The 461373-nt window shown below is 69.4% G+C and carries 358 protein-coding genes, 1 tRNA gene, 2 other RNA genes and 6 pseudogenes (2 of these 367 cut by a window edge); 212 read left to right on the forward strand and 155 right to left on the reverse strand.

All coding sequences use genetic code 11. The annotated features are described in order from the left end of the window. Both QN245_RS02760 and QN245_RS02765 read right to left on the reverse strand, forming a co-directional pair. Positions 1-394: the 5' portion of a hypothetical protein gene (locus tag QN245_RS02760; RefSeq protein WP_317844493.1), read on the reverse strand. The gene continues 35 nt to the left of window position 1, outside the view; only the first 394 of its 429 coding nucleotides appear in the window; its start codon is at positions 392-394; its stop codon lies beyond the left edge, outside the window. A gap of 160 nt (positions 395-554) precedes the next feature. Next, a complete protein-coding gene (locus QN245_RS02765; RefSeq protein ID WP_317844494.1) occupies positions 555-761 on the reverse strand; it encodes a hypothetical protein in 207 nt (68 codons plus the stop codon). A 74-nt stretch (positions 762-835) separates the two neighbouring features. On the opposite strand from QN245_RS02765, the gene QN245_RS02770 reads away from it, so the two are divergent. Beyond that, positions 836-1972 (forward strand): exodeoxyribonuclease III, encoded by a 1137-nt coding sequence (locus QN245_RS02770; protein WP_317844495.1) that lies wholly within the window; start codon positions 836-838, stop codon positions 1970-1972. A gap of 72 nt (positions 1973-2044) precedes the next feature. Here QN245_RS02770 and QN245_RS02775 read toward each other — a convergent pair whose 3' ends face one another. Continuing rightward, on the reverse strand, positions 2045-2863 hold the full coding sequence (locus QN245_RS02775) for an HDOD domain-containing protein (protein WP_184646258.1): 819 nt from the start codon (positions 2861-2863) through the stop codon (positions 2045-2047). A gap of 192 nt (positions 2864-3055) precedes the next feature. After that, positions 3056-3529, reverse strand: a complete 474-nt coding sequence (locus tag QN245_RS02780; protein ID WP_160970189.1) for a YehS family protein — start codon at positions 3527-3529, stop codon at positions 3056-3058. Positions 3530-3671: 142 nt separating this feature from the next. Here QN245_RS02780 and QN245_RS02785 point away from each other — a divergent pair, with 142 nt between their 5' ends. The 4 genes from QN245_RS02785 to glpK all read left to right on the forward strand — a co-directional run bounded on the left by QN245_RS02785 (position 3672) and on the right by glpK (position 8921). Further along, positions 3672-4532: a DeoR/GlpR family DNA-binding transcription regulator gene (locus QN245_RS02785; protein ID WP_317844496.1), complete on the forward strand. Its 861-nt coding sequence runs from the start codon at positions 3672-3674 to the stop codon at positions 4530-4532. Positions 4533-4824: 292 nt separating this feature from the next. Beyond that, complete coding sequence (gene glpD, locus QN245_RS02790; protein WP_184447350.1) at positions 4825-6339, forward strand: glycerol-3-phosphate dehydrogenase; 1515 nt, start codon at positions 4825-4827, stop codon at positions 6337-6339. A gap of 160 nt (positions 6340-6499) precedes the next feature. Continuing rightward, on the forward strand, positions 6500-7321 hold the full coding sequence (locus QN245_RS02795; protein WP_160970195.1) for an MIP/aquaporin family protein: 822 nt from the start codon (positions 6500-6502) through the stop codon (positions 7319-7321). A gap of 100 nt (positions 7322-7421) precedes the next feature. Next, positions 7422-8921 (forward strand): glycerol kinase GlpK, encoded by a 1500-nt coding sequence (glpK, locus tag QN245_RS02800; RefSeq protein ID WP_317844497.1) that lies wholly within the window; start codon positions 7422-7424, stop codon positions 8919-8921. A 311-nt stretch (positions 8922-9232) separates the two neighbouring features. Here glpK and QN245_RS02805 read toward each other — a convergent pair whose 3' ends face one another. After that, the gene (locus tag QN245_RS02805; protein ID WP_160970199.1) at positions 9233-9451 is read right to left on the reverse strand and encodes a hypothetical protein; all 219 of its coding nucleotides are present in this window, start codon (positions 9449-9451) and stop codon (positions 9233-9235) included. 154 nt (positions 9452-9605) lie between these two features. On the opposite strand from QN245_RS02805, the gene QN245_RS02810 reads away from it, so the two are divergent. From QN245_RS02810 to QN245_RS02845, 8 genes are all read left to right on the forward strand, one after another. Then, positions 9606-10322: an HAD-IA family hydrolase gene (locus QN245_RS02810; protein WP_317844498.1), complete on the forward strand. Its 717-nt coding sequence runs from the start codon at positions 9606-9608 to the stop codon at positions 10320-10322. A 108-nt stretch (positions 10323-10430) separates the two neighbouring features. Then, positions 10431-10811 (forward strand): hypothetical protein, encoded by a 381-nt coding sequence (locus tag QN245_RS02815; protein ID WP_317844499.1) that lies wholly within the window; start codon positions 10431-10433, stop codon positions 10809-10811. Between the two features lie 491 nt (positions 10812-11302). Further along, positions 11303-12334 (forward strand): aldo/keto reductase, encoded by a 1032-nt coding sequence (locus QN245_RS02820; RefSeq protein WP_317844500.1) that lies wholly within the window; start codon positions 11303-11305, stop codon positions 12332-12334. Next, complete coding sequence (locus QN245_RS02825) at positions 12331-13212, forward strand: amidohydrolase family protein (protein ID WP_317844501.1); 882 nt, start codon at positions 12331-12333, stop codon at positions 13210-13212. Before QN245_RS02820 ends, QN245_RS02825 begins: the two co-directional genes overlap by 4 nt. A 31-nt stretch (positions 13213-13243) precedes the next feature. Next, positions 13244-13990 carry an SDR family oxidoreductase gene (locus QN245_RS02830; protein ID WP_317844502.1) on the forward strand — a complete coding sequence of 249 codons (747 nt, stop codon included), beginning with the start codon at positions 13244-13246 and terminating at the stop codon, positions 13988-13990. 34 nt (positions 13991-14024) lie between these two features. Continuing rightward, a complete protein-coding gene (locus QN245_RS02835; protein WP_160970205.1) occupies positions 14025-14882 on the forward strand; it encodes a fumarylacetoacetate hydrolase family protein in 858 nt (285 codons plus the stop codon). 270 nt (positions 14883-15152) lie between these two features. After that, positions 15153-16472 (forward strand): L-fuconate dehydratase, encoded by a 1320-nt coding sequence (locus tag QN245_RS02840; protein ID WP_317844503.1) that lies wholly within the window; start codon positions 15153-15155, stop codon positions 16470-16472. 320 nt (positions 16473-16792) lie between these two features. After that, the gene (locus QN245_RS02845) at positions 16793-17764 is read left to right on the forward strand and encodes an IS110 family RNA-guided transposase (RefSeq protein ID WP_317844504.1); all 972 of its coding nucleotides are present in this window, start codon (positions 16793-16795) and stop codon (positions 17762-17764) included. A gap of 137 nt (positions 17765-17901) precedes the next feature. Here QN245_RS02845 and QN245_RS02850 read toward each other — a convergent pair whose 3' ends face one another. Together QN245_RS02850 and fucP are read right to left on the reverse strand one after the other, a co-directional pair. Next, positions 17902-18276, reverse strand: coding sequence for an L-rhamnose mutarotase (locus tag QN245_RS02850; RefSeq protein WP_317844505.1), 375 nt, complete (start codon positions 18274-18276; stop codon positions 17902-17904). Between the two features lie 3 nt (positions 18277-18279). Continuing rightward, positions 18280-19587, reverse strand: coding sequence for an L-fucose:H+ symporter permease (fucP, locus tag QN245_RS02855; RefSeq protein WP_184447344.1), 1308 nt, complete (start codon positions 19585-19587; stop codon positions 18280-18282). A 208-nt stretch (positions 19588-19795) separates the two neighbouring features. Between fucP and QN245_RS02860 the strand changes: the two genes are divergently transcribed. From QN245_RS02860 to QN245_RS02885, 6 genes are all read left to right on the forward strand, one after another. Beyond that, the gene (locus QN245_RS02860) at positions 19796-20548 is read left to right on the forward strand and encodes an IclR family transcriptional regulator (RefSeq protein ID WP_317844506.1); all 753 of its coding nucleotides are present in this window, start codon (positions 19796-19798) and stop codon (positions 20546-20548) included. A 613-nt stretch (positions 20549-21161) separates the two neighbouring features. After that, complete coding sequence (locus QN245_RS02865; protein ID WP_317844507.1) at positions 21162-21452, forward strand: hypothetical protein; 291 nt, start codon at positions 21162-21164, stop codon at positions 21450-21452. 88 nt (positions 21453-21540) lie between these two features. Continuing rightward, positions 21541-21825 (forward strand): hypothetical protein, encoded by a 285-nt coding sequence (locus QN245_RS02870; RefSeq protein WP_317844508.1) that lies wholly within the window; start codon positions 21541-21543, stop codon positions 21823-21825. A gap of 392 nt (positions 21826-22217) precedes the next feature. Further along, complete coding sequence (locus QN245_RS02875) at positions 22218-22778, forward strand: peroxiredoxin family protein (RefSeq protein WP_317845293.1); 561 nt, start codon at positions 22218-22220, stop codon at positions 22776-22778. Between the two features lie 3 nt (positions 22779-22781). Further along, positions 22782-22997 carry a hypothetical protein gene (locus QN245_RS02880; RefSeq protein ID WP_026143700.1) on the forward strand — a complete coding sequence of 72 codons (216 nt, stop codon included), beginning with the start codon at positions 22782-22784 and terminating at the stop codon, positions 22995-22997. A 231-nt stretch (positions 22998-23228) separates the two neighbouring features. Beyond that, positions 23229-23831, forward strand: a complete 603-nt coding sequence (locus QN245_RS02885) for a hypothetical protein (RefSeq protein ID WP_208417146.1) — start codon at positions 23229-23231, stop codon at positions 23829-23831. 173 nt (positions 23832-24004) lie between these two features. Here QN245_RS02885 and QN245_RS02890 read toward each other — a convergent pair whose 3' ends face one another. After that, a complete protein-coding gene (locus tag QN245_RS02890) occupies positions 24005-25075 on the reverse strand; it encodes a pirin family protein (RefSeq protein WP_184447341.1) in 1071 nt (356 codons plus the stop codon). 352 nt (positions 25076-25427) lie between these two features. Between QN245_RS02890 and QN245_RS02895 the strand changes: the two genes are divergently transcribed. From QN245_RS02895 to QN245_RS02920, 6 genes are all read left to right on the forward strand, one after another. Further along, positions 25428-25943 carry an RNA polymerase sigma factor gene (locus QN245_RS02895; protein WP_317844509.1) on the forward strand — a complete coding sequence of 172 codons (516 nt, stop codon included), beginning with the start codon at positions 25428-25430 and terminating at the stop codon, positions 25941-25943. Then, a complete protein-coding gene (locus QN245_RS02900; protein ID WP_317844510.1) occupies positions 25936-27018 on the forward strand; it encodes a FecR family protein in 1083 nt (360 codons plus the stop codon). Before QN245_RS02895 ends, QN245_RS02900 begins: the two co-directional genes overlap by 8 nt. Positions 27019-27132: 114 nt before the next feature. After that, positions 27133-29637 carry a TonB-dependent receptor gene (locus QN245_RS02905; RefSeq protein WP_317844511.1) on the forward strand — a complete coding sequence of 835 codons (2505 nt, stop codon included), beginning with the start codon at positions 27133-27135 and terminating at the stop codon, positions 29635-29637. 8 nt (positions 29638-29645) lie between these two features. Then, positions 29646-30956: a histidine-type phosphatase gene (locus QN245_RS02910; protein WP_317844512.1), complete on the forward strand. Its 1311-nt coding sequence runs from the start codon at positions 29646-29648 to the stop codon at positions 30954-30956. A 206-nt stretch (positions 30957-31162) separates the two neighbouring features. Continuing rightward, complete coding sequence (locus tag QN245_RS02915; RefSeq protein WP_317844513.1) at positions 31163-32182, forward strand: NAD(P)H-quinone oxidoreductase; 1020 nt, start codon at positions 31163-31165, stop codon at positions 32180-32182. 285 nt (positions 32183-32467) lie between these two features. After that, positions 32468-34894 (forward strand): DUF3772 domain-containing protein, encoded by a 2427-nt coding sequence (locus QN245_RS02920; RefSeq protein ID WP_425612905.1) that lies wholly within the window; start codon positions 32468-32470, stop codon positions 34892-34894. 119 nt (positions 34895-35013) lie between these two features. Here QN245_RS02920 and QN245_RS02925 read toward each other — a convergent pair whose 3' ends face one another. Continuing rightward, positions 35014-36705 (reverse strand): ABC1 kinase family protein, encoded by a 1692-nt coding sequence (locus QN245_RS02925; protein ID WP_167087842.1) that lies wholly within the window; start codon positions 36703-36705, stop codon positions 35014-35016. Between the two features lie 423 nt (positions 36706-37128). On the opposite strand from QN245_RS02925, the gene QN245_RS02930 reads away from it, so the two are divergent. Both QN245_RS02930 and QN245_RS02935 read left to right on the forward strand, forming a co-directional pair. Then, complete coding sequence (locus QN245_RS02930; RefSeq protein WP_317844514.1) at positions 37129-37269, forward strand: hypothetical protein; 141 nt, start codon at positions 37129-37131, stop codon at positions 37267-37269. A gap of 85 nt (positions 37270-37354) precedes the next feature. After that, positions 37355-38503 (forward strand): XAC2610-related protein, encoded by a 1149-nt coding sequence (locus QN245_RS02935; protein ID WP_317844515.1) that lies wholly within the window; start codon positions 37355-37357, stop codon positions 38501-38503. A gap of 134 nt (positions 38504-38637) precedes the next feature. On the opposite strand, the gene QN245_RS02940 is transcribed toward QN245_RS02935, so the two are convergent. Next, positions 38638-39609, reverse strand: coding sequence for an IS110 family RNA-guided transposase (locus tag QN245_RS02940; RefSeq protein WP_317843406.1), 972 nt, complete (start codon positions 39607-39609; stop codon positions 38638-38640). A 492-nt stretch (positions 39610-40101) separates the two neighbouring features. Next, positions 40102-41727 (reverse strand): dihydroxyacetone kinase subunit DhaK, encoded by a 1626-nt coding sequence (locus QN245_RS02945; RefSeq protein WP_317844516.1) that lies wholly within the window; start codon positions 41725-41727, stop codon positions 40102-40104. A 122-nt stretch (positions 41728-41849) separates the two neighbouring features. On the opposite strand from QN245_RS02945, the gene QN245_RS02950 reads away from it, so the two are divergent. Then, on the forward strand, positions 41850-42596 hold the full coding sequence (locus QN245_RS02950; RefSeq protein WP_317844517.1) for a DUF808 family protein: 747 nt from the start codon (positions 41850-41852) through the stop codon (positions 42594-42596). A gap of 129 nt (positions 42597-42725) precedes the next feature. After that, the gene (locus QN245_RS02955) at positions 42726-43622 is read left to right on the forward strand and encodes a DUF808 domain-containing protein (RefSeq protein WP_317844518.1); all 897 of its coding nucleotides are present in this window, start codon (positions 42726-42728) and stop codon (positions 43620-43622) included. 95 nt (positions 43623-43717) lie between these two features. Here QN245_RS02955 and QN245_RS02960 read toward each other — a convergent pair whose 3' ends face one another. Then, the gene (locus QN245_RS02960) at positions 43718-45322 is read right to left on the reverse strand and encodes a GGDEF domain-containing protein (protein ID WP_184447470.1); all 1605 of its coding nucleotides are present in this window, start codon (positions 45320-45322) and stop codon (positions 43718-43720) included. A 477-nt stretch (positions 45323-45799) separates the two neighbouring features. On the opposite strand from QN245_RS02960, the gene QN245_RS02965 reads away from it, so the two are divergent. Beyond that, the gene (locus tag QN245_RS02965) at positions 45800-46426 is read left to right on the forward strand and encodes a ParB-like protein (protein WP_160969361.1); all 627 of its coding nucleotides are present in this window, start codon (positions 45800-45802) and stop codon (positions 46424-46426) included. Here the strand turns inward: QN245_RS02965 and QN245_RS02970 are convergent. Together QN245_RS02970 and QN245_RS02975 are read right to left on the reverse strand one after the other, a co-directional pair. Next, on the reverse strand, positions 46387-46887 hold the full coding sequence (locus tag QN245_RS02970; RefSeq protein ID WP_317844519.1) for an MgtC/SapB family protein: 501 nt from the start codon (positions 46885-46887) through the stop codon (positions 46387-46389). The two genes, QN245_RS02965 and QN245_RS02970, sit on opposite strands and share 40 nt — an antisense overlap. A 91-nt stretch (positions 46888-46978) precedes the next feature. Continuing rightward, positions 46979-47905, reverse strand: coding sequence for a carbohydrate kinase family protein (locus tag QN245_RS02975; protein ID WP_160969357.1), 927 nt, complete (start codon positions 47903-47905; stop codon positions 46979-46981). Between the two features lie 422 nt (positions 47906-48327). Between QN245_RS02975 and QN245_RS02980 the strand changes: the two genes are divergently transcribed. Continuing rightward, positions 48328-48960, forward strand: coding sequence for a Rossmann-fold NAD(P)-binding domain-containing protein (locus QN245_RS02980; protein ID WP_317844520.1), 633 nt, complete (start codon positions 48328-48330; stop codon positions 48958-48960). 206 nt (positions 48961-49166) lie between these two features. Here QN245_RS02980 and QN245_RS02985 read toward each other — a convergent pair whose 3' ends face one another. Next, positions 49167-49928 (reverse strand): SDR family NAD(P)-dependent oxidoreductase, encoded by a 762-nt coding sequence (locus QN245_RS02985; RefSeq protein ID WP_317844521.1) that lies wholly within the window; start codon positions 49926-49928, stop codon positions 49167-49169. A gap of 161 nt (positions 49929-50089) precedes the next feature. Between QN245_RS02985 and QN245_RS02990 the strand changes: the two genes are divergently transcribed. Further along, entirely contained in the window at positions 50090-50419 is a 330-nt protein-coding gene (locus tag QN245_RS02990) for a DUF6172 family protein (protein ID WP_317844522.1), read from the forward strand. A 45-nt stretch (positions 50420-50464) separates the two neighbouring features. Here QN245_RS02990 and QN245_RS02995 read toward each other — a convergent pair whose 3' ends face one another. From QN245_RS02995 to QN245_RS03035, 9 genes are all read right to left on the reverse strand, one after another. Further along, positions 50465-51751, reverse strand: a complete 1287-nt coding sequence (locus QN245_RS02995; RefSeq protein WP_317844523.1) for a DEAD/DEAH box helicase — start codon at positions 51749-51751, stop codon at positions 50465-50467. Positions 51752-51831: 80 nt separating this feature from the next. Next, positions 51832-53796 (reverse strand): DUF4034 domain-containing protein, encoded by a 1965-nt coding sequence (locus tag QN245_RS03000; RefSeq protein ID WP_317844524.1) that lies wholly within the window; start codon positions 53794-53796, stop codon positions 51832-51834. Positions 53797-54510: 714 nt separating this feature from the next. Next, positions 54511-56082 carry a M4 family metallopeptidase gene (locus tag QN245_RS03005; RefSeq protein ID WP_317844525.1) on the reverse strand — a complete coding sequence of 524 codons (1572 nt, stop codon included), beginning with the start codon at positions 56080-56082 and terminating at the stop codon, positions 54511-54513. Between the two features lie 925 nt (positions 56083-57007). Further along, entirely contained in the window at positions 57008-58447 is a 1440-nt protein-coding gene (locus tag QN245_RS03010) for a dihydrolipoamide acetyltransferase family protein (protein WP_317844526.1), read from the reverse strand. Further along, positions 58444-58794, reverse strand: a complete 351-nt coding sequence (locus QN245_RS03015) for an SH3 domain-containing protein (RefSeq protein ID WP_160969341.1) — start codon at positions 58792-58794, stop codon at positions 58444-58446. Before QN245_RS03015 ends, QN245_RS03010 begins: the two co-directional genes overlap by 4 nt. Before the next feature lies 1 nt (position 58795). Then, positions 58796-59875, reverse strand: coding sequence for an alpha-ketoacid dehydrogenase subunit beta (locus QN245_RS03020; protein ID WP_043094489.1), 1080 nt, complete (start codon positions 59873-59875; stop codon positions 58796-58798). Further along, positions 59868-60956 carry a pyruvate dehydrogenase (acetyl-transferring) E1 component subunit alpha gene (gene pdhA, locus QN245_RS03025; protein WP_317844527.1) on the reverse strand — a complete coding sequence of 363 codons (1089 nt, stop codon included), beginning with the start codon at positions 60954-60956 and terminating at the stop codon, positions 59868-59870. The genes QN245_RS03020 and pdhA overlap by 8 nt, the downstream gene beginning before the upstream one ends. 463 nt (positions 60957-61419) lie before the next feature. After that, positions 61420-65001: a lamin tail domain-containing protein gene (locus tag QN245_RS03030; RefSeq protein ID WP_317844528.1), complete on the reverse strand. Its 3582-nt coding sequence runs from the start codon at positions 64999-65001 to the stop codon at positions 61420-61422. Positions 65002-65043: 42 nt separating this feature from the next. Continuing rightward, positions 65044-65119: non-coding RNA, sX9 sRNA (locus tag QN245_RS03035), on the reverse strand. A gap of 190 nt (positions 65120-65309) precedes the next feature. Here QN245_RS03035 and QN245_RS03040 point away from each other — a divergent pair. From QN245_RS03040 to QN245_RS03050, 3 genes are all read left to right on the forward strand, one after another. Continuing rightward, positions 65310-66221, forward strand: a complete 912-nt coding sequence (locus QN245_RS03040; protein ID WP_317844529.1) for a tryptophan 2,3-dioxygenase — start codon at positions 65310-65312, stop codon at positions 66219-66221. Between the two features lie 291 nt (positions 66222-66512). Then, complete coding sequence (locus tag QN245_RS03045) at positions 66513-68036, forward strand: peptide MFS transporter (protein ID WP_160969333.1); 1524 nt, start codon at positions 66513-66515, stop codon at positions 68034-68036. 10 nt (positions 68037-68046) lie between these two features. Continuing rightward, a complete protein-coding gene (locus QN245_RS03050; protein ID WP_317844530.1) occupies positions 68047-68649 on the forward strand; it encodes a thioredoxin family protein in 603 nt (200 codons plus the stop codon). A gap of 127 nt (positions 68650-68776) precedes the next feature. On the opposite strand, the gene QN245_RS03055 is transcribed toward QN245_RS03050, so the two are convergent. Further along, entirely contained in the window at positions 68777-69259 is a 483-nt protein-coding gene (locus tag QN245_RS03055) for a MarR family winged helix-turn-helix transcriptional regulator (protein ID WP_160969329.1), read from the reverse strand. A gap of 136 nt (positions 69260-69395) precedes the next feature. Between QN245_RS03055 and hppD the strand changes: the two genes are divergently transcribed. The 3 genes from hppD (at position 69396) to hmgA (ending at position 72344) form a co-directional block, all read left to right on the forward strand. After that, the gene (gene hppD, locus QN245_RS03060; RefSeq protein WP_425612906.1) at positions 69396-70508 is read left to right on the forward strand and encodes a 4-hydroxyphenylpyruvate dioxygenase; all 1113 of its coding nucleotides are present in this window, start codon (positions 69396-69398) and stop codon (positions 70506-70508) included. 126 nt (positions 70509-70634) lie between these two features. Beyond that, positions 70635-71027 carry an endonuclease domain-containing protein gene (locus QN245_RS03065; RefSeq protein WP_317844531.1) on the forward strand — a complete coding sequence of 131 codons (393 nt, stop codon included), beginning with the start codon at positions 70635-70637 and terminating at the stop codon, positions 71025-71027. An 18-nt stretch (positions 71028-71045) separates the two neighbouring features. Next, positions 71046-72344, forward strand: coding sequence for a homogentisate 1,2-dioxygenase (gene hmgA, locus QN245_RS03070; RefSeq protein WP_317844532.1), 1299 nt, complete (start codon positions 71046-71048; stop codon positions 72342-72344). A 78-nt stretch (positions 72345-72422) separates the two neighbouring features. Here the strand turns inward: hmgA and QN245_RS03075 are convergent, their stop codons facing one another. Then, a complete protein-coding gene (locus tag QN245_RS03075; RefSeq protein ID WP_317844533.1) occupies positions 72423-72929 on the reverse strand; it encodes a hypothetical protein in 507 nt (168 codons plus the stop codon). A gap of 221 nt (positions 72930-73150) precedes the next feature. Between QN245_RS03075 and QN245_RS03080 the strand changes: the two genes are divergently transcribed. Next, positions 73151-73825 (forward strand): lectin, encoded by a 675-nt coding sequence (locus QN245_RS03080; protein WP_317844534.1) that lies wholly within the window; start codon positions 73151-73153, stop codon positions 73823-73825. Between the two features lie 124 nt (positions 73826-73949). Here QN245_RS03080 and QN245_RS03085 read toward each other — a convergent pair whose 3' ends face one another. The 3 genes from QN245_RS03085 to QN245_RS03095 form a co-directional block, all read right to left on the reverse strand. Then, positions 73950-77069 (reverse strand): efflux RND transporter permease subunit, encoded by a 3120-nt coding sequence (locus QN245_RS03085; RefSeq protein WP_317844535.1) that lies wholly within the window; start codon positions 77067-77069, stop codon positions 73950-73952. A 155-nt stretch (positions 77070-77224) separates the two neighbouring features. Next, positions 77225-80458, reverse strand: a complete 3234-nt coding sequence (locus tag QN245_RS03090; RefSeq protein ID WP_160969319.1) for an efflux RND transporter permease subunit — start codon at positions 80456-80458, stop codon at positions 77225-77227. Positions 80459-80649: 191 nt separating this feature from the next. Continuing rightward, positions 80650-81894 carry an efflux RND transporter periplasmic adaptor subunit gene (locus QN245_RS03095; protein WP_184447311.1) on the reverse strand — a complete coding sequence of 415 codons (1245 nt, stop codon included), beginning with the start codon at positions 81892-81894 and terminating at the stop codon, positions 80650-80652. Positions 81895-82180: 286 nt separating this feature from the next. Between QN245_RS03095 and QN245_RS03100 the strand changes: the two genes are divergently transcribed. The 5 genes from QN245_RS03100 (at position 82181) to QN245_RS03120 (ending at position 88610) form a co-directional block, all read left to right on the forward strand. Then, positions 82181-83485 carry a M20 family metallopeptidase gene (locus tag QN245_RS03100; RefSeq protein WP_184646175.1) on the forward strand — a complete coding sequence of 435 codons (1305 nt, stop codon included), beginning with the start codon at positions 82181-82183 and terminating at the stop codon, positions 83483-83485. A 451-nt stretch (positions 83486-83936) separates the two neighbouring features. Beyond that, entirely contained in the window at positions 83937-84755 is an 819-nt protein-coding gene (gene queF / locus QN245_RS03105; RefSeq protein ID WP_184447309.1) for an NADPH-dependent 7-cyano-7-deazaguanine reductase QueF, read from the forward strand. Positions 84756-85010: 255 nt separating this feature from the next. Further along, positions 85011-85304, forward strand: a complete 294-nt coding sequence (locus tag QN245_RS03110) for a LysM peptidoglycan-binding domain-containing protein (RefSeq protein ID WP_160965905.1) — start codon at positions 85011-85013, stop codon at positions 85302-85304. A gap of 48 nt (positions 85305-85352) precedes the next feature. Continuing rightward, entirely contained in the window at positions 85353-85877 is a 525-nt protein-coding gene (locus QN245_RS03115; RefSeq protein WP_160965907.1) for a hypothetical protein, read from the forward strand. Between the two features lie 501 nt (positions 85878-86378). Then, positions 86379-88610 carry an NADP-dependent isocitrate dehydrogenase gene (locus QN245_RS03120; protein ID WP_317844536.1) on the forward strand — a complete coding sequence of 744 codons (2232 nt, stop codon included), beginning with the start codon at positions 86379-86381 and terminating at the stop codon, positions 88608-88610. Positions 88611-88682: 72 nt separating this feature from the next. Here QN245_RS03120 and QN245_RS03125 read toward each other — a convergent pair whose 3' ends face one another. Then, positions 88683-90017 carry an aminotransferase class V-fold PLP-dependent enzyme gene (locus QN245_RS03125; RefSeq protein WP_317844537.1) on the reverse strand — a complete coding sequence of 445 codons (1335 nt, stop codon included), beginning with the start codon at positions 90015-90017 and terminating at the stop codon, positions 88683-88685. Beyond that, a complete protein-coding gene (locus QN245_RS03130; protein ID WP_167087850.1) occupies positions 89992-92379 on the reverse strand; it encodes a TonB-dependent receptor plug domain-containing protein in 2388 nt (795 codons plus the stop codon). The genes QN245_RS03125 and QN245_RS03130 overlap by 26 nt, the downstream gene beginning before the upstream one ends. 214 nt (positions 92380-92593) lie before the next feature. On the opposite strand from QN245_RS03130, the gene aceK reads away from it, so the two are divergent. After that, positions 92594-94342, forward strand: coding sequence for a bifunctional isocitrate dehydrogenase kinase/phosphatase (aceK, locus tag QN245_RS03135; protein WP_317844538.1), 1749 nt, complete (start codon positions 92594-92596; stop codon positions 94340-94342). A 60-nt stretch (positions 94343-94402) separates the two neighbouring features. After that, on the forward strand, positions 94403-95311 hold the full coding sequence (locus QN245_RS03140; RefSeq protein WP_317844539.1) for an energy transducer TonB: 909 nt from the start codon (positions 94403-94405) through the stop codon (positions 95309-95311). Between the two features lie 67 nt (positions 95312-95378). On the opposite strand, the gene QN245_RS03145 is transcribed toward QN245_RS03140, so the two are convergent. The 3 genes from QN245_RS03145 to trxA all read right to left on the reverse strand — a co-directional run bounded on the left by QN245_RS03145 (position 95379) and on the right by trxA (position 98674). After that, positions 95379-96179, reverse strand: coding sequence for a COG4705 family protein (locus QN245_RS03145; RefSeq protein ID WP_317844540.1), 801 nt, complete (start codon positions 96177-96179; stop codon positions 95379-95381). A gap of 128 nt (positions 96180-96307) precedes the next feature. Then, entirely contained in the window at positions 96308-98092 is a 1785-nt protein-coding gene (rho, locus tag QN245_RS03150) for a transcription termination factor Rho (protein WP_184447303.1), read from the reverse strand. Positions 98093-98332: 240 nt separating this feature from the next. Beyond that, positions 98333-98674 (reverse strand): thioredoxin TrxA, encoded by a 342-nt coding sequence (trxA, locus tag QN245_RS03155; RefSeq protein ID WP_010341563.1) that lies wholly within the window; start codon positions 98672-98674, stop codon positions 98333-98335. A gap of 201 nt (positions 98675-98875) precedes the next feature. On the opposite strand from trxA, the gene rhlB reads away from it, so the two are divergent. From rhlB to rpoH, 6 genes are all read left to right on the forward strand, one after another. Next, on the forward strand, positions 98876-100639 hold the full coding sequence (rhlB, locus tag QN245_RS03160) for an ATP-dependent RNA helicase RhlB (RefSeq protein WP_184447302.1): 1764 nt from the start codon (positions 98876-98878) through the stop codon (positions 100637-100639). Between the two features lie 73 nt (positions 100640-100712). Beyond that, the gene (ftsE, locus tag QN245_RS03165; RefSeq protein WP_160945586.1) at positions 100713-101399 is read left to right on the forward strand and encodes a cell division ATP-binding protein FtsE; all 687 of its coding nucleotides are present in this window, start codon (positions 100713-100715) and stop codon (positions 101397-101399) included. Next, positions 101396-102340 (forward strand): permease-like cell division protein FtsX, encoded by a 945-nt coding sequence (gene ftsX, locus QN245_RS03170; RefSeq protein ID WP_160965923.1) that lies wholly within the window; start codon positions 101396-101398, stop codon positions 102338-102340. The genes ftsE and ftsX overlap by 4 nt, the downstream gene beginning before the upstream one ends. A 7-nt stretch (positions 102341-102347) precedes the next feature. Beyond that, complete coding sequence (locus QN245_RS03175; RefSeq protein WP_160965925.1) at positions 102348-103190, forward strand: response regulator; 843 nt, start codon at positions 102348-102350, stop codon at positions 103188-103190. A gap of 28 nt (positions 103191-103218) precedes the next feature. Beyond that, positions 103219-103950: a uracil-DNA glycosylase gene (gene ung / locus QN245_RS03180; RefSeq protein WP_160965927.1), complete on the forward strand. Its 732-nt coding sequence runs from the start codon at positions 103219-103221 to the stop codon at positions 103948-103950. Positions 103951-104168: 218 nt separating this feature from the next. After that, positions 104169-105047 (forward strand): RNA polymerase sigma factor RpoH, encoded by an 879-nt coding sequence (gene rpoH, locus QN245_RS03185; protein WP_160965929.1) that lies wholly within the window; start codon positions 104169-104171, stop codon positions 105045-105047. A 131-nt stretch (positions 105048-105178) separates the two neighbouring features. On the opposite strand, the gene QN245_RS03190 is transcribed toward rpoH, so the two are convergent. Then, positions 105179-105796, reverse strand: a complete 618-nt coding sequence (locus QN245_RS03190) for a trimeric intracellular cation channel family protein (RefSeq protein ID WP_160957604.1) — start codon at positions 105794-105796, stop codon at positions 105179-105181. A gap of 58 nt (positions 105797-105854) precedes the next feature. Beyond that, complete coding sequence (locus QN245_RS03195; protein WP_317844541.1) at positions 105855-107159, reverse strand: NAD(P)/FAD-dependent oxidoreductase; 1305 nt, start codon at positions 107157-107159, stop codon at positions 105855-105857. A gap of 192 nt (positions 107160-107351) precedes the next feature. Between QN245_RS03195 and QN245_RS03200 the strand changes: the two genes are divergently transcribed. Next, a complete protein-coding gene (locus QN245_RS03200; protein WP_317844542.1) occupies positions 107352-109085 on the forward strand; it encodes a VanW family protein in 1734 nt (577 codons plus the stop codon). A gap of 119 nt (positions 109086-109204) precedes the next feature. Here the strand turns inward: QN245_RS03200 and QN245_RS03205 are convergent, their stop codons facing one another. Then, on the reverse strand, positions 109205-111394 hold the full coding sequence (locus QN245_RS03205; RefSeq protein WP_317844543.1) for a primosomal protein N': 2190 nt from the start codon (positions 111392-111394) through the stop codon (positions 109205-109207). A gap of 430 nt (positions 111395-111824) precedes the next feature. Between QN245_RS03205 and QN245_RS03210 the strand changes: the two are divergent. From QN245_RS03210 to sppA, 3 genes and pseudogenes are all read left to right on the forward strand, one after another. Beyond that, positions 111825-112787 (forward strand): annotated as a pseudogene (locus QN245_RS03210) (hypothetical protein); the annotation flags it as partial. 663 nt (positions 112788-113450) lie between these two features. Beyond that, positions 113451-114821 (forward strand): MATE family efflux transporter, encoded by a 1371-nt coding sequence (locus QN245_RS03215; RefSeq protein WP_317844545.1) that lies wholly within the window; start codon positions 113451-113453, stop codon positions 114819-114821. A gap of 76 nt (positions 114822-114897) precedes the next feature. After that, entirely contained in the window at positions 114898-116796 is a 1899-nt protein-coding gene (gene sppA / locus QN245_RS03220; protein ID WP_160965934.1) for a signal peptide peptidase SppA, read from the forward strand. Positions 116797-116878: 82 nt separating this feature from the next. Here sppA and QN245_RS03225 read toward each other — a convergent pair whose 3' ends face one another. After that, a complete protein-coding gene (locus QN245_RS03225; protein ID WP_237475266.1) occupies positions 116879-117106 on the reverse strand; it encodes a hypothetical protein in 228 nt (75 codons plus the stop codon). A gap of 66 nt (positions 117107-117172) precedes the next feature. Between QN245_RS03225 and QN245_RS03230 the strand changes: the two genes are divergently transcribed. From QN245_RS03230 to QN245_RS03240, 3 genes and pseudogenes are all read left to right on the forward strand, one after another. Beyond that, the gene (locus QN245_RS03230) at positions 117173-117946 is read left to right on the forward strand and encodes an SDR family oxidoreductase (RefSeq protein WP_160965935.1); all 774 of its coding nucleotides are present in this window, start codon (positions 117173-117175) and stop codon (positions 117944-117946) included. A 131-nt stretch (positions 117947-118077) separates the two neighbouring features. Then, positions 118078-118158 (forward strand): annotated as a pseudogene (locus QN245_RS03235) (SDR family oxidoreductase); the annotation flags it as partial. Positions 118159-118291: 133 nt separating this feature from the next. After that, positions 118292-118372: pseudogene (locus QN245_RS03240) on the forward strand (SDR family oxidoreductase); the annotation flags it as partial. 185 nt (positions 118373-118557) lie between these two features. Here QN245_RS03240 and QN245_RS03245 read toward each other — a convergent pair. The 9 genes from QN245_RS03245 to QN245_RS03285 all read right to left on the reverse strand — a co-directional run bounded on the left by QN245_RS03245 (position 118558) and on the right by QN245_RS03285 (position 128643). Next, positions 118558-119220 carry a DUF4124 domain-containing protein gene (locus QN245_RS03245; protein ID WP_317844546.1) on the reverse strand — a complete coding sequence of 221 codons (663 nt, stop codon included), beginning with the start codon at positions 119218-119220 and terminating at the stop codon, positions 118558-118560. Then, positions 119220-119975: a DUF4124 domain-containing protein gene (locus QN245_RS03250; RefSeq protein ID WP_317844547.1), complete on the reverse strand. Its 756-nt coding sequence runs from the start codon at positions 119973-119975 to the stop codon at positions 119220-119222. Before QN245_RS03250 ends, QN245_RS03245 begins: the two co-directional genes overlap by 1 nt. Before the next feature lie 481 nt (positions 119976-120456). Next, positions 120457-121017 (reverse strand): L-threonylcarbamoyladenylate synthase type 1 TsaC, encoded by a 561-nt coding sequence (gene tsaC / locus QN245_RS03255; protein WP_317844548.1) that lies wholly within the window; start codon positions 121015-121017, stop codon positions 120457-120459. Positions 121018-121303: 286 nt separating this feature from the next. Continuing rightward, positions 121304-123790 carry a DNA topoisomerase I gene (locus tag QN245_RS03260; RefSeq protein ID WP_317844549.1) on the reverse strand — a complete coding sequence of 829 codons (2487 nt, stop codon included), beginning with the start codon at positions 123788-123790 and terminating at the stop codon, positions 121304-121306. A 238-nt stretch (positions 123791-124028) separates the two neighbouring features. Further along, the gene (locus QN245_RS03265) at positions 124029-124970 is read right to left on the reverse strand and encodes an RDD family protein (protein ID WP_317844550.1); all 942 of its coding nucleotides are present in this window, start codon (positions 124968-124970) and stop codon (positions 124029-124031) included. A 39-nt stretch (positions 124971-125009) separates the two neighbouring features. Then, on the reverse strand, positions 125010-125732 hold the full coding sequence (locus tag QN245_RS03270; protein WP_184447295.1) for a pilin: 723 nt from the start codon (positions 125730-125732) through the stop codon (positions 125010-125012). Positions 125733-125753: 21 nt separating this feature from the next. Then, a complete protein-coding gene (locus tag QN245_RS03275) occupies positions 125754-126227 on the reverse strand; it encodes a DUF494 family protein (protein ID WP_010340686.1) in 474 nt (157 codons plus the stop codon). Positions 126228-126270: 43 nt separating this feature from the next. Next, complete coding sequence (gene dprA, locus QN245_RS03280; protein WP_317844551.1) at positions 126271-127425, reverse strand: DNA-processing protein DprA; 1155 nt, start codon at positions 127423-127425, stop codon at positions 126271-126273. A gap of 81 nt (positions 127426-127506) precedes the next feature. Next, positions 127507-128643: a LysM peptidoglycan-binding domain-containing protein gene (locus QN245_RS03285; RefSeq protein WP_184646137.1), complete on the reverse strand. Its 1137-nt coding sequence runs from the start codon at positions 128641-128643 to the stop codon at positions 127507-127509. 138 nt (positions 128644-128781) lie between these two features. Between QN245_RS03285 and def the strand changes: the two genes are divergently transcribed. The 8 genes from def (at position 128782) to QN245_RS03325 (ending at position 137949) form a co-directional block, all read left to right on the forward strand. Further along, positions 128782-129294 (forward strand): peptide deformylase, encoded by a 513-nt coding sequence (def, locus tag QN245_RS03290; RefSeq protein ID WP_010340689.1) that lies wholly within the window; start codon positions 128782-128784, stop codon positions 129292-129294. A gap of 112 nt (positions 129295-129406) precedes the next feature. Further along, complete coding sequence (fmt, locus tag QN245_RS03295) at positions 129407-130330, forward strand: methionyl-tRNA formyltransferase (protein WP_317844552.1); 924 nt, start codon at positions 129407-129409, stop codon at positions 130328-130330. Between the two features lie 168 nt (positions 130331-130498). After that, positions 130499-131818 carry a 16S rRNA (cytosine(967)-C(5))-methyltransferase RsmB gene (rsmB, locus tag QN245_RS03300; RefSeq protein WP_317844553.1) on the forward strand — a complete coding sequence of 440 codons (1320 nt, stop codon included), beginning with the start codon at positions 130499-130501 and terminating at the stop codon, positions 131816-131818. A gap of 25 nt (positions 131819-131843) precedes the next feature. Further along, positions 131844-133559: an ArnT family glycosyltransferase gene (locus tag QN245_RS03305; protein WP_184447289.1), complete on the forward strand. Its 1716-nt coding sequence runs from the start codon at positions 131844-131846 to the stop codon at positions 133557-133559. Between the two features lie 76 nt (positions 133560-133635). Further along, complete coding sequence (locus QN245_RS03310) at positions 133636-134670, forward strand: glycosyltransferase (protein ID WP_317844554.1); 1035 nt, start codon at positions 133636-133638, stop codon at positions 134668-134670. 54 nt (positions 134671-134724) lie between these two features. Then, entirely contained in the window at positions 134725-135999 is a 1275-nt protein-coding gene (locus QN245_RS03315) for an O-antigen ligase family protein (RefSeq protein WP_317844555.1), read from the forward strand. 82 nt (positions 136000-136081) lie between these two features. After that, on the forward strand, positions 136082-136915 hold the full coding sequence (locus QN245_RS03320; protein ID WP_160965962.1) for a glycosyltransferase family 2 protein: 834 nt from the start codon (positions 136082-136084) through the stop codon (positions 136913-136915). Further along, complete coding sequence (locus QN245_RS03325; protein WP_317844556.1) at positions 136915-137949, forward strand: CDP-glycerol glycerophosphotransferase family protein; 1035 nt, start codon at positions 136915-136917, stop codon at positions 137947-137949. Before QN245_RS03320 ends, QN245_RS03325 begins: the two co-directional genes overlap by 1 nt. A 22-nt stretch (positions 137950-137971) precedes the next feature. On the opposite strand, the gene QN245_RS03330 is transcribed toward QN245_RS03325, so the two are convergent. The 3 genes from QN245_RS03330 to ribA all read right to left on the reverse strand — a co-directional run bounded on the left by QN245_RS03330 (position 137972) and on the right by ribA (position 141325). Then, positions 137972-139504 (reverse strand): PH domain-containing protein, encoded by a 1533-nt coding sequence (locus tag QN245_RS03330; protein ID WP_317844557.1) that lies wholly within the window; start codon positions 139502-139504, stop codon positions 137972-137974. Continuing rightward, positions 139501-140040 carry a PH domain-containing protein gene (locus QN245_RS03335; protein ID WP_317844558.1) on the reverse strand — a complete coding sequence of 180 codons (540 nt, stop codon included), beginning with the start codon at positions 140038-140040 and terminating at the stop codon, positions 139501-139503. The genes QN245_RS03330 and QN245_RS03335 overlap by 4 nt, the downstream gene beginning before the upstream one ends. Positions 140041-140200: 160 nt before the next feature. Continuing rightward, positions 140201-141325 (reverse strand): GTP cyclohydrolase II RibA, encoded by a 1125-nt coding sequence (gene ribA / locus QN245_RS03340; RefSeq protein ID WP_317844559.1) that lies wholly within the window; start codon positions 141323-141325, stop codon positions 140201-140203. A gap of 283 nt (positions 141326-141608) precedes the next feature. On the opposite strand from ribA, the gene QN245_RS03345 reads away from it, so the two are divergent. Continuing rightward, on the forward strand, positions 141609-142130 hold the full coding sequence (locus QN245_RS03345) for a GNAT family N-acetyltransferase (protein WP_317844560.1): 522 nt from the start codon (positions 141609-141611) through the stop codon (positions 142128-142130). Positions 142131-142222: 92 nt separating this feature from the next. Here the strand turns inward: QN245_RS03345 and QN245_RS03350 are convergent, their stop codons facing one another. Then, positions 142223-143137, reverse strand: a complete 915-nt coding sequence (locus QN245_RS03350) for a lauroyl acyltransferase (RefSeq protein ID WP_317844561.1) — start codon at positions 143135-143137, stop codon at positions 142223-142225. 178 nt (positions 143138-143315) lie between these two features. Here QN245_RS03350 and dtd point away from each other — a divergent pair, with 178 nt between their 5' ends. Then, positions 143316-143756: a D-aminoacyl-tRNA deacylase gene (gene dtd / locus QN245_RS03355; RefSeq protein ID WP_160966102.1), complete on the forward strand. Its 441-nt coding sequence runs from the start codon at positions 143316-143318 to the stop codon at positions 143754-143756. A gap of 114 nt (positions 143757-143870) precedes the next feature. Beyond that, positions 143871-145733, forward strand: a complete 1863-nt coding sequence (gene rpoD, locus QN245_RS03360) for an RNA polymerase sigma factor RpoD (protein WP_317844562.1) — start codon at positions 143871-143873, stop codon at positions 145731-145733. A 173-nt stretch (positions 145734-145906) separates the two neighbouring features. On the opposite strand, the gene QN245_RS03365 is transcribed toward rpoD, so the two are convergent. From QN245_RS03365 to QN245_RS03375, 3 genes are all read right to left on the reverse strand, one after another. Beyond that, positions 145907-147193 carry an AGE family epimerase/isomerase gene (locus QN245_RS03365; RefSeq protein ID WP_317844563.1) on the reverse strand — a complete coding sequence of 429 codons (1287 nt, stop codon included), beginning with the start codon at positions 147191-147193 and terminating at the stop codon, positions 145907-145909. A 91-nt stretch (positions 147194-147284) separates the two neighbouring features. Next, a complete protein-coding gene (locus QN245_RS03370) occupies positions 147285-148589 on the reverse strand; it encodes a sugar MFS transporter (protein ID WP_317844564.1) in 1305 nt (434 codons plus the stop codon). Next, the gene (locus QN245_RS03375) at positions 148586-149635 is read right to left on the reverse strand and encodes a LacI family DNA-binding transcriptional regulator (protein WP_184646105.1); all 1050 of its coding nucleotides are present in this window, start codon (positions 149633-149635) and stop codon (positions 148586-148588) included. The genes QN245_RS03370 and QN245_RS03375 overlap by 4 nt, the downstream gene beginning before the upstream one ends. A gap of 131 nt (positions 149636-149766) precedes the next feature. Here QN245_RS03375 and QN245_RS03380 point away from each other — a divergent pair, with 131 nt between their 5' ends. The 5 genes from QN245_RS03380 (at position 149767) to QN245_RS03400 (ending at position 161810) form a co-directional block, all read left to right on the forward strand. Then, positions 149767-152118 (forward strand): GH92 family glycosyl hydrolase, encoded by a 2352-nt coding sequence (locus QN245_RS03380; RefSeq protein ID WP_317844565.1) that lies wholly within the window; start codon positions 149767-149769, stop codon positions 152116-152118. Between the two features lie 573 nt (positions 152119-152691). Then, entirely contained in the window at positions 152692-155853 is a 3162-nt protein-coding gene (locus QN245_RS03385) for a maltotransferase domain-containing protein (RefSeq protein ID WP_425612907.1), read from the forward strand. Then, on the forward strand, positions 155850-159203 hold the full coding sequence (treS, locus tag QN245_RS03390) for a maltose alpha-D-glucosyltransferase (protein WP_317844566.1): 3354 nt from the start codon (positions 155850-155852) through the stop codon (positions 159201-159203). The genes QN245_RS03385 and treS overlap by 4 nt, the downstream gene beginning before the upstream one ends. Further along, the gene (gene glgB, locus QN245_RS03395; protein WP_317844567.1) at positions 159200-161383 is read left to right on the forward strand and encodes a 1,4-alpha-glucan branching protein GlgB; all 2184 of its coding nucleotides are present in this window, start codon (positions 159200-159202) and stop codon (positions 161381-161383) included. The genes treS and glgB overlap by 4 nt, the downstream gene beginning before the upstream one ends. Positions 161384-161734: 351 nt before the next feature. Further along, positions 161735-161810: transfer RNA gene (locus QN245_RS03400), tRNA-Ile, on the forward strand. Between the two features lie 765 nt (positions 161811-162575). Here the strand turns inward: QN245_RS03400 and QN245_RS03405 are convergent. The 3 genes from QN245_RS03405 to QN245_RS03415 all read right to left on the reverse strand — a co-directional run bounded on the left by QN245_RS03405 (position 162576) and on the right by QN245_RS03415 (position 166264). After that, a complete protein-coding gene (locus QN245_RS03405) occupies positions 162576-164105 on the reverse strand; it encodes a hypothetical protein (RefSeq protein ID WP_317844568.1) in 1530 nt (509 codons plus the stop codon). Between the two features lie 639 nt (positions 164106-164744). Continuing rightward, positions 164745-165287 (reverse strand): TetR/AcrR family transcriptional regulator, encoded by a 543-nt coding sequence (locus QN245_RS03410; RefSeq protein ID WP_317844569.1) that lies wholly within the window; start codon positions 165285-165287, stop codon positions 164745-164747. Positions 165288-165376: 89 nt separating this feature from the next. Beyond that, positions 165377-166264, reverse strand: a complete 888-nt coding sequence (locus QN245_RS03415; RefSeq protein WP_317844570.1) for a LysR family transcriptional regulator — start codon at positions 166262-166264, stop codon at positions 165377-165379. A gap of 138 nt (positions 166265-166402) precedes the next feature. Between QN245_RS03415 and QN245_RS03420 the strand changes: the two genes are divergently transcribed. The 4 genes from QN245_RS03420 (at position 166403) to QN245_RS03435 (ending at position 170044) form a co-directional block, all read left to right on the forward strand. Further along, positions 166403-167149, forward strand: a complete 747-nt coding sequence (locus tag QN245_RS03420) for an SDR family oxidoreductase (protein ID WP_317844571.1) — start codon at positions 166403-166405, stop codon at positions 167147-167149. An 88-nt stretch (positions 167150-167237) separates the two neighbouring features. Further along, positions 167238-167921: a glutathione S-transferase family protein gene (locus QN245_RS03425; protein ID WP_317844572.1), complete on the forward strand. Its 684-nt coding sequence runs from the start codon at positions 167238-167240 to the stop codon at positions 167919-167921. Positions 167922-168681: 760 nt separating this feature from the next. After that, a complete protein-coding gene (locus QN245_RS03430; RefSeq protein ID WP_184447269.1) occupies positions 168682-169512 on the forward strand; it encodes a helix-turn-helix domain-containing protein in 831 nt (276 codons plus the stop codon). 82 nt (positions 169513-169594) lie between these two features. After that, positions 169595-170044 carry a VOC family protein gene (locus QN245_RS03435; RefSeq protein ID WP_184447268.1) on the forward strand — a complete coding sequence of 150 codons (450 nt, stop codon included), beginning with the start codon at positions 169595-169597 and terminating at the stop codon, positions 170042-170044. An 83-nt stretch (positions 170045-170127) separates the two neighbouring features. Here the strand turns inward: QN245_RS03435 and QN245_RS03440 are convergent, their stop codons facing one another. Then, positions 170128-170712 carry a TetR/AcrR family transcriptional regulator gene (locus QN245_RS03440; protein ID WP_317844573.1) on the reverse strand — a complete coding sequence of 195 codons (585 nt, stop codon included), beginning with the start codon at positions 170710-170712 and terminating at the stop codon, positions 170128-170130. 22 nt (positions 170713-170734) lie between these two features. Here QN245_RS03440 and QN245_RS03445 point away from each other — a divergent pair, with 22 nt between their 5' ends. The 7 genes from QN245_RS03445 (at position 170735) to QN245_RS03475 (ending at position 185296) form a co-directional block, all read left to right on the forward strand. Further along, complete coding sequence (locus QN245_RS03445; protein ID WP_317845427.1) at positions 170735-171811, forward strand: NADP-dependent oxidoreductase; 1077 nt, start codon at positions 170735-170737, stop codon at positions 171809-171811. Between the two features lie 988 nt (positions 171812-172799). Continuing rightward, positions 172800-176192 (forward strand): GH92 family glycosyl hydrolase, encoded by a 3393-nt coding sequence (locus QN245_RS03450; protein WP_317844575.1) that lies wholly within the window; start codon positions 172800-172802, stop codon positions 176190-176192. A gap of 295 nt (positions 176193-176487) precedes the next feature. Beyond that, on the forward strand, positions 176488-179589 hold the full coding sequence (locus QN245_RS03455) for a TonB-dependent receptor (RefSeq protein WP_425612908.1): 3102 nt from the start codon (positions 176488-176490) through the stop codon (positions 179587-179589). 139 nt (positions 179590-179728) lie between these two features. Further along, entirely contained in the window at positions 179729-182173 is a 2445-nt protein-coding gene (locus tag QN245_RS03460; RefSeq protein WP_317844576.1) for a GH92 family glycosyl hydrolase, read from the forward strand. Positions 182174-182248: 75 nt separating this feature from the next. Continuing rightward, on the forward strand, positions 182249-183424 hold the full coding sequence (locus QN245_RS03465) for a LacI family DNA-binding transcriptional regulator (RefSeq protein WP_202394601.1): 1176 nt from the start codon (positions 182249-182251) through the stop codon (positions 183422-183424). Between the two features lie 125 nt (positions 183425-183549). Then, on the forward strand, positions 183550-183999 hold the full coding sequence (locus QN245_RS03470) for a DUF2231 domain-containing protein (RefSeq protein WP_160966026.1): 450 nt from the start codon (positions 183550-183552) through the stop codon (positions 183997-183999). Continuing rightward, positions 183992-185296, forward strand: a complete 1305-nt coding sequence (locus QN245_RS03475) for a PQQ-dependent sugar dehydrogenase (protein ID WP_317844577.1) — start codon at positions 183992-183994, stop codon at positions 185294-185296. Before QN245_RS03470 ends, QN245_RS03475 begins: the two co-directional genes overlap by 8 nt. A gap of 206 nt (positions 185297-185502) precedes the next feature. Here QN245_RS03475 and QN245_RS03480 read toward each other — a convergent pair whose 3' ends face one another. Continuing rightward, positions 185503-186585, reverse strand: coding sequence for a macro domain-containing protein (locus QN245_RS03480; protein WP_237475269.1), 1083 nt, complete (start codon positions 186583-186585; stop codon positions 185503-185505). Between the two features lie 536 nt (positions 186586-187121). Here QN245_RS03480 and QN245_RS03485 point away from each other — a divergent pair. Then, complete coding sequence (locus QN245_RS03485; RefSeq protein ID WP_010340731.1) at positions 187122-187334, forward strand: ParD-like family protein; 213 nt, start codon at positions 187122-187124, stop codon at positions 187332-187334. Further along, on the forward strand, positions 187331-188107 hold the full coding sequence (map, locus tag QN245_RS03490; RefSeq protein WP_160966030.1) for a type I methionyl aminopeptidase: 777 nt from the start codon (positions 187331-187333) through the stop codon (positions 188105-188107). Before QN245_RS03485 ends, map begins: the two co-directional genes overlap by 4 nt. 236 nt (positions 188108-188343) lie before the next feature. Here the strand turns inward: map and QN245_RS03495 are convergent, their stop codons facing one another. After that, on the reverse strand, positions 188344-191475 hold the full coding sequence (locus QN245_RS03495; protein WP_317844578.1) for a multidrug efflux RND transporter permease subunit: 3132 nt from the start codon (positions 191473-191475) through the stop codon (positions 188344-188346). A gap of 15 nt (positions 191476-191490) precedes the next feature. Further along, positions 191491-192630, reverse strand: coding sequence for an efflux RND transporter periplasmic adaptor subunit (locus QN245_RS03500; protein ID WP_317844579.1), 1140 nt, complete (start codon positions 192628-192630; stop codon positions 191491-191493). Positions 192631-192784: 154 nt separating this feature from the next. Here QN245_RS03500 and QN245_RS03505 point away from each other — a divergent pair, with 154 nt between their 5' ends. Further along, positions 192785-193516, forward strand: a complete 732-nt coding sequence (locus QN245_RS03505) for a response regulator (protein ID WP_160966036.1) — start codon at positions 192785-192787, stop codon at positions 193514-193516. Then, on the forward strand, positions 193513-194616 hold the full coding sequence (locus tag QN245_RS03510; RefSeq protein WP_317844580.1) for an ATP-binding protein: 1104 nt from the start codon (positions 193513-193515) through the stop codon (positions 194614-194616). Before QN245_RS03505 ends, QN245_RS03510 begins: the two co-directional genes overlap by 4 nt. Here the strand turns inward: QN245_RS03510 and QN245_RS03515 are convergent. Together QN245_RS03515 and QN245_RS03520 are read right to left on the reverse strand one after the other, a co-directional pair. Beyond that, positions 194613-195239 (reverse strand): cytochrome b, encoded by a 627-nt coding sequence (locus tag QN245_RS03515; protein ID WP_317844581.1) that lies wholly within the window; start codon positions 195237-195239, stop codon positions 194613-194615. The two genes, QN245_RS03510 and QN245_RS03515, sit on opposite strands and share 4 nt — an antisense overlap. A gap of 43 nt (positions 195240-195282) precedes the next feature. Continuing rightward, on the reverse strand, positions 195283-195876 hold the full coding sequence (locus QN245_RS03520) for a TetR/AcrR family transcriptional regulator (protein WP_160966042.1): 594 nt from the start codon (positions 195874-195876) through the stop codon (positions 195283-195285). A gap of 424 nt (positions 195877-196300) precedes the next feature. Here QN245_RS03520 and QN245_RS03525 point away from each other — a divergent pair, with 424 nt between their 5' ends. After that, positions 196301-196456, forward strand: coding sequence for a hypothetical protein (locus QN245_RS03525; protein ID WP_019796750.1), 156 nt, complete (start codon positions 196301-196303; stop codon positions 196454-196456). Positions 196457-196486: 30 nt separating this feature from the next. On the opposite strand, the gene QN245_RS03530 is transcribed toward QN245_RS03525, so the two are convergent. From QN245_RS03530 to QN245_RS03565, 8 genes are all read right to left on the reverse strand, one after another. Then, entirely contained in the window at positions 196487-196726 is a 240-nt protein-coding gene (locus tag QN245_RS03530; protein ID WP_184447256.1) for a DUF1653 domain-containing protein, read from the reverse strand. Positions 196727-196845: 119 nt separating this feature from the next. Further along, positions 196846-197835, reverse strand: coding sequence for an MBL fold metallo-hydrolase (locus tag QN245_RS03535; protein ID WP_317844582.1), 990 nt, complete (start codon positions 197833-197835; stop codon positions 196846-196848). A gap of 296 nt (positions 197836-198131) precedes the next feature. Beyond that, a complete protein-coding gene (locus QN245_RS03540; RefSeq protein WP_317844583.1) occupies positions 198132-201305 on the reverse strand; it encodes a bifunctional cytochrome P450/NADPH--P450 reductase in 3174 nt (1057 codons plus the stop codon). Continuing rightward, entirely contained in the window at positions 201302-202216 is a 915-nt protein-coding gene (locus QN245_RS03545) for a TetR/AcrR family transcriptional regulator (RefSeq protein WP_317844584.1), read from the reverse strand. The genes QN245_RS03540 and QN245_RS03545 overlap by 4 nt, the downstream gene beginning before the upstream one ends. 21 nt (positions 202217-202237) lie before the next feature. After that, positions 202238-203536: a carbohydrate porin gene (locus QN245_RS03550; RefSeq protein ID WP_317844585.1), complete on the reverse strand. Its 1299-nt coding sequence runs from the start codon at positions 203534-203536 to the stop codon at positions 202238-202240. A gap of 283 nt (positions 203537-203819) precedes the next feature. Then, positions 203820-204749, reverse strand: coding sequence for a dihydrodipicolinate synthase family protein (locus QN245_RS03555; RefSeq protein ID WP_184646043.1), 930 nt, complete (start codon positions 204747-204749; stop codon positions 203820-203822). A gap of 109 nt (positions 204750-204858) precedes the next feature. Further along, positions 204859-206265 carry an MFS transporter gene (locus QN245_RS03560; RefSeq protein WP_184447250.1) on the reverse strand — a complete coding sequence of 469 codons (1407 nt, stop codon included), beginning with the start codon at positions 206263-206265 and terminating at the stop codon, positions 204859-204861. 104 nt (positions 206266-206369) lie between these two features. After that, on the reverse strand, positions 206370-207221 hold the full coding sequence (locus QN245_RS03565; RefSeq protein ID WP_317844586.1) for an IclR family transcriptional regulator: 852 nt from the start codon (positions 207219-207221) through the stop codon (positions 206370-206372). A gap of 398 nt (positions 207222-207619) precedes the next feature. Between QN245_RS03565 and QN245_RS03570 the strand changes: the two genes are divergently transcribed. The 5 genes from QN245_RS03570 (at position 207620) to QN245_RS03590 (ending at position 213520) form a co-directional block, all read left to right on the forward strand. Further along, positions 207620-208090, forward strand: a complete 471-nt coding sequence (locus tag QN245_RS03570; RefSeq protein ID WP_317844587.1) for a hypothetical protein — start codon at positions 207620-207622, stop codon at positions 208088-208090. A 105-nt stretch (positions 208091-208195) separates the two neighbouring features. Next, on the forward strand, positions 208196-208999 hold the full coding sequence (locus QN245_RS03575) for a YiiX/YebB-like N1pC/P60 family cysteine hydrolase (RefSeq protein ID WP_160966064.1): 804 nt from the start codon (positions 208196-208198) through the stop codon (positions 208997-208999). Positions 209000-209133: 134 nt separating this feature from the next. Then, positions 209134-211398 carry a methyl-accepting chemotaxis protein gene (locus QN245_RS03580; RefSeq protein WP_425612939.1) on the forward strand — a complete coding sequence of 755 codons (2265 nt, stop codon included), beginning with the start codon at positions 209134-209136 and terminating at the stop codon, positions 211396-211398. Positions 211399-211758: 360 nt separating this feature from the next. Then, positions 211759-212730: an IS110 family RNA-guided transposase gene (locus QN245_RS03585; RefSeq protein ID WP_317843406.1), complete on the forward strand. Its 972-nt coding sequence runs from the start codon at positions 211759-211761 to the stop codon at positions 212728-212730. Positions 212731-212878: 148 nt separating this feature from the next. After that, entirely contained in the window at positions 212879-213520 is a 642-nt protein-coding gene (locus tag QN245_RS03590) for a DUF6766 family protein (protein WP_317844588.1), read from the forward strand. Positions 213521-213630: 110 nt separating this feature from the next. Here the strand turns inward: QN245_RS03590 and QN245_RS03595 are convergent, their stop codons facing one another. From QN245_RS03595 to fabR, 5 genes are all read right to left on the reverse strand, one after another. After that, positions 213631-214533 carry a manganese catalase family protein gene (locus tag QN245_RS03595; RefSeq protein ID WP_160966070.1) on the reverse strand — a complete coding sequence of 301 codons (903 nt, stop codon included), beginning with the start codon at positions 214531-214533 and terminating at the stop codon, positions 213631-213633. Between the two features lie 122 nt (positions 214534-214655). Continuing rightward, positions 214656-215162 carry a YciE/YciF ferroxidase family protein gene (locus QN245_RS03600; protein WP_160966072.1) on the reverse strand — a complete coding sequence of 169 codons (507 nt, stop codon included), beginning with the start codon at positions 215160-215162 and terminating at the stop codon, positions 214656-214658. 73 nt (positions 215163-215235) lie between these two features. Next, positions 215236-215748, reverse strand: coding sequence for a ferritin-like domain-containing protein (locus QN245_RS03605; RefSeq protein ID WP_160966074.1), 513 nt, complete (start codon positions 215746-215748; stop codon positions 215236-215238). Positions 215749-216189: 441 nt separating this feature from the next. Beyond that, positions 216190-217056: an SDR family oxidoreductase gene (locus QN245_RS03610; protein WP_152182127.1), complete on the reverse strand. Its 867-nt coding sequence runs from the start codon at positions 217054-217056 to the stop codon at positions 216190-216192. Between the two features lie 147 nt (positions 217057-217203). Continuing rightward, positions 217204-217848 (reverse strand): HTH-type transcriptional repressor FabR, encoded by a 645-nt coding sequence (gene fabR / locus QN245_RS03615; RefSeq protein ID WP_160966078.1) that lies wholly within the window; start codon positions 217846-217848, stop codon positions 217204-217206. A gap of 93 nt (positions 217849-217941) precedes the next feature. Here fabR and QN245_RS03620 point away from each other — a divergent pair, with 93 nt between their 5' ends. The 3 genes from QN245_RS03620 to QN245_RS03630 all read left to right on the forward strand — a co-directional run bounded on the left by QN245_RS03620 (position 217942) and on the right by QN245_RS03630 (position 220750). Beyond that, the gene (locus QN245_RS03620; RefSeq protein ID WP_160966080.1) at positions 217942-219018 is read left to right on the forward strand and encodes a ferredoxin reductase; all 1077 of its coding nucleotides are present in this window, start codon (positions 217942-217944) and stop codon (positions 219016-219018) included. Positions 219019-219028: 10 nt separating this feature from the next. Next, entirely contained in the window at positions 219029-220153 is a 1125-nt protein-coding gene (locus QN245_RS03625) for a fatty acid desaturase family protein (protein WP_317844589.1), read from the forward strand. Between the two features lie 165 nt (positions 220154-220318). Beyond that, positions 220319-220750 (forward strand): low affinity iron permease family protein, encoded by a 432-nt coding sequence (locus QN245_RS03630; RefSeq protein WP_160966084.1) that lies wholly within the window; start codon positions 220319-220321, stop codon positions 220748-220750. Between the two features lie 83 nt (positions 220751-220833). On the opposite strand, the gene QN245_RS03635 is transcribed toward QN245_RS03630, so the two are convergent. Continuing rightward, positions 220834-221187, reverse strand: a complete 354-nt coding sequence (locus tag QN245_RS03635; protein ID WP_237475271.1) for a hypothetical protein — start codon at positions 221185-221187, stop codon at positions 220834-220836. A 71-nt stretch (positions 221188-221258) separates the two neighbouring features. Here QN245_RS03635 and QN245_RS03640 point away from each other — a divergent pair, with 71 nt between their 5' ends. From QN245_RS03640 to QN245_RS03675, 8 genes are all read left to right on the forward strand, one after another. Further along, complete coding sequence (locus QN245_RS03640; protein WP_160966086.1) at positions 221259-221600, forward strand: hypothetical protein; 342 nt, start codon at positions 221259-221261, stop codon at positions 221598-221600. 128 nt (positions 221601-221728) lie between these two features. Continuing rightward, a complete protein-coding gene (gene poxB / locus QN245_RS03645) occupies positions 221729-223438 on the forward strand; it encodes a ubiquinone-dependent pyruvate dehydrogenase (protein WP_317845297.1) in 1710 nt (569 codons plus the stop codon). Between the two features lie 43 nt (positions 223439-223481). Continuing rightward, a non-coding RNA gene (locus QN245_RS03650) (sX9 sRNA) lies at positions 223482-223556 on the forward strand. An 81-nt stretch (positions 223557-223637) separates the two neighbouring features. Further along, complete coding sequence (locus QN245_RS03655) at positions 223638-225074, forward strand: sensor histidine kinase (protein WP_160966090.1); 1437 nt, start codon at positions 223638-223640, stop codon at positions 225072-225074. Further along, positions 225059-226399: a sigma-54-dependent transcriptional regulator gene (locus QN245_RS03660; protein WP_317844590.1), complete on the forward strand. Its 1341-nt coding sequence runs from the start codon at positions 225059-225061 to the stop codon at positions 226397-226399. The genes QN245_RS03655 and QN245_RS03660 overlap by 16 nt, the downstream gene beginning before the upstream one ends. Positions 226400-226683: 284 nt before the next feature. Beyond that, the gene (locus QN245_RS03665; RefSeq protein WP_317844591.1) at positions 226684-227508 is read left to right on the forward strand and encodes a hypothetical protein; all 825 of its coding nucleotides are present in this window, start codon (positions 226684-226686) and stop codon (positions 227506-227508) included. A 96-nt stretch (positions 227509-227604) separates the two neighbouring features. After that, positions 227605-228282 carry a hypothetical protein gene (locus QN245_RS03670; RefSeq protein WP_184646011.1) on the forward strand — a complete coding sequence of 226 codons (678 nt, stop codon included), beginning with the start codon at positions 227605-227607 and terminating at the stop codon, positions 228280-228282. 152 nt (positions 228283-228434) lie between these two features. Next, positions 228435-229694: an MFS transporter gene (locus tag QN245_RS03675; RefSeq protein ID WP_317844592.1), complete on the forward strand. Its 1260-nt coding sequence runs from the start codon at positions 228435-228437 to the stop codon at positions 229692-229694. A gap of 3 nt (positions 229695-229697) precedes the next feature. Here QN245_RS03675 and QN245_RS03680 read toward each other — a convergent pair whose 3' ends face one another. Then, complete coding sequence (locus QN245_RS03680) at positions 229698-230681, reverse strand: NAD(P)-dependent oxidoreductase (RefSeq protein ID WP_317844593.1); 984 nt, start codon at positions 230679-230681, stop codon at positions 229698-229700. Between the two features lie 276 nt (positions 230682-230957). Between QN245_RS03680 and QN245_RS03685 the strand changes: the two genes are divergently transcribed. Further along, a complete protein-coding gene (locus QN245_RS03685; protein WP_317844594.1) occupies positions 230958-232940 on the forward strand; it encodes a PEP/pyruvate-binding domain-containing protein in 1983 nt (660 codons plus the stop codon). 221 nt (positions 232941-233161) lie between these two features. On the opposite strand, the gene glgX is transcribed toward QN245_RS03685, so the two are convergent. From glgX to glgA, 7 genes are all read right to left on the reverse strand, one after another. Continuing rightward, positions 233162-235327 carry a glycogen debranching protein GlgX gene (glgX, locus tag QN245_RS03690; RefSeq protein WP_184447234.1) on the reverse strand — a complete coding sequence of 722 codons (2166 nt, stop codon included), beginning with the start codon at positions 235325-235327 and terminating at the stop codon, positions 233162-233164. A gap of 9 nt (positions 235328-235336) precedes the next feature. Continuing rightward, positions 235337-235543: a DUF2934 domain-containing protein gene (locus tag QN245_RS03695; RefSeq protein ID WP_160969709.1), complete on the reverse strand. Its 207-nt coding sequence runs from the start codon at positions 235541-235543 to the stop codon at positions 235337-235339. A gap of 14 nt (positions 235544-235557) precedes the next feature. Continuing rightward, positions 235558-238173, reverse strand: coding sequence for a malto-oligosyltrehalose synthase (treY, locus tag QN245_RS03700; RefSeq protein WP_317845298.1), 2616 nt, complete (start codon positions 238171-238173; stop codon positions 235558-235560). Then, complete coding sequence (malQ, locus tag QN245_RS03705; protein ID WP_317844595.1) at positions 238170-240137, reverse strand: 4-alpha-glucanotransferase; 1968 nt, start codon at positions 240135-240137, stop codon at positions 238170-238172. The genes treY and malQ overlap by 4 nt, the downstream gene beginning before the upstream one ends. 151 nt (positions 240138-240288) lie before the next feature. Beyond that, a complete protein-coding gene (treZ, locus tag QN245_RS03710; protein ID WP_317844596.1) occupies positions 240289-242076 on the reverse strand; it encodes a malto-oligosyltrehalose trehalohydrolase in 1788 nt (595 codons plus the stop codon). A gap of 2 nt (positions 242077-242078) precedes the next feature. Next, positions 242079-244325, reverse strand: a complete 2247-nt coding sequence (locus QN245_RS03715; RefSeq protein ID WP_317844597.1) for a 1,4-alpha-glucan branching enzyme — start codon at positions 244323-244325, stop codon at positions 242079-242081. Beyond that, entirely contained in the window at positions 244322-245950 is a 1629-nt protein-coding gene (gene glgA / locus QN245_RS03720; protein ID WP_317844598.1) for a glycogen synthase GlgA, read from the reverse strand. The genes QN245_RS03715 and glgA overlap by 4 nt, the downstream gene beginning before the upstream one ends. A 404-nt stretch (positions 245951-246354) precedes the next feature. Between glgA and QN245_RS03725 the strand changes: the two genes are divergently transcribed. Continuing rightward, a complete protein-coding gene (locus QN245_RS03725) occupies positions 246355-246579 on the forward strand; it encodes a hypothetical protein (protein ID WP_184645986.1) in 225 nt (74 codons plus the stop codon). A 64-nt stretch (positions 246580-246643) separates the two neighbouring features. Here the strand turns inward: QN245_RS03725 and QN245_RS03730 are convergent, their stop codons facing one another. After that, entirely contained in the window at positions 246644-247018 is a 375-nt protein-coding gene (locus tag QN245_RS03730; protein ID WP_160969721.1) for a response regulator, read from the reverse strand. Positions 247019-247133: 115 nt separating this feature from the next. On the opposite strand from QN245_RS03730, the gene QN245_RS03735 reads away from it, so the two are divergent. Continuing rightward, positions 247134-248435, forward strand: coding sequence for a two-component system sensor histidine kinase NtrB (locus QN245_RS03735; protein ID WP_317844599.1), 1302 nt, complete (start codon positions 247134-247136; stop codon positions 248433-248435). 6 nt (positions 248436-248441) lie between these two features. Here the strand turns inward: QN245_RS03735 and QN245_RS03740 are convergent, their stop codons facing one another. Next, entirely contained in the window at positions 248442-249071 is a 630-nt protein-coding gene (locus tag QN245_RS03740) for a cysteine hydrolase family protein (RefSeq protein WP_317844600.1), read from the reverse strand. A 305-nt stretch (positions 249072-249376) separates the two neighbouring features. Between QN245_RS03740 and mdoH the strand changes: the two genes are divergently transcribed. From mdoH to hemC, 4 genes are all read left to right on the forward strand, one after another. Beyond that, positions 249377-251326, forward strand: coding sequence for a glucans biosynthesis glucosyltransferase MdoH (gene mdoH, locus QN245_RS03745; RefSeq protein WP_317845436.1), 1950 nt, complete (start codon positions 249377-249379; stop codon positions 251324-251326). Between the two features lie 39 nt (positions 251327-251365). After that, positions 251366-252031, forward strand: coding sequence for an alpha/beta hydrolase (locus tag QN245_RS03750; protein ID WP_317844601.1), 666 nt, complete (start codon positions 251366-251368; stop codon positions 252029-252031). A 103-nt stretch (positions 252032-252134) separates the two neighbouring features. Further along, a complete protein-coding gene (locus QN245_RS03755) occupies positions 252135-252866 on the forward strand; it encodes a LytR/AlgR family response regulator transcription factor (protein WP_184447224.1) in 732 nt (243 codons plus the stop codon). Positions 252867-252924: 58 nt separating this feature from the next. Beyond that, the gene (gene hemC / locus QN245_RS03760) at positions 252925-253848 is read left to right on the forward strand and encodes a hydroxymethylbilane synthase (RefSeq protein ID WP_160969731.1); all 924 of its coding nucleotides are present in this window, start codon (positions 252925-252927) and stop codon (positions 253846-253848) included. A 371-nt stretch (positions 253849-254219) separates the two neighbouring features. Here hemC and QN245_RS03765 read toward each other — a convergent pair whose 3' ends face one another. Beyond that, positions 254220-255014 (reverse strand): DUF481 domain-containing protein, encoded by a 795-nt coding sequence (locus tag QN245_RS03765; protein WP_160969733.1) that lies wholly within the window; start codon positions 255012-255014, stop codon positions 254220-254222. Positions 255015-255195: 181 nt separating this feature from the next. Here QN245_RS03765 and QN245_RS03770 point away from each other — a divergent pair, with 181 nt between their 5' ends. Beyond that, positions 255196-256167: a helix-turn-helix transcriptional regulator gene (locus QN245_RS03770; RefSeq protein WP_010341069.1), complete on the forward strand. Its 972-nt coding sequence runs from the start codon at positions 255196-255198 to the stop codon at positions 256165-256167. A 254-nt stretch (positions 256168-256421) separates the two neighbouring features. On the opposite strand, the gene QN245_RS03775 is transcribed toward QN245_RS03770, so the two are convergent. Together QN245_RS03775 and QN245_RS03780 are read right to left on the reverse strand one after the other, a co-directional pair. Then, positions 256422-256847 carry a winged helix-turn-helix transcriptional regulator gene (locus QN245_RS03775; protein ID WP_425612909.1) on the reverse strand — a complete coding sequence of 142 codons (426 nt, stop codon included), beginning with the start codon at positions 256845-256847 and terminating at the stop codon, positions 256422-256424. Positions 256848-257072: 225 nt separating this feature from the next. Further along, on the reverse strand, positions 257073-257660 hold the full coding sequence (locus tag QN245_RS03780) for a lipocalin family protein (protein ID WP_160969737.1): 588 nt from the start codon (positions 257658-257660) through the stop codon (positions 257073-257075). A gap of 125 nt (positions 257661-257785) precedes the next feature. Here QN245_RS03780 and QN245_RS03785 point away from each other — a divergent pair, with 125 nt between their 5' ends. Further along, positions 257786-258085, forward strand: coding sequence for a hypothetical protein (locus QN245_RS03785; RefSeq protein ID WP_184447223.1), 300 nt, complete (start codon positions 257786-257788; stop codon positions 258083-258085). A 67-nt stretch (positions 258086-258152) separates the two neighbouring features. Next, positions 258153-260258 carry a prolyl oligopeptidase family serine peptidase gene (locus QN245_RS03790; protein ID WP_317844602.1) on the forward strand — a complete coding sequence of 702 codons (2106 nt, stop codon included), beginning with the start codon at positions 258153-258155 and terminating at the stop codon, positions 260256-260258. Between the two features lie 133 nt (positions 260259-260391). Here QN245_RS03790 and QN245_RS03795 read toward each other — a convergent pair whose 3' ends face one another. Together QN245_RS03795 and QN245_RS03800 are read right to left on the reverse strand one after the other, a co-directional pair. Continuing rightward, complete coding sequence (locus QN245_RS03795; RefSeq protein WP_317844603.1) at positions 260392-260874, reverse strand: GNAT family N-acetyltransferase; 483 nt, start codon at positions 260872-260874, stop codon at positions 260392-260394. Between the two features lie 38 nt (positions 260875-260912). Continuing rightward, complete coding sequence (locus QN245_RS03800; protein WP_317844604.1) at positions 260913-262124, reverse strand: pyridoxal phosphate-dependent aminotransferase; 1212 nt, start codon at positions 262122-262124, stop codon at positions 260913-260915. A gap of 449 nt (positions 262125-262573) precedes the next feature. On the opposite strand from QN245_RS03800, the gene QN245_RS03805 reads away from it, so the two are divergent. From QN245_RS03805 to hslU, 9 genes are all read left to right on the forward strand, one after another. Further along, positions 262574-264664, forward strand: coding sequence for a S9 family peptidase (locus QN245_RS03805; RefSeq protein WP_317844605.1), 2091 nt, complete (start codon positions 262574-262576; stop codon positions 264662-264664). 300 nt (positions 264665-264964) lie between these two features. Then, positions 264965-265345, forward strand: a complete 381-nt coding sequence (locus QN245_RS03810) for a YbaN family protein (protein WP_317844606.1) — start codon at positions 264965-264967, stop codon at positions 265343-265345. A 57-nt stretch (positions 265346-265402) separates the two neighbouring features. Next, entirely contained in the window at positions 265403-265654 is a 252-nt protein-coding gene (lptM, locus tag QN245_RS03815; RefSeq protein ID WP_017914634.1) for an LPS translocon maturation chaperone LptM, read from the forward strand. Then, positions 265647-266501 (forward strand): diaminopimelate epimerase, encoded by an 855-nt coding sequence (gene dapF / locus QN245_RS03820; RefSeq protein ID WP_317844607.1) that lies wholly within the window; start codon positions 265647-265649, stop codon positions 266499-266501. Before lptM ends, dapF begins: the two co-directional genes overlap by 8 nt. Then, positions 266498-267163: a DUF484 family protein gene (locus tag QN245_RS03825; protein WP_184447217.1), complete on the forward strand. Its 666-nt coding sequence runs from the start codon at positions 266498-266500 to the stop codon at positions 267161-267163. The genes dapF and QN245_RS03825 overlap by 4 nt, the downstream gene beginning before the upstream one ends. 176 nt (positions 267164-267339) lie before the next feature. Beyond that, the gene (gene xerC / locus QN245_RS03830) at positions 267340-268170 is read left to right on the forward strand and encodes a tyrosine recombinase XerC (protein WP_317844608.1); all 831 of its coding nucleotides are present in this window, start codon (positions 267340-267342) and stop codon (positions 268168-268170) included. 109 nt (positions 268171-268279) lie between these two features. Beyond that, positions 268280-268510, forward strand: a complete 231-nt coding sequence (locus tag QN245_RS03835) for a DUF3079 domain-containing protein (RefSeq protein ID WP_317844609.1) — start codon at positions 268280-268282, stop codon at positions 268508-268510. 48 nt (positions 268511-268558) lie between these two features. After that, positions 268559-269110, forward strand: coding sequence for an ATP-dependent protease subunit HslV (gene hslV, locus QN245_RS03840; RefSeq protein ID WP_048491055.1), 552 nt, complete (start codon positions 268559-268561; stop codon positions 269108-269110). Positions 269111-269209: 99 nt separating this feature from the next. Beyond that, positions 269210-270577 carry an ATP-dependent protease ATPase subunit HslU gene (hslU, locus tag QN245_RS03845; protein ID WP_048491054.1) on the forward strand — a complete coding sequence of 456 codons (1368 nt, stop codon included), beginning with the start codon at positions 269210-269212 and terminating at the stop codon, positions 270575-270577. A 229-nt stretch (positions 270578-270806) separates the two neighbouring features. Here the strand turns inward: hslU and QN245_RS03850 are convergent, their stop codons facing one another. From QN245_RS03850 to QN245_RS03860, 3 genes are all read right to left on the reverse strand, one after another. Further along, positions 270807-272171, reverse strand: a complete 1365-nt coding sequence (locus QN245_RS03850; protein ID WP_184645968.1) for a DUF2252 domain-containing protein — start codon at positions 272169-272171, stop codon at positions 270807-270809. 75 nt (positions 272172-272246) lie between these two features. Then, complete coding sequence (locus QN245_RS03855; RefSeq protein ID WP_317844610.1) at positions 272247-273434, reverse strand: acetyltransferase domain-containing protein; 1188 nt, start codon at positions 273432-273434, stop codon at positions 272247-272249. Positions 273435-273679: 245 nt separating this feature from the next. Next, positions 273680-274135 carry a nucleoside deaminase gene (locus QN245_RS03860; protein WP_317844611.1) on the reverse strand — a complete coding sequence of 152 codons (456 nt, stop codon included), beginning with the start codon at positions 274133-274135 and terminating at the stop codon, positions 273680-273682. 110 nt (positions 274136-274245) lie between these two features. Between QN245_RS03860 and ubiE the strand changes: the two genes are divergently transcribed. From ubiE to QN245_RS03925, 13 genes are all read left to right on the forward strand, one after another. Then, a complete protein-coding gene (gene ubiE / locus QN245_RS03865) occupies positions 274246-275007 on the forward strand; it encodes a bifunctional demethylmenaquinone methyltransferase/2-methoxy-6-polyprenyl-1,4-benzoquinol methylase UbiE (protein WP_317844612.1) in 762 nt (253 codons plus the stop codon). A 162-nt stretch (positions 275008-275169) separates the two neighbouring features. Continuing rightward, positions 275170-275292, forward strand: coding sequence for a hypothetical protein (locus QN245_RS03870; protein ID WP_425612910.1), 123 nt, complete (start codon positions 275170-275172; stop codon positions 275290-275292). Positions 275293-275468: 176 nt separating this feature from the next. Continuing rightward, on the forward strand, positions 275469-277409 hold the full coding sequence (locus QN245_RS03875; RefSeq protein WP_317844613.1) for a M1 family metallopeptidase: 1941 nt from the start codon (positions 275469-275471) through the stop codon (positions 277407-277409). Between the two features lie 423 nt (positions 277410-277832). Beyond that, complete coding sequence (locus QN245_RS03880) at positions 277833-278183, forward strand: cupin domain-containing protein (protein WP_317844614.1); 351 nt, start codon at positions 277833-277835, stop codon at positions 278181-278183. A 33-nt stretch (positions 278184-278216) separates the two neighbouring features. Next, positions 278217-279200, forward strand: a complete 984-nt coding sequence (locus tag QN245_RS03885) for an alpha/beta fold hydrolase (RefSeq protein ID WP_317844615.1) — start codon at positions 278217-278219, stop codon at positions 279198-279200. Next, entirely contained in the window at positions 279197-279916 is a 720-nt protein-coding gene (locus QN245_RS03890; protein WP_017910020.1) for a hypothetical protein, read from the forward strand. Before QN245_RS03885 ends, QN245_RS03890 begins: the two co-directional genes overlap by 4 nt. A 5-nt stretch (positions 279917-279921) precedes the next feature. Further along, positions 279922-280560, forward strand: a complete 639-nt coding sequence (locus QN245_RS03895; protein ID WP_184646324.1) for an HAD family hydrolase — start codon at positions 279922-279924, stop codon at positions 280558-280560. A 406-nt stretch (positions 280561-280966) separates the two neighbouring features. Beyond that, positions 280967-282979 (forward strand): methanol/ethanol family PQQ-dependent dehydrogenase, encoded by a 2013-nt coding sequence (locus QN245_RS03900; protein WP_184447206.1) that lies wholly within the window; start codon positions 280967-280969, stop codon positions 282977-282979. Between the two features lie 38 nt (positions 282980-283017). After that, complete coding sequence (locus QN245_RS03905) at positions 283018-284742, forward strand: quinoprotein dehydrogenase-associated putative ABC transporter substrate-binding protein (protein ID WP_317844616.1); 1725 nt, start codon at positions 283018-283020, stop codon at positions 284740-284742. A 77-nt stretch (positions 284743-284819) separates the two neighbouring features. Continuing rightward, positions 284820-285383: a c-type cytochrome gene (locus QN245_RS03910; RefSeq protein ID WP_317844617.1), complete on the forward strand. Its 564-nt coding sequence runs from the start codon at positions 284820-284822 to the stop codon at positions 285381-285383. Beyond that, on the forward strand, positions 285380-286393 hold the full coding sequence (locus QN245_RS03915; protein ID WP_184645954.1) for a beta-propeller fold lactonase family protein: 1014 nt from the start codon (positions 285380-285382) through the stop codon (positions 286391-286393). The genes QN245_RS03910 and QN245_RS03915 overlap by 4 nt, the downstream gene beginning before the upstream one ends. A gap of 54 nt (positions 286394-286447) precedes the next feature. After that, positions 286448-287557, forward strand: coding sequence for an S-(hydroxymethyl)glutathione dehydrogenase/class III alcohol dehydrogenase (locus QN245_RS03920; protein WP_184447202.1), 1110 nt, complete (start codon positions 286448-286450; stop codon positions 287555-287557). 16 nt (positions 287558-287573) lie between these two features. Further along, complete coding sequence (locus QN245_RS03925; RefSeq protein WP_317844618.1) at positions 287574-289970, forward strand: TonB-dependent receptor; 2397 nt, start codon at positions 287574-287576, stop codon at positions 289968-289970. A 278-nt stretch (positions 289971-290248) separates the two neighbouring features. Here the strand turns inward: QN245_RS03925 and QN245_RS03930 are convergent, their stop codons facing one another. The 4 genes from QN245_RS03930 to QN245_RS03945 form a co-directional block, all read right to left on the reverse strand. Beyond that, positions 290249-291220 carry an IS110 family RNA-guided transposase gene (locus QN245_RS03930; protein WP_317844619.1) on the reverse strand — a complete coding sequence of 324 codons (972 nt, stop codon included), beginning with the start codon at positions 291218-291220 and terminating at the stop codon, positions 290249-290251. Positions 291221-291628: 408 nt separating this feature from the next. Further along, positions 291629-293608, reverse strand: a complete 1980-nt coding sequence (locus tag QN245_RS03935) for a sigma-54-dependent Fis family transcriptional regulator (protein ID WP_160970806.1) — start codon at positions 293606-293608, stop codon at positions 291629-291631. Between the two features lie 112 nt (positions 293609-293720). Beyond that, positions 293721-294233, reverse strand: coding sequence for a hypothetical protein (locus tag QN245_RS03940; RefSeq protein ID WP_317845300.1), 513 nt, complete (start codon positions 294231-294233; stop codon positions 293721-293723). A gap of 505 nt (positions 294234-294738) precedes the next feature. Next, positions 294739-295671: a carbohydrate kinase family protein gene (locus QN245_RS03945; RefSeq protein WP_184447199.1), complete on the reverse strand. Its 933-nt coding sequence runs from the start codon at positions 295669-295671 to the stop codon at positions 294739-294741. A gap of 257 nt (positions 295672-295928) precedes the next feature. Between QN245_RS03945 and QN245_RS03950 the strand changes: the two genes are divergently transcribed. The 10 genes from QN245_RS03950 to QN245_RS03995 all read left to right on the forward strand — a co-directional run bounded on the left by QN245_RS03950 (position 295929) and on the right by QN245_RS03995 (position 309317). After that, positions 295929-296975, forward strand: a complete 1047-nt coding sequence (locus tag QN245_RS03950; RefSeq protein WP_010343692.1) for a rod shape-determining protein — start codon at positions 295929-295931, stop codon at positions 296973-296975. 169 nt (positions 296976-297144) lie between these two features. Further along, positions 297145-298233 carry a rod shape-determining protein MreC gene (gene mreC, locus QN245_RS03955; RefSeq protein WP_184447198.1) on the forward strand — a complete coding sequence of 363 codons (1089 nt, stop codon included), beginning with the start codon at positions 297145-297147 and terminating at the stop codon, positions 298231-298233. Next, positions 298230-298715 carry a rod shape-determining protein MreD gene (mreD, locus tag QN245_RS03960; RefSeq protein ID WP_048491037.1) on the forward strand — a complete coding sequence of 162 codons (486 nt, stop codon included), beginning with the start codon at positions 298230-298232 and terminating at the stop codon, positions 298713-298715. The genes mreC and mreD overlap by 4 nt, the downstream gene beginning before the upstream one ends. A 1-nt stretch (position 298716) precedes the next feature. Next, positions 298717-300777 (forward strand): penicillin-binding protein 2, encoded by a 2061-nt coding sequence (mrdA, locus tag QN245_RS03965; protein ID WP_160966737.1) that lies wholly within the window; start codon positions 298717-298719, stop codon positions 300775-300777. Continuing rightward, positions 300774-301880, forward strand: a complete 1107-nt coding sequence (gene rodA / locus QN245_RS03970) for a rod shape-determining protein RodA (RefSeq protein ID WP_160966739.1) — start codon at positions 300774-300776, stop codon at positions 301878-301880. Before mrdA ends, rodA begins: the two co-directional genes overlap by 4 nt. 325 nt (positions 301881-302205) lie before the next feature. Beyond that, on the forward strand, positions 302206-303546 hold the full coding sequence (locus QN245_RS03975) for a virulence factor family protein (protein ID WP_160966741.1): 1341 nt from the start codon (positions 302206-302208) through the stop codon (positions 303544-303546). Further along, positions 303543-304973 (forward strand): glycoside hydrolase family 28 protein, encoded by a 1431-nt coding sequence (locus QN245_RS03980; RefSeq protein ID WP_425612911.1) that lies wholly within the window; start codon positions 303543-303545, stop codon positions 304971-304973. Before QN245_RS03975 ends, QN245_RS03980 begins: the two co-directional genes overlap by 4 nt. A 353-nt stretch (positions 304974-305326) precedes the next feature. Beyond that, positions 305327-306463: a lytic murein transglycosylase B gene (mltB, locus tag QN245_RS03985; protein WP_317844620.1), complete on the forward strand. Its 1137-nt coding sequence runs from the start codon at positions 305327-305329 to the stop codon at positions 306461-306463. Beyond that, positions 306460-307956: a septal ring lytic transglycosylase RlpA family protein gene (locus tag QN245_RS03990; protein ID WP_317844621.1), complete on the forward strand. Its 1497-nt coding sequence runs from the start codon at positions 306460-306462 to the stop codon at positions 307954-307956. Before mltB ends, QN245_RS03990 begins: the two co-directional genes overlap by 4 nt. Positions 307957-308105: 149 nt before the next feature. After that, positions 308106-309317: a D-alanyl-D-alanine carboxypeptidase family protein gene (locus QN245_RS03995; protein ID WP_160966747.1), complete on the forward strand. Its 1212-nt coding sequence runs from the start codon at positions 308106-308108 to the stop codon at positions 309315-309317. Between the two features lie 169 nt (positions 309318-309486). On the opposite strand, the gene QN245_RS04000 is transcribed toward QN245_RS03995, so the two are convergent. Next, positions 309487-310539 carry a lipid A deacylase LpxR family protein gene (locus QN245_RS04000; RefSeq protein WP_160966749.1) on the reverse strand — a complete coding sequence of 351 codons (1053 nt, stop codon included), beginning with the start codon at positions 310537-310539 and terminating at the stop codon, positions 309487-309489. Positions 310540-310892: 353 nt separating this feature from the next. Here QN245_RS04000 and QN245_RS04005 point away from each other — a divergent pair, with 353 nt between their 5' ends. From QN245_RS04005 to QN245_RS04020, 4 genes are all read left to right on the forward strand, one after another. Next, a complete protein-coding gene (locus QN245_RS04005; RefSeq protein ID WP_160966751.1) occupies positions 310893-311171 on the forward strand; it encodes a YbeD family protein in 279 nt (92 codons plus the stop codon). Beyond that, positions 311159-311866, forward strand: coding sequence for a lipoyl(octanoyl) transferase LipB (gene lipB, locus QN245_RS04010; RefSeq protein WP_184645933.1), 708 nt, complete (start codon positions 311159-311161; stop codon positions 311864-311866). The genes QN245_RS04005 and lipB overlap by 13 nt, the downstream gene beginning before the upstream one ends. A gap of 22 nt (positions 311867-311888) precedes the next feature. Continuing rightward, on the forward strand, positions 311889-312899 hold the full coding sequence (gene lipA / locus QN245_RS04015; protein WP_160966755.1) for a lipoyl synthase: 1011 nt from the start codon (positions 311889-311891) through the stop codon (positions 312897-312899). A gap of 233 nt (positions 312900-313132) precedes the next feature. Next, complete coding sequence (locus QN245_RS04020; RefSeq protein ID WP_317844622.1) at positions 313133-315310, forward strand: carboxy terminal-processing peptidase; 2178 nt, start codon at positions 313133-313135, stop codon at positions 315308-315310. 326 nt (positions 315311-315636) lie between these two features. Here QN245_RS04020 and QN245_RS04025 read toward each other — a convergent pair whose 3' ends face one another. Further along, entirely contained in the window at positions 315637-316380 is a 744-nt protein-coding gene (locus QN245_RS04025; protein WP_317845302.1) for a sulfite exporter TauE/SafE family protein, read from the reverse strand. A gap of 86 nt (positions 316381-316466) precedes the next feature. On the opposite strand from QN245_RS04025, the gene QN245_RS04030 reads away from it, so the two are divergent. After that, positions 316467-317366 (forward strand): LysR substrate-binding domain-containing protein, encoded by a 900-nt coding sequence (locus tag QN245_RS04030; protein ID WP_317844623.1) that lies wholly within the window; start codon positions 316467-316469, stop codon positions 317364-317366. A 354-nt stretch (positions 317367-317720) separates the two neighbouring features. Here the strand turns inward: QN245_RS04030 and QN245_RS04035 are convergent, their stop codons facing one another. Both QN245_RS04035 and QN245_RS04040 read right to left on the reverse strand, forming a co-directional pair. Further along, positions 317721-318602 (reverse strand): endonuclease/exonuclease/phosphatase family protein, encoded by an 882-nt coding sequence (locus QN245_RS04035; protein WP_425612912.1) that lies wholly within the window; start codon positions 318600-318602, stop codon positions 317721-317723. A gap of 86 nt (positions 318603-318688) precedes the next feature. Next, positions 318689-319684: an arabinogalactan endo-1,4-beta-galactosidase gene (locus QN245_RS04040; RefSeq protein WP_184647697.1), complete on the reverse strand. Its 996-nt coding sequence runs from the start codon at positions 319682-319684 to the stop codon at positions 318689-318691. A 288-nt stretch (positions 319685-319972) separates the two neighbouring features. Between QN245_RS04040 and QN245_RS04045 the strand changes: the two genes are divergently transcribed. The 6 genes from QN245_RS04045 to QN245_RS04070 all read left to right on the forward strand — a co-directional run bounded on the left by QN245_RS04045 (position 319973) and on the right by QN245_RS04070 (position 326040). After that, the gene (locus QN245_RS04045; RefSeq protein ID WP_017909091.1) at positions 319973-321028 is read left to right on the forward strand and encodes a bifunctional nicotinamide-nucleotide adenylyltransferase/Nudix hydroxylase; all 1056 of its coding nucleotides are present in this window, start codon (positions 319973-319975) and stop codon (positions 321026-321028) included. A 60-nt stretch (positions 321029-321088) separates the two neighbouring features. Continuing rightward, positions 321089-322513 (forward strand): nicotinate phosphoribosyltransferase, encoded by a 1425-nt coding sequence (locus QN245_RS04050; RefSeq protein WP_317844624.1) that lies wholly within the window; start codon positions 321089-321091, stop codon positions 322511-322513. A gap of 39 nt (positions 322514-322552) precedes the next feature. Then, positions 322553-323629 carry a hypothetical protein gene (locus tag QN245_RS04055; protein WP_425612940.1) on the forward strand — a complete coding sequence of 359 codons (1077 nt, stop codon included), beginning with the start codon at positions 322553-322555 and terminating at the stop codon, positions 323627-323629. Beyond that, entirely contained in the window at positions 323622-324668 is a 1047-nt protein-coding gene (locus tag QN245_RS04060; protein WP_184647704.1) for a DNA methyltransferase, read from the forward strand. The genes QN245_RS04055 and QN245_RS04060 overlap by 8 nt, the downstream gene beginning before the upstream one ends. Before the next feature lie 125 nt (positions 324669-324793). Beyond that, entirely contained in the window at positions 324794-325540 is a 747-nt protein-coding gene (locus QN245_RS04065) for a DUF2242 domain-containing protein (protein WP_317844625.1), read from the forward strand. A 131-nt stretch (positions 325541-325671) separates the two neighbouring features. Further along, the gene (locus QN245_RS04070; protein ID WP_160966777.1) at positions 325672-326040 is read left to right on the forward strand and encodes a glycine zipper 2TM domain-containing protein; all 369 of its coding nucleotides are present in this window, start codon (positions 325672-325674) and stop codon (positions 326038-326040) included. Between the two features lie 139 nt (positions 326041-326179). Here the strand turns inward: QN245_RS04070 and QN245_RS04075 are convergent, their stop codons facing one another. Then, complete coding sequence (locus QN245_RS04075) at positions 326180-327070, reverse strand: TIGR01777 family oxidoreductase (RefSeq protein ID WP_317844626.1); 891 nt, start codon at positions 327068-327070, stop codon at positions 326180-326182. A 239-nt stretch (positions 327071-327309) separates the two neighbouring features. Here QN245_RS04075 and QN245_RS04080 point away from each other — a divergent pair, with 239 nt between their 5' ends. Next, complete coding sequence (locus tag QN245_RS04080) at positions 327310-328563, forward strand: hypothetical protein (protein WP_317845304.1); 1254 nt, start codon at positions 327310-327312, stop codon at positions 328561-328563. Between the two features lie 69 nt (positions 328564-328632). Next, positions 328633-329577 (forward strand): phosphogluconate dehydrogenase (NAD(+)-dependent, decarboxylating), encoded by a 945-nt coding sequence (gene gnd, locus QN245_RS04085; protein ID WP_317844627.1) that lies wholly within the window; start codon positions 328633-328635, stop codon positions 329575-329577. A gap of 4 nt (positions 329578-329581) precedes the next feature. Here the strand turns inward: gnd and QN245_RS04090 are convergent, their stop codons facing one another. Continuing rightward, positions 329582-330622: an oxidoreductase gene (locus tag QN245_RS04090; protein ID WP_317844628.1), complete on the reverse strand. Its 1041-nt coding sequence runs from the start codon at positions 330620-330622 to the stop codon at positions 329582-329584. 147 nt (positions 330623-330769) lie between these two features. Here QN245_RS04090 and QN245_RS04095 point away from each other — a divergent pair, with 147 nt between their 5' ends. The 5 genes from QN245_RS04095 (at position 330770) to QN245_RS04115 (ending at position 335688) form a co-directional block, all read left to right on the forward strand. Then, positions 330770-331186, forward strand: a complete 417-nt coding sequence (locus QN245_RS04095) for a BON domain-containing protein (RefSeq protein ID WP_160966785.1) — start codon at positions 330770-330772, stop codon at positions 331184-331186. 196 nt (positions 331187-331382) lie between these two features. Beyond that, entirely contained in the window at positions 331383-331724 is a 342-nt protein-coding gene (locus QN245_RS04100; RefSeq protein WP_317844629.1) for a hypothetical protein, read from the forward strand. 194 nt (positions 331725-331918) lie between these two features. Beyond that, positions 331919-333730: a sensor histidine kinase gene (locus tag QN245_RS04105; protein ID WP_317844630.1), complete on the forward strand. Its 1812-nt coding sequence runs from the start codon at positions 331919-331921 to the stop codon at positions 333728-333730. Next, entirely contained in the window at positions 333727-334167 is a 441-nt protein-coding gene (locus QN245_RS04110; protein WP_010343137.1) for a response regulator, read from the forward strand. Before QN245_RS04105 ends, QN245_RS04110 begins: the two co-directional genes overlap by 4 nt. A 6-nt stretch (positions 334168-334173) precedes the next feature. After that, positions 334174-335688: an ATP-binding response regulator gene (locus QN245_RS04115; protein ID WP_184447177.1), complete on the forward strand. Its 1515-nt coding sequence runs from the start codon at positions 334174-334176 to the stop codon at positions 335686-335688. 336 nt (positions 335689-336024) lie between these two features. On the opposite strand, the gene QN245_RS04120 is transcribed toward QN245_RS04115, so the two are convergent. The 11 genes from QN245_RS04120 to QN245_RS04170 all read right to left on the reverse strand — a co-directional run bounded on the left by QN245_RS04120 (position 336025) and on the right by QN245_RS04170 (position 347820). Next, complete coding sequence (locus QN245_RS04120; RefSeq protein ID WP_317844631.1) at positions 336025-336864, reverse strand: proteasome-type protease; 840 nt, start codon at positions 336862-336864, stop codon at positions 336025-336027. 115 nt (positions 336865-336979) lie between these two features. After that, positions 336980-338125 carry a methyl-accepting chemotaxis protein gene (locus tag QN245_RS04125; RefSeq protein ID WP_317844632.1) on the reverse strand — a complete coding sequence of 382 codons (1146 nt, stop codon included), beginning with the start codon at positions 338123-338125 and terminating at the stop codon, positions 336980-336982. Positions 338126-338144: 19 nt separating this feature from the next. After that, positions 338145-338522, reverse strand: a complete 378-nt coding sequence (locus tag QN245_RS04130; protein ID WP_160966797.1) for a response regulator — start codon at positions 338520-338522, stop codon at positions 338145-338147. A gap of 19 nt (positions 338523-338541) precedes the next feature. Further along, positions 338542-338778 carry a hypothetical protein gene (locus QN245_RS04135; RefSeq protein WP_160966798.1) on the reverse strand — a complete coding sequence of 79 codons (237 nt, stop codon included), beginning with the start codon at positions 338776-338778 and terminating at the stop codon, positions 338542-338544. After that, a complete protein-coding gene (locus tag QN245_RS04140) occupies positions 338778-341453 on the reverse strand; it encodes a chemotaxis protein CheA (protein WP_317844633.1) in 2676 nt (891 codons plus the stop codon). Before QN245_RS04140 ends, QN245_RS04135 begins: the two co-directional genes overlap by 1 nt. Beyond that, complete coding sequence (locus QN245_RS04145; protein WP_160966800.1) at positions 341450-341821, reverse strand: response regulator; 372 nt, start codon at positions 341819-341821, stop codon at positions 341450-341452. The genes QN245_RS04140 and QN245_RS04145 overlap by 4 nt, the downstream gene beginning before the upstream one ends. Further along, on the reverse strand, positions 341818-342657 hold the full coding sequence (locus tag QN245_RS04150) for a CheR family methyltransferase (RefSeq protein WP_160966801.1): 840 nt from the start codon (positions 342655-342657) through the stop codon (positions 341818-341820). The genes QN245_RS04145 and QN245_RS04150 overlap by 4 nt, the downstream gene beginning before the upstream one ends. A 1-nt stretch (position 342658) precedes the next feature. Further along, positions 342659-343267, reverse strand: coding sequence for a HEAT repeat domain-containing protein (locus tag QN245_RS04155; RefSeq protein WP_317844634.1), 609 nt, complete (start codon positions 343265-343267; stop codon positions 342659-342661). Between the two features lie 13 nt (positions 343268-343280). Beyond that, positions 343281-344327, reverse strand: coding sequence for a chemotaxis-specific protein-glutamate methyltransferase CheB (gene cheB / locus QN245_RS04160; RefSeq protein ID WP_184647727.1), 1047 nt, complete (start codon positions 344325-344327; stop codon positions 343281-343283). Continuing rightward, positions 344324-345850, reverse strand: coding sequence for a chemotaxis protein CheW (locus QN245_RS04165; RefSeq protein ID WP_317844635.1), 1527 nt, complete (start codon positions 345848-345850; stop codon positions 344324-344326). Before QN245_RS04165 ends, cheB begins: the two co-directional genes overlap by 4 nt. Positions 345851-345909: 59 nt before the next feature. Further along, complete coding sequence (locus QN245_RS04170) at positions 345910-347820, reverse strand: methyl-accepting chemotaxis protein (protein WP_184647731.1); 1911 nt, start codon at positions 347818-347820, stop codon at positions 345910-345912. Positions 347821-348551: 731 nt separating this feature from the next. Between QN245_RS04170 and folK the strand changes: the two genes are divergently transcribed. Then, positions 348552-349040: a 2-amino-4-hydroxy-6-hydroxymethyldihydropteridine diphosphokinase gene (gene folK / locus QN245_RS04175; RefSeq protein ID WP_317844636.1), complete on the forward strand. Its 489-nt coding sequence runs from the start codon at positions 348552-348554 to the stop codon at positions 349038-349040. A 150-nt stretch (positions 349041-349190) separates the two neighbouring features. Here the strand turns inward: folK and QN245_RS04180 are convergent, their stop codons facing one another. After that, the gene (locus QN245_RS04180) at positions 349191-349925 is read right to left on the reverse strand and encodes a pteridine reductase (protein WP_317844637.1); all 735 of its coding nucleotides are present in this window, start codon (positions 349923-349925) and stop codon (positions 349191-349193) included. 54 nt (positions 349926-349979) lie between these two features. On the opposite strand from QN245_RS04180, the gene QN245_RS04185 reads away from it, so the two are divergent. The 3 genes from QN245_RS04185 to QN245_RS04195 all read left to right on the forward strand — a co-directional run bounded on the left by QN245_RS04185 (position 349980) and on the right by QN245_RS04195 (position 352433). After that, positions 349980-351164 (forward strand): class I SAM-dependent methyltransferase, encoded by a 1185-nt coding sequence (locus QN245_RS04185; RefSeq protein WP_160966809.1) that lies wholly within the window; start codon positions 349980-349982, stop codon positions 351162-351164. Continuing rightward, on the forward strand, positions 351164-351565 hold the full coding sequence (locus QN245_RS04190) for a VanZ family protein (protein ID WP_160966811.1): 402 nt from the start codon (positions 351164-351166) through the stop codon (positions 351563-351565). Before QN245_RS04185 ends, QN245_RS04190 begins: the two co-directional genes overlap by 1 nt. A 154-nt stretch (positions 351566-351719) precedes the next feature. Next, entirely contained in the window at positions 351720-352433 is a 714-nt protein-coding gene (locus tag QN245_RS04195; protein WP_160966813.1) for an expansin EXLX1 family cellulose-binding protein, read from the forward strand. Positions 352434-352512: 79 nt separating this feature from the next. On the opposite strand, the gene QN245_RS04200 is transcribed toward QN245_RS04195, so the two are convergent. Then, entirely contained in the window at positions 352513-355146 is a 2634-nt protein-coding gene (locus tag QN245_RS04200; protein WP_317844638.1) for a TonB-dependent receptor, read from the reverse strand. Between the two features lie 1159 nt (positions 355147-356305). On the opposite strand from QN245_RS04200, the gene QN245_RS04205 reads away from it, so the two are divergent. The 11 genes from QN245_RS04205 (at position 356306) to QN245_RS04255 (ending at position 374762) form a co-directional block, all read left to right on the forward strand. Further along, positions 356306-359005, forward strand: a complete 2700-nt coding sequence (locus QN245_RS04205; protein WP_317844639.1) for a TonB-dependent receptor — start codon at positions 356306-356308, stop codon at positions 359003-359005. Positions 359006-359090: 85 nt separating this feature from the next. Next, on the forward strand, positions 359091-361973 hold the full coding sequence (gene galA, locus QN245_RS04210) for a beta-galactosidase GalA (protein ID WP_317844640.1): 2883 nt from the start codon (positions 359091-359093) through the stop codon (positions 361971-361973). Positions 361974-362046: 73 nt separating this feature from the next. Next, positions 362047-364344 carry an alpha-N-acetylglucosaminidase gene (locus QN245_RS04215; RefSeq protein WP_425612941.1) on the forward strand — a complete coding sequence of 766 codons (2298 nt, stop codon included), beginning with the start codon at positions 362047-362049 and terminating at the stop codon, positions 364342-364344. After that, entirely contained in the window at positions 364341-365495 is a 1155-nt protein-coding gene (locus QN245_RS04220; RefSeq protein ID WP_317844642.1) for an acyltransferase family protein, read from the forward strand. Before QN245_RS04215 ends, QN245_RS04220 begins: the two co-directional genes overlap by 4 nt. Positions 365496-365566: 71 nt before the next feature. Beyond that, on the forward strand, positions 365567-366322 hold the full coding sequence (locus QN245_RS04225) for a GntR family transcriptional regulator (RefSeq protein WP_160966826.1): 756 nt from the start codon (positions 365567-365569) through the stop codon (positions 366320-366322). 37 nt (positions 366323-366359) lie between these two features. Continuing rightward, entirely contained in the window at positions 366360-367628 is a 1269-nt protein-coding gene (locus tag QN245_RS04230; protein ID WP_160966828.1) for a sugar MFS transporter, read from the forward strand. Between the two features lie 31 nt (positions 367629-367659). After that, positions 367660-368739 (forward strand): LacI family DNA-binding transcriptional regulator, encoded by a 1080-nt coding sequence (locus QN245_RS04235; RefSeq protein WP_160966830.1) that lies wholly within the window; start codon positions 367660-367662, stop codon positions 368737-368739. A gap of 8 nt (positions 368740-368747) precedes the next feature. Next, on the forward strand, positions 368748-369776 hold the full coding sequence (locus tag QN245_RS04240; RefSeq protein WP_160966910.1) for an SIS domain-containing protein: 1029 nt from the start codon (positions 368748-368750) through the stop codon (positions 369774-369776). Continuing rightward, a complete protein-coding gene (gene nagA / locus QN245_RS04245; protein WP_317844643.1) occupies positions 369776-370921 on the forward strand; it encodes an N-acetylglucosamine-6-phosphate deacetylase in 1146 nt (381 codons plus the stop codon). The genes QN245_RS04240 and nagA overlap by 1 nt, the downstream gene beginning before the upstream one ends. A gap of 175 nt (positions 370922-371096) precedes the next feature. Then, positions 371097-373184 (forward strand): hypothetical protein, encoded by a 2088-nt coding sequence (locus QN245_RS04250; RefSeq protein ID WP_317844644.1) that lies wholly within the window; start codon positions 371097-371099, stop codon positions 373182-373184. A gap of 312 nt (positions 373185-373496) precedes the next feature. Then, positions 373497-374762 carry a M23 family metallopeptidase gene (locus QN245_RS04255; RefSeq protein ID WP_317844645.1) on the forward strand — a complete coding sequence of 422 codons (1266 nt, stop codon included), beginning with the start codon at positions 373497-373499 and terminating at the stop codon, positions 374760-374762. 179 nt (positions 374763-374941) lie between these two features. Here QN245_RS04255 and QN245_RS04260 read toward each other — a convergent pair whose 3' ends face one another. Then, entirely contained in the window at positions 374942-376177 is a 1236-nt protein-coding gene (locus tag QN245_RS04260) for a multifunctional CCA addition/repair protein (RefSeq protein ID WP_317844646.1), read from the reverse strand. A gap of 136 nt (positions 376178-376313) precedes the next feature. Beyond that, on the reverse strand, positions 376314-378227 hold the full coding sequence (locus QN245_RS04265) for a transglycosylase SLT domain-containing protein (RefSeq protein ID WP_317845305.1): 1914 nt from the start codon (positions 378225-378227) through the stop codon (positions 376314-376316). A gap of 921 nt (positions 378228-379148) precedes the next feature. Between QN245_RS04265 and QN245_RS04270 the strand changes: the two genes are divergently transcribed. Then, positions 379149-382037 carry a TonB-dependent receptor gene (locus tag QN245_RS04270; protein WP_167087877.1) on the forward strand — a complete coding sequence of 963 codons (2889 nt, stop codon included), beginning with the start codon at positions 379149-379151 and terminating at the stop codon, positions 382035-382037. A 181-nt stretch (positions 382038-382218) separates the two neighbouring features. On the opposite strand, the gene QN245_RS04275 is transcribed toward QN245_RS04270, so the two are convergent. From QN245_RS04275 to QN245_RS04290, 4 genes are all read right to left on the reverse strand, one after another. Further along, positions 382219-382986 (reverse strand): endonuclease/exonuclease/phosphatase family protein, encoded by a 768-nt coding sequence (locus tag QN245_RS04275; protein ID WP_317844647.1) that lies wholly within the window; start codon positions 382984-382986, stop codon positions 382219-382221. A 25-nt stretch (positions 382987-383011) separates the two neighbouring features. Then, the gene (locus QN245_RS04280) at positions 383012-383863 is read right to left on the reverse strand and encodes a thiol:disulfide interchange protein DsbA/DsbL (RefSeq protein WP_160966844.1); all 852 of its coding nucleotides are present in this window, start codon (positions 383861-383863) and stop codon (positions 383012-383014) included. A gap of 105 nt (positions 383864-383968) precedes the next feature. Next, complete coding sequence (locus tag QN245_RS04285) at positions 383969-384610, reverse strand: thiol:disulfide interchange protein DsbA/DsbL (protein ID WP_160966846.1); 642 nt, start codon at positions 384608-384610, stop codon at positions 383969-383971. Between the two features lie 86 nt (positions 384611-384696). Next, positions 384697-385518 (reverse strand): c-type cytochrome, encoded by an 822-nt coding sequence (locus tag QN245_RS04290; protein ID WP_160966848.1) that lies wholly within the window; start codon positions 385516-385518, stop codon positions 384697-384699. 129 nt (positions 385519-385647) lie between these two features. Here QN245_RS04290 and yihA point away from each other — a divergent pair, with 129 nt between their 5' ends. Further along, positions 385648-386271, forward strand: a complete 624-nt coding sequence (gene yihA, locus QN245_RS04295; protein ID WP_317844648.1) for a ribosome biogenesis GTP-binding protein YihA/YsxC — start codon at positions 385648-385650, stop codon at positions 386269-386271. 907 nt (positions 386272-387178) lie between these two features. Here the strand turns inward: yihA and QN245_RS04300 are convergent. From QN245_RS04300 to QN245_RS04315, 4 genes are all read right to left on the reverse strand, one after another. Further along, positions 387179-388171: an MBL fold metallo-hydrolase gene (locus QN245_RS04300; protein ID WP_317844649.1), complete on the reverse strand. Its 993-nt coding sequence runs from the start codon at positions 388169-388171 to the stop codon at positions 387179-387181. A gap of 107 nt (positions 388172-388278) precedes the next feature. Continuing rightward, complete coding sequence (locus QN245_RS04305) at positions 388279-389109, reverse strand: helix-turn-helix transcriptional regulator (RefSeq protein WP_317844650.1); 831 nt, start codon at positions 389107-389109, stop codon at positions 388279-388281. Positions 389110-389408: 299 nt separating this feature from the next. Next, a complete protein-coding gene (locus QN245_RS04310; protein WP_184447150.1) occupies positions 389409-389867 on the reverse strand; it encodes a VOC family protein in 459 nt (152 codons plus the stop codon). 248 nt (positions 389868-390115) lie between these two features. Then, positions 390116-390811, reverse strand: coding sequence for a VIT1/CCC1 transporter family protein (locus QN245_RS04315; RefSeq protein WP_317844651.1), 696 nt, complete (start codon positions 390809-390811; stop codon positions 390116-390118). A 221-nt stretch (positions 390812-391032) separates the two neighbouring features. Between QN245_RS04315 and QN245_RS04320 the strand changes: the two genes are divergently transcribed. Further along, entirely contained in the window at positions 391033-392397 is a 1365-nt protein-coding gene (locus QN245_RS04320; protein WP_317844652.1) for a glutamate--cysteine ligase, read from the forward strand. A gap of 243 nt (positions 392398-392640) precedes the next feature. Here QN245_RS04320 and QN245_RS04325 read toward each other — a convergent pair whose 3' ends face one another. Next, on the reverse strand, positions 392641-393021 hold the full coding sequence (locus QN245_RS04325; RefSeq protein ID WP_317844653.1) for a hypothetical protein: 381 nt from the start codon (positions 393019-393021) through the stop codon (positions 392641-392643). Further along, positions 393018-393446, reverse strand: a complete 429-nt coding sequence (locus QN245_RS04330) for a hypothetical protein (protein WP_317844654.1) — start codon at positions 393444-393446, stop codon at positions 393018-393020. Before QN245_RS04330 ends, QN245_RS04325 begins: the two co-directional genes overlap by 4 nt. Positions 393447-394021: 575 nt before the next feature. Here QN245_RS04330 and QN245_RS04335 point away from each other — a divergent pair. The 4 genes from QN245_RS04335 (at position 394022) to QN245_RS04350 (ending at position 395920) form a co-directional block, all read left to right on the forward strand. Further along, positions 394022-394603: a hypothetical protein gene (locus tag QN245_RS04335; RefSeq protein WP_317844655.1), complete on the forward strand. Its 582-nt coding sequence runs from the start codon at positions 394022-394024 to the stop codon at positions 394601-394603. 57 nt (positions 394604-394660) lie between these two features. Then, positions 394661-394990 carry a hypothetical protein gene (locus QN245_RS04340; protein ID WP_317844656.1) on the forward strand — a complete coding sequence of 110 codons (330 nt, stop codon included), beginning with the start codon at positions 394661-394663 and terminating at the stop codon, positions 394988-394990. Positions 394991-395090: 100 nt separating this feature from the next. After that, the gene (locus QN245_RS04345) at positions 395091-395462 is read left to right on the forward strand and encodes a hypothetical protein (RefSeq protein WP_317844657.1); all 372 of its coding nucleotides are present in this window, start codon (positions 395091-395093) and stop codon (positions 395460-395462) included. Between the two features lie 74 nt (positions 395463-395536). Beyond that, the gene (locus QN245_RS04350) at positions 395537-395920 is read left to right on the forward strand and encodes a YbjQ family protein (RefSeq protein WP_184447146.1); all 384 of its coding nucleotides are present in this window, start codon (positions 395537-395539) and stop codon (positions 395918-395920) included. A 37-nt stretch (positions 395921-395957) separates the two neighbouring features. Here the strand turns inward: QN245_RS04350 and QN245_RS21490 are convergent. The 3 genes and pseudogenes from QN245_RS21490 to QN245_RS04360 form a co-directional block, all read right to left on the reverse strand. Then, positions 395958-396917, reverse strand: a pseudogene (locus QN245_RS21490) (ATP-binding protein); the annotation flags it as partial. Between the two features lie 230 nt (positions 396918-397147). Then, positions 397148-397475, reverse strand: a pseudogene (locus QN245_RS21495) (two-component sensor histidine kinase); the annotation flags it as partial. After that, complete coding sequence (locus QN245_RS04360; RefSeq protein WP_153750682.1) at positions 397472-398182, reverse strand: response regulator; 711 nt, start codon at positions 398180-398182, stop codon at positions 397472-397474. The pseudogene QN245_RS21495 and the gene QN245_RS04360, both read right to left, overlap by 4 nt. A gap of 325 nt (positions 398183-398507) precedes the next feature. Between QN245_RS04360 and QN245_RS04365 the strand changes: the two genes are divergently transcribed. From QN245_RS04365 to QN245_RS04385, 5 genes are all read left to right on the forward strand, one after another. Then, a complete protein-coding gene (locus QN245_RS04365; RefSeq protein ID WP_048490915.1) occupies positions 398508-398783 on the forward strand; it encodes a metal/formaldehyde-sensitive transcriptional repressor in 276 nt (91 codons plus the stop codon). A 40-nt stretch (positions 398784-398823) separates the two neighbouring features. Then, positions 398824-399933: an S-(hydroxymethyl)glutathione dehydrogenase/class III alcohol dehydrogenase gene (locus QN245_RS04370; protein WP_048490914.1), complete on the forward strand. Its 1110-nt coding sequence runs from the start codon at positions 398824-398826 to the stop codon at positions 399931-399933. Positions 399934-400004: 71 nt separating this feature from the next. Further along, positions 400005-400577 carry an S-(hydroxymethyl)glutathione synthase gene (gene gfa / locus QN245_RS04375; RefSeq protein WP_160966871.1) on the forward strand — a complete coding sequence of 191 codons (573 nt, stop codon included), beginning with the start codon at positions 400005-400007 and terminating at the stop codon, positions 400575-400577. A 93-nt stretch (positions 400578-400670) separates the two neighbouring features. After that, positions 400671-401501 carry an S-formylglutathione hydrolase gene (fghA, locus tag QN245_RS04380; RefSeq protein ID WP_184447144.1) on the forward strand — a complete coding sequence of 277 codons (831 nt, stop codon included), beginning with the start codon at positions 400671-400673 and terminating at the stop codon, positions 401499-401501. A gap of 336 nt (positions 401502-401837) precedes the next feature. Further along, positions 401838-401966 carry a hypothetical protein gene (locus tag QN245_RS04385; protein ID WP_260303487.1) on the forward strand — a complete coding sequence of 43 codons (129 nt, stop codon included), beginning with the start codon at positions 401838-401840 and terminating at the stop codon, positions 401964-401966. A 232-nt stretch (positions 401967-402198) separates the two neighbouring features. On the opposite strand, the gene QN245_RS04390 is transcribed toward QN245_RS04385, so the two are convergent. Beyond that, a complete protein-coding gene (locus QN245_RS04390; protein ID WP_317844658.1) occupies positions 402199-403608 on the reverse strand; it encodes an aminotransferase-like domain-containing protein in 1410 nt (469 codons plus the stop codon). Positions 403609-403714: 106 nt separating this feature from the next. On the opposite strand from QN245_RS04390, the gene QN245_RS04395 reads away from it, so the two are divergent. Further along, entirely contained in the window at positions 403715-404506 is a 792-nt protein-coding gene (locus QN245_RS04395) for a PhzF family phenazine biosynthesis protein (protein ID WP_317844659.1), read from the forward strand. Then, complete coding sequence (locus QN245_RS04400) at positions 404503-405414, forward strand: DMT family transporter (RefSeq protein ID WP_160966879.1); 912 nt, start codon at positions 404503-404505, stop codon at positions 405412-405414. Before QN245_RS04395 ends, QN245_RS04400 begins: the two co-directional genes overlap by 4 nt. A gap of 51 nt (positions 405415-405465) precedes the next feature. Here QN245_RS04400 and QN245_RS04405 read toward each other — a convergent pair whose 3' ends face one another. From QN245_RS04405 to QN245_RS04415, 3 genes are all read right to left on the reverse strand, one after another. Further along, entirely contained in the window at positions 405466-405804 is a 339-nt protein-coding gene (locus QN245_RS04405) for a hypothetical protein (RefSeq protein ID WP_160966881.1), read from the reverse strand. Positions 405805-405886: 82 nt separating this feature from the next. Continuing rightward, positions 405887-406828 carry a DegV family protein gene (locus QN245_RS04410; protein ID WP_317844660.1) on the reverse strand — a complete coding sequence of 314 codons (942 nt, stop codon included), beginning with the start codon at positions 406826-406828 and terminating at the stop codon, positions 405887-405889. Between the two features lie 47 nt (positions 406829-406875). Further along, positions 406876-407505, reverse strand: coding sequence for a 2-hydroxychromene-2-carboxylate isomerase (locus QN245_RS04415; protein ID WP_317844661.1), 630 nt, complete (start codon positions 407503-407505; stop codon positions 406876-406878). 314 nt (positions 407506-407819) lie between these two features. Here QN245_RS04415 and QN245_RS04420 point away from each other — a divergent pair, with 314 nt between their 5' ends. Next, positions 407820-408656, forward strand: coding sequence for a GH12 family glycosyl hydrolase domain-containing protein (locus tag QN245_RS04420; RefSeq protein WP_425612913.1), 837 nt, complete (start codon positions 407820-407822; stop codon positions 408654-408656). Positions 408657-408844: 188 nt separating this feature from the next. Here QN245_RS04420 and QN245_RS04425 read toward each other — a convergent pair whose 3' ends face one another. Next, positions 408845-410134: an amidohydrolase family protein gene (locus QN245_RS04425; RefSeq protein ID WP_267101864.1), complete on the reverse strand. Its 1290-nt coding sequence runs from the start codon at positions 410132-410134 to the stop codon at positions 408845-408847. After that, positions 410131-411531, reverse strand: a complete 1401-nt coding sequence (locus tag QN245_RS04430) for an amidohydrolase (protein WP_317844662.1) — start codon at positions 411529-411531, stop codon at positions 410131-410133. Before QN245_RS04430 ends, QN245_RS04425 begins: the two co-directional genes overlap by 4 nt. 163 nt (positions 411532-411694) lie before the next feature. Here QN245_RS04430 and QN245_RS04435 point away from each other — a divergent pair, with 163 nt between their 5' ends. Next, positions 411695-412240, forward strand: coding sequence for a DUF924 family protein (locus tag QN245_RS04435; protein WP_317844663.1), 546 nt, complete (start codon positions 411695-411697; stop codon positions 412238-412240). Positions 412241-412570: 330 nt separating this feature from the next. Here QN245_RS04435 and grxD read toward each other — a convergent pair whose 3' ends face one another. After that, positions 412571-413497 (reverse strand): Grx4 family monothiol glutaredoxin, encoded by a 927-nt coding sequence (gene grxD / locus QN245_RS04440; RefSeq protein ID WP_317844664.1) that lies wholly within the window; start codon positions 413495-413497, stop codon positions 412571-412573. A 43-nt stretch (positions 413498-413540) separates the two neighbouring features. On the opposite strand from grxD, the gene QN245_RS04445 reads away from it, so the two are divergent. Continuing rightward, positions 413541-414332 carry a polysaccharide deacetylase family protein gene (locus tag QN245_RS04445; protein WP_184447133.1) on the forward strand — a complete coding sequence of 264 codons (792 nt, stop codon included), beginning with the start codon at positions 413541-413543 and terminating at the stop codon, positions 414330-414332. A 92-nt stretch (positions 414333-414424) separates the two neighbouring features. Here the strand turns inward: QN245_RS04445 and QN245_RS04450 are convergent, their stop codons facing one another. The 4 genes from QN245_RS04450 to QN245_RS04465 form a co-directional block, all read right to left on the reverse strand. Further along, complete coding sequence (locus QN245_RS04450) at positions 414425-414766, reverse strand: hypothetical protein (protein ID WP_184447132.1); 342 nt, start codon at positions 414764-414766, stop codon at positions 414425-414427. A gap of 85 nt (positions 414767-414851) precedes the next feature. Further along, complete coding sequence (locus QN245_RS04455) at positions 414852-415523, reverse strand: methyltransferase domain-containing protein (protein WP_160966912.1); 672 nt, start codon at positions 415521-415523, stop codon at positions 414852-414854. A gap of 60 nt (positions 415524-415583) precedes the next feature. Beyond that, on the reverse strand, positions 415584-416225 hold the full coding sequence (locus QN245_RS04460) for an SGNH/GDSL hydrolase family protein (protein WP_184647799.1): 642 nt from the start codon (positions 416223-416225) through the stop codon (positions 415584-415586). Positions 416226-416313: 88 nt separating this feature from the next. Then, positions 416314-417591: a pyridoxal phosphate-dependent aminotransferase gene (locus QN245_RS04465; protein ID WP_317844665.1), complete on the reverse strand. Its 1278-nt coding sequence runs from the start codon at positions 417589-417591 to the stop codon at positions 416314-416316. 327 nt (positions 417592-417918) lie between these two features. Here QN245_RS04465 and rsgA point away from each other — a divergent pair, with 327 nt between their 5' ends. The 3 genes from rsgA (at position 417919) to QN245_RS04480 (ending at position 421084) form a co-directional block, all read left to right on the forward strand. Further along, on the forward strand, positions 417919-419046 hold the full coding sequence (gene rsgA / locus QN245_RS04470; RefSeq protein WP_317844666.1) for a ribosome small subunit-dependent GTPase A: 1128 nt from the start codon (positions 417919-417921) through the stop codon (positions 419044-419046). A gap of 8 nt (positions 419047-419054) precedes the next feature. Then, positions 419055-420299 (forward strand): flavohemoglobin expression-modulating QEGLA motif protein, encoded by a 1245-nt coding sequence (locus QN245_RS04475; RefSeq protein ID WP_317844667.1) that lies wholly within the window; start codon positions 419055-419057, stop codon positions 420297-420299. Between the two features lie 101 nt (positions 420300-420400). After that, positions 420401-421084, forward strand: a complete 684-nt coding sequence (locus QN245_RS04480) for a type 1 glutamine amidotransferase domain-containing protein (RefSeq protein ID WP_317844668.1) — start codon at positions 420401-420403, stop codon at positions 421082-421084. A 496-nt stretch (positions 421085-421580) separates the two neighbouring features. Here QN245_RS04480 and QN245_RS04485 read toward each other — a convergent pair whose 3' ends face one another. Then, complete coding sequence (locus QN245_RS04485) at positions 421581-423257, reverse strand: ShlB/FhaC/HecB family hemolysin secretion/activation protein (protein WP_317844669.1); 1677 nt, start codon at positions 423255-423257, stop codon at positions 421581-421583. A 44-nt stretch (positions 423258-423301) separates the two neighbouring features. After that, on the reverse strand, positions 423302-431131 hold the full coding sequence (locus QN245_RS04490) for a YDG domain-containing protein (RefSeq protein WP_317844670.1): 7830 nt from the start codon (positions 431129-431131) through the stop codon (positions 423302-423304). Positions 431132-431570: 439 nt separating this feature from the next. Here QN245_RS04490 and QN245_RS04495 point away from each other — a divergent pair, with 439 nt between their 5' ends. Next, positions 431571-432632, forward strand: a complete 1062-nt coding sequence (locus QN245_RS04495) for a helix-turn-helix domain-containing protein (RefSeq protein WP_184447123.1) — start codon at positions 431571-431573, stop codon at positions 432630-432632. Positions 432633-432785: 153 nt separating this feature from the next. Beyond that, a pseudogene (locus QN245_RS04500) lies at positions 432786-432911 on the forward strand (IS5/IS1182 family transposase); the annotation flags it as partial. 148 nt (positions 432912-433059) lie between these two features. On the opposite strand, the gene QN245_RS04505 reads toward QN245_RS04500, so the two are convergent. Both QN245_RS04505 and QN245_RS04510 read right to left on the reverse strand, forming a co-directional pair. Beyond that, positions 433060-434979: an alpha-amylase family glycosyl hydrolase gene (locus QN245_RS04505; RefSeq protein ID WP_317844671.1), complete on the reverse strand. Its 1920-nt coding sequence runs from the start codon at positions 434977-434979 to the stop codon at positions 433060-433062. A gap of 48 nt (positions 434980-435027) precedes the next feature. Beyond that, positions 435028-437484, reverse strand: a complete 2457-nt coding sequence (locus QN245_RS04510) for a TonB-dependent receptor domain-containing protein (RefSeq protein WP_160971055.1) — start codon at positions 437482-437484, stop codon at positions 435028-435030. A 299-nt stretch (positions 437485-437783) separates the two neighbouring features. Between QN245_RS04510 and QN245_RS04515 the strand changes: the two genes are divergently transcribed. Then, positions 437784-439109, forward strand: coding sequence for an MFS transporter (locus QN245_RS04515; protein WP_167088041.1), 1326 nt, complete (start codon positions 437784-437786; stop codon positions 439107-439109). 125 nt (positions 439110-439234) lie between these two features. On the opposite strand, the gene QN245_RS04520 is transcribed toward QN245_RS04515, so the two are convergent. The 4 genes from QN245_RS04520 to QN245_RS04535 all read right to left on the reverse strand — a co-directional run bounded on the left by QN245_RS04520 (position 439235) and on the right by QN245_RS04535 (position 444108). Further along, positions 439235-440266: a LacI family DNA-binding transcriptional regulator gene (locus tag QN245_RS04520; protein WP_317844672.1), complete on the reverse strand. Its 1032-nt coding sequence runs from the start codon at positions 440264-440266 to the stop codon at positions 439235-439237. Positions 440267-440604: 338 nt separating this feature from the next. Continuing rightward, positions 440605-441345 (reverse strand): acetoacetyl-CoA reductase, encoded by a 741-nt coding sequence (phbB, locus tag QN245_RS04525; protein ID WP_010344527.1) that lies wholly within the window; start codon positions 441343-441345, stop codon positions 440605-440607. Between the two features lie 111 nt (positions 441346-441456). Continuing rightward, complete coding sequence (locus QN245_RS04530; protein ID WP_160965242.1) at positions 441457-442782, reverse strand: CitMHS family transporter; 1326 nt, start codon at positions 442780-442782, stop codon at positions 441457-441459. Between the two features lie 135 nt (positions 442783-442917). Then, positions 442918-444108 (reverse strand): OprO/OprP family phosphate-selective porin, encoded by a 1191-nt coding sequence (locus QN245_RS04535; protein WP_317844673.1) that lies wholly within the window; start codon positions 444106-444108, stop codon positions 442918-442920. A 246-nt stretch (positions 444109-444354) separates the two neighbouring features. On the opposite strand from QN245_RS04535, the gene QN245_RS04540 reads away from it, so the two are divergent. The 3 genes from QN245_RS04540 to QN245_RS04550 are packed head-to-tail and all read left to right on the forward strand — an operon-like array spanning position 444355 to position 447516. After that, complete coding sequence (locus QN245_RS04540) at positions 444355-445059, forward strand: response regulator transcription factor (RefSeq protein ID WP_317844674.1); 705 nt, start codon at positions 444355-444357, stop codon at positions 445057-445059. Then, a complete protein-coding gene (locus QN245_RS04545) occupies positions 445052-446437 on the forward strand; it encodes a sensor histidine kinase N-terminal domain-containing protein (protein ID WP_317844675.1) in 1386 nt (461 codons plus the stop codon). Before QN245_RS04540 ends, QN245_RS04545 begins: the two co-directional genes overlap by 8 nt. Further along, the gene (locus tag QN245_RS04550; RefSeq protein WP_317844676.1) at positions 446434-447516 is read left to right on the forward strand and encodes an ABC transporter substrate-binding protein; all 1083 of its coding nucleotides are present in this window, start codon (positions 446434-446436) and stop codon (positions 447514-447516) included. The genes QN245_RS04545 and QN245_RS04550 overlap by 4 nt, the downstream gene beginning before the upstream one ends. A 283-nt stretch (positions 447517-447799) precedes the next feature. Here QN245_RS04550 and QN245_RS04555 read toward each other — a convergent pair whose 3' ends face one another. Next, complete coding sequence (locus QN245_RS04555; RefSeq protein WP_317844677.1) at positions 447800-450934, reverse strand: two-component regulator propeller domain-containing protein; 3135 nt, start codon at positions 450932-450934, stop codon at positions 447800-447802. Positions 450935-451237: 303 nt separating this feature from the next. On the opposite strand from QN245_RS04555, the gene QN245_RS04560 reads away from it, so the two are divergent. Both QN245_RS04560 and QN245_RS04565 read left to right on the forward strand, forming a co-directional pair. Then, positions 451238-451876 carry a LuxR C-terminal-related transcriptional regulator gene (locus tag QN245_RS04560; RefSeq protein WP_048490880.1) on the forward strand — a complete coding sequence of 213 codons (639 nt, stop codon included), beginning with the start codon at positions 451238-451240 and terminating at the stop codon, positions 451874-451876. Between the two features lie 95 nt (positions 451877-451971). Continuing rightward, a complete protein-coding gene (locus QN245_RS04565) occupies positions 451972-452322 on the forward strand; it encodes a DUF5713 family protein (RefSeq protein ID WP_184447116.1) in 351 nt (116 codons plus the stop codon). Between the two features lie 736 nt (positions 452323-453058). Here the strand turns inward: QN245_RS04565 and QN245_RS04570 are convergent. Together QN245_RS04570 and QN245_RS04575 are read right to left on the reverse strand one after the other, a co-directional pair. Beyond that, positions 453059-455704 carry a hybrid sensor histidine kinase/response regulator gene (locus tag QN245_RS04570; protein ID WP_317844678.1) on the reverse strand — a complete coding sequence of 882 codons (2646 nt, stop codon included), beginning with the start codon at positions 455702-455704 and terminating at the stop codon, positions 453059-453061. A gap of 310 nt (positions 455705-456014) precedes the next feature. After that, positions 456015-457187: an OprO/OprP family phosphate-selective porin gene (locus QN245_RS04575; RefSeq protein WP_317844679.1), complete on the reverse strand. Its 1173-nt coding sequence runs from the start codon at positions 457185-457187 to the stop codon at positions 456015-456017. Positions 457188-457632: 445 nt separating this feature from the next. On the opposite strand from QN245_RS04575, the gene QN245_RS04580 reads away from it, so the two are divergent. Then, positions 457633-458997 (forward strand): dicarboxylate/amino acid:cation symporter, encoded by a 1365-nt coding sequence (locus QN245_RS04580; RefSeq protein WP_317844680.1) that lies wholly within the window; start codon positions 457633-457635, stop codon positions 458995-458997. Between the two features lie 148 nt (positions 458998-459145). Continuing rightward, on the forward strand, positions 459146-461373 hold the 5' portion of the coding sequence (locus QN245_RS04585; protein WP_184647836.1) for an NADP-dependent malic enzyme. The gene runs 58 nt beyond the window's last position; the window shows 2228 of its 2286 coding nt (coding positions 1-2228); it begins with the start codon at positions 459146-459148; the stop codon falls past the right edge of the window.

Raw genomic sequence — 461373 nt, forward strand, 5'->3', positions numbered from 1 at the left:
TCTGCGACGTCGCGAAGGACGTGAGGACCCACACACCGGCGGGGCGTGTCTCGACGCTGTAGAGCCAGGATTGCCTCACGCCGCCGATGCAACTGGCGATGGCGATGCTGTCGTCTGGCGTGCCCTGGTCGGGTAGCGGCAGCGGTTCGGGCGCCCGGGTCTGAACGCCGTGCAGCGTCCTCGCGTAGGTCAGGACGATGGGGCCGAGACGGTCAAGATTCCCCATGCTCATCACGTCTTTGCGTGTCCTTTGCTTCGCCAGCCAGTCGTGCACCTGCCGCCACTCGGGCGTGCCCGGGGCGTAGGTGCTGGTACTGGACACGCGCAGGCTGTCCGGCACGTCCGGCGCGGCGTGCACCGCGAGCGGCAGCAGGGCGAGCAGCAGCGGTCCCATGACCCATCCGGCGCACCGGGCGTGTCTCCGACTGTTCCCGACAGCACCGCCGTTGCACCTGTGCATCCGCCCGCTCCCTGCTGGTTGCCGATGACGCGACGATAGCACCATCGGCGGCCCTGTCTGCGCGTTGCGCGGGGCGTGCCGGCTGCGCTTGCGCTCAGCGCTTGGCCGGTCGATCGGCCAATGACGCTTGCAGCGCCGTGGCCAAGGCGGCGTCGCCGCTGACCAGCGCGCTCCAGCGCAATTCCAGGCCTTTGCGCCGGCCCTTTTCGGTGAGCTTCAGGCCGTCCGGGTTCACGGTCAGGGTGTATTGAACGCCGTCGATGTCCAGTTCGCGGCGCAAGGGTTTGTCGAGCGGGGTCATGCGGCGGCTCCCGTTTTCACGATGCGGCGAGGGTAGCCGGGCGAAGGTGATGGCAGGTTCTGCAGGCGCGCCGGATGAAAACGCTCAAGATCGCCACCTACAACGTCAACGGCATCCGTAGCCGCTTGCCGCAGCTGCTGCAGTGGCTGCAGCGCGAGGCGCCGGACATCGTCGGGCTGCAGGAGCTCAAGAGCGTGGATGCGGGCTTTCCCCTCGCCGAGCTGCATGCCGCCGGCTACGGCGCGGTGTGGATGGGCCAGTCGAGCTGGAACGGCGTCGCGCTGCTGGCCAAGGGCTGCGACCCGGTGGAGAGCCGGCGCGGGCTGCCCGGCGATCCGCGCGATACCCAGAGCCGCTACATCGAGGCGATGGCGCACGGCGTGCTGGTCGGCTGCCTGTACCTGCCCAACGGCAATCCGCGCCCCGGCCCGAAGTTCGACTACAAGCTGGACTGGTTCGCGCGGCTGCAGCGGCATGCACAGCAGCTGGTGGCGCTGCCGCATCCGGTGGCCCTGATCGGCGACTTCAACGTGGTGCCCACCGATGCGGACATCTACAACCCGGCGTCCTGGCGACGCGATGCGCTGCTGCAACCGGAAAGCCGCCAGGCCTATGCCGAACTGCTGGCGCAGGGCTGGACCGACAGTCTGCGCGAGGTGCACGGCGAGCGCCGCGTGTACACGTTCTGGGATTATTTTCGCCAGCACTGGCAGCGCGATGCCGGGCTGCGCATCGATCACCTGCTGCTGAATCCGCCACTGGCCGCACGCCTGCGCGACGCCGGCGTGGACCGTTGGGTGCGCGACCTGCCGCACGCCAGCGACCATGCGCCGACCTGGGTCACGCTGGGCGCAGCATCGGCCCGCAGTGCAGCCGCGGCGTCGGCCAAGCCGAGGCGCGGTGACGCGGGCGCTGAAGGAAACACGAAGGGCGGCAAGGCGACGAAGACCACCCGCACCTCCGCATCTGGCACGACGTCGCTGCCGAAGAAGGCAGCAGCGAGAACCAAGGACAAGACGACGGCCAGGACCAAGGCGAAGTCGACGACGCCAGCGCAGGCAACAAAGAAGACACGCGCAACAAAGACGACAACCGCGAAGACGCCGAAAGCGCGCACGCCACGCGCTAGCACCCCGGTGCCGCCGACGTCCTCGCGCGGTGGCAAACGCCGCAAACCCTCCCTTCTCCCGCCGGGAGAAGGTGGCGCGTAGCGCCGGATGAGGGTGCGGCGAAGCGGGGAAGAGGCTGATCCCTTGCTGTCGCCGCGTCCCCGCTGGCTTGTCTTACTTCAACATCTCGGTAAACGCGCGATCGGCCTCGATCACGTCCGGCAGCGCGGCGAACAGCGCGTCCAGGTCCACGTCGTCCATCAGCGGGCCGGTCACCGCCTGCCGCGCCTGGTCGTTGGCGCCGCCATGGCGCTCCAGCGCGTCGGCGACCAGCGCCGCCTGGGCGACGAGCTTCGGCATCGCCTCGCCTTCCGGCGCCTGCAGCGGCCGCGCCTGGAAGGCGATGGCGGTCTGGATCACCTGTGGCAGCTGCCAGCGCCGCGCCAGCTCGGCGCCCACTTCCGGGTAGCCGAAGCCCAGTTGCACGGTCTCGTCGGCGGCGCGGCCGCTGGAGGAGGCGTCCGGATGCAGTTGCGCGGCGTAGTCGGGCGCGCCGGTCTGGATCAGCAGTTCGCCGATGTTGTGCATCATCCCGCAGGTGAAGGCGGTCTCCGCGTCCAGGCCCTTCTGCCGCGCCAGCAGCCGGCACACGCCGGCCACTTCGAAGCTGTGCAGCCAGAACGCGCGCAGGTCGAAATGCGCCGGCGCATGGAACGCGCCGGTCACCGAGGAGGCCAGCACCAGGGTGCGCAAGGTGTTGAAGCCCAGGCGCAGCGCCGCGTCTTCCACGGTGGTGGAATCGCGCGCGCCGCGGAAGCGCGCCGAATTGGCCAGCCGCAGTACCTTGGCCGCGATCACCGGGTCCCGTTCGATGTTGCGCGCCACCGCGTCCAGGCTGGTGCCCGGCGCATCGAACTGCAGGATCAGGTCCTGCGCCACCTGGGGAATGGTCGGCAGGGTGTGCAACTGGTCGAACAGCGCCTCTAGCTTCATGGGGGACCCTCGGAATGGAACGGGGGGCGGGCAGGGCCGGTAGCCGGTCGTGCCGCCACGGTGGCGGAATGCGCGCATCCTACCGATTCGCGATGCACGGCGTGTGGACTGCAGGCGCTGCGGCGGTGGCCGTGTCCATGCGCCACGGTGTGGTGCGCGGCACTCGGCGCCACGCCCGAGGCCGGCGCCGGCTCAGCCGCCGGCGCGCACGCGCAGGGTCAGGCCCTTGAGGAAGTTGCGCAGCAACTGGTCGCCGCACAGGCGGAAATTCTTGTGCTCCGGCTGCCGGAACAGCGCCGACAGTTCCGGCTTGGAGACCGGGAAACCCGCCGCGTCGAAGATCTGGTGCATGTCCACGTCCTTGAGCTGGAACGCCACGCGCAGCTTCTTCAGCACCACGTTGTTGGTGATGCGCGCTTCCACCGGGCGCGGCGGCAGGCTCTCGTCGCGGCCGCGGTAGTGGAACACCAGTCCGTCCAGCACATGCGCCAGCACCGCGTCGCTGCATTCGACGAAGCCCTCTTCGTCCTCCTTCTTCAGCCACGCCGGGATCTGCGCCTTGTCGATCGGGAACGCGGGATCGGCGAGGTGCGCCAGATCGACGATCTTCTGGTCGCTCAGGTCGAGCATGTAGCGGATGGAACGCAGGATGTCGTTGTTGAGCATGGCAGGTGCGGGAGTGCCGGGAGGCCCGGCGAGGGGCGCTAGTCTAGGCGCTGGCCCGCATCGGCGCGTAGACCGCGCAGCCCCAGGCCATGGCTGCGGTTCACCGAGGGTGTGCACGCGACGCGGTTGCATCCGCTCGCGCATGCGCCATCATCGGCGCATGGACCATTCGATTCCCAAGCCGAGCGCGGTGGCCGCGCTCAATCCGCGCCAGGAGCAGTTGGTGGCGCTGGTGCGCCAGCAGGGCTATGCCGAGGTGGAAGGGCTGGCGGCGCGTTTCGAGGTGACGCCGCAGACCATCCGCCGCGACCTGACCCTGCTGTGCGAGGCCGGCGTGCTGCGCCGCTACCACGGGGGGGTGAGCCTGCCGTCGAGCGTGGAGAACCTCGCCTATGCGGCGCGCAAGTCGCTGCAGGCGCAGGAGAAGCGGCGCATCGCCACGCTGCTGGCGCAGCACATTCCCGACGACGCCTCGCTGTTCATCAACATCGGCACCACCAACGAGGACGTGGCGCGCGCGCTGATGGGCCACAGCGGCCTGCGCGTGATCACCAACAACCTCAACGTCGCGGTGATGATGAGCGCCAATCCCAGCTTCGAGGTGATGGTGGCCGGCGGGCGCGTGCGCGGCCGCGACCAGGGCGTCACCGGCGAGGCGACCATCGAACTGATCCGCCAGTTCAAGGTGGACTTCGGCGTGATCGGCATTTCCGGCATCGACCCCGACGGCACCCTGCTGGATTTCGACTTCCACGAGGTACGGGTGGCGCAGGCGATCATCGAGCACTCGCGGCAGGTGTTCCTGGCCGCCGACCACAGCAAGCTGGGCCGCAACGCGATGGTGCGGCTGGGGCCGATCGGGCGGGTGCATGCCTGGTTCACCGACCGCGCGCCGCCGGCCGAACTGGCCGCGGTGCTGGACGCGGCCGGCACCCGCGTGTTCGTCGCCGACGGCGCTGCTGCCGATCCGGGTGCGCCGGCGCTGGACGCACCTGCGGATTGAATGGGGCCGGCCCTGGCTCCGACGTCAGGATGGCAGGTTGGAGTCGGTGTTCGAATTGTTTCGTTAATGTTGCGTGATGTGGCGGGTTCGGCACGCCACGGCGGTGCCGTATGCCTGGCTGGTTGTCTCAAGCCTGAGCCGCAGGGGCTTCTAGCCGGTTTCTAGAGCGCGGTCGACGTCACGCTGCACTGCAGCGTGATATGTTCGGAAATGTTCGTTTACGATCTTTTCGCCCTCAGTCCTGCGCTCGGCCCCTGTCGCCGAGCCGGACACGACACTTCCGGAGTCGGCTATGCGTGAGACCTACGATGTGCTGGTGGTCGGTGGCGGCATCAACGGCGTGGGCATCGCCCGCGACGCGGTGGGCCGCGGCCTGTCGGTGTGCCTGTGCGAGCGCGACGACCTGGCCGCGCATACCTCCAGCGCCAGCACCAAGCTGATCCACGGCGGCCTGCGCTACCTGGAGCAGTACGAGTTCGCCCTGGTCGGCAAGGCCCTGGCCGAGCGCGAGGTGCTGCTGCGGCTGGCCCCGCACATCATCTGGCCGCTGCGCTTCCTGCTGCCGCACCAGCCGCACCTGCGCCCGGCGTGGATGATCCGCACCGGCCTGTTCCTGTACGACCACCTCGGCCGCGGCCGCCGCACCCTGCCGGGTTCGCGGCGCCTGGCCCTGCGCACGCATCCGGTGGGCGCGCCGCTGCGCGAGGAGTTCCGTACCGGCTTCGTCTATTCCGATGCCTGGGTGCAGGACGCGCGGCTGGTGGTGCTCAATGCGATGGACGCCGCGCAGCGCGGCGCGCGCATTCTCACCCGCACCCGCTGCGTCGGCGCGCGCCGCGTCGACGGCCTTTGGCAGGTCCAGCTGCAGCACGCCGACGGTCGCCGCGAGGAACTGCGCGCGCGTTCGCTGGTCAATGCCGCCGGGCCGTGGGCGGTGCAGTTCCTGGACGAGGTGGCGCACGTCGGCCACGACCACGCGCTGCGCCTGGTCAAGGGCAGCCACATCGTGGTGCCGCGGCTGTTCGAGCACGACCACGCCTACATCTTCCAGCAGCCGGACCGGCGCATCGTCTTCGCCATTCCCTACGAGCAGGACTACACCCTGATCGGCACCACCGACGTCGACTACCGTGCCGACCCGGCAGCGCCGCGCATCGACGGCGAGGAGACGCGCTATCTGTGCGAGGCGGCCAACCGCTACTTCCGCAAGCAGATCGTTCCCGAGGACGTGGTGTGGAGCTACAGCGGCGTGCGCCCGCTGCTCGACGACGAGGAGGACAACGCCGCCGAGGTCACCCGCGACTACCTGCTGGAACTGGACACGCGCGACGGCGCGGCGCTGCTCAACGTGTTCGGCGGCAAGCTCACCACCTACCGCAAGCTGGCCGAGGAGGCGGTGGACCGGCTGACCGCGCATGCCGGGCGCAAGGCGCCGGCCTGGACCGCACATGGCGCGCCGCTGCCCGGCGGCGAGCGCAACGACATCGCCACGCTGGCACGCGAACTGCGCGCGGCGCGGCCGTGGTTGGCCGAGGCCACCGCACAGCGGTTGGCGCGCAATTACGGCACCCGCGCGGAAACGCTGCTGGGCGACGCCGCTTCGCTGCAGGACCTGGGCCAGCACTTCGGCGCCGACCTGTACCAGGCCGAGGTCGACTACCTGCGCCAGCACGAGTGGGTGGTGGACGCCGAGGACCTGCTGTGGCGGCGCAGCAAGCTCGGCCTGCGCGTGGACAACGCCGACCGCCAGCGCCTGGTCGCCTATCTGCAACAGGCCCCGGCCACGCTGGCCGCGGCACCGGCTTGACGAAAACGCTGCCGCCGGCCCGGTTCGGGTCGCGGCGGCGCGTGCACAATCGCGCTGCGCCCGGCCCCCGCCGCGGCGCACGAACCTGGACGCAACCGTGGAGGGTGGCAGGCATGGGTGGATCGACAGCGGCAACGACGGCAGGCCGGGAGGCACGGGCATGAACCGGCAACTGATAGGCGAACTGATTTCCGAGGCGATCGCGATGCTGATCATCATCGCCTTCGGCTGCTCGGTGGCGTGCATGTACGTGCTCTACGACCCCAGCCCCTACCAGCACGCCTATTGGGGCGTGTGCATCGCCTGGGGCCTGGCGGTGACCATCGCCATCTACGTCACCGGCTCGGTGTCCGGCACCCACGCCAATCCGGCGGTGACGCTTGCATTGGCGCTGTACCGCGGCTTTCCCTGGCCCAAGGTGCTGCCGTACTGGGTCGCGCAAGTGATCGGCGCATTCCTCGGCGCGTGGATCGTCTACCTGCTGTTCGCGCCGGTGATCGACCACTACAACCAGGCCCAGCATCTCACCCGCGCCGGTGGCGGCGCGGCCGGGGTGTTCTTCACCGCGCCGGGCCTGGCGATCACGCCGATGCACGCGCTGCGCGACCAGGTGATCCTGACCGCGTTCCTGATCTTCGGCATCTTCGCCATCACCGAGCGCTACAACGAGGCCGCGCCCACCGCCAACTCCGGTGCGCTGATCATCGGCCTGCTGGTGGCCACCATCGGCGCCTCGATGGGCTACCTGGAAGCCTGGGCGATCAATCCGGCCCGCGACTTCGGCCCGCGCCTGTTCGCCTACGTCGCCGGCTGGGGCTCCTCGGCGCTGCCGTCGGCCGACAACTACTGGTGGATCCCGATCGTCGGCCCGTTGATCGGCGGTGTGATCGGTGGCGCCGCCTACCAGCTGCTGATCTATCCGTTCCTGCCGGCACGGGTGAAGGCGCTGGAAGAAGAACAGGCCGCCGCGCGCCGCGGCTAGCGCCGGCTGCACGTTCGTTTCCGCGCGCGGCGTGCGCGCCTCCCTCTTCCCCGTTGGCGCCGCGCCCGTGCGCGCGGCGTGCATCCCGCAGGAGTCTCCGATGGAAAAGCAATTCATCCTGGCCATCGACCAGGGCACCACCAGTTCGCGCGCGATCCTGTTCGACCGCGCGGGCCGCAGCGTCGGCATGGCCCAGCGCGAGTTTTCGCAGATCTTCCCGCAGCCGGGCTGGGTCGAGCACAACCCGCGCGAGATCATGACCAGCGTCTACACCACGATCACCGAGCTGCTCAACAACCACCAGGTGGACGCCAGCGCGATCGCCGGCATCGGCATCACCAACCAGCGCGAGACCGCGGTGGTGTGGGACCGTGCCACCGGCCAGCCGATCTACAACGCGATCGTCTGGCAGTCGCGGCAGACCAAGGACATCTGCGACCAGCTCAAGGCCGATGGCCACGAGGACATGGTGCGGGCCAAGACCGGCCTGCTGATCGATGCGTATTTCTCCGGCACCAAGGTCAAGTGGATCCTCGGCCACGTCGAGGGCGCGCGCGAACGCGCGCAGCGCGGCGAACTGGCCTTCGGCACCATCGACAGCTGGCTGATCTGGAACCTCACCGGCGGCAAGGTGCACGTCACCGACTACACCAACGCCTCGCGCACGCTGCTGTACAACATCCACGAACTGCGTTGGGACGAAGAGCTGCTGCAGATGCTCGACATCCCCGCCTCGATGCTGCCGGAGGTGCGCTCGTCCAGCGAGATCTACGGCAACACCCAGGGCCAGTATTTCTACGGCCACGCGGTGCCGATCGCCGGTATCGCCGGCGACCAGCAGGCGGCGCTGTTCGGCCAGGCCTGCTTCGAACCGGGCATGGCCAAGAACACCTACGGTACCGGCTGTTTCATGCTGATGAACACGGGCGAGAAAGCGGTGGCCTCGAAGAGTGGCCTGCTCACCACCATCGCCTGGGGCGTGGACGGCAAGGTCGAGTACGCACTGGAAGGCGCGATCTTCGTCGCCGGCTCGGTGGTGCAGTGGCTGCGCGACGGCCTGCGCATGCTCGGCAAGGCCAGCGATTCGCAGGCCTACGCCGAACGTGCTGGCGACAACGACGGCGTGTACATCGTGCCGGCCTTCGTCGGCCTGGGGGCGCCGTACTGGCGCAGCGACATCCGCGGTGCGGTGTTCGGCCTGACCCGCGGCACCACCAAGGAACACTTCATCCGCGCCGCACTCGAATCGATGGCCTACCAGACCCGCGACGTACTGACCGCGATGCAGGTCGATTCCGGCATCGAACTGAAGGAGCTGCGCGCCGACGGCGGCGCCATCGCCAACGACTTCATGGCGCAGTTCCAGAGCGACATCCTGGATGTGCCGGTGCTGCGCCCGGAAGTGGCCGAGACCACGGCGTTGGGGGCGGCCTACCTGGCTGGCCTGGCCACCGGCTTCTGGAAGAACCGTGCCGAGATCGCCCAGCAGTGGGCGGTGGACCGCCGTTTCGAGCCGGACATGCCGGCCGAGCGCCGCGAAGCCCTGTACGCCGGCTGGCAGCAGGCGGTGGAGGCGACGATGGGGTTCCGGGTTCGCTGAGGCGGGCGCCTGGCGCGACACGTGCATTTGTAGGAGCGGCTTCAGCCGCGACCGGGCGTTCCTGAGGTGCATGGTCGCGGCTGAAGCCGCTCCTACACAAGAAATTTCGTTGACGTGCCTTGTCGCCGCGTCCGTCGAAAGCGGCGAATGCCGGCCGCGCACGAAACGCGTAGGAATTGTAGGAGCGGCTTCAGCCGCGACAGGGCTTTCCCATGAAAGCCCAGCCCGCACTGGTACAGCCGAAATTGCGCAACACCCACGCCAGTGGCGCTTGCCGCAATCCAGCGACGTCAATCGTGACTTGCAGGTGCCTAGACGTACTGCGTCGGCCCACGCGGGCCCGGCACCGGGGAATCCACGCCGCCGACCGGGTCCTGGATCGGCGGGATGGTCGGATCGGTCGGCTTGTCGGGGATCGGGTCGATCGGGCGGTCCGGGGTCGGATCCACGCCGGGGTTCGGTACCTGGCCCGGCACCTCGTTCGGTGGCTGCTGCGGATCCTGGCCGGGATTGGGACTCTGCATATGCATGGGCGTCTCCTTGCGATGAGTCGCCAGCGTGCGTGCTGCGCCGACGCGTGCGGGTGAAGCGCAGGGCAACGGCGGATGAAGGGCGGGCCAATCCGCGCGCCCGATGGTCGCGGTAGGCAACGCACGCCGCTGGCGGAGACTCCGGCGCTCCGGCATGCTGATGCCGATGCACCGCTACGACCTGGTCATCTTCGACTTCGACGGCACCCTGGCCGACTCCTTCCCCTGGTTCCTGGCGACCATCAACGGCGTTGCCGACGAATTCGGCTTCCGCCGCTTCGACGTCGAGCGGCTGGAGGAAATCCGCAGCCTGAGCGCGCGCGAACTGATGGCACGCAGCGGCCTGCGCTGGTGGCGGGTGCCGGCGGTGGCGCGGCGCATGCGCACCCTGATGAGCGAACAGATCGAGCGCATCGCGCTGTTCGATGGCGTGGCCGACCTGCTCGCGCAGTTGGCGCAGGCCGGCGTGCAGCTGGCGCTGGTCACGTCCAACAGCCGCGCCAACGTCGAGCGCGTGCTCGGTCCCACGCTGCTCGCGCAGTTCCGCGACGTGCGCTGCGGTGCGGCGGTGCTGGGCAAGCGGCGCAAACTGCGCGCCAGCCTGCGCGCCTGCGGCGTTCCCGCCGCGCGGGCGCTGTGCGTGGGCGACGAGATCCGCGACGCCGAGGCCGCGCGGCAGGCCGGCATCGCCTTCGCCGGCGTCGCCTGGGGCTACACCTTGCCGGCCGCCTTGCAACCGCAGACGCCGCTGCCCTTGCTGCAGCGGCCGGACGCGCTGTCGGCGCTGGTGCTTGGTCCTGGCGTCTGTGCGCTGCCCGCGGCGCAGGCGGAAGCGGACAGCGCCTGCGCGGCCGTGGGCGGCGACGCATGACGTGGCTGCCCTACGCGATCTGCGCGTTGATCGCGATCGTCTTCCTGGGCAGCGCCGCGATGCTGATCCGAGCCTTGTATCGCATGGGGCGCAGCCAGGTGACGGACCTTGTATCGCATGGGGCGCAGCCAGGTGACGGACCTGCTGGATGCCTCGTTCCGCGAGCAGGCGTTTCCGGGCGAGCATGGACCGCTGCACGGCGGCGACCTGACCGTGGTCAAGAAATCCAAGCAGAACATCGAAAGCAGCTACGGCCATGTGTATTCGATCGCGCCGGATGCCGCGCTGCACACGGCCGATGCGTTCTGGTACTGCGTCGGGCCGGGGCCGTGCTGGTTCCTGGCCATTCCGGTGGTGACGTCCGGCTTCGGCCAGGCGCAGGTGCGTTGGATCGTGCGGCCGATGACCGAGGGACGCATGCGCGCGGCACTGCAGTTCGATCGCAAGGCGACCCGGCTGGCATTCGGCGAGCGGCCGGTCGTGCGCTGAGTTCGCGGACCAGCGCAGTGGGCGAGGCGCCGCTGCGCGAAACGACCGGTCGGCATCGCTGTCGCCCCGTCCGACATCGGTCGGGCGCGCCGCGGCGGCATGCGCCGCTGGCGGGCTGCGGAGTCAGCGGTGCTCCCCTGGTGCGATCCGTGACGGCTGCGCAGCGCGATCGGCAGCCGCGGCATCGCGGCCCTCAGCGCGCCGGCGCTGGGTCAGTGAGGCGACGCCATTGTGCCTTCGCCGCTGCTCGCGGGCCGCCGGCCGGGCGCTGCGCAAGCGATTGCTGCGCTGCAGGTTGATTGTTCACTTGTGATTGCTATATTCATAGGCGAACAGTCGCGGCGCCCGTTGCCATCCTGGGCGTGCATGCTGCGGCCTTAACTCATCGCGCCCGATCCCGGGCAGAGGCGTGCCATGCGCAACCCCAGCAGCTACCGTCCCTCGCGCGTCCGTGGGCGATCCGCTGTGGCTGTCATGCCGGGAGTGCGCGCATGGCGCTGAACGCTGCCGCCGCCGACGCCTTGGCGCCGCGCCCGCTGGGCACCAGCGGCGTGCACCTGTCCACGCTGGGCTTCGGTGCCGCGCCGATCGGCAATCTGTACGCCGAGGTGGACGACACGGTGGCGCTGGCCGCGGTGGCCGACGCCTATGCCGCCGGCATCCGCCATTTCGATACCGCGCCGTACTACGGCTATGGGCTGAGCGAGCAGCGCCTGGGGCAGGGCCTGCGTGGGCTGCCGCGCGCCAGCTACACGCTCTCGACCAAGGTCGGGCGCTGCGTCTACGACGATGCCGCGGCGGCGCCGGGGCGCGAGGGCTTCGCCGTGGCCGGGCGCCGCGCCGAGTTCGACTACAGCCGCGACGGCGTGCTGCGTGCGTTCGAGAGCAGCCTGCAGCGGCTCGGCACCGATCACATCGACGTGCTGCTGCTGCACGACATCGGCCGCCTGACCCACGCCGAGCGCCATCCGGCGATGCTGCGGCAGGCGCTGGACGAGGCCTTGCCGACGATGGCCGCGCTCAAGGCGCAGGGCGCGTGCCGGGCGATCGGCATCGGTGTCAACGAGGAAGACGTAGCGGTGGAACTGATGCCGCTGTTCCCGCTCGATTGCGTGATGCTCGCCGGCCGCTACACCCTGCTCGAACAGCATGCCGCGCAGCGGATCATGGCGCAGGCGCTGCAGCGGCAGGTCGGCATCCTGGTCGCCGGGCCGTACAGCTCCGGCCTGCTGAGCGACGCGCGCGGGCCGGGCGATACCTACAACTACGCGCCGGTGGATCCGGCCACGCTGCAGCACGCGCAGCGCCTGTTCGCGGCCTGCGCGGCGCACGGTGTCGACGTGGGCGCGGCGGCGCTGCAGTTTCCGCTGGCCCATCCGGCGGTGAGCACGGTGGTCGCCGGCATGCGCACGCCGGCGGAAGTGGCCAGCGCCGCCACACGTCTGCGCGCGTCGATTCCCGCTGCGTTGTGGCAACAGCTGCGCGACGACGGCCTGCTGCGCGCGCCGGTGCCGACGCCGTGAACGCGATCGACGCCCATGTGCATTTCTGGCGCCTGGCGCGTGGCGACTACACCTGGCTGACGCCGGAGCTGGGCGTGCTGTACCGCGACTACCTGCCCGAGGACCTGGCCGCGACGCTGGACGCGCACGGCGTGACCGCGCTGGTGGCGGTGCAGGCGGCGCAAAGCGAGGCGGAAACGCGCTATTTGCTGCAGCTGGCGCGCGCCGAGCCGCGTATCGCTGGCGTGGTCGGCTGGGTGGATTTCGAGGCGGCCGACGTCGCCGCGCGCATCGCCGCGCTGTGCGCAGAAGGCGCAGGCCTGCTCAAGGGGCTGCGGCCGATGGTGCAGGATCTGGCCGATCCGCAGTGGCTGGCGCGGCCGCAGCTGGACGCGGCCTTCGATGCGCTGCTGCAGCACGACCTGGCTTTCGACGCGCTGGTGCGGCCGCTGCACCTGCCGGCGCTGCTGGCGCGGTTGCAGCGTCATCCGCAGTTGCGTGTGGTGCTGGATCACGCCGGCAAGCCGGCCATCGGCGCTGCCGGCTTCCAGGCCTGGGCCGACGGCCTCGCGCACCTGGCGCAGCACCCCAACGTGGTGTGCAAGCTGTCCGGCCTGCTCACCGAACTGCCGGCCGACGCCGCCATCGACGATCCCGCGCTTGCCCCCTATGTGGTGCACCTGTTCGCCTGTTTCGGCGCGCAGCGGCTGCTGTGGGGCAGCGACTGGCCGGTGCTCACCCAGCGTGCCGACTACGCCGCCTGGATGGCGCTGGCGCAGGCCTGGGTCGCGCAGCACGCCGCCGGCGCCGCCGAGGCGGTGTTCGCCGGCAATGCGCGGCGCGTCTATCGCCTGTCCGATCCGATTGCTTTCCCCCCGACCTGGAGTCCCGACCCATGACCACGTTCGCGTCCGTTTCCGGGAGCCGCGCATGAGCGGCCGTCTGCAAGGCAAGCGCTGCCTGATCACCGCCGCCGGCGCCGGCATCGGCCGCGAGAGCGCACTGGCCTGCGCGCGCGAAGGCGCGCAGGTGCTGGCCACCGACATCGACGCCGCCGCGCTGCAGGCCCTGGCCGCCGAGTCCGATGGCATCGCCACGCAAACCCTGGATGTCACCGATGCCGCCGCGATCCAGGCGCTGGTGGCGGCGCAGCCGACCTTCGACGTGCTGTTCAACTGCGCCGGCTACGTGCACCAGGGCAGCATCCTCGACTGCGACACGCCGGCCTGGAAGCGCTCGTTTGCGATCAACGTCGATGCGATGTACTACCTGTGCCAGGCGGTGCTGCCGGGCATGCTCGCGCAGGGCCGCGGCAGCATCGTCAACATGTCCTCGGTGGCGTCCAGCATCAAGGGCGTGCCCAACCGCTTCGCCTACGGCGTGACCAAGGCGGCGGTGATCGGCCTGAGCAAGGCCATCGCCGCCGACTACGTGGCCAAGGGCATCCGCTGCAACGCGATCTGCCCCGGCACGATCAAGACGCCGTCGCTAGGCGAGCGGGTCAAGGCGCTAGGCGGCGACGAGCAGGCGGTGTGGAAGAGCTTCACCGACCGCCAGCCGATGGGCCGCCTCGGCGACCCGCGCGAGATCGCGCAGCTGGTGGTGTACCTGGCCTCGGACGAATCCTCGTTCACCACCGGCCAGACCCACATCATCGACGGTGGCTGGTCGAACTGACCGCGCCATCCCCTTTTCGACAGAGGATTTCCCCATGAAACTGCTGCGTTACGGCGAACCCGGCCACGAACGCCCGGCCCTGCTCGATGCCGACGGCCACCTGCGCGATCTCTCGGCGGTGATCGACGACGTCGCCGGCGAGCACCTCACCGCCGCTGGCCTGGCCCGGCTGCGCGCGCTCGATCCGGCCACGCTGCCGCAGGTGGACGGCGAGGTGCGCTATGGCGCGGCCGTGGGCCGCGTCGGCAAGTTCATCTGTGTCGGGCTCAATTACGCCGACCACGCCGCCGAGTCGGGCATGGCGGTGCCGGAGATGCCGGTGCTGTTCATGAAGGCCACCAGCGCGATCAGCGGCCCCAACGACACGGTGACGATCCCGCGCGGTTCGCTCAAGACCGACTGGGAAGTGGAACTGGGCGTGGTGATCGGCGATACCGCGCGCGACGTGTCGGTGGAGGACGCGCTGTCGCACGTCGCCGGCTATGCGGTGATCAACGATCTGTCCGAGCGCGCGTTCCAGCTCGAGCACGGCGGGCAGTGGGTGAAGGGCAAGAGCTGCGACGGCTTCGGCCCGATCGGCCCATGGCTGGTCACCGCCGACGAGGTGCCGGATCCGCAGAACCTGTCGATGTGGCTGGAGGTCAATGGCCATCGCTACCAGAACGGCAGCACCCGCACGATGGTGTTCGGCGTGGCCGAGCTGGTCAGCCACATCAGCCGCTACATGACCCTGCTGCCGGGCGACGTGATCAGCACCGGCACGCCGCCGGGCGTGGGCCTGGGGCAGAAGCCGCAGGTGTACCTGAAGCCGGGCGACGTGATGCGGCTGGGCATCGAAGGCCTGGGCGAGCAACGCCAGGCCGTCGTCGCGCATCCGCGCGACGCGCAGTAGCTGCACGACGCGAGAGAAAAAGCCCCTCTCCCTCCGGGAGAGGGGTTGGGGTGAGGGTAGGGGCGAAGCCACCTCGCCATGCATCCCGGTGTGGCTTTCGCTCGCGCGTGAGCGGTCCCGCTGCTTGCTCCTAGCTTCGTTCTTGTTTTGCTGGGGCGGCTGCAGTCGTGCACCACCGCACCCTCACCCCAACCCCTCTCCCGGGGGGAGAGGGGCTGCTCCATCGTTGTTTTGCCTGTTCCTCTCACCGCTTCATCGACCAGGATCCCCATGAGCAAAATCGTCGCGCTCGAGACCTTCGACGTCCGTTTCCCCACCTCGCGCGAACTGGACGGTTCCGATGCGATGAATCCGGATCCGGATTATTCGGCCGCCTATCTGCGCCTGCGCACCGATGCCGACGATGGTCTCGCCGGCTACGGCCTGGCCTTCACCATCGGCCGCGGCAACGATGTGCAGAGCGCGGCGGTGGCGGCACTGGCGCACCACGTGGTCGGCCGCGACGTGGAGACGGTGATCGGCGATCTGGGCGGTTTCGCGCGCAGCCTCACCGACGACTCGCAACTGCGCTGGCTGGGCCCGGAAAAGGGTGTGATGCACATGGCCATCGGCGCCGTGGTCAACGCCGCCTGGGACATGGCCGCGCGCCGCGCCGGCAAGCCGCTGTGGCGCTTCATCGCCGAGCTGTCGCCGGAGCAACTGGTGGACGCGATCGACTTCCGCTACCTCAGCGACGCGCTGACCCCGGACGAGGCGCTGGCCATGTTGCGCGACTCCGAACCGCTGCGCGCCGAGCGCATCCAGACCCTGCTCGACCAGGGCTATCCGGCCTACACCACCTCGCCCGGCTGGCTCGGCTATTCCGACGAGAAGCTGGTGCGCCTGGCCAAGGAAGCGGTGGCCGACGGCTTTCGCACGATCAAGCTCAAGGTCGGCGCCAACGTGGAGGACGACATCCGCCGTTGCCGCCTGGCGCGCGCAGCGATCGGCCCGGACATCGCCATGGCGGTGGACGCCAACCAGCGCTGGGACGTGGGCCCGGCGATCGCCTGGATGCGCCGGCTGGCCGAGTTCGGCATCGCCTGGATCGAGGAGCCGACCAGCCCCGACGATGTGCTCGGCCATGCCGCGATCCGCCGCGGCATCGCGCCGGTGCCGGTCTCCACCGGCGAGCACACCCAGAACCGCGTGGTGTTCAAGCAGTTGCTGCAGGCCGGCGCGGTGGACCTGATCCAGATCGATGCCGCGCGCGTGGGCGGCGTCAACGAGAACCTGGCGATCCTGCTGCTGGCGGCCAAGTTCGGCGTGCGCGTGTTCCCGCATGCCGGCGGCGTGGGCCTGTGCGAACTGGTGCAGCACCTGGCGATGGCCGATTTCGTCGCCATCACCGGCAAGATGGAAGACCGCGCGATCGAGTTCGTCGACCACCTGCACCAGCACTTCGTCGACCCCGTGCGGATCGTGCACGGCCGCTACCTGGCGCCGACGGCGCCGGGCTTCTCGGCCGAGATGCATGCCACTTCGGTCAGCGAGTTCCTGTATCCGGATGGCCCGTTCTGGAGTGCGGATCTGGCGGCGCAGGGCGCCTGAGTTTTGCGGTGTAGGTGCGTTTCCGCTGACGGAAGCGCACCGGCTGCGTTGAAGCGGTCGCGGCTGAAGCCGCTCCTTGTATCTGGACCTGGCGCCCCTAAACAGGCGTCATGTCTTCCGACTGATCATCGGAGGAGGTGTGGGAAGTCCAGTCGCTCCTGAAGCTTCGAGCTTGCATCGTAGATCGGCTCCCCTCTCCACATGCTGGCCCTTGGGTGTCCGAACGGTATCCAGAGTCCGCCCCCGGCGTGAACTCGCATCGACAAGGCAGGACCGGGCACAGCGCCGATCATGACCCTGACACGATGGAGGAATCGCGTATGTCTCCCGTCATCGGCATCGACGTCGCCAAGCGCAGTTTCGATGTGGCCAGCGAGCTGACCAATGGCAAGCACCGTACCAAGGCCAAGTTGTCCAACGATGCCAAGGGCTTCCAGGCCCTGCAGGCATGGCTGCAGACGCATGCGCAGCCCGAGAGCTGGATCGCCATGGAGGCCACTGGCACCTACCACCAGGCACTGGCCGAGTTCCTCCACGCACGAGGCTATCGGGTGTGCGTGCTCAACCCGGCGCAGACGGCCGCGTATGCACGCAGCCAGCTCAGCCGGGTCAAGACCGATCGCAGCGATGCCAAGCTGATCGCTAGCTATGCCCTGCGTCACCGCGAGCAGTTACGCCGTTGGCACCCTGATCCGCCGGCGCTCAAGCAGCTCAAGGCACTGGTGCGCCGGCGCCAGGACTTGCAACAGATGCTGCAGATGGAGCGCAACCGGCTGGACGTCGCTCCGGCCCAGGTGAAGGACTCGATCCAGGTCCATCTGGCCGATCTGCAACATCACATCGCCCAGATCGAGCAGGCCATCGATGACCATATCGACCAGGATCCGACCTTGCGGGGGCAGCGCGAGTTACTGGTGAGCATCCAGGGCATCGCCGACACCAGTGCGGCCTTGATGCTGGCTGAGCTTGGCGATGTGAGGCGCTTTGCCGATGCCTCGGCGCTGACCGCCTTCGCCGGCCTGAATCCGTGCCTGCAGGAGTCGGGCGACCGCAAAGGCCATGTCTGCATCTCGCGCACCGGCTCGCCCCGCCTGCGCGCGGGCCTGTTCATGCCGGCCCTGGTGGCCATGACCCACAACCCGGTCATCCGGGCGCTGAAACAGCGGCTAAGCGAACGCGGCAAAGCCGGCAAGCAGATCGTGTGCGCCGCCATGCGCAAGCTCCTGCACCTCGCCTATGGCGTCCTCAAATCGGGCACCGCGTTCGACCCGAAAAGGAGCCTTGCCTGCTAGGGGGTAAGACGGTATCTACGTGTGCGATCCGCGCTGCGCCGGCGCTCTCGTAGGAGCGGCTTCAGCCGCGACGAGCGAAGCCGACCAACCCACCGGCCGCAGCAGCCGTCGGGACGGACGTCCCTCTCGCAAACGCCTCAGCCCGTGCTCTTGCGCTCCTGTTCCGCCAACGCCGCCTGCAACGAAAAGATCTGCAGCGCCTCGCGCCATTTCTCGCCGGGCGCCGACCCGGGCAAGGGTTTCTGGAAGCGCCACATCAGCGCTTCCCAGGCCCGCACGCGCGGGTTGGCCGCGTCGGCGGCGGCCTTGGCTGCGGGCGAATAGTCCTCGTCCACTTCCATCAGCATCACCAGGCGGTCGCCGCAGCGGTGGATGTCCAGCTCGCGGATACCGGCGGCACGCAGCGAGGCGACGATCTCCGGCCAGACGGTGTCGGGACGGTGCCAGCGTTCGTATTCGGCGATCAGCGCCGGGTCGTCGTGCAGGTCCAGCAGGTAGCAGTGGCGCGGCATGGCTCAGGCTCCGCGGGCAGAGGGGAGGGACGCCACGCGGTGTCGCGCCGCATGCAGCGCGAAACCGAGGATCACCGCGAAGCCGAGCGCCGGCACCGTGATCGCCCAGTGGATGCCGGCATGGTCGGACACCGCACCCATCACCGCGGTCAGCGCGGCGCCGCCGATGATCGCCATGACGATCAGCGAGGCGCCCAGCTTGCGCGCGTCGTCGTCCAGCCCGTCCAGGCCCAGGGCGAAGATGGTCGGGAACATCACCGACATGAACAGGCTGCTGGCGACCAGTGCATACAGGCCGATCCAGCCCGGTAGCGCCACCGCCACCGCGCACAGCAGCAGGTTGAGCAGGGCGAACACGCCGAGCAGCCGCGCTGGCGGCAGGAAGCGCAGCAGCGCGGTGCCGATGAAGCGGCCGGCCATGAACAGCACCAGCGAGACGGTGAGGAAATCGGCGGCGGTCTTCTCCGGAGTGCCGGGCACGCCGTCCTGCAGATAGCGGATCAGGTAGCTCCAGATGCCGACCTGGGCGCCGACGTAGAAGAACTGCGCGATCACCGCGAACACGAAGCGGCGGTTGCGCCGCAACTGGCCGAAGCCGCCGGCGTGGGCGCCGTCGCCCCCGGCGCGGGTGGCCGGGAAGCGGGTCAGCCCGATCAGCAGCGCCCACAGCAGCACCACCGCGCCGATGATCAGATACGGCGTCTGCACCGCCAGCGACTCGGCAGAGAAAAAGGCCTCGCGCGCGGCCGGCGCCATCGCGGCCAGTTCCTGCGGGGTGTGCTCCACGCCGGACAGGATGAAGTGCTGGCCGACCAGAATGCCGGTGATCGAGCCCAGCGGATTGAACGCCTGCGCCAGGTTCAGCCGCCGCGCCGCGCCCTCGGCAGGGCCGAGCACGGTGACCAGCGGGTTGGCGGTGGTTTCCAGGAACGCCAGGCCGCTGGCGATGACGAACAGCGCCAGCAGGAACAGCCAGTAGGTGTGCACCTGCGCGGCGGGGTAGAACAGGAACGCGCCGACCGCGTACAGCAGCAGGCCCAGCACCACCGCGGCCTTGTAGCTGTAGCGGCGCATGAACATCGCCGCCGGGATCGCAAACACGAAGTAGCCCAGGTAGAACGCGCTCTGCACCAGCCCGGCCTGCAGGTCGGTCAGTTCGAACGCTTTCTTGAACTGCTTGATCAGGATGTCGTTGAGGTTGTTCGCCATGCCCCACAGAAAGAACAGGCTGACGATCAGGACCAACGGCGCGAGCGCGGTCCGGGTGAGACTGGCGGGCGCCGGCGTGGCGCGTTCGCTGCTGTAGTGCATTGCCGCCTACCCCTCCCAAGGTGTGCCGCGTCGCGTTCGGATTGTCGGCGGAGCGTACTGCGCCGGCGAGTGCCATGCAAATATAAAATTTGAGTTCATATTTGCATGGTGCAGCCGCCGACCGAAGCAGCGCAGGCGCCAGCGGTGCGAGCCGGTGCGGCGTCCCTGTACCCTAGTCCTCTTCACCAGCTACCGGGTCCTCGACGGAATGACCACCCCTTTGCCCAAGTACCGTGCGCCCGCCCTGGACAAGGGACTGGACATCCTGGAGCTGCTGGCGCGCGATGCGCGGCCGATGAGCATGGGCGAGATCTCGCAGGGCATCGGCCGTTCGCGCGGCGAGATCTTCCGCATGCTGCAGGTGCTGGAAGAGCGCGGCTACCTGACCCGGGCCGCGGGCGAGGGCGGCTACACGCTGACCAATCGCCTGTTCATGCTCGGCATGCAGCAGCCGCGGGTGCAGAACGTCACCGAAGTGGCGCTGCCGGTGATGCGCGCGCTGGCCGACGCGATCCGCCAGCCCTGCCACCTGGTGGCGCCATCGGACGACCAGATCGTGGTCATCGCGCAGATGGACGTGCCCAGCGACCTGGGATTGGTGGTGCGTCCCGGCCACCGCCGTCCGTTCGCGCACTCCACCTCCGGCCTGGTGCTGTTCGCGTTCCAGCCGGCCGACGCGCAGGCGCAGTTGCTGCAACGCCTGGACGCCAGCGAGGTGGCGTACGACCGCGCCGCGTTCCTGGCCGCGGCGCAGGAGGTACACGCCCTGGGCTACAGCATCCATCCCAGCGAGGCGGTGGTCGGGGTGATCGACCTGACCGCACCGATCCTGCAGCACGGCATCGCCCGCTACACCCTGACCGTGCCCTTCATCGAACGCCGCCCGCAACCGATCGACGCGCAGGCGGCGATGCGCGCGGTCTGCGATGCCGCGGCGCAGATCAGTGCGGCGTTGGCGTAGTTACCGTGGCCCTGGCGAGTCCGGGGCTGGGATGCCATGGCGGCGTGCAAGAAGCAAGTGGAGCTCGTAAGCACCGCGATCGCGATCCGTGGCATGCTCAACGCTCGGTGGCGCTGCTGGGGAGCATGGTCCATGCGTTGACATATCCTTGCACTGCAGCCCAGGCATTCATTCAAGCCGACGCCACGACGCGGCGCGGCTTAACTCAGGCGTTATGCTGCGAAGAAACATTCTTGGGGAGAGGGATAAAAGAGCAAATCTTCAGCAGAGCCGTTGAGTCCGGTGGGAAGCTAATGGTACGCAGTGCGCTCAATCCAATACTTTGGCTATGCGCAATCATCACTGTGCCAACACTCGTCGCAGGAGCAATTCACCCAAATCTTCCCAAATGGGTGGTTGCTATAGGCTGTTCCCCCGTCGTAATCGCACTCATAGGATTTCTTTTTCTATTGTTTTTTGACAGAGATAAGCTTCAGTCTGAGGAGTTTCAAATTAAAAAGCGGACAATTGAGCTTGCTCAGCAGAAGGGCGACACAAGTCCCGTCCAAATCAGCCTGGACGCAGTCATAAGCAACCCAGAACTTCTGCCCCGTGGCTCAGATGGAGAACCACAATGAGCCGCGCTTATCTCTTCATTTATGACGCTACCGTAGGCACAAGAGATGAAGTTAAGAATGCTCTCAACAGCGTTCCGCTCATCACGCACTGGCGATACGACATCCCAAACTGCTTCTATGTGGTTTCAGATGGATCCGCACAAGAGCTTTACGATCAATTCGTGTCAGTCAATGGAACAAAGGGGCGCTTCATGTTCATTGAAGCAAGTCCTAATCGGCAAGGACAAATGCTTCCTGACACATGGCACTTACTAACCCACAAAACTTACAAGCCAAAGAGCAAGTAGTCGCAACATAACAATTCATTCAAGCCGATGCCGCTTCGCCGCGCGGCTTAATTCAGGCGTTAGGCAGCACGGAGACAACGAGGCTATCGTGGACCATAAGAAACAAATTCACGTTCACATCCAAGCGGCTGCCGATGAGCTCCTCGCCTTTGTGCGTAGCTGTGAGGCGGACTACGTCGAACGATGGGTTCCCACGGTTCACGTCAAAGACGCCCTCGAGCTCAACTTTGTCGCTACGCCGCAGCAAGGGCGGCAGTACGGTCCGAAGGGCTGGTTGTTCGCCATCCTCGCCAGGGTGCTCGAAGATCAAGGCGTTCTCGAGCACGAGAAGGTTGGTAACCGTTCCTACTGCAGATCAAGGGCTGCTGCCTAACAATCGATCCAAGCCGGCGCCACTGCGTGGCGCGGTTTGATGCAGTGATAGGCTGCCTGAGCCGTCTGCGACGTGCAGCGCTCGAGAGACGTTCCCCCTGACGTGCCGCCGCTCGTCCGTCGACCATGCGAAGCATCCCTTGTGCCGTTGTTCTCGCCGCGCGCGCCCAGCACGCGGCAAGGTCGCGCATGCCCGCGCCTGCGCTGCATGCCTAACTGTGCGCCACACCGCTGGAATGTGCGCCCATGGTGCGCGTGACTCGATCCCCAGCCTGATCACGCACTCGCCGCTTGCGGGCGCAAAGCGTTGACCATCGCGCCAGCGCTGCGCAGCCTGCAGGGAACACGGCGACACGGACACACGGCATGGCACGGCGGTTTCCCTGGAGTTGGTTGGCGCTGTTGGCGGCCTGCGCGTTGGTGCTGGTGCTGGCCTGGCAGAACCGCGGTCTGCGCGAGGAACGGCGCTGGTTCGTCACCCGCACCACCGAGCCGTATCTGGGCATGTACGTGCCGCGCATTGCCGTCACCACGTTGGACGGCGCGCCGCTGACGCTGGGTGAGCCGGCGGCCGAGCGCCAGGTGCTGTTCTTCTTCACCACCACCTGCCCGTACTGCAAGCGCTCCGCACCGCAGATGGTGCAGGCGGCGCAGCATCTGGCCGCGCAGCAGTCCGACGTGCAGGTGCTGGGGGTATGCCAGTGCAGCCCCGCACAGGCGCAGCGCTACGCCGCCGAGCACGGCTTCACGTTTCCGGTGACCACGCTGACCGACCGCCGCGCGCTGATGCTGTTCCGCGCGCGCAACGTGCCGACGCTGCTGGCGCTGGACCACGAGGGGCGCGTGCGCTACGCGCGCGTCGGCGTCTTCGAGACCACGGAGCGGATGCAGGACCTGATGGCCGCAGTGCGCCGCACGGATGCGCCGCCGGCCTTGGCAACCATCGAGGAGTAAGCCATGAAACAGCGTTGGACAGCGTTACGCAACGGGATGCTTGCGGCCGTGTTCCTGGCCAGCATGGGCTTCGGCGCGGTGCAGGCGACCGCCGGCGACGGCATCGAGAAGGAGGCGGCCTGCAGCGCTTGGGCCTGCCAGCAGGAGTGCGCGCCGTTCGGCGGCGAGCTGGGGCCGGGCGGGCCCGGAAAGCCGTTGGTCTGCTACTGCTGCGGCTGAGCAATGCCGGAGCCGGTCGCGTCAGGCCGGCTCCGGCATCGGGGATGCGATGGCGGCGCTCACGGAGCGCAGCGAGCATCCGCCGCGTTGCGCTCCGTCATCACCCGGCCAGCCTGCAAGGCGCTCCTGGTGCGCGCGATCGCGCACTGCGTCACGACCAGCCGCCGACGATTCACGCAGGTTTGCGCGGCGGCTGGGCATGGTGGAACGCAGACCAACCAGGAGCGTTCCATGACCTCACCTTTTCACCCCGTCCGCCTGTCACTGCTTGCAGCCCTCACCGCCATCGCGCTGAGCGGTTGCGGCAAGCCCGGCGACCAGGCCTCGCGTACTGCACCGGCCACCTCGCCGGAGCCCACCGCCGCGCCGGTCGGCGGCGAAAGCGGTCGCGCACCGATCGGCGGGGACGCTTCGGCCAAGGCGATGCTGCAGGTGCTGGAGGGCAACGTGGTGGCGCTGTCGAAGCAGGCGCTGGCGCGCAACGTCAGCAAGACCGTGGCCGACTTCGCCCGCGAGACCATCGCCGTGCATCACGACGCCGACCCGGCCACGGCCGGCAAGGGCGGCCCCGGCGATGCCGAGAAGATCGCCGCGCAGGTGGCCAAGGGCCGCGCGCAGTTGCAGGCGCTGGGCGACGAGAAGGACAACTCCGCCTACATGAATGCCTACGCGGCGGCCGTGGTGCGGCAGTACTCCGACGCGCTGTCGGTGATCGATGCCGAACTGGTGCCGGCGGCCAAGGAAGACGCCACACGCCAGGAACTGCAGCAGGCGCGCAAGCGCATCGCCGAGCAACTGGAGCGCGCGCAGGCGCTGGCCTCGGCCCGCTACTGAGCGCATCGCCCCTCTCCCGTTGGGGCGACAGGGTGCGGCCTGCGCGCCACTGGCGCGCGCACCCTGGAGCGCCCGCGCCGCAAGCGCGGGCCGGGGCGCGGGGCGGGGGTTGGGGTGAGGGTGCGGCGCGAAGCGACGCGCAGCGTTGGGGCCTCGGGAATCGGTGACACGCCCTAGCCGTTGGCGGCGACCGCGTGCGGCGCCGGCCGCTCCTCGCGCCCATCCGGATGTCGCGCGAAGCGGGTCGGGTCGCTGCCGTGCACCGGCGCCTCGTCCTGCCATGGCCAGCCGCCGAACTGGGTGCGGCGATAGTCGGCCATGGCCTGGGCGATCTCGGCCTGGGTATTCATCACGAACGGACCGTGTTGCGCCACCGGTTCGGCGATCGGTCGGCCTTGCAGCACCAGGAACTCGCTCGCCTCGCCGTCGCCACTGACCAACTCGACCGCCTGATCGGCGTGCAACTCAATCGCCGCGTGGCGGGTCACCGGGCGTCCGCCCACCGTCACCGCTGTGCCCTTGAAGAAATACAGACTGCGGCGCGTGCCGCGGCCTTGCGCGGCGGGCAGGATCCAGCGTGCGCCGGGTGCCATGCGGATCGTCCAGATGGCCACATCGGCATCGTCCTGCGCGGCCCACGAATCCGGTGGCGGCGCGAGCGGGCCGCCGGCGCTGCCGGGCGCGGCGTCGACCGGACCGATGCGACCGGCCACGCAGGCCACCTCGGTGGTGCGGCCGGCGTCGTCGGTGGCAGTGAAGCGCGGCAGGTCTTCCGACCAGAACATGGTGAAGTGCGGCGCGGCCAGCTTGTTGCGCGCCGGCAGGTTGAGCCAGATCTGGAACAGTTCCAGCGGGTTGGGCGCCGCCGTGTCCAGCAGCGGGAACATCTCCGAATGGACGATGCCCGCGCCGGCCGTCACCCATTGCACGTCGCCGGCGCCGAAGCGCGCCGCCGCACCGAGCGAGTCGGCATGGTCGATCAGGCCCTTGCGCACGATGGTCACGGTCTCGAAGCCGCGGTGCGGATGACCGGGAAAGCCGGGAATCTCCTCGCCGTGATACATGCTCCAGCCGTCCTTGCGGCTGAAGTCCTGGCCGATGGCGCGGCCGTGCAGGGACGCCGCCGGCCCCATCGCGCCGTTGCCGGCGGGGTAGGCATCGTCGTGGTAGACGCAGAACAGGAACGGGTCGATCGTGTCCCAAGGGAAGCCAAGCGGCTTGATCTGGACGATGGGGTCGGTCATGGAAAGATCCTTCGTGCGAACGCCGCCCGAGGATGGACGCGGCAATCTTCACGATATGGGGCGGTGCCGAGGGAACGGAAGGCCGGTCCGAAGGACATCCTGTCCCGCACGGGAAACGCTGGGATGCGCCGCCGCCGCGTCCATGGCGATGGCGCAGGCGCGGTGACCGGCCGCGTCGCATGCGCCGATCCAGCGAACCCGGCAGTCGGTGCGTGAACTGAATGCTTGCTGGGGCGCAACCGCTCCTCTGTGCCCGCACGACCCATGCGTCATCGGACTGTCATCGCCGGCGACCAGCATCGCGCCTTTCCGAATCGCCGGCTGCCGATGGCGCCGGCACTGCGAGTGGCTGGTGCGTTCCGAACCCCTGCCGGCGTTGTCGCGGCTGTTCCTGCAATGGCGGCCGTCGCTGAGCCGCTACTTCCGCAAGCGCCGCGCCGAGGCATGGGATGCCGACGACCTGTTGCAGGAAGTGTGGCTGCGCCTGCAGCGCAGCGAGGCGCACGCGCCGGAGATCGCCAATCCCGAAGCCTACCTGTTCACCATCGCCGCCAACCTGATGCGCGAGCACGCGCTGCTGCACCAGCGCAGCAGCCAGCGCGACACCTGCCTGGACGACGTGCTGGACCGGCTGGCGGTGCCGTGCGAGGCCGATGCGCAGGTGCATCGCGCGCAGCGCCGGCAGCGCCTGGCCGAGCTGATGGCGCGGCTGCCGCCCAAGTGCCGCGCGGCGATGACGCTGCGCTACCGCGACGAACTGGGCTACCAGGAGATCGCCGAGCAACTGCAGATCTCCAGCCACATGGTCAAGAAGTACATCATCAAGGGCCTGGCGGTATGCCGGCAGGGCATGGCGCGCTATGCGTGAGGAGTCGCAGCGCAGCGCCGAGGCGGCCGCGGACTGGTACCTGGCGCAGCGCGAGACCACGTTGTCGCCGGCGCGGCAGGCCGAGTTCCTGGCCTGGTTGCGGCAATCGCCGGCGCACGTGGCCGCCTATTTCGACATCGCGCGTCTGCATGGCGACCTGCCGTCCGCGGCGCAGGCGCAGCAGGCCAGCAGTGCGCAGCTACGCGCGCATGCCTTGCGCAGCGGGGCGGTGGTGGTGCCGTTGCGCCCGGATGTGGATGCAATGCCGATGGCGCGCAATCCGCGTCGTGTCGCGCCACGGCGCAGGCGCTGGCCATTAGCGGTGGCGGCCCTTCTGGCGCTGGCCGCTGCCGGCCTGGCGTTGCGCCTGAGCGCGCCAACGCCGGTACCGGCGACCGTATACGCCGCGCCGGCAGACGCGGCGCGCAGCGTCGCGCTGGACGATGGCAGCGTGGTGCACCTGGACCGCGGTGGCGCGATCGCGGTGCGCTACGGCACGCAGCGCCGCGACATCGCCCTGCTGCGCGGCAAGGCGGTGTTCGACCTGGGCCACGATCCCGGGCGGCCGTTGCGGGTCAGCGTCGGGACGCTGGTGCTGCGCGATGTCGGCACCGTGTTCGGGGTCGACCCGCAGGCCGGCGGTGCACGGGTCACCGTGTTGCAGGGACGGGTGCAGGTGTCGAGCGATACCCCGGCATGGTGGCGCCGCAGCGACCTGCCGTCGGAAGGACCGACGCTGGCGGACCTGGGCAGCGGCCAGCAGGCGCGGGTGGATGCGCAGGGCCGCGTGCTGGCGCGGCACGACCACGCCGACATCGCCGACGCCACCGCCTGGCTGCCGGCGCAGGTCGGCGTGCAGGATCGCAGCCTGGGCGACGTGGCGCGGCTGTTCAACGCCTACACCACCCAGCCGCTGCACATCGCCGATCCGGCGCTGGCGGCGCGGCGGGTCAGCGGCGTGTTCCACCTGCGCGATCCGGAGGCCTTCGTCGCGTATCTGGGCAGCCTGCCGGACGTGCAGGTACAGCGCGATGCGCACGCGGTGACCATCCGCCGCGCGCCGGCACCGCTGTAAGAAAAAATTCACGAAATCGACGGTAGCCGCACGGCGCACCGGGGCACTCCTAGGAAGCATGGCCGTCGCGCAGTACGCGCGGGCCCGCCCTTCCTCCCCTCCGGTGTGATCGTCATGCGCAAGCCTCTCGTCGTCTCCATCGCCCTGCTGCTCGGCAGTGCGTCCTCGCTGCCGGCCTGGTCGGCGCCCGCCGTCACCGCGTCGGCCATCGCGCCCATGCCGTTGGCGCAGGCGCTGGACCAGTTCGCGCGCAGCAGCGGCCTGCAATTGATGTACGACCCGGCGCTGGCCACGGGGCTGCGCAGCAGCGGCGCGCCGGCCGGCCTGGCGCCGCCGCAGCAACTGCATGCGCTGCTCGCCGGCACCGGCCTGGACTACCGCATGTTGACGCCCGGCTCGGTCGCCATCGTGCGCAGCAGCGTCGCCACCGCTGCGCCGGCCGCCGCGCCGCGGGCGCCACGCAGCGCTGCCCCGGCGCGCGCCGAGGCCGACGGCGAGCACGACGGCCCGCGTGAACTGGCGCCGATCAACGTCACCGCCAACAGTGTCGACACACTGGCGCCCAGCGCCGCGCCGCTGGAGGCGAGCCAGCCAACCTCGGTGATCGACGAGCGCTTCATCCGCGACGGCCTGCGCCTGAATTCGAACTACGACGACATCATCAAGTACGCGCCCAGCGTGGTCACCACCTCGCCGGAAGGCCCGGGCCTGGGCAAGAACGAAGGCATCAGCATTCGCGGCTTCCAGGATGGCCAGTTCAACATCACCTTCGACGGCATCCCGTTCGGCGATGCCAGCGATCTGCACCACACCACCTCGGCCTACTTCAACAACCACGTGCTCGGCCAGGCCGAGATCGACCGCGGCCCCGGCGGCGGCGCCACCATCGGCAACGCCACCTTCGGCGGCACCCTGGCGCTGCGCACGCGCAACCCCAGCGAGGTGGACGGCGTCACCGTGTACGGCACCGGCGGCAGCTGGAACACCTGGGCCGGCGGCGTCAGCGCCGACGAGCACATCGGCAACACGCGCCTGTTCGTCGACCTATCCAAGGAGGCCAGCGATACCTACCTCAAAGGCACCGACGATCGCCGCGAGCATGCCTTCCTCAAGACCGTCAGCGACCTCGGCGAGGCCACCACGCTGACCTTCGTCAGCAGCTACAACCAGGAGCACCAGAACACCGTGCAGGGCGCCACCCGCGCGCAGATCGCGCAGCACGGCTGGCGCTACGGCCTGGGCGACGATCCGACGCTGCAGAACTACACCGGCTACAACGCCGCCGCCTACTACTCCAGCTTCACCTACCTGGGCCTGAGCACGCGCCTGGGCGCCTGGGACCTGGACAACAAGGTCTACTACAACAGCTTCGACCATACCGCGGCCAAGACCAGCATCCCCACCAGCGAGAGCGCCGCCGACAACGGCGTGACCTTCTACGGCGCGACCGGCAAGAAGCTGTCCAAGGCCGCCAAGGACGTGCCGGGCAAGCTCTCGGACAACGACTTCCGCGCCTTCGGCGACGTGCTGCGGCTGGCGCGCGATCTCGGCCCGGGCCAACTGCAGACCGGCGTGTGGGTGGAGCGCAACCTCGACGAGCGCCAGCAGTTGCCGGTGGACATGAGCACCGGCGCGGCCAGCGGCACCAAGTACGGGCCGCTGTACAACTACAAGCTGCACGACCGCACCGACACCTTGCAGCCGTACCTGCAGTACGACTGGAAACTCAGCGACAGCCTCACCCTCAGTCCGGGCCTGCGCTACGCGCGCGTGCAACGTCAGCTCGATGCCGAGGTCAACAAGAGCACGCCGCCGGCGCCTGCGCACAGCGAGGCCAGCTACGACGCCACGCTGCCGTCGCTGAGCCTGCACCAGGCCTTCAACGAGCACTGGAGCGGCTACGTGCAGGCTGCGCGCGGCTTCCTGGCGCCGCCGATCGACGTGATCGAACTCAACGGCACCCGTGGCCTGCGTCCGGAACTGACCAGCAACTACCAGCTCGGCACCAGCTATGCCGCGCGCGGCCTGACCTTCGGCGCCGACGTCTACTACATCGACTTCAGCAACTACATCAGCCAGACCCTGGTCACGACCGACAACGGCACCGAGAGCGCCTTCGTCAACGGCGGCGGCGCGGTGTACCGCGGCGCCGAGGCAGAGGCCACCTACGCGCTCACGCCGGTCCTGAGCCTGTACGCCAACGCCAGCTACAACGAGGCCACCTACAAGCACAGCAGCACCCAGGTGGCCGGCACGCCGCGGGTGACCGCAGCGCTGGGCCTGCTGTACAACAGCGGCACCGGCTACTTCGGCTCGCTGATGGAAAAGGTGGTGGGCGCGCAGTACGGCGTGGACAACACCACCACGCCCAGCGGTGCCACGGTGTTCGGCAACGACCAGCGTCTGGGCGGCTACGCCAGCCTGGACGCGGCGCTGGGTTACCGCAGCACGCACGGGCCCTACGGTCTCAAGGGATACTCGATCAGCATGGACGTCAACAACCTGCTGAACCGGCATGCGCTGATCGGCTACGCCGGCACCCGCTCCTCCGACAACCAGCCGCTGTACTTCGGCCTGGCCGGGCGCGGCGTGTTCCTCGACCTGTCGCTGAAGTTCTGAGGCCCGCCATGTTCGCTTCCCGATTCGCACGCGTGCGCAGCGCATGGCGCCTGGCCGCGTTGCTATGCGTCGCCAGCGTCGCCTGGCCGGCGGCCGCATCGCCCAAGGCGGATGCGGCATCGACCGCCGCGGAGGTGCGCCTGACGATCGTGGTGATGCGCCACGGCGTGCGCGCACCGACGCAATCGCCACAGGACCTGGCCAAGTACGCCGCACAGCCCTGGCCGCAATGGCCGGTGGCACCGGGCCAACTCACGGCGCACGGCGCCGCCGGCATGCAGGCGCTGGGCGCGCGCTACCGGCAGCGCTGGCTGACCACGGCGGCGCTGGCGCCGGACTGCGCCGCGTCCGGCGCACTGGTGATCGCCGACAGCACGCCGCGCAACCACGACAGCGCGGCCGCCTTCACCGAAGGCCTGCTGCAGGGCTGTCGGGCGCACTACCTGGCGTTGCCGACGACGCAGAACAACCCGCTGTTCCATTTCGGCAAGGACGAGGACAAGGACGACGATGCGCCCGCGGCACCGCTGCACCTGGACGCGGCCACCCGCAGCCGCCTGCGCGCGTTGCAGCGGGTGCTGTCCGGCTGCGCCGCCCCGACCTGCGCCGCGCAGGAGACGCAGCGCCTGGACGATCCGCAGCGGCTGCAGGATCCAGCGCAGGCGGCCAAGGCGTTGAAGACCGCCGGCAGCCTGGCCGAGAACCTGATGCTGGAATACGCGCAGGGCCTACCGTTGCCGCAGGTGGCCTGGGGACGCGCCGATGCCGCGGCGCTGCAGCGGCTGATCGGTCTGCACAATGCCTCCTTCGGCTACAGCAAGCGTGCGCTGCCGGCGGCACGCGCCGGCGGCTCCAACCTGCTCGCGCACCTGCTGGCGACGCTGCAGGCGGCGGCCGGGCAAGCGCCGGCGGTGGCGGCGCTGGCGCCGGCGGACACGCGTGCGCTGGTGCTGCTGGGGCACGACACCAATTTGGCGCACCTGGCCGGCTTGTTCGGCATCGATCCGCTGGTGCACGGTCAGCCGGACGCGTATCCGCCCGGCGGCGCGCTGCTGCTGGAACTGGTGCGGCAGGACGGCCACGACTTCCTGCAACTGCGCAGCGTGGTGCCGACGTTGCAGGCGCTGCGTGCCAACCGCTTCGATGGCCGCGGCCTGCGCGAGCGGCGCTGGCCGTTGCCCGGCTGCGGCCAGCGCCTGCGCTGCCCGCTGGCGATTGCCTTGCCGGCGTTGCAGGCGCGGCTGGATCCGCAGCGGGTCGAGGCTGCGGTGCCGCCGATGACCGAGTGGCCGGCACAGGCGGCGCCGGTGGGCGATTAGCTTGGCGGCACCGTAGGAGCGGCTTCAGCCGCGACCGGGCGTTCCTACGTCGTGCCTGTCGCGGCTGAAGCCGCTCCTACGCGTGCCACCGGGTCCGGCGTGAACACCGCCCGCCGTCACGGACCACTCAGCGCGGAAGGTCGATCATCGCGGTTCCCCCACGCGCCTGCGCCTGCGTGCGCCGCGCTCCTTGCCAGGACCCCGCCATGTCCCCGACCCACGCCGCCGCGCTGCCCGACACCATGACCGCGATCGAGATCCGCCAGCCCGGTGCGCCCGAGGTCTTGGTGCCGGTGCGCGTGCCGCTGCCGCACCCCGGGCGCGGCGAACTGCTGGTGCGGGTGGCCGCGGCCGGCGTCAACCGCCCCGACGTGATGCAGCGCCAGGGCAGCTATCCGCCGCCGCCGGGTGCCTCGCCGTTGCCGGGGCTGGAGTTCGCCGGCGAGGTGGTTGGCCTGGGCGATGGGGTGGAACGCTACCGGCTGGGCGACCAGGTCTGCGCGCTGGTCGCCGGCGGCGGCTATGCCGAGTACGCGGTGGTGCACGAGCGCAATGCCCTGCCGGTGCCGGCGGCGCTGAGCCTGACCGAGGCCGCGGCGGTGCCGGAAACCTTCTTCACCGTGTGGACCAACGTGTTCCAGCGCGGCCGCCTGCAGTCCGGCGAGACCCTGCTGGTGCACGGCGGCACCTCCGGTATCGGCAGCGTCGCCACGCTGCTGGGGCGGGCCTTCGGCGCACGGGTGATCAGCACCGTCGGCTCGGCCGACAAGCGCGCGGCCAGCCTGGCGCTGGGCGCGGAGGCGGCGATCCTGTACCGCGAGGAGGACTTCGTCGCCGAGACGATGCGCCTGACCGAGGGCCGCGGCGCCGATGTGATCGTGGACCTGATCGGCGGCGACTACCTGGCGCGCAACTACCAGGCCGCGGCGCTGGACGGGCGCATCGTGCAGATCGGCATCCAGCAGGGCAAGGTGCGCGAGCTGGACCTGATGCCGCTGCTGGCCAAGCGGCTGACCCACACCGGCTCGACCCTGCGCCCGCGTTCGGTGATGGAAAAGGCGGCGATCGCGCGCGAGCTGGAGCAGCAGGTGTGGCCGCTGCTGGCGCAGGGCCGGATCAAGCCGCAGGTGGACCGCTGCTTCCCGCTGCAGGAGGCGGCGCAGGCGCATGCGCTGATGGAGTCCAGCGCGCATATCGGCAAGATCGTGCTGACGACGGCGCAGTGAACCCGGGCATCGGTCGCGGCGACCCGCCTGCCATCGTAGGAGCGGCTTCAGCCTCGACGGGCGTTACCGGGAACGTTCATCGCGGCTGAAGCCGCTCCTACGCCAGGCTTCCGTCGTGATGAGCGGCGCGCTTCGGTTGCGACAGGCGGCCGGCAGGCACCCTTGCGCCCAGGCGACACGCGTGCCCGCACCAGTCGCCGCGCCCACCCCTGGCCCGGTTCAACCACCGCGCCGTATAGTGCGCCGCACGCGCGGTGGTCCGCGCTTGCCCGTGCCGGTCCCTGCGTGCGCCTGCTGCCCCGTTCCGCGTCCTCGTCGTCCCTGTTGCGTTGGGTCCTGCTGCTGTTGTGGTTGTGCGCGGCGGTGGCTTCGGCCCAGCCGCAGGACACCGACGATGCGCCGCCGGATCCGCAGACCCTGCTGGACAACGCCGCCAAGTCGCTGAAGGATGCGCGCGGCAAGGAAGTGGATGCGGGCAACCAGACCGCCTTCCAGGACCTGGTCGCGCAGGTCTCCGATGCCGCCAGCGATGCGCAGACCGCGGTGGACGCCCTTGCGCCGCAGCTGGCGCAGGTGGAGGCACGCCTGCAACAACTCGGCCCGGCCGCCACCGGCGACTCGCCCGACATCACCGCGCAACGCAAGGCGCTGACCAAACAGCGCGACAGCCTGGACTCGGGGGTCAAGCGCGGCAAGCTGATGGTGGTGGAAGCACGGCAACTGGCCGACGAGATCGAACGCGTGCGCGCCGAGCATTTCAGCCAGGAGCTGTCGCTGCGCTCGCCCTCGCCGCTGTCGCCGGCGCTGTGGAAGCAGATCGCCGACGACTTTCCCGACGACCAGGCCAAGCTGCTGGCGCTGTACACCCTCGGCATGCAGTCGCTGCAGGACGCGATCGCCGAGCATGGCAGCGGCGCGCTCGGTTTCGGCATCGCCATCGCGGTGATCCTGCTATTCCCGCTGCGCTACCTGCTGCGCTGGCTGGGCAAGCGCTATGCAGTGTCGCGCGCGCCGGGCAGCCGCCTGCGCCGGTCGGGCCTGGCGATCTGGTTCCTGCTGCTGGGCACGTTGACCCCGGGCCTGGCCGCGCTGGCCCTGGCCGAAGCGCTGCGCAGCATCGATGCGGTGCCGGAGCGCCTGGACGCAGTGCTCAACGGCTTCGTGGTGGTCAGCTTCGCCGCGGCGTTCATGGGTTCGCTCGGCGCCAGCGTGCTGCTGCCGAACCAGCCGAGCTGGCGGCTGTTCCCGATCGACGATGCCACCGCGCGGCGCCTGCGCAAGTACACCTGGGCCACCGCGGCGCTGGCCTGGCTCAGCAGCATGCTGCTGGTGATCAACCAGGCCGCGCGCACCAGCGATTCGGCCACCGTCGCCGCCGATGGGGTGATCGCGCTGGTCTACGGCGTGCTGATCCTGGCCACCCTGACCAGTCTGTCGCGGCTGCGCCGGCGCCAGTACGCCGAAGCGGCGGAGCAGGCCCTGGCCAACGCGCAACCGCCGCCGCCCGGCCAGCACGGCGGCGCCCTGGCGCTGATCGGCGTGCTGGTCAAGGTCGCCGTGGTGGTGGCGCTGCTGGCGGCGCTGCTGGGCTATCTGCACCTGGGCCTGTTCATCACCCGGCAGATCATCTGGATCACCATGATCGTCGGTGCGGTGCGGCTGCTGATGACCTTCGCCGACGACTTCGCGCTGTGGCTGTTCGCCAGCGAAGGCCGCATCGGCCGCGCCGCCAATGGCGCCTTCGGAGTGCGCTCGAGCAGGCTGGAGCAGGCCGGGGTGCTGACCTCGGCGCTGCTGCGGGTGGTGCTGCTGCTGATCGGCATCGGCGCGCTGCTGATGCCGTTCGGCACCAACGTCTCGATCGTTTCGGACTGGTTCTCGCTGCTGTCCGACGGCATCCGCGTCAGCGACAAGGTGGTGCTGTACCCGGGCGCGATCGTCCGCTCGGTGCTGGTGTTGCTGCTCGGCCTGGGCGTCATGCAGTACCTGCATCGCTGGCTGACCCAGACCTATCTGCCCAAGACCGAACTGGACGACGGCTCGCGCAATTCGATCAGCACGGTGGCGCGCTATGTCGGCATCATCCTGGCGGCGTTGTGGGCGCTGGCCGCGCTGGGCATCGGCCTGGAGCGGATCGCGCTGGTGGTCAGCGCGCTGTCGGTCGGTATCGGCTTCGGCCTGCAGTCGATCACCCAGAACTTCGTGTCCGGCCTGATCCTGCTCGCCGAGCGCCCGGTCAAGATCGGCGACTGGATCAAGATCGGCGACCAGGAGGGCGACGTGCGCCGCATCAGCGTGCGCGCCACCGAGATCCAGGTCGGCGATCGCTCCACCCTGATCGTGCCGAACTCCGAGCTGATCACCAAGACCCTGCGCAACATGACCCTGGCCGGGCCGCTGGGCCGGGTGCAGATCCAGTTCGCGGTGTCGCTGGGCACCGACGTGACCAAGCTGCGCGCGCTGCTGCTGGAGCTGTACGCGGCGCATCCGGGCGTGCTGGACGACCCGGCGCCGTCGGTGTTCATCGACTCCATCGCCAACGGCCACGTCACCCTCAACAGCTTCGCCTACGTGGCCTCGCCGCGGCTCACCTACGGCACCCGCAGCGAACTGTTCTTCGCCCTGCTGGAGCGCCTGGCCGAGGAAGGCATCGCCCTGGAGTCGCCGCAGGAAGTGAAGCTGTTGCGTGAGCCGCGGGAGCGCCGGGATTAGGGATTGGGGATTCGGGATTGGTAAAGCGCCAAGCGGCTTTGGCCGCCAGCTGCCGGCGCTGCAGGTCGCGTCTGAGCCGCTCCTACGAATCCCCAATCCCGACTCCCCAATCCCGGCCTTTAGCGCCTACCGCGCTCCTCGCGGGCGCGGATGCGCCGGTCGAACAGCACCGCGCTGACCACGATGCCCAGGCCCAGCACCACGCCGAGCAGGAACAGCACCATCGCGATCGCCGGGTAGCCGAACAGCTTGGTGCCGGTGTCGATGCGCATCATCTGCGTGGAGGCCAGGATCAGCGCGGCGGTGACGATGCCTGCGGCGACGCGGTTGGCGATCTTCTGCAGGCTTTCCATCAGTCGCGATTCCTCCAGGCCGGCCACGCGCACCTGCAGGCGGTTCTCCGCGGCCAGGGTGAGGATGTCCGAGAGCCGGCGCGGGCCTTCGCGCAGCAGCGCCTGCAGTTCCATCGCCTCGCTGGCCAGGTTGGCCGCCGACAGCGATTTCTTCAACCGCGCGCGCATCACGTGCTGCAACTGGTCCTCGACCACCACGCGCGTGTCCAGATGCGGCGACAGCGCGCGGCATACCGCTTCCAGGTTCAGCAGGGTCTTGCCGAGCAGGCTCAGTTCGGGCGGCGTGCGCAGCCCGTAAGTGGTGGCGATGCGCACCAGGTCCAGCACCACCCGGCCTTCGGACATGGCGTCGTGCGCCGCGTAGCGGGCGATCATCTGCCCGGTCTCGCGCTGGTAGCGCTCCTCGTCGAAGTCCTCCAGGCGCGTGCTCAGCGCGATGGTCTCCTCGGCCACTTCCTCGCCGCGGCCGTCGACCGCCGCGAACAGCAACTTGAGCAGGCGCTCGCGCAGCTTCGGCGGCACGTGCGCGACCATGCCCAGGTCGAAGATCGCCAGGCGCCCGTCGGCGAGCACGCGCAGGTTGCCCGGATGCGGGTCGGCGTGGATCTCGCCGTGCACGAACATCTGGTCCAGGTAGCCGCGCACCAGTGCCGCGGCCAGGTCGTCCATCGGCTGCTCGGTGCGACGCAGCCCGGAGATCTTGTCCACGCGCACGCCTTCGGCCAGCTGCATGGTCAGCACGCGGCGGCTGCACAGGTCCCACACCGGCTGCGGCACCCACAGCTGCGGGAACGGCCGCAGGTGCTCGCCGAAGCGCGCCAGGTTCTCGGCTTCGGCCTCGTAGTTCAGTTCGGCCAGCAGCGCCTTGCCGAACTCGGCCAGCCAGTCGGCGAAGCGGATGCGCCGGCCCAGCCCGGTGAGCTTGTCGGCGGCGTTGGCGAAGCTGCGCAGCACCTCAAGGTCCGAGCGCACCTGCGCGGCGACCTCGGGCTTCTGCACCTTGATCGCCACCGGGGTGCCGTCGCGCAGCGCGGCGCGGTGCACCTGCGCCAGCGAGGCGCTGCCCAGGGGGGTGTCGTCGAAGGCGGAGAAGGCCTTGTTGATGCCGACGCCGAGTTCGGCCTCGACGATCTCGCGGATGCGCTCGCTCGGAATCGGCGCGGTGTTCTCCTGCATCCGCTCCAGGGCGGTGGCGAACTCCGGCGGCACCACGTCCGGGCGCGTGGACAGCATCTGCCCGAGCTTGACGAAGGTCGGGCCCAGCGCTTCCAGGTCGGTGACGAACTGTTCCGGCGTGCCTTCCGGCGGCAGCTCGTGCTCGCCCTGGGCGGTCTCCATGTCCATGCCGGAAAACACCCCGGAGCTGCGGTAGCGCAGCAGCAGGCGCAGGATCTGGGTACGGCGGCTGAGGCCGCCGATCACGTGCGGGGTGTCGGCCGCGTCGGGCGTCGCGCTCAAGGTGGGCTCCGGGCAAGGGTAGGCGCGGTCGAGTGTGGCGATGGCCGGGTCGTTGCGCGGTGAATCCCGCCGCGCGCGTCGGCTGGGCGCCGCTGCCGGGAGGTGCCTGCATTCGCTGCCGGGAAGGGGGCGATGGTCGCTGTCACACGACAGGCGCGATCCCGGCCTTGCGCATGGTCTGCCGCCGTCGGCGCTATCCCCGGCGCTTGCGATGGCGTCCTCGTCATGGTGATGCGTCGTATCCTGCCGCGTTGCGATAGCGAGGATCGGAAGCGGAATGCGGTGGAGTGAACAGGCGATATCGCGCGGAGCGCGTCGCTGCTTCCGCTTGCGGCGCGGCCAGCGGTGCGATGCGCCGGAGACCGCACCGCCCGACGGCGCGATGCGCGCACAGGCACGCGGTGTCGGCATGGCTGCCGCCCGATGAGCCGACGTCGGCTCGCGCTGCTGGTGGCGGTGGTGATCCTGGCGCTACTGGTCATGGTCTTGCTGGGCGACGACGGTGCCGGCGTCGCCACCGAGGTGCGCAACGCCCTGCGCGCCTTCGCGCGTGCCTTGTTCTGACGTCGCAGGCGGTCGGCCGCCTCTGTTCCAGTGCCACGGCCGGGCTTATTCTGGGAGCTCGCTGTCACCTGCCAGGAGCGCTGCCATGCCCGTCGTCGTTTTCCCTGCCGTCCGCCGTGCCGCGGTCCTCGTAGCGTGCGCGCTGCTGGCCGTGCTGCTGTCGGCGAACGCGACCGCCGCGGCCGCGCTCCAGCGCTATGCCGGCGAGGATTTCGATGCCAAGGCCTTTGCTGCCAGCAAGCGCCGCAGCTACGAGCTGCAGGACTTTTCCGACCGCTACCGCGCGACGCTGGAGGTCGAGGACAACGACGAGGTGTTCCGGCCCGGAATCGTGCGCGTGTTCGCCCGCGGCAACGCCACGCCGCTGCTCGAAGTGGCCTCGCCAGAGTTGGTGGTGGACACCGATGCCAAGGGCACCAAGGTCAAGGCCAACGTGCATGAGTTGCCGTACGGCGAGCAGAGCGTGCTGATCTACGACGATTTCAACTTCGACGGCATCAAGGACCTGGCGGTGATGGACGGCCAGAACAGCTGCTATCACGGCCCGTCCTACCAGGTGTATCTGGGGACCGCCGATGGCTTCGAGGCCAGTCCCGGCTTCACCGAGCTGGCGCAGAGCAACTGTGGCCTGTTCCAGGTGGATGCCGAGGCGCGTGAGATCCACACCATGACCAAGGACGGCTGCTGCTGGCACCAGTACGCGACGTACTCGATCCGCGATGGCGCGCCGCTGCTGGAGAGCGAAACGGTCTTTGACGCGCGCGGCGACGGGCCGGGACTGGAGCAGGAGACGGTGTATCGCGACCGTGGCGGCAAGCGCGTGCCCGACATGCACTACGTGTGGGACGAGGAAGGCGAGACTGCGGTGGGCCAGCGCAAGATCCTGCTCGAGTTCCGCCTGGCGCCGGCCGGAAAGCGCATCGTGGTGTTCGCCAACGTCGGCGATGGCGCCAGCAGCAAGCCGTTCTATGCCGCGATCGGCGCGCAGCAGCGGGTGGACCTTTTGTATCCGGATGCCGAACGCGAGGCGATGGACTACGACGCGGACCGGCACGTGCTCAGCTTCGAGCGTGGCGACACTACCTACCGCATCGTCGGCAATGCGCAGGGGGTGCCGCAGCGCATGGAGGTGGTGGTGCGCGGCAAGGTGCAGCCGCTGACGCTTCAGCCCGGCTCGGTGCGCGGCTCGCTGCAGGCGGTGGCGAAGGTGCTGGAGGCTGCGTCGGCGGAGTAGCGGGCCGCGGGTCGTGGTGCCGAAGGGCGCTGGCGATCCGGGCTACACGGGTCGGGACTGAAGTCCCTCCCACAGTGCACCCGGTCAGCCCATTGCAGCCCCGATGGCGCCATCTGTAGATACCGTCTTACCCCCTAGCAGGCAAGGCCCCTTTTCGGGTCGAACGCGGTGCCCGATTTGAGGACGCCATAGGCGAGGTGCAGGAGCTTGCGCATGGCGGCGCACACGATCTGCTTGCCGGCTTTGCCGCGTTCGCTTAGCCGCTGTTTCAGCGCCCGGATGACCGGATTGTGGGTCATGGCCACCAGGGCCGGCATGAACAGGCCAGCGCGCAGGCGGGGCGAGCCGGTGCGCGAGATGCAGACATGGCCTTTGCGGTCGCCCGACTCCTGCAGGCACGGATTCAGGCCGGCGAAGGCGGTCACCGCCGAGGCATCGGCAAAGCGCCTCACATCGCCAAGCTCAGCCAGCATCAAGGCCGCACTGGTGTCGGCGATGCCCTGGATGCTCACCAGTAACTCGCGCTGCCCCCGCAAGGTCGGATCCTGGTCGATATGGTCATCGATGGCCTGCTCGATCTGGGCGATGTGATGTTGCAGATCGGCCAGATGGACCTGGATCGAGTCCTTCACCTGGGCCGGAGCGACGTCCAGCCGGTTGCGCTCCATCTGCAGCATCTGTTGCAAGTCCTGGCGCCGGCGCACCAGTGCCTTGAGTTGCTTGAGCGCCGGCGGATCAGGGTGCCAACGGCGTAACTGCTCGCGGTGACGCAGGGCATAGCTGGCGATCAGCTTGGCATCGCTGCGATCGGTCTTGACCCGGCTGAGCTGGCTGCGTGCATACGCGGCCGTCTGCGCCGGGTTGAGCACGCACACCCGATAGCCTCGTGCGTGGAGGAACTCGGCCAGTGCCTGGTGGTAGGTGCCAGTGGCCTCCATGGCGATCCAGCTATCGGGCTGCGCATGGGTCTGCAGCCATGCCTGCAGGGCCTGGAAGCCCTTGGCATCGTTGGACAACTTGGCCTTGGTACGGTGCTTGCCATTGGTCAGCTCGCTGGCCACATCGAAACTGCGCTTGGCGACGTCGATGCCGATGACGGGAGACATACGCGATTCCTCCATCGTGTCAGGGTCATGATCGGCGCTGTGCCCGGTCCTGCCTTGTCGATGCGAGTTCACGCCGGGGGCGGACTCTGGATACCGTTCGGACACCCAAGGGCCAGCATGTGGAGAGGGGAGCCGATCTACGATGCAAGCTCTAAGCTTCAGGAGCGACTGGACTTCCCACACCTCCTCCGATGATCAGTCGGAAGACATGACGCCTGTTTAAGGGCGCCAGGTCCAGATACAAGGAGCGGCTTCAGCCGCGACAGGCTTCACCGGGAACGCACGTCGCGGCTGAAGCCGCTCCTACAAAGGCTGCAGCCGGCGATGGTCCTTGAACTGCATGCGAATCTGCGTGCGTGTGCGGTGATGACGCCACGCATGTGGGGTTCGTCGTAGGAGCGGCTTCAGCCGCGAAAGCCGTTCCCGACGATGCCTGCTGCCCTCGTTACCCATACCTGCCTTGCGCCGCGTTGGCCGACCCGACCGGTCGCTTCACCCCCACGCCGCGAACGCCCGCGCCACCGCTTCGGCGCCGGGGTCGATCACGCCACACAGTGCGTCCGCGGGCACCGCGGCAGCGCGGCCGGCGCCAGCGCGCGTGAGGTGTGCGGTGGCATCGGCGCCAGCACGTGCGGCGCGCGCGGCGGCGCCCACGCCGGCGCCCTGCGCCAGGGCGTCCAGCGCCGGCAGCAGCGCGTCTAGCAGGGTGCGGTCGCCGCGTTGCGCGCCGCCGTAGTGCTGCATTCGTGCCACGCCGGCCTGCAGGGCCTGCACCCAGTCGCGGCCGTCCGCCAGTGCGCCGGCGGCGGTGGTGAACAGGATCGACAGCAGCACGCCGCTGGAACCGCCCATGCTGTGTTCGATCGTCGCCGCCAGGCCGCGCGCCAGTGCGGCGTCATCGCCGGTCGCCAGCGCATCGGTGTCCAATGCCTGCTGCAGGGCGCGCGCGCCGGCGGCGAAGGTGCTGCCGGCGTCGCCATCGCCGCTGCGCGCGTCCAGCGCGTCCAGCTCCGCCTGCGCGGCGATCAGCGCCTGCGCCACGCGGGCCAGTGCTGCGGCGCACTGCGCGTCGCGCGCGCCATGGCGGTGGCTGTCGTCGCGCTTCAGCACCGGAGCAAAGGTCTGCGCCGCGTGCGGCACGCGCACGCCGGGCCAGCCCAGGGTCTGCACCGGCGCCTGCAGCGCGGCCAGCACGTCGGCATCGGCCGGCGCCAGAGTGATCGAGAAACCGTGCATGTCCATCGAGGTCATCAGCGCCGCCGGCAGCGGCATCAGCGCGATGCGGTCGACGCCGATGCGCTGCAGCGCCAGCCGCGTCAGCACGCCCAGTTCCTGCGTCGAGCAGCCGCCGAGGTCGTTGAGCATCAGCACCAGCGGCGCGTCGGCACCGAGGCGGGCATCGGCCTGTGCCAGCAGCGGGTCCAGGACCAGCGCCAGCGCCTCTTCCACCGCGCCCGGCTGTACCGGCCGCGCACCCGGCTCGTTGTGGATGCCCAGCCCCAGTTCCGGTGCGCGACGGCCCACGTGCTGGCCGGGCACGCTGCAACTGGACAACGCCATGCCCAGCGACAGCAGGCGGTCGGCGAAGGCCTGGCCGCGCTGCGCCAGTTCGGCCAGCGGCATGCCCCCGCGCGCCAGGTGGCCCACGTACTTGTGCACCAGCACCGTGCCGGCGATGCCGCGCGGCTGCGCGGCGTCGGGCAGGGCGATGTCGTCGGCGACCAGCACGCTGGCCACGTCGATGCCCTCGGCGCGGGCGCGCTCGGCGGCCAGGCCGAAATTGAGCCGGTCGCCGGTGTAGTTCTTGATCACCAGCAGCACGCCGAGCGCGTCGGCGCAGGCGCGGATCGCCGCCAGCACCGCCTCCACGCCGGGCGAGGCGAACAGGTCGCCGGCGATGGCGCCGCTGAGCATGCCCGGGCCGACGAAGCCGGCATGCGCCGGCTCGTGCCCGGCACCGCCGCCGGACAGCACCGCGACCTGGCGCGGATCGCGCGCGGCCTGCAGCACGATGCGGGTGCCGCTGTCGGCCTCAGACAGCAGCAGCGGTTGCAGCATGGCCGCGGCCGCGAGCACGTCGTCGACGATGGCGCGGGGCGCGGTGAGGAACTGGTCCATGGCGTCTCCTTGGCGGTGCGGGGCTGGGCCGCAGGGTAGCCGAGTGCGGGTGATGCCGTGGCGCGCGGCGCCGCCACGCGATCTCGGTGAGAATGGCGCCGACCTTCCCAACAGGAACGCGCATGGCTCGCACCAGCCTGTTCACCTTGCTTGGTGCGCTGGCGTCCGCGCTGGACGAGACTGCGCGCCGGGCCCCGGCACAGGCGCGGGCGGTGGCCGCGGCGCCGATCGGGCGCGCCTGGTGGCTACTGGGCAAGGCGTTCGGGCGCGCGCTGTTGGGCAAGCTGGCGCTGGTGCCGGCGTTGCTGGCGCTCTACGCCATGCTGCCGCCACTCTCGGTGTTCGGGACGCACGACAACGTCACGGATCGGCTGACGCTGGGGCTGTTGTGCTTGTGCGGGCTGTACCAGAGCTACGAAAGCCTGGAGTGGCTGGCGCGCTCCTGGCGCCGCCCGGCGGCCGATCCTGGTGCCGAAGACGACGCCCGGATCGCCGGGCTGCTCAAGGGCGCGATGCGGACCGATGTCGTCGTGTCGATCCAGTGCATCGTCGTGACCAGCCTGGTGCTGTCCATGCTGCCGTTTGCGTTTTCCGCGCTCGGCGTGGCGCTGATGGCCGTTGCGCTGGCACTGGCCATGTACACACCGGTCGCCGCGCTCGTCCTGCTCGCCGACCTGGGCCTGCGCGTGCACGGTGCGCGCGGTCGCGTCGCGGCGCTCGGGCGCGTCCTGTTGGCGCTGGCGCCGCGGCTGTTGCGTGGCCTGTCGCTGCTCGCTTTGGTTGTGTCGCTCGTGCTCGGCGCGGCGTCGGCGATCGGCGCGACACACGCATTGATCTTCCCGTCCTCGCCGGAAGGCCTCATCAAGTAGCGTTACGTCAGGTTGTGCAGCGCGCGGGGCCGGTAATGGGATACACCCGGGCGGAGACCGATGCGGCCGGCAGCCCACCGCGTGCCGGAATCGGCGAGAATCGCCGCTCATCCCGAATGGAATCCCCGCATGGCCGGCGCCAGCCTGTTCACCCTGCTCGACGACATCGCCACCCTGCTCGACGACGTGTCGCTGCTGACCAAGGTCGCGGCCAAGAAGACCGCCGGTGTGCTCGGCGACGACCTGGCGCTGAACGCGCAGCAGGTGACCGGGGTGAACGCCGACCGCGAACTGCCGGTGGTGTGGGCGGTGGCAAAGGGTTCGCTGCTCAACAAGGCGATCCTGGTGCCGGCGGCGCTGGCGATCAGCGCGTGGCTGCCGTGGGCGATCACCCCGCTGATGATGATCGGCGGCGCGTTCCTGTGCTTCGAGGGCGTGGAGAAGCTGGCGCACCGCTTCCTGCATTCGAAGGAAGAGGATGCGGAACGTCACGCGCAAAAGGTGCAGGCCCTGGCCGACCAGCAGGTGGACGTGGTGGCGCTGGAGAAGGACAAGGTCAAGGGCGCGATCCGCACCGACTTCATCCTCTCGGCGGAGATCATCGTGCTGTCGCTGGGCGTGGTTGCCGGCGTGCCGTTCGTGCAGCAGCTCGCGGTGCTGGTGGCGATCGCGCTGGCGATGACCGCCGGCGTCTACGGCCTAGTCGCCGGCATCGTCAAGCTCGACGACCTGGGCCTGTACCTGAGCCGCAAGGGCGCCGCCGCCGCGACCATCGGCCGCGGCATCCTGTGGCTGGCGCCGTGGTTGATGCGCACCCTGTCGGTCGCCGGCACCGCGGCGATGTTCCTGGTCGGCGGCGGCATCCTGGTGCACAGCATCGGTCCGCTGCATCACGCCATCGAGGGCATCGCCCCGAGCGGCGGCCTGGGCAGCCTGGTGCTTGCGTTGGGCAATGCCGTGGTGGGAATCGTGGCCGGCGCCATGGTGCTGGCCGTGGTGTTGGGCATCAAGAAAGTTCGGGAGTAGGGATTGGAGATTGGGGATTCGTAACAGCTGGCCAAGCGCGCCGCTCTGCCAATCCCCAATCCCGACTCCCGAATCCCGCGCCGGCCACGCCGGCGCTAATCGGCCGAAACCACCCGGTTCTTGCCGGCCTTCTTGGCCTCGTACAGCGCACGGTCGGCGCGGCGGATCAGCGCGTCCTGCGCTTCGCCGGGCTGGCGCAGGGCGACGCCGGCGCTGAAGCTGACGAACACGCGCTGGTCCTCGTGCACCACCGCGCGCTGGGCCAGGGCGCGCTGCACCCGGGTCACCGCCGCGCTGGCCTCGAAGATCGTGCAGTCCGGCATCAGCAGCAGGAATTCCTCGCCGCCGAAGCGGGCGATGGCGTCGCTGGCGCGCAACGTGGTGCGTGCCACTTCCACCACGTGGCGCAGCGCGCTGTCGCCGCCGGGGTGGCCGTAGGTCGCGTTGAGCTGGCGGAAATCGTCCAGGTCCAGCATCGCCACGCACAACGGCTGCGCGCTGCGCTCGGTGCGCACCAGTTCGCGCGCGAACAGGTCCTCCAGGCCGCGGCGGTTGAGCGCGCCGGTGAGCTGGTCGACGCGCACCAGGCCGCTGACGTCCTGCAGTTCCTGCTCCAGGCGCAGGATGCGCTGTTCGGCCGCGTCCACTTCCTGGCGCGCGGCGATCAGGTGGTCGCGCGCGCGCAGCGCCTGCTCCTGCACGTGGCCGGTGTCCTGCAGCACTTCCTGCAGCAGGCGGTTGAGGTCGGCGATGCTGCGCGCGTCGCGGATGGTCTGCGAGTAGTCGGCGATGCGGTCGTGGAATTCGCCGGTGCTGGCGGCCATGCCGTCCAGGTCCGCGACGAAGGTCAGCATCAGCTCCTTCATGGCGTTCTTGGACTCGGCGATGCCCTGCTTGAGCAGCCCCTGCTTGTAGATCACCTCGCGCAGGCTGCCGCGTGCCTCCTCGATCGAGTAGCGGTCCAGCGGCCCGGCGATCAGGTCGCGCACCACCGCGATCTGGCCCTGCAGCCAACTGGTGTCTTCGAGCAGTTCGCCGACATTCTCCAGCAGCAGGTCGAACAGGCTCAGCAACAGCGCCTGTTGCTCCTGGCCGTCGTTGGCGCGCAACGCGATCTGGTGGCACAACTCGCGTACCTGCTGCGCCACCGGTTCCAGCGGTTGCCCGGGGCGCCACTGGCGCAGCGCCTCGCCGCTGGCCTCGGCCTCGCCGGCCAGCTCGGGCAGGGTGTGCAGCAGCGCCGCCAGCGCGCCGGCCACGGTCTGCCGCAGCAGGTCGCGCAGGCGCTCGCTGTCGCTGGGCCCGGCCAGCGGGTCTTCGATGTCGATGGTGCGAATGTACTTGTCGATCAGCTGGCGCAGCGCGCGGCCATAGCTGGGCCAGTCGCCGCTGCTCGCTGCCGATTGCAGGCGCCGGCCCATGTCGCCCAGTTCGCCATGCAACGAGGCCATGCCATCGGCGAAGGCGCCGAGCAGGCCTTGCGGCTCGTGCGCCTGCTGGAACAGGCGGATCAGCGCGGCGGTGGCGGCGGCCGGGTCGGTTGCGCCCGCCACAGGCGCCATCGCGTGGCCGTGCTTGTGCCCATGGCCATGCGCGCGCGCCGGCAGCGTCGCGGCCGCCGTCGACGCCGGCTCGCGCCGACGTGGCGACAGCAGTTTGCGCAGTCCGCTGATGGGCGGCTCGTCGCGTTGGTCCGACATGCCGGCCGGCTCCTCCCCAGTCAATGCGCCGCCCATGCTGGCGCTCAGGCTCTGGATATCGGCGCCGGCGGCGCGCGCTTGAGCGGGCGGGTGGTGGGTCTGTGAAGAAGACTCCATTGCGGTCGTACCCTCACCCCCAGCCCCTCTCCCGGGGGGAGAGGGGAGTATGTGCTCAGGCGGCGTGGTCGCCCGTCCCTTCTCCCTTCGGGAGAAGGTGCCCCGAAGGGGCGGATGAGGGTCGGGTGGCTAGGGAGGCGTCTGGGGAAGAGGTTCCCTAGCTGTCGCACCCTCACCCCCGGCCCCTCCCCCGAAAAGGGGGCCGTGGTCCCGGAGGGAGAGGGGAGCAAGCCTGGCTTGCCGAAAGATCGCCGCGTGTCCGGACGCCGTGCAAGACGCGCACGGCACTGGCACTCTGGCGGCTGCGCCTACCGCAGCGTCGACAGCGCTACACGCCCCCCACCTCCACCGAGACCGAGCATGGCCGATTCCCGCGAACCGCTGCTGCACCCTGTCCCGATCCTGTCCTTGCGCCCGACGCAGATGACCGTGGGCATGCGCGAGGTGAAGGAGAAGCGCAAGCGCTGGCGCGCACACGCCTCCAGGCACAAGCAGGCCGAGCTGCTCGGCAAGCACATGATCCCGGTGGTGCTGGGGCCGGACGGCAAGTACTACGTGGTGGACCATCACCACCTGGCGCGGGCGCTGCACGACGAAGGGGTGAAGGACATCCTGGTCACGGTGATCGCCGACCTCAGCGTCGTCGACAAGGCCGCGCTGTGGAGCGTGCTGGATCATCGCCGCTGGGCCTATCCCTACGACGCAAAGGGCGAGCGCCGCCCGTTCAAGGACATGCCGACGTCGATCGCCGACCTGAAGGACGATCCCTACCGCAGCCTCGCCGGCGAGGTGCGCCGTGCGGGCGGCTATGCCAAGGACACCACCCCGTTCAGCGAATTCCTGTGGGCCGACCTGTTCCGCCGCCGGTTGCGGCGCCGCGACATCAAGGACGACTTCGCACGCGCCATGGAGACCGCGCTCGCGCTCGCCAAGAGCAGGGAGGCGAGCTACTTGCCCGGCTGGTGCGGGCCGTCGTCCGACGACTGATCGGTGGCCGCGGCATGGTGCGGCTTGCCGCCCAGGAGCCCGTGCAAGGCGCGTTCGACGCGGCCGCCAACCAACAGGATGACGAAGGCGATGGCCAGGGACACGGCCACGATCTGCCACTGGCCGGCGCCGCACATGATGCCGATGCAGGCGGTGAGCCAGACGCAGGCGGCGCTGGTCAGGCCATGCACCCGGACGTGTTTCTGGGCGTGATAGATGACGCCGGCACCGAGGAAGCCGATGCCGGTCAGGATGCCCTGGATGACGCGGCTGCCGGCGTCGGTGAAGCCGCCCTTGCCGAGCGGGTCGGCCAGCAGCACCACCATCGCGGTGGCCAGGCCGACCAGTCCCAGCGTGCGGATCCCGATCGGTTTGCCGTGCAGGTCGCGGTTCAACCCGATCGCCGCGCCGGCGAGGGCGGCGCTTCCCAGGCGCACGGCGATGTCGGACAGCTCGATCAAGGCAGGTCTCCTGGTGGATGTGGCGCCGTGGGCGGCCGGCCCATCATAGGAAACCCGGCCGCGCGCATGTCGTGTGTGCCGTGGGTCGGCTTCAGAGCGCGGCGCGGACCTCGTCCAGGCTCGGTGGGTTGGCGCCGGCGCGAGTGCAGTTGATTGCCGCGGCGGCCACGCAGAACTGCAGCAGGCGCTCCAGCGCGGCCGGCTCGCTGCCCAGCGCCGCCAGCGCGGCCGGGTCGGGCAACTGCTGCAGCAGCGCCGCCTGGAAGCTGTCGCCGGCGCCGACCGTATCGGCCACCTGCACCACGCGGCCGCGCACGCGCGCCTCGCTGTCGCCGCGCCAGGCCACCGCGCCGTCGCCGCCCAGGGTCATCACCACCAGCGACGGCCCCTGCTGCAGCCAGCTGCGGGCGATGGCGAACGGATCCTGCTGCGGATACAGCAACTCGATGTCTTCCTGGCTGACCTTGACCACGTGCGCCAGCGCGATCCAGCGCGCCAGCCGCGCGCGCCATACCGCCATGTCCGGTTCCACCGTCGGCCGCACGTTCGGGTCCAGCGAGATCAGCCGCTGCCCGCGCTCGCGCTCGGCCAGCGCCTGGAAGGTGCTGGCGGTGGTCTCGGCGACCAGCGTGTAGGAGCCGAAATGCAGGCCGCCGACGCGCGCGTCCAGCGTCGGCAGGTCGGACTCGGTCAGTGCGCGGTCGGCGCAGCCGGTGCCGTAGAACGCGTAATTGGGCACGCCGTCGCCGTCGAGCGCGACCATCACCAGGGTGGTCGCCTCGCGTTTGTCGATGCAGTAGTCCAGGGCCACGCCTTCGCGTTCGAGGGTGGTGCGCAACTGGCGGCCGAGCGGGTCGGTGGACAGGCCGGTGAACAGCGCCGACGGCGCACCCAGGCGGGCCAGGCCGATCGCCACGTTGAACGGCGAACCGCCCTGGCGCGCGGTCATCCCGACCGAGGTGCCGGCGTAGCCGTCGATGAAGATGTCGTACAAGGCCTCTCCGCACACCACGAACATCGAACCGCTCCTCGTCAGGTTGCAGCGCGCCGGCCGGCGCGATGGGGCGGCTATTGTGGCGTACCTGCTGCGGCGCGGCGACCGTGCGGGAGCGGGCTGCTGGGCTGCCGTGTAGGGTGGCCGCCTGGATGGCGCTCGTACGTCATTTAGGGAGGAAGCCTGACTGGCGGCCGTACCCTTATCTAGGGAGGATGCCTGGCTTGCGGCCGTACCCTCATCCGCCCCTTCGGGGCACCTTCTCCCGAGGGGAGAAGGAACAGCCGCGCGCCATAGCCCCTCTCCCCCCGGGAGAGGGGTTGGGGTGAGGGTAGGGCGCGCAGCGCCTCGTTGACCCATGCCCGCCACACAAGCACCCCGACAGTACCTTCCCGCTCCGCCTGCGATAGTCGGAACTTCCCCCGCCTGTCTCCAAGGACATCCGCATGAAGATCCTGCTCGCCGGCGCCACCGGCCTGGTCGGCGGCCACGCGCTGACCCAGTTGCTGGCCGACCCGGCCTGCAGCGCAGTGATCGCACCGACCCGGCGCGCGCTGGAACTGGACCATCCCAAGCTGCACAACCCGGTGCTCGACTTCGACGCGCTGCCGGCGCAGGCGTCGTGGTGGCAGGTGCAGGCGGCGATCTGCGCGCTCGGCACCACGATGCGCCAGGCCGGTTCCCGCGAGGCGTTCCGTCGGGTCGATCACGACTACCCGCTGGCGATCGCGCGGCTGCTCCGCCAGCACGGCGCCGAGGCGTTCGCGCTCAACTCGGCGCTGAGAGCGGATCCGCAGTCCTGGGCGTTCTACAACCGGGTCAAGGGCGATCTGGAAAACGACCTGCGCGCGCTCGACTATCCATCGTTGACCCTGGTACGTCCCGGGCTGATCGGCGGCGAGCGTGCGCAACGGCGCCGCGGTGAACACGCGGCCAGCGTGGTGCTGCGGGCGCTCGGGCCGCTGCTGCCGCGGCGCTACCGGATCAATCCGGCCGAACGCATCGCCGCGGCACTGGTCGCGGCCGTGCTGCAGCCGCGACCGGGTGTGCAGGTGATCGATGCGGCGCAGTTGGTTTAGGAGCCGGGATTGGGGAGTGGGGATTCGGGATTGGAGAGCGTGCGCGAGTCCGCGGCATTGCGTGTGCGATAGCGACAGCACGGCCGTGGAGCGGTCGTCTGCGGCGCGACGCCGGCGCCAGGTCGCATCACTACTGCATCGCGTGCAGCCCACGCTCGTCGCCACGCGCTCGCGCGCACTGGCCGTGGCCGCACACGCGACCCGCCTCAGGCGCCCAGCGACTGCCCGCCGTCCACCGCCAGCACCTGGCCGGTGATCCAGCGCGCCTGCGGCGAGGCCAGGAACAGCGCTGCGTTGGCGACGTCGTCGATCGCGCCGAAGGCGCCGAACGGAATGCTGGCGCGGATCTGCCGGTACAGCTCGGGCTGCTGCTGGCGGCGTTGCTCCCACAGCCCGCCGGGAAACTCGATGGACCCGGGCGCGATCGCATTGACCCGGATCCGCTCGCGCGCCAGCTGCGTCGCCAGTGTCGTCGTGTAGTAGTTCAGTGCCGCCTTCGCTGCCGAGTACGCCGGCACCCGCGGCGTCGGCCGCAGGCCGTTGATCGAGCTGATGTTGAGGATGCAGCCACGGCCGCTGCCGCGCAGATGCGGCAGCGCGGCGCGGTTGCAGCGCACCGCGGCCATCAGGTCGATGTCGAAGCCGGCCTGCCAGCTCGCATCGTCGTCGCCATGGCCGTAGCCGGAGGCGTTGTTGATCATCACGTCGATGCCGCCGAGCGCGTCGGCGGCCTGCGCCACCCAGCCCGCGATCTGCGCGGCGTCGGCCAGGTCGCAGCACTGTGACGCGACCAGGTGGCCGTGGCGCTGCAACTGCGCGGCGGCGTCGGCCAGCGGCGCGGGACTGCGTGCGCAGATCGCCACCGCCGCGCCGTGCCGGGCAAAGGCGTCGGCGATGGCAAGGCCGATGCCGCGGCTGGCGCCGGCGACGAGCACGCGGTATCCCGCGAAGGCGGACGGATCGGTCATCGGTGGCTCCTGCGTGGCCGTGGGGCGTGTGCCGATTATCCGCGCAATCCGCAGCACGCGGCCGCTTCTGGCACCATGGCGGCCGTCGCACGCGCCGCCATGGTGCGCCCGCCGCGCCGCCGCCTTGCGATGGCCGCATTCCCTTTCCAGGATTTCCCGCAGTGAAGAAGACCTACCGGCTCCGCATCGAAGGCAAGCATCCCGACCGCCTGCTCGACGCCGCCAAGCACGACATCCGCAAGTACATCCGCCGCGAGCGCCGCAAGACCCTGCCGGCCGGCGCCGACTACTGGGATTTCGACACCCTGTTCGGCACCGAAGAAGCCACCGCCGCGGCGCTGCCGCCGGCCGAACTGCTGCGTGCGGTCGACGCGCTGGTCGCCGCCGGCGGCGATCAGTTCTACGTGGAAATCCGCAGCCGCGCGTGCACGCGGCCGCCGCGGGCCACGGGCGGCCAGGACGAGCGCGAGCACGATCCGTTCGAGGACTGAGCGTGACTCGGCGCGCCCGCAGCGCCGGGACCCACGCGGCGCAGCTCAGCCGCTCGCGGGCGGCTCCCCGTCCTGCGCACGCGCCGCGCGCAGCCGGTCCTTCTTGCTCGGTCGCTTGCCCTTGATGCCACCGGTGGAGGCGGCCGCCTCGGTGGCCGGCGTGGCGGCCGGGGGCGGCGCCGGCGTCGGCTCGAAACCGGGAATGCGTTCGCGCGGCACGCGTACGCCCTGGCGTTTCTCGATCAGGCGCAGATGCGCCGCGCTGGCAGCGTCGACGAAGCTGAGCGCCTGGCCCTCGGCGCCGGCGCGCGCGCTGCGGCCGATGCGGTGGGTGTAGTCCGCGGTGGAACGTGGCAGGTCGTAGTTCACCACCACCGGCAGCGCGGCGATGTCGATGCCGCGCGCTGCCAGGTCCGTGGTCACCAGCACCCGCAGCTGCTGCTGGCGGAATGCGTCCAGGGTGCGCTGGCGCCGGCCCTGGGCCAACTCGCCATGCAGCGGCTGCGCGGCGATGCCGGCCTTGGCCAGCGCCGTGGCAACCCGTTCGGCATCGCGCCGGCTGGCCACGAACACCAGCGCCCGCGGCCATGCTTCCTGTTCCAGGAGATGCTGCAGCAATGCCAGGCGACGGCCGTCGTCGACCTCGATCGCGCGCTGGCGCAGCGTCGCCGGAATCGGCGCGGCGTCGGCGTTTTCGCCGATCCGCCGCGGCGCGCGCAGCAGGCGCGTGGCCAGCGCGGCGATCGGTGCCGGCATGGTGGCGGAGAACAGCAGGGTCTGTCGCGTCGGCGGCAGCAGCTGCAGCAGCCGCTCCAGTTCGGCGCCGAAGCCCAGGTCGAGCAGGCGATCGGCCTCGTCCAGCACCAGGTGCGCCACCGCGTCCAGTTGCAGCGCGCGCTGCTCCAGCAGGTCCAGCAGGCGCCCGGGCGTGGCCACCACCACATCGGCGCCGCCGCGCAGCGCCAGCATCTGCGGATTGATCGAGACGCCGCCGACCGCCACCACCACCCGGGGCCGCCGCGGCAGTTCCAGGCCGAGTGCGACGAAGGTGTCGGCGACCTGCACCGCCAGTTCGCGGGTCGGTACCAGCACCAGTACGCGGGTGGAACGCGCCGGCCTGGCCGCCTGCGCGCAGGCCTGCAGCAGCGGCAGGGCGAACGCCGCGGTCTTGCCGGAGCCGGTCTGCGCCATGGCCAGCAGGTCGTGGCCGGTGATGACCAGCGGCACCGCCTGTTGCTGGATCGGCGTGGGCGTCTGCCAGCCGGCACGCGCGAGCGCAGCGGCGAAGGCGGGAAACAGCGCGGGCGACAGACCGAGGGAAGCGAACGGCATGGGGAGACGGGCAGCGAGGCCATGCGGGTCACGGCGGGCGTGCAGTATCGCCGACCGCGCGCGGACTGGCGAAGGCGCGCTCAGTGCGGCAGGTCGGTCGCCCGCTCGGCGGCACGCGCCGCCGCCCGCGCGTAGCGCCGCTTCGCCAGCCAGCCGTCGCCTTGCAGGGTCTGCCGTAGCGCCAGGGTGTCGGCATCGTCCGGCACCAGCCGGCAGGCCGCCTCGCACCAGCGCACCGCACGGTCGAAGTCCTGCCAGGCTGGATTGGAGGTCGTGCCGTGGAAGTGGCCGAGGCCGCGCATGGCCTCCACCCAGCCGGCATGCGCGAACCGGGTGAGCACGCCCAGGACGCGCTCGATCCGCGCCGGGTCGTCGTCTTGGTGGGCGAGGAAGTGGCGCAGGCCGTGCAGACAGGCGTTGGCGCGGCGGCTTGCGCGTTCGGACAGCGTCGGCAGCGCCGCGGTGGCTTCCAGGCAGGCGATCTCGCAGTCGTTGGAGAGGCGCACCAGTTCATCCGGTGCCAGCCCGGCGATACCGCCTTGTTCGATGCCGCGGTCGTACACCACGCTGAGGTTGTACGCGGCCCGCGGAAATCCGTGTTCGGCCGCACGCCGGTACCAGTGAATCGCCAGCGTCGGGTCGTAGCTGTCCTCATCCTCGAAATAGCGATAGCCCAGGGCGAACTGCATTTCCGGATAGCCGAGCTCGGCGCCGCAGCGGGCCATGTGTTGCAGTGGACCGTGCTGCACCTGCTCGTCGAAGGCGTAGTAGACGTCGTTGAACGGGCACACCTCTTCCGGCGCGGGCAACGGTGCAAGCGTGGCGGCGTGCCGGTACCACGCCTCGGCGATGGCCGAATCGCGCTGCACGCCTCCCCAGCCGGTATCGCACAGCAGGCCGTAGAGCACGGCCGCATGCGCCGTCTGCGCGCAGCTGCGCGCGGCCAGCGCGCCCAACCAGTCGGCCTGCAGCTGTCCGCTCTGCACCGCGGCATGCAACGCCCGCAGCAGTTGGTGATCGTCCAGGCGCAACGGCGCCGGCAACGCGGCGACGGCCGCCAGATGGGGAACGGCCTGGTCCGGCCGTTCGGCGAAGCTGTACAGCTCCGCCAACTGCAGATGCACCTGCGCACGGTCACCGTCGTCGTGCGTGCGGTGCAACAAGGCATGCCCTTGTTGCACCGCCTGCGCGACCGCCTCGGCGTCGTCGGTCTCGATGCTGTCCACGTCGATCGCGTCGAGCCAGGCGACCAGGCGCAGACGGTGGCGTTCGCCTTGGTCGAGGCGGGCGGCCAGGGGCCCTTCGGCCAGCGCCAGGATCTCTTCGCGGCTGCCGCCCCAGCGTGGGGTCTGCAGCGTGGCGTAGGACAGCAAGGCTGCCAGTCCATGGCCGCTGTGGCCCAGGGTCAGCGACAGCCAGAACCACGCCGGCGGCACGGGGTCGCTGGTGTCTGGCCTCCCGTCCGGCGTGTGCAGTGGCGCGGGCAGCACGGCGGGCAGGCCCAGGGACGCGATGTCACTCGCGTCCGCCGCATCGAATGTGGCGTTGTCGCTGGGATGCACGCCCTCGCACCGCCAGTGCGTCAACCAGTCCGGCTCGCCGAAGGCCTGCACGCTGCGGGTGAGCAGCGTGCCGAGGATCCACGGCAGCGGAAACCGCACCATCAACTGCAGCGCGTCTGCAAACAAGCGCCACTGCGCGAGGCGCACCGCCCGCCACTGCGTTTCGTCGACGCCGTCGGCCCAACCGGTGCCGCGCGCCTGCAGCGCCCGTCGCTCCCAGAAGGCGCAGCGCAGGAGCCGCGGTGCCAGGCTGTCCGGAGACTGTCGCTGCCATGCGTCCAGCACGGCTGCTAGCGCAGCGGGACGGGTGGCCGCCAGTGCACCGGTCTCATCCACGACCCGCGCGTACAGCCTCGCCTCGCCGGCTGCGTCAGCGGCGGCGAGCAGCGTCCGCAACTGCGCGTCCACCGCGTCGAATCGCTGGGCGAGCAGGTCGTGTTGGAACGGGGTCAGATCGGCGCGCGCGGCTTGCGCGACGGACATGGCGGGATGCATGGGACGTCTCGGATCGGAAGGAAAGTGATAAGCGGATGCGCTGCCGTCGCGGCGCAAACGGGCTGCCCACGCGGGTGACGCAGGCATGCCGTATCGCCACGGCGGATCGCATCGGCAGCGCGCCGATGGCGGCACGGCTCGGTCCGGTCCCCGCGCGCGTGGCGGCGCAGGTGCAGAGCACTATGCGCTCGCAGACGGCGCCGTCGTTGCGCGCCGAGGATCCGCTTGCGCGCAGGCGCCGCGCCTTCCGCGGCGGTGGCTGGCGGTGAATGCGGCATTGGGCGCAGGGAAGGGAAGACGAAAACGGGCACGGAACAGGCGGGCCTCGCCGTCTGCCGTCGCGGATCGCACGCGCGGCGTCGCAATGCAGACGGCCGGCATGCGGACATGGGGCGTCGAGTGGGGCGCGCAGTATAGGGCAGCGCCGTTAGCGCACCGTCGTGGGCATGGCGTCATCGCCGTGATCATGCGGGCGCGGCCCATGCGCCGATCGCTGCCGCTTCCGCGGGTGCATGCCGCGCCGTGCGGACAACAGTTGCGAACGTGCGTGCCCCGTGTCGGTGCTGCGCGCGGCACTCGCGTGATCATCACCGACACCGTGCCGTCGGCAGCGCGGGTCGGCGCAACGCACGGCCTTGTGGATCTCCATCGCCGCGAGCCCGGCCATCGCTGTCGATGGCCGAGCCCGCAGGACTGCTGGGGCTACTGCGTGCAGCTCACGCCGACGGCGGCGAAGGCATTGTTGACCGCGGTCACCGAGCGGCCTAGGTCGCTGGCGGCGGTGCGCACGCCGCAGGCGCCGCTGTTGAAGGTGGTGCTGGGCGTCCAGTACAGCTGGTTGGCGCGGGCGAACACCTCGAACGCCAAGCGCGTGTTCCAGCCCGAGGTGGTGGCCAGGTTGTAGAACGCCTTGTTGTAGACGCCCGAGGAGTAATGCACGTCCAGGCCGCTGCGGTAGTTGGCGGCGTTGTCGATCGAACTGCCGTCCTGCGTCGGGTTGGCCATGTAGCGCAGCGCACCGTTGGCCTTGAAGATCTCGGTGCCGACCTTGAAGTCGTTCGTGCCCTTGAGGTAGTACTCGGTGGCTTCACCGGCCATGTCCGAGAACGCCTCGTTGATGCCGCCGGACTGGCCCGAATAGGTCAGGTTGGAATGCTGTTCGGTGAAGCCGTGCGAGACCTCGTGGCCGGCGACGTCGGCGCTGACGAGCGGATAGAAACGGGTGTTGCCGTCGCCGAAGTTCATCGTCGAGCCGTTCCAGAACGCGTTCTCGTAGCGCGTGCCGTAATGCACGCGCATCACCAGTTGGAACGTTAGTGGCGCCACGCCGACGTAGCTGCGGTACATCTTCTCGATGACGCCGCCGAAGTAGTGCGCGTCGTTGATCGGCGAGTAGGCGCCGTTGATGGCTTTGTAGGTGTTGCGTGGGCAGGTGAACTGGTACGCGGTGGTGCCGGAGCTGCCGCCGTTGAGGTTCACCGACTTGACGTTGCTGTTCTGCATGCGGCAGCTGTCGTCCACCTCCAGGAAACCGTGGATGCTGTCGCTGCCGTACTCGTACTGGCCGGTCTTGGCGTTGCCGCCGGGGCCGGTGGCGTCGCGCGTGGTCAGGGCGTCCCACTGTTTCAGGATGGCGCCGCTGCGCGCATCCACGATCACGAACGGCCGGCTCGGCGCGCCGCCCTGCGGCGCATCGGCGAAGAACGACACCACGTAGGCCAGGTGTGCGCGGTCGCTGTCGTCGAGATAGATCATCTGCGGCGCCTGCGCGCGTTCGATGCGACGCTCGGCCTGGGCCGCGCCCAGCGCGACGCGCCGGGCCAGCGTCAGCGCGGCATCGGCGCTCAGCGACGTGCTGGCGGCATTGGCGGCGGTGGCCGGCAGTTCGCTGGCCAGCCCGGCCACCGAGCGGCCGAACAGGCTGCGCACGCTGCCATCGGCGCGCTCGCTGACGATCACCTGCTCGCCCCACACCGGAATGCCGCGGAAGGTCTGCTGGTAGCGGCGGTGCACGGTGCCGTCGGCATCTTCGCTGCTGCCGAGCAGGGTCAGCGCGGATTCGGCATCCAGCCCGATCAGTTCGGCATGGCGCACCGCGGCCGCGGCCGGAATGCCGCCGACGCGCGCTGCGGCGCTGCGGTACTGGGTGCTGAGCGTATCCGGGTTCTTGGCGTGCAGGTCCACGCGCTGCGCGGCGCTGGCGGAGGTGGCGGCGAGCGCGAGCAGCAGGGACGAGACCAGTGCCGACGGACGATGACGAAGCGACAGGGACATGAGCGGAATCCTCGAACGCGAGAAGGAAGGACACGCCGACGCGGCAGCGGAGCGGCCGTAGCGCGGTGACGTGGCATGACGACTGGGGCAATGCGGCCGATCGGCGCAGTGCCTCCCCCTGTGCAACGACCATAACGGCGCCGCCGCGTCGCGTGGTAGACAGGTTGCGTTCAGTCTTTCGAGACTGCCGAATGTGCTCTGCACACTGGCGTGGCGCGTGATGCGCCGTTGCGGCAGACCAGCGCGCCATCACAGCATGACGCCTGAAACCTGGACGTCGACCTGCGTGCGATGCGATGCCGCTCCGTGCAGCGAGCCCGTCGCGGTACGTTCGAACGCGTGCTGGGAGAGCGGTGTCGGCCGCGACGTGCCGTGCACGAATCGCTCGATGGATCGGACAGCGATTGTCGGAGACCGTAGCAATACAGGGATGGGTTTAGGCGGCCCCCGAGCCATCCACGCTAGAAGAACTTGAACCCCGACATCTTTCCGCTCGTCGCGTCGGGACTGAAGGCCCTCCCACACTGGTGGTGCATCTGCTGCTCCATGTGCAGTATGCGCATTACCTGCTGTCAGGCAGGTCGCCTGATATGCACCGAATGCACGCCGAAGCGATCGGCAACGCAACCCCACTCACTTAGCACCCGGTCATTGCACTGTGGGAGGGGCTTCAGCCCCGACGCGCTGTGCTGGAGTTGCTCATCGGCTATCGCCCCGCGATGTGTAGAAGACCGCAGAAAGTACGCGCGCCTCCACGTGGCGTCCGAGCCATCCGCTGCGGAAAGGCTTGAGCTGCGACGCTGTTTTGTTGATCGCGTCGGACTGAAGCCCCTCCCACATCGGTGGTGCATCTGCTGTTCCGGGCGCAGCAGATGCACCGCCTGGTGTCAGGCAGGTCGGCGGATATGCAAGGTGGCCGTCGCGCTCAGGCCGGCAGCGCCAGGTCGTCGATCATCGCGCGCAGGAAGCGCGCCGCTTCGCCGCCGGTGCAGGCGCGGTGGTCGAAGCTCAGCGACAGCGGCAGGATCTTGTGCGTCTCCACGCCGCCCATCACCGGCACCAGCTGATGGCGGGCGCGGCCGGCGGCGACGATGGCCACGCACGGCGGCACCACGATCGGCGTGGCGTAGCGGCCGGCGAACATGCCGAAGTTGGACAGCGAGATGGTGTAGCCGCTCAGTTCCGAGGCCGGGATGCTGCGCGCCTCCACCTGCTGGCGCAGGCGGTTGATGCCTTCGCGCACGCCGCGCGCATCGAGCATGTCGGCGTTGCGCAGGGCGGGCACGAACAGGCCATCGTCGGTGTCCACGGCGATGCCGATGTCCACGTGCGCGTGCAGGGTGCGGGTCAGCGCCTCGCCGTCGAACCAGGCATTGAGCGCCGGCACCGCCTGGCAGGCGGCGACGATCGCGCGCACCAAGCGCCCGGTGGTGTCGTTGCCCGGCGTCCACGCGTGCAGGTCGGCATCGTCGTTGAGCGTGGTCAGCACCACCTGGCGCTGCGCCTCGGCCATCACCCGCGCCATGTTGCGGCGCACGCCCTTCAGCGGCTCGGGCTGGCCCTGCACGGCCACGCCCGGCGGCTGCGTGCGCATCGGCTTGCCGGCGGCGGAGAGCGGGGTGCGCGCGGAGGGGGCGGGTGACGTGTGGGCGTTCGTAGGAGCGGCTTCAGCCGCGACGGCAGGACGCCGTGTAGTCGCGGCGACAGCCGCCCCGGCATTCGCATCCGCCTTCGCCGACCCATCGGTCGCGGCCTGCTTGACGTCGGCCAGGGTGACCGCGCCGTCGGCGCCGCTGGCGCGCACGCGGCCCAGGTCCACGCCCAGCTTCTTGGCCAGGGCGCGCACCGCCGGCATCGCGCGCACGCCGCCGACCGACACGGTGCGCTCGCTGTGCACGGTGTTGGAGCTCTGCATCGCGCCGACCACGGTGCCGGCATCGTCGCGCTCGCCGGTGGCCTGTGCGTTGTCGGCGTCGTGCAGTTCGCCGCCGTCGTCGGAGGCGACCACGCGATCGTCGGCTGCGGCGGTGTCCGCGCCGGCACCCTTGCCGGATGCGGCCGGTGCCGCGCCGCCGTGGTGATGGCCGGTGTCCTGGCCTTCGGCGCGCTGCGGCAGGTTGGGGTCGGGCGCGAACTGCGCCAGCATGCTGCCGGTGACGACGATGTCGCCCGGTGCGCCGGCCAGCTTCAGCACCTTGCCGGACACCGGCGAGGGCACTTCGACCACCGCCTTGGCGGTTTCCATGGATACCAGCGGCTCGTCCAGTCGGATGGTGTCGCCTTCCTTGACGAACCACTCGACGATGGTGGCGTCGGGCAGGCCTTCGCCCAGGTCGGGCAGATTGAAATTCTTGGTTTGGCTCATGTGGTCTCTTCCAGCAGTTCCAGGTCGCGTGCCGGCAGCCAGCCCTGCGCGCCGTCGGCGCGCTCGGCCCACCACCAGTCGCCGTATTCGTGATGCAGGACGACGGTGTCGCCCTGCGCGGCATCGAGTTCGCGTGCGTCGTAGTCGCGCAGCGCCACGGCATGGCCGTCGCCGGTCGGCTGCAGCCAGGCCAGCGGTGCCCAGCCGGCCGTGCCGGCGGCGCCGGTGATCCAGACGAACGCCGGCCACTCCTCGTCGCGCACGCCCAGCGCGACCCGCTCGCCGGCGGCGATGCGGATCGGATGCGGATAGGCGGCGCGGTAATCGCTGATCAGACGTGCCTGCATATCAACCCGCGGCCATCGCCCGCTTGGCCGCGGCGACGATCTTGTCGGTGCTCGGCAGGTACTTCATCTCCAGCCGGAACAGCGGGATGTGGGTGTCGTAGCCGGTGACGCGCTGCACCGGCGCGACCAGGTCGTACATCGACTGCTCGGCCAGGCGCGCGGCGATCTCGGCGCCGAAGCCGGCGCTGCGCGGGGCTTCCTGCACGATCACGCAGCGGCCGGTGCGCGCCACCGATTCGGCGATGGTGTCGAAGTCCAGCGGACGCAGCGTGGCCACGTCGATCACTTCGGCGCTGATGCCGTCGGCGGCGAGCCGGTCGGCGGCTTCCAGCGCTTCCTTGACCTGCGCGCCCCAGGCGACGAGGGTCACGTCGGTGCCGTCGCGCAGCACGAAGCACACGTCCAGCGGCAGCGCCTCGCCGTCGTCGGCGACCACTTCCTTGTACTGCCGGTAGATGCGCTTGGGCTCCATGTAGATCACCGGATCCGGTTCGCGGATCGCCGCCAGCAGCAGGCCGTAGGCGCGCTGCGGCGAGGACGGCAGCACCACGCGCAGGCCCGGCACATTAGTGAAGATGGATTCGTTGGCTTCGCTGTGGTGTTCCGGCGCGCGGATGCCGCCGCCCCACGGCACGCGCAGCACCATCGGGCAGTGCAGGCGGCCGCGGGTGCGGGTGCGCAGGCGCGCGGCGTGGCAGATCAGGTGATCGACCATCGGGTAGACGAAGCCGTCGAACTGCGCCTCGGCCACCGGCTTCATGCCCTGCGCGGCGAGGCCGACGCTGAGCCCGGCGATGGTGGTCTCGTCCAGCGGGGTGTCGAGCACGCGCTGCGCGCCGAAGCGCTGCTGCAGGCCGGCGGTGGCGCGGAACACGCCGCCGTTGACGCCCACGTCCTCGCCCAGCACCAGCACCGACGGGTCGTGCTGCAGTTCCCAGGCCAGCGCCTGGGTCACCGCTTCGATCAAGGTAATGGGCGTGCTGGTCATCGGGCTGTCTCCGCGCGCGGTGGCGGCGCTGTGGGCGGTGCCGGCCGCAGGCGCGGCGGTGTGGTCGGCGAGGCGGGGGCTCAGCTCATCCATGGCGCTGCTCCAGGGCGATGGCCTCGGCGCGCTGTGCGAGCAGGTCCGGTGGCGGGTCGGCGTACAGGTAGTCGAACATGGCTTCCACCGGCTGCACCGGGGTCTCCAGGTAGGCGTTGAGTTCGATGTCGGCCAGGCGCGCGCATTCCTGCTTCCACGCTGCTTCCTCGTCCTCGCTCCACAGGCCCTGCGCGCTCAGCCAGGCGCGCAGGCGCAGCAGCGGTTCGCGTTCCCAGGCCTGCTTGACCTCGGCGTCGTCGCGGTAGCGGCGCGCGTCGTCGGCGGTGGTGTGGTCGGACAGGCGGTAGGTCATGAACTCGATCACCGTGCCGCCCTGGCCGGCCAGCGCGCGCTCGCGCGCCTGGCGCATCGCCTCCAGCACCGCGATCAGGTCGTTGCCGTCCACCTGCAGGCAGTGCAGGCCGCCGGCCAGGCCCTTCTGCGCCAGGGTCTGCGCGCCGGTCTGCGCATTGCGCGGCACCGAGATCGCCCAGCCGTTGTTGATCACGCACAGGATCAGCGGCAGTTGGTAGGCACCGGCGGAGTTCAGCGCGGCATAGAAATCGGTCTTGGACGAGCCGCCGTCGCCGCAGGTGGCCACCGCCACCTGCGCCTCGCCGCGCAGCTTGAACGCCAGCGCGGCGCCGGCGGCGTGCAGGCACTGGGTGGAGATCGGCACGCAGATCGGGAAGTCGCGGGCGGCGTCGGAATCGCGCTGGAAGTCGCTGCCGCGCTCGTCGCCGCCCCAGTACAGCAGGATCTCGCGCGGGCGCACGCCGCGCATGAACATGGCGCCGTACTCGCGGTAGCTGGGCGCCAGCACGTCGCCGCGGCGCATCGACGCACCGATGCCGATGTGGGTGGCCTCGTGGCCCAGGCAGGAGGCGTAGGTGCCCAGCTTGCCGGTGCGCTGCAGGGCCACCGCCTTGCTGTCGAAGGTGCGCACGTAGAGCATCTGCTTGAACAGCGCCAGCAGCGTCTGCGGGTTGGCCGAATCGGCCGGAAGCGCGTCGCGGACCGGCTGGCCGCCCGCGTCGAGGTACTGCAGGAACTCAATTTCGAACTGGGCGGCGATGCTCATGGCGATGGCGCTCTCGACAACAAGTTTCAAATGATATGAGTCGGCATGTTAAGGAAGCCGTGCACAAAAGCCGTCGTGCACCGCAGCACGTGGCAATGCCGTACCGCACAAGAAAAGCGTGGTCGCGCCGCGTTGCGGATTGATGGCGTTGGGTATCGAGGATGTTGCACTGCGATGCATGCCGTTCATGTGCGCGTAGGTGTCCACCGGTGGCGGTGGTCAATGTCCGCGGTGCGCTGCGCGTGTCGGCGAGGAGACCATCGGGCAAGCACGGAAAGCGCACACGTGTACGCGCGGCGCGAGGCGCCTCCCATCGCTTTACGCCGTCATCTCGTAGGAGCGGCTTCAGCCGCGACGGGCTTTACCGGGAACGCCGTCGCGGCTGAAGCCGCTCCTACAACAAAAACAAAAAAGGGCGTGGCCGCGAGGCCACGCCCTTCCTGGTGCACACCCGTCGCCGCGATCAGCGGCCGAACAGGCGCAGCCCCTCCACGCGCGTGCTGAAGCGCGCGCTGTTGTCGCTGGGATCGGCATCGGCCGAGGTCGAGCCGGCGCTGGCGCCGATCACGATCTGGCGGTCGGCCGGCAGCGGCCGCGTCGCCAGGCTCAGGCGGAACGCGGCGCTGGCGCCCGGCGCCAGGTCGGCGCCGCTGTGGCACTGGAAGCGCGCGCTGCGCAGGCCGTGGTTCTGCCGCACGCACTGCCAGCCGCGCGGCGGTACCAGCGCGGTCAGGGCGGACAGGGTGCTGCCGTCGATCTCCAGGCTGGCGCCCTGCACCGGCGCATTGCCGTGGTTGCGTACGTCGATGCGGTAGTCGGCGAAGAAGGCCAGGAACGGCAGGGTGGCCGGGCCGTCGATCGACACCGCCAGGTCGCCGGCCGGACGCGCCTGCACCGCCACCGTGGCGCTGCCGCCGTTGTCGCCGGGGTTGGGATCCTCGGTCTGCGAGGCCACCGACGCGGCCAGGCTCAGGCTGCGCCCGACCAGGGCGGTGCCGGCCGGCACCGCCACGTCGAAGCGCGGCGTGGTGCCGGCAGCGAACTGCGCGGTGCTGCAGGTCACCACGGTCTGCGCGGCCACCTCCGGCGCGGCGCAGTCCCAGCCCGGGGCGGCGGTGACGCTCGGGACCACTGCTGCATCCAGGGCGAAGGCGACCGCGGCGGCGCGCGCCGCGTCCGGACCGGCATTGGCCAGGGTGATGCTGTAGCGGATGGTGTCGCCGGCGTAGACCGAGGCGTTGGCGGCGCTCACACGCAGGCTCAGGTCGGCGCGCTCCAGCGGCTTGAGCTTGATCAGCACCACCGCCGGGTCGTGGTCGGACAGCCGCGCCGGCGAGTTGGCGTCGTTGCGGGCCACGGCCGGGAAGTCGGCATTGAGCCGCGCGTGGGCTTCGCTGAGGCCGGCGATCTGCGCCGAGCGCATCAGCGCGCGGTTGGCCAGGATGTGATCCAGCGACTGCACATTGCCGTCGTAGGCGTAGGAGTAGCTCTGGTCCGGCGTCGACAGCAGGGTGAGGTTGTACAGCGCCGGATCGACCAGGGTAGCGCCGTCGCCGCCGACCACGGTCTGCGCGTCGGGCGCCGGCAGGCCGGTGACGGTGCCCATCGCATCGACGTAGCCGTCGTTGAACTCGAAGGCGTTGAAATCGCCCATCACCAGCACCTGCTCGGTGGGATCGGCGGCCTGGCGCGCCTGCAGCAGGTTGGCCAGGAACACCGCCTGCGCCTGGCGCTTGGCGCGGATGCGCTGGCCGCTGGCGTCGTCGGTCTCGGCGCCGTTGAGCGAACGCTGGTGCACCTCGACCACGGTCAGCGGCAGCGCGCGGCCGTCGGCGAAATGCACCACCGCCTTCAGCAGCAGCGGCGGACGGTCGTTGAGCAGGCTGACCGTGCCGCTGGGCTCGGTCCAGGTGGCGGCCTTGCCTTCCTGGCTCACCGAAACCACTTCGACGCGGGCGATGCCGGCACCGACCTGCGCGGTCTTGACCAGGAAGCCGACGTCGATGCCGCCCACGTCGTTGCCTTCCTGCAGGTAGGCCACGTACTGCGGATCGGGCTGGCCGGCGGCCACCGCGTCGCGGTTGACGCGCTCGGCCAGGGTCTGCAGCACGCTCAGGTTCTCGATCTCCACGGTGCCGAGGATGTCGGGCGTGTTGAGGTAGTTGCGGATCGCCAGCGAGGCCTTGTTGAGGCGCGCCTGGTAGGCGGCCGCGGTCAGCACCGGTTCGCCGATCGCCGGATCGTTCTGGTCGTCGAAGAAGCGCTCCATGTTGTAGGTGGCGATGTTGACGTCGTCGGCCTGCGGCGCCGGGGCCGGCTTGGGCTGGTCGGCGCCGTCGCACTGCACGCTGGGCGCGGTTTCCGGGTAGATGGTGTAGCGGCGGAAGCTGTAGTCCAGCGGGCCGCTGACGCCGAGCACGGTGCAGCCGGCGGCCACGTCGATACGCTCGCCGCCGAGGCCGGCGCTGCCGACCGCGATCACCTGCGGGCTGGTGTTCCAGCGCGGCACGTCGGCCGGCGAGCCGGCCGGCAGTGCGTCGGGCTGCTGCACGCCGGCGGTGCGCCAGGCGCGCGGCAGGCCGGTGACCACGGCATGGAACACGCCGTTGCTGGTCGCGCTGGCGTTGGTCTCGTTGACGTTGCCCAGGGTCGGGGTGTTGACGGTCAGGCTGGGCACGCTGACGCGCATGCCTTCCAGGCGCTCGAGCTGGTCGTAGGCGCCGTTCGGGTCGGGGAAGCGGGTGGTCAGCTCGACCGCGGCCGGCAGCGGATTGCCGGTGGACTGCAGCAGCACCGTCGGCGCGCTCAGTTCGGTCAGCGGCGGCTGGCTGGGGTCGGTGCTGGGCACGTATTCGACCACCGTGGCCTGCACCCGCACCGCATTGCCCACCGCGGCCTCGGCCGGCGGCGCGCTGCCGGTGTAGACGTAGATGCCTTCTGAGGTGAGCGGGTCGGCGTCGGCCTGGGCGTCGGGCGTCTGCAGGAAGAAGCCGGCGCTGCGCCGCGCGGTGACGATGCCGCTGGTAGCGACCACCTGGCCGACCAGCGGCGAGCGCGCGCCGCTGCCCTGGATGCTGTGGATCGGCACCAGATTGAAGTCGTCGTTGAGAATCACCCCGCTGGCGGTCAGCGTGGACGGCAGCGCGCCGCTGATCCCGCTGATGTCCAGGTAGAAGGTCTCGTCGGGTTCGTTGCTGGTGTCGCCGTTGACCAGCACGCGCACCTCGGCGCTGCTCTCGCCGGCCGGGATGGTCACCTGGGTCGCGGCCAGCGCCTGGTAGTCGCTGCCGGCGGTGGCGGTGCCGTCGCGGGTGGCGACGGTGAAGTTCACGCCGGCGCTGCCGGCCGGCTGGCTCAGCGTCACCGTGAACACGAACGCGCTGCTGCCGCTGTCGCCCTCGGCGCGGCTGACGTTGGCCACGCTGGCCACCGGCTGGTTGCCGCCGCCGCACAGGCTGACCGGCGCGGCGCTGTTGCGCGGGGTCGGCGCGCCGGTGGCGAAGTCGGCGTTGTTGTTGTCGCTGTCGCTGCAGCCGCCGTTGCCGCGCAGCACCGCCAGGGTGTTGCTGGGCGCGGCGGTCGGGGCGCTGCCTTCGGCGCAGCTGGCGCTGCTGCCGTAGCCGACGAAGTCGGCGTTGCCGGCCGGGCAGGCGCCGCTCAGCGCGGCGCTGCTCTTGCTCAGCGCGATCTTGCCGGCGGTGCCGCTCATGGCGATGGTGCCGGTGGCATCGGGCGTGGGCAGCGCGGCGCTGCCGCCGCTGCCGTCGGCCTGCTTGACCAGGTAGTAGCCGCCCGGCGCAATGCTGCCGCTCAGCGTAGTGACCTGCCAACTGCTGCCGGCGGCCGAGGCGTACTGCACCGACCAGCCGGCCAGGCTCACCGCCTCGCTGCCGTTGTTGTGCAATTCGACGAAATCGCTTTTGTAGGTGGCGCCGCTGTTGCCGCCACCGCCATAGACCTGGCTGATGACCACCTGCGCCTGGGCGTACCCGGCACACCCCAACGCGCACGACAACACTGCAGCTCGAAGCAGCATGGTTCGCATGAACAAGATCTCCCCAATCCTTGAAGACGTGGACTCAAGAGTGGCTAACGAAACGTCGCGAGCAGTCGCCAGGCGGGTGCGGACGGCGCGGAGGAACCGCAGTGTGCAAGTGGCACATGAGGATTCCGAGCACCGGCCGCGCCTGCCTGGTGGCTGCGCAGTCCTTTTGTCAGCCGCTCTTACGCAGATGAACCGACGGCGCCCCCAGCGCCGCCGACGATTGTGCCGGAGTTTGACAACGGGTGCTGACCAATGTGTGACATTCGTCGCTGCGGTACCCTTGCCGGCCCGGAACGCCCCTGCCGCCCATGCCCGTCGAACAGAACCAGCGCCCGCTTGAAGCCGGCATCCATACCGACCTGGAAGGCCGCCTCACCTATGGCGGCTATCTGCGCCTGGACCGGCTGCTGTCGGCGCAGCAACCGCTGTCGAACCCGCCGCACCACGACGAACTGCTGTTCATCGTCCAGCACCAGACCTCCGAGCTGTGGCTGAAGCTGCTGGCGCACGAGCTGGGCGCGGCGATCGCGCACCTGCAGCGCGATCAGGTCTGGCAGTGCCGCAAGGTGCTGGCGCGCAGCAAGCAGGTGCTGCGCCTGCTGACCGAGCAGTGGTCGGTGCTGGAGACCCTGACCCCGTCCGAGTACATGGGCTTTCGCGACGTGCTCGGCCCGTCCTCCGGGTTCCAGTCGCTGCAGTACCGCACCATCGAATTCATGCTCGGCAACAAGAACGCGCAGATGCTGCCGGTGTTCGACCACGACCCGCAGGGCCAGGCGGCGCTGCAGTCGGTGCTGGAAGCGCCCAGCCTGTACGAGGAGTTCCTGCGCTACCTGGCCCGCTTCGGCCATGCGGTGCCGGCGCCGTACCACGCCCGCGACTGGCGCCAGCCGCATGTCAGCGACCCGCTGCTGCGCCCGGTGTTCGAACGCATCTACGAGAACACCGACCGCTACTGGCGCGAGTACGCGCTGTGCGAGGACCTGGTGGATCTGGAAACCCAGTTCCAGCTGTGGCGCTTCCGCCATATGCGCACGGTGATGCGGGTGATCGGCTTCAAGCGCGGCACCGGCGGCTCCAGCGGCGTCGGCTTCCTGCAACAGGCGCTGGCGCTGACCTTCTTTCCGGAGCTGTTCGAAGTTCGCACCTCGGTGGGGCTGGAGAGCCGGGACGCGGGACTCGGGACCCGGGACCCGGGTGGGGCGTCGCAAGCTCCGTAATGGAGCGTGCTGTCAGACGCCGCCCGGCCTTGCTGCGCTGCGTCGTCGGAGGCTTTCGTTTTTCCGTGTGGCGTGTCGTGTGGACGCTGGCTTACCGCATGCGGACATCGCCTTCTCGCCCGGAATCCCTGGTTGTCGAGGTCCCGCTTTTCCGGGTCCCGGGCCCCGGGTCCCGAGTCCCGGCTTCTCCACGCATTTGACGCCACGCCGTCGCTCGGTGATCCTCGCCCGTTGCCCGGCCTGGCCGGACGCACCGCCCCAGCCCATCCTGAATACGCAAGGGAACACCGCATGAGCGTTGACGTCGTCGCGTCGAACCACCCCGCCTCACCGCAGCCGCCGTCAGCGCAACCGCCCGAATTCAAGACCCTGCTGGGTCATCCGCGTCCCCTGTGGATGCTGTTCATGACCGAGTTCTGGGAGCGCTTCGCGTTCTACGGCATTCGCTGGGCACTGGTGCTGTACATCGTGGCGCAGTTCCATGGCGGCCAGGGCACGGGCCAGGCCTCGGCCAGCGCGACCTACGGCGCCTACCTGGCGCTGGTGTACGCAGCGGCGATCTTCGGCGGCTACATCGCCGACCGGGTGCTCGGCTACCAGCGCTCGATCCTGGTCGGCGCCGCGGTCATGGCCGCCGGCCTGTTCCTGATCTCCGTGCCCAACCCGCAGATCTTCGAACTGGGCCTGGCCACCGTGGTGGTCGGCAACGGCCTGTTCAAACCCAATATCTCGACCATGGTCGGCAAGCTGTACAGCGTCGCCGATCCGCGCCGCGACAGCGGGTTCACCATCTTCTACATGGGCATCAACCTGGGCGCGATGATCGCGCCGTGGCTGACCCAGCAGCTGGCCGAGAAGGTGTTCGGCACCGAAGCGATGCCGTCCTACAAGATGGTGTTCATCGCCTCGGGCATCGGCATGCTGATCAGCCTGGTGTGGTTCTGGTTCGGCCGCCGCCAGCTCAAGGGCATCGGCGCGCCGTTGCCGGGCGGTGCCGGCGGCATGCGCGTGGTCTACGTGCTGCTGGGCATGCTGGTGGCGATCCCGGCGGTGTACCTGGCGCTTGCCGCCGGCGCCGAAGTGCTGCAGTGGATCCTCAGCACCATGTTCGTGGCCCTGGCGGTCATGCTGCTGGTGGAGGGCATCCGCAACGGCAAGGTGGCGCGCGACAAGGTCATCGCGATGCTGATCATCTTCGCCTTCAACGTGCTGTTCTGGATGTTCTTCGAGCAGGCCGGCAGCTCCTTCACCTTCCTCGCCGACGAGATCGTCAACCGCCAGTTCGGCGACTGGACCTTCCCGACCGCGTGGTTCCAATCGGTCAACTCGCTGGCGATCATCACCCTGGCGCCGCTCATCGCCTGGATCTGGGTCAAGGCCGGCCGCTTCAATCCGTCGATCTCGCGCAAGTTCGCGCTCGGCCTGATGTTCAACGGCCTGGCCTTCCTGTTGCTGATGTTCGCGCTGTCGAGCCTGGTCAACGACGCCGGCAAGATCCCGTTCTGGACGCTGTTCATGGTCTACGTCATCCAGTCGGTGGGCGAGCTGTGCCTGTCGCCGATCGGGTTGTCGATGGTGACCAAGCTGGCGCCGCTGCGGCTGGTCGGTTTCGGCATGGGCGGCTGGTTCCTGTCCACCGGCATCGGCAACAACCTGTCCGGCATCTTCGCCAGCCATGTCAGCGGCGAAGGCGGCATGACCGTGTCTTCCGCGCTGGGCGGGTATACCTTCGGATTCTGGGCGCTGCTGGGCGCCGGCGTGGTGCTGTTCCTGATCGCGCCGTTGATCAGCAAGCTGATGCATGGTGTGAAGTGAGGACGTGGCAATGCTGATGAACAAGACGATGTGCGCTGCCCTGGTGGCGGTGCTGGCGCTGAGCGGTTGTGGCCAGACGGCGGCACCGCCCGATGCGCCGGCGCCGGCCAAGCCGCTGGATACCTCGGTGCAGAAGCCGCCGGTGGCCGATCCCAACCAGCCGGTGGCCTCGGGCAATACCCCGGCGGCCGCCGACATCGCCGCGGCCAAGGCGCTGGGCGCGCAGTTCGATCCGCAGCGCAACCCGGCCGACGACCTGGACACCGCCATGGTCGAGGCCAAGCGCGGCGGCAAGCGCATCCTGCTCGACGTGGGCAACGAGGCCTGCGACTGGTGCCACACCCTGGATACCTTCATCGAGGGCGATGCGGAACTGCGCAGCTTCCGCGACGCCAACTTCGTGTGGGTCAAGGTCAACGTCAGCGACGCCAACAAGAACGAGGCGTTCATGGCGCAGTACCCGAAGATCGTCGACTTCCCGCACCTGCTGGTGCTCGACGCCGACGGCAAGCTGCTGCATTCGCAGGTGGTCGGCGACCTGCAGAAGGACAAGGGCTACGACCGCAAGAAGTTCTCGGACTTCCTGAGGCAGTGGGCGCCGCCGAAGCCCTGAGCGGCGGCGGCGTCTGGTTTCCGTAGGAGCGGCTTCAGCCGCGACCGGGCGTTCCTAGGAATGCCCGGTCGCGGCTTAAGCCGCTCCTACGGTGTTTAAAGGCCCGCCGTTCGCGGCCCCCGGCGCCTCAGCGCCCGGTCATGCTCGGCAGGCCCTCGGCCGCCAGGCGGTCGATCAGCCGGTTCAGCAACCGCTGCTCGTCCTCGCTGAAGGGCGCCAGCAGGCGCCGTTCGCACTCCAGCACCATCGGCGCCACCACCTGGTACACCTCCACCCCGGCCGGGGTCAGGTGCAGCACCGAGCGGCGGCGGTCGTCGCCATGGGTCTCGCGCTGGATGAAACCGCGCTCCAGCTGCCGCGCCACCGCCCGGCTCACCGCCACCTTGTCCATCGCGGTGCGCTCGGAGACCTCACCGGCCGACAGCCCCGGGTACAGCGCCAGCACCGCCATCACCCGCCACTCGGTCACCGCCATGCCGTAGCGCTCGCCGTAGACGCGGGCGATGTTGCTGCTGATCCGGTTGGACAGCACGCTGATCCGGTACGGCAGGAACCGTTCCAGATCCAGGGAGGGCGAGTCGGGCGTGGGAGCGGGCGTGGCGATCGTCATGCTGCATTGCACCTTGCTGGTGGTTTCACTTGTAACTACAACGGAGGATACTACGGCCATTCTCGCGAGTCTGGCGTCCGTCCGCACCCGAAATTTCGGCCGGCCGCCGCGACCCCCGTCCTCCAGGAGACGCGTCATGAGTGCACAACCGCAACATCCGTCGCAGCCCGCCAACCTCGGCATGCAGGTCACCACCTTCGAGAACCCGATGGGCATCGACGGTTTCGAGTTCGTGGAATTCGCCGCGCCGGCCGGGCAGGGCGAGCAGTTGCACGCGTACTTCCGCAGCATGGGTTTCACCGCGGTGCTGCGTCATCGCCAGCGCGCGATCACCGTGTACCGCCAGGGCGGGGTCAACTTTCTGGTCAACGAGGACCCGGATTCGTTCGCCGCCGATTTCGCCGCCGCGCATGGCCCCTGTGCCTGCGGCTTCGCGATCCGCTTCCAACACCCGGCCGACGAAGTGTTCGCCAAGGTGCTGGAGAACGGCGGCGAAGCCATCGCCGACAAGGCCGACACCCGCGCGGTGCCGGCACCGGTGGTCAAGGGCATCGGCGACTGCATGCTGTACCTGGTCGACCAGTACGGCGAGAAGGGCTCGGTGTATACCGAGTTCGAGCCGGTGCCCGGCGCCGACCAGCACCCGGCCGGCTTCGGCCTGACCTTCATCGACCACCTGACCCACAACCTGTACTTCGGCAACATGCAGCGCTGGTCGGATTACTACGAGCGCCTGTTCAACTTCCGCGAGATCCGCTACTTCGACATCAAGGGCGCCAAGACCGGCCTGGTGTCCAAGGCGATGACCGCGCCGGACGGCGTGGTACGCATCCCGCTCAACGAATCGTCGGATCCGAAGAGCCAGATCAACGAGTACCTGGACGCCTATCGCGGTGAAGGCATCCAGCACATCGCCTGCTTCACCGACGACATCTACGAAACGGTCGAGCGCATGCGCGCGGCCGGCGTCGCGTTCCTGGATACGCCGGACACCTATTTCGAGGTGATCGACCAGCGCATTCCCAACCACGGCGAGGACGTGGCGCGGCTGGCGCGCAACAAGATCCTGATCGACGCCGACGCGGAGACCAAGCAGCGCAAGCTGCTGCAGATATTCACCCAGAACTGCATCGGCCCGATCTTCTTCGAGATCATCCAGCGCAAGGGCAACGAAGGCTTCGGCGAAGGCAACTTCAAGGCGCTGTTCGAGAGCATCGAGCGCGACCAGATGAAGCGCGGCGTGCTTTGACTTCGGGTTTTGACAACAGGTTTTGACAGCGAGCGGACGCTGACAGCGCATCGCGGAGACTTCCGACAGCCGGTGTAGCCCCTCTCCCGTCGGGAGAGGGGTTGGGGTGAGGGTACGGTAAAGATCATGACGATCAAGCCGCCTTTACCCACAGCCACGCTGACACACGCACGCCAGCTACGTCGCACCATGACCGATGCCGAGCGCGCACTGTGGAGGTCTCTGAGAAGTGGGCAGTTGCAAGGTTTCAAGTTCCGGCGGCAGTACCCGATCCCTCCCTACATCGCTGATTTCTGCTGTGTGTCAGCAAAGCTGATTGTCGAAATCGATGGTGCGCAACACACCGAACCACGCGATGTCACAAGAACGCGTTGGCTCGAATCGCGAGGCTGGCGGATCGTTCGCTTCTGGAACAACGATGTGCTGCTTTCGAGAGATGCCGTGATCCAGGCGATTTGTGACGCGACCGGGGCGCCGTACCCTCACCCCAACCCCTCTCCCGGTGGGAGAGGGGCTTGATACCCAAGGCTCAAGCATATGCATGACCATCATCGCTACATGTCCGGCTTCGGCAACGAATTCGCCACCGAAGCGGTGCCCGGCGCGTTGCCGGTCGGGCAGAACTCGCCGCAGCGCGTGGCCCACGGCCTGTACGCCGAGCAGTTGTCGGGCACCGCGTTCACCGCGCCGCGCGGGGTCAACCGCCGCAGCTGGCTGTATCGCATCCGCCCGGCGGTACTGCATGGCGGCTTCGTCGCCTACGAGCGCGCCGGCGCGTTCCACAACGATTTCCAGCGCGGGCCGGTGCCGCCGGACCAGTTGCGCTGGAGCCCGTTGCCGCTGCCGGAAACGCCGGTGGACTTCGTCGATGGTCTGTACGCCATGGCCGGCAACGGCTCGGCCGAAGCGCAGCACGGCGTGGCGGTGCACCTGTATGCGGCCAACGCCTCGATGCAGGGACGTTTCTTCTACAACGCCGACGCGGAAATGCTGTTGGTGCCGCAACTCGGCCAACTGCGCCTGTGCACCGAACTGGGCACGCTGGAGGTCGCGCCGCAGGAGATCGCGGTGATCCCGCGCGGCGTGCGCTTCCGCGTGGAGCTGCCCGATGGTGCTTCGCGCGGCTACGTGTGCGAGAACTTCGGTGGCCTGCTGCGGTTGCCGGACCTGGGGCCGATCGGCGCCAACGGCCTGGCCAACCCGCGCGACTTCCTCACTCCGGTGGCCGCCTACGAGGAAGACGAGGGCGAGTTCGAACTGATCGCCAAGTTCCAGGGCCACCTGTGGCGCGCGCCGATCGGGCATTCGCCGCTGGACGTGGTCGCCTGGCACGGCAACTACGCCCCGTACAAGTACGACCTGCGCCGCTTCAACACCATCGGCTCGATCAGCTTCGATCATCCCGATCCGAGCATCTTCACCGTGCTGACCGCGCCCAGCGACACGCCCGGGACCGCCAACATGGATTTCGCGATCTTCCCGCCGCGCTGGCTGGTGGCGCAGCACACCTTCCGGCCGCCGTGGTTCCACCGCAACGTGGCCAGCGAGTTCATGGGCCTGGTGCACGGCGTCTACGATGCCAAGGCCGACGGCTTCGCCCCGGGCGGCGCGTCGCTGCACAACTGCATGAGCGGACACGGGCCGGACGCGGCCACCTTCGACAAGGCCTCGCAGGCCGACCTGTCGCGCCCGGATGTCATCGCCGACACCATGGCCTTCATGTTCGAGACGCGCGCGGTGCTGCGCCCGACCGCGCAGGCGCTGGACGCCGCGCACCGCCAGCGCGACTACCAGCAGTGCTGGCAGGGCCTGCGCCGGCACTTCCGCGCGCCCTGAGCACGCGCCGGCGCGGCCGCGCCGCTCAGGCTGTTGCCGTTGCCGACGCTGGCACCGTCATGGACGGCGGCGCTGCGCTCAGGCGGCCTCCGCCGCGGCCGTCAGCGCGCCGTGCAGCGATGCCGGCAGGATCTCCAGCACGCGCTCGCGGATGCGCTGCGCGTAGCGCTCGGAGGTCATCTCCGGCATCGTGCGTAGCACCAGCGCGATCGCGCGCAGGGTGTCGTGTTCCTCACGCGCGGCGCGCAATTGCGACTGCAGGGCAGGCGAGGCCGGATGGCGCTGCAGTTGCAGCAGGTCCAGCAGATACATGCGCGCATTGAGCAGCGCGCGGCGAGGGTCGGCCGGTGGGGGCGGCGCGCTCGCCGCCACCGGCGCGGCGGCGACGCTGCGGCCGTCGTCTAGGTAGCCCTGCTGCAGCAGCGCTTGCACGATCGCATCGGCACCGCGTCCGCCCAGCGTGACCAGTTCCTCGATGCTGCGCTGGCCGTCGGCCAGGATCAGCACGCGTCGCTGGCGCATGTCCAGCGGCGCATCGTGCGATTGCAGTGCCGCAAGGGCGAGGGCGGTCTTGCGCGGATGCATGGCGGCGGGGTCGGTAGGCGCGCAGTTTGGCCCGTTGCGGTGAAATGCCGATGACAGGTGCGATGCGCTGGCGTGTCGGTGCCGGTAGCCGCCTTGCCATCGACTTGATCGAACGCTTTTTCCGGGATGCCGCGCCTGTGCGGTAGCGCATCGCGGCAGTGATGCCGTGCAGCGCGATGGCATGCACGCTAGCCTATGCGCTGGTCCAGCGAGGAAGTGCGATGAAGCCGATTCAACCAGGCGTGGCGGTGTTGCTGCTCGCGCTCGTGGCCTGCGACCGGCAGCCGCCCGCGTCGCCGGCCACGCCTCCTGCACCATCCGCGCCGGCGCCCGCCGCGGCCGACGATGGCGCCTTGCCGCCGCCGGATATCGACCAGCCCGACGGCGACGTGCCGCCGGCGCAGGCGCCGGCCTCGGCGCTCCCGCCGGAACTGGCCGCGGGCGACCGGCAACTGGCGCGCATCGACGGCTACGGCGATCTGCGCCTGGGCATGCCAGTGGCGCAGGCGCGCGCCGCCTGGGGCGGCGAACTCGATGGCCAGCCCAGTGCCGGCAGCAGTTGCCACGTGCTGCGTCCGCGCTGGGCCAAGGACAACAACCAGTTCGGCCTGATGGTCGAAGGCGACAAGCTGGTGCGCTACGACGTGCGCACCGCCAAGGAAACCGCACCGGGTGGCGGCAAGGTCGGCATGGACCTGGCGCAACTGCGCGCGCTGTACGCCGGCCGCTTGGAGGAGCAGCCGCACAAGTACGTGGAGGGCGCCAAGGTGCTGCGCGTGCGCGGCGAGGCCGGCCAGCCCGGTGTGCTGGTGTTCGAGACCGACGCGGCCGGCAAGGCCGTCGCCTGGCGCGTGGGCCTGCCGCCGCAGGTGGATTACGTGGAGGGGTGTGGCTGAGGTGCGGGGATTGGGGAGTCGGGATTGGGGATTCGTAAAGGCGGCTCTATCGAGCGCTTGAGGCACAGCGGATCACGCCAGCCCTAACGCCGTACGGACACCCGCTTTTGCGAATCTCAAATCCCTAATTCCGAATCCCCGCAGCAAGCTGGCGGCGCTCGCGCCGGCGTGCACGGCGCGCGTACCAGCGTTCGCGCAGGCAGGAGAAGATCACGTACAGCGCCGGGGTGCTGAGCAGGGTCAGGCTCTGCGAGATCAGCAGGCCGCCGATCATCGCGATGCCGAGCGGGCGGCGCAGTTCCGAGCCTTCGCCCAGGCCCACCGCCAGCGGGACCGCGGCCAGGATCGCCACCATGGTGGTCATCATGATCGGGCGGAAGCGCACGATGCAGGCTTCGCGCGCAGCCTCCAGCGGGGTCTTGCCGTGCTCGCGCTCGGCGACCAGGGCGAAGTCGATCATCATGATCGCGTTCTTCTTGACGATGCCGATCAGCAGCACCAGCGCGATCATCGAGATCACCGACAGCTCGGTGCCGGTGACCCACAGCGCCAGCAACGCGCCCATGCCCGCCGCCGGTAGCGTGGACAGGATGGTCACCGGGTGCACCAGGCTCTCGTAGAGCATGCCCAGCACGATGTAGACCACCACGATCGCAGCCAGCACCAGTACCAGCATCGAATTCGGCTGCAGCTGCACACCGAAGCCGCCGCCGTCGGCGATGCGGATGTCGCCGGGCATGCGCAGCCCGTCGACCGTGGCCTTGATGATCGCATCGCCCTCGCCGGTGCTCACGCCCGGCGCCAGGTTGTAGCTCAGATCCATCGTCGTGTATTGGTTCATGTGCGTGATCTGCGACGGCGCCAGGCCCGGCACCTGGTGCGCCACCGCGGTCAGCGGGATCATCGTGCCGTTGCGGGTGGGCACGTAGATGCGGTCCAGCGCCGCCGGCGTGGCGGTCTGGTCCGGCAGCGCGTTGACCACCACGCTGTACTGGTTGAGATCGGAGTAGATGGTGGAGATCTGGCGCTGGCCGAACGCACCGTACAGCGCGCCGTCGATGGCGCCGACCGATACGCCCAGGCGTGCGGCCAGAGCGCGGTCGATGACGATGTTCTGGCGCAGGCCGGCGTTGTCCACGTCGGTGCCGACATCGCGCAGCTTCGGGTTCTGCTTCAGCGCGGCCTGCAGCTTGGGCAGCCACTCCTGCAATTGCGCGTTGTCGTTGCCCTGCAGCGAGACGCGGTACTGCGCGCCCTGGCTGGTGCCGCCGCCGCCGTCGCTGGGCAGGTCCTGGATCGCGCGCAGGCGCAGTTGCAGGTCCGGGTAGCGGTCGGCCTTGGCGCTGAGCCGCGCCAGGACCTCGGCGGTGGTCTCGGTGCGGCCTTCGTCGCGGCGCTTGAGTTCGATGTTGAAGCTGGCGCTGGAGCCCTGGCGGCTGCTGCCCAGGCGCGCGCCGACGATCTTCACCGCCGGGTCGGACATCAGCATGTCGGTGATGCGGCGCTGGCGACTGACCATGTCGGCGAAGGACACGGTGGCGCTGGAGGTGGCGCGGCCCCAGATCAGGCCGGTGTCCTGCGCCGGGAACGAGCCCTTCTTGACCGCGCCGGCCAGGAACACCGTGGCCACGATCAGCAGCAGCGGGGTCAGCGCCAGCAGCAGCGCGTGGCGCAGCGAGAAGTCCAGGGCCACGGTGTACACGCGCAGCATGCGCTCGTGCATGCGCTCCAGCCAGGCGCCGAAGCGGCCGGGTTGTTCCGGCTCGGCGTGCGCGGACAGGAAGCGGCTGCACAACGCCGGGGTCAGTGTGAGCGAGACCACTGCCGAGACGCAGATCGCCGCGACCAGGGTGACGGTGAACTCGCGGAAGAACACTCCGATCATGCCGCTGGCGAACAGGATCGGAATGAACACCGCCACCAGCGAGGCGGTGATCGAGACGATGGTGAAGCCGATCTCGCGCGCGCCGGCCAGCGCCGCATCCAGCCGCGACATGCCCTCGTCGAGGTGGCGCATGATGTTCTCGATGACCACGATCGCATCGTCGACGACGAAGCCGATCGCGATCACCAGCGCCAGCAGGCTCAGGTTGTTGAGGGTGAAGCCCATCACGTGCATCGCCAGCGCCGCGCCGGCCAGCGACAGCGGCACGGTGGCCGCAGCGATCAGCGTGGGCGCCAGGCGGCGCAGGAACAGCGCCATGGTCAGCACCACCATCGCCAGGCTGATCATCAGCGTGGCCTGCACCTCGTTGAGCGAGGCGCGGATGGTCGGGGTACGGTCGAAGTACGCCGTCATCTTGGTGCCGGGCTGCAGATAGGTGCGCAGCATCGGGATCTCGGCCTTGACCCGATCCACCGTCTCCACGATGTTGGCGCCGGCACGGGTGAACACATACATCACCACCGCCGGCTTGCCGCCGAACCAGGCCGCCTGGTAGGCGTCCTGCTGGCCGTCGTAGACGTTGGCGATGTCGCGCAGGCGCACCGTGCGGCCCTGCTGCTGGCTGATCACCACCTGGCCGAAGTCGGCGGCCTTGGCCACCGCATCGTTGGCGACGATGGCGGTGGTGGTGGCGCCGTCGCTGAGGAAGCCGGTGGGCGAGGTGACGTTGGCCGCGCGCACCGCATTGCGCAGGTCGTCCGGGGTCAGGCCCATGGCGTTGAGCGCGCGCAGGTTCACGTCCACCCGCACCGCCGGCGTGGAGGCGCCGCCGATGTCCACCGAGGCCACGCCGCTGATCTGCCGCAGGCGCTGCGCCAGCAGCGAATCGGCGACGTTGTACAGCTCGTCGGCCGATTGCGTCTCGGAGGTCAGGGCGATGGCGATGACCGGATCGTCGTTGGGATTGGCCTTCTGGTAGCGCGGCGTGGCCAGGCCGGAGGGCAGGTCGGCCTGCGCGGCGTTGATCGCGCTCTCCACGTCCTGTGCCGCCGAGTCGATGTTGCGGTTGCTCTGGAACACCATGAACACCTGGCTGTTCCCCTCCGAACTGGAGGAACGCATGGTGTCGATGCCGGGCACCTGGCCCAGGTGCCGTTCCAGCGGCGCGGTGACCGTGGACGCCATGGTCGCGGCGTCGGCGCCGGCCTGGCTGGCCTGTACGAAGATCACCGGGATCGAGATGTTCGGCAGCGCCGCCACGCCCAGGCGCAGGTAGCACATCATGCCGATCACGAACAGGCCGATGGCCAGCAGCGCGGTGCCGATGGGGCGGCGGATGAAGGGCGCGGAGATGTTCATGGGGCCGGGATTGGGAATTCGGGATTGGGGATTCGGGAAGCGGCATTCCCGCGCGCTACTGGCTCAGTGACTCCATGTGGGATGCCCGGAAACCCGACGCCGCACGCGCGCCACGATGCGCCACTGCCCAATCCCCAATCCCCAATCCCGGTGCTTCACGCCCGCCCCTCCGCCGCCGTCGCATGCCGCGCCGCGCGGCGCTCGCGCCAGGCGCGCACGCGCTCGGAGGCGCGTTCCATGTACAGGTAGATCACCGGCGTGGTGTACAGGGTGACCAACTGCGACAGCAGCAGGCCGCCGACGATGGAGATGCCCAGCGGGCGGCGCAGTTCCGAGCCGATGCCGTCGCCCAGCGCCAGTGGCAGCGCGCCGAGCATGGCCGCGGCGGTGGTCATCATGATCGGGCGGAAGCGCAGCAGGCAGGCGCGGCGGATCGCGTCGTGGGCGCTGGCGCCCTCGCGGCGCGCGTCGATCGCGAAGTCGATCATCATGATCGCGTTCTTCTTGACGATGCCGATCAGCAGCACGATGCCGACGATGCCGTCCACCGACAGGCTCAGTCCGCACAGCATCAGCGCCAGCAGCGCGCCGACGCCGGCCGGCGGCAACGTGGAGATGATGGTCAGCGGGTGGATGTAGCTCTCGTAGAGCACGCCCAGCACGATGTAGATCAGCACCACCGAGGCCAGCAGCAGCCACACCACGTCGGTCTGGCTGCCGGTGAACTCGGCGGCCTTGCCGATGAACTCTGCATGCAACTGCGGCGGCAGTTGCAGCTGCGCGCGGGTCTCCTCGATCGCCGACACCGCCTGCGACAGCGAGTAGCCCGGCGCCAGGTTGAACGACACCGTCACCGCCGGCAGCTGCTGCTGGTGGCTGACCACCAGCGGCGTGGTCGACTGCTTGGCCTCGGCCACCGCCGCCAGCGGTACCGTGCCGCCGCTGCCGACGGTGATGCCGGTGTTCTGCGCGCCGATGCCGGTGGCGGTGGAGGAGTTGCTGGAGGTGGTCTGGCCGAAGCTGGTGGCGTTGCTGGCGGTCAGCGCGCCGCTGCCGTTGCTGGCCACCGCCAGTTGATTCAGCAGCGCGGTGCTGGTGCGGAATTCCGGCGCCACTTCCAGCACCACGCGGTACTGGTTGAGCTGGGTGAAGATGGTGGAGATCTGGCGCTGGCCGAAAGCGTCGTACAGCGTGTCGTCGATGGTCTGCATCGGCACGCCGAGGGCGCTGGCCTTGTCGCGGTCCACGCGCAGTTCCAGCGCGCGGCCCTGGTTGGCCAGGTTGTTGTCCACGTCGGCCAGTTCCGGGCGCTTGCGCAGCGCCTCGGTCAGGCGCGTGGCCTGGGTCGCCAGTTCGGCGCTGTCCACGTCGGAGAGCGAGTACTGGTACTCGGTGGCGGCCACGCGCGTATCCAGGGTCACGTCCTGTACCGGCTTCAGGTACAGCGCCACGCCGGGCAGTCCGGCCACCGCCTTCTGCAGCCGCGGCATCACGTCTTCCAGGCTGTCGCGGTCGCTGCGCGGCTTCAGCACGATGCTGAGCTGGCCCTGGTTGAGGGTGGGGTTCATCGAGCCGGCGCCGATGAAGGCGGCCACGCCTGTCACCGCCGGGTCGCGGCGCAGCGCCTCGGCCACCGCCTGGGTGCGCTGCTCCATCTGCGGGAACGCCACGTTCTGGTCGGCCTGGACCACGCCGGTGATCAGCCCGGTGTCCTGCTCGGGCAGCAGGCCCTTGGGGATCACCACGTACAGCAGCACGGTCAGCACCATGGTCGCCAGCGCCACCAGCAGGGTCAGCTTCTGGTGGCCCAGCACCCAGTCCAGGCTGCGCTCGTACAGCGCCACGGTGCGCGACCACAGCGTGGTCTTGCCGGCCGCCGCCGCCCGCTCGTGCGCGTCCTCGCCCTCGGGCAGAGCGTCGGGCTTGAGCAGGTAGGCGCACATCATCGGCGTGAGCGTCAGCGACACCAGCATCGAGATCACCACCGCGATGCTCAGCACCCAGGCGAACTCGTGGAACAGGCGGCCGGTGACGCCTGGCATCAGGATCAGCGGCAGGAACACCGCCACCAGCGACACGGTCAGCGACAGCACGGTGAAGCCGATCTGGCGTGCGCCGATCTCCGCGGCCTCGCGGCCGCTCTTGCCCTGCTCGATGTAGCGCACGATGTTCTCGATCATCACGATCGCATCGTCGACCACGAAGCCGGTGGCCACCACCAGCGCCATCAGCGACAGGTTGTCCAGCGACATGCCGGCGAAGGCCATCACCGCGAAGGTGCCGGCCAGCGACAGCGGCACCGCCACCGACGGGATCACCGTGGCCCACAGCCGGCGCAGGAACACGAAGATCACCGCCACCACCAGGCCGATGGTCAGGATCAGGGTGAACTTGACCTCGTGCACCGAGGCGCGGATGGTCTCGGTGCGGTCGGAGAACACGTCCAGGTGCACGCCGGCCGGCAACACGCCTTGTAGCTGCGGCAGGATCGCGCGGATCTGCTCCACCGTCTGCACGATGTTGGCGCCGGGCTGGCGGCGCACTTCCAACAGCACCGCCGGCTTGCCGTCGGCCCAGGCGGCGAGCTGGTCGTTCTCCACCCCGTCCACCACCTTGGCCACGTCCGACAGCCGCACCGGTGCGCCGTTCTTGTAGCTGATGACGGTGTCGCGGTACTCGGCGGCGCTGGACAGCTGGTCGTTGGTGCCGATGCTGTAGGACTGGGTCTTGCCGTTGAGCGAGCCCTTCGGCGCGTTGACGTTGGTCTGGGTCAGCGCGCTGCGCAGCGCCTCCATGGTCAGGCCCATGTTCGACAGCTGCGCCGGATTGACCTGGATGCGCACCGCCGGGCGCACGTTGCCGGCGATCGAGACCAGGCCCACGCCCGGCACCTGCGACAGGCGCTGGGCCAGGATCGAGTCGGCGTAGTTGTTGACGTCGCGCAGCGGCAGCGTGTCGGAGCTGAGCTTGAGGGTGAGGATCGCCGCGTCGGCCGGGTTCACCCGGTTGTAGACCGGCTGGTAGGGCAGCGAGGAGGGCAGGGTGGACTGGCGGATCGCCGCCTGCACGTCCTGCGCGGCGATATCGATGTCGCGGTCCATCGCGAACTGCAGCACGATCGTGGACAGCCCGGCCGACGAGTCGGAGGTCATCATCTGCAGCCCGGAGATCTGCCCGAGCTGCCGCTCCAGCGGCGTGGTCACCAGCGAGGCCATGGTGCTGGCGTTGGCGCCGGGGTACTGCGTGGTCACCACCAGGCTGGGCGCGTCGATTTCCGGCAGCGCCGATACCGGCAGCTGCCGGTAGCCGAGGATGCCGAGCAGCAGCACGCCTGCCATCAGCAAGGTGGTGGCGATCGGGCGGCGGATGAAGATCGTCGAAAAGCCCACGGGGAAGATCCTTGCTGGTGAGAGTCCGGCGCGGCCGTGCCGGCGCCGGGAAAGACGGCGGAATCAGCGGCGGCCGTGACCCCGTGCCGCGATCGCGACGTGGGACGGAAACGCCGCCGCCAGCGGGCGACCCGGCGCGTGCCGGCCACGCGGGCTCGGCACGGCTACCGTCGCCTGCTGGCGCAGCGCGCTCAGCGCGGCCCGCCGCCGCCGCGGCGTCCGCCGCCGCGCTGCTGCTGCTTGCCTTCGGCGGCCTTCAGCTCGGCCTCGGTCGGCTCCGGCGGCGCCTCGCCCGGCTTCAGCGCGGTCACCTTGGTGCCGGGCTTGAGCCGGAACTGGCCCTCGGTGACCACCCGCTCGCCGGCCTTCAGGCCTTCGGTGAGCTGCACCTGGCTGTCTCCCACTTCCGCGCCCTGCTTGACCGTCTGCATCTTGACCGTGTTGTCGGCCTGCACCACGTACACGTAGTCGCCGTTGGGGCCGCGCTGCACCGCCTGGGTCGGCACCACCACGCCGTCGGCCACGGTGCGCAGGGTCAGGCGCACGTTGACGAACTGGCCCGGCCACAGCGCGCGGTCGTCGTTCGGGAACACCGCGCGGACCTTGAAGGTGCCGGTGTCGGCGCTGATCTGGTTGTCGATCACGTCGACCTGGCCGTCGCTGGCGATCGGATGCGCGTCGGTGCGGTCCAGCGCGGCCACCGGCAGCGGCGCCGCCGCCTGCGCCTGGCGCACGTCCTGCAGCTGGATCTCCGGCAGGTTGAAGATCACGTAGATCGGATGCACCTGGGTGATGGTGACGATGCTGCTGCTGGTGCTGACGATGTTGCCCACGTCCACCCCGCGGATGCCGGCGATGCCGTCGCTGGGGGCGAGGATGCGGGTGTACTGCAGCTCCACCTGCGCCGCGCGCATCTGCGCGTCGTTGGCGGCGACCGCCGCTTCGTACTGCGCCACCTGGTTGCGCTGGGTGTCCAGGTCGGTCTTGGCCACGTACTGGCGGTAGGCCGGCGAGTCGGAGCGCTGGAAGGTGGAACGCGCGGTGGCCAGCAGCGCCTGGTTCTGGCGCTTGCTCGCCGCGGCCTGGTCGTAGCTGGCCTGCAGCGAGCGCGGGTCGATCTGCGCGAGCAGCTCGCCCTTCTTCACTTCCTGGCCTTCGCGGAAATTCAGGCTCATCAGCTGGCCGCTGACCTGCGGGTTGACGGTGACGGTGCTCAGCGCGGTCACGGTGCCGGTGGCGGTGGCGTAGATCGGCACCGTCTGGCTGGTCGCGGCGACCACCGTTACCGGAACCGGCGTGGCATCGCTGTCGTCGCCCATGCCGTCGCCGGCGCCGCCGCCCTTGTGATGCCCACCGCCGCGCATGAAGCGCGTGCCCACCACCACCAGGGCCACCGCTGCGAGGATCAGCAGCGCAATCTTCCAGAAACGCGACATCCGGGGAAACTCCTGTGGCGAGGCGGGGTGGAGGGCCCTCCCGCAGTGGCTGGTGACGAGCGAGGAAGCATATCGCCGGCGCGTTGCGATTGGACCATGACTGAAGGGACAGGCCCCGCGGGTGGGCAAGGCTGGTCGTCCGCTCTCGCAACGCACCGGCGGCGCATCGGTTGACACGGATTCGCAAGGGTTTTTTCCCCGCGGCGGGATCCACGGCCGCCCCCGGCCGGCCGCCGATGCACTACATTGACTGAACGCCCGTTGCGTCCCGACCTGGAGCCCTGCCATGCCGCGCCTGTCCCGCCTGCTGTCCGCGATGCTGTTCGCCGTCCCCGCCCTGGCCTGGGCGCAGAGCGCCGAGCGCCCGGAGGTGACGGCCGCCGCGGCCAAGTTGCAGGCCAAGGTGGTGGAATGGCGGCGCGACTTCCACCAGCACCCGGAGCTGTCCAACCGCGAGGAGCGCACCGCCGCCAAGGTCGCCGAGCGGCTGCGCGCGCTCGGCCTGAAGCCGCAGACCGGCATCGCCCACCACGGCGTGGTGGCGATCGTCAAAGGCGCGCTGCCCGGGCCGAAGATCGCCCTGCGTGCGGACATGGACGCGCTGCCGGTGACCGAGCAGACCGGCCTGCCGTTCGCCTCCAAGGCCACTGGCGAGTACCGCGGCGAGACCGTGGGGGTGATGCACGCCTGCGGCCACGACGCGCATACCGCGATCCTGCTCGGCGTCGCCGAGGCGCTGGTGGCGATGCGCGCGCAGCTGCCGGGCGAGGTCATGCTGGTGTTCCAGCCCTCGGAGGAGGGCGCGCCGGGCAACGAGGAGGGCGGCGCCTCGCTGATGCTCAAGGAAGGCCTGTTCCGTGACTTCAAGCCGCAGGCGATGTTCGGCCTGCACGTGTTCTCCAGCGTCCAGGCCGGCAAGATCGCGGTGCGCGGCGGCCCGCTGATGGCCGCCTCGGATCGCTTCAGCATCAAGGTGATCGGCCGCCAGACCCACGGCTCGGCGCCGTGGAACGGCATCGACCCGATCGTGACCAGCGCCGACCTGATCGGCGCCGCGCAGACGGTGATCAGCCGCCGCGCCAACCTGTCCAAGCAACCGGCGGTGCTCAGCTTCGGCGCGATCAAGGGCGGCATCCGCTACAACATCATTCCCGACGACGTGGAGATGGTCGGCACCATCCGTACCTTCGACGAGGGCATGCGCCAGCAGATCTTCGCCGACCTGAAGACCGTGGCCGAGCACACCGCCGCCGCGCACGGCGCCAAGGCCGAAGCGCACGTGCCCGACCAGGACGGCAACCCGGCCACGGTCAACGACCCGGCACTGACCGCGCGCATGCTGCCCAGCCTGCAGGCGGTGGTGGGCGCCGGCAACGTCTACGAACCGCCGCTGCAGATGGGCGCGGAGGATTTCTCGTACTACGCGCAGCAGGTGCCGTCGATGTTCTTCTTCGTCGGCGCCACCGCCCCCGGCATCGACCCGGCGACCGCGCCCAGCAACCACTCGCCGCAGTTCCTGCTCGACGAGACTGCCCTGGACGTCGGCCTGCGCGCCATGCTGCAGGTGACGTTGGATTACTTGAAGCAGTGATTGGGGAGTGGGGAGTGGGGATTCGCAAGGGCGGGGGCTGCAGCGCCTGGACGGAATCGCTCACAAGTCCGGCATGGATGGACATCCGTAGGAGCGGCTTCAGCCGCGACAGGCTTTACCGGGAAGGCTGTCGCGGCTGAAGCCGCTCCTACAAGAGCCGTGCTCGATCGCTCCCTGTAGGAGCGACTTTAGTCGCGACGCATGAAGCCCTGAACCGAGGTGCTGCTTCGGCAGCAGTCGGGACTGAAGTCCCTCCCACAACGCTCATCGCGCCTGCTGCGAGCCCTGCAGCTGTAGGAGCGGCTTCCGCCGCGACGCGCGAAGCACCGAATCGACGCAAGCACCTCGATACCAGTAGGCGCGATTTCGCTTCTGCCAATCCCGAATCCCCACTCCCAAATCCCCGCCCCATACACCTCCCAGCCAGAACGCTCCCGCTACACTGCAGCGCATGAACACCCCCCAGGATTCCAGCCTCGGCCGCGAGGTCGCCTACCCGTCGCAGTACGATCCCGCGTTGTTGTTTCCCATCCCGCGTGCCGCGGCACGCAGCGAGATCGGTCTCGACCCGGCGGCGCTGCCGTTTTTCGGCGTGGACCGCTGGCATGCCTACGAACTGAGCTGGCTCGATGCGCAGGGCAAGCCTTGTGTCGCCACCGCGACCCTGCAGGTGCCGTGCGCCTCGCCCAACCTGATCGAATCCAAGTCGCTCAAGCTCTATCTCAACTCGCTCAACGCGATGCGCTTCAACAGCGCCGAAGCGCTGCGCAGTTGCATCGTCACCGACCTGTCGGCGCGCGCCGGCGCCGACGTGGCGATGGAGTTCGGCCTGCCGCCGATGGACACGCTGGGCGAGGGCGAGTCGCTGGACGCGCTGGACATCGCCATCGATTGCTACGGCCCGCCGCGTCCGGACTTCCTGTCCGCTACCGCCGGCGACGTGGTCGAGGAAACCCTCACCAGCGCCTTGCTCAAGTCCAATTGCCCGGTCACCGGCCAGCCGGACTGGGCTTCGCTGCATCTGCGCTATCGCGGCGGCCGCATCGATCGCGAAGGCCTGCTGCGCTACCTGATCAGTTTCCGCGAGCATGCCGGCTTCCACGAGCAGTGCGTCGAGCGCATCTTCCACGACCTGATGGCGCGCTGCCGCCCGCAGTCGCTGCAGGTGGAGGCGCGCTATACCCGCCGCGGCGGCCTGGACATCAATCCCTGGCGCGCCACTCCGGATGTGGCCGAACCGCTGAGCTTCCTGCGCGATCTGCGCCAGTAGGCAGGCGCGGCGACGTACTCGCCGCATGGCACGGCTCAGGCTGTGCCTGCGGTCCGCATGCGATCGGATTGCTGAGCGTGCCTGCGACGCGCGCCCCGCGCATGTGTCCCGAATCGCTCGAATGACAATACGTGTCGCCACATGCGCTGCGCGCTACGCGCCTGAACCGCGTCCGCGCGGTTCACGGCCGCGCTATCTTTTTTTAACAAATCCTGTGACACCGTGGCAGCGTCCGATCACGCAGGGAGCCACGCGATGAACAGCGACAAGCGCGCCGACTTCTCGGCAGTCACCGCCAAGGTGGATACCACCGCCGACGTCGTGCAGAAGGCGGATTTCTCCGACGTGCAGAGCAAGGTGGACAGCACGGCCGAGCAGGTGCAGCAGGTGTATGTGGTCAAGCCCGGCGATTCGCTGTCCAAGATCGCCAAATTGCATTACGGCGACGGCAATGCCTGGACGCGCATCTTCGAGGCCAACCGCGACGTGCTCGTCGACCCCGACAAGATCTATCCCGGTCAGACGCTCAAGCTGCCCGCCGGCGCCTGACCCGCCCTCATTGCCAATTCCCGCTCTTCCGACAGGAGTCCCGTCCCGATGAAAACCCGTTCGATGTCCTCGTTCTCGCCGCTGCTGATCGCCCTGGTGGGTGCACTGGCGCTGGCCGGCTGCAAGAAGCAGGAGCAGGAACAGCACGTGTCGTCCGATCCCACCTCGTCCGCCCCCACCGAGCAGATGCCGGGTCCGGCCGCGGCCCCGGCGGAACAGCCGGCGCCGGCCGCTGCGGGTGCCAATGCGGTGAATGTCGCTGCCGTCGCGGTCGGCAACACCGCCGCCGCGGACAAGTCGGTCGCGCCGCTGACCACGCTCGCCAGCAAGGACAAGATCATCGTCTCGGTGAAGACCGAGGGCTCGGCCACCAATGCCAACGTCGGCGCCAAGCTGGTGTTCCAGGACGGCCAGACCGCCGGCGAGCGCACCGAAACGCTCAATACCAGCGGTGCGGACACCACCAACTTCGAGTTCACCAATCCCAAGGGCTGGCCGGCCGGCCAGTACAAGGCCGAGGTCACCGTGAACGGCCAGGCGGCGGGAACGCCGCAGACGTTCCAGGTGAAGTGATCCTGGGCTGAGTCCCGGTCACGCGTCGCACGCGCCGCCTCTCTCCCGGCACGTGCGGCACGCTGGCGCAGCCGCGAGGCTGCGCCTTTTTTATGCATGGTGCGATGGGAGCGTCCCAGCGCAGGCCGCCCACATCGGCGTGCCACGCTGGAAGACACGCATCACGTGCGGAGAGGGGGTGCGTGACCGCTGCATAGCGGCTTGGCTGATGTCGTGTACAGCACGGTGTGTTGCGCGATGTCCTGTGCTGTCGCGCAGGACAGCCATCGAGCATGCACGCCCCCGCGGATTCGGCGCCAGATCGGTCGCCCGACGGATGCCGAGTTGCGTAGCGCTTGCCGACAGCACATCACACCCCGCGCTTTGCCCGCAGCCGGCAGACACGCGACAATGGACGGCCGATGTCCGCGTTTGGCGGCATCGCGAAACCTACAAGAAAACATACGCCGCCGTACTGTCGGTGCTGCCTATTCCCCCCTGCCAGAGGTCATCCGTCGCGTCATGTCGAATACGCCCAAGATCCTGTACACGCTCACCGATGAAGCCCCGTACCTGGCGACGCAGTCGCTGCTGCCGATCGTTTCCGCGTTCGCCGGCACCGCTGGCATCGCCGTGGAGACCCGCGACATTTCGCTGGCCGGCCGCCTGATCTCGCAGTTCCCCGACTACCTGCGCGAGGACCAGCGCATCGCCGACGACCTCGCCGAACTGGGCCAGCTGGCGACCACGCCGGAAGCCAACATCATCAAGCTGCCCAACATCAGCGCCTCGGTGCCGCAGCTCAAGGCCGCGATCAAGGAACTGCAGCAGCAGGGGTACGCGCTGCCGGACTACGTGGACGAACCGAAGGACGAGAAAGAGAAGGACGCCAAGGCGCGCTATGACAAGGTCAAGGGCAGCGCGGTCAATCCGGTGCTGCGCGAGGGCAATTCCGATCGCCGCGCGCCGGCCTCGGTGAAGAACTACGCACGCAAGCACCCGCACCGCATGGGCGCGTGGAGTGCCGACTCCAAGTCGCACGTGGCGCACATGGACGCCGGCGATTTCTACGGCAGCGAGCGCTCGGCGCTGATCGCGCAGGCCGGCAGCGTCAAGATCGAGCTGGTCGGCAAGGACGGTGCGGTGACGGTGCTGAAGGAAAAGACCGCGGTGCAGGCCGGTGAGCTGATCGACGCGGCGGTGATGAGCAAGCGCGCGCTGGCCGCCTTCGTGCAGGCGCAGATCGCCGATGCCAAGCAGCAGGGCGTGCTGTTCTCGCTGCACCTGAAGGCGACGATGATGAAGGTCTCCGACCCCATCATGTTCGGCGTGGTGGTCGAGGCGTTCTACCGCGATGTGCTGGACAAGCATGCCGCCACGCTCAAGCAGGTGGGCTTCGATGCCAACAACGGCATCGGCGACCTGTACGCGCGCATCGCCAGCCTGCCCGAGGCGCAGCGCGCGCCGATCGAGGCCGACCTGCAGGCGCTGTACGCGCAGCGCCCGGCGCTGGCGATGGTCAATTCCGACAAGGGCATCACCAACCTGCACGTGCCCAGCGACGTGATCGTCGATGCGTCGATGCCGGCGATGATCCGCGACTCCGGCAAGATGTGGAACGCCGAGGGCAAGCTGCAGGACACCAAGGCGGTGATCCCGGACCGCTGCTACGCCGGCGTGTACCAGGCGGTGATCGAGGACTGCAAACTGCACGGTGCGTTCGACCCGGCGACCATGGGCAGCGTGCCCAACGTCGGCCTGATGGCGCAGAAGGCCGAGGAATACGGTTCCCACGACAAGACCTTCCAGATCGCCAGCGACGGCACCGTGCGCGTCACCGATGCCGGTGGCACAGTGCTGCTGGAGCACGCGGTGGAAGCCGGCGACATCTGGCGCATGTGCCAGACCAAGGACGCGCCGATCCAGGACTGGGTCAAGCTGGCGGTCGAGCGCGCGCGCCTGAGCAATACTCCTGCGGTGTTCTGGCTGGATCCGCAGCGCGCCCACGATGCGCTGATGATCCAGAAGGTGGAGCGCTACCTGCAGGACCACGACCTCAACGGCCTGGACATCCGCATCCTGCCGCCGGTGGAAGCCACCGCGTTCTCGCTGCAGCGCATCCGCAAGGGCGAGGACACCATCTCGGTCACCGGCAACGTGCTGCGCGACTACCTCACCGACCTGTTCCCGATCATGGAGCTGGGCACCAGCGCCAAGATGCTGTCGATCGTGCCGCTGATGGCCGGCGGCGGCCTGTTCGAGACCGGCGCCGGCGGCTCGGCGCCCAAGCACGTGCAGCAGTTCGTCGAAGAGAACTACCTGCGCTGGGATTCGCTGGGCGAGTTCCTGGCCCTGGCCGCATCGCTGGAGCACCTGGGCCAACGCCACCACAACGCCGCCATCGGCGTGCTGGCGCGCACCCTGGACCAGGCCAACGGCCAGTTCCTGGACAACGACAAGTCGCCTTCGCGCAAGGTCGGCGGGCTGGACAACCGCGGCAGCCACTTCTACCTGGCCCTGTACTGGGCGCAGGCGCTGGCCGCGCAGGACGAGGACGCCACGCTGAAGGCGCGCTTCGCCCCGCTGGCCAAGCAGCTGGCCGAGCAGGAAGCGACCATCGTCGCCGAGCTCAACGGCGTGCAGGGCCAGCCCGTCGACATCCAGGGCTACTACCGCCCGAACCTGGAACTGGTCGACAAGGCGATGCGGCCGAGCAAGACCCTCAACGACGCGCTGGCGACGTTGTCGGCCTGACGCGCCCGGATCGCACCCGCCACCGCCGCGCGCGGTGGCGGGTGCATGACGCCCGATCGCGCCGCGGCCGCTTCAACCGGCGATGCGGCGCAGGGCTTGCGCGAAGCGGTCCAGTTCCTCCACACGGGTGAATAGGGCCGGCGTGGCCCGCACGCAGGCACCGCTGGCCGCGCCGCTGCGCATCGTGGTCATGATCCCGAACTGCTGCAGCAGGCGCTGTGCGAGGGCGGCGTTCTGCTGTTCGCTGTTCTGCCCGCGCAGGCGAAACGAGGTCATCGCCCCGTACAGTTGCGGATCCTCGGGGGTGAGGATCTGCAGGCCGGGAAGGTCGGCCACGCGATGCACCCAGCGGTCGCGCAGGAATTGCAGCCGTGCCTGCTTGTTGGCCGCGCCAATGCGCTCGTGCGCATCCAGCGCTGCCGGCAGGGCGAGCAGGGCCGCGAAATCCACGGTGCCGGTATGCACCCGGGTGTCGATGCTGTCGGCCGGGCCCTCCTGGCCCATCTGCGGGTCGATGTCGGGGATGCGGTCGTGGCGAATGTAGAACCCGCCGACGCCGAGCGGCGCACCGATCCACTTGTGGAAATTGAAGCCGACGAAGTCCGCGCCGAGGTCCGGCAGGCGCAGATCGCGTTGGCCGACTGCCTGGGTGGCATCGACGATGCAGTCCACGCCGCGCTGCCGTGCCATGGCGACGATCTCGGCGACCGGCAGCGCCAGGCCGGTGCGATGGCTGATGCAGGTGACGAGCATCAACCGCACCTGCGGATGGCGTTGCAGCGCCTGCGCATAGGCGTCGATCAGGTTCTGGCGGGTGGCCGGTTCCGGCAGGTCGATGCCGATCGCCTCGACGCCGCGGCGCTGCCGCAGCCACTTCATCGCCGCAATCATCGCGTCGTAGTCGAGGTCGGCGAACAGCACCGCATCGCCCTGCCGCAGGCGGTTGTAGCCGCCGATCAGCAGTTGCAGCGATTCGGTGGCGTTGCGGGTCAGCGCCAGCTCGCCCGGCGCCACCCCCAGCACCGTGGCGGCGCGCGCGCGCAAGGCTCGGTAGTCGTCGGGGAACTGCAGGCGCGCGTAATGCGCGTTGTCGCGGTTCACCTGTTGCACGCGCTGCAGGTAGGTGCGCAGCACCGGTTGCGACATCGCGCCCCAATAGCCGTTCTCCAGCGCGACGACGTTCCGGTCCACGTCGTAGGCGGCGGCGACCTGCGCCCAGTAGCCCTCGTCCTGCGCCAGGCGCCGCGGCGCGATGCCTGTCGGTGCTGCCGGTATCGCGCCCGGCGCAGCGAGCGCCTGGCTGCCGACCTGGCGCAGCATGTCCTGCAGCGGCAGCATCGGCGCGGCGGCGAGCAGGGCGCGCCGCCGCGGGTCGGGCCGATCAGAAGCGCAGGCGGAGTTGTGCATAGACGTTGCGTCCGTCGGTGTCGTAGGGCGCGTTGCGCGAATACACCAGGCCGCGGCTGGCCTGGAAGGTGGCCTTGTCCGGATACGTGTCGAGCACGTTGTCCGCACCGATCCGCAGCGACAGACGTTCGCTCAGCGCATAGGTGGCCGAGAGGTCGAGCAGGGCGATCGCGCCGAAGCGCTGGAAGATGTCGCCGGTGCTGTTGCCGCTGCTGTCGGTCCAGGCGCCGTAGTAGCGAACCCGCAACAGGCCTTGCAGCGGTCCCTGGTCCCAGGTCAGGCCGACGCTGCCCTTGTGCTGCGGCAACAGCTGCTCGAACAGGATGCGCTGAGTCGGATTGGCCGCCACGGCGGTGTTGCCGCCGTCGACCTTGGTGCGGTTGTAGTTGTAGGCCACAGTGGCGCCGAGGCGACCGGGCCCGAGCGCATGCTGGTAGCCGAACACCAGGTCCGCGCCTTCGGTGGTGGTGTCGAAGTCGTTGGTGAAATAGTTGACCGACGTGTAGTGCATCGGGTTGGGCAGATTGGCCGGCACCGCGAAGCTGGCCGAGGTGCTGAAGCGGTCGTTGACCGCGATCCGGTAGAGATCCAGCGATCCGTACAGCCCGATCGGCGCCTGCCAGGCCAGCCCCAGGCTCAGCGAATCGGATTCCTCGGGCTTCAGCGGTTTTGCGCCCAGCGCGACGGCGATCGGGTCCTGCGGCGACAGCCGGCCCGCATTGAAGACCTGCAGGCTCACCGTGTCCAGGCCCTGGGTGATCTGGGTGCTGTACAACTGCGCCGGCGTGGGCGCGCGGAAACCATTGGACCAGGCGCCGCGCAGCGCCAGCCACGAGGTGAGTTCCATGCGCGCGGACAGCTTGCCGTTGAGGGTGCTGCCGAAGCTGGAGAAGTCTTCATAGCGCACCGCGCCACCGACGCTCAGGCGCGCGGTCAGCGGCGCTTCCACGTCCACGTAGGCGGCGTAGCTGGTCTGGTCCCAGCTGCCCGATTGCTGGGGGCTGAAGCCGGGGGCGCCATTGGCGTTCGGCGCCAGCCCGTAGCGCGCGCCGGCGCCGATGGCGTAGGAGGCGGGATCGCCGGCACCGATGGAATAGGCTTCGTTGCGGCGCTCGGCGCCGAAGGCGATGTTCACCGGGTCCTGCAGCATCGCCAGCGGCAGCGCGTAGACGAAGTCGGCGTTGAGGTTGACCTCGCGCTGCTGCAGAGAGCCCAGGTGGAAGGCGGTCGGGCTGCCCGGTCCCATCGAGGCGTTGATCGAATCGCCCAGCGAATAGGCGATCCGGTTCATGCCGTAGGCGGCACTGACGTCCCAGCTGAAACGCTCGTTGAAGGCGCCCTTGAGGCCGCCCAGCGTCTGCGCGTCGCGGTAGTCGCTGCCGTAACGCGGGGTGAAGCCGGCCGGGTACACGCGGCGCAGGTCGAAACCGGGAAACGCCGGGGTGGTCTTGTAGATGGAGGCGTTGGTATCGGGGTTGCGCCAGTTGAAGTCGGAAACGCCGCTGCCGTCGTTGAACAACGCATAGCCGTAGAGGTTGACGCTGTCGTCGAGCGCCACATCCAGGTTCATCCCCAGATGCGTGCTGTGCTGTTCCGGCTTGCCCCAGCGCTGCACCGGGTCGGGGACGGCAACGCCGGGGTGCGCGGCCTGGAACGCGATCGCGTCGGCGCGCTGCACGCCGCGGTCGGTGGGATCGGAGGCGCTGTGTTCGGCGAACGCAACCAGGCTGCCATCGCGGAGATCCCAGCCGCGTTTGAGCGAATAGGTGCGGGCGAGGCCATCGCCTGCGCTGTACCTGGAGATGTCCGCGCCCATCTCGGTGCCGATGCGATCGTCGAGGATGATGTTGATGACGCCGGCGATGGCGTCCGAGCCGTATTGTGCGGCGGCGCCGTCGCGCAGCACTTCGATGCGCTTGATCGCCGTGACCGGAATCTGCGCCAGGTCCGGCGCCTGCGCGCCGCGTGCGCCGAGCAGGGCCGAACGGTGGAAACGGTGGCCGTTGACCAGCACCAGGGTCTGGTCCGGCGAGAGCCCGCGCAATGTGGCAGGACGCACGAAGATCTGCCCGTCGGCCAGCGGCAGGCGCTGCACCACGAAGGACGGAACCAGCGCCGCCAGCACGGTGTTGAGGTCGGCGCTGCCGACCGCGCGGATCTCCTGCGCGTCGATCACGTCCACCGGCGCCAGCGTGCCGAACTGGGTACGGTTGGCGCCGCGGGTGCCGGTCACCACCACGCTGTCCAGGGTTGTGCTGGGGGTGTCGGCAGGTTCCGCCGGCATGGACGTCGCGGCGGCGGCATCGCCGGCGCAAAGGGCCAGAATGGCGGTCGCCAGGTGGCGGTGAGTGAGGCGATTCAAAGGAACTCCGGACGAAAGAGGGGGCGATGGGAGCCGGGTCGGCGAGCGGCCGGGATGACGAAATCGGCATAGTCTGGCGGCCGATGACGACGTGCCATTGACGCGTGTGTTGCGTGCCGATGACGGTTCGTGCGACAGATCGTGCTGGCACCGCGGGCGCGGTAGCGCCGTGCGCGCCGGGGCACGGTGGGGCGCTGCGGGTAGACTGCGGCCCATGACCGAGACCCACGACGCGCCCGTCTCCCCATGCCCCCAACCCGCCGCTATCGCGGTGGCACGCGGCATCCACGACGCATTCGAGGACTACCATGCGCGTTTCGCCGAGATCACCCGGCGCGCGCGGCGCCGCTTCGAGACGCGCGACTGGAACGCTGCCCGCAACGATGCGGTCGAACGCATCGCCCTGTACGACCAGTGCATCGGCGAGTGCATGCTGCGCCTGCGCGCGCTGCTGCTCGGCCAGGCCCACGACCGCACGCTGTGGGCGCAGGTTCGCGACAGCTTCGCCGCGCAACTGCATGGGTTGATCGACCAGGAGTTGTACAAGACCTTCTACAACACCCTGACCCGGCGCTTCTTCCGTACCCAGGGCGTGGATGCGCAGATCGAGTTCGTGGCGCTGGACATCGAGCCCACCGACGCCATCACCCACCCGGTGGCGCGGCACAACTACGTGGTGTCCGAGGCGCGGCCGGTGGACGCGTTCGTGCGCGTGCTCGGCGACTACCGGTTCGATGTGCCGTACGCGCACCGCACGCGCTGCGCGGCGGCCATCGCGGTGCGGCTACAGGACGATCTGGCGCATTGGGGCGAGAACCCGGTGCGCGGCATCGAACTGCTGGAGACCGTGTTCTACCGCGAACGCCGCGCCTACCTGATCGGCCGCGTGTTCGGCGAGCACCGCTTCTCGCCGTGCGTGATCGCCCTGGTCAACGACGCGCAGGGCTTGCGCGCCGAAGCGGTGCTGACCAAGCGCAACGACGTGGCGCAGCTGTTCGGCATCTCGCGCAGCTATTTTCAGGCCGATCTGTCCACCGTCGGCGATGCGGTGGTGTTCCTGCGCAGCCTGCTGCCGCACAAGCCGATCGACGAGCTGTACACCATGCTCGGCCGCGCCAAGCAGGGCAAGACCGAACGCTTCCGCACCTTCTTCCGGCACTTCCAGGCGCATCCCAACGAACAGCTGGTGCATGCCGAGGGCACGCCGGGCATGGTCATGGCGGTGTTCACCCTGCCCAGCTATCCGTTGGTGTTCAAGCTGATCCGCGACCGCTTCGCCTATCCGAAGACGATGAGCCGCGAAGAGGTCGAAGAGAAGTACGCGCTGGTGTTCAACCTCGATCGCGTCGGCCGCCTGCTCGACGCGCAGCCGTACCGTTCGCTGCGCTTCCCGCGTGCGCGCTTCGCGCCGGCGCTGCTGCAGGAACTGATGGAGGGTTGTGCACGCAGCCTGCGCGAGGACGGCGACGACCTGATCGTCGCGCTGTGCTACGTGCAGCGGCGCCTGCGCCCGCTCAACCTGTACCTGCGCGAGCAGGGTGCCGAGGCCGCGCGCGAGGCCGCGCTGGACTATGCCCAGGCGATCAAGGACATGGCCCGCAACAACATCTTCCCCGGCGACATGCTGCTGAAGAACTTCGGCGTGTCGCGGCAGGGCCGCGCGGTGTTCTACGACTACGACGAGCTGTGCCTGGTCACCGACTGCAACTTCCGCGACTGGCCGCAGCCGCGCAACGAGGAAGAGGCGATGGCCGCCGAACCCTGGTTCCATGTCGCCCCGCGCGACGTGTTCCCGGAGCGCTTCGCGATGTTCATGGGCCTGCCCGCGGCCTCGCTGGAGGCGGTGCGCCACGCCCACGGCGAACTGTTCGACCCGCAGTGGTGGCGCGACCTGCAGACGCGGCTGCGCGAGGACGACTATCCGGACGCGCCGCCCTACCCGGACGCGCTGCGCCTGGCCTGAGTTGCCGCCCAGCCGCCAGTGCGCTGTAATCGGCGCCTCATCTCAAGCAAGGAATGCACGATGCACCGTCGATCCCTCCGTTCGTGGTGGCGCTGGAGCGCCATGGTCTCGCTGCTGCTGGCGTTCGCCGCCGTCGCCGTCGCCGCCGACGGGGTCGGGCCCGGCGCGGTACGCAAGCAGATCGAAAGCAGCATGCTGGTGAGCGGCTCGATCGACATCGAGCCCAGCGGCAAGGTGTCGGCGCTGGCGTTGGACCAGCAGGAGCGCTTGCCCAAGGGCGTGGTCGGCTTCGTCCGCAACAGCGTGATGCAGTGGAAGTTCGAGCCGGGGATCCGCGACGGCAAGCCGGTGCCGGCGCGCACGCCGATGACCCTGCGTTTGGTCGCCAAGCGGCTGGAGGGCGGAGACGACTACCAAGTCGAGATCCGCGGCGCCGATTTCACTCGCTACGATTCCAACGATCGCAGCGTGGTGACCGGAATTCAGATGAAGCCGCCGGCCTATCCGGAAGCGGCCTTCAGCGTCGGCGCCGCGGGCGATGCCTACCTGGTGCTCAAGGTGGGCCGCGATGGCCGCGTCGTCGATGCCGCGGTGGAGCAGGTCAATCTGCGCGTGGTGGCGTCCGAGCAGCAAATGCAGCGACTGCGCGATGTGCTGGGCAAGAGCGCGCTGGGCGCGGCCCATAAATGGACCTTCCGGCCGCCGAGCGAAGGCAAGGACGTGGATGCGCCCTATTGGACCGTGCGCGTGCCGGTCAACTACGCGCTGAGCGATACTCGCCGCGACGCGTCGTCGTCCTACGGCCGCTGGACGAGCTACGTGCCCGGCCCGCGCCAGCGTGCGCCGTGGATCACCAGCCAGGATGCGGCCGGCTTCTCGCCGGACCTGCTGCCGGCCGGCGGCGTGTACATGGCCGACGGCACCGGCCCGCGCCTGCTGACGCCGCTGCAGCCGCTGCAGGGCGGCTGAGCGGCGGCCAGGTGCGCCTGGAAGCAGGCACGGCCAAGCTGGCCGCGTCGGCAACGACCGGCCGACGCTAGCGCGCCGCGCGGCGATCGCCGTCGCGGCGCCGGGTCGACACGACCAGCACCGCCAGCAACAGCCCGGCCAGCAGCAGCGACGCGCCGACCGTGCCCAGATCCAGACCGCCCTTGCCGGCCGGCTTGCTCAGCAAGTCGCCGAGGGTGGCGCCGAACGGACGGGTCAGCACGAACGCCGCCCAGAACAACGCCGTGCGCGAGACGCGGGTGAACGCATAGGCGAGGGCGATCGCCGCCAACAGCGCGGCGATCAGCGATGCGCCGCCGGCGAAGCCCAGCCCCGAGCTGTCGGCCAGGTAGTCACCCAGCGCGGTGCCCAGCGTGTTGGAGACCAGGATCGCCAGCCAGTAGAAGACCTCGGCGCGGCCGCTGCCAATCCGCTCGACCGACAGGCTGCGTTCGCACAGCCACCAGCTCGCCAGTACCGCGACCAGCAGGCTGACCAGCAGCAGCGCGCCCTGCGCGTAACCCAGGCCCAGGCTGCGGTCCATGTAGTCCGACAGCGTGGTGCCGGCGGTGCTGGTGGTCAGGATCACCCACCAGTACCGCCACGGCTGGAACCGGCGTGCGCGCAGCTGCGCCCACAGCGAGACCAGGAACACCGCCAGCAGCAGCACGCTGCTCAGCGCATAGCCGATGTCCAGGGTCATCGACAGCAGGTCGCCGCCGGTCTCGCCCAGGGTGGTGGCGCAACTCTTCATCACCCAGAAGCCGAGGGTGACCGGGGCGACCTTGCTGACAGCGCTATTGGCAGTGGTGGGCATGGCGGCGGACGCGGCGGGGCGAATGGCGCCCATCTCACCCGCGTCCACGTCGAAAGACCGTCGGACCCCGCGCCCGTCAGGCGCGGGGCGGCGCAATGCCGGCGCCACAAACGCGAACGCCCCGCCGAAGCGGGGCGTTGCGGTCGAACCGGCGCCTGGACTCAGCGCTTCATCGAACCGAAGAACTCGTCGTTGGACTTGGTGTTCTTCATCTTGTCCAGCAGGAACTCCATCGCCGCGATCTCGTCCATCGGATGCAGCAGCTTGCGCAGGATCCAGATCTTCTGCAGCAGTTCCGGCTCGATCAGCAGGTCCTCGCGGCGGGTGCCGGAGCGGTTGATGTCGATGGCCGGGTACACGCGCTTCTCGGCGATACGGCGGTTCAGGTGCACTTCGCTGTTGCCGGTGCCCTTGAACTCTTCGTAGATCACCTCGTCCATCTTGCTGCCGGTTTCCACCAGCGCCGTGGCGATGATGGTCAGCGAGCCGCCTTCCTCGACGTTGCGCGCCGCGCCGAAGAAGCGCTTCGGGCGGTGCAGGGCGTTGGCGTCGACGCCGCCGCTGAGCACCTTGCCGGAGGACGGCACCACGTTGTTGTAGGCGCGGGCCAGGCGGGTGATCGAGTCGAGCAGGATCACCACGTCCTTCTTGTGTTCGACCAGGCGCTTGGCACGCTCGATCACCATTTCGGCGACCTGCACGTGGCGCGCGGCCGGCTCGTCGAAGGTCGAGGAGATGACCTCGCCGCGCACGGTGCGCTGCATTTCGGTCACTTCTTCCGGGCGCTCGTCGATCAGCAGCACGATCAGGTGCACGTCCGGATGGTTGGTGGTGATCGCCGTGGCCACCTGCTGCATCAGCATGGTCTTGCCGGCCTTGGGCGGGGAAACGATCAGCGCACGCTGGCCCTTGCCCTGCGGCGCCATCAGGTCGAGGATGCGGCCGGAGATGTCTTCCGAGGAGCCGTTGCCGCGCTCCAGGGTGAAGCGCTTGCGCGGGAACAGCGCGGTCAGGTTCTCGAACAGGACCTTGTTCTTGCTCGCTTCCAGCGGCTCGCCGTTGATGGTGTCGACGATCGACAGCGCGAAGTAGCGCTCGCCGTCCTTCGGGAAGCGGATGCGGCCGGACAGGTGGTCGCCGGTGCGCAGGTTGAAGCGGCGGATCTGGCTGGGCGAGATGTAGGTATCGTCCGGACCGGCCAGGTAGCTGGCCTCGGCCGCGCGCAGGAAGCCGAAACCGTCCGGCAGGATTTCCAGCACGCCATCGGCGGCGACGCCTTCGCCGTGGCGGGTCAGCACCTTCAGCAGGGCGAAGATCACGTCCTGCTTGCGCGCGCGGGCCACGCCGTCCTGGATGTTGAGCTGCTCGGCGATGTCCAGCAGCTTCTGCGCCGGCATCTTCTTCAGGTCGCTCAGCGAGTAGATCGGGAAGCCTTCCGGCACGTTGGCGTGCGGGCGCGGCACGAACGGCTCGTTGGCGCCGTTGTCGCTGGGCAGGCCGTTGTCCTGGAAGCGGTCGCCGCCGCGCTGGTTGCGGTCGCGGTCGCGGCGATTGCGGAAGCGATCGCGGCGGTTGCCCTGCTGGTTGTTCTGGTTGTTCTGGTTCTGATTCTGGTTGTTGAAGCGGTTGCCGCCGCCGTCGCGCGGCTCACGGCCTTCGCGCGGTTCGCCGCCTTCGGACGCCTGGCCGCCGCCCTGATGGGCCGGCGCGTCGCCGCCGCCGTGGCTCTGGCCGCCGCTCGCGGCCGGGGCCGACTCCGGCGCTGCGGGACGCGGTGCTTCGGCCTGGACGGGCGCGGGGTTCAGCGGCAAGTTCGGCTGCGCCGGCGCGCCGTGCTCGGCGGCGCCTTCCGCGCCGCTTGCGGCCTTGCTGACGCGCGGCTTGCGCACGCGCTTCTCGGCGGGGGCGTCGGCGCTCCCGGGTTCGGACATGGTGTGATCGGACAAGTGGTGTTCCTCGCTAAGAGTGCGAGCGCCCAGCGTGGGGGCATACGGGGTTGGGAGGAGGTCTGGGAGAGAATCTTCCAGAGGGGGTGCGGTGTGCGAATGCCACCGGATGCATCGACACTATCACCGCCACGCAAGCACGGCAAGCAGGCGTTTGTGGGCGATTCAGCCGCCGGCGATGAACGCCGACGGGACTGCCGCGGCGCCGCTCCGGTTGCGGAGCGGTGCCGGCAGCGGGCGTCAGGCGGCGCTGCTGCCCAGGGTCTTGTCGATCATCTGGGTCAGCTGGCCCTTGCCGACGGCGCCGATCTGGGTGGCCTGGATCTGGCCGTTCTTGAACAGCAGCAGCATCGGGATCGAGCGCACGTGGTACTTGATCGCGGTGGCGCGGTTCTCGTCCACGTTGACCTTGGCGACCTTGAGACGGCCGTCGTAGGCGTCGGCGAGGTCGTCCAGCACCGGCGCGATCATCTTGCACGGGCCGCACCACTCGGCCCAGAAGTCCACCAGGACCGGCTCGTCGGACTGCAGCACCGTGGCATCGAAATCGGCGTCGCCGACGTAAAGGACCTTGTCGCTCACTTGGGGTATCTCCTGGGCCAATGCGACTGGCCGGACCGGGTGGCCGCCGCATTGCGGTAAACTGGGGCATTGCGCGGCGAACTCAAGGGATTCCCCCTGTCGCGCGACCCGGCATGGAAGACGCCAGTGTGCGACGCTGCCGGGACCGATGCAAGCCGCGACCTTACGCTTCGGGCGGGGTGGCCTCACGAAGATGGAATGATGAGCGACAAACCGCTGACCGATGTGACTTTTTCCGCGTTCGAACTGCAGCCCGCGCTGCTCGCAGGCCTCGAAAGCGCCGGCTTCACCCGCTGTACCCCGATCCAGGCGCTGACCCTGCCGGTGGCCCTTCCCGGCCGCGACGTGGCCGGCCAGGCCCAGACCGGCACCGGCAAGACCCTGGCGTTCCTGGTGGCGGTGATGAACCGCCTGCTCAGCCGCCCGGCGCTGGCCGACCGCAAACCGGAGGATCCGCGCGCGCTGATCCTGGCCCCGACCCGCGAACTGGCCATCCAGATCCACAAGGATGCGGTGAAGTTCGGCTCCGAGCTGGGCCTGCGCTTCGCCCTGGTCTACGGCGGCGTGGACTACGACAAGCAGCGCGAACTGCTGCAGCAGGGCGTGGACGTGATCATCGCCACCCCCGGCCGCTTGATCGACTACGTCAAGCAGCACAAGGTGGTGTCGCTGCACGCCTGCGAGATCTGCGTGCTCGACGAAGCCGACCGCATGTTCGACCTGGGCTTCATCAAGGACATCCGCTTCCTGCTGCGGCGCATGCCCGAGCGCGGCACCCGGCAGACCCTGCTGTTCTCGGCCACCCTCAGCCACCGCGTGCTGGAGCTGGCCTACGAACACATGAACGAGCCGGAAAAGCTCGTGGTCGAGACCGAGAGCATCACCGCCGCGCGGGTGCGCCAGCGCATCTACTTCCCCTCCGACGAGGAGAAGCTGACCCTGCTGCTGGGCTTGCTGTCGCGCAGCGAGGGTGCGCGCACCATGGTGTTCGTCAACACCAAGGCGTTCGTCGAGCGGGTGGCGCGTTCGCTGGAGCGCAACGGCTACCGGGTCGGCGTGCTGTCCGGCGACGTGCCGCAGAAGAAGCGCGAGACCCTGCTCAACCGCTTCCAGAAGGGCCAGTTGGAGATCCTGGTGGCCACCGACGTGGCCGCGCGCGGCCTGCACATCGACGGGGTCAAGTACGTCTACAACTACGACCTGCCGTTCGACGCCGAGGACTACGTGCACCGCATCGGCCGCACCGCGCGGCTGGGCGAGGAGGGCGACGCGATCAGCTTCGCCTGCGAGCGCTACGCGATGAGCCTGCCGGACATCGAGGCCTACATCGAGCAGAAGATCCCGGTCGAGCCGGTCACCGCCGAACTGCTGGTGGCGCTGCCGCGCACCCCGCGTGCGGTGGTGGAGGGCGAGGCCGCCGAGGCCGATGACGACGACCAGAGCATCGGCGAGATCTTCCGCGAGGCCCGCGCCCAGCGCGAGGCCGACGAACAGCGTCGTGGCGGCGGTCGCGGCAAGCCCGGCGGCAGCCGCGGCGGCCCGGGCGGCCGTGGCGAGTCCTCGCGCAGCGCCGACGGCAAGCCGCGGCGTCCGCGCACGCCGCGTCCGGCCGACGCCGGCACCGCCGCCGCGGACGGCAGCGCGCCGGCCGCTGCCGCGCCGGCGCCCGCTCCCAAGCCGCCGCGTGCTGCGCCGGCCGAGGGTGCTGCGCCGGCGGTCGAAGGCGAGCGTGCGCCGCGCAAGCGCCGCCGCCGTCGCGGCGGACGTCCGCTGGAAGGCGCCGAGGGCGCACCGGCCGGCAACGGCAGCGCCACGCCGGCGCCCGCCGCCCCGGCCAAGCCGGTGCAGGTCGTGGCCACCCCGGTCAAGGCCGCGCGCCAGGCCGATCGCAGTGCGGCGGCGAAGAACGATTCGTTCCTGACCCGCCTGGGCCGCAAGCTGCGCTCGCTGGTCTCCAGCTCCTGATCCGGACCGGCCGTCCGCCGCGTGCGACGCGCGCGGTGGACGAACACCCGGGCCGCTCCGGCATAATCGCCGGATGAGCGTTCTGCGGTTCGACAATGTCAGCAAACAGTACGCCGGCGGCCACGCGGCGCTGGTGGACGTCAGCTTCGAGGTCGAGGAGGGCGAGATGCTGTTCGTCACCGGCCATTCCGGTGCGGGCAAGAGCACCCTGCTCAAGCTGATCCACCTGAGCGAGCGGCCCTCGCGCGGCGCCGTCCTGTTCGGCGAGCGCAACCTGCTGAAGGTGCGCGGCCGCCGCGTGCCGCTGCACCGGCGCGAGGTCGGCGTGGTCTACCAGGACCACCGCCTGCTCACCGACCGCAGCATCGCCGAGAACGTGGCGCTGCCGCTGATCCTGCGCGGCACCCGCCGTGCCGAGATCGGCAAGCGCGTGCGCTCGGTGCTCGAGCGCATGGGCCTGGGCCACCGCGAGAAGGCGCTGCCGTCGCAGCTGTCGGCCGGCGAGCAGCAGCGCGTCGGCATTGCCCGGGCGATGGTCGGCGAACCGCGGCTGCTGGTCGCCGACGAGCCCACCGGCAACCTCGACCCGACCCTGGCCGCGGAAATCATGCAACTGTTCGCCGAACTGCCGGCGCGCGGCACCAGCGTGCTGGTGGTCAGCCACGACCTGGCGCTGCTCAAGCAGATGCGCAAGCGCGTGCTGATCCTGGACCACGGCCGCCTGATCGACGACATCTCCCCGCAGGACCTGGCCGAATGAGCGCACGCAACGCCGGCGCCGCGGCGCCCTCGCGGCTGGGTGTGTGGTGGGACCACCACCTGCACAGCATCGTCTACAGCCTTGGCCGCGCCATGCGCAAGCCGTGGGCGACGCTGCTGACCATGGCGGTGATGGCGCTGGCGCTGACCCTGCCGCTGGGCCTGTCGATCGCCCTGGACAACCTCAAGCAGTTCGCCGGCAGCGTGCAGCAGTCGCGCGACATCAACGTGTTCCTGAAGACCGACGTCGACGCCGCCGCGGCGCAGACGCTGGCGCAGACCTTGCGCGGCCGCGCCGACGTGGCGGCGGTAACGCTGCGCACGCCCGCCGAGGGCATGGCCGAGCTGCGCGACAGCGCTGGCCTCGGCGAGGCGCTGGACGCGCTGCAGGACAATCCGCTGCCGACGCTGCTGATCGTCACCCCGGCCGCGGCCGACGACACGCCGCTGGCGACCGCGCTGACCGCGCTACCGCAGGCCGACCTGGTCCAGCACGACGCCCTGTGGCGCAAGCGCCTGGACGGCTGGCTGCATTTCGGCGAACGCCTGGTGCAGGTGCTGTCGCTGCTGCTCGGCGCCGGTGCGGTGCTGGTGGTCGGCAACACCGTGCGCCTGGACATCCAGTCGCGGCGCGAGGAGATCGGCGTGCTGCAGCTGCTCGGCGCCAGCGACGGCTTCATCCGCCGCCCGTTCCTGTACCTGGGCGCCTGGTACGGGTTCGGCGCCGGGGTGCTGGCGCTGGGCCTGCTCGCCGCCTCGGGGATGGCGCTGGGCCAGCCGCTGGCGGCGCTGGCCGACAGCTACGGCAGCCATTTCGTGCTGCATGGGCTGGACGCGCTGCATGCCGGCTTCGTCCTGCTCGGCACCCTGCTGCTGGGCTGGCTCGGCGCCTGGCTGGTGACCGGCCACTTCCTGCGCCAGACGCGGCCCACCGACACCTGAGGCGCACATGGCCGGGCACGAGCTCAAGCATCTGATCAGCGCCGCCCCCCGGGTGATGGTGGTCGATGGCTCCAAGCTGGTGCGCAAGCTGATCGCCGACGTGCTGCACCGCGAACTGCCCGACGTGACCGTGGTCGGCTGCGCCAGCATCGCCGAGGCGCGCGCCGCGCTGGAGGCCGGCCCGGTCGATCTGGTCACCACCTCGCTGGGGCTGCCCGACGGCGACGGCCTGACCCTGGCGCGCAGCGTGCGCGAAGCCGCCGGGCAGGCCTACGTGCCGGTGATCGTGGTCTCCGGCGACGCCCAGCAGCACCTGGTCGAACGCCGCTTCACCGAGTACGTCACCGACTACTTCGACAAGGCGCTCGGCCACGAGGCGCTGGCCACCTTCATCCGCGGCTACGTGCAGCCGCAGCCGGTGGCCGGCGCCACCGTCCTCTACGTCGAGGACAGCCGGGTGGTGGCCGAGGCGACCAAGCGCATGCTCGAACGCCAGCACCTGCACGTGGTGCACGTGCTCAGCGCCGAGGACGCGTTCGCCCTGCTCACCGCCGAGTCGCTGGGCCGCACCACCCGCCGCATCGACCTGGTGCTGACCGACGTCACCCTCAAGGGCGAGCTCAACGGCCGCGACGTGGTCCAGCGCATCCGCGTCGACTTCGCCTACGGCAAGCGGCGCATGCCGGTGCTGGTGATGACCGGCGACAGCAATCCGCACACCCAGTCCGAGCTGCTGCGCGCCGGCGCCAACGACCTGGTGCAGAAACCGATCGAAGAGCGCCTGCTGGTCACCAAGGTGCTGTTCCAGTTGCGCCTGGCGCGGCTCGACGAGATCGCCGTGACCTTCTGACCGATGTGATGTCCCGAGCCTGGAAGCGATGAGCAACAACGAAGACGAAAGCCGGATCCAGCTGGAACCGTCCTGGAAGGCGCAGGTCGGCGACTGGCTGCTGCGCCCGGAGATGCGCGAACTGGCCGCGTTCCTGCGCCAGCGCAAGGCCGCCGGCGCGCGGGTGTTCCCGCCGGGGCGGCAGATCTTCGCCGCCTTCGATGCGACCCCGTTCGAGCGGGTGGAAGTGGTGATCCTCGGCCAGGACCCGTACCACGGCTACGGCCAGGCGCACGGGCTGTGCTTCTCGGTGCTGCCGGGGGTGCCGGTGCCGCCGTCGCTGCTGAACATCTACAAGGAGATCGAGGACGACCTCGGCATCCGCCGGCCCGACCACGGCTGTCTGCTGCCGTGGGCGCAGCGCGGCGTACTGCTGCTCAACGCGGTGCTGACGGTGGAGGAAGGCCGTGCCGGCGCGCACCAGGGCAAGGGCTGGGAGGGCTTCACCGACCACGTCGTGGAAACCCTCAACCGCGAGCGCGAGGGCCTGGTGTTCCTGCTCTGGGGCAGCTACGCCCAGGCCAAGGGCAAGGTCATCGACACCCGCCGCCACCGTGTGCTCAAGGCCCCGCACCCCTCGCCGCTGTCGGCGCACCGCGGCTTCCTCGGCTGCAAGCATTTCTCCGCTGCCAACGAGTACCTGCGGCGGCGCGGCGCGACCCCGATCGACTGGAGCCTGCCGCCGCGCGCGGAGCTGGAGGCGGCGCTGCGCGGCGCCTGAACCCCGGTTGGACGGCACGCCGCTGTCGCCTGGCGTGGACGCCATTTTCGCGAACCGGCTGCTACTTTGGCGGTCAGAGAACGGGATGACGATGCGTCCCGATTGTTTCAACGGCTTGTGATGCAGTGTCATTCCTGATTCATATGTTGCATAAACAGAACACAGGAACTTTTTACTGTACCCAGCAGTCCAATTAGTAGACTGCTAAGATGAGCCCTATGAGCCAGACTCTTACTTCCAACGCATTGGTTGCCAACAACCTCCCGATCCCCAGTCCGCTCGGTTCGCTGGATGCCTATATCGGCGCCGTGCACCAGATCCCGGTGCTGACGTCCGACGAGGAACACGCACTGGCGGTGCGCTATCGCGACCAGGAAGACCTGGACGCGGCCCGCGAACTGGTCCATTCCCACCTGCGCTTCGTGGTGCACGTGGCCCGCGGCTACAACGGCTACGGCCTGCCGCTGGGCGACCTGATCCAGGAAGGCAACATCGGCCTGATGAAGGCGGTCAAGCGTTTCGACCCGGAGATGGGCGTGCGCCTGGTCAGCTTCGCGGTGCACTGGATCCGTGCCGAGATGCACGAGTACATCCTGAAGAACTGGCGCATCGTCAAGGTCGCCACGACCAAGGCGCAACGCAAGCTGTTCTTCAACCTGCGCAAGTCCAAGACCCGCCTGGGCTGGATGAACGCGGCCGAGGTCACCGCGGTGGCCAAGGACCTCAACGTGTCCGAGCGCGAGGTGATGGAGATGGAGTCGCGCCTGTCCGGTCGCGATATCGGCTTCGATGCGCCGTCCGACGAGGACGACGACCACGCGCCGCCGTCGCCGGCCGCGTATCTGATGGCCAACGAGGAAGATCCCTCGCAGGCCTACGAACGCGCCGACAGCGAGGACAACCAGCTGCAGTTGCTGCGCGAAGGCCTGGCGGAACTGGATGCGCGTTCGCGCGACATCATCAAGCGCCGCTGGCTGGATGCCGACAGCAAGATCACCCTGCAGGAGCTGGCCGACGAGTACGGCGTGTCGGCCGAGCGCATCCGTCAGATCGAGGCGAATGCGCTGAAGAAGATGAAGGCGCTGTTCGTCGCCTGAGTCGCCTGCGGCGGTCAGTAGCAACGCACGAAAGGCCCGGCACTGCCGGGCCTTTTCTTTTGTCTCTGGGCGGCACCGTGGAGCGGCGACTGCCGATTGCGCAAGCGCAACCGCGCGCGCGTGACGCTGGGCTAGGACTCCGGCGGACGCGCCACCGGCAGGTGCCAGCCGTAGCGGATCGCCATGAAGCGCAGGCCGAAGCACAGCACCGCGCCCACCGCCAGGCCCCAGGGCTGCGGGAGGTGCAGCACCTGCGCGGCGGCGACCACGCCGCCGCCGAGCAGGGCCGCCACCGCGTACAGTTCGGCCTGCAGCACCACCGGCGTGCGCGCCACCAGCAGGTCGCGGACGATGCCGCCGCCGATGCCGCTGAGCATGCCCAGCAGCGGCGCGCTGAGCGGGCCCAGGCCGAATGCCAGTGCCTTGCTGGTGCCGTACACCGCGAACAGCGCCAGGCCCATCGCGTCGAAGATCTGCACCGGATTGCGCAGGCGCTCGACCGTGTGGTGACGGTAGAAGGCCAGCAACCCGGCCAGGCAGGCGACGCCGAGGTAGCGCACGTCGGCCAGCGCTGCCGGCGGGGTGGCGCCGATCAGCACGTCGCGGGCGATGCCGCCGGAGACCGCGGCCGCGCACGACAGCACCAGCACGCCGAACAGGTCCAGGCGATGGCGCACGCCGACGGTGGCGCCGCTGATCGCGAACACGAAGGTGCCCAGCAGGTCGAGCAGGAACAGGAAGGTCGCCAAGACGGGCACTGCGCCGCAGCAAAAAGGCCGGCTAGGATCGCAGCCCGACCGTGCAGTGTCACCTGTCCGCGGGCGGCGCGGCCTGCGCCTGCGCTTCCTCCGCTGCCGGCGGATCGCCGAGGATGATCCGCGCGGCGCGCTGGTAGCTCCAGTAGGCCCAGGCCCAGTTGAGCAGCACCACCACGCGGTTGCGGAAGCCGATCAGGAAGAACACGTGCGCGGCCAGCCAGAACCACCAGGCCAGCACGCCGGAGAGCTGCAGCCGGCCCAGGTGCACGATCGCGGCCATGCGCCCGATGGTGGCCAGGTTGCCGTAGTCGGCATAACGGAACGGCACGCTGGCGGTGTCGCCGCGCAGCCGCCGGCGCAAGGTGTCGGCGACGTGCCGGCCCATCTGCTTGGCCGCCGGCGCCACCCCGGGAACCGGACGGCCGTCGGCCTGCTGCACCTCGGCCAGGTCGCCGGCGACGAACAGCTCCGGATGGCCGGGCACGCTCAGGTCCGGCTGCACCTGCACGCGGCCGCTGCGGTCCAACGGCGTCTGCAGTGTCTTCGCCAGCGGCGAAGCGGCCACGCCGGCGGCCCAGACCACGGTGCGCGCCGGTACGAAGGTGCTGCCGAGACGATAGCCATGGGCGTCGATCTCGGCGACCGGCACCCCGGTCAGCACCTCCACGCCGAGCTTTTCCAACTGCTTCTGCGCCTTGGCCGACAGGTGTTCGGGGAACGAGGACAGCACCCGCGGCCCGGCCTCGATCAGCCGCACCCGTGCCTCGGCCGGGTCGATGCGGCGGAACTCGTGTTTGAGCGTGTGCCGGGCGATCTCGGCCAGGGTGCCGGCCAGCTCGACGCCGGTGGGGCCGCCGCCGACGATGGCGAAGCTGAGCCAGGCCGCGCGCGCGGCGGGGTCGGTTTCCGCTTCGGCACGCTCGAACGCCAGCAGCAGGTGCCGGCGCAGCTGCAGCGCGTCGTCCAGGGTCTTCAGGCCCGGCGCATGCGCCGCCCAGTCGTCGTGGCCGAAATAGGCGTGGGTGGCGCCGGTGGCGACCAGCGCATAGTCGTAGTCCAGCGCCTGGCCGTCGGCCAGGCGCACCTGCCGCGCCTGCTTGTCGATGTGGACGACTTCGCCCAGGCGCACTTCGACATTGTCCTGGTGGCGCAGGATCTGCCGCAGCGGCGCGGCGATGTCCGGCGCCGACAGGCCGGCGGTGGCGACCTGGTACAGCAACGGCTGGAACAGGTGATGGTTGCGGCGGTCGATCAGGGTGATGCGCAGCGGCGCCTTGGCCAGGGCGCGGGTGGCCCACAAGCCGGCGAAGCCACCGCCGACCACGATCAGGTGCGGCACGCGTGTGTCGTCCATGCAGGACTCCAGGAGGGGGAGGGGAGCGGAGGTGTCCGATGTCGGCGTGGCGGTCGTGAGCGCGCGTGGCGCACCGATCCGCGGAAACGCGCGCGGCCAGTGGGGCGCTGCGCGATCGTCGAGGGCCGGACCTGCATGCTCGTATAGTAGCGCGATGCAAAGCGCGGTCAGCGACACGGAGGACGCACGGTCATGTCAGCGACAGTGAAATCGCGTGTGTCGGTGTCGCCGCAGGCGCCGTTGCCGTCGCGCTGGCGCAGCCTGTTGTTCTGGGCCAAGACCCGCGCGCTGCAAGGACGCCGCGCGCTGCGCGATCTGCGCGACGGACCACGCAAGCATCGCCGCGATGGCGGCCTTGCGATCGCCGATGGCACTTCCGCCGAATCGGTCACCGCGCTGTGGCCCGCCAGCGAGGAGACCGCGCCGCAGTTGGTGGCCGGCAAGATCCACAACCTGCGGCTGGCCGCGCGTGCGTTGCATGGCGTGGAGGTGCCGGCCGGTGCGACCTTCAGCTTCTGGCGCCAGCTCGGCCGCGCCACCCGCCGCCGCGGCTTCGTCGCCGGCCGCGAACTGCGCGAGGGCTGCCTGGTGCCGTCGATCGGCGGCGGCCTGTGCCAGTTGTCCAATGCGATCTACGACGCGGCGCTGCGGCAGGGCCTGGAGATCGTCGAGCGGCACCGCCACACCCAGGTGATTGCCGGATCCTTGGCCGAGCGCGACCGCGATGCGGTGGTGTTCTGGAACTACGTGGACCTGCGCCTGCGCGCCGCCGCGCCGTGGCGGCTGGAGGTATGGCTGGACGGCGAGGCGTTGCACGTGCGCATCCGCGGCGGTGCCGCGATGCCGGCAGCGTTGCCGTTGCCGCCGCTGCAGCGACGCACCGCGCCGGCCGGCATCGACGCCGCCAACGACTGCACCCGGTGCGGCCGCAGCGCCTGCCATCGCCATGTGGCGGCGGTCCCCGACGGCCTGCACCGTACCTGGCTGGTCGACGAAGACTGGCCGGAGTTCGCCGAGGACCGCCGACGCCGGCAGCAGCCCGGCGACCGGGTGCTGGCGCTGCCGCGTACCAGCGTCGCGACCTTGCACGCGGCGCTGGCGCGGCGCTGGTGGTTGTGGCGCGGCATGCCGTTGCCGCAGGCGCGCCTGCGTGCGCAGCGCATCCGTCTGCAGGCGCTGCGGCGCCGGTTGGCAGCGCGCGACGTCGATCTGGTGGTCCCGCAGAGTCTGCTGCCGGAGCTGTGGATGGCCGGCGAGTTGCAGGGGCGGCGCTGGGACGTGTGCATGACCGCCTTGCCGATGCACCTGCTGCAGGCGCGCCTGGACGTGGCCGCGCAGCGGCATCCGCACAGTCCCACCCTGCGCGATTTCCGCGCCGATCCGGCGCTGGTCGAGGCCGAGCGTGCGGCACTGGCACAGGCGCGGCACTGGATCACGCCGCACCGCGCACTGCTGGCGCTGGCCGGCAGCCGCGGTCTCGCGCTGGAATGGCGACGGCCGGCGCTAACGGCGGCCGCGGCGGAGCACGCGGCCGTCAACGCGGACACCGTACCGCGGGTGCTGCTGGCGGCCTCGGCGCTGGCGCGCAAGGGCGCCTACGAACTGCGCGAGGCGGTGCGTGGCTTGCCGGTGCTGTTGCTGCTGCCGCCCGGCGCGCAGGAGACGCCGGATTTCTGGAACGGCATTGCGGTGCAGCGGGTCGCTTCGATGGCCGAGGGCGTACGCGCGGCCACGCTGGTGCTGCTGCCGGCCTGGATCGAACAGCAGCCGCGCGGCCTGTTGCTGGCCATGGCGCTGGGCAAGCCGGTGATCGCCACCGCCGCCTGCGGTCTGTCCGCGGACGACGGCGCGTGGCGTTGCGTGGAAGCAGGCGACAGCGCCGCGCTGCGTGCGCAGGTGGTCGACGCCTTGGGCCTGGCGGGTTGAGCGAAACCCGAGGGCGTTGCGGGCGCCTGCAGGCCAGGGTCTGCCATGCACGACGGTCACATCAATTGCTCGGCGACGCGTCGTTGCTCTAGCGGTGTCTTGCAGGACGCGTCGCCGCCTCAGTACAGATCCTGCGGATCCACATCCAGCGACCAGCGCACGCGCCGTGCCTGCGGCAGTGCGTGGATCGCCGGCACCGCCGCGTCCAGCAATGCGTGCAGTGCGCGCCGCGTACTCGCCGAGAGCAGCAACTGGGTGCGCTGGAAACCGGCGCGGCGCGGCATCGGCGCCGGCATCGGGCCGAAGCGCTGCACCTCGTCCTGCACCGGCAGCAGCGCGCGCACCGCGGCGAGGAAGGCGTTGGCGTGTTCGACCTGCTTGGCCTCGGCGCGCAGCAGCGCCAGGTGCGCGAACGGCGGGAAACCCGCGGCCTCGCGTTGCTCCAGCTCGGCGGCGGCGAAGGCGTGGTAGCCGCCGTGCACCAGGGTCTGCAGCAACGGATGCGCGGGGTGGTGGGTCTGCAGCCAGACCTCGCCCGGGCGCGCGGCGCGGCCGGCGCGGCCGGCGACCTGGATCAACTGCTGCGCCAGCTTCTCGCTGGCGCGGAAATCGGCTGAGAACAGGCCTTCGTCGATGCCCACCACCACCACCCGGCTCAGTTGCGGCAGGTCGTGGCCCTTGGCCAGGATCTGCGTGCCGACCAGGATGCCGGGGGCGCTGCCGAGCGTGGCCAGCTGCGTCTCCAGCGCATCGCGGCGCTGGGTGGTGCCGCGGTCGATGCGCAGCACCGGGACGTCCGGGAACGCCTGCACCAGGCGCTCTTCGAGGCGTTCGGTGCCGATGCCCTGCGGCTGCAGGGCCAGGCTGCCGCAGTCCGGGCAGGCCAGCGGCGCTGGCTGGCGCGCGCCGCAGTGGTGGCATTGCAGGCGCCGGCCGCCGGCGTGCACGGTCATCGGCGTGGCGTGCAGCGGGGTGCTGCAGCGCTGGCACGGTGCGGTCCAGCCGCAGTCGTGGCACAGCAGCACCGGCGCATAGCCGCGGCGGTTCTTGAACACCAGCACCTGGCCGCCCTCGGCCAGTGCCGTGCCGATGCCGGCCAACACCTCCGGCGACAGCCCGTCCTGCAGCGGGCGCTTGCGCACGTCGAGCACGCGCACCGTCGGCGGCTTGGCGTCGCCGGCGCGGCGGGTCAGGCGCAGGTGCGCGTAGCGGCCGCCGGCGGCGTTGTGCAGGCTCTCCAGCGACGGCGTGGCGCTGCCCAGCAGCACCGGCACGTCCAGCGCCTTGCCGCGGATCAGGGCGAAATCGCGGGCGTGGTAGCGGATGCCGTCCTGCTGCTTGTAGCTCCCGTCGTGTTCCTCGTCGACCACGATCAGCCCCGCCTGTGGCAGCGGCACGAACACCGCCGAGCGGGTGCCGACCACCACCTGCGCCTCGCCGCGCCACGCGGCGGTCCAGACGCGGGCGCGTTCGTTGTCGTTGAGGCCGGAATGCAGCGCATGCACCGGCACCCCCAGGCGGGCGCGGAAGCGGGCCAGGGTCTGCGGGGTCAGGCCGATCTCCGGCACCAGCACCAGCGCCTGGCGGCCGCGCGCCAGGCAGGCGGCGATCGCCTGCAGGTAGACCTCGGTCTTGCCGCTGCCGGTGACGCCGTCGAGCAGGAACGGCGCGAACCCGGCGGCGGCGACCACCGCGTCGATGGCGTTCTGCTGTTCTGCATTGGGCACCGGCCCGGGCTGCGGTTGCGGCGCCGCCATGCTGGCCGGCACGGCGATGCGTTCGGCGTGGCCGCGCTTGGCCAGCGCCCGCGCGGCGCTGCGCCAGTCGTCCATCGCCTGATCCAGCCGGTCCTCGTCCATGGCGCCGTCCGCCAGCAGCGCGGCGAAGCGGTGCGGGCGCGTGCCGGGGCGGGCACGGTGGCTGGCGCCGGCCTCGGTCAGGCGCCAGGCCCAGGCGTGGGTGTCGGGCAGCGGTTCGCCGCGGCGCAGCGGTACCGGCAGCGCCGTGGCCAGCACCTCGCCCAGTGGCGCGTGGCTGTAGCGCGCCAGCCAGCGCAGCGACTCGGCCAGTTCGCCGTGCAGCAGCGGCGCCGGGTCCAGCCAGGCCAGTGCCGCGCGCAGGCCCTCCGTGTCCTCGACCTGGCCGATCGCCGCCACCACGCCGCTCAGTTCGCGGTTGCCGAACGGCACCTGCACGCGGCGGCCGACATCGCCGTCGGCGACCGTGCCGCCGGGCGGTGGCAGGTAGTCGAACAGCTGCGGCAGCGGCACGGGCAGGGCGACGCGGAGCGTGGCGACGGGGGAGGGCATCCACCTAGTCTAGCGGTCGCCGCAAGCGCGTCCCGGGCGCCAGGAGTTGCGTGCGATTGCTGCCCGCAAACTGATAAACCGGTCGTAAATAGCTGCCCCGCTTGGAGAATCGAATTTATCCACACGTGCTGTGGATAAAGCTGTGCATGACCGGCATGCTCCACGCCGTGAAGACGGACTCACAAGCCTCTGCAACGAGTTGGACAAAAAAGCGCCAATCGCATTTGTTCTTTATAAAACAACGAGTTGGCCGTGAAACACGAATGCAACATGGTTTGCCGGGGGGCTTGACAAGACCTGTCCCAGGCCAATCCTGGCGCTGTGCACAACCTGCCGCCGCCGTGGCCGTGGATGAGCCGATCGGGGCGCTGCTGTCAAGCGCGCGGTGTGGCGGCTGTCTCGCTATCATCGCGCCGATGATGGAGTTCCGATGACCGCCACGTCCCCTTCCGACGGCGTGGCCGCACCGCCCGCCCTGGCCGCGTTCCTGCGCGGGATCGAACGCCGCGCCGCGGTCCTGGCCGACCTGCAGAGCGGCCGGCCCGAACGCGGCACGCCGGCCCTGGCGGCGGCGATGCGGGCGTTCCGCAGCCACGCCGCGGCGCTGCCGATGGCCGACTGGCCGCTGCGATTCTGGAAGCTGCTCGGCGCGGTGCCGACCCTGCGCCAGGCCGATGCCGCCGAGGGCGCCTGGCCGGCGCCGTTGGCGCATCTGCGCACCCTGCAGCCGGCCGACCGCCTGGCGCTGCTGCTGCGCATCGTTGCCGGGCTGGACGAGCCGCTCGCCGCGCAGGTGCTGCAGTTGTCCACCGAGGACTACCAGCAGGCGCTGGCGCGGGCTTGCCCGCGCGACGCCGGTGGGCATCCGGATGCGGCGGGCTGGCGCGCGCTGGCCGATGCGGCGCAACAGTGCCTGCGCGACCTGCCGCCGGCGCGGCTGCAGGCCCTGGCGCAACTGCGCGATGCGGCGATCGCCGGCAGCACCGCCTCGCCGGCGCTGGCGCCGGCCAAGGCTTCTGCCCCTGCTGCCGCCGCCGCACGTCCGCGCCGCCGCGGGGCGCGCTCGGCCCTGCGCACGCGCCTGGCCGGAGCGGTGATCGCCGTCGTGGTCCTGGCCCTGGTCGGTACCGTGTTCTGGGACCGCCTGCCGTGGCACCGTTCCCGTGCCGCCGCCGCGGCCGGTGGCAGTGACGCGAGCCTCGCGCTGGGCGATACCGGCCCGGTGCAGGTGGAAGTGCTGCCGCCGGAATCGGACACCGCCAGCGCGCCGCCGCTGCCGGCCGAACCGCCGGCGCCGCTGCCGGAGCCGGCGATCTACGACCTGGATTTCTACGCGTGGTACGCGGCCGGCGCGCCGCCGCCGCGGATCGAACGCAGCGCCCCCAGCGCCGCCGAGCTGGCCGAGGCCGCCGAAAACCCGCCGGCCGCTGCCATGGCCCCGGCCATCGCGCCCGCCGCAGCGGCGAACACGCCACCGGCGCTGACCCCGGCGCAGTTACGCGCGCGCCAGGCTGCCTGGGACGCGCTGCCGGCGGCGGCGCAGGCGCGCCTGCGTCAGGTCGCCACGGCCTTCGCCGGCCTGCCGATCGAGCAGCAGCACAGCTTGCACGCGCAGTTTGCCGAGATGGACGCGCTGGAGCGCCACGGCTGGTTGCTCGGGCCGGAACTGGGCGCCGAGTTCTGGGCGCTGCAGCCGCTGCTGGGCTACGTGCCCGCGGCGCAGCGGCAGGCGCTGCTGGGGCTGCTGCGCAGCCTGCCGGCGGACCAGCGCGAGCATCTGGCGCTGCTGTCGCAACGCACCCCGCCGCAGGACCGCGCGGCCTTGCGCCGCGACCTGCTGGCGCAGGGCACCGACAGCCGCGGGGCCTGGTTGAAGCAGCGCGCCGCGCGCTGAGCCGCGGGTTCGGCGCTTGGGCTTTCCGGGTCCCCGGTCCCGGGCCCCGGGTCCCGGCTCTTCTGCAGTGATCCGCCGCAGCGGGTAGAATGCGCGGCCTCCGCCACCCGGTGTCCGGCGCTGTCTGCGCGGCCGCAGTGGCGAGATCGCCAGAGTCTTGCAATGTTTTCGTCTTCCACCCCGGCCACGGTCCGGGGCCGCGAACTGCGCAGCACCGCGCAGCTCGCCCTGCCGCTGGTCCTGGGGCACGTCTCCACCGGCCTGATCAGCTTCGTCGACAATGTGATCGCCGGCCACCACGGCACCCGTACGCTGGCCTCGGTAACGGTCGGCACGGCCCTGCTGTGGCTGCCGATGATGATCCCGATCGGCACCCTGATCGCCCTGACCGCCTCGGTGTCGCATCTCGACGGCGCCAGGCGCCACGCGCAGATCGGCCCGCTGTTCCGCCAGGCGCTGTGGCTGTCGCTGGGCCTGGGCCTGCTGATGTTCGCGTTCCTGAGCGTGATGCCGATGGCGCTGCCGCAACTGGGCATCGCCCCGGAGATCGTGCCCGGCGCGCGCGACTTCCTGCTTGCGATCCGCTGGGGCGTGCCGGCGCTGGTGCTGTACTTCTGCATGCGCTACCTCAGCGAAGGCATGCACTGGACCCTGCCGACCATGCTGCTCGGCTTCGGCGGCCTGCTGCTGCTGGCGCCGCTCGGCTATGCGCTGACCTTCGGCCTGTGGGGCCTGCGCGAGCACGGCGCCGGCGGCCTGGGCATGGCCTCGGCGATCATGATGTGGGCGCAGGCGCTGTGCTTCGCGATCTACCTGGCGCGTTCCAAGCGCTTTGCGCCGTTGCGCCTGTTCGCGCAGTTCGAGGCGCCGGACCTGCACGCGATCGTCGGGCTGCTGAAGACCGGCTTGCCGATCGGCGTGACCATCCTGATGGAGGGCGGCCTGTTCATCGTCACCGCGCTGCTGATCGCGCGGCTCGGCGAGGTGCCGGCGGCCGCGCATCAGATCGCGATCAACGTCGCGCAGCTGTGCTTCATGGTGCCGATGGGCGTGGCCGAGGCGACCACGGTGCGGGTCGGCCGCGCCGCCGGTGCCGGCGATGCGGTCGGCGTGCGCGGTGCGGCCTGGGCCGGCTATGCGATCGTGCTCGGCACCCAGGCGCTGTCGGCGCTGGTGCTGCTGTTCGGCCACGACGCCATCGTCGGCGTGTACACCAGCGACCTCGCGGTCGCCGCGCTGGCCTCCACGCTGCTGCTGTATGCGGCCACGTTCCAGTTCCCCGATGGCCTGCAGGTGCTGTCGGCCGGCGCGCTGCGCGGCCTCAAGGACACCCGCGTGCCGATGCTGTTGGCCCTGTGCTCCTACTGGGGCCTGGGCATGCCGCTGGGCGCCGGCCTCGGCCTGTGGCTGGGCTGGGGACCGCAGGGCATGTGGATCGGCCTGATCCTGGGCCTGACCGCGGCCGCGGTGATGATGGGCGCGCGCTTCCGCTGGAGCAGCGCGCGGCTGCTGGCCGCGTCGGCGACCCCCTGACTTCAGACGCATGTGCGGCGCCTGACGCAGCCGGTATGCTGCGCAGGCGCAAGACGCCTTCCCTTCGGAGTTTTCCATGAACCAACCCGTGCGTCGCAGCCCCGTCGCCAACTTCTTCGTCGGCCTGTGGGATGTGATGAACTTCACCCGCCGGTTGATCCTCAACCTGGTGTTCTTCGGCTTCCTGTTGCTGATCCTGCTGGTGATGGTGTTCGCCATGGCGCGCGGCGACGGCGCCAAGACGCTGCGCGACCGCACCACGCTGCTGATCGCGCCGGAAGGCAAGCTGGTCGAGCAGTTCAGCGCCGACCCGGTCAGCCGCGCGCTGGCCAAGGCGATGAACGACAAGGGCGCGCAGGAGATCCAGTTGCGCGACCTGGTGCGCGCGATCGAGGCGGCCAAGACCGATCCGAAGATCGAGCGCGTGGCGCTGCGTCTGGACAAGCTGCAGCCCAGTGGCTTCGCCTCGATGCGCGAGGTGGAGCGCGCGCTGCAGGACCTGCGCAGCTCCGGCAAGCAGATCGTCGCCTACAGCGACAACCTGAACCAGTGGCAGTACCTGCTGGCCGCGCAGGCCAACGAGGTCTACCTGGACCCGATGGGCTCGATGACCCTGGAAGGCCTGGGCCGCTACCGCCAGTACTTCCGCGAGGGCCTGCAGGACAAGCTCGGCGTGGACGTGCACCTGTTCAAGGTCGGCGAGTACAAGTCCGCCGCAGAGCCCTATGTGCTCGACGCGGCCTCGCCGGCGTCCAAGGAAGCCGACCTGTTCTGGATGAACGACGTGTGGCAGCGCTACGTGGCCGACATCGCCAAGGCGCGCAAGCTCAGCGCCGAGCAGATCACCGCCGGCATCGACACCATGCCCGAGGGCGTGGCCGCCGCCGGTGGCGACCTGGCCAAGTTCGCCCTGCAGCAGAAGCTGGTGGACGGCCTGAAGACCCGCGAGGACGTCGAGCAATTGCTGACCAAGCGCGGCGTGGCCGACGACGATGCCGACACCGGCTACCGCAACGTCGACCTGGACGGCTACCTGCAGCAGTTGGACTTGCGCCGCTCGCCGGTGGATTCGCGGCCGCAGGTGGCGGTGGTGGTCGCCGCGGGCGAGATCAGCGGCGGCGAACAGCCGGCCGGCCGCATCGGCGGCGAGTCGACCGCGGCGCTGCTGCGCCAGGCGCGCGACGACGACGAGGTCAAGGCGGTGGTGCTGCGGGTGGATTCGCCCGGCGGCGAAGTGTTCGCCTCCGAGCAGATCCGCCGCGAGGTGGTGGCGCTGAAGGCCGCCGGCAAGCCGGTGGTGGTGTCGATGGGCGACCTGGCCGCGTCCGGCGGCTACTGGATCAGCATGAACGCCGATCGCATCTACGCCGACCCGTCGACGATCACCGGCTCGATCGGCATCTTCGGCATGATCCCCAACATCACCCGCACCCTGGACAAGATCGGCGTGCATACCGACGGCGTGGGCACCACCCGCTTCGCCGGCGCGTTCGACGTGACCCGGCCGATGGATCCGGCAGTGGGCCAACTGATCCAGTCGGTGATCAACAAGGGCTATGCCGACTTCACCGGCAAGGTCGCGCAGGCGCGCGGCAAGTCGGTGGAGGCCATCGACCAGGTGGCGCGCGGCCGCGTGTGGAGCGGTGCGCAGGCCAAGGAGCGCGGGCTGGTGGACGCGTTCGGCGGCTTCAAGGACGCGGTGGCCGATGCCGCTGCGCGCGCCAAGCTGGGCGGCCCGGACAAGTACCGGGTGCGCTATGTGGAGAAGCCGGCCACGCCGTTCGCGCAGTTCGTCGGCGGGTTCGCCGGCAGCCGCCTGGGTGTGTGGATGCTGAGCGACTCGGCGCTGGGCCATGCCCTGCTGGCGCGCAGCATGCCGGAGCTGGACACCCAGCTGCGCTTCGTCAAGGACGCGGCCGACACCCGTCCGGGCGCGCCGGTGAAGGCGCTGGCCTACTGCTTCTGCGGTCTGTGAGCCGGCACTGAGCCGATGGCGGCGCGCCCTCGCGGGCGCGTCGCCTGATCCCTGCAACGCCGGCCCCAGTGGCCGGCGTTTTTCATTGCGCCGTGGCGGCGTCGAGCGCGGCGTTCTGCGCCGCCGCGGCGCGGTCGAGCGTGGCCTGGGTCTGCTTGGCGCGGTCCAGCGGCTGGGCGATGGCGGTGCGCAACGCGCTGGCCTTCGGCGGTGGCGGTGCATCGGGCGGTTGCGGCGGCGTCGGCTTGCATGCGGCCAGCACTGCGAGCAGCGGCAATGCCAACGTCATCCTGCGCAGTGGTGCGGACATGGCGGCGACCTCCTCGAGGGTGGAGGTATCATCCTACGCCTCCCATGTGAGCACACAGGCACGCACATGCAGCACCGTTGGCGGCTGGACGGACAGACCGCGCTGATCACTGGCGCCAGTGCCGGCATCGGCCTGGCGATCGCACGCGAACTGCTCGGGTTCGGCGCCGACCTGCTGCTGGTGGCGCGCGACCTCGATGCGCTGGAAGCGGCGCGCGACGAGTTGCGCGAGGCCTTTCCCGAGCGCGAGATCCTGGCACTGGCCGCCGACGTCGCCGACGACGAGGACCGCCGCGAGATCCTGGACTGGGTCGAGGACCATGCTGACGGCCTGCACCTGCTGATCAACAACGCCGGCGGCAACGTCAGCAAGGCCGCGGTGGACTACACCGAGGACGAGTGGCGCGGCATCTTCGAGACCAACCTGTTCTCCGCGTTCGAACTGTCGCGTTACGCGCACCCGCTGCTGGCGCAGCATGCGGCCTCGGCGATCGTCAACGTCGGCAGCGTGTCCGGGCTGACCCATGTGCGCAGCGGCGCGCCCTACGGCATGACCAAGGCGGCGCTGCACCAGCTCACCCGCAACCTCGCCGCCGAATGGGCCGAGGACGGCATCCGGGTCAATGCGGTGGCGCCGTGGTACATCCGCACCCGCCGTACCTCCGGCCCGCTGTCGGACCCGGACTACTACGACCAGGTGATCGAGCGCACGCCGATGCGCCGCATCGGCGAACCGGAGGAAGTGGCGGCGGCGGTCGGCTTCCTGTGCCTGCCGGCGGCCAGCTACATCACCGGCGAATGCATCGCGGTGGACGGCGGCTTCTTGCGCTACGGGTTCTAGCGGTTCAGTCGCTGCATGGCGGTTGCGCGCGCGGTGTGCCAGGCGAAAGGCGCTGCGCAGTTCGTTCGGGCGATACGTCGTCGGGACTGAAGTCCCTCCCACAAGCGTGCACGCTCTCCGTGGTGGAACGGTTCTCGTGCCTGCCGGCGGCCAGCTACAGCACCGGCGAATGCATCGCGGTGGACGGCGGCTTCTTGCGCTACGGGTTCTAGCGGTTCAGTCGCTGCATGGCGGTTGCGCGCGTGCAGGGCACCAGGCGAAAGGCGCTGCGCAGTTCGTCCGGGCGATACGTCGTCGGGACTGAAGTCCCTCCCACAAGCGTGCACGCTCTCCGTGGTGGAACGGTTCTCGTGCCTGCCGGCGGCCAGCTACATCACCGGCGAATGCATCGCGGTGGACGGTGGCTTCTTGCGCCACGCGTTCTAGCGGTTCAGTCGCTGCATGGCGGTTGCGCGCGTGCAGGGCACCAGGCGAAAGGCGCTGCGCGGTACGTCCCGCGATGCGTCGTCGGGACTGAAGTCCCTCCCACAAAAGTGTGCGCACTCAGGGTGTTGGACCGGCCATGGCGGCGAGCGCAGGCGCCCATCCGCCGCGGGTGCGACTGAACCGCGTCAGGGCGAGGTCGTCCGCTCCGGCTCAGGCTGATCCGGCGCACCGCAGTTGCTGCCCTCGAGCAGGTGCTGGCGACGTTCGAACTCCGTGTGCAGCGCCTCGGCATGGTCCGGCACGGCGAAGCGCCAGTGCGTTTCGGCTTCGGCCACGTAACTTTTCCAGGCCTCGCATAGCTGTTCGGTGGGCAGTGGCTGGCACTGGTCGCGCAGCACTTCGCAGGCGCTGCCACCGGCTTGGTTGGGGCCGCCGTCCAGGTCGGTCGTGCTCAGTGGGACGCAACGCGGCGGCGGTTCGGCGACCTCGCCGATGTAGGACTGCTGCTCGCGCGTGGTGCAGGTGTACAGCGGCGGCGGTGGCAACATTGGTAGCGGTGGCGGTACAGCAGCCGTGGTGTCGGCCGGGGCCGATGCGTCCGCAGGCGTGGCGGCACTCTTGGTGCTCGGAGGCGACGATGAAGCAGGCTTGGCGGCGAGCGTGCTCGGCAGTGCGGCGCTGCTGACGCCTTGCATGACCTTCTTCTGCTGGCGCATGCCCTTGGGGCAGGGTGCGTTCTGGATGGTCAGGTTGTCCTGCGCGTCGGTGCAGCGATAGAACACCACCGGTTCGGCGTACGCGGCGCCGGCGCAGCTCAGCGCCGCGGCGAGGCAGAGGGCGCGGCGCATCAGCTGCCGCCGCAGTCGCGCGCCAGGCGCGCATCGATGCCGCGCTGTTCGGTTTCCATCGCACGGCGCTCGCTCTGCAGCGCGCTGTTGTAGCGACGGATCAGTTCCCAGCGGCGGTCGCTCAGGCGTGCGCAGACTTCCTGCTCGGGCAGTGCCGTGCAGGTGTCGCGAATCATCGTGCTGCCGGCCGGCACGATCATGCCGGCGCCGGCGGCCACCCCCGGCGGCGGTGGTCCGGGCGGGCGCGGGCCACCGTGCGGAGGCGGTCCCGGCGGGCCGGGCGGACGGCCATCGGGGCCACGCCCGGACGGCCGCGCGTACGGGCCCTCGGCGTAGCCATAGGCCCACAGTGGCACCCAGCGCGGATTGCCGGCGTTGTCGTCGCTGGTGTAGCGCGCGCCTTCCGGGGTCACGCACTCGTACATCGGCTGCGGCGGCTGCACGGTGACGATGCGGAGTTCGCGCTGCGGCAGCGGCGCCGGGGAGGCGTCCGCGCGTGCCGGATCGGTGCTGATGGTGGTAGTCGGCCGCGGCGGCGGGTCGCGCGGCCGCTGCATGTCCAGCACCTGCTGCTGGCGCGCGTTCTCGCAGGGGGCGTTTTGCAGGCTGACCGCGCCGGAGGCGGCGATGCAGCGGTAGATACGCACCGACGTGTTGCCGCCATCGCTGCTGATCGTCTGCGTCTGTTGCGCCCAGCCGGCGCCGATCCAGGGCGACAGGCTCAGCAGCAGCAACGGGCGGAGAAGGAGGCGCATGCGCGCATCTTGCGCGCCTTGGGCGGCCAGGGAAAGGGTGGTGGGTGTGGGATTCGGGACGATGGTGTTGCGACAGTGCCGACGTGTTGCTCTGTCTATCCGAGGCTGCGCCCGTACCCTCATCCGCTCCGTGGGGCACCTTCCCCCGAGAGGGGGCCATGGTCCCGAGGGGAGAAGGAGAAGCCAAAGCCCCTCTCCCACCGGGAGAGGGGTTGGGGTGAGGGTGCGGGCGCGAAGCGCCACGCCGAGCTGTCTATCCGAGGCTGCGCCCGTACCCTCATCCGCCCCTGCGGGGCACCTTCCCCCGAGAAGGGGGCCATGGTCCCGAGGGGAGAAGGGAGAAGCCGAAGCCCTCTCCCACCGGGAGAGGGGTTGGGGTGAGGGTCCGGTGCGCGAAGCGCCCGCGTTGATCCACCGCGCCGTTGCCGCCAGGCATCAATGCAGGGGACGGCGGCGGCGTCCCGCGCCGGAGGCCAGCGCCTCAGGCGCGCAGGATCTCGCCGCTGGCGGCGTCGCGGATCGGGGTGGGCTGGGCCAGGCCGCCGGTCTCGCCATCGATCAGGCCATCCAGGTCGCGCAGCACCAGCGGATCCAGTTCGCTGCGCTGCCGCGCCGGCGGCTCGCTGGCGCGGTTGGCGCTGGTCGACACCAGGGCGCCGCCCCAGGCCCGGCACAGGGCGGCCACCAGCGGATGCGCGCTGATCCGCACGGCGATGCCCTGGTGCGCGCCGGTGATCCAGGGCGGTGCGTGCGCGGCGGCGGGCAGGATCCAGGTGTGCGGTCCCGGCCAGCTGGCCAGCACCGCGGCCAGCCGGTCCGCCGGCAAGGCCGACAGGTCGAGCAGCGGGCGCAGCGGATCCAGTTCGGCAGCGACCACGATCAGGCCCTTGTCCACGGGCCGCTGCTTGATCCGCAGCAGGCGGGTCACGGCGGTCTCGTCGTGCGGATCGCAGCCCAGGCCCCACACGGCTTCGGTGGGATAGGCGATCACGCCGCCCTTGCGCAGGACGGCGACGGCATGGCTCAGGGACAGGTCGGTCATGCGCGCATCATGCGGCACGTCCTCGTCTAAGGACAATGAGGGTCGGTTGGGCGGGACTCGGGATTTTCGCAAGTCTCCGGCTCGCCGCTTTTCTGTGGGAGGGGCTTCAGCCCCGACGCCTTACCGATAACGCGTCGGGGCTGAAGCCCCCCCACGGAAAAACCGCGGTGTCGCGATCTTCAGGCGCTGAGAGACGCCGTGGGCACCGCGAGAAGCCGGCTCGGAGGCCGCGCTCGTCCTATCCGAGGGGGCGCATCGGGCCACCCTGGACCATCCGCAGAGCGGCTCAGCCGCCCTTGACCACGGTCTTCTTCGCTGCCTTCTTCACCGCTTTCTTGGCGGTTTTCTTCGCGGCTTTCTTGACTGCCTTCTTCGCTGCCGGCTTGGCCGCGGTGTCGGCGGCGGCCTTTTTCGCTGCGCTCTTCTTCGGCGCGGCTTCCTTCTTGGCGGCGGCCTTCTTGGCGCCGAAGCCCTTGCGCACCGGCTTGCCGGTTTCCTCCAGCAGCTTCTGCACTTCGTCCAGGCTCAGCGAGGCCGGCTCGCGATCCTTGGGGATCTTGCCGTTGAGCTTGCCGTCGCTGATGTACGGGCCGAAGCGGCCGTTGAGCACCTGGATGTCGCTGCCGGGGAATTCCTTGATGATGCGGTTGCGCGCGATCTCTTCCTTCTCCTCGATCAGGAACACCGCACGGGCCAGATCGATGGTGTAGGGATCGTCTTCCTTCTTCAGCGAGGCGTAGACGCTGCCGCGCTTGGCGAACGGGCCGAAACGGCCGATGCCGACGCTGACCTCCTCGCCCTTGTCCTGGCCGAGGCTGCGCGGCATCAGGAACAGCTCCAGCGCCTCCTCCAGGGTGATGGTGTGCATGCTCTGGCCCGGACGCAGCGAGGCGAACTTGGGCTTGTCCTCGGCGTCCTCGGCGGTGCTGCCGATCGCCGCGTACGGCCCGAAGCGGCCCAGGCGCACGCTCACCGGCTTGCCGGTCTTGGGGTCGGTGCCGAGCTCGCGCGCGCCACTGGCTTCGGCGCGATCGACCGATTCCTTCTTGTCTTCGACCAGCTCCTTGAACGGTTCCCAGAAGCGCGACATCAGCGGGATCCATTCTTCCTCGCCGCGCGAGACCGCGTCGAGCTCGTCCTCGAGCTTGGCGGTGAAGTCGTAGTCCACGTACTGGGTGAAGTGGCTGGACAGGAACTTGGATACCGCGCGGCCGACGTCGGACGGGCGGAAGCTGCGGCCTTCCATCTCCACGTACTTGCGGAACAGCAGGGTCTGGATGATCGAGGCGTAGGTCGAGGGACGGCCGATGCCGTACTCTTCCAGCGCCTTCACCAGCGCCGCTTCGGTGAAGCGTGGCGGTGGCTGGGTGAAGTGCTGCTCGGCCAGGATGCGTTCCAGCGGCACGCGGTCGCCGGGCTTCATCGCCGGCAGCTTGCGGCCCTCGTCCTCGTCCTCGGCGCTCTTGTTGTCCTTGCCTTCCTCGTACACGGCCAGGAAACCGGCGACGACCACGGTGGTGCCGCTGGCGCGGAACACGTGTTCGCTGCCGGCCGACAGGTCGACGCTGACGGTGTTGAGCGTGGCCGGGATCATCTGGCAGGCCACCGCACGCTTCCAGATCAGCTCGTACAGCTTGCGCTCGTCGTCGGTCAGGAAGCGGGCGACCTGGGACGGGGTGCGCAGCGCCGAGGTCGGGCGCACCGCTTCGTGCGCTTCCTGGGCGTTCTTGGACTTGGTCTGGTAGGTGTTGGGCTGGTCCGGCAGCGAGGCGATGCCGTAGTCGCGGGCGATCACGTCGCGGATCTCGGCCAGCGCGTCCTGCGACAGGTTGACCGAGTCGGTACGCATGTACGAGATCAGGCCGACCGTGCCTTCGTCGCCGATCGCCACGCCTTCGTACAGCTTCTGCGCGACCTGCATGGTCTTGCGGGTGGTGAAGCCGAGCTTGCGCGAGGCTTCCTGCTGCAGGGTGGAGGTGGTGAACGGCGGCGCCGGGCGGCGCTTGCGCTCCTTGCTGGCCACGTCGGTGACATGCAGCGCGCCCTGCGCGGCCTGCTGGATGCGCAGGCGCGCGGACTCGGCGGTGTCGCCGTCGGTGATCGTGAACTGCTCGAACTTCTGCCCGTCGAGCTTGATCAGCTTGGCGTTGAAGTGCTGCGAGGGATGCGCGCAGTCGGCGGCGATGGACCAGTACTCGCGGGCGATGAAGGCTTCGATCTCCTCCTCGCGTTCGACGATCATGCGCAGCGCCGGCGACTGCACGCGGCCGGCGGACAGGCCGCGCTGCACCTTGCGCCACAGCACCGGCGACAGGTTGAAGCCGACCAGGTAGTCCAGCGCGCGGCGCGCCTGCTGCGCGTCGACCAGGTCGCCGGCGATCTGCCGCGGCTGCGCCATCGCTTCCTTGATCGCGCGCGGGGTGATTTCGGTGAACACCACCCGGTGCAGCGGCTTGCCCTTGAGCAGCCCACGCTCCTGCAGGATCTCGGCGATGTGCCAGCTGATCGCCTCGCCCTCGCGGTCCGGGTCGGTCGCCAGGTAGATGTCTTCGGCCGCCTTGGCCGCCTTGGCGATGGCCTCCACGTGCTTCTCGTTCTTGTCGATCAGCGCGTAGCGCATCGCGAAGCCGTCGTCCGGATCCACCGCGCCTTCCTTCGGGATCAGGTCGCGCACGTGCCCATACGAGGCCAGGACGTGGAAATCCTTGCCGAGGTATTTGTTGATCGTCTTGGCCTTGGCGGGCGATTCGACGATGAGCAGGTGCTTGGACATGGCGGGTTGGGCTTCGATGGGCGTGGGCGGACGCCCTGGGGGCGGTAGGGTGGCGCAATTGCTCCGGTTAGTGAAGCGTTGCGGTCTTGCAGAGAAGCCGACGCCCGGGGCGCAACCCCCGGGCGTTCAGCTACGGCGCTTATTTATTAGTGGGCATGTCCGGCGCCCACTGTCAAGCCGGTGCCGGCCGGCCGGGTCGCCGTGCAGGTGGCAGTGCGGCTCCCGGAGCCTGCCGGACTCAGTGCCAGCCGCCCTTGGCGGCCATGCCGATCGCCAGCGCCACCAGCAGCACCACACCCGTCATCAGCAGGCCGAACAGCGACAGGATCACCACGGTGACCGTGCCCAGCTTGCGCTGCTGCCATTCCGGGTGGTCGGTGTAGGCCCACTTGTCCACCACGAGGGTGTCGCAGAGCATGTCGTGCAGGGCCTGCTTGCGCTCGGTGAAGGCCGCCATCAACAGGCCGATGCCCAGGGTCAGGCTGCTCAGCATGAAGCCGAAATAGCGGCCGACGCCGCGAGCCACGGTGATGCGGCTGCCGTCGGTGCGCACCACCTTGATGCCGACCGCCATCTTGCCCAGCGTGGCCTGCTTGGTGGAGGCGTGGAACAGGCCGTAGTACAGCGCCGAGATCGCCATCGGCAGCAGGTACAGCAGGAGCAGCATGACGATGCCGGCGGCGGTGGCGAAGTCGGGCTGCTTGCCGAAGCCGCTGATCCCGAAGAAGCCCAGCATCACCACGAACTGGATCACGTTGGCGACGATGCCGACCAGGAACGCGTCGATCAGGTAGGCGGCCACGCGCTTCCAGAAACCGGCCTGCACCACCTCGCCGCCGCCGACCACCCGCACACCGCCGTCGAGCACGGCGCTGGGCGCTGCGTAGGGCGATGTCGCCGTGGCGGGGGCGGTCCAGGCGTCGGGCACGGCCGGGGTCGGGGCGGGCGGCGGCACTTCTGCGCCGGCCTCCGAGAGGGCCGGCGCAGGGGCCGGGGCTGGCGCCTGGGTCAGGCCGAGTTCGTCGACGAACTCGGCCAGGGGGCGCCATTCGCTCAGGCCTTCGCGCCAGACCAGGGTGGACAGCCCGATCTCGCCGCGTTGGAAGCGCTGTTGCAGGTCGGCGGCCGCGAGCGGCCCATGGCGCTGCTGCGCCGCATCGGCGTAGTACCACTCAGTCATTCTTTTCCCCGGGAATTGCAGTCGAAAACGGTGCGCCGGTCAGCCGCCGCGGCAGTGGACCGGCAGGTCGCGGTCGTCCAGATCGGAACTGCAGTTCCAGGCGGACGTGCGCTCATCGTAGTCCAGCCACAGCGCTTTGCCATCCAGGCGCTTGTGCTCGGGCAGGCGCAGCGTGGCTTCCAGGCCGCAGTGGCCGTTGTCGAAGCGGCCGATCCGCACCTGCGCGATGGACGTGCCGGCATAGCTCTGCGGGGTGCCGAAGCCGGTGTCCCCGTTCACCGCGCAGCGGTGCTCCTGCGCGGCGAACGCGGCGATCTGGTCCTTCAGCGGCGCCAGGTCGCCAAGCGCCTGCGCGACCTTCGCGCGGGCCAGATAGTCCTGATAGGCGGGCAGGGCGATCGCGGCGGCGATGCCCAGGAACGCGACCAGCAGCACGCCGCCGACCGCGCCGACGATGGCCATGATCGCGCAGCCGGACAGGCCGCTGCGTGGCGCAGCGACGGCAGCCGGGCCCGCGGGAGCGGCTGCCTGGAGCGGCGGCGGCAAGGGGGGCGGAGCGGGCGCGTCGGGCAGGCCCAACTCGGCGGCGACCGCGTGCAGTGGCCGCCACTCCGGCAGGCCTTCGTGCCAGACCAGGGTCTCGCGCTGCAGGCGACCGTCGTGCAGGCGTTCCAGCAGGGCGGGCGCCGACAACGGGCCGTGCCGCTCGCGTGCGGCATCGACGTAGTACCAGAGCGTCGGGGAGGGAGTGTCTTCGTGCATCCGTGCGCGACCGTCAGCGACTCAGTGAACCGGCTCCGGCTCGTCGACGAACATCTGCGTTTCCATCCACGCGTACGCCGCCTCGGCACCGGGCTGGTTGAACAGCACCATCAGCACGACCCACTTCAGGTCGTCCAGGTCCAGCTCGTCCTGGTCCAGGGCCATGGCCCGGTCCAGCACCAGTTCGCGCTGGTCGCTGTCGAGGATGCCGTGTTGCTCCAGGAACAGCAGGAAGCCACGGCATTCCACGTCGAGCTTGTCCAGCTCCGGACCGTGGTAGATGCGGATCGGGCCATCGATGCGCGGCTGCGCCACGGCCGGGCGCTGGTCGGCCAGGGCGTCGAGCCAGTCGAACGCCTTGCTGATCTCGGTGGGGCTGAAACCGGCCTGGATCAGGCCATTCTGGAGGGAGTCGCGGTCGCGGACCGGATCCGCGTCTTCGCTGAAATAGTGTTCGAACAGGTACAGCAGGACATCCAGAATGCTCTCTTTCATTGCCCCTCGGCCTGCGTCGCGAGACGCTGTGGAGGTGAAGAAACTAGGGTTTGCGGGTGTAACGACCGCGTTCGACCGCCACGTAGCCATCCAGTTCCATGGCCAGCAGCATGGAGGACGCCGCTGCGGCCGTCAATCCGCTGCGTGCGATCACTGAATCCATACAGATGGGGTCGTGGCCCAGCGCCTGCCACAAGCGCTGGTAGTCGGGATGGGGAAAGGCCGGTGCGGCGGCGCGCGCGATGCTGGTTCCCTGTGTGGGGGCGTTCAGGCGCCCGCGCAAGGCGTCGGCGAGTTCGGCGGCCAGGGGCGCAACGCCTGCCAGTATTTCGTCGGCGCGTTCCACCAGCCCGGCGCCGTCGCGGATCAGCCGATGGCAGCCGCGCGCCAGCGGGTTGTGGATCGAGCCGGGCAGGGCGAACACCTCGCGCCCGGCCTCGGCGGCCAGCCGCGCGGTGATCAGCGCGCCAGAGCGGGTGGCCGCCTCGATCACCAGGGTCGCCAGGCTCAGCCCGGCGATGATCCGGTTGCGTGCCGGGAAATGGCCCGCCCGCGCCGGCGTGCCGGGCGGATGCTCGCTGACCACCGCGCCGCGTTCGGCGATCTGACTGCGCAGGGCGGCATGCTGGCGCGGGTAGGCCAGGTCGGGACCGGTGCCGACCACCGCCACGGTCAGCCCGTCCGCGCGCGACAGCGCTGCCCGGTGCGCGGCGGCATCCACGCCGCTGGCCATGCCGCTGGTCACCGCGAAGCCGGCCGCGGCCAGGGCCAGGGCGAAGCCATAGGCGTTGTCGCGGCCGCCGGCGCTGGGCGCTCGGCTGCCGACCACGGCCACGGCCGGGTGCCACAGCACCGAGGGGTCGCCGTCCACGTACAGCGCCAGTGGCGGGTTGGGCGTACGCCGCAGCAGGGCGGGGTAGTCGGCATCGTGGCAGCCGAGCAGGTGCCGACCTGGCTGCGCCAGCCAGCGCTCGGCGGTTTCCAGCGCGGTGCGGTCGGGCCGCTGCAGGGCGGCGATCTGCGCTGTATCCAGGCCGGCGGCATGCCAGCCGGCAGGACCGGCGGCCAGCGCCGCGGCCGGGCTGCCGTGCTGTTCCAGCAGCCGCCGGCGTGGGGCGCTGGCGCCGGCGGCCAGCGACAGGCGCAGCAGCGCCGGATCGGTGGGTGTGTGGACGGGGGCGGTGGCCGGACTGGACATGCGCTCAGCCTAGGCCGCACACGCAGACGGCGCCCTCGGGCGCCGTCTGCAATCGCTGTAGGGGGATGCCTTGGCGACGGGTCAGCGTGCGTCCGGGTGCTTGACGTCGTAGCCGATCCGGGTCGGCTTGATGCCGTCCATCACCAGCGCGTAGCTGACCTTGTCGAAGGTGCGGAACACCATCGCGTGTGCGGCGTACTCGTCCGGCAGCGCCACGGTGGTACCGCTGCCGCCGGTGAAGCCGTCGTCGGCGCGCGAGGTGTTGGGGTGGCGCACGCGGTCGTTGACCCGGGTGCCATGGCGCCACAGCGACACCACGGTGCCGTTGTCGATGCCTTCGCGGCGGCCGCCGGAGATGGCGATCACGTCGCGCGGGCCGGCCGCACTGAAGGCGTCGGCCACCGCCAGCACCCGCAGGCCGGCTGCCATCGCCTGCTCGGACGGCGGATGCGGCACGAACTGCAGGTCGTAGGGCTGCGCCTCGACCGGGATCAGGCGGTCGCCGGCACGCACTTCGCGGGCGTTGTCCTGCAGCAGCAGGCCGGTGGCCTGGCGGCCGTCGGCGGACACGCGGGCGACGGTGCCGATGTTGACCTGGGCCAGTTCGTAGCCGAGAGACTCGCGGCGCTTGTCCGGCGGCACGAAGGTCTGCCACAGGTTGCCGCTGCCGGGGATGCTGCGGCCTTCGGCGTCGAGGTCGTCGCTGAGCTTGGGCAGCAGGTAGCGCACGGTCGGGCGGACCACGGCGTAGCGCTGCCCCGTCTGGGCCTGGCCGAGGCCGACCGCGTAGACCAGTTGCCCGTCGGTGGCGCGCAGCCGGTTGTCTTCGGTGCCGACCACGTAGGGCAGGTTGTCGATGCGGTCGACCACGCGCAGGTTCTTCAGGAACGGCTCCACCTGCGCCAGCGGGATCGCGTCGATTGGCGCGTCCTGGCGCGGGCCCGGCTTGACCTCGGCGTGCGCCACCCGGTCCAGGTAGGCCAGGCTGAGCACGTCGCCGGGGTAGATCAGGTGCGGGTTGTGCACCTGCGGATTGGCCTGCCAGATCTCCGGCCACAGCCAGGGCTTGCCGAGGAAGCGCCCGGCGATGTCCCACAGCGTATCGCCCTTGCGCACCACGTAGGTGTCGGGGTGTTCGGCAGCCATGCTGGCGGAAGCAGCGTAGGTCGCCACGGTGAGCATCGCCACGGCGACGACCGTACGGAGTCGATTGAACATGAGCGCGGAGCCTGATTCCCCAACAGGTTCGCGCACTATAGTGCAGAACCCTGGTGCGGGCGCAAGCGCCGGGCGCAGAAACGGGTAGAATCCGCAGGTCTTGCCGAATCGTCCGGCGCCCCCATCTTGGGTACCGCTATGGCCCTGCTCCCCATTCTCGAATTCCCCGATCCGCGCCTGCGTACCAAGGCGGTGCCGGTCGACGCCGCCGAGGTCACCTCCGCAGCCTTCCAACGCCTGCTCGACGACATGTTCGAGACCATGTACGACGCGCCGGGCATCGGCCTGGCGGCCAGCCAGGTGGACGTGCACAAGCGCTTCATGGTCATCGACGTCAGCGAGGAGAAGAACGCCCCGCAGGTGTTCATCAATCCGCAGATCGTGCAGCGCGACGGCGAACAGGTGTACCAGGAAGGCTGCCTGTCGGTCCCCGGCATCTACGCCGACGTGACCCGCGCCGACGCCATCACCGTGCGCTACCTGGACCGCCAGGGCCAGCCGCAGGAACTGAGCACCGACGGCCTGCTGGCGGTGTGCGTGCAGCACGAGATGGACCACCTCGACGGCAAGCTGTTCGTCGACTACCTGTCCCCGCTCAAGCGCGAAATGGTACGCAAGAAGCTGGCCAAGGCGCGCAAGCACGTGGCCTGACGGCCGGGATTCGGCATTCGGAATGGGGGATTCGTCAGAGCGATCGGATCCCTTCCGGTCGCCGAGCCCCGCCGTTGCGAATCCCCACTCCCCAATCCCGAATCCCTGCCCAATGAAACTCGTCTTCGCCGGTACGCCGGACTTCGCCGTGCCGTCGTTGCGCGCGGCTGCGCAGCGCCATGAAGTGGTCGCGGTCTACACCCAGCCGGACCGGCCCGCCGGGCGCGGCCGCGGGCTGACCCCGTCGCCGGTCAAGCTGGAAGCGGTGGCGCGCGGCATCCCGGTGCTGCAGCCGCAGACGCTGCGCGCGCCGGAGACGCTGCAGGCGCTGCGCGCGCTGCAGCCGGACCTGATCGTGGTGGTGGCCTACGGGCTGATCCTGCCCAAGGCGGTGCTGGCGATCCCGACCCATGGCTGCTGGAACGTGCATGCCTCGCTGCTGCCGCGTTGGCGCGGCGCCGCGCCGATCCAGCGCGCGATCGAGGCCGGCGACAGCGAGACCGGGGTATGCCTGATGCAGATGGAAGCGGGGCTGGACACCGGCCCGGTGCTGCTGTCGCAGCGCACCCCGATCGGTGCCGACGAGACCGGCGGTCAGTTGCACGACCGCCTGGCCGCGCTCGGCGCGCAGGTGTTGGCCGACGGCCTGGGCCTGCTGCGCGCCGGCCTGCGCCCGGTGGCGCAGCCGCAGCCGCAGGACGGCGTCACCTATGCGCACAAGCTGGACAAGGCGCAGGCGCGGCTGGACTGGCAGCAGCCGGCGGCGCAGTTGGCGCGGCAGGTGCGCGCCTTCGATCCGTGGCCGGTCGCCGAGGCGGTGCTGGCCGGCGAGCGGGTGCGGGTGCGCGGCGCGATCGCGCTGGACCTGGCGCACGGGCAGCCGCCGGGCACGGTGCTGACCGCGTCCAAGCAGGGCATCGACATCGCCTGCGGCCAGGGCGCGCTGCGCCTGCGCGTGCTGCAGCGCGAAGGCGGTAAGGCGATCACCGCGGCCGACTACCTCAACGCACGCCGCGACCTGCCGGTCCTGGCCTGAGGCGTCGGCCATGCCTGCGTACGCCGCGTTGGGCCAGGCGGGCGCGGCCTTGGCCGCGTCCTCGCTGAGGTGTGGGCGGGCCACCGCTTCGCGCATCTCCGTCATCCCCGCGCGCAACCACGAAGCGGCATGCGCGCGAACGGATGACGCGTCCTGGAGCGTCTGCCGATGACCATGACGCCCATCGCTGCGTGGCCGCCGGGCGTGGCCCCGCGGGTGGTCGCCGCCCGCGTGCTGACGGCGGTGATCGACCGCGGTCGATCGCTCAAGGCCGAACTGGCCGCTGCATTGCCGACCCTGCCGGATTCGCGCGACCGCGCGCTGGTGGAGGCGATCTGCTTTGCCGTGCTGCGCCGCCGCCCGGCCTACGAGGCGGCGCTGCGGATGTGGCTGCAGAAGCAGTTGCCGCAGCGCGACGCCGAACTGCGCGGGCTGCTGCTGGCCGGCTTCGCCCAGCTCGATGCGCTGGGCCTGGCGCCGCACGCGGCGCTGTCGGCGACGGTGGAGGCGACGCGCGCGCTGGATCGGCCACGCCAGGCCGGGCTGGTCAATGCGCTGCTGCGGCGTGCGCTGCGCGACGGGCTGCCGGCGGTGGCCGCCGACGCGGGCTGGCCGCTGTGGCTGCGCGACGCGTTGCACGCCGACTGGCCGCAGCAGGCCGAGGCGATCTTCGCCGCCAGCCAGCAGCCGGCGCCGCTGTGGCTGCGGGTCAACCGCCAACGCGGCACCCGCGACGCCTATCTGCAGGAATTGGCCGCGGCCGGCATCGCCGCACAGGCGTCGCCGCTGCTGGCCGATGCCATCCGCCTGGACACGCCGATGGCGGTGAGCGCCCTGCCGGGCTTTGCCGACGGGCGCGTCTCGGTGCAGGACGGCGCGGCGCAGCAGGTCGCCGACGTGCTGGCGCCGACGCCGGGCGCGCGCGTGCTCGACGCCTGCGCGGCGCCCGGCGGCAAGTCCGCGCACCTGCTCGAACGCGATCCCGGTCTGCGCCTGACCGCGCTGGATGTGGATGCGCGCCGCCTGGCGCGGGTCGGCGAGACCTTCGCGCGCACCGGTGCCGGTGCGCAGGCGCACCTGCAGGTCGCCGACGCGGCGCAGCCGCAGGACTGGTGGGATGGCGAGCCGTTCGACGCGGTGCTGCTCGACGCGCCGTGTTCGGCCACCGGCATCGTGCGCCGCCAGCCGGACGTGCTGCTGCATCGCCGACGCGAGGACGTGATCGCGCTGCAGGCGCTGCAGGCGCGCCTGCTCGACGCCGCCTGGCAGGTGCTGCGGCCGGGCGGGGTGCTGGTCTACGCCACCTGTTCGCTGCTGCAGGACGAGAATGCGCGGCAGGTGCAGGCATTGCTGGCGCGGCAACCCGGCGCGGCGCTGGAGGACCCGGGCGTGGCCTGCGGGCATGCCTCCGGCGGTGGCCGCCAGCGCTTCCCCGGCGAACAGGACTGCGACGGTTTCTACTACGCGCGGTTCCGCAAGACGGCATGAACCGGCCCCGGTATCATCGCTTCCCATGCTGAAGACCCGCGCCTCCCGAGAGTTCTGGTTGTTGGCCATCCTGGCCGTGCTGGTGCTCGGCGCCGGCCTGGGCCTGCGCGATCCGCACCCGGCCGACGAACCGCGCTTCGCGCTGGTCGCCAAGCAGATGGTGGAGAGCGGCAACTGGCTGTTCCCGCACCGCGGCACCGAGCTGTACTCGGACAAGCCGCCGATGCTGATGTGGCTGCAGGCCAGCTTCTACACGCTGTTCGGCAACTGGCGGGTGGCGTTCCTGCTGCCGTCGCTGCTGGCCGGGCTGGGTACGCTGGCCTGCGTCTACGACCTCGGCCGGCGCCTGTGGACGCGTCGCGTCGGCATGTACGCGGCCTATGCGTTGCTGTTCGCCTTCCACTTCACCTACCAGGCGAAGAAGGCGCAGATCGACCCGCTGGTGGTGTTCTTCATCACCCTGGCCAACTACGCGCTGCTACGCCACTTGTTGCGCGGGCCGGACTGGCGGCTGTGGGCGCTGGGCTGGTTCGCCGCCGGGCTGGGCACCATCACCAAGGGCGTGGGCGTGCTGGCGCTGCTGATGCTGCTGCCGGCCGCGGCGGCGTCGCTGGCGCACTGGCGCGGTGTGCGGGTCGGCCTGCGCGATGCGCGCTTCTGGCTGGGGCCGCTGGCGTTCCTGGCGGCGGTGTCGATCTGGCTGGTGCCGATGGTGGTCACCGCGCTGTCGAGCAACGCGCCCGAGTACCACGCCTACCTCAACGACATCCTGTTCCGGCAGACCGCCGGGCGCTACGCCAAGTCCTGGGACCACGCGCACGGGCCGCTGTACTTCTTCGGGGTGATGCCGAGCATGTGGCTGCCGGTGCTGCTGGCGCTGCCGTGGGCGATCCCCGCCTGGGCGCGGCGCTTGCGCCGGCGCGATGCGCGCTATCTGCTGCCGCTGGCCTGGTGGGCGCTGGTGGTGCTGTTCTTCTCGATCCCGACCGGCAAGCGCGACGTCTACGTGCTGCCGGCGCTGCCGATGCTGTGTCTGGCGATGGGGCCGCTGATCCCCGGACTGTTGCGCAAGACCGGGGTCAAGCGCCTGCTGCTGGCGTTCACCGCGCTGCTGACGCTGGCGCTCGGCGGCGTCGGTGCGGCGATCCTGCTGGGGCATGGCTTCCGCGCGCGGATGATGGAAGACCGCGGCATCGACCTGGCCACGGTGCAGGTGCTGGCCTGGGTCCTGCTGGCGATCGGCCTGTGGGGCGTGGCCAGCCTGGCCATGTTCGCGCGGCGCCGCCCGGAACTGGCGACGGTCTCGACCCTGACCATGGTCTGGGCGATGGCCGGCTTGCTGGTGTACCCATTGATCAACATGTCCAGTTCCGCGCGCGGGGTGATGGAGTCGGTCGGGCGCCGCATCGGCCCGGATGCCGAACTCGGCCTGGTCGCCTGGAAGGAGCAGAACCTGCTGATGGCCGACCGCCCCGCGACGACCTTCGGTTTCGTGGTGCCGTGGGAAGAGCAACTGCGCCGTGGCATCGCCTGGCAGGCGCAAGCGCCGCAGCGGCGCTGGCTGCTGGTGCAGGAGGCGGCGATGCTGGGCTGCGTCGACCGTCACGCCAGTGTCCTGGCCGGCGTATCCAACCGACGCAACTGGTGGCTGGTCCCGGCCAATGCCGTGCATGGCCGTTGCGTGGCCACTCAGGAAGACTTCGATCGCCTGCGCGAGCAGGACAAGGATCGCCTCGAATGAGCCGCGCCCGCGCGTTGCGGCTGCGTGGCGCGGGTGCCGCTGAAGGCCAGCGTGCCGCGCGGGCCGGGGGGCACGCGTGCCGCCACGCCTGATCCGGGTCATCAGCCGCGACAACGGCGGCGGCCTCAGCCGCGACCTGCAGGTGGTCGCCGACCTGCTGCGGGAGACCGGCCGCTACCGCGTCGAGGTGTTGGGTTTCGGCACCGTGCGCATCGCCAACCGCCTGCGCGAACTGCGCCTGTTCCTGCGCAGCCTGCTGTTCGGGCGCGCCGACCTGCAGATCTTCCTGGAACGGGTGTATCCGCGCTGCCTGGGCAGTGGCCTGCGCAATGCCTTGATCCCCAACCCGGAATGGTTCCGGCACAAGTGGCTGCGCTGCCTGCCGCGCTTCGCGCAGGTGCTGTGCAAGACCCGCCAGGCCGAGCAGCGTTTTTCCACGATGGCGCCGAGCGCCTTCATCGGCTTTTGCAGCGACGATTGCTACCGTCCTGAGGTACCGCGCGAACGCGCCTGCCTGCACGTGGCCGGGCGCAGTTCGGCCAAGGGCACCGCGCTGCTGCTGCAGACCTGGGCGCGGCACCCCGAGTGGCCGCGGCTGACCGTGGTGCAGAGTGCCAAGAAGTCCCACCCGATCGAGGCCGAGAACATCGACTACCTGACCGGTTACCTGGACCAGCAGGAACTGCGGCGGCTGCAGAACGCGCACCGCTTCCACCTGTGCCCGTCCGAGGTGGAGGGCTTCGGCCACTACATCATGGAAGCGCTGAGCGTCGGCGCGGTGGTGGTGACCACCAACGGCGCGCCGATGAACGAGCTGGTGAGCGCCGAGCGCGGCGTGCTGATCGATCCGGTCGGCGAGGGCCCGGACAATTTCGGCGTGCGCTACCGGCTCGAGGCCGCCGGCCTCGAGCGGGCAATGGCGCAGGCGCTGGCGCTGTCGCCGATGCAGTGCGATGCGCTGGGCACCGCCGCGCGCGGCTTCTTCGAGGCGCGCCGGCGCGAGTTCGGCGAGCGCCTGCGCGCGGCCGTGGCCGACTTGCTCGGGGAGACCCCGCCGCCGGCCTTGCCAGCCAGCCGCGGCGCCGATCGCGAACAGGTCAGGCCGGGTTAGGGAAGCGCCCCGGATCATCGCCGACCACCCCATCCCCACGGCCTTCCCTCCTTGATGTCCCAGCCCATCGCGCCACGCCACGCCGTTTCCGCGTCCTCCCGCCAGGCCCTGGCCGAGCGTGGCGCGGCGCTTGCGCTGCTGTGCCTGCCGGCGCTGGTGATCAGCATGCCCAGCGGGTTGTTGCCGTTCGGCCTGCTGCTGCTGGTGACCAGCCTGCTGGCACTGCCGCAACTGCGCCAGGCGGTGGCGCCGATGCAGCCGTCGGTGCGCTGGTTGTGGATCCTGGCGCTGCTGGTGATCGGGCTGTCGCTGTGCTCGGTGCTGTACTTCGGCCAGCCGCTGAAGGACATCGACAACCGCACCCGCTTCCTGGTGCTGCCGTGGGCGGCGCTGTGGACCTATGCGCTGCGGCCGCCGCAGCGCCTGCTGTGGTGGGGCGCGCTGTTCGGCATCCTCGCTGCCCTGGTGCTGGCCAGCGTGCAGGTGTTGCAGGGCCAACCGCGCGCCGAGGGCTGGACCAACGCCATCGTGCTGGCCGACGTGGTGCTGATGCTGATGGTGCTGGCGGTGTTCTGCCGGCCGCGTGGACAGTGGCCGTGGGCCGTGGCCGCGGTGGTGGCCGGCGGCATCGTCATCCTGCTCAGCGGCAGCCGCGGCGTGTGGCTGGGCGTGCTGCTGCTGCTGGTGGTCAGCGCCCTGTGCCTGCGCTGGCGCGACAGCGCGACGCGGCTGATGATCCTGGGCGCGTGCACCGCGCTGGCGGCGGTGCTGGTGCTGAGCGTGCCGGCGCTGACCAAGCAGACCCGCCTGGCCGAGCTGCATCACGACGTGCAGCGCTACGAGCGCGGCGACAGCGATTCCTCGGCCGGCGCGCGCATCGAACGCCTGCAGGTGGCGGCGGCGACCTTCGTCGAGCACCCCGTGGTCGGGGTCGGCGTGGGCCGTTTCGACAACGCCATGCTGCGGCTGCCGGACTGCCGGAAGGCGTTCGTCGAGCGCTGCCACCTGGGCCATGCGCACAACGACCTGGCCGAGTGGAGCGCGACCCAGGGCCTGCCCGGCACCGTGCTGATCCTGCTGGTGTACGGCGTGCCGCTGTGGCTGCTGCTGCGCCTGTACCGGCGCCGGCCGCAGCCGCATTTCCATGGCGCCGCGGCGGCCGGGATCATGGTGGTGGCGGCCTACGTCCTGTGCGGCATGACCCAGTCGATGTTCGCGCACCAGGTGAGTACCGGTTTCTATGTATCGCTGGTCGGCGTGCTGATCGGGCTGGCCGCGCGCGAGGCGGAGCCGGCCCAGGGCGCTGAAGGCGCCGCGCGAAGCCGGTAGACTGCCGGTCCCGCATCGCCGGGCGGCGCGGCGCCTGGCGCCGGCCGCCGGCACCGTGCCTGACTTCCGGATACCGCGCGCCATGGCCGACGCCGCCGCGACCACCCTGCCGCTGAGCCTGGTGGTGATGACCTACAACGAGGCCGCCAACATCGCGCGCTGTCTGGACAGCGTGCCGTTCGCCGCCGACAAGCTGGTGGTGGACTGCGGCAGCACCGACGACACCGTGGCCATCGCCCGCGCGCACGGCGCGCGCGTGGTCGAGCAGGCCTGGTTGGGGTTCGGCCCGCAGCGCAACTTCGCCTCCACCCAGGCCGCGCACGACTGGATCCTGGTGCTGGACGCGGACGAATTCCTGTCCGACGCGCTGCGTGCCGAGTGCCTGGCGCGGTTGCCGCAGTTGCTCGCCGAGGACCGCGTGGATGCGGTGTGGCTGCGCCGCAGCACCTGGTACATGGGCGCGCCGATGCGCTGGTACAAACCCATGGTCGGCGAGCGCCTGGCGCGGCTGTACCACCGCGGCCGCGCGCGCTGGAGCGATGCGCGGGTGCACGAATCGCTGCGCTTCGACGGCGCCAGCGCCGAGTTCGCGCCGCCGTTCAACCATCTGCACAACCCGACCCTGGTGCACAAGCAACTCAAGGTGCTGCGCTACGCCGAACTCAAGGCGCTCGGCTGGCGCGACAAGCGCAAGCCGGTGAGAATGTGGCAGAGCCCGTTCGTGTTCGCCGGCGCCTTCCTCAAGGACTATCTGCTGCGGCTGGCCTTCCTCGACGGCTGGCGCGGCTTCGTGGTGGCGCAGACCGCGGCCAGCTACGCGCTGTACAAGCGCATGCGCTACTACGAAATGCAGATCAACCCGGCCTCGGTGGAGCAGGCGCGGGCGCAACTGCAACGGCACGATCTGGAGCACTGATGAGCAAGCACTATCTGCTGTACGGATCCGAGCGCTACGCGCTGGCGATCCTGCGCCCGCTGCAGGCGGCGATCCGCGCGCGCGGCGACGAGGCGGCGTGGTTCTTCGACGGCCCCGGCGCCGAGGATCTGAGCGCCGACGAGCGCCACCTGGCGACGGTGGAAGAGGTGCTGGCGTGGAATCCGTATGCGGTGATCACCTCCAGCAACGCGGTGCCGCATTTCTTCCCGGGCGTGAAGGTCGAGACCTTCCACGGCTTCGACGCCGGCAAGCCGCGGCACATCTACGTGCGTGGTTTCTTCGACCTGTACTGCACCACCGGCCCGCGCGACACCGCGGCGTTCGGTGCGCTGGCGCGCAAGCTCGGCCACTTCGCGGTCAAGGAGACCGGCTTCCCCAAGATCGATCCGTTCATGCGCGAGATCGGCGCGGAGCTGGCGCCGGTGCGGCAGCCGCCGGTGATCCTGTACCACTCCACGTTCTCGCCGTCGTGGAGCGCGGCCGGCATCCTCTACGACGAAGTCGCGCGGCTCTCGCGCAGCGGCGAATGGCGCTGGATCGTCACCTTCCATCCGAAGATGGACCCGGCGATAGTCGCCCGCTACCGCGCGCTGGAGAGCGAGTACCTGCACTTCGCCGACAACGACAACATCCTGGAGCTGTTCCCGCAGGTGGACATGATGTGCTCGGACACCTCGTCCGCGCTCAACGAGTTCCTGCTCACCTACAAGCCAGTGGTGACGTTCAAGAATCGTCGCCCGGGGCCGCAGCTGATCGACATCGACGATCCGGCGCAGTTCGAGCCGGCGATTCGGCGCGCGCTGCAGCGGCCGCCGGAACTGATGGCGGCGATCCGCGAGTTCGCCGATGGCCTGCATCCCTACCGCGACGGCCAGTCCAGCGAGCGCGTGCTGCGCGCAATCGACGAGTTCGTCGCCGAGGGCGCGCGCAACCCGCGGCGCAAACCGTTGAACCTGTGGCGCAAGCTGAAGATCCGTCGCCGCATCGGCTACTGGGGCCGCGGCGCGCGCTGACGCGCCGCAGCGCCGCGCGCGTTCACCAGCGCAGCCGCCGCTGCGCCAGCGCGTCGCCCAGTTGCCGGTACAGCGCCCGTGCTTCCGCGTCCGGCAGCAGCCGCATGCGCAGTGGCGGTTCGCCGTGGCGGGCGCCGGCGGTGTCCAGCCATAGCGTCGCGGTGCCGCACCAGCGGTCCAGCGGCGAACGGCTCAGGTGCAGCGCCTGCAACTTGTCCAGTTCGGCCAGCCGCCACCAGCGCCGCCACCAGCCGCCACGCACCGCCACGTAGCGCGCATCCAGCGCGTAACCCATGCGCTGCGCCTGGCGCCAGGACTTGAACGCCGACCACGGCAGCCATAGCAGGCCCAGCGCGGCCCACGCGCCGAGCGTGGGCCACAGCCCCGCGCACAGCAGCGGCACCAGCAGCAGCGCCGGCAGCGACAGCCGCCACCAGCAGCGCGTGGCGATGCCGTGCCAGTGCGCCGGCGGCCAGGCGATCTGCGGCAGCAGCCGCTGCAGCAGCGCATCGCAGGCGGCCGGGGTGGCCAGTGGCGCCAGTTCCGTCAGGGCGTGGTCGTGCCCGTGGTGCGCCTGGATCACCGCCGTCTCGATATGCAGGCTGCGCCGCCGCAGCAGCCGTTGCAGCACGCTCTCGTGCAGGGTCCAGGCCTGGATCCGGCGCCGCGCCACGCTGCTGCGCAGTCGCGTCAGCAGGCCGCGTTCCACGGTCAGCCGGCGCTCGCTCTCGCTCAGCCGGAAGCCGTGGTACTGCACCAGCGCCAGTCCCATCGACAACGCGCGCATCAGCAGCAACAGCGTCGCCAGCATCAGCGCGAAGGTGACCGTGCCGGCCATCCAGCCCAGTTGCAGGTGCGTGGCGTAGCCGAACAGTTGCCGCCCGTAGTGCTCGATCGCGTTGGAGATCATGCGCTCGGGGAACAGGTGGTAGGTGGCGCCGAACGCGGTGAGCAGCACCACCATGCCGCGGTTGGAGATCAGCCCCTGGCGCAGCACCTCGGCGGTGGGCAGCGCCAGCAGCAGTTCGCTGTCCGGCGCGGCGGCGGGCGCAGCGTCGGTATCGGTGGCGGCGGTCGTGTCGGCGGCGGGCGCGCGGTGGCGGATCTGCTGTTCCAGCGCCAGTGCCTGGTCCAGCCGCAGCACCCGCATCTGCGCCTCGGGCTTGGTGCCGCCGGCCGACTCCAGGCGCACCTCGGCCACGCCGAACAGGCGGTGCAGCAGCGACTGGTGCACCACCACGTTGTGGATGCGCGCGAACGGGATCTCGCGCAGGCTGCGTTCCAGCCAGCCACTGCGGATGCTCAGGCTGTCGCGGCCGATGCGGTACTGGTAGGTGAGATAGCGCAGCAGCGACACCGCCACCAGCCCGCTGCACACCGCCAGCATCACCAAGTGATCGGCATGATCGCGGTGGCCGTCGCGGCTGCCGAACACCAGCAGCGCCAGCAACGGCAGTAGGAAATGCCTGAGGTGCTGCAGCAACACGAACAGCCACGACCACGGATGCAGGCGCCGCACCGGTGCCGTGTGTTCGGAGTCGGCGCCGCCGCTCACAGCGCGTCGTCGTCGTGGTCGAGCTGGTGCGCCAGGCGCTCGCGCAGGCGTTCGGCGTCGGCCTGGTCCAGGCCGGGCACGGCGACCGCGGTATGGCGGGTGCCGGCGGTGTGCACGACCAGGGTGGCCAGGCGCAGCGCGCGTTCCAGCGGCCCGCGGCGCAGGTCCAGGTGCTGCACGCGCGAGATCGGCACGTGCGTCTCGCTCTGCCACAGGCGCCCGCGGAACACGTCCAGGCCCTGGACAGTCAGCCGCCAGCGGATGCGCCGGTGGCGGACGAAGCCGATCCAGGCACCGCACAGGCTGCCCACTGCCGCCGCCACGGCGCCCAGGGCCAGTGCATGCAGGCTATGCAGGCTGAGGCCGACGATGGCGGCTGCGACCACCAGGCTGAGCCCGAGCATGCAGCCACCGCCGAGCGCGGCCAGCCAGGCGCCGCGCAAGGGCAGCGGTTGCCAGTCCGCCGGCGGCCACTCCGCGGGCGCCGGCATGGTGGCGCCCGCGCTGGGCGCAGGCACGGTGGGGCAGTCGTCCATGGGTGGCGGTGCAGTCACGTCGGGGTCTCGGGGCGAGCGGGCGCGGGCGCGCGGCGTGGCCTGCGATCCTAACGCGCCGCTGGCGGGCGTGCGCTGCCCGCCGTGCGGTTCCCGGCGCGATCCAGGGGTGTGGTGTGGCGCGCCGTTCCGCGCCGTGGGGTCAGCGCGCCGCGCGCAGCAGCGCGTCCACGTCCAGCGCGTGGCCGGCGCGGGCCGCCTTGGTGCGCAGGTAGCCTTCGTTCTCGGCGGTGATCGTGCCGGTGACCGGGATGCGCTCGGTCACCTCGATACCAGCCGCGCGCAGGCGCTCGGCCTTGGACGGGTTGTTGGTGAGCAGGCGCACGCGGCTGATGCCGAGCCCGCGCAGCATCGCCACGGCGCTGCCGTAGCGGCGTTCGTCGGCGCCGAAGCCCAGTTGCGCATCGGCGTCGATGGTATCCAGGCCGTCGTGCTGGTAGCCGTAGGCGCGCATCTTGGTGGCGATGCCGGTGCCACGGCCTTCCTGGTCCAGGTACAGCAGCACGCCGCCGCCCAGCGCCTTGAGCTTGGCCAGGCCATGCCGCAACTGGTCGCCGCAGTCGCACTTGAGCGAGCCGAACAGGTCGCCGGTGAGGCAGGAGGAATGCACGCGCACCGGCACCGGCGCGCCGAGGTTGGGCTGGCCGATCACGATCGCGACCTGGTCGCGCTGCGCCACGCCGCCGCGGAACACCACGAATTCGCCGGGTCCCAGGTCGCGCAGCGGCACCTGGGTGCGGGTGACCAGGGTGTAGCTGTCGGAGGCGGCGAGGGCGCAGCCGTGTTCCAGATCGTCCAGTTGCAGCGCCTGACAGCCCTGGAAGGCGCTGCTGTCGGCCCCCAGTTCCGCGGCGACCATCGCCGGCAGCAGCAGGCCCAGGCGTGCGATCTCGGCGGCCCCGGCGTCGAGCGCGTCGCCGGACAGCCAGTGCGCCGGCAGCGGGCCGTCGCGCAGGTAGGCCAGCGCCGCCAGCGCGTCGTAGGACTGTCCGGCCAGGGCGATGCGCGCGCCCTGCGGCGCGTCCAGGCCCAGCACCTGCGCGCGCGCCGGGGTCACGAACAGGTAGTGCCGCTGCCCGGTGGCCTGGGCGAAGCTGCGATAGGAGGGTTCGGTGCTGCTGTCCAGCGCCATGACCGCACGGACGTGGCCGGCACGGTCCTCGAGCAGCACCGGGCGCCCGGCGCGCAACTCCGATGCCGCGCGTTCGCTGCGGATCGCGGCAGGATCGCCGAAGGCGTGCGCGGAAGGGGCGGTGGGGCTGGTCATGCACGACTCCAGATGGGGATCGGCGGCGCCGCTTCAAGGCTGCCGCGTCCGGTCGCGGCGGCGCCGGCGCGGTGCCGGTGGGCGCTGATGGCGCCTGGGCGCCATTGTCGCGCGCTTTGCCTGACGCGCCAGCCCGCAGGCGATGGAACGCACTGTGCCCGCGTGTGCGCGCCGCCGATGCAACCGAATGCGCCGTCTGCGGCAACACGCCGGTGCGGGTGGGGTGTGCACGCGCCGCCGGTTGCTTGCTACTGTGCGCCATCGCGTCCGCTCCGGCCCCCGCATGCAGCTCGTCGATTGCACCGAACCGCGCCACGCCATGGCGATCCTGGAGATCTTCAACGACGCCATCGTCCACTCCACCGCCCTGTACGACTACCGGCCGCGTCCGCCGGAAAGCATGGCGGTCTGGTTCGCGACCAAGCGCGCCGGCAACTTCCCGGTGCTGGGCCTGGAGGACGCCGACGGCACCCTGCTCGGCTTCGCCAGCTACGGCACCTTCCGCGCCTGGCCGGCGTTCAAGTACAGCGTCGAGCACTCGGTCTACGTGCACCGCGACCATCGCGGCCGCGGCGCGGGCCGGCAACTGCTGCAGGCGCTGATCGACACCGCGCAGGCGCGCGGCGTGCATGTGCTGGTCGGCGGCATCGACGCCAGCAATACCGGCAGCATCGCCCTGCACGAGCAACTGGGCTTCGTGCATGCCGGCACCGTGCGCGAGGCCGGCTTCAAGTTCGGGCGCTGGCTGGACCTGGCGTTCTACCAGCGCATCCTCGCCGGCCCGGCGCAGCCGCACGACGATTAGCGCGATCGCGGTCCGGCCGATCCGTGGCAGGAGGTAGCCACGCGCTCGTGCGTCCTGGCTCCCGGAACGCGCCCACGGGGGGGGCTTACCCCCTAATGCGGATGGCGCTCGGTGGCGTAGGGATTGGGTTCGGCCGGGTCCGGACGCAGCGTGTAGCGCTTGTAGGTCCACTGGTACTGCGCCGGATCGCGCCGCGCCACCCGCTCCACGCCCTCGTTGAGCGCGGTGGCCGCGCGCAGCGGGTCGGCATCGGCGATGTCCGCTGGCGCGGGCTGCACGTGCAGGGCGAACTCCAGGTCGTTGCCGACCCGCTCGCACCAGGCGAACAGCACGGTCGCGCCGGTGCGCTCGGCCAGGCGGTTGACCAGGGTCATGGTCAGCGCCGGCACGCCGAAGAACGGGGCGAACACGCCGTCGCCGGCCTTGGGCTGCTGGTCGGGCAGGATGCCGACCGCGCCGCCGTCCTTGAGCGTCTTGAGCAGCTGCCGCACCGCCGGGCCCTCGGCGCGCACCTGGCGCACCCGCTCGCCGCTGCGCACCAACTGCAGGAAGGCGTCGCCGACCGCCGACTCCGGCGCGCGGTAGACGATGGCGATGTCGCCGCGCGAGGCCAGCCACTGGTTGAGCAGCTCCCAGTTGCCGAAATGCGGCGCGGCCACGATCACCCCGCGGCCAGCGGCCAGTGCCGCGTCGTACAGCTCCTGGCCATGGCGCAGGCGCAGGCGCGCCAGATTCTGTTCCGGCGGCCGGGTCCACAGCAGCAGGGTCTCGACCGCCTGCCGCGCGGTCGAGCGCAGCACGTCGCGCTGCAGGGCGACGCGCTCGCTGGGCAGCAGGTCCGGGTAGGCCAGTTCCAGATTGCGCCGGACCACCCGGCTCTCGCGTGCGTCCAGGCGCAGCCACAGCCCGGCCAGGCCATCGGCCAGGCGGCGCAGCCACGGCCACGGCAGGCGCGCCACGGCGGCGGCGCAGCGATACAGCAGGGAAGCGAGCGTCGCAGGTTTCATCAACCCAGTTTATCCGCTCGGCGCGTCGGACCCGACCGAACGGCATCGAGGATGGCGCCGGCTGCGGCTTCGTCGCTTTCTCAATCCCGTCGGTTCGGCGATGATGCCGCAAGATCGCAACCGTTCGTCGGGCGCGACCAATGCGAAGTCCCCAATCCCCAATCCCGGCCCCACCACCATGCTCTCGCTGATCCAGCGCGTCACCCAGGCCTCGGTCAGCGTCGATGGCGAGGTCGTGGGCCAGATCGGGCCCGGCCTGCTGGCGCTGGTGGCGGTGGAGCCGGGCGACGACGAGGCCAAGCTGCGGCGCATGGCCGAGCGCCTGCTCGGCTACCGGGTGTTTTCAGATGCGAGTGGGCGCATGAACCAGTCGTTGCGCGACACCGGTGGCGGCCTGCTGCTGGTCAGTCAGTTCACCCTGGCCGCCGATACGCGCTCGGGGATGCGGCCCAGTTTCACCACGGCGGCGCCGCCGGCCGAGGCTGAACGCGGCTTCAACCGATTGCTGGAGCTGTGCCGCGCGCAACACCCGCCAGGGGTGGAAAGCGGCCGCTTCGGTGCCCATATGATCGTCAGCCTGGTCAACGACGGCCCGGTCACTTTCCTGCTCCGGCCGTAGACGCCGGCGCGTTCCTGGCGGAGTCATTCAGGCTCCTCGTCCGGCAAGCGGCGGTCCGGGCTGTTATAATGCTAGGTTCACTCATTCACCTACCTGCCGGTGGCGCGAGCACTCATGGCCAACGAACGTCCTGCCCAGCAATCCGACATCAAGCAACTGATCAGCAAGGGCCTGGAACAGGGCTATCTGACCTACGCGGAAGTCAACGACCACCTTCCCGACGATCTGGTCGATCCCGAACAGATCGAAGACATCATCGGCATGATCAACGGCATGGGCATCGATGTCCATGAAGTTGCGCCCGATGCCGAAACCCTGTTGCTCAACGACGGCAACACCGGCAACCGCGAAGTCGACGACACCGCGGCCGAAGAAGCCGCCGCGGCGCTGACCGCGCTCGACACCGAGGGTGGCCGTACCACCGATCCGGTGCGCATGTACATGCGCGAGATGGGCACAGTAGAACTGCTGACCCGTGAAGGCGAGATCGCCATCGCCAAGCGCATCGAGGAAGGCCTCGGCCAGGTGCAGGCCGCGCTGGGTGCGTTCCCGCTGGCGGTGGAGACCCTGCTCGAGGACTACGAACAGCACAAGGAAGGCAAGAAGCGGCTGGCCGAGATCGTGGTCGGTTTCAACGACCTGGTCGAGGAAGAGCCGGCGCCGCCGGTCGCGGTGTCCGACGACGACAGCGCCGCCGATGCCGATTCCGACGATGACGACGACGACGACGTCGATACCGCCGAAGAGGATGCCGGCCCGACCGGCCCGGACCCGGCCGAAGTCGCGCGGCGTATGGAAGTGCTGGCCACCGAATACGCCAAGTTCAAGAAGGCACACGCCAAGAACGGTGCCGAGCACAAGGTCGTCACCAAGCTGCGCAACGACATCGCCGAGGTGTTCGTCACCCTGAAGCTGCCGCTGCCGCTGACCGACGTGCTGGTACGCAAGCTGCGCGACACCATGGCCCAGGTCAAGGATCACGAGCGCCGCGTGCTGCATCTGGCCACCCACGTGGCACGCATGCCGCGCAAGGACTTCATCCGTTCCTGGGAAGGCAACCAGACCAACGTGGCCTGGGTCGACGATGCGCTCAAGCGCAAGCAAAAGTGGTCGTCGGCGCTGCGCGACGTCAAGGACCAGATCATCGCCGAGCAGGAAGCCACTGTCGCGGTGGAGCAGGCCACCTACCTGAGCCTGGCCGAGCTGAAGGAAATCAGCCGCGCCATGGCCTATGGCGAAGCCAAGGCGCGCAAGGCCAAGAAGGAAATGGTCGAGGCCAACCTGCGCCTGGTGATCTCCATCGCCAAGAAGTACACCAACCGCGGCCTGCAGTTCCTCGACCTGATCCAGGAGGGCAACATCGGCCTGATGAAGGCGGTGGACAAGTTCGAGTACCGCCGCGGCTACAAGTTCTCGACCTATGCCACCTGGTGGATCCGCCAGGCGATCACCCGCTCGATCGCCGACCAGGCGCGCACCATCCGCATCCCGGTGCACATGATCGAGACGATCAACAAGTTGAACCGCATTTCCCGGCAGATGCTCCAGCAGTACGGCCGTGAGGCCACGCCGGAGGAGCTGGCCAAGGAAATGGACATGCCCGAGGACAAGATCCGCAAGGTGATGAAGATCGCCAAGGAGCCGATCTCGATGGAAACCCCGATCGGCGACGACGAGGATTCGCATCTGGGCGACTTCATCGAGGACACCAACGTGGAGTCCCCGATCGAGAACACCACCAACATCAACCTGTCCGAGACCGTGCGCGACGTACTGGCCGGGTTGACCCCGCGGGAAGCCAAGGTGCTGCGCATGCGCTTCGGCATCGACATGAACACCGACCACACCCTCGAGGAAGTCGGCAAGCAGTTCGACGTGACCCGCGAGCGCATCCGCCAGATAGAGGCCAAGGCGCTGCGCAAGCTGCGTCACCCGAGCCGCTCCGAGCAGCTGCGCAGCTTCCTCGACATCGACTGATCGAGCGCGGTTCGCGACAACGAAAAAGCCCCGCCATGTGCGGGGCTTTTTTGTGGGCGCAGATGCCGGATCGAACGGTGCGCTGCATCCCTTGTAGGAGCGGCTTCCGCCGCGACCGGGCTTTACCGGGAACGCCGAGTCGCGGCTGAAGCCGCTCCTACAACGGCATCCGCTTACGCGAACGCCTTGCTACCGCGCATCACCGCCAGCACGTCGTGGCAAGCGCCCATGGTGTGGTAATCGGTCTTGCCGGCCGGGCTCTTCTCGTCGCTGTAGCTGCGGTTGTCGCGGCTGAGGATGCGGAACCAGGCGCCGTAGCGGTGGTCGACCAGGTGCTCCCAGGAATACGCCCACAGCTTGTCGTAGGCGTCGCGATACGTGGCGTCGCCCGTGGCGGCCAGCAGTCGCGACGCGGCGGCGATGGCTTCGGCCTGCACCCAGAAGTACTTGTCGTCGTCGCAGAAGTAGGTCGGCGCTGCGGCCACGTCGGGTGCGCCGACCACCGGCGCTTCCTCGGTACCGGAGGCGAAGCCGTAGACGATGCCGCCATGCTGCGCGTCCCAGCCGTGCGCCAGCGCGGTATCGAACAGGTGGCGCGCGGTCGGCAGCAGCCACGCCGGCGCGGTGCCGGTGGCCGCCTGCAGGTGCCCGTGCAGCAGCACCAGCAGCTTGGACCACTCGACCTGGTGGCCGGGCTGGAAGCCCCACGGCCGGAACAGATGCTTGGGGTTGTCGCGGTTGTAGTCCCAGTCCACCTGCCAGTTCGCGTCGTAATGCTCCCACACCAGGCCGCCGGCCAGCGCCGCCTGGCGGCGGGTGATGTGGTCGCCCAGCAGCAGCGCGCGCTGCAGGTAGCGCGGCTCGGCGCTGGCCTCGTAGGCGGCGATCAGCGCTTCGCACAGGTGCATGTTGGCGTTCTGGCCGCGGTAGCTGGAGAACGTCCACTCCGGGGTGGCCTCGTCGCGGTACAGGCCGGCGGCGGCATCCCAGTAGCGGGTTTCCAGCAGTTGCCAGGTCTCGTCCATCCACGCATCGGTGTCCAGGCCGGCCTTCTTCGCGGTGGCGTAGGCCAGCAGCACGAAGGCGGCGCCGTAGGCGTGCTGGGTGCGGTCCTCGGCCGCGCCGTCGCGCAGGGTCCACACGTAGCCGCCGCTGGCGGTATCGCGGTGCACCTCGCGCAGGTAGCGCAGGCCGTGGCGCGCGGCGTCCAGGTACTCGGCGGCCAGCGCCGAATCGGCGAACTCGATCGCCGCCATCGCGTAGTTGAAGACGAAGCGGGTGCTGCTGACCAGGTGGCGATGGCCGGCGTCGTACACGCTGCCGTCGTCGCGGAAGTAGTGGAAGAAGCCGCCCGCCGGGTCGATCGCGCGCGGATGGTAGAAGGCCATGGTGTCGGCGATGTGCGCGCGCAGGACGGCGGCGTCGGCGAAGTCGGGCAGGGGCGTGGCGGGCAGGTTCATGCGGTCGGCTGGCGAACTGTGTGAGGGAGGAGAAGACGGCGGCGCGCGGCGGCGGCGTGGGCCGCCGCCGTGCCGGGAACGGATCGGCGGATCAATGCATCACGCGCGCGGTCGGCGCGGTGGTGGGCGCGGCCGCCGCCAGCTCGGGCGACAGGCGCGAGCCGCGCAGGCCGTACCAGACGATGTAGGCGTAGCACAGCAGCGGGATCACGAAGGCGTGCTGGATGCCGATGGCGTCGGCCAGCGCGCCCTGCGCCAATGGCACGATGGCGCCGCCGACGATGCCCATGATCAACAGGCTGGAGGCCTTGCTGGTGAGCACGCCCAGACGCTCGATGGCGACGGTGAAGATGGTCGGGAACATGATCGAGTTGAACAGGCCGATGGCGATCACGCTCCACATCGCCACATGGCCGGTGCTGAGCATGGTGGCGATCAGCAGCAGCGAGGCGATGCCGGCGAAGGTCGCCAGCAGCTTGCGCGCCGGGACGAACTGCAGCAGCGCCGCGCCGGCGAAGCGGCCGACCATCGCGCCGCCCCAGTAGAACGGCAGGTAGCCGCTGGCGTCGGCCTCGGTCAGGCCGCCGGTGGTGGGGCCGGAGATGTAGTTGATCAGGAAGCTGCCGATCGACACTTCCGCGCCCACGTACATGAAGATCGCCACCACGCCCCACAGCAGGTGCGGGTGGCGCAGCGCGTCGGCGAAGCTGTGATGCGACTCGGCACTGGAATCGCTGTCCTCGCGCAGCGACGGCACCCGCATCACCAGCACGAACACCGCCAGCAACAGCAGGCCGCCGGCCAGCATCAGGTAGGGGATTTCCACCGAGCGCGCCTGCTCGATGCGGTAGGCGGACAACTGCGCGGAATTCATCGCCGCCAGCTGGTCGGCGCCGAGCACCGCGCCGGCCAGGATCAGCGGGCCGATCAGCCACGGGAACACGGTGGTGCCCAGCGAGTTCAGCGCCTGCGCGAAGTTGAGCCGGCTCGGCGCCTTCTCCGGTGCGCCGATCAGGCTGATGTACGGGTTGGCCGCGACCTGCAGCAAGGTGATGCCGCTGGCCAGCACGAATAGCGCGGTCAGGAACAGCGGATAGGAGGGCAGGCGCGCGGCCGGGTAGAACATCGCCGCGCCGATCGCCGCCACCACCAGGCCGATGACGATGCTGGCCTTGTAGCCGACCCGCGACACCACCGCACCGGCCGGCACCGACATCAGGAAGTACGCGCCGAAGAAGGTGAACTGGATCAGCATCGACTGCGCGTAGTTCATCTGGAACACGGCTTTCAGATGCGGGATCAACACGTCGTTGAGGCTGGTCAGGCCGCCCCAGGTGAAGAAGATCATGCTGACCACCGCGATGGCGGCGGTGTTAGACAGCGGGCGACGGCTCATGCAGCGACTCCGGGAACGGGCGAGAGGGCGACCCGGCTGCTGGCGCGCAAGCACAGCCGGGCGGGGGCGATGGTAAGCGCAGGCAACGCCTGCCGGTGGCGCAGCGCGTCCAGCACCAGGCGCGCGGCCTGCATGCCGCGCTCGCGCGGGGCGACGGCGACGGTGGACAGCGGCGGGGTGGCGACGGCGGCTTCGGGAATGTCGTCGAAGCCGATCAGCGCGTAGTCGCGGCCGGCCACGCGGCCGCGTTCGGCCAGGCCGCTGGCCAGGCCCAGCGCGACCACGTCGTTGTAGCAGACCAGCGCGGTCGGCAGCGGGTCGCGCGCGCACAGCGCGCCGGCCTGGCGCGCCGCTTCCAGCCGGGTCGGCGCGCATTCGATCAGCCATGCCGGGTCGACCGCGATGCCGGCGGCCGCCAGCGCCTCGCGGTAGCCGGCGCGGCGCTCGGCGCAGGAACTGGACTGGCGGTGGCCGCCGAAGAAGGCGATGGCGCGGTGCCCCTGCGCCAGCAGGTGTTCGGTGGCCAGGCGCGCGCCGCGGCGGTTGTCCAGCGCCAGCAGCGGCCAGTCGCCATCCAGCGCGCGGTTGAACAGCAGTACCGGCAGGCGCGGCCCCAGCAACTGGCGCAGCCGCGCCGCGTCGGTGTTCTCGGTGGGCGAGAGGATCATCGCCGCAGGGTGGTGCTCGATCAGCGAGCCCAGTACGGTCTGCTGGCGCTCCGGCGACTCGCCGGTGCTGCCCATCAGCATCACGTAGCCGGCCTCGGCCAGCGCCGCGTCCACGCCGCCGGCGAACTCGGCGAAGAACGGATTGGCCAGGTCGTTGACCACCAGCGCCACCGCATTGGACGCGCGGCCGCGCAGGCTGGCTGCGCCGCGGTGGTAGACGTAGCCCTGGCGGGCGATCTCCGCCGCCACCCGGGCGCGCGTGTCCGCGTGCACCAGCGGGCTGTTGCGTAGCACCAGCGACACGGTCGCCCGCGACACGCCGCAGGCGGCGGCGATGTCGGACACGGTGACGCGTTTGTCGGCGGGAGACGGCGCCACGGCGCATTAGACCGGTTCAAAAGGTCGCTCATCCTGCGCCGTCGTGATTCGATCCGCATTTTGCAGTGCAGCAAGGCATCCCAGCGGGTTTGTGCTATCGGTTTGGATCGATTCGATCTGGGGAGCCTGCCATGCGTAGCTCGAGGATGCTGGGCGGCGCCGCCGCACTGCTGCTGGCCGCGCTGTGGCCGACCGCGCCCGCCGTCGCGGCACCTGAGGCCAAGGTGGGCGAGCGCGCGGTGGCAGCGGTGGATCCCTTCATCGGCACCGGCGGCGAGGGCCACACCTATCCCGGCGCCACGGTGCCGTTCGGCATGGTCCAGCTGAGCCCGGACACGCGCATCCAGCCGCGCAAGGACGCCTACGGCTGGGCGGCAGGCTACCGCTACGACGACCGCAGCCTGGTCGGCTTCTCGCATACGCATTTCTCCGGCACCGGCCACTCCGACCTGGGCGACGTGCTGCTGATGCCGATCAGCGGCACGGTTCGGCTGGAGCGCGGCGACCCGGACAAACCCGGCAGCGGCTACAGCGCGCGCTTCCGCCACGACGACGAGCGCGCCGAGCCGGGCTACTACGCGGTGACCCTGGACGACTACAAGGTCCGCGCCGAACTCACCGCCAGCCCCCGCGTCGGCGTGCATCGCTACACCTATCCGGCCGGCCAGCCGGCGCACGTGCTGCTGGACCTGCGCACGAGCCTGTACGACTACCCGGGCAAGATCAGCTGGTCGCGGCTGCGCCTGCGCGCCGACGGTACGGTCACCGGTTTTCGCGAGACCCGCGGCTGGGCGCCGGGGCGGCAGCTGTACTTCGCCCTGCGCTTCTCGCAGCCGCTGCGCGGCCACGCCTTCCACAACACCGAGCAGGACATTCCCTACAAGGGCTTCCCGCCGCCGGGCGACAACGACCCCACCCAGCGCGCGCAGATCGAAGGCCGGCAGCTGGTGGGGTCGTTCGACTTCGGCAACGCATTGCGCGGGCCGCTGCTGGTCAAGGTGGCGATCTCGCCGGTCAGCGAGGACAGCGCCATCGCCAACCTCGACGCCGAAGTGCCGGGCTGGGATTTCGACGGCGTGCGTCGCGCCGCGCGTGCGCAATGGGCGCAGGCGCTGGGCGCGGTGGACGTCGACGCGCCGCCCACCCAGCGCACCCAGTTCTACACCGCGCTGTACCACAGCCTGCTCGGCCCGACCCTGTTCATGGACAGCGACGGCCGCTACCGCGGGCCGGACAACGCCGTGCACCAGGCGCAGGGCTACACCCACTATTCGACGTTCTCGCTGTGGGACACCTATCGTGCGCTGCACCCGCTGCTGACCATCGTGCAGCCGCCGCAGCGCACCAACGACATCGTCAACTCGCTGCTCGCGCACCAGCGCGAAAGCCCTTACGGCGTGCTGCCGGTGTGGGCGTTCCACGGCCTGGAGACCTGGTGCATGATCGGCTACCACGCGGTGCCGGTGATCGCCGACGCGTACATGAAGGGCATCCGCGGCTACGACACCGATGCCGCGCTCAAGGCCATGGTGGCCAGCGCCGACTACGGGCCCTACGACGGCATCGCCCAGTACCGCGAACTGGGCTACGTACCGATCGACGAGGAAGGCGAGGCCGCCTCCAAGACCCTGGAGTACGCCTTCGACGACTGGACCATCGCGCAGATGGCGCAGGACATGGGCCGCACCGAGGTCGCCGCCACCTTCGCCAAGCGCGCCGGCAACTGGCGCAACGCCTTCGATCCGGGCACCGGCTTCATGCGCGCGCGCAAGCGCGACGGCAGCTTCCGCACCCCGTTCGATCCGGATGCCAGCGGCTACGGCACCGACTACACCGAAGGCAACGCCTGGCAGTACTCCTGGTACGTGCCGCAGGACGTGGCCGGCCTGGCGCGTGCGCATGGCGGCGACGACAAGTTGCTGGCGCGGCTGGACCAGGTGTTCGACGCCAAGGTCGATCCCAAGGTGTTCGCACACATGGAGGACATCACCGGCTTGATCGGCTGGTACGCGCACGGCAACGAGCCCAGCCACCACGTCGCCTATCTGTATGCCTACGCCGGGCAGCCGTGGCGTACCCAGGCGCGCCTGCAGCAGATCATGCGCAGCCAGTACGCGGCGCGTCCGGACGGCCTGGCCGGCAACGACGACATGGGGCAGATGTCGGCCTGGTACGTGTTCACCGCGCTGGGCTTCTACCCGGTGGCGCCGGCCAGCAACCAGTACATCCTCGGCCGCCCGTTCCTGCCGCGCGCCACGCTGGCGCTGCCCAACGGCAAGCGCTTCACGGTGATCGCCGACGGCCTGGACGATGCGCATCCCTACGTCGGCGGCGTCACCCTCAACGGGCGCCCGCTGAATCGCGCGTTCCTGCGCCACGAGGAACTCATGGCCGGCGGCGAACTGCGCTTCACCCTGCAGGCCACGCCCAACACGGCCTGGGCCGCGGCTGGCGCCGAGCGCGCCTATTCGATGAGCGAATGAAGGGCACTCCACCTATTCCGGGAGATGTCCTGTAGGAGCGGCTTCAGCCGCGACGAGGTGTTCCCGGTCAAGCTCGGTCGCGGCTGAAGCCGCTCCTACAGGGCCAGCGGCATCCGGCTTGAGTGTGGTGGAAGCAGGTTCAAAGGTGCTTCGAAGCCGCGCCGGCGCGCATCTGCGTTTGGATGATGGCCCAGCCCTCTGCGTCCGTTGCTGCAGATTCGGTGCGCGACTCACGCGGGAGCGTCAGCATCGCGTGAATTTCTTGCTGCATCTAGCGGGGTGCGTGGCGGCGCGGAGCGTGCGCCGCCACACCCCGGCACAGCGCGTCGCATCACATGCACGCGCATTTAATGTCATCCACACATTCCATTTGCGGCGTTCGTGGTCTTGTGACGCAGCTGCATCGCATCGCGCGGACCGGGTGCGCCGGCACCGTTGCGATCTCTGGAGCGCGACAGCGTGCAGGCCCATCCCGTTCCGGCGCCGTTGCCATGCGACGGCGCGATCCGCGTTGCCGGCAACGGTGCGCAGAGGCGACGTGTCCTTTCTCATTCGTCGAACGGGATCTTCCGAATGCATGTCTGCCTGCTGTCCCCCTTTCCCTCTCACGAAGCGGCCGCGCTGGACGCGGCCATGGCGGCAGCGCAGGCGCAGGGCTGCGATCACATCGTCCTTCCCAGTCCGTTCGCGCAGGATGCGCAGGGGCGCCTGCACGACCCCGCCGCCCACGACGCGGCCGGGCTGGCACAGCTGCGGCAATGGCTGCAACGCGCAGAACAGCATGGGTTGCGCGTGCTGCTGGATCTGCGCATCGACGAGATCGGCGGCGGCAGCGGTCTGCTGCAGGAACATCCGCACTGGTTCCGCGCCCGCAGCTCGACCCTGCCGGACCCACGCGCCGAACGCGCCGCGCCGGACATCGCCCAGGGCCGCTTTGCCTCCGCCGAGGAGGGTGCGGGGCTGGCGCAGTGGTGGAGCACGCGCCTGCTCGACTGGCTGCATGGCGGCGTGGCCGGTTTCCGTGTGCTGCAGCCGCAGCGCGTACCGGCTGCGCTGTGGCGCACGCTGATCGGCGAGGTCCATGCGCAGGCACCGCACGCGCGGCTTCTGGCGTGGACGCCCGGGCTGGGCCTGGACGCCTTGCGCGGCCTGGCCGGTGCCGGCTTCGATGCCGCGTTTTCCTCGCTGGCCTGGTGGGACGGCCGCGGCGATTGGTTCTTCGACGAGGACAGCGCGCTGCGCGCGCTGGCGCGCCGCGTGGTCGCCACCGTCGATGCCGATGCGCCTGTCGCCTCAGCGCTGCCCCTGCCACGCGCGCAGCGGCAGCGCCTGGCGGCCGCGTTCGGCGGCGCCTGGGCGATCGCTGCGCAGGACATCCTGACGGAGCACGCGCAGCCCGGGCACGCGCAGCACACGCTGTCCGAGAGCGACGGGTCCACGCCGGCAGCGCCGCTGCCCGATGCCAACGCGGCGCTGCGCTTGCGTCCGCTGCTGCGCGACGGCGCCCTGACCGCGTTGGCGGTGGAGCCGCTGGATGCCGCGCCGTGGCTGGTGCTGCTCAACAGCGATCGCGACCACCTGCTACCGGTGCCGGGCCCGGCGCTGCTGCGCCTGCTGGGCGACAGCGAGGGCCTGCTCAGCGACCACGGCGAACCGATCCAGGGCGAGCAGGGCGGCACCCTGGAAGCGGGCGAAGTCCGCATCTATCGCAGCCTGCCGGCGCGCCCGGTGCTGACCGCGGCGCGCGCCCGCACCCCGGCCGAGGTCGCCGCCGGCGAGGCGCGGGTGTGCATCGAGTCGGTGACGCCCTCGGTGGACGACGGCCGCTTCCCGGTCAAGCGCACGGTCGGCGACCGGATCTGCGTCGAAGCCGATGCGTTCTGCGACGGCCACGATCGCATCGCCGTGGCGCTGCTGTGGCGCGCCGCCGATGCACGCACCTGGTCCAGCACGCCGATGCGCGCGCTCGGCAACGACCGCTGGCGTGGCGAGTTCCCGCTGCAGCGCTTGGGCCGCTACGAGTTCCGCATCGAGGCCTGGCGCGACGTCTACGCCACCACCCATGCCGACCTGGAAAAGAAGCGTGCCGCCGGTACGCTGCTGCCGGTGGACGTGCAGGAAGCGCTGGCCCAGGTCGAGGCCGCGCGCGGCCGCAGCCGCGGCGCGCTGGCCACCCGGCTGAAGGCCATCACCACGCGCATCGCCCGCACCAGCGACCTGGCCGAGAAGGCGCAACTCCTGCTCGAACCCGACACCGCCGAGGCGATGGCGCGCGCCGATGCCAAGCCGTTCCGCACCGAGTACCCGATGACCTTCCGGGTCGAGGCCGAACGCCGCGCCGCGCATTTCGCCAGCTGGTACGAACTGTTTCCGCGCTCGCAGAGCGGCGATCCGCAGCGTCACGGCACGTTCGACGACGTGATCGCGCGGCTGCCGCATATCCAGGCGATGGGTTTCGACGTACTGTACATGCCGCCGATCCATCCCATCGGCGAGAAGAACCGTAAGGGCCGCAACAACGCGGTGACTGCCGAGCCGGGCGAGCCTGGCAGCCCGTACGCGATCGGCTCGGCCGAGGGCGGGCATACCGAGGTGCATCCGGAGCTGGGCGGGCTGGAAGGGTTTCGCCGCCTGCGCGCGGCCGCGGCCGAGCACGGCCTGGAACTGGCGCTGGACTTCGCCATCCAGTGCGCGCCGGACCATCCCTGGTTGCGCGACCACCCAGACTGGTTCACCTGGCGCGCGGATGGCTCCATCCCGTACGCGGAAAACCCGCCGAAGAAGTACCAGGACATCGTCAACGTCGACTTCTACGCCAGCGGCGCGGTCCCCGCCCTGTGGAACGCGCTGCGCGATGCGGTGCTGTTCTGGGTCAACGAGGGCGTCACCTTGTTCCGCGTCGACAACCCGCACACCAAGCCGTTCCCGTTCTGGGAATGGCTGATCGCCGAGGTGCGCGGGCGTCATCCGGAGGTGGTGTTCCTGTCCGAGGCCTTCACCCGGCCCAAGCCGATGTACCGGCTGGCCAAGGTCGGCTTCTCGCAGTCCTACACCTACTTCACCTGGCGTCAGCACAAGGCCGAGCTGCAGGCCTACATCGAGGAACTCAACAGCGGCGTGCCCAGCGAATGCTTCCGGCCGCACTTCTTCGTCAACACCCCGGACATCAATCCGCTGTTCCTGCAGCACAGCGGGCGCAGCGGGCATTTGATCCGCGCCGCGCTGGCGACCACGCTGTCCGGGCTGTGGGGCATGTACCAAGGCTTCGAGCTGTGCGAGGCCACGCCGCTGCCGGGCAAGGAGGAATACCTCGACTCGGAGAAGTACCAGTTGCGCGTGTGGCCCGAGCGCGCGCCGGGCGACATCGTCGACGAGATCACCCGCCTCAACCTGCTGCGCCGCCAGCATCCGGAACTGCAGTCGCACCTGGGCACCCGTTTCTACACCGCCCACAACGACCAGGTGCTGTACTTCGGCAAGTTCCTCGACGCCGCACACCTGGCGCGTGGCCGCAGCCTGGTGCTGGTGGCGGTGAGCCTGGACCCGTACGCGCCGCAGAACGCGCAGATCGAAGTGCCGCTATGGGAACTGGGCCTGCCCGACCACGCCAGCGTCGCCGTGCGCGACCTGTGGGACGGCCATGATTTCACCTGGCACGGCAAGACCCAACACATCCGCCTCGATCCGTCGCGGCCGTTCGCCTTGTGGCGCATCCGCGCCGGAGTTTCTGCATGAATGTCGCCGCGCCGTCGTCCCCCCAACTCGAGCCGCGCGCACAGGCCGGCGATGCGCGCTGGTACAAGGACGCGATCATCTACCAGGTGCACGTCAAGTCGTTCTTCGACTCCAACGACGACGGCATCGGCGATTTCCCCGGGCTGATCTCCAAGCTCGACTACATCGCCGACCTGGGCGTGGACACGATCTGGCTGCTGCCGTTCTACCCCAGCCCGCGCCGCGACGATGGCTACGACATCGCCGAGTACATGGCGGTGCACCCGGACTACGGCAGCATCGCCGACTTCCAGCGCTTCGTGGAGCAGGCGCACGCGCGCGGCATCCGCATCGTCACCGAACTGGTGATCAACCATACCTCTGACCAGCACCCCTGGTTCCAGCGTGCGCGCATGGCACCGGCCGGCTCGCCGGAGCGCGCGTTCTACGTGTGGTCCGACAGCGACCAGGACTACGCCGGCACCCGCATCATCTTCTGCGACACCGAGAAGTCCAACTGGACTTGGGACCCGGAGGCTGGCCAATACTTCTGGCACCGCTTCTACTCGCATCAGCCGGACCTGAATTTCGACAACCCGGCGGTGCTGGAGGCGGTGCTGGAAGTGATGCGCTTCTGGCTGGACCTGGGCGTGGACGGGCTGCGTCTGGACGCGGTGCCGTACCTGATCGAGCGCGACGGCACCTCCAACGAGAACCTGCCCGAGACCCACGCCATCCTGCGCCGCATCCGCGCCACGCTCGATGCCGAATACCCGGACCGCATGCTGCTGGCCGAGGCCAACATGTGGCCGGAAGACACCCAGCAGTACTTCGGCGAGAACGCCGACGAATGCCACATGGCGTTCCACTTCCCGCTGATGCCGCGCATGTACATGGCGATCGCGCGCGAGGACCGCTTTCCGATCACCGACATCATGCGCCAGACCCCGGAGATCCCGGAGAGCTGCCAGTGGGCGATCTTCCTGCGCAACCACGACGAGTTGACCCTGGAGATGGTCACCGACTCCGAGCGCGACTACCTGTGGCAGACCTACGCCGCCGACCGCCGCGCGCGCATCAACCTCGGCATCCGCCGGCGCCTGGCGCCGCTGCTGGAGCGCGACCGCCGCCGCATCGAGCTGATGACCTCGCTGCTGCTGACCATGCCCGGCACGCCGGTGCTGTACTACGGCGACGAGATCGGCATGGGCGACAACATCCATCTCGGCGACCGCGACGGCGTGCGTACGCCGATGCAATGGTCGATCGACCGTAACGGCGGTTTCTCGCGCGCCGATCCCGCCGCGCTGGTGCTGCCGCCGATCATGGACCCGCTGTACGGCTTCCAGGCGGTGAACGTGGAGGCGCAGCAACGCGACCAGTATTCGCTGCTGACCTGGACCCGGCGCATCCTGTCGGTGCGCAAGCGCTACCGCGCCTTCGGCCGCGGCGCGCTGCGCTTCCTGTATCCCGGCAACCGCCGCATGCTCGCTTACCTGCGCTGCCACGAGGACGAGACCGTGCTGTGCGTGGCCAACCTCTCGCACACGCTGCAGGCGGTGGAGCTGGATCTGTCCGAATTCGAGGGTCGGGTGCCGGTGGACATCCTCGGCGGCGGCAGCTTCCCGCCGATCGGGCGCCTGACCTATCTGCTCACTGTGCCGGCGTTCGGCTTCTACGCTTTCCAACTGGTCGGCAATGCCACCCTGCCGGACTGGCACGTGCCGGCGCCGGTGCCGCTGCCCGACTACCAGACCCTGGTGCTGCGCAGCACGGTCGACAGTGCCGGCCTGCAGCCGCATCTGCCGACGCTGGAGCGCGACATCCTGCCGGCGTGGCTGTCTACCCGGCGCTGGTTCGCGGCCAAGGATCGCGCGCTGCGCAGCGTACGTATCGCGCGGCGCACGCCCCTGTCCGGCGGCGACGGCCTGACCCTGCTGGAAATCGAGGCGGAACTGGACGACGGCGCGTACGAGCGCTACATCCTGCCGCTGGGCATCGTGTGGGAGCGCGAGCAGCCGAGCGTGCTGGCCGAGCAGCTGGCGCTGGCGCGCGTGCGCCATGGCCGTGAGGTCGGCTACCTCACCGACGCCTTCGCGCTGAAACCCTTCACCCTGAGCATGCTGGCCGCGCTGCGCGACCGCGCGGAACTGCGCGTGGACGGCGAGGCCGGCGATGCCTCGGACGCCGAGCGCATCCGCTTCTGTCCGACGCCCGCGCTGCAGCGCGTGGACATTCCGAACGATCCGGAGATCCGCTGGCTATCGGCCGAGCAGAGCAACAGCTCGCTGATCGTCGGCGACGCGGCGGTGTTTAAGCTCCTGCGGCGCGTGTCGGCCGGTATCAACCCGGAGATCGAGATCGGCGAACGCCTCACCGCGCTCGGCTACGCCAACGCCGCGCCGCTGCTGGGCCATGTGGCCCGTGTCGAGGCCGACGGCAGCGAGACCACGCTCGCGCTGCTGCAGGGATTCGTGCGCAACCAGGGCGATGCCTGGCGCTGGACCCTGGATCACCTGTCGCGCAGCGCCGAGGAATACGACGCCGCGCAGGACGATGCCGCGCGGCTGGAAATCGTGGCCAGCTACGACGCCTTTGCGGCGATCGTCGGGCGGCGCCTTGCGGAACTGCATGCGCTGCTGGCGCAGCCTACCGACGCGCCGGCCTTCGTGCCGCAGGCCGTGGACGCGGCCGCGGCGCAGCAGGTGGTGGACGGCGTGGCGCACGAAGTGCAGGCGATGTGGGATACCTTACTGACGCATCGCGACGCCAACGACGATCCGGCCGAACACGCCGCAGTCGACAGCCTGCTGGCCGAGCGCGCGCGCCTGGACGCGTGGTTGCAGCAGGCGCCGTCGCTGTTGTCCGGCGCGCTGCTGACCCGCGTGCACGGCGACTTCCATCTCGGCCAGATCCTGGTCGCGTTCGACGACGTGGTGCTGATCGACTTCGAAGGCGAGCCGGCCAAGTCGCTGGACGAGCGCCGTGCCAAGGCCAGCCCGCTGCACGACGTCGCCGGTTTCCTGCGCTCGCTCGACTACGCCAGCGAAGTCTCCGCCCGCGGCGAGGAAGGCACCGCCGCACGCGTGGGTGCCGGCCTGGACACCGCGCAGGAAGCATTCCTGGCCGCCTTCCGCAGTCGCGCCAGCGCTGCGTTCCTCGCCGCCTACCGCGGCGTGCTCGATACCAGCCCGCATCCGTGGGTGGCGCCGGCCGCGTTCGAGGCCACCACCTTGCTGTTTCTGATCGAGAAGGCCTGCTATGAAATTCGCTACGAGGCCGCCAACCGCCCGGCATGGATCATGGTGCCCATACAGGGATTGTTGCGCATACTCGACCGCTTTCCCGCGCCCCAGGAGTCGATTCGATGAGTGATGCCGTCCACGTCTGGGACGACGCGACGCAACGCGCCTTCGCCACTGCCCGTCACGGCGACCCGTTCGCCGTGCTGGGCGTGCATCGCCTCGGCAATGCGCGGGTGCTGCGCAGTTACCAGCCGGGTGCCGATGCGGTGGTCGCGGTGCTGGAGGACGGCAGCGAAGTGCCGCTTCAGCAAGGACCGGAGGGCTTCTTCCATGCCGAGCTGCCGCACGAGGGCCGCTACCGCCTGCGCATCCGTTGGCCCGGCGGCGAGCAGGACACCGCCGACGCGTATGCGTTCGGCCCGCAGCTCAGCGATTTCGACCTGCACCTGATCGGCGAAGGCCATCACCTGCGCCTGGCCGATGCGCTGGGCGCCAATGTGGTCGAGGTCGACGGCGAGCAGGGCACCCGCTTCGCGGTGTGGGCACCCAATGCCTCGCGCGTGGCGGTGATCGGCGACTTCAACAGCTGGGACGCGCGCCGCCACCCGATGCGCCTGCGTCACCAGGCCGGCGTGTGGGAACTGTTCGTGCCTGGCGTCGGTCCCGGCGCGCGCTACAAGTTCGCCCTGCGCGGCCCGCGCGGCGAAGAGCTGCCGCCCAAGGCCGACCCGGTCGCGCGCCAGGCCGAACTGGCGCCCGGCACCGCCTCCATCGTCGCCGACCCGGCGCCGTTCCAGTGGCGCGACGACGCCTGGATGGCCACGCGCGCGCGCCGCCACGCCCCGCAGGCCCCGATCAGCGTGTACGAAGTGCATGCCGGCTCGTGGATGCACGCCGAAGATGGCAGCCTGCTCGACTGGGACGCGCTAGCCGAACGGCTGATTCCCTACGTGGCCGACATGGGCTTCACCCACATCGAACTGCTGCCGGTCACCGAGCACCCATTCGGCGGCTCCTGGGGCTACCAGCCGCTGGGCCTGTTCGCGCCCACCGCGCGCTTCGGCAGCCCGGAAGGCTTCGCCCGCTTCGTCGATCGCTGCCACCGCGAGGACATCGGCGTCATCGTCGACTGGGTGCCGGCGCATTTCCCCACCGATGCGCATGGCCTGGCCCATTTCGACGGCACCGCGTTGTACGAACACGCCGACCCGCGCGAAGGCTTCCACCGCGACTGGAACACCCTCATCTACAACCACGGCCGTCGCGAAGTGTCCGGCTTCCTGATCGCCAGCGCGCTGGAATTCCTGCAGCGCTACCACGTCGACGGCCTGCGCGTGGACGCCGTCGCCTCCATGCTCTACCGCGACTACAGCCGCAACGCCGGCGAGTGGGTGCCCAACATCCACGGCGGCCGCGAGAACTACGAGACCATCGCCTTCCTGCGCCGTCTCAACCAGGTGGTGGCCGACCAGGCCCCCGGCGCCATAACCATCGCCGAAGAATCCACCGCCTGGCCCGGCGTCACCGCCGACCTCGCGCATGGCGGACTGGGCTTCAACTACAAGTGGAACATGGGCTGGATGCACGACAGCCTGCACTACATCGAACTGGACCCGATCTACCGACGCTACCACCACGGCGAGATGACCTTCAGCATGGTCTACGCGTATTCCGAGCGCTTCATGCTGCCCATCTCCCACGACGAAGTGGTGCACGGCAAGCGCTCCCTGCTCGGGCGCATGCCCGGCGACGACTGGCAGCGCTTCGCCAACCTGCGCGCCTACCTCGGCTACATGTACACCCACCCCGGTCGCAAACTGCTGTTCATGGGCTGCGAAATCGCCCAGCCCACCGAGTGGAACCACGACGCCGCGCTGCCCTGGCACCTGCTCGACCAACCGAACCACCGCGGCATCCAGCGCCTGGTCCGCGACCTCAACCGCCTCTACGCCGAGCACCCCGCACTGCACGCCCGCGACGACGAACCCGAAGGCTTCGCCTGGGTCATCGGCGACGACGCCGGCAACAGCCTGTTCGCCTACCTGCGCAAGGCCCGCAGCGGCGACACCCCGCTGCTGGTGGTGGCCAACCTCACCCCGCAGGTGCACCACGGCTACCGCATCGGCGTACCCCGCGCCGGCCGCTGGCGCGAACTGCTCAACTCCGACAGCGAGATCTACGGCGGCAGCAACACCGGCAATGGCGGCAGCGTGCGCGCCGAGAACGTCGGCGCGCATGGGCATCCGGCGTCGCTGGTGCTGACTATCCCGCCGCTGGGGGTGCTGGTGCTTGGGGTGGAGGAGTAGGGCGAGAGGGCAGAAGGGGCCGCGGCTAGAGGGCGAAAAGAGCCGGCTGTTCGGAGAGAAGCCGGCTGTTGTGGGAGGGACTTCAGTCCCGACGCTGTCCCGATTGACTGTCAGCCCCGATCCGCAAGCACCCGAGATGCCAAGGATGCGCACCGATCAGGTGCAGTCCCTGGCGCTTAGCTCGCTGCGCCCAAAGGCCGAGAGCAATTCTCGGCCCCGTCTACCGCCCCGGGCAGACAGCCCACCACCCCGACCGGTAAACTCACGCCCGCCTCGGCGCCTTCCTCTGCATGCACGCCAGAGGCGCCAAGCCGGCGGCCGACGCATCGCCCGCTCGCTCCGGACGCGTCCGGGCCTATAGCTCAACGGTTAGAGCAGAGGACTCATAATCCTTTGGTTCCAGGTTCGAATCCTGGTGGGCCCACCATAGACATGCACGGCGGAATCTCGTGCTCTTGTAAGCACAAGTTGGCCAGATCGGACAACTCATCATGTCAATATGGGCATGAGTTGTCTGCTGAAAACCGCGATAATGGCGGCGCAAGGTCAGAGTGGTGGTTCTGAAGGTAATAAATTGCTATAAAAATAATTAGTTACGTAGCTTTGGCTGACGGTACAATAAACCGAACAGCGAATTCTGTACCAGAGCATCCGCCATGTGCGCGCGAAACATCTTAGAGATCCGCTGGACAGGGTCTCTCCAAGATCCTGCGCCACGCCTTGGAGTAGTGGAGGCTGGCGACCCCGGCTTTCCCATGCGCCAATGTTGCGCAACGCCCGTTGCACGATCTTCGCGGCTTGGGCCCGCTCTATCTCGGCGGGGTCCTAGACGACTTGGCGATGGATTCTCCGAAGCACTCGATAGCGAGCCTTAGGCTGCTCGATAGCAAGCCGGCGATCTTCGAGATTCGGCGCCGACTCTCTTCAAAATTTTCGCAACTTGCCCAGCGACTTCATCCCTGATCCCATCTTGGTGGCGCGCAAGCTATCTCGGATAGCGGGCTGATACCCCGCAGGTGGCTTCCGACCCAGACAGTCGTTCGGTGTCTACGAAAGATTGGATAGTATGACCTGTCGATAGGCATCCGCTTCTAGTCAAGATGCGCTGATGATACATTTTGAGGTGGCTGAGTTTTTCCGGCGACCGAACGTGGGATAGCGCATTGGCATTCTTAACTGGCAAATTTCTGGGCTATTTCCCCGCGACCTGCCAGAACGCCGTGACGCCTGCTTGCCAGAAGGCGTCGAGATCCTGGGCAAGTTTGTCCCGTGGCAGCAAGGCGACCATCAGCGAAGCGAATGCTACAACCAGTGCGAGAACTGTCAGCCATTCCATGCGGCGTTGGGCTTTGATGCTCTCGTGGACGCTGAGGACTGCAGATACTTGCTCGAAATGCTCACGTATCGAAACCTCCTCCTCGATTAGTCGGTTTGCCAGGTAATTGATGCTGCCGCGGATTTCCTCAGTCAGTTCCCGCGGCTTGTCTCCGTCCCCCCATCCCGGTGTGGTGAATGATGGGCAATCGTGATGGTACCAACCAGCATCTTTGGACTCCCGAGCAAGTTCTCTTGCGATTGCAGGTGATCCTAGCGTTCGGTCGAAGAATTGGCTGATCTCGCGCAGCGAACGCTTGACGCTACGTCGACCTGATCGTGCTTTCTTTAGATTTTCGCGTGTGGCGTTGATGTCGCGCGACTGCTCCTTCAGATATTCGAGCGTTGATGCATGGATGAGAAAGCCGTGAAGTGTCTCTTGGCACACATGAAGAAAGGCATTCATGGTCTTGCCGCCGTAGTGTTTCATCCCCTCTTCGGGGTAGGCCGCGACATCCAATGCAGCCAGGATGTGCAACCCTTCCTCTTGCTCCCTGAATCGGTCAATCGATAGCTGAAGCCCAGGCGAGCTCTTGTAGGTCCATGTTTCATGTGGAGGAACGTTGGCTAACGCCCAGCGCCATCCAGAAAATCTGTTGCGTGGCGAATGCTCTGGTTCATGGAAGATTGGACCGCTCTGGGACGTCAGCAATTCCATTGTTGGAAAATTTTCTGGGCGCTTGAGTCCACTAAAGAACCCCGGAATGTGTTGGCCGAACCAGTTCCCTACCATGCGCCGAAGGTCTCTTCGGGCTACCTCGATGGCTTCGCGCTTTTGGTTCTCCGGGCCTATGGATTGGATTGATCGGCGGGATCGAAAACTACGCCGGCGATAGGTCGTGCGGTCCCGGTTGAGCTCCGTCGCATAGCGCTGAGCCAAGGATTCTTCCAGCAGGAATCCTACAAGCATCACAGTCAGGGACGAGGTGATCTGATGTACGCAAACCGTCAGCGATTGCACACCCGGCGGCAGCGTTGTGAAGTTGTGGATCAGTGGTGGTGCGTTGCCACGTCGCTCTTTTCCTAGCACACACCCCACGTTCAACCAGGCCCATGCGCCAAAGGAACGTCTCTCCCGGACCCACCTCAGCACGCTGTCCTTCTCGTTCCACGCAGCCACGCCTTTCCAGCCAAGCTTCTCCAGTCCGCTATACAGGCCTTCTACTTCCGCCGATCCATAGAGTTCGACACCCCAGATCACGTTTACCCGGAGTTCCAACTCGAGTGGCACGCGGATGCGTTCGTTCTCCTTCCGGTCGTGCTCGCGTTCATACTCACGATCCGTCCGATAGGGATCGGGGATTAGATTGGGCAAGAGCCAGTGGGCTTGCCAGCGCAGGTTTCGCAACCACTTCCGCTGGAGTGACTTCTTGGCTGGGGGCGGCTCCGGGGAGCTATTCGCTGAATCGTTCGTGGGCGGGAGATAGGGTTGTTCGGATTCTGTCGGCGTGGCCATATTCGACGGATAATTCGGGCGAGAGAGAACAAACTACCTTGATACGATGCCGTATCAGTATCCAAGACGCCCCCTGGGGCAGGCGAGCCGGGCCTATTGGGCTATGGCCCGCCAACTGCTCCGTAGCCAGCTTTTCCCGGAACCGTCCATCAATGGCAGGAATTAGCGATTGGACCTGACGGCGCTTGACTTGCGGATATGTTTGCGAGCCCGAAGACCCGAGTACGACCAGTATACCGGTCGTTCTTCACGTATAGGCTTGGGCAGGGTGTCACCATGCGACGCTAGCTTAGGGCGCTACTTCCGAAATCGACCCAAAGCAGATATCGAGTGGACTTTGGTCATGGGTCTAGAATGCTTGGTGGCGTTGATATCTCTCAGTCAACCTTAGCTCGGACGACCTAAGGCGGTTGCTCAGCGAAAACAGGGGTCAGAGTGCACTTACTTGCATCAGTCTCTACCGGGTAACGCTCCTAGTTTCCGCAGTCGTTCTCCAAGCAAGTTGAGGATATGGATTGGGCTCGGCGTTGCTTACCGCTTCCGAGCCGGTGACGTCGTCGGAGGTGTTGCGCGTTGTGCAAGGATCGCCCCAGTCACCAGCTCGAACATGCGCTCGGAGCGCTGAGCATGCGACGGCTGTTCCCGCAACCAGGCCAGCGCCGCGATCAGGTCGAACAGTTCGTCGCCGTCCATGTCGGCGCGCGCCTTGCCGTCCGCCTGGGCGCGCGCCAGCAATGCGGCGCCTGCGGAGCGTAGCCGCACGCAGGAGGCGTGCAGTGCGGAGGCGTCGTCTTCGATGGCGGACATCATCAGGGCGAGGATGCCGCGCTGGCGATGAGTGAAGGCGATGATCTCCTCAAGCCAAGCCAGCAGGGCCTGGTCCGAGGCCGCGGCCGTGCGCAGGGCGTCGGCCTTGGTCGCCAGATCCTCGAAGTCGTTACGCAGCAGCGCTTCGAGGAGCGCTTCGCGGGCCGGGAAGTGGCGGTACAAGGTGCCCAGGCCGACTTCGGCGCGGCGGGCGATGTCGCGCAGCGAGGTGTCCGCGCCGGCTTCCGCCAGGGCCTCGCGGGCCACGTCCAGTAGATGGAAGCGAGTGAGGGATGTGGGCGTGCCGTTAGCGCGGCGCCAGGCATTGAAGCTAGAGCCGCGCCGGCAGAATCACACTATGTGTTGAGCTGCGGAATCTGCGAGAACGCCTCGGCGATGAAGTCCATGAAAACAGCGGCGCGCTTCGGGAGCAGGCGATTGGCCGCGTAGACGATGTGCATGGGCACGGAGGGGGCGGCGTAGGCGTCGAGCACGGTCTGGAGCCGTCCGGACTTCAGGCCGTCCTCGAACAGCCACTCCGGGCCGATGCCGATGCCGAGGCCGGCGCTGACGGACGCGCGCGAGGCTTCGGGGGAATTGACGCGGATGCGGCCGCTGACGGGAATCTCCAAGTCCTTGAAGCGCCAGGTGGCGCCGGAGGCGAGCAGCGTGTAGAGCACGCACTCGTGATGGACCAGGTCCTGCGGTACCTGGGGGACGCCGCGCCTGGCCAGATAGTCGGTGCTGGCGACGCACACGCGCTTGAAGGCGCCGATGCGCCGTGCGCGCAGCGCGCTGCTCTCCAGGTGGCCGATGCGGATGGCCAACTCGGCGCCTTCGTCGAGCAGGTTGACGAAGCGGTCGTTGATCTGCAGGTCCAGTTGCATGTCCGGAAAGCGCTGCAGGAAGCCGGGAACGAGGGGCATGAAGTAGGTGTGCGACAACGCCGTGGGGCATGCCACGCGCAGCAGCCCTGTCGGCTTGACGTCCGCGCGCAGGGAGGTCTCGGACTCGTCCACCGCGTCGAGGATGCGGCGGACCTCGGCATAGTAGCGCTCGCCCTCCGGGGTCAGGGCGAGCTTGCGGGTGGAGCGGTGCAACAGGCGCGTGCGCAGGTGGTCCTCCAGCGCGGCGACGTGGCGGCTGACATTGGGTTGGCCGATGCCCAGGTCGCGGCCGGCGGCGGAAAAGCTACCGGTCTCCACGGCGTGGGCAAAGCAGGTCATCAGCAGGAAGCGGTCCATGGTCTGCTCTTAATCATGCGCAATCAGCATGAATGCTATGCGCATCCGTCGGCTTATGGCAACGGCGGCATAGGCGCATGCTGCGTCTCCATCGAGGGCCGACCAACGTGGCCGACCCACCACAACTAGGAGCACACCATGTCCCGTCTAGCAGGCAAGCGCACCCTCATCACCGGCGGCACCAGCGGCATCGGCCTGGAAACGGCCCGGCAGTTTCTCGCCGAGGGCGCGCGCGTCATCGTCACCGGGGTGAACCCCGACTCCATCGCCAAGGCCAAGGCCGCGCTCGGCGAAGAGGTGTTGGTGCTGCGCGCTGACTCGGCCAGCGTCGCGGCGCAGAAGGAACTGGCGCAGACGATCGGCGCGCACTTCGGGCAGCTCGATATCGCGTTCCTCAACGCGGGCGTGTCGGTCTGGGCGCCGGCCGAAAGCTGGACCGAGGAGGCGTTCGATGCGTCCTTCGCCATCAACGTCAAGGGCCCGTACTTCCTCGTCCAGGCGCTGCTGCCGGTGTTCGCCGCGCCGGCCTCGGTGGTGTTCAACGCCTCGGTCAACGTCCACGTGGGCATGCCGAACTCGTCGGTGTACGGCGCGACCAAGGCGGCGTTGTTGAACATGACAAAGACCCTCTCGAGCGAGTTGCTCGGACGCGGCATCCGCTTCAATGCCGTCAGCCCCGGCCCGGTGGAGACGCCGCTGTACGACAAGCTGGGCATTCCCGAGGCGTACCGCGAGCAGGTCAACAAGGACATTGCCGCGAGCATCCCGATGGGCCGCTTCGGGACGCCGGAGGAAATCGCCAAGGCGGTGGTGTACCTGGCCTCCGACGAGTCGCGCTGGACGGTGGGAGCGGAACTCATCGTCGACGGCGGGCGCACGCTGTGATCGCGGCGGTCACCGATCGCCGGCAAGCCTGGCCGGGCGCGCTGCGCCTGGCCGGGTCGCCCCCTCTCTGTTGCCTGCAGAGATCGTTATGTCGCTTCCTTCCTTGAAACTCGTCAGTCATCCGCTGTGTCCGTTCGTGCAGCGCGCGGCGATCGTTCTGCTCGAAAAGGGCGTGGCGTTCGAGCGTGTGCAGGTGGATCTGGCCGCCAAGCCGGAGTGGTTCCTGGCACTGTCGCCGACCGGCAAGGTGCCGCTACTGCAGGTCCGGCTGCCGGGCGGCCCGGAAGTAGTCTTGTTCGAAAGCATGGCTATCTGCGAATACCTGGAAGAAACGCAGCCGGGCGCTCCGATGTTCTCGGGAGACCCGCTGGCGCGCGCCCAGCAGCGCGCCTGGGTGGAGTTCGGGACGGCAGCGCTCGGCGACGCGTGGCAGTTCCTCAACGCCAAGGATGCCGCGACCGCCGACGCCGCGCGCGCCGCGTTCCGCGACAAGTTGCTGCGGCTGGAACGCCAACTGCACGACGGGCCGTATTCTATGGGACCGGCGTTTTGCATGGTCGATGCGGCGTTCGCGCCAGTCTTCCGCTATTTCGACGTGCTGCGCGCGCCGGTTTCGCGGTCGGTCTTCGAAGGCCTGCCGCGGGTCTCCTCCTGGCGGGCAGCGCTCGCGGACAGGCCGAGCGTCGTCTCCGCGGTGCCGGACGATTACGCCGACCGATTCCAGCGGCATCTCGTGGCCCAGCACGCCTTGCTCGCGGGCGCGCTGCGCTGAGGATGTCTTGCGCGCGGCGCTGTAGGCGCGTCTTTACCCCCGTTGTCGGCACCGGGCTGTCGGATCGGCCGCTGGCTGCCGATCAGCGGCGCAGCAATCAGTGCTATCACGCCGTGATCGCTGCGCAACCAGGCAAGCAGAGCCGCCCACTAAGTCACGACAGCGGCGGACGAAGGCCGGTCGCCACCGGGCGGTGACGGTGCGCTGGCAGGGTACGACGCGCTCCGGCGAGGTCGATGCGCCGCTGGATGCAATCGGCGGCTCTGGCGCCGGCAGGTTCCTGCGTACGCATACATGCGGCGGCGCGCCGTTACCCATCTTTCCGCTCGGCTTCGATGGACGACCCTGCGGCGGCGCGCCGGGCGTGACGGTGCCACCTCCACGTGCGCTCCTGCGGCGCGCAACTCGGCGCACTCGCGGCACTGCTGGATGCGAGCACGGTGCGCGTGGTCATCGACAGCACCTTCGCGTTGCCGCAGGCGCACAGGCGTACGACCGCGCGGAGCAAGGACATATCCAGGGCAGATCGTGATGACGGCCGAATAGAGAGGCGCGTCGGGCCGTCAGCGCCCGCATTCATTTCTGGCCAGTGGTGCGGGCGCCGACTGCAATGGCGATGCTGTACGAGACCCGGTGAGAGATCGGTTCGCCGATGCAATGCGCGCGAACGGATGGGTTGTGTCGCGGCGCATTCGCAACCAGCGGTGTGCGGTTCGGCAGGGGCTATCGACCCACGCCGAACCAGGCGTAGCATCACCGCATGGCTTCGGTTCATCGGCTTCCCATTCCGGCGTTGCGCGGCCTAGTCGCCTCGGTCTGGGCGCACGACCCTGCGACCGGCCCGTCGGTGGTGCGGGCGCTTGCGCGCGAGCACGTGCTGCCGACCGGGGCCACGCATATCGCGGTGCGCGTTGGCGGCGCGCCGCTGCAGGTCTTCGACCATGCGGCCGACTTGTGCGGCCATCGCCTGGGCCATGCGGTGGCCGGTGGCGTGCGCACGGAGTACCACGTGCGCGATGTCTCGCAACCGTCGGTCTCGGTCGGCGCCATGCTGCGGCCCGGGGCGGCCGCGGTTCTGCTCGGCGTACCCGAATCCGCGCTGGCGGGGCACCACACGCCGCTGGAGTGTCTGGTGCCTGCCGGCGAGGTCGATGCGCTGCTGGCGGCGCTGCATGCCTGCCATGACGGCCCGGCGCGGCTCGCGGTCTTCGAGCGCTGGCTGGCCGGGCGTGCCGGTGGCCGGCCTGCGGCGCTGCACCCGGCGCTGGCGGGCGTTGTGCTGCGTCCCTGGCATCCAGGCATGCGCGTGGAGGCGATGGTGCGCGCCAGCGGGTTGAGCCATCGGCATTGCATTGCGTTATTTCGCCAGGCGACGGGGCTGGCGCCGAACGAGTGGTTGCGGCTGCAGCGCTTCTCGCATGCGCTCGCACTGGCCTGCGACGGGGCGCTGGGCTGGGCCGAGATCGCGGCCGCCAGTGATTTCGCGGACCAGGCGCACCTGGCGAACACCTTTCGCGCCGTGGCCGGGGTGACGCCGTCCGCCTGGCGACTGCGGGCTGACCCCGCCGCGCCGCGCCACGTGCCGCGCTGACCGCGGCGCGGGTCAAATGGCTACAAGACGCCGCGCGCGCCGGCACCCAGAATGGAGCGCATCGTCCACCTCAGGAGTCGCCATGGCCATCCACGAGCTCTATGCCTATCTGTGCGTCCGCGATGCCGCCGCGGCGATGGCGTTCTACGCCCGCGCGTTCGGCGCGCGCGAACTGTTCCGCCTCACCGAGCCCGATGGCCGCATCGGCCATGCCGAGGTGGATCTCGACGGGCACACGCTGATGCTGTCGGAAGAGTATCCAGGGATGGGGGTGCGCAGCCCGGAACATCTAGGCGCCACCCCGGTCACGCTGCACCTGCATGTAGACGATGCCGACGCGCTGGTGGCGCACGCGGTGGCCGCGGGTGCCACGCTCGAGCGCGGCATGCAGGACCACTTCTACGGCGAGCGCTCGGGGACGGTGCGTGATCCGTTCGGCCACCGCTGGCTGATCGGCCATGCGATCGAGACGGTGACGCCGGAGGAAATGCAGCAGCGCTACACCGCGCTGTTCGCCGCGCCGAAAGCCTGATCGTCTCTGCCGCGCGGCATCGGTTCTCGCTGCGGCGATAAATGCGAAGAAGTCGAGGGCGTGGAGTCGGCGCTCGGCGTGGCTTACCGCTTCCGAGCCGTTGGCTTCGCCGCAGACGATGTGGGCTGCGCAAGGATCGCGCCAGTCACCAGCTCGAACAGCCGCTCCGACCGCTGCGCATGCGAGGGCTGTTCCCGCAGCCAGGCCAGCGCCGCGATCAGGTCGAACAACTCGTCGCCGTCCATGTCGGCGCGGGCCTTGCCATCCGCCTGTGCCCGCGCCAGCAGCGCGGCACCCGCGGCGCGCAGCTGCACGCAGGAGGCGTGCAGCGCGGAGGACTCGTCTTCGATGGCGGACATCATCGGGGCGAGGATGCCGCGCTGGCGATGGGTGAAGGCGATGATCTCCTCAAGCCAGGCCAGCAGTGCCTGGTCCGAGGCAGCTGACGTGCACAAGGCGTCGGCCTTGCCCGCCAGGTCCTCGAAGTCGTTGCGCAGCAGTGCTTCGAGCAGGGCTTCGCGGGTGGGGAAGTGGCGGTACAAGGTGCCCAGGCCGACTTCGGCGCGGCGCGCGATGTCGCGCAAGGAGGCGTCTGCGCCGGCTTCGGACAAGGCCTTGCGGGCCACGTCCAGCAGGCGTTGGTAGTTTTTCTGGGCGTCGGCGCGCATGCTGTCCTTTACAAGGGGAGCAGTGCTCCGTATATTCGGAGCACTGTTCCGATCAGGATACGCCATGCACAGTTCCGAAGAAACGCCGCGCACCATGAAAGCGGTCCGCCAGCGGGCGTTCGGCGGCCCCGAGGTGCTCCATTACGAGGACGCGCCCACGCCCGTGCTGCAGCCGGGCGAGGTGCTGATCCGGGTGCATGCGGTCGGGCTGAACCCGCCCGACCTGTACCTGCGCGAGGGCTACAGCCGCCTGCCGCCGGAATGGCGGCCGCCGGTGACGTTCCCGCTGATCCTGGGGACGGATGTTTCGGGCGTGATCGCGTCGGTGGCGGAGGATGTTGACGGGTTTTCGCCAGGCGATGCCGTGTACGCGATGGTGCGCTTTCCGAGCGGCTTGGCCGGTGGCAGCCAGGCGTATGCGCAATACGTCGCCGCCCCTGCGTCCGAAGTCGCGCTGAAGCCGGCGGAGATCGACCACGTGCACGCCGCGGGCGCGCCGATGTCGCTGCTGACGGCATGGCAGTTCCTGATCGCGCAGGGCCACGACGTGGCCAATCCGCTGCAGCCCATGCCGCATGCGCCGGTGCCATTGCAGGGCAAGACCGTGGTGGTCAACGGGGCGGCCGGCGGCGTCGGCCACTTCGCGCTGCAACTGGCCAGGTGGCAAGGTGCGCGCGTGATCGCGGTCGCTTCCGGCAAGCACGAGGCGTTCGTGCGCGGGTTGGGCGCCGAGACCTTCATCGACTACACCAAGACGGCGCCGGAGGACGTGCTGCACGACGTGGACCTGGTGGTGGACGCGGTCGGCGGCGCCGGCGCCGGAAAGTTCCTGCCCACGCTCAAGCGTGGCGGTGCACTGTTCCCTATTTTCCCGCTCGGCTTCGATGGGCACGATGCGGCGGCGGCGCTGGGCGTGACGGTGTCCACCACGCAGGTGCGCTCCAGCGGCGCGCAACTCGGCGAACTCGCGGCACTGCTGGATGCGAGTACGGTGCGCGTGGCCATCGACAGCACCTTCGCGCTGTCGCAGGCGCGGCAGGCGCACGAGCGTGCGGAGCGTGGGCACGTCCAAGGCAAGATCGTAATGATGGTTGAGTGAGACCTGGATCGCGGCGTCGCCGCCGGCATCGAATGGCTCAGCGGCTCGGCGATGCGTCAACTGCCGAGCCGCGAACCACGTTGCCCTAATCGCTACGGGTCGTGGTATTGCCGTAGGAGTCTGTGCTGCTGCGCGTCACGCTTCCGTCGTCGCCACGGCAGGTTTTGTTGCCGTACGAGTCTGAGGAGCAGCGAACTGTGTTGCCCCGGTCGTCACGGGTCGTGGTATTGCCGTAGGAGTCCGTGCTGCTGCGCGTCACGCTTCCGTCGTCACCACGGCAGGTTTTGTTGCCGTACGAGTCCGAGGAGCAGCGAATCACGTTGCCCTGGTCGTCACGGGTTGTGGTATTGCCGTAGGAGTCTTTGCTGGTGCGCGTCACGCTTCCGTCGTCGCCGCGGCACGTTGTGTTGCCGTACGAGTCCGTAGCGTGTTGTGTCGGCAAGTGCGCTCGACGTTGCCAGCAGTCCAGTCAAAAGTGCGAGTGTGGCCATTTTCATTTGAAACCCCTGTGTGTGGAGCGATCCAGCGCTTGCCAGTGTAGCCGTTGATCGTCGGTCCGCCAGGGCGATCCATCGCCTTCAATCGCTCCTCGTCGCGTGACGGTTCAGCGTCATCCCTCTTCGTATCCAACGTAACGCGATCGATGCTGGATCGCGTATCGATCCGCAGACGAACTGTTGCGCAGCAGCATGCAACTCTACAAAAGGCGTGTTACTTCTAGCTCGGTTGGATCGATCCAAAGCCGTTGATGCAGCGCATCCTTGGGGGAAACGGCAGGTAGGGATCGCGTGCTGCGAGTTTGCTGACGCCTGCTCTCTGGTCCGCATGCATCTGCGGTCGTGAAGCGGTGTTGGATGCCGACTTGAGCGGCGATCCCTCGGATCGATCCGGTCCACGTTGCGTGCCTTCACTGCGCGCCGTTGCCACCGGAAGTGCGTGACGCCACGCGTCGCGGCACAGCCGACCGAGAGAGTTTGGGGAGCCTGCCATGTCAATCCGCCCGCGCTTTGCGCACCTGCCCGAGTCTTCGCGCCGGTGGTTGGCGTCCGTCGCGGCGTCGGCGCTGTTGTGCGCAGGCACCGGCGCGGCATGCGCGGCCGATGCTGGCTTCGCGTCCTCGTTCGAGCAGGGCGAACCTGCGCCTGCATCGGTCACGCAATCAGACAAGACAGGCGTCCAGGTTGCCATTGGCAACGGCCCCAAGCAGCCCTACGCGGCCAAGGCCGGCATGGGCTACACCGGCCTGCATGCGCTGCACTATCGCGCCACTGCGGCCGGGCGCGCACAGCTGTTTGCGGTGGATCTGCCGGTGGAGCCGGACACGGTGCTGTCGTGGCTGGTACTGCCGGAGATCGTCGATGGCGATACGGTGGCCTCGACCGGCGTGGCGGTGGATCTGCTGTTCGACGATGGCCGCCGCTTGTCCGAGTTGGGCGTGGAAGATCAGCACGGTGCGCTGGTCAATGCGGCCGGGCAGTTGGCGTCGAAGACGCTGTATCCGCAGCAGTGGGCGTTCAAGCAGGTGCGGCTGGGCGAGGTGGCGGCGTTGCGCGGCAAGCGCGTTCGCGCGATCGAGCTGCAGGTACAACCTGGCGCCGGCAAGGTGGCGGCAGGCTGGATCGACGATGTCGCGGTGCGCCGCGAGGCAGCACCGCAGGCGGCGCGGCGGCCCAGCGATGAGGTGGTGACTACGCGCGGGACGCAGTCCAACGGCACGTTCTCGCGCGGCAACAATATTCCGGCCACGGCGATGCCGCATGGTTTCAATTTCTGGGTGCCGGCGACCGATGCGGGGACGCTGAGCTGGCTGTACCGTTGGAACGAACAGAATGGCGACGACAACCGGCCGCGTTTGCAGGCGCTGTCGATCAGCCATGAGCCCAGTCCATGGATGGGCGATCGCCAGACCTTCCAGGTGATGCCGTCATCCACGCGCGGCGTGCCGGAGGCGGATCGCGCGAAGCGCGCGCTGTCTTTCAGTCACGACCGCGAGGAGGCGCGCCCGCATCTGTACCGGGTTGACTTCGACAACGGTATCCGTGCGGAGCTGGCGCCGAGCGAGCGTGCGGCGATCTTTCGCTTCCGCTTTCCCGAGGGCGGCGATGCCAATCTGCTGTTCGACAACGTCGACGCGCGCGGCGGGCTGACCCTGGACGCGGCGACGCAGACGCTGCGCGGCTACTCGGAGACGCGCAGCGGCCTGTCCAACGGCGCCACGCGCCTTTTCGTGTATGCGCGCTTCGACCGTCCGTGGACCGCCAGCGGCAAGATCGCCACGGGGCGCCCGACCGGCTACGTGAAGTTCGCGCCGGGCGCCGATCGCACCGTGGTGATGCGCATCGCCACCTCGCTGATCTCGGTGGAGCAGGCGCAACGCAATCTGCAGCAGGAGATCGGCGACGCCGGGTTCGAGCTGGTGCGGGCGCGTGCGCAGGACGCGTGGGACGCGGTGCTGGGGCGCGTGCAGGTGCAAGGCGCCAGCCACGACCAGCGGGTCACGGTGTACTCCAATCTGTATCGGCTGTTCCTGTATCCCAACATCGCCCACGAGAACGTCGGCGATGCGGCGCATCCGGATTGGCGGCATGCCGACCAGAACAGTTGGTCCAAGGACAACATGGGCGGCGATGCCGAGCGCACCTCGGCGCCGATCGTGCCGGGCAAGGTCTACGTCAACAACGGCTTCTGGGACACCTTCCGCACCAGTTGGCCGGCGTATGCGCTGTTCGCGCCGGAGCAAGCGGGCGCGATGATCGATGGCTTCCTGCAGCAGTATCGCGACGGCGGCTGGGTGGCGCGCTGGTCTTCGCCGGGCTATGCGGACCTGATGGTCGGCACCAGTTCCGACGTGGCGTTCGCCGATGCCTGGCTGAAGGGTGTGCGGGGGTTCGATGCCCACGAGGCCTATGCGGCGGCGCTGCGCAATGCCACGGTGGTGCCGCCGGTGTCGAATGTCGGCCGCAAGGGCCTGGCGCGCTCGATGTACCGCGGCTACGCCGCCAACGACGTGCACGAAGGGCTGTCGTGGACGCTGGAGGGCGCGCTCAACGATTTCGGCCTTGCGCAGATGGCGCAGGCGCTGGCTGATAAGGAACAGGATAAGCAGCAGGCGCAGCGCTACCGCGAGGAAGCCGAATACTTCCGGGCGCGGGCCACTGATTACGTGTTCTTGTTCGACCCCGCCACCCGCTTCTTCCGCGGTCGCACGCCGGCTGGCCAGTGGAGTACGCCTGCGTCGAAGTTCGATCCGCGGGTTTGGGGCGGCGACTACACCGAGGCCAATGCCTGGACCTTCGCCTTCACCACGCCGCACGACGCTGCGGGCTTGGCCGGGTTGCTGGGGGGCGAGGATGCGATGGCGGCGCGGCTGGACGAACTCTTCGCCACGCCGGAGACCGCGGACAAGCGCTTCGCCGGCAGCTACCGCAGCGTCATCCACGAGATGACCGAGGCACGCGACGTGCGCATGGGTATGTACGCGCACAGCAATCAGCCCTCGCACCATCTGCCGTGGATGTACGTGGCGGCGGGACAGCCGTGGAAGACCCAGCGCCTCACCCGCGAGGTGCTGCGCCGGTTGTACCTGGGCAGCGAGATCGGCCAGGGCTATCCGGGCGACGAGGACAATGGCGAGATGTCGGCGTGGTACTTGTTCGCCATGCTCGGGCTGTATCCGCTGCGCATGGGTGCGCCGGAGTACGTGATCGGCTCGCCGGCGTTTCCGCGGGCCGAGGTCGATCTCGGCAAGGGCCGCAAGCTGGTGGTGATCGCGCGCAACAACAGTGCGCGCAATGTGTACGTGCAGTCGCTCACGCTCAACGGCAAGCCATGGAACAAGGCCTGGCTGCGCCACCAGGACATCGCCGACGGCGCCACGTTGGAGTTCGTGATGGGTGCGACGCCCTCGCGCTGGGGCAGCGGCGCGGACACGTTGCCGCCATCGTTGACCCCGTCGGGCAGCGCGCCGCAGGGACTGGAGGATGTGGCGTCGCAGGCCGTTGCGGTGTCGCTGGAGGGACAGCCCAAGGCCGCGGCCCTGATCGACGATGATGCGACGACGGCGCTGCCGCTGCCGGTCGGTGCCAGCGTCGACCTGCGCTTCGCGACGGCGCAGCGCGCCACGCACTACACGCTGACCAGCGGCGACGCCGCGCTGTCCGGCCTGGCATGGACGCTGGAGGGCCGCGGCGCCGACGGCGCATGGAGCACGCTGGATCAACGGCGCGCGCAGGCCTTCGCCTGGGCGCGGCAACTGCGGCCGTTCCGCATCGCCAAGCCTGGCGCCTACAGCGCGTACCGCCTGCGCCTGGATGCGGGCGAAGGCGTTTCGCTCGCCGAGATCGAGCTGTTGAAGCCGATGACGCGGCAGGCCGCGCCGTGAGGCAGCGGCGACGCAGCGTACGCGTGCTGTTGCGCGCACGTTGCGGTGGACATGTCCTGCCCTAGACCTGTTGCGCGGCAGCATGCGTTGCGAGGAACGCTGTGGTACTTAAGTTTTCCACTGCATTAGAACGATCCAATTCACTTGGTGCAGGACAGAGGGGGAACAACCGCAAGGCCGGCTCGCCGCAATGGCGCCGGATGTTTTCTACAGCGACGCGGAGGCTGCTCGATCCATGGATTGCGCGGTGGCCGTACTCGCGCAGCCGATCAATCTTTGGGAGAGGATGATTGAAATGAAGTGCATGCCATCCGCGCGCAAGCGCAGCACGCTGTCCGCCGGTATCGCCATCGCGCTGTGCGCGACCGCTGCCTCCACCACCGCGTTCGCCCAGCAGGCCGACACCGCGCCGGCGCCCTCCGGTCAGGCCGAACTGGAGGCCAAGAATCTGGATGCGGTGACGGTGACCGGCTACCGCTACGCGATCGAGAAGAGCCTGGAGCAGAAGCGCAACGCCAACGCCGTGGTCGACGTGATCACCGCGGAGGACGTGGGCAAGTTCCCCGACAAGAACGTGGCCGACGCGCTGCAGCGCGTACCCGGCGTGGTCATCAGCCGCGACGGCGGCGAGGGCAAGAACGTCAGCGTGCGCGGCCTGTCCTCGGAGCTGGTGCTGACCGAGTTGAACGGCAACTACATCGCCACCGCCGAGTCCAATGGCGACCCGACGCGCTCGTTCAACTACACGCTGCTGCCGTCGAACCTGCTGGGCAGCGCGGAACTGTACAAGACGCCGGAAGCGCGTATCGACGAAGGCGGCATCGGTGGCACGGTGATCCTGCAGACGCGGCGTCCTTTGGAGTTGGAGCCCAATTCCGGCTTCGTCTCCGCCGAGGGCGTGTGGTCGGATACCAGCAAGAAGACCGACGGCCAGTTCTCCGGCTCGTACTCGTGGCACGACAAGGACAACCGCTTCGGCGTGTTCGTCGGCTACACGCAGCAGAAGCGCACTGCGCGCACGCTGAATTCCAGCACCGAGAGTTGGCAGTGGTACGGTCGCGACGAAGGCGGCCCGGCGGTCGACGTGAATGGCAATCCGTCGGACTTCAATTCGAACTGGTGGGGCGGCACCGGCTTCTGGGATCAGAACGGCAAGTACTACACCCGCTTCATGATGCCAACGGCGGTCAGCCTGGACGTCAAGCAGGAGGAGCGCGAGCGCAAGGGCGGCCAACTGACCTTCCAGTTCAAGCCCACCGACGACCTGACCCTGACCGCGAACTACTTCCGCTTCGACCTGTCGCAGAACTCGCAGACCAACACCATCAAGATCCCCGAGTGGAACATCGCCCGCTATTACGGCGACGGCAACTGGCGCGGCGGCCGCCTGCTCGACGGGCTGCGCTTCGATCCCAGCGGCACCATCGTCACCGGTGCCGACTACAGCCTGCATCCGGGCAAGGCGTATTACTGCAGCGAAGCCCAGGCCGCCGCGGCCGGCCTGCCGCCCGGCGGCTGGGGCTCGGACGACTGCACGGTACCGACGCCGCAGATCACCGGCAGCTACAACATCGAGAAGTCGCTGTCGCAGACGGTGGACCTGGGCGGCGAATGGCGCGGCGAAAAGGTGGACGTGGCGTTCAAGGCCGGCCGCACCTGGGCCAAGGGCGGGCCGGAGCTGCAGTTCTCCCTGCCGATCAAGCCGCGCCGCCAGAACGCCGACGGCAGCTGGAGCAACGGCAACTTCGCCAGCGCCTGGGACCTGACCGGCACGCCGTCCATGACGTTCTCGCCGGAGCTGATGCAGAACCTGCGCGATGGCCTCCTGCAGGTCGACCTGGGTTCGACCAGTTCGTCCTGGACCCGCAACACCAACCAGCAGCAGTACGCGCAGATCGATACCACCTGGCACATCGACGGCGATTTCTTCGACTCGCTACAGTTCGGCCTCAAGCGCCGCGACGGCGGCGTCCATCGCAACACCGGCAACAATTATTGGGTGTGCCCGGGCACCGACCCCAGCGATTACAACAACCGTTACTGGAACGGGCGCTGCAACGCGCTGGCCACGCAGTTCTCGCCGGATCTGTTGTTTTCCATGAACAACCTCGCCGGCGGGGGGAGATCCAGCGCGTTCCCGGCGATCAACTTCCCCGGCTACATCGGCTACTTGAACAACACCTACGGCGCGATGCAGACCCGTAGCGAAGACAACTTCGTCTACAACGTCGACGAGAAGATCTACTCCACCTACCTGCAGCTCAACTTCCACACCGAGCGCCTGCGTGGCAACGTCGGCGTGCGCGTCGCGCGCACCGGCCAGCATGCCGATTCCACCGACAAGGTGACCGCGTACAACGACTACTTCTTCGACGGCGCCGACGGCAACCCGCTGGCCTGCCAGCAGGGCGCTGCCATGCCCACCGGCGCGCCGGCCGATACCTACTGCGGCACCGAGGGCTACTGGCGCTTGTCGGACACGCAGCAGCGCAACGAGTCGTTCGTGGTCAGCGGCCTGGACCGCAACTACACCGACGTGCTGCCGAGCTTCAACCTGGCCTATGACCTGACCGAGAACCTGCTGCTGCGCGCTGCTGCGTCGAAGGTGATCGCGCGGCCGAGCTACAACGACATCGCCGCGCCGGGCAGCCTGGAGTACTACAGCCCCGAATACGTGGCCGACCGGCGCCTGACCGGCGGTGCGAGCGAGCAGGGCTGGTACGGCTCGGGCAGCAACAAGAACCTGCAGCCGTACAAGGCCACCCAGTACGACCTGGGGCTGGAGTGGTACTTCCAGCCGGGCTCGGTGGCGGGCGTGGGACTGTTCCGCAAGAACGTGGAGAACTTCGCTGTCGACGTGGTCAGCGACGTGAACATGATGATCAATGGGCAGGCGGTCACGGTGCAGAACTACAGCACCCAGGCCGGCGGCCAGGATGCGGTGTCGCAGGGCGTGGAGCTGTACGCGCAGCACACGCTGTCCTCCGGGCTCGGCGTGCAGTTCAACTACACCTACAACGATGCCAGCAAGGCGGCGGTGCGGCTGGAGGATGGCACCGAGGTCGGCAAGACCTCCATGCCCGGCAGCGCCAAGAACCAGACCAACCTCACCGTGTTCTACGAGACCGACCGCCTGCTGCTGCGCGCCTCGTACAACCGTCGCGGCGAGCTGGTGCAGGGCCTGGTCAACGGGCTGAACGTCTACGAGGAGCCGTACTACCAGATCGATGTGAACGCGGCATACAACATCACCCCGGCGCTCAGCCTCACCGCGTCGGTGCTGAATCTGACCAAGCAGGAGTCGCGCCAGCATCTGGGCGACGATACCCGGGCACGCTTCTACACAGGTGGCTACGCAGGCCGGTTGGCGTACCTTGGGTTGACCTACAAGTTCTAGGCTGCAGTGTGTCGTGCCCATGCCTGCCGCGCGGCGGACGGCATGGGCGCGACGGTCCGGCGACGGCCGGGCTACCGTTTTCGCCGTCCACGACTGCGCCGTCGCGTTTACGCAGCCGTTCACCACAGGATCCCATCGCATGACGTCGTCCTTGCTGCCTTGCGTGCTGCGCACGTTCGCCCTGTCTTTGCTGCTGGCCACGCCGGCGCTTGCCGCCGCGCCGCGGCCCAGTGCCGAGGTCAACACCTTCATCGGCAGCAAGGACGACGGCAACACCTTCCCCGGCGCGTCCGCCCCGTTCGGGATGATCCAGGTCAGCCCGATCGGTGCGCACTACGCCGGCTGGCGCTACGACGACCCGCAGATCCGCGGCTTCGGCCATTCCTTCCTGTCCGGCGCCGGCTGCTGGGAGCAGGGCGGGCAGGTCTCGGTGCTGCCGGTGACCGGGCGCATCGGTCCCGGCGGCGATTTCGACACGGCCGATCCGAAGGCGTTCGACCATACCCGCTACGGCGCACGCTACCAGCACGACGGCGAGCGCGGCCAGGCCGGCTACTACAAGGTGCGGCTGACCGATTACGGCGGCATCGACGCCGAAGCCACTGCGCTGACCCGCGCCGCGGCCGAGCGCTATACCTTTTCCACCTCGGGCGACGGCCACGTGCTGGTCAACATCGGCCAGGCCAACGCCCGCCACACGGTCACCGGCAGCACCCTGACCGTGGTCGGCGACCGCGTGGTGGAAGGCAAGCTGGTCACCCAGAGCTTCTGTGGCGGCCACCAGTACACCACCTGGTTCCGCCTGGAATTCGACCGCCCGTTCAAGGCCTTCGGCACCTGGGGCGAGGCCGGTGGCGTGCCGGGATCGCGCCATGGCATGGAGGGCGAGGGCAAGCCCAGCGGCGCGTGGCTCACCTTCGACTTGAGCAAGGGCCGTGCGGTCACCGCCATCTCGGCGATCTCGCACGTGGATGCCGAGGGCGCGCGCAACAACCTGCGCAGCGAGGGCATGGCCAATGGCCGCCTGCTCGGCTTCGACGCCATGCGCGCCCGTGCACAGCAGGCCTGGGACAAGGAACTGGCCAGCGTGCGCGTGCGCGGCGGCAGCGGCGACGACCGCGTGGTGTTCTACACCGCGCTGTACCACTCCCTGTTGCAGCCGCTGACCGGCAGCGACGCCGATGGCCGCTACCGCGGCTACGACGACGGCATCCACCACGCCGACGGCTGGACGTACCACGAGTTCTTCTCGCTGTGGGACACCTACCGCGCGCAGAACCAGTTGCTGGCCCTGCTCAAACCGCAGCGCGCCGCGGACATTGGCCGTTCGATCCTGGCGATCAACGCGCAAGGCGGTTGGCTACCGCGCTGGGGCTATGCCAACTTCGAGAGCAACGTGATGACCGGCGACCCGGTCACGCCGTTCCTGGTCGACCTGTGGCGCTTCGGCGCGCTGCAGGGCCGCGAGGCCGAGGCCTACGCGGCGCTGCGCCGCAACGCCTTCGAGATGCCGCCGTTGAATTCGCGGCACGCCGGGCGGTCCGGCAACGCCAACTACCTGGCGCAGGGTTTCGTGCAGTACGACCGCGCGTTCCCGTCCAAGGGCATGGACGTCGACCCGCACCACGGCGGCTCGGCGACGCTGGAGTACGCGCTGGCCGACTGCGCGCTGTCGACGATGGCCGGCGCGCTGGGCCACGCCGAGGACGCGGCGGTGCTGAACCGCCGCGGGCGCAACTGGCGGACGGTGTGGGATCCGTCGGTGCGTGACACGGACACCGGCTTCACCGGCTTCCCGCGGCCGCGCACCGAAGATGGCGCGTGGTACACGCCGTCGGATGGGCATTACGATCCGCGTTCGCAGCACGGCTTCCACGAAGGCACGGCCTGGCAGTACCAGTGGCTGGCGCAACAGGACGTGCCGGGCCTGGTGGAGGCGATGCACGGGCCCGAGCAGGCCGCGCGCCGCCTGGACGCGTTCTTCGCCTACGATGCGCTGCTGGCCGACCCGGCCGGCGCTGCGCGCAAGGAATGGGTGGTGGGGCCTTACAGCTACTACAGCCAGTTCCGCTACAACCCGAACAACGAGCCCGACCTGCACGCGCCGTGGATGTACACGCTGATCGGCCAGCCGTGGAAGACCAGCGCCGTGCTGCATGCGGCGCAGACGTTGTTCACCAATGCGCCGAACGGCGTCACCGGCAACGACGACCTGGGCACGATGTCGGCGTGGTATCTGTTCAGCGCCATGGGCCTGTATCCGGCGGTGCCGGGCACCGGGCAGTTCCTGCTGCACGCGCCGCGCTTCTCGCGTGTCGAACTGGACGTGGGGCCGGGTCGTACGCTGCGTATCGACGCGCCGCAGGCCGGTGACGGCAAGCTGCGCTACGTCGGTGGCGTGTCGCTGGATGGCCGCGCACACGCGCCGGTGTGGCTGGACTGGTCGCAGTTGCATCAAGGCGGCCGCCTGCGTTTCGACCTGCGCGATGCGCCGCAGCCGCAGGGTTGGGGGACGCAGCCGCAGGATCTGCCGGTGTCGCCGTGCGCGGCGCCGCCGTCCGCCGCCAGCCTGGGCTGGCGCTAAGTCCGTGCCGTCTCGCGGCAGGCGCGCGCAGCCGATGGTTTAGGCTGGGCGCCTCGCCCGAAGGGAATCGATCCGATGCGCCAGAAGCGTCCACCCGGAACCGGATCCGCAGGCTCCAACGCTGCCAAGGTCGCCGCGCGCAAGGCGGCGCCGGTTGCGGCGGAGCATGCGGACAAGGCGAAAAAGGCCGCAAAGACCGCACCGGTCGCCGCCGCGCGCGACCGTCAGCGCGTCGTGACCGTCACCGACATCGCCGAGGCGGTCGGCGTCTCGCGCGCCACCGTCTCGCTGGTGCTGCGCGGCAGCCCGCTGGTGCATGCCGACACCCGCGCGCGGGTGGAAGCGGAACTGAAACGGCAACGCTACGTCTACAACCGCGGCGCCGCGAACCTGCGCCGGCGCACCTCGACCTGCGTGGCCCTGGTCATCAACGACCTGGCCAACCCGTTCTTCGCCGAATTCGCCGCCGGCGTGGACGAGGCGCTGGGTGAGCAGGGCTACGTGACCCTGCTCGGCAGCACCGGCGAATCGCCCGCGCGGCAGCAGGCGGTGCTGGGCTCGCTGATGGAACACACCCCGGCCGGGGTGATCCTGTCGCCGGCCGAGGGCAGCGACGCCGCCGAACTGCACACGGTGCTGGATGCGCGCGCGAACGTGCTGCTGTTCAATCGCGAACTGGCCGGTGCCGACGACTGGGGCTTTCTCGGCCTGGACAACCAGCGCGGCGCACAACTGGCCACCGAGCATCTGATCGCGCTCGGCCACCGTCGTATCGCGTTCTACGGCGGCCATGCCGATTCCAGTTCCTGCAGGCAGCGTCGCGCCGGTCACGCGCAGGCGATGCGGCAGGCCAAGCTGCCGGTCGACCCGGCGTGGCTGATCGAGTCGGCACCCAATCGCCTGGAAGCGGCCGCACGCCACGGTGAACTGTTCGCCCACGACGCGCCGCCCACCGCGGCGGTCTGCTACAACGACACAGTCGCGCTGGGCCTGATGCTGGGCCTGCTCGCGCGCGGCATCCGTCCGGGCCTGGACTTCGCCATCACCGGTTTCGACGACATCCCCGAGGCCGCGGTGAGCACGCCGGCGCTGACCACGCTCGCTGCGCAACCACGCGCCCGCGGCCGCCAGGCGGCGCAGCTGGTGCTCGCACAACGGGAGGCAGGCGTCGCACCACGCAGCACCATCGCGCCAGTGACGTTGTGCGTACGCGAGAGCAGCGGCGTGCGGATCGCGGCGAAGGGGCGCTAGCCGATCGCGACACCCTCTAGACGTGGAGGGGCAGATAGTGAGTCGCGTCACCGGAGCGGAGTGTTCCGCGGTCCCACGGTGACTGGGCGATTCGCCTCCTCCCTCCTTTCGTCGAGAGCTGTCTCATGCATCCGCAGACCGCACCCGCACCACGCCGTTCCGTCGTGGCCAATGCCCTTTATGGCCTACTCAATCCCATTCCATTCGGCTGCTTCGTCGCCGCGCTGATCTTCGACGTCGTCTACGCCCGCACGGGCGTGATCCTGTGGACCAAGGCGGCCGCCTGGCTGATCGCGATCGGTCTGGTGATCGCCATCGTGCCGCGGCTGATCAATCTGGTGCAGGTCTGGATCACCGCGCGACGTTCTGCACTGCCGGTGGAGCGGCTCGACTTCTGGTTGAACCTGCTGGCGATCGTCGCCGCCATCTTCAATTCCTTCGTGCATAGCCGCGATGCGTATGCCGTGGTGCCTGCGGGGCTCTGGCTCTCGGTCGTCACGGTGGTGCTGCTTGCCATCGGGCATGTCCTCATCGCCATTCGCCGTCCCTTGCATGAGGAGTATGTCCATGGCTAAGCGCCTATGTATGTCCGCCGTGGCCCTGGCCTGCGCGATCTCCCTGGCCGCTTGCGGTGGCAAGGCCGCGCTCGAACCGGCGCAGCAGTCGGGCAACGCGCCACCGCTGCCGGAAGCCAGGAATTTCCTGTTGCCGCCGATGCAGGTTCCCGAGGGCGTGGGCTGGAAAGAGGGACAAACGCCCAAGGTGGCGGCCGGGCTGAAGATCGAGAAGATCGCGGGCGGCCTGATGCATCCGCGCCAGCTGTACGTGCTGCCCAACGACGATGTGCTGGTGGTGGAATCCAACTCGCCGGGCATGGAGCCGGTCACCACGCCCAAGCAACTGATCGCCGGCCTGATCCAGGGCCGCTCCGGCAAGAGCGCCAAGGGCGGCAACCGCATCACGCTGCTGCGCAGAGCCGCTGACGGCACATGGGAGCGGCACGTGTTCCTGCAGGGTCTGCACTCGCCGTTCGGTGTCCAGTTGATCGGCGATAGCCTGTACGTCGCCAACACCGACGCCATCATGAAGTTTCCCTATGTCGCCGGCCAGACGCAGATCAGCGCGGCCGGCACATTGTTCACCGATCTTCCTGGCACCATCGAGCACCATTGGACCAAGGCGCTGTTGGCGAGCCAGGACGGACGCAAGCTGTACGTGGGCGTCGGATCCAACAGCAACATCGGCGAGAACGGGCTGGACGTGGAGTACCGCCGCGCGGCGGTGCTGGAAGTGGATGTCGCCTCGGCCAGCAGCCGCATCTTCGCCTCGGGCATCCGCAATCCCACCGGACTGCAGTGGGAGCCACGGACGGGGAGGTTGTGGGCGATCGCCAACGAACGAGACGAGATCGGCGCCGACCTGGTGCCCGATTACCTGACCTCGGTGCAGGAAGGTGGCTTCTATGGCTGGCCCTACAGCTATTACGGACAGAACGTGGATACGCGGGTCAAAGAGCAGCGGCCCGACCTGGTCGCCAAGGCGATCAAGCCGGACTATGCGTTGGGTTCGCATGTGGCGGCGCTAGGCCTGTGGTTCACCCGCGGCGAGACGCTTCCGGCCAAGTATCGCGAAGGTGCGTTCGTCGCCGAGCACGGCAGTTGGAACCGCTCGCCGCTCAGCGGCTACCAGGTGGTCTACGTGCCGTTCCAGCATGGCCGTCCGGCCGGTCCGCCGCAGACCGTGGTCAGCGGCTTCCATTCGGAAGACGAGTCGCAGTTGTTCGGTGCCCCGGTCGGCCTGGCGCAGGACAAGGATGGCGCGCTGCTGATCGCCGACGATGTCGGTAACAGTGTTTGGCGCGTCAGCTTCTGACCGATCGCATGCTGTGCCGACCATCGGCAGGTGGGTGGAGTGATTCTGCGTGATGCGGTACCCAGCGCTGGCGCCGGCCGCTGCCGAAGTGGGGCGGCAGGCGCGGCACCCTGGGCGGCCGGAATGCAGAGGCCATGTGGAACGAAAAAGCGATCTGCCTGACTTTCGGCTCGGAACCGCGCTGATCCCACCCGACTGGCACGCCTTCAGTTCCAGCGTATCCAGTCCAGCGCCACCAGCATGCGGATCGCTTCGGCCAGCGCCTGTGGCGTCTGTTCGGAATCGGCCGTGTTTCTGGAAGCTAGCAAATGCGCATGCAGTTGTTGCGCATGGAGCGCCTGCCCGGGATGCGCCGCCTGCAGGCGGCGCGCGGCCTGGAACACCGTCATCATGTCCTCGGCCTGGTCGGTGTTCCTGATGCGCGCGAACAGGTCCACGGCCTTGGCGATCTCGGCCTCGTAGGGCGCATACGCTGCAGCGAACCGGGCATGCTCGGTGTCGTACTGCGGCGACGCGTGCAGCGCCATCGTCCGTCCCTGCGGCTGTTCGTGCAGCCAGTTGCGGTTGGCCAGGTCGGTCAGGATCGGCCGGACGTCGCCCTGGCGCGGTCCGCGGCCGGCATTGCCGAACGTCAGCCCGGTCGGCACGCCCAGTTCGGTCATGGCCCAGCAGAGCTTCTGGAACAGGGTGCGCCCGACCGGCCGCGCCTCCGGCCGGGTTTGCAGCCGCCGCAGCACTTCCATGATCGCGACCCAGCCCGGCTGGGTCGCCGTGCGTTTGCCGGTGCCCTCGGCCGAGGCGTTTGCCGGCTGCGACAGGAAGGCGGGCTCGAGCTGCGCCAGCGGCGTGCCGTACGGTGCGTAGACCTCGATGTCGACCGGCAGGTGCGCCAGCGTGCGGTAGATCAGCGGGCCGACATCGTCCCAGGCCAGTCCGCCATTGCCGCAGCCGAGCGGCGGCAGGGCAAGACTGCGCACGTCCCATGCGCGCAGATGCGCGGCGAGATAGTCCAGCCCTGCGGCGATGTCCTCGAGCCGCGATGGCGAGCGCCAGTGGCGCTTGGTCGGGAAGTTGAGAATGCGGGTGCCGCTGGCTTCCGCATAGAGATAAGGTTCGCCGATGCGCACGCGGCCTTCGCGGCAGCGCACGGCATAGTCCTCGAACATGGCCGGGTAGCGCCGTTTGAACGCCTGTGCGATGCCCTTGCCCATGATGCCGGCGCAATTGACCGCATTCGCGTAGACGTGGGCGTGGCTGGCGAACAGGTCGCCGATACGTGCCTTGAGCATGGTGCGATCCATCGATGGAGAAATCCCGTGGGCAACGACGACCGCATGTCCGCACTGGGCAGGGCGCGCCGCGTGTGCGGATGGCGCCATTTACGGCCTGGCCCAGGCAGGCGGGGCAAGGAGGCGGATGCTGACGTCAGCGCATGTGCGCTTCTGGCTGTCCTGCAGCCCGGGCGGCCAGAGGGCGGCCAGGGCAGCAGCGGGGAGCGCGCAAGCATGCGGCTGCGGCGTCTCACTTCCTGAGATCGGGCGACGCCAGGAAACATGCGGCGACGCCGATCAACGGCAACGATCCGCTGCCATGGGAGCGGCTTCGGCGACGGGCGTTACAGGGGATGCCTCGTCGCGGACGAAGCCGCGCCCATAGATGCGCTTCCTCTGCCGCTTGAAGGTTCCCTGGTATCTGGCAGGTGGCCTACGTGGTGGCCAACGCTGCTCGGTCGTGACGCGGTGCATTGCGCCGTTAGCGGAGTGCCGGCTTGTCGGTAATATATGGAACGTATACGATGCATATATTCATCGCATCGGGAGCCACCATGGGCATCGTCAACATCGACGACGACCTGCACGACCAACTGCGTCGCGCCTGCACCGTGACCAGCCGCTCGATCAACGCGCAGGCCAATTTCTGGATCAAGGTCGGCATGCTGTGCGAGATGAACCCGGAGTTGTCGTTCCAGGACATCGTGGCGCGCGAGCTGCGTGCGGCGGGGGTGCGGCCGCAGGCGGTGACACCGGGGCGCACGTGATCAAGCGGCCGGACGAGCTGGCGCTGCTGGCCGAGTCCGGGCGGCTGCTGGCGCAGGTGTTCGCACGGCTGGACGGGATGTCCTTGCTGAGTCGCAGCACGCTGGAGCTCAACGACCTCGTCGAACGGATGATCGTGGACGAACTGGGCGCACGGCCCGCGAGCAAGGGCCAGTACGGTTTCCCGTTCGTGCTCAATGCCTCCATCGACGACGTGGTCTGCCATGGCGTGCCGTCGGCCGACGATGTGCTGCGCCACGGGCAGATCGTCAATCTGGACATCACCCTGGAGAAGCACGGCTACATCGCCGACTCCAGCACCACCTACCTGGTGGGCGAGGTGGGCTATCCGGCGCGGCGGCTGGTGCAGGCCGCGTACCAGGCGATGTGGAAGGGCATTGCCGCGGTGCGTCCGGGCGCGCGGCTGGGCGACATCGGTCACGCCATCGCGCGGCATGCGCGCGCGCATGGCTACACCGTGGTCAAGGAATACTGCGGCCACGGCATCGGCCGCGCCATGCACGAGGAACCGCAGATCCTGCACTACGGGCACGCCGGCACCGGCCTGGAGTTGCGCGAGGGCATGGTGTTCACCATCGAGCCGATGCTCAACCAGGGGCGCGCGGCGATCCGCGCATTGCCCGAGCAATGGCCGGTGCATACGCGCGACGGCAAGCTCTCTGCGCAGTTCGAGCACACCGTGGCGGTGACCGCCAGCGGCGTGCGGGTGCTGACCTTGCGGCCGGGCGAAGTGCCGTTGTGCCGGATGGAGTGAGGACGGCGATCGTGTGGATGCGAACGATGCTGCGCACCGGTGGGAGACGACCTTCTCGTCATGCCTGGTCGCGTCGTGGCCGAAGCCGCTCCCACAGGTGCGGCACTCGCCTTGTCGGAGGACTGCACTGTGGGAGGGACTTCAGTCCCGACGACGGAGGGTGTCAGTCGGCTTTCGGCTTCGCTTGTCGCGGCTGCACGACAATTGACTGCCGCAATGGCAGCGGCAGCGCCGGTCTAATTCTCGGCTGACGCATCGCCGCCGCGTCGCGCACGCCAGCGTGCCACCCGCTCCTGCAGCCCCACCACGCAGACGAAGAACGCCGGCACGAAGAAGATCGCCAGCACGGTGCCGCTGACCATGCCGCCGAACACGCCGGTGCCGATGGCGTGCTGGGTCTCGGCGCTGGCGCCGCTGGCCAGCATCAGCGGCACCACGCCCAGGGCGAAGGCGAGCGAGGTCATCAGGATCGGGCGCAGGCGCAACCGTGCGGCATTGGTCGCCGCCTCGACCAGCCCCTGGCCGTCGCGGTGCAGTTGCCGGGCGAACTCGACGATGAGGATGGCGTTCTTCGCCGACAGGCCGATGATGGTGATCAGGCCGACCTTGAAGAACACGTCGTTGGGCAGGCCGCGCAGCATCACCGCGGCCACCGCGCCGAGCAGGCCCAGCGGCACCACCAGCAGCACCGACAGCGGGATCGACCAGCTCTCGTACAGTGCCGCCAGCACCAGGAACACCACCAGCGCCGACAGCAGCATCAGCAGCGGCGCCTGCGCGGCCGACTGCCGCTCCTGCAGCGATTGCCCGGTCCAGGCCACGGCGAAGCCGGGCGGCAGTTGCGCGGCCAGCCGTTCCATCTCGGCCATGGCCGCGCCGCTGGACACGCCGGGCGCGGCGCCGCCGGCGATGCGCACGGCCGGGAAGCCCTGGAAGCGCATCAACTGCTGTGGGGCGTCGGTCCAGCTGGCGCGCACCACTTCGCGCAGTGGCACCATGCCTCCGCTGTCGCTGCGCACGCGCAGGCCCAGCACGTCGTCCAGTTGCATGCGCGACGCGGCGTCGGCCTGCAGGATCACCTGCTGCATGCGCCCGGCGTTGGGGAAGTCGTTGACGTACAGCGAGCCCATCGCCGCCGACAACGTAGTGCTCACCGTAGCGAACGACAGGCCCATGGTCTCGGCCTGCTGGCGATCGATCTCCAGGTGAATGCTCTTGCCCGGCGGCAGGCCGTCGGCATAGACATCGCTGACCACGTCGCTGCGCGCGGCCAGGTCCAGCAGTTGTGCTTGCGCGGCCATCAACGCCGCCTCGCCGCGGTTGCCGCGGTCCTGCAGGTACACGGTGAAGCCGGAGGAGGTGCCGAGCTCGTCGATGGCCGGCGGCAGCAGGCTCATCACCGTGCCTTCGGGCAGGGTCGCCATCGCCTGCTGCGCGCGCTCGGCTTCGTCGCGCGCGCTGGCGCCGTGGCGCTGGTCCCAATCCTTGAGCATGGTGAAGGCCATGGCCGCGTTGGTGCCCGAGCCGGAGAAGCTGAAGCCGAGGATCACCAGGTTGGAGGCCAGCGCCGGGCGCGTGGCGACGTGCCGCTCGAACGCCTTGACCACGTCCAGGGTGCGCTCGCTGGTGGCGCCGGTGGGCAACTGGATCGAGGTCATGAAATAGCCCTGGTCCTCTTCGGGCAGGAACGCCGAGGGCAGCACGCGCATCGCCAGGACCAGCGCCACGCACAGCGCCGCGAACACCGCCATCACCCGCCCGCCGCGTCGCAGCAACCAGGTCACGCGCGTGGCGTAACCGCCAGCCAGGCGCTCGAAGCCACGATTGAACGCGCCGAAGAAGCCGCGCTTGGCGTGATGGCCGGGTGCGACCGGACGCAGCAGGGTGGCGCACAGCGCCGGGGTCAGGGTCAGCGCCAGGAACGCCGAGAACAGGATCGACACCGCCATCGCCAGGGTGAACTGCTGGTAGATCACGCCCACCGAACCGCTGGCGAAGGCCATGGGGATGAACACCGCGGTCAGCACCAGGGTGATGCCGACCACCGCGCCGGTGATCTCGCGCATCGCCTTGGTCGTCGCCTCCCGCGGCGGCAAGCCTTCGCTGGCCATGATCCGTTCTACGTTCTCCACCACCACGATGGCATCGTCGACGATGATGCCGATCGCCAGCACCATGCCGAACATGGTCAGCACGTTGATGGAGAAGCCGGCCAGCAGCATCACCGCGAAGGTGCCCAGCAGCGCGATCGGCGCGACGATGGCCGGGATCAGTGTGTAGCGCACGTTCTGCAGGAACAGGTACATCACCAGGAACACCAGCACCATCGCCTCGAGCAGGGTCTTGAGCACCTGCTTGATCGAGAGCTTCACGAACGGCGCAGTGTCGAACGGGATCGAATAGGTCATGCCCGTCGGCATGCTCGCGGCCAGTTCCGCCAGGCGTTCCTTCACCGCCTGCGCGGTGCGCACCGCATTGGCGCCGGGCGAGAGCTGGATCGCCGCGCTGGTGGCGGCGGCGCCGTTCTCGCGGTTGGAGAAGCCATAGGACTGCGCGCCCAGTTCCACCCGCGCCACGTCGCCCAGGGTCACCCGCGCGCCGCCGCTGTCGGCACGCAGCACGATGGCAGCGAACTGCGCGGGCGTGGTCAGTTGCCCGGCCACGGTCAGCGGCACGGTCAGGCGTTGCCCGCGCACGGCCGGCTCGTCGCCGAGGCGGCCGGGCGCGATCTGCGCGTTCTGCTGCTCGATCGCCTGCGCCAGCTCGGTCATGGTCAGGCCGTAGGCGACGAGCTTGTCCGGGTCCACCCACACGCGCATGGCCTGCTCGGCGCCGAACAGCTGCACGCGACCGACGCCGTCGATACGCCGCAGTTCCTGCACGATGTTGCGCGCCAGGTAGTCGTTGAGCGCCACTTCGTCGTAGCGGCCGTCGGGCGAGGTCAGGCCGACCAGCATCAGGAAGCCGGACGCGGCCGATTCCACCTGCAGGCCGTTCTGCCGCACCGCCTGCGGCAGGCGCGGCTCCACCGCCTTGATGCGGTTCTGCACGTCCACCTGCGCCAGCTCCGCATTGGTACCGGGCTTGAAGGTGGCGGTGATCTGCGCGCTGCCGGAGGTGTCCACCGTGGACTCGAAATACAGCAGATTCTTGACCCCCGACAGCTCGCGCTCGACCAGGCTCACCACCGAGTCGTTGAGGGTCTGCGGCGTGGCGCCGGGGTAGGACGCGATCAGCGACACCGACGGCGGCGCCACCGAGGGATAGCGCGCCACCGGCAACTGGCCGATGGCCAGGGTGCCGAACAGCACGATGAACAGCGCGATCACCCAGGCGAAGACCGGGCGCTCGATGAAGAACTGCGGCATGGCGGCGTCCCCTGCTCAGTCCGCGGCCGCGGCCGCGGTGGCGACGGCCGGCGGCTGCCACGCGCGTGCCTTCACCTTGGTACCGGTGCTGAGCCGGTCGATGCCTTCGACCACCACCTGCTGCCCGGCCTGCAGGCCGGCGACGACGCGGTAATGCCCCTGCACCAGTTCGCCCAGCTGCACCGTCGCGTTGCGCGCGCGCGCGTCGGCGTCCAGCACCCACACCTGCGCATGCTTGCCGACATGGGTGACCGCCTGCTGCGGCACGCGCAGCGCTTGCGCGTAGTGGGCACGCGGCACCCGCGCCCGCACGTACATGCCCGGCAGCAGGCGCCGCTGCGGATTGTCGACGAGGATGCGCAGCAGTACGTCGCCGGTGCCGGCATCGACGTTGATGCCGGAAAACAGCACACGCCCGCTCAGCCCCGAGGGCAAGCCGCTACGGTCGAGGATCTGCGCCGGCAGGCCGTCGCCGGCGGCGGCCGGGTCCAGCGGGTCCAGGTCGGCGGCGGACTGGCGCACGTCGACGTAGACCTGGTCGATCTGCTGGATCACCGCCATCGGTGCGCTGTCGCTGGGCGAGACCAGCGCGCCCTCGGTGAGCAGCGCCTGGTCGATGCGGCCGTCGATGGGCGCATCGACGGTGGCGAAGGCCAGGTCCAGGCGCCGCCGTGACAGCGTCGCCTTGGCCTCGGCGACCGCGGCGGCGGCCTGGGTACGCTGCGAGACGGCATCGTCGTACATCTGCCGGCTGACCATGCTGGATTCGACCAGCCGCTGTAGCCGGGCATGCTGCACGTCGGCCAGCACCTGCGCGGCCTGGGCGCGATGCAGTGCGGCCGCGGCGGTGTCCATCTCGGCCTTGAACGGTGCCGGGTTGATCTGGAACAGCGCATCGCCGCGCCGCACGTCAGCGCCCTGCTCGAAGAAGCGGCGCTGCACGATGCCGCCGACCTGCGGACGGATCTGCGCGCTGCGCACCGCGGCCACGCGCCCGGGCAGGTCCACGCTCACCGTCATCGGCGCCGGGCGCAGGGTCATCGCAGTGACCTGTACCGGCGCGGCCACCGCCTGCGGCGGCGCGCCACCGCCGCAGCCGGCCAGGGCCAACGCCAGCGCGCCACCGATTCCCAGAGTCCGTACCTGTTGCCGCATGCCCATGCCTCGTGCCTCGTCGCTGCCGCCGCGGATACGGCGACGCCAAAGCCGCGCATGGTCGCGGCCGCGGGTTGCGCGGCGTTCGATGCTGTGTGGAGATATGATGGAGATCCGCGCCCGTCCGGGCCGATGCGCCTTTCGCCGCCACGCCATGTCCGTTTCCTCTCCGGGCGCCACCGCGCCCGCGTCCGCGCCGCTGGTCCTGATCGCCGAAGACGAGAGCGAGATCGCCGAGATCCTGATCGCCTACCTGGCGCGCAGCGGGCTGCGCACCGCCCACGCCGCCGACGGCCGCGCCGCGCTGGAACTGCACCTGGCGCTGGATCCGGACCTGATCCTGCTGGACGTGCAACTGCCGGCGGTGGATGGCTGGAAGGTGCTGGCCGAACTGCGCCACCGCGGCGAAACGCCGGTGATCATGCTCACCGCGCTGGACCAGGACATCGACAAGCTGATGGGCCTGCGCCTGGGCGCCGACGACTACGTGGTCAAGCCGTTCAACCCGGCCGAGGTGGTGGCGCGGGTGCAGGCAGTGCTGCGGCGCATCCGCGGCAATGGCGCCGAGGAGGCGCGCAGCCTGCGCGTGGGCGCTTTCCATGTTGACCTGGACCAGCACGAGGCCAGCGTGCGCGTGGGCGAAGACCGGCACACGCTGGACCTCACGCTCACCGAGTTCAAGCTGCTGGTGCGGCTGATGCGCGCACCGAAGCGGGTGTTCAGCCGCGCCGAACTGCTCGACGCCTGCCTGCCGGAAGGCGACACCCAGGAGCGCACCATCGACAGCCACATCAGCAAGCTGCGCAAGAAGCTGGAGGCGCTGGGCGTGCAGGGCACGCCGGCCAGTGTGCGCGGCGTCGGCTATCGGTTCGGAACCGGCGCATGAGTCGCGCCACTGGGCTGCGCCGCCAGGTCATCCTGTCGCTGGGCGCGCTGGCGCTGTGGATCATCCTGCTGTCGGTGGTCGGCTCCTACGTGTTCTACGCGGTGGCGGTGGCCTACCAGCCGGACAGCATCTCCGACACCTGGGTGCCGTCGCGCGTGGAGATGATGTGGATGGGCGCCACCGCGGCGCTGGCCGTGGCGATCGCGGTGGCGGTGGCGGTGCGGCTGTCGCGGCGCATCCTCACCCCGTTGAACTCGGTGGCGCACAGCCTGCGCGAAGTCGCCCAGGGCAATCTGCATGCGCGCGCGAGCATGGACGCGCATGCGCTGGGCGAGACCGCGCAACTGGTGCGCGACTTCAACGCCATGGCCGATCGCCTGCAGGCGATGACCCGCGAGCGTGCATTCTGGAATGCCGCCGTCGCCCACGAACTGCGCACGCCGGTGACGATTTTGCGCGGGCGCCTGCAAGGCCTGGCCGAGGGCGTGTTCGCGCCGGACGTGGCGGCGTTCGAGAGCCTGCTGCGGCAGGTCGAAGGCCTGAACCGGCTGATCGAGGACCTGCGCGTGCTCAGCCTCACCGACAGCGGGCATCTGGAATTGCAGTCGGCACCGGCCGATCTTGTCCAGGAAGTGGAGGCGGTGCTGCATGCGTTCGCCGCCAGCCTGGACGCGCGCGGGCTAGTGTTGGAACCCACGCTGGCGCTGCGCACGCCGGTGCTGTGCGACGCGGTGCGCATCCGCCAGGCGCTGATGGCGCTGCTGGAGAACGCGCAGCACTACGCCGAGCCGGGTCCGCTGCGGGTCGGCGTGCAGGCGCAGGCCGACCAGTGCGTGCTGTTCGTGGAAGACACCGGCCCCGGCATCGCCCCGGAGATCGCCGCGCGCGTGTTCGACGCGTTCCGCCGCGGCGATCCGTCGCGCTCGCGCAAGAGCGGCGGCAGCGGCCTGGGCCTGGCCGTGGTCAAGGCGATTGCGGTAGCGCACGGCGGCGATGCGCTGTGCCTGCCCGCCGGCAGCGGGACGCGGTTCGAGGTGCGTTGGCCGTTGGCGTCGGGGGAGGCCGTGGCCCGCGCGGCGCAGGTGCCGGAGCGACGCTAGGCGCGCTTTGCTTCAGGCGGCGACACGTTACCGCGCACACGCGCCACGCGCCACGGCAGCATGCGGGTCAGTACATCGTCGCGCCGTACCCAGTGATGGAACAGCGCTGCAGCCACGTGCAGCACCACCACCACCCAGGCGATCCACTTGCCGATGAAGTGGTGCACCACGTCGATCGGCGCTTCGAACGCTTCCCAGCTGAGGTGCCAGGTGCGGCTGATCCAGGCGAACAGCGCGGTCTCGTTGAAGCCGGGGATGCGGAACAGGCCGAGGTCGGTCGGCGCGCCGGTGCCGATGTAGCCGGTCAGCGGCATCACGATCAGCAGCGCGTACAGACCCACGTGCGCCAGGTGCGCGAGCCGGTGTTCCAGCGCCGTACCCGGCGGATCGTCCGGCTGCACGTCCAGCCAGCGCCATAGCAGCCGCGGAAGCACCAGTAACCCGACCAGCAGGCCCAGCACCCAGTGCAGGTTGAGCACCGGCAGCGAGGTGTCCGAGGTGTCGTCCATGAACCAGATGACGTAGTACACCACCGCATACGCACCGATGAAGGCGGCGGCGGTGGTCCAGTGGAACAGCTTGGCGAGGGCGCCGAAGCGCTGTGCCGTGTTGCGCCAGTGCATGTGCGTGGTCCTGGGTGGGAGGCGAAGAAGAGACGCGGCGCGCTCAGCGCGCGCGCAGGCTGTCGAGCAGCCGGTCCAGCGCGTCCAGCGCATCGGCCAGCCGCGCATGCAGGTCGGCGTCGGGCTCGGCGATCCAGAACGCCGCCTCGGTGATTGCGCCGTAGAGCATGCGTGCCATCACCCCGGCATGCAGCGGCGCCACCGTGCCGGCGGCGATCAAGGCTTCCAGCGCCGCCTGCAGCGCGGCGATCCCCACCGACTGCGCGGCCGGCGGCACGTCGCCGAAGGCGGCGCGCGCGTCCTGCAGGATGATCCGGCGGATCTCCGGCTCCAGCGCCAGTTCCAGGTAGGTGCGGCAACGGCGGCGGAAGCCGTCCCACGGCGTGGGCGCCGCGTCGGACACCGCCTGCAGGCGCAGGCCCACCTCGGCCTCGATCTGCTCGATGACCGCGATGAGCAGGCCGTCCTTGCTGCCGAAGTGGTGGTACAGCGCGCCGCGGGTGAGGCCGGCCTCGGCGGTCAACACGTCCATCGAGGTATGCGCGAAGCCGTGCGTGGCGAACGCCTGCCGCGCCGCGGCCAGCAGGCTGGCGCGGGTGGTTTCGATCATCTCGCGGCGGCTGCGGCGCTGGTGCACGGGGATATCTCATTCACATACGCGGTGTACGTTATTTGCGTACAGGGCGTATGTCAACGCGCCTCGGTTGGGTTCGATGCGCGCACGACAGGGATGGCGACGCGCCAGCCGGCACGCCATTGCGCCCCGAAGGCGTGTGCCGCTCGGGTGGTGCGCCGTGTGCCGCGAGTGCCTCTTCCAGGTTCCAGGCCTCGACAGCGAGGCGATCGCGGCGTGTGGAGTGCGATGGGCTGCGACCGGAGTAATGCCGCTTGGCGCGAAGGCCGTCGCAGGGGCGCTGATCGAACGGGTCAGGACCGACCGATGAATCCGGTCGTCGTGCGCTCGCGATGCGCGCGTGGTGCCGACTCCGCTCGCGCGCTAGCCAAGGCCTTCACTGCGTGTGTGGTCTGGTGACCGCTGTGCAACCGAATTGGAGTGTCGAATGGACACCACGCTGATGCCCTGGGTCGCCGGACTGTTCGTCCTGCTCATCGCCGCGATGCTGTATCTGGTGACGCGCGCCAAGAAGAACCGCAACCGCCCGGCGCAGGATCACGCCGCGACCAAGAGCGACGTGGACAGCGCGTCCAAGCGCTAGCGCGTCGCGTCAGACGTGGCGGCCGCGCGCTCAGGCCTCCGCGTCGATCGGCGCGAAGCGCGGGCGGCGCACGCCGTCGACCTCCACCTGCTCGACGAACATCGGGTACGGCCGCACCCACATCGCGCCTTCACCGTAGAGCGGCCGGTACAGCACCAGCGGCTCCAGCGTCTCGCTGCTGCGGACCACGCCCAGCACCTCGTACTCGCCGCCCTTGAAGTGGCGGTAGCGGCCCAGGGCGATGGAAGGCAGGGGGCTGAGGTCGCGCATGCGGGTCTCCGGAAGAGTGGGGCGTGGAGTGTAGCCGGGCTCCACGCGCGACTACTGGCGTAGCGCGGCGGGCGAACGTCGCGTCGCGCCGCTCGCCGGGCGATGGCGGTGCGCGAACCCTATGGCGCGGAATCGGCGAAGTCGAACGCCTGCCCGGGCTCGGCGGCGACGAAGCCGGCGGCGGCGATGCCCGCCAGGTGCAGTGCCGCGGACAGCGCCTCGCGCGGCGCCTCACGGCCTTCGTCGGTGAGCTGGAAGGTGCCCCAATGGATGCCGAGCGCGTGCCGCGCGCCGGTGTCCTGGAAGATCCGCACCGCTTCGGTGGGGTCGATGTGCTGCGGCGCCATGAACCAGCGCGGCGCGTAGGCACCGATCGGGATCAACGCCACGTCGGGCGCGCCGTGCCGTTCGCGGATCTCGCGGAAGATGGCGCCATCGCCATAGCCGGTGTCCCCCGCGAACCACACCGACCCCCGTGCCGTCTCGATGAAGAAGCCGGACCATAGCGCCATCCTGCGGTCGGCGATGCCACGGCTGGACCAATGGTTGGCGCGGGTCAGCGTCGCCGTCGCGGTGTCGCCGATCGGCAGCCGCTCATGCCAGTCGCCGGTGGCGATGCGCGCATCGGGAACGCGCTTGCGCAACAGCACGTCGTTGCCCAGCGGCATCACGAACAGGGGATGGTGCGCGTCGTGCAGCTTGCGCAAGGTCGTCAGGTCGAAGTGGTCGTAGTGGTTGTGGCTCAGCAGGACCGCATCGATGGGGGGCAGGTCTGCGAAGCGGATGCCTGGTGCCGTCACCCGCTTGGGCCCGGCGATCTGCGAGGGGCTCGCACGCTGCGACCACACCGGGTCGGTGAGCAGATTGAGGCCACCGGCCTGGATCATCAGCGTGGCGTGGCCGACCATGGTGATGCGCAGGCCGTCGTGCCGCTGCGCCGGCACAGCGGGTGTCACCGGCACCTGCGCGGGCCAGCGCACGGCGCCCATGGCGGCTTTCCAGCGTAGGACCTTGCTCAATGCGTTGTCGATGGTGGGCTGGTCCGGGTTGAAGAAGCGCACACCGTCGAAATGGTCGCTGACGGGGCCGCGGTAGTAGGGGTTGGCCATTGAGGCGCGATCCAGGCGATGCATGGGGAAGGGGAAGGTTACGCGTCCGCGGCGCAGGCGTGCGTGTGCGCCTGCCTCAGTTGCCGCCGCAGGTCTCGAGGTGGAACGTGGCGGTCTCCAGCGCAGTGCTGTCGAACCAGAGGCACGCGATGATCTTGCTGATCATCTGCACGCTCCTGCGTGGGCGCGCATGGCACGAACGAACGCCGCCAGTGCCTGGCTGCTCGCCAGACCGCCCGGGACGACCACAGCCGCGGGCGGCCGCCGCCATTGCTGTCCCTCAGACCGCCGCACCGTCACGAGAAGATATCCGCCACGTAGCGGCCGTGTTCGCGTTCCATCCGATCGGCCCAGGCGTTGGCCGCGTCGGCGCCGACGCCCATGCTGTCGCGATAGATGCGTACGAAGGTGTCGCGCACCGCCGGCGCCATGTGCTCGCCGTCGCCGCAGACGAACACGGTGGCGCCTTGCTGGAACAACGCCGACACGCGCTCGCGGTCCTGCCACATGCGGTGCTGGACATAGGCGATGCCGTCCTGCGGCGCTTGCGAGCAGGCCAGGCGCACATCGACCACGCCCATGTCCTGCCAGCGTCGCAATTCGTCCTTGTACAGCCAGTCGACGTCGGGATGGTCGATGCCGAAGAACAGCAACGCCTCGCCGACGGCGCGGCCGCCGGCCTTCTGGATCGCGCGCTCCTGCAGGAAGCCATGGAACGGCGCGATGCCGCTGCCGGCACAGACCAGGATGATCGGCGTGGCCGGATCTTCCGGCGGGTGGAAGCTCGCCTGCGACGGCCGCACCGCAACCGACACCAGCGCGCCCGCATCCAGGCCGGCCAGGTAAGTGGAGGCCACGCCGCGGCGTCGCCCCATTCCCGACAGCGCCGGTGCGTCGAGCACGGCCACGGTCAGCGAGCACTGTGCCGGGTCGCGCAGCGGCGAGGAGGAAATGGAGTATTGCCGCGCGCGCATGGCCGGCAGCGCGCCGAGGAATGCGCCCAGCGCCAGCTCACAGGCGGGGAAGCGCTCCAGCAGATCGAGCAGGCTGGTTTTCTTGGCGAGCACCTCGTCGGTGTAGGCCGGCTCGACGGCCAGCCTTTCCAGCGCGTCGCGATCGGGCGGGCAGCGCGTGGCGGCCGCCAACTGCACGATCTGCGCGCGCGTGGCCGGTTGCGCCAGTTCCACGTAGTCGGTGAGGACCTGCGCCAGCGCGACCGGATAGCCGCTGGGCAGGCTGGAGGCGGCGCCAGGACGCTGGCCGATGACGACCTGCGTATCGCTGGCAAGGCCGAAGCGGCGCAGCACGCGCTCGACCTGCGCGGCGGGGTTGCGCGGCAGCACCGCCAGATAGTCGCCGGTGCGATAGCGCATGCCATCGGGCAGCGCGATCTCGATGTGACGCTTGGAGCGGGCGAACGGTGCGGACATGTCGACCAGTTCGCGATTGTCGACGATGCGTCCCTGGTCGAGCTCGGTCAGGCGCAACGCGTCGAGTCGGGCGGAGGGGACGATGTCCACTTCCAGCGCGTGCGCGGTCTGCTCCAGCGCCGCCTTTCCCAGTGCCTGCCCCAGATCCGTCCACAGCTCGGCGTACCAGGCATCGAAGCCGCCGAAGAAATCGCCGCCGGCGTCGGTTTCGCCGCGCGGCCTGAAGCGCGTGGCGCCCGCCGCCTCCAGTGCGGCATCGACGCGTTTCGGAATCGCCTGGTAGGTGCGCGCCCATTGCCGGTTGCCCGATCCGAACACGGCGTAGCGCACGCCGGCCAGATCGCCGGCCGCCAGGGTGTCGATCCAGTCCACGAAGCGGCGCGCGTTGTCTGGCGGCTGGCCTTCGTAGGAAGAGGTGACCACCACCACCGCGCCGTCGCGCGGCAGGCGCCCGACATGCTCGTCCAGCGGCGCGACCACCGGTGCGTACCCTTGCGCGGCCGCATCGCCGCCGATGCGCTGCGCGAAGGCTTCGCACGAACCGGAATTGCCGCCGTACAGCACCAGCAGCGGCGTGCCCGATGCGGTGCCGGCGGGGACCGACGTCGCAGCAGGCGCCAGCGGTTTCTGCGGCGCCGTCGGCAGCGCGCTGCGCGCGCGCACCGCGACATCGGCGCGGCGGCGCGCGCGGATGCGGAAGCCGTCCGGCTTCAGGGTCAGGGTTTCGGCGACCTTGAGTTGGTAGTTCGGATCGACCATGTCCAGGTCGAAACGTTGCAGGATCATCGTCAGCACCAGCTGCGCTTCCTGCATCGCGAAGCCGCGCCCGATGCAGGCGCGCACGCCGTTGCCGAACGGTTTCCAGGCATTGGGCGGGAGCCGTTCGGCCGCCTCGGGCGCGAAGCGCTCCGGGCGGAAGGCTTCCGGTTCCTCCCATACCTTCGGATCCCGATGCAGGGTGGGAATCAGCACCAGCAGCGTGTCCTGCGGCGTCACCGCATAGCGGCCGGCCAAGGTTGTCGCTTCGCGCGCGGCGACCGCGAACGCCGGTGCGGTCGGCCACAGCCGCAGGGTTTCCTGCAGGATCTGTTCGATGTAGCGCAGCCTGGCCAGGTCCTCGACCTGCGGCGGCTGCGTGCCCAGCGCGGCGTCCACCGCCTGGCGCGCCTGCGCCAGCGCCGTCGGATGGCGCAGCAGCAGGTAGAGCGCGAACGACAGCAGGCCGCTGGTCGTTTCGTGGCCGGCGATCAGGAAGGTCACCAACTGATAGCGGATGTTCTCGTCCGACAGTCCGTCCCCGGTCGCCTGGTCGCGTCCGTACAGCATCAGGTTCAGCAGGTCGTCGCGCGAGGCCGCGGCGGGGTCGGCCCTGCGCTCGGCGATCAAGGTGTCGGCGACGCCGCGGATCATCGCCAGGTCGGCCTCGTAGCGGCGCCGGCCCGGCGCCAGCAGGCGATTGGCCAGGTCCGGTCGACGCGCACGCACACCGGCTTCGGCCAGGGCGCCCACCATCGCTGCGACGAAGGGATGCATCTCGTTCTGGTAGAAGCTGTTGAAGCGGTAGTCGAACGCGCACAACGCGATCGTGTCGAGGGTCAGCCGGGTCATGTTGTCGGCCACGTCGATCACCGCGTCCGGGCCGAACCGTTCCCAGCGTTGCAGCATCTGTTCGGCGATGTCCTCCATGCGCCCGAACATTGAGCGCACGCCGATCGGACCGAACGCGGGCATCAGCAGCCGGTGCGCCTTGGCCCAATTGGGCTCGTCGTTGTAGGCGGTGAACAGCCCGTCGCCGCCGAGGTCGCGCAAGGCCTGCAGCGGACGGTGCAGCTTCTTCGCGAAGCGGCTTTCGTCGCAGACCTCGTCCACCAGGTCCTGTCCGCTCAGCACGGTCAGCGACAGCGGGCCGCTGTGCAGGCGAAAGATCGGGCCATGCACCTGGGCCAGCCGCATCAGGCTCTGCACAGGCGCATCCGCATCGAGATGGTGGAAATTGCCGAGCAGCGGCAGCGAACGCGGTTGCGGGATGGCCTGCGTCATGGGGTGCCTTCCTGGGGAGAGTGCGATGGGGCGATCGGTGCGGGATCGACGCCGGGATGCGGGGCATGCAGCAGGGTGGCGAGCACGGTCTCGACCAGCCGCGTCCGCGCCTCGCCGGGCCCAATTTCCGGCGCCAGCCGTGCCAGCAGTTGTGGGAACTCCGGCGGCTGGCTCAGCATGCTGTTGAGCAGCACGAAGAACAGCGCCGGGTGCGTCGCCTTGACGATGCCGGCCTGGATTCCGGCAAGGATCAACGCCTGGCCGGCGGCATAGGCCGGGCGCAGCAACTGCTCGGTGACCACGGCAGCGCGCTCGGGGCGTTCGGAGACCACCCGCGCCACGAAGTCGCGCACCGCCGGATGGGTGTCGTAGAAGGCGGCCATGAGCAGGATCGCATCCGCCAGCCGCTCAGGCAGCGCGCGCGTGGCGTCCGTGGTCAATTGCGCCATCGCCGCCAGCCGCGGCCGCAGGGCCTGCGCGAACTGGTCCACGCAGGCGTCCCACAACGCGGCCTTGCTGCCGAAATGCACGCGCACCAGGTTCGGGCTCACCCCCGCAGCGGCCGCGATGCTGCGGATGTCGGCGCCGTCGAATCCGTACCGGGCAAAGGCGCCGGATGCGGCCGACAGCAAGGCCTGGCGGCCATCGGGCTGGTCCTTGGTCGGGCGGCCGCGAGGACGAGGGCGGTGGGGCTTGGGCGTCGTCATGGTGACGACGATAAAAATGTCCAGCTGTACATTTACGAACTTGCGTGCCCGCCTCGCGGCTTCGTTCAGCGAGTAGTTGCGCCCGGCGCGCGGGGCTGGATCACATTGCGGTGCGGATGCGGATGCGGATGCGGATGCGGTGAATGCGAGGCGCCGTGCCGGTGCCTTGGTCGCGCGGCGATCGCGTGTCGCGGCCGCCAGCACCGATGGGCCGCACGCATTGAGTCACTTCGGCGTGCCCAGGCCGCCGATGTTGAGCATGACCCGCAAACCGATCACCAGCGCATCGTCCGGCGCGCGGCGCGCGGCGGGATTGCCCAGGATGTCGGGGTGGACGATGTACTGCACGTTCGGCACCAGGAACAGCGGCGACTGGGCGATGCGATAACTGTAGTTGAGTTCGACCATGACCTCGTTGCGCGAGATGGCCGGCACCGCGCCGCGCTTTCGCAGGAGGTCGTTCATGTAGCCCTGCTGGTCGGCACTGAAACGGTAGTAATTCGCGATGACGCCGAGTCCGTCGCCCGGCCGCGATGCGAACGGGCCGCTGTAGTAGAGGCCGGCGGTGACCTGCAGGTCGTAGACCTGGTGCGCATCGAACGGTGCGGCGATGTTGCCGAAGGCGACCAGCATGCGTTTGCTCGCCATGCCCTGCGGCCGGTACAGCGCGCGTTCGCCCATCGCATACGCGCCCCAGCGCCCGCCGTCGTACAGGCGCGCCGGGCCGCCGACCAGCCCGCGCAAGCCGCCGGCCTGGTTGTAGCGCAGATCGCTGTAGTCGGCCGAGTTGTACCAGAGGCCGGCGAGGTAGCGCGGCGCGCCCTGGCCGCGCGCGGGATCGGGTTCGTAGCCGACCTCGAGCGTGCCCAGCACGCCGTTGCTGTCGGCGGTGCTCCAGTCCAGGCCATGGGTGTTCTTGCGCTGCGGATTCAGTTCGAACGCGCCCACCGAGACATAGTTGGCATCGTGCTTGTAGCGCAGCTTCGCGCCCCAGTTCACGTAGGGAAAGCCGACGAAACCGCCATCGGCCTGGCTCAGTTGGAATGGGCAGTCCGAGGCGCCGACGAAGCGGCAGCCGTAGCGGCTGCGCGCGAACTGCCAGGTGGTGTTCATGCGTCCGGCGACCAGTTGCCAGCGGCCGTCGGCGAACACCTGTTCCCAGGTCAGTTGCGCCAGTTGCGCCTGTTGCTGCGGATACCAGTAGCCCTGCACCTTGACGCCATTGCCGATCTGCCGCTGCGACAGGCTGTCGCCGTAGTACCAGGCGCCGGTGGCGTGCAGCGTGGCGCCGGGAATGCCGAACAGGCGTTGCAGATCCAGATCCGCGCCGGCGACCACGCCGCCGGCATTGCGATCGCCGCGCGACAGGCCACCGTCGACGTTGCGCGCATAATCGTTGGACCAGACGAAGCGCGGCGCGATGCCGTGCTCGTCCAGCCACTGCCCGGTGTCGGCGGCGACGGCGGATACGGGGAGGGCGGCCGTCAGTGCGGCCGACGCGAGCAGCGACAGGGTGCGCGACATGGGAGCGGATTCCACGGACGAAGGGAGGCGCCTGACCCGCGCAGGTGGGGCGCGGGTCCGGACCGGGTAAGACGTGAGAGGGCAGGAGCTTGCAGTCACGCAGCGACGCGAAGACCGCTCGGGGCGTGCGCCGTGCCGTCGACAGAAACGCCTGTGGGGGAGCCGGCGAGAGCAACAACGACAAGCGCGATGCGACGCAGGCGGCAGGCACGGTGCAGACACGCCGGCTGCCGCTGCGACGAGGGCCGCGCTTGTCCGCGGCCCTCTGTTCGACCCGAGCGGGTCAGGCCACCTTGCCGAGGCCGGCGGCGGCCATCGCCGCGGCGATCTCCTTGTCGGCGCCCTCGGCCAGCGGCAACAGCGGCGAACGCACCGTGGCGTGGTCGAGCAGGCCGCGCGCGACCAGCGCCCACTTCAGCGCCACCGAGCCTTCCATGTGCGAGCCGCGGTGATAGACGCTCTTGGTCACCGGCAGCAGACGATCGTGCACTTCGCGCGCCTTGGCGTAATCCTTGGCCTTGCCGGCGGCGATCATCTCCAGCAGCGGTTCCGGGGCAATGCAGCCGTAGCCCACCAGTGCGCCATCCACGTCGAACATGGTGTGCAGCAGATACTCGTCGTGGCAGGTCAGCACCGGCACGTTCGGGCGCTCCTTGCGGAACACCGGGATCTCGGTGTCCCAGCGCTTCATGTTGCGCACGCCGTTCTTCATCGCGACCACGCCCGGCAGCGCGGCGATCTCCAGCAACGTCTCCAGGTCGTAGGTGGCCTTGGTCACGTCCGGGTACTGGAACAGGATCATCGGCAGTCCGCTGGCCTCATGGATGGCCTTGTAGCGATCCTGCGGCGCGCCCTTCTGGTAGCCGAAGCGCAGCCATCCGTGCGACGGATAGATCAGTCCCGCGGACGCGCCGGCGGCGACCGCGCGCTTGGCCTCGTCGGCCGCCACGCGGGTGCCTTCCAGGGTGATGCCGGCGATGATCGGGATGCGGCCGTCGACGGCGTCGCGGAACGCGGTGATCACCTTGGCCTGTTCGTCGCGCTCCAGGAACGTGCCTTCGCCGGCGTGGCCGAGCACGGTCAGGCCCTTGACCCCATCGATGCCGCCGAGCCAGGCGCCGATGCGCTTGATCGCGGGATAGTCGACGGCGCCGTCGCGGGTGAACGGGGTGACCGGCGCGGGAACCAGGCCTTTCAGGTCGATGTGGCTCATGCTCATTTCCTCTTCTTTGGATCAACGGGGGATGGAATCGAACGCGGGGTCCGACGGGGGTGGTACGGAAGCGATGCGCGATGCGCCGGCTGCGGCGCGGGCGATGCGCTCAGGGAGACAGCTGTTCCAGCGATTGGCCCTTGGTTTCCAGGGCGAAACGCCAGGTCACCGCGGCACCGGCCAGCAGCACGGCGGCGAAGGCCGCGAACACGTAGCGGATGCCGAGTCCGGCGATCACCGCGCCGACCAGCAACGGCCCGCAGGCCGAGCCCAGGCGCAGCCAGGCGCTGCCCAGTCCGGTGCCGATGGCGCGGATGCGCGTGGGGTAGAGCTCGGCCGAGTACAGGTACAGCGAGAAGGTGATGGTCTGCACCGCGGCATAGCCCAGCGCCGCGAATACCAGCACCTGCGGCGCCGAGGTGCCGCCGAGCGCCGCCAGCGCCAGCAGCGGCACGCCGCCGGCAACGAAGGCCAGGCCGTACCAGCGCTTGCGTCCGACCTTGTCGATCGACAGCGCGCACACCACCGCGGCGGCGACACCCGCCAGCGAGGTGAAGAAGCCATAGGCGATGCTCTGCTGCAGCGACAACCCGAAGTGCGTGCGGTACAGCGTCGGCAGCCAGGTGATGATGCCGTTGGCCACCAGATACGAGCAGAACCACAGGCTCCAGATCACCAGGGTGCGCTTGCGATAGACGCTGCCGAACAGTTCGCGCCAATCCGAGCGCTGCGCCTTGGGCAGCGCAGTGCGGTCGAAGACCGGCGCCGGCAACGGGCCATGGCGGCGCTCGGCGCTGCGCTCGAGCTCGGCCACGATGGCGTCGGCCTTGTCGTAGCGGCCCTTGGAGGCGAGCCAACGCGGCGATTCGAACATGAAGAAGCGCAGTGGAATCATGATCGCAGCCGGGATCAACCCGACCATGAACATCGCCTTCCAGCCATAGGCCGGCACCAGGAAGTAGCCGATGCCGCCGGCCGCGACCAGGCCGAGCAGGAACATCACTTCGTACAGCAGGAAGAAGCGCCCGCGCTTCTTCGAGCCGATCAGTTCGTTGATGTAGGCGCTGGCCACCGGCACCTCGCCGCCGGTGCCGATGCCCTGGATGAAGCGGAACGCGATCATCGCCGCGGCGCTGCCGGCGAACAGGCAGGCCACGTCCATCGACACGAACAGCAGGATGGTGAACAGCAGCACGTGCAGGCGGCCGATGCGCTCGGCCAGCCAGCCGAAGAACACCGAGCCCAGCAGTTGGCCCAGGTAGCCGGCCGACAGGATCATGCCGATCTGCGCCGGCGACAGCTGCCATTCCTTGGTCAGCACCGGCATTGCGTAGGCGATGGCGATCACCGTGTAGCCGTCGAAGAACGTGGCGGCGCCGACGATGTTGCGCGCCCACCACACGTTGCGGGTGATCGGCAGGCGTTCGAGGCGTGCGCCGATCTCCGCCTGCGCCTCGGCGATGGACGGCGCGCGGGCGGTGGCGTTGGCGGTGGTGGCAGGGGCTGTGGTGGGCATGAGCATCGTGGCTGCCTTTCGCAGGACAAGGGAACCCCGGCGCGGGCGCCGAAGCGTCCACGCAGCGAGACGGACAGGGAGGGCCGGGCGGCGGCCCGGGTGGATCAGGTGCTGGGGGCGGTCACGGCAACACTCCCGCTGGCCTGGATCGCGAAGGCGATGTCCTTGGCGGCCAGCAGCGTGGGTTGGAGGGCGGTGTCGAGCAGCTCGGCATGGCTGGTGCGGACCGACGGCGCGGCGACGCTGATCGCGCCGAGCGGATAGTCGTCCGCATCCAGCACCGGCACCGCCAGCACGCGCAATCCCTCGGTCAGCATCGACTCCAGGATCACGTAGCGGTCGCGGCGGACGCAGTCGAAGGTGCGCCGCATCGCCTCGATTTCAGGCGTCTGCACCTGCACGTCCACGCCGGTCACGCGCGTCACCTCCGCCGGTGCCAGGTGCGCCAGCATCGCCAGGCCGATCGCGGTGCGGGTGCTGGGCACCGTGGTGCCGATGCGGATGTCCACGCCCAGGCGGGTGATGCCGGCGCGGACGCGTTCGATGTAGAGCACGTCGGGGCCTTGCAGGACCGCGAAGCTGGCCGCTTCGTTGACGTCGCTGACCAGCGTGCGCAGCAACGGCCGCACCACGCTGCGCAGATCGCGGCGGGCGATCGCGTGGAAGCCGAGGTCGAGCACCTTCAGGGTCAGGCGGAAGCGGCGGCTCTCCGGCACGCGATGCACGTAGCCCAGCTCGACCAGGGTGTTGAGCATGCGGAAGGTGGTGCCGGGATCGAGCCTGGCCAGCGCCGCGATCTGGCTCAGCGACAGTTCCTCGTGTTCGGACGAGAACGCCTCGAGCACGCGAAAGCCCTTGGCCAGCGACTGCACGGTACTGCGCAGCTTCTTGTCCCCGGCCTCGTCGCCGTCGTCGGGCGCGGCGCTGGCCGCGCGCTGGGAAATCGTCTTGATCATCTGCAGTTCCTGGAGGACCCGGGGAATCGCCAGCTTGCTCGGCCCACCTGATCCTGTCGCTTGACAAGTGAATTTCGGATTGCGAAAATTATTTCGTAATTTCATGCCCAGAGTCTGCCTGGACGCGCACAGCGTCAAGTTGCGGCGCAACATGCTGCGTGGGCTGTACGCGCTGCCGACGCCGCTCCCTGATTCCAAGATCCCCGAAAGCCAAGGCCGCGTGCTGGAGCTGCGTGGGCGCGGCGGCGTCATGTCGCGCCGTGCCCGGACCTCGACGTGGCGCCTGTCGCGAGTGACGCGGCGTCGCTGCTGTATCGCCCGGTAGACGAACGCCGCCGTGCGCGACCCTGTCAGCGGTGCTGGCAGACACCGCAGTGGCGGCGCCGATACCGTGATGCATGGCCCGAACGACCCGACAGACGCCGCCACCGCCGGCGCAGAAATGGTGGCAAGGACTTTCGTTCAAGCGCACGTCCGCCGAGGTATCGGCGGTGTTGGTGGTGATCGGCGCGACCTACGGTTTCGTGCAGTACGTGGAGGTCAAGCCGCTGCAGCGGCAGTTGGCCGAGGCGCAGGCCGCGGCATGCAAGCCGGAAGCGGCCGCGGCATCGGCGATCATGACGCTGCTGCCGGGCGAGAGCCGCACGCTCTTCGATGGCGCGCTGACCGTCGCCAATCTCACGCCAGCGCAGGACGATGCCAAGGTACGGCTGCGTATCGCGCCGCTGGGCGCGGCCGCGGTCGACAAGCTCCAGCCGGTACCGGGAGACCGCTTCCTGGTGCAGGCGCCGGGCCGTGGCCGCTATGCGATCTACCTGCGTTCCAGCAGCGCGCAGTTCGTGGAGCTGTCGGTCCTGCGGCAACCGTGAGCAGTGCGCTGGTGCTTGCGCGCCATTCAAGAAATCCGGCGCAAGGCCGCCATCCCTGTCAGCGGAGCCGTTTCGCCGAAGCGGCCGTCCCTCGGGGGAACGCGCATGCTGTCCTTGCCACGTTTGCTGGGCCGTCACCTGGCCAAGTTTTTGTCCAAGCCGCGCCGCCACGGTTCGCAGCTGCCGACCAGCCCGCCGCACCTGCTGCGCGCCACGCTGCGCAAGGGCGACGTGCTGCTGGTCGAGGGCAACAGCCGCTTCTCCACCGCCATCAAGTACCTGAGCCAATCCACCTGGTCGCACGCGGCGCTGTACATCGGCGACCACGTGGCCGCGCTTCCCGGCGAGGAAGCGCCGCTGTTCTGCGATGTCGACATCAATGTCGGCGTGCGCCTGGTCGGGATGAGCGAGTTCGCCGGCCTGCACACGCGCATCTGCCGCCCGGTCGGGTTGAGCGCGCAGGAGATCGAGACCGTGGTGGAGTACATGGTCTCGCGGGTCGGCAACAGCTACGACCTGAAGAACATCTTCGATCTGGCGCGCTACCTGGTGCGTACGCCGCCGTTGCCGTCGTCGGTGAAGCGGCGCTTCCTCGAGCTGGGCAGCGGCGAGCCGACCCGGGCGATCTGTTCGACCCTGCTGGCGCAGGCCTTCGGCGCGATCCGCTACCCGATCCTGCCGGAGATCGACCAGACGCCGCTGGTGGGCGCCGATGCCGGGGAGGACGCGGAAATCCTGTATCCGCGCCATCACAGCCTGACACTGCCGCGCGATTTCGACGTGTCGCCGTACTTCAACGTGGTCAAGCCGCGGCTGCAGCACGGCTTCGACTTCCATCGCCTGGTGTGGGAGCCGCCGGCCGCAAGCGCGTTGCCTGCCAGTGCGCCGCTGGACGCCGCGTTGGCCTGACTGAAACCGTCTCCAGCCCGGAACTGTGGTGCGCGTTCATCTATACGAACGCCGCGCGGTTCAAGTTCGACCGCAGGCTGGCCGATACAAAATCCCGTTTCTGCTTTCTTGACGCCATGAATCCGATCCAATTCCTGCGCCGCCGTATCGCCAATCTGCCCATGGCACGCAAGTTCGTCCTGCTGTGCACGTTGATCGCGCTCGGCGTGATCCTGCTCGCGGTCGCTGCCGCACGCCTGCAGTATCTGAACCTGGTCGATGCGCGCAAGCAGACCGTCAAGACCCAGGTCGACATGGGCCTGAGCGTCATTCAGCACTACGCCAACCTGGCCAAGCGCGGCGAGATGACCGAGGCGCAGGCACAGGCGGCGGCCAAGGGCGCGCTCGCCGACATGAGAACCAATGGCGGCGTCGATTACTTCTTCGTCATCGACCCGCAGATGCACGTCATCATGCATCCCAAGCGCCCGGTCGGCGCCGACATGAGCGGCTACAAGAGCGATGCCGGGGAATACGTCTACCGCGACATCGTGAGCACGGTGCGCAGTGGCGACGGCTTCAGCTACTACACCGCGCCCAAGCCCGGCAAGTCGGTGCAGTTGCCGAAGATCAGCTATGCCGCGCTGTACCCGCAGTGGGACTGGGTACTGGCGATGGGCGTCTATGCCGAAGACATCCAGGCCGAGGCGATGGGCTTCACCAAGGTGCTCACCGTGATTGGCGGCGGCCTGGTGGTGCTGGTCGTCGGCCTGTGCTGGCTGATCGCCGGTGCCATCGTCACGCCGCTGCGCGGGGCCACGCGGACCGCCGAAGCGATCGCTTCCGGCCGCTTCGACAATTCGATCAAGGTGGAATCGCGCGACGAGACCGGGCAGTTGATGGCCAGCATGCAGCAGATGCAGACCCAGCTGCAGCGTTTCAACGGCGAGATGCAGACCCTGGTGCGGCTGCAGCAGGGCGAGGACATCAGCCATCGCATGCCGGAAGACTTCCCCGGCGACTACGGCACGCTGGCGCACGGCATGAACACCGCGCTGTTCGAGCACCTCGACGCGATCGTCGAGGCGATGGCGATCATGGACGAGTACGGCCGCGGCGACCTGCGCCGCGACATGCGCCGGTTGCCGGGACAGCGCGCCGCGCTGCACGAGGCGCTGGACGTGGTCAAGACCAACCTGTCGGCGGTCAACGGCGACATCGCGCGCCTGGCCGATGCGGCGGCCCGCGGCGACTTCACCGCGCGCGGCGACGAGGCGCGCTATGAGTTCGCGTTCAAGGAAATGGTCGAGGCGCTGAACCGGCTGATGCGCCAGGCCGACAGCGGTCTGGCCGACGTCGGCCGGATCATGGGCGCGATCGCCGATGGCGACCTGTCGCAGCGTGTGGACGTGCGCTACGAAGGCGCGTTCGGCAAGCTCGCCGACGCCGCCAACCGTACCGCCGAGCAACTGACCGGCATCGTGCAGGGCATCCAGCGCGCGGTCGGCTCGATCAACACCGCCGCCAGCGAGATCGCCAGCGGCAACAGCGACCTGTCGGTGCGGACCGAGCAGCAGGCGGCCAGCCTGGAAGAAACCGCCGCCTCGATGGAGGAACTGACCTCCACGGTCAAGCAGAACGCCGACAGCGCACGCCAGGCCAACCAGTTGGTGCTGAGCACCGGCGAGGTGGCCGAGAACGGCGGGCGCGCGGTCGAGGAGGTGGTGACGACCATGGCTTCGATCAGTGCCGCGTCGGCGCGCATTGCCGACATCATCGGCGTGATCGACGGCATCGCCTTCCAGACCAACATCCTGGCCTTGAACGCGGCAGTGGAAGCGGCGCGCGCCGGTGAACAGGGCCGCGGCTTCGCCGTGGTGGCCTCGGAAGTGCGCTCGCTGGCGCAGCGCTCGGCGGCCGCAGCCAAGGAGATCAAGACCCTGATCTCCGACTCCGTGCAGGAAGTGGAGCAGGGCTCGACCCTGGTCAACCGCGCCGGCACCACCATGGCCGAGGTGGTCGCCTCGGTGAAGCGGGTCACCGACATCATGGCCGAGATCTCCGCGGCCAGCGCCGAACAGAGCGCCGGCATCGACCAGGTCAGCAAGACGGTGATGCAGCTGGACGAGGGCACCCAGCAAAACGCGGCGCTGGTGGAAGAAGCCAGCGCAGCGGCCAAGAGCATGGAAGACCAGGCGGCGGAACTGGCACGCGCGGTCGCGGTGTTCCGCCTCGCCGGCGGCGCCGCCATCAGCGCGGCACCGGCCCCCGCGGCAAGGCCGCAGCCGGCCAGGCCGGCGGTGCGTGCGGTCGTTGCCGCCACCAGGCCCAAGCCCGTGGCCCCCGTGCGACAACCGGCGGCAAAGCCGCGCCCGATCCAGGGCGTGCCGGCGGACAGCGCGGAGTGGGAAGAGTTCTGAGCCAATGCGGCGTGGTTGGCCTCCGCCGCCATGCCGTGGCCGCCTCGTTCTTGTAGGAGCGGCTTCAGCCGCGACCCCACATGGTCGGGAACGCCCGTCGCGGCTGAAGCCGCTCCTTGTATCTGGACCTGGCGCCCCTAAACAGGCGTCATGTCTTCCGACTGATCATCGGAGGAGGTGTGGGAAGTCCAGTCGCTCCTGAAGCTTAGAGCTTGCATCGTAGATCGGCTCCCCTCTCCACATGCTGGCCCTTGGGTGTCCGAACGGTATCCAGAGTCCGCCCCCGGCGTGAACTCGCATCGACAAGGCAGGACCGGGCACAGCGCCGATCATGACCCTGACACGATGGAGGAATCGCGTATGTCTCCCGTCATCGGCATCGACGTCGCCAAGCGCAGTTTCGATGTGGCCAGCGAGCTGACCAATGGCAAGCACCGTACCAAGGCCAAGTTGTCCAACGATGCCAAGGGCTTCCAGGCCCTGCAGGCATGGCTGCAGACCCATGCGCAGCCCGATAGCTGGATCGCCATGGAGGCCACTGGCACCTACCACCAGGCACTGGCCGAGTTCCTCCACGCACGAGGCTATCGGGTGTGCGTGCTCAACCCGGCGCAGACGGCCGCGTATGCACGCAGCCAGCTCAGCCGGGTCAAGACCGATCGCAGCGATGCCAAGCTGATCGCCAGCTATGCCCTGCGTCACCGCGAGCAGTTACGCCGTTGGCACCCTGATCCGCCGGCGCTCAAGCAACTCAAGGCACTGGTGCGCCGGCGCCAGGACTTGCAACAGATGCTGCAGATGGAGCGCAACCGGCTGGACGTCGCTCCGGCCCAGGTGAAGGACTCGATCCAGGTCCATCTGGCCGATCTGCAACATCACATCGCCCAGATCGAGCAGGCCATCGATGACCATATCGACCAGGATCCGACCTTGCGGGGGCAGCGCGAGTTACTGGTGAGCATCCAGGGCATCGCCGACACCAGTGCGGCCTTGATGCTGGCTGAGCTTGGCGATGTGAGGCGCTTTGCCGATGCCTCGGCGGTGACCGCCTTCGCCGGCCTGAATCCGTGCCTGCAGGAGTCGGGCGACCGCAAAGGCCATGTCTGCATCTCGCGCACCGGCTCGCCCCGCCTGCGCGCTGGCCTGTTCATGCCGGCCCTGGTGGCCATGACCCACAATCCGGTCATCCGGGCGCTGAAACAGCGGCTAAGCGAACGCGGCAAAGCCGGCAAGCAGATCGTGTGCGCCGCCATGCGCAAGCTCCTGCACCTCGCCTATGGCGTCCTCAAATCGGGCACCGCGTTCGACCCGAAAAGGGGCCTTGCCTGCTAGGGGGTAAGACGGTATCTACGAGTAACGGCGCCGCTTGGCAGCAGAGGCGTGTGCGACACCTTCTTCATCCACTCTTTGCCCAACGCTGCCTATGGTCGCAGCGACGGCGCGCGCCGGCATTGCGGCGGGCGAAGAAGGAGCCACTTCCATGTTCTGGAAACGCAATAGCCTGTCGATCGTGTTGTTGGCGCTGAGCCTGCTGTTCATGGTCGGCCAGGCACTCAGTGGTCACCAGGCCTACAACGAGGAACTGCGGCAGCAGGGGCTGGCGGCGCTGCCGATGTGGCAGTACCTGCACAGCGGGCATTTCATCGGCGCACTGTTCGAGAACTGGGAGAGCGAGTTCCTGCAGATGGGCATGTACTTGGTACTGACGGTGAAGCTGCGCCAGTGGGGATCGGCCGAATCGCGACCGCTGTCGCCGGCGCAGGAAGACGATAACGTCGCGTCCGGTCCGGTGCCTTGGCCGGTGCGCGCCGGCGGCCTCTGGTTGGCGCTGTACGAGCGTTCGCTGGCCCTGGCTTTCGGCACCCTGTTCTTGCTCAGCTTCGTGCTGCATGCGTTGGGCAGCTGGCGTCACGAAGTGGCCGAGCAGGCGATGCAGCACCAGCCGCCGCCGTCGTTCTGGGAACACGTCAGTGGCGCGCAGTTCTGGTTCGAATCGATGCAGAACTGGCAAAGCGAGTTCCTTGCCGTGTTCGCGTTGGTGGTGTTGACCATCTGGCTGCGGCAGAAGGATTCCCCGCAATCCAAGCCGGTGCACGCGCCGCATCAGCAGACCGGCGATTGATCGCGACGCCACGGTGGACGGCGCCGAGCGCACAGCCAATCGCCCGGTCACACGAACGCCGCGATGCTTGCGCATCGCGGCGTGCTTGCGATAGTACCTGCAGTGGAGCGCTAGCGCGCCACGCTGCCCTTGGTCGAGCCGGCACCCGGTCCAGCGCCCAGGTCGGCACCGGTGGTCGGGTCGCTGTCCGGCTGCGACAGCGTACGCGCGGCCAGCGCTTGCACCGCGCTTTGTTCCAATTCGCTCAGGCCGACGCTGGGGACGCCACTGCCACCGTCCACCGCCACCTGGCGGTTGCGATCGGCGATCACTTCCCACTGGCTACCGCTATTCCAAGGTCCGTGCATGTCGCCTTCGCCTTGCGACATGTCGTAGTAACGGTCGGTAAAGGCCGGATCGCCCGGCAGCTTGCCCGGCGGGAAGTTCGGCTCGATCGAGTACAGCGCCTTCTCGAACGACTTCTGGTGCGCCACTTCGCGGGTCATCAGGAAGGTCAGCGCATCGACGATGCCGGGATCGTCGGTGACGTTGATCAGACGCTCGTAGACGATCTTGGCGCGCGCTTCGGCCGCGATGTTTGAGCGCAGGTCGGCCGTCGGTTCGCCGATGCTGTCGACGTAGGCCGCGCTCCACGGCACGCCGCTGGAATTGACCAAGGCCGGACCGCCGCCGTAGAGGATTTGCTGCGTCTGGCTGGTGTTGTTGTTGAGGGTGAGGTTGCGCATGTCCTCCGCCTCGGCCATGCCTTCGGACAGCACCGCCTTCGGGCCCTGGTTGAGCATCGCGATGATCGAGCCGATGATTTCCAGGTGGCTGAGTTCCTCGGTCGCAATGTCGTACAACAGGTCCTTACGGCCGGGATCGACCTCGCCGATGGCCTGGGTGAAGTAGCGCATGGCTGCGGCGAGCTCGCCCTGTGGGCCGCCGAACTGCTCCAGCATCAGCGAGGCCAGTGCCGGGTCGGGCTGCGCCACGCGGACCGTGTACATCAGCCGTTTGTTGTGCATGAACATGGAAAATCTCCTGGAGTGCCGCCCGAACGTCGCGACGACGCAATGACGCGACCGGCGTCCGCGCGTGGGGGATAGGCGTCTGGGACGCCGCGGCGCCGCCGTAGCGGGCCGCGGCAGGGCGGTCAGGCCGCCTTGCGCTTGCGCGAGGCTTCTTCGTTGCCGCCCTGTTCGGCGAGCAGGGTCAGCTTCTCGTCGGTGGACTTCTCTTCGTTGAGCGTTTCCAGCAGCAGGGTCAGCGCGTCGTCCATGCCCAGTTGCTTGGCCATGGCGGCGAGGGTGCCGTAGGAGGCGATCTCATAGTGCTCGACCTTCTGCGCGCCGCCGATCAGCGCAGCGTCGCGCACCGGGCCGGCTTCGATCGACTCGATCACTTCCTTGCCTTCTTCCACCAGGCCTTCCATGGCGGCGCATTTGATCCGCTTCAGGCGCAGGTTGCCTTTTTCGACGATCTGGTCGATGCGTTCGATCTGGCCCTGGGTTTCTTCCAGATGCGCTTCGAACGCGGCGCGTAGCGCCGGATTGGTGGAGGCGCGCGCCAGGCGCGGCAATGCCTTGGTCAGCTGTTTCTCGGCGCTGTAGATGTCCGACAGCTCGTGGATGAACAATTCGTCGATGGTCTTGACAGCCATGGGGAGTCTCCGGTCGATAGGTAATGGGTGATGCGGGGGAATGTCGTGCGCGTGGTGTCGCGTACGCCGTTGCTCAGTGCTTGGCGGTCTCGCCTTCGGTGCGTTCGCGCTTCAGGAAAGCCAGGACGGTGGCTTCCTGGTGTTCGATCAGCCATTCAGCCATGGCGATTTCCTGGTCGAGGATGGCGGCGCAGATGTCAGCGATCTCGGTCTGCCCGGCTTCCTTGGCGGCGATGACCAGCGCGCGATAGCTGGCGATCTCCACGTGCTCGAACGCATAGCTGACGCCCAGGCTCTTGACCACTTCATCGCTCATCATCGAATTGCCGGCGGCATGCACCGACGCCATCACGCTGGCCACAGTGCCCTTGATCGTGGGGATCGAGCCGTCGAGGATCTCGATGCAGCGCTTGACCTGCTCGGACTGATCGCGGGTTTCGTTCACGTGCTGCTCGATGCGCGCCTTCAGCTGCGGGTAGTGCTCCAGGCGGCCGGCGGTGGCAGTGAGCATGGTGTTGGCCTCCTGCTCCATCGCATAGGCGTCCTGCAGCCACTTCAACAAGCGTTCGGTGTTGCTTCGGGTCATGGATATCGCTCCAGATGTTGTGCGCGACGCAACGTGCATCGCATCGCGCGTCCGTGTGTTTTTCCCCTGTGCAACCACGCTAGACCCGTCGCCGTTAGAGCGGTTGCAGCGCAGGGTGAATGCCATGCGAGATGCGGCGTGAGGAGATGTGCACAGGTGGCGGTGCGATGTGCGATGTGCGGGCGCCGCATGTTCCATCCAGCCGCGACAGGCGTTAGTGGGACGCCCGTCGCGGCTGAAGCCGCTCCTACGCGAGTGCGATGAATTGCATCGCGTATGCGATGCGTGCGTGTGGGTAACTACCGCGAGAACATGTTGGGAAAGCCGCTTGCGGCCGATCCGGAAAAGGGGACAAAAGCCGCTCGTACGGCACCGCCAGCCCGCGGTGCTCTTCCCATTCCCGATTTCCGAATCCCGAATCCCGAATCCCGAATCCCGGCTCTACAGCGTCACCGCTCCACCCGAAATCGTCAGCAGCGTGCCCGAGGTATAGCTCGAGGTATCGGCAGCCAGCAGCACATAGGCCGAGGCCAGTTCCGCCGGCTGGCCAGGGCGGCCGAACGGTGTCTGCTCGCCGAAGGTCCGCACCGATTCCTCGTCCATGCCGGTGGGAATGAACGGGGTCCAGATCGGGCCCGGCAACACCGCATTGACCCGGATCTTCTTCTCGGCGAGCAGGCCGGCCAGGCCGATGGTGAGGTTGGCCAGCGCGCCCTTGGTCGCCGAGTACGGCAGGATGTTGGGCGTGGGCTTCTTCGAGTTCACCGAGGCGGTGTTGATGATCGAACCGCCCTCGGGCATGTGCGGCAGCGCCAACCGCACCAGGTGGAAGGGCGCGTGCACGTTGGTGGCGAAGGTCTTTTCCCATTCGTCGAGGGTGATCTCGTCGAAGCTGTGGAAATAGCGCTGGTAGGCGGCGTTGTTGACCAGCACGTCGAGGCCGCCGAAGGCGTCGGCCACGGTCTTGATCAGGGTTTCGGCCTGCGCACGGTCGCTGATGTCGCACGGATGCAGCAGCACGCGCACGCCGGCGTCTTCGACCAGCTTGGCAATACGTTCTGCGTCGTCCTGCTCGTCGGGCAGATAGGCGATGGCGACATCGGCGCCCTCGCGGGCATAGGCGATCGCCACCGCCGCGCCGATGCCGCTGTCGCCGCCGGTGATGAGGGTGCGCTTGCCCTGCAGCAGTCCGTGGCCGACATAGCTGTCTTCGCCATGATCCGGTTTCGGATCCATGGCCTGGGTCTTGCCGGGGAAGGATTGCTGCTGCGCCTTGAACGGCGGCGACGGATAGTTGGGAACGGCCATGGGCATGTCTCGTTGGGGGAGTGTCCAACGAGGGTGGGCAGGCGCAGGTAAAGCCGGGGCCAAGGCCATGTCGCCGGCATGTCACGACGCGGGCGAGCGCCCACGCTGGCGGCTGTCTGCGGCAGCCGATGCCGCCGCGCCGCGAACTCAGCCGGCGGCGAGCGTGCGCGAGCCGACGATGATCATGCGCAGCATCGCGGTGATCTGCCGGATCAGTTCCGGGTCCTTTTCTGGTGGCAGGTCCATCGCGGTGGCGCCCATCGCGAACACCAGCCGGGTGATCGCCTTGGACACCAGCGCCGGTTCGTGCAGCGGCGTGCCTTCCAGCGCGGCCAGGCGGATCAGGTCCACCCGCAGTTCGTCCTCGAAGTAGTTCAGCTCGCGGTCCACCGCGTGCTTGAACGCGTCCGAGCCGACCGTGCCCTCGCGTAACAGGACGTGCAGCAGCTTGTCGTCGGCGCGCAACTGTTCCATGAAAGTCTCCACGGAACTGAGGATGATGCTGCGGCGGGTGCCGGCAGCGCGCTGGCGCGCCTGGCCGATGATGGTGCGCAGCGAACTGCCGGCCAGGTCGATCAGCGCCACCGCCAGCTCGTCCATGTCGCGGAACTGACGGTAGAAGCTGTTGGGGGCGATGCCGGCCTCGCGGGTGACCTCGCGCAGGCTCAGCGTGGACACGCTGCGGTGCGGCCCGATCAGCTTCAGGGCCGCCGCCAGCAGGTCCTCGCGCGAGATCGCGCCTTTGCGGACGGTCGGCATGTCCGCGGACGGAGGAGGGGAGATCGTCGTCATGGGCAGACCGGACCAGGCAATGAGGGATGATACCGCCATTGCTGAATGCACAAGTGTATAGACATCTGTATCTTCGCCTGTATAGTGGACCCCATGAACGCTGCCCGCCGTCCCGCCAAGTCCCGCCCCGCCGCCCGCGCCCTGCGCGCCTGGGTCAAGCCGGACGTGTTCGATTTCTGGTCCACCCGCCTGCATCCGCTGTGGACCTGGCAGCGCCCGCGCGCGCGCCTGGTGCAGCGCGAGGCCGCCAGCAGCGACGCGGTGACCCTGGTGCTGCAGCCAAACCGCCACTGGCGCGGCCTGCGCGCCGGCCAGCACGTGGAACTGGGCGTGGAGATCGACGGCCGCCGGCTGCTGCGCAGCTACAGCCCCACGCCCTTGCCGGGCGGGCGCCTGGCGATCACCGTCAAGACCATCGACGGCGGCCGGGTCAGCCAATACCTGGCCGGCGCGGCGCGTCTCGGCGAGGTGTTCGAGCTCGGCCAGGCCTACGGCGAGATGGTGCTGCCGACCGCGCCGCACGGCCGCTGGCTGCTGCTGGCCGCCGGCAGCGGCATCACCCCGATGCGCGCGTTGCTGCGGCAACTGGCCGACGCCGGCATGCCGGCCGACGTCGACCTGCTGTACTGGGCGCGGCGCCACGACCAGGTCTGCTTCCGCGATGAACTGCAGGCGCTGGCCGCGGCGCATCCGCGCTTCCGCCTGCATCTGGCCATTACCGGCGAAGGCGAGACGCCGGCGCCGCGTGTGGACACGCTGCCGCTGGAGTCCCTGGGCAGCCTGGAACAGGTGCAGGTGCTGGCCTGCGGCCCGGGCGGTTTCGTGCAGTCCGCGCGTGCACGCCTGCAGCACCGCGTGGCACGCTTCCAGGCCGAGGCGTTCAGCGCCCCGCCGGCCCCGGCCGATGTCGAAGAAGGCACCGTGGCGGTGACCCTGGCGCGCAGTGGCCGCGTGCTGCAACTGCCGCGCGGCCAGTCGCTGCTCACCGCGCTGGAGGCCGAAGGCCTGCGGCCCAAGCACGGCTGCCGCATGGGCATCTGCAACAGCTGCGCCTGCGGCAAGCAGGCCGGCGTCACCCGTGATCTGCTCAGCGGCGCGCACGCCGCCGAACCCGGTTCGCTGAAGCTGTGCGTCAACAGCGCCAGCAGCGACCTGACCCTGGACCTCTGAGGACTTCCCCATGGCGGCTCCCCGCAACCGTGCATTGACTCCGGCCGAACTGCAGGCCTTCGGCGACGAACTGGATGCGCTGCGCACGCGCACGCTGGCCGACCTGGGCGCGCGCGACGCGCACTACATCCGCCGCATCGTCGCCGCGGTGCGCTACACCGGCGTGGCCGGCCGCGCGCTGTTGTTCCTCGGCGCGTTCGTGCACAGCGTGCTGGTGCCGGCGTGGATCGCCGGCGTGGTGCTGCTGACCCTGTCCAAGATCCTGGAGAACATGGAGCTGGGCCACAACGTGATGCACGGCCAGTACGACTGGATGGGCGATGCGCACTTGAACGGCAACACCTACGAGTGGGACATCGTCGCCACCGGCGACAACTGGCGCAAGACGCACAACTTCAAGCACCACACCTACACGAACGTGCGCGGCATGGACGACGACATCGGCTATGGCCTGCTGCGTATCTTCCCCGAGCAGCGCTGGCGCCCGTTCTACCTGGCGCAGCCGTTCATCGCGGTGGTGTTCGCGCTGCTGTTCGAATGGGGCGTGGCGATCCAGGACCTGCGCCTGGGCCGCTGGTTGGCCGGCAAGATGAAGCGCGGCGAACTGAAGCGCACGTTCCTGCCGGTCGGGCGCAAGATGGGCCGGCAGATCTTCAAGGACTACATCCTGTTCCCGGCACTGGCCGGCCCGTTCTTCCTGCCGGTGCTGCTGGGCAACCTGACCGCCAACGTGCTGCGCAGCATCTGGACGTTCGTGATCATCTTCTGCGGCCACTTCACCGCCGATGCCGAGACCTTCCCCAAGGACTCGATCAAGAACGAGTCGCGCGGGCACTGGTACCTGCGGCAGCTGCGCGGCTCTTCCAACCTGGCCGGCGGCAAGCTGCTGAACGTGCTGTCGGGCAACCTCAGCCACCAGATCGAGCACCATTTCTTCCCGGACGTGCCGGCCAACCGCTACGCGGCGCTGGCGGTGCAGGTGCGCGAGATCTGCGCGCGCTACGGCCAGCACTACAACACCGGTTCGCTGCCGCGGCAGTTCGGTCAGGTGGTGTGGCGGATCGTGCGCCACGCCTTCCCGAGCCGGCCGCGCCCGGCGCGCGCGCTACAGCCGGCGACGCAACAGGCCGGCTGAGCGCCGCAGGCAAGACAGCAAGAAGGCGGGGGCAACCCCGCCTTTTTCATTGGCTCGGCGCTGGCGCCACATGCACGCCTCGCTCACGGGAGGCGGTCGATCATCCTCAGCCGCCTGCAGACGCTGGCGGCGGTGCAGGCGTCTTCCATTGCGCGAGGGCCTGCGATGAAACCTGCCAAGTTGTTCAATGTCGTCGCCAAGAAGGCGTCGTATGCCGCCGGCACGCCCTGGACCTTCTGCATCGCGCTGGGCATCGTCCTGGTGTGGGGCCTGAGTGGGCCGGTGTTCGGCTTCAACGACACCTGGCAACTGGTCATCAACACCGGTACCACCATCATCACCTTCCTGATGGTGTTCCTGATCCAGCACACCCAGAACGCCGATACCGCGGCGATGCAGATCAAGCTCGACGAACTGATCCGGGTCAGCGCCAAGGCCAACAACGAGCTGCTGGATCTGGAAGAGCTGGACGAGAAGCGGCTGGAAGAGATTCGCCGCCAATACGAGGAATTGGCGCGCAAGGCCGGCGAGGCGCTGCGCGCGCGCAATGCCCGCGATGGCGATGGTCGCGAGACCCACGATCGCCCCAAGGGCTGACCCAGACGTTCATGGGCTTGCCGATGATGACGTAAGCGGCGTGCCGGCGATGAGCGCGACACGCCGCTGCGCGTCGCAGGGGATCAGGCCGGCACGGCGCCATCCGGATCGTCCGCCGCGACGGTCGTCGACGCGCGCTCGGTGGCATGCAGGGTATCGCCGTGCGGCGGCGTGACGCGGAGGTCGTCGGCGACCGCACTCGGGGCGGGAGACGCCGCTTCGGGCGAGGCGGAGTGCGTCTGACGGCGATAGGCGCGGATCGCGGCGAAGGCCGTGCCGGCCAGCGCCAGTTTCCAGAATAGACCGGGCATCGAAAGGCTCCAGTGCGGAAGGAGCCGCCAGCGTCGGCCAGCACGGGTGGCGCAGGCGTGCATGTCGCGTGCGGATGGTGTGGTGGTGTGGGTCGACAGCGGCGCGCTTGCTCGCGTGCTCTTCATGATGCCTTGCGGGTCGGCTAACGCATGCCGCCCTAGCGTGACGCATTCCCACGCTTCTGCAGGAGATCGTCATGGCCCAGCGCACTTCACCTCCCACCGGCACGCATGACGTACGCCAGGCGGCGTATCGCGGCGAGCAGGGCGATGTCTCGGCCGACAGCGGCGTGGCGCGCGGCCGCGACCGCGACGTGCCGTCGCAGCCCATGCCTCCGCCGCAGACACACGCGCCGCAGGACCACGGCGAGGACCGCAGCGGACGCACCCAGCCCAACCTGGGCCAGGCTGGCACCTATGGCGCCACCGGCGAGCATGCAGGCGGCGCTCATGGCAGGGGCGCCACGCCCGGTGGCTATCACGAGGACGATGCGGACCATGCGGCGCAGGATGCTGCCGCTGCACGTGGCGAAGACTAGCCGCACCGTGCGCTGAACATGCGTTCGGCAGGCGCAGACGCATCTCGTCTGCGCCACGCGTCGGTAACGCGCGCGGTGCGACCATGCGGCTCCCCACCCGGAGTTCAGCACGTATGTCCAAGCAGACCATGGCCCGCCTGCTCGCCGAAACCCTGCACAGCGCGGGCGTCGAACGCATCTGGGGCGTCACCGGCGACAGTCTCAACGGGTTGACCGATGCGCTGCGGCAGATGGACAGCATCGAGTGGATGCACGTGCGCCACGAAGAAGTGGCCGCCTTCGCCGCAGGCGCCGAAGCCGCGGTCAGCGGCAAGCTGGCGGTGTGCGCGGGCAGTTGCGGTCCGGGCAACCTGCACCTGATCAACGGCCTGTTCGACTGCCACCGCAGCCATCAGCCGGTGCTGGCCATCGCCGCGCACATCCCGTCCTCGGAAATCGGCCTGAACTATTTCCAGGAGACACACCCGCAGGAACTGTTCCGCGAGTGCAGCCACTACGTCGAACTGGTGACCAATCCGGCGCAGATGCCGGAGGTGCTGCAGCGGGCGATGCGCACCGCGATCCTGCGCCGCGGCGTGGCGGTGGTGGTGATCCCTGGCGACGTGGCCCTGCAGGAGATGCCCAAGGGCACGCCGACGGCGTGGCCGGCGCTGGCCGCGCCGCGCATCCTGCCGGCCGACGCCGACGTGGCCAAGCTGGCCGATCTGCTGCAGGCCAGCAAGGCCACCACCTTGCTGTGCGGCAGCGGCTGCGCCGGCGCGCACGACGAGGTGGTGGCGCTGGCCGACGCGCTCGGCGCGCCGATCGTGCATGCGCTGCGCGGCAAGGAGCACGTGGAGTGGGACAACCCGTTCGACGTCGGCATGACCGGCCTGATCGGCTTCAGTTCCGGCTACCAGGCCATGCTCAACTGCGACACCTTGCTGATGCTCGGCACCGACTTCCCGTACCGGCAGTTCTATCCCAAGGACGCCACCATCGTGCAGGTGGACAACGACCCGGCCGCGCTGGGGCGGCGCACGCCGTTGCAGTTGGGCATCGCCGCCGACGTGCGCGAAACCATCGCCGCGCTGCTGCCGCGACTGCAGCGGCGCGAGGACCGCGGCTTCCTGGAGAAGTCGCTGGCCCATTACCGCAAGGCGCGCGAAGGCCTGGACGACCTGGCCGTCGCGTCGGCGCCAGGCGAGCCGCTGCATCCGCAGTTCGTCACCCGCATGGTCGATGCGCTGGCCGATGCCGATGCGATCTTCACCTGCGACGTCGGCACGCCGACGGTATGGGCGGCGCGCTACCTGACCATGAACGGCCAGCGCCGCCTGCTCGGTTCGTTCAACCACGGCTCGATGGCCAATGCGATGCCGCAGGCGTTGGGCGCGCAGGCGCAGTTCCCGCGCCGGCAGGTGATCTCGCTGTCCGGCGATGGCGGCTTCACCATGCTGATGGGCGACTTCATCACCCTGGCCCAGCTCGGCCTGCCGGTGAAGGTGGTGGTCTACAACAACGGTTCGCTTGGCTTCGTGGCGATGGAAATGAAGTCGGCCGGCTACCTGGACACCGGCACCGACCTGAGCAATCCGGACTTCGCCGCGATGAGCAACGCCATGGGCATCCTGGGCCTGCGCGTGGACGAGTCGGCGCAACTGGAGCCCGCGCTGCGCGAGGCGTTCGCGCATCCCGGCCCGGCGCTGGTGGACGTGCGCGTGGCCAGCCAGGAACTGGCGATTCCGCCGGCGGTCAAGCTGGAACAGGCCAAGGGCATGGGCCTGTACCTGCTGCGCGCGGTGATGAGTGGGCGCGGCGACGAGGTGCTGGAGCTGGTCAAGACCAACCTGCGCTGAGCGCGGCCAGCCGCACGCGGCGCGGACGGTGCCCGAACCCCGCATGCACCACGTGTCCGCTGCGGTTCCTGCGCACCGCCCGTACCCACCTGACACCGCGCGCGACGTGGTGTTGGCCCCTGTGAGTCGTGGCCGCATCGCGATCCGGGTACGATCGCCGCGGTTCGCTCTGCCTCTTCCGTCGCGCCCAAGGTAGGCCATGCCCCGTTCGCTGCTGCGGCAACTGCTGCTGATCTGGATCGTCATCGTCGCCGCCTGCGTGGGCATGGCGGTGGTGCTGGTCGGGCTGTATCGGCATAGCGAAGGCGTGCGCAGCGAACGTGCGCAGACCGGGCTGCGCGAGGTCTGCACGCGCATGGTGCAGCGTTACAACGGCGCCAGCGCCGCCGCCCACGGCAGCGACGGCACCGGCCTGGCGGCGGTGGTGTCGCAGCTGGTGCTGGCCGATGCCGCCGGCGTGGAAGGCGGCTTCTGGGACCGCGAGCGCGGCTTTCTCGCCTACGCCTATCCGACCTACGACGGGACCGAGCACAAGACCGACGTGCCCTCGGCCGAGCGCAACGTGATCATTTCCACCGCGCAGCGCGGGGTGGAGGCGCAGCACACGGTGGACTACCGCCGCGACGGGCAGCGCGAGAGCCTGCTGATCGCGGCCTGCCCGCTGGACCGCACGGCCGCGGCCTGGGCCATGACCCGGGTCGCCTCCAGCGATGCCGCCGCCAGCCTGCCGCTGGCGTTGGGCCTGGGCCTGATCCTGGCGCTGGTGGTGGTCTCGGCGTTGGCGCTGGGCTGGGTGGTGCGGCGCTGGAGCCAGCGCCTGCAGGGCATCCAGCAGGCGCTGGCGACGCCGGCCGAGGTACCGCAGATCCCGCGCACCGGTGCGCCGGAACTGGACCGGCTCGGCGCCGCGGTCACCGACTACGCGCAGCGCAGCGCGCAGGCGCTGGCCGAGACCCGCCGGCTCGGCGAGGAACTGTCGCGACACGAACGCCTGGCTGCGCTCGGACGCATGACTGCGACCGTGGCGCACGAGATCCGCAACCCGATCGCGACCTTGCGGCTGGCGCTGGAAAACCAGATCGCCGCGCACGCCGACGGCACCGACGACGCCCAGGCGCAGCTGATGCTGGCGCAGATCCAGCGCCTGGACGGGGTGGTGGAAAGCCTGCTCGGCATGGTCCAGCCGATTCGCCTGCACCGGCAGCCGGTGGTCCTGCAGCCGTGGCTGCAGGCGCTGCTGGAACCGGCCGACTGGGACGGGCAGGCGCCGCCGATCGCGCTGCGCCTGCAGGCGGCGCCGGCGCAGTGGATGCTCGATCCGCAACAGGCCGCGCGCGCATTGCTCAATCTGCTGCGCAATGCCCTGCAGCACGCCGCGACCGGCACCGAGGTGACCCTGGAAGCGCAGACCGAAGACGACGTGCTGCAACTGCGCGTGCGCAACCACGGCGACCCGGTGCCGGCCCCGGTGGCCGCGCATCTGTTCGAGCCGTTCGCCAGCGGCCGCAGCGACGGTAACGGCCTGGGCCTGGCGCTGGTGCGCGAGATCGCTCGCGCCCATGGCGGCGAAGCGCACTACGCGCATCGCGACGGCATCACCGAGTTCAGCCTGGAGCTGCCATGGCGCGCATCCTGATCATCGACGACGACCTGGCGTTTCTCAGCACCCTGCAGGCGACGCTGCGCTCGTTCGGCCACGAGGCGATCGCCGTGGCCGACCCGCGCGAGGGCCTGGCACGCCTGCGCGAGGGCGGCATCGATCTGGCCTTCGTCGATTTCCGCATGCCCGGCATGGACGGCATCGCGCTGATGCGCGCGCGCCAGGACGACGCGCAGGCCATGCGCGTGCCGCTGGTGATGCTCACTGCGCATGCCTCCAGCGGCAACACCATCGAGGCGATGACGCTCGGCGCCTTCGATCACCTGGTCAAGCCGGTGGGCCGCGCCGACATCGCCGAGGTGGTCGAGCGCGCGCTGCGCAGCCGCGGCGACGACACGCCGGACGCCGCGCCGGCGATGCCCGCCGAGGAGGCAGACGCGCTGCTCGGCCACAGCGCGGCGATGCGCACCGTGCACAAGCGCATCGGCTTGGCCGCCGCCTCCGACCTGCCTGTGCTGATCAGCGGCGAAACCGGCACCGGCAAGGAACTGGCGGCGCGCGCGCTGCACCGTGCCAGCGCCCGCGCCGCGCAGCCGTTCGTGGCGATCAATTGCGCCGCGATCCCCGCCGAGCTGATGGAGAGCGAACTGTTCGGCTACCGCAAGGGCGCGTTCTCCGGCGCGGTGAGCGACCGCAACGGCCTGATCCGCGACGCCGACGGCGGCACCCTGTTCCTGGACGAGATCGGCGACATGCCCTTGCCGATGCAGGCCAAGCTGCTGCGCTTCCTGCAGGAAGGCGAGGTGTCGCCGCTGGGCGGGCGCGGCGCGCAGAAGGTGGACGTGCGGGTGATCGCCGCCACCCACCGCGACCTGGTGCAGGCGGTGGAGGCCGGGCGCTTCCGCAGCGACCTGCGCTACCGGCTCAACGTGGTGCCGATCGAACTGCCGCCGCTGCGCGAGCGCGGCGACGACATCCTGCTGCTCGCCCAGCACTTCCTCGCCGCCGGTGCCAGCGCGCCGCAGACCCTGTCGGCCGACGCGCAGGCGCGCCTGCGTGCCTATCCCTGGCCGGGCAATGTGCGCGAGCTGCGCAATGCCATGCAACGCTGTCAGGTGCTGGTGCGCGCGCCGGTGATCGAGGCGCACGACCTGGATGAGTTGCTGGCGTCGCCACCGGCCGAGATGCCCACAGCGCTGGACACCGATGCACTGACCCTGCCGCAGGCGATCGCGCAACTGGAACGGCAGATGATCCAGGCGGCACTGACCCAGGCCCACGGCAACCGCGCCGAGGCCGCGCGCCGCCTCGGCATCCATCGTCAGCTGCTGTATCGCAAGCTCGACGAGTATGGGCTTTAGCGGCGCGCTGGCGCGCCGCGGGATTGGGGAGTCGGGATTGGGGATTCGTAGAAGCGCCTGACATCAGGCAGCGACACCCGCTTTTACGAATCCCCAATCCCGAATCTCCAATCCCATTCCATCCACACCTGTCCGCAAAGCGGACAGGTGTGGATGGAATGGAGACGCCGTGGAGCCCGAGTTTGTACTCGATTACCTTCAGGATCAATGGCTTAAAAGTTGGCACGGCCTCTGCTTTATCTCTTCTGCGAGCGGCGCCCCCTTGCCGCTCAGGAGGAACATCCATGATCCGTCGTAGCGCACTCGCTCTGTCCCTGGTGCTGGCCACCGCCGCCGCTGCCGCCACCGCGCAGGTGCCGGCGCCGCCCGCACCTCCCGCCCCGCCGGCGCCCGGCAGCGTCCCGGCACCGCCGCCGCCGCCCGCGGCCCCCGTCGCTGCCACGCCGGTGCGCGTGGACGGCACCGTCGAGCGCTTCATGCTCAACCCCAACGGCGACGTCGATGGCCTGTGGCTGATGGACGGCACCCAGGTGAGCTTCCCGCCGCACCTGTCGGCCGATCTGCAGGCGGCGGTGCGCCGTGGCGACGCGGTGTCGGTGCAGGGCTATCGCCTGGGCAGCCTGCCGCTGCTGCAGGCCAGCACCATCACCGCGCGTCGCAGCGGCAAGCAGGTGGTCGACCGCCCGCCGAACCCGATGACGCCGCCGCCGGCGCCTCCCGCACCGCCGGCCCTGACCCCGCTGCAGGCCGATGGCCGCATCGAGCGGCTGGTCTACGGCCCGCGCGGCGACACCGCCGGCGTGCTGCTCAGCGACGGCACCGTGGTGCGCATGCCGCCGCACGCCGCCCTGCAGTACAGCGAACTGCTGCGGCCCGGCGCGCGCCTGAGCGTCAACGGCTTCGGCGTGCTGACCCAGGTCGGCCGTTCGGTGGAAGCCACCCAGGTCGGCCGCGACCGCAATTCGCTGCAGGCCGTGTTCGCGCCGCCGGCCCCGCCTGCGCCGCCGGCGGCCCCGCCGCCGCCGGGCGCACCGGGTGCGCCGGCTGCACCGCCGCCGCCGGGCGCACCGGGTGCGCCGGCTGCACCGCCGCCGCCGGCACCGCGTTGATCCAGGCGCTGCCGCATCGCGCCTGACCCCAGCGCCCGCCGTTCGCGGCGGGCGCTGCCGGCCCCCGCCGGCTCCCCCTTTCTCCTGGAGAACAAAATGCATTGGGTCGATCCCGATTCCCTGCCGGAAACCCGCGGCACGCTCGCCCGTTTCCTGCTCAACCCCAAGGCCGACGTTGACGGCCTGCTGTTCGACGATGGCACCGAAGTGCACACCCCGCCGCACCTGTCGGCGCAACTACTGAAGGCGCTGCATCCCGGCGCCAGCCTCGGCGTGCGCGGGCTCAAGCCGCGCGGCGCCGATGTGCTGGTGGCGCTGGCGATCGATCCGGACGGGGCCGAGCGCATCGTCGATGAAGGTCCGCATGCCGGGCCCCACAAGCCCAAGCCGCCGGCCAAGCCCAAGCCCGCGCAGGACGCGGTACGCCACGCCGGCACCATCGCGCGGCTGCTGCACGGTCCGCACGGGCAGGTGCATGGTGCGCTGTTGGACGATGGGCTGATCGTGCGCTTCCCGCCGCACGCGGTGCCGGAATCGGCGCGTTGGTTGGCCGCCGGCAAGCCGCTGGCGGCGCAGGGCGAACTGCTGGAGTCCGCGCACGGCCAGGTGCTGCATGCGCAGGCGTTGGGTGCGAGCGAGGCGACGGTGCAGCCATTGGCGCCGAAACCGAAGCCGCCCAAGCCTCATCACAAGCCGTTGCACGGGCATGCGCATGATGCTGCGCCGAAGGACGGGCCGAAGCCGAAACCCAAGCCCAAGCCCAAGCCCCACTAAGTACCGAGCCGTCGCGGCGGTGTGCCCCTGGCCACCGCCGCGCCTGTGTTGCCTTCGCTCATCCAGGACTCCGTCATGCCGCCCGTCCCGCCTGCGCTGCACCACGCTTTCCTGCCTCCTTCCTTGCTTCCTTCGCTCTCGCCGGTGCGCGCATGAGTGGCGCCGATCAGCGTCAGCGCCCGCGCGGTACGCGCGCGCTGGAAGCGCTCAATTTCACCATGGCCGACGTGCAGGACGGGCTCGGCCCGTTCCTGAGCGTGTTCCTGCAATCCAAGGGCTGGTCGCTGGGCGCGATCGGCTCGGTGATGACCGCCGGCGGCATCGTCGGCATGCTCGCCACCACGCCAGGCGGCGCGCTGGTCGATGCGACCAAGCGCAAGCGCAGCATCGTGGTGGTCGGCTGCAGCATGATCCTGCTGGCCTCGGCGCTGCTGTGGTGGTCGCCGACCCTGCCCGGCGTCATCGCCGCGCAGGTGATGACCGCGCTCGCCGCGGCCGCGCTGGGGCCGGCGCTGTCCGGCATCACGCTGGGCCTGGTGCGCCAGGCCGGTTTCGATCACCAGATCGCGCGCAACCAGGTCGGCAGCCACGCCGGCAACGTGGTGGCCGCGGCGCTGGCCGGTGTGCTCGGCTGGAAATTCGGCTTCGGCGCGGTGTTCGTGCTCACCGGCTGCTTCGGCGTGCTGGCGATCGTCTCGGTGTTGATGATTCCGCGCGACGCCATCGATCACCGCGCCGCGCGCGGCATGGCCGAGGCGGACGACGACAATGGCGCCCACGTCAGTGGCTGGTCGGTGCTGCTGACCTGCAAGCCGTTGCTGGTGCTGGCCGCGGCGCTGGCGCTGTTCCACCTGGGCAATGCGGCGATGCTGCCGCTGTACGGCATGGCGGTGGTGGCCGCGCACCAGGGCGACCCGAACGCGCTGACCGCCACCACCATCATCGTCGCCCAGGCCACCATGGTGCTGGTCTCGCTGCTGGCGATGCGCCTGATCCGTGTGCGCGGGCACTGGTGGGTGCTGCTGCTGACCTTCCTGGCATTGCCGCTGCGCGGGCTGATCGCCGCCAGCGTCATCCATACCTGGGGCGTGTTCCCGGTGCAGATCCTCGATGGCGTCGGCGCCGGCCTGCAGAGCGTGGCGGTGCCGGCGCTGGTGGCGCACCTGCTGCAGGGCACCGGCCGGGTCAACGTCGGGCAGGGCGCGGTGATGACGATGCAGGGCGTCGGCGCGGCGCTGAGTCCGGCGCTGGGCGGCTGGATCGCCCAGGCGTTCGGCTACCGCGCCGCGTTCCTGCTGCTGGGCGGCATCTCGCTGCTGTCGCTGGCGTTGTGGGTGGGGATGCGCAAGCACCTGGTGACGGCGAAGCGCGACCGCGCAGCCGACGAACCGGTGCCGCCGCTGCCGGCTTAGGATTCAGCCCGGCGCGACGCCGGGCACCACCTCGCAGGCGATGCCGACCGTCGCCAACTGCGCCGCCAGCGCGTCATGCGGCGCCTGCCGGAACGCATCGCCCGGCAGCAGGCTGACCACGCGCTGCCCGGCCTGCGCCTGTTCGACCAGCAGCGCCAGGTGCGCTGCCGGATCCTCCGGCAACAGCTGGCGGCTGGCATCGCGGCGTGCCATGCCCAGTACCGCCGCGCTCACCTGTGCACCGCACAGCAATAGGTCGGCCTGGTTGAGCGCACGCAGCGCCTTCAGCGTCAGCGCGCCGGGGTCGCCGGTGCCGGTGCCGACCAGCCACACGCTGCCCTGCCGCGGTACCTCGTCGCTGCGTTGCAGGCTGTCGGTAAAGGCCTGCTCGGCGGCGTCGCGCTGGCCGCTCTGCAGCAGCGTCTGCACCGGCCCCTCCAGCACCTGCTCGAACCAGCGTCGGCGCTGCGCCAACTCCGGTAGGCGGGCACGGATCGCGGCGCGGTGGCGTGCGAACAGTTGCGCCAGTTCGGCGTAGGAATGGTCCAGTTCGGTTTCCCAGCGCTCGCGCAGGCGCCGCGCCAGCATCGGCGCCGCGCCGCTGGAGGAGATCGCGATCAGCAGCGGATCGCGGTCGATGATCGCCGGCACCTGGAACGTCGACAGCGCGGCGTCGTCGACTACGTTGACCCACTTGCGCCGCGCCCCGGCCTGCTCGGCCAACTGCCGATTGAATGCCTCGTCGTCGGTGGCCGCTACCACCAGCCAGGCGTCGTCCAGCCACTGCGGGTCGAAGGCGCCGTCGGCGCGCTGCAGGCGGCCCTGCGCCAGCCACTGCGCTACGGTGGGGTTGAGCGCGTGCGCGTACACCAGCACGTCGGCGCCGGCGTGCAGCAGCGCCTCGATCTTGCGCATCGCCACCTCGCCGCCGCCGACGACCAGCACGCGGCGTCCAGCCAGGTCGGCGAACAGGGGATACAGCGGCATGCGGACTCCTTGCTGGGGCGAGATGCGTCAGGTCGCGGGCAGGCAGGCGGCGGGGCCGCACACGGCTGCGCAGCGTTCTGTCCGCCAACGATACCGAAAGGACGATCCGATGGAGCTGTTCGGCATGGGGCGCCATCGCGTTTTTGCCATCGCGCCATCCCACCAACGGTCCGCGCCGACAGCGAATGCCCGGCCCCGCCGGCAGCGCCTCGCCGCGCAGCCAACGCGCAGGCGCTGGCGTATGATCCGCGCTCTTCGTCCTCCCGAACCGGCATCATGGATCGAGCCCGTCCGCCGCTTGCCTGGCCACGCGTGTCGGCGTGGTGTTTCCTTTTTGCGCTGCTGTGGCACGCGGAACCCACGCTGGCGCAGACCGCGCGCAAGCCGTCTGCCTACGAGCAACGCCCAGGCCACGCCGCCGCCGCGCAGCCGGCGACCGGACCCGATTTCCTGCCGCGCCTCGACAGCCGCGCGCAGTTCATGCAACTGGCGCGGGTCTACAACGCCGGCACCGCGCTGGAGCTGCCGCATCTGCTGTTCGTGATCGACCGGCAGCAGGGCGGTCGCGTCTACTACCTCAACACGCCGCGGTTCGCGCTGCACGAACCGTTCGTGCGCCAGCGCCTGGCGCCGCGCATGGGCAAGGCGGCGCTGAAGGCGCAATACCGCGATCCGCAGCGGCGCTTCCTGTTCGGCACCCTGAGCTGGCAGCAGGACCTGCCGGGCTACACCTACGAGTTCTGGGAGGGCGACCTGCTCACTGCACCGCTGCTGCAGCAGACCGATGCCGCCTTGCGCGCGTCGTTCTTCGACACGCTGCGGTTCAAGACCAACTCCACGCTGCACGAGCAACTGGCCCGCAGCGCCGGGCTGGCGTTCGTCACCCAGGAGGCGCTGCTGCGCGAGCAGCGCTTCCTGCCGTTGAATACCGGCCACGCCGAGGGGCGGCTGCGCATCGTGCGCTCGGAGGCGCAGTTCCGCACGCTGTCGCCGCGTGACATCCCAGTGCTGGACGAGGTGCCGATCGCGTTGGCGCCGGTCGCCGGCCTGGTCACGCAGCGCCCGTCCACGCTGTTGTCGCACGTCAACCTGCTGGCCAAGGGCTGGGGCATTCCCAATGTGTACGTGCGCGATGCACAGGCGGCGTTGCGCCAGTACGACGGCCGCTGGGTGCAACTGGATGTCACCCACAACGATTACCGGGTGACGCCGCTGGCGGGGCCGCCGGCGGCCGCACCCGCTGCCATCCCACGCAGCGCGGCACGCACGCTGCCGCGTCCGGACCTGCGCGTGGCCGCGCTCAAGCCGCTGGCGGCGCTGCGCGCCAGCGACAGCCGGGCATGCGGGACCAAGGCGGCCAATCTCGGCACGCTGAAGGCGGTACTGCCGCCGGCCGCGCGCGTGCCGGACGGCTTCTGCATTCCGTTCGCGTTCTACCAGGCGGCGCTGCAGCGCCTGCAGGTCGACCAGCGCCTGCACGACCTGCAGCGTCGCCCCGGCTTCGCCACCGACGCGGAGGTGCGCCGCGCCGCGCTGGCGACGCTGCGCGGCGAGATCGCCGACGCCGCGCCCGATCCCGCCTTCGTGCGTGCGCTGGAGGCGCAGTGGCGCGCGCAACTGCACGGCGCCGGCGTGTTCGTGCGCAGCTCGTCCAACTCCGAGGATCTGCCCGCCTTCAGCGGCGCCGGCCTGTACACCACCGTGCCCAACGTCACCCGCGCCGACGCCTTGGCCAGGGCCGTGCAGACGGTGTGGGCGTCGGTGTACAACTTCGAGGCCTACGAAGCGCGCGCCGCCGCCGGCCTGCCGCAGGACGCGGTGGCCATGGCGGTGCTGGTGCAGTTGGCCGCGCCCTCGGACAGCTCCGGCGTGATGATCACCCGCGACCCGTTCGATGCCGCGCGCCGCCACGTCACCTACATCTCGGCCAAGCGCGGCCTGGGCATCCGTGTGGTCGAGGGCAAGCGCCAGGCCGAACAGGTGATGTATTCGAGCTGGTCCAAGGCGGTGCAGGTGCTGAGCCGCTCGGCCGAGGACACCCAACTCGTGGCCAACGCCGCCGGCGGCGTCCGCGAGGTGCCGATCACCGGTACCCGCCAGGTGCTGACCGACGCCCTCATCGCGCGGCTGGCGAAGGTTGGCGCGATGACCAAGCAGGCCCTGGGCGGCGCCGACCAGGACATCGAGTGGGCCGTGGTCGGCGACGAGGTGGTGATCCTGCAGGCGCGGCCGTATGTGGAGCGGGGCGGGCGCCAATGAGCCGCCGTCAAGCTGTTGTCGGCGATGCTATCCGCGCGGGCGATTGCGGTGGGCCGCGGGGGCGACGAAGCGGTGCCGGGGTTCCATCGATGTCGGGTCGCGGCGCTGAAGCCGCTCCTGCGGACGACAGTTCGCGACGTTCGCCGTTTGCCGAGCTTCTGTAAAAGCGGCTTCAGCCGCGACGCGCAGCACCCGGCAGATCGCCGGGCGCTCCCATCAGATCACGCCGCCGGCGCATCCGCATTGCGGTGATGCGCGGCAGTCGACTTGTTGTCGCGCTCGGCCGCCAGCAGGGTCAGCGAGCGACCGATGCCGTGCCACTGCGCGCCGCCGGGCAGGCCGTGCTCGTGGTCGCGCTCGGCGGTGTCGATCAGCACGCGCCAGTGTTCGCCTTCCACCAGCGGCAGGGTGAATTGCACGTCCTCGACCGCGCCGTTGACGATCATCAGCAGGGTCACGTTGGACGCGGCCTGGCGCAGGCCGCTGGACGGGGCACGGCCATCCAGGCGCATCATCAGCGCGCGTGCGTGCGGGTCGTGCCAGGAGGCTTCGGTCATTTCCTCGCCGTCCGGGGCCAGCCAGGTCACGTCCTTGATGCCCAGTTCCTCGTCGTAGACGCCGTCGAAGAAACGCGCACGGTGCAGCAGCGGGTAGTGCGCGCGCAGGTGGGTCAGGCGCGAGACGAAGGCGCTGAGCTGGTGCGCGCGCGGGCCGGCTTCCCAGTTCAGCCAGGTCAGTTCGTTGTCCTGGCAGTAGGTGTTGTTGTTGCCGCCCTTGCTGCGGCCGAACTCGTCGCCGGCCAGCAGCATCGGCGTGCCCTGCGACAGCAGCAGGGTCGCCAGCATGTTGCGCATCTGCCGCAGGCGCAGGGCATTGATGTCTTCGTCGTCGGTCTCGCCTTCCACGCCGTAGTTGGCGGAGATGTTGTTGTCCGAGCCGTCGCGGTTGTGCTCGCCGTTGGCCTCGTTGTGCTTGTGCGCGTAGCTGACCAGGTCGTGCAGGGTGAAGCCGTCGTGGGCGGTGACGAAGTTGACCGAGGCGGTGGGGCGGCGGCCGCGGTGGTGGAACAGGTCGGCCGAGCCGGTCAGGCGCGTGGCCAGTTCGGCCAGCTGGCCTTCGTCGCCACGCCAGAACGCGCGCACGTTGTCGCGGAACTTGTCGTTCCACTCCGACCAGCCCGGCGGGAACGCGCCGACCTGGTAGCCGCCGGGACCGACGTCCCATGGCTCGGCGATCAGCTTGACCTGGCTCAGCAGCGGGTCCTGGCGGCAGGCGTCGAGGAAGCCGCCCTTGGGATCGAACCCGTGGTGTTCGCGGCCGAGGATGGTGGCCAGGTCGAAGCGGAACCCGTCCACGTGCATCTCCGCCACCCAGTAGCGCAGCGAGTCATTGACCATGCGCAGCGCGCCGGCATTGGTCAGGTCGAAGGTATTACCGGTGCCGGTGTCGTTGATGTAGAAGCGACGGTCCTCGGCCAGGCGGTAGTAGCTGGCGTTGTCGATGCCCTTGAACGACAGCGTCGGCCCCAGTTCGTTGCCTTCGGCAGTGTGGTTGTAGACCACGTCCAGGATCACTTCCAGCCCGGCACTGTGCAGGCGCGCCACCATCTGCTTGAACTCGGACACGGTGCGCGTGGCCATGTAGCGCGGGTGCGGGGCGAAGAAGCCGATGGTGTTGTAGCCCCAGTAGTTGCGCAGTCCCTGCTTGAGCAGGTATTCGTCGTCGACGAAGGCGTGCACCGGTAGCAGCTCCACCGCGGTCATGCCTAGGCGCTTGATGTGCTCGACCACCTCGTCGACCTTCAGCCCGGAGAAGGTGCCGCGCCAGGCTTCGGGCACCGAGGGGTGGCGCATGGTGGTGCCGCGCAGATGGGTCTCGTAGATCACCGTGCTGTCCCACGGCGTCTGCGGGCGCTGGTCCTTGCCCCAGGTGAAGGCCGGATCGATCACCGCGCACTTGGGCATGTAGGCGGCGCTGTCGCGGCGATCGAAGCTGAGGTCGGCATCCTTGTGGCCGATGGTGTAGCCGAACAGGGCCGGCGCCCATTTCAGTTCGCCGACCAGTTGCTTGGCGTAGGGATCGAGCAGCAGCTTGTTGGGATTGAAGCGGTGGCCGGCGTCGGGCGCGTACGGGCCGTACACGCGGTAGCCGTAGAGCTGGCCCGGGCGCGCGTCGGGCAGGTAGCCGTGCCAGATCTCGTCGGTGTACTCGGGCAGGGCGATGCGTTCGATCTCGCGGCCGCGGTCGTCGAACAGGCACAGCTCCACCTTGGTGGCGTGCGCCGAATACAGGGCGAAGTTCACCCCCAGGCCATCCCAGGTGGCGCCCAGGGGGTACGGCAGGCCCTCGCGGATACGCGAACGGCGGGTGAGCTTGCGCACGGGCATGAAGGATCCTTACGAAGAGGTGCTGCCGTTGCCGGCGCTGCGTCGCGGTTGCTGCGGCGGCAGCGCCTCGGCCTCGGCTTCGGCGGCCGCCTCCGCGTCCACCAGGCGTTCGGCCATGGCCCAGTGGCGGGCGGCGCGGCCGTCGGGTCGCCCTTCGGCTTCCCAGATTTCGTGTGCGAGTTGGCGGATGCGGCGTTGGCGTGTTTCTGCGTCCATGGCTTCTTGCGGAATCAGGGGGAGGCGACCAGTACGGCCACCGGGAACTCGGCGAACAGCGCCGATACCGGAATGGCCGAGGTTGTCGCGACGGCAGCATCGGCCAGCACCGGACGATACTCTGCCTGGGGCAGTGTCAGAACCGTGTTACGCCAGTCCAGCTGCGCCCGCAGCGGCGCGTCCGGCCGCAACGCCTGCGCGGCGGCGCTCAGCCGCGGTACCACCACCACCAGCGAGGCGCCCTCGTGTTCGCGCACGAAGCCGAGCACGTGCTGCGCCTGCGGGCCCTGCGCCTGCAGCGGCGTGTAGCTGCCGTGCGCGAACAGGGCCGGATGCGCGCGCCGCAGTTGCAGCAGCTGTGCGGTCAGCCAGGCCTTGACGTGGCCGCTGTGCCAGTCCTGCAGCAGCGCGCCTGGGGCGGTTGCGTCGCCCAGCCAGGCCTGACGCAGCGCGTAGTCCACCGGGCGGCGGTTGTCCGGATCCACCAGCGACAGGTCCCAGCCCTCGCTGCCCTGATACAGGTCGGGCACGCCGGGCAGGGTCAGGCGCAGGGTGGTCTGCACCAGACTGTTGAGCGCGCCGGCCGGGGCCAGCGCCGCGGCGGCCTGCGCCAGCGCCTCGCGCAGCGCGGCGCCGGCCGGCTGCAGCAGTGCGGCATCGAGCAGGGCGCGCGCACTGCGCTCGTAGTCCTCGTCCGGCCAGGTCCAGTGGGTACGCAGCTTGGCTTCGCGGGCGGCCTTGAGCTGCCAGGCGCCGATGCGCTCGGCGTAGTCGCGCAGGCCGTCGGCATCGTCCACCGCCAGTTCCAGCGGCCACGCCGCCACCAGCATCTGCCACAGCATCAGCAGGTCGCCGGGCAGCGGCGCGGCGCTGCCGGCCGGTAGCAGGTCGGCCGACAGCGCCTGGAACCGCGCCACCTGCGCGTCCCACCACGGCGCCTGCGTGCTCAGTGCGGCCAGGCGCATGCGCACGTCTTCGCCGCGCTTGTGGTCATGGGTGGCGGTGGCCAGCAGCGCGCGCGGATAGCGCTCTGCGCGCACCGCGTTGGCCGCGTGGAATTCGGCCGGCGTCAGCGCGAACACGTCCGGCTCGCTGCCCACCTCGTTGCGCGAGAGCAGCACGCCGTGGCGGTAGAAGGAGGTGTCCTCCACCGACTTGGCGTTGAGCGGCGCCGACAGCTGTTCCAGGCGCCGGCGCACGATCCGCCGCAGCGCCACCTGTGCCTTGCCCGTGCCGCGGCCGTCGCGGCTCCAGCGTTCGATCGCGTCGATCGCCGCGCACACTCGCGGTTCGGCGCCGGCACGCGCGCGCTGCGCGGCCTGGGCCAGGCGCGCCGCATCGTCGTCGTCCAGGCCGTCGGGCCCGGCGTAGGTGCGATACACCTCGAAGTGACGCAGCAAGGCCATCAGCCCGCGCGCCAGCATCTGCGGGCTGAACTCGCGGGTCAGCGGATCCAGGTGCGCGGCGGCGCCCAGCGCCTGCACGGTGCGCACGAACTCGGCCTGCAGCGAACCCTGCAGGATTTCGTCGCGCGCGGCACGCTGCTCCTGGCCGAAGTCGCCGCTGCGTCCGCTCCAGCTTCGCCACAGTGCGGTCAGCTGTTCGGCGCCGGCCGGGTCGTGCAGCACCGCGGCGACCTGGTCCATGAAGTCGTAGCCGGTGGTGCCGTCGCAGGGCCAGTCGGTGCGCAGTTGCTCGTGCGGCGCCAGGATCTTTTCCAGGTACAGGGCGATGCCGCCCGGGGCGATGCCGCGGCGGCGGCCGGCGCGATCCAGTTGCGTGCGCAGCCGCTGCACGTAGCCGGTGGGGTCGGCCAGGCCATCCACGTGGTCGACCCGCACGCCATCGAGATGGCCCTCGGCGACCAGCCGCAACGGCAGCTCGTGGACCGCGGCGAACACGTCGTTCTGCTCCACGCGCAGCGCCGCCAGCGAGGTGATGTCGAAGAAGCGGCGGTAGTTGAGCATGTCGTTGCCGACCCGCCACCAGGCCAGGCGATAGCACTGGCGTTCGATCAGCCGGTGCAGGGCGTCGTCACCCAGCCGCGCGGCGTCGTTGAGCCGCGCCGCCCAGGCAGGGCGCGCGCTGGCCGGTTCCTGGGCGATGGCGCCGTCCAGGCGGATCGGGAAACGCTGGTCGTGGTGCTGCAGGACGACGCTGCCGTCCTCGGCCACCTGCAATTGCAGCGCGCCTTCGCTCAGCGCCTGCGCATAAGGCCGGTCCAGCACCGGCAGCCACAGCTTGCCCTCGCGCCCGGGCGCGCGCCAGTCGATGTCGAACCAGCCGGCATGGCGGCTGCGCCGGCCATGGGTGAGCACGTCCCACCACCACGGATTGCTCGGGTGGGTGGCCATGTGGTTGGGCACGATGTCCAGGATCAGGCCCATGCCGTGGCTACGCGCACGCTCGGACAGGTGCAGCAGCGCCGGCTCGCCGCCGAGTTCGGGATTGACCTGGCGCGGGTCGGTGACGTCGTAGCCGTGGGTGGAGCCGGGCACGGCGGTGCCGATCGGCGACAGGTACAGATGGCTGATGCCCAGCCCGGCGTAATACGGCACCTGCGCGGCAGCATCGAGCAGGGTGAAATCGGCATGCAGCTGCAGGCGGGCGGTGGCCCGCAGGGGAATCATGCGCATGCGTCGGCTCCTTGCGCAGCGGTGGCGGTGGTCTGGCGGGTCTGCGCGAAGGCATCCAGGCGTGTAGTGAGGGTGGCAGCGGCTGCGGCCGCGTCGGGTGCCGGCAGGCGCCGGCGCCAGTTCGGATGGCCGTCGACGGTGCCGGGCAGGTTCGGTTGCTGGTCCAGGCCCAGCGCGTCCTCGGCCGGCAGCAGCGCCAGCGGCGAGGGCGTGGCGGCGACGAAGCGCAGCGCGCCCAGTTCCGGGTCGGCGGCCTGGTCCGGCGGCAGCGCCGCGGCGACCGCGTCGTCCATGTGCGCGACGTCGTCGCTGCGCGCCTGGTGGTCGGCGTGTTGCTGCGTGGCGTCGCTCAGCTGCAGGCGCCGGCGCCAGTCGATGTCCTCGCCGCGGCGCCAGCCGCGCAGGGTCGGCAGGTCGTGGGTGGTGGTGGTGGCGAGGGCGTCGCTGCGCCATTGCGCCGGCGGCAGGAACGCGCCATCGCGGTCGCGGGTGAACAGCAGCACGTCGATGCCCATCACCCCGCGCCGCGACAGCTCCACGCGGATGCCGTCCGGCACCACGCCCAGGTCCTCGCCGATCACGATCGCGCGGTGCCGCCAGGATTCCAGTGCCAGCAGGCGCAGCAGGTCGTGCAGCGGATAGCGCAGGTACACGCCGGTGGACGAGGACGCGCCGCGCGGGATCACCCACAGCCGCAGCAGGCCGAGGATGTGGTCGATACGCACGCCGCCGCGATCGCGCATCACCGCGCGCAGCAACTCGATGAACGGTGCGAAGCCGCTGGCGCGCAGCGCGGTCGGTGCATAGCCGCAGATGCCCCAGGCCTGGCCGTCGCCGTTGAAGGCGTCCGGCGGTGCGCCCAGTTCCAGGCCCTGCAGCACCGCCTGCGGCCAGGCCGCGGCTTCGGCGCCGTGCGCGTCGAAGCCGACCGCCAGGTCGGCGATCAGGCCGATGTCCATGCCGTCGGCGCGCGCCTGCCGCTGCACGTCGGCCCAACTGCGCGCGGCCAGCCACTGCGCGAACCGGTGCAGGCCCGGATCGGCATCGCCGAAGTCGCGCGCGGCAAACGCGGCGTGCGCGTGCAGGGCGCTGCCGCCATCGCGTTCGAACGCGGCCAGGTCGGCGTGCAGCGCGGCATCGGCGTGGCCGAAGTCGGCGTGCAGCTGCCGCAGCCACTGCCACTTCAAGGCAGCGGAGGCCGGCCAGTCGATCAGCGGGCGGGCCTGCGCCTCGGCGAACGCCTGCGCCAGCCCGGCCGCATCCAGCGCGCGCTGTGCGGCAGCGGCACCGAGCACGCGCGCCGGCGCCGCCTGCAGCGGATCCAGGAAGCGCCGGTCGCTGGGCGAATACGGGCTGTAATGCGCGCCGATCGGCCGCGCCGCGTGCACCGGGCTCAAGGCGATGGCATCGCCGCCGGCCGCGGCGATGCGCGTGGCCCAGGCGGCGGTGCCGTCGGCGTCGCCGATGCCGGCATCGTAGGCGCCCGGCGCCGAATACACCTGCAGCGACAGACCCCAGCGCCGCGGCTGCGCCGCGCCCACCGCGTCGGCGACGCCGAAGCAGCGCGGGGGCGCCACCGCCAGGGTGGTGCTGCGGTCGCCGTGCTGCAGGGTCCAATAGCCGGCGGCGTCGGGCGCGACGAGGCGGCCCTGCACGTCGCAGTGGCCGTGCAGCGCCTGCCCGTCTTCATTGTCGAGTCGGTATGCCGCGCCGGGGGCGGCGCCGACTTCGACCGGTGCGCCGGCGTCGGCGGTCAGCAGGGGGGGCAGCGAGGTATCGGCCTGCAGCCGGTGCAGGCTGTCGCGGCAGGCCGCGTCGTCGTGCGCGTCCAGGCCCAGCGCGTCGAGCACGTGGCGCAGGGTGTCGTCGCCGACCGTGCGCGGCGTGTCGCTGGCATCGATCCAGTCGACCAGCAGGCCGGCGGCGTCGGCCAGGGTATGCAGGGAAGTGTCGGTCATGGGGAGGGCAAACCGGGCAGCAGGGCGGAAGAAGGGAGATCCGCCGCGGTCCCGCCCGCACGCGCCGGCGGCGCGTACGCGGCGATGCGCAGCGAACGAGGCGGCCAGCGTGCGGGGTGCGCTGTCGCGATGGCGTCGCGACAGCGCGGGCTCATGCGGCGCTGCCGGATCGGTAGCGCGCGACGAAAGCGTTCGGCGGCAACTGCGCGGCGTCGTCGCCGGCGTTCTCCGCGTGCACGGTGCTGCCGGGCAGGTCCAGCGCCACCGGTGCGTCGCCGAAGTTGGCGGCCACGTGCCATTCGCCGTCACCCAGGCGCCAGCCGGCGGCGACCGCCTTCGGACCGAGGACCCGCGCGCCCAGCGCGTTGGCCTGGGTCAGTGCCGGCACCAGGTGCTGGCGGCGCAGCGCCAGCAGCGCCGCGAACCAGTCGCGCCAGCGCGCGCCGTCGCCATGGGTGGCGTCGCTGATGTCGGCGATGGAGGCCTGGAAGGTGCTCGGCGCGTTGGGATCGGGGATGGTGGCGCGCTGCTCGGGATCGGCGAAGGCGGCGAAGTGCGCGAACTCGCGGCGCCGGCCCTCGCGCACCGCCTCGTCCAGCGGCGGCGCGAAATCGGTGAAGAACTGGAACGGGGCGCGGCTGCCCCACGGCTCGCCCATGAAGAACAGCGGGATCATCGGGGTCAACGCGGTCAGCGCTAGCGCCGCGCGCAGCGCCGGTTCGCTCACCTGGGTGATCAGCCGGTCGCCGCGGGCGCGGTTGCCGATCTGGTCGTGGTTCTGCGCGAAGATCACGAACTTGTGCGGGGGCAGGTGGCCGCTGGGCTCGCCGCGTGCGTGCCCGCGATGGTCGGCCTGGCCCTGGAAGGCGAAGCCTTCGCCGAGCACCCGCGCCAGGTGCTGCGCCGGCGCATCGGCGAAGCCGGCGTAGTAGCCCTCGTGTTCGTCGGTCAGCAGCACGTGCAGGCTGTTGTGGAAGTCGTCGTCCCACTGCGCGCTGTAGCCGCGTTCCAGCACATCGGCCTGGTTGGCCTCGTTCTCCAGCACCAGGTGCACATGGCGCCCGTCGGCGACGCTGGCCATGATCGCCTCGCGCAGGGTGTCGAGGAAGGCGTTGGGCACGATCGCGTGCACCGCATCCAGGCGCAGGCCGTCGAAGCGGTACTCGTGCAGCCACATCAGCGCGTTGTCGATGAAGTAGCGCTGCACCGGCGCCAGGCGGAAGTCGATCGCCGCGCCCCAGGGCGTCGGCGCGTCCTCGCGGAAGAAGGTCGAGGCGTACTGGCCCAGATAGTTGCCGTCCGGGCCGAAGTGGTTGTAGACCACGTCCAGGAACACGCTCAGGCCCAGACCGTGGGCCTCGTCGATCAGCGCCTTGAGCTCGTCGGGATGGCCGTAGGCCGAGGCCGGCGCGTACGGCAGCACGCCGTCGTAGCCCCAGTTGTGGCGGCCCGGGAATTCGGCCAGCGGCATCAGTTCGATCGCGGTGACGCCGAGCGCAGCCAGCGTCGGCAACTGCGCGCGCAACCCGGCGTAGCCGCCGCAGGTGCCCACATGCAGTTCGTAGAACACGGTCTCGGCCCAGGGGCGGCCGCGCCAGTCGCCGTGGCGCCACGCGTAGCCGTCGGTGGCCAATACCGCGCTGGCGCCGTGCACGCCGTCCGGCTGCCAGCGCGAGGCCGGGTCCGGCACTGGCGTGCCGCCGTCGATGGCGTAGCGGTAGCGGGTCCCCGGCGCGCACGCCAGGGTGGCGGCGAAGTAGCCGTCGCCGATCGCCTCCAGCGGCTGCCGCCGATCGTCGTCGAACACCAGCTCCACGCGCTCGGCATCCGGCGCCCACAGCGCGAAGGCGACCTCGCCGTTGGCGCTCGGCCAGGCGCCGGGGCGCAGCGCCGCGCGCGGTGCGGCAGGGGAGTCGATCGATGCAGCGCTCGTGGCCATGTTCAAAAGTCCGGTTGCAGCCAAAGGGTGGACAGCGGCGGCAGGGTCAGCGCCAGCGATTGCGCATGCCCGTGCATCGGTTGCGGCAGGGTCGACAGCACGCCGCCGTTGCCTTGGTTGGAACCGCCGTAATAGCCGCTGTCGCTGTTGAGAATCTCGCGCCAGCGTCCGCTACGCGGCACCCCCACGCGGTAATCGTGGTGTACGTTCGGCGTGAAATTGCTCACCGCCAGCAGCGGCGGCGCGCCGCCGTCGCGGTCGTGGCGGACGAAGGCGAACACGCTGTTGTGGTGGTCGTCGGCGATGCTCCATTCGAAGCCTTCGCTGCTGCGGTCGCTGCGGTACAGCGCCGGCAACGCCCGCAACTGCCGGTTGAGATCGGCGACCAGCCGGGCAACGCCGCGGTGTTCGGGCTGCTGCGCCTGCGCCCAGTCCAGCGGCCGGTCGTGGTCCCAGTCCTGCCACTGTCCGAACTCGCAGCCCATGAACAGCAACTTGCGCCCGGGATGTGCCCACATGAAGGCCAGGTAGGCGCGCAGGTTGGCGAAGCGCTGCCAGGCGTCGCCGGGCATGCGCGCCAGCAGCGAACCCTTGCCGCGCGCCACCTCGTCGTGCGACAGCGGCAGCACGAAATGCTCGGAGAACGCGTACACCAGGCCGAAGGTCATCTCGCTGTGGTGGTGCTGCCGGTACAGCGGATCGCGCTGCAGGTAGCGCAGGGTGTCGTGCGCCCAGCCCATGTTCCACTTGTGGCTGAAGCCCAGCCCGCCCTGCTGCGTGGGCGCGGTGGCGCCCGGCCACGCGGTGGATTCCTCGGCGATGGTGCGCACGCCCGGGAAGCGCTGCGCGATCTCGTCGTTGAGCCGGCGCAGGAAGGCGATCGCCTCCAGGTTCTCGCGGCCGCCGTGGGCGTTGGGGATCCATTCGCCGGCGTTGCGGCCGTAGTCGCGATACAGCATCGCCGCCACCGCATCCACGCGCAGGCCATCGACATGGAAGCGCTCGATCCACTCCAGCGCGCTGCCGATCAGGTAGGCCACCACTTCCGGGCGGCCGTAGTTGTAGACCAGCGTATTCCACTCGCGATGCACGCCTTCGCGCGGATCGGCGTGTTCGTACAGGGCGCTGCCGTCGAAGCGCTGCAGGCCGTGCGGGTCGTCGGGGAAGTGCGCGCCGACCCAGTCCAGCAGCACGCCGATGCCGGCCTGGTGGCAGGCATCGACGAAGCGTGCGAAGCCGTCGGCGTCGCCGTGGCGCGCAGTGGGCGCGTACAGGCCCAGCGGCTGGTAGCCCCAGGAGCCGCCGAACGGATATTCGGCGATCGGTAGCAGCTCGATGTGGGTGAAGCCGAGTCCTCGCACGTACGGAATCAGCTCGGCGGCCAGCGCATCCCAGTGCAGCGGCTGGCCGTTGCCGTCGTGGCGCCAGGAGCCGGCATGCAGTTCGTAGATGCTCAGCGGTTGCGCGCTGCCGGCCTGGGCCTCGCGCTGCGCCAGCCAGGCCGCATCGCCCCAGGCATGGCTGTCGGCGTAGGGCACCACCGAGGCGGTGGACGGCGCCAGGGCGCTGCAGCGCGCCACCGGATCGGCCTTGCGCGGCAGCACGCTGCCGTCGGCGGCCTGCAGTTCGTACTGGTAGTGCTCGCCGCCATGCAGACCCGGCACGAACAGCTCCCAGACCCCGGATTCCGCATGCAGGCGCAACGGATGCCGGCGCGCGTCCCAGCTGTTGAAGTCGCCGACCAGCGCCACGCGCCTGGCCTGCGGCGCCCACACCGCGAAGCGCACGCCCTCCACTTCGCCCACCCGGGCATGGTGCGCGCCCAGCGCAATGCGCAGGGCAGCGCCGTCGCCGGCGGCCAGGTCCTGCAGCCAGGCCGGATCGAGTGTCGGCCCGAAGGCATACGGGTCGTCGCATTCCTGCACCGCGTCCGGCCACACGATGCGCAGGCGGTAGTGCATGGGCTGCTTCAGCTCGCCCTCGAACAGGCCGTCGGCCTGCGGGTGGGCGCGCATCCGCGCGATCAGCTTGCCCTGTGCGTCGAGCAGGCCCAGCGCCTCGGCGCCGGGCGCCAGCACGCGTACCCGAAGCGTGCCGTCGGCCTGTGGATGCGGACCAAGCCAGGCGAAGGCATCGATCGCCTCGCCACGCGCCAGCGCCTGCAGCGCAAGGCCGTCGCCGTCGTCCTCCGCGTCCGCCGCCGGGTCCCGGCCGGCGGCCGGGTCCACGGCGTGTTCCTGATCGCTCATGCGGCGGCCATGGCACTCGCAGTGGTCGGCACCGTGGCGCTGGCCACAGTCGCGACGTTGCCGGTCGCCGTCGTGGCGGTGGCGCGCTCGTACAGCGCCATGTACTTGCGCCCGGCCAACTCCCAGCCGCTGGGCCGCAGCATCGCCGCGCGGCGCATTGCCTGCAGCAGGCCCGGCAGGCGGAAGGTGCGGAACACCCGCTGCAGGCAGCGGCGCAGGCCGTCGGCCGAGGCTTCCTCGAACAGGAAGCCGGTGACGCCGTCGTCCACCGTGTCGATCAGGCCGCCGGTCGCATGGGCGATCGGCAGGCTGCCGAAGCGCTGCGCGTACATCTGGCTTAGCCCGCAGGGTTCGAAGCGCGAGGGCATCAGCAGGAAGTCGGAGCCGGCGAACATGCGCCGCGCCAGCGGCTCTTCGAAGCCGATGTGCGCGCCGACATGGCCGGGGTAGCGCCGCGCCAGCGCGGCCACCGCCTGCTCGATCTGCGGCTCGCCGCCGCCGATGATCACGATCTGGCCGCCGGCGGCGACGATCTGCGGCGCCACCTCGCAGATCAGGTCGAGCCCTTTCTGGTGCACCAGCCGCGAGACCACCGCGAACAGCGGGCCGTCGCTGTCGAGCAAGCCGAACGCCTGGCGCACCTGCGCCGCGTTCTCGTGCTTGCCCTGGATCTGGCCGACACCGAAGTGGGCCGGCAGATGCGCGTCGGTGCGCGGATCCCAGCTGGCGTCGATGCCGTTGACGATGCCGCTGAGGCGGCCGTTGGCGGCGCGCCGCGCCAGCAGCGCGTCCAGGCCGCAGCCCTGCGCCGGGCCGGTGATCTGCGCGGCGTAGCTGACGCTGACCGTGTTGACGTGGTCGGCGTGGACGATGCCCGCGCGCAGGAACGACATCTGCCCGTAGAACTCCAGGTCCTGCAGGCCGTCGGCGGGGATGCCCAGGGCACCGGCCATCGCATACGGGAACAGGCCCTGGTAGGCGAGGTTGTGGATGGTCAGCAGGCACGGCGTGCGGCCGCCGGACCAGCGCACGTAGGCGGCGGCCAGGGCGCACGGCCAGTCGTTGAGGTGCAGCAACTCCGGGGTCCAGTCCAGCCCGGCCTGGCCGCCGGCGATCTGCGCCGCGGCGTGGGACAGGGTGGCGAAGCGCAGCGCGTTGTCTTCCCAGTCGCGGCCTTCGCTGCACACGTAGGGCGAACCCTGCCGCTCGAACAGTTGCGGGCACAGCAGCACATAGATGCACAGGCCGTCGGGGCGCTCGGCCCGGCCCAGCGCGCAATCCGGCAGCCCGGCGTGGGCGGCGATGCGGCCGACGATCTCCAGCGGCCCGGTCTTGCGCAGCACCGCCGGGTAACCCGGGATCAGCACGCGGATGTCGCAGCTGCCGCGCAGTGCGCGCGGCAAGGCCGCGGCGACGTCGCCCAGGCCGCCGGCCTTGATGAAGTCGGCCATCTCCGAGGTGACGAACAGGCTGGTCCGGCGCGGCGCCGGGTGCAGCTTGACAGTCACCTCGGCGTTGCGCACGAAGCGCCCGCGTGCATCGCGGTAGCGACGGCGCGGCGCGTGCAGCACCGGATGGGTATCGCGTTGTCTGTCGGTCAGGTCGGCGGGTGTGGGGGGCGACATGGCGGTTCCGTCTGGAAAGGGGGGAGGACGGGGAACACACGGAAAGCGACTGCCGCCACGTGTCCTGGCGGACGCGCGACGTAAAACCAGAGAAGAGGCACAGCAGCGCCGAAAGGGGACGGCATTGTTGCAGTGCGATAATGCAGGAGCAAAGTACGGATTGCGCGATAAAAGAGGCGTGAAGCGCGCGCTTGTCTACGGCGAAATCGTGAGTACAGCGCATAGTGGATTCGCCGAACGTCAAGCGCCGCAGGCCTGGACCTTCCTGCATGCGCTAATGAATCGTTTAGCTTCCGTTGCCGCAGGCATGTCGCGCTTCCCGTGCGACCGTGGCGGCCACCTCCGTTGTGCGAGCTTCATGCGGTCTATGGTGCAGTGTGCTCATGACAGTCTCGAAACCGCAGATGCGCCGCGAGCTGGACGGTTTCGTCCTCGACGCGCTGCTGCGCCCACTCCCCGATGGCGTCCTGGAGCCGCAGATCCGCATCAGCGGCAATGATGGCGCGGTGCTCGGCCGGCATGCATTCGACGGGGTGTATTTCCGTGACGCGCATGCCGGCGCCTATTTCGTTGCTGAGCGCCTGGCGGCAATCCGTTCGGCACGGTACGGAAAACTGGTCTTCGCCTGACGCCGCACTCCGCTCCCGCGTCGTGTTCGAGCGCTGCGGCGACGCGCCATGGCGATCGCCTCGCTCAGGTTCCGGTCTGCAGGCGATCCAATGCCGCCAGCAGGTCGGCGCGGCGGTACGGCTTGGGCAGGAAGCCGGTGTATGCCGGCAGCATCCACGGCTCCGGCGCATGCATGCCCGAGGTCAGCAGGGCCGGGGTGTCGATGCCACGGCGGCGCAACTGGCGCACCATGCTCAGGCCGTCGCAGCGGGGCATCTGCACGTCGCTGAAGATCAACTCCACGTCCGGGTGCCGCTCCAGCACCTCCAGCGCTTCCTGCGCGGTCGCCGCCGACAGCACCCGGTACCCGTCGGCGGCCAGCATGGCCGCAGCCAGCTCTCGAATCGTTTGGTCGTCCTCCACCAGAAGAATGGCGGTGAAGGCGGAGGTGACGCGCATAATGCAGTGATCGCTTTAATAAATAATCCACTGCAGCTTCACGATGTGTCGGTGAAGCGCTGGTGACGCCCCGGCAATCCCGATATTCTCGTCCACATTCACTGCGAGACGCAGCTTGTCCACTCACGCCCACTATCGGCAGATCGTCGAACTTTCACACGACTGCATCAAGGAAGTCGGCCGCGACGGCATCGTGCGCTCGATCAATCCCCACGGGTTGGCCCTGCTCGGGGTGTCCGATCCCGCCGACATCGTCGGCCACCCTTGGGCCGAGCTGTGGCCCGAGGACATGCGCTCGCTCACTCAGGGCGCCTTTGCCGCGGCGCTGGGCAACGAGCAGCGCGAATTCTGGGCCGAGCGCCCGTCGCTGGATGGACGCCGGCGCTGGTGGCACGTGATGGTCAGTCCGCTGGCCAATGCCTCGGCGCGGGTCGAGAGCGTGCTGGTGATCAGCCGCGACGTCACCCAGCAGTACCAGATCGAGCAGGCGCTGCGCGCGCTGGGCGATCTGGCACCCATCGATGCGGAAGAGCAGCCGCTGCTGCCGGCCGATGCGGCGGCGCTGGGCCGCCACTGGCAGACCGAACAGTCGCAGCTGCGCGGGCAACTGGATATCGCCCTGGCCGCGCAGCGTGTGGCCGAGCGCGCGATGACCCAGGCGCAGAAGGGCGAGGCGATCGGGCAAATGCTCGCCGGCGTGGTGCACGACTTCAATAACATGCTGCATACCGCGATGACCTCGGTGAGCATGGTCGCCGACCATCCGCAGCGCTTGCAGCCGGACCAGCGCCGCCTGCTCGGCATTGCCGGCGAGGCCCTGCAGCACGGCGCGGGCATGACCCGGCGCCTGCTCGGTTTCGCCCGCGCGCACCCGGTCAAGCCGGTCTGGCTGGACCTGAACGCATTGGTGAGGCAGATGCATCCGCTGCTGGCGCAGGCGCTGGGTGGCGAAATGCGCTTGCAATTGATTGCATGCGACGAGGTGGCGACGACCTACGCCGATCGCAATGCGGTCGAGCAGGCGGTGATGAACCTGGCGCTGAACGCGCGCGACGCCAGTCGCCCTGGCGATACGGTGACGATCCGCTGCGGCGCGCTGGAGGTGCCGCCCTCGCGTGCGGCGGCGATGCGCCAGCCCGGCCGCTACGTGACCCTGGCGGTCGCTGACCAGGGCGAAGGCATGTCCGAGGAGGTCAAGTCGCGCCTGTTCGAGGCGTATTTCACCACCAAGCCCGAGGGCAAGGGCACCGGGCTGGGGTTGGCCCAGGTCTACGGTCTGGTGCGCCAGGCCGGCGGCTTCGTCGACGTCGAATCGGAACTGGGCCGCGGCACCACCATCACCCTGGCGTTTCCGTTCGTACCCCGGCCACTCGGCGACGACGACGAGGGCGCAGGCCCGGTGCCGGCGGCGGAGTAATCGCCGTCATCCGCCTGCGCGCGCCGGCAGTCGGTCGCTGATACGCACCGCGAAGGCCTCGCGCAGCAGTCGCAGCGCCCGTTGCTGGCGCCCGGCATCCAGCGCCGCGCAACACGATGGCGGCACCTGCACCTGGAAGTCGCGCATGCGCGCATCGATCGCAGTGGCCAGCACGCAGGCATCGGTGGCGATGCCGGTCACCAGCAGGTGGGTGGTCTGCAGCCGCGCCAGCAGCAGGGCCAGGGCCGAGCCGAGAAAGGCGGAGTGCTTGGGCTTGAGCACGTAGTAGTCCTGCGGGCGCGGCGCCAGGCACGCGGCGATCTGCGCGCCGCGCTGCGCCGGATCGGCGCATAGCGTCCACAGGCCTTCGAAGTCGGTCCGCCAGTCGGCGAAGTTGTCGTTGGCGAACAGCACCGGCCAGCCGCGGCGATGGAAGCGTGCACGAACCTGGGCGATGCGCTCGGCCACCGGCAACGCGGCGGCGGCCAGATTCACGCCGCCGGGGAAATCGAAGCGGCTGATCATGTCCACGATCAGCAACGCCGGTTGCCCTGGCTGGGTCGGTGCCTGCTTGGACGTCGATGGGCGCGGCTGATCGCCAGGGGTGTCAGTACGTCGCCGGGCCGGGTGCCGCATGCGCCGATCCTCCATTGCCGGACAGGGCTTCATGGTCGGCGCGCGCGGTGAAACCAAGGTGAGCGCGAGTGAAGACGTGGCTGAACGGATCGGCGGCCAGCGCCGCCACCGCGCCGGTGTCGCCTTCGCGAAAGCTTACTATTTAGGGTTTACATTGACCGGCGTCTTTGCCCGTCGACAGGAGAGCACGTGGTACGAACTGGCGAACATAACGAGGCGCGCGTGGCCGCGGCGGCATCCGCCGTGCCGTCCGCCCGCGGCACTTCCCGATGGCGCTGCGGCGCCGGACGCGGTCGGCAGGTCGCATGAGCACGGTCGCCCCCACATCGGCCATGCACGTCGACGCTCCGCTGGATGCCGGCCACGCCGTCCTGCCGGCCGAAGCGCCGCTGGCGATGCCGCTGCAGTCGCTGCAGGAAGGCAAGCTGCGCAACAAGCGCCTGCCCAGCACCCCGGTCGGGATCGGCTGGCGGCGGTTCTACGTGTTCGGCACCACTGCGGCGATGACCGCCTACGCCAGTTGGCTGATCGGCAAAGTGCTGCTGATCGGCGGCGTCAGCGTGCTCGAAGCCTGCCTGATGGTGCTGTTCATCCCGCTGTTCGCCTGGATCGCGCTGTCCTTCGTCAGCGCGCTGGCCGGCTTCTTCACCCTGGTGTTCGGCAAGGGCCGCAAGCTCGGCATCGATCCGGACGCGCCGCTACCGCAGGTGCGCAACCGCACCGCGTTGCTGATGCCCACCTACAACGAGGATCCGCACCGGCTGATGGCCGGCCTGCAGGCGATCTACGAGTCGGTGGAGGCCACCGGCCAGATCGAGCGCTTCGATTTCTTCATCCTCAGCGACACCACGCGTCCGGCGATCGGTGCGGAAGAAGAGAAGGTGTACGCCGAACTGGTGGAGCGCGTCGGCGGGCAAGGCCGGCTGTTCTACCGGCGCCGCGCCAGCAACGCCGGGCGCAAGGCCGGCAACATCGCCGACTGGGTGCGCCGTTTCGGCGGCGCCTATCCGCAGATGCTGATCCTCGACGCCGACAGCCTGATGACCGGCGACAGCATCGTGCGCCTGGCCGCCGGCATGGAGGCCAACCCCGACGTCGGCCTGATCCAGACCCTGCCGGAAGTGGTCAACGGCAATACCCTGTTCGCGCGCATGCAGCAGTTCGGCGGCCGCGTCTACGGCCCGGTGATCGCGTTCGGCGTGGCCTGGTGGCACGGTTCGGAAAGCAACTACTGGGGCCACAACGCGATGATCCGCACCGAGGCCTTCGCCGCGCAGGCCGGCCTGCCGTCGCTGCCCGGGCGCAAGCCGTTCTGCGGCCACGTGCTCAGCCACGACTTCGTCGAAGCCGCGTTGATGCGCCGCGGCGGCTGGGCCATGCACATGGTGCCGTACCTGCAGGGCAGCTACGAGGAAGGCCCGCCGACGCTGACCGACCTGCTGGTGCGCGACCGTCGCTGGTGCCAGGGCAACCTGCAGCACTCCAAGGTGGTGCGCGCGCGTGGCCTGCACTGGGTCAGCCGCATGCACATGCTGATCGGCATCGGCCATTACTTCACTGCGCCGATGTGGGGCATGTTGATGCTGATCGGCATCGCCATTCCGCTGCAGAACGGCGGCTTCGACCTGGTCGCCTCGGTGATCTCGCCGTTCTCGCCGGCGCGCTACTGGCACCAGCAGGACTCCACGCGGGTGTTCTGGGTGTTCGCGGTGACCATGTTCGTGCTGCTCGCGCCCAAGGTGATGGGCTACTTCGCGATGCTGCTCAAGCCCGGCGAACGTCGCGGCTGCGGCGGCGGACTGCGCGCCTTCGTCAGCATGCTGCTGGAAACCCTGCTGGCCGCGCTGATGGCGCCGGTGGTGATGTACGTGCAGTCGCGCGGCGTCTCCGAGGTGCTGGCCGGCAAGGACTCGGGCTGGGACGCGCAGCAGCGCGACGACGGCCGCATTTCGTGGGCGGCGCTGTTGCGCAGCTACGGCGGACTGAGCGCGTTCGGTCTGCTGATGGGCGGTATGGCCTATGCCGTGTCGCCGTCGCTGGCGGCATGGATGGCGCCGGTGGTGATCGGCATGGCGCTGGCGGTGCCGGTGGTGGCGATCAGTTCCTCGCGCGCCGCCGGCCTGTGGCTGCGCAAGCTGCGCATCCTCGCCATACCCGAGGAATCGCAACCGCCGGCAGTGCTGCTGCGCGCCGCCGAACTGCGCCGCGAAGCCGCCGCACGCCGTGTCGAGGCCGAGGCGCAGGCCCAGGGCTGACGCCGGCATACTATCCGGCCTCCTCCATCGGGAACCGACATGCTGGAAACAGTGGAACACGAGACCGGCGCAGCGCCGCGCTGGACCGTCCTGTGGCTGCACGGCCTGGGCGCCGACGGCAACGACTTCGCGCCGCTGGTGCCGGAGCTGGTGCGGCCGCACTGGCCGGCGCTGCGCTTCGTGTTTCCGCACGCGCCGGTGCGGGCGGTGACGATCAACAACGGCGTGCGCATGCGCGCCTGGTACGACATCGTCAGCATGGACTTCTCCAACCGCGCCGACAGCGCCGGCGTCGCCGACTCGGTGGCCCAGGTCGAGGAATTGATCGCACGCGAGGACGCGCGCGGCGTGCCGGCCGAGCGCCTGTTGCTGGCCGGCTTTTCCCAGGGCGGCGCGATCACTCTGGCCGCCGGCCTGCGCCGCGAACGGCCGCTGGCCGGCCTGATCGGCCTGTCCACCTATCTGCCGGAACTGGAGAGCGTCGCCCGCTGGCACGCCCCGGCGGCCCTGCAGCAGCCGCTGTTCATGGCCCATGGCCAGGGCGACCCGGTGATCCCGCAGACCTACGCCGAGCGCACCGCACAGACGCTGCAGGCGCTGGGCATGCCGGTGCAGTGGCGGCGCTATTCGATGGCGCATCAGGTCTGCGCCGAGGAAATCGCCGACCTGGGCGACTGGATGGATGCCTGCATCACCGGCAACTGAGGACGGCGGCCGCGTGGCGGCATGGTGCGCTGCCGATGGCGGGCGCCCGGAACCGGGGCTAGTATCGGCCGCAGCGCACGCCAGCCTATCGGGGGAGACCTGGGTGAAGGTATTGATCGCCGACGACGAGCCCCTGGCCCGCGAACGCCTGCGCACGCTGCTGGCCGCGCATGCCGGTGTGGAAGTGGTGGCTGAAGCCGACAACGGCATGGATGCGCTGCACGCCTGCGCTGCCGCCCAGCCGGACCTGGTGCTGCTGGACATCGCGATGCCCGGCCTCGACGGCCTGGAGGCCGCCCGTCACCTGGCCACGTTCGAGCCGCGCCCGGCCGTGGTGTTCTGCACCGCCTACGATGCGCATGCGCTGTCCGCGTTCGAAGCGGCGGCGATCGACTACCTGATGAAGCCGGTGCGCGCCGAGCGCCTGGCCGCGGCCCTGCAGCGCGCCCGCACCTTCATGGCTGGACGCGGCAACGGCGCGGCCGCCACGCCGGCGCCGCAGGCGCGCACCCACCTGTGCGCACGCCTGCGCGGCAGCCTGCGGCTGATCCCGGTCGACGACATCCACTACCTGCAGGCCGAGGAAAAGTACGTGGTGGTGCACCACGCCCGCGGAGAGGACCTGATCGAGGAGTCGCTGCGCGCGCTGGAGGAGGAGTTCGCCGAGCGCTTCGTGCGCATCCACCGCAACTGCCTGGTCGCGCGCCACGAGCTGGTGGAACTGCGCCGGCTCGGCGAGGGCCAGGTGCAGGCGGTGCTGCGCCATGGCAAGCAGCCGCTGGAGGTCAGCCGGCGCTGCGTGGCGCAGCTGCGCAAGGAGATCCACCAGCGCTGAGGCCGGCCGGATCGCGCGGCAGCAGCGGCGGGCGGTGGCTTTCCGCGATAATGCGCGCATGAAGATCCTGCGCATCGCTACCCGCAAGAGTCCGCTCGCCCTGTGGCAGAGCGAGCATGTCGCCGCCTGCCTGCGCCGCGCGCACCCGCATCTGGACGTAGTGCTGGTGCCGATGAGCACCCGCGGCGACGAAGTCCTGGACCGCTCGCTGGCGGCGATCGGCGGCAAGGGCCTGTTCCTCAAGGAGCTGGAACTGGCGATGCTGCGCGGCGAGGCCGATTGCGCGGTGCATTCGCTCAAGGACGTGCCGATGGAGCTGGACCCGCCGTTCGTGCTGCCGGCGATCCTGCCGCGCGCCGATCCGGCCGATGCGCTGATCTCCAACCTCTACGCCTCGCTGGACGCGCTGCCGCTCGGCGCGCGCGTCGGCACCTCCTCGCTGCGGCGGCAGGCGCAGCTGCGCGCGCGGCGCCCGGACCTGGAGCTGCTGGACCTGCGCGGCAACGTCAACACGCGCCTGGCCAAGCTCGACAACGGTGGCTACGACGGCATCGTGCTGGCCTGCGCCGGCCTGCAGCGGCTGGGCCTGGACGGACGCATCACCCAGCGCCTGCAGGCGCCGGACTGGCTGCCGGCGCCGGCGCAGGGCGCGATCGCGGTGGAGTGCCGCGAGGACGCCAGTGCCGCACTGGCGCTGTTCGCCGCGCTCGACGACGCGCCGACCCGTACCTGCGTGGAGGCCGAGCGGGCGATGAACCGTGCCCTGCATGGCAGTTGCCACGTGCCGGTGGCCGCTTTCGCGCAATGGCGTGGCGACGACCTGCTGCTGCAGGGCTTGGTCGGCGGCGTCGCCGACGGGCGCCTGGTGCGCGCCGACCTGCAGCGCAGTGCGCAGGATCCGCAGGCCCTGGGCCAAGCCGTGGCCGAGGCCCTGCTCGGCGCCGGCGCGCGCGAATTGCTGGATGTGGACCTGCCGGGCTGAGGGTGTCCACCGCCCCGCGCCATCCGCCGTACGAGTCAACTGTCATGCAGCCGCGACAAGCCAAGCCGAAAGCCGACTGATACCCTCCGTCGTCGGGACTGAAGTCCCTCCCACAGTGCAGATCCCGACAGTGCCGGTTGTGCACGTGCGGGAGCGGCTTGAGCCGCGACGGGCGTTACCGGGAAGGCCTGTCGCGGCTGAAGCCGCTGCTACAGGTGAGACATTTGGTCTCTGCGCGCCACCGCCATTCTGTGCTGGCGGGGCGCGGCTGCAGCGCTCCTACGAGAAGCGGTCAACGGGTCAGCCCTGCAGCGTGGCGGCTCGTCGCACCGCCGTGCTCCAATCCCGAATCCCCACTCCCCAATCCCGGCTCACTTGAACTTGTAGACCAGGTTCATCGTGGCCAGGGTGTCGGTCTTCTTCTTGTCGACGCTGACGTCGCTGTTGTAGCGCGCCTGCCAGCCGGCCTTCAGCGCCAGGCGCTCGTTCATGCTCACCGAGATGCCCAGGTCGTTCTGCGCGAAGGTGTTGTACGCGCCGGATTCGACCAGCAGGGTGTTGCCCAGTTCGGTGTTGCTGGTCAGGCCGTACTTGAAGTCGACCAGGCCGCGGCCGATCAGGCCGGTCTCGTTGCGGTTCTCGACCACGTCGTGGGCGCGGCGCACGCCGGGGCCGATCTGCACGTCGAGGCTGCGGCGGTCGCCGTCCATGATCCGGGTGCCGTAGCCGATGCCGATCGTGGCCAGGCGGTCGTAGGTGGCGAAGTCGTCGCGCTCGTAGCGCAGCGAGGCGGTCAGCTGGCGGTGCTCGCCGAGCTGCAGCGCGCTGCCGGCGCTGCCGGTGTAGCGGTTGGAGGTGGTCTGGCGCTTGCGCGTGGTGGTGCCGTCGGGATTGGTGTCGACGTACTCGGCACTGGCGTGCAGGGCCAGCAGGTCCAGGCTGTGGATCCAGTCGCCGTCCACGTACTGGCCCTTGAGCCGGCCGTTGAGGCTTTCGTTGCTGCTGTTGCCGTGCGAGGAGGCGAAGCCCAGTTCGCCCGATCCGCTCCACGGCGAACTGGCCGGGTCTGTGGCTGTCGGTGAGGTCGCAACGTCGGCGGCCCAGGCCGGGGACGTGCTCAGCAGCAACAAAGCGATGGCGGATACGAGGGTGGCACGGCGGGACATGGCTTCTCCGGGGGGGGGGGACGCAGCCTTCGGCTAACGAAATGGAAACGATTTCATCATACCGGATCCACATGACACCCTGGCCGGCCCCGGCCCCCGGCTTCATCGCCGGTTAGGGCGCCCTGCCGGCAGCCGCGCCGGGCAGGCGTTTTCCGCCCGCGACTCAGACATAATCGAGGCCATGGACCGCTACGAACGCATCAACGCACTGCACCGCCTGCTCAAGTCCGCACGCTATCCGGTCACGGTGGCGCGGCTGCAGGACGAACTGGGCTGCTCCCGCGCCACCGTCTACCGCGATCTGGCCTTCCTGCGCGACGCGCTGATGGCGCCGGTGGAGGGCGATGGCGAGGCCGGCTTCCGCTACGAATCCGGCGAGAGCGACCGCTTCGAGTTGCCGGGGCTGTGGCTGAGTTCGGAGGAACTGCACGCGCTGCTGGCCTCGCAGCAACTGTTGGCGCGGACCGGCGGCGGGGTGCTGTCCTCGGTGCTGGCGCCGCTGCAGCAGCGCATCGAGAGCCTGCTCGCCGCCCAGGCCGGCGCGACCCACTGGCCGGTGGAGCGGGTGCGGGTGATCCCGCACCGCGGCCGCAAGCTCGACGAAGCCAGCTTCCGCACCGTCGCCTCGGCGGTGCTGGAGCGCAAGCGCCTGTCCTTCGACTACCGTGCCCGCTCCACCGACGAATCGACCAAGCGCACGGTGTCGCCGCAGCGCATCACCCACTACCGCGACAACTGGTATCTGGACGCCTGGGACCATGGCCGCGACGCGGTGCGCAGCTTCGCGGTGGACCGCATCAACCATGCGCGCCTGCTAGACCAGCCGGCGCAGGACGTGGCCGACGCCGAGCTGGATTCGCAACTGGCCGCCAGCTACGGCATCTTCTCCGGCGCGCCCAAGGGCTGGGCCACCATCGTGTTCAGCCCCAAGGCGGCGCGCTGGGTCGCCGACGAGCACTGGCATTCCAAGCAGCAGGGCCGCTTCCTGGCCGATGGCCGCTACGAACTGAAGGTGCCCTACAGCGTCTCGCGCGAGCTGCTGATGGACGTGCTGCACTACGGTTCGGATGCGGAGATCGTGGAGCCGCGCTCGCTGCGCGAACAGGCCAAGGCGCTGCTGTCGCTGGCGCTGAGCAACTACAGCGACGATTGAGGCGCCGTTGCCGGCGACGCGATTTCTGTAGGAGCGGCTTCAGCCGCGGCGGGCGTCACTTGCCCAGCGTGTCGCGGCTGAAGCCGCTCCTACGGGTGATCCGCCTCGCGTCCAGAATGCGTCGTCGCCGAGGTATGCATCGCAGTGGGCTGGATGCATCCTGGTCCACACGACACAGCGTCTGTTGTAGGAGCGGCTTCAGCCGCGACCGGGGCGTTACCGCCAATGTCCGTCGCGGCCGGGATGTGGGCGCTCTATGCCGCATCCAGCGGCGCGCCGCCGCCGAGGATCACGCCGATATTGCGCTCGATCCAGTCCACCAAGGCATGCACGTGCGCGGCCGCTTCCTCGCCGAGCGGGGTCAGGTCGTATTCCACGTGCGGCGGCACCACCGGGTAGGCGGTGCGCTGCACCAGGCCGTCCGCCTCCAGCGCCTGCAGGGTCTGCGACAGCATCTTTTCGCTGACCCCTTCCAGGCTGCGGCGCAGGTCGCCGAAGCGGTGGGTGCCCTTGCGCAGCGCCACCAGCACCAGCACGCCCCAGCGGCTGGTGACATGGCTGAGCACGGCGCGGGACGGGCAGTTCTGCGCGAACACCTGGCCGCGCAGCAGGGTCGCGTCCGCGCAGCCGCGCGGCGCTTCGTCGAGAGGGTCGGAGAGGACGCTGGCCAAGCGGTGCACCTGTCTGTGGGGGAGGGCGCCCCGATCATACGGGCCGCGCCGGGCGTTTCGCTGAGCGACGGATGATCGATGGTTCGGTGCAGGCCGTCCGTGGCGCCATGACGTTCATGGCGCTTGTGCTGGCAGTACCGCTGCTTGATGCGGCCCGAATGACGGATAGGCACGCCGGCTTGCCGCAGCGCAGGCAGCCGGCCGCGTCGCGACCGGCCTTGGTCGTGAGCCGCCTCAGGGCTTGTTCGGCACTTCGAAGCCGAGCTTGCCGACCTGGTCGCGGTGTTGCGCCACGCGCTTGAGCTTGTCGATATTGACCCCGTACTGGTGGTCCAGCTTGTCCACCAGCTCGCGGTACTGCTTGTGGCTCATGTTCGGCGAGCGCGCGAATACCCAGGCCAGGTCGCGGCCGGGGTAGTCGATCAGCGCCCAGGAATAGTCCGGCGCCACTTCCAGGATGCGGTATTTGGTGGGCACCATCCTGAAGAACCAGGTGGTCCAGCGGCGGTTGCCGGTGCCTTCCTTGACCGTGGCGCGCGACTTGAGCTCCTTGACCGGCTCGTCGAAGCCGTTGCGGTACTCGTAGCGCACCGCGATCTTGCCGTCTTCCTCGAGGGTGTACTCGTCGCTGCTGGCGACGTGGCCGCGCTCGGCGAAATACGGGATGTGCGCGATCACGTACCAGCGGCCCATGAAGCGCTGCAGGTCGATCGGCGGCTGCGCCGGCTCCTGTTCCGGGTCCGGCGCCTTGGCGCGGGCCGTCGGCAACGGGACGGCCATGCCCAGCAGCAGCACGGAAGCGAACAGGGAAAGCAGGCGCATAGGGAATTCCGGGGCGAAGGGCGAACGCCGGTGAAGTATGCGCATGTGCCATGTCAATGGTGCGTCGCAGCCCCTGAGATGTCGCGGCGGCACCCTGCGCGCCTCGACTTCCAGGAGCTGCCGTCATGCCGATCGTCCCGTCGTCCCCGCGCACCCACCTCCCGCACCCCGGCCTGCGCCGCCTGCTGCGCCAGGCGATCCTGGCCGGACTGGCCCTGGTCCTGGTGTGGCCGGCCGCGCGCGGCCACAGCGAATGGCTGGGTTGGCGGCCGCTGTGGCTGCTGGGCATGCCGCTGAGCGCCTGGTGGGCCCTGCATCGCTTCCCGTTGCCGCCGCTGCGCCGCCTGTGGGGGCAATGGCGGGCCCGGCCGCGGGCGCAGGCGCGGCGGCGCCGGCCGGCGCTGCGGAGCGCGCGCCCGGCCTGACCTTCGGCAGGGGAGGGCGGCGATGCTGCGTGCTACGGTGCGGCGCTGTCCTTCCCGGATCCGAACCATGTCCTCACTCGCACACGCCTGCCTGATCGCCGGCCTGATCGCCGCCGGCACCGCCGCGGCCAAGGAAACCGCGATGCCCCAAGACCCCTACGCCTGGCTCGAAGACGTCACCGGCACCAAGGCGCTGGACTGGGTCAAGGCGCAGAACGCCAAGACCGAGGCGCGCCTGGCCGACACCCCCGCCTTCAAGGCCCGCGAGGCCGGCATCCGCGAGGTGCTGGATTCCGACGCCAAGATCCCGGCCGTGCAGAAGATCGGCCCGTACTACTACAACCTGTGGAAGGACCGCGCGCACGAACGCGGCCTGTGGCGCCGCACCACCCTGGACGAGTACCGCAAGCCCGAGCCGAAGTGGGAGACGGTGCTGGACCTGGACGCGCTGAACAAGGCCGAGGGCGAGAACTGGGTGTGGCATGGCGCCAACTGCCTGCGCCCGGAATACCGCCGCTGCCTGATCGCGCTGTCGCGCGGCGGCGCCGACGCCGACGTCACCCGCGAGTTCGACCTGAGCAGCAAGCAATGGATCAAGGACGGCTTCTTCCGTCCCGAGGCCAAGGGCGGGCTGAGCTGGATCGATGCCGATACCGTCTACCTGTACACCGACTTCGGCCCCGGCTCGCTGACCAGCTCCGGCTATCCGCGCATCGTCAAGCAGTGGAAGCGCGGCACCCCGATGAGCAGCGCCACGCTGGTCTACGAGGGCAAGCCGGACGACATGTACATCGCCGCGATGCACGACGACACGCCCGGCTACGAGCGCGATTTCGTCAGCCGCACGCTGGCCTTCTACAACGACGAGATGTACCTGCGCGGCGCCGATGGCCACTTGACCAAGATCGACGTGCCCAACTCGGCCAACAAGGGCGTGCACCGCCAATGGCTGACCCTGGAACTGCGCGATCCGTGGACGGTGGGCGGCACGACCTACCCGGCCGGTGCGCTGCTGGCGACCAAGTTCGACGACTTCATGGCCGGCAAGCGCACCTTCCAGGTGCTGTTCACGCCGACCGAGACCGCGTCGCTGGCGTCCTTCGCCTGGACCAAGTCGCGGCTGGTGCTGAACGTGCTCGACGACGTCAAGAGCCGGCTGTGGGTGCTGACCCCGGGCGAGGGCGAGTGGGCGCGCGCGCCGTTCCCGGTCGGCGACCTGGCCTTCGGCAGCACCAGCGTCGACGCGGTCGATGCCGACGAGAACGACCAGGTGTGGCTGACCTCCACCGACTTCCTGACCCCGACCACGCTGATGCTGGCCGACGTGCAGCGCGGGCCGAAGAGCATCGAGACGCTAAAGGCGATGCCGAGCTTCTTCGACGCGTCCAAGGATGCGATCGAGCAGCACTTCGCCGTGTCCAAGGACGGCACCAAGGTGCCGTACTTCCTGGTCCGGCCCAAGCAGCTCAAGGCCGACGGCAGCGCACCGACCCTGTTGTACGCCTACGGCGGCTTCGAGATCTCGATGACCCCGTTCTACTCGGGCAGCCTCGGCCGCGCCTGGCTCGACCAGGGCGGCGTGTACGCGCTGGCCAACATCCGCGGCGGCGGCGAGTATGGCCCGCGCTGGCACCAGGCGGCGCTGAAGCAGAACCGGCACAAGGCCTACGAGGACATGGCGGCGGTGGCGCAGGACCTGGTCGCGCGCAAGATCACCTCGGCCAAGCACCTGGGCGTGCAGGGCGGCAGCAACGGCGGGCTGATGGCCGGCAACATGCTGATGCAGTACCCGCAGCTGTTCGGCGCGGTGGTGGTGCAGGTGCCGTTGCTGGACATGAAGCGCTACAGCCACCTGCTGGCCGGTGCGTCGTGGATGGCCGAGTACGGCAACCCGGACACCGACGACTGGAAGTTCATCCAGACCTTCTCGCCGTACCACCTGTTCGATCCGAAGAAGAGCTATCCGCCGGTGATCTTCCTGACCTCCACCCGCGACGACCGCGTACACCCGGGCCATGCGCGGAAGATGGCGGCGAAGATGATCGACGCCGGCAAGGACGTGACCTACTACGAGAACATCGAAGGCGGTCATGGCGGCGCGGCCAACAACGCGCAGGCGGCGCACATGCAGGCGCTGGCGTACAGCTTCCTGTGGGAGCGGCTGTCCAAGTGAGTGGCGCGGTCCGCGTTCCGGTCGGGGCGCGGACCATCGCCTGGTTGGCGTCTCGGCAGTGAACGGTCGAGACGCGCGCAACGCGCGGCATCAATGAACGCGCCGGCACTGTCCGCGTTGCCGCAGTGGATGCTCAGACGTCGTCGGTCAACGGCTTGACCAGCGTCAGCGAACGCACGTCGTAGCCCAGTTCTTCATACACGTGCAGCGCGTGCCTGTTGAAGGCCCAGACGTTCAGACGCATTTCGACCCCGCCGCGTCGCGCCACCCAGTCGTGCGCGCGCTGCATCAGCGCCGGGCCGATGCCCTGGCCGCGATGGCTGCGGGTGATGCCCACGCTGCCCACCCGGCCGAAGCGCATGGGCTGCAGCAATGAGTGCGATTCCACGACGATGCCGACCGTGACGAAGCCGACGAGCACGCCCTGCGCCTCGGCGACGAAGGTGGTGGCATCGTTCTGGCCGATGCTGCGCGTCCAGTGCGCCGCGTCGCGGTCCGCGGCGCCTGGGCCAGCGAAGATGTGGGGGGACGCCGCATGGTGGAGTGCATTGACTTCCTCGCCGAGCGCGCAGATCGCGGGCAGATCGGATGCGGTGGCTTCGCGATAGGTGAGCATGAGGGGGCTCCAGTCGCTTCCCAGTGCGGCTGGCCGCCTCAGCGCGGCCAGCGCGACAGCCCGCGCGCGATCCGCGCCACCGCTTCCTGCAGCCGCGGCAGGCTCTGCGTGTAGGCGATGCGCACGTGCTGGCGCGCGCGGTGGCGGCCGAAATCCACGCCCGGGGTGAACGCGACGTGCTCGGTCTCCAGGAAGTGCGCGCAGAAGGCCTGCGCATCGTCGGTGAAATCGGACACGTCGGCATACAGGTAGAACGCGCCCTCCGGCTCGACCTCGATGCGGAAGCCGAGCGCACGCAGCGCCGGCAGCAGGTAGTCGCGGCGCTGGGCGAATTCGGCGCGGCGCGCTTCCAGAATCTGCAGCGTCTCCGGCAGGAAGCAGGCCAGCGCCGCGTGCTGGGCGATGCTGGACGCGCTGATGTACAGGTTCTGCGCCAGCTTCTCCAGCGACGGTACCGCCGCGTGCGGGGCCACCAGCCAGCCCAGGCGCCAGCCGGTCATGCCGAAGTACTTGGAGAAACTGTTGAGCACGTAGGCGTCGTCGTCGACCTCGAGCACGCTGGGCGCGTCGATGCCGTAGCTCAGGCCATGGTAGATCTCGTCCACCACCAGGTGCCCGCCGCGGGCGTGCAGCGTCTGCGACAGCGCCGCCAGTTCGGCGCGCGACAGCAGCGTGCCGGTGGGGTTGGCCGGCGACGCCACCAGCGCGCCGACGCTGTCGGCGTTCCAGTGCCGCTGCAGCAGGTCCGGGGTCAACTGGTAGCGGCTGTCCGGGCCGACCGGCACCAACTGCGCCGACCCTTCGACCAGGCGCAGGAAGTGGCGGTTGCACGGATAGCCGGGGTCGGCCATCAGCCAGTGGCGGCCGGGATCGACCAGCAGCGCGCTGGCCAGCAGCAGTGCGCCGGAGCCGCCGGGGGTGATCAGGATGCGTGCCGGGTCCAGGTCGACATCGTGGCGCTGCCGGTAGAAATCCGCCAGCGCCTGGCGCAGGGCGGGCAGGCCGCGCGCGGCGGTGTAGCGGGTATGGCCGGCGCCCAGCGCGGCCTGCCCAGCGGCGACGATCGGCGCGGCGGTGGTGAAGTCCGGCTCGCCGATCTCCAGGTGGATCACGTCGTGGCCGGCGTGTTCCAGTTCGTTGGCGCGGGCCAGCAGCGCCATCACGTGGAAGGGTTCGATCTCGCGGCTGCGCTGGCTGTAGCCAGGCGCGGCGGGCGAGGCGTTGAAGGTGTCGCCGGGAAGGGAAGCCATGCCGCCGATGATAGAGGAGCGTGCTTTCGCGCGTGTTAGCGATGTCGAGCGGACTGCGAAACGGCTGTGCCATGCCGACACACCGTGTGCGCTGCACCCGGGCGGAGCGGTCGTGCAGCGTGGCGCACACGGCGGTCGGCGCGTCAGGCGTCGTTTCCCGGCGAGCGCTATCGTTCGTTGCACGGCGCCATTCGCCTTTGCGCGAAAGGTCGTATGCCGCAATGCCATCGCCGCGCCGCAGGTCGCCCGACCCACCGCATCCCACGCCGCATCGCACGCGTTGCCCGACATGCTTGCCACGGCGCGGCGTTGCAGGGAGACTCGGCCGGCACTGCGCGGCGCCCGCCCGCTGCCGCCGCCCGGCCTGGGCGACGCGTCCCGTTGCGTTACCGCCGCCGGAGCCCCATTAGATGCCTCACCGCCCCTTGCTAGCGAGCCTTGTCCTGCTCATGACCGCCTCCTTCGCTTCCTCCGCCTCCGCCGCCGCGGCGACCCCGCCGCGTCCGGCCAAGCAGCCGCACGCGGTCAAGGCGCCGTTCGGCGCCGTCCGCCAGGACGCCTACTACTGGCTGCGCGACGACGCGCGCAAGAATCCGCAGATGCTGGCCTATCTCAATGCCGAGAACGCCTACGCGGACCAGGTGCTGAAGCCGCTCAAGCCGCTGGAAGACACGCTCTACCAGGAGATCGTCGGCCGCATCAAGCAGGACGACAGCAGCGTGCCGTACCGCGAGCGCGGCTACTGGTACTACACCCGCTACGAGAGCGGCAAGGACTACCCGATCCAGGCGCGCCGCAAGGGCAGCATGGAGGCGCCGGAGCAGATCCTGCTCGACGTCAACACCATGGCCGCCGGCAAGGGCTACTTCAGCGTCGGCGACGCGGCGGTCAGCCAGGACAATCGCCTCCTGGCCTGGACCGAGGACGACGTGGGCCGCCGCCAGTACGTGGTGCGCTTCAAGAACCTGGACACCGGCGAGGTCTACGCCGACCGCATTCCCGGCGTGTCGCCGGACGTGGTCTGGGCCGACGACAACAAGACCCTGTTCTACGTCGAGAACGACCCGGAGACGCTGCTGACGGTGCGGGTCAAGAAGCACGTGCTGGGCACCCCGGCCGCGCAGGACACGCTGGTCTACGAGGAAAAGGACGACAGCTTCTACATGGGCGTGGGCCGCACCCGCGACGACAAGTACATCGTCATCGGCGTCGAAAGCACCGTGTCCTCCGAGCAGCGCTACGCGCCGGCCGCCGATCCGCAGCGCTTCACCGTGCTGGCGCCGCGCGAGCGCGACGTCGAGTACCACGCCGACCACTTCGACGGCCGCTGGGTGATCCGCACCAACTGGAAGGCCAAGAACTACGCGCTGATGACCGCGCCCGACGGCGCCACCTCGCGCAACCAGTGGCAGAGCTGGCTGCCCTACGACGAGAAGGTGTTCATCGACGGCTTCGAGCTGTTCGACGGCTTCACCGCCATCGCCGAGCGCTCCGACGGCCTGGAGCGGATCCGCCTGCACTTCGCCGACGGCAAGGAGGAGTACGTCAAGGCCGACGAGCCGGCGTATTCGATGGGCCTGTCGATCAACGCCGAGGCGGACACGCCGTGGCTGCGCTACAGCTATACCTCGCTGACCACCCCGGCCACCACCTACGAACTCAACACCCGCACCGGCGAGCGCAAGCTGCTCAAGCAGCAGCCGGTGATCGGCTACGACGCCAGCAAGTACCAGACCGAACGCGTCTGGGTGACCGCGCGCGACGGGGTCAAGGTGCCGGTGTCGCTGGTCTACAGGAAGGGCTTCAAGAAGGACGGCAGCGCCGCGCTGTACCAGTACGCCTACGGCAGCTACGGCATGTCCACCGACCCCGCGTTCAACCTGCCGGTGGTGAGCCTGCTCGACCGCGGCGTGGTCTACGCCATCGCGCACATCCGCGGCGGCCAGGAAATGGGCCGCGACTGGTACGACCAGGGCAAGCTGTTGCACAAGAAGAACACCTTCACCGACTTCATCGATGTCACCCGCGGGCTGGTGCAGCAGGGCTACGCCGCCCCGGACCGCGTCGCCGCGGCCGGCGGCAGCGCCGGCGGCCTGCTGATGGGCGCGGTGGCGAACATGGCGCCCAAGGACTACCGCGTGCTGGTGGCGCAGGTGCCGTTCGTGGACGTGGTCACCACCATGCTCGACCCGAGCATCCCGCTGACCACCAACGAATACGACGAGTGGGGCAATCCCGAGCAGAAGACGTACTACGACTACATGCTCAGCTACTCGCCCTACGACAACGTCGCCCGCCAGGCCTACCCGGCGATGTACGTCGGCACCGGCCTGTGGGATTCGCAGGTGCAGTACTGGGAGCCGGCCAAGTGGGTGGCCAAGCTGCGCGAGAACGACACCGGCAGCCAGCCGATCGTGTTCCGCGTCAACATGGAAGCCGGCCACGGCGGCAAGTCCGGCCGCTTCCGTCGCTACCGCGAAATGGCCGAGTCCTATGCCTTCATGCTGGACCAACTGGGCGTGGAGCAACCGGCCAAGTGAGTGCGGCGCGCGTCGGCTGGCCTGCGGGCCGACCGATGGCGCTGATGTTGTGCGGGATGGGCGCCGGTCCCGGCTGCGCCGAAGTCCGATCGGCCGGCGACGTCTTTCTTCGCGACCAACGGTGTGCTCCAGCGACCACGAAAGACTGCGGTCGTAGGAGCGGCTTCAGCCGCGACGGCGTTACCGGTAACGCCCGTCGCGGCTGAAGCCGCTCCTACAGCCGTTGCTGCACGCGTCCGGCGGTCGCGTCAGTAGTCGGATCGACGCCAGTGCGCGCCGACGTGGGCTTATGATGGCGCGATGCGTCCGAACTCCCGTTTCCGCTGGGCCTGGTGGCTGCTGGCCTATGCCAGCCTGGCGACCGGCATCGTCGGCATTTTCGTGCCGGGCTTGCCGACCACGGTGTTCGTGCTGATCGCCGCCTACGCCGCCGCGCGCGGTTCGCCGCGGTTGCGCCGGCGCTTGCTGCGCGATCCGCGCTTCGGCCGCAGCATCCGCGACTGGGAACGGCATGGCGCGGTCAGCCGCCGCGGCAAGTGGATGGCGACGCTGACCATGGCCGCGTGCGCGCTGGTGCTGCTGCTGTTCGTGCACCGGCCGTGGGTGCAGGCGCTGGCGATCGGTTGCATGAGCGCGGTGGCGCTGTGGCTGTGGTGGCGGCCCGAACCGCCGCCCGAGTGAGTGCGCCGCAGCGCGCGCGGCACAGCCGGTTCATGCCGGTGTGGCTATACTCGGCGCATGAGCACATCGTCCTCTTCTCCGATCCGTCTCGTTCTCTCCGCCGCTGCGTTGCTGGCCCTGGCCGGCTGCGGCAACAAGGGGCCGCTGGTGATGCCGCAGAAGCCGGTCCCGGTGGAAGCCGCGCCCGCCACGCCCGCGCCCGACGCGACGCCGCCGGCGACCACCGATCCCGCCGGGCAGGCGCAGCCGGTGGACGGGCAGCGCCCGCCGGCCAACGACACCACCATGCCCACCAATGGGAATGAGTGAGGCCCGCCACGACACGCGCCTGCGTTTCAGCAAGATGCAGGGCGCGGGCAACGATTTCGTGGTGCTCGACCTGCGCGACGGCTCCCCGCCGCCGGACGCCGCACTGGCGGTCCGCCTGGCCGACCGCCACTTCGGCGTCGGCTGCGACCAGATCCTGACCATCGAACCGCCGCGCGATGCCGCGGCGGTCGCCAGCTATCGCATCTGGAACACCGACGGTAGCGCCGCCGGGCAATGCGGCAACGGTGCGCGCTGCGTGGCCGCCTGGCTGGTACGCGACGGCAGTGCCAGCGGCGCGGACTTCGTGATCGAAAGCCCCGCCGGCAGCCACCACATCACCCGCAGTGCCGACGGTGAATTCGCCGTGGCGATGGGCGTGCCGCGGTTCGCGCCGGAAGACGTGCCGCTGGTCGGCTTTCCGCGCGCGCGCGACGAGTACGTGTTGCCGCTGCAGGGCGGAAGCGTGCGCTTCGGCGCGGTGTCGATGGGCAACCCGCACGCGGTGCTGGAAGTGGGCCTGGTCGATGCGGCGCCGGTGGAGCGCCTGGGTCCGTTGCTGCAGCAGCACGCCTCGTTCCCTGATTCGGTCAACGTCGGCTTCGTGCAGGTGATCGACCGTGGCCACCTGCGCCTGCGCGTGTACGAGCGCGGCGTCGGCGAGACGCTGGCCTGCGGCAGCGGCGCCTGCGCGGCGGCGGCGGTGATGATGCAGCGCGGACGGGTCGAGCGCGACGTACGCGTCAGCCTGCCTGGCGGCGAACTGCGCGTGCAGTGGCCGGACGACGCCGCACCGGTGGTGATGTCCGGGCCGGCGACGTTCGTCTTCGATGGAGAATGGATCCGATGAGCGACAGCCACGACAAGCTCGGTGCACATGAGGTGGCGGCGTGGTTGCGGCGCCATCCTGGCTTCCTGAAACAGTTTCCCGATCTGGCGCTGACCCTGGTGGTGCCACGCGACGACGGCCCCACCGCGTCGCTGGCCAGCTACCAGTTGGAAGTGCTGCGCGACAAGAACCGCGAACTGTCGCGGCGGCTGGCCGACCTGGCCGCCAATGCCCAGGTCAACGAACGGCTGGCGGTGCGCACCCATCAGTTGACCCTGGCGCTGATGCGCCAGCGCAGCGCGGCCGACAGCGTGCGCGCGATGGCGGCCTCGCTGCAGGAGGATTTCCAGGGCGACCTGGTCAGCATCGTGCTGCTGCAGCCCTTGCCCGGCCTGGAGCAGGCACCGTGGCTGCAGGTGCTGGCGGCCGACGATCCGCGGCTGGCGCCGTTCCGCGATTGCCTCAAGGATGGCGAGCCGATCTGCGGCCGCCTGCAACCGGAAAAGCAGGCGCTGCTGTACGGCGAGCGCGTGGACGAGGTGCAATCCACCGCGCTGCTGCCGCTGCCCGGCCTGGGCCTGATCGCGGTCGGCAGCCGCGACCCGAACCGGTTCTATCCCGGCATGGGCACCTTGTTCCTGCGCATGATGGGCGAGGCGCTGGCGGTGGCGTTGCAGCGATGAGTGGGGCCGGGACTCGGGACTCGGGACCCGGGACCCGGGACAGCGTCGGTGCCGGCGCTGCCGATCGTCAGGCCGGGCAGGGCACTACCGGCACCGCAAGCGAGGCCGCTTCTTCCGGATCCCAGGTCCCGAGTCCCGAGTCCCGGTTCCTCGCCTACCTGCAGGTCGAGCGGCGCATGTCCGCGCATACCCTGGACGCGTATCGGCGCGACCTGGCAGCGCTGGAGGCGTGGGCGGCAGCCAACCTGCTCGGCGAACCGGCCGCGCTCGATGCCGCGCAACTGCGCAACTTCATCGCCGCCGAGCACCGTCGCGGGCTGTCGCCCAAGAGCCTGCAACGGCGGTTGTCGGCGTGCCGCAGCTTCTACGCGTGGCTGCTCAAGCACGGACATGTCGCCGTCAGCCCGGCCGCGGCACTGCGCGCACCGAAGGCACCACGCAAGCTGCCGCAGGTGCTCGACGCCGACGAGGCGGTGCGCCTGGTCGAAGTGCCGACCGATGCGCCGCTGGGCCTGCGCGACCGCGCGCTGCTGGAGCTGTTCTATTCCTCCGGCCTGCGCCTGAGCGAGCTGTGCGCGTTGCGCTGGCGCGATCTGGATTTCGTCGCCGGCATGGTCAGCGTGCTGGGCAAGGGCAACAAGCAGCGGCTGGTGCCGGTCGGCTCGCATGCGCGCACCGCGCTGCTGGCGTGGCGCGAGGAAAGCAAAGGCGAGGCCGCCGCGCCGGTGTTCCCGGGCCGCGGCGGGGCGCCGATCGGCGCGCGTGCAGTGCAGATCCGGATCAAGCAACTGGCCGGGCGTCAGGGCCTGTTCAAGCACGTGCATCCGCACATGCTGCGGCACAGTTTCGCCAGCCACATCCTGGAATCCTCGGGCGACCTGCGCGGCGTGCAGGAACTGCTCGGCCATGCCGACATCGCCACCACGCAGATCTACACGCATCTGGACTTCCAGCACCTGGCCAAGGTCTACGACGCGGCGCACCCGCGGGCCAAGCGCAAGTCCTGATCGCGGAATCGCGGTCGCACGGCCGCTGCCGCACCCGCGCTTGTTCTGGATCAAGGCGCGCCGGCGCACGCAGGACGACACTGCCCTCCCACGTCGCGAGGGCTCCCCGATGGCCAAACCCTTCCCGCTGGCGCCGCGCCATCCCGAACGGCTGTGCTGGGGCTGCGATCGCTATTGCGCCGCGTACGACCTGGCCTGCGGCAACGGCGCCGGGCGCACCCTGCACCCGATCGAAACCCAGGGCGAGGACTGGCACGTCGCGTGGGGCATCGCCGCCGATCCGGCACGGCCGGCGCACGCCCAGCTGGGCGACGACCCGTTCGCGCACGGCGACGCTTGAACCGCGCGCCGCCAGCCCCCACACCTGAGTCATCGCTCCGGAGGCCGCATGGACCCCAGTCAGAACCCCAATGTTTTCCACGCCACCACGATCCTGTCGGTGCGCCGCGATGGCCGCGTCGCCGTGGCCGGCGACGGCCAGGTGACCCTGGGCCACACCGTGATGAAGGGCAACGCGCGCAAGGTGCGCCGGCTCGGCCGCGAGGGCCAGGTGCTGGCCGGCTTCGCCGGCGCCGCCGCCGATGCGTTCACCCTGTTCGAACTGTTCGAGGCCAAGCTGGAGAAGCACGGCCAGCTGACCCGCGCCGCGGTGGAACTGGCCAAGGATTGGCGCACCGAGCGCCGCCTCGGCAAGCTCGAGGCGCTGCTGGCAGTGGCCGACAAGGAGACCTCGCTGATCATCAGCGGCACCGGCGATGTGATCGAGCCGGAGGACGGCATCATCGCCATCGGCTCCGGCGGTTCCTACGCGCTGTCGGCGGCGCGCGCGCTGCTCGGCCACACCACGCTGGACGCGCGCACCATCGCCACCGAAGCGCTGAACATCGCCGGCGACATCTGCATCTACACCAATCGCAACGTGGTGGTCGAAGAGCTGTGATTCGGGAGTCGGGAGTGGGGATTCGCTGAGCGACTCCCTCCCGGTCTCCGGCCACGCATCGATCATTCCTCCTCCGCTTTTACGAATCCCCAATCCCCAATGCCCAATCCCGACACTTCCACCATGACCCCGCGCGAGATCGTGCAGGAGCTGGACCGCCACATCGTCGGCCAGCACGAGGCCAAGCGCGCGGTGGCGATCGCGCTGCGCAACCGCTGGCGGCGCATGCAGTTGCCCGACGCGCTGCGCAACGAAGTGATGCCGAAGAACATCCTGATGATCGGCCCCACCGGCGTCGGCAAGACCGAGATCGCGCGGCGCCTGGCGACGCTGGCCAACGCGCCCTTCGTCAAGGTCGAGGCGACCCGCTTCACCGAGGTCGGCTACGTCGGCAAGGACGTGGAGCAGATCGTGCGCGACCTGGCCGACACCGCGGTCAAGCTGTACCGCGAGCAGGCCAAGACCCGCGTGCGCACGCAGGCCGAGGAGCGTGCCGAGGACCGCATCCTGGATGCGCTGCTGCCGCGGCGCAGCGCCGGCATCGGCTTCGATCCGGAAGCCGCGCGCAACGAACCCTCGGCGCAGGACAACGACACCCGCAGCAAGTTCCGACGCATGCTGCGCGCAGGCGAGCTGGACGAGCGCGAGATCGAGCTGGATGTCGCGGTCAACGTCAGCATGGACATCATGACCCCGCCGGGCATGGAGGAAATGGGCCAGCAACTGCGGCAGATGTTCTCCAACCTGGGCGGCGGCAAGTCGCAGTCGCGCAAGCTGACCATCAAGGCCGCGCGGCCGCTGCTGATCGAGGAAGAGGCCGGCAAGCTGGTCAACGAGGACGATGTCCGCGCCGCGGCGATCGAAGCCTGCGAACAGCACGGCATCGTGTTCATCGACGAGATCGACAAGGTGGCCAAGCGCAGCGAGGCCGGCGCCACCGGCGGCGACGTCTCGCGCGAGGGCGTGCAGCGCGACCTGCTGCCGCTGGTGGAAGGGTCCAACGTCAGCACCAAGTACGGCACGGTCAAGACCGACCACATCCTGTTCATCGCCTCCGGCGCGTTCCACCTGGCCAAGCCCAGCGACCTGATCCCGGAGCTGCAGGGCCGTTTCCCGATCCGGGTGGAGCTGTCGGCGCTGTCGAAGGACGACTTCATCCGCATCCTCACCGAGCCGAAGGCGGCGCTGACCAAGCAGTACGAGGCGCTGTTGCTGACCGAGGGCGTGAGCCTGCGCTTCACCGACGACGCCATCGCGCGCCTGGCGGAGATCGCCTTCCTGGTCAACGAGCGCCAGGAAAACATCGGTGCGCGGCGCCTGCACACGGTGCTCGAGCGCCTGCTCGACACGCTGAGCTACGAAGCCCCGGACCGCGACGGGCAGAGCGTCACCGTGGACGCGGCGTATGTCGACGCGCACCTGGGCGAGCTGGTGCAGGATCCGGATCTGAGCCGGTACATCCTGTAACGCCAGCGCGATCTAAAGCGGCAGGCGCCTTACCTGCGCCTGCCGCTGTGCACCTGATCCCTACGTCGCGCCTACATCGCGCGCGTCGTAGGAGCGGCTTCAGCCGCGACCAAGCCTTCCCTGTAACGCCTCGTCGCGGCTGAAGCCGCTCCTACAAGACGCGGCTCCGCCGCGTAGGCCCGCCGCAAAACCGCGCAGCGCGTGCGTCACCTGCCCGCACCCGGCCAACTCAATACAGCGGCGTTCCCGCCTTGTACGCGGCCACGAACGACTGCCAGTCCAGTTGTACCTGCGCGGCGTAGTCGAACGCGAACTGGCGCAGTTCCGATTTCAGGCCGCTCTTGCTGGTGACCGCCTGATCGATCTGCTTGTCGATGCTGTAGGGCACCACGTTCGGGTCGTAGTCCTGGTCGGCCAGCGCGTGCGCCGAGGCCAGGGCCTGGCCCAGGTAGTTGGCGGCGGTGGCGAGCTTGCCGGCGCTGTCCAGCGCGGTCGGGTCCAGGTCCTGCTGGAATGGCGACTTCTCGTGCACATAGAACGGCGTGCCGTTGACGCTGGCGTAGCCGACCAGCACGTCGGCGTCGATGGTCTGCGCCTTGGCGGTGCGCGCGACCCGTGCGCCCTCGTTGTTGTCGTAGGTGGAGGCCGGCATCTGCGACGGCGCGGCCACCGCGACCACGCTGGCCGCTTCCTGCTTCCATTCCAGGATCACGTCGTCGCTGGTCGACGCGCTCGGGCCTTCGATCAGCACGTACAGGCGCAGGCGGCCGAGGCTGCCGGTGCCCGAGCCCAGCTTCTGGCGCACGTCCTTGATGCTGTAGTAGCTGGCCGCATAGCGCTTGGACGCGGCGATCGAGCCGATGTAGCCGTTCATCGCCGTGGCCACCGCCGAGGCGGTGCCGGCGTCCACCGCGACCAGGTTGTCCAGGTCCTGGAACTGGCGCTTGCCGCCGCTGACCACCGTGTACTTGGACAGCAGGCTGCTGCGGCTCTTGCCGTCGGCGCCGTCGATGATCTTGGCCACCGCGCCGCTGGTGTTGCGCTTGCTCAACTGGAAGCTTGCTTCGGCGTCGCTGCCGCGGAAATCGGCGATCTTGTCCAGGTAGGCGCCGACCATGGTGTCGATGGCGTCGCCGATGTCGCTGTCGGACAGGCCGTTGTCGCGTCCGGCCAGGACCATGCTCGCGGCCAGCCGGCGCAGGTCCCACACGTACTGGCCGAGGTGGCCTTCGTCGAAGTCGGCGACCTTGAACACCGCTTTGCCGCTGCTGTCGCGTGCCGCATCGAAGTTGCCGATGTGGGTGTCGCCGCCGAGCCAGGTGTAGCCGGTCTGCGGCGAGGTCCACAGCGAACCCGGCAGGGTCGTCATGTCCTGATAGAAAATGTGGTCGGTGCCGCGGTAGAAGGCGTAGGCGCTGGTGGCCATGGTCGCCATCTTGGTGTCCAGCTCGGCGCGCTGCGCGGCGTAGGGATGGTTGTAGTCGTGGATCTGCTGCACTACCCAGGCGTCGCGCTTGCTTGCCGCGGTCGCGCATCCGGCGCAGGCGGCAAGGGTCAGGCCGATCAGCAGCAACTGCGGCAGGCGGGTGGACATCGCAGGTCTCCAGGCGCGGACGAAGGAACCGGCAGTCGACCACGCCGGCATTGCACGCAGATGAACCATCGCAGCTTAGAAGTAGCGCAGCCAGGCCAGGTCGCGGCGCCGCGCCTTCAGCCGCGCGAATGCGGCGGTGGGCCAGTACAGGGCCAGGCCAAGCAAGGCGGCGATGGCCCACAGCGCGGCCACGCTGTCCACGCCGAACAGATCGCCCTGGTTGGTGCCCCACAGCGCCACCGCGGCCAGGTAGACGAGCTTCAGCACGTACAGGTGCAGCAGGTAGAAGAACATCGGCGCCGCGCCGATCGCCGCCAATGGCGCCAGGGCGCGAGCGACCGCGGGGTGTTCGTACAGCCGCAGCAACAGCAGGCCCACGCCCAGGGTCAGTAGCAGGAACTGCAGCGACGGCGGGTACTTGGTGACGTTGAAGAAGCTCATCGCGGTATGCGCGAGGTCGTCCTGCACCTGCCAGGGCGCATCGCCGTAGCCGTTGTGCCAGCGCAGCAGGTGGAACACGGCCAGCGCGCCCAGCCCCCAGGCCAGCAGGCGCTGCTGGCGTTGCGCCGGGTCGGTGGCGGTGCCGTACCAGGGGCCGGCGGCGTAGCCAAGCGCGATCACCCCGATCCACGGCAGCACCGGGTAGGAGGTGCGCAGGCGCAGCTCGCCCAGTTCCAGCCAGCGCCGGTCGTGCAGCACCGCCCAGACTGCCGCGAGCGGGCCGTCGCCCTGTACCTGCACATCGTCCAGCAGGTGGTGGCCGGCGACCAGCGCCGCGCCCAGCAGGGCCAGTGCCGGCCGCGGCAGCCACAGCAGCGCGGCCAGGGCGAGCATGCTCAGGCCGATCGCCCAGATCACCTGCAGGTACAGCGTCTGCGGCGGAAAGGCGCCGCTCCAGGCCAGGTTGACCAGGGTCAGCTCCAGCACGATCAGGAACAGGCCGCGCTTGAGCAGGAAGCCGGCGGCCGCCGCGCGTCCATCGGCCTGCCGGGACGCGTACAGCCAGGCCGACAGGCCGGTCAGGAACACGAACACCGGCGCGCACAGGTGGGCGAGGGTGCGCGCGACGAACAGCGCCGGCGCCGTGCCTTCCACCTCCATCGGGTCGCCGACCGGGTGGTGCAGGTAGAAGGTCTCGCGCACGTGGTCGAGCAGCATCAGCAGCATCACCGTGCCGCGCAGCAGGTCGATCGAGGCTAGCCGCGCGGCCGGCGTTGCGGAAACGGCGAGGGAAGTGGGCGAAGCGAGGGCAACAGACGGCATGCGGTGCGATCGGCGTTGATTTTGAAACAATATAACACTCGAGTGGCAGAGCCATTCCCGGCGCGACTGGCGTGGGGGCTCAGGCCATGGCAGCGCAGGGCTGCCGGCGCTGCGGCGGCATGCTTGAGTGGGGCAGGTTGATGCGCCTGGTGGGGGGCGGCGGTCGGCGTCGCCTGGTTTGCCTGCGGGCCTGACGGCGGCGGCGTGGTGCTCGGTGCGCCGCGCCGGCGCCCGCGGCGGGCCGCTCAGTCCTCGCCGATGTCCTCGTTCCACACGTCCGGGTGCGCGGCGATGAAGCCGCCGAGCAGGTCGATGCATTCCTGGCTGTGCAGGTCGATGACCTCCACGCCGCTCTCGCGCAGCCAGTCGATGCCGCCCTGGAAGGTCACCGATTCGCCCACTACCACCGTGCCGATGTTGAACTGCCGCACCAGGCCGCTGCAGTACCAGCACGGCGCCAGGGTGGTGACCATGATGGTGTCGCGGTAGCGGCGCTGGCGCCCGGCCTTGCGGAAGGCGTCGGTCTCGCCGTGCACCGACGGGTCGCCTTCCTGCACGCGGCGGTTGTGGCCGCAGCCGAGCAGGCGGCCGTCGCGGTGGTACAGGGCGGCGCCGATCGGGATGCCGCCCTCGGCCAGGCCCTGGCGGGCTTCGGCGATGGCGGTGTCGAGCAGGGCGCGGTAGTCGGGCGTGGTCAGCATGGGATGGCCGGGGTGAGGGATGACCGGCAGTCTGGCGCAGGCGGCGGGCGGCTGTCATCCCGGGCGGCGCTTCACCGGCACGGAGCGGCCGGCGGTGCGATAATCCCGGCATGAGCGAATCCCCCTACAAATCCGGCACCACCCATTTCGGCTTCCGCGACGTCGCCGCCAAGGACAAGCAGAAGCTGGTCGGCGAGGTCTTCACTTCGGTCGCCGGCAACTACGACATGATGAACGACCTGATGAGCATGGGCATCCATCGGGTCTGGAAGCGCTATTTCGTCGCCACCGCGCAGGTCAAGCCGGGCGACCGCGTGCTCGACCTGGCTGGCGGCACCGGCGACATCGCCGCGCTGCTGAAGGACCGGGTCGGCGCCGATGGCGAGATCGTGCTGGGCGACATCAACGCCGGCATGCTCTCGGTGGGCCGCGACCGCCTCACCAACCGCGGCCTGGTCGCGGGCCTGGACTACGTGCAGTGCAACGCCGAGGCGCTGCCGTTCCCGGACCAGAGCTTCGACCTGGTGACCATCGCCTTCGGCCTGCGCAACGTCACCGACAAGGACGCCGCGCTACGCGAGATGTACCGCGTGCTCAAGGTCGGCGGCCAGGCGCGGGTGCTCGAGTTCTCCGAAGTCACCGCCGACTGGTTCAAGCCGCTGTACGACTTCCATTCGTTCAAGGTGCTGCCGCGCCTGGGCCAACTGTTCGCCAAGGACGCCGACAGCTACCAGTACCTGGCCGAGAGCATCCGCAAGCATCCGCCGCAGGACGCGCTGAAGGCGATGATGGAAGAAGCCGGCTTCGCCCGCAGCCACTACAAGAATCTCACCGGCGGGATCGTGGCGATCCATTCGGGCTACAAGATCTGAGTGAAGCCGGGATTCGGGAATCGGGATTGGGGATTCGCAATAGCGGGCGATCGGTTGCTGACCGATCGCGGCGCTGGGTAGTCCTTGTGGGAGGGACTTCAGTCCCGACGCGCGGTCCGGCGATGCCGGCGCAAGCATTCGCCGCAGGACGCGAAGGCAAGGATGGAAGAAGCCGGCTTCGCCCGCAGCCACTACAGGAACCTTGCCGGCGGCATCGTGGCGATCCACTCGGCTACAAGATCTGAGTGGAGCCGGGATTCGGGAATCGGGATTGGGGATTCGTAAGCGCGCCGGCTGTTCGCTGCTGCGAATCCCCAATCCCCAATCCCCAATCCCCGCTTCGATTGGGGATTCGGGATTCGTCAACGTGCGCCGCACTGCCGTTGCGAATCCCCACTCCCGAATCCCCAATCCCGGCCTTCCGGTAAACTTCCGGTTTCCCCGAACCGGTGCTGTCTGCCATGCGTTCCCCGTTCCTGTTGTTGTCCCTGGCCGCGGTGATCGCGTCCGGGTGTTCCCGTGAAGCGTCCGCGCCCGATGCGGCCGCACCTGCCGCCAAGCCGGCGCCCGCCGCGGCCAAGCCGGCCGATCGCAGCCACGACGAGACCTCCTACGCCGAGCCGTCCAAGGTCGTGATCAAGGACCTGGCGCTGGATCTGAAGCTGGATTTCGACAGCAAGCAGATCGGTGGCACCGCCACCTACACGCTGGACTGGAAGGACAAGAGCGCCAAGCAACTGGTGCTGGATACCCGCGACCTGACCATCGAGAAGGTGCAGGCCGACGACGGCAAGGGCCAGGGCGCGCCGCTGCAGTACGCGCTGGCGCCGGCCGACAAGATCTACGGCAGCAAGCTGACCATCGAGGCGCCGACGCAGCCGCAGAAGATCAGCATCACCTACCACACCGCACCGACCGCCTCGGGCCTGCAGTGGCTGGAGCCGTCGATGACCGAGGGCAAGAAGCTGCCTTTCATGTTCAGTCAGTCGCAGGCGATCCACGCGCGTTCGTGGGTGCCGCTGCAGGACACCCCGAGCGTGCGCTTCACCTACAGCGCGCACGTAGTCTCGCGTCCGGACGTGATGGTGCTGATGAGCGCCGACAACGATCCCAAGGCGGTGCGCAACGGCGACTACCGCTTCAAGATGCCGCAGCCGATCCCGTCCTACCTGCTGGCCATCGCTGCCGGCGACCTGGTGTTCAAGCCGATCTCGGCGCGCTCGGGCGTGTGGGCCGAGCCGGCGATGGTCGACAAGGCGGCCAAGGAGTTCGAGGACACCGAGAAGATGATCGTGGCCGCCGAGACGCTGTACGGTCCGTACCGCTGGGGCCGCTACGACATGCTGGTGCTGCCGCCGTCGTTCCCGTTCGGCGGCATGGAGAATCCGCGCCTGACCTTCGCCACGCCGACGGTGATCGTCGGCGACAAGTCGCTGGTGTCGCTGATCGCGCACGAGCTGGCGCATAGCTGGTCCGGCAACCTGGTGACCAACGCCAGCTGGAAGGACATCTGGCTCAACGAGGGCTTCACCACCTACGTGCAGGCGCGCATCACCGAGGCGCTGTACGGCCCCGAAGCGGCGGAGATGGAGCGGGAGATCGACCAGACCGACCTGCTGGCCGAACTGAAGGGCATGAGCCCGGCCGACCAGGCGCTGGCGTTGCCGGCGCTGACCGAGCGCGATCCGGACGAGGCGTTGAGCCAGGTCGCCTACGTCAAGGGCGCGTGGTTCTTGCAGTTCCTGGAGCAGCGCTTCGGCCGCGACACCTTCGATCCGTTCCTGCGCGGCTGGTTCGACGACCACGCGTTCCAGAGCGCCAACACCGACCAGTTCGTCGCGTACCTGAAGACCCACCTGCTGGCCAAGAAGCCCGACGCGGTGACCGCGCAGGAACTGCATGCGTGGCTGGACGAGCCGGGCATCCCGGCGTTCGCGCAGAAGGCGCGCTCGCGCAACTTCGCCATGGTCGATACCGCGCGCATCGCCTGGACCGGCAGCGGCACCCTGCCGGGCAAGCAGGTCACCGATGCCTGGAGCACCCAGGAGTGGACGCGCTTCCTCAGCGGCCTGGGCGAGAAGCTGACGCCGGCGCAGCTCAAGCAGCTCGACGACGCCTACCACTTCACCGGCACCGCCAACGGCGAAATCGCCATGCGCTGGTATCCGCTGGCGATCCGCAGCGGCTACGTGGACGCGCGCCCGGCTGCCAGCGAGTTCATCGCCCGCGTCGGCCGCCGCAAGCTGATTCTGCCGATCTACGCCGAACTGGTGAAGACCCCGGACGGGTTGGCCTTCGCCGAGGAGGTGTTCGCCAAGGCCAAGCCGGGCTACCACCCGATCACCACGGTGTCGGTGCAGGAGATGCTGAACAAGGCCAAGGCCGGCAGCACCGCACACTGACGCGCGCCGCCACCTGGAAAGACCGCGCACACGGCGCCGGGAGCGATCCCGGCGCCGTGTGCGTATGTGCGGCCGGCCTGTTGCGGTGAGTGTGCTGTGCGGGGCGGAGGCGAATGCTTCGGCGGCGCTTGGTCGCGCGCGTTGCACGATGTCGCCCTGCGCGCCGTCGCATGCGCTGCCTGCATGAAGCGCGTGCCTGTCCCATCGTGCTTAACTTTTTCCACACGCGCCGTCGCGGGCGTGCACGACCCGCTGCCACGCATTCGCGATATCCTCGGCAGTCCCGATGGTCCTCGGTCCATGCGTGCATGACATCGTTCGCCACCGCCGCCCCGGTCGTCGCAGCAAGCGCCATCGCCCTGGCAGGACACTGCCATCGCCGATGCGAGCGGATCCGCTCGCGCCTGCGGAGGCAATGCCGAGATGACTGACGCTCACGCCCTGTCCGGCTCCTTGCTGGCCGAATTGCCCGATGCCCGCGGTGGCGAAATCTTCACCGAACTGCTGCGGCGCTCCGGCTGCCGCGTCGAGCGCATCGTCTCGCACGGGCAGACCACGCCGCAGGACGCGCCCTACCTGCAGGCGCACGACGAATGGGTGCTGCTGTTGCGCGGCAGCGCACGGGTGGCGCTGTGCGAGCGCGAGGTCGCGCTGGCGCCGGGCGACCATCTGTTCATCCCGGCCGATACGCCGCATTGGGTGACCTTCACCGATCCCGGGCAGCCGACCGTGTGGCTGGCGCTGCATCTCGGCGAAGCCGACGTGGTGGTGTGAGCGCATGACCGGTCCCGGCCTGCTGGTGTCGCCGTGCTGGTGCTGACCATGGCCTGGCTGCTGCTGCCCTTTGCCCTGCTGGTGGCGGCGGTGCTGATCGGCGTGCTGCTGGTGCTGCGCGATCCATTCCTGCTGGTGCGCCTGGAGAGCCTGCGCCAGCGCCGTGGCAGCGGACTGCAGCGGCGCCAGGCGCAGGTCGCCGGGCACACCTGGACCTACCTGGTGCGCGCGGCGACCGATCCCGCCGCGCCGACCCTGCTGCTGGTGCACGGCTTCACCGGCAGCAAGGAGAACTGGTTGCCGCTGGCGCGTGCGCTGGGCATGCGCTATCACCTGGTGATCCCGGATCTGCCCGGCTGGGCCGAGAGCCAGCGCATCGCCGGGCAGGACTACGGCTTCGTCGCGCAGGCCGAGCGCGTGGCGGCGTTCGCCACGCAGTGCGCGCGTCGTGCCGGCAGCGAATGCGTGCTGCTCGGACATTCGATGGGTGGCGGCATCGCCGCGCTGGCCGCGGCGCGCCATCCGGCGGTGTTCGACCGGGTCGGCCTGTTCAACGCCGCCGGCGTGCGCTTCGCCGACAACGCGTTCGGCCAGGCGGTGCTGGACGGGCACAATCCGTTCGCGGTGCACGATGCGGCGTCGTTGCAGCGCTATATCGACACCGTGTTCCTGCTCGAGCGCGCCAAGCCGCGCATCCCGCGCTGGGCGGTGCCGGCGGTGGTGGCCTGGCGCCGCCGCGAGGCCGCGTTCGAACAGCAGGTGCTGGCGCGCATCGGCCGCGGCGAGGAGGCGTTCCTGCCGTTCGAGGAAGCCGCGCACATCCGCCAGCCGGCGCTGCTGCTGAGTTGTGTGCAGGACGCGGTGATCGACGCCAGCGCGCTGGCGCTGTACGCGCAACGCCTGCCGCAGGCGATCCAGGTGCTGCTGGACGGCAGCGGCCACATGTCCATCGTCGAGAAGCCGGCCGAGGTCGCGCAGGCCATCGACACCCTGATCCAACGAGGAACCCCACGATGAAACGCATCCTGCTCGGCGCGCTGTGCGCCGTCGCCCTGGCCGCTTGCGGCGATCACGAGGCCGAACGCAAGGCGCAGGCCGCGGCCGAAGCGCAGGCCAAGGCGCAGGCCGCCGACGACCTGGCCAAGCAATACGATGCCGCGGTGAAGTCGGGCAATTGGGACCTGGCACGGATCCACGGCGCGGCGCTGCTGCAGCAGTATCCCGGGTCGGACGCGGCCGAGCGCATCCAGCCCGGCTACGCCGAGGTCAAGGCCAAGGGCGAGGCGGCGCGCGAGCTGCGCCGCATGCAGGCCGCCTGGCAGTACTCGCAGGTGCCGGCCGGCAAGGGCGTGCAGCGCTCGGCGATGCTGTACAGCCGCGACAAGGTCGACGTGGACGGCAGCGGGCCCAAGCCGGTGCAACTGGTGTTCCGCGACCACCCGGAATGGAAGCGCAGCGCTTACCTGGTGCTGCAGTCCGGCGATTTCCGCTGCGCCGGCGGCTGCAAGGTGGAACTGAAGGCCGACGACGCGCCGCCGCACGCGGCCGCGGCCTGGCGGCCCAAGACCGACGAGGCCATCGCCATGTTCATCAGCGACGACAAGGCGCTGTGGAAGCTGGCGCGCAAGACCACGGTGCTGCAGATCACCTTCCCGGTGAAGGCCGGCGGCACCCGCACCGCGGTGTTCGAGACCGGCGGCCTGGACGGTGCGCAGATGCCGGGCTGGGATTGAACGCGATGCATGCCGCCACGCCCCCGCCGGCCGAGGCGCTGTGCCAGGTGCGCCACTGGGTGTTCGACATGGACGGCACCCTGACCCGCGCCGTGCACGATTTCGCGCTGATCCGCCGCGAACTGCAGATCCCGCCGCAGGCCGACATCCTGCAGCACCTGGCGGCACTGCCGGACGCGCAGCGCACCAGCAAGCATGCCTGGCTGCTGGAGCACGAGCGCGTACTGGCCCAGGAGGCCACCGCGGCCAACGGCGCGCCGGCGCTGCTGCGCACCCTGCATGCGGCCGATTGCCGGCTGGCGGTGCTCACCCGCAATGCCCGCGAACTGGCGCAGCTGACCCTGGAAGAGATCGAGGTCGACGACCTGTTCGAGGAAGTGACCATCCTCGGCCGCGACGAGGCCCCGCCCAAGCCGCATCCGGGCGGCCTGCTGCAGCTGGCCGAACACTGGGGCGTGGCGCCGCAGGCGCTGGCGATGGTCGGCGACCACGCCTACGACTTGCAGTGCGGGCGCCACGCCGGTGCCACCACCGTGCTGCTGCACCCGGAGAACCCATGGCCGGCGCTGGCTGATCTGCATTTCGCCGATTGCGCCGCGCTGCTGGCGTGGTGGCAGGACCACGTCGGACCGCAGCCGCACTGATGCTGCACGCGGCGGCTGACGGCCGCCGCGTACTCACACCCAACCCGTACCGCATACCGGCGCATGCATGCCGAATGCACGCGCCTGTCGTGCGTCCCGCCGTGCGCCTGCACCTGTGCGGCAAGCGCACCGATGGCGCAGGGTGTGCCACCGGTGCGTGTGCCCACACTGCTCCAATCGCGATGCAATGGCGTGGCACAAAGTGTCACGTTCTCGGGACGCCTGCGACCGCGACGACGCGCGTCTCTGGGACGACAACCGACGTTGTGATCCGTACGTCAAGGGATGTTGCATCGCAGCGGTGCGATGGCATGGACGTTGCTCGTAGACACCCACGCTTCAGGTTCCGTGGCACACGCCGACCCAGGTGCAGCTGTCGCGGCTCTTCAACGAGGGGAGTAGAACGATGCACAGTCATTCACGTCGTACCCGGGCTTGTACGTTGCTCGCGCTGGCCACTGCGTTGGCGCTGGCGGGTTGCAAGAAGCAGGAAGAGGCCCCGGCACCAGCCGCACCGGCCGCCGCACAGCAACCGCCGGCCGCCGCGCCGGCCGCGGTCGCCGATACCGACAGCGAGTTCGCCACCAATGCCGCCAACCCCGACAACTGGGGTGGCATCGGTCGCGACTTCGGCCTGAACCGGCACAGCCCCTTGGCCGAGATCAATCGCGACAACGTCAAGAACCTGAAGATGTCGTGGGAGATGAAGACCGACGCCACCCGCGGTCACGAAGGCCAGCCGCTGGTGATCGGCAGCACCATGTACATGGTCAGCGCCTACCCGAACAACGTGTTCGCGATTGACCTGTCGCAGGAAGACAACGGCAAGGTGCTGTGGAAGTACACCCCGCAGCAGGACGAGCGCGCGGTGGCGGTGGCCTGCTGCGACACGGTCAACCGCGGCGCCTCCTATGCCGACGGCAAGCTGGTGTTCGGCAGCCTCAGCGGCGACGTGATCGCGCTCGATGCCAAGACCGGCAAGGAAGTGTGGAAGCAGAAGCTCGCCTATCCCGAGAAGGGCGAGACCATCACCATGGCCCCGATCATCGCCGACGGCAAGGTCGTGGCCGGCATCAGCGGCAACGAGTTCGGCGTGCGCGGCCGCGTCGCCGCGTATGCGCTGGCCGACGGCAAGCAGGCGTGGTCCTGCGAAGCCACCGGCACCGACAAGGACATCTGCCTCGGCCCGGACTTCAACAAGGCCAATCCGCAGCACGGCCAGCTCGGCGACCTCGGCCAGAAGACCTATCCGGACGAAGGCTGGAAGCGCGGCGGCGGTGCGGCGTGGGGCTGGTACAGCTACGACCCGAAACTCAAGCTGGTCTACTACGGCACCGGCAATCCCGGCCTGTGGAGCCCGTCGTACCGCTGCGGCAAGACCACGCAGAAGGAATGCGACAGCGGCGAGTACGACAACAAGTGGTCGATGACCCTGTTCGCCCGCAAGATCGATACCGGCGAAGCGGTGTGGGGTTACCAGAAGACTCCGTTCGACCAATGGGACTACGACGGCATCAACGAGCCGATCCTGGTGGACCTGACCATCGACGGCAAGCAGGTGCCCTCGGTGGTGCAGTTCGACCGCAACGGCTTCGCCTACGTGCTCGATCGCCGCGACGGCACGCTGCTGCGCGCCAACAAGTTCGTGCCGGCCAATTGGGCCGAGCGCATCGACATGAAGACCGGGCGCCCGGTCAAGGTCGCGGCGCATTCGCCGCTGGAACGCGGCCGCAAGGTCGAAGCGTTCCCGTCGGCGATGGGCGGCAAGGACCAGCAGCCGTGCTCGGTGGATCCGGCCAACTCGGCGGTGTTCTTCTGCGGCACCAACAACTGGCACATGGAGCTGGACCCGCAGGAGCGCGGCAACACCATGATGGGCCTGCCGTACGTGTTCGCCAACGTGATGATGAAGCCGAACGAGCCGGGCGCGCTGGGCATCGTCAAGGCGTTCGACGTGGTCGAAGGCAAGTCCAAGTGGGAGATCAAGGAGAAGTTCCCGGTGTGGAGCGGTACCCTGGTCACCGACGGCGGGCTGGTGTTCTACGGCACGCTCGACGGCTGGTTCCGCGCCGTGGACAAGGACACCGGCAAGAAGCTGTGGGAGACCAAGCTGCCCTCGGGCATCATCGGCAACCCGATCGCCTACAAGGCCAACGGCCACCAGTACGTGGCGGTGTTCTCGGGCATCGGCGGCTGGATCGGCCTGCCGGTCGCTGCCGGTCTGGATCCGGGCGATCCGTACGGCGCGCTGGGTGCCGCCGGCCTGGCCTTCAGCAATGGCTTCGACAAGATCCCGTTGGGCGGCATGGTGCACACCTTCCGCATCGACGGCGCCGGCAAGACCGTCACGCCTACCGCGACCGCCACGGCGGCTGCCGGCGGCGGTAGCGCGGCAGTCGCCGCCAAGACGGTGCGATGAGCCGGCGGCGCCGCGTCCAGGGTACGAGCGGGTGCCGCATGGCGCCCGGCTCGTGGCGCCTGCCTGCGGGCGCGCGCGCCGTGTTGCTGTTGTGCAGCCTCGGACTCGTCGCCGCAGGTTGCACGCGCGAGCCGTCGTCCGCGACGGCTCGCGCTCCTGCTGCCCCAGCCGCCACTGCTGCCCCAGCCGCCACTGCGGCGCCGGCCTCCGCCGCGCCTGCCGCCACGCTGCCGGCCAATGCACCGGTGCTGCGGGTTTGCGCCGATCCCGGCAACATGCCGTTGTCCGATCGCGCAGGCGAGGGGTTCCAGAACAAGATCGCGCAGGTGGTGGCCGCGGAGATGGGCCGGCGCCTGGAGTACGAATGGCGCAGCTATTACCAGCGCGGCCTGGCGCGCAGCACGATCAACGCCGGGCGTTGCGACGTGCTGATGGACATGAACAGCGATTTCGAGATGGGCCTGCCCACGCGCCCGCTGTATCGCTCCACCTATGTGCTGGTCACCCGCAAGGGCCTGGCACTGCGCCCGGCCTCGCTGGACGATCCGGCGTTGAAGAAACTCAAGGTCGGCGTGTTCCAGAGTTCGCCGGCGCGGCAGGCGCTGTTCGACCATGGCGTGCAGGGCGAGGTGCAGTACCTGTTCTACGACTCGGCCAGCGCGCCGCAGGAGCATCCCGGCAAGCTCGCCGAGCAGGTCGCCGCCGGCAAGCTCGATGCCGCCGAATCCTGGGGCCCCGTGGCCGGCTACTACGCCGCGCGCGGCGGCCTCGGCGTGGTGCCGTTGAACGTCATCGACAACGAGGTGCTGGAGTATTCGATGGCGTGGGCGGTGTCGCGCAAGAACGCGGCACTGCGCGATGCGCTGAATGAGGCGATGCAGCGCAGCGCCGGCAAGATCGACGCGATCCTGCGCGACTACCACGTGCCGCTGGTGGCCTGCGCCGATTGCATCGTCGCCGGCGACCTGCGCTCGCACGGCCCCTATGCGGCGCCCGCCGACCAGGACGACACGCCGAGCGCGCAGGCCTCGTCGGACATGCTGGCGCAACTGCAGTTGCGCATCGCCGGCGGTGCCGATCCCAACGAGGAACTGGCGCACGCGCTGGATGCCGGCGACGGCGTGCGCGTGGCCTGGCTGCTGCGCCATGGCGCCAGCGCCGACAAACCCAACCTGCTCGGCGAGCCGCCGCTGCAGCAGGCGATCCGCAACCAGGCGCCACTGCTGGTCGGCGAGCTGCTGGCGGCCGGTGCCAAGGTCGAAAGCCACGACAGCAGTGGCTGGACGCCGCTGATGAAGGCGGCCTGGTCCAACGACGGCAAGAGCGCCGCGCAGTTGCTGGCGCATGGCGCCAAGGTCGATGCGGTGTCCACCGATGGCTGGACGCCGCTGGACCTGGCGATCTCCTACGCCGATGCCGACCTGGTGCAGGCATTGCTCGACGCTGGCGCCAGCGTGCGTCGCGCCAACCCGGCCGGCTTCACTCCGGTGATGTTCGCGGTGGCGCGCAACGATCCGAAGATCCTCGACCTGCTGCTCAAGCGCGGCGCCGACGCCGACCGTGCGAACCGCGCCGGCGTCACGCCGTTGATGCTGGCCGCCGCGGCCGGGCGCGAGGACAGCGCCCGGCGCCTGCTCGCCGCCGGCGCCAGCGCCGATACGCGCGATGCCGATGGCAAGACCCCGGCGGCGCTGGCCCAGCAGCGCGGCAATGCCGAACTCGCCCACCTGCTGACGGAGGCCCAGCACAGACGCACGCAATGACCGCTTCCTGTCGTCCCGCACATGCCGCTCGCGCGGCCTGCTCTTCCCATCGTGCATTCCGCAAAGGTGTTGTCCCCATGCGTCCTGCTTCCATCCGTCGTCGCGCCGTCTCCGCGCTGCTGCCCCTGTCCCTGTTCGCCTCGCTCCTGCTGCTGGCCGCCTGCGGCAAGCAGGAAACGCCACCCGCGCCGGCGGCCACGCCTGCACCGGCCGCGCCTGCCGCGGCCTCCGCACCGGCGGCAGCCGCGCCCGCGCCCGCCGCCGCCGCACCGGCACCCGCTGCGGCGGTGACGCCGATTCCGAAGGGGCCGCCGGTCAAGGTCACCCCGGAGCTGGTCGCCGAAGGCAAGGCGATCTTCAACTCCGCCGGCTGCACCGCCTGCCACGGCGGCACCGGTGGTGGTGGCATGTGCCCGCCGCTGACCAACGATATCTGGGTGTATGGCAACGATGACGACACCTTGCGCGCGCTGATCACCGAAGGCACCGCCGGCATGACCGCGCACGGCAAGACCCGGATCGGCCACGAGAAGGTGGTCGGGCAGATGCCGCCGTTCGGGCCGGTGCTCAAGCCGGGCGATACCGAGAAGCTGCTGGCCTTCATCCATTCCATCAACAAGACGGCAGGCGCCACGCAATGAGGAACGCGTGGCGTCTGTCCGCCGTCGTCGCGCTGTCGCTGTTCGCCGCGGCCTGCCAGCGCACGTCGGCACCGGCCGCAGGCAACGATGCCGCGGCGCCCGCGCCTGCGACCAGCGCCGCGGCCCTGGCCTACGTGCCGAACCAGCGCAGCGGCACCATCTCGGTGATTGACACCGGCAGCGATCGCGTGGTGCGCACGCTGTCGGCGCAGGGCCAGCTCGGCAAGCGTCTGCAGCAGGTGGTGCCGGGACCGGCCGGGCATCTGTACGTCATCGACGCGCAGGGTCATCGCCTGCTGGAACTGGATACCGTGCAGGACCGCGTGCTGCGCAGCGTCGACATCGGCGAGAACGCCGAAGGCGTCGCCGTGGCGCCGGATGGCCGCCAGCTGGCGGTGTGCGTGGAAGGGCAGAACCAGGTGATGCTGATCGATCCGGCCAGTTTCGCGATCGGCGCGCACATCGCCACCCGCGGCCAGGCCCCGGAACATTGCGTCTACACCCCGGACGGCGCGCTGTTGCTGACCAGCAACGAAGGCTCCAACGACCTGGACGTGATCGACGTGAAGGCCGGTACCTCCACCGGCGTCATCGCCACCAGCGGGCATCCGCGCGGCATGGCGTTCGCGCCCGACGGCAAGACGGCCTATGTGGCGCAGGAAGCGGCCAACGTGGTCGACGTGATCGACCTGGCCGCACGCAAGCGCGTGGCCAGCATCCAGGCGGGGCAGCGTACCGCCGGCATCGCCATCGCCCGCGACGGCAGCCGCGTGTACGCGTCCAACGGTGCCGGCACGGTCAGCGTGATCGACCCGGCCGCGCGCCGTGCGTTGGCGCAGATCCCGGTCGGGCAGCGCCCGTGGAATCCGGCGCTGAGTGCGGACGGCAAGAAGCTGTACGTGGCCAACGGCCGTTCCAACAGCGTCAGCGTGATCGACACGGCGGCGATGAAGGAGATCAAGCAGATCGCGGTGGGCGAGATGCCATGGGGTGTGGTCGTGGCGCAATGACGTGAGGCGAGCGGCGCCAGCGGGCGCCGCGACGGGGAGGCGGGGAGAGCCGGAATGAAGACGCGAGCCGCGGTCGCCTGGGCGGCGAACCAGCCGCTGGCCATCGAGGAGGTGGATCTGCAGCCGCCCAAGGCCGGCGAGGTGCTGGTGCGCATGGTCGCCAGCGGCATCTGCCACAGCGACGAGATCGCCTTGTCCGGCGTCGATGCCGAGGCGGCGTTCCCGGTGATCCTGGGCCAGGAAGGCGCCGGCGTGGTCGAGGAGATCGGTATCGGCGTCAGCAGCGTGCGTCCGGGCGATCACGTGATCCCGCTGTACATGCCCGAATGCGGCGTGTGCAAGTACTGCCGTTCCAACCGCACCAACCTGTGCCAGGCGATCCGCAGCAGCCAGGAGCGCGGGCTGATGCCCGACGGCAGCAGCCGCTTCTCGCTGCACGGGCGCCCGCTGCTGCACTACATGGGCACCAGCACCTTTGCCGAATACACCGTGCTGCCGGAGATCGCGGTGGCCAGGATCCATCCGGCCGCGCCGCTGGACAAGGTCTGCCTGCTCGGCTGCACGGTCACCACCGGCATCGGCGCGGTGCTCAACACCGCGCGGGTGCGTCCGGGCGAGAGCGTGGCGGTATTCGGGCTCGGCGGCATCGGCCTGTCGGTGGTGCAGGGCGCGGTGATGGCGCGCGCCGAACGCATCATCGTGGTCGACATCAACCGCGACAAGTTCCCGCTGGCGCGCGCGCTGGGCGCCACCGACTGCCTGGACCCGAAGGATTTCGGCGCACCGGTGCAGCAGGTCATCGTCGACCTCACCGACGGCGGCGCGGACCACAGTTTCGCCTGCGTGGGCGATGTGCGCGCGATGCGCGCGGCGCTGGAGTGCTGCCACAAGGGCTGGGGCGAAAGCATCATCCTCGGCGTGGCGCCGAGCGCGCAGGAGATCAGCACCCGGCCGCTGCAACTGGTCACCGGCCGCGCCTGGCGCGGCAGCGCGTTCGGCGGGGTCAAGGGCCGCAGCGAATTGCCCGCGTACGCCGAGCGCTACCTGGCCGGCGAGATCCGCATCGACGAACTGATCAGCGAAACCCTGCCGCTGGACCACATCAATCGCGGCTTCGAGACCATGCGCGCCGGCCGTGGCATCAAATCGATCGTTCTTTACTGACACGCAAGGAGTTGGCATGACCCGCATCCACGGACGCAGCCTCCCGTCGGCAAACCTGCTCGCGCTGGCCGTCGCCACCGCCATCGGCCTGCTCGCCGCACCCGCGCGCGCGCAAACCACGGTCAACGCCGACGATGCGCAGATCACCGCGCTGGACCGGGTCGAGGTCACCGCCACGCCGATTCCCGGCACGCTCATCGATGCCGACCTGTTGCCGTACACGGTGCAGACCGCCAATGCCGACGACATCGCGCGTAGCCAGGCCGGCAACCTCACCGACTTCCTGCTGCGCGAGATGAACGGCGTGGACACCAACGAGGTGCAGGGCAGCCCGTTCCAGACCGATCTGACCTTCCGCGGCTTCCGCGCCTCGGCGCTGCCGGGCGCCTCGCAGGGCGTGTCGGTGTACCTGGACGGCGTGCGCATGAACGAGCCGTTCGCCGACATCGTCAGTTGGGACATGATGCCGGAGGCGGCGATCCGCAGCGTGGCGCTGATGCCGGGTTCCAACCCGCTGTTCGGTCCCAACACGCTGGGCGGCGCGCTGGCCTTCACCACCCAGTCCGGCCTGACCGCACCGGGCGTGCGCGCCGACCTGTCGGTGGGCAGCGGCGCGCGCAAGCGCCTGGATGCGTCGTACGGCTACGCCGGCCGCGACGGCCTGCATGCCTTCGTCGCGGTCACCGGCTTCGACGAGAACGGCTGGCGCGACGCCTCCGCCGGCCGCCTGGGCACCGTGTTCGGCAAGCTTGGCCGGCAGGGCGACAGCACGGACTGGGACGTGTCGCTGCTGCACGGGCGCAGCCGCCTGGTCGGCAATGGCCTGCTGCCCAGCCATCGCTACACCGACGATGGCACCGAGCCCGGGTTGTACGAGGCGGACCGCGCCGCGGTCTACACCTCGCCGGACCTGACCCGCAACCGCAACACGCTGCTGACCGGGCAGTTCGACCATCGCTTCGACGAACGCACTGCGCTGCACCTGCTGGCCTACTACCGCCAGGGCCGCCGCGACACCGTCAATGGCGACATCAACGACGATTACGAGGCATTCGTCGACGACTGCGCCGACGGCTACGCCGCCGACGGCACGCCGCGGGATGCGGGCTGCACGGTCTCGCGCGCCGATGCCGACGCGCTGCACAGCGGCGTGCTCAACACCACGCAGATGCGCCAGCACGCCGAGGGCCTGGCGCTGAACTTCAGCCACCAGGCCGGCGCGCATGCGCTGAGCATCGGTGCCACCTACGACCGCAACCGCGTGCGCTACCGCCAGTACGAGCAGGACGCGTTCGTGCAGGACGACCGGTCGGTGGTCGCCGATCCGGGCGAGGAGCGGGCGTTCTTCTCCGGCGTCGACGGCCGCAGCAGCACCCTGGGCCTGTTCGCTGCCGATACCTGGGAACTGGGCGAGGCCACCCACCTCAACGCCGCGCTGCGCTGGAACCGCGTCGCCGTCGCCAATACCTTGTCCACCGGCGACGATGGCGTGCTGCCGCGCGAACGCTTCGTGTTCGCCAAGGCCAATCCCTCGCTGGGCATCACCCAGCGCCTGGGCAGCGGCTTCACCGCGTTCGCGTCGGCCTCGCAGAACAGCCGCGCGCCGACTGCGATCGAACTCGGCTGCGCCGACCCGGAACAACCGTGCCGGCTGCCGACCGGGCTGCAGGCCGACCCGCGCCTGGAGCAGATCGTCTCGCGCACCTACGAGGTCGGCCTGCGCTGGAATCCGTCGCCGGCGCAGACGCTGAACGCCTCGCTGTACCGCGCCGACAACCGCGACGACATCCTGTTCCTGCGCGCGCCCAATTCCCAGCAGGGCTATTTCGACAACGTCGGCCGTACCCGCTACCAGGGCGCCGACCTCAGCTACCGCGGCAGCCACGGCGCGCTGCGCTGGTTCGCTGGTTACAGCTATCTGGACGCCACCTACCGCAGTGCCGGCGAATTGCTGTCGGGCGAGCGCACGGTGACATTGCGTCCGGGCACGCGCATCGCCGGCCTGCCGCGCAGCACGCTGAAGCTGGGCATGGACTGGCAGGCGCTGGCGCAATTGTCGCTGGGCGCGGACCTGCGCGCGGTGTCGCGGCGCGTGGCCAGCGGCAACGAGGACGGCCTGGTCGAGGATCCCGAGGACGGCGAGGCGCCCGCGCGCCACGACCTGTCCACCGGCGGCTATGCCTTGCTCGACCTGCACGGCACCTGGGAACTGGCCGACGGGTTGTCGCTGTACCTGCGGATCAACAACGTCTTCGACCGCCGCTATGAGACCTACGCGGCGATCGCCGAGGATCTGTTCCCGGGCGGCGCACTGGCACGCCCGCAGGACGCCGCGGTCGAAGACGGCCCCTCGCGCTTCGTCGCGCCTGGCGCCCCGCGGCAATACCAGGTCGGTTTGCGCTGGCGCTTCTAGCGCGCGTCGCGTGGTTGGCGTCGGCGCTGATGGACTTCGTGCCATTTGCCTTACCGTGGCCGCGAGCCGCTAGGCTCCGGTGACCGTCGCGGCTGAAGCCGCTCCTACAGGAAACGCTGCGCCGGTACCAAGCGCGAAACCCATGTAGGAGCGGCTTCAGCCGCGACCTCGGAGCCAGAACCTATCTGGCTCCGATAGCAGTCGGGACTGAAGTGCCTCCCACAGGTTGTGTCGCCCAATCGATTCGCCGGCTGTTGTCGTAGATACCGTCTTACCCCCTAGCAGACAAGACCCCTTTTCGGGTCGAACGCGGTGCCCGATTTGAGGACGCCATAGGCGAGGTGCAGGAGCTTGCGCATAGCGGCGCACACGATCTGCTTGCCGGCTTTGCCGCGTTCGCTTAGCCGCTGTTTCAGCGCCCGGATGACCGGGTTGTGGGTCATGGCCACCAGGGCCGGCATGAACAGGCCCGCGCGCAGGCGGGGCGAGCCGGTGCGCGAGATGCAGACATGGCCTTTGCGGTCGCCCGACTCCTGCAGGCACGGATTCAGGCCGGCGAAGGCGGTCACCGCCGAGGCATCGGCAAAGCGCCTCACATCGCCAAGCTCGGCCAGCATCAAGGCCGCACTGGTGTCGGCGATGCCCTGGATGCTCACCAGTAACTCGCGCTGCCCCCGCAAGGTCGGATCCTGGTCGATATGGTCATCGATGGCCTGCTCGATCTGGGCAATGTGATGTTGCAGATCGGCCAGATGGACCTGGATCGAGTCCTTCACCTGGGCCGGAGCGACGTCCAGCCGGTTGTGCTCCATCTGCAGCATCTGTTGCAAGTCCTGGCGCCGGCGCACCAGTGCCTTGAGTTGCTTGAGCGCCGGCGGATCAGGGTGCCAACGGCGTAACTGCTCGCGGTGACGCAGGGCATAGCTGGCGATCAGCTTGGCATCGCTGCGATCGGTCTTGACCCGGCTGAGCTGGCTGCGTGCGTACGCGGCCGTCTGCGCCGGGTTGAGCACGCACACCCGATAGCCTCGTGCGTGGAGGAACTCGGCCAGTGCCTGGTGGTAGGTGCCAGTGGCCTCCATGGCGATCCAGCTATCGGGCTGCGCATGCGTCTGCAGCCATGCCTGCAGGGCCTGGAAGCCCTTGGCATCGTTGGACAACTTGGCCTTGGTACGGTGCTTGCCATTGGTCAGCTCGCTGGCCACATCGAAACTGCGTTTGGCGACGTCGATGCCGATGACGGGAGACATACGCGATTCCTCCATCGTGTCAGGGTCATGATCGGCGCTGGGCCCGGTCCTGCCTTGTCGATGCGAGTTCACGCCGGGGGCGGACTCTGGATACCGTTCGGACCCACAAGGGCCAGCATGTGGAGAGGGGAGCCGATCTACGATGCAAGCTCGAAGCTTCAGGAGCGACTGGACTTCCCACACCTCCTCCGATGATCAGTCGGAAGACATGACGCCTGTTTAAGGGCGCCAGGTCCAGATACAAGGAGCGACTTCAGTCGCGACATCGAAGCCAGGCATCATCCAGCCTCCTCAGAGGTTGGGACTTGCGTTTCCCGTGGCAATCGTAGCGCCAGCTGCTTGGCAAAACATAACAGGCAAGGCTTCATTCGCAACTCGCAGGCAAGACCCGCAACGTGTAAGTCCTCCTCAGCTCACCGTCGCCAACCCATGCTTGCGCAGCTTGCGATACAAGGTGTTGCGGCTGATGCCCAGCGCATCGGCGGTACGGCTGACGTTCCAGCGATGACGCTCGAGCTGTTGCTGTAGCACGCTGCGTTCGGCGCTGTCCAGGGCTACACGGCCAGGCACGCCGTCGGCGGCGTGCGCATCGTCGCCGAGCAGGCACGGCCCACTGTCGGCGTCGACGATCTCCTGCGGCAGGTTGGGAATGCGGATGACGCCATCGGCGCACAGCACCGCGGCGGTGCGCAGCACGTTGCGCAACTGCCGCAGGTTGCCGGGCCAGGCATAGCTGAGCAGCTTGTGCAGGGCATCCTCGCTGATGCGCACCGGCTGCTCGCCGCTCTCTTCGCGCAACAGGGTGCGGATCAGTTCGGCCTTGTCGCTGCGCTCACGCAACGGCGGCAGGTGCAGCACCACGCCGTTGAGGCGGTAGTACAGGTCTTCGCGGAAGCCGCCGCTGCCGACCATCTGCGCCAGGTCGCGGTGGCTGGCACTGATCACATGCAGTTCCAGCGGCATCGCGCGGTCGCTGCCCAATGGCGTCACGCTCTGGTCCTCCAGCACGCGCAGCAGGCGCGTCTGCAAGGGCAGCGGCATGTCGCCGATCTCGTCCAGGAACAAGGTGCCGCCGCTGGCCTGCAGCAGCTTGCCGTGGCGTCCCTCGCGCGCGGCATCGGTGAAGGCGCCGCGCGCATAGCCGAACAGTTCGCTCTCGATCAGCGCTTCCGGAATCGCCGCGCAGTTCACCGCAACGAACGGCCGGTCGGCCCAGGGCGAGCTGCGGTGCACCGCCTTGGCGAACTCTTCCTTGCCGGTGCCGGTGGCCCCGCACAGCAGGATCGACACGCGGTGTTTGGCCAGCTTCAGCGCGTTGTCCAGGTTGTGCAGCATGCGCGGATCGGAGCCGACATGGTCGTTGGCGCGCGCGGCCTGGCCATCCTCGCCCGCGGCGCGCGTGCGGCCGGCAGTGCTGCGCGCGCGTGGCGGCTGCGCCAGGGCGAAGAAGCGGCGGCCGTGGCAGGCGCAACGGATCGACCACAGGGTGCTGGCGTCGTTGCGCGCGCGCTGCTCCAGCGTATCGAAATCCAGTTGCATCACCTGGGCGATATCGCGCCCGACCAGCGGCGAGCGGTCGGGCTTGCCCAGCTGTTCCAGCGTCGCCTCGTTGACCGCGAGTACGCGGCCGTCGGCGCCGACTGCGATCAGCGCCTCGTGCAGCAACCCGGCGAACTCCGGGCGGCTATGGAAGCGCAGGATCCACGCATGCCGGTACTGCTCCAGGAAGTACGCGCGGGCGATCTGCGCCGCCGACATGCGCACCAATGCGCCGGTATGGCACTGCACCAGCCTGGTGTCGCGCGCGTCGGGCGTGGACGCGTCCAGCACCGCCAGCAAGTTGCCTTGCGGATCCAGGATCGGCGCGCCGCTGCACGAGAGCGGCAGATGCCGCTCCAGATAATGTTCGCCACGGTGCACGCTCAGCGCGCTGCCCTCGACCGCGCAGGTGCCGATGCCGTTGGTGCCCTGGTAGCGTTCGGCCCAACTGGCGCCGCAGAACAGCCCGGTTTCGCGGAACGCACGCAGCAGCGCCGGATCCTGCACGCTGTGCAGCACGGTGGCCTCGGTGTCGGCGAACACCACCGCATAGCTGCCGCCGGCGATCTGCTCGTAGAGATTCTCCATCTCCACCTTGGCGATGCGCAGCAGCGCCTCCAGCCGCTGTTGGCGCTCGCGCAACTCGCCGTTGTCGTGGACCATCGGCGAGGGATGGGTGTCCGGATCCAGGCCGTAGTCGTCGAGGCAGCGCCGCCACGAGCGCGCCAGGGCGGGTGGCAAGGTCTCGATCTGGCGAAACTGGCGCATACGCGCGAGCGGCGCACAGTCGGCGTCCTGCACGGGTGCGACAGCGGCGTGCGCGAGGTTGGCGACAGTCGACTCGGACATGGGCGCGCTCTCGTCCCCCCAGGGGGCCCCTGACGCAAGTGACGCACAAACGGGGTCCATGCTCAACCCGCAGTGCAGCAAATCGATGGCTGTGGCGGCCATCGGTTCCGCGTTAGCCTAGGCCCTCTCCGCAGAGCTTGAGGTTGGTGCGGGCGGCGCGGATCACACCGAGGTAGTCGTCGACGAGGGCAGGCGTCATGCCATCGCTGATGGCGTCGTCGCTGCGCTTGGCGTCGTCTTTGTAGGGCGCCAGCGTCTGCCGGCATCCGGCATCGTCGCCGAGCTTGTGCTGGGTCAGGGCGTAGTCGTTGCGGATCGCACCGGCGTCGCTGAAGTTCAGGGCCGCCACACAGTCGCGGTAGAGCGGCGCAAGCGCCACTTCGGCAGCCGCATAGTCCTTGCGATCGTAGGATGCCTGGAAGGCCTTGCGCGTGCGCTGCATGGCTTCCGGCGCGCAGGTCGCAGCCTGTTTCAGATAGTCGCCTACGAAGCTGCCGTTGCCGCCGCAGTACTCCCGGCACGTGCTCTCCGCACCGGCCGCGGCGGCCACCGCCACGCCGTTTGCGTTGGGTGCGATCTGCAGCGTGCAGGTGCCGTCGTCGACCGCGCCCTGGGTTCCGTGCAGCGTGCCGCTGAAGCTGCAACCGGCATCGACATTCTGCGTTTCCAGGGTGAAGCGTGCATCGGGCTGCACGGTCAGCTGGCCCCAGCCGGGCTGGGTGGCATAGTGGCCGGCGGGCACTTGCGCGGCCGTCGCACCCTGTGTCGCAGTAGGGGTCGTTGGGCCGTTCGCCGCAGGCGCGGGGGCGGTCGGGCGCGCGGAGGGCGCCGCGCTCGCGGGTGCCTGGGCGGCGTTGCCGCAGGCGCACAGGGTCGCTGCACAACACAGGGAAAGCAGCAATCCACGCGGGGCCGGTGCGGCGGCCAGGATCCTGGTGGTCCAGCGAGACGCGGTCTCCATCCGATCATTCCATCGACGCGGGCGGCCGAGTCTAGCCCCGCCCGGATCGGCGTTACAAGCCTGGATGCCGCATCACAATCGGTCGTGGAACGGCGGCCTGTCGGGTAAGCGACCGGGAAGCGCGATGGCCGGGGTCGAAGCTGCCGGATCCGCCGGCAGTGTCCCGGCCTTACAGCGCGTAACCGAACTGCTGCTTGAACTGGTCGTTGAACTCGTCGAAGTCGAAGCGCTGGTTCTGGGTGCCGGGGTGTTCGACCTTCAGGGCGCCCATCAGATTGCCCATCCGGCCGATGGTCAGCCAGTCGCAGCCGCGCTGGATGCCGAAGATCAGGCCGGCGCGGAAGGCGTCGCCGCAGCCGGTCGGGTCGACCACGCGGCGCTCGTGCGCCGGCGGGATGTCGTAGGTTTTCTCGGGGGTGTGCACCAGTGCGCCCTTCGGGCCCTGGGTGGTGATGTAGGCCTGCACGCGCGAGACGATGTCCTTCTCGTCCCAGCCGGTGCGTTCCTGCAGCAGGTTGGACTCGTAGTCGTTGACCACCACGTAGTCGGCCTGCTCGATGAACTGGCGCAGCTCCGGGCCGTTGAACAGCGGCATGGCCTGGCCCGGATCGAAGATGAACGGCACGCCGCCGGCGCTGAATTCCTCGGCGTTCTGGATCATGCCCTCGCGCCCGTCCGGGCCGACCAGGCCCAGGGTCACGCCCGGCACGTCCTTCACGTGGTTCTCGTAGCTGCGCATCATCGCGCCGGGGTGGAAGGCGGTGATCTGGTTGTTGTCGTGGTCGGTGGTGATGAACGCCTGCGGGGTGAACAGTTCGTCGATCACCTTGATCCGCGACAGGTCGATGCCCAGCGCCTGGAAATGCTCCCGGTACGGGCCGAAGTCCTGGCCCACGGTGCCCATCGGGATCGGATTGCCGCCCAGCAGGTGCAGGTTGTAGGCGATGTTGCCGGCGCAGCCGCCGAATTCGCGGCGCATCCGCGGCACCAGGAACGACACGTTCAGGATGTGCACCTTGTCCGGCAGGATGTGGTTCTTGAACTGGTCCGGGAACACCATGATGGTGTCGTAAGCGAGGGAACCACAGATCAGTGCAGACATCGGGCAGGCCTTGGCGGAGGAATGAGCCCGCATTCAGGCGGGCGAGGGCGGGGTCGCCGCGGCGCAAAGGGTAACGGCTGCGGCCCGGCAGGGCCAGAACCACGATCCATCGCGATCTCGCCGATACCACGCAACGCGTGGTTTTAGCGAGAATTTTCCTTGCCCGTACCCAGGCGGGTTGCTAGGCTAGCGGACTTCGTTTTCTGCCCATTTTTTCGCCATTCTGGCGACGGCGCGCCCCAGGACCCAATCCCCCGATGTTCAAGAAACTCCGCGGCATGTTCTCCAACGACCTGTCCATCGATCTGGGCACGGCCAACACCCTCATCTACGTGCGTGGCCAGGGCATCGTGCTGAACGAACCGTCGGTGGTGGCGGTACGCCAGGACCGGGCGATCGGCGGCACCCGCTCGGTGGCCGCGGTCGGCGCCGAGGCCAAGCAGATGCTCGGCCGTACTCCCGGCCACATCACCACCATCCGCCCGATGAAGGACGGCGTCATCGCCGACTTCACCTACACCGAGGCGATGCTGAAGCACTTCATCAAGAAGGTGCACAAGTCGCGCTTCCTGCGCCCCAGCCCGCGCGTGCTGGTGTGCGTGCCGGCCGGCTCCACCCAGGTGGAGCGCCGCGCGATCAAGGAATCGGCCGAGGAGGCCGGCGCCCGCGACGTGTACCTGATCGAGGAACCGATGGCCGCGGCGATCGGCGCCGGCATGCCGGTCACCGAGGCGCGCGGCTCGATGGTCATCGACATCGGCGGCGGTACCACCGAGGTCGCGGTCATTTCGCTGAACGGCATCGTCTATTCGCAGTCGGTGCGCATCGGCGGCGACCGCTTCGACGAGTCGATCACCAACTACGTGCGCCGCAACCACGGCATGCTGATCGGCGAGGCCACCGCCGAGCGGATCAAGCTGGAGATCGGCTGCGCCTACCCGCAGGCGGTGGTGCAGGAGATGGAGATCTCCGGCCGCAACCTCGCCGAGGGCGTGCCGAAGATGATCAAGATCAACTCCAACGAAGTGCTGGAAGCGCTGCACGAGCCGCTGTCGGGCATCGTCTCGGCGGTCAAGCTTGCCCTGGAGCAGACCCCGCCGGAACTGTGCGCCGACGTCGCCGAGCGCGGCATCGTGCTGACCGGCGGCGGCGCGCTGCTGCGCGACCTGGACCGGCTGATCTCCGAGGAAACCGGCCTGCACGTGCAGGTCGCCGACGACCCGCTGACCTGCGTGGCCCGCGGCGGCGGCCGTGCGCTGGAGCTGGTGGACATGCACGGCAACGAGTTCTTCGCGCCGGAGTGAGCGTGAGGCCGGGAATGGGGAATCGGGAATGGGGAATAGAATGGCCCCTCCGCCTCCGCACTGCCGGCCCCGTCTCCACCGCACCGCCTGCGCCCCGGCCTGATCGCGCCGGGGACGCGCCGTTGCTTCCCGATTCCCCATTCCCGATTCCCCAATCCCGGCTTTAACCGTGCCTCCTTACGCCGGTCCTCCCGTCACCGCCCGCCCCGGCGAATCCGCCAGCACGCCGCGCCTGCTGGTCTACCTGGCGCTGGCGTTGGTGCTGATCGTGCTCGACGCGCAGGCCGACTGGCTGGCCCGCCTGCGCAGCCAGGCCACGGTGCTGGTGCAGCCGATCTGGGCGCTGGCCGGCCTGCCGGGGCGGCTGGGCACCCAGGTGCAGGAGAACGCGGCCAGCCACGCGCAGCTGGTCAAGGAAAATCGCGCGTTGCGCAACGAACTGCTGATCGCCAAGGCGCGCCTGACCCGGCTGCAGACCGCGGCGCTGGACAACGCGCAGCTGCGCGAACTGCTGGGCGTGGCCGAGCGCCGCGGCCTGGACGTGCAGCTGGCGCCGATCCTGGACATCGACCTGGACCCGACCCGACAGCGGCTGGTGCTCGATGCCGGCAGCCGCGATGGCGTGCACGTCGGCCAGGCGGTGATCGATGCCGGCGGCCTGATGGGCCAGGTGATCGCGGTGACCCCGCTGCACTCCACCGTGCTGCTGCTGACCGACCCCGACCACGCGGTGCCGGTGACGGTGGCGCGCAACGGCGTGCGCCTGATCGTCTACGGCCGCGGCGGCAGCCTGGAGCTGCGCGACATCCCGCTCAGCGCCGGCGTCGAGGTGGGCGATGAGATCGTCACCTCCGGCCTGGGCGGCCGCTTCCCGGCCGGCTTCCCGGTCGGCACCATCTCCGCCCTGCGCCCGGACGACACCCACGCCTTCCTGGTCGGCGAACTGAAGCCGGCGGCGAAGCTGGACCGCGGGCGGGATGTGTTGTTGCTGCGGCCTTCGGCCGCGGCAACGGGATTGGGGATTGGGGATTCGGGATTGGTGAAAAGCGGCGCTACTGGCGTCGGCGATGGTCATGGAATGCCGGCGGCGACCACGCAGCCGGTGTCTTCCTCTCAGCAGGCGACGCCTTCGCGGGCCACCAGTGACCAATCGCGTGCACGGCCTGCGGCCGCGCCCGCAACCCCCAAGCAGCCAGGGCCTTCCCCAATCCCCAATCCCCAATCCCCAATCCCGGCTCCAAAGGAGCCCACCCAATGAGCCGCCTGCGCAGCAAAGGCTGGGTGTTGCCGGTCAGCGTGATCGTGGCGCTGTTGTTGGGGCTGATGCCGTTGCCGCTGGCGGTGCAGCCGTTGCGGCCGTACTGGCTGGCGCTGGTGGTGGCGTACTGGGTGATCGAGACGCCGGACAAGGTCGGGCTGGGCTTCGCCTTTGCGGTCGGGGTGCTCGCCGATCTGCTGTACGGCGGGGTGCTGGGCGAGCAGGCGCTGCGCCTGGTGATCCTGAGCTTCATCCTGCAGCGCTTCCGCGCGCGCATCCGCTTTTTCCCGATGTCGCAGCAGGCGCTGGCGATCGGCGGCCTGCTGGTCAACGACCGCATCGTCGCCGCGGCGGTGCATCTGGCGGTCGGCGAGCCGACGCTGCCGTGGAACTACTGGTGGGCGCCGCTGCTGGGCATGGCGCTGTGGCCGCCGCTGTTCGTGCTGCTGGACGCGCTGCGGCTGGGCCGGCGGAGCAAGTAGCATGGCCTTGCACCCGCGCCGCGCGCAGAAGAACCCGCACGCCGAGGCCGAGCAGTTCCGGCGCCGCGCGGCGCTGGGCTTTCTCGGCGTGCTGGTGGCGTTGCTGGGCCTGGGCGGCTGGTACTTCAAGCTGCAGGTGCTGGACCACGACGTCTACGCCACCCGCTCCGACGCCAACCGCATCAAGCCGCGGCCGGTGGTGCCCGGGCGCGGCATGATCTACGACCGCAACGGCCGCCTGCTGGCCGAGAACGTGCCCGCGTTCCGGCTCGACGTGACCCCGGACAAGGTCGCCGACATGGACGCCCTGCTGGCCGAGCTGGGCAAGGTCATCGCGCTGTCGCCGGAAGACATCGAGCGCTTCCAGGCCGCACGCAAGGCCAGCCGCAGCTTCCGCCCGATCACCCTGAAGCTGCGCGTCAGCGAAGAGGAACGGGCACGCTTCGCGGTGGACCGCTGGCGCTTCCCGGGCGTGGAGCTGGAACCCTACCTGACCCGGCACTACCCCTACGGCGACCTGTTCGCGCACATCATCGGCTACGTCGGCCGCATCGACGAGAAGGACCTGGAGACGCTGGGCGAGGGCAATGCCGCGTTGACCCACATCGGCAAGTCCGGGCTGGAGCGCTATTACGAGGAACAGCTGCGCGGCAAGGTCGGCTACGAACAGGTCGAGACCAACGTGCAGGGCCGTGCGATCCGCACCGTCGGCCGGGTGCCGGCGCAGTCCGGCGCCGACCTGCGCCTGTCCATCGACGCCGATCTGCAGCGGGCCATGGTCGCCGCCTTCGGCGACTACCAGGGCTCGGCGATCGCCATCGATCCGCGCACCGGCGAGATCCTGGCGATGGTCAGCCTGCCGTCCTACGACCCCAACCTGTTCGTCAACGGCATCTCCCACGCCGATTTCCAGGCGCTCAACAGCGACCCGTCGCGGCCGCAGTTCAACCGCCTGGTGCTGGGCGGCGTGGCGCCCGGCTCCACCATCAAGCCGTTCATGGGCCTGGCCGGCCTGGACAGCGGCACCCGCCGCCCGGAGGACAAGATCCTCTCGACCGGCATGTTCTACCTGCCCGGGGTCAGCCGCGGCTGGGGCGACTCGCACCGCGGCGGCCACGGCTGGACCGACCTGCGCAAGTCGATCGCGCAGTCGGTGAACACCTACTACTACAAGCTGGCCATCGACATGGGCATCTCCAAGGTCGACCAGTACATGAGCCGCTACGGCTTCGGCGTGCCCACCGGCATCGACCTGGTCGGCGAGACCGGCGGCATCGTGCCGTCGCCGGCATACAAGGCCAAGAGCCGCAAGGAAGCCTGGTACCCCGGCGACACGGTCAACATCGCCATCGGCCAGGGCGACTGGAAGGTGACGCCGCTGCAACTGGTGCGCGGCGTCGCCGGCCTCGCCGATGGGCAACTGCGCACGCCGCACCTGGTGATGGCCACGCGCGAGGCCTTCGACCAACCGTGGGCGCCGGTACAGCCGGGCACGAGCAAGCCGATCAGCGACAACCCCAGCAACCTGCAGGCGGTGCGCGAAGGCATGATGGACACCATGCGTCCGGGCGGCAGCGGCCATGCCATCGCCATCGGCGCGCCGTACGAGATGGCCGGCAAGACCGGTACCGCGCAGGTGGTCAGCCGCAAGGGGCTGGCGGCGGTCGATCCGCGCAGCCTGCCGATGCACCTGCGCCACCGCTCGCTGTTCGAAGGCTTCGCGCCGGCCGACAAGCCCACCATCGCCCTGGCGATCGCGGTGGAAGGCGGCGGCTACGGCGCCAGTACCGCCGCGCCGATCGCGCGCAAGATCTTCGACGCCTGGCTGCTCGGCCGGCTGCCGCCTGGCGTGGAGCCGCTGGACAGCCTGCGCGGCGCCACCGCGTTCGGCAGCCACCTGTACTACGCCGAGGATCCGGGTTCGCGCGCCGCGGCCGATGCGGTCGCGCTGGCCGCCGGTGAGCGCCCGGTGCTGATCGGCCAGGCCGAGGTGGACGCCGCGGCGGTGCCGCTGCAGGCCGCGCCGCCGCCGATTCCCGACGAAATTCCGGACGAGCGATGAAGGATTTCCTGCGCTGGCTGGTCGAGATCGGCGGCCGCTTCACCCGTACCCTGGACTGGCCCATGTGCCTGGCGCTGGGCGCGTTGATGGCGATGGGGCTGGCGGTGCTCAAGAGCGCCGGCGGCATGCACCTGGTGATGGCGCAGGGCGCGCGCTTCGCGATCGGTGCGGCGGCGATGTGGGGCCTGTCGCGGGTGTCGGCGCTGCGCCTGCGCGCCTGGACACCGATGATCTACGCGTTGTCGATGCTGCCGCTGTTGGCGGTGTTCGTGCTGGGCACCGGCAAGTATGGGCGGCAGTGGCTGGACCTGAAGGTGTTCTACCTGCAGCCGGCCGAGCTGTTGAAGATCAGCATGCCGATGATGGTGGCCTGGTATCTGCACCGCATGCCGCTGCCGCCGCGGATCCCGACCGTGCTGGTCAGCGCGGTGATCATCGGCATTCCCACCGCCTTGATCATGCTGCAGCCGGACTTCGGTACCGGCGTGCTGATCGCCGCCAGCGGCGGCTTCGTGCTGCTGCTGGCCGGCCTGCCGTGGTGGTGGGTGGGCATCGCGGTCGGCGGCGTCGCCGCGGCCGCGCCGGTGGCCTGGTTGTGGCTGCTGCGGCCCTACCAGAAGGACCGCATCATGATGTTCCTCAATCCGGAGAACGACGCGCTCGGCGCCGGCTGGAACATCATCCAGTCCAAGATCGCGATCGGCTCCGGCGGCCTGCACGGCAAGGGCTGGGGTCTGGGCTCGCAGTCGCACCTGAACTTCATTCCCGAGCAGACCACCGATTTCGCGTTCTCCGTGCTCAGCGAAGAGTTCGGCTGGATCGGCGTGGCCACGGTGCTGACCCTGTACCTGATCGTGATCGGGCGCTGTCTGTGGATCGCCTCGCAGGCGCGCGACACCTTCTCGCGGCTGCTGGCCGGTGCCACCGGCCTGGCGTTCTTCGTCTACGTGCTGGTCAACGGCGGCATGATCTCCGGGCTGCTGCCGGTGGTCGGCGTGCCGATGCCGCTGATGAGCTACGGCGGCACCTCGGCGGTGTCGCTGCTGGCCGGCCTGGGCCTGGTGATGGCGGTGAAGGCGCACCGTCCGGTGCACGGCTACTGAGCGAGCGGCACCGCGGCCGCTGCGCGCTGGCTTAACCGCGCCCTTGCAGGCAGGTGACTGCATTATTGCGGCGCGTGTCGCGCATGCGCACAATGCGCGTCGATGCCACGTGACGCGCGCCGCTCCCCCCGGCCCACACGCGTGCAGGAACTTCCGGGCAGGCAGGTGCGACCCCGCGCATCCATCCCAGCCCACATCGCCGAGGCACCCCACGCAGCGCATCCGCCGATCCGGGCCTGGCCCGTCCGTTCGCGTCGTCCGCCGCTCCCTCGCCGTTCCCGTGGTTGTCCCGATGCTCGGCGTTGGCCGAGATGGATGCGTATTGATGAAATTCCTGCGCGTGTTGCTGTTGACGAGCGTGGTGCTGGGCCTGAGCGGCTACGCACTGCTGCGCTACTACTTTCCGCCGGGGGCGCTGCACGTCCGCGGCTATGGCCGCACGACCCTGGTGCATCCGCAGGGCGCGCCGCAGGGCGTGGTGATCCTGCTGGCCAGCGGTAGCCCGGCGCAGCGGCAGGCCGCTGCGCAGCGCATCGCCGCCAGCGGCGCGCTGGTCGCGGTGGTCGACGGCCAGCGCTATCTGAAGCACCTGCGCCATGGCGGCCACGGCTGCGACAAGGCCTGGCACGACGCCGAACGGCTGAGCCGGCGGCTGCAGCGGCAGTTGCACGGCGACAGCTACTACCTGCCGGTCCTGGCCGGGACCGGCACCGCCGCGACCCTGGCCGCGCGCATCGTCGGCGCGGCGCCCTCCGCGACCCTGGGCGGCGCCATCGGCGTGGCGCCGGCACCCACCGAGGTCTGCGCCGGCACCGCCGCCGCCACCGCGGCGCAGGGCTTCGTCGACACCGTGGCGGCACCGGCCGATGGCGGCGTGGATGCCGCGCTGGCCGCGCGGGTCGCCGCGCACCTGCATGCGCGCGGCCGCGGCGGCGCGCTGGACGATCTGCCGCTGACCGAGTTGCCGTCGGCGACCCCGGGCGCGCCGCTGGCCATCGTGCTGTCCGGCGACGGCGGCTGGCGCGACATCGACAAGGGCATGGCCGAGGCCCTGCAGCGGCGCGGCATCGCCGTGGTCGGCTGGGACAGCCTGCGCTACTTCTGGCGGGCCAAGCCGCCGGCCCGCGCCAGCGCCGACCTGAGCCGGGTCATCGCCTACTACCAGCAGCGCTGGCGTCCGCAGAAGATCCTGCTGGTCGGCTATTCCTTCGGTGCCACCACGCTGCCGTTCATGGTCAACCGGCTGCCGCCGGCGCAGCGCGAGCAGGTCGGCCTGGTGGCGTTGCTGGGCCTGGAGCACAAGGCCGATTTCCAGATCCGCGTGCGCGGTTGGCTCAATCTCGGCGATGACGACGACGCGCTGCCGGTGCAGCCGGAACTGGCGCGCATTCCCGCGGCGCAATTGCTGTGCGTGTACGGCGACAAGGAAAAAGATACGCTCTGCCCGCAATTGCGCGCGCGCGGTGCGGAGGTCGTGGTGTTGCACGGTGGTCACCATTTCGACGAACGTCCGGCCGGCCTGGCGACGATCGTCGATACCCGCTGGCAGCAGCTGTCCGCCGGCGCGCAGCCCATCGCCGAACTGCGGACGCCGCCGCACCATGCACCGGCCGCTGCATCGCCCTCGGCCACGCCGCAGCCACCGCAGGCGGCACTCCGGCAATGACCTCGCGCATGCGCGCGGCGCTGCTGCTCGGCGGCCTGCTCGCCGCCGCTGCGTTCGGCAGCGCGGCGGCGACCGGCGATTCCCGCCGCGTCGTCGAACCGCGCCTGCCGCCGCTGTGCATGACCCTGGACGCCACCTTGCAGGCGCAGCAACGCCGCTTCGCCGATGCGCAGGAGCGCAGCCCGCCGGACACAGCGCGCATCCAGGCCGCGCTCGACCGCTGCGCCGATGGCGCGCATGGCGCGGTGCTGTTGCGCGCCGGCCGCGGCACTGCCTTCCTCAGCGGGCCGTTGACCATTCGCAGCAACACCACGCTGGCGATCGACAGTGGCGCGACCCTGTTCGCCTCGCGCCAGCCCGCCGATTATCAGGTCCCGGGCCGCAATGCCTGCGGCCAGGCGGCGGCCCGCAGCGGCGGTTGCCGCGCGCTGATCACCCTGCAGGGACGCGCGCTGGGGGTGATGGGCGTGCGCGACGCCGCCGGTCACCAGGGCAGCATCGATGGCCGCGGCGATTTGCCGATGCTCGGCAGCAGCGACAGCTGGTGGCAGTTCGCGCGCAGCGCCAAGGCCGCCGGCCAGACCCAGAACGCGCCCGACCTGATCCGTGCGCAGGACGTCGCCGATCTGCAGCTCTATCACGTCAACCTGCTCGACGCGCCGTACTTCCACTTCTTCGTGCACGGCGGCGACGGCGTCACCGTGTGGGGCGTGCGGGTCAGGGCGCCCGCCAACAGCCCCAACACCGACGGCCTGGATCTGGACAGCGTGCGCAACGCGACCCTGGCCGACAACGACGTGATGGCCGGCGACGACGGCATCGCGATCAAGACCAGCGCCGCGCGCTCGGCCGACATCACCGTGCGCGACTCGCGCTTCTACGGCACCCACGGCATCTCCATCGGCAGCGAGGTGATGTACGGCGTCGGCAACGTGCTGGTGGACGGCAACAGCGTGGTCGGTCATGACGCCGACGGCATCGTCGCCACCGACAACAACGGCCTGCGCATCAAGACCGGCCTGGCCAAGGGTGGCCCGGTACGCGACGTGCTCTACCGCAACACTTGCCTGTTCGGCGTGGCCAGGCCGCTGGTGATCACGCCGCTGTACGGCCACGACCACGGTGGCAGCCGCAGCGGCAGCGTGCCGACCTTCGCCGGGATCGTGGTCGACGGACTGCGCGCGCAGGACACGCCTGCAGGCAAGGGCAGCACCGTGCAGGGCTACAGCGACGCGACGCCGCTCGATCTGGTACTGGCGCACGTGACGGCCGACGTCACCGCCCTGCATGCCAGCAACGCGCACATCGGCGTGGATCAGTCCGACCTGCGCTTGAGCGAGGACAGCAGCGCGGCTTCCACCTACGCGACCACGCTCGCAGGCTCGGTCCCGGCCTGCGCGCATGCGCCGGTGTTTCCGGCGCTGTAGCCCGTTGCGCGGCGCGCGCCGACGCGCTCGAAACGTCCGCCGTTGAGAGTGCCTGGCGTGAGACGCCACCACAAAGGCGCCGCGCGGGTGTGGCCCATGCCGATGTCGCCTGCGCGCCGATGCCGTTCCGCCGCTGACCGTCCGCTTGTTCCGGGAGCCCCATCACAGCGAGCACCTGCTGCGACTGCGGGGCAATCCCAGGCGGTGTTTCACGCTCCGGCAGCAGCAGGTGGCCCTGAAGATGCAAGGCGCCCTGGGAAAGAATGCTGCAGGCGCACTTGACCTGCGGCAAAGTTCTTTTGTTTCATGGCGTTATTGGTAGAAATTCATCTTGAATCTGGTAGTCTGCCGGCATGATCCGACGCTCGCTGATTTGCCTGCTCACGCTTGGCCTGGTCGCATGCGCGACCCAGCCCAAGGCGCCACCGTCGCCGCCGCAGGCCAGCGCGCCGCCGCCTGCGCCGCGCCCGGCACCACCGGCCGAGGCCGCCCCGGAAGTGGTGCAGGCACCGCCGGTGGACCTGACCCCGGTGCCGTTCGAGGTCGCCCGCGCCAACTTCGTCCGCGATACCGCGGCCAAGTACGGCATGGAGCCGGCACAGATCGAGGCGACCCTGGCACAGGCCCAATTCAAGGATGCGATCGTTGCGGCGATGTCGCGCCCGGCCGAGCGGGTCAAGCCGTGGAGCGAATACCGGCCGATGTTCATCAGCCAGGCGCGGATCGATGGCGGCCGTGCCTTCCTGACCACGCATCGCGACGAACTGCAGCGGGTGCAGGCGCGCACCGGCGTGCCGGCCGAAGTCATCGTGGCGATCATTGGCGTGGAGACCAGCTACGGCAAGAACGCCGGCTCCTACCGCGTGCTGGACGCGCTGTACACGCTGGCGTTCCGCTATCCGCGCAGCGGCGATCCGGCCAAGCTCGAGCGCGAGGTGCGCCGCGAACTGTTCTTCCGCGACGAACTCGGCCAGTTGTTCGCGCTGGGCCGCGAGGAGAACCTGGACATCACCACCCTGATCGGCAGCTATGCCGGCGCGATGGGCCTGGGCCAGTTCATGCCGTCCAGCTACCGCCAGTTCGCCGTCGATGGCGATGGCGACGGCAAGCGCAACCTGTTCAGCGACTACGACGACGCGTTCTCGTCCATCGCCAACTACTTCGTCAAGAAGGGCGGCTGGGTGCGCGACGGCGTGGTCGCGGTGCCGGCGACGCTGCGTCCGGGCGCCGAGGAATTCAATCCCAGCGACTGGACCCCGACCTACACCCTGGCCGACCTGGCCGCGCGCGGCTACACGCCGACCGCGCCGGTGCCGGCGACGGCCGGCGGCGCCACCCCGATCACGCTCGACGGCAGCGCCGGCAAGCAGTACTGGCTGGGCTTCCAGAACTACTACGCGATCACCCGCTACAACAATTCCAAGATGTACGCGATGGCCGTCTATCAACTGTCCCAGGCCATCGCCGGCAAGGAGTTACCCCCGGCATGAACCCGAACGCGCTGCTCCGGATCGCTCCCGTCGTCGCTGTGCTGGCGCTGGCCGCCTGCAGCAGCGCTCCGAAGAAGACCGCCGGCGGCGCCAGCCCTGGCATCCGCGTCGAGGGCAAGGGGCCGGCGCACGTCGCCACCGGCTGCCCGTCGACCTCGCCCTACGCGCCGGCCAAGGAAGACCCGTCCAAGCGCGGCAACTACACCGCCGGCGGCCTGTACGCGCCCGGCGTGCGCGATACCACACCGGACTACGTGCCCAACGTCGCCTGCATCCCCGAGCCGCTGGTCACCGACGAACCGCGTTCGGCGATCGGCAACCGCTCGCCGTACACGGTGCTGGGCCGCGAGTACGTGGTCATCGACGATCCGCACAGCTACGTCGAGCGCGGCACCGCCTCCTACTACGGCGGCAAGTTCCATGGCCGGCTGACCTCCAACCGCGAGGTCTACGACATGTACGCGTTCACCGCCGCGCACAAGACCCTGCCGCTGCCCAGCTTCGCCCTGGTCACCAACCTGGACAACGGCGAATCGGTGGTGGTGCGGATCAACGACCGCGGCCCGTTCCACGACGACCGGCTGATCGACCTGAGCTACGCGGCGGCGGTCAAGCTCGGCATCACCGGCAAGGGCACCGGCCGCGTGGAAGTGCGCGGACTGACCCCGGCCGACAACGGTGATCTGCTGGCGCGTCGCCGTACCGGCCGCCAGCCCGCGACGCTGCTGGCCAGCGCGCGCAGCGACGCCACCACGCGCGATCCGGCCGCGGTGCGGCGCGCCGCGCAAATGGACGACCTGGTGAAGACCCTGCCGGCGAAATCGAGTGGATCGGCCGGCGGCACCGTGGCCGCCGCCGCGACCGTGCCGGCGCGCGCGGTTCCGGTGGCTGCGGTTGCCGCGCCGACCGCCGCGGCGGCGACCGCCACGGCCGCGGCGCTGCCGGAAGGCGAGCGCTGGCGCTACCGCGTGCAGGATGCGCCGGGCCGGGTCGGCGATGCCGACCGCTTCGATGCCTGGATGAAGTCGCGCGGCGTGCGCGTGGCCACCGGCAAGCCGACCACGCCCGCGCCCAGCGTGGCCGCGGCGAGTGCGCCGGCACGCGGATCCCGTGGCGTCGCGACGGCCAAGCCCACTGCCGCGCCTGCGGCCGCCGCGGCAGCGCCGACCGTCGCCGTGGCGACGCCGGCGACGCCGGCGACTCCGCCTGCGCCGGTCGCCACCACCGCGCCGCGCGCCGAGGCCGACAGCGCGCGCGGGCCGCTCGGCATCCTGCTGCAGGTGGCCAGCTTCGCCAGTCGCGAGAACGCCAACCGCGCGCTGTCGCAGCTCGCTTCGGCCGGCATCGTCGGCGCCAGCATCAGCGACATCGTCTCCGGCGGCCGCACCCTGTGGCGGCTGCGGGTGGCGGCCGAAGACCATGGCCGCGCCGCGGAGCTGGCCACCCGCATCGCCGGCCTGGGTTTCGGCCGGCCGCAGATCGTCAAGGATTGAGGCGTCGCGCCCGCCGTTGCGGGCCTGCGCCGCGCCGATGGCTTAACGCCGGTTCGCGCGCGGGTCCGCGCCGCGCCTGCCAGGGCGCCGGCTCGGCCTACAATGTCGCGTTTTCCATCGGCCTTCGGGCCCGCCAGGAGTCGTTTTAGATGAAATTCCGCTTCGCCGTCGCTGCCGTGGCCACGTTCGCCGTCGGCCTGGTTTCCGCGCAGACGCCCGGCCCGGTTCCCGCGCCGCCGCCCGCTGCCGCCGCCGCTCCGGCCACCGTGGCGATCCCGCCCGCGCCGAAGCCGGCCGTGTCCAAGTCCTGGGTGCTGATGGACTACGCCACCGGCCAGGTGCTGGCCGGCGAGAACGAACACGCACGCGTGGCCCCGGCCAGCATCACCAAGGTGATGACCTCGTACGTGATCGCGGCCGAACTGAAGCTGGGCAAGATCACCCGCGACGACCAGGTCATGCTCAGCGAGCGCGCCTGGCGCGAGGGCGGCGCCGGCACCGACGGCAGCTACAGCGGCTTCCCGGTCAACAAGACCGCGCGCCTGGAAGACATGGAAAAGGGCATGGCGATCCAGTCCGGCAACGACGCGGCGATCGCGTTGGCCGAACATACCGCCGGCAGCGAGGAAGCCTTCGCGTCGCTGATGAACGAGTACGCGAAGAAGATCGGCATGACCGGCTCGCACTTCGTCAACGCCCACGGCCTGTCGGCCGAAGGCCACTACACCACCGCCTACGATCTGGCGCTGCTGGGCCGGGCGATGGTGCGCGACTACCCGGAAACCTACGCCTACAACAAGATCAAGGAATTCCGCGTCGGCGACATCACCCAGCCGAACCGCAACCTGCTGCTGTGGCGCGACCCCAGCGTGGACGGCATCAAGACCGGCCACACCTCCGAGGCCGGCTACTGCCTGCTCAGCTCTGCCAAGCGCGGCGACCAGCGCCTGATCGCAGTGGTGATGGGCGACAGCTCCGAGAAGCAGCGCGCCGAGGACAGCCTGGCGCTGTTGAACTGGGGCTTCCGCTTCTTCGAGACCCACAGCCTGTACGAGCCGGGCAAGCAGGTCGCGCAGCAGCGCGTGTGGAAGGGCACCGAGAAGCAGGTGCTGCTGGGCGTGGCGCAGCCGCTGCTGGTCAGCGTGCCGCGCGGCCGCTACAACGAGCTGAAGCCGGCGATCGAAGTGCCCAAGACCCTGGAAGCGCCGATCAAGCAGGGCCAGCAGATCGGCATGGTCAAGGTGAGCCTGGACGGCAAGGTGGTGGCGCAGGCCCCGCTGGTGGCGCTGAAGGCGGTCGACGAGGCCGGCTTCTTCAAGCGTCTGTGGGACAGCTTCTGGATGTGGTGGGAATCGGAGTAAGTTCCTCTCCTCTCGAAAAAAGCCGGCTGACGCCGGCTTTTTTCTTGGGGATTCGGGAGTGGGGATTCGGGATTGGTGGCGACAACGCGTGCTGCCTCTCGTTCTCGTAAGGCACTGCGCGCTCGCGAAGACTTGCGAATCCCCAATCCCGACTCCCCAATCCCGGCGGCTAAAGCCGATAGCTGATCGTGAAACTCCCGAATACCGGCGTCTGTCGCTGCAGGTCGAATTCGCGGGTGCGCCAGTAGCGGGCGAGCGCGAACTTCCACTTGCCGCGCGTCACCGCCAGGCCGACGCCGGCGTCGCCGACGAAGGGGCGCTTCTTCACGCTGTGGCTGTCGCGGAAGGTGTTGCCGTCCAGGGTGATGTCGCGCAGTACCCAGCGGCCGTCGCTGGTCACGAACAGATGCGCCGACCAGCCGCTGCCGACGCTGCTGGCGGGCGGGGCGACGTTCTCGCCGGCGGGACGCAGCGGCGAACTGCCGAAATCGTCCGGCAGCTTCCAGCCCAGGCGCAGTTCCATGCCGGCATTGGCGTGGGTGTCCAGCGTGCCCAGCGCGCCGCCCCAGTGGCTGATCGCGTCCCAGCCCCAGCCGTCGCGGCTGCCCTCGCCGGACCAGCGGCGCATGCGTTCGTGCAGCACGCGGAACACCGGTTCGTCGTGCAACTGGTTGTCCCAGCCCTGGAACTTGGCGTCGCCGAGCACCTCGTGCACCGCATCCTGTACCTGCTTGCCCTGTGCCGAAGGGCCGATCAGGCCCAGGGTGAGTTGCGTGGTGCGCAGGCGGTCGTCGTTGCGCGCGTTGTAGCCGATGTTCATCAGCAACAGGCCGGCGTAGGGACGGTCGTCCTCGATCAGGTCGCGGCGGGTCTTGTCGGTGGGGGTGAACAGCGCCTGCCCGATCGCGAAGGTCATGTTGCGCTGGGTGAAGTCGCTGTTCGGCTGCAGCCAGGTCAGAGAGCGGTTCACCGCCCGCGCCAGCCGCGGCAGGCAGGGGTCGTCGGTGTAGTCGCGCAGGTTCGGCGAGACCAGGATCAGGCCGAAGCCGTTGGTATAGCCCTGATCCTGGCCGGCGCCGCCGAACAGGTCGTTGTCGAGGCGGAAGTTGACCGTGGGCGGGGTCGCCTCCCGCGTCTCGCGTGGGCATTCGGTGGCGGCGGCCGGCGCTGCGGCGAGGGCGAGCGCGGCGGCAAGGGGGAGAAACGGGCGCGATGACGGCATGGACGGCGTCTCTGGTCGGGAAGGGGAGTGAGCGGCGATGCGCGCCTGCGGCAGCCGATGCCGGCGAACACCCCGGACCATGAACGCAGCCCGTGCGACAAGGATAGGCAAATGTGGCGTAGCGGACAAATTCGTCCGTTTGGGTTTGTCCGTCCCATTTGCCCTCTTGTCGTGTGAAGGCGACGGTGCACCGTGCGGGGGCAAGGAGCACTGCCGCCGGCAGGAGGCCACGCCACGGCGACGCTTGGTCAGTTGGTCGGTACCCTGTCCTGCGCGGCTCCGGGTGCCGGAGCACTGCCGGCCTACTCGGCGCGGCCTTGGGTTTGTCCGGTGCCGGCCCGATAATGCGGGGCATGGACATCACTTCCGACAACCCCGATCACGGTTTCCAGTTCCCCGGCGTGTTCGAACTGAGCGCCATGGGCACCGCCGACACCGGCCTGGAGGCCGAGCTGCCGCGCCTGCTCGCCGCCGCCGGCGTGGAGGTGATGGACGAGCGCATCAGCTGGAAGCATTCGTCCAACGGCAAATACGTGTCGGTGCGCATCGCCTTCCGTGCCGCGGACCGCGCCCAGTACGACGCCGCGCACCAGGCGCTGCGCGAGCACCCGGAAGTGAAGTGGACGCTGTAGCCGCGGACGCGCCAGTGGCGCCGGCAACGACGCTGCCGCCGTGCCGCGTCCGCCAGCTCGGCCGCCAGCCCTACGAGCCGGTGTGGCGGGCGATGCAGCGCTTCACCGATACGCGCGACGAGGCGACCCCCGACGAGTTGTGGGTGGTCGAACACGACCCGGTATTCACCCTCGGCCAGGCCGGCAAGCCGGAACACGTGCTGGCGCCAGGCGACATCCCGGTGCTGCAGGTCGACCGCGGCGGCCAGGTCACCTACCACGGCCCCGGCCAGTTGGTGGTGTACCCGTTGCTGGACCTGCGCCGGCTGCACATCGGCGTGCGCGACTACGTGTGCCGCATCGAGCAGGCGATCATCGACACCCTCGACGAATGGAACATCCTCGGCCAGCGCCGCGAGGGCGCGCCGGGTGTCTACGTCGGCGGCGCCAAGGTCGCCGCGCTCGGCATCCGCGTGCGGCGCGGCTGCACCTTCCACGGCCTGTCGTTCAACGTGGCGATGGACCTGGAGCCGTTCCACCGGATCAATCCCTGCGGCTACCAGGGCCTGCAGGTGACTGCGGTGCTAGACTTGGGCGGTCCCTCCGGCATGCAGGCGGTCACTCCGGTCCTGCTGGCCCAACTGGCGCGCCAGTTCGGGCTGACCCTGCAGCCGCTCGACGCCTTGCCCGACCTCTCGCTCACGCACGCGGCCTGACCGCCTGCCCGCCGACCACGCCATGACCCAGCCCAGCGCACGCTCCATTCCCTTGCAGGTCCTTTCCGGCGACAGCGCCTCCGCGCCGCTGCAGACCGGCGTCAAGCAGTTGGGCGGCGACAAGATCGCGCGCTCGCCGGTGCAGTTCGCCGACGCGCCGGTGCTGCGCAAACCCTCGTGGATCCGCGTGCGCATTCCCTCCGGCAATGCGGTGCAGACCCTCAAGGCCAAGCTGCGCGAGAACCGTCTGGTCACCGTCTGCGAAGAGGCCAGCTGCCCGAACATCCACGAGTGCTTCGGCCACGGCACCGCCACCTTCATGATCCTGGGCGAGGTCTGCACCCGGCGTTGCTCGTTCTGCGATGTCGCCCACGGCCGGCCCAAGCCGCCGGACGCCGGCGAGCCGGCCAGCCTGGCGCAGACCGTGGCCGACATGGGCCTGAAGTACGTGGTGGTGACCAGCGTCGACCGCGACGACCTGCGCGACGGCGGCGCCCAGCATTTCGCCGACTGCATCGGCGCGATCCGCGCCGCCGCGCCGACCACCCGCATCGAGATCCTGACCCCGGACTTCCGCGGCAAGGGCCGCATGGACCGTGCGCTGGAGATCCTGGCGACCAATCCGCCGGACGTGTTCAATCACAACATCGAGACCGTGCCGGACCTGTATCCCAACGTGCGTCCCGGCGCCGACTACCAGTGGTCGCTGACCCTGCTGAAGAAGTTCAAGGCGCAGCATCCGGCCATCGCCACCAAGTCCGGCATCATGCTCGGCCTGGGCGAGACCCTGGAGCAGGTGCAGGCGACCCTGCGCGACCTGCGCGCGCACGACGTGGACATGGTCACCATCGGCCAGTACCTGCAGCCGACCGCGCATCACCACCCGGTGATGCGCTACTGGACGCCGGACGAATACAAGGCGCTGGAGGAGTACGGCAACGCGCTGGGCTTCAGCCACGTCGCCTCCGGCCCGATGGTGCGCTCGTCCTACCACGCCGATCGCCAGGCTGCCGGCGCCGGCGTCGCCGCCTGATCCTTCTCCGCGCACATGGCCCGCGCGCATCGCGCATGGCCGCGGCGGCGACGCACGTTCGTCGCCGCACAGCGACCGTCCACACGGCTCGCACCGGCAACGTTCACACTTCTGCGCATGTCGGCCGCTAGTCTGCTTCATGAACAGGTGACACGGCCTGCAACTTGCGTCACTGTCGTGTTGTCTCACGCGATGTGCTGCCCCCCTGACGGCCTGGTGCCGAGAGTTCCCAGATGAAATTCAAAGCTTCCGCCTTCCTGCTGGCGTTTGCGCTGACCGCACCGCTGGCGCTGTTCGCCCGTACCGATGCGCCCGCGCTGCCGGCCGCTGCCACCGCCGACCAGGCCACCACCGCCAAGCTGGTGTACGGCCTGCTTTCCGACAGCCGCTACGCCTACCGGCCGCGCGCCCTCGACGAGGCGACCTCGAAGGAGGTCTTCAAGAAATATCTGGAGACCCTGGACGGCAGCAAGCAGTTCTTCACCCAGGCCGACGTCGACAAGTTCGCCGGGTTCCAGAACAACCTCGGCGCCAACATCTCCTCCGGCCAGCTGGAACCGGCGTTCCAGATCTTCGCCGTGTACCGGCAGCGCGTGGACGAGCGCATCGCCTATGCGCGCAAGCTGCTCAAGCAGGACTTCAACTTCGACGGCGACGAGAAGTTCGAGTACGACCGCAAGAACGCGCCGTGGGCCAAGGACGACCAGGAACTGGATGCGCTGTGGCGCAAGTCGGTGATGAACGACTGGCTGCGGCTCAAGCTGGCCGGCAAGAAGCCGGAAGACATCCGCAAGACCCTGGATCGGCGCTACGCCAATCTCGACGACTCGGTGAAGGAACTGAAGAGCGAGGACGTGTTCCAGTTCTTCATGAATGCCTATACCAACACCGTCGACCCGCACACAGACTATTTCACCCCGCGCACCGCCGAGAACTTCAACCAGCAGATGTCGCTGTCGCTGGAAGGCATCGGCGCGCAGCTGCAGAAGCAGGACGACCTGGTGGTGATCCGCGAGGTGATCCCGGGCGGGCCGGCCGCGCTGGACGGCACGCTCAAGCCGGGCGACCGCATCGTCGGCGTCGGCCAGGGCAAGACCGGGCCGGTCGAGGACGTGATCGGCTGGCGCATCGACGACGTGGTCGCCAAGATCCGCGGCGACAAGGACACCCAGGTGCGCCTGGAATACATCCCGGCCGAAGCCGGCGTGGACGGCAAGCACCGCCAGGTGCTGCTGACCCGGCAGAAGGTGCGCCTGGCCGAACAGGCCGCCAAGGGCGAGACCATCGAATTGCCGGCGAAGGACGGCGAGCCGGCGCGGCGCATCGGCGTGATCAAGCTGCCGGCGTTCTACCAGGACTTCGAAGGCCGTCGCCGCAACGCCAAGGACTATGCCTCGGCGACCCGCGACGTGGCCAAGCTGCTGGCCGGGTTCAAAACCGACAAGGTCGACGGCGTGGTGCTGGACCTGCGCAACAACGGCGGCGGTTCGCTGGACGAGGCGATCGAGCTGACCGGCCTGTTCATCGAGCAGGGCCCGGTGGTGCAGGTGCGTGAATCCGGCGGACGCGTCACCGTCAACAGCGACCAGAACCCGGGCGTGGCCTGGGACGGCCCGCTGGCGGTGCTGATCAACCGTGGCTCGGCCTCGGCCTCGGAGATCTTCGCCGGCGCCATCCAGGACTACGGTCGCGGCCTGATCATCGGCGAGACCAGCTTCGGCAAGGGCACGGTGCAGAACATCGTCGACCTGGACCGCTGGCCGGCCAACGAGACCGACCGCTTCGGCCAGGTCAAGCTGACCATCGCCCAGTTCTTCCGCGTCAGCGGCAGCAGCACCCAGCACAAGGGTGTGGTGCCGGACATCGCCTTCCCGGCCAGCGTCGATGCCACCGAGTTCGGTGAAAGCACCTACGACAACGCGCTGCCGTGGAGCCGCATCGCCGCGGTGCCGCACACCCAGTACGGCAATTTCGCGCCGCTGCTGCCGAAGCTGGAAGCGCTGCACAGCAGCCGCATCGCCAGCGACAAGGAGTTCCAGTGGTGGGAAGAGGACGTGCGCCAGTTCCGCGACGAGGCGGCGAAGAAGTACGTGGTGCTCAACGAGGCCGAGCGCCGCGCCGAGCGTGAGAAGCAGGATGCGCAGCGCAAGCAGCGCCAGGAGATCCGCAAGCAGCTCGGCCTGCCGCTGGATCCGCTGGCCGACGACAGCAGCGACGACGGCCTGACCGGCAACGAGCGCGACATCGTCAAGGATGCCGCACGCGAGAAGCTGGTCGACAAGCGCCCGGATCCGCTGCTGCGCGAATCGGCCTCGATCCTGAGCGACGCGGTCAATCTGCTGGAGAAGGACCACCCGCTGTCGGTGCAGGTCCTGCCGCAGTCCACCGGCCCGGGGCGCTGGGCCGACTAAGCTCGCGCTCTACCGTCGCGAACACCGAACGCGCCATCGCCCAGCGATGGCGCGTTTTTCATTGCAGGTTCGGGCTTTGCAGGGCAGGCGTGCGCCCGTCGATCGTCCGCCGTGTCGATGCTTGCGGAGGGTTGGGCGGACTGAGGGGCCGGCCTGCAGTTTTTTGGTGATTGGTGAGAACCGCGGGCGTGGCGTTTGGTCTGCCGCGCGCGTGATGCGTGTCGTCGTAGGAGCGGCTTCAGGACACCTCTGGTAACGCCTTGTTGCCGCAGCTCGGTACGGTATGTCATCGCGATTGTAGGAGCGGTTGTGGCGGGATCACATCTTCAGCCCAGCGCCTGCCACAGTTGGTGCAAGCCCAGTCCCAGCAGGGTCAGGAAGAACACGCGGCGGAACGCGCTGGCGGAAATGCGCTGTCGCAGCCGTGCGCCCAGCCACATGCCCATGGCCGTGGGCAGCAACGCCAGCAATGACGGACCCAGCGCTTGCGCGGGGAAGGCGCCGTGCGCGACCAGTGCCGCAGCCAGCGCCAGGGTGGCTGCGGCGAAGCAACTGCCCAGGGCGCGCATCAGCGTGTCTCGCGGCAGGTCCAACGCCACCAGGTAGGGCAGCACCGGCAGCACGAACACGCCGGTGGCGCCGGTCAGCAGACCGGTCGCCAGGCCCACCGGTGGCCCTGCCCAGCGCGCCTGCGAGGGCGACAGGCGCGCCTGCCACTGGCTCAGGCCGAGCGCGGCGTATAGCGCCAGCAACGCGCCCAGGCCGGCGCGCGCCAGCCGTGGGTCGGCGCCGGCGAGGATGCCGGCGCTGAACCAGGTGCCGACGACGATGCACGCCAGCAACGGCCACAGTCGCCGCAGCAACATGCCGGTGCCCGCGCCCCAGGCCTGTTGCAGGTTGGTCAGCAGGGACGGCAGCGCCAGCAGCGCAGCGGCTTCGGTCGGCGTCAGCCACAGCCCCAGCAGGCCCATCGCCACCGTGGGCAGGCCCATGCCGGCCACGCCCTTGACGCCGCCGGCGAGCAGGAAGACCAGGGCGATCGGCAGCAGGTGCGATGCGAGCGTGTCCATGGCGACGAGCATCTGCGCGTCGTGGCGGCCGGACAATGCGCGAATGCTTCAGGCAGACTTCGGCAACGACGAAGGCGGGAGCGCCGATGCATCTGGATTTCACCGATCTGCGGCTGTTCCTGGCGGTGGCCGAGGCCGGCAGCATCACCGCGGGCGCCGATCGCGCGGCGCTGTCGCTGGCCGCCGCCAGTGCACGCATCCGCGCGCTGGAGACGCAGCTCGGCGTCGCACTGTTCGAGCGTGGCCCACGCGGCGTCGGCCTCACCGCGGCCGGCACCGCGCTGTTGCGGCACGCGCGGCAGTTGCTGCGCCAGGCCGAGGCGATGCGCAGCGAACTGGGTGACTACGCCGGCGGCCACCAGGCCAGCGTGCGCCTGTTGGCCAATACCGCGGCGCTGTCGGAATGGCTGCCGGAGCTGCTGGCCGAGTTCCTGGTGGCGCATCCGCGCATCGATCTGGCGCTGCGCGAGCAGGGCAGCGTCGCCGCGGCCGATGCGCTGCGCGAGCAACGCGCCGATCTGGCGGTGATCGCCGACCATGCCGATCTGCAGGGTCTGCAGGCGCATCCGTTCCGGCAGGACCGGCTGGTGCTGGTGGCCGCGGCCACGCACCCGCTGGCGCAGGCGTCGCAGCTGCGGTTCGCGCAGGTGTGGCAGGCGCAGTTCCTCGGCCTGGCCGAGGACAGCGCCCTGCAACAACACCTGCGCACGCAGGCGACGCGCGCAGGCGGGCGGCTGCGCATCCGCGCGCAGGTGCACGGCATCGAACCGCTGTGCCGCATGCTGGCGCGCGGCGCCGGTGTGGCGATCCTGCCGCAGGCGGCGCTGGAGCGGGTCAGCGTGCGCGCGCAACTGGTCGCGGTGCCGCTGCAGGAGCCGTGGGCGCTGCGCCAGTTGTCGATCGTCTGGCGTCCGACACCGGTGCCGTCGCCGCCGGTGCAGCAGGTGCTGGACTGGCTGTGTGCGCATGCTTCGCCTGCGGCGTGAAAGTCCGCAGGCTGACGCGTTGCGGATGGCTCTGACGACGTGCTTCTCAGTGGTGCGGCGGAACGTGTCGTTACCTTGCGGAAGCGTTCGTGTCGCCTGTTCGGATCACCCGCAATGGCTGTTTCCTGGTCATGCGCGTCGCGGCTGAAGCCGCTCCTACGACGAGCGGCCTTTCGTAGGCGTACATGCTCCCCTGGGAAGGAGGCCAGAACACCGCTAAGGCCTGCTTCGCCTGGCATCATCTTGCCTCGTAGGAGCGGCTTCAGCCGCGACAGGCGTTACCGCTAGCGCCTCTTTGCAACTGAAGCCGCTCCTGCACGCGCGCCTGCGGTCCATGCCGCAGGCTTCATCCCGTCACTGCGGCCAGGCGAACGTGGCGATCACCGGGAAATGGTCCGACGGCCAGTGACCCTGCGGCCGCGCGTCGAGCGTGGCGTAGTGGGTGGCCTGCAGCCCGCGCGAAAGGATCCAGTCGATGCGCCGGTCCGGGTGGCCGGTGAAATCGTGGAAGGTCGCTTCCGGGCCCTGCGGCTGTGCGACCTGCGTGCGCGCATCGGCCAGGCTGGCGGTGAGGGTGCGGTAGGTCGGCGAGTCCGGCACCGTGTTGAAATCGCCGGTCAGCACCACCGGCACGTCCGCCGGCAGGCCTTTCAGACGCGACACGATCAGCGCCGCGCCCTTGGCGCGTGCCGCTTCGTCCTCGTCGCGATAGGGCAGGTGGGTGTCGAACAGATAGAAGCGGCGGCCATCGCCGACGCGCTCGAACAGCCCCCAGTTGACCATGCGCGGCAGCGGATGGCCCCAGCTGATGCTACCCATGACTTCCGGCGTGTCCGACAACCAGAAGTGTCCCGATTCCACCAGTTTCAGTTTTTGGCTGTCGTAGAACACACCCATGCGTTCGCCGTCGTCCTTGCCGTCGCGGCTGGGGCCGAACCAGCGGTACTCCGGCAATTGCGCGGCCAGGTAGTCGGCCTGCCGCTTGACCAGTTCCTGGGTGCCGAATACATCCGGGTGCTGCGCGCGGATCAGCGCGGCCATCGCGCTGCGGCGCACGTCCCAGCGCTTGTCGCCGTCGGTGTCGACCGGCACGCGCACGTTGAAGCTCATCACCTTGAGCGGGGCCGGTGCGGCGGGCGACGCCGGCTCGCGCGCTTGCACTGGCGTGATGCACACGCCCAACACCAGCAGCAGAGGAAGCGCGAGCTTGCGCGCGGACGACAGCGACAGCGACATGGCAGATCTCGACAGGAGCGGAGCACGCGATGGTGGCATGGCGGTGGTGTCGGTGACCACCGCGTGGCGCTCCCGCCGAGCGGCGATCAGTTGAACGCCGACAGTGCCTGGGTGAGTTTCCCGTTGTTGTCGACCGCACCCATCGTGTAGCCCTGCCAGCCCGGGTACGCGTCGGGTTCCCAATAGAACACGCCCAGGCCGCGACTGCCGAGCGCGCGGGTCTTGCTCAGCAGATCGGCCAGCATCGCGCGGGTGGTGGCGGCCTGCTGCCAGTCCATGCCGACCTCGCTGACGATCACGTCCGACCCGTAGCGCGTCACCATGTCCTGCATGTTGCTGGCAATCTGGGTGTTGGCGCTCTGCCAGGCATTGGTGGAGGGATAGTGCGACATGCCGACCACGTCCCACTTGCCGCCGGCCGACTTGAGGCTGTCGAAGAACCAGCGGAAGGTCGCGTTGTCGTAGCCGTTGGCCAGGTGCACGATCACCTTGGCATTGGGGTAGACCGACTTGCTGGCGTTGTAGCCGCTGTTGATCAGTTGCGCGAGGTTGCCGAAGTTGGGCGTCTTGCCGTCCGGCCACAGCATGCCGCTGTTGATCTCGTTGCCTACCTGCACCCAGCTCACGTCGATGCCGTTGGACTTGAGATAGGAGAGGATGCCGCTGGTGTGCGCGTACACGTCCTTGACCAGCGTGGCGAAGTCGTGGCCGTTCCAGGCCGCCGGCTTGGTCTGCTTGCCGGGATCGGCCCAGCTGTCGCTGTAGTGGAAGTCGATCATGATGCGCATGCCCTGCGCCTTGGCCCGCTTGGCCATGTTCAGCGTGTCGGCGCCGTCGTTCCAGCCACCCTGCGGATTGACCCACACGCGCAGCCGGATCGCATTGACCCCGGTGCCCTTGAGCAGCGCGAAGAAGTCGGTGGTGGCACCGGAGGCGTTGCGGAACACGCGGCCGCTGCTCTCCTGCTGGTCGATCCAACTGACATCGGCGCCCTTGGCGAAGCTCTGCGCCATGGCCGGCGCACACAGGCACGCAAGCAACAACAGCAGCCAGGCGGACATGCGCTTGCTCGATCGGTTCATGCGATTCTCGCGGTGATGTGGGAACGGGGAGGGAGGGCGTCGCGTGGCCCTGAGCGGCGGCCCGCAGGACGTGCCGGGCCGTCCCCGCGGCCGCGGCGCGCACGAGGCTAGCGCGATCGTCGTGGCGACGCGCGCTGCACTGCAGCGGGGCTCCGGCGCGGCGTCCGCAAGCGCTGTCTGGACGGCCGATGAATCTGCGCGGTGCGTCACTTGACGCGATGCGGCATCGGCGTAGCATTCCGCTCACGCCAAGGGACAGACCCGCGGCGATCCACCCAACCGTGAGGGATGCTCATGGAATTCGACTATCTCGTGTTCATCGGGCGCTTCGAGCCCTTCCACAACGGCCACGCCGCCGTTGCCCGCCACGCCCTGGCGCGTGGACAGAAACTTATCTTCCTGATCGGCTCGGCCGAGACCCCCCGCACCATCCGCAATCCCTGGACCGTTGCCGAGCGCAGCGTGATGATCCAGGCCGCGCTGGAAGGCGCCGGCGAGCGGCTGATCCTGCGTCCGCTGCGCGATCACCTGTACAACGAAAGCCAGTGGATCGCCGCAGTGCAGTCCACGGTGGCCGAGGCGGTGCGTAGTGATGGCGGCAGCGCCGAGGCGCGGATCGGCCTGATCGGCATGGACAAGGATGCCAGCAGCTATTACCTGCGGGAGTTCCCGCAATGGCCGCTGGTCGACGTGCAGCACACAGAGACGCTGTCGGCGACCGAGCTGCGCCGTTACCTGTTCGAGGCCGGCAGCATCGATTTCCACGGCGCGCTGCTGATGCTGCGCGGCAACGTGCCGACGCCGGTGTTCGACATGCTCGAGGCGTTCCGCAAGAACTCGCCCTCGTATGCCGAGCTGCTCGCCGAATACCAGTTCATCGAGCAGTACCGCGCCGCCTGGAAGGAGGCGCCGTATCCGCCCACCTTCGTCACCGCCGACGCGGTGGTGGTGCATTCCGGGCACGTGCTGCTGGTGCGCCGCCGTGCGGCCCCGGGCAAGGGCCTGTGGGCGCTGCCGGGCGGCTTCGTCGGCCAGCACGAGAGCATCCTCGACGCCTGCCTGCGCGAACTACGCGAGGAGACCCGGCTGAAGATCCCGGTGCCGGTGCTCAAGGGCTCGCTGAAGAACCGCCACGTGTTCGATCATCCCGAGCGCAGCCTGCGCGGGCGCACCATCACCCACGCCTTCCACTTCGAGTTCGTGTTCGGCGAACTGCCCGAGGTGCGCGGCGGCGACGACGCCGACAAGGCGCGCTGGGTGCCGGTGAGCGAAGTGCTGGGCATGGGCCCGAAACTGTTCGAAGACCATCTGCACCTGCTCGAATTCTTCCTGGGCCGCGGTTGATGCGGCCTCCCGGCCGGCGGACAGACCGCCGGCTTTCCCAGACGCGAAGGAGCTTCCGTCATGCAATGCCTGAACAACCTGCTGCTCAACACCGATAGCTACAAGGCCAGCCACTGGCTGCAGTACCCGCCCGGCACCGACGCCACGTTCTTCTACGTGGAATCGCGCGGCGGCGTCTATGACCGGACCGTGTTCTTCGGCCTGCAGTCGATCCTCAAGGAGGCGCTGGGCCGCCCCGTCACCCATGCAGACATCGACGAGGCGCGCGACCTGTTCGCCGCGCACGGCGAGCCGTTCAACGAAGCCGGCTGGCGCGACATCGTCGACCGCCTCGGCGGCCAGCTGCCGATCCGCATTCGCGCCGTGCCCGAGGGCAGCGTGGTGCCGACCCACAACGCGCTGATGACCATCGAATCCACCGACGCGCAGGCCTACTGGGTGCCGTCGTACCTGGAGACGCTGCTGCTGCGCATCTGGTACCCGGTGACGGTGGCCACGGTGAGCTGGCACGCCAAGCAGACCCTGCGCCAGTTCCTGGAGCGCACCAGCGACGATCCGGATGGGCAGTTGCCGTTCAAGCTGCACGACTTCGGCGCGCGCGGCGTATCCAGCCTGGAATCGGCGGCGATCGGCGGTGCCTCGCACCTGGTCAACTTCCTCGGCACCGACACCGTGTCCGGGCTGTTGCTGGCGCGCGCGCACTACCATGAGCCGATGGCCGGCTATTCGATTCCCGCCGCCGAGCACAGCACCATCACCAGCTGGGGCCGCGAGCGCGAGGTCGATGCGTACCGCAACATGCTCAAGCAGTTCGGCAAGCCCGGTGGCGTGGTCGCGGTGGTGTCGGACAGCTACGACATCTTCCATGCGATCCGCGAGCATTGGGGCACCACGCTGCGCGACGAGGTGATCGCCTCCGGCGCCACCGTGGTGATCCGCCCCGACTCCGGCGATCCGGTGGCGGTGGTGCACCAGTGCCTGGAACTGCTCGACGAGGCCTTCGGCCACACCGTCAACGGCAAGGGCTACAAGGTGCTCAACCACGTGCGGGTGATCCAGGGCGACGGGGTCAACCCGACCAGCATTCGCGCGATCCTGGAGCGCATCACCAGCGCCGGCTACGCCACCGACAACCTGGCCTTCGGCATGGGCGGTGCGTTGCTGCAGCGGCTCGATCGCGATACGCAGAAGTTCGCATTGAAGTGCTCGGCCGCCCGTGTCGACGGGCGTTGGATCGACGTCTACAAGGACCCGGTCACCGACAAGGGCAAGCTCAGCAAGCGCGGCCGCATGCGCCTGCTGCGTCACCGCGAGTACGGCAGCTATCGCACCGAGCCGGTGGCGCCAGACGCGGTGTCGGCCGAGTCGGTCGCCGGTCCGGCCGGCTACGACGATGCGATGGTCACCGTGTGGGAGAACGGCCGCCTGGTGCACGACTGGACCTTCGCCGAGGTGCGCGAGCGCGCGAACGCCGCGCGCCTGTAGGAGGCGCCCATGGATGCGTCCCTGCCGAGTCCGCCGCCGTTGAGCGGCGGCTCGCCGCTGTTCGCCGCCCTGCGCGCCAGCACCCCGCATCTGGAATGGCGGGTGCCGGCCGCGGCGGATGCGTCGCGCTGGCGACAGCAGCGCATCGCTGCGCGCGACTACCGCGTCGCGCAGCCGGTGACTTTCACTCCCTACGCGTCGGTGCGGCCGTGTTCGGCGCGCTGCCGCTTCTGCTCGGAAACCCTGCGGCCGCAGGCCGGCGGCACCGCCGCGGCCAGCCTGCGGCCGCCGCCGGATTACTTCCCGCAGTTGCGCCAGGCGTTGGCGCAGCTGCGCGGGCTGCCGCTGTCGCATTCGCTGTCGGGGCTGGAGATGACCGACGACGAAGACTGGTTCGTGGAACTGCTGCAGACCCTGGGCGCGGCCGAGCGCGAGGGCCTGTTGGTCGAACAGCGGGTGCTGTACAGCAATGGCGCCGGCTTCGCCCGCGGCCAGGGCGAGACGCTGCTGCAGGCGCTGCAGCGTTTCGGCCTGTCGTGGCTGGAGTTGTCGCGGCACCATCCGCAACAGGCGCGCAACGACGCGATCATGCGTTTTCGCCCCGGCGAGGCGATCGCCGATGCGGGTGTCTTCGTCGCCACCGCGAAGCGCATCGCCGACGCGCTGCCGCTGCGCCTGGTGTGCATCCTGCAGCACGGCGGCATCGCCGATGCCGACGGCGTCGCGGCCTATCTGGACTGGGCGCGCGCCTGCGGGGCGCGTACGGTGATCTTCCGCGAGTTCTCCCGGCTCGGCGACGGCTACCGCGACGGCGGAACCGCGCGCTATCTGACCCAGGCACGGGTCGCGGTGGAACAGGTGCTCGGCGCCTGCATGGCCGCGCCATGGTGGCGCGACCTGCAGCCGCTGCAGATCACCGAGGGCTACTACTTCTGGAACCTGCGCCTGGCCACCGCCGACGGCATGGAGGTGGTGTTCGAGACCTCCGATTACGGCGCGATGCAGGCGCGCCACGACAGCGGCGACATCTACAAGCTGGTGTTCTTCGCCGACGGCCGGCTGTGCGCCGGCTGGCAGCCGGACCGCGATCTGCTGTGGCGGGCGGAGCATGGATAGCCGCAGTTGGTGGACGCCGGTGCAGGATCCGCCGGAGCATCGCTTGCCTGATGACCTGCGCCAGCGCGATCCGCTGGGCGCGCGCGACTGCGGCTGGGTCGGGCAGATGCGTCCGTTCGTGCGTCACTTCAGCGCGCCAGGCGAGCGCGTGCTGGATCCGTTCTGCGGCTTCGGCAGCACCTTGCTCGCGGCCGAAGTGGAAGGCCGCCACGGCATCGGCCTGGAGATCGACGCGGCGCGCGCGCTGCTGGCGCGCGAACGGCTGCAACGGCTCGGGCTACGGGCCGAAGTGCTGGACGGCGGCTTGCCGCTGTGCGTGCCCGACGCACCGGTGGATCTGTGCCTGACCAACGTGCCGTATTTCGGCTGCGCCTGGCCGGCCGCGGCGGCGCCTGGTCAGCTCTACGCCAGCGCCGACTACGCCGCTTATCTGCAGGGCCTGCGCGCCGTGTTCCATGGCGTGCGCCGCCTGCTGCGCGAGGACGGCTTCTGCATCGCGATGGTGGAGAACGTGCAACTCGGCGAGGCCACGCTGCCGCAGGCCTGGGACCTGGCGCGGATCCTCGGCAGCCTGTTCGCGCCTTGTCCCGAGCGCGTGCTGTGCTACCCGCGCGCGACGGCGCAGTCGCTGGCACCTGGCGATCCCCGCAGCGACCGCAGCCACGAGTACGCGCTGATCTTCCAGCACCGGCGCCAGCCCATCGACCTGCCGGGCACGGCGCAATTGCTGGCGGCCCTGCGTGCCGACGGGTTTGCCTTCGCGGTGCACGGCAGTTATCCATGCTGGCTGGCCGATCCGGCGGCGGCGGCGCGCCTGCCCGGCGACGTCGACCTGCTGCTGCCGCGCGACCTGGACAGGCTGCTGCGGCTGCTCGACTGGCTGCGCGCACGTGGCTTCCTGCTGAGCCTGTGGGGCGAACCGCTGGCGACGCCGCCGACCCTGGCACTGCTCGACGCCCATCATTACCTGCGCGCCGAACGCCGCGACCGCGACGGCGGCCTGCTGCGCGTGGACCTGGCGCTGGAGTCCGCCGCCTGACGCGGCGGTACCCCACGCCGCGCACCTCGCTAACCGCGGGATGAGCGGCCGCGGCGGCGTCAAGGCCGTGCCGACGCGCTTGCGGCTATCCTTTGCCGCGGTTCCCTCTCTTCGGTCAACGGCCTATGTCCGCTACCTCCAAGGTTCTCGCCATTCCCGCGCTCGCGCTGATTGCGATCGGCCTGAGTGGCTGCTTCGCCCGCAAGCAGGACGGCCTGGTGAAAGAGACCTTCAATTCCGACAACACCTATTCGCGCAACTACCCGGTGCAGCCGGCGCAGGCCTGCGAATCGGCGCGCCGCGCGCTGCTCAGCCAGGGCTACGTGGTGTCCAAGGCCACCGCCGATGCGGTGGAGGGCACCAAGAACTTCCAGCCCAGCGACGATCTGCACGAGCAACTCGAGTTGCGCGTGTCCTGTGTGGCGCATGGGCAGGACGAGTCCTGGGTGTTCGTCAGTGCATTGCAGGACCGCTATGCGTTGAAGAAGAGCCCGACCTCGGCCAGCGTCGGCGTCGGCGTGCTCGGCTCGGTGTCGCTGCCGATCGGCAGCAGCGACGACTCGATGGTGCGCGTGGCCAGCAGCACGGTGCAGGACGGCGACTTCTACAAGCGCTTCTTCCAGCTGATGACCGAGTACCTGCCCAAGAGCAAGCCGGCACCGGAGCCGCCTGCGCATCCGCCCGCGGCCACGCCCGCACCCGCGGCCGTGACGACGCCGGCACCGACCGCACCGGCACCCGTGCCGACTGCCGCGCCGACTCCGACGCCCGCCGCGGCGACCACGCCGCCGCCGGCACCCGCGGCCACCACCGCGGTGCAGCCGCCGGCCACCACGGTGCCGCCGAGCGGCGGCCCCGGCGGGGCCGACTGATTCAGGTGCAGCTGTAGAAGCTGAATGCGGCAAATTTCGCTTCACGAACCATTCGCGAAGCCGGTGAGAAGGTGGCGCCCGTCGAGAGCGCGGTGCTTGCGCATCGGCTCCGCCACCCAGGAGCAATCAGCATGAACACTCTCAAGTCCGCCTTGTGTCTTTCCGTGCTCGCCATCGCCACGGCCGCTGCGCCGCTGGCCGAGGCGCAACGCCACTACGGTCCCGAGGACGCCGGCCGCCGCTTCAGCGACGGCACCCGCGTGCACTGCAAGAAGGTCGCGGTGCGCAAGAACAGCACCGACCCCGACCGCATCGGCGGCACCGTGGCGGGTGCAGCGATCGGCGGCCTGCTCGGCAACCAGATCGGCAAGGGCGATGGCCGCAAGCTGGCCACGGTCGGCGGCGCGGTTGCCGGCGGTGCCACCGGCCGCTACATCCAGGGTCAGCGTCAGCAGGCCAATGGCAATCGCGTGGTCGAGACCGTCTGCAAGCGCTATTGAGTCGCGCGACCGCAGCGTGCCGATCGGCGCCTGACGCCGACGCGGCAACCTGATGCAGCTCGCCCCGGCGGAGGCCTCCGCCGGGGCGTTTTCATTTTGGTGTGCGGTGCGACGTTGCGCGATGTGGCGACGCGGTGCCTCAGTCGGCAAGCAAGGCGCGCAGTGCCATGTCCAGTTGCGGATAGCGGAACACATAGCCCTCGCGCTGCGCGCGTGCCGGCAGGACACGCTGGCTGCCCAGCAACAGGTCGGCCATCTCGCCGAAGGCCAGGCGCAGCGCCGCCGCCGGCATCGGCAACAGCGCGGGGCGATGCAGCGTCGCGGCGAGCTGCTGCGCGCATGCGGCGTTGGTCACCGGCGCCGGCGCCGTGGCGTCATAGGCGCCTTCGCCGCCTTGCTGCAGCAGCCACATCAGCAGCCCGACCTGATCGTCGCGGTGAATCCAGCTCATCCACTGGCGGCCATCGCCCATGCGCCCGCCCATGCCGAAACGGAACGGCAGCAGCATCCGCGCCAGCGCCCCGCCGTCGCGGCCCAGCACCACGCCGGTGCGGACCAGGCTGGTGCGCACGCCCAGTTCCTGCGCGCGCAGCGCCTCGGCTTCCCAGTCGCGGCACAGTTGCGCGGAAAAGTCGTCGCCGGGCGTGCTGGTTTCATCCAGGACCTCGTCGCCGCGGTCGCCGTAGTAGCCGATCGCCGAGCCGGAGATCAGGCAGCCCGGACGCTGCGCGGCGTCGAGCTTGCCTATCCAGTCGATCAGCGCACGGGTGGTACCGATGCGTGAGGTGCGGAAGCGGCGCTTGCGCGTGGCGCTCCAGCGGCCCTCGCCCAGCGGTTCGCCAGCCAGGTTGATCACCGCGTCGGCCGCTGCGGCGCGCTGCAGGTCGTCCAGCACCTGCACCGCCGGCAACAGCCGCGCCGCGCGTGCGGGGTCGCGGGTGAGCACGCTGACCTGGTACCCGGCGGCGAGCAGAGCCGGGCACAGCGCGCGGCCGATGAATCCGGTGCCTCCGGTAACGAGCACGTGCATGCAGGGGGTCGCTTGCGCCAAGGGAGCCGCAGTGTAGGGGCGCTGGGCATGGCGGAAGAGTGAATACCGGGGCCGTCGGTGCGGTGGGGTGGTTTCGCGATGCCTGCACGGGCCATGCGGCACGCTGCGCGGGCGCCACCGCGGCGCGGCCAACGGACGTTCCTGCTCGCGATGCCCGCTCCATGATCCAACTACCCCGCTTCGCTCGCATGCCGCGTCTGCGCCGCAGCGTTGGCCTGATGCTGGCCGCACTGCTCGCCAGTGCCGCGGCCACTGCCGCGCCAGCGCCGGCCGACCAGGCCAGCGCGGCTTGCCTGGCGGCACTGCTGGAGCGGTTGGGCTGGCGCCTCGGTAGCACCGCCGCCGCGCAACCGCAGATTGCGGCCGGCGCGCCATGCGAACGCGGTTCGCTGGCCGAGGCGCAGGCGCACGGCGATCTGCAGGCGGCCTTGCCCGCGACCTGGAACGCCGCGCAACGGCAGCAGGCGCTGCGTGCCTTGCTGGACGCGCCGGCGACGCAGTGCGGTTATTTCCTGCAGCTGGGCGCGGCCACCACGCGCGCGGTCGCACGGCTGCAGGACAATCCCGGCTATCGCTTCTCGGCGCTGCAACTGGGCTGGATCGGCTTCGGCCTGCGCGGGGCGCAGGCGCAGGGCTGGGAGCGCTTCCGCAGCTTCGGCCGCGGCTATCGTCCGGCAGGCGGCAATGCGCAGGCGATCGAGGCGTTCTACAGCGGCCACGTGCGCTCGGAATGCGGCGTCGGCCGGCAGATCGCGCAATTGGCCACACAGCGCGAGCTGTACGGCGATGCCGCATTCGATCGTGCGTTCAGTGCCGACGAGTTGTCGATCGGCACCTTCCTGACCCTGCACGACACCGACAGCATCCTGCTCGGCGCGCATGCCGGCACCTTCTTCGCCGACGGCAAGGCGGTCAAGACGTCGCAGCGCGGCCGTGCCGCCTTCCTCGGCGCGCCGGGCTACATCGTGCATGTGTTCGAGCGCCGCTATCTGGACGACATCAACAACCAGGCGGAGAACTTCGTGGTCGCCGCGGTCAGCGCCGAGGCCGCGGCGGCGCTGCGCGCGCACGGCGGCTTCGCGTACTACGACGCACAGAACCGGCGCATCTGGGAACTAGCGAAGACGCTGCGCGGCCCGGGCCGCGAACGCTTCGAACGGCTGCTGTACGCGCGCGACCCGGCGCTGCGCGCGCGCCTGGATCCGACGCAGCAGGCGGCGCTCGCGCAACTCGACGCCCTGCTCGACGATCCGTTCTACCGCGGCTTCCAGGTCTATGTGCATCCCAAGGGCGTCAAGCCGATCGGCTATCACGTGGTGCGGTTGCTGGATCGCAATCCGCGCACGCCGTTCGCGGTCGAGCTGACCCTGCACAATCTGCACACCACGCTGTACCAACGCTGGCGCGACCTGCAACTGCGCGATTGCGCGCAGGCGCCAGCGCCGGCGCCCGCCGCCGCACCAGCGCCTTAGCTGCGCGTCACGTCGGCGCCGTCGCTTCGTGAGACCCTAATCCTCCTTTTTTCGAACCGGGAACGACGCATGGAACTGGGACTTGTAGGCTTGGGCCGGATGGGCGCCAACATGGCCGAGCGGCTGGTGCGCGGCGGGCATCGCGTGGTCGGTTTCGACCTGGGCGAGGCCGCGCGCAACTCGGCGCAGCAGCGCGGGGTGGAAGCGGTCGACAGCATGGCCGCGCTGATCGCGGCGTTGCCGGCGCCGCGTGCGGTGTGGCTGATGGTGCCCGCCGGCAAGGTCGTCGACGACACCCTGGCCGCGTTGCTGCCGCTGCTGGACAAGGGCGATGTGGTGATCGACGGCGGCAACTCCTACTACAAGGATTCGATGCGCCGCGCCGGTGAACTGGCCGCGCACGGCATCGCCTATGTCGATTGCGGCACCAGCGGCGGGGTGTGGGGATTGCGCGAGGGCTACAGCCTGATGATCGGTGGCGACACCGCCGCGGTACAGCGCCTGCACGACGTGTTCGCGACCCTGGCGCCGGCCGCCGATGCCGGCTGGGGACATGTCGGCCCCAGCGGTGCCGGCCACTTCACCAAGATGGTCCACAACGGCATCGAGTACGGAATGATGCAGGCCTATGCCGAGGGCTTCGCGCTGATGGGGCGCAAGCAGGAATTCGCGCTGGACCTGCACCAGGTGGCCGAGGTCTGGCGCCAGGGCAGCGTGGTACGTTCGTGGCTGCTGGACCTGTGCGCGGATGCGCTGGGCGCCAATCCGACCCTGGCCGGGATCGCGCCGTTCGTCCAGGACTCCGGCGAAGGCCGCTGGACCGTGGCCGAGGCGATCGACCTGGACGTGCCGGCGCCGGTGATCACCCTGTCGTTGCTGGAGCGGTTGCGCTCGCGCGACGACGATTCGTTCGCCGACAAGTTGCTGGCGGCGATGCGCAACCAGTTCGGCGGCCATGCGATCAAGCACGAGGGCGGCGACGCGCCCGCGCCGGGCGGCACGCGTCCCGCCTGACGCCTCAGTCCAGCGTCACGCTGCACCCGGAGGCGGCGCTGCGCACGCCCGCCTCCAGCAGGCGCATCACCGCCAGCGCCTGCGCCGCATCCACCGGCGCGGGCGCGCGCCCGGCCATCGCCTCGCGAAAGGCCGCGTAGCATTCGCGGTAGTCGCCGCGATGCGCGGGCAGGGTCTGCAGCGCGTGCGTGCCATCGGTGCCGACCAGGCGCAACTGGCCGGGCAGGGGATCGGCGCCCCAGTCGGGCGCGCCCGGCACGACGCCGGCGCGCAACTGCGCTTCCTGCGTATCCAGGCCGTGCTTGAGGTAGCTGCCGCCGGTGCCGTGCACCGCGAAGCGCAGGCCGTTGGCCGCGACCAGCGAACCGGCATGCAGCACCACCCGCAATCGCGGATAGCGCAGCACCGCATGCACGTAGTCCACCGCCTGCGCGCCGGGGCGCTGCAGCGCCAGGTCGGCCTGCAGCGCCTGCGGTGGTCCGAACAGTTGCAGCGCCTGGTCGAGCAGATGCGGCCCCAGGTCGAACCACAGCCCCGAGCCTGGCAAGGCGTGCTCGCGCCAGCGGTCGCCCACCTGCGGACGATGGCGATCGAAATGGGAATGGAACTCGGCGATCTCGCCCAGGGTGCCGGCCTCCAACAAGGCGCGCACGCCGAGGAAGTCGCCGTCCCAGCGCCGGTTCTGGAACACGCTGACGATGCGGCCGACACGTTGCGCCTGGTCGAGCACCTGCTGCGCTTCGGCCACGTCCAGGGTGAACGGTTTGTCCACCAGCACGTGCTTGCCCTGCGCCAGCGCGGCCAGCGCCAGCGGCGCGTGGGTCTGGTTGGGCGTGGCGATCACCACCGCGTCGATCTGCGGATCGGCGAAGGCCTGCGTTGCATCGGCGACCACGCGCGCCTGCGGCCAGTCTGCGCTCACTGCCTCGGCCTGGCGCGAGACCACGGTATGCAGGCGTAGACCGGGCGTGTGTGCGATCAACGGCGCATGGAAGGTGCGGCCGACGTAGCCGAAGCCGAGCAGGGCGAGATTGAAGTCGGACATGGGCGCGGGCGGGAAGCGACGGGACGCCAGTATCGCCCGCCCTGCGTCGGCGGCTTGCGTATTCACGCTACGGCGATTCGGCGGTCACGTTGCCTGTACAACGGACTAGGGGAGACTGCACGCACACCTTCAGCGGAGGAAGACACGATGAAAACGATCAATGCACGCACCCTGCTTGGCGCCACCCTGGTGGCCGGTTTCGCGTTCGGCGCGGGCCAGGCGTTCGCAGCCGGCCAGGCCACCAGCGCCAAGGACCACGGCACCATGGGCCAGCAGGACACGATGCAGCACGACACCACTGCCCATGACGCCAGCCATCACGACTCCAACGAGCCGGTCACCGACACCTGGATCACCACCAAGGTGAAGGCCGATCTGCTGGCCACCAAGAACGTGTCGGGCACCGAAATCAAAGTCGATACCGTCAACGGCACGGTGAAGTTGTCCGGCACGGTCGCGACCAAGGCGGAGAAGGACAAGGCCGTGGCGGTTGCCAAGAAGATCAAGGGAGTCAAGAAGGTGGATGCGGCCGACCTGACGGTCAGCGCCGCTGCCAAGAAGTAAGCATTGCGATCCGCGGCCGCGGCCGCGGGTGGGGTGCGACGAGGCGCCCCACTCGCGACACCGGCCAATGGCGCACCCTGCGGGGTGCGTTTTTTTTGGGCGGAGTGGCCTAAATTCGCGACCTGCATCGCATTTCGCGCCGTTTTGACACCCGCTCAGACATCATGCCTTCATGTTCGTCAACGGATCGCGCGCAATGTTGGACACCCAACCCCACCCGGCCGCGGGGCATGCGGCTTCGGCTGCCGAAGCGCTGGGCGCTGCGCTGTCCAGCCGTGACACGCAGACGTCGCCGCTGCTGCCCGCGGTGCGCAGGCTCGAAGCGCAGTTGAGCATGTTGTTGACGACTTTCCATGACGATGCCGGTTTCTGGCCGGCGTTCACGACGCTGATGCAGGAACTGGATCATGGCCTGAGCCAGTCCGAGCGCCGCCGCCTGCGTGGCCACGCCGATTTCCTGCTGGTCCGCGCCGGCATGCCGGCCTGGACCCTGGCCGGCACCCACGGCGCCGCCCCTACACTGGCGCGCCAGCCCTGAGCGGCGCGCGCGGGTGGCGCTTCGGCGGCGGCCTGCCGCCGGTACCGCCGTGCGTGCTGGCTGGGATAGCGTCCACGCCGCTGGCGCGATCGGGGTATCGCGCGCTCGCTGAACAATTTATCTGCTGCCGGGGAAGATGGGCGACAATGCGCGCCCGCGATGGCCGCAGCCGTTCCTTCTTCTGACGCACCGCTATGCAGACCATCGCCAAACACGATGCTTGGGACCGCTGGCGCCTGCCGCTGCTGGCCCTGGCCGTCGTCCTGATCGTCATCCTGCCCTCGCTGCTGCTGCGGCAAATGAATGCCAGCACCCTGCGCGCTGCCGACTGGGTCGGCCACAGCCAGGAGGTGACCGCCACGCTGAACGCGATGGAAGCGGACATGCGCGACATGGAGTCGGCGGCGATGGCGATGTCGCATGGCGTGCAGTCGCCGATCCTGACCGCGCGCTTCAAGGAGGCGCGCGCGTCGTTGCAGCCGACCATGGCCCACCTGGCCGAACTGACCCGCGACAATCCCGACCAGCAGATCCGCATCGGCCGCCTGCAGAGCACGCTGGAACGGCGCGGCCTGCTGGCCGAGCGCATCGCCCAGGCGCGCGATCCGGAGCGGATCCGCGCGCTGATCCAGGACATGACCGCCGACAATCCGGTGCGCGGCCTGATCGCCGAGCTGCAGCGGCGCGAGGACGAACTGCTGAGCGAGCGCACCGCCGACGCCGAGCAGCGTCGGATGCTCGCCTCGATGATGAGCTGGACCTCGCTGGTGGTGCAGCTCCTGCTGCTGGGCCTGGTGATCTGGCTGCTGCAACGGCAGATCGGCCGGCGCCTGGACGCCGAGCGCCACATGCTGCGCGCCAACGGCCGCGCCGCGGCGGTGCTGCAGACCGTGCGCGAGCCGATCGTGCTCCTGGACAATGGGCAGCGGATGCTGATGCACAACACCGCCTTCGCCGAACTGTACGGCATGGACCTGGCGGATCCGCCGAAGCTGCTCGCCGACGTCGGCGACGGCGTCTGGCAAGATCCGGTGATCGTGCAGCGATTGGCCGACGTGCTGTTGCGCGGACGCGAATTGTGGGATTTCGAGCACGAACAAGTCGGCGCCGACGGCGTACCAAGGACCATGCTGCTGAATGCGCGGCGCATGCCGCTGCCGGACAGCGAGGACGAAGTGGTCTTGATGACGGTCAGCGACATCACCCTGCAGAAAACCGCGCAGCAGCGCATCCAGGAGCTGAACCGGCAGCTGGAGGGCAAGGTCGAGCAGGTGTCGGAAGTCAACCGCGAACTGGAGGCGTTCAGCTACTCGGTCTCGCACGACCTGCGCGCGCCGTTGCGCCACGTCGCCGGCTTCGCCGACAAGCTGGCCCGCCATCTGGGCGACGGCGCCGACGAGAAGAGCCGGCACTACCTGGAGGTGATCGGTACCTCGGCGCGGCGCATGGCCTCGCTGATCGACGACCTGCTGGTGTACTCGCGCCTGGGCCGCAGCGCGCTGCGTCTGCAGGCGGTGGACATGCAGTCGCTGGTGGCGGAGACGCGCTCGGTGCTCGACGCCAACTACCAGTCCGACCACGGCGACAGCGGCCACCGCATCGAGTGGACCATCGCGCCGTTGCCGATCCTGGTCGCCGACGAGAACATGATGCGGCAGCTGTGGCTGAACCTGCTCGGCAATGCGGTCAAGTACAGCGCCAAGCGCGAGGTTGCGCAGATCCAGGTCGACTATCAGGTGCAGCCGGACGGCAGCCATCACTTCAGCGTGCGCGATAATGGCGCCGGCTTCGACATGACCTACGCGGCCAAGCTGTTCGGCGTGTTCCAGCGCCTGCACAAGGCCAGCGAGTATTCCGGTACCGGCATCGGCCTGGCCAGCGTGCGTCGCGTGCTGACCCGCCATGGCGGCCATATCTGGGCCGAGTCCGCCCCCGAACAGGGCGCCACCTTCCATTTCGTCCTGCCTCCGGCGCCCGAAGCGCCCACTACCGAGTTCATCGCATGACCGCCATCCGCACCATCCTGCTTGCCGAAGACAGTCCCGCCGACGCCGAAATGGCGGTGGATGCGTTGCGCGACGCGCGCCTGGCCAATCCCATCGTGCACGTCGAGGACGGCGTGGAGGCGATGGACTACCTGCTGCGCCGCGGCGCCTACGCCGACCGCGAGGAAGGCCTGCCGGCGGTGCTGCTGCTGGACATCAAGATGCCGCGCATGGATGGCCTGGAAGTGCTCAAGCTGGTGCGCAGCGAGGAGTCGCTCAAGCGCTTGCCGGTGGTGATCCTGTCGTCCTCGCGCGAGGAAAGCGACCTGGCCCGCAGTTGGGACCTGGGCGTGAATGCGTATGTGGTCAAGCCGGTGGACGTGGACCAGTTCTTCACCGCGGTGAAGACCCTGGGGACCTTCTGGGCGCTGATCAACCAGGCGCCGGACAAAGAGTAAGCGCGCATGCCCACCACCGGCCCCAGGCTTGGCCCGATCCGGATCCTCATGGTGGAGGATTCGCCGGAGGATGCCGAGCTGCTGTCCGATCAGCTGCTGGAGGCCGGCCTGGAGGCGGTGTTCCGCCGCGTGGAAAGCGAGCCGGCGCTGCGCGAGGCGCTCGGCGAGTTCGCCCCGGACATCGTGCTGTCGGACCTGAGCATGCCTGGGTTCTCCGGGCACGAGGCGCTGCGGGTGGTGCGCGAGGACGGCAACGCGGTGCCCTTCATCTTCGTCTCCGGCACCATCGGCGAGGAGACCGCGGTGGAGGCGCTGCGCGACGGCGCCAACGACTACATCATCAAGCACAACCCCACGCGTCTGCCGTCGGCGGTGGCGCGCGCGATCCGCGAGGCCCGCACCGAACGCGAGCGGCAGCGGGTGGAGCGCGAACTGATGCGCGCGCAGCGGCTCGAGAGCCTGGCCCTGCTCGCCGCCGGTCTCAGTCACGACCTGCGCAACATCCTGCAGCCGCTGCTGATCGTGCCGGAACTGATCGTCGGTCGCAGCGACGATCCGCAACTGCGGCATCTGGCCGACGTCATCGCCGAGTGCGGCCGGCGCGGCCATGAGATGGCCGAGTCGATGCTGTCGTTCGTGCGCGGCTCGCGTACGCCCAGCGAGCCGGTGCGCCTGGCCGAGCTGTTCCAGGCGGTGCAGATGCTGCTCAAGAGCAGCCTGCCGGAGCGGGTGACGCTGAAGGTGGACGTGGCCGATCCGACACTGTCGATCGAGGCCAACTACACCGAGCTGCAGCAGTGCCTGCTCAACCTCGGCCTCAACGCGATCCAGGCGATGCCCGACGGCGGCCAGCTGAGCTTGTCGGCGACGCCGGCGATCGGCGCCGACGGCAGCGAGCAGGTGCGCATCCTGGTCCGCGACAGCGGCATCGGCATGGACGCGGAGACTCAGGCGCGGCTATTCAGCCCGTTCTTCACCACCAAGCCGGACGGCACCGGCCTGGGCCTGATCTCCTGCAAGCGCATCGTCGAGAGCTACGGCGGCCAGATCGGCGTGGACAGCACGCCGGGCGAGGGCACCTGCTTCGAAATGCTGATGCCGCTGCGCGCGACGGCGCCATCGGCCGAACCGGAGTTGTCGTTGCCGATGGGCAAGGGCCAGCGCGTGCTGCTGGTCGACGGCGAGGCCACGCGGCTGTCGCTGCTCGGCAATGCGCTGTCCAGCCAGGGCTATCGTCCGCAACTGGCGTCCGACGGCGCCGCCGCGCTGCGCGACGTCGAGGAGCATGGCCTGCCGGATCTGATGATCGTCGACAGCGACATCATCCTGCTGTCGGCGGTGCGCCTGCTGCTGGCGCTGCAGGACCTGGGCTACCAGGGCCCGGCGATCGTGCTCGAGGACACCGGCACCCACCTGGAACGCGACCACTTCCCCGCCGACATCGCCGTGCACGTCCTGCGCAAGCCGCTGGAAATGCAGCGCGTGTTCCGCGCGGTGGCGCATGCCCTCGAAAGCGGTTGAGGAGCTGGCAATGGGGATGCGGGAATGGGGAATGGGAAAGGCAACAGCAACTGTGGCCCGCTGTTGCTGAGAAATCGGGAATAGGAAGGCAACCGCAAGCGGCCGTCGCCTCGGTGGCCATTGCGCTTCCCGCGCAAGGGCTAGGATGTCGGGACTCGAGTCCCGATTTTCTCATTGCCTATTCATGGCCGAGACGTTGGGACCGCGAGCCGAAAGGCAGCCGCCGTGCATTGCAACTTGCAATGACATGAGCGCCGGCATACTCCGTACATCGGAACGGAGGCGTCGCGCTCCGCTTTTACGATTCCCCAATCCCGATTCCCGACTCCCGGCCTTTCACTGCTGCGCCGACTGGTCTTCCGGGTCGCGGCGGGCCGGGGCGCGGCGCGGGGGCAGGGGCGGCAGGGTGTCGCGGGCGGTGTCGTCGTGGTCGGCGGCCAGCGCCGGTTCCCAGGGGAAGCGCGGCAGGGTGCGCACGGCGTTTTCCAGCTTGCGCGACCAGGTGTCGTGGATCTCGGCGTACAGCGGGGTGTCGGCTTCCAGGCGCATGCGCTCGGTGACACGCAGGTCGTTGCGGCGGATCAGCGCCACATCGATCGGCATGCCCACCGACAGGTTGGAACGGATCGTCGAGTCCAGCGACACCAGCGCAGTGCGCGCGGCGTCTTCCAGTTGCATTTCCGAGCGGATGATGCGGTCCAGGATCGGCTTGCCGTACTTGGATTCGCCGATCTGCAGATACGGCGTCTCCGGCGAGGTGGCGATGGCGTTGCCGAGCGGATAGATCATGTACAGCCCGGGCCGTTCGCCGGCGATCTGCCCGCCCAGGATCAGCGTCGACTGCACGTTGACGCCGCTGTTCTGCGACTGCTCGGAGAGCTTGATCTGGCTGGACGCCAGCACTTCGCCGACGTACTCGGCGACCTCGAACAGATGCCGGAAGGTGCGCAGGCTGCGCGGCGCGTCGGGATCGTCGGCGTCGCGCTGCAGGCGCGAGAGGGTCAGTTGCGTGGTCGCCAGGTTGCCGGCCGACATCATGGCGAACACCGCCTGGCCCGGATACTCGAACACGTGCAGCTTGCGATGCACGCGGACGTCGTCCAGCGAGGCGTTGGTACGCGTGTCAGCGGCGAAGACCAGGCCTTCGTCCACTTCGATGCCGACGCAATATGTCATGGCGCTGCCAAAAACCAGGTACGTCCCGATTCTATGCGGGGTGGCTCCGACTTGGCTACCGTTGCTGGCGGCAACCGGGCGGCCCGGAGCGGGCTCAGGGCGCCCTGTACATCCATCAGAACAGCTCGATGCGTTGCACCCCGGCCTGGCCGTAGCGTGCGTGGTGGCCGTCCTGGCTGAGATACTGCGCGACCAGGGCGCTGGGGTCGCCGACGTCGCCGCTGCTGCGCTGCTGCAGCACCGTCTGGATGCGCTCCAGCCGCTGCCGGACCACATCCTGGTACTGGATGTCGCCCAGCAGATCGACGATGCCGTTGGCCAGCTCCTGGTTGTGCGTTGTGGCGTTGGCGGTCAGGGTGTTGTGGAACGACCGCAGGTCGACATAGCTGGCCCGCAGTTCCGCGACGGTGCTCGCCAGCTTGCAGGCGTTGCGCAGCGGCACGCTTTCCTTCAGCTGGCTTTCCAGGGCGAAGCTGTCCATCGCCAGGCGTTGTGCCTGCTCGATGTTCTTCTGCACCAACTGCGCCGCGTTGGCCGAGCGGTTGGCGAGGTTGCGGACCTCCTCGGCGACGACCGCGAAGCCGCGCCCGGCTTCGCCGGCCCGGGCCGCCTCGATCGACGCGTTGAGCGCGAGCAGGTTGGTCTGCGCACTGATTTCGCGCACCAGTTTGACCAGATCGCCGAGCGCGCCGATCTCGTCCACCAGCCGATGCACATTGGCGTACTCGTTGGACAGCATTTGCGGCAGCGCCAGAAGAAATTCGCCGGTTTCCTCGATCAGCTTGGTGCTGGCGACGATATCGTCCTGCAGGCTCACGTTGTTGTGCGCCGAGTTGTGCAGGTATTGCAGCAGTTCATCGGAATGCTTGCGCAGCGACTCCAGCTTGCGAAGGATGTTCAAGGCCGAATGCTCGGTTTCCTGGATCACGTCCTGCAGGCGCTCGTGCATCGCCACATCCAGTTTCGCCCCGGCCTCGGCGTCGACGCGCTGGTTGTGCGCCAACACGCGGCCTTGCGACGCGCTCGCTTTCAGTTCGCGCCAGCCTGCGAAGGGCAGCCGGAACAGCCACAGCGCCAGTACGGCGGCGCCGAGCACGGCGATGCCGGCGGCGAGCGTGGCCTGCAGCAGCGGACGGCCGCTGGCATGGCCGAGCAGGAGCCAGCAGCCAAGCCATTGCCAGGGCACCAGCACGGCGAGGCCGCACAGCAGGTGCCGTCGGAAGCGCGCCAGCGGATCGGGAGAGGAAGCGGGGGCTAGCATGGGAGAAGCGTCCTTTCGGCTATGCGCCGGGCAGCACCTGTTTGATCACCTGCAGAAGCTCGGTGGGGGCGACCGGCTTGACCAGCCAGCCGGTCGCGCCCAGGGTCTTGGCTTCGTCACGCCGAGTCTGCTGGCTTTCCGTGCTAAGTACCAGCAGCGGCGTGAAGCGCAAGCCAGGCAGTTGGCGTGCCTGGCGGATCAGTTCCAGGCCGTCCATGTTGGGCATGTTGATGTCGGTGATGATCAGGTCCGGGCGCGGCCCGCTGCGCAGGCGCTTGAGCGCCTGCACGCCGTCGCTGGCGGTCTCCACGGTCAATCCGCCGGAGAGCTCCAGGCTGCTGCGCAGACTCATGAGCATCGTGGCTGAATCGTCGACAAGGAGGATGGATTTGGACATTGGGTGGGGGTTCCTTGAATCAGGGATGGAGGGCGGAATGCAGCCATTGCCGCAATTGGGAGTCCTTGGGCCAGGCGGACACGCCGGCCTGCGTCGCCATCAACGCCTGCAGCACCGCGGTATGCAGGTGTTCGCAGTCGGCGCAATTGAGCTTGGCATTGCGGTTGGCCTGTAGCCACGCCAGCAGCGTTTCGGCGTCTTCCACGCTGACCACGCCGGCCAGGGTGGCGGAGCGCTTGCGATACGCGATGGGCATCAGAGCAGCTCCTTGGGATTGAGGACCATCAGCACCGAGCCGTCGCCGAGCAGGGCCGAGCCGGCGTAGCCGCCGAGTCCGGCGAGCACGCCGCTCATCGGTTTGAGGAGGATGTCGGTGGTGGCGCGGAACTCGTCGACGAGGATGCCGACGTGTTCGCCTTCCACGCGTACCACCAGGGTGGCCAGCGCGTCATCGGCGTTCGGGCGTGGCGGCGCGTCCAGCGCCAGCAGGTCGTTGAGGGCCACCAACGGCACGATGCGGTCGCGCAGCGTGGCGGTGCGCTGTTGCTTGATGGTGCGCACCGACGACTGCGGCACGCGCACGGTCTCCACGACCTGGTCCATGGGGATACCGAAGATCTGTCCGGCGGTCTCGATCACCATCACGTTGCTGACCGCCATCGACAGTGGCAGCGTCAGGCGCAGGCGCGTGCCCTTGCCCGGGGTGCTGTCCAGGCCGATGCTGCCGTTGACCTTCTCGATCGCCGAGCGCACCGCGTCCATGCCCACGCCGCGGCCCGACAGGTCGGACACCGTCTCGGCGGTGGAAAAGCCCGGTGTGAAGATCAGCCGTTGCGCGTCCACGTCGCTGAGGTTGTCCAGCGCCGCTTCGCTGATCAGGCCCTTGGCATACGCCTTGCGCTTGATGACGTGCGGGTCGATGCCGCGGCCGTCGTCGCTGATCTCGATGAGCACGCGGTCGGCTTCCTGCTGGGCGCGGATCAACAGGCGCCCCACCGCCGGCTTGCCGGCGGCGCGACGCTGCTCGGGCGTTTCCAGTCCATGATCGAGGCTGTTGCGCAGGATGTGGATCAACGGATCGGCCAGCGCTTCGACGATGTTCTTGTCGGCCTCGGTGTCTTCGCCCTCGATCACCAGTTCCACCTCCTTGCCCAGCTTGCGCGAGATGTCGCGCACCAGGCGCGGAAAGCGCTGGAAGATGAACGACAGCGGCAGCATGCGCACCTGCATGATCGCGTCCTGCAACTCCTCGGCGATCCGGTTGATGACCGCGTACTGCGCCTTGATCTCGCGGCCGAGTTCGCGCACGCGGTAGTGCTCCTCGGCACGCGATGCCAGGTAGGGCAGCCCGTTCTTGGCGACCACGATCTCGCCGATCAGGTCCATCAGCCGATCGATGCGGGCCTGGTCGACTTTCAGGATGCGCGAGCCCTGGCCGCCTTCTTCGCTGCGCCGTGCGCCGGCGTCGGCACCCGATGATGGCGCCGTTGGCGCTGCGATCGTATCGGCGGGTTGGGTCGCCGTTGCAGGCAGCGCGGGCGTCGCGTCGCGGGTGACGACGGGCGTTGCGTCCACAGCGGGTGGCGTGTCGGGTTGCCTCGCCGCGGCGGCTGTGGGCAACTGCCGGGCATGGCGCTCCAGCCACTCCAGCAGCGGCTGTGCCGAGTGGCTGACCAGGCTCATGTCCAGGGCATCGGTCAGCGCCGGCTGCAGTGCGGTCTGGCCGCTGGCGGCGCAGCAGGCCGACAGCGTCGCGCCGACGCCGAGCAGACTGCCCGGCGACAGCGGATCGGCCTGGCCCAGGATCTGGCGTTGCGCCTGGATCAGGTTGCGCAAGGCGACCTGCTGCGCGGGCGACAGGGCGACGGCAGCGGCAGCGCTCTGCGCGACCGTATCGTCTTGCTGCAGCACCCGCCGCAACAGCGCCACATCGGGCACGGCGCAGTCCAGCAGCAGGTCCAGCCAGCGCAACGCCGAGGCGCTGCACGAGGTTTCCGGGCACTGCTCCAGGCGTGCCTGCACGTGCTGGCGCAACGCGGACAGGTCGCCGCCCTCCAGCACCGCCTGCGCGTCCTGCTGGAATGCCGCATCGTCGGCCCAGGCGCCAGGCTGTCCCTGCGCCACGACCAGCGCCGCTGCCGGCACCGGGTGCCGCACGACTTGCTCGGTGACATAGCGGAACAGATGGTCCAACGCCTCGGCGCTGGCGCTGCTGAGCGCGTGGAACACCACCTGGCAGCGATAGATGTCCAGTTCGGTCGGCGGCGCCCAGGGCGCCAGCGGCTGCACGCGCGTCCAGTGCGTGTCCGGGATCTGCCGCATCAGGTGCAGCGGATCCTCGCCCTTGAAGAAGCAATCCGGTTCGGGCTGGTACACCACCCAGTGCAGCGTCGCGCCGGCGCAGGCCTCGCGGAACAGCCGCATGCGCAGCGTTTCGGGCATCTGCTGCAGTTCGGCCTGAAGCTGCGCATCGACGCTCGGCTCGGCGTCCTGTGCGCCCTGCGCGTGTGGCGCGTCGTGCGCCGTCGTCACCCGGGCGTGTGCGGTGTCGGTGTCCATCAGGGCCCGCAGCCCCGCCGCCAACTGCCGGGTGGCCGCGGACTCGGCGATGCGTTCGGCGCCCTCTTCGAGCAGGTCCAGTTGCGCCGCGACCTCGTCCATCGCCTCGAGCAGCGTATCGGCGAGGTCGCGCGAGTAGGCCACGCGCCCGTGGCGCACCGCATCCATCAGATCCTCGGCCGCGTGCAGCAGCCAGGTCATGCCGGGCAGTTCGAACAGGCCGCTGTTGCCCTTGAGGGTATGCACCATGCGGAACAGTTCGTTCATCAGGGCGTCGTCGTCCGGCGCCAGCTCCATCTCGATCAGATGTTGGCCGATCGATTGCAGCAGGTCGCGCGACTCGGCGATGAACTGGGCGAGCAGGGGATTCACGCGGCGATCTCCCCGAGCAGCAGGCCGGCATAGATCAGCAGTTCTTCCGGCTTGGCCGGCTTGACCAGATAGAAGTTGGCGCCCGCGGCGTAGGCCTTGCGCTCGTCGATCGGATCGGACTCGGTGGAGATCATCAGCGCCGGCGCCTGCGGAATCGGTTGGTCGCGCAGTTCGCGCAGGAAGCCGTAGCCGTCGAGCTTGGGCATGTTGACGTCGACCAGGTAGAGGTCGTAGGGCGCGCACAAGGCCTTCTCCAGCGCCTCGATGCCGTTGATCGCTTCTTCCACGCCGTGCCCGGCGCTTTCCAGAATGCTGCGGTGATACAGCCGCACGGTCGCGGCGTCGTCGATGATCAGGATGCGTTTCACCGGTCCTCCAAGGGCTTCTGGTAGACGATCGCTTCGGGGAACTTGCGAACGCGGAACAAGGACGAGATGCGGCTCATCGACTCCGAATGCCCCAGGCAGACGAAGCCGCCCGGCACCAGCGCCTCGTAGAAGGTCTCCGCGGCCCGGCGTCGCGACAGGTCGTCGAAATAGATCAGCAGGTTGCGGCAGAACACCACGTCGAAGCTGTCGTGGCCGCGCACGTCGTCCGCATCCATCAGGTTGACGCGGGTGAAGCGGACCGCATCGCGCACGTCGTCGCAGAGCTGGAAGCCGTCGGCCTGTTTCTCGAAATACCGCTGCAGGACGCTGGGGGGCAGATGCTGGATGGAGCGTGCGCTGAACAGGCCCTGCTGCGCCTGGCGCAGGATCGCGGTGTCGATGTCCGATGCGATGATTTCCACGTCCCAGTCGTTGATGCGGTTCCAGTACTCGAGCAGGTACAGCGCGATGGAGTAGGGCTCCTCGCCGGACGAGGACGGCAGCGACCAGATCCGGATCGGCTTGCGATCGGTCTTGCGCGCGACGATCTCCTCCATCAGCGACCGGACCAGGCAGCGGAACTGATACTCCTCGCGAAAGAAGTACGTTTCGTTGACCGTCATCAGGTTGGTCAGCGTCTGCAGCTCCTGCCCGGAGGCTTCGAAGCGCAGGGTCACGAAATAGTTGCGGAAATCGCCGCTGTCGGTGTCGCGGATACGGTCCAGCAGGCGCTTGTCGACGAAGTAGCGCTTGCTGTCGTCGAAGCGGATGCCGGTCTTGCGGTAGAAGAATTCGCGGAACTTGTGGAAGTCCGCGTCGCTCAGCGACATGCTCATGTCACGGGGCTTCCAGGCGTTGCAGGGCGAGGTCGGCCGCGAAGCGGATGAACGGGTCGTCCGGAAAGCGTTGCTTCAGCCGCTGCAGCGGCCCGCGCGCACGCGCGCTGCCGACTTCGCCGAGCAGGTCGACCGCGGTGGCGCAGACGTTGCTGTGCGCGTCCTGCTCGATGACCTGCAGCAGCCACTCCTCGATCTCCGGATGGCGCAAGGATTCGAGGATGTTCACCGCGAAGATGCGCACGTCCGAATCGGGGTCGGTCAGCAATTGGCTCATCAGCGGCGCCACTTCCTCCGGCAACTGCTGCATCGCCGCGATGGCTTCGTTGCGCAGCGCGGCGTCTTCGCTGCGCAGGCAGTCCACCAGGCCCTGCAGCGCAACCGAATCGCGCAGGTGTGCCAGCGTCAGCAGGATCGCTTCGCGCACGCTGGGGCTGCTCTCGTTCTGCAACTGCGCGACCAGCGCTGCGGCGGCATCGCGGTGCGCCTGCAATTCACGGGCGGCAGTACGGCGCTGTGCTGCCGAGTCGGCAGCGAGTTGCGCCAGAAGGTCGGCGTAGTCGGTTCCGCTGTCGGTGGGGAGGGCGGCGCGGGAAGGAATCAGCGGCATCGGGGGAATCCTGTTAGTGAAGCCATTCGACGAGTTGCTTGGCGATCCGGTTGGCCGGCAGCACCCGATCGGCGCCGCCTTGCTGGATCAGCCGTTCCGGCATCCCGAACACGACGGCCGACTCCTCCGATTCGGCGACCGTGAGCCCGCCGCCGCGATGGATCTCGGCGAACGCCTCGGCGCCGTCGTGGCCCATGCCGGTGAGCATCACCGCGACCAGTTCGCGCGCCGGGTAGTGCTGCAGGGCTGAGCGCCCGAGCAGTTCCACCGATGGATGCCACAGGTGCTGCGGATGCGCCGGCTGCGGCAGGGCCACGCGCTGGTCGCGGCGCTTGCTCACCACCACATCGCCACCGCCGCGGGCGATATAGACGTTGCCGGGCACCAGCGGCATCGGTTCGGCCACTTCGTGTACCTGCAGTGCGCAGATGCGGTCCAGGCGTTGCGCGAACAGGCCGGTGAACGCCGCCGGCATGTGCTGTGCGATCAGCACCGGCCAGGGGAAGTCCGCCGGCAGCAGCGGCAGGATGTCTTCCAGCGTGCGCGGCCCGCCGGTGGACACCCCGATCAGCACCAGGCCGCCTTCGCGCCGCGGTGCGGCGGCCGGCTTGGGCACCGGCATCGCCGCTTTCGGCTTGGGCGCCGGCGTGGCGCGCGCTGTCCGCGGCCGCGCGCGCGCGGCCTGCTTGACCTTGCTCAGCAGTTCTTCTTCGATCCGCTCCAGGTGCAGCGAAATGGTGCCGTCCGGCTTGGCGACGCAGTCCACCGCACCCAGCGCGAATGCCTCGAAGGTGGCCAGCGCGCTTTTCACCGTCAGCGAGGAGAGCATCACCACCGGCGTGGGGCGCTCGGCCATCACCAGCGACAGGGCGGTAAGTCCGTCCATTTCCGGCATGTTGATGTCCAGCGTCACCACGTCCGGCAGGAACGCACGGTTTTCCTCGACCGCTTCCCTGCCGTTGCGCGCCAGGCGGATCTCGAAGCCGCCGGCCTGCTCGAACAGGGTGGACAACTTGCGCCGCATCAGCGCCGAGTCGTCGACGATGAGCAGCTTGATCACGCCGCCTCGCTCAGTTGCTCCAGCGCTTGCAGGTCGCTGTGCGGCAGCAGCCGCTCCGGCTCGATCAGCAGGATCAGGCGGCGCTGCTTCTCCAGGTTGGCGACGCGGGTGATCAGGTTGGCCTGCTCCTCGCTCAGCTGCGGCGCCGGTTCGATCGCCTGGCGCGGCAGCTTCAGCACTTCGGTGACGGCATCGACGATGAAGCCGGTGCGCACGCCGCCGAGCAGGAACACCATGATCCGCTGCCGGTCGTCACGGTCCACGCGGGCCAGGCCCAGCCGCCGGCGCTGGTCGATCACCGGCAGCACGGCGCCGCGCAGGTTGATCACGCCTTCGACGAAGGCCGGCGTCCGCGGGACCCGGGTCAGTTCCGCCGGCACGCGCACGATTTCCTGCACGCTGGCGATCGGCACGGCGAACTCTTCCGCGTCCAGGTGGAACACCACCACTTGCTCTTCGTCGTCGATCTCCTCGTCGAGCAGTTCGTCGGCGGCGTCGTTCTGGCGGGAAAGATCCATGTGCAGGGCTTCCTTTATCTTCGAGTGGTCGAACAACTTGCTCGCTTCGATGATCGACACCAAGCGCTGTCCCTGGTCGAGGCGGCAGATCTGGCTGATCTCGGCCATGTCGCCGCCGCGCGCCAGCAGCGCCGGGACCTGGTCCACCGCGCTCCGGTGCACGCGCAGGACTTCCTTGACGCTGTCCATCACCACGCCGACGGACAGGTGCCCGCTGTTGATCACCACGATGCGGCTGCGTTCGTTGACGCCCTGCCTGGGCAGGCCGAACAGGCTGCGCAGCGACACCAGTGGCAGCAGCCGCTGGCGCAGCGTCATCACGCCAAGCACGTGCTGCTGCGAGTGCGGGACCTGCACCAGGTGTTCCGGGACCTGCACGATTTCCTGCACCTGCTCGATGCCGATGGCGTATTCCTGCCCGGCGACCTCGAAGCTGACCAACTGCAGTTGATCGTTGTTGGCGTCGTCTTCCTCGTCGCGCGCGTCCTCGACGAAGCCGGCGCTGCCGGCATGCCGGACCAGCGCGCCGATGGTGCCGAACTGGCTGGCGATCAGGCGGGCGAAATCCAGCACCATCACCATCTGGTGCCCGCCCACGTCCTTGAGCAGGCCCGACAGCAGTTCGCTGTTGACGGTGGCGCTGATCTCGCCGATGTCCTGGATGGAATCCGGCTGCACCTCCACCACGCTGGCGACGCGGTCGACCACGAAGCCCAGCGGCTGCCCCAGGTCGATCACCACCGCACGCGAACTGTCGTCCGCCGGGCGTTCGGGCAGACCGAACACGCGCGCCAGGCTGATGATCGGCAGCACCCGGCCGCGCAGGTTGGCCAGGCCGTCCAGCGCCGGCGGCGCCAGCGGCACGCGGACCATGTCCGGGACGCGGATGATTTCCTGCACCGGCGCCATGTCCACCGCGAAGACGTCGCTGCCGACCAGGAAGGTGACGAACAGGCGCCCGCTGGACGTGCCGGCGCCCTCGGCGTCCGACGCGTCGTCGTCCATTCGCGCAGCCGCTGCGGCTTGCGAAGAAGGATCGTTGCTCATAAGACCCTCGCTGGCGCTCACGCGCTTTGCAGTTCGTCGGCCAGCGAGGAAATCTCCTCGATGGCGGCGGCCAGTTCTTCGGTGCCTTGCGACTGCTGCTGGGCGGCGGCGGCGGACTCGCTGGCGGCTTTTTCGGCCTGCTGCGCCGCCGCCGAGATCTGGGTCATGCCGGTCCGCACCTGGGAGATCGCGGTGGCGATGTCGTTGGCGCTGGCCAGCACCTCGGCGATGCCGGCTTCCGCGGCGGTGATGTCGGTCTCGATCTGGATCAGGTTGGCGGTGCTGACCTTGGCCTTTTCGGCTTCGTTGAAGGTGGTGGTGACGATCTCGTTGAGGTCGCGGCCGACCACGCCGATCTGGTCCTGCACCGCCTTCACCAGGTCCTTGATGCGGTCGGCGTTCTCGGCCGAATCGTGGGCCAGGTTGCGGATGTCGGTGGCCACGACCACGAAGCCCTTGCCGAACTCGCCGGCACGTGCGGCTTCGATCGCACCGTTGACCGCCAGCATGTTGGTCTGGATCGAGACGGTGGTGATGGCGTCGACGATCTTGTCGATGCGCCGCGACACCAGCTCCAGTTCGGTGATCTGGCGGATGCTGATGCGGGTGGCTTCGGCCGACTGGCCGATGCCGGCGATGAGCGTATCGACCGCGCTCTTGTTGACCGCCATCAGCCCCTTGATCGCGATCACGCGCTCGTTGCTGGTCTGCGCGCGGTTCTGCGCGATCGTCAGGCCGCTTTCGATCTGCGCGACCGCCGTGGCCGCTTCTTCGACGCTGGCCGCCTGCACCTGCGCACCGCGGCGGATCTGGTCGATCGCGGTCAGGATCTGCGCGCTGGAACGGTTGATCTCCTGCACCGCCGAGGACAGTTCTTCGGCGGCCGAGGCCACTTCCTCGGCGCTCTTGGCCACATCGGTGGAACTCTTCAGGTCCTCGGACAGTTCCGACAGCGCCTGCGTGGTCTGCTCGCACTCGCTCAGGGCACGCGACTGTTCGGCCACGGTCTTGGCCGATTCCTCGGCCGCCGCCGACTGCTCCTCGGCCGCCGCGGCGATGTTCTCCGAACCCTTCAGCGCCTGCTGGGTGGCGCTGGCGGACTGCTGCGCGCCATTGGCGATCTCGGTGGCGCCGGCGGCGACCTCGATGGCGTCCTTGCGGATCTGCTCGAGCTGTTCGGTGATCGTGCGGCCCTTGGCCACTTCGCTTTCGATGGAGGTCGCGGAGGTGTTGATGCCCTCGGCCACCACCTTCACTTCCTGCTGGATCTGTCCGACCAGGTCCTGGATCTGCTTGGCGCTCTTCTCCGAGGTCTCGGCCAGCGTGCGCACCTCGTCGGCGACCACGGCAAAGCCCTTGCCATGCTTGCCGGCACGGGCCGCCTCGATCGCGGCGTTGAGCGCCAGCAGGTTGGTCTGGTCGGCGATGCGTACCACCGCCTTGACGATGTCGCCGATGTTGGCGGCCTGCTGCTCCAGTTCCTGCACCCGCTGCACCGAGGCGGCCTGGCGTTGCGCGACGAAGCCGACGTTGGCGACCAGACTGATGATGTCGGTGTTGGCGCGTGCCACCAGCGCCTGCGTGGATTCCACCCGCGCCTGGCTCAGGTCCGCGTTGTGGCGCTGGCGGGCGATGGCGTCGTCCATCAGCTTGAAGGCGGCCAATGATTCCTGCGCGCCGCTGCTCGCCTCTTCCGCGCCGGCGGCGATCTGATCGGAGGCCCGCTTCAGTTCTTCGGCCGCCGCGGCGGCCTCGTTGATTCCCGAGGCCAGTTGCGTCGTCGCCGCGGCGATGCGCTCGGCGGCCTGCTGCTGCTTGGCCAGGGTGCGGGCGCGCTTGCGCTGCGCTTCGGCATCGCGGGTGGTGGTCGCACGCGGGCCGTCGGACGCCCTGGTGGCTTGCTTCTGGGAATGTTTCACGAGTGCCATTACGGGTCCTTGGGAGGATGGAGGTGTTTGATTTGAATGAACAAGTTGCCGACTGACTGCATTTATGAACAAATCTGAAACACTAGTGAAGTAAAGCCAATTTGTTTACAAAATGAGGTCAATTTTTGACGAACTCTTCACGTATCGGCGGGTGGGCAGAGACCTTTAGGGCTGTTGTGAGCAAGGTGTGATGGGCTGCCAGGGTGTCGTTTTGCGATAGCACGCTGGTCTGGTTGGGTATGAGCAGAGGTCGGTGATGCGACCTGCAGCGCGTGGGTATCGGCCCCGCGCGGTTACGCCATGGCATGGTCGCGGGCTGTCCTGTGGGGTCATTCGCTGCAGCAGAAGACAGGCCCGCCCTGCGCGACCTGCATTGGAGCCGCGACGGGCGATGAGGATTCCGCGCGGCATCGAGGCCGGGCCATCCGTTCCGGCGTGACGCGCGGTCGCGCGCTGAACTCTCGGGCCGTGTTGTCGCGTGGTCACAGGCGCGAGCGGTGCTGGCGCCGGGAACGGTCGATCCGGGGTGACGTTCTCTAGGGTGAGACGACGGGCGTGTCGTCTTTACCGTCCGCAGGCCTGTGCTTCGCATGCATCGCCATGTTCGCAGCGCGCATCCGATGGATCTTCTATCGCGCGCAACGGGCGGAGCAGTCGGCAGCGACCTGGCGCCGTGGTGGCGAGCGCATTTGCCGGTTGACGCTCGCGGCCGCGGCATGCGCGAATAGTGCATGACCACTGTGCTTCTGAGCCTGGGCAGCAACCTGCGCCCGCATCACCACCTGGCCGCGGCGATCGCGGCGCTGCGCCGGCAGTTCGGCGCGATCGTCGTGTCGCCGACCTATCGCACCGCAGCGGTCGGTTTCGATGGGCCGGCGTTCCTCAACAATGCAGTGGCACTGCAGACCGATTGGGAGCTGGCGCCGCTGGATGCCTGGCTGCACGCGTTGGAGGATGCGCACGGCCGCGACCGCAGCGGCCCGCGCTTCAGCGACCGCACCCTGGACATCGACGTGGTGTTCTACGGCGATCGTATCGTCGAAGGGCCCGGCCACCTGCGCATCCCCCGCCCCGAGCTGCGCCACGCCTTCGTGCTCAAGCCGCTGGCCGACATCGCCGCGGACTTCGTCGATCCTGTCAGCGGCCAACGCCTTGGTGCGCTGTGGCAGGCGCATGCGGAGCATGGCAAGGCGTTCGAGGTGGTGGAGTTGGTTGAGTAGTGGGGATTGGGGATTCGGGATTGGGGATTCGCAAAAGCGGATACCCGATGCGCTCTCGCCGTTGCTGCTGCCTGAAGCGAATCCCGAATCCCTACATCCCGAATCCCTGCTTCACAGCGAATCCCAAATCCCGAATCCCCAATCCCGGCCTCACATCAGCCCGCGCCCCCCATCCAGCCGCAAGGTCTGTCCGGTGACGAAGCTGGCGTCGTCGAGCAGCCAACGCACGGCCTCGGCGATTTCCTCGACCTGGCCGGTGCGCGCCAGCGGGGTGCGTGCCAGCAGTGCCTGTTGCGCGGCGGCGTCCTTGCCGGCGTCGGGCCACAGGATCGCGCCGGGGGCGATGGCGTTGACCCGCACCTGCGGTGCCAGTTCCAGTGCCAGCGAGCGGGTCAGCATCGCCAGGGCGGCCTTGGCCGCGCTGTACAGCGGATGCGCGCGCAGCGGCTGTTCGGCGTGCAGGTCGGTGAGGTTGACGATCGCGCCGCCATGCTGGCGCAGCTGCGGGGCCGCGGCCTGCGCCAGGAACAGCGGGGCGCGCGCGTTGACCGCGAACAGGTCGTCCCACTGCGCTGGCGTGGCGTCATGCAATGGCGTGGGATAGAAGTTGGAGGCGTTGTTGACCAGCGCATCGAGCCGGCCAAAGCGCGCCACGCATTGCGTCACCAGCTCGGGCAGGTGTGCGGTGTCGCGCAGATCGGCCTGCAGGGTCAATGTGCTGCCGGTGCGCACGGTTTCCAGTTCCTGCGCCAGCGCGTGCAGCTCGGCCTGCGAGGTGTGCGCATGCAAGGCGACGTCGTAGCCGGCCGCATGCAGGCGCCGGGCAATGCCGGCGCCGATGCGCCGCGCGCTGCCGGTGATCAGGGCGACTTTGGTCTGGGTCATGTACGGGTTCCATGCTCGGCTATGCTGTGCATTGTCCACGCAATCCGGCACCGCATGCCCACCGACCTTCCTTTGCCCGATGCCACCGCATTGGCCCACAGCGAGCGCCTGGCCGCGCATGTGCGCGCCGAGATCGCCGCCGCCGGCGGGGCCATTCCCTTCTCGCGTTTCATGGAGCTGGCGCTGTACGCGCCCGGCCTCGGCTACTACAGCGCCGGCAGCAGCAAGTTCGGCGAAGAGGGCGATTTCGTCACGGCGCCGGAACTGGGGCCGCTGTTCGCCGCGACCGTGTCCAATGCATTGGCGCCGGTGCTGCAACAACTCGGGCCGCAGGCACGCATGCTGGAGGTGGGCGGCGGCAGTGGCGCCTTCGCCGAGGTCATGCTCAAGCGCCTGCTGGCGCTGGATGCGTTGCCCGAGCGCTACGCGATCCTGGAACCCAGTGCCGACCTGCGCGAACGCCAGCGCGAGCGCTTGGCGCGCACGCTGATCCCGCCGGTGTTCGATCTGGTGGAGTGGCTGGACCGGCCGTTCGACGACGACTGGAACGGCGTGCTGTTCGCCAACGAGGTGATCGATGCCTTGCCGACGCCGCGCTTCGCGCTGCGCGACGGCGAAGTGTTCGAGGAGACCGTGACCCTGGACGGCGAGGGCCGCTTCCGCCGCGGCGAACAGCCGGCCGACCCGCTGCTGGCGGCGGCGGTGCGGCACATCGAGCGCTATCTGCAGGTGCCGTTCGCCGACGGCTACCGCTCCGAGCTGCTGCCGCAGTTGCCGTACTGGATCCAGGCGGTGGCCGGCGGCCTGCGCAGCGGCGCGATGCTGTTCGTGGACTACGGCTATCCGCGCCGCGAGTTCTATCTGCCCGAGCGCGACGACGGCACCTTGCGCGCGTTCTACCGGCACCGCACGCACGCCGACCCGTACCGCTGGCCGGGCCTGCAGGACCTGACCGCGTCGGTGGACTTCACCGCGCTGGCCGAGGCCGGCACCGGAGCGGGCTTCGACCTGGCCGGCTACTGCAACCAGGCCAGCTTCCTGCTCGGTAACGGCCTGGACGCGCTGCTGGCCGAGGCCGAGGCGCGCGGCGACGAAGCCGCGCAACTGCGTCTGCGCCAGCAGGTGAAGCGGCTGACCCTGCCCAGCGAGATGGGCGAGCGCTTCCAGGTGATGGGCTTCGAGCGCGACGTGTCGCTGGCACCGGCGTTCCTGTCCGGCGACCTGACCTGGCGGCTGTGATGGCGGCGGTGCGCGCCTTCCGTTGGCCCTGGTTGTGGCTGGGGCTGTGGTGGCTGGGCATCGCGGTGCTGATCTACGTGTGCATGATGCCGCACCCGCCGCAATTGTCGGACCTGCCCGACAGCGACAAGGCCGAGCACTTCATTGCCTACCTGCTGCTGGCCGCCGCGGCGGTGCAGGTCTATGCCGGGCCACGCGCCTGGGCCTGGGCTGCGCTGGGCCTGCTGGCGCTGGGCGTGGGCATCGAGTTCGCGCAGGGCGCCTGGACCACCACGCGCTCGGCCGATCCGCTGGATGCGCTGGCCGATGCCCTGGGCGTGGCGGCCGGCATGGCCACCGCGGCCACGCCGTGGCGCGATCTGCTCTGGCGGCTGGAGCGCGGCAGCCTGCGCCGTCGCTGACGATGTCGCCGCGCGGTCTACGGCGTCGGCCAAGTTGTGGAATTCCCGGCCGCGCGCAAGGCGCGGCAGGCGCGCGGCAGCCTAGAGTGCCGGCGCCGGGCAGACTGCCCGGTCGCCGCGCGGCGACTCCGCGCGCCTGTGCAGGAGAACACGCATGCAAGCACGCCACTCCCCCCGTGCCGCGCGCGGCGCCGGCCTGTTCGCCGCGCTGTGCCTGGCCGCCAGCGCCACCCCCGCCAGCGCGGCCTGGAACGATGTCTGCAGCGGCACCGCCACCTACACCAGCTCCGGCTATTCCGGCGGCGCCCTGCTGCTGGATCCCATCGATCCCACCGCGCCGATCACCGCGTTGAATCCGACGCAGCTCAACTACGGCGGAATCCAGGCGGCGCTGGCCGGCGCCTACCTGCAGGTGCAGGGACCGCGGGGTACGGTCACCGTCTACGTCACCGACCTGTATCCGGAAGGCGCCGACTGCGGGCTGGATCTGTCGCCCAATGCCTTCGCCGCGATCGGCGACACCAGCGCCGGGCGCATCCCGATCCGCTGGCAGGTGGTGGCCGCGCCGGTCAGCGGCAACGTGGTGTACCGGATCAAGGAGGGCAGCTCGCAATACTGGGCGGCGATCCAGGTGCGCAACCACCGCTATCCGGTGGTGAAGTTCGAATACAAGAAGAACGGCGACTGGATCAGCCTGCCCAAGACCGCGTACAACCATTTCGTCGGCGAGCAGATGGGCGCGCAACTGCTGGAAATCCGCCTCACCGACATCCGCGGCCAGGTGGTCACCGATACGCTCGCCGCGCTGCCCAGCCAGGGCGACAAGGACGTGTACTTCGCCGACGGGCACGTGCAGTTTCCGCGCTGAAGCACGGTCGCGCATGCGCTATCGGTAGACGCGCGCCTGCGTCGCGGAGATGGCTCCGCGGTGCAGGCGCGTTGCTGGCTCAGAACTTGAAGTGCACCGTCGCCATGTAGCGGCGGCCGTTGTGGTAGCGCCCGACCGGGTGATCTTTGTCGCCCAGGTACTGCAGGTATTCCTCGTCCAGCAGGTTCTGCGCGTCCAGTTGCAGCGACCACTGCGCATTGATCGCGTAGCCCACGCTCGCGCCCAGGTCGGTGTAGGCGTCGACGCTGGCCGGTGCGGCGCCGGCGACGTAGCCGCCGGCCAAGTAGCTGTCGCGCCAGTTCAGGCTGATCCGCGCGTTCCATGGTCCCTTTTCGTAGTACGGGCTGAACGCGACGCTGTTGCGCGACTGGTAAGGCAGCGGGTTGCCGCTGTTGTTCTCGCCGCTGGCGTAGGTGTAGTTGGCGGACAGGCCGAAGCCGCTCTCGCCGAAAGGCTGCTGGTAGGCGAGGGTGAAGCCCTTGACCTTGCCGTCGCCGGCGTTGCGCGGGCGCTGGATGCTGTAGTCGCAATAGCCGTCGGCGGTGCAGCCGTTGCTGCCGAGCATCTGCGCCCAGGTCTGCGGCGAAGTGTCGCGGATCGCGTTGTACTGGCGCTCGATGGTGGCCGAGGTGTCGATGTAGTTGTCGATCTTCTTGTAGAAGATCGACCACGCCACCACCGCCTGCGGCGCGAAGTAGTACTCGGCCGAGAGATTGAAGTTCCACGATTCGTAGGGCGAGAGCCCAGCATTGCCGCCGCTGCCGGTGAGCGTGGTGTCGTTGAGGAAGGTGTTGTTGACCATCTGGTTGTACGGCGCCCAGGCGATCACCTTGCCGGTGCCGAAGCGGAACACCCAGTCGTTGTCGGTGTCGTAGGCCAGGTTCAGCGACGGCAGCAGGAAATGCTCGGTCTGCGAGCGGGTCTGCCACTTGCTGTCCAGGTCCTGCAGGGTCGGCGTGCCGCTGTAGACGAAACCGCTGCCTTCGGTCTTGGAGCTCACGTAGCGCAGGCCCAGGTTGCCGCGCAGGCCGGCGTTGGAGAAGTTCAGCTGCACGTAGGCGGCGTTGTTGGTCTGCTGCAGCGCCCAGGTGTTGTTGAGGTAGCTGGACGGATCGGAATTGGCGTAGTCGACCGGGCTGTTGCGGATCCAGTCGATCACGTTGCCGCGCCCGGCCTGCACGTGCTGGCCGTGGTCGGGATAGAACCCGCGGATGTCGGTCAGGCCGATGGTGCCGATGTCGGCCAACGTGGCGGGAGTGACGCCGCCGTACACATTGAGCGCGAAGTCTTCGTCGTGCTTGCCCTGGCGCACGCCGACCAGCAACTGGTTGAACACGCCGTCGAACTGCAGGTCCAGATCGAGCTGGCCGTAGCGGTCCTTGCTCTGGGTGGAGAACACGCCGTTGTTGCCGATCCAGCCGCCGGCCGAACCCCAGTTGGCCGGATTGCGCGCGGCCGCCGCATCGTCGAAGCGGATGCCGCGATTCAGGTCCCAGCGGAAGCCGCCGTTGTAGAACGGCTCGATGAAATACTGCGCCAGGTGGTCGTTGTCGGACTTGCTCTGGCCGACCTGGCCGCGCAAGGTCCAGCGTTCGCCGCGGTAGGCGCCGCGCAGGTCCAGGCCCTTGGTGGTCACCTGCGACTGGCGCACGTTGTTGTCGTAGATCACCGTGCCGCCGCCCGCGCTGGCGTTGGCGCTGGAATGGCCGCTGTTGACCACGCCGTTGCGCACGTCGCCCAATGCGTCGACCGCGGCCACGGTGCCCGGGTTCCAGGTCAGGAAGCTGTACATCGACTGGTTGTAGTTGTCGAAGTCTTCCTTGATGTACAGGCCGCTGAGGTTGAACTCCAGCGCGTCGCTGGGCTTGAGCTGCAGGTTGAGCACCGCGCTGTCGCGCTTGCGGTCCTGCTGGAACCAGGCGGCGTTGATCGAGTTGGGCACGTCGGCATCGGCGGGCGCGCCAGCGGCGTTGGCGAAGGTGCTGGCCTTGGCGTAGCCGAACACCTCCAGGCCCTGGCGGTCCACGCGCTCTTCGTAGTGCTGCGCGGAGACCGCGACGCCGAAGGTTTCCTGCGGATTCTTCCAGCTGTACAGCAGCGAGGCGTTGGGCTTGCCCTCGCTGGCCTGCTGGCTGTAGCTGTAACCCACGGAGCCGGCGATCTCGTTGGCCTTCAGGTCCAGCGGCTGGCGGCTGTGCATCAGCACGGTGCCGCCGAGGCTGCCCTCGGTCAGTCGCGCCTCGGTGGACTTGACGATCTCCGCGCGGCCCAGGATCTGCGGCGACAGCAGGGTGTAGTCGAAGCCGCGGTTGGGCTGCTCGCCGTACAGCCAGATCGCCTGCGCCACCGGGTGGCCGTCCAGGAACGACAGGTTGAGGCTGGGATCGGTGCCGTCGATGCTGACCCGCTCGCCCTGGCCGAAGCGGCGGTCGATGGTGACGCCGGGGACCTGCGCGAACGCTTCGGCGACGTTGGTGCTGGGGAACTTGCCGATGTCCTCGGCGGTGATCGCCTCGGACACGGTGACGTTGTTGCGCTTGGTGTCCAGCGACTTTTCCAGGCTGGCGCGGATGCCCACCACCTGGACCGCGTCCAGGTCGGTGGCGGCGGAATCGGCCTGCTGCGCCTGCGCGGCGAAGGCGAGGACGCTGGCGGCGATGGCCGCAGACAAGACGGAATGGCGATATTGCATGATGTCTCTCCCTCATCATTCAATGAATCAACGCGATTGCGCGGACGTCGGGCCGCGTGCCGGAGTTGCCTGTTGCCTTACTGCCTGTGGTGCGGAAGCGGGCTGGAGTGCCGAGTGATGCGGAACGCGGAGGCCGTGTCGCGTTGCGCAGGACGGCGGGTGCTGCCGGTGTCGCGCAGACGCGCATTCCTCAAGGGCTCCGGCGTGTTCAGGGCGGATGGCGTGAATCGGGTGCGGATGACGGCGACGCCGCCCGTGGCGGTCGATCGGACCACGCACCAACAGCGAGATGCCGCAGCAATCGCGACAGGGGGCTTGGCGCGGCATGCGCCGACGGCCGCAAGCCGGGCAGGGCGGGCCGCCGTCTCTGCTCCTGCCACGAAGTGCCGCGTGCGACACGCGGTACGCGCATCCGGATCATTGCGATCACATGCCTCCCCTGGCCCCGCTTTCGCGCCGCACATGCGCGGCTACACCCCCGTGTGCGCCGATTCTTACGAGGCTATGACAACGATGTCAAGTCTTGGCAGGAAAATTTGTCTGGTTCTGGTTTTGCCACAAAAAATCGGAAGTGGATCCCGGAAATAATGGTGCGGCGGGGGAGAAATGCATAGTTATCAAGTGGTTGTGCGAGCGGTCGGGCGAGTTCGCGACCGTGCACAAATGAGAATGCAGCGCGGTTATGTGGCGTCGCACAAAATTGGTCTCGTTGTCACAATTGGTGCGGCATAGGTATCGTGACAACGATGCGTGGAAAATGCCGCGCCGGAAATATTTTATCCGCGCATGTAATTGATAAATAGGAGATTTATCGGGATCTGCGCGCGAGTCCAGGCGTCATTGTGCGATTTCGTGCGGCACGGCGTTGACACAATCTTTCTAAGACCATAAGAATCGAGGCGCCTGGAATTGGTCCTTGCCAATTCGGGCTCGATCCGTCCAGCAGCACATGCAGTCGCCCGTTCCGGGGAAGGGACGGGGACGCGCCTCCCGCAAGACAGGGCGCAGGAAACAGACAGAACGCTTCATCGATTCCGTGTCCGCACGGACGGCATCGCCCTGCGCGTCGCGTGGGGCGCGATGGAGGGTGCTGCCTGCCGATCGCCGCCCTGGATGTCAGCCGTCGTCGTGCCGATCAGCCATCAACCAGGATAGCCCAATGCCACATGTCGCCCGCTCCCGTTCGCATTGTTGTCCCCTGTCCGTCCTCGCCAGCGCCATCGCGTTCGGCCTGCTCAGCACCGGTGCGCAGGCGCAGGAAGCGCCAGCGTCCGATTCGATTTCCCAGCTCGATACGGTGACCGTCACCAGTTCCTACCAGAAGAGCCTGATCACCGCGCTGGACAACAAACGCGCAGACGCGCGCATGACCGATGGCATCTCGTCGGAGGACATCGGCAAGTTCCCGGCCGAGAACATCGCCGAGGCGATCCAGCGCATTCCCGGCGTGCAGATCTCCACCATCAACGGCCGCGGCTCGACCATCAGCATCCGCGGCCTGGGTCCGCAGTACTCGGCCACCACGATCAACGGCCAGACCATCAAGAGCGCCGATTTCACCGACGGCTTCCGCTACGACATCATCCAGCCGGAAGTGGCCGCGGCGATCGAAGTGATCAAGTCGCCCTCGGCGGACATGGACGCCGGCGGGCTGTCGGGCACGGTCAACATCGAGACCACCAAGCCGCTGGACTACAAGGACCGCAAGCTGATCTTTTCGGCGAAGGAGCAGTATTCCGAATTCGCCGGCGGCGCGCCGACGCCGAAGGGCGTGCTGACCTACATCGACCAGTTCCATCTGGCCGACGGCGGCGAACTGGGCGTGTTCGTCAACGCCGGCTACCAGAAGCTCAAGGACCGCGCCGACTACCTGTGGATCGACCGCTGGTACACCCAGGACACCGGGGACGGCACGCTGTACATCCCGCGCCGTCCGCGCTACCGCTCGATCGAGCGCGAGACCGACCGCAAGATGCTCACCGCCGGGCTGCAGTGGAAGCCCAACGACCGGCTGGAGATGAACCTGACGGCGCTGTACTCGCAGGACAAGACCGACAACGACATGAACCAGTTGGTCTACTCCTTCGAACGCAATTACCTGAGCGTGCTGCAGACCGACGGCCTGACCGCGACCAAGGTGTCGGCGTCCAACTACTGGCTGGAGAACAACCGCCAGCTCGAGCGCCACGACCTGACCTCGCAACTGCTGACCTGGGACGCGCGCTGGAAGGGCGACGCATGGACCTTCAGCGGCGTGGCCAACTACACCGAAGGCAAGACCGACGAGGACGAGCGCGCGGCGATCCTCGGCCGCAAGCCGACCGCGACGCTGTTCGACATGTCCAACCCCGGCGCGATCTCGCTGACCACCGATGCCGACGCCACCGACGCCAGCGCCTGGAACAAGGCCAACCTGGTCCGCGACGAGTACCCGAACGGTGCGATCAACGCGCTGCGCAACAAGGAATGGTCGCTGCAGTTCGACGCCGAGCGCTACGTCGGCAACGGCTTCCTCGACGCGGTCAAGGTCGGCACCAAGTTCCGCCGCGAGACCTTCGACCGCAACGTGTGGCGCCGCGACTTCCTGTACCTGATCAACTCCGGCGCGGTGTCCGGCTACGGCATGTTCCCGGAGCTGTCGGCGGCCAGTTCCAACGTCAGCAACTTCCTCGACGGCAACCTGGCCTCGCAGAGCGACTGGGTGGCGCCGGACGTCTACGCCTACGCCAGGGCGTTGGCCGCTTCCGGCATCACCGTGCCGGTGCTGTTCGCGCCGCAGGCCAGCTACCACATCCGCAACGACATCTTCTCCGCGTATGCGCTGGCCAAGATCGACACCGACCTCGGCAGCATGCGCCTGCGCGGCAACGTCGGCGTGCGCTACGAGAACACCAAGCGCACCACCGACACCTACCTGACCACCGCCTCGCAGTACAGCGAGGATGCCAACGAGGTGGTCGGCACCGAGCGCGCGCCGTACGACTACCACAACTGGCTGCCCAGCCTGAACCTGGTGCTGGACATGCGCGAGGACCTGCTGCTGCGCCTGGCCGCCGGCAAGGTGCTGGTGCGGCCGATCCTGGACAGCAACACCGCCATCGCCACGACCATCTCCTCCGGCAGCAACACCGGCGGCACCACCACCTACGACGTGTCGCTGGGCCAGACCGACCTGAAGGCGCTGACCGCCGACCAGGCCGACCTCAGCCTGGAGTGGTACTACGGGCAAGGCGGCGGGTTGACCCTGGCCGGCTTCTGGAAGAACGTCAAGAACGGCACCTTCAACAGCATCGTCTGCCCGGCCACGTTCAACGGCACGGCGCTGTCCACCAATGGCGCCGGCGACTGCGTGGACGGCGGCGGCAACATCTACGAGATCACCGCCACCCGCAACGATCCGAGCAAGGTCAAGATCAAGGGCTACGAACTGGGCTGGACGCAATCGTTCGATGCCTGGCTGCCGATCCCCGGCTTCGGCCTGACCGCCAACTTCACCCGGGTGATCCCGCAGCGCGACACCGATTTCAAGATCCGCAACCTGTCGGAGAAGACCTGGAACGCCACCGGCTACTGGGAGAACGCGATGTTCTCCGCACGCCTGTCGCTGAACCACCGCAGCGAGTACGAGCAGGACAGCAGCGACAGCTTCTTCGCCCGCGAAGGCCACACCATGAAGGCGCGCACCCAGGTCGATGCGGTGCTCGGCTACCAGGCCACCGACAAGCTCAGCTTCCAGCTCGGCGCGCTCAACCTGACCAACAAGAAGGAAGAAGCGTACAAGGACATCAGCAGCCGCTGGCAGATGACCGGGGTCACCGGCCGCAGCTTCTACGTGTCGATGCAGTGGGACATCCTGTGACGGCGGTGCACGCGCCTGCGGGCTAGCGCGACCCTGGCCCGGCGCCGCGGTGGCGCCGGGCGCTCGAGCCGATGAGGACAAGCGCATGCAACGAAGAACGTTCCTGGCCGGCAGCGCCGGCGCCGGCCTGCTGTTGGCGCTGCCGCGCGGAAGCTGGGCCGGCATGGCGGCGTCCGCGGGCATCGCCGGCAGCGGCGCCGCCGCGGTGGCGGCCGTGCCGGGGCTGACGCTCGCGGCCGATCCCTGCCGGTTCTGCTTGGACGAGGGCTGGCGTTTCCACGAAGGCGACATCCCGTTTCCGCCGATCACCGGTCAGGACGCCAGCTACGACAACGCCAAGGCCGGCAAGGCCTGGGGCGCGGCCGCCGGCGATTTCGACGACAGCCAGTGGCGGCAACTGCGGCTGCCGCACGATTTCGCCATCGAGCAGCCGATCGAGGCCAGCGCCAACGTGGCGCAGGGCTATCGCCGCCGCGGTATCGCTTGGTACCGGCGCAGCCTGCGGCTGGACGAGGCGCAGCGCGGCAAGGCGCTGGAACTGCGCCTGGACGGTATCGCCAGCCGCGCCACGGTATGGGTCAACGGCCTGCTGATGGCGCGCGGCTGGAGCGGCTACGACGGCCTCGCCATCGACATCAGCGCGATCGCGCGCTACGGGCAGGATCTCAACACCATCGCGGTGCGTGTGGACGCCGAGGCGATGGACGGGTGGTGGTACGAGGGCGCCGGGCTCTACCGACATACCTGGCTGGCGGTGCGCGATGCGCTGCATATCGTCGGCGACGGCGTGCATGCGGTGCCGCGCGCCGGGGTCGACGATCGCTGGACGCTGCCGGTGACGGTCACCGTCGCCAATGTCGGCGATCAGGCCGATGCGGCGCGGCTGGAAACCACGCTGTACGACGCGCAGGGCACGGTGGTGGCGCAGGGCAGTACCTCGCTGCAGGCCGGCGCACTGGCGCAGGCGGAGGCGCAGGTGGTGTTGCAGGTAGAGCGGCCGCAGCGCTGGGACGTGGCCGCGCCGCACCTGTACCGGCTCGCGACGGTGCTGCGCAGCGAAGGCCGCGAGCGCGACCGCCGCGAATGCGCGATCGGCTTTCGCACGCTGCGCTTCGATGCGCAGCAAGGCTTCTTCCTCAACGAGCGGCCGCTCAAGATCAAGGGCGCCTGCCTGCACCAGGACCATGCCGGGGTCGGCGTGGCGGTGCCGGACAGCCTGCTGGAATTCCGCATCCGCCGGCTCAAGGCGCTGGGCTGCAACGCGATCCGCCTGCACCACGCGGTGGCCGCCGAACTGCTCGACGTGTGCGACCGGCTGGGCATGCTGGTGATGGCCGAGAACCGCGTGTTCAATCCCGCGCCCGACTATGCCGCGCAACTGCGCTGGCTGGTGCGCCGCGACCGCAACCGCGCCTGCGTGTTCCTGTGGTCGGTGTTCAACGAAGAGCCGATGCAGGGCACCGCCGCCGGCTACGAGATGGTGCGCCGCGCGGTTGCGTTGGTGCGCACCTTGGACGACAGCCGCCCGGTGACCGCGGCGATGAACGACGGCATGCTGACCCAGCGCAACGCGGCCCATGCGGTGGACGTGGTCGGCTTCAACTACCGCCAGTTCAACTACGACCGGGTGCATGCGGCGATGCCGCACACGCCGCTGCTGTCCAGCGAGGACACCAGTGCGTTCCAGACCCGCGGCGCCTGGTTCACCGACATGGAGGCGCACGTCATCGCCGAGGACGATTCGGTCGCCGCGCCCTGGGGCAACACCCATCGCCAGTCTTGGAAACTGATCGACGAGCGGCCCTACCTGGCCGGCAGCTTCGTTTGGACCGGCTTCGACTATCGCGGCGAGCCGACCCCGTTCGAATGGCCCTCGGTGTCCTCGTTCTTCGGCATCATGGACCTGTGCGGCTTCCCGAAAGGCGCTTATTGGTTGCGCCAGGCGCAGTGGATCGACGATGCGCCGGTGCTGCAGTTGCTGCCGCACTGGAACTGGCCGGGCCGCGAGGGCATCCCGATCAAGGTGATGGCGTTCTGCAACGCGCAGCAGGTGGAGCTGTGGCTCAACGGCCGCTCGCAGGGGCGGCAGGCGGTGGACCGGATCGCGATGAACACCTGGCAGGTCGTGTACGCGCCCGGCGTGCTGGAAGCGGTGGCGTACCGCGACGGGCGCGAGGTCGCGCGGCAGCGGGTGCAGACGGTCGACGCGCCGGTGGCGCTGCGGCTGACCCCGGACCGGCTGCGCATGCGCGGCGACGGCCGCGACGCGCAACCGATCACCCTGGAGGCGGTGGATGCGCAAGGCCGCCACGTGCCGTTCGCCGACGCGCAGATCACGCTGCAGATCGAGGGCGGGCGCCTGCTCGGCGTCGGCAACGGCGACCCGAACCGGCATGCGCCCGACAACGTGCCGCAGGTGCAGTTGTTCAACGGCCTGGCGCAGGCCATCGTCGAGGCCGGCAGCGATCGCCGCCGGCTGCGCATCGAGGCAAGCGCGCCGGGCCTGCGGGCGGCGCAGGCGAGCATCGCGCTGGAGGCGGCGCCGCCGCCGCTGTCGTTGCCGCCGGCTGCCGCGGCGATGGTGGTGGGCGGCTGGCGGCATACCCTGCCGTTCGCCGCGCCGCCGGATCCGGCGCTGCCGCGCGCGCCCAACGACAACAACAGCTGGAGCTTCTGCCAGCCCGGCAACCTGGAGACGCGTGCCGAGCGCGACGGCTACGTGCTGTATCGGACCGCGTTCACGCCCTGGGCCGGGATCCAGCAGCGTGGTGGCCGGCTGCGGCTGGGCCGCGCGACCGGCGCGGTCCAGGTGTATCTGGACCGGCAGCGGGTCGCCAGCGTGGCCGCGGGGCAGCCGGTGTCCCTTCGGTTGCCGCCGGCGTCCGGCGAACGCGTGCTGGCCGTGGTGATGCAGGTGACGGCCGGAACGCCGTTCGGCTTCGACGATGTCGCGACAGTGGAGTATTGAGCCAATGAAACGTGCTTTCCGCCAGATCTTCCCGCATGGCCATGTCGGGCTGCGCCGCGTCCAGGCGCTGTCGATGCGCACGCATGCTGTGCTGTTGCTGCTGGCCTGTGCGCTGCTGGTGCCGGTCGCGTCCGCCGCGGCGGCGCAGGACGTGCAGGACGCGCAGGGCGATGCCGCGCGCGGCGTGCTGCTGCGCACGCTCGGCCCGCGCGCGGCCGAGCTACAGCTGCAACGGCAGCCGCGCGGCCGCGGCAACGACTGGTACCAGGTCGCCGCCGAGGCCGGCGCGCTGCGCGTGTCCGGGTCGTCCGAAGTGGCGCTGGCGCATGGCGCCTACAGCTATCTGCAGTCGATCGGCGCGGCATCGGTGAGTTGGGAAGGCAGCCGGATCGCCTTGCCTGCGGCCTATGCGGACTTCCGCGGGCAGCGGACGGCCACCCCGTTCGCGCACCGCGCCTACCTCAACGTCTGCACCTACGGTTACACCACGCCGTGGTGGGACTGGGCGCGCTGGGAGCGCGAGATCGACTGGATGGCCCTGCACGGCATCGACATGCCGCTGGCGATGGAAGGCCAGGAGTACGTGTGGCAGGCGCTGTGGCGCGAGTTCGGCGTCGCCGATGCCGAGCTGGCGCAGTACTTCTCCGGCCCGGCGTTCGCGCCGTGGCAGCGCATGGGCAACATCGAGGGCTACGACGTGCCGCTGCCGCAGCAGTGGATCGAGGACAAGCATGCGCTGCAGTTGCGCATCCTGCAGCGCATGCGTGCACTGGGCATGAAGCCGGTGCTGCCGGCCTTCGCCGGCTACGTGCCGAAGGCGTTCGCGCAGGCGCATCCGCAGGCACGCATCTACCGCATGCGCGCCTGGGAGGGCTTCCACGAGACCTATTGGCTGGATCCGGCCGATCCGCTGTTCGCACAGATCGCGCAACGCTTCATCCAGCTCTACGACCGCACCTACGGCAAGGGCACCTACTACCTGGCCGATGCGTTCAACGAGATGCTGCCGCCGATCGCCGCCGACGGCAGCGACGCGCGCCTGGCCAGTTACGGCGACAGCACCGCCAACACCGCCAAGGCCGCGCCACCCGAGGTGCCGCCGGCGCAGCGTGACAAGCGCCTGGCCGAATACGGCCGCGCGCTGTACGCCTCGATCCATCGCGCCAATCCGGATGCGGTGTGGGTGATGCAGGGCTGGCTGTTCGGCGCCGACCGCCACTTCTGGACGCCACAGGCGATCGCCGCATTCCTGCGCGAGGTGCCCAACGACAAGTTGCTGGTGCTGGACATCGGCAACGACCGCTACCCGGGGACCTGGAAGCTTTCCGATGCGTTCGACGGCAAGCAATGGATCTACGGCTACGTGCACAACTACGGCGGCAGCAATCCGGTGTACGGCGACCTGGCGTTCTACCGGCAGGACCTGCGCACGCTGCTTGCCGACAAGGACAAACGGCAACTTGTCGGCTTCGGCGCATTCCCGGAAGGGCTGCACACCAATTCGGTGGTCTACGAATACATGTACGCGCTGGCCTGGGGCGCACAGCAGCGCCCGTTGCAGGACTGGCTCGACGACTACACCCGCGCCCGCTACGGACACACCTCGCCGGCCTTGCGCGCGGCCTGGGACGACCTGCAGGCCTCGGTGCTGTCGACCCGCTACTGGACGCCGCGCTGGTGGCGCAGCCGGGCCGGCGCCTACCTGTTGTTCAAGCGGCCGACGCTGGACATCGGCGACTTCGATGAGGCGCCGGGCGATCCGCCACGGTTGCGCCGCGCCCTGCAGCAATTGCTGGCGCTGGCGCCGGAATACGCCGACGCGCCGTTGTATCGCTACGACCTGGTCGACTTCGCCCGCCACTACGCCACCGGCCGCGTGGACGCGCAGTTGCAGCAGGCGGTGGCCGCCTACCGACGCGGCGACGTCGCGGCCGGCGACGCCGCGGCGGCGCGGGTGCGAGAGGCGGTGACGCAACTCGACCGTCTGGTCGGCGGCCAGCAGGAGACCCTGTCGAGCTGGCTCGACGCGGCGGCTGACTATGCCAAGACGCCGCAGGATGCCGCGTACTACCGGCGCGACGCCAAGGCGCAGGTCAGCGTGTGGGGCGGCGAGGGCAATCTCGGCGACTACGCGTCCAAGGCCTGGCAGGGCATGTACGCCGATTACTACCTGCCGCGCTGGACGTTGGCGCTGCAGATGCTGCGTGACGCGGCGGTGGCCGGCGGCAGCGTGGACGAGGCGCAGCTGCAGCAGCGCCTGCGCGCCTGGGAGCGCGACTGGGTGGCGCGCGACACGGCCTACGCGCGGCAGGCGCCGGCCGATCCGGTCGCCGCGGTGCGCGCGCTGCTGCAACAGGTGGATGCGCCATGAGCGCCGCGCCCGCCAGCCCTCCCGCCGCGGCGCCGTCGCGCGAACGCTTCCTGTCGCTGGACGTGTTCCGCGGCCTGACCATCTTCCTGATGATCCTGGTCAACACGCCGGGCGCCGGCGCCGATGCCTTCGTGCAGTTGCGGCACACGCCGTGGTTCGGCTTCACCGCGGCCGACCTGGTGTTCCCGTCGTTCCTGTTCGCGGTCGGCAACGCGATGAGCTTCGCGCTGGATCGTGGCCAGCCGCTCGGCGCCTTCCTGCGCCGGGTCGGCAAGCGCAGCGCGCTGATCTTCCTGCTCGGCTTCCTGATGTACTGGTTTCCGTTCGTGCACCAGGGCGCCGACGGCCACTGGAGCTTCACCGCGATCGACCAGACCCGGGTGCCGGGCGTGCTGCAGCGCATCGCCTTGTGCTATGCGCTGGCCGCGCTGCTGTGCCGCTGGCTGTCGCCTCGCGCCCTGCTGGGCGCCTGTGTCGCACTGCTGCTCGGCTACTGGGGCGCGCTGTACCTGTGGGGCCAGCCGGGCGCGGAGCTGAGCAAGCTCGGCAACGCCGGCACGCGCCTGGACCTGTGGCTGCTGGACCCGGCGCAGCTGTATCGCAAGGACGGCGGATTCGATCCGGAAGGCCTGCTCGGCACGCTGCCGGCCACGGTCAACGTCATCGCCGGCTACCTGACCGGGCTGTACGTGCGCCACGCCGGCAAGCAGGCGCGCACCGTGCGCTGGCTGCTGCTGGCCGGGATCGCGCTGACGTTGCTGGCCCTGGCCTGGCAGCCGTGGTTCCCGCTGGCCAAGAAGCTGTGGACCGGCTCGTTCGTGCTGCTGACCGTGGGCCTGGACCTGCTGTTGCTGGGCGCACTGCTGTGGGCCATCGAGGTGCGCCATTGGCGGGCCGGCAGCGGCTTCTTCACCGTGCTCGGGCGCAATCCGCTGGCGATCTACCTGTTTTCCGAGCTGTTCGTGGTCTGCCTGCGGCTGGTCCCGGCCGGTGCCAGCGGTATGGACCTGTACCAGTGGCTGGGCGTGGAGGTGTTCCAGCGGCTGCTGCCCGGCCCCTGGGGCAGCCTGGCCTGCGCGCTGGCCTACACCCTGCTGTGCTGGGGAATGGGCTGGTGGATGGATCGACGGCGGCTGTACCTGCGGCTGTAGCCCGGCGTGCACGGACCGCGAATTGGTACTATATTGGACATAACGAATTCATGCGGACTGGAGAGCGCGCCATGACCAAGCCCAAGCCGCAGGCCGATCCCCGCCTGCAAGCGCTGGCCGTGGATCCGGACGCGCCGACCCCGCTGTACCTGCAACTGGCCAGCAAGCTGGTGGAGGCGATCAAGGGCGGGCAGTGGAAGCCGGGCGAGGCGCTGCCGGCCGAGCGGCAACTGTGCGAGTACCTGCAGGTGTCGCGGGTGACCCTGCGCCAGGCCGTGGATGCGCTGGTCGAGCAAGGCCTGGTGTCGCGCCGCCAGGGCGCCGGCACCTTCGTCACTTCGCACATCCAGCATCAGCTCAGCGGCCTGGCCAGCTTCAGCGAGACCCTGCGCATGAAGGGGCTGGAGCCGGGCACGCGCTGGCTGGAGCGGCGCACGCGCCCGGCGCACGGCGAGGAGATCCTGCGTCTTGGCCTATCGCCGGACACGGTGGTCGCGGCGCTGACCCGTTTGCGCAGCGCCGACGGCCGGGTGATGGCCTACGAGAAGGCGGTGCTGCCGCAGCACGTGGTGCCCGATCCGCACGCCATCGCCGATTCGCTCTACACCTACCTGGACGAGCGCGGCACCCCGGTGGTGCGGGCGCTGCAGTACTTCCGCGCCATCAACCTGCCGGCGCGGCTGGCCGGTCATCTGGGTATGAAGGAAGGCGAGGCGATCCTGCACGTGGTGCGGGTCGGCTACACCCGCGACGGCAGCGCGATCGAACTGACCGACACCTATTGCCACAACGACTACTACGACTTCGTCGCCGAGCTGCGACGCTGATCGCCGAACCCCGCGCCCTCCCGGAGCACGCCCGCCCATGACCACCGCACGGCCCGCCAGTCCCTACGCCTCCATCGCCATCGTCGGCCTGTTGTTCTTCATCATGGGCTTCTTTACCTGGATCAACGGGCCGTTGATCCTGTTCGCCAAGGTCGCCTTCAACGTCAGCGACGCGTTCGCGTTCCTCATCCCGAGCGCGTTCTACATTTCCTACTTCTGCCTGGCGCTGCCTTCTTCGTTCATCCTGAAGCTGACCGGGATGAAGAAGGGCTTGGCCCTGAGCCTGCTGATCATGGCGATCGGTGCCGCCATCTTCGGCCAGTTCACCAATGACCGCTCCTACGTGGGCGCGGTGAGCGGCATCTTCATCATCGGCGGCGGCCTGGCCTTGCTGCAGACCGCGGTCAATCCGTACATCAGCATTCTCGGGCCGATCGACGGCGCCGCGCGCCGTATCGCACTCATGGGCATCTGCAACAAGGTGGCCGGAGCGCTGGCCACCTATGGCCTGGCGAAAGTGGTCCTGCACGGCATGGAGGATTTTTCGACCCAGATCGAACAGGTGCTGCCTGCGCAGAAGGAAATCCTGCTGCAGGAGTTCGCTGGCCGAATCCACGGCCCGTACATGGCGATCGCCGGCGTCCTCGCCGTGCTGTCTGTCGCCCTCCTGTTTTCGCCCTTGCCCGAGATCAGCCCCGAGAAGGCGAACGCGTCGGCATCGGACGAGCGCAACCGCGACAGCATCTTTGCGTTTCCGCATGTGTGGCTGGGCGCGTTGTGCATCTTCGTGTACGTCGGTGCGGAGGTGATGGCGGGCGATGCGATCGGCATCTATGGCAAGAGCCTCGGTCTGTCGCTCGACTACGCGAAATATTTCACGATCGGCACGCTCGCCTGCATGTTGGCGGGCTACCTGCTCGGCCTGGTGCTGATCCCGAAGTACATCTCCCAGGAAAAGTACCTGTCCTTCTCGGCCTGCCTTGGCATCGTCTTCTCGCTGTGTGCCATGTTGACCAGTGGCTACGTGTCGGTGGCATTCGTGGCAGCGCTCGGATTCGCCAATGCCATCATGTGGCCGGCCATTTTCCCCCTGGCCATCAAGGGCCTGGGCAAGTTCACCGAAAAGGGCGCTGCATTGTTGATCATGGGCATCGTGGGCGGCGCCGCGGTTCCGCAGCTGTTCGCCCATTTGAAGGAGTTCTTCGATTTCCAGGTGGTCTTCGCCGGCTTGATGATCGCCTGCTACCTCTACATCTTGTTCTTTGCGCTGCGCGGTCACCGCGTCGGCCAGGGCGCGGCGAGCTGACGCGCTTTTCCCCAACTCGGCAAATTATCCAATGCGCAGACCCACCATCAAAGACGTCGCCGAACGGGCGCGGGTGTCGCTGAAGACCGTCTCGCGGGTCATCAACAACGAACCGTCGGTGATGCAGGCCACGCGCTCGCGCGTGCTGCATGCCATCGCCGAACTGGACTACGAGCCGGATCCGTCGGCGCGCAACCTGCGCAGCGGCACCCCGTTCGTGATCGGGCTGGTGTACGACAACCCCAATCCGTACCACATCATCGGCGTGCAGAACGGCGTGCTCGCCGCCTGCCGCGAGACCGGCTTCGGCCTGCAGATCCACCCCTGCGATTCCACCGCGCCGATGCTGGCCGAGGAACTGGCCGAGTGGACCCAGCGTTCGCGCCTGGCCGGGCTGGTGCTGACCGCGCCGATGTCCGAGCGCGCCGACCTGGTCGCGGCGCTGGCCGCGCGCGGGATCAAGACCGTGCGCATCATCGCCGCCACCGAGGATCCGCAGGACGGCCCGTGCGTCTACGTCGACGACCGCGACGCCGCCTACGCGATCACCGAACACCTGATCCAGCTCGGCCACCAGCGCATCGGCTTTCTGTGGGGCGGCACCTCGCACCGCTCCAGCGGCGAGCGCTATGCCGGCTACGAGGCGGCGCTGAAGGACTACGGCATCACCCTGGACAAGCACCTGGTGATCCCCGGCGACTACACCTTCGACGACGGCTTCCGTGGCGCGCGGCGCCTGCTGGCACTGCGCGAACCGCCGACGGCGATCTTCGGCTCCAACGACGAGATCGCCGCCGGCGTGCTGGCGGCGGCCAAGTCGGCGGGCATGAACGTGCCCTACGACCTGTCCATCGCCGGCTTCGAGGACAGCCCGTTCTCGCGCCAGTCGTGGCCGCCGCTGACCACCGCCAAGCAGGCCACCGAGGACATCGCCCGCCATGCCGCGCGCTTGCTGATCAGCCAGTTGCGCAGCGATGCCTACGAAGACCATCCGGCGCCGGTGCACAACCAGGGCTTCGTGCCGCAATTGGTGGTGCGCGGCTCGACTGCGCCCATGCAGCCGCATTCCCAGCCGCATTCCCGCCGTTCCTCCTCCCCCGACCCCACATGACCCTGCCCATGGCGCTGCCCTCCGAAACCGAAACCCTGATGTTCCGTGAAGCCGCGGAAGCCGCCGCGGTCGTCGCCGCGCAGTTCGAGCGCAACCACGCCACGGTGGCCGCACTGGCCGCCTCGCTGCGCGCCGATCCGCCGCCGTTCGTGGTGACCTGCGCGCGCGGCAGTTCCGACCACGCCGCCACCTACGCCAAGTACCTGTTCGAGACCCAGCTCGGCGTGGTCACCGCCTCGGCCTCGCCCTCGGTGGGCTCGGTCTACGAGGCGCCGCTGCAGTTGCGTGGGGCGCTGTACCTGGTGATCTCGCAATCGGGCAAGAGCCCGGACCTGCTGCGCAATGCGCAGGCCGCCAAGGATGCCGGCGCGCGCGTGGTGGCCCTGGTCAACGTCGAGGATTCGCCGCTGGCGCAACTGGCCGACACGGTGATCCCGCTCGGCGCCGGCCCCGAGAAGAGCGTGGCCGCGACCAAGAGCTACCTGGCTTCGCTGGCGGCGATCCTGCAGCTCGGTGCGCACTGGAAGAACGACCCGGCGCTGCTGGGCGCGCTGCAGGAACTGCCGCAGGCGCTGCGCGCGGCCTGGCAGGCCGACTGGCGCTCGCTCACCGACGGCCTGGTCGATGCCCACAACCTGTTCGTGCTCGACCGCGGCCTGGGCCTGGCGGCGGCGCAGGAAGCGGCACTGAAGTTCAAGGAAACCTGCGGCCTGCATGCCGAGGCCTACAGCTCGGCGGAAGTGAAGCACGGGCCGATGGCGCTGGTGGGTCCGGGCTTCCCGGTGCTGGCCTTCGACCAGCCGGACGAGGCCGGCGAGGGCACCCGGCGCCTGGCCGAGGAGTTCCGCGGCCGTGGCGCGCAGGTGTGGCTGGCCAGCGCCGGCGGCGATCTGCCGCTGGTGGCCGCGCCGCACCCGGCCTGTGCGCCGCTGCTGGCGATCCAGAGCTTCTACCGCGCGATCAACGCCCTGGCGCTGCGCCGTGGCTACAACCCGGACCTGCCGCCGCATCTGAACAAAGTGACGGAGACCGTCTGATGACGACGGTGGCGCTGCGCAATGCCCGCGTGCTCGGCGAGGACGGGTTTCTCGACGGCGTCAGCGTGCTGCTGGAGGGCGGGCGCATCCTCGCCCTGCTCGACGACGCCGACCCGCGCGTGGCGGCAGCGCCAGTGCAGCACGACCTGGGCGGCGGCAGCCTGCTGCCGGGCTTCATCGACCTGCAGGTCAACGGCGGCGGTGGCGTGCTGTTCAACAACCGCACCGACGTCGAGGCGCTGCGCCGCATCGGCCAGGGCCATCGCCGCTACGGCACCACCGGCTACCTGCCGACGCTGATCAGCGACGACCTGGAGGTGATGCGCGCAGCGATCGCCGCCACCCGCCAGGCCATCGCCGACGGCGTGCCGGGCGTGCTCGGCATCCACCTGGAAGGGCCGTACCTGGCGCCGGCGCGCAAGGGCACCCACAACGCCGACAAGTTCCGCGTGCCCGACGCCGAGGAACTTGCGCTGGCTACCTCGCTGGACAACGGCGTCACCCTGATCACCCTGGCACCGGAACGCGTGCCGCCGGCCAGCATCCACACCCTGGCCGCGGCAGGCGCGCGCGTGTTCGCCGGCCACACCGCCGCCAGCTACGAAGAGACCCGCGCCGGGCTGGATGCCGGCATCTGCGGCTTCACCCATCTGTACAACGCGATGACGCCGTTGCAGGGACGCGATCCCGGCGTGGTCGGCGCGGCGCTGGAAGACCGCAACGCCTGGTGCGGCGTCATCGTCGACGGCGTGCACGTGCATCCGGCCAGCCTGCGCGTGGCGCTGGCGGCCAAGCCGCGCGGCACCGTGTTCCTGGTCACCGACGCGATGCCGATGGTCGGCGCCGACAGTCCCGCGTTCGACCTGTACGGCGAAACCATCACCGCCATCGACGGCGTGGTGCGCAATGCCGCCGGCGCCCTGGCCGGCTCGGCGCTGGACATGGCCAGCGCGGTACGCAACAGCGTGCAGTGGCTGGGCGTGCCGTTGGAAGAAGCCGCGCGCATGGCCTCGCTGTACCCCGCGCAGTGCGTGGGCCTGGACCACCGCTACGGCCACATCGCGCCCGGCTACCAGGCCGACCTGGTGCTGCTGGATGAGGCGCTGCAGGTCCGCCACACCTGGATCGCCGGCGCGATGGAGTAGACGGCCGCCGGCACCGCCGCCAACACGGCAGGTGTCTCCCGGCGAGGTGACGATCCTCGGCCTCGGCAGCCAAGGGCTTCCGCCACACCTGTGTGCCGATGCTGTCGCCCGCATGCAGTAGGATCGCGGGCGATCGCCACAGGGGGAGATCGTCATGCGGATCGTGGATACGGTCGTGCCGCGTCTTTGCGGCAGCGGCCAAGATTGGTTCGACGGTGTGTCGCGCATCGCCGCGACCTGGCGAATACAGTGGAAGGGCATCGGCGTCGATGTGCCGCGCGCGCCGCGAGGGCGGCGCCATCAGCACTGGCAGGGGCCCCATCCGCGCAGTGCCGGCGGCATCGGTGCCGGGATCGTTCTGCTGTTGTGGGCCGTGTCCTGGCCGGCCTGGGCGGCGGCGGCACCGGCCGCATGCCGGCGGCCTGCGTTGCCGGTGGCCTGTACGGGCCCGACCGCGGTCGGGCGCTTCGTCGCCCGCAATGCCGGCCCTTGGCAGCCCTACGCGTTCGCCGAGCCGCTGGACGTGCCGGCAGGGCAGACCCTGGCCATCGCGATCTGCGGACAGGCCAACCAGACCGTGCAGGATGCGCATTGGCTGGCACAGCCATCGCTGTTGCCGACGCTGGTCCACAGTGTCGGTGCGGACGCCACGCTGGCGATCCTGGTGCAGGACAGCGCCAATGTGGCGCTGGCCGGGCGCCTGACCCTGGGCGAGGACACGCTCGCCGCCGATGGCACGCTGCGCGCGCCGACGGGGCCGGTACAGGCCGCGCTGATCGGCACGCTGGTCGACGGCCCCATCGCCGCCGGCGCGCGTATCGATCTGCAACTGCGCGATGCGGCCAACGTCAGCCTGCAGACGCCGCAGAGCCACCTGCATCTGGGCGGCGGCAGCCTGAGCGAACGGTTGATCGCGCCGCGCGATGCGTCGGCCGTGGCCGCCGATGCGGCCTGCCTCGAGGTCGCGGTGGAGCGCAGCGATCGGGTCCGCGGTGGCCGCGGCACACTGACGGTCGGCGGCGGCCGCCTGCAGGGCGCGCTGGTCGCGCATCCGCTGCGTGGCAGCCGCGTCGCCGTGCAGGCCGACGACGTGGCCAACGTGGCGGCGGACGAGGTCCGCCTGTTCGCCGGCCAGCTGCTGGACGAGGTACTACAAGCCGGGCCGTGGCTGGGCGGCCAGATCGCGATCGCGCTGGGCAACACCGCCAATGTCGACGCGCGCTCGCTGGAGATCCAGGATGCGGTGATGATCGACGAACTGGTCGACGCCGAGCGCGTGGAGAACGCGGCGATCGACCTGCGCCTGAGCGATGCCGGCAGCGCGATTCTCGCCGGCACATTGCGCATCCACGATGGTGGGCTGATCGACGAGCCGCTGGACGCGTCCGATCTGCTCGCCTCGGACGTGGCGGTGACGCTGCTGCGCAGCGGCAACGCCGTCGCCGCCGATGCGCTGATCGTGGACGGAGAGCTGATCGACGAAGCGATCGACGTCGGCGCGGTGCAGAACGCGGCCTTGTCGGTGCGGTTCGAGGATGCCGGCAATCTGGATGCGGTGACGGCGCGGATCGAGGAGGGCGAATTGATCGACGAGGCGATCGATGCCGCCTCCTTCGACGGCGGTACGCTCACCATCGCGTTCGCGGACAGCGGCAACGTCAGCGGCGACGCCTTGGCCATCGCCCATGGCGAACTGATCGACGAAGCGCTCGATCTGCAGGGGCTGCTCGCGCATGCCGATCTGCGCCTGGACATGACCGATGCCGGCAACGCCCGGGTCCAGGCGCTGGACATCGTCGAGGGCGAACTGGTCGACGAACTGCTGGACCTGGTCGACGCGCGCGATGCCAGCGCCGAACTGCGCGTGCGGCGCAGCGCGAACGCCGGCGGCGCGCTGTCGGCGTCGGCCCAGCGCGTGTCGCTCGTGTATGGCGAGTTGATGGATGAGGTGATCGACGCGGCGGGCACGCTGGAGGGATTCACCGGCGTCGTCGACCTGGGCGATACCGCCAACGCGCGCGCCGCGCGCATCGCCCTGCAGGGCGCGCAGCTGCTGGACGGTGTGCTGGACGCGGCAGCGCTGCGTACCAGCGAGCTCGGCCTGCAACTGGTCGATGTGGCCAACGCGCGTTACCGGGACGCCTTGGAGATGCGGGAAAACAGCACGCTGTTGGGGACGCTGGCCGATGTGGACAGCCGCGATGCCGCGTCGCAGATCGCCACGGTGGTCGTGGCCAGCGGAGAGGCGATCCAGGTGCCGTAGCGGTCGTTGGGCCGGCGGTGCGCCGATCGACGGCAGCGAAGTTGCCGTTGCCGCGTTTTCCGGCGATGCGCCGGTCATCCGGATGTGCGATGTCGGCTGCGGCGGCGGCGATGGCCAGCGGGTCGGGGCGGAAAGGCGCCTCTGCTCGCTCCGGGAAGCGCGTTCGTGGGAGTGGCAACGCGAGCGAGTCCTCGCAGAAGCCGCTGCTGCATCGTGCAGGTGCAAGCGCTGCCTGGCGTGGAGCGGGTGCCGTCCCGCTTTGGGTAGGCATGCCGAAGGACACCTTGCGGCCGGCCTGGGTCGTCGGCAAGCTTGACCATCGGTTTCCACGCAGCGATGGCGCAGGGACGCACGGTCCTCGCCGCGCTCCATGCATTTGCCAGGAGTGTGCATCGAATGACTCGCAGCGCTGCACTGGTGCTCCTGCTTGCAGGAATCGCCGGCATTTCCGCCGCCCGTGCCGAGGACGCCTTGGCGCCGGTGGAAGCGCGCGTCCCGTTCGCGCCCGCTGCGTTCGCCGGCAGCGACGGACGCACGCATCTGGCCTATGAGCTGCACGTCACCAATTTCTATGGCGATTCCGGCGCGCTGGCGCCGCAGGGGCTGGACGTGTTCGGTGACGATGCGGCCACGCCCCTGCTGGCACTGGATGCGAAGCAACTGTCGCACGTGGTGAAGCCTGCGCCGGCGGCGCAGGAGCCGGTGGCGATCCTCCCCGGCAACCGCGCGGTGTTCTTCGTCTGGTTGACCCTGCCGGCGGGGGTGTCGGTGCCGCACCGCTTGCGTCACCGCATCCACTTCACCGCGGACGCCCATGCGAGCAGCATGCTCGACGGCGCCACCGTCCAGGTCGGCGATGCGCAGCCCATGGTCATCGGCGCGCCGTTGCGCGGCGGCCGCTGGTTGGCCCACGAAGGCCCCGGTGCCGCCCAGTCGCACCATTGGGGCAGCCTGGTGGCGGTGAACGGGCAACTGACCATTCCGCAGCGCTACGCCCTGGATCTGGTGGGTGTCGACGATGCCGGGCACGTGCTGAGAGCCGGCGTGAAGGACATCCACAGATCCAGCTACGCCGACTGGATCGGCTACGGCGCGGACGTGCTTGCCGTGGCCGACGGCGTCGTGCGCAGCGCGCGCGATGGCGAGGCCGAACACCAGCCGCTCAGTGCGCAACCGCAACCCGCCTCGCTCACCAGCGACGGCCTGTTCGGCAACTATGTGGTGCTGGAAATCGCACCTGGCACGTTCGCAAGCTATGCGCATCTGCGCCGGGGCAGCCTCAAGGTGAAAGCGGGCGAGCGGGTGCGGCGGGGGCAGGTGCTTGCGCAGTTGGGACAGTCCGGCAATTCCGCGGCGCCGCATCTGCACTTTCAGCTGTCCAATGCCGTCGCGTTCGAAGGTTCCGAAGGCGTGCCTTACGCGTTCGAGCGCTTCGGCTATCTCGGCACCGAATCCGAAGCCCAGCTGTTTGGGCAGGGCGAGCCATGGCACGCCTCGCCCATCGAAGATCGCCGGTCGCAGCTGCCGCTCAACGACGTGGTGATCCAGTTTCCCGGTCAGTCAGGACCGGGTCCCTGACCAAAGGCACAAGCCCGCCGCCTGGAACACTTGCCGTGGTCGAGGTGAGCGGAGCCTCGTTCGGCCAGCTTCTGCGAACGGAACGCTTCGCGTCCCGGCCAGCGGCGCGGAACTGCCGCCTATCAGGCGAAAACCGCGCCGTACCTGCGGAACGGCATGCGGCGCAAGGCCCGGCCGCGTCAGTCTGCGGATGCGCGACGCGCCGCGGCGATCGCCGCGATCCGCGCCTTGGCGAGGGCCTCGCCGATCTGCGGGCCGCTCAGGCCTTGCGCGGCCAGGTCGCGGGCGTTGACCGCCAGGGCCGCTGCGTGCAGGCGCTGCAACGTGCGGCCCTGCGGGTAGTCGGCATCCTCGCTGCCGAGGCGGCCGCGTTTGTCGGCCTCGCACACCGTTGCCAGCTGCGCGATGCGTTCGGGCTTGCGGAAGCCGTCGCAGCGCTGCAGCAGTTCGTGCACGGTGCGGTCGCGCAGCTCGTCCAGGCGATGCACGTTCAGATGCTCGCGGCAGGCGATTTCGGCCAGTTGCCGGTACTCCTGCGGCACCTTCAGGCGTTCGCACAGCGCGCGCAGCGGCGCCAGGCCGCGTTGCTCGTGCATCAGGTGGCGCGGCCATTCCTCCGGTGGCGTCAGCGCCTTGCCCAGGTCGTGAGTGAGCGCAGCGAAGCCGATCAGCGCATCGCCCGGCGCCAGTCGCGCGGCCATGTCGCTGACCAGTTCCTGGTGGCGGCCGGTGTCGACTTCGGGGTGGTACTCGGCGCGCTGCGGCACGCCGTACAGCGCGTCCAGCTCAGGTAGCACGCTGCGCAGCGCGCCCGCGTCGTACAGGGTGCGCAGGAACGCCGACGGTTGCGCCGAGGCGAGGCTGCGGCGCAGTTCCTGCCACACGCGCTCGGGCACCAGCGTGTCCAGTTCGCCACTGGCCGCCATCTCGCGCATCAAGGCCATGGTTTCCGGTGCCACGCTGAAGCCGAGCGGCGCCAGTCGTGCCATGAAGCGCGCCGCGCGCAGTACGCGCAGCGGGTCTTCGCCGAACGCCGGGCCGATGTGGCGCAGCACGCGGCGTTCGATGTCGCGCGCGCCGCCGTAGGGATCGACCAGCGCGCCACTGTCCTCGTCGCGGGCGATCGCGTTGATGGTGAAGTCGCGGCGCTGCAGGTCTTCCTCCAGCGTCACCGACGGATCGGCATCGACCACGAAGCCGTGGTAGCCACGCCCCGACTTGCGCTCGGTGCGCGCCAGCGCGTATTCCTCGCCGCTGTGTGGATGCAGGAACACCGGGAAATCGCGCCCGACCTGTTTGTAGCCCAGGTCGAGCATCTGCTGCGGTGTGGCGCCGACCACCACCCAGTCGCGATCGCCGGGCGGCTGCCCAAGCAGGGCGTCGCGGACGGCGCCGCCGACGAGGTAGGTGTTCATGGGCGGGGATTCGGGATTGGGGATTGGGGATTGGGGATTGGCCAGAGCGGCGTCGTGCGAATGGACGCTGCCCTGGCCTATTCCGGCGGATGCTACCTGCATACGGATGCGCTGCGCTGTTGCCAATCCCGACTCCCTAATCCCGATTCCCCGCCTCACACACAAACTTCTTGCGCGGCGCATCCAGCTTGCCGAGCATGCGGTCGCTGAGCGGCAGGGCGTCGCCGTTGAGGCGCCAGTCGTAGATCACGCTGAAGGCCAGGACGCGCGCCACGTACTCGCGGGTTTCCTTGTAGCTGACCGTCTCGATCCAGAAGTCGGCATCGTGGCCCGGGCGCTGGCTCTGCCAGCGTGCGGCCGGGCCGGGGCCGGCGTTGTAGGCGGCGATGGTCAGGTAAGGCAGGCCGTAGGTGTTGAGCAATTGGCGCAGGTAGGCGGTGCCGATGGCGATGTTGGTGTCCGGGTCGTACAGGCTGGCGGCGCCGCCGTAGCCGGCCAGGCCGAGGTTGCGGGCGACGCTGGCGCCGGTGGCCGGCACCACCTGCATCAGGCCCATCGCATTGGCCGGCGAGCGCGCGTTCGGATTGAACACGCTCTCGGCGCGGATCTCGGCGGCGACCCAGGCCGCGTCGATGGCGTTCTTGCCGGCTTCGCGGCGAATGGTGGCATCGTGGTGCAGCGGGAAGCGCAGCGTGTACAGACGCTGTTCCTCCGGGCGCTTGCCCAGCGAGAACACCGCGCGGTCGAACCAGCCGTTGGCGCTGGCCACTTCCACCGCCAGGCGCCGCTGGGTGTCGTCGAAGCGGCTCAGCGCATCGTTCCACTCGGCCACCGCCCAGCCGGCGCGGTCGATCTTGAACAGCTCCAGCGCGCGGATCAGCGCCGGATCGCGTGCCACCGCCGCCTGCGCCTGCGCGCTGTCGTTCGGTTCCCACGGGCACAGCGCGTACGGTTGCTTGAGCCGGTCGGCGGCCAGGAAGCCGTGGAAGGTGGCGGAGGTGGCAGCCTCGCGGTACAGCCGCTGCGCCTCGCTGGCATTGCCGGTCTTCTCCGCCAGCCGCGCTTCGAAGTACTGCCAGCGCGAATCGCTGCGCTGCGTCGGCGGCATCTTGCGGATCGCCGCCAGCGCCGCCGGCCAGTCGCCGCGCGCCATTGCCTCGCGCGCGCGCCACTCGTGCAGGCGTTCGTCGTAGGCGGACTCGGGCACGGCGTTGAGCCGGCGCGCCGAATCGGAGCCGTACGAGGCCACCGTCCACAGCGCGATCTGGTACAGCACCGCGCTGCGCTGCGCCTCGCTGAACTGCAGCGCCTGGGCGAACTGCGGCAGTTGCCGCTCGGCCGCGTCGGGATCGGCCTTGGCCAGCTTCTCCAACCCGTCCACCGCCACCTTGCGGCTGCGCTCGGTCTTGGGCCAGCTCAGCGCGCGCGCATGCACCGCGTCCAGGAACGCGGCGTAGTCGTTGGCCAGGGCCAAGTCGGCCGCGGGCAGGCCGCGGGCGGCGGCACGCATCACCGCGGGCTGCTGTGTGTCCGCGGCCGCTTCCACCCGCGCCCAGCGCAACGCATCGGTCATGCCGCCGCGCGCCTGCAGCACCGCGAACACCGGATCGCAGGCGTCGGGCAGCGACTTGCCGGCGTTGCGCCACAACGCCTGCGCTTCGTCCACCCACTGCGCGTCGGCGCGGCCGGTGGCCTGGCGCGCATTGAGCTGGGCGCAGCGCAGGCCGAGGTTCTCGGTGGGTTTCCAGTTCGCCAGCAGCGCCGGCCAGTCCTCGCGCCGCGCCAGCGCCGGCAGCCACAGCGCACGGAAGCTTTCGGCCACCGGCTGTCCGGCATAGCGCTTGAGGAAGTCCTGCGCCTGCGCATCGGACACCTTGTCGATGTTGCGGCGCAGGTTGGCGTACTCCAGCCAGCCGTACAGCGGATGCTGCTTGAACGCGGCCGCGCGGACCGGATCGAAACGGCCTTGCTCGGCATCGTCGATCGCCGAGCGGATCGCCGGGCGTTGCGCGTCCAGGGACTGGGCGAGGGCGGAAACGGGGCCGCACATCGCGGCGGCGAACAGCAGGAGAGACGTGCGCAGGATCATGCGCGGGACTATACCGAACGCCGATGAATCGCCGTGCCATCGGGCGAGGGCGCACGCAGTGGTACGTTCCGGCATCGCGGCTGCGGCGCTGTCGTTCCGCGTCGTCCCGGCGCGCCGGCGATCGCACTGGATGCACCGAATCGGCGTGGGCGCTTCGCGCGCCGTACCCTCACCCCAACCCCTCTCCCGGTGGGAGAGGGGCTTCGGCTTTTCCCTTCTCCCCTCGGGACCATGGCCCCCTTTCCGGGGGAAGGTGCCCCGCAGGGGCGGATGAGGGTGCGGGCGAAGCCTCGTGTCGCCAGATCGGCGCGGGCGCTTCGCGTGCCGGACCCTCACCCCAACCCCTCTCCCGGTGGGAGAGGGGCTTCGGCTTCTCCCTTCTCCCTCCGGGACCATGGCCCCCTTTTCGGGGGAAGGTGCCCCGCAGGGGCGGATGAGGGTGCGGGCGAAGCCTCGTGTCGCGAGATCGGCGCGGGCGCTTCGCGTGCCGGACCCTCACCCCAACCCCTCTCCCGGTGGGAGAGGGGCTTCGGCTTCTCCCTTCTCCCTCCGGGACCATGGCCCCCTGTTCGGGGGAAGTGCCCCGCAGGGGCGGATGAGGGTCTGGGCGAAGCCTCGTGTCGCCAAATCGGCGCGGGCGCTGCGCCTCCGTACCCTCACCCCAACCCCTCTCCCGAGGGGAGAGGGGCTTCGGCATTGCGTCGCCGATTGACGACATCTCGCACCCCCGTGTCTACCAGATCGACCAGTCGTCGCGATCGCCCGCGCTTTGCCCGCCGGATGCTTGCAGGCCGTTCACGATTTGTTTACAAAGAATTCCACGCCGTCGCGGTGCAGGGGGTCGCAGCGGCCGACTCACATCCTTTCTGGAGAGAGAGACGGATGAATTTCCTGCACCGCCATCCTTTGGTCTTCGCGGTTTCCCTGGCCCTGCTCGGCGGTGTCCCCGCCATCGCCGGCGCCCAGCAACAGACGCCCCCGGCCGCTCCCGGCAATGCCACGACCCTGGACAGCGTGCAGGTCACCGGCACCCGCATCCGCCGCGCCGAAGTCGAGGGCCAGGTGCCGGTGCAGACGTTGAGCCGCGCCGACATCGAACGCACCGGCCTCACCTCCATCGGCGATGTGCTGCAGGAACTCACCGCCTCCGGCTCGGCCTTGAACGCCAAGTTCAATTCCTCCGGCAATTTCGGCTTCCCGCCGGACGGCAGCGGCGTCGGCGCCGGCTCGGCGCAGGTGGATCTGCGCCACCTGGGCGCCAAACGCGTGCTGGTGCTGGTCGACGGCATGCGCTGGGTCAACGAGTCCTCCGCCTCGGGCGTGGGCGCGGCCACCGACCTCAACACCATCCCGCTGGCCATCGTCGAACGCGTCGAGGTACTGGAGGACGGCGCCTCCTCGCTGTACGGCTCCGACGCCATCGCCGGCGTGGTCAACATCATCACCCGGCGCAATTTCGAAGGCGGCCAGGTCACGCTGAACTACGGCGAGTACGACAAGGGCGACGGCGCCAGCAAGGGCGTAGACCTGGCCTGGGGCCACAGCACCGAGCGTACCAGCCTGTTCCTCGGCGCCAGCTACACCAAGCAGGATCCGATCTACGCGCGCGACCGCGCGCAGTCGCTGTATCCGATTCCCGGCACCGGCCTGAGCTTCGGCAGCTCGGCCACGCCGGACGGGCGTTTCATCTTCGTCGACCCCAACACCGGCGCCGAGCAGAACCTGACCCCGAACAGTGGCGTGGGCACGCCCCGCTACGACGGCGCCGGCGGCTGCAGCCGCAGCGACGACTACCACTGCTTCACCACCGCCGACCGCTACAACTTCGCCGCGTCCAACCTGCTGCTGACGCCGTCCGAGCGCAAGGGCGTGTTCGGCCAGTTCCGCTTCTTCTTCAACGACGACGTGCAGTGGTACCTGAAGCTGCTCGGCAACCGCCGCGAATCGACCAACCAGGCCGCGCCGGAGCCGATCTTCCTCGGGCCCGATGCCGGCACCGGCAATCCGCTGGCCGACAACATCGTCATCTCCGCCGCCAACCCGTACAACCCGTTCGGCTTCGCGCTGGATTCGGGCAGCAACCTGATCATGATCGGGCGCCGCCCGGTGGAAGGCGGCGCGCGCGTGTTCGAGCAGCGCGTGGACACCCAGTACGTCGGCACCGGCTTCATCGGCAGCTTCGAGAGCGCCGACCGCACCTGGTTCTGGGACGTCAACGGCGCCTACAGCAAGAACAAGGCCGAGCAGACCAACTACGGCAGCTACAACATCTACAACATCAACCTGGCGCTCGGCGATCCGGCGGCGTGCGCGGCGGTGGCCGGCTGCGTGCCGCTGAACATCTTCGGTGGCGCCGGCAGCATCACCCCGGACATGCTGCGCTGGATCCAGCCGGTGGTGCACGACCGCAGCCAGAACGAGCTGACCCAGTTCACCGCCAACCTCAGCAGCGACCTGTTCCGGCTGCCGGCCGGTGCGGTGTCCTTCGCCACCGGTGTGGAGTACCGCAAGTACGAGGGCTTCTACCGCCCCGATCCGCTGACCGTGATCGGCCACTACAACGGCGTGCCGTCGCTGCCGACGCAGGGCAGCTACGACGTCAAGGAGGCCTACCTCGAACTGAGCGTGCCGATCTTCGCCGACTCGCCGCTGGGCGACAAACTCGACCTGAGCCTGGCTGGCCGCTATTCCGACTACTCCACCTTCGGCGGCAAGTTCACCCCGAAGTACGGCCTGCGCTGGCAGGTGGCGCCGGACTTCGTGCTGCGCGCCAGCTATGCCGAAGGCTTCCGCGCGCCCAGCATCGGCGAACTGTACGGCTCGGCCGCGCGCGCCGACCTGACCCTGTCCGACCCGTGCTCGATCGGCCTGGGCGGCACCGCGCCGCGCGGCAGCGCCAGCAACTGCGCCACGCTCGGCGTGCCAGCCGGCTACCAGCAGGCCAATTCGCAGATCTCGGTGACCACCGGCGGCAACCGCGCGCTGGAGCCGGAGAAGGCGCGCAGCTTCAGCGCCGGCTTCGTCTGGAGCCCGTGGTTCGCCAGCAACGTGCCGTGGTCGGACCGCTTCGACGTGGAGGTGACCTTCTACCGCCACGACATCGACGGCGCGATCCAGGCGATCAACGCGCAGACCCAGCTCGACCTGTGCGTGGATACGCTCTCTCCGACCTATTGCGACGGCATTACCCGCGCCTCCACCGGCGGCATCAACGGCTTCAACAATCGGCTCACCAACCTCGGCTCGATCAAGACCGACGGCTGGGACGTGGACCTGTTCTGGAACTCGCCGGAGACCGCGGCCGGCCGCTTCAAGATCGGCTGGCAGAACACCTTCGTCACCCGCTACGTCGCCACCGGCGCGGCCGGCCAGGTGCAGCCGCAGCGCCCGGGCGTGGAAGTGGTGGACAGCTCGATTCCCGAGTGGACCAGCAATCTGAGCCTGGACTGGTCGCGCGGCCGCTGGAATGCGTCGTGGACGCTGCGGCACATCTCCGAGCTGACCGAACAGTGCGGCGACGCGGTCGCGTTCCCGGTGTGCAGCAATCCGGTGGCCGGCACCAACACGCTGGACGCGATCACCTACCACGACCTGCAGGTCGGCTATCGCTTCGACTGGCTCAAGGGCCTGACCCTCAGCGGCGGCGTCAACAACGTCTTCGACAAGGACCCGCCGATCTGCCTGTCGTGCTCGCTCAACGGCTACGACGCCTCCACCTACGGCATTCCCGGCGGCCGCTACCTGTACGTGCGCGCGGACCTGAAGTTCTAGTTGCTGCACGCGATGGCACCCTGCGAAAGCGAGCGTTCGCTCTCGCAGGGCGCGGCTGATGCGGGGGGCGAAGCAACCTTGATGCTGTAGGAGCGGCTTTAGCCGCGACCGATGTTCCCTGGGAACGCCCGTCGCGGCTAAAGCCGCTCCTACGCGTGGTGCAAGAACCGGTGTCGCCGCCTCAGCGCAACAAGTGCTGCGGCACTTCGATCTCGGTGGCCACGGCCAGGTGGTCGGAGAAGGCGGCGGGCACCGCACGCTGCGCGTTGCAGCGCAGGCCGTCGCTGACCAGGATGTGGTCGATGGCGCGCTGCGGGCGCCAGCTCGGGAAGGTCGGGACCACGCAGCCCGGCGGTTGCAGCCGGGTGCGCTGGTAGAGGAACTGCATTTCCGGGCGATCGGCGACGCAGTTGAAGTCGCCCATCAGCACCACGTTGGGATGATCGGACAGCAGTTCGGCGATGAAGGCCAGCTGCGCCGCGCGCGAGTTGGCGCCCAGCGACAGGTGCGCCACCGCCACCGCCAGGCCTTCGGCGCCGTTGCCGAACTTGGCCAGCAGCACGCCGCGCCCGCCGAGCCGGCCGGGCAGGGCGTGGTCCTGCACTTCCACCGGCTCCAGCCGGCTGAGCAGGCCGTTGGCGCTGGAGGCCACGCCGCCCACGCGCCGGTTCGGCTGGTGGCTCCAGTAGTTGAAGCCGGCGCGCTCGGCCAGGTAGTGGGTCTGGTTGGTGAAGCCCGAGCGCAGGCTGCCGGGGTCGGCCTCCTGCAGGCCGACGATGTCGTGGTCGCTGGCCAGCTGCGCGATCGCGTCCAGGCTGCTGCGCTTGCGCCCGGCCGGCAGCGCATGCGACCAGCTGCGGGTCACGTAGTCGCTGTAGCGGCGCGTGCTGGAACCGGCCTGGATGTTGGCGGTGAGCACGCGCAGGGTGCGGATGGCGGGAGCAGTCACGGCGGTGCGGCCCGGGGCGGACGGCTTACTTGGCCATCGCCGCGCGTTCGCGCGCGATCAGGTGATCGGCGATGCGCAGCATGTCGTCGTAGCTCTTGCCCTTGACCAGGTACTTGCCGTTGATGATCAGCGACGGCGTGCCGCTGATGCCGCTGCGGGTGGCGAACTGCTTGGCGCGGTTGGTCTTGGTGGCCACCGCGAAGCTGCCCATGGTGTCGGCGAACTGCTTCGGGTCCACGCCGTACTTGGCGTAGAAGTTGGCGATGTCCTGCACCGAGTCGCGGCCGCGCTCGCCCTTCAGGGTCTGGTCGACGTGGATCGCCTTGTACAGCGCATCGTGGGTCTTCTCCTGCACGCCCAGCGCCTCGGCGGCGTAGAACGCGCGGGCGTAGTCGTCCCAGGTGCCGCCGAACATCGCCGGCACGTAAACGAAGCGCACGTCGGACGGCAGGCCGGCCTTCCACGGGCCGATCAGCGGCTGGAAGCGCGCACAGGCCGGGCAGACGTAGCCGAACACCTCGGCCACCTCGATCTTGCCGTTGGTCGGCTGGAACGGCTGGCCGCCTGCGATGTCGACATAGTCGGTGCCGGCGACCGGCTCCGGGCCATTCGGGGTCTTGGCCGCGACCGGCTTGGCCGGGGCGGCGCTGTCGCCTTCGGCGGCGGGCTGCGCGGCGGCATCGGCGCTGGTGGCCGCGGGAGCGGCCGGCGTCTCGGCGGGCGCAGCGGCAGCGTCGTTGCCGGCTGCGGGCGCGGCAGCCGGAGCCGCGGCGGTGCCGGAGGCAGGGGCGACGGCGTCGGCAGTGCCGTCCTGGGCCTTGCATGCCACCAGGATCGGCAGCAGGGCCATCAGGGTCAGGGCGAAGCGGGTCTTCATCGGCGACATCTCCAGCAGGATGGGGGAAAAATGCCGGACGCGCCGCAAGCGCGGTCCGGCCACCCCGTCATGATGCCATGGCGCGGATGAAGCGCCGTGCGCCGATTACTTGCCTGCGCGCTCGCGGGCGATCAGCGCGTCGGCGATGCGCAGCATGTCCTCGAAGTTCTTGCCCTTGACCAGGTACTTGCCGTTGACGATCAGCGCCGGGGTGCCGGAGATGTCCGCGCGCACGGCGAAATCGCGTGCGGTCTTCACCTGCGCGGCGACCTGCGGGCTCTGGTAGGCGGCGATGAAGGCCTGCGGCTTGACCCCGAAGCCGGCGTAGAACGCGGCCAGTTCCTCGGGCGCCACGTTCTGCACCGGCACGCTACGCTTGTCGTGGATGGCCTCGAACATGGCGCGGTGGCTGCGGCTCTGCACGCCCAGTTGCTGCGCGGCATAGAAGGCGGCGGCGAAGCTGTCCCAGTAACCGCCGAACGCCGCCGGCACCAGGGTCAGGCGCACGTCCTTGGCCTGCTTGCCGGCCCATTCCTCCAGCAGCGGCTCGAAGTGCGCGCAGTGCGGGCAGGTGTAGCCGAACACTTCCACCACCTCGATCTTGCCGGCCAGCGGCGCGAACGGCTTGGGATCGGCGATCAGCGTGTAGTCCTCGCCTTCCACCGCGGTCGCGGACTTGGGTTGCGCGCAGGCGCTCAACGGCAGCAGGGCGAGCAGGCACAACAGCAGGCGGGGCAAACGGTTCATGCGATCTCCAGTGGCAAAAAACGAACGCCGGTCGTCTGGACCGGCGCGAAGGGGAAACGGGCCGGCGCCGCCGCAGCGGCGCACGGTCAGGATTGTTGCGCGGGCGCCGGCTGTTGTGGCGTTGCCGTGGCCGGCGCCGCCTGCGCGGCGGCCGCGTCGTCGGCGCGGTCGTGCAGGCCCTGCAGATAGCTGCCCAGCGCCTTGATCTCCTGGTCGGTCAGCGGCTTGGCCACCTGCGCCATGATCTTGAACATCGTCGGGTCGCGCTCCTGGGTGGTGCCGGCCTGGTATTCCTGCAGGCGCCGCGCCACGTAGTCGGCGTGCTGGCCGCCCAGGTGCGGATAGGCCGGACCCGGGTTGCCGGCGCCGGCGGGGCCGTGGCAGGCCATGCAGGCGGGGATGCCGCGGGTCGCGTCGCCGCCGCGATACAACTGCTGGCCGACCTCGTAGAACTTCATGCCCGCGTATGGGCCGTCGGCGATCACCGCGTCGTCGGCGATGCCGGCACCGGCTTTCTGCGTGGCGAAGTAGGCGCCGATGTCGCGCATGTCCTGCGCGCTCAGCGGCTGCACGAACGGCACCATCGCCGCGACCGCGCCGCTGGTGCGCTCGCCGTGGGCGATCAGCGCCATCTGCCGCGCGCTGTAGCGCTCCACCTGGCCGGCGATGCGCGGATACATGGCGATGGCGGGATTGCCGTCGGCGCCATGGCAGGCGGCGCAGGCCGCGGCCTTGGCCTGGCCGGCCTTGGGGTCGCCCCATGCGGCCTTGCCGATGTCGCCCTCCAGCGGCGTGGTGCGCACCGGGGCGTGGTCGGGAATGGGAACCACCGAGGTCTGCGCGAACGCGACCGCGGCGGCGACGGAAACCGCTAGACCGGCAAAGGCAAGAACGCGAGCGTGGCGCATTAGCTGAAGCTCCGTATGACCCGACCCCGCGGCTGCCGGACGGCGACCGCACTCGCGCGATTATCGGCATGCCGCGGCCCGGCGGTCAACGAAGCCCGCCAGGGGCCGCGGACGTGCGATCCTAGCGGGATGTCGCTGATCCTCGAACGTGCCCACTATCTCCTTTCCGCCCACAACGCCCGCCAGTTGCCGGAGGACGGCGGCTGGGAGGTGGCGTTCGCCGGCCGCTCCAACGCCGGCAAGTCCAGCGCGCTGAACGCGCTGACCCGGCAGAACGCCCTGGCCCGCGTCTCCAAGACGCCCGGCCGCACCCAGCAACTGGTGTTCTTCGAGGTGCAGCCCGAGCGCTGCCTGGTCGACCTGCCCGGCTACGGCTACGCCAAGGTGCCGCTGGAACTGCAGGCGCACTGGCAGAAGTTCATCGACACCTATTTCCGCACCCGCGAGGCCCTGCGCGGGCTGGTGGTGGTGATGGACATCCGCCATCCGCTCAAGGACTACGACCGGCAGATGCTCGGGTACGCGGTGCAGCGCGGCCTGCCGGCGCATGCGCTGCTGACCAAGGCCGACAAGCTCGGCCGCGGCCAGCAGGCGCAGGCGCTGCAGCAGGTGCGCAAGGAGCTGGCCAGCGCGTTCGGCGACACGGTCAGCGTGCAGACCTTCTCCGGCGAGACCCGCCAGGGCGTGGACGAGGCGCGCGGCATCATCGGCGGCTGGCTGGGGCTTGACGTCGAACCGCCCGCCGCGGAGTGAGCGCGGCGGCGGGCGTGGGTATGGGCGAGGCCTCGTGCGCACGAACGCCGCGAGACGCTTTGCGACGTACCCTCACCCCAACCCCTCTCCCGGTGGGAGAGGGGCTACGGCCGTTTCCTTCTCCCATCGGGACCATGGCCCCCTTTTTGGGGGAAGGTGCCCCGAAGGGGCGGATGAGGGTCCGGGCGCAGCCTCGCGTGCTTGGACTCTGCGAGACGCTTTGCGCCGTACCCTCACCCCAACCCCTCTCCCGAGGGGAGAGGGGCTAGCGGCCGTTCCTTCTCCCATCGGGAGAAGGTGCCCCGAAGGGGCGGATGAGGGTTCGGGCGCAGCCTCGTGTGCTTGGACTCTGCGAGACGCTTCGCGCCGTACCCTCACCCCAACCCCTCTCCCGGGGGAGAGGGGCTAGCGGCCGTTTCCTTCTCCCATCGGGAGAAGGTGCCCCGAAGGGGCGGATGAGGGTCCGGGCGCAGCCTCGCGTGCTTGGACTCTGCGAGACGCTTCGCGCCGTACCCTCACCCCAACCCCTCTCCCGAGGGGAGAGGGGCTAGCGGCCGTTCCTTCTCCCATCGGGACCATGGCCCCCTTTTTGGGGGAAGGTGCCCCGAAGGGGCGGATGAGGGTACGGGCGCAGCCTCGCGTGCTTGAACTCTGCGAGACGCTTCGCGCCGTACCCTCACCCCGACCCCTCTCCCGAGGGGAGAGGGGCTAGCAGCCGTTCCCTTCTCCCATCGGGACCATGGCCCCCTTTTTGGGGGAAGGTGCCCCGAAGGGGCGGATGAGGGTTCGGGCGTAGCCTCGCGTGCTTGGACTCTGCGAGACGCTTCGCGACGTACCCTCACCCCAACCCCTCTCCCGAGGGGAGAGGGGCTAGCGGCTCTTTTCTTCCAACGGGAGAAGACCGGTCTCAAGGCGTCGCCGGCAATGGCGAGAACTCCGCAGGCACCCAGGCGAAGGCGGTGTCCGCGCGGCGCACGTGGCCCAGCCCCGGGAACGGCAGGTGCGCACCGGCCACCCACCAGCCGTGGTCCGCGGCCTGCGCCAGCATGCGCTTGCGCGCGGCGATCGCCGCATCGCGGTCGCTGTCTGCCTCATACGATGCCTGCGGCTGCGCGAACTGCACCGCGTGGTAGTGCACCAGATCGCCCCACACCAGCAACTGTTGCCCATCGCCGCCATCGAAGCGGTACGACACGTGCCCGGGCGTGTGCCCGTGGGTATCCAGCGCGACCGCGCCGCCAGGCAGCGCGTCGCCGGGGCGGAAACGGCGTAGCCGCTGCGTGGCCTGGTACGGCGCCACCGCCGCACGCGCCAGCGGGAAGGCGAAGCGCAGTGCCTGCGGCGCACCGGCCTCGCTGGCCGGGTCCAGCCAGTACGCGGCGTCGGCGGCGCTCAGCCACACCGTCGCCTTGGGGTAGGCGGGCTGGCCGTGCGCGTCGAGCAGGCCGCACAGGTGGTCGGGATGGGCGTGGGTGAGCAGTACGTCGTCGACCTGCTCGGGCACGTAGCCGGCCGCGCGCAGGTTGGCCAGCACCTGGCCGAGCCCGGGGCCGAAGCAGGTGGCGGTGCCGGTGTCGACCAGGGTCAGGTGCGTGCCGTCCTGGATCAGATAGGCGTTGACCGCGGTCTGCAGGCCCTTGTCGTTCTCCGGTACATAGCGGTGGTCGAGCAGGCGCGCGATCGCCTCCGGGGGAATGTTCGCCAGTTGCGCGCGCGGCAGCGCCACGGTGCCGTCGAACAGGGCGGTCACGCGCAATCGGCCGATCGCCTGGCGATAGACGCCGGGCACCTGCGCAGCGGTCGCCTCCGGTGCGGCGGCATGGGCGGGGGACGGCAGCGTCAGCGCCGCGCTGGCGCTCAGCGCCAGCGCGCACAGCGCGCGCAAGGGGAACACGGACATGGGGACTTCCTGGCAGAGCGGCAGGCGCCGCGGTACCGGCATGCTGCCCCTGCGCCGCTGCGCGATTCGCTCATTCCGCTGCGCGCGGCGCTCAATGCCGACGCGGCTCAGTTGCCGATGCTGGCCGGGTCCAGGCCGTAGCGTTGCTGGAAGCGTTGGCTGAAGCTGCGCACCGAGCGGTAGCCGGCGTGCGCGGCGACCGTCTTCAACGGCCAGCGCGTGGTGTAGAGCAACTGCATCGCATGCGCCAGGCGCGTATCGGCGAGCAGTTCGCGCAACGAGGTGCCTTCGCTGGCCAGGTGCCGGCGCAGGGTCGCGCCGCTGAGGCCCAGGCTGTCTTCGATGTCGCGCGAACGCCAGGCGCGTTGCGGCTGCGCGGCGACCAGGTCGCGCACCTGCGCGGCCACGCTCGGCGCCGGCGGCAGCAGCAGGCCGCCATGGCCGCGCCGGCACAGCGCCACCACCAGCGCCGCCAGCGCCAGCCGCGCCTCGGTGTAACGGCCGTCCTGCAGCGCCTGTCGCCATTGCAGCAGGGTGCCGCCGACGTCCTCGGCGCGCAGGCGCGCCAGCTCCGCGCCGGCGGCGGGCAGCGGTTCGTTCCACAGCACGCGCGCGGCGCTCAGCGCTTCCTCGCACAGCGGCACCAGCACGCTGAGATACACGCCGCTGTGCGGATCCGGGATGTTGACCACATCGATGCGGCAGCGCCGCGTCACCAGGAACAGATCGCCCGGCACGAAGGCCAGCGTCTGTGTCGCGGTGCGCACCTGCTTGCGTCCCTGCAACAGGATCGCCAGCTGCGGCCGCGGGATCTCCACCGAGCGCGCGCCGTGTTCGCGGCGCGCGCTGATGCAGGCGTAGCCTTCGGCCTGCGCGCAGTCGGCCAGGCTGGCCAGGCGCGCCAGCAGCAGGGCGTCGGGGGAGGTGGTGTCGGCCATGGCTGCCGATGCTACCGCAGCGCGTTGCGCGCGGACTCGGACCTGCACGCCAGCATCCGGCCGATCGCATCGTCGGCCAGCATTGCCGCCGCGCCGTGGACCGTCACCCGCCACGCGGACCGGAGGCGGCGCCAGGGAGACAAGGCGTGCGCTGTGGCCCCAGGCTCGCTGCCCGGGCAACGGGTACAACGCGGTGACGCGCTGCGGACCGCCAACGCACCTCGCCTCACCGCCCACGACACGCGCTCGCCATCGGCGATCGAAAGAGCCGCGGCGGCTTGCACCACGCCGGATGAGACCTACGCGGGAGGTTGCATGACCTCGATGGTGATCCCATCGGGCCCGCTGACGTAGGCAACGACGGTTCCCGCGCGTGGCCCGGCCTCGATCGGCCGGGGAGATCCTTTCAGGTGCCAGCCCTGCGCCTGGATCCTGGCGACAACCAAGTCGATATCCGCCACGGTGACGGCCAGATGGGTCGCGCCGATCGCGCCAGCGCTCTCGGGTGCCTTGCCCAACGTGCTGGCTGTCGAGTACTCGAGAAGTTCGATGGGAAACCCGGCGGGCGAGACCACCAGTGCCATGCGGCAACGCGGATCCTCGACACCCGTCACCTGCTGCAGGAAATCGCCGCCCATTTCGCCCGTGCGAACAAGTTCGAAGCCCATGGCCTCGGTCCAGAACTTGATCGCCTCCTCCAATGAGGAAACGGAGAATCCGGCGTGGTCGACGACGACGGTATCGGTCTTGATATTCATCACTCTGCTTCCCGTTCTGTTCGAAGGATAGGCGCGTCGTGGCCTTGTGTTCTACCCATGGCGCCTCGCTGGACTGGACGCTCCTGTCGCTGCCACCTCGGGGTTTCGAGGCGCAGGCACCGGCAATGTCGGGGTGGCCAGCGCTCTCCTGGCGCCGTCAGTCAGGCGCCCAGCCTGCCGATCGCGAGCCTCCGGGAGATCGGGTGTCGGCCATGCCGCGATGCGACCGTGGCGTGCGCCGCGCCCGCTCAGACATGCACGCCGAATACATGGCCGATCGCGCCGCTGGCGAGCATCGCCGCCGCGCCCCAGAACACCACGCGCAGCGCGCCGCGCAGGCCCGGGGCGCCGCCGGCGCGCGCGGCCAGCGCGCCGGTCAACGACAGGCCGACCAGGGTCGCCGCGCCGGTCACCCACAGTTGCCGGCCGTCCGGCGCCAGCCATGCGGCCACGATCGGTAGCGCCGCACCAGTGCAGAACGCCGCCGCCGACGCGGCCGCCGCCTGCAGTGGACGCGCGCGCAGGCTCTCGGTGATGCCGAGTTCGTCGCGCGCGTGCGCGCCCAGCGCATCGTGTGCGGTCAACTGTTCGGCGACCTGGCGGGCCAGCACGGGATCGAGCCCGCGCTGGCGATAGATCGCGGTGAGTTCGTCCAGCTCGCTCTGCGGATCCTCGTGCAGTTCGCGACGCTCCAGCGCCAGGTCGGCGCGTTCGGTGTCGGCCTGGGATTGCACCGACACGTATTCGCCGGCGGCCATCGACATCGCACCGGCGACCAGGCCGGCGATGCCGGTGGTCAATACCGTGGCCGCCGACGCGCCGCTGCTGGCGACGCCGACCACCAGGCCGGCCACGGAGAGGATGCCGTCGTTGGCGCCGAGCACGGCCGCGCGCAACCAGCCGGCGCGGTCGGTGCGATGGCGTTCGGCGTGGGTCTGGCGCATGGCGCTGCCTGCAGCGGAGCGGAAGGAGACCGCAGCCTAGCCGAGTCAGTGCCGCGAGCGCTTGCTGCGTCTCACTCTCGACGCCGCCAGCGGCGCGACCGTGGAATGCTGCAGTGCCGCCGGTAGCGATACGGGCCTCGCCCCCGTCACGCTATAGTGCGGGCCTTGCGATGGCGGGACATGGTCCCCACATCGCCTCACCCGCCGTGCGAGTCCTGCCCTTGTCGAGCCCCAGCTACGTTGCCGAGACGCCGATCACCGACCGGGCCGAACTGGTCCAGGTGCTCGCCTCCGGAGAGAAGCCCGAAGCGCAGTGGCGCATCGGCACCGAGCACGAGAAGTTCGGCTTCCGCCTGGACGACCTGCGGCCGCCGACCTTCGAGGGCGAGCGCGGCATCGAGGCGCTGCTGCTCGGCCTGACCCGTTTCGGCTGGGAGCCGGTACGCGAAGCCGGGCATACCATCGCCCTGCTGCGCGACGGCGCTTCGGTGACGCTGGAGCCGGCCGGGCAACTGGAACTGTCCGGCGCGCCGCTGCCGACCATCCACGACACCTGCGTGGAAGTGGGCAGCCACCTCAACGAGGTCAAGCAGGTCGCCGACGAGCTGGGCCTGGGCTTCCTCGGCATGGGTTTCCAGCCGAAGTGGCGCCGCGACGAGATGCCGTGGATGCCCAAGGGCCGCTACCAGATCATGAAGAATTACATGCCCAAGGTCGGTTCGCTCGGCCTGGACATGATGACCCGCACCTGCACGGTACAGGTCAACCTGGATTACGCCAGCGAAGCGGACATGATCAAGAAGTTCCGCGTGTCGCTTGCCTTGCAGCCGATCGCCACCGCGCTGTTCGCCGACTCGCCGTTCGCCGAGGGCAAGCCCAACGGCTACCTCAGCTACCGCTCGCACATCTGGACCGACACCGACGCCGACCGCACCGGCATGCTCGACTTCGTGTTCGAGGACGGCTTCGGCTACGAGCGCTACGTCGACTACCTGCTCGATGTGCCGATGTACTTCTCCTACCGCGACGGCACCTACGTCGACGCCAGCGGGCAGAGTTTCCGCGATTTCATGCAGGGCAGGTTGCCGGCCTTGCCGGGTGCGCTGCCGACGCTGCGCGACTGGTCCGACCACATGACCACCGCGTTCCCGGAAGTGCGCTTGAAGAAGTACCTGGAAATGCGCGGTGCCGACGCCGGTCCGTGGGGCCGGTTGTGTGCGCTGTCGGCGTTCTGGGTCGGCCTGCTGTACGACGATGCCGCATTGGACGCGGCCTGGGACCTGGTCAAGGATTTCAGCCTGGTCGAACGCCACGCGCTGCGCGACGGCGTGCCGAAGCAGGCGCTGAAGCTGCCGTTCCGCAACGGTACCGTGCAGGACCTCGCCGCCGAGGCGGTGAAGATCGCCCTAGACGGCCTGCGCCGCCGCGCGCGGTTGAACCGCGACGGCCAGGACGAATCGCGCTTCCTCGAACCGCTGGTGGAGATCCTGCACGCCGGCGAGACCGCGGCCGAGCGCAAGCTGGCGCTGTACCACGGCGCGTGGCAGGGCGACATCGACCACGTGTTCCGCGAGTTCGCGTATTAAGCGTGGTTGTTAAGTTGCTCCGAGTGGATTTTTTGGTGTGAGCGAATAATTGATTTCGGCTCAATATTATAATTGCCGATGCGTGCAATAAGGGGTTGAGTCAATTTTGCTGTGTGCCTTATTGTCCTAACCTGTGAATTGAATTTTCCGCTAAAATTTTTGTTGATTTTGGGCGGTTTTTGAATTCCATGAAGGTTTTTGATGTTTCATGATTGGCTAAATATTTTGACATTGCGCCAAATTTCATTCGGCTAATGGAGCTAAGGGGGGGCGATAGAAATTCCAATTTTCGACCTTTACTACCACGGCGCCAATTGATTCCGAACTCCATAGGGTCTCTTTATTTCCCCAGTAGAAAAAGTGTGCTGTACGGTCGCCATCCAATAATTTTTCCGAGGCGCGCCCTTGTTTGGTGTACAGTACTACAACATCGCCCTTCTTTAAATCCTTGTCAGGAAACCAGTACGCCGACTTCTTGCCTGAGGTGGCGCCTCCAGTAGGGCCGGATTTAGATGAAAAAATGGCATACTCGCCAACCTTAAGGTCGGTGATGGCATTTAGGACGAGTCTTTCCTTTTCAATATTACCTGCATCGGCAAATGATGCAAATTTTAGGTTGTTCATTTGGGGATCTTCTGTGTCATGAAGCCGGCGACAACTAATCCAATGCCAAGTAAAACGCAGACAAAGGTAACGAGTTTTATGGAGTCCCAGGCGAATGGTCCAAATCCGACGAGTAATGCCCCGACGTTTGACATCGCCATGGACATGATTTCTATGGATTTTTTTGTTCCAAGGTTGGCATTGAGGCGGCAGTTCTCTAGCTTCTCTGCGTGCAGCGAATCGCGAAGCGATGCTATTAATGAATTTTCCCTATAAAGACGCTCCAAGTCATCCAATAACAATTTTTGTGCTCCAGGACTGGCTAGCTCTTCTGACGTTAGGTCGCGCGCGATCCCCGCCCATGCGCGCTTGTCCTCTTTTGTAACTGATGTTTCGGCTGGTTTTGCGCCCGTTTCTTCGGGTAATTCAGGCATTGGATCTGTCATGGCGCATTCCGTGCGAGTCAGTAAATTTGTAGTCGGCCAATCTCAAGATATCTTATTTTTTCGTCATGTGAAAGCTTTGCGGATATTGGGTAGTCACCCGAAGTGCAGTAGGCAAGAGAGTGTGAGTGAGTACGTTCCAATGCATCCTAACGTGGATGCCGGCCGCTTTCAGGTGCCTCCGATGTTTCCTTTCTATGGATGGACAACTTGGGAAGGGAACAGATGGCGCATTGCACTCCCGAAGACATCGCGAACACGACATCCCGCTTGGTAAAATAACGCTTCTGAATTTTCTGCTTCTCGTGTCTGTTCGGTTACTAATGCGCCCTGCTCAAGCGTGGGTTACGCCAGGTGCGACGATGTTCATTGCATTGGAATGCTTTCCTCGCTCTCGGCATAGGTTCGTTCGAAAAAGCGATTTATTGCTCCGGCGCATGCGGATGGCGCAGCGTCGATAGTGCCTCGCATCGGCTTGCCTGGTTTGCGGCCTCGCGCCCTCCATTGGCGCGCCTGAATGGTGATGACGGCGGCCATGATGCAGGCGACAATGCCGCATTCGTCTTCAGGGGGACGTCATGCACCAAGCGCCGCCGCGATCCAGCTTTGTCACGATCCTGGCCTGGATCTTCATCGCACTCTCGGGTTTCGGCACGGTGGTCGGCACCATGCAGGTCTTCGTTGTGTTCGTCATGTTCGATCACGTGAAGTTTGCCGATGCGGTGCAGATGCTGCCGCCAGGGATGCCGCCGACGATTGCTTTCATTTTTTCCAACTTTCGTTGGTTGTTTCTTGGAACTGCGCTGTTTTCAGTGTGGACCCTGGCGAGTTCGGTCGGGCTTCTGCGGCGGCTGAATTGGGCGCGGTGGTGTTTCATCGCGGCCATGTTGCTGGTGATCGCATGGAACCTGGGCGGCGCGGTCGTGCAGGTGCAGATGATCGCCTTCATGCAGAAGCAACTCGCTGTTGCGCAGATGCACGGCGCGCCGGACATGCAGCCGATGCTGTGGGCCATGTCGGCGATCGGCGTGGTCTTTGCTGCGGCTTTCGTCGCCCTGCATGGCTGGATCATCGCGCGCTTGCTTTCACGACCTGTCGCTGCCGAGTTTCGGCGTTCATTGCCGACGATGGGCAGCAGCGGCGCGCCACCGACGCGTTGATCTGCAGTTTTTCGGGTTTTGCAGTCAACGGTGCTTCAGACCGGGAAGGGGGACTCCATGGTGCGTGCGGATTGGTTCGAATCGAAATGGCGATGGCTCAAGCGATTCGCGGGCGCCGCTGCACTGGGAAGCGTGCTCATCGTTGCTGGCTGGAGCGCGGAGCGCGAGGTGATTGTCGCTGTCGGAGGGCTGTTGGTGGTGCCGCTCCTGCTCTGGCTGTTCATCATTCCGATCCTGCATTGGAAGGATCGCTACGTGGGCGAACGCAGTGGCGCGTGGGGTGCACTGCTGGCGTTAGAGACTTCAAACTGGTCGAAAATGCTCTATTGGTATCGACATGTGTTGCCCGATTGGCGGCGCACGGGGCGCTACGAGCATGTGCCGTGATGACCGTGTCCGCTGCATGAGGGTGTTGTCTTCTACGTTCGGTCAGAGACTTCACGACCAGATATGCGTGATGCCCTTTCGCTCGTCGAGTCGCTTTGCAATGCGCGCATTTCGTATCGTTCGCACTCGCCTTGCCACCTGCCTTGCGGCGCGCAGCGGTTCTCGGCGCCATCGTGTCGGTCTGGTTTGCGTTCTGGCCGCGTCGCTCGGCTGCATGACATCCGCGCATGCGACGAGCCAATGCCCCACCGAGTTCGGTTCCAAGGATCCGCTCATCGATCTGCTCGGCTGGGCCGTGATCGTCAGCGGCGTGGTGCTGGGCGGCTGGCTGTGCGTGTGGGCGGTACGGCGCTCGCGCGGGCTGCGCCGGTGGCGGCGCGCGGCGATCGTCCTTGCCGGCGTGGTGGCGATGTTGCTGCTATGGAGTGGCGGCCTGGTCCTGGCGATTGCGTGGTTCTTCCTGCGGTGCTAACACTGCCGGCCTCGGTGCGCGCGCACCGGGTCTGCGGTCCGCGGAGCCACGGGCCACGCCACCAGGGGGCATCGATGACCGATCCGTACAATTCCTCGCCGCCGCGTGCGGCGGCCTTGCCGCTGAACGATGCGATGGTGACCACCGCGCTGGAGCTTCCCGGTTACCGGATCGTGCGCAATCTGGGCATCGTGCGCGGCATCACCGTGCGCTCGCGCTCCATCGTCGGCAATTTCCTGGGCGGGCTGCAGACCATCTTCGGCGGCAATATCACCATCTATACCCAGCTGTGCGAGCAGGCACGCCTGGAGACCTACCGGGACATGCTGCAGCACGCACGGCAGATGGGCGGCAATGCCATCGTCGCAGTGCGCTACGACGCCACCGAGTTGATGGCCGGCCTGACCGAGGTGTTGTGTTACGGCACGGCGGTGGTGGTCGAGCCGAACCAGCGCTGAGCCGATCGGCATGAGGCGGTACGGCGGCGCGCCCGGCTCAGCCGCCGACCGCCTGGCACGGCAGCCGCACGCTGACCCGCAGGCCGCCCTCGGGGCGGTTGTCCAGGGCGATCTGGCCGCCATGCGCCAGCACGATGCTGTGCGCCACCGACAGGCCCAGGCCGATGCCGCCGGTATCGCGGTTGCGCGAGTTCTCGCCGCGGAAGAACGGCAGGAACAGCTTCTCGCGCTGCGCGGGATCGATCCCGGGGCCGTCGTCGTCGATCCACAGCACGCACTCGCCGGCCTCGCGACGCAACTGCAGGCGCGCGCGTTTGCCGTACTTCAGCGCGTTCTCCACCAGGTTCATCACCATGCGCCGCAGCGACAGCGGGTCGCCGTCGAGGGTGATGGCCTCGCCGAGCAGCAGCACCACGTCGGCGCCGGTGTCGCTGGCGTCGTCGACCACGCTTTCCACCAGCAGGCGGAAATCCAGCGGCGAGCGGGTGCCGCGGCGGCTGTCGTTGTGGATGAAGTCCAGCGCTGCGGAGATCATCGCCTTCATCTCGTCGATGTCGGCCATGGTCTTCTCGCGCAACGGTGGCTGCAGGGTCTCCAGGCGGAACGCCAGCCGCGCCAATGGCGTGCGCAGGTCGTGGGCGATCGCCGCGACCATGTGCGTGCGCTCGTTGATCAGCCGGTTCAGACGCGCCTGCATGGCGTTGAACGAATCGGCCGCCTGCACGATCTCGCTGGGACCGCTACGGCGCAGTGGTTGCGCGTCGGGATTGCGGCCGAGCTGGTCGGCCGCCTCGGCGAAACGCCGGATCGGTGCCGACAGCGCCCGCGAGAACCACCAGGCCAGCGGCAGCATCGCCAGCATGCCGACCAGGAACAGCATCACCACCTGGGTCTTGAATTCGTTGGAGAACCGCCGCGGCGGCGACATCACGCTGCGCCAGTGCCCGTCGGGCTGGCGCAGCGCTGCGGTGAAGCCGTCCAGCAGCGGCACCGCCGGGGCGAAGCCGCGCTCGCGCCAGCCCACCGCGCGCATGGTCGCGCCAAAGGCGCCATTGCGCGGCGCCTCGCCCGGCGCGTGCGGCGGCTCCAGCGGTGGCGGTTGCTGCGCGGTGGCTGGCGGTGCCATCGCGGCGGGCGCGGGTGCGGGGGCGTCGTCGGCAGCGGTGACGGCATGCGGCGGCGGCGGTGGGCGTTCGCCCAGGCGCAGGCGCAGGCGTTCCAGGCGGCCGTCGCTGTTGCGGTAGAAGCGCACCTGGTCCGGCGCCACTTCCAGCCAGTGCGCCATCAGCCGTTCGACGTTGCGGTCGCGCACCTGGTCGCGCGCCGGCAGCGGCGCATGCGCCGTGTCCTGCACCTTGAGGGTCTGGGTGCCGGCCGGCATGCGCGTGCTGAGCAGGGCGATCACTTCCGGCGGATGCACTGGCATCTCGTAGACCGGCGTGCGCAGCACCAGGGCGATGCCGATCAGCTGCGCGGTGAGCAGCGCCACCACCAGCAGCAGGAAGGCGCGGGCGAAGATCGGCACGCCGCGGCGGGCGCGCGTGGCCCCGCTCACAGGCGGGCGACGCTCGGCAGCAGCATGTAGCCCTCGTTGCGCACGGTGCGGATCAGTTCGGTCTGCACGCGTTCGTTGATCTTGCGGCGCAGGCGGCTGATCTGGCTGTCGATGGCGCGGTCGTAGACCTCGGTGTCGCGGCCGCGCGCGTAGTCGAGCAACTGGTCGCGGCTGAGCACGCGCTGCGGGTGCTCGACGAAGGTGCGCAGCAGCGCGAACTCGCCGTCGGAAAGGTTGATGAAGATGCCGGTGGGGTCGCGCAGGTCGCGGCGGATCACGTCCAGCCGCCAGCCGGCGAACTCGTAGACATTGCCGCGCGCTTCCGGCGGCAGCGTCGCCGCCTGGCTGCGTCGCAGCAGGGCGCGCACCCGCGCCAGCAGCTCGCGCGGGTTGCACGGCTTGGCCAGGTAGTCGTCGGCGCCCACTTCCAGGCCGATGATGCGGTCGGTGTCGCTGCCCAGCGCGCTGAGCATGATCACCGCCGGCGCGCCGCGCTCGCTGGCGAGCTGGCGGGCGGCGCTGAGGCCGTCCTCGCCGGGCATCATCACGTCCAGGATCACCAGGTCCGGCTGGCGCTCGGCCATCCGTAGGCGCATTTCCGCCACGGTCTCGGCGGTGTCCACCTGATATCCGTGGTCGCTCAGGAACTCGCTGATGAGTCGGCGCAGATCCGGATCGTCGTCGACGACCAGAATGAAGGATTTCATGTCCACGATCTTGAGGGGCGGCCACACGGGGAGTCGCCCAGTCTAGACGTGGCCGCGGCTGCCTGGAACTGGGGCGGACAGGGACGTGGCCGCCGGAGCCGGGGGCCGCGCTTGAACGCGTGACCATCATAGGCAGCGCCAGGGGCGCGAACATGGCCGGTTCGTGTCCTGTGCCGACATGCGTTGCCATGCGCCGGCACCCGCGCTGGCGGGGTCTCCGGCGGCGGCCGGGGACGCGCCGACGGGCTGCGGGGCGGCCCGGGCGTTCCCTTTTGCCGGCTGCGGGAATACTATCCCCCAGTATAGTTCCCGGGTTCCCCGTCGCATGCCGCATACCCCGCACGAGAAGAAGCGCGTCCTTGCCCGCATCCGCCGCCTGCGCGGCCAGACCGAAGCGCTGGAGCGCGCGCTCGAGGGCGGCGCCGAGTGCGCGGCGGTGTTGCAGCAGATCGCCGCCATCCGCGGTGCGGTCAACGGCCTCATGTCCGAGGTGATGGAAGCCCACGTTCGCGAAGAATTCGGCCAGCCCGCCAGCTCCGACGCGCAGCGCGCCGCGCGCGTGCGCGAGATGGGCATGCTGGTCCGCTCCTATCTCAAGTGATCCATACCCCACACCCATTTCCTCAGCCAGGAGAAATCGCATGAAATCCCGAGCCGCCGTTGCCTTCGAAGCCGGCCAGCCGCTGCAGATCGTGGAGATCGATGTCGAGCCGCCGCGCCAGGGCGAGGTGCTGGTGCGCATCACCCACACCGGCGTATGCCATACCGACGCGTTCACGCTGTCCGGCGACGACCCGGAAGGCATCTTCCCGGCGGTGCTCGGCCACGAGGGCGGCGGCATCGTCGAAGCGGTGGGCGAGGGCGTGACCAGCGTCAAGGTCGGCGACCACGTGATCCCGCTGTACACGGCCGAATGCCGCAAGTGCAAGTTCTGCCTGTCCGGCAAGACCAACCTGTGCCAGGCGGTGCGGGCCACCCAGGGCAAGGGCCTGATGCCCGACGGCACCACGCGCTTCTCCTACAACGGCCAGCCGATCTACCACTACATGGGCTGCAGCACCTTCAGCGAGTACACGGTGGTGCCGGAGATCTCGCTGGCCGTGGTCAATCCCGAAGCGCCGCTGGAGAAGGTCTGCCTGCTCGGCTGCGGCGTCACCACCGGCATCGGCGCGGTGCACAACACGGCGAAGGTGAAGGAAGGCGACAGCGTCGCGGTGTTCGGCCTGGGCGGCATCGGCCTGGCGGTGATCCAGGGCGCGGTGCAGGCCAAGGCCGGGCGCATCCTGGCCATCGACACCAATCCGGGCAAGTTCGAGCTGGCGCGCAGCATGGGCGCCACCGACTGCATCAACCCGAAGGATTACAGCAAGCCGATCCAGGAGGTCATCGTCGAGCTGACCGACGGCGGCGTGGACTTCAGTTTCGAGTGCATCGGCAACGTGCACGTGATGCGTTCGGCGCTGGAGTGCTGCCACAAGGGCTGGGGCGAGAGCGTCATCATCGGCGTGGCCGGCGCCGGCCAGGAAATCAGCACGCGTCCGTTCCAACTGGTCACCGGCCGCGTCTGGCGCGGTAGCGCGTTCGGCGGGGTCAAGGGCCGCACCCAGCTGCCCGGCATGGTGGAGCAGGCGATGCACGGCGAGATCGACCTCGATCCGTTCATCACCCACACCCTGCCGCTGGACGAGATCAACGAAGCCTTCCACCTGATGCACGAGGGCAAGTCGATCCGTACCGTCATCCACTTCTGACCCGAAGGTCAGTCCGGCGCGCGGCCGTTTCCGCGCATTGCAGCGACGCAACGAACCCGGGAGGGGGAAAGATGAGTACTGTGACGATTCATCCGTCGGTGGATGCCGGCGTGCGTGCCGGCGCGGAGCAGTTCCAGGGCGGCACCCTGGAATGCCACTGCGCCAGCGACAAGGTGGTGGTGGACGTGGGTGCGCAGACCGCGCACAACCATGCCTGCGGCTGTACCAAGTGCTGGAAGCCGAAGGGCGCGACCTTCTCGGTGGTGGCGGTGGTGGCACGCGACAAGGTCAAGGTCACCGCGCATCCGGAGAAGCTGAAGGTGGTGGACGAGAGCGCGACGATCCGTCGTCACGCCTGCACCGGCTGTGGCGTGCACATGTACGGACGCATCGAGAACACCGAGCATCCGTTCTACGGCCTGGATTTCGTGCATACCGAACTGTCGCCGCAGCAGGGCTGGTCGGCACCGGGCTTCGCCGCGTTCGTGTCGTCGATCATCGAGAGCGGCACGCCTCCGGAGGCGATGGACGGGGTACGCAAGCGCCTGCGCGAACTGCAGCTGGAACCGTACGACTGCCTGTCGCCGCCGCTGATGGACGCGATCTCCACCCACGTGGCGCGCAAGAACGGCGTGCTGCACTGAAGCCCGCTGCCGCGCGCGTCGCCGTTCGGCGCGTCGCGGCATCCCCGCCTGCGGCCGGTCGCGGCCGCAGGCGCTCTCTCTACGGAACTGTCCATGGAACGCATCGAACACCATGCCTGCTGCGGCGGCTGGCAGGACGTCTATCGCCACGACTCGGCCGTGCTCGGCTGCCCCATGCAGGTGGCCGTGTACCTGCCGCCGCAGGCCGAGCACGCCACGCTGCCGGTGCTGTACTGGCTCAGCGGCCTCACCTGCACCGAGCAGAACTTCATCACCAAGGCCGGCGCGCAGCGCTACGCGGCCGAGCACGGGGTGATCCTGGTGGCGCCCGACACGAGTCCGCGTGGCGAGCAGGTCGCCGATGCCGAGGGCTACGACCTGGGCAAGGGTGCCGGCTTCTACGTCAACGCCACACAGGCGCCGTGGGCTGCGCACTACCGCATGTACGACTACGTGGTGCAGGAACTGCCGGCGTTGATCGAAGCGCAGTTTCCGCACAACGGCCGCCGCGCGATCAGCGGGCATTCGATGGGCGGTCACGGCGCGTTGGTCATCGCGCTGAAGAATCCCGGCCGCTACCGCAGCGTGTCGGCGTTCTCGCCGATCGTGGCGCCGACCCAGGTGCCGTGGGGCGAGAAGGCGTTCACCGCCTACCTGGGCGAGGACCGCGCGCAATGGCAGGCGTACGACGCCAGCGTGCTGATCGGCAGCGCCAGCGAGCGCCTGCCGCTGCTGATCGACCAGGGCGGCGGCGACGAGTTCCTCGAGAAGCAGTTGCGTCCGCAGCTGCTGCAGGCCGCCGCCGAGGCAGCGGGTTATCCGGTGACCCTGCGCGTGCAGCCCGGCTACGACCACAGCTACTACTTCATCGGCAGCTTCATCGGCGAGCACATCGCCTTCCACGCACGCGCGCTGCAGGGCTGAGCGCGCTCCGCCGGCGGGCGCGCACGACGCGGACCGCCGGGCAGGGTGCCGCGCGCGGGGCTGCCGGGGACGCACCGGCCTTCCGCGCCGTCGCCTCTGGCCGTGCTGCCCGGTGCCGGCGCGACGGCACGCGAGCAGCGCCGCCGGCCCCTTGCCGGGCGCGCAGATGACAGGCCGGTGACCACGACAGGCGCCGCGTGGCCGGTCTCGTAAACAAACAGGGGGCGCGAATCGCCCTTCACGCGGTTGTGCGACCGCGTTCGCGCCTGCTGAGACGGGCGCTGGCTAGATTGCGCAGGGTTCGCCCTCGCCACGTCCCTGGATCGGAGCCGCGCCATGTCTTGCCGTCGCATCTTGCTGCTCCCCTGGCAGCGCTGGCGCAGCCCGCTCAGCGCGGTGGCGATGCTTGCCTGCACGCTGTTTGGTGCCTGCGTGGCGTTGGCGATCGGCGCGGCGACGCCATAGCGCAAGCCGCTCCTGACTGCCGTCGATCGCGTTGCGCCGTTGCGTCGGATGACGTCACCACGGTCGTGTCCCACTGCGCGGGCGATCGCCGCGACCGGCCGGCGCTCGTGCATGGATTCGGATGCATCGCCTCGCTCGGAGGCGGGGCAGGACGCCTTGCAGTCGATTGGGAGGCAAGCGCTGGCAGCGCGTGCCTAGCGTGTGGAATGCGGCGCAGCGCTGGACGCCGAGTTCAGCGCGACAGCCGCGCAGCCAGCGCGCCCAGCCGCCGCATCGCGTGTTCCAGGGTCTCGCTCCACGGCTGGCCGCAGCTCAGCCGCAGGTGGTCGGCGTAGTCGCCGCGGCTGGAGAACAGATGCCCGGGCGAGGTGCCGATGCCCTCGGCCAGGGCGGCCTCGAACAGCACCTGGCCACTGCCGGCGTCGGCCAATTGCAGCCACAGCGACAGGCCGCCGGCCGGGTCGCCGATGCGGGTGCCGGCGGGCCAGTGCCGCAGCACTGCCTCGCGCAGGCGCTGGCCGTTGTCGGCCAGGGTGCGGCGCAGCTTGCGCAGGTGGCGTTCCAGGTCGTGCCGCTCTAGGTAGTCGGCCAGGGCCAGTTGCGGCAGGCTGGCGCCGCCGATGGTGGAGAAGTATTTGGCACGCACCAACGCGTCGGTCCAGGCGCCGCCGAGCAGCCAGCCCACGCGCAGGCCGGGCGCCAGCACCTTGGAGAAGGCGCCGCAGGTGATCACGTTGCCGTGCGTGTCGAAATGGCGCAGCGGCCGTGGGCGCTGTCCCGACCAGTCGAGTTCGCCGTAGATGTCGTCCTCGATCACCACCGTGCCGTGGCGTGCGCAACTGTCGAGCAGGCTGCGCTTGGCGTTGTCGGGCGTGAGGCTGCCGAGCGGATTGTTGAAGTTCGGCACCAGCACCGCGGCGCGCGCCGGCGTGCGCTGCAGCAGCGCGTCCAGGCGCGTGGCGTCGATGCCCTGGCCGGGCCGGTTGGGCACCTCCAGCACTTTCAGGCGTAGCGCCGCCACCGCTTGCAGGATGCCGTGGTAGGTCGGGGTCTCGACCAGCACCACGTCGCCGGGCGCGGTGAGGGTGCGCAGCGCCAGGCTGATCGCCTCCATCGCGCCGGCGGTCACCACCACCTCGTCGGCCGCCACGGCGGTGGCGCAGTGCGCGTAGCGCTGCGCGATCTGCCGGCGCAGCGCGGCGTGGCCCTGCGGTGGTGCGTAGTCGAGCGCGGCGCTGCGCTGGCGGCGCAGTTGCCGCGCCAGTGCGCTGGCCAGGTGCGCGCCGGGCAGCAGCGCCGCCGTCGGCGTGGCCGTGTGCAGCGGCACCAGGTCCGAACGCGCGAGCATGTCCAGCACACCTTGCAGCGCGGGATTGGCGACTGTGCCCGGGGCGCGTCGTCGCGACGGGCCGGCGCCGGTCGGCACCGGCGTCGCCGCGGCGCGCACGAAATAGCCCGAGCGCGGCCGCGCCTGCACCCGGCCTTCGCGTTCCAGCTGCAGGCAGGCCTGCACCGCGGTGGCGGCGCTGATGCCGTGGCCGGCGGCCAGTTGCCGGATCGACGGCAGGCGCTCGCCGGCGCGCAGCGTGCCTTGCGCGATCTGGTCGCGCAACTGGCTGGCGAGGGCTTCGTACAGGCGCATGCGCGGCCTCATCTGTATCGGTCGATTTGCAGCGTATCTGACTCTGTGCTGGTCGCCCAGCCGGGCGCACACTGGCCGCCTCCTTTCCGATCCCGCGAGGCCGCGCGTGCAGCTGCCGCTGTTCATCGTCGATGCGTTCACCACGGTGCGGTTCCGCGGCAACCCGGCCGCGGTGGTGCCGCTGCAGGCCTGGCTGCCGGATGCGCTGATGCAGGCCATCGCCAGCGAGAACAATCTGTCGGAGACCGCGTTCTTCGTGCGCGAGGCCGACGGCGCGTTCGCGATCCGCTGGTTCTCGCCGCTGCGCGAAGTGGCGTTCTGTGGCCATGCCACCCTGGCCAGCGCCTTCGTCGTCGCCACCCAGGGCCTGGCACCGCTGCCCTTGCGGTTCCGCGCCGCGGCGGTCGGCGAGTTGGCGGTGGACCGCGAGGCCGACGGGCGTTTCGTCCTGCGCTTCCCGAACCAGGCGCCGACCGCATTGGCGACGGTGCCGCAGGAACTCGCGCAGGCGCTGTCGATCGCGCCGCAGGCGGCGTACCGCAACGCCCAGGCCTACATCGCCGTGTACGCGGACGAAGCCCAGGTGCGTGCGGTGGTGCCGGACCTGGCGCGGATGCTGGCGCTGGCGCCGCGCGATGTCGCGGTCACCGCGCCCGGCCGCTTCCACGATTTCGTATCGCGCTATTTCTGGCCGGCCAACGGCGGCGTCGAGGATCCGGTGACCGGCTCGATCCACGCCGCGCTGGCGCCGCTGTGGGCGCAGCGCCTGGGCAAGCAGGACCTGCGCGCGTGGCAGGCCTCGGCGCGCGGCGGCGAACTGGATTGCCGGGTACTGCCGGACCACGTGCAGGTGCGCGGCGCGGCCGTGCAGTACCTGCACGGGACCATTGCGCTGTGAGCGCGGTGCAGGCAGCGCCTGCGGGCGCGGCACGGCGCGCGCTGTGGCAGTTGCTGCTGGCCGAGGTGCTGATCGGCTCGGTCGGCGTGTTCGTGCACGAGAGCGGCCAGGATCCCGTGACCGCGGTGTTCTACCGCTGCCTGTTCGGGGCGCTGTTCCTGACCGTGTGCGGCCTGCTCGGCGGACAGTTGCGCGGGCTGTGGCGCGAGCGCGCGTTGCTGCGCGACGCTGCGCTCAGCGGCGTGCTGCTGGTGCTCAACTGGGTGGCGCTGTTCGCCGGCATGGCGCGCTCGTCGATCGGCGTGGCGACCATGGTCTACCACGTGTTTCCGTTCGTCATGCTGATCCTGGCGGCGCTGTTGCAGGGCGAGCGCAGCCGGCGCTCGGACCTGGGCTGGACGCTGCTGGCCTTCGTCGGCGTGGCCTGTTCGGCCGATCCACTGCGGCTGTGGTCCAGCGCCGACCGCGGCTACCTGGTCGGCATCGCGTTGACCCTGCTCGGCGCGCTGCTGTGCGGCGCGTCGTTGCTGATGTCGCGGCGGATCAGCCGCGAGCGGCCGCTGGCGGTGGTGACGGTGCAGTGCTGGGTCGGTGCGGCGATGCTCGCCGGCTTCTCCAGCAGCGCCGCGCTGCATCCCGGGCGGCATTGGTTCTGGCTGGTCGGCCTGGGCGTGATCCACAGCGGCGTGGTGTACGTGCTGTTCTACAGCGCCTACCGGCACCTGCACGTGGCGGCGATCGCGGTGGTGGCCTTCGTCTACCCGTTGGTGACGTTGTTGCTCGACTACCTGCTGTACGGCCACCGGCTGGTGCCGGTGCAGTGGCTCGGCCTGGCGCTGATCGTGCTGGGGACGCTGGCGGTCAATCTGCGCTGGTCCTGGCCGCGCCGCGCGGTCGCCGCACCCTAGCGGCGCGGCGCTCGCCTCGGCCACCGCAGCGCGGCGGCCGTGCCGTTCGGCTCAGCGCACGTCGCGCAGTTCCCAGCCGCTGCCGGCGAGCAGACGCAGGCGCTGCTTGAGGATGTCGCCGGGGATGCTGGTGGTGGCGGACAGGTCGATGCGCAGATCATCCTGGCGGCCGCTGACCCGTGCCGCCGGATCGGTCACGCCCAGGGCCGGATCCACCTCGTCCGGCTCCGGCTGCATCGCGCGCCAGCGCTCGAACCAGGCCGGGTCGCTCAGGGCGGCCTGCAACTGTTCGGCGAAGGCGTCGGCGCCGTGCGCGGTGAAGCTCAGCGACGGCTGGCTGCCGCGGGCACGGGCGGGATCGGGCAGGCTGATCGAGTAGGTGACGGCCATGGGCATCTCTTGTGGGCGGTACGAAGCGGCGCAGCCTAGCAGAGCCGGCGGCGCCCCGCCGTCGACGTGGCCGGCGCGCGGATCAGCCGAAGCGCAGTGCCTCGCCGGCGAAGCCCAGCACCAGCGCGCCCTTGCCGACGTTGACCATGCCGGTCAGGCTCATCACGCTTTCCAGCAGCTCCACGCCGTGGGTATCGCAGGCCTGGCGCAGTGCCGCGTAGCCGGGCAGGGCGTGCAGTTCTGCCAGTTCGCCGCCATAGCTCAGGCACAGCGTGGGCGTCATCAGCCCGGCCGCCACGCGTTTGGCGGCCAGGCCGAACAGCGTCTGCACGGCGTGGTCGAAGCCCTTGAGCTTGGCCACCGGCGCGGTCTCGCCACGGTGGCAGTGCAGCACTGGCTTGATGTCCAGGGCCGAGCCGAGCGCGGCGCTGAGCAGGCCGACGCTGCGGTCGCCCTTGCTGCGCGCGCGGCTGCGCAGGTAATACAGGTCGCGCGCGATCATGTAGCCATGGGTGTGTTCGGCCAGCGTCTCCAGCCGCTCGCGGATGGCCTGCATGCCCGCGCCATCGGCACGCAACCGCACCGCCTCGACCGCCACCACCGCCTGTGCGGCGAACAGGTTCTGGGTGTCGATCACCCGCAGCGCGAACGGCGAGGCGTGGCCGGCGGCCTGGCGGATCGGCTTGTAGTCGTTGAGGATGGCAAAGCCGGCCTGCTGCGCGTGGTCGTGGATCGGGCTGCGGGTCTTGGCGATGGTCAGGCAGAACACGTGGTCGTAGTCGATGACCAGCCGGCCCAGGAACAGCTCGCGGATCTGCGCCACGCTGTACGGCACGGTCTCGGCCTCGGCGCCGTGCGCGCTGACCTGCGCATGCAGGAACTCCAGCGTCGCTACTTCGTCGCGGCGATCGGCGAGCACGGTGCCGCCGAGGCGCACGCTGATCGGCAGGACCACCAGGTCGTGTCGGGCGATGTAGTCCTGCGGCAGATCGCAGGCGGAATCTACGACGATGCCGATGCGCATCCGCTGGATCTCCGGGAGGGGAAAATGTCGATGAACATGGAGACGGCTCAGGCGCTGCGCTGCACCGCGGCCGGCAGGACGCCCAGGCGCGCCATCTCGCCGCGCTGCAGCAACTGCGGGTCGGCCAGCACCGCGCGCATCAGCGCGTGTGCGTCGTTGCCCCACAGCAGGGTGTCGTCGATCTGCAGGGTCGGCACGCCGAATACGCCGGCCGCCAGCGCCTGCTCGGTGTTGGCGCGCAGTTGCGCCTTGACCTGAGCCTCGGCGGTGGCCGCGGCCACGTCGGCGATGCCCAGCGCCTGGCCGACCGGCGCCAGCGCCGTGGCGTCGTCGCCGGCGTGGCCATCGCGCCACAGCCAGTCGAAGATCGCGTCGATGGCTTGCGGCGTGGTCCCGGCAGCGATGCACAGGCGCAGCGCGGTCAGCGGATTGAACGGATGCGCCGGCGGAAAGCGCAGCGGCACGCCCTGCTGCTGCGCCTGCCACTGCACGAAGCGATAGGTGAACTCGCGCTTGTGCGGCACCTCGGCCGGCCCGCGCGCCTGCAACTGGGCCAGCACCGCGCCGAACACGATCGGCACCGGCTGGATCCGGTCGAACTCCGGAAGCGTTTTCACCTGCTGCCAGTGCAGATAGGAAAACGGCGAGATGAAATCGAAGTACCAGCGCAACGTCATCGTGCTTCTCCGCAAGGACCCAACAGCTTATCGCGACGTCGTGCCCACTGCGACTCGCTGCGCATGGTGCAGTGCGGAATGCTGGTGCCGCTTCGGCGTCGCGACGACAGCGCTGCGTAGACGATGCCCTGCCGAAAATCTCGCCGGCACGAGATACCTGTGAAGCGCCCCACGCCCGCGGCCTGGATCGCGGTAGCGCTATTGCGCTGGCGCATGGCGCGCGCGGGTCTTGTCATAGCTCGTGGCGCGCGTGCCTTGCTAGCGTCCGCCGCGGCAGCACCTTCGCTGCCCCTGCACGCTCAGGAGAGACCGCCATGCACGCTTCCGCTCCCGTTTGCGCCGCCACCGCTTCGCCGCGCCTTCCCGCCACCGTTGCACCGTCACTGCGCGGCCGCATGCGGTCCGTGCGCGCGCTGCTCGCCGCGGCCCTGTTCGCCGCTGCGCCGATGGCGCTGGCCGGGCCCTACCAGGTCTACGGCAACCAGTACGCCTGGGTGAACAACTTCAACGATCCCAACAACGTCATCCAGGGCACCTTCCACAGCGGCAGCACGCCGAGCATGACCGTGACCTTCAATTTCCCCAACGCCAGCCTGTACGGCTATCCGGCGATCCTGCGCGGCTCGCACTACGGCTTCAATCCCACCTCCGACCGCACCTTCCCGCGCCAGGTCTCGGCCCTGCGCTCCTTGCCGGCGACCTTCGCGTACTCGTCCGGCGGCAGCAACCTGGCCGGCGACTTCGCCTACGACCTGTTCTTCCGCTGGGACAGCACGGTCTCCTCCAGCGCGATCCCGCAGGCCGAAGTGATGATCTGGGGCGGCCACAACTCGTATCCGATCGGCACGCTCACCGCCAGCAACGTCATCAGCGCCGGCGGCTACACCTTCGATCTGTGGGAAGGCATGAACAGCGCCGCCGGCTACTACGTCTACACCTTCATTCCGCACAACACCGCCGGCCAGCCGACCCTGCCGAGCAACGGCAATCTCAACATCGACATCAAGCCGTTCCTCAACTGGCTGCACACCAACCGCGCGAAGGACGGGCGCTTCAGCAACGCGATGTACCTGCACGTGGTCGAGGCCGGCTTCGAGGTGGTGCGCGGCAACGGCTGGGCCTGGATCCAGGCCAACATCGGCGCCAACTGAGCGCACGGCGTCGGCGCTCGCGCGACCGACGCATCGATCCGCGCATCGGTTGGTCGCGGCCTGTCGCGGTCGGTGCGTCGCGCGTGCGTTTTTCGCGCGGCATGGTACGGCGCATCGCCGCTCGCGCACGTCGTCGCCAGCGACGTGCGGCACGCCTGGGCAATGCCGCACCTGCGCCGCCGGCGACGCTAGTGGGTGTAGGCCTTCGGCAGCGCGCCGCTCTGCTGCATGTAGCGGTCGCGCAGTTCGGTCTGCCGGGAGCGCATCGGGATGGCGCGGCCACCCAGCCAGACCTGCTCGGCGTAATGCGCCACGTCCAGCGGATCGCCTTCCCACAGCACCAGGTCGGCGAGCTTGCCGGGGGCGATGCTGCCCAGGCGATCGCCCACGCCGAAGGCCTCGGCCGGGACCCGGGTCAGGCCGGCCAGGGCGGCGTCCCACGGCAGCCCGTGGGCGACCGCGTTGCCGGCCAGTTGCCGCTGCTTGCGCGCGTTGTGCGCACCGTCGCCGCCCTGGGTGAAGCTCACCGCCACGCCGGCGGCATTGAGGCGTGCGGCGTTCTCCAGGGTGGCACCGATCTGGTCGAAGCTGGCCGGCAGGTCGTCCAGTGCGTTGACGAACACCGGGACCTGCGCCTTTGCCAGTTCCGGCGCCAGCTTCCAGGCCTCGTCGCCGCCGGCGATGGCGATGCGCACCTTCTCGCGCTGGGCCCAGCGCAGCAGTTGGCGGATGTCGGCTGCCCGGTTCACCGTCACCACGATGCGGCCCTGGCCGGCGAGATAGCGCGCCAGCACCGCGCGTCCGGCCGGGGTCAACAGCGCATGCGGCGAATCGGCAGGCATGCGCCCACGCGCTTCGGCCACTAGTTGGTCGAGCAGCATCCACTGCGCCGCGCGCGATTTGCCGCTCAGTTCCAGCGCATCGCTGCCCAGGTGCAGGTACAGCGCACGCGGGCCGATCGGGTCGGCGCCGCCGTCCAGGCGCATCACCGCGCCCTGGCCCGCGACGAAGGCGCCGCCGGTATTGGCGCCGAGCGCGGTGAAGCCGATGCCTTCCACCCGCGCGACCGGAATCAGCACCGACTCGGGGTTGTAGGCCAGGGTCACGTCGAACTCCGGACGCATCGGCTGGTCGTGCGGCAGGGTCAGCGTGCTGTCGACGGTGGAGGCCTCGCCGGAGACCTCCTCGATGCCGATCTCGGTGATGCCGCCGAACAGCGCCGGGGTCAGCGGGCGGCCCTTGGCCTCGACCACGGCCACGCCGGCCGGCGCGCTCAGGCCGGGGCCGACCGCGCGGATCACCCCGCCCTGGACCAGCACGTCGGCATTGGCGAGGGTGCCGCGGGCGCTGGCGGTGTGCACGGTGGCGCCGCGGATCAGCACGTCCTGGGCGAAGCCGGGCGCGCTGCCGAGCAGCAGGCAGGCGGCCAGGGCCAGGCGCTGCGCCAGGCGGTGGGGCGAGGGTAGGGCGCGGCTCATCGGGCAGCCTCCTGGCCGAGCATGAAATCGGAGGTGGGTTGCAGGCGGCGGTCGGCGCGGTCATAGACCTGCGCGCCGTCGATGTAGACCTTGTCGGCCAGGGCGTAGGAGCTGAAGGGGTTGCCGTTCCACACCACCACGTCGGCCATCTTGCCCGGCTCCAGCGAACCGGTCTGCTTGTCGATGCCCAGCGCCTTGGCCGGGTTGCTGGTCAGCCAGCGGATCGCGCGTTCGGGCGGGATGTCCATGCCGGCGCGGCGGCCGGCGGCCACCGCCTTGGCCGCTTCCTGGTTGAGCCGCTGGATGCCTTCCTCCGAGTCCGAGTGCACGATCGCGCAGCCGTTGGCGGGGCGGTCGACCAGGGCGATGTTCTCCTGGATGCCGTCGAACGCCTCCATCTTGAAGCCCCACCAGTCCGCCCACAGCGCGCCGCAGACGTTCTCCTGGGCCAGGCGGTCGGCGATCTTGTAGGCCTCCACGCCGTGGTGGAACGCGGCGATCTTGAAGCCGAACTCCTTGGCCAGGTCGAGCATGGTGGTCATCTCGTCGGCGCGGTAGCAGTGGATGTGCACGCGGATGTCGCCGTTGATGGCGCCGGCCAGCGTGTCCAGCTTCAGGTCGCGCTTGCCGCCGCTGTCGCCGCTGCTGTCGTCGTCGCCGGCGCCGCGGCTCCACCAGTGGCGCTTGGGCGGGCTCTTCTGCTTCGGCGCGTTCTTGCGCAGGTATTCGCTGGCGTCGATGAAGGCCGCGCGGTAGCCGGCGACGTTGCCCATGCGCGTGGACGGGCCGCCTTTCTCGCCGTACACCCGCTTGGGGTTCTCGCCGCAGGCCATCTTCAGGCCCCACGGCGCGCCGGGGAACTTCATCGCCTGGTAGGTGGTGGCCGGCACGTTCTTGAGGGTGACGCCGCGGCCACCGACCAGGTTGGCCGAGCCGGGCAGCACCTGCAGCGCGGTGACGCCGCCGGCCAGCGCGGTGCCGAAGCCGGGATCCTGCGGCCAGATCGAATGCTCGGCCCATACGTTCGGGGTCACCGGCGCAGTCGCCTCGTTGCCGTCGCTGTGCGCGCTGACGCCCGGGCTGGGATACACGCCCAGGTGCGAGTGCACGTCGATGATGCCGGGCGTGACCCACTTTCCGTGGCCGTCGATGCGGGTGGCGTTGGCCGGCGCGGTCAGTGCGCGGCCGACCGCCTGCACGCGCCCGTCCTGCAGCAGCACGTCGGTATCGTCCAGGCGCTCGCCGGTGCCGGTGAGCACGGTGGCGTGTTCGATCAGCACCGGCACCGAGGGCAGCGCACGGTAGGTGCTGGGATAGGGATCGTCGACGAAACGCGAGGCGGCAGCGGCCGGGCCGCACAACGCCACGCCCAGGCAGGCGAGCAACAGATGACGCATCGAATTTTCCCCGGAAGATGGACGCGGCCGTTGCGGCCGTGCCCGCACGCTAGCCCGAGCCGGCGCGCTTGCCAAGTGCGGCTGCGGCATCGACGTGGCCGGCTGCACCGGACCGCGACGCCGGACCTGCTATGCAGGCCGATTGCCGCCCATGGAAATTGCGATGACCGACACCCCTGCGCGTACCGTCGTGGACTTCTGGCGCAGCGCCGGCCGCGAACGCTGGTTCGCCGCCAACGACTCCTTCGACGCCAACGTCCGCCAACACCTGCTGGAGGTGCACCACGCCGCCGCGCGCGGCGAACGCGGCGACTGGCTGGCCGACGCCGAGGGCGCGCTGGCGCTGCTGCTGTTGCTCGACCAGGTGCCACGCAACGTGTTCCGCGGCAGCGCGCATGCCTTCGCCACCGACGGCCTGGCCTGCCGCTACGCCGACCGGGCGCTGGCGGCCGGGTTCGACCAGGAGACCGAAGCGGAACTGCGGATGTTCTTCTATCTTCCCTACACACATGCCGAGGACGCCGCGCGGCAACGCCAGGCGGTGGAACTGTTCAGCGCGCTCGGCGACGCGGAGTCGCTGCAGTGGGCGGTGGTGCACGAGGACGTGATCCAGCGCTTCGGCCGCTTCCCGCACCGCAATGCGGCGCTGGGGCGCACGACGACGCCGGAGGAGCAGGCGTTCCTGGATGCGGGTGGGTTCGCTGGTTGAGGGAAGAGTGGTTGAGAGAGGCCTGGGTGAGGGCGGCGGTGCCTACATCTTTACCCCTCATGTGGCGTCGCTTTATCGCACGCCGTTGATCGATGTGTCGCGGCGCGCGTGATGTCCGTCTGGCGCCTTGATGTGCACTCATGCAACCGACGTCATACCTTCGTAGGAGCGGCTTCAGCCGCGACCGGGCCTTACCGGGAACGCCCGGTCGCGGCTGAAGCCGCTCCTACGCGTTTGCGCGTTGTGGCGGCCGGGCACAAAAAAGGGCGATCGTTCGATCGCCCTTTCGACGCGTCCATACTGGACGCAAACCAGCACGAGGTGCGTGACTCAGTACTTTGGCACGCTGCCGTCGACCTGGTCGGTCCAGGCGTCGATGCCGCCGACCACGTTGTGCACCTTCGTGAAGCCGAGCGAACGGAAATGCTCGGCCGCCTGTGCGCTGCGGCCACCGTGGTGGCACAGGAAGGCCAGGGCGGTGTCCTTCGGCAGCGCTTCCAGTTGCGCACGCTGCTCGCCGTCGAGGGTGCGGAACGGCACGTTGACCGCCGCCGCCGCGCGCTCTTCCGGCGGGCGCACATCCACCAGGATTAGGCCACCGGCGCGCACGCGGTCGTCGGCGTCGCGCGGGCTGAGGTCCTGCACCGGCTTGGGCGCGTTGGGATTGTCGATCGCCAGGCCGCGACCGCGCAGGTCGTCCACCCAGTCGATGGTGATGCCGTCGGCGCGACGCGCACTGCCCAGGTCGAACTGCACGCGCAGACCGTTGGACTCGGCGGCGATGGCGTTGGGATCGGTCGGCGCCAGCTGGAAGTTCGGCTGGAACTGCGCGTCGATCGCCAGCGCCAGGCTCGCGCCCGGAGCGTCGGCCAGCGCGCCGCGCAGCATCTCGGCGGCGGCGTCGGTGATGGTGATCGAGGGCGGCGTGCGGTCCGGCGCGGCCACGCCCAACAGTTCGCTCAGTTCGCCGCTGCCGGCCATCTGCAGGATGATGTCGCTGCCGCCGACCAGCTCGCCGTCCACATACAGCTGCGGAATGGTCGGCCAGTCGCCGTAGACCTTGATGCCCTCGCGGATGTCCTGGTCGGCCAGCACGTTGACGTGGGCGAAGTCGACGCCGAGCTCGTTCAGCGCGCCCACCGCCTTGGCGGAGAACCCGCACTGCGGCATGCTCGGCTGGCCTTTCATGAACAGCACGACGCGGTTGGAGCTGAGCAGCGTTTCGATACGGGAGCGCAGGGCGGGGTCGAGGGACATGGCAGGCAGTCGTCGCAGAGTCGGACCGGTCATTCTACGCCGCATGGCATCATGGGGCATGACAGTTCCGGAAACGCTGCATCGCATCCCGCGCCACCCGTATCGCTGGCTGCCCTGGGCGCTGGCCTCGCAGGTGCTGGTGGCGGCGCTGTGGTGGGCCTACGGTTGGCGGGTCGGGCTGCCGGCGCTGCTGCTGTCGCACGCAGCGCTGGTGCTGCCGGTGTTCCTGCCGCGGGCGCGGCTGTACGCGCCGGTGCTGGACCGCCTGCCCGGCAGCGCGCCGCAGGTGTGGCTGACCATCGACGACGGCCCCTCCGACGACACCGCGGCGATCCTGGACCTGCTCGATCGCTATCAGGCCAAGGCCACCTTTTTCCTGGTCGGCGCCCGCGCCGCCGCGCGCCCGCAGCTGGTGCGCGAGATCCTGCGCCGCGGCCACGGCATCGGCAACCACAGCCAGCACCATCCGCAAGCCTGGTTCTGGGCCCTGGGGCCGCGGCGCATGGCGCAGGAAATCGGCCAGGCGCAGCAGACGCTGGCGGCGATCGCCGGCACCGCGCCGCGCTGGTACCGCTCGGTGGTGGGCATGACCAATCCCTTCGTCGCCGCACCGCTGCGCCGGCATGGCCTGACCCGGGTGGCCTGGAGCGCGCGCGGATTCGATGGCGTGCGCTGCGACCCCGCGGTCACCGTCGCGCGCATCGCCCGCGACCTGCGGCCCGGCGCCATCGTGCTGCTGCACGAAGGCGCGGCGCACGGGCACAACCCGGCGATCGTGGAAGGCGTGTTGCAGGCGATGCGCGAGCGCGGCCTCGGCAGCGCATTGCCGGGCTAGCGCCGCCAGTCGGCGCGATGGCCATGCCGAGCGCCGACCGACCATCCCGGTAGGCCCGCGTCGCGTCGCCCGCGGCGTGCGGTTCGCGGGACTCAGCCGCCCTGGACGAGCCCAAAAACGATCAGCGCGGTGATGCCGACCAGGGTCGTGACCGCGAAGACCAGGCCGAGCACACCGTACAGTTTCCTGCGGTCGCGTTGGAACAGGCAGCCGATGCCGAGCGCTGCGGCGGCCAGTTCGGCGATCACGCCGACCATCATCGCCATGCCGACCAGCATCGCCAGCGGCGCGTCTTCGTCCAGGCTGGCGGGCTGGTAATACACCAGCGCGGCGGAGACGCCGACCAAGGCCAGGGTCAGGACGGCAGCGATCAGGCTGACCGCAAACGCGGCGATGCCGAGCCCGGAATAGGGCGGAAGCGTGGGGGATGTCATGGGGATTCCGTGGGGGGAGAGGAGCGTCGCGCCGCCGAGGCGCGCAGGCGTGGGGAGGCGGCTTGCGCGCGCGGCGGGGGCCGCCTCAGCGCGGTTCCGCCACGATCAACCAGTTGTTGAACGGCGTATTGCCGTACAGCGGCGCGAAGCTGGCGCGCAGGCCGGCGTCGTCGAGCTGGGCCTGCAGGCTGTCGCGGGTGGGGTAGGCCTTGGGCAGCTCCTGCATCCAGCCGGCCAGGTGCGCGAGCACGTCGGTGATGCGGCTGGTGCGGCCGCGGCCGCTGGCATCGCCCAGGCCACTGCGGATCACCAGCTTGGCGCCGGGCGTGAGCATTCGCGCCACGCTGCGGATCAGGTTGGACTGCATGTCGCGGTCAAGGTACTGCAGCACGTCCAGGATCGCGACGCTGCCGTGGTGCTCGGGCCAGGACTGGCCCAGGTCGACGACCGCGAACTGCGTGTCCTGCAGTCCGTTGCGCGCGGCGATGGCCGCGGCGCGGCGGATCTTGGCCGCATCGATGTCCACGCCGTGGTAGCGCTGGCGCTGGCCGTCGGCGCGCAGCGCGTGCGCGAGCAGACCCAACCCGCAGCCCAGGTCCAGCACCGGCGCGTCGGTGCCGCGCAGCGCGGCGAGCACACCGGGGTACAGCGGATCGGTGCGCAGCTTGGTGCGCGTGTAGTAGTAGTCGTAGCGGTTGCCCAGCGGATGCGTGGGCAGGAAGGCACGGGCGATGGCCAGGGCCTGCGGGCGGGTCATGGGCTGGGTGGTGCTGGCGTCGCGCAATGTCGGTCCTTGGCAGCGGGCGTCGTGTGCTAGTTAGGCTAACGCATCGCGGGCCGCCGGCAACAGCAGCGCGGTCCAGCGCGCATACATTGCCGTCGAGGGATGCAGCCCGTCGGCCGCCAGCATCGCCGGAGCGCCACCGCCATCGCGGCTGCAACCGGTGATGTCGACGAAGCGCACCGCGCGTGCGGCGCAGCAGGCCTGCGCGGCAGCGTTGAAGGCATCGATCTGCACGGCGATGCGCGCCGGATCGTGCGCGGGCGGCTGTGCGAAGGCGGTCACGCCCCAGTCCGGGATCGACACCGCCAGCACCCGCTGCGGCCGCGCGTCGGCGAAGGCAATCGCGCGCTGCAGCAGCGCGTCGAACTGCGCGCGGTAGTCGTCGAGCGGATAGCCCCGGTACTGGTTGTTGACGCCGATCAGCAGCGTCACCAGGTCGAACGGTCCCTGCGGCGCGGCTGCATCGATGCCGGCGTCCAGTTCGTCGGTGGTCCAGCCGGTGGTGGCGATGATCTGCGGATCGGCCAGGGCAATGCCGTCGCGGCGCAGCGCCGCGGCCAGTTGCATCGGCCAGCGTCCGTCGGCGTCAACGCCTTCGCCGATCGTGTAGGAATCGCCGAGCGCCAGGTAACGCAAGTGCGCGTGGTGCTGGGGCGCCGAAATGGATGCGTTCATCGCGCAGCGACCGTCGAAACGTGGCCGCGCATGCGCTCAGCTGCGCCGACCAGCGCGCTTTGCCCATTCCCAATTCCCCATTCCCGATTCACCGCCCCACAGCCGCCCGCGGCTTCAGCGGCACCACCTTGGTGGCGTCCTCGGCACGCCGCGCCAGCACCCGGTCGATGCGCGCGAACACCTCGCGCATCGTGGCCGCCTCCGGCAGCAGGGTGACGCGGAAATGGTGCCGGTAGGGCACGTTGAAGCTGGAGCCTGGCACCACCAGCACGCCTTCCTGTTCCATCAGTTCCAGGGCGAAGGCGTGATCGTCGAACCCACGCGCGGCGGGGCCGACCACGGCCGGGAACGCGTACAGCGCGCCGGCCGGCTGCACCAGCGACAGGTGCTCGCTGGCCGCGCAGGCCTCGATCACCGCGCGGCGGGTTTCGTACAGGCGCCCGCCCGGCGCGCACAGCGGCGAGATCGTGTCCGGGCCGTTGACCGCGGCATCGATCGCGAACTGGCCGGGGACGTTGGCGCACAGGCGCAGCGCGCCCAGCAGGTCCATGGCGTTGCGGAAATCGCCGACGCGCTCGGCGTCGCCGGACAGCAGCGCCCAGCCCACGCGCCAGCCGCAGGCGCGGTGCACCTTGCTCAGGCCGCCGAAGCTGATGCACGGATGCGCGCCGGCCAGCGGCGCCACCGACACGAATTCCGCAGCGTCGTACAGCACTTGGTCGTAGATCTCGTCGACCATCAGCAGCAGGTTGTGCTTGACCGCGATGGCGACGATCTTCTCCAGCAACGCACGCGAGTAGCTGGCGCCGCTGGGGTTGTTCGGGTTGATCAGCACGATGGCGCGGGTGCGCGAGGACACCAGCGTCTCGATCTCCACCGGGTCGGGCTGGAAGCCGTTCTCCGGCGCGCAGCGGTAGTACACCGGGCGGCCGTCGTTGAGGATGGTGGCGGCCGACCACAGCGGGTAGTCCGGCGAGGGCACCAGCACTTCGTCGCCCGGGTTGAGCAGCGCACGCAGCGACAGGTCGATCAGCTCGCTGACGCCGTTGCCGACGAAGATGCGGTCCGGGTGCGCGTCCGGGTGCTGGCGCCGGGCGTAGGCCGCGGCGATCGCCTCGCGCGCCTCCGGCAGGCCCTGCTGGTGGGTGTAGGGATCGGTGCGGCCCATGTCGTCGGCGATGGCGCGCTGCAGATGTTCCGGGGCACGGAAGCCGAACGCGCCGGGATTGCCGATGTTGAGCTTGATCAGCTTGCGCCCCTGGGCCTCCAGCTCGCGGGCTCGCCGTGCCAGTTCGCCGCGGATTTCGTAGCGGACTTCGGACAGGCGTTCGCGGATCGCGAGCGGCTTGATCGGCAGGGTGGGCATCGCATTGGCCGGTGGGGCGTGGGACCTGCATGGTAGCGGAAATGTGACACCGCGGCGGGGCGGAGGGGCGCCGTGGTGGCGGGCCGTCTACGGCGGCTGGCCTCCACGCTCGGCGCTGCAACGGGCGCGGCGCGTGGCTGGTCCCTGTGGCGCCAATACATGCGTCGCGCGGGTCCTGCGCTGTTGCTGGCCAATCCCGGGAAGTCACCCTGTCGCGCGCCGTATCGTCGCGGCGAGGCGGTCAGCCACGCCAGGCGCCACCCTGCGCGTTTGCCGGCGGACGCACTGCGCTCACCTCAAGCGTGGCGCACCCTCTAGAATTCGCGCATGACCTCCTCCCCGATCGACTTCGACGCGTTGCGCCCCATCGGCTGGCCCTGGCCCGGACTGCCCGAGGAGCCGGCCTGGCGCGCGTTGTTCGACGCGCATCCGCGGGCGCGGCCGGCGCGGGTGGTGGAGCAGCACCGCACCGGCTACGTGGTCGCCGACGCGGTGGACACCGGCTTCAAGGTCGAATCGCTGCCGGACTGGCAGCGGCCGCGCTTCCCCAGCCACGAACGCGCCGCGGTCGGCGACTGGGTGTTGCTGGAGGACACGCGCATCGTCGCGTTGCTGCCGCGGCGCACCGCGATCAAGCGCGGCGCCGCCGGCGAGCACTACCACCAGCAGGTGATCGCGGCCAACATCGACACGGTGTTCATCGTCTGCGGCCTGGATGCGGACTTCAACCCGCGCCGGATCGAGCGCTATCTGCTGCTGGTCGGCGGCGGCGGTGCGGCGCCGGTGGTGGTGCTGACCAAGGCCGATCTCACCGAATACGCCGACGACGCGCTGGCGGTGCTGGAGGAACTGGCGGCGCAGTCGATTCCGCTGCTCACGGTCAATGCCCGCCAGGCCGACAGCGTCGACGCGCTGCGGCCGTGGCTCGGGCCGGGGCAGACCGCGGTGCTGGTGGGCTCGTCCGGTGCCGGCAAGTCCACCCTCACCAACACCTTGCTCGGCGTGCAGAAGATGCGCACTGCGGCGGTGCGCGCCACCGACTCGCGCGGCCGCCACACCACCACCCATCGCGCGCTGCTGCCGCTGCCGTCCGGCGCCTGCCTGATCGACACCCCCGGGATGCGCGAACTCAAGCCCACCGGCGAGGAGGACCTGGCCGAAGGCGGCTTCGCCGACATCGAGGCGTTGGCCGCGCAATGCCGCTTCAACGATTGCGCGCACCTGGCCGAGCCGGGCTGCGCGGTGCAGGCGGCGATCGAGCGCGGCGAGATCGAGGAGGCGCGGTTGGCCAATTACCTGAAGCTGCGCGACGAGGTCGCTGGCGCCGCCGGCAAGCTGGCGCAGCGCCAGGCGCAGAACGCGGCCGCCGGCCGCAGCGGCAAGCCCAGCGGCGGCAAACCGGGCGGCGGCAAACCAGGTGGCAAGCGGCCGCCACCGCGCACCCTGCGCCGCTGACGCCAGTCGTGGCCAAGCGCGCACTGCCCACCGAGATCCGCCATCACGCCGCGCTCGATGCGCGGCTGGTCAAGGCGGTGCGCGGCATCCGCCTGCTGGCCCTGGCCAGTTGGCCGGTGGCGCTGCAGGCGCCGTTCCTGGAGAGCGTGGCGCGCGGGCAGCCGCAGCTGCCGCAAGTGGACTACCACAGGCTGGATTTCACCGACACCCGCCGCGAGTTGGCGGCGATCGCCCAGGCCGCCGATCCGGCGCATCCGCTCGGCGCCTATCTGCAGGCCTCGGTGCACAGCTGGGATCTGGCCGCGGCCCTGCTGGAAGCGCTCGGCACGCCGGCGGTGGGCACGTACTCGGCGCAGTTGTTCGGGGTGCCGGACGACCCGATGCCTGGCCACGGTCCCACCACCCGCGAGGCCGCCGGCCACTTCATCCGCATCGCCCAGGAGCTGGACCGCGAGCTGTTCTCGGCCGAGGAACAGGTGCCGGTCTCGGCCACCGCCTTGCGCCTGCTGCTGCAGCGCGACCTCGATGAATTCTTCGGCGCGCGGGTGATCACGGTGGAACTGGATCCGGACCTGCTGGCCAAGGCCGCCGCCGGCGCGCAGCGCATCCGCCTGCGCTCCGGCGCGCACTTCAGCGACTACGACCGCGCGCAACTGTTCCACCACGAGGCGCTGGTGCATTCGCTGACCGCGCTCAACGGCCGGCAACAGGCGCAGTTGCCGAGCCTGGCGCTATCCTCGCCGCGCACGACCGCCACGCAGGAAGGCCTGGCGACCTTCGCCGAGCAGATCACCGGCAGCATCGACATCGCGCGGATGAAGCGGATCAGCCTGCGCATCGAGGCGATCGCGCTGGCACGCGACGGTGCCGACTTCATCGAGGTGTTCCGCTATTTCGATGCGGCCGGCCAGTCGCCGGCGGAGAGTTTCTCCTCGGCGCAGCGGGTGTTCCGCGGCGTGCCGACCACCGGCGGCGCTGCCTTCACCAAGGACACCGTGTACCTGCGCGGGCTGGTGTCGGTGCATACCTTCTTCCGCCAGGCGCTGCAGCGCGATCGGCTGCCGCTGTGCCGCTGGCTGTTCGCCGGCAAGATGGCGCTGGAGGATGTAGCCGCGTTCGCGCCGCTGTTCGAGTCCGGGGTGCTGTCGCCGCCGCGGTGGTTGCCGACGTGGGTGGCACGGGCGAGCGGCTTGGCCGGGATGCTGGCGTTCTCGCTGTTCGCCAACCGCATCCGCATGGACCAGGTGGACTGAACGGCGCCACGCCGCGCTCACCCGCCGCGAATGTGTGGCTGCCGATACTGCGGCGCCTGGCCTGCCCCCGCATGGCCGCTTCCCCTCACGAGGAGACCCGCATGAAGATCCTGATGGTGCTGACGTCGCACGACCGGCTGGGCGATACCGGCAAAAAGACCGGCTTCTGGCTGGAAGAATTCGCCGCGCCGTACTACACGTTCAAGGATGCCGGCGCCGAGATCACGCTGGCCTCGCCCAAGGGCGGGCAGCCGCCGCTGGACCCGAAGAGTGATGCGCCGGACGCGCAGACCGAAGCCACCCGCCGCTTCAAGGACGACCCGGCGGCGCAGCAGCAATTGGCCAGCACCCAGCCGCTAGCGTCGGTGCGCATGGACGATTACGACGCGCTGTTCTATCCGGGCGGCCACGGCCCGTTGTGGGACCTAGCCGAAGACCGCGACTCCATCGCTTTGATCGAAGCGTTCGCGCGCGCCGACAAACCCATCGGCTTCGTCTGCCATGCGCCGGGCGTGCTGCGCCGGGTGACCGCGGCCGATGGCACGCCGCTGGTGAAGGGCCGCCGCGTCACCGGCTTCACCAACGGCGAGGAAGCCGCGGTGGGCCTGACCGATGTGGTGCCGTTCCTGGTCGAGGACGAACTGCAGCGCCTGGGCGGGCAGTACAGCAAGGTCGCCGACTGGGGCGTGCATGTGGTCGAGGACGGCCGCCTGGTCACCGGGCAGAATCCGGCCTCGTCCGAAGCGGCGGCCGAGGCCTTGCTGGGAATGCTGCGCGGCAAGTGAGGGGTGCCCGCCTGCGTTGACGGCGCTCCGATCTGCGATCTCGATGTGGAAGGAGCGTCCGTCCCCGAAGCGGCGATGGTGCGGTGGACGAACGTCGTTCGGCGTCGTGGTTGAAGGACACCGATGGCGTCGGTTTCTGCCGCGACCACGCAGGACGCACCTTTGCCGCGACGGGCGTTCTCGGTAAGGCGCGTCGCGGCTGAAGCCGCTCCTGCAATGCAATATCACTGGTGTACGCGAGGATGGAGGTGCGTGGTTGTGGGAAGGGCTTCAGGGCACCTCCAACCACGCGCTCGTGATTTCGGGGGGGAGAACCCGTCCGAAATTTGCTGCCGGTTTGATCGCTGCTTTGATTTGGCCGCGCTGATCTCCCGCCTCATCATCGCTGCCGCGTGGCCCCGTCCACTGAGCGATCGCCTCTCAATCGTGGATGCGTGATGTGGGAATCAGCAGGGCAAAAGACGGCATTCAATTGCCTCCGTCCACTACGCACTGCTCAGAACCCCCTAACCAACTGTAACCATGCCCGTGCGGAGCTGCGCTTGCCGAGCGATGTGGGTGTGGCGCCCACAGGCATGGCCAGTTGCACCTGCGCCTGCCAATGGCGCGTGCCGACCCAGCTGAAGCCGATGCCGACGCCATCGAGGTCGAATTGATTGCGGCCGGCGATCCACGGGGCGGCGTTGACGCGCAGGCTGCCATGGTCGACAAACAGGCTGCCCTCGCAGCGGCCGCCGCAGTCGAACGGCAGGTCGTGGCGTAGCTCTACTGTGCCCAGCCAGCCGCTGGCGCCGGCGATGCTGGAGACGTCGTATCCGCGCACGCTGTTCGATCCGCCCAGCAGGAACTGCTCGGAGGAGTCGAGGTTGCGGGTGCTGTACTGGCCGCTGAGGCTCACAGACACGCGGGTAGTGGCACTGAGGTGCTGCAGGCGGGCCAGGCTGGCGTTCCAATGGGTGTAGCTGCCTTGCGTGCGTGCGGTGGCAGCGTCGGCGGCCGCTGCCGCGGCGTTGGCGAAGTCGAGCCGACCGTGGCCGAGGCTGAGGCTGGCGCTGGTCAGCCCGCCGCCGCCCCAATCGTCGCCGTGCTGGCCGACGACGCTGGCTGTCCAGTGGTTGCTGTCGCGGTCGTTGCGCAGGGCGGTGCTGTCGATGCGGTCGCGTAGCTGCTTGCGGTCGAACTGCAAACGGACGTCCACTCGGCTGTCGTGCGTGCGCACCAGCGGCTGCGTCAGCCAGGCACTGGAAACCCCGGCCGTACCGTGTGCCTCCAGCCTATCGAGCGGACCACCCAGCGCATAGGCCAGCATCGAATACGCCGCGCCGAGCCGGGTGCCATGCCCGTTCAGGGTGAACTGGTAACCCAGGCGGCCGTAGCGCAGGCCGTGGCCTGAGGTGAGCGTGCCAAGGCTAAGCTGGTCGCCGTGGCGCATCGGATTGTTGATGTCGAGATAGGCTCCCACGCGCAGGCGGCCGGTGTAGCGGCTGCCCGCGGTGTCGGCGACCAACTGGCCTTGCAGCGTTGGTTCGGCACCGGCCCGCACGTCAAGGGTCGAGGTGCCCGGTCCTGTACCGGGACGCAGGGTGGCGTGGGGTTCCACGCCGGGCAGGTCGCCTAGCAGCAGCAAGCGGGTAAATAGCGTGGACTGGGTGACGACCTCGCCGGAGTGCAGCGGCGCGAGCGTGGCGCGCAGCAGGTCATCGCCGATGCGGCTTTGGTTGGCCAGTGCGATCTGGTCGTAGCGTGCCTCGACCACTTGCAGGCGCACCGTGCCGCCGCTCAAGGTTTGCGCCGGCACCAGCGCGCGGGCCAGTGGGTAGCCGTGCGCGCGGTAGTAGTCGGTGATCCGCTGCGCCAGCGCGTTGAGCTGGGTCAGGGTCAGCGTGTTCCCTTCGCCGTCGGCGACCAGCGCATGCAGGGTTGCGTTGTCGAAGATGGTGTTGCCTTCCACCTGCAGGTGCGTCACCGCGAACGGGGTGGCGTCTTCAGTCGTGGCGCTGGGCGGCGATTCGATCGCTACGCCGGGTGCGGCGACGGGTTTGTCCGGCGGCGTCGGCGGCACTTGCTGCAGGATCTGGCCGCTGTTGGGGATCGTCTGCGCTGACGTGGCCAGCGGCAGGGCGAAGCAGGCCAGTGCGAGCGGGGCGAAGCGCAAGCCGAACGGTGACGGCATAGGGCGATCCTTGCGCGGGGGGCGGAATGTGCGGGTTGCGTGATTCACGGCAGACGAACTCCACCGTCGACGATGTGCACATCCGGGGCATACGGCGCGTGGACAGCATGGGTGTCGTCGGGGGATTGCTGCAGCCCGGCGACGGTGCTGACGACAAGGCGCGGCGCGCTGCCATCGACCACGTGTAGCGCGGCGGCGTTGCCTGGTGCCTGCTCAAACACATAGTTGCGTGCGGACAAGCCGCTGCCGTCGATGGCGTAAGGCCCGGCCAGGCTGGCCGCCGTGGCTGGCGTTCGCCATGTCAGCGTGCCGTCGGTGGCATCGGCCAAGGTATCGCCACCGACCAGCCCGGTGACGGCGCCGCTCAAATCACCCGGCATCTGTCCAATCTTGAAGTGGGCGATATCTGCGCGGTACGTCAACGTCGCGGGGGTGACATCGGCGGTCGTGGTCGCGCTGGAGTTGTAGCTGTAGTTGTTGGCATCGCTGCCGCTGGCCGTGATGCCGAAGACGCTGACGACTTTGCCGGTACCGACATTCCTGTCGAGGAAGCTGCCGGTCCCGGTGAAGTTCACGGTGTCGCCGGACAACACGCCGGCACTTGCCAGTGTGACCGCATCGGCGGTGGTGCCGTCGTAGACGCGGTTGCTACCGGTGGCATCGACGGTGATGCCGCGCTGGCGGATGTCAGCCGTCGTGTTCGCGGTGGTGTTGTAGCGGTAGTTGCCCGCATCGGTGCCGCTGGCGGTGATGCCGCTGACGGTGACGGTCTTGTTGTTGCCGGCATTCCTGTCGGCGAAGGCCGCCGAGGCGTTGCCGAAGATGACAGTATCGCCCGCCACTAGGCCCGTTGTGCCCAGTGCTGCGATCGTCGCGGACGTGTTGCCGTCGTAGACCTTGTCCATGCCGATCGCGTCGACCGTGATCGTCTTGGCGGTAATATCGGCGGTCGTGTTCGCGCTGCTGTTGTAGCGGTAGTTGTCCGCATCGGCGCCGCTGGCGGCGATGCCGCTCACACTGACCGCCTTCGCCGTACCGACATTCTTGTCGAGGAAGCTGCCGGTCCCGGTGAAGTTCACGGTATCGCCGGACAGCACGCCGGCACTTGCCAGCGTGATCGCATCGGCCGTGCCGCCGTCGTAGACGCGGTTGGTGCCGGTGGCATCGACGGTGATGCCGCGCTGGCGGATGTCGGCCGTCGTGTTCGTGGTGATGTTGTAGCGGTAGTTGCCCGCGTCGGCACCGCTGGCGGTGATGCCGCTGACGGTGACGGTCTTGTTGCTGCCGGCGTTCTTGTCGGCGAAGGCCGCCGAGGCATTGCCGAAAGTGACAGCATCGCCCGCCACCAGGTCAGTCGTGCCCAGTGCTGCGATCGTCGCGGCCGTGCTGCCGTCGTACACCTTGTCCATGCCGATCACGTCGACCGTGATCGTCTTGGCGACAACATCGGCTGTCGTGTTCGCGGTGGTGTTGTAGCGGTAGTTGCCCGCATCGGCGCCGCTTGCGGCGATGCCGCTCACGCCGACCGCCTTCGCCGTACCGACATTCTTGTCGAGGAAGCTGCCGGTACCGGTGAAGTTCACCGTATCGCCGGACAGCACGCCGGCACTTGCCAGCGTGACCGTATCGGCGGTGGTGCCGTCGTAGATGCGGTTGGTCCCGGTGGCATCGACAGTGATGCGGCGCTGGTGGATGTCGGCCGTCGTGTTCGCGGTGGTGTTGTAGTTGTAGTTGCCGGCATCGGCACCGCTGGCGGTGATGCCGCTGACACCGACCGCCTTGGCGACGCCGACGTCCTTGTCGGCGAAGGCGCCGGTGCCGTTGAAGCCCACCGTGTCTCCGACGAGAATGCCGGTGCTGGTCAGTTTCACCGCATCGGCGGTGGTGCCGTCGTAGACGCGATTGGTGCCGGTGGCATCGACGGTGATGCCCAGCGCGGTGATGGTGCTGCTGCTGTTGTCGACGTAGCTGACGGCATAGTTGCCGCCGCTGTTGCCGTCGCTCACGGTGACGCCGTTGATGGTCACGTGCTTGCCGATGCCGACGTTCTTGTCGGTGAAGGCGAAATTGCCGCCAGTGAGGGTGTCGCTGCCGAACAGCCTACCGCCGCTCACTACCGCTGTGCCGATCGCGCTCAGCCCGCCATCGTAGGTTTTGCTGACGTTGCTGCTGCTGACCGTCAGTGCGGCCTGACCCACCGAGAGGCTGCCATTCCTGTAGGCGATGGCGTAGTTGCCAGCGGTGAGGCCATCGGGCGTGATCGTGTAGCCGCCCGCGTTGGTGGCACCCTGCGCATCGCCGGCATAGCGCAGCGCGCCGCCTAGTACCGAGGTGGTCTCGCCGTTGACGAAGCCGCTGTAGATGACGCCGTGCCCGCCCGTGTAAGCGAGGCCGTTGTAGGTCTTGCTGTCGTCGTTGGCGGTGACGGTCAGCGCGGCCCGACCCACCGAGAGGCCGCCATTTCTATAAGTGATGGCGTAGTTGCCGGAGGTGAGGCCGTCTGGCGTGATCGTGTAGCCGCCCGCGTTGGTGGCACCCTGCGCATCGCCGGCGTAGCGCAGCGCGCCGCCGAGTACCGAGGTGGTCTCGCCGTTGACGAAGCCGCTGTAGGTGACGCCGTGGCCGCCCGTGTAAGCGAGGCCGTTGTAGGTCTTGCTGTCGTCATTGGCGGTGACGGTCAGCGCGGCCCGACCCACTGTGAGGCTGCCATTCCTGTAGGTGATGGCGTAGTTGCCGGAGGTGAGGCCGTCTGGCGTGATCGTGTAGCCGCCCGCGTTGGTGGCGCCCTGCGCATCGCCGGCGTAGCCCAGCGCGCCGCTGAGTACCGAGGTGGCCTCGCCGTTGACGAAGCCGCTGTAGGTGACGCCGTGGCCGCCCGTATAAGCGAGGCCGTTGTAGGTCTTGCTGTCGTCATTGGCGGTGACGGTCAGCGCGGCCCGACCCACCGTGAGGCTGCCATTCCTGTAGGTGATGGCGTAGTTGCCCGCGTTGAAGCTGCCGCCGGTAGCCGCGTTCGAGGTGATGGTGTACGGGCCACCGGTGACGCCGGCGCTTGCCGCGGCACCGGCGCTGGTGAGCGCGACATGGCCGATGGTTTCGCCGTTCTGCAGGCCGCTGGCCGTGAACTCGTTGCCTGCAAAGGTGAGCGTGTCACCGTAGGTCTTGCCGGCGTTATTCGCCGTGATTGTCAGGGTGGCGGGGTTCACCGTGAGTGCGGCGGCGTTGCCTGCCGCTTGTGCGAAGGTGTAGTTGCCGTAGTTCGCGGTCAGGCCGCTGCCGTTGATGGCGTAGCTGCCGACATTGCTGGTGGCTGTGGCACCGGTCGCGAAACCGACGGTGCCGGTGGTGGCGTTGGCCAGGGTCTGGCCGTTGACGAAGCCGGTCACCGTGCCGGTCAACCCGCTCGGTGTGTTGCCGTACGTCGTGGTGGCGGTATCGGACAGATAAGTGAGGGTGGCCGGGTTCACCGTGAGTGCGGCGGCGTTGCCTGCCGCTTGTGCGAAGGTGTAGTTGCCGTAGTTCGCGGTCAGGCCGCTACCGTTGATGGCGTAGCTGCCGACGTTGCTGGTGGCGGTGGCGCCGGTCGCGAAGCTGACGGTGCCGGTGGTGGCGTTGGCCAGGGTCTGGCCGTTGACGAAGCCGGTCACCGTGCCGGTCAACCCGCTCGGTGTGTTGCCGTACGTCGTGGTGGCGGTATCGGACAGATAAGTCAGGGTGGCCGGGTTCACCGTCAGTGCGCTGGCGTTACCTGCGGCTTGTGCGAAGGTGTAGTTGCCGTAGTTCGCGGTCAGGCCGCTACCGTTGATGGCGTAGGTGCCGACGTTGCTGGTGGCTGTGGCGCCGGTCGCGAAACTGACGGTACCGGTCGTGGCGTTGGCCAGGGTCTCGCCGTTGACGAAGCCGGTCACCGTGCCGGTCAACCCTGTCGGCGTGTTGCCGTAGGTGGTAGTTGCGATATCGGCCAGATAGGTGAGGGCGGCTGGGGCGATGGTCAGCGTGCCGGGCGTGAACGCGATGTCGTAACCCATCTGGCCGGAATACAGTCCGCTAGCCAACGCGTAGCTGCCGGCATTGATCGCCGGGGTGCCGGTTCTAGCGTTGGCGTCGCCCAGCATCAGGGTCGCATCCACACTGCTCGACGGCCGCCAGTAGCTCGGCGTCAGCGTGCCGAGGATCACGCTGCTGCTGCCAGCAAAGGCGGTGCCGCTGTAGACCGTGCCGAGATTCTTGGCGGTGACCGCCAAGCCTGTCATGAAGGTGCGCAACAGCGGCGCGGTGTCGCCCGCGTAGATCCGCCAGGTCGCGGAGCTGCCGCCGACGGCACTGATCTCCGTGTTCCAGGCCGCAAAACTGGCCGGGTCCATCATCTGCACGGTGGTGAGGCCGGTACCGCCGCCTTCACTGGTGGATTGACCTGTGGTTTCCGTGTCCCAGTAACTGCCGATGATGGTGCCTCCGCGGTAGAGACCGACCAGACCACCGACATGGTTGTTGAAAACACCGCCGCTGGCCGCTCCGGTGGCATAGGTGTTGGTGATCGTGCCGCCCGTTTCGTTGGAGCCAACCAAGCCACCTACGGCGTTGCCGCCGCTGACCATCCCGGTGGCGTAGGCGTTCGCGATCGCGCCAAGGTTGCTTCCGACCAGACCCCCGACATAGTTGTGGTTGGCGCCGCTGACCACCCCGGTGGCATAGGTGTTGGTGATCGTGCCGCTCGTTCCGTTGGAGCCAACCAAGCCACCGACGGTGTTGCCGCCGCTGACCGCCCCCGTGGCATAGGCGTTGGTGAGCGTTCCGCCGTTGCCTCCGACCAGGCCGCCGACGTCATTCTGGCCTGTCACCGACCCGCCGAACAGACCGAGATTGCGGATCGCGCTGCCGTTGCCGGTGACGCCGAACAGGCCGATGTAATCGGTGTTTGGCCAATTGATGGTCAGGTTGTTGATGGTGCGACCAAGGCCGTCTAAGACGCCGGTGAACGGTGTGCCTGAGACGCCAATCGGCTTGAAGCCGTTGTAGGCGAAGATGGGGCGGCCTCGGGCGTCTAACTCAACGCCCACCCATCCGCTCGAGGCGTTGGCGTCGATGTCGTTGCCCAGTACATAACGGCCGGCGAGGCCGGTGTTCACGGCCTGCAACTGATTCAGATCCAGGATGACGGTGTAGAGGTTGGGCCGGTTGCTGGGCGTCACGGTGCCGGTGGGCAGGTCGTTGGTATTGAAGACCTGATTGCCGGACATGCCCAGCAGGTATGGCGTGGTCTGGTTGCCGACGTTGCCCCACCTGGCGGTCGTGAAACCTCCGGGCAGCGCTGCGATCAGTGCCTTGCTCGTCAGGCCGGTACCGCCGCTGCTGGTGGACTGACCGGTGGTTTCCGTGTCCCAGTAGCTGCTGGTGATCGTGCCGGCATTGTTGAACCCGACGAGACCGCCGACGTTGCTGCCGGTGCCGCTGACCGCACCAGTGGCATAGACCTGGCTGATCGTGGTGCCGGAGACATTGTTCCCGACCAAGCCGCCGACATAGTTGCTGCCACTGACCGCACCGGTCGCATAGGCCTGGTTGATCGCGCCGCTGATGTTGTATCCGACCAGACCGCCGACGTCGTTGCTGCCACTGACCGTACCGGTCGCATAGGCTTGGCCGATCGGCCCGCCGTCGTTGATCCCGATCAGACCGCCGACCTCACCGCCGCTGCTGTTGACCGTACCGGTCGCATAGGCTTGGTTGATCGGGGCGTGGTTGTTGTACCCGATCAGGCCACCGACCGTGGCCACGCCGCTGACTGCACCGCTGGCATAGACTTGGCTGATCCGGCCGCTGCTGTCGTTGTATCCGACCAGGCCGCCGATGTTGGCACCGCCGCCGAAGCTGACGTCGGAACCGCCGCGATTGCCGCTGATCGCACCGATGGCGTAGGCCTGGCTGATCGTGCCGTAGTTGTACCCGACCAGGCCGCCTACGCTGCTTAGCCCGGCGATCGACACGCCAAGCAGGCCGATGTTACGGATCTTCGTTGTGGTGTAGGTGTAACCGAACAGGCCGACGTTGCTGGAGCCGGGCCGGTTGATGGTGAGGCCGCTGATGGTGTGGCCGAGGCCGTCGAAGGTACCGGTGAACATCTTGAAATCGGTGGCGTTGAAGCTGTGGCCGATCGGCACGAATCCTGAGCCGATGGCAGAGCCGAAGGTGGAATCCCCCCAGTTGGCCGTGGCGCTGGCGTCGATATTGGCACCCAGCGCGAAATAGCAAGCACAGGCAAGGGCGCCGTTGATGCCTTGCAGGTCCGTTCTGGAGGTGCTGCCGGGGGCACCCAACGTCGTGATGATGGTGTACGACTGGCCGCTGATGTTTAGCGTGTTGCTGCCGCCGGTGAAATCCACCCGGCCGCTCTGGCCCGGCGTGGTATTGACCATGTTGACATTCACGGTGCCGCCGCCAATCGCCGTATCGCCGCCGTTGCTGGTGCTCGGGTTCAGCGCGAGGCCGGCGCTGCCGCTGGCCGTCATCACGGCATTGATATCGATATCGTGGGCGGCGGTGAGCGTGAGCGTGTTGGCGCCCCAGTTCACTACATCATTGACCTGGATATCGCCGCTGCCGCTGGAGTTGGCGCCTTGGCTGGACTGAATGGTGACGTTGCCAGCACCAAGCTGGCTGCTCAAGGTGCCGCCTCTCATGTCGCCACCGCTGAAGGCGATGGTGAAATCGTGCGGATCGATCAGCCAGGTGCCGGCGTTGCCCATGGCGGCCAGGGTGGTGATCTTTACGCCGTCGGCCACCTGCACATGCGCCGCCGAGGTTTCGACAAAGCCGCCGTCGCCGCCGTTCGGCGCGCTGGCGTCCAGCGTGCCGTCCACCTGCGTGGTGCCTGTTTCCATGCCGCCGAGCAGCACAATCCTGCCGGCGCGGTTTTCGACCGTCCGCGCCTGGATCGTGCCGCTGTTGTTGACCAGGCTGGCCAGCAATGAATCCTTCGCGCCGGCGCTCATCAGCACCTGGCCGCCGTCGGCGACGATCAGTTGTTTGTTCTCGGCCAGCGCGTTCAAGGTGCTGGCGTCGATCTGCATGTCGAGCAGGTGGCTGCCGTCGAAACTCAAGGTGACCGCGCTGCCGCCGGTCAGCGCCACGCTGCCGGCAGGCGCGTGGATGGCGCCCTGATTGGACACCGCGTGGCCGAGCAGGGCCACGTAGCCGCCGGGTGCCGCGGTGAGCGTGCCGAGGTTGGTCACGCTGCCGACGCTTGCGCCGGCAAAATGCAACGTGCCGCGACCCAGCTGGCTGTCGCCGACGTCGAGCGTGCTGGCGACCAGGCCGCCCGCGTTGACCTGCGCGCCTTGTCCAAACAGCACACCGTTGGGGTTGATCAGGAACACCTGGCCGTTCGCGTTCAGGTGGCCGAGGATCACGCTGCCGTTGGGGGCGGCGATGCGGTTGACGGCGATGGACTGCGCGTTCGGCTGCAGGAAATTGACCGTGTCCTGCGTGCCGATGTCGAAGCTCAGCCAGTTCAGCGACAGGTTCTGGCTGTTCTGCTGGATGGTGGTGAGGTGATCGCCGTAGTCGATACGGCCGCTGCCGGCGGTGACCTGACCGCCGGTGGGATGGGCCGAGGAGGCCGCCGAGGCGACGACCGTCGGATGGGTGGCGACGATGGCCGCCGCCGGATGGGCTGCATCCATCGCCGTCACGCCGGCTGGCGCGGTAGCGAAGGCCAGCATCGGCAGGCTCAGGGGGAGCGCAGCCCACCAGGCCGGGCGCGTACGGTGCGATGTCGAGGTACGCCCGGGCTTGCCGCGACCGCGGGCGAGTTCGGAAACGACCAGCCAGGTGCGACGGACCTGACTCCAGACCAGCCTGTAGATATGATTCACGCGATTCCCCTGTGGTGCAACGCGGATTTCCCCGAGCAAGCCTCTCTTGGACAGGCTCGGATGAGCGGGGTGGTTAGCTGGGAATTTTGCGTGTGAAGTCACAGTCGACTTGATCTGCTGTCTCAGTTGGGAAGGGGAGGTTGCGGGAATGACGGCGTTGGGTGACGAGCAATCGCTTGCGACGGCAAGGCCACAGCGGAGCAGCGGTTCGCTTTGGTGGGGCGATTACCTGCTTCGCTGTTCTAAAGCAGCGCGCGCCTTCCCGGGAATGGCGACATGGGGGAGCGCGTTGTTTTCGTGGGCAAGACGGCAGGCGGTAGCGCGTTGATGCGCCAGCAAGCCTCAGGGCCAGCGTAGGAGGGTGTTACCGCCTGTCACGATGCGGGTATAAAAGCGGGCGCGCGTCCTGTAGCCTGAGCGCGCGCGGACGGGGCCCGGGATGACCAGCAACAGCACAAGCCATGTCGAGGTCGAGGCAAGCGTTCGCGCGCCGCCGATCCGCCAGCACTTCAGCACACGCGACGTCGCACGAACGCAACAACTGGTGGCGTGGCGTGATCAAACCTCCTCTTTTCTCGATATAGCGGTGTCGCACGCACAGGTGGCTGCCGGGTTTCGCGCCACGCTCGACCATTACCGGGTCGATGGCATGAGGTTTCTCCACGCCTGCACCGACCCGATCACGCAGACCCGCACGGCGCCACAAATTTCCACCGACACCATGCGTGATTATATTTTTCACGTGCTACGGGTGGGCGGCTGCGTCGAAACTACAACCGGCCTGTATCCGCGGCGCAAGGCGCTGCAATCCCGGCCGGGCATCCTGGCGCTGGACATGGGCCAGTCGATGCGCATGGAGCGGGAGTACAGGAGCCAGGTCATGGCCTTGTTCCTGCCGCGCGCACTGGTGGAATCGATGCTGCCCGATGCGGAATCGCTGCATGGCCGCGTGATCGACTCCGCATCGCCGCACGCGCGCATGTTTCTCGGCGAGCTGGAGGCGCTTTCCAGCAGCATCGATACCATGAGCGGGGCTGAAGCCAGCGCGATGATGGCCACATGCGCGCACCTGATCGTCGGGGCCTTCGCCAAACAGTGCGGCCTGAGTGGCGACGCGCGCGCCGCGGTCCGCGCGGCGGTGTTCGGCAGGGTGCGGCGGCATGTCGAGCACCACTTGCACGAGCCCGAACTCTCGCTGGAGAGCATCGTCGATGCATCGCGGCTGTCCCGCGCCGCGCTGTATCGCCTGTTCGAGCATGAAGGCGGCCTGGCCACCTACATCCGCAATCGCCGGTTGCGCGAGGCCGCGGACGAACTCATTCGATTCCCGAAGGTGCCGGTCGTGGAGATCGCTTACGGCCTGGGATTCAGGAGTGCGGCGGATTTCAACCACGCGTTCCGCCGCGCGTATGACATGCCGCCCCGGGACTTCCGCGCCTTGGCCAAGGCGCGCGAGAGCCGGGCATCAGGCCAGCAGTCCGTCGCTTCCATCACGTCGTGAATGGCAAGGACCGACACTGTTGTCTGCGCAAGGCTGAAGAGCGCCCTGATCGACCAGACGCTCTGGCAAGAACCCGAGCCATTGGTGCTGGCCGAAGTTCTCGCCCAAGGGGCGGCGCCACGGCTCGATGACCGTACCGCCTTCAACGGCTTCCATGCCGGGTTCGCAGGGTTGGGCACGCTACGCATTCGGTTCGAACGGTCGCTCGACACCCACCTGACATTGCCCAAACTGGCGGCTTGCGCGGTCATCTGCTTGCATTTCGCTGAACGGCTTTGTTGGCCGTTCCCACAATTCAGTACCACCGGTGCGCGCGAGGATGCGGCTGCGCGGTTGTGGGAGGGACGTCATCCCCGACGCCATGCGATCCAGCCGTATCGCGGTTGCGCGGCAGCGGCGCCTTGCCGGCGTCGCGTCCCGCGTCCGCTCAGCCGAGCCGCCACCAGCGCAGGCCGTAGGCGGGCAGGGTGCCGTTCCAGTTCGCCAGCCCTGCCGGATCGCTGCCGCCGTCGGCGATGGTCTGCCAGTCTCTAGTGCCCAGCGCCGCGGCGACATCCACCACGATCGGGTGGGCGCTGAAGTTGTAGACCGCCACGAAGTCCTCGCCGCGGGCCAGGCCGAGCAGGGCGGGATCGCCAAGCGGCACCGCGCGCAGCGGCTGATCGGCAGCCAGTGTCGCAGTAGCGGCGCGCGCGGTGATCAGGTGGCGCAGGCGGGTGTAGACCTGGCCGGGCAGGCTGGCGGTGTCGTGGCGTCGAGCAGCACGCTCCCAGTCCATGGCTGGGCGATGCAGCCAGCGGCCTTCGTGGCGGCGCAGCGGATCGTCGCGGTAGGTCTCGTCGTTGCCCAGGGCCAATTCGTCGCCCATGTACAGCAGCGGCATGCCCGGCATCGCCAGCGCCACGGCGTACAGCAGCAGCAGGCGGCGCACACCCAGTTCCAGCGCGTCGGCGTCGTCGGCGGCCAGCGCCGCGGCGATACCGGTCAGCGCCGCGCTCATGCCGTTGCTGCCGTGCACGCCATCGCCGCTGCTCTGGAAGGCTTCGCCGCGCGCATAGCTGTCCGGCGTGCGGCCAGCGTAGAACTGGGCGATGCGCGCCAGCGCGAACGGCGCCACGCCATCGCCGCCGGCGGCTTCGCGCTGCAGGACGTTCCAGCCGATATCGTCATGGCAGCGTACGTAGCTGAGCCAGCCGCAGGCCGGCGGTAGCGCCGGCGTCTGCGCGATCGCTGCCTGCACGATGTCGCCGCGCTGCTCGGCCAGCGCCACCCAGCCGGCCGCCATCAGCGTGCTGTGGTAGGCCAGGTGGCATTCGTGGCCGCGCGCGGCGCCGTCGCCGAAGTAGGGCGGTAACTGCGCCATCGGCACGATCGCCTCGGCCTTCAGCAGCACCGCCGGGGCCAGGATGTCGGTAAGCGCGCGCAGCGCCTGCAGGATCGTGTGCGCTTCCGGCTGGTTCATGCAGTCGGTGCCCGGGCGCTTCCACAGATAGGCGGTGGAATCCAGGCGGAACACCTCCACGCCCAGGTTGGACAGGTGCAGTAGCGCCAGCGCCATCTCGCCGAACACTGCCGGATTGCTCCAGTCCAGATCCCACTGGTAGGGGTAGAACGTGGTCCACAGCCACGCGCCGGCCTCCTCCACCCAGGTGAAGTTGCCCGGCGCGGTGTGCGGGAACACCTGGCCCAGGGTGCGCTCGTAGGCATCCACCGCGTCGCGGTCCGGGAGGTGGTGGTAATAGTCCAGGAACCGCCCATCGCCGCGCTTGGCCGCCAGCGCCCAGGGGTGGTCGTCGGCGGTGTGGTTGAGCACGAAGTCGGCGCACAGGCTGATCCCCGCTGCGCGCAGCCGCGCGGTCAGCGCCGCCAGGTCGTCGGTGTCGCCGAGCTGCGGCTCGACCTGGCCGTAGTCGCTGACCGCAAAGCCGCCGTCGTTGTCGCCGGCGCGCGCGCGCAGGAACGGCAGCAGGTGCAGGTAGCGCACGCCCAGTTCCTGCAGGTAGGGCACGCGTTCGCCGACGCCGTTCAAGGTGTCGGCGAAGCGGTCCACATAGGCGCTGTAGCCGAGCATCGCCGGGGTGGCGAACCAGTCGGGCGCGCGCTCGGCATCGAGCTGGCGCAGCGCCGGCGGCCGCGCATTGGCGATAGCCGCCAATTGCGTCAGCCACTGCGGCAGCCACTGCGCGAACGCCGGATGCGTGCCGTACAGCGCGTGCAATGGGGCCAGCAGGCGTTCGCCGTGGCGCTGCAGGCGCGGCAGCAGCACGGCGGCGGCGTCCGGAGGCAGATGCGCCTGCCAGAGGGTGTGGGCGAGCGCGGACAGTGCGGAAGGAGCGGGTGCGGTCATGGGGGGGCTTGGCCGCGCCCCGGGCGGGGCGCGGATGTGCGGTCCTCGTCAGAAGTCGTAGCGCAGGCTGAGGCTGGAGGTGCGGCCCGGGATCGAGCGCGCGCGGATCACGCCGGAGGACGCATCGGCGATGGATGCCTCCTCGGCTTCAGTCAGGCCGAAGGTATCGAACAGGTTGTTGACGTTGAGCGAGACGGTCAGCGCATCGGTGATGCGGTAATCGGCGAACAGGTTGACCTGGGTGTAGCCGGGCATCTTCAACTGATTGCTGTCCTGGGTGTAGGCCGAACTGGTGCCGATCGCGTTGACCCCGACCTGGTAGCGCTCGCCGCGGTAGCTGGGCGTCAGCTGCCAGACGAAGCGTGCCTGCCGCCGTGGGGTATTGCCGGCGTTGGCCGGGGTGATCTGGTCCTTGTCGATGGTGGCATCGGTCCAGGTCAGGCCACCGTTGAGGTTGAAACCACCGGCGCGGTACGCGGCTTCCAGCTCCAGGCCGTGCGCCTTGTAGGTGCGGTCGAAGAAGCGCTGGGTGGTGGCTTCGTAGTTCTGCTCCTGCGTGCGCGCGGCGAAGGCGGTGGCGAACAGGCTCAGCCCGCCGCTGCGCCACTTCAGGCCGCCTTCGAGCTGTTTGACCACGTTCACCGCTTCGTTGGAGGGCACCGAGCCGTCGTCGCGGACCACGCCGAACAGCAGGCGGTCGGCGTTGGCGCGAGCGCCGCGGCTGTAGCGCGCGAAGGCCGCCAGATCGTCGTTGAACATGTAGTTGCCGCCGAACGAGTACGACAGGTAGTTCCAGTCGTAGCGCACCGGCTTGCGGTTTCCGTAGTCGATGGTGGCCACGCTTTGCTCCGGCGCCTCGATCACGCCGTCACCATTCACGTCGACATTGCTGGCCAGCACGCCGCCGGCGGTGTTGCCGCGGGCGCGGCCCATGTCGTAGCGCAGGCTGCCGTCCACGCTCAGCGGGCCCTGGTCCCAGCTCAGCGCCAGATACGGTGCGTTGATGTCGTAGCGCACGTCGTAGTGGCGGGTATTGTCCAGTCCCCAGTACGGCACGCCGTAGGCGTACAGACCGTCCTGCGAGCGCAGGCTGCCGTCTGCGGCGACCACGTCCAGCAGCCGCGGGCGATGCGCCAGCGACTGCACGTAGGAGTTCCAGGTCCAGTCCACGTCGATGGTCTGCCGCGAGGTGTACCAGCCGGCCTTGAGGTTGAGGTTGCCGCCGTCGCCGCTGCCGAAGTCGCGGGCCAGGCTGACATCGTTGACCGCGTTGCCCAGGTCGTTGAGGTGCACGTTGAACAGGTGCGTGCGCAGCGCCAGGCCGGTGTAGGCCTGGCCGGCGTTCGGCCCGTCGACGTAGCGCAGGCCGGCGCCGGCGCCGCCGATGCTCGCCGCCAGCGCGCCGGCATCGGCGACCTGCGCCGGGAACGGCGAGACGAAGCGGCCGGAGGTGTCGGCGATGCGGAACTTGTCGGTCAGGGTCCAGCCGCCACCGACGTCGAACTGCGCCTCGGCGCCGAACGCACGCGACAGCGGGTGCATGCCGTCGCCCAGTTCCACCCGCGAGGGCTTGTTGCCGCCATCGAGGGTGGCGCTGCTGCGGAAGTACGGGCTGTACAGCGTGTCGGTGCCCGGATCGAAGCCGTCGATGCTGCCGAAGTGCGGTGCGCCGTCGCGGCCGCTGACCCGGGTCGGCACCGGCAGGTAGCCGGCGGCACGGTCGTTGAGGTACTTGGCGTAGACGCGCACGTAGCCGTTGTCGAACAGCCGGGTCAGATTGGCCTTGAGTTGGCCGCCCTTGTCGGTGGTGTAGCCGGCATCGCGGATGCCGTCGCCACGGCGATAGAAGCCACCGACGTTGAACTGCCAGTGCTCGGCGAACGGTGCGCCGTAGTCGAAGTCCAGGCGCGTGTTGTCGTAGCCGCCCAGGCCGCGGGTGAGGCCGACGCTGCCGCCGGCGGTCTCGCCGGTCTTGCTGATGAAATTGATGATGCCGCCGGGCGAGTTGCTGGCGAAGGTGGAGGCCGAGCCACCGCGGATCGCCTCGATGCGCTCCAGGCTGTAATCGGCGCGCAGGAAGATGTCGGCGTTGCCGAAGGCGATGTCGCCGAACTCCAGCACCGGCAGGCCGTCTTCCTGCAACTGCAGGAACTTGGCGCCGCCGGAGGCGACCGGCAGGCCGCGCACGGCGATGTTGGCGTTGCCTTCGCCGCCGCTGGACTCGGAACGGATGCCGGGGATGTTGCGGAAGATCTCCGCGGTGCTGCGCGGCGCCGACTGTTCGATCGCCTCGGCGCCGACGGTGCTGACCGAGACGCTGGATTTGAGCTTGCTCTTGGGCGTGGCGGTGCCGGTGACGAACACCGAGTCCAGGCTGACCACGTCGTTCTGCGCCGCCGGGGCGTCGGCAGCGGGGGTGGCCTGTTGCGCGAGCGCGGCCGGGGCGGACAGCGCCGTGGCGACGGCCAGGGCCAGGGTCTGCAAGCGGATCGAAGGGTGGTGCATCGCTGTCTCTCCCGAAGCGAGGGTGCAGTTGGCGGCGGCGCGCCAATGCCGCAAACGGGCAGGACACGGCGCGAACGGTGGGTGCGGCGGGCTACAGATACGGCTGCCTGCAAACGATTGCAACTTGCAGTGCAGCAAATCCGGTCGCCGTACCGTTCGCTCTCTTTCAAACGGGATTAGGTTGCATTTTGCATGGTGCAACGCAGCGTTACAAACGATTGCAGGCGCAGCGACACTCCGCTCCGCCGCCGCGGCACGCCTCCCGCGTGTCCGACCCCTTCAGGCCGATGCCGATGCTCATGCGTTCCGATCGTCCCCTGCTTCCGCTCTCGCGCGTGCTGGCGCTCAACGCCGGTTTCTTCGGCGTGCAGTACAGCTTCGGGCTGCAGCAGAGCAACATGAGCCCGATCTACAACTACCTGGGCGCCGACCACGCCAACCTGCCGTATCTGTGGCTGGCCGGCCCGATCACCGGGTTGGTGCTGCAGCCGGTGGTCGGCGTGCTCAGCGACCGCACCGTGACCCGCTGGGGCCGGCGCATGCCGTACATGGTGGTGGGCGCGTTGGTCTGCAGCCTGTGCCTGCTGACCATGCCCTTCAGCGTGGCGCTGTGGATGGCGGTGGCCCTGCTATGGATGCTGGATGCGGCCAACAACGTGGCGATGGAGCCGTACCGTGCGCTGGTCAGCGACGTGCTGGCGCCACCGCAACGGCCGCTGGGCTACCTGACCCAGAGCGCGTTCACCGGCCTTGGCCAGACCCTGGCCTACGTCACCCCGCCGCTCCTGGTGTGGCTGGGCATGAACCAGGACGCGGCCAACGCCCACCACATTCCCTACGTCACCATCGCCGCGTTCGCGATCGGTGCGGGTTTCTCCGCCGCGTCGATCCTGCTCACCGCGCGCAGCGTGCGCGAGCCGGTGCTGCCGCCGGCGCAACTGCAGCGCTTGCGCAGCGCCGCGGTCGGGCCGCTGGCGACGTTGCGCGAGATCGTCGACGCGGTGCGGCAGATGCCGCCGACGATGCGGCAGATGGCGCCGGTGATGCTGTTCCAGTGGTATGCGATGTTCTGCTACTGGCAGTACATCGTGCTGTCGCTGTCGACCACCCTGTTCGGCACCACCGCGGCCGATTCGCATGGCTTCCGCGAGGCCGGCCTGGTCAACGGGCAGATCGGTGGCTTCTACAACTTCGTCGCGTTCCTGGCCGCGTTCGCGATGGTGCCGGTGGCGCGCCGTTTCGGTCCCAAGGCCACCCATGCCGTGTGCCTGGTCGCCGCCGGCCTCGGCATGTGCCTGCTGCCGTCGATCCACGACCGCTGGCTCTTGCTGCTGCCGATGATCGGCATCGGCCTGGCCTGGGCCAGCATGATGGGCAATCCCTACCTGATGCTGGCCAACAGCATCCCACCCGAACGCACCGGCGTGTACATGGGCCTGTTCAACCTGTTCATCGTGCTGCCGATGCTGATCCAGATCGTGACCCTGCCGCTGTACTACGACAGCCTGCTGCACGGCGACCCGCGCAACGTGATTCGCCTGGCCGGCGCGCTGATGCTGGCGGCGGCGGTGGCGATGGGGTTGGTGAGGGGGCGGGATTCGGGAGTGGGGATTCGGGATTCGTAAAGCGGTGGAGCCGGGATTCGCGCGTCGGGAGTCGGGATTGGAAAAAGCCGGTTCAGCCAGGACACCCTCAGCGCGCAAGTCCCGCTTTTACGAATCCCCAATCCCGACTGCCCAATCCCGGCCCCTCACGCAGACTCCCGCACCACCAGACTCACCGGCAACTCCACCGATTCCACTGGCGTGCCGCCGATCAGGTTCAGCACGCCGTCCACCAGCAGGGTAGCGGCGTGTGCCAGATCCTGGCGCACGGTGGTCAGTGGCGGCTGGCTGTAGGCGGCCAGGGGGATGTCGTCGAAGCCGACCAGGGCGATGTCCTGCGGCACCCGGTGGCCTGCTTCGATCAGGGCGCGAATCGCGCCCAGCGCGATCACGTCGGAGGCGGCGAAGACCGCATCCGGCGGGTCGGTCTTCTTCAGCATCGCCCGGGTCAGGCGATAGGCGTCCTCGCTGAGGAAATGGCTGCGCGCATGCAGCCGCGGGTCGAACGCCAGGCCGTGCGCGTCGAGCATGCGCCGGTAGCCGGCGAAGCGCGGTGCCACTTCCGGTAGCTGTTCGTCGCCGAGGAAGGCGATGCGTCGGCGGCCGTGCTCGATCAGGTGCGCGGTGGCCAGTTCGCCGCCGCGCAGGTTGTCGCTGCCCACGCTGGCATAGGCCTGGCCGTCGATGCGGCTGCCCCACACCAGCATCGGCAGGCCGCCGCGCGCGGCGGCGTCGAGCGAGGCGTGCTCGTGGCTCTGGCCGAGCATGATGACGCCGTCGGCGCGGCTGCTCTGCGCCAGGTCCTCGACCCAGTGGTCCTGGTGCTGGTCCAGCTTGGACAACAGCATGCTGTAGCCGCGCGCGGTCAACGCGTCGGCGAGCAGCGCCAGCATGGTCATCATGAACGGGTCCGACAGCGGCTGCTCGTGCGCGTGCATCAGCGGCACCGCCACGCAGACGATGTTGGAGCGGCGCGAGCGCAGGCTGCGCGCGACCGGGTCGACCCGATAGCCGGCATCGCGCGCAAGCTGCTTGATGTAGGCGCGGGTGCGTTCGGCGACCACCGGATTGTCGGCCAGCGCGCGCGACACCGTGGATTCGGACACGCCGGCCATGCGCGCGATGTCGGCCATCTGCAGGCGCGCGGCGGGCGCGCCGGGTTCGGGTTTGTCGGACATGCGGAGCGGGCGCGACGGACGAAACGGAACCGTCAGTGTATGCCAGGCGCGCGTCGCGGCGCTGCGCATGGCTAGGGCGTGTCATCAATTCCCGAGCATGCCGCGCCGCGATTGCGCGCGCCTGTGGCAAGGAAGAGCGAGGAAGTGGACGTCCGTCCACGCCCGAGCGATGACGCGGCCATGGGCGCGCGCAATCGCGGCCCTTCGGGTTGGGCCTGGCAGGCGCGCGGCCGGCGCCGCGCGGCTTGACTTGACGGCCAGTCAGGCGCTGCGCCACGCAACGCCGGCCGCGCGCCTGCCAGACCCAACGCGGCATACTCGGGAATTGGTGACACGCCCTAGGCCATGTGCAGGCCGCCGTTGACCGCGTAGTCGGCACCGGTGACGTAGGCGGCCTCGTCAGAGGCCAGCCAGGCGCACAGCGCGGCCACTTCCTCGGGCTTGCCGAGCCGGCGCAGCGGCACCGAGCTGGCCAGGCGATCGAGCACGTCCGGCGGGAAGCCGCTGATCGCTGCGCTGGCGATGTAGCCGGGCGAGACGGTGTTGACGGTGACTCCGCGCGAGGCCACTTCCTGCGCCAGCGCGCGGCTGAAACCCTGCATCGCCGCCTTGGCGGTGGCGTAGTTGATCTGCCCGATCTGGCCCTTCTGCGCGCTGACCGCGCCGATGTTGACGATGCGGCCCCAGCCGCGCGCGGTCATGCCGTCCACCACCTGCTTGGTGATGTTGAACAGCGCATGCAGGTTGCTGGCGATCACCGCCTGCCAATCCTCGCGCCCCATCTGCCGGAACAGCATGTCGCGGCTACCGCCGGCGTTGTTGACCAGCACGTCGATCTCGCCGACCTCGGCCTTGACCTTGGCGAACGCGGCCACCGTGGAATCCCAGTCGGTGGCATTGCCCTCGGAGGCGATGAAGTCGAAACCGAGCTCGCGCTGCTCGCGCAGCCACGCCGACTTGCGTGGCGAGTCCGGCCCGCAGCCGGCGACCACGGTGTGGCCATTGCGCGCCAGCTTCTGGCAGATCGCGGTGCCGATGCTGCCCATGCCGCTGGTGACGTAGGCGATTCTGAGGGTCACGGTGAACTCCTTCGGAGTTGGGATTGGGGATTGGGGAGTCGGGATTGGATGAGCGCGCGGGCAGTTGCTTCTACGAATCCCGAATGCCCAATCCCCAATCCCGGGCAGCGCTCACTTGGCCAGCGGGAACAGGCCGAACAACAACCCGCCGCCCATCAACACCAACGAAATCAACACCGCCCACTTCAGGGTGAAGCGCTGGTGGTCGGCGAAGTCGACCTTGGCCAGGCCGACCAACAGGTAGGTGGACGGCACCAGCGGGCTGAGCAGGTGCACCGGCTGCCCGGCCAGCGAGGCGCGGGCCATTTCCACCGGGGTAATGCCGTAGTGGCTGGCGGCTTCGGACAGGATCGGCAGCACGCCGAAGTAGAAGGCGTCGTTGGACATGAAGAAGGTGAAGGGCATGCTCGCCAGCGCGGTGATGACCGCCAGGTACGGGCCCCAGGCGTCGGGGATCACCGCCAGGAAGCTGCGCGACATCGCCTCGACCATGCCGGTGTTGGACAGAATGCCGGTGAACACGCCGGCGGCGAAGATCAGCGACACCACCGACAGCACGTTGCCGGCATGGTTGACCAGGCGCCGGCGCTGCTCGGCCAGGTTCGGGTAGTTGATCAGCAGCGCCAGCGCGAAGCCGATCATGAACAGCACCGGCATCGGCAGCACGCCGATCACCAGCGCCGCCATCAGCGCCAGGGTCAGCACCAGGTTCACCCACAGCAGCCGCGGCCGCTTGATGTCCTCGGCGTCTTCCACGGTGGGCAGCGCCTCGCCGTCGTCGGCCACGCTGCCGTCCATCCAGGCATCGCCGGGCAGCGTCACCACGCCGAGCCGGCGCCGCTCCTTCAGGCCCAGGTACCAGGCCAGCAGCAGGATGCCGACGATCGCCAGCGCCATCGCCGGCACCAGCGGCACGAACACGTCGGCCGGGTCCACGTGCAGGGCGGTGGCGGCGCGCGCGGTCGGGCCGCCCCACGGCGTCAGGTTCATCACGCCACCGGCGAGAATGGTCACGCAGGTCATGTTCAGCGCGTTCATGCCCAGCCGCCGATACAGCGGCAGCATCGCCGAGACGGTGATCATGTAGGTGGTGGAGCCGTCGCCGTCGAGCGAGATCAGCAGCGCCAGCACCGCGGTGCCGACCACGATCTTCATCGGGTCGCCCTTGACCAGGCGCAGGATGCGCCGCACCAGCGGATCGAACAGGCCTGCGTCGATCATCACCCCGAAGTACAGGATCGCGAACATCAGCATGACGCCGGTGGGCGCGATCTTCTTGATCCCCTCCAGCATCATCTCGTTGATGCCGGTGCCGAAGCCGCCGGCCAGCGCGAACACGATCGGCACGATGATCAGCGCGACCAGCGGCGACAGCCGCTTGCTCATGATCAGGTACATGAAGGTAATGACCATTCCGAAACCGAGCGCGGTCAGCATGGAAGTTCCTCAGGGTGGTGCATGAAAGAAAATGGACCCGACAGCGAAGAATCTAAAAAATCGAAACCGACCAAACGTCACATCGCACGATGCCGCCGTTGCGAATCCCGAATCCCCACTCCCCAATCCCGGCTCTCAGAAGTCATACTGAAACCGCCCCGTGATCGCCCGCGTGTGGTCCAGCGTCACGCCAGCCAGGTGATCGCGGTTGCGGCTATCGATCAGGTTGAGCATCAGCCGCAGGTTCGGCTTGAGATACCAGTTGCCGGCCAGCGTCCACGATGCGGTGGAGGCGTCGAGCAGGTCCGGCTGCCCGTCGCGGTGCTGCTCGCCCCACATGCGGTCGTAGCGCAGCGCCAGTTCGAAGGCGCCGTACTTGTGGTTGACCTGCTTGATGCGGGTGAAGCGGCCGGTCTTGCGGTCGTAGCGGCGCGACTCGCCGGTGGCGAACCAGCTGACGAAGCCGTAGGCGGCCATCACGTCGGCGCGCTGCGCGCCGTCGTCGAACACCCCGCCGCTGAATTCGCCCTGCCACGACAGTGGCCCGCGCACCTGTGCGTACTCCAGCGACCACTTGTCCACGTCGGTGTCGCGGCCGTCGGCGAAGCGTGCCAGGGTGACGCGGCTGTCGTCGGACAGGTGGCCGGCCGGGCGCGGGCGGATGCTCAGCGCCGGTGCGCCGCCGGCGCCCGGGTGGTCGTAGTGCTCGTGCGCCAGCGACAGGCCCAAGTGCAGCACGTCGCCGTCGCGCGCGCCCGGCGCCCAGGTGCCGCGGCCGCCGAACGCATGGCCGCGGACGTTGGAGACATCGATGCTCTGCAGGCTGTAGACGCTGGCCGCCCAGGTGGTATCGGTGCCCGCGGCCTGCCACGACACCGCCTTGCGGTACAGCGGCGCCAGCGTGCTGCCCGCGCCGCTGCGCTCCAGGAACTGGCCGAAGTTGGAACCGGTGCGGTCGTCGAGAGAGAAGTACTGCTTGAACTGGCCCACGGTCAGCATGCCGGCGCCGAACGTGCGGGTGATGTACACGTCCTTGGCCTCGATGCCCTTGCCATTGAAGTCGTCCTGCAACCCGGCGAAATCGCCCTCGACCTTGTAGCCGAACCCGAAGAACTTGCCGGACACGTCCAGCCACAGGCGGCGGATCTCGGTGTCGTCGGGGTTGGGCGTGCCGCGATGGTCGTTGTCGAAGTGGGCGAAATCCCAGTGCAGGCGGCCGCCGAACTCGGCGGTCACCGGGCCATCGTCGTCGGTGGCGGCGCGCGCCGATCCGGCCAGGCACAGCAACGCGCAGGCGCTGCCCAATGTCAGAGTCTTCAGTTCCACGTCCCCTCCCAGGTGCGTGTCGCAGCGATTGGATCGGTCCGCAAGCAATCGCCGCGGACCGGCATGGACGCAGCCTAGTCGGGCATAGCTGTCATCGACCTGTCGGTGGGGCCGGGATTGGGGATTCGGGATTCGGGATTGGTAAAAGCGCTCTGCGCGCTGTCTGCCCGGACGTAGGCGCGTTAGCATCCGCGTACGGAGCCGCTCTTGCGAATCCCCAATCCCGAATCCCCAATCCCCGCCCCAATGCGCCTGCTCCTGGTAGAAGACAACGCCGATCTCGCCGATGCGATCGTGCGGCGCATGCGCCGCAGCGGGCATGCGGTGGATTGGCAGCGCGACGGCTTGAGTGCGGCCGGGGTGCTGCGCTATCAACGCTTCGATCTGGTGGTGCTGGACATCGGCCTGCCGGGGCTGGACGGGTTGCGCGTGCTGGCCGGCCTGCGCGAGCGTGGCGATACCACGCCGGTGCTGATGCTGACCGCGCGCGATGGGATCGAGGATCGCGTGCAGGCGCTGGACGTGGGCGCCGACGATTACCTGGGCAAGCCGTTCGACTTCCGCGAGTTCGAGGCGCGTTGCCGGGTGTTGCTGCGGCGCAATCGCGGCCAGGCCAGCGAAGTGGTGCAGCTCGGCGGCTTCGCCTTCGACAACGCCGCGCACAGCGTCAGCCTGGACGGCGCGCCGATCGAACTGCCCAATCGCGAATACCGCCTGCTGGAGATCCTGATCGGCCGGCTCGGCCAGGTGGTGGGCAAGGACGAGATCGGCAACGGCCTGTTCGGCTTCGACGACGAGGCCGGGCCGAACGCGATCGAGCTGTACGTGGGGCGCTTGCGCAAGAAGCTGGTCGACGCGCCGTTGCGCATCGTCACCGTGCGCGGCGTCGGCTACAAGCTGGAGGCGGCCGCGACGCCCCCGGATCCGGCGGCAGCGGACGCCGATGGCTGAGGCCGCGCCGCCGCCATCGATCCGGCGCACCCTGCTGCGTTACCTGGGCGCGCTGTCGCTGCTCGGCGCGGTGGCGCTGTTCTTCGTCGCGCGCGACTACGGCCAGCGTGCCGCCAACCGCTCCTACGACCACCTGCTGGTGTCCTCGGCGCTGTCCATCGTCGATTCGGTGGCGCTGGCCGGCGGCCAGTGGCAGGTGGACCTGCCGTATGCGGCGCTGGACCTGTTGGCGATGGCGCCGGAGGACCGGGTGTTCTACCGCGTGTTCGATGCGCGCGGGCGCACCATCACCGGCTACGACGACCTGCCGGCGGCGCCGTCGCTGCCGCGCGCGAGCGCACCGCCACGCTTGTTCGACGCGGTCTACAGCGGCGAGCCGGTGCGCTTTGCGGTGGTGTCGCGGCGCGTATCCTCGGCGGCGGCGCAGGACCAGGTGTGGGTGCAGGTGGGGCAGACCCGCCGCGCACGCGAGGCGCTGGCGCAGGACGTGGTGCTGCACGCGCTGGTGGCGATCGCGCTGTTGTCGCTGCTGGCCTTGGCGCTGGTGTGGCTGGGCGTGTCGCGCGCGCTGCGGCCGCTGCGCACGCTGGAGCGCGAGTTGTCGCGGCGCGAACCGTCCGAGCTCAAGCCGGTGGCCGCGACCGCGCCGCAGGAGATGCAGCAGATGGTGGCGGCGCTGAACCGCTTCATGGCGCGCCTGGCCGGCAGCAACGAGACCTTGCGTGCGTTCATGGCCGAGGCCGCGCACCAGATGCGCACGCCGCTGGCGGCGCTGCGCGCGCAGGCACAACTGGCGCTGGACGAGGACGACCCGCACGAGATGCGCCGCAGCCTGGAGGCGATCGAGCGCAATGCCACGCACATGAGCCGCCTGCTCAACCAATTGCTCAGCGATGCCAGCGTGATCCACCGCTCCAACCTGCAACGCTACGCCAGCGTCGACCTGGCCGAGGTGCTGCACCAGGCATTGCATGAGGCCCTGCCGCAGGCCGCGCCGCGGCCGCGCGTGCAGTTGGCCATCGCCAGCGAACCGGCGCTGGTGCGTGGCGATGCGTTGCTGTTGCGCGAGGCGATCAAGAACCTGATCGACAACGCCTGCAAGTACGGCGGCGATGGCGCGCTGCAGGTGGCGCTGACCTGCAGCGCGCGCGATTGCGTGGTGACCGTGGCCGACCACGGCCCGGGCATCGCCGCGGCCGAGGCCGAGCGCGTGTTCGAGCGCTTCGTGCGCGGCGAGGGCGCGGCCGCCGGCGGCGCCGGACTGGGCCTGGCGATCGTCAAGCGCGTGGTCGAGGCCCATGGCGGGCGCATCGACCTGTCCAATCGCGTGGGCGGCGGCCTGATCGCCAGCCTGCACTTGCCGAGGCTGCATCCATGACCCTGCCCGCGCTGCTGCGCCGTCTGCCGCTGTTATTGACCGTGCTGTTCGCCGGCAGCGCCCTGGCTGCGCCCGGCGACGTGCGCCGCTTCCCGGCGCAGGGCGCCGCCACCGCGCAACTGTGCATCCAGGGCTCGACCGACATCGAGGTGTTCGCCGCGGTGATCGGCGACTACCAGCGCCTGCATCCGCAGACCGAGGTGATCTACCAGGACGCGATCGCCTGGGACATCTACCAGCGCTATCTGCATCCAGGCCCGGGCCCGCGCTGCGCCGATCTGCTGATCAGCGCCAGCATGGACCTGCAGACCAAGCTGGTGAACGACGGCCACGCGCTGGCGCACCGCTCGCCGCAGACCGAGGCGCTGCCGGCGTGGGCGCAGTGGCGGCACGAAGTGTTCGGCATCAGCTACGAGCCGGTGGCGATCGTCTACAACACCGCGCGGTTGCCGGCCGTGCAGGTGCCGCGCACCCGCCGCCGGTTGCTGGAACTGCTGCGCGCGCCCGGCCTGCCGCTGCGCGGGCGCATCGGCACCTACGACGTGGAGCGCAGCGGCGTGGGCTACCTGTTCGCGACGCAGGACAGCCAGCTCGGCAGCATGGCCGGGGCGCTGCTGGCGGCGATGGGCGACAACCAGGTGGTGCTGGAGGAGCGTACCGGGGTGCTGCTGGACAAGGTCGCGCGCGGCGAACTGCTGCTGGCCTACAACGTGCTGGGCTCGTACGCGCAGGCGCGCATCGATGCCGGCGCGCCGCTGGCGATCGTGCAGCCGGAGGACTACACCCTGGTCGCGCTGCGCACCGCGGTGATCCCGCGCGACAGCCCGCATGCGGCCGAGGCGCGCCGCTTCCTGGATTACCTGCTGTCCCCGCGCGGGCAGCAGGTGCTGTCGCGCGAGGCGCGGCTGCAGCCGATCCTGCCGCAGCCGGGCGTGGCGGCGCAGGGTGGGCCGGCCGCCGCCGCGGCGTTCCGCCCGATCGCGCTGGGGCCGGGGCTGCTGGTGTACCTGGACGCGCTGAAGCGGCGCCAGTTCCTGGACGCCTGGCGCAGCAGCATGCAGCAGGCCCCGCCGCACTGAGCTAGGGCGTGTCACCCCTCCCCGAGCATGCCGCGCCGCGATTGCGCGCGCCTGTGGCAAGGAAGAGCGAGGAAGTGGACGTCCGTCCACGCCCGAGCGATGACGCGGCCACGGGCGCGCGCAACCGCGGCCCTTCGGGTTGGGTCTGGCAGGCGCGCTACCGGCGCCGCGCGGCTTGACCTGACGGCCAGTCAGGCGCTGCGCCACGCAACGCCGGCAGCGCGCCTGCCAGACCCAACGCGGCATACTCGGGAATGGGTGACACGCCCTAGGGCGCCGGCGCTCAGCGTGCGAAGCGTGGCTGGCGCCCGGGCGAACACAGCACGCGCACGCTGTCGCCCAGTTCCTCCGGCGCGCCGCCGGCCAGCAGCGCGTGCAGGCGCGGCCGGTCCGGGGCTGCGCCGGGTGCCAGCCCGACCCAGGCGTCCTTGCCGGCGCCCTTGGCGGCGTAGAGGCAGCGGTCGGCCAGGCCCACGCTCTGTTCCCAGTCGCCCAGCGCCGGCCACGCGGCCACGAACGGCCAGGGCGCGAAGCCGATCGAGCAGGTCAGCGTCAGTTCGCGCTCGGCCAGGACGAAGCCCTGCGTCGCCACCGCCGCGCGCAAGCGTTCGGCCAGGTCGCTGGCGGCGTCCTCGCGCGGCAGGCGCGTGACCAGCAGGAACTCCTCGCCGCCCCAGCGCACCAGCAGGTCGCGCTCGCCGCACAGCCCGCGCAGGCGGTCGGCGCAGTGCACCAGCGCGGCGTCGCCGGCCTGGTGGCCGTAGTCGTCGTTGATGCGCTTGAAGTTGTCCACGTCGATCATGAAGAAGTACAGCGCATCGGCGCTGCTGCCCGCGTCCAGCGCCGCCAGCAGGGCCGGGCATTCGCGTGCCAGCCAGTCCTGCAGTTCGCGGCGGTTGGCGACCTGGGTCAGTGGATCCAGGCGCGTGGCCGCCTGCAGCCGCGCATTGCTCTGCAGCAGTTGCTGGTTGGCGCGCTCGAGCTGGCGGGTGCGCTCGGCCACGGTCAGGTTCAGCAGTTCCACCATGTCGCGCTCGCGACTGACCGTACGCCGCACCCGCTGCAACGCCAGGCCGAGCAGCGCCAGGCCCAGCACCACGTAACCGGCGTAGGCCAGCGGGTGCCGCCACGGCGGCGGCAGCACCTCGATCTGCAGCCGTCGCGCGGCGCCGAACTGGCCGTCGCGGCCGGCCGCTTCCACCACCAGCGTGTAGCGGTCCGGCGGCAGGTGGCTGACCGAGAAGTCGCTGTGCGCGGTCTGCGGGTACACCCAGCCCTTCTGCAGCCCGTCCACGCGATAACGCAGGCGCGCGGTGCCCGGGGCGGCGAAGTCGATCGCGGTCATGCCGATGGTGAACACGTTGTCGCGGTGGTCCAGGACGATGCGCTGCGCGTAGACCACGTCGCTCTCGGCCTGGTTCTCGCCACCGTTGCGGTCCTCGCCGGCATTGAGGATGCGCAGGTCGGTGAGCACCGCGCGTGCCTGCGGGCTGCGCAGCGGCAGGCGCGTGGGGTCGATCACGTCCACCCCCTGGGTGCCACCGAAGTACAGCAGGCCGCGCGCGTCGCGATAGCCGCGGCCGCTGTTGTATTCCTGGTTCTGCAGGCCGTCGCGGCGGCCCAGGCTCTGCACGATGCGGGTGCGCGGATCGAGCACGCTCAGGCCGTTGTTGGTGCTCAGCCACAGCCGTCCCTGCGGGTCCGGCAGGATGGTGTAGATCACATTGCTGCTGAGTCCCTCGCGGTCGCTGTAGCGCAGTGCCACGTCGCGCTTGAGATCGACGCGGAAGAGGCCGCCGGAGAAGGTGCCCACCCATAGCACGCCATCGCGTTCGTACAGCGACCACACCGAGGCGTAGAGCGGGCTGCCACGCGGGCGGTAGGGCTCGACCGGACGGTCGCTGCGCATGCGCCACAGGCCGCAGTCGTTGCAGCCGATCCACAGCGTGTCCTCGCTGTCGCGGTAGATCCGGGTCAGGGTGTGTCCGTTCAGTGGCGCCCAGCGCGGATCGTCGTGCACGCGTCCGCCGACCACGCGGGTCAGGCCGCGGCGGGTGGCCACCCACAGCGTGTCGCCTTCCAGCATCAGGTCGTTGATGTGCTCGTCGGCCAGCCCGCCCAGGCGCCGCAGTGCGCCGCCCCGGTCCAGGTGCCACAGCCCCTGGCGCGTGCCCAGCCACCAGCCGTCGCGGTCGGCGGCGATGCTGCGGATCGCCTGGCTGGCCAGTCCCGGCACCACATGCCAGGCGGTGTGACTGCCGTCGCGCAGCAACAGGCCCTGGTCGGTGCCGATCAGCATGCGCTCGCCGTCGCGCCAGATGCTGCGCACGCTGCTGCTGGGCCAGGCGTGGATGTCGCTGACGCGCTCTTCGTCGTTGCGGATCACCGCCGACAGCGGCCGTACCCGGTACAGGCCGCCGGTGTAGGTGCCGATCCACCAGGTGCCGTCGGGCGCCTGGTAGAAGCGGATGATGGCGCTGTTCGGCGGCATGTCGAAACTCAGCTGCTGCGGCACATGCCGCGCGCTGTCCAGTTGCGTCACCGTGGCGTTGGTGGTGCCGATCAGCACGCGGCCATCGTGCAGCCGGATCAGCGCGCTGAGGTCGCTGCCGCCGGTCAGCAGTTGCGCCGGCGTCCAGTGCGCCAGCACCGCGCCATGCGCATCGAGCTGGAACAGTCCGCCCCGCGCCGAGGCCAGCCACAGCCCTTCCGGCCCGGATTGCAGGCCCACGCATTCGTCGATGCCGCGCGGCGCCGGCAGTTCCTCGCGCGCCTCGCGGCCCAGCCGCCACAGCCGGCATTGCCGGTCCAGCGCCACCGGCTGCTTGCCGTCCGGCATCCAGGTCAGGCCTACCACCGGCGCATCGCCGCCCAGCGGCCGTGCCCGCTGCAGGTCGGCGTCGACACGGTCCGCCCCGCGTTCGGTGCCTAGCCACGCGCCGCCCTGCGGATCGATCAGGATCTGGGTGATGCGGTTGTGCGACAGCCCCTGCTTCGCGCCAAGGCGGTGGTGTTGCCAGGTGGCCAGCTCGATCACTTCCAGGCCGGCATCGTTGGTGCCCAGCCACAGGCGGGTGCCGCGCGGCTCGAAGCCGATGCTGTCGATGCTGCTGCTGAGCAGGCTTTGCCGGCTGTCGTTGCCGAGTTCGTGCCGGTAGGCGCGGAACAGATGCCCGTCGAAGCGGTTCAGGCCTTCCTGCGTACCCACCCACAGGAAGCCCTGGTCGTCGCTCTGCAGGGCGTTGATCGACAGTTGCGACAAGCCGTCGTCCAGGCCGAAGTGTTCCAGGCTGCTGGGCAGGTCGGTGTCGTCGACCGTCGCGGCCGCGGACGCAGCCGGGGTCAGCACCAGGCACAGGATGAGGCAGGACGCGGCCAGCGGCAGGCGGTCCAGCAAGTTGGAGAGCGAGACGGTCACGCCGTGTTATCGGCCATGGTGGGGCCGGCCTTGAATGCACGGCGGGCGGTGCCTCGTCGCTGGCTGCGGCAGGTAAGGCGCGGCGCGTTGTTCCGTGCGGAGCATGCCGAGCTCCGCCACGTGGCACGTGCCGCCAGCGACAACCGGCACGCCGAGGCTGGCCCGCCAATCGCCGCGCTACCGACGCGGCCCGGCGCGCGCACGCTCGGCATCCAACCGCGCCGCACGTACACTGCATGCTCTGCGCGCTGTCCGCGCCCACCCGACGACGCCTCGCGGCGTCCTGCCAGCCGCCTCACGCCCATGGATGCCCCGACGATCCTGGTCGCCGACGACCACCCGCTGTTCCGCGCCGCCGTGCTGCACGCGCTGCGCCAGGCCTTGCCGCGTGCCCTGGTGGTGGAGGCGGCCAGCGCCGCAACCCTGGACGCCGCACTGGCCGCGCAGGCCGATGCCGACCTGATCCTGCTGGACCTGGCCATGCCCGGTGCCCGCGGATTCTCGGCCCTGCTGCACGTGCGCGGCGAGCGCCCGGACGTGCCGGTGGTGGTGATCTCCTCTAACGACCACCCGCGGGTGATCCGCCGCGCGCAGCAGTTCGGCGCGGCCGGGTTCATTCCCAAGTCCTCGCCGGCCGAGACCATCGGCATCGCGGTGGCGGCGGTGCTCGATGGCGGCACCTGGTTTCCGCCGCTGACCGCGGCGCGTTCGGAGGCTGACGCGCAGCTGGCCGCGCGCCTGGCGCAACTGACCCCGCAGCAGTTCCGCGTGCTGCTGTGCCTGGCCGACGGCCTGCTCAACAAGCAGATCGCCTATGAGCTGGGCCTGGCCGAGAACACCGTCAAGGTCCACGTGACCGCGATCCTGAAGAAGCTCGAATGCCACAGCCGCACCCAGGCGGCGGTCCTGGTGAAGGCGCTGGAGCCGGAAGGCGAAGCCTGAACCGGGGCGCCGGCGGGGGGCGTTTTCCGCGGCGCCCGGATACGCGATGCTATGCGCCGATGCCCGCGCCCCCTGCGGGCGGAGACCACCGGACCATGCCCACCACGACCATCCGCAACGAGCAGACCGCCTACTATCCGTTCCTGCAGGAGATGCTGGACGACGACTACTTTCCCCCGTCGCTGGTCGGCAAGGGGCAGAAGATCCTGCTGCGGTTGTGCGAGGCGATCGAGGCGCAGGCACCGGCGGACCTGCCGGCGCTATACCGGCTGACCCATGCCGCCACCGAGGAGTTCAACAAGCTGGCGCTGGAGTTCGAGGCCCACGACAGCGAGATCGAGACCGCTGCAAGCGCGAACATCGGCGTGGATTTCCTGCACATCGCCAGGGCCTATGGCTTTGCCGACGCCGACGTCGAAGAACTGATCGCTCCGCGCGAGTGGTGAAATCGGCTTTTCCTTCTCCCTTCGGGAGAAGGTGCCCCGCAGGGGCGGATGAGGGTGCGGCGGCCAGTGCTGCCTCATTGCAAGGGCAGTGATGAGCTTGGTTCGCCAGCTGCGCATGAGGTCTTGCGTGGCGCTGCGCGCCCCGTACCCTCACCCCAACCCCTCTCCCGAGGGGAGAGGGGCTTGCGCGCTTCCCTTCTCCCCTCGGGAGAAGGTGCCCCGCAGGGGCGGATGAGGGTACGGCGCCCAGCGCTGCCGCATTGCAAGGGCAGTGAAGGGGTTGGTTGCCAATTTGCGCATGAGGTCTTGCGTGGCGCTGCGCGCCCCGTACCCTCACCCCAACCCCTCTCCCGGTGGGAGAGGGGCTCCGGTTGTTCCCTTCTCCCGCCGGGAGAAGGTGCCCCGCAGGGGCGGATGAGGGTACGGCGGCTAGCGCTGCCTCATTGCAAGGGCAGTGATGAGCTTGGTTCGCCAGCTGCGCATGAGGTCTTGCGTGGCGCTGCGCGCCCCGGATCCTCACCCCAACCCCTCTCACGGTGGGAGAGGGGCTAGCGCGCTTCCCTTCTCCCCTCGGGAGAAGGTGCCCCGCAGGGGCGGATGAGGGTACGGCGGCCAGTGCTCCCTCATTGAAAGGGCAGTGGTGAGCTTGGTTCGCCAACTTTGCACGAGATCTTGCGTGGCGCTGCGCCCCGGACCCTCACCCCAACCCCTCTCCTGGTGTGAGAGGGGCTCAACCTCAACCCCGCCGCAGCAGCATCTGCGTCATCAGCGCGCGCAGGGCCGGGGGCCGTACCGGTTTGGCCAGGAAGCCCCAGTCGCGTTCCTGCGCCAGGCTGCGCAGCGCCGGATCGGGTTCGGCGGTGATCAGGATCACCCGCGGCTCGGCCTGCCAGCGTGCGCACAGCTGCGCGAACAGGGTCGGGCCGTCGCTGTCGCCCATGCGCACGTCCAGCAGCACCAGTTCCGGTGCCTGCGCCGGCTGCGCGGCGGCCAGCGCCTGTTCCGGGCCGGCGGCCAGTTCCACCTGGCAGGCCCAGCGCGTCAGCAGGGTGCGGCTGGCCTCGCAGACCCGCGGGTCGTCGTCGATGCACCACACCCGGCAGCCGTGCAGGATCGGGTCGTCGCCGTTGTCGCTGGCCATCGCCGCCGGTGCCTGGCGTTGCGCGGCGGCGGCATCGCCCAGCGGCACGGTCACCGAGAACACGCTGCCGCGGCCCAACTGCGAGCGCAGGCCGATGCGATGGCCGAGCAGACGGCCGATACGCTCCACGATCGCCAGGCCGAGGCCGGCGCCGCGGTCGTTGGCGACGCCGTCGCCAAGCCGGCGGAACTCCTCGAAGATCTCCTGCTGCAGGGCGTCGGGAATGCCTGGCCCCTGGTCGTGGACCTCGATGCGCAGCTGCGCGCCATCGCGCCGGCAGCCCAGCAGCACGCGCCCGCGCGGGGTGTAGCGCACCGCATTGGACAGGAAGTTCTGCAGGATGCGCCGCAGCAGGGTCGCATCGCTGCGCACCGTGGCGCGGGTCGGCACGTAGTCCAGACGTAGCCCGCGGCCTTCGGCGACGATGCCGAACTCGCGCGCCAGGGTCTGCAGCAGCGGGTTCAGCGCCAGGTCCTGCACCTGCGTCTTCAGCGTGCCCGCCTCCAGTCGCGAAATGTCCAGCAGGCTGTTGAGGATCGCGTCCTGCGCCGCCAGCGCGTTGTCGACGTGATCGGCGATCTGCCGCGCGTCGGCGTCGTGCAGCTTGCCGCGCAGCGCCGAGACGAACATGCGCGCGGCGTTGAGCGGCTGCAGCAGGTCGTGCACCGCCGAGGCCACGAAACGGGTCTTGTAGCGGTTGGCGTTTTCGGCCTCGCGCTTGGCCTCGGCCAGGTCGCGGGTGCGTTCGGCGACGCGGTGCTCCAGCGCGTCGGCCAGCGAGCGCAGTTCGCGCGCGGCGTTCTTGTAGCTGGTGATGTCGGCGTAGCTGGTGACGAAGCCGCCGTCGGGTAGCGGATTGCCGCGGATTTCCAACACCGTGCCGTCGTCCTTCTCGCTCTCGCGCATGTGCGGGCGGCCGCTGCGCAGGTGATCCAGGCGGCGCTGGATCGCCGCTTCCACCGGGCCGGGGCCGAGCAAGCCGCGGCGCGCGTTGTAGCGGAACACGTCCTCGATCGGGCGGCCGACCCGGATCAGTTCCGGGGGGAAGCGGAAGATCTCCAGGTAGCGCGAATTCCACGCCACCAGGCGCAGTTGCGCGTCGATGATCACCACGCCCTGCGGCAGGTGCTCCAGGCTGCGGCTGAGGCCGGTGTCGGCCTGCTGTGCGGCCTGCACGATGCCGTCCTGGGCGGTGCGCAGTTCCTGCGCATGCTGCTGCAGCAGCGACTCCAGTTCGCGCCGGCTGCGCTGGCGCAGCCGCGCCAGGCGCTGGCGCTGCTGGAACAGCAGGCCCAGGAACGACAGCGCCAGCCAGATCCCGGCCGCGGCCAGCGCGGCGGCGCGGCCGGCCGCGCGGCTGCCGCCGACGTCGTGCAGCAGGTGCAGGCGCCAGCCGCTCTCCGGCAGCGCCATGCTCTGCCACAGCAGCGGCGCCGGCTGCGCCGGCGCGTCGATGCGCATGACCTGGCCGCCGTCGTCCAGCGTCTTCAGCACCCGCCGCCGCGCCGGCAGCAACGTCTGCTGTGCGTACTGGCGGGTAGCCAGCAGTTCGTCGCGTTCGTGCGCGCTGAGCGGCTGCAGTTGGCGGTAGCGCCACACGTCGCGGCTGGCCAGGAACACCACGCCGTGGCCGTCGCTGACCAGTACCACGTCGGGCACGCGCAGCCATTCGTGCTCCAGCGCGGCCAGTTCGATCTTGATCGCGATCACGCCGAGCGGGCGCCCGCGCGCATCCACGATCGCCTCCGACAGGAAGTAGCCGGGCACGCCGGTGGTCACGCCGATGCCGTAGAAGCGGCCCTTGCCCTGCGCCAGCGCCTGTTTCACATAGGGCCGGAAGCTGTAGTCGGCGCCGACGTTGCTGCTGCGCAGGCGCCAGTTGCTGGCGGCCAGGGCCACGCCCTCGGCGTCGATCAGGGTCAGGGTCGAGGAGCGGGTGACGTCGTTGGCGCGCTCCAGCTTCAGGTTCAACTGCCGCTGCGTCGCCGGGTCGAGCGGGCGGGTCAGGGCGTCGCGCAGTTCGGGATCCAGCGCCAGCACCTGCGGCAGGGTACGGTAGCGGTCGATGCGCTGCTGCAGGGTCTGCGCATACAACTCCAACTGCTGGCGCAGTTGCACGCTCTCGGCGCGCAGCGCGCGCTGTTCGGCGACATGCTGCGCCGACAGCATCGCCAGCACCATGCCGCCGACGATGACGATCACTAGCAGGACAAGGCGGCGATGGCGCAGGAGCGAAGGCATGCGGAAGAACGCGGCGACTAGGGCCGCATCAGCTTAGAGGGTGCGATGCCGTTTGCGGCATGCGGCGGCGATGGCCGATGTTGCGGATCGCCAACGGCAGGACGCGGCCTGGTCAGGCTTGGCTGGCGATCGTGTCAGTGCGTGCTGCCGTGGATGTGCCGCGGGCACGTTGCGGGGCGGCGAGGTCAGATCGCAAAAGGGCCGTCGGCATCGCCGACGACCCACGCGGCGTTTCGTTGCTCAGCCCCTGCGGCTGGTACCGCAGGACGCACGCCGGCCGATCGCGTCGGATCGGCCGACGTGCGCCGGCTCAGAACTGGACCTGGGCGCGGACATCCAGCGAGTTCGGCTTCAGGCGCACGCCGGCGCGCTCGGCATCGGCGCGCACGTAGTTGACCTGGAACTTGAAGTGGCTGGTCAGGTACCAGTTGGCACCCAGGGTCCAGTCGTGCTGACGGCCGCCGAGCACGGTGCCGTCGTCCAGGTCCAGGCGGCTGTAGCGCGCCAGCAGTTCGACCGCGCCATAGGCGTTGGCCGGCTTGATGTTGCCGACGTTGCCGGCGCTGTACGGCCGCGATTCGCCGGTCAGCACGTAGCTGGCGAACACGTACTGGCCGTCGGCGGTGTAGTCGGGGCGGCCGTTGTCGCGGGTCACGTCGGCGCGCAGCGCCTCGCCCTGCATCGAGAACGGACCCTTGATCCAGATCGCCTCCAGACCGGTGCGACGCACCTGGTCGACGTCGACCAGCGTGCCCGAATCGATCAGGCGCACGTCGGTCAGGCCGGCTTCCGGACGCGCGCGGAAGCGCGCGCGCGGGCTGAAGCTCACGTCCAGGCCGTTGTGGTAGCCGCGCGGATTTTCCTGCGAGTACGCCAGGCCGAGGTGCAGCACGTCGCCGTCGGCCTTGAACGGGGTCCACACGCCGCGCACCGCCTGGGTGGTGCCTGGGTTGTCGCCCTGCAGGTCCTTGCCGCCGTAGGCGCCGGCCTGCAGCAGGTACTGCGGACGCTCGAAGGTCCACTCCACGCCGGTGCGGCGGCCCTGGTAGATCGCCTGCACCGGCAGCGCGACTTCCATGAAGCTGTCCGCACGCGAGCTGGTCACGCCTTCCAGGCCCACCGGCACCTTGATATAGCCCAGGCGCACCTTGCCGTAGTCGGCGCCGAACAGCGCCTTGGTCTCGAAGCGGAAGAACACGTCCAGCCACAGCTTGGACTCGAAGTCGAAGTACACCATCGCGTCGTACACGCCCTTCTTCTTCAGCGTGGCGCCGAACTCCTTGCGCCGGAACGCGTTGTCGTCCTCCAGGCGGCCGTCGTCGTTGGAGAAGTTGTTCCAGTCGTAGGCGTAGTTGCCGGTCACGGCCAGTTCGGTACCGTCGTTGAAGGCGATCTTGGTCGGCCAGTCGTCGAAGCTGTTGGCGGCGACGGCGGGAGCGGCAGCGGTCAGGCCCAGCGCGGCGAAGAGAAGAGTGTGGCGCATGATGGAGTCGTCTCGGTAAGGAATGAAGGCGCGGCAGTCCCCGGCCGGGCTTGGTGGTGCGATGGCGCGGGCAGTGCGGTGGCGGGCCGCACGCGAACGGCGACGCCGCTGCGGTGCGGACACGGTGCCGAACGTGATGCCCCCTGCATGCAATAGCGGACGCGCCCGGCTGTTCTTTACGGCGATGTTGCAGTCCTGCGGCGGCGTCTCCCCCTGAAGACCGCGCTGCGATGGCGGCGGCACTGCTCCGGGCCGCCTGGGCGGCCATCAGATGCAGCGCTGCGCGCAGCCCTTCCTTGAGCCTGCGGGGACACTGTAACCGCCTCGCCGGGGCCGCCGACCGGGCCTAGTACCAATAGGTTATCTGCTTCGGCGCTGGCGCCGCGTACAAAGGCAGCATTCCGCGACCCGCGTCGGGTGGGCGGACCGTCCCGGAGCGTCTTCGATGCAGATCTCAACTTCCCCGGCCACGCCTGCGCCGCGGCCTGTGCCGTTCTACCGGCATACCTACGTCCAGGTGCTGGTGGCCATCGTCATCGGCGCCGTGCTCGGCCATCTGGAGCCGCAGTTTGCCACCCAGCTCAAGCCGCTGGCCGACGCCTTCATCAAGTTGGTGAAGATGATCATCGCGCCGGTGATCTTCCTGACCATCGTCACCGGCATCGCCGGCATGACGCACCTGAAGACAGTGGGTCGGGTGTTCGGCAAGGCGATGGTGTACTTCCTGTTCTTCTCCACCCTGGCGCTGGTGGTGGGCATGATCGTCGCGCACGTGGTGCAGCCCGGCGCGGGCATGAACGTCAATCTGGCGACGCTGGACCAGAGCAAGGTTGCCAGCTACGTGCAGAAGTCGCACGAACTGACCCTGGTCGGTTTCCTGATGGACATCATCCCCAACTCGCTGGTCGGCGCGTTCACCGGCGACCAGGTGGTCAACGGCAAGCTGGTCGGTACCAACGTGCTGCAGGTGCTGTTCGTCGCCGTGCTGTTCGGCGTGTCGCTGGCCATGGTCGGCGAGCGCGGCAAGCCGGTGCTGAACTTCCTGGAAGCGCTGATCGCGCCGGTGTTCAAGCTGGTGCACATCCTGATGAAGGCCGCGCCGATCGGCGCGCTCGGCGCGATCGCCTACACCATCGGCGAACACGGCCTGCACTCGCTGGTGCAGCTGGCCTGGCTGGTGGGCTCGTTTTACGTCACCTCGTTGCTGTTCGTGGTGGTGATCCTCGGCGCCGTGGCGTACCTGTGCGGCTTTTCGATCTTCAAGTTGATCCGCTACCTCAAGACGGAATTGTTGCTGGTGCTGGGCACGTCCTCGTCCGAATCGGCGTTGCCGTCGCTGATGGAGAAGATGGAGCGCGCCGGTTGCGAGAAGTCGGTGGTCGGCCTGGTGGTGCCCACCGGTTACTCGTTCAACCTCGACGGCACCAACATCTACATGACCCTGGCGGCGCTGTTCATCGCCCAGGCCACCAACACCGAGCTGACCCTCGGCCATCAGATCACGCTGCTGCTGGTGGCGATGCTCAGCTCCAAGGGCGCGGCCGGCGTGACCGGCGCCGGCTTCATCACCCTGGCGGCAACGCTGGCGGTGGTGCCGGAAGTGCCGGTGGCCGGCATGGCGCTGATCCTGGGCGTGGACCGTTTCATGAGCGAGTGCCGCTCGCTGACCAACTTCATGGGCAATGCAGTGGCCACCGTGGTGGTCTCGCGTTGGGAGAATGCGCTCGATCGCGATCGCCTGCGCCTGGCACTGGATGGGGAGCCCGTGCCGCTGCCGGCGGTGGCGGCCGAACCGCTCGCCACGCGCTGATCCCTTGCACCACACGACGCGCCGGCCCAGCCGGCGCGTTGCATTTTCCCTGCGCCCAAGGCGCTCGCGACAGCCGCCAGACAGGACCGCTCCTGCTGCTGGGGGTAGAATTCCGGGCCTCCGCGCCTTTCGACAAAAGAAGCCCTCGATGTCAAACGACGATTTCAAACAGGCCGCCCTCGACTATCACCGCCAGCAGCCGCCGGGCAAGATCAAGGTCTCCGCGACCAAGCCGATGCTGACCCAGCGCGACCTCTCCCTGGCCTATTCGCCGGGCGTGGCCTTCGCCTGCGAGGCCATCGTCGCCGACCCGAAACAGGCCAGCGAACTGACCGCGCGCGGCAATCTGGTCGCGGTGATCAGCAACGGCACCGCGGTGCTGGGCCTGGGCAACATCGGCCCGCTGGCGTCCAAGCCGGTGATGGAAGGCAAGGGCGTGCTGTTCCAGAAGTTCGCCGGCATCGACGTGTTCGACATCGAAATCAACGAGAACGATCCGGACAAGCTGGTCGACATCATCGCCAGCCTCGAGCCGACCTTCGGCGGCATCAACCTGGAAGACATCAAGGCGCCGGAGTGCTTCATCGTCGAGCGCAAGCTGCGCGAGCGCATGAACATCCCGGTGTTCCACGACGACCAGCACGGCACCGCGATCATCGTCGGCGCGGCCGTGCTCAACGCGCTGGTGGTCACCGGCAAGAAGATCGAAGAGGTCAAGCTGGCCACCACCGGTATGGGCGCGGCCGGCATCTCCTGCGTCAACATGCTGGTCTCGCTGGGCCTGAAGCCGGAGAACATCCTGGCGCTGGACCGCGATGGCGTGATCCACACCGGACGTACCGACCTGGATCCGGACAAGGCGCGCTACGCCCGCGACACCGACAAGCGCACCCTGGCCGAGATCGTCGAGGGCGCGGACATCTTCCTGGGCCTGTCGGCCGCCGGCATCCTCAAGCCGGAGATGGTGGCGACGATGGCGCCGCAGCCGGTGATCTTCGCCCTGGCCAATCCGAATCCGGAGATCACCCCGGAGGCGGCCAAGGCGGTGCGTCCGGACGCGATCATCGGCACCGGCCGTTCGGACTATCCGAACCAGATCAACAACGTGCTGTGCTTCCCCTACCTGTTCCGTGGCGCCATCGACGTCGGCGCCACCGGCATCAACGAGGAGATGAAGATCGCCTGCGTCAAGGCGATCGCGGCGATGGCGCGGCGCGAGGCCTCCGACCTCGGTGCGGCCTACGGCGGCGAGACGCCGAGCTTCGGTCCCGACTACCTGATCCCGCGGCCGCTGGATCCGCGCCTGCTGGTCGAGCTGTCCTCTGCGGTGGCGCAGGCGGCGATGGATTCGGGCGTGGCCACGCGGCCGATCGCCGACATGGCCGCCTACCGCGACAAGCTCAGCCAGTTCGTCTACCGCACCAGCCTGATGATGAAGCCGGTGTACGACCGTGCGCGCGCCGACAAGCAGCGCGTGGTCTATGCCGAGGGCGAAGAGGAAGTGGTGCTGCGCGCGGTGCAGAGCGTGATCGACGAGGGCCTGGCGTTCCCGATCCTGATCGGCCGTCCCGACGTGATCGAGGCGCGCATCCAGCGCCTGGGCCTGCGCATCACCGCCGGCGTGGATTTCGAGATCACCAACATCCACGACGATCCGCGCTTCAACGACTACTGGCAGTACTACCACGCGCTGACCGAGCGCCGTGGCGTTACCGTCACCGCGGCCAAGGAACTGATGCGTTCGCGGCCGACGTTGATCGCGGCGGTGATGGTCGCGCGCGGCGAAGCCGATGCGCTGCTCACCGGCGTGGTCGGCCGCTTCCACAAGAAACTCGGCTACGCGCGCAGCGTGATTCCGCTGGAGCCGAAGGTCAGCTCGACCTCGGCGATGACCGGCGTGATCAACCAGCAGGGCGCGTTCTTCTTCGTCGACACCCACGTGCAGGAAGATCCGAGCGTGGAGCAGATCGTCGAAGCCACGCTGCAGGCCGCCTATCGCCTGAAGCTGTTCGGCATCGAGCCGAACATCGCGCTGCTGTCGCATTCCAATTTCGGCAGCCACGATTCGCGCGATGCGCTGAAGATGCGCCAGGTGCGCGAGGCGCTGCTCAAGCGCAAGCCCGAGCTCAACATCGATGGCGAGATGCAGGGCGACACCGCGTGGGACGAGGCGCTGCGCAAGCAGATCATGCCCAACAGCACGCTGAAGGGCCGCGCCAACCTGTTCGTGCTGCCGAACCTGGAAGCGGCCAACATCGCCTACAACCTGGTGCGCGTGTTCACCGACGGCGTGGCGATCGGCCCGATCCTCATGGGCATCTCCAAGCCGGTCCACATCCTCACCACCAGCGCCACCTCGCGCCGGGTGATGAACAT

The sequence above is a fragment of the Xanthomonas rydalmerensis genome (assembly GCF_033170385.1).
GTDB lineage: Bacteria > Pseudomonadota > Gammaproteobacteria > Xanthomonadales > Xanthomonadaceae > Xanthomonas_A > Xanthomonas_A rydalmerensis.

Coding starts and splice junctions, on each gene's coding strand:
- QN245_RS02765 (WP_317844494.1), bottom strand. CDS start 761: ATGACCCCGCTCGACAAACCCTTGCGCCGCGAACTGGACATCGACGGC.
- QN245_RS02770 (WP_317844495.1), top strand. CDS start 836: ATGAAAACGCTCAAGATCGCCACCTACAACGTCAACGGCATCCGTAGC.
- QN245_RS02775 (WP_184646258.1), bottom strand. CDS start 2,863: ATGAAGCTAGAGGCGCTGTTCGACCAGTTGCACACCCTGCCGACCATT.
- QN245_RS02780 (WP_160970189.1), bottom strand. CDS start 3,529: ATGCTCAACAACGACATCCTGCGTTCCATCCGCTACATGCTCGACCTG.
- QN245_RS02785 (WP_317844496.1), top strand. CDS start 3,672: ATGCGCCATCATCGGCGCATGGACCATTCGATTCCCAAGCCGAGCGCG.
- glpD (WP_184447350.1), top strand. CDS start 4,825: ATGCGTGAGACCTACGATGTGCTGGTGGTCGGTGGCGGCATCAACGGC.
- QN245_RS02795 (WP_160970195.1), top strand. CDS start 6,500: ATGAACCGGCAACTGATAGGCGAACTGATTTCCGAGGCGATCGCGATG.
- glpK (WP_317844497.1), top strand. CDS start 7,422: ATGGAAAAGCAATTCATCCTGGCCATCGACCAGGGCACCACCAGTTCG.
- QN245_RS02805 (WP_160970199.1), bottom strand. CDS start 9,451: ATGCATATGCAGAGTCCCAATCCCGGCCAGGATCCGCAGCAGCCACCG.
- QN245_RS02810 (WP_317844498.1), top strand. CDS start 9,606: ATGCTGATGCCGATGCACCGCTACGACCTGGTCATCTTCGACTTCGAC.
- QN245_RS02820 (WP_317844500.1), top strand. CDS start 11,303: ATGGCGCTGAACGCTGCCGCCGCCGACGCCTTGGCGCCGCGCCCGCTG.
- QN245_RS02830 (WP_317844502.1), top strand. CDS start 13,244: ATGAGCGGCCGTCTGCAAGGCAAGCGCTGCCTGATCACCGCCGCCGGC.
- QN245_RS02835 (WP_160970205.1), top strand. CDS start 14,025: ATGAAACTGCTGCGTTACGGCGAACCCGGCCACGAACGCCCGGCCCTG.
- QN245_RS02840 (WP_317844503.1), top strand. CDS start 15,153: ATGAGCAAAATCGTCGCGCTCGAGACCTTCGACGTCCGTTTCCCCACC.
- QN245_RS02845 (WP_317844504.1), top strand. CDS start 16,793: ATGTCTCCCGTCATCGGCATCGACGTCGCCAAGCGCAGTTTCGATGTG.
- QN245_RS02850 (WP_317844505.1), bottom strand. CDS start 18,276: ATGCCGCGCCACTGCTACCTGCTGGACCTGCACGACGACCCGGCGCTG.
- fucP (WP_184447344.1), bottom strand. CDS start 19,587: ATGCACTACAGCAGCGAACGCGCCACGCCGGCGCCCGCCAGTCTCACC.
- QN245_RS02860 (WP_317844506.1), top strand. CDS start 19,796: ATGACCACCCCTTTGCCCAAGTACCGTGCGCCCGCCCTGGACAAGGGA.
- QN245_RS02865 (WP_317844507.1), top strand. CDS start 21,162: ATGAGCCGCGCTTATCTCTTCATTTATGACGCTACCGTAGGCACAAGA.
- QN245_RS02880 (WP_026143700.1), top strand. CDS start 22,782: ATGAAACAGCGTTGGACAGCGTTACGCAACGGGATGCTTGCGGCCGTG.
- QN245_RS02885 (WP_208417146.1), top strand. CDS start 23,229: ATGACCTCACCTTTTCACCCCGTCCGCCTGTCACTGCTTGCAGCCCTC.
- QN245_RS02890 (WP_184447341.1), bottom strand. CDS start 25,075: ATGACCGACCCCATCGTCCAGATCAAGCCGCTTGGCTTCCCTTGGGAC.
- QN245_RS02900 (WP_317844510.1), top strand. CDS start 25,936: ATGCGTGAGGAGTCGCAGCGCAGCGCCGAGGCGGCCGCGGACTGGTAC.
- QN245_RS02905 (WP_317844511.1), top strand. CDS start 27,133: ATGCGCAAGCCTCTCGTCGTCTCCATCGCCCTGCTGCTCGGCAGTGCG.
- QN245_RS02910 (WP_317844512.1), top strand. CDS start 29,646: ATGTTCGCTTCCCGATTCGCACGCGTGCGCAGCGCATGGCGCCTGGCC.
- QN245_RS02915 (WP_317844513.1), top strand. CDS start 31,163: ATGTCCCCGACCCACGCCGCCGCGCTGCCCGACACCATGACCGCGATC.
- QN245_RS02930 (WP_317844514.1), top strand. CDS start 37,129: ATGAGCCGACGTCGGCTCGCGCTGCTGGTGGCGGTGGTGATCCTGGCG.
- QN245_RS02935 (WP_317844515.1), top strand. CDS start 37,355: ATGCCCGTCGTCGTTTTCCCTGCCGTCCGCCGTGCCGCGGTCCTCGTA.
- QN245_RS02940 (WP_317843406.1), bottom strand. CDS start 39,609: ATGTCTCCCGTCATCGGCATCGACGTCGCCAAGCGCAGTTTCGATGTG.
- QN245_RS02945 (WP_317844516.1), bottom strand. CDS start 41,727: ATGGACCAGTTCCTCACCGCGCCCCGCGCCATCGTCGACGACGTGCTC.
- QN245_RS02950 (WP_317844517.1), top strand. CDS start 41,850: ATGGCTCGCACCAGCCTGTTCACCTTGCTTGGTGCGCTGGCGTCCGCG.
- QN245_RS02955 (WP_317844518.1), top strand. CDS start 42,726: ATGGCCGGCGCCAGCCTGTTCACCCTGCTCGACGACATCGCCACCCTG.
- QN245_RS02960 (WP_184447470.1), bottom strand. CDS start 45,322: ATGTCGGACCAACGCGACGAGCCGCCCATCAGCGGACTGCGCAAACTG.
- QN245_RS02965 (WP_160969361.1), top strand. CDS start 45,800: ATGGCCGATTCCCGCGAACCGCTGCTGCACCCTGTCCCGATCCTGTCC.
- QN245_RS02975 (WP_160969357.1), bottom strand. CDS start 47,905: ATGTTCGTGGTGTGCGGAGAGGCCTTGTACGACATCTTCATCGACGGC.
- QN245_RS02980 (WP_317844520.1), top strand. CDS start 48,328: ATGAAGATCCTGCTCGCCGGCGCCACCGGCCTGGTCGGCGGCCACGCG.
- QN245_RS02985 (WP_317844521.1), bottom strand. CDS start 49,928: ATGACCGATCCGTCCGCCTTCGCGGGATACCGCGTGCTCGTCGCCGGC.
- QN245_RS02995 (WP_317844523.1), bottom strand. CDS start 51,751: ATGCCGTTCGCTTCCCTCGGTCTGTCGCCCGCGCTGTTTCCCGCCTTC.
- QN245_RS03000 (WP_317844524.1), bottom strand. CDS start 53,796: ATGTCCGTCGCGCAAGCCGCGCGCGCCGATCTGACCCCGTTCCAACAC.
- QN245_RS03005 (WP_317844525.1), bottom strand. CDS start 56,082: ATGTCCCTGTCGCTTCGTCATCGTCCGTCGGCACTGGTCTCGTCCCTG.
- QN245_RS03010 (WP_317844526.1), bottom strand. CDS start 58,447: ATGAGCCAAACCAAGAATTTCAATCTGCCCGACCTGGGCGAAGGCCTG.
- QN245_RS03015 (WP_160969341.1), bottom strand. CDS start 58,794: ATGCAGGCACGTCTGATCAGCGATTACCGCGCCGCCTATCCGCATCCG.
- QN245_RS03020 (WP_043094489.1), bottom strand. CDS start 59,875: ATGGATGAGCTGAGCCCCCGCCTCGCCGACCACACCGCCGCGCCTGCG.
- pdhA (WP_317844527.1), bottom strand. CDS start 60,956: ATGAGCATCGCCGCCCAGTTCGAAATTGAGTTCCTGCAGTACCTCGAC.
- QN245_RS03030 (WP_317844528.1), bottom strand. CDS start 65,001: ATGCGAACCATGCTGCTTCGAGCTGCAGTGTTGTCGTGCGCGTTGGGG.
- QN245_RS03040 (WP_317844529.1), top strand. CDS start 65,310: ATGCCCGTCGAACAGAACCAGCGCCCGCTTGAAGCCGGCATCCATACC.
- QN245_RS03045 (WP_160969333.1), top strand. CDS start 66,513: ATGAGCGTTGACGTCGTCGCGTCGAACCACCCCGCCTCACCGCAGCCG.
- QN245_RS03050 (WP_317844530.1), top strand. CDS start 68,047: ATGCTGATGAACAAGACGATGTGCGCTGCCCTGGTGGCGGTGCTGGCG.
- QN245_RS03055 (WP_160969329.1), bottom strand. CDS start 69,259: ATGACGATCGCCACGCCCGCTCCCACGCCCGACTCGCCCTCCCTGGAT.
- hppD (WP_425612906.1), top strand. CDS start 69,396: ATGAGTGCACAACCGCAACATCCGTCGCAGCCCGCCAACCTCGGCATG.
- QN245_RS03065 (WP_317844531.1), top strand. CDS start 70,635: ATGACGATCAAGCCGCCTTTACCCACAGCCACGCTGACACACGCACGC.
- hmgA (WP_317844532.1), top strand. CDS start 71,046: ATGCATGACCATCATCGCTACATGTCCGGCTTCGGCAACGAATTCGCC.
- QN245_RS03075 (WP_317844533.1), bottom strand. CDS start 72,929: ATGCATCCGCGCAAGACCGCCCTCGCCCTTGCGGCACTGCAATCGCAC.
- QN245_RS03080 (WP_317844534.1), top strand. CDS start 73,151: ATGAAGCCGATTCAACCAGGCGTGGCGGTGTTGCTGCTCGCGCTCGTG.
- QN245_RS03085 (WP_317844535.1), bottom strand. CDS start 77,069: ATGAACATCTCCGCGCCCTTCATCCGCCGCCCCATCGGCACCGCGCTG.
- QN245_RS03095 (WP_184447311.1), bottom strand. CDS start 81,894: ATGTCGCGTTTCTGGAAGATTGCGCTGCTGATCCTCGCAGCGGTGGCC.
- QN245_RS03100 (WP_184646175.1), top strand. CDS start 82,181: ATGCCGCGCCTGTCCCGCCTGCTGTCCGCGATGCTGTTCGCCGTCCCC.
- queF (WP_184447309.1), top strand. CDS start 83,937: ATGAACACCCCCCAGGATTCCAGCCTCGGCCGCGAGGTCGCCTACCCG.
- QN245_RS03110 (WP_160965905.1), top strand. CDS start 85,011: ATGAACAGCGACAAGCGCGCCGACTTCTCGGCAGTCACCGCCAAGGTG.
- QN245_RS03115 (WP_160965907.1), top strand. CDS start 85,353: ATGAAAACCCGTTCGATGTCCTCGTTCTCGCCGCTGCTGATCGCCCTG.
- QN245_RS03120 (WP_317844536.1), top strand. CDS start 86,379: ATGTCGAATACGCCCAAGATCCTGTACACGCTCACCGATGAAGCCCCG.
- QN245_RS03125 (WP_317844537.1), bottom strand. CDS start 90,017: ATGCACAACTCCGCCTGCGCTTCTGATCGGCCCGACCCGCGGCGGCGC.
- aceK (WP_317844538.1), top strand. CDS start 92,594: ATGACCGAGACCCACGACGCGCCCGTCTCCCCATGCCCCCAACCCGCC.
- QN245_RS03140 (WP_317844539.1), top strand. CDS start 94,403: ATGCACCGTCGATCCCTCCGTTCGTGGTGGCGCTGGAGCGCCATGGTC.
- QN245_RS03145 (WP_317844540.1), bottom strand. CDS start 96,179: ATGGGCGCCATTCGCCCCGCCGCGTCCGCCGCCATGCCCACCACTGCC.
- rhlB (WP_184447302.1), top strand. CDS start 98,876: ATGAGCGACAAACCGCTGACCGATGTGACTTTTTCCGCGTTCGAACTG.
- ftsE (WP_160945586.1), top strand. CDS start 100,713: ATGAGCGTTCTGCGGTTCGACAATGTCAGCAAACAGTACGCCGGCGGC.
- ftsX (WP_160965923.1), top strand. CDS start 101,396: ATGAGCGCACGCAACGCCGGCGCCGCGGCGCCCTCGCGGCTGGGTGTG.
- QN245_RS03175 (WP_160965925.1), top strand. CDS start 102,348: ATGGCCGGGCACGAGCTCAAGCATCTGATCAGCGCCGCCCCCCGGGTG.
- ung (WP_160965927.1), top strand. CDS start 103,219: ATGAGCAACAACGAAGACGAAAGCCGGATCCAGCTGGAACCGTCCTGG.
- rpoH (WP_160965929.1), top strand. CDS start 104,169: ATGAGCCAGACTCTTACTTCCAACGCATTGGTTGCCAACAACCTCCCG.
- QN245_RS03195 (WP_317844541.1), bottom strand. CDS start 107,159: ATGGACGACACACGCGTGCCGCACCTGATCGTGGTCGGCGGTGGCTTC.
- QN245_RS03200 (WP_317844542.1), top strand. CDS start 107,352: ATGTCAGCGACAGTGAAATCGCGTGTGTCGGTGTCGCCGCAGGCGCCG.
- QN245_RS03205 (WP_317844543.1), bottom strand. CDS start 111,394: ATGCCCTCCCCCGTCGCCACGCTCCGCGTCGCCCTGCCCGTGCCGCTG.
- QN245_RS03215 (WP_317844545.1), top strand. CDS start 113,451: ATGTTTTCGTCTTCCACCCCGGCCACGGTCCGGGGCCGCGAACTGCGC.
- sppA (WP_160965934.1), top strand. CDS start 114,898: ATGAACCAACCCGTGCGTCGCAGCCCCGTCGCCAACTTCTTCGTCGGC.
- QN245_RS03225 (WP_237475266.1), bottom strand. CDS start 117,106: ATGTCCGCACCACTGCGCAGGATGACGTTGGCATTGCCGCTGCTCGCA.
- QN245_RS03230 (WP_160965935.1), top strand. CDS start 117,173: ATGCAGCACCGTTGGCGGCTGGACGGACAGACCGCGCTGATCACTGGC.
- QN245_RS03245 (WP_317844546.1), bottom strand. CDS start 119,220: ATGCGCCGCGCCCTCTGCCTCGCCGCGGCGCTGAGCTGCGCCGGCGCC.
- QN245_RS03250 (WP_317844547.1), bottom strand. CDS start 119,975: ATGCGCCTCCTTCTCCGCCCGTTGCTGCTGCTGAGCCTGTCGCCCTGG.
- tsaC (WP_317844548.1), bottom strand. CDS start 121,017: ATGACCGACCTGTCCCTGAGCCATGCCGTCGCCGTCCTGCGCAAGGGC.
- QN245_RS03260 (WP_317844549.1), bottom strand. CDS start 123,790: ATGTCCAAGCACCTGCTCATCGTCGAATCGCCCGCCAAGGCCAAGACG.
- QN245_RS03265 (WP_317844550.1), bottom strand. CDS start 124,970: ATGACTGAGTGGTACTACGCCGATGCGGCGCAGCAGCGCCATGGGCCG.
- QN245_RS03270 (WP_184447295.1), bottom strand. CDS start 125,732: ATGCACGAAGACACTCCCTCCCCGACGCTCTGGTACTACGTCGATGCC.
- QN245_RS03275 (WP_010340686.1), bottom strand. CDS start 126,227: ATGAAAGAGAGCATTCTGGATGTCCTGCTGTACCTGTTCGAACACTAT.
- dprA (WP_317844551.1), bottom strand. CDS start 127,425: ATGTCCAGTCCGGCCACCGCCCCCGTCCACACACCCACCGATCCGGCG.
- QN245_RS03285 (WP_184646137.1), bottom strand. CDS start 128,643: ATGTTCAATCGACTCCGTACGGTCGTCGCCGTGGCGATGCTCACCGTG.
- def (WP_010340689.1), top strand. CDS start 128,782: ATGGCCCTGCTCCCCATTCTCGAATTCCCCGATCCGCGCCTGCGTACC.
- fmt (WP_317844552.1), top strand. CDS start 129,407: ATGAAACTCGTCTTCGCCGGTACGCCGGACTTCGCCGTGCCGTCGTTG.
- rsmB (WP_317844553.1), top strand. CDS start 130,499: ATGACCATGACGCCCATCGCTGCGTGGCCGCCGGGCGTGGCCCCGCGG.
- QN245_RS03305 (WP_184447289.1), top strand. CDS start 131,844: ATGCTGAAGACCCGCGCCTCCCGAGAGTTCTGGTTGTTGGCCATCCTG.
- QN245_RS03315 (WP_317844555.1), top strand. CDS start 134,725: ATGTCCCAGCCCATCGCGCCACGCCACGCCGTTTCCGCGTCCTCCCGC.
- QN245_RS03320 (WP_160965962.1), top strand. CDS start 136,082: ATGGCCGACGCCGCCGCGACCACCCTGCCGCTGAGCCTGGTGGTGATG.
- QN245_RS03325 (WP_317844556.1), top strand. CDS start 136,915: ATGAGCAAGCACTATCTGCTGTACGGATCCGAGCGCTACGCGCTGGCG.
- QN245_RS03335 (WP_317844558.1), bottom strand. CDS start 140,040: ATGGACGACTGCCCCACCGTGCCTGCGCCCAGCGCGGGCGCCACCATG.
- ribA (WP_317844559.1), bottom strand. CDS start 141,325: ATGACCAGCCCCACCGCCCCTTCCGCGCACGCCTTCGGCGATCCTGCC.
- QN245_RS03345 (WP_317844560.1), top strand. CDS start 141,609: ATGCAGCTCGTCGATTGCACCGAACCGCGCCACGCCATGGCGATCCTG.
- QN245_RS03350 (WP_317844561.1), bottom strand. CDS start 143,137: ATGAAACCTGCGACGCTCGCTTCCCTGCTGTATCGCTGCGCCGCCGCC.
- dtd (WP_160966102.1), top strand. CDS start 143,316: ATGCTCTCGCTGATCCAGCGCGTCACCCAGGCCTCGGTCAGCGTCGAT.
- rpoD (WP_317844562.1), top strand. CDS start 143,871: ATGGCCAACGAACGTCCTGCCCAGCAATCCGACATCAAGCAACTGATC.
- QN245_RS03365 (WP_317844563.1), bottom strand. CDS start 147,193: ATGAACCTGCCCGCCACGCCCCTGCCCGACTTCGCCGACGCCGCCGTC.
- QN245_RS03370 (WP_317844564.1), bottom strand. CDS start 148,589: ATGAGCCGTCGCCCGCTGTCTAACACCGCCGCCATCGCGGTGGTCAGC.
- QN245_RS03380 (WP_317844565.1), top strand. CDS start 149,767: ATGCGTAGCTCGAGGATGCTGGGCGGCGCCGCCGCACTGCTGCTGGCC.
- QN245_RS03385 (WP_425612907.1), top strand. CDS start 152,692: ATGCATGTCTGCCTGCTGTCCCCCTTTCCCTCTCACGAAGCGGCCGCG.
- treS (WP_317844566.1), top strand. CDS start 155,850: ATGAATGTCGCCGCGCCGTCGTCCCCCCAACTCGAGCCGCGCGCACAG.
- glgB (WP_317844567.1), top strand. CDS start 159,200: ATGAGTGATGCCGTCCACGTCTGGGACGACGCGACGCAACGCGCCTTC.
- QN245_RS03415 (WP_317844570.1), bottom strand. CDS start 166,264: ATGGACCGCTTCCTGCTGATGACCTGCTTTGCCCACGCCGTGGAGACC.
- QN245_RS03420 (WP_317844571.1), top strand. CDS start 166,403: ATGTCCCGTCTAGCAGGCAAGCGCACCCTCATCACCGGCGGCACCAGC.
- QN245_RS03425 (WP_317844572.1), top strand. CDS start 167,238: ATGTCGCTTCCTTCCTTGAAACTCGTCAGTCATCCGCTGTGTCCGTTC.
- QN245_RS03430 (WP_184447269.1), top strand. CDS start 168,682: ATGGCTTCGGTTCATCGGCTTCCCATTCCGGCGTTGCGCGGCCTAGTC.
- QN245_RS03435 (WP_184447268.1), top strand. CDS start 169,595: ATGGCCATCCACGAGCTCTATGCCTATCTGTGCGTCCGCGATGCCGCC.
- QN245_RS03440 (WP_317844573.1), bottom strand. CDS start 170,712: ATGCGCGCCGACGCCCAGAAAAACTACCAACGCCTGCTGGACGTGGCC.
- QN245_RS03450 (WP_317844575.1), top strand. CDS start 172,800: ATGTCAATCCGCCCGCGCTTTGCGCACCTGCCCGAGTCTTCGCGCCGG.
- QN245_RS03455 (WP_425612908.1), top strand. CDS start 176,488: ATGAAGTGCATGCCATCCGCGCGCAAGCGCAGCACGCTGTCCGCCGGT.
- QN245_RS03460 (WP_317844576.1), top strand. CDS start 179,729: ATGACGTCGTCCTTGCTGCCTTGCGTGCTGCGCACGTTCGCCCTGTCT.
- QN245_RS03465 (WP_202394601.1), top strand. CDS start 182,249: ATGCGCCAGAAGCGTCCACCCGGAACCGGATCCGCAGGCTCCAACGCT.
- QN245_RS03470 (WP_160966026.1), top strand. CDS start 183,550: ATGCATCCGCAGACCGCACCCGCACCACGCCGTTCCGTCGTGGCCAAT.
- QN245_RS03475 (WP_317844577.1), top strand. CDS start 183,992: ATGGCTAAGCGCCTATGTATGTCCGCCGTGGCCCTGGCCTGCGCGATC.
- QN245_RS03480 (WP_237475269.1), bottom strand. CDS start 186,585: ATGCTCAAGGCACGTATCGGCGACCTGTTCGCCAGCCACGCCCACGTC.
- QN245_RS03485 (WP_010340731.1), top strand. CDS start 187,122: ATGGGCATCGTCAACATCGACGACGACCTGCACGACCAACTGCGTCGC.
- QN245_RS03495 (WP_317844578.1), bottom strand. CDS start 191,475: ATGCCGCAGTTCTTCATCGAGCGCCCGGTCTTCGCCTGGGTGATCGCG.
- QN245_RS03500 (WP_317844579.1), bottom strand. CDS start 192,630: ATGCGGCAACAGGTACGGACTCTGGGAATCGGTGGCGCGCTGGCGTTG.
- QN245_RS03505 (WP_160966036.1), top strand. CDS start 192,785: ATGTCCGTTTCCTCTCCGGGCGCCACCGCGCCCGCGTCCGCGCCGCTG.
- QN245_RS03510 (WP_317844580.1), top strand. CDS start 193,513: ATGAGTCGCGCCACTGGGCTGCGCCGCCAGGTCATCCTGTCGCTGGGC.
- QN245_RS03515 (WP_317844581.1), bottom strand. CDS start 195,239: ATGCACTGGCGCAACACGGCACAGCGCTTCGGCGCCCTCGCCAAGCTG.
- QN245_RS03525 (WP_019796750.1), top strand. CDS start 196,301: ATGGACACCACGCTGATGCCCTGGGTCGCCGGACTGTTCGTCCTGCTC.
- QN245_RS03530 (WP_184447256.1), bottom strand. CDS start 196,726: ATGCGCGACCTCAGCCCCCTGCCTTCCATCGCCCTGGGCCGCTACCGC.
- QN245_RS03535 (WP_317844582.1), bottom strand. CDS start 197,835: ATGGCCAACCCCTACTACCGCGGCCCCGTCAGCGACCATTTCGACGGT.
- QN245_RS03540 (WP_317844583.1), bottom strand. CDS start 201,305: ATGACGCAGGCCATCCCGCAACCGCGTTCGCTGCCGCTGCTCGGCAAT.
- QN245_RS03550 (WP_317844585.1), bottom strand. CDS start 203,536: ATGTCGCGCACCCTGTCGCTGCTCGCGTCGGCCGCACTGACGGCCGCC.
- QN245_RS03555 (WP_184646043.1), bottom strand. CDS start 204,749: ATGAGCCACATCGACCTGAAAGGCCTGGTTCCCGCGCCGGTCACCCCG.
- QN245_RS03560 (WP_184447250.1), bottom strand. CDS start 206,265: ATGCCCACCACAGCCCCTGCCACCACCGCCAACGCCACCGCCCGCGCG.
- QN245_RS03565 (WP_317844586.1), bottom strand. CDS start 207,221: ATGATCAAGACGATTTCCCAGCGCGCGGCCAGCGCCGCGCCCGACGAC.
- QN245_RS03570 (WP_317844587.1), top strand. CDS start 207,620: ATGGCCCGAACGACCCGACAGACGCCGCCACCGCCGGCGCAGAAATGG.
- QN245_RS03575 (WP_160966064.1), top strand. CDS start 208,196: ATGCTGTCCTTGCCACGTTTGCTGGGCCGTCACCTGGCCAAGTTTTTG.
- QN245_RS03585 (WP_317843406.1), top strand. CDS start 211,759: ATGTCTCCCGTCATCGGCATCGACGTCGCCAAGCGCAGTTTCGATGTG.
- QN245_RS03590 (WP_317844588.1), top strand. CDS start 212,879: ATGTTCTGGAAACGCAATAGCCTGTCGATCGTGTTGTTGGCGCTGAGC.
- QN245_RS03595 (WP_160966070.1), bottom strand. CDS start 214,533: ATGTTCATGCACAACAAACGGCTGATGTACACGGTCCGCGTGGCGCAG.
- QN245_RS03600 (WP_160966072.1), bottom strand. CDS start 215,162: ATGGCTGTCAAGACCATCGACGAATTGTTCATCCACGAGCTGTCGGAC.
- QN245_RS03605 (WP_160966074.1), bottom strand. CDS start 215,748: ATGACCCGAAGCAACACCGAACGCTTGTTGAAGTGGCTGCAGGACGCC.
- QN245_RS03610 (WP_152182127.1), bottom strand. CDS start 217,056: ATGGCCGTTCCCAACTATCCGTCGCCGCCGTTCAAGGCGCAGCAGCAA.
- fabR (WP_160966078.1), bottom strand. CDS start 217,848: ATGACGACGATCTCCCCTCCTCCGTCCGCGGACATGCCGACCGTCCGC.
- QN245_RS03620 (WP_160966080.1), top strand. CDS start 217,942: ATGAACGCTGCCCGCCGTCCCGCCAAGTCCCGCCCCGCCGCCCGCGCC.
- QN245_RS03625 (WP_317844589.1), top strand. CDS start 219,029: ATGGCGGCTCCCCGCAACCGTGCATTGACTCCGGCCGAACTGCAGGCC.
- QN245_RS03630 (WP_160966084.1), top strand. CDS start 220,319: ATGAAACCTGCCAAGTTGTTCAATGTCGTCGCCAAGAAGGCGTCGTAT.
- QN245_RS03635 (WP_237475271.1), bottom strand. CDS start 221,187: ATGAAGAGCACGCGAGCAAGCGCGCCGCTGTCGACCCACACCACCACA.
- QN245_RS03640 (WP_160966086.1), top strand. CDS start 221,259: ATGGCCCAGCGCACTTCACCTCCCACCGGCACGCATGACGTACGCCAG.
- poxB (WP_317845297.1), top strand. CDS start 221,729: ATGGCCCGCCTGCTCGCCGAAACCCTGCACAGCGCGGGCGTCGAACGC.
- QN245_RS03655 (WP_160966090.1), top strand. CDS start 223,638: ATGCCCCGTTCGCTGCTGCGGCAACTGCTGCTGATCTGGATCGTCATC.
- QN245_RS03660 (WP_317844590.1), top strand. CDS start 225,059: ATGGCGCGCATCCTGATCATCGACGACGACCTGGCGTTTCTCAGCACC.
- QN245_RS03665 (WP_317844591.1), top strand. CDS start 226,684: ATGATCCGTCGTAGCGCACTCGCTCTGTCCCTGGTGCTGGCCACCGCC.
- QN245_RS03670 (WP_184646011.1), top strand. CDS start 227,605: ATGCATTGGGTCGATCCCGATTCCCTGCCGGAAACCCGCGGCACGCTC.
- QN245_RS03675 (WP_317844592.1), top strand. CDS start 228,435: ATGAGTGGCGCCGATCAGCGTCAGCGCCCGCGCGGTACGCGCGCGCTG.
- QN245_RS03680 (WP_317844593.1), bottom strand. CDS start 230,681: ATGCCGCTGTATCCCCTGTTCGCCGACCTGGCTGGACGCCGCGTGCTG.
- QN245_RS03685 (WP_317844594.1), top strand. CDS start 230,958: ATGGATCGAGCCCGTCCGCCGCTTGCCTGGCCACGCGTGTCGGCGTGG.
- glgX (WP_184447234.1), bottom strand. CDS start 235,327: ATGCCCGTGCGCAAGCTCACCCGCCGTTCGCGTATCCGCGAGGGCCTG.
- QN245_RS03695 (WP_160969709.1), bottom strand. CDS start 235,543: ATGGACGCAGAAACACGCCAACGCCGCATCCGCCAACTCGCACACGAA.
- treY (WP_317845298.1), bottom strand. CDS start 238,173: ATGATTCCCCTGCGGGCCACCGCCCGCCTGCAGCTGCATGCCGATTTC.
- malQ (WP_317844595.1), bottom strand. CDS start 240,137: ATGACCGACACTTCCCTGCATACCCTGGCCGACGCCGCCGGCCTGCTG.
- treZ (WP_317844596.1), bottom strand. CDS start 242,076: ATGGCCACGAGCGCTGCATCGATCGACTCCCCTGCCGCACCGCGCGCG.
- QN245_RS03715 (WP_317844597.1), bottom strand. CDS start 244,325: ATGAGCGATCAGGAACACGCCGTGGACCCGGCCGCCGGCCGGGACCCG.
- glgA (WP_317844598.1), bottom strand. CDS start 245,950: ATGTCGCCCCCCACACCCGCCGACCTGACCGACAGACAACGCGATACC.
- QN245_RS03725 (WP_184645986.1), top strand. CDS start 246,355: ATGCGCCGCGAGCTGGACGGTTTCGTCCTCGACGCGCTGCTGCGCCCA.
- QN245_RS03730 (WP_160969721.1), bottom strand. CDS start 247,018: ATGCGCGTCACCTCCGCCTTCACCGCCATTCTTCTGGTGGAGGACGAC.
- QN245_RS03740 (WP_317844600.1), bottom strand. CDS start 249,071: ATGCGGCACCCGGCCCGGCGACGTACTGACACCCCTGGCGATCAGCCG.
- mdoH (WP_317845436.1), top strand. CDS start 249,377: ATGAGCACGGTCGCCCCCACATCGGCCATGCACGTCGACGCTCCGCTG.
- QN245_RS03750 (WP_317844601.1), top strand. CDS start 251,366: ATGCTGGAAACAGTGGAACACGAGACCGGCGCAGCGCCGCGCTGGACC.
- hemC (WP_160969731.1), top strand. CDS start 252,925: ATGAAGATCCTGCGCATCGCTACCCGCAAGAGTCCGCTCGCCCTGTGG.
- QN245_RS03765 (WP_160969733.1), bottom strand. CDS start 255,014: ATGTCCCGCCGTGCCACCCTCGTATCCGCCATCGCTTTGTTGCTGCTG.
- QN245_RS03770 (WP_010341069.1), top strand. CDS start 255,196: ATGGACCGCTACGAACGCATCAACGCACTGCACCGCCTGCTCAAGTCC.
- QN245_RS03780 (WP_160969737.1), bottom strand. CDS start 257,660: ATGCGCCTGCTTTCCCTGTTCGCTTCCGTGCTGCTGCTGGGCATGGCC.
- QN245_RS03785 (WP_184447223.1), top strand. CDS start 257,786: ATGCCGATCGTCCCGTCGTCCCCGCGCACCCACCTCCCGCACCCCGGC.
- QN245_RS03790 (WP_317844602.1), top strand. CDS start 258,153: ATGTCCTCACTCGCACACGCCTGCCTGATCGCCGGCCTGATCGCCGCC.
- QN245_RS03795 (WP_317844603.1), bottom strand. CDS start 260,874: ATGCTCACCTATCGCGAAGCCACCGCATCCGATCTGCCCGCGATCTGC.
- QN245_RS03800 (WP_317844604.1), bottom strand. CDS start 262,124: ATGGCTTCCCTTCCCGGCGACACCTTCAACGCCTCGCCCGCCGCGCCT.
- QN245_RS03805 (WP_317844605.1), top strand. CDS start 262,574: ATGACCGCCTCCTTCGCTTCCTCCGCCTCCGCCGCCGCGGCGACCCCG.
- QN245_RS03810 (WP_317844606.1), top strand. CDS start 264,965: ATGCGTCCGAACTCCCGTTTCCGCTGGGCCTGGTGGCTGCTGGCCTAT.
- lptM (WP_017914634.1), top strand. CDS start 265,403: ATGAGCACATCGTCCTCTTCTCCGATCCGTCTCGTTCTCTCCGCCGCT.
- dapF (WP_317844607.1), top strand. CDS start 265,647: ATGAGTGAGGCCCGCCACGACACGCGCCTGCGTTTCAGCAAGATGCAG.
- QN245_RS03825 (WP_184447217.1), top strand. CDS start 266,498: ATGAGCGACAGCCACGACAAGCTCGGTGCACATGAGGTGGCGGCGTGG.
- xerC (WP_317844608.1), top strand. CDS start 267,340: ATGTCCGCGCATACCCTGGACGCGTATCGGCGCGACCTGGCAGCGCTG.
- QN245_RS03835 (WP_317844609.1), top strand. CDS start 268,280: ATGGCCAAACCCTTCCCGCTGGCGCCGCGCCATCCCGAACGGCTGTGC.
- hslV (WP_048491055.1), top strand. CDS start 268,559: ATGGACCCCAGTCAGAACCCCAATGTTTTCCACGCCACCACGATCCTG.
- hslU (WP_048491054.1), top strand. CDS start 269,210: ATGCCCAATCCCGACACTTCCACCATGACCCCGCGCGAGATCGTGCAG.
- QN245_RS03850 (WP_184645968.1), bottom strand. CDS start 272,171: ATGTCCACCCGCCTGCCGCAGTTGCTGCTGATCGGCCTGACCCTTGCC.
- QN245_RS03855 (WP_317844610.1), bottom strand. CDS start 273,434: ATGCCGTCTGTTGCCCTCGCTTCGCCCACTTCCCTCGCCGTTTCCGCA.
- QN245_RS03860 (WP_317844611.1), bottom strand. CDS start 274,135: ATGCTGACCACGCCCGACTACCGCGCCCTGCTCGACACCGCCATCGCC.
- ubiE (WP_317844612.1), top strand. CDS start 274,246: ATGAGCGAATCCCCCTACAAATCCGGCACCACCCATTTCGGCTTCCGC.
- QN245_RS03870 (WP_425612910.1), top strand. CDS start 275,170: ATGGAAGAAGCCGGCTTCGCCCGCAGCCACTACAGGAACCTTGCCGGC.
- QN245_RS03875 (WP_317844613.1), top strand. CDS start 275,469: ATGCGTTCCCCGTTCCTGTTGTTGTCCCTGGCCGCGGTGATCGCGTCC.
- QN245_RS03880 (WP_317844614.1), top strand. CDS start 277,833: ATGACTGACGCTCACGCCCTGTCCGGCTCCTTGCTGGCCGAATTGCCC.
- QN245_RS03890 (WP_017910020.1), top strand. CDS start 279,197: ATGAAACGCATCCTGCTCGGCGCGCTGTGCGCCGTCGCCCTGGCCGCT.
- QN245_RS03895 (WP_184646324.1), top strand. CDS start 279,922: ATGCATGCCGCCACGCCCCCGCCGGCCGAGGCGCTGTGCCAGGTGCGC.
- QN245_RS03900 (WP_184447206.1), top strand. CDS start 280,967: ATGCACAGTCATTCACGTCGTACCCGGGCTTGTACGTTGCTCGCGCTG.
- QN245_RS03905 (WP_317844616.1), top strand. CDS start 283,018: ATGGCGCCCGGCTCGTGGCGCCTGCCTGCGGGCGCGCGCGCCGTGTTG.
- QN245_RS03910 (WP_317844617.1), top strand. CDS start 284,820: ATGCGTCCTGCTTCCATCCGTCGTCGCGCCGTCTCCGCGCTGCTGCCC.
- QN245_RS03915 (WP_184645954.1), top strand. CDS start 285,380: ATGAGGAACGCGTGGCGTCTGTCCGCCGTCGTCGCGCTGTCGCTGTTC.
- QN245_RS03920 (WP_184447202.1), top strand. CDS start 286,448: ATGAAGACGCGAGCCGCGGTCGCCTGGGCGGCGAACCAGCCGCTGGCC.
- QN245_RS03925 (WP_317844618.1), top strand. CDS start 287,574: ATGACCCGCATCCACGGACGCAGCCTCCCGTCGGCAAACCTGCTCGCG.
- QN245_RS03930 (WP_317844619.1), bottom strand. CDS start 291,220: ATGTCTCCCGTCATCGGCATCGACGTCGCCAAACGCAGTTTCGATGTG.
- QN245_RS03935 (WP_160970806.1), bottom strand. CDS start 293,608: ATGTCCGAGTCGACTGTCGCCAACCTCGCGCACGCCGCTGTCGCACCC.
- QN245_RS03945 (WP_184447199.1), bottom strand. CDS start 295,671: ATGTCTGCACTGATCTGTGGTTCCCTCGCTTACGACACCATCATGGTG.
- QN245_RS03950 (WP_010343692.1), top strand. CDS start 295,929: ATGTTCAAGAAACTCCGCGGCATGTTCTCCAACGACCTGTCCATCGAT.
- mreD (WP_048491037.1), top strand. CDS start 298,230: ATGAGCCGCCTGCGCAGCAAAGGCTGGGTGTTGCCGGTCAGCGTGATC.
- mrdA (WP_160966737.1), top strand. CDS start 298,717: ATGGCCTTGCACCCGCGCCGCGCGCAGAAGAACCCGCACGCCGAGGCC.
- rodA (WP_160966739.1), top strand. CDS start 300,774: ATGAAGGATTTCCTGCGCTGGCTGGTCGAGATCGGCGGCCGCTTCACC.
- QN245_RS03975 (WP_160966741.1), top strand. CDS start 302,206: ATGAAATTCCTGCGCGTGTTGCTGTTGACGAGCGTGGTGCTGGGCCTG.
- QN245_RS03980 (WP_425612911.1), top strand. CDS start 303,543: ATGACCTCGCGCATGCGCGCGGCGCTGCTGCTCGGCGGCCTGCTCGCC.
- mltB (WP_317844620.1), top strand. CDS start 305,327: ATGATCCGACGCTCGCTGATTTGCCTGCTCACGCTTGGCCTGGTCGCA.
- QN245_RS03990 (WP_317844621.1), top strand. CDS start 306,460: ATGAACCCGAACGCGCTGCTCCGGATCGCTCCCGTCGTCGCTGTGCTG.
- QN245_RS03995 (WP_160966747.1), top strand. CDS start 308,106: ATGAAATTCCGCTTCGCCGTCGCTGCCGTGGCCACGTTCGCCGTCGGC.
- QN245_RS04000 (WP_160966749.1), bottom strand. CDS start 310,539: ATGCCGTCATCGCGCCCGTTTCTCCCCCTTGCCGCCGCGCTCGCCCTC.
- QN245_RS04005 (WP_160966751.1), top strand. CDS start 310,893: ATGGACATCACTTCCGACAACCCCGATCACGGTTTCCAGTTCCCCGGC.
- lipA (WP_160966755.1), top strand. CDS start 311,889: ATGACCCAGCCCAGCGCACGCTCCATTCCCTTGCAGGTCCTTTCCGGC.
- QN245_RS04020 (WP_317844622.1), top strand. CDS start 313,133: ATGAAATTCAAAGCTTCCGCCTTCCTGCTGGCGTTTGCGCTGACCGCA.
- QN245_RS04025 (WP_317845302.1), bottom strand. CDS start 316,380: ATGGACACGCTCGCATCGCACCTGCTGCCGATCGCCCTGGTCTTCCTG.
- QN245_RS04030 (WP_317844623.1), top strand. CDS start 316,467: ATGCATCTGGATTTCACCGATCTGCGGCTGTTCCTGGCGGTGGCCGAG.
- QN245_RS04035 (WP_425612912.1), bottom strand. CDS start 318,602: ATGTCGCTGTCGCTGTCGTCCGCGCGCAAGCTCGCGCTTCCTCTGCTG.
- QN245_RS04040 (WP_184647697.1), bottom strand. CDS start 319,684: ATGAACCGATCGAGCAAGCGCATGTCCGCCTGGCTGCTGTTGTTGCTT.
- QN245_RS04045 (WP_017909091.1), top strand. CDS start 319,973: ATGCTCATGGAATTCGACTATCTCGTGTTCATCGGGCGCTTCGAGCCC.
- QN245_RS04050 (WP_317844624.1), top strand. CDS start 321,089: ATGCAATGCCTGAACAACCTGCTGCTCAACACCGATAGCTACAAGGCC.
- QN245_RS04060 (WP_184647704.1), top strand. CDS start 323,622: ATGGATAGCCGCAGTTGGTGGACGCCGGTGCAGGATCCGCCGGAGCAT.
- QN245_RS04065 (WP_317844625.1), top strand. CDS start 324,794: ATGTCCGCTACCTCCAAGGTTCTCGCCATTCCCGCGCTCGCGCTGATT.
- QN245_RS04070 (WP_160966777.1), top strand. CDS start 325,672: ATGAACACTCTCAAGTCCGCCTTGTGTCTTTCCGTGCTCGCCATCGCC.
- QN245_RS04075 (WP_317844626.1), bottom strand. CDS start 327,070: ATGCACGTGCTCGTTACCGGAGGCACCGGATTCATCGGCCGCGCGCTG.
- QN245_RS04080 (WP_317845304.1), top strand. CDS start 327,310: ATGCTGGCCGCACTGCTCGCCAGTGCCGCGGCCACTGCCGCGCCAGCG.
- gnd (WP_317844627.1), top strand. CDS start 328,633: ATGGAACTGGGACTTGTAGGCTTGGGCCGGATGGGCGCCAACATGGCC.
- QN245_RS04090 (WP_317844628.1), bottom strand. CDS start 330,622: ATGTCCGACTTCAATCTCGCCCTGCTCGGCTTCGGCTACGTCGGCCGC.
- QN245_RS04095 (WP_160966785.1), top strand. CDS start 330,770: ATGAAAACGATCAATGCACGCACCCTGCTTGGCGCCACCCTGGTGGCC.
- QN245_RS04100 (WP_317844629.1), top strand. CDS start 331,383: ATGTTGGACACCCAACCCCACCCGGCCGCGGGGCATGCGGCTTCGGCT.
- QN245_RS04105 (WP_317844630.1), top strand. CDS start 331,919: ATGCAGACCATCGCCAAACACGATGCTTGGGACCGCTGGCGCCTGCCG.
- QN245_RS04110 (WP_010343137.1), top strand. CDS start 333,727: ATGACCGCCATCCGCACCATCCTGCTTGCCGAAGACAGTCCCGCCGAC.
- QN245_RS04115 (WP_184447177.1), top strand. CDS start 334,174: ATGCCCACCACCGGCCCCAGGCTTGGCCCGATCCGGATCCTCATGGTG.
- QN245_RS04120 (WP_317844631.1), bottom strand. CDS start 336,864: ATGACATATTGCGTCGGCATCGAAGTGGACGAAGGCCTGGTCTTCGCC.
- QN245_RS04125 (WP_317844632.1), bottom strand. CDS start 338,125: ATGCTAGCCCCCGCTTCCTCTCCCGATCCGCTGGCGCGCTTCCGACGG.
- QN245_RS04130 (WP_160966797.1), bottom strand. CDS start 338,522: ATGTCCAAATCCATCCTCCTTGTCGACGATTCAGCCACGATGCTCATG.
- QN245_RS04135 (WP_160966798.1), bottom strand. CDS start 338,778: ATGCCCATCGCGTATCGCAAGCGCTCCGCCACCCTGGCCGGCGTGGTC.
- QN245_RS04150 (WP_160966801.1), bottom strand. CDS start 342,657: ATGAGCATGTCGCTGAGCGACGCGGACTTCCACAAGTTCCGCGAATTC.
- QN245_RS04155 (WP_317844634.1), bottom strand. CDS start 343,267: ATGCCGCTGATTCCTTCCCGCGCCGCCCTCCCCACCGACAGCGGAACC.
- QN245_RS04165 (WP_317844635.1), bottom strand. CDS start 345,850: ATGGACGACGACGCGTCGGACGCCGAGGGCGCCGGCACGTCCAGCGGG.
- QN245_RS04170 (WP_184647731.1), bottom strand. CDS start 347,820: ATGGCACTCGTGAAACATTCCCAGAAGCAAGCCACCAGGGCGTCCGAC.
- folK (WP_317844636.1), top strand. CDS start 348,552: ATGACCACTGTGCTTCTGAGCCTGGGCAGCAACCTGCGCCCGCATCAC.
- QN245_RS04180 (WP_317844637.1), bottom strand. CDS start 349,925: ATGACCCAGACCAAAGTCGCCCTGATCACCGGCAGCGCGCGGCGCATC.
- QN245_RS04185 (WP_160966809.1), top strand. CDS start 349,980: ATGCCCACCGACCTTCCTTTGCCCGATGCCACCGCATTGGCCCACAGC.
- QN245_RS04190 (WP_160966811.1), top strand. CDS start 351,164: ATGGCGGCGGTGCGCGCCTTCCGTTGGCCCTGGTTGTGGCTGGGGCTG.
- QN245_RS04195 (WP_160966813.1), top strand. CDS start 351,720: ATGCAAGCACGCCACTCCCCCCGTGCCGCGCGCGGCGCCGGCCTGTTC.
- QN245_RS04200 (WP_317844638.1), bottom strand. CDS start 355,146: ATGCAATATCGCCATTCCGTCTTGTCTGCGGCCATCGCCGCCAGCGTC.
- QN245_RS04205 (WP_317844639.1), top strand. CDS start 356,306: ATGCCACATGTCGCCCGCTCCCGTTCGCATTGTTGTCCCCTGTCCGTC.
- galA (WP_317844640.1), top strand. CDS start 359,091: ATGCAACGAAGAACGTTCCTGGCCGGCAGCGCCGGCGCCGGCCTGCTG.
- QN245_RS04215 (WP_425612941.1), top strand. CDS start 362,047: ATGCGCACGCATGCTGTGCTGTTGCTGCTGGCCTGTGCGCTGCTGGTG.
- QN245_RS04220 (WP_317844642.1), top strand. CDS start 364,341: ATGAGCGCCGCGCCCGCCAGCCCTCCCGCCGCGGCGCCGTCGCGCGAA.
- QN245_RS04225 (WP_160966826.1), top strand. CDS start 365,567: ATGACCAAGCCCAAGCCGCAGGCCGATCCCCGCCTGCAAGCGCTGGCC.
- QN245_RS04230 (WP_160966828.1), top strand. CDS start 366,360: ATGACCACCGCACGGCCCGCCAGTCCCTACGCCTCCATCGCCATCGTC.
- QN245_RS04235 (WP_160966830.1), top strand. CDS start 367,660: ATGCGCAGACCCACCATCAAAGACGTCGCCGAACGGGCGCGGGTGTCG.
- QN245_RS04240 (WP_160966910.1), top strand. CDS start 368,748: ATGGCGCTGCCCTCCGAAACCGAAACCCTGATGTTCCGTGAAGCCGCG.
- nagA (WP_317844643.1), top strand. CDS start 369,776: ATGACGACGGTGGCGCTGCGCAATGCCCGCGTGCTCGGCGAGGACGGG.
- QN245_RS04260 (WP_317844646.1), bottom strand. CDS start 376,177: ATGAACACCTACCTCGTCGGCGGCGCCGTCCGCGACGCCCTGCTTGGG.
- QN245_RS04265 (WP_317845305.1), bottom strand. CDS start 378,227: ATGTGCGGCCCCGTTTCCGCCCTCGCCCAGTCCCTGGACGCGCAACGC.
- QN245_RS04270 (WP_167087877.1), top strand. CDS start 379,149: ATGAATTTCCTGCACCGCCATCCTTTGGTCTTCGCGGTTTCCCTGGCC.
- QN245_RS04280 (WP_160966844.1), bottom strand. CDS start 383,863: ATGAAGACCCGCTTCGCCCTGACCCTGATGGCCCTGCTGCCGATCCTG.
- QN245_RS04285 (WP_160966846.1), bottom strand. CDS start 384,610: ATGAACCGTTTGCCCCGCCTGCTGTTGTGCCTGCTCGCCCTGCTGCCG.
- QN245_RS04290 (WP_160966848.1), bottom strand. CDS start 385,518: ATGCGCCACGCTCGCGTTCTTGCCTTTGCCGGTCTAGCGGTTTCCGTC.
- yihA (WP_317844648.1), top strand. CDS start 385,648: ATGTCGCTGATCCTCGAACGTGCCCACTATCTCCTTTCCGCCCACAAC.
- QN245_RS04300 (WP_317844649.1), bottom strand. CDS start 388,171: ATGTCCGTGTTCCCCTTGCGCGCGCTGTGCGCGCTGGCGCTGAGCGCC.
- QN245_RS04305 (WP_317844650.1), bottom strand. CDS start 389,109: ATGGCCGACACCACCTCCCCCGACGCCCTGCTGCTGGCGCGCCTGGCC.
- QN245_RS04310 (WP_184447150.1), bottom strand. CDS start 389,867: ATGAATATCAAGACCGATACCGTCGTCGTCGACCACGCCGGATTCTCC.
- QN245_RS04315 (WP_317844651.1), bottom strand. CDS start 390,811: ATGCGCCAGACCCACGCCGAACGCCATCGCACCGACCGCGCCGGCTGG.
- QN245_RS04325 (WP_317844653.1), bottom strand. CDS start 393,021: ATGAACAACCTAAAATTTGCATCATTTGCCGATGCAGGTAATATTGAA.
- QN245_RS04330 (WP_317844654.1), bottom strand. CDS start 393,446: ATGACAGATCCAATGCCTGAATTACCCGAAGAAACGGGCGCAAAACCA.
- QN245_RS04335 (WP_317844655.1), top strand. CDS start 394,022: ATGCACCAAGCGCCGCCGCGATCCAGCTTTGTCACGATCCTGGCCTGG.
- QN245_RS04340 (WP_317844656.1), top strand. CDS start 394,661: ATGGTGCGTGCGGATTGGTTCGAATCGAAATGGCGATGGCTCAAGCGA.
- QN245_RS04345 (WP_317844657.1), top strand. CDS start 395,091: ATGCGCGCATTTCGTATCGTTCGCACTCGCCTTGCCACCTGCCTTGCG.
- QN245_RS04350 (WP_184447146.1), top strand. CDS start 395,537: ATGACCGATCCGTACAATTCCTCGCCGCCGCGTGCGGCGGCCTTGCCG.
- QN245_RS04360 (WP_153750682.1), bottom strand. CDS start 398,182: ATGAAATCCTTCATTCTGGTCGTCGACGACGATCCGGATCTGCGCCGA.
- QN245_RS04365 (WP_048490915.1), top strand. CDS start 398,508: ATGCCGCATACCCCGCACGAGAAGAAGCGCGTCCTTGCCCGCATCCGC.
- QN245_RS04370 (WP_048490914.1), top strand. CDS start 398,824: ATGAAATCCCGAGCCGCCGTTGCCTTCGAAGCCGGCCAGCCGCTGCAG.
- gfa (WP_160966871.1), top strand. CDS start 400,005: ATGAGTACTGTGACGATTCATCCGTCGGTGGATGCCGGCGTGCGTGCC.
- fghA (WP_184447144.1), top strand. CDS start 400,671: ATGGAACGCATCGAACACCATGCCTGCTGCGGCGGCTGGCAGGACGTC.
- QN245_RS04385 (WP_260303487.1), top strand. CDS start 401,838: ATGTCTTGCCGTCGCATCTTGCTGCTCCCCTGGCAGCGCTGGCGCAGC.
- QN245_RS04390 (WP_317844658.1), bottom strand. CDS start 403,608: ATGCGCCTGTACGAAGCCCTCGCCAGCCAGTTGCGCGACCAGATCGCG.
- QN245_RS04405 (WP_160966881.1), bottom strand. CDS start 405,804: ATGGCCGTCACCTACTCGATCAGCCTGCCCGATCCCGCCCGTGCCCGC.
- QN245_RS04410 (WP_317844660.1), bottom strand. CDS start 406,828: ATGCGCATCGGCATCGTCGTAGATTCCGCCTGCGATCTGCCGCAGGAC.
- QN245_RS04415 (WP_317844661.1), bottom strand. CDS start 407,505: ATGACGTTGCGCTGGTACTTCGATTTCATCTCGCCGTTTTCCTATCTG.
- QN245_RS04420 (WP_425612913.1), top strand. CDS start 407,820: ATGCACGCTTCCGCTCCCGTTTGCGCCGCCACCGCTTCGCCGCGCCTT.
- QN245_RS04425 (WP_267101864.1), bottom strand. CDS start 410,134: ATGAGCCGCGCCCTACCCTCGCCCCACCGCCTGGCGCAGCGCCTGGCC.
- QN245_RS04430 (WP_317844662.1), bottom strand. CDS start 411,531: ATGCGTCATCTGTTGCTCGCCTGCCTGGGCGTGGCGTTGTGCGGCCCG.
- QN245_RS04435 (WP_317844663.1), top strand. CDS start 411,695: ATGACCGACACCCCTGCGCGTACCGTCGTGGACTTCTGGCGCAGCGCC.
- grxD (WP_317844664.1), bottom strand. CDS start 413,497: ATGTCCCTCGACCCCGCCCTGCGCTCCCGTATCGAAACGCTGCTCAGC.
- QN245_RS04445 (WP_184447133.1), top strand. CDS start 413,541: ATGGCATCATGGGGCATGACAGTTCCGGAAACGCTGCATCGCATCCCG.
- QN245_RS04450 (WP_184447132.1), bottom strand. CDS start 414,766: ATGACATCCCCCACGCTTCCGCCCTATTCCGGGCTCGGCATCGCCGCG.
- QN245_RS04455 (WP_160966912.1), bottom strand. CDS start 415,523: ATGACCCGCCCGCAGGCCCTGGCCATCGCCCGTGCCTTCCTGCCCACG.
- QN245_RS04460 (WP_184647799.1), bottom strand. CDS start 416,225: ATGAACGCATCCATTTCGGCGCCCCAGCACCACGCGCACTTGCGTTAC.
- QN245_RS04465 (WP_317844665.1), bottom strand. CDS start 417,591: ATGCCCACCCTGCCGATCAAGCCGCTCGCGATCCGCGAACGCCTGTCC.
- rsgA (WP_317844666.1), top strand. CDS start 417,919: ATGACCTCCTCCCCGATCGACTTCGACGCGTTGCGCCCCATCGGCTGG.
- QN245_RS04480 (WP_317844668.1), top strand. CDS start 420,401: ATGAAGATCCTGATGGTGCTGACGTCGCACGACCGGCTGGGCGATACC.
- QN245_RS04485 (WP_317844669.1), bottom strand. CDS start 423,257: ATGCCGTCACCGTTCGGCTTGCGCTTCGCCCCGCTCGCACTGGCCTGC.
- QN245_RS04495 (WP_184447123.1), top strand. CDS start 431,571: ATGACCAGCAACAGCACAAGCCATGTCGAGGTCGAGGCAAGCGTTCGC.
- QN245_RS04505 (WP_317844671.1), bottom strand. CDS start 434,979: ATGACCGCACCCGCTCCTTCCGCACTGTCCGCGCTCGCCCACACCCTC.
- QN245_RS04510 (WP_160971055.1), bottom strand. CDS start 437,484: ATGCACCACCCTTCGATCCGCTTGCAGACCCTGGCCCTGGCCGTCGCC.
- QN245_RS04515 (WP_167088041.1), top strand. CDS start 437,784: ATGCGTTCCGATCGTCCCCTGCTTCCGCTCTCGCGCGTGCTGGCGCTC.
- QN245_RS04520 (WP_317844672.1), bottom strand. CDS start 440,266: ATGTCCGACAAACCCGAACCCGGCGCGCCCGCCGCGCGCCTGCAGATG.
- QN245_RS04530 (WP_160965242.1), bottom strand. CDS start 442,782: ATGCTGACCGCGCTCGGTTTCGGAATGGTCATTACCTTCATGTACCTG.
- QN245_RS04540 (WP_317844674.1), top strand. CDS start 444,355: ATGCGCCTGCTCCTGGTAGAAGACAACGCCGATCTCGCCGATGCGATC.
- QN245_RS04545 (WP_317844675.1), top strand. CDS start 445,052: ATGGCTGAGGCCGCGCCGCCGCCATCGATCCGGCGCACCCTGCTGCGT.
- QN245_RS04550 (WP_317844676.1), top strand. CDS start 446,434: ATGACCCTGCCCGCGCTGCTGCGCCGTCTGCCGCTGTTATTGACCGTG.
- QN245_RS04560 (WP_048490880.1), top strand. CDS start 451,238: ATGGATGCCCCGACGATCCTGGTCGCCGACGACCACCCGCTGTTCCGC.
- QN245_RS04565 (WP_184447116.1), top strand. CDS start 451,972: ATGCCCACCACGACCATCCGCAACGAGCAGACCGCCTACTATCCGTTC.
- QN245_RS04570 (WP_317844678.1), bottom strand. CDS start 455,704: ATGCCTTCGCTCCTGCGCCATCGCCGCCTTGTCCTGCTAGTGATCGTC.
- QN245_RS04575 (WP_317844679.1), bottom strand. CDS start 457,187: ATGCGCCACACTCTTCTCTTCGCCGCGCTGGGCCTGACCGCTGCCGCT.
- QN245_RS04580 (WP_317844680.1), top strand. CDS start 457,633: ATGCAGATCTCAACTTCCCCGGCCACGCCTGCGCCGCGGCCTGTGCCG.